The organism is Bacillus sp. FSL R5-0709 (assembly GCF_038004785.1).
Taxonomy (GTDB): Bacteria; Bacillota; Bacilli; order Bacillales; family Bacillaceae_G; genus Bacillus_A; species Bacillus_A mycoides.
The window spans coordinates 1,521,276-1,982,648 of sequence record NZ_JBBORT010000001.1 but is presented as its reverse complement, the minus strand read 5'-3'; the positions used below and the strand labels follow the sequence as shown (position 1 = coordinate 1,982,648).

The window sequence follows — 461,373 nt, the reverse complement described above, 5'->3', positions numbered from 1 at the left end:
CCCATCGCAATTCCTAGTCCTACATACTGTAACATCTCAACATCATTTCCACCGTCACCAAAAGCAATTGCTTCTGATTTACAAATTTTCAGATGTTCCAATACCTTTTGAATTGCAGTTAGCTTCGATACTTTACTATCTTCCAACACATTCATAACGTAACCATGAAAACGTTCAAACGTAAGTGCTGGATATCTTTCAAAGAATTTTTGAGCTTCTGTTTCATCAGCATACAGACATACACAATAAATCTCTTCTGATAAGTTTCTAACTTTGTCAGGATACCGCTCTAAATTTAACGTTTCATTTAATGCTCGTATTACACGTTCGTCTTTTGAGGCAATACCATTCATTACAAATTCCTCTGTAAAATAAGAAACACTGTGACCATGTAATTCAGCGAAATTTGAAATATCATGAACAATTCCACTTGAAAGTACCGATTTATGTATAACTTCATCAGCACATTTTATATGTGCACCATTTGCAGAAATAAACGTATTTATGCCCAGCTCTTTAAATTGTGAGCATAAACTATATGGTCTCCCTGTTGTAACAACTACGTGAATTTCTTTATCTATTAACCTTTGTATCGCTTCTTTTGTGCTTTCATGCATACTTCTATCAATCTCACTTAAAAGAGTACCATCCACATCAAAAAATACAACTTTGTACATATCCTCTTACATTCCCTCTAAATGATTTGTATCATTTATAAAATGAATAGTTTTCTGTTTATCTGTAAGTTCAATCAAACTAATTCCCGTATCTCCCATTTTAAAATAATAGTCCATGCTAATTGGCATTTGGAAAAACGCTCGTAAAATACTATTTATTACACCACCGTGTGCAACAATTGCAATTCGGTCATATGTATTCTCTGTCACGATTTTAGAAAAAATCCCTTCTATTCTCATTCTAAATTCAATAAATGATTCCCCGTTTTCAAACCGGTCATGAAGAAACTTTGGCTCGGGATATTTTTTCGCTTCTTCAAATGATAACCCTGCTTGTACCCCATTATTAAACTCCATTAATTCTTCTTCTAGTTGAATTGGGCACCCAATTCCTTCTGCTAATGTTTCACCAGTTTCGCGAGCACGTTTTAATGTGCTTGCCCAAATGAAATCTGGCGGGAAATCTGCTTTCACTTTCTGTACAAGTCTTTGTACTTGCTGTCTTCCCTTTTCTGTTAATTCAAAGTCAGCTCGACCTTCATGTACATTTAAAATATCTGCTTCTGATTCACCGTGGCGTATTAGTAGTATTTGCATGTTTCTTCCGCTCCCTTGTTTAATATTCACAAAATTCCATTATATCATATTCTTAACTTTATATAACAAAAAAAGGAACGGTTTCCCGCCCCTCATCCATTCACTTTCTCTGCATCATTCCAATAATACTTACTAAACGCTTCCGTCAACACATCAATTGTGTTATATAATTCATCTAATGTATTATCAACACCACCAACTTCAATTAACATCGCATTTTTAGATAAATCTTGATTATAAACGCCATTTCCATCTTTTTTATACTTTGGAAAGATTCCTCTGCTTAATCCGTAATAGTTTTCATCTAAATAACTATTGATTGCTCTTGCAATTTTTTCATTTTCAGCACGCCCTTCATTTTCCATCCCAATTATAAAATATAATCTTGCATACGATTTCCCGTTAATTACTTTTGTTGTTACCTTCTTCCGCTGATCATCACGGTGTATATCAATCGGAAACGCAATTTTATTATTTTGTGCTAATGTTTCTTTTACATATTCATGAGACGCTTTATATGATTGCGGCCATTTCCATTTTTTACTCGCTAATAAATCCCCCATATTCGTTTTATCATGAACTACCGGAATTCCTTGTCCTTCAAGTTGTTCTTTCATACGTTTCCCTAGTAAGGACACATTTACATCTGGACTTGATGGATCGGTAGCCCCTGGTAATAACGGAAAGAAAGATTCCCAGCTATGTGTATGATAAATATATACTGCACTTTCACCTTTTTTCGCTCCGTTCTTTTTCTGAACCGGATTATTCTTTTCAGCTTCTGTAACTTTATCTTTTGCTACTTCTCGCTCTTTCGTTACTTCTTCAATCGGTACACTAGATTCATTTGGGATATTCGTAAAGTTTGTCCCTTCCCCAGCTACGATAATGTTAGAGTAATACTTTGACATACCAGGCACTTCTTTACCGACAAACGTTCTTAAATCTTTAATTTTCAAATCCGTCGCAATCGAGAACATTAAATTTCCAAATGACTCCCTTTTATTCTGCTTAAAATAATCAAATCCGTAATAGCGATTCTCACTTTCTAGCATTTGAACAAAACCTTGCATCGATACTTTTCCAAACCATTGATTCGCGTAATTCGATTTCATTGTATGTAAAAGCGACGTCAAAATCGACGCAATAATAATTATGACTAGTGCATATAGAAAGAGTAACGAGATTAGTTTCTTCCCATGTATACGGGTTGCATACTTCTTCACTGTATCACCTTCTTTATACATGGATATGTACAAGCCTTTCGTAATATACGCAAAAAAAAGAGAAATGGCATCCCATTTCTCTTCCTCACTCTTATTGTTCTTTTTCTGTATCTGACGAAGGTAATTTCTTCGTTTGTTTCTCTTTAAAGATTTCCCCAATTGCCCCAAGAGTACCAAGTGTTTCAATTGCATTAGACGGAATAAAGACTTTATTCGCTGGTCCTTTTGCAACCTCAATCAATGATTCAAATGATTTATAAGCAAGTACGCGCTCATCTAAATCTGCTGCACGAAGTAACTCAATTCGATTTTGTTCTGCTTTTGCAATTTCCTCAATCGCTCTTGCTTCCCCTTGCGCTTCTAATTCTTTCGCTTCTCGTATACCTTCCGCTTCACGAATACGTGCTTCTTTATCCCCTTCAGCCATTAAAATTTTACTTTGTTTTTCCCCTTCAGCACGAAGGACTTTATCTTGTTTCGCTGCTTCAGCTTCTAAAATGATCGCACGTTTATTACGTTCTGCTTTCATTTGTTTTTCCATTGATACTTGCACATCTTTTGGTGGATTAATATCGACTATTTCGACACGCTCAATACGAACGCCCCATTTTTCTGTCGCTTCATCAAGTGCTAAACGAATTTCTGTTGAAATTTTTTCACGACCTGATAATGTTTCATCAAGCTCCATTTTACCAATAATTTGACGCATTGTTGCAGATGTAATATTACGAACACCATATTCATAGTTTGAAATACCATATGTCGCAAGCTCTGGTTCAACAATTTGATAGAAAATAATTGTATCAATTTCTACTTGTACATTATCTTTCGTTATTACCTTTTGTGGTGGTACATTCGTTTGTTGAATACGTAAATCGTGATATACACGAACGCGGTCTACAATTGGGATTAGAATATTTAATCCTGGGTGCATAATCCGTTGAAATTTACCAAACCTTTCAACGACCCCAACTTTTTGCTGAGAAATAATTTTAATTGTCAATGCAATAAATACAACGACAATCAATGCGAAAATAATCGTTAACGTTAATGCTACTGCCATATTTATTCACTCTCCTTTTTCACTTGTAAAATAGTACTATGCCTCTGTATAACAACGACTTTTTCTCCAGCATCAATAGGAGTATCCGAAATAGCTGTCCAAGTATCTCCATCCACTTTCACAATACCGTTCACTTCGCTTGTAATCGTTTGCATAACAATTCCCTTTTTACCAACAAGTTTATCTACTGTATCAGTAAAACCTTTTGCTTCTCGAAAGTTTTTAGAAATTCTTTTCGTAAAGAAAGTCAATGTTAAACTTACAATCGCCCCAACAACAACTTGTAAAAATAGTGCATCAGGAGCAAACAAAGCAATAAGACCTCCGACAACAGCTCCAATTCCAAGCCAAAGCATGTAAAACGTAATCGACAACATTTCTGCAATAAATAAAACACCCGCTATTATAAACCAAATCACCCATCCAGCCATATGCAACCCTCACTTTCTTTCTCATTTTCTATATGTATATGAAGAAAAGAATGGTTTATCCGCCCTTTCTCATAGAGGGGGCGTTTGCTACAAGCTATTATATGTATTCGCTGTTACAACAAGCATTAATAAAATGCTATATTAATATATTCTTCATTATACACGGAAATCCCTTTCAAAAAATGACAAAAAATTTAATTCTTTCAAAAATATAACTTACAGATTATAATAATTAAAATTAAAAGCAGTATTGATTTGAAAGGTGGTATTCTTATTGCCTAAACGTTCACTAACTTACTATTTGGGCTCCAAAATATGCATTACTCTAGCTGACATTGTATACATAATGATTATTACAACTCACATCTATATCACAACTAGATCAGCTACAATTACTGCTCTTTTTCCATTATTACAGGTTATCACAAATCTTATCGCGAACACCTCTGCACCACTTATAATGAATCGGTTTCCATCTTATTCATTGCTATATACTCTACAATGGATTAAAACAGCTCTTTTAATATTGTTAATGATATTATTTCCTATACTATCAACAAACATTTCTGCTCTTTTAACTTTTGTTATTTTCATTTCATTATGTAGTGGCTGGAGCGCTCCTCTACTATACGCCGTTATCCCGCGCTTAACACCACAAGAAAAATTAGTAAAAGTAAATAGTGTCTTTTCCTTTTCAACACAAATTATACAAGCCGCTGCATACTCATTTACAAGCATAATTGTTCTTCTCATTGGCGTTACTTCGACACTCATGATTAATAACATATTGATGATTTTCGGATGTATTACATTACACCTTTCATTACAATCTATACAAGCTGAACGAGTAGCAGAACCCACTTCTTCGAAAACTACTGCATTATTAGAAGGATGGAAACTGTTATTTCAACACCCGTCTCTGCGCATCGTTACAATTATGGACTTAATTGAAACTTTCGCAGGGACCATATGGATCGGTGCTATTACGATGGCATATGTAACGACTGTTCTTCATAAAGGCGAAGATTGGTGGGGATATATTAACACAAGTTATTACGTCGGCACATTAATTGGTGGGATATTAGCGTGGAAAATGAGTACATATATTCAAAAAAATTTAATACGCTCCATGGCGATAGGCTCTCTTATGTTTAGTATTCTTACATTTTTATATGGTATGACAAGTAGCGGATTTATTGCTCTATTTCTTTGTGTTCTAATGGGTCCATGTTATCAAATTAGAGATATTTCTCAAACGACGGTTTTACAATCAAGCGTCACTCCTTCTTTATTATCGAAGATGTATACAGCTCATGGTGCACTTCTCTCGACAGCTTCTGGTCTTTCTATGCTTAGCGTTGGAATTATTACTGATATGTTCGGCGTTCGTACTATTTATATTATCGCCGCTTTTCTTATTTTATGTTCTGCTTGTTTATCCTTTAACTTATTAAAATATCAGAAGACGGAGCAGAAAGATATTTCACTTTAATCATTAAAACAAAAAGGACAGGAATTCCTGTCCTCTTTGTTTATTCTATTCATGACAAGTTGGGAATCTTCCTATGTTTTGTCGCTTGTTCAAAAGCATATGCTAGTTTAATTAATGCCCCTTCACTAAAAGCAGCACTTGCAAGAGTAATTCCAAAAGGCCTCCCATTATCCATATATCCCGCAGGCATTGCTATAGACGGATAACCTGCTTTCGCACATATAGTAGATCCTATATAAGAAGGGAACAGTATCGCATCCAGGTTATATTTTTCCAACGCAAAATCAATACCTTGTTTTTGCGAAAAATATATATCTTCTAATCTTGCGTTTAAATATTCTGGATTTCTTAACGTATTAGGAAAATCTTTTCTTCTTTCTAACTTAGTTTGTCCATATTTCAAAGCTCTTTCTGCTATGTTTTTATTAAACTCCATTAACTCCGAAATAGAATGTACTGGAATAGTAGAAGGTAATTTAGAAAGATAGTTATCTAAGCTGTGCTTCAGCTCATAAAGTGGAACTCCCCAACTCCATTCCCTATGAAAAGACGGAATATCAATATCTTCTACTACTGTCGCTCCCTCACTACGTAATACTTGGATCGTTTCCTCAAACAATTTTTCATCGTACTCACCATTTTCGTAATAGTCTTTTGGAGCATTGTTAAATACGCCAATCTTTGCTCCCTTTAATCCATTTACATCGAGATAAGGTGTATAATCTTGATATGCCATTCCTTCACTTTTATGAGTGGCTACATCCATCTCATCCACTCCCGTTAAGTTCCCTAATAGAATTGCAGCATCCGTTACCGTTCTAGCAAATGGCCCAGCTGTATCTTGTGAATAAGTGAAAGGAATCATTCCACTACGACTTATTAACCCAACAGTCGGCTTAATACCTACAACCGAGTTTTGAACAGCTGGACTTAAAATAGAAGCATCTGTCTCTGTTCCAACGGATAATACAGTAAAGTTAGCAGCAACTGCAACGGCAGATCCTGTACTCGATCCACCAACAAACATATCATCCTTTCCTGTACCGTAAGGGTTTATTGTTTGCCCACCTCTTGCACTATATCCAGCCCACATTTCAAATGACATTGCATTTGCTAATTCTGTCATATTGGTCTTTCCTATTATTACTGCTCCTGCTTCTCTCAGTTTCGTAACGAGAAATGCATCTTCACTACTTATATTTTGTTCCAGGGCAATCGTACCAGCACTTGTATGCATCGAGTCATTCGTTTCAATATTATCCTTAAGTAAAACAGGTATACCATGTAATGGACCTCTTACACCTTTTGTCTTTCTTTCATAATCTAACGCTTCTGCAATAAAGATAGCATCTGGATTGATTTCTAAAATAGAATTGATTTTCGGTCCATCTTGGTCATACTTTGCGATTCTATGAAGATAATACATGACTAGTTCTTTTGAAGTTAACTTCCCAGCTTCCATTTCCTTTTGAATATCATGAATTGTTAATTCTTTTTGCAATAGTGTATTGAACTGAATTTCCATCGTCATTCTCCTTCTATAAAGTCTTTTATTGCTAACATGTATCTATTACTTTTTCATTTTCTCCGCTCCTCGCATAAACAGCTACAATCCCTTTAAAGAAATTCAACTCACCAGTTTAAAAACCTTTAATTTCCAGAGAAATAAAAAGAGTCTGAAACGAATACAATATCGCCTCAGACTCTTTTTATTATTTTACATATACCTCTTCTAACAAATGTAAAAACTCGCCTTGTTTACCTGCTAATTCAGGGCATTTGTTAATATCAACCCATTCATAACAAAATACTAAACCTTTGTCTTCCTCACCAGCACTTACTATATGTTCCCACGTATCTTTCACATCTGTTAATAATGAAATGTGGAAAAAATGACGTTTTTGATATTCCTTTTTTTCTTTCATATAAATAATGTAATCAGAAAGGAAGCGCTCGATACAAAAATGGCGTAGTCCTGACTCTTCTTGTACTTCACGTAAAATTGCTGCCTCTAACGTTTCGCCTTCATCTACCGTCCCGCCTGGCACTTGGATACCAGCCTCTCGTATATCACGATGTTTAAAAACGAGTAGTTGCATAACCCCTTCTTTTTCTCTCGTAATATATGCATGTACCTTTTTCTTATATAACATCGTCATCTTAGCCCTCTCCCCTCAATTCATTACTGCGTTACTTCTTCAATCGTTAGTTGGTTTTCATATAAATATGTAGCTTGCGGATTCCCAACATAACGTACATGCCACGGTTCATAACGATAACCGGTAATCCCTTCTTTCTCTTTCGTATATCGAATAACAAAACCAAACTTATGGGCATTTTCAGAAAGCCACTTTCCTTCTTTCGTCTCCCCAAAAACAGTTTCTAGCTGAAATTTAGCAGATTGAGATGTAATATCCATAGCTAGTCCTGTTTGATGTTCACTCGTACCAGGGACTGCACTAGACATTGCTGTCTTTGCTTCTCCATCTTGTCTTTTATACATTGTATTTAATGCTTTTTGTCGATCAAAAGATCTAAATCCAGAGACTGCAAAAAGGAAAATCCGCTCATTATTGGCTTGCTGAAACATTTCCTCAAGTGCCACCGCTGCCTCTTTCCTCATCTTTTTCTTCTCTTGATCACCTTCACTAGAGTAACGTACTTTCGGAACAACTAAATCTGGCGGTCTATACCCATCTGGTAAACGCCTATTTTTATTCACAAGTACAAGCATCGAACTTGGATTACTAATGACTGCGATATCCCCATCCATATTAGCAATCGTTTCTTTAGCTTTCGGAAATATATTGTTTACATTTACTTCCTTCGCCTCTTGCTCCTTGTACATCTTATAATTTATTCCTGCTACTCCAATGATCAGTATCATTGCTACGATACCAAGTAGTGCCCATCTTTTTTTCATATAACGACCTCTTATTTTAATAATTTGGCCATTTCATACTCATCGATACCTTTTCCATCGATGATAAGAGCAGATTTTTTGACACCTTCTTGTTCAAATCCAATTTTGCTATATAGTGCCTGAGCTCTTGTATTGTGGGCCATTACCGTTAATTCTAAACGCCATACATCATGTAATCTTGCCCACTTCTCTACTTCTTTAAACAAACTCGTTCCAATACCTCGGCCACTATACTCTTGCAAAATGCCAATTACAATGCCTGCCACATGTCTCTTTCTTTGAATATTATTTCCATCAACTAAAATAAACCCTACTATTCTCTCTTCTTCAACTGCTACAAATATTGTCGCATATTCATTTTCTATAAAACGGTGGACCATCTTTTCTTGTTGCTCTACTGTAGTTTTTCGTTCTCCTGGTTCGTATAACATAAATTTCGTTTCTTCATCTAATTGCTTGCTTAATTGTAAAAATGATGCTGCATCTTCTACTCTAATCTCACGTATCACCTTAATCCCCTACCCATTCTGTTAGTTAAAATTTTTCCTTGTGAAAAGATTTTCTATATTTTTGCGAAAATCCCTTTCTAATTCTCCTATTATAAATAGACAAATTTCGATATTACTATAGCAATTACAAATTATGTCTATAATGTGACATCTTTTCATCCTCATTTCATGACAGACAAAAAACGTAAGCTGTACACTTACGTTTTCCCCCAATTGATGTAGGCTGATAACCATCGGCAATGCCTACCACTAATTCAAATTTCACTTTATCCATTCACTTTTTCTGCTTGCCAAAAATATTCACCAAATGCCTTAGCAAGTGCATCAATTGATCGATTTAATTCTTCCTCTGTATTATCTACCCCGCCAACTTCAATTAATATCGCTTGTCCTGATAGGTCTTGATTGTAGACTCCATTTCCTGTTTGGAATCCTTTTTGAATTACACCACGGCTCATTCCCGGATATTTCTTACTAATCGTCTCATGTAACGCAGTTGCTAATTGTAAGTTTTTTTCATAGTTTTTGTTACCTTTCCCAATTACAAAAGCAAGCTTTGCATATGATTTATCTCCAATTGTTTTTGTCGTGACATTTTTCCGTGCACTATCACGGTGCAAATCGAAAAAATATTGGAGTTCTTTATTACCAGCCATCGCTTCTTGTACAATTTCTCGTGACAGTTTATAAGAACTATTACTATTTAATCCTTTACTTATTAATTTTTGACCAACATCAGTTTTATCGTTAGTAGCACCGATCCCTTCACTTTCTAACTGTTCTCGCAATCGATCGCCAACTATTGAAATATTCGTTAGAGAACTCGTTGCTTTATTTGGATTTGGATCATTCGTTAAGTTAAGTAACGGCAAATAAGATTCCCAGCTATGTGAATGATAAATCAATGCAACTTGTCTTTTTCCAGTCGTTTGAGCTGGTTGTTTCTTCTCTTTATTCGGATCAGGCTTAGGAACTTGTCCAGCTTCTCCAGTCCGTTCCTTCACTACTTCTTCAAGAGGAACACTCGATTCTATCGGTAAGTTGGAATAATTTGTTCCTTCACCTGCTATAACGATTTCTGTATCATATTTCCCAAATCCCGGAAGTTCTTTCCCGACAAAACTACGTACATCATCAAAACGAATATTCGTAGCCATCGAAAAGAGGAATGAAGAAATAGAAAAGTCTTGATTCAAATTCCGGTACTCCTGTGTAAAATAATGATTCTCTTTCCCAATAACGTACATGTAACCATTCATTGATAACTCATTTAACCAATTATATAAATACGTTGACTTTGTCTCTTTCATGGAAGTTACCATTACACTAATAAGAAAGAAAGTCGCTAATACCGTAGTAATAATAAATATAATTAACTTGCGTACACTTGTTAATTTCACGTAAAAAAAGCCTCGATTCATACTATCACCCTCTCTATTTCAAGTTATGTACAAGCTCTAGAGAATAGACCGCTTAAATTCCGGCTATATTGTTAATGAGGTGAAATGAATTGAAGCTACTAATAGGAACATTACCAATCGTCTTATCATTTATTTTTTATTTGTTTGCTTTACATCCTAAAATTCGTATTGTGCTACATATTTCCGCATACTTAACACTGTATGTACTCGGGACAATTATTTCTATTAATATATATGATGTTTTAATACAAAATTTAGTTTTCATGACAAGCATTCATGGAATTTTACTAAATCCACTTTTTCTACTTGCAGGAGCGTATATAGGGATATACACTTTGTACTTAATTTTGTCTCAAATTATTACGAAACTAATGAATTCCAAAAATGGAGTGTAACGAAATGCAGCCACCATTCATCTGTCATAAATGTAAAAAAAGAATAACGAGAAGGAAAGATCTTATTACCTCTACATGGCATTTCCGCTTTTATTTGTTTCATAACACTTGTTTCAAAAATCAGCAATTATTTGTCTCACGTTTTATTCCTATAAATACACTCTTTGGTTTCTTTCTTATTACATATGGGCTTATTGCTGGCAGCATTCTAATGTTCACGGAGCCCTCTATCAATTGGCTTATTTTTTTGCTTCCTATTTTATATCGGTTTCTTTCATATTATTACGTTGAACGTTTTTTCTGTAAATAACTAGTAGATTGACCTCTGGGAATGCTTAAACACTCCCATTCATTTTCTTTTAACATTTTACCAATGTAAATGATTTGTCCAATATGTAAAGCATAATGAGAAATTTGCCTTTCGATCGCTTGCATGACAGTGTGTTCTTCTCCACGAATGTATACTTTCTGCAAAATCTGCTCTGCTGTTAAAGTATCCATCGTTTTAAAAACATACTCCCACCCTTCTTGCCACGCAGCAAGCGCTTCTTGTTTTGAATTGTAGCCACCTTCAAATTCACCATCTCGGTTACGATCTATTTTTTCGCCATCAGACGTTAAAAATTCCGTCCATCTTGAACGCATATTACCATGCAAATGTTTCATTATAATCGCTATGCTATTTGTTTCTTCATGAGAAGACCATTGTATTTGTTCGTATGATAATTGAGAAAGTACCCGTTCTCCTTGTTGCTTTGTTGTTTTGAAATTAGAAATGGCACATTGTAAATATTCTCGTCCGATATCCATATTAGCCCCTACCTTCACACTAACTAATTTTTGTTCCATTTGGCAGTTCCATATTAGGCTGAAGCAACACAACATCACCAGCTTCAGGAACTCCACCTAATACAAGCACTTCCGATTTAAATCCAGCTACACGCTTTGGCGGAAAATTTACAACAGCAACAATTTGCTGACCGATTAAGTCTTCTGGATTATATCTCTTCGTAATTTGAGCACTTGACTGCTTGACCCCAAGCTCCCCAAAATCAATTTCTAGTTTAATCGCTGGCACTCTCGCTTCTTTAAATTCCTCTGCCTGTGTTACTGTTCCAATTCTTACATCAAAAGTTAAAAAATCTTCAAAATTAGCCATTTTATCATTCCTCCCAATTATTACTTAGACAAAATACAAAAATCCCCTTTAAAAAAAGAAAGGTGCCTAAGCACCTTTCTTTTGTAATTCACTTAATTCATTTGATTTATAGAAGAAGAAACCGAGAATCCCGCCAATACATGATGGGATTAGCCATCCTATTCCTTCTTTATATAATGGTAACATTTGTAGCACATTAGAAATCGCATCAATTTTAATGTTCGCACTTTCTAAACCGTTAAAGAAACTAATTAACAACGCACCTAAAATAGCTCCGATATATATTGTATTACGCTTCCCTATCCATTTATGGAAATATGAAAGAACGATTAATACAATTGCAACTGGATAAATGATCATTAACACTGGTAATGTTACTGTGATTAATTGTGTTAACCCTAGGTTAGATACAATTAAACTAAATACACATACCATAGTTACAATCGTTTTATGCGAAAGTTTTGGGAATAAGTTTGTAAAGAAGCCAGCACACGCAGATGTTAATCCAACAGAAGTTGTTAAACAAGCGAGTATAATTACAAGTCCTAATAAAATTTTACCACTTGTTCCATATAACTCATTTACAACATTCGTTAAAATAAGACCACCGTTCTCCGACACACCAAGTGATGTACTTGTAGATCCGAGATATGCAAGTGATAAATATATTAACGTTAAGCCTAATACAGCAATAATCCCTGATACAACTGTTATTTTTGCGATTTGTCCGCTCTCTTTTATCCCTTTTGAGCGAATAACTTGTACAACAACAATCCCAAACACAAGTGCACTAATCGCATCCATCGTTAAATATCCTTGAATAAATCCACCAAAGAAAGCATTCTCTTTATAAGCAGCTAAAGGTGCAGCCGGTTCTCCAATTGGATCAATAATTGCTTTTCCGACAATAACAGCAACAATCAATACTAACAATGGTGTAAGAAATTTCCCGAACCAATCCACTAATTTAGATGGATTTAATGATAAATACCACGTTATTCCGAAGAAAACTATAGTGAAAAGAAATAGCATGTACCACTCAGAAACCATTGTCTCTGATAGAAATGGCTTCATACCCATTTCAAATGAAACAGCTCCAGTACGCGGAATCGCGAAAAATGGTCCAATCGCTAAATAACTAATCAATGGGAAAATAAACGCAAATATAGGGTGAACTCTAGAAGATAGCGCTTTCAAGTCCCCCTCTACAAACGCGACAGCTGTTACAGCTAATAGGGGTAATCCGACTCCCGTTACAAGGAATCCAATTGTAGCAATCCAAACATTTTCTCCTGCTTGTTGACCTAAAACTGGCGGGAAAATTAAATTTCCTGCCCCTAAAAATAGTGCAAATAACATTAAACCAATCGCTACCGTATCACCTGGCCTTAAACGTCCCTTCATGCTTTTCATTTGCATAGCACTTTTTCATTGTTTATATCTCTTTTCACAATATGCTATGCATCCTCCTCTCTGCTCAAGATGATAAAATATGCCCCTTACAAAGCAATGTCTTTCTCCATAATTTCTCCATTCCCCTTATTCTTACTCTAATTATTGATTTTTGATTTTTTTGAATATTCAAGTCATTAGAGTGTTATAACGTGGAGTTTAGTTGTCAGACCTCTTTGTTTTTATCACACATATAGTAACATATTTGGCTGAAAAATAAAAACATATTTTTAAATAGAATTTTTTGAAAATCAAAATTATCCACACATACCTCCTTTATTTATTCTATTACACAAATTTTTTTAGAAATTTACGATTTTTACATTTTATTATATTTGAATATTTTTATACAAAAGAAAGTAAAAGCCATCAAAAAATAAGATGGCTTTTACTTGTTAGTCTATCGTTTCAACTTCACGTGGATTATTCATCTCTTCAACATACACAACTCTAAATCCATGATCTTCTAAATCCTTTAGCAATGTTTCTAATTCACTATCTTCAAACTCTTCTCCCAATGTAAACATTATTCTACGTACTAATAAAGCATCATTATCAAAAGTCATTAAGCTTTGAATACCAGTGTATTTCTTTAGCACTGTCGATAATTTTTGAATGGCCCCATTATAATCTTGTGTTCCAATCATGACAGAATATTTACTAGAATGGACTCCCCATGCATCTTCTAATAGTTCAAAAACTTTTTTATGAGTTAAAATACCAAGGAAGACCCCTTTTTCATCAACTACTGATAAATACGGTAGTTTTTTAATTGTAAAAAATACTTTAAAGAAGGAAGAGTCTTCTCTCACGTACCCATTTTTATCGTTCAATAATTGTAATACATTATCTTCAAGTGAACCTTTATATTCTAAAATATCTACTTTGTATACATTCCCTAAAAACTTCTCTTTTTTTTCATCTAAAACTGGTACACAACGATACCCCGTTTTATTTAAATGTTCCAGCGTTTCCCCTATCTTAATTGAACTTGAGCAAAACAAAACTTCCCTTTTTGGCACATAATTCCCTTTAATCCTCATAAAAAAGCCTCCTTATGCTAAAATACTTTCTGTGCCATAACTATATTATATTTTCAGAAAAAAATAAATATATTATTTTATTTTTCTGAAAATTATTCATTTTTCCGTCATAATTTATTCATTAATCATACACTTATTTAAATTGAAACTTTAATAAGTGGGGATTTCCCCCCACTTATTATTAGCCTTCACCAATCGGGCTTTTACTGGCAGTCGATATACCCACCTAACTTCTACGCATTCGCCGCATTTTGAGGTAGAGTCTTACTGCCCGTTAAAGCGGGATAATCTCTCTAACTTACTTCGAGAAAAATATGTTGTAACTTTATCCGAAAAAAGCTAAAATAAGAATAAGAATTTTCTGAATATTCAAAGAGTAGGTGATTGTATGTCCTTATTGCGCTCACATATATGTAAATTTATAGCCGGTGTTTTGATTATTTTTGTCATAAGTCCCCTTCCAGCATTATTCATTACACATAATTACTCCTACTTAACTGGATTTATAAGCATTTTTCATAATTTAGCACAGCCTTCTTCCATTTCAATTCCAACAATTGATTGGATGCATGAGCCTATCCTTTTCTCAGCAAATCAGCTTGTACATACCTCTAACCATTCGTCACCACTGTTCCCCTACATATGGGAAATATATTTTTTATCAATCGTTCGTTTCACATTCACTCTTGTAATCGGTTTCTTTATAAGTCTAGGAATTGGCCATCTATTTTTAAAAGCACCAAACTCATTAAAAAAGTGTAGTTCTTTATTTCGCTGGATACCGTATTCTTTTGGCACTGTGATATTACAATGTTCAGTCCTATTATCACTTCTCTACATATCTAAATTCATAAAGTTTCCTTTCTTCTCTTCTTTTATCATCATATGTAGCACTTCTATGATAATCGTTCTGCAAGCAATAAAAAAATGGCTTCCTTTCTTAAATAATACAAATGAATACGAAATAAAAAATTCAGCCTTCCTTGTTGATACGTTATTTATGGCGCTTACTTCCAATCATAAATCTATTCTAAGTTCCATTATTCTTTCATTTGTTTTTATGGAATGTGTTTTTCACGTAAACGGACTCTTACAATTTATCGTTCAATTTGGTGGAAATGCACCTATAGTTGTCGTAATTGGTTTATTACTTCTTTACATCCCATACAGCGTATTATCTTTTCTCCAAACACTATGGACAACAAACTACAATAAACAGCAAACATACACTTTAACAAGAAGTATTTCAAAACCATAACGTAGAATAACCGTCTACTTTAAATTAAAAGTAGACGGTTATTCCTATTATATAGAGGACAAAATAACAGCAAATTAAAAAACTACTATAGAAACCTACCATTATTTACCCATTTTCTTTGACTAATCTTTTCATTTGGATTTATTATAAAAGTATAACATAATTACAGGAGGTGACATCTTTATTCCAAATTAGGAATAAAGAACACACTTGGACATATTAAATATTTTTCTCATCTTTATACTTATCCTTATTTCTGGTTTTTTCGTTGCTTCAGAATTCGCTGTCGTAAAAGTACGAAAAAGTCGAATTGACCAGCTTGCTAATGAAGGTAATAAACAAGCATTAGCTGCAAGAAGCGTTTTATCTAACTTAGACGTTTATTTATCCGCTTGTCAGCTTGGCATTACTATCACCTCTTTAGGACTTGGTTGGCTTGGTGAACCAACTGTGGAACATTTACTGCGACCACTATTTGAAAAAATCAATATTACTGGAACAATGGCTAACACGTTATCCTTTATTATTGCTTTTAGTGTGATTACTTTTTTCCATGTTGTATTAGGCGAGTTAGTTCCTAAGTCTTTCGCAATCCAAAAAGCTGAAGCAATCACATTAAAATTTGCAAAACCGCTTATTTTATTTGATAAAATTATGTATCCGTTCATTTGGCTTCTCAATAGTGCAGCTATATTTTTCACAAAATTACTCGGTTTAGAGCCTGCGAAAGAAAATGAACTTGCCCATTCCGAAGAAGAACTACGACTCATTTTAGGTGAAAGCTATAAAAGCGGCGAAATTAATCAAACCGAATATAAATATGTAAATAATATTTTTGAATTTGATGATCGTGTTGCTAAAGAAATTATGGTACCTAGAACTGAAATGGTTTGTTTATCTACTGAAAATACGTTAGAAGAAAATATGAAAATCGTTGCAACTGAAAAGTATACACGTTATCCTATTATTGAAAAGGATAAAGATGATATTATTGGAATGATAAATACGAAAGAGATTTTTCATAATCAAACAAAAGGCATTTACAAACCACTTGATGCCTACATACATCCTGTTTTAACTGTATTTGAAACAGTTCCCATTCGTAAAACGTTAATACACCTCCAAAAGAACCGCGTACAAATGGCGATTGTTATGGATGAATACGGCGGAACTGCTGGCCTTTTAACGATGGAGGATATTCTTGAAGAAATTATCGGAGAAATTCAAGATGAATTTGACGCAGACGAATCACCAATGATTGAAAAGCGTACTCCTAGGCTTACTGTTTTAGATGGGAAAGTACTCATTTCTGAAGTAAATGATATGTTTGGCCTACATATCGATGAAAGTGATTTAGATACAATTGGTGGTTGGCTTCTCTCTCAATCAATTGATTTAAATATTGAGGCTGGCTATTCAGTTGAATATGATGGTTTTCAATTTAAAGCATTAGAACTTGATGGGCATCAAATTAAAAAGATTGCTGTACATAAATTAGATACTACAAAGGAGTTATAAAGTGACTGTTTTACTAACAATTTGTATCATTGCTTGTTTCATTGTTTCATTTCTTGCCTTTATATACCCCATTATCCCTGGCATCCTTGCCGTATGGGCTGGCTATTTCATTTATCATTTTGGAATAAACGGCGGAGAGTTAACGACATCTTTTTGGATTATTCAAGTCATTTTTACACTCTTCATTTTCGTTGCTGACTTTATTGCAAATGGATACTTCCTAAAAAAATACGGAAGTACAAAATCGGGCGAACGTGTTGGTATGGTTTCTATCATTGTCGGATCGTTCTTCTTCCCACCATTCGGGCTTATTATCATACCGTTCTTATCTGTATTTATTACGGAACTAATGCATAAAAAGGCGCCAAAAGACGCCCTTTTAGTCGGAATTGCAACTGTTGTCGGTTTTTTAAGTAGTACAGTAGCGAAAGCAATTCTCCAAATCATTATGATTATCATCTTTGTATGCTATATCATTTTTTAGCCATCCCTATTTTGGGATGGTTTTTAATATGAAATACCTACTCGGCTTTTCTCGTATAAGCTTTTATTACGTAAACTCCATGTAAACTGAGCTGTATCACCAACTGTGATTTTCGATCCATCTGTTGGCAACATATCTTGTTCAGTTCGATATACACCGGTTACATCACCATCTATTAAATGCGTCGGACAAACAACAGTCCAACATAGTTTACTATTATTCAGCGCTTCATAAGCAGCTAAATGATCTTCCGCAGCTGTTGTCATTTTTCTTTTCGATTCTTTTGATTGGAAACGATATATACTTGGGTTTGTTCGTGCTTGTAAAATACCAGCAGTTCCTATTGTAACAATTTTCTTTATGCCCTCTTCTTCCATTTGCTTTATAATAATCGGTAAACTCTTCTCTAACGTCCCATTCCGATCAGTTCCAAGAGCACTAATTACAATATCACATCCTTTAATCGCTTCCTTTATATCATTTCCGTTTAACACATTTCCCTCTATAATATGTAACCTTTCATGCTCTGTTTCCACTCTACTCAAATCACGAACTAATACCGTCACTTCATATGAATCATGTAATGCCAATTTCATAATGTGTGATCCTACTCTACCTGTCGCTCCTAATATACATACTTTCATATATTATCCCCTCTTCCATTCTTTCTCTCTATTTTTCCGCAAAACTTACAAATACGCAACAAAAAAGCTCCCTCATATATGTGAGGAAGCTCTATTATCCATTTATCCCGCAGTAACGGGCAGTAAATTCGGCGAATGCGAGGAAATTAGGCGGGAGATAACTGCTCGTTAATGCCCGATTGGTGTGGGCTAATAATCAGTGGGGATGGACAAAATCCCCACTGATTAAAGTTTCACTTTATTTCTTTTCTTTCGAATCAGAAGATTTTTCTGTTCCACTTGTTTCTTTATCTTTCTTTTCATCTTGCTGCGAAGTTGTGTCATCCTCTTTCTTTTTATCCCCATCTTTACTACAACCTACCATTAATAAAGAACTTGCAAGTGCCATAGCAGTTAATGACTTAACCCATTTGTTCATTTGCGTTTCCTCCCTTTGATAGAATATGTACAATCCCATATTACTCTTTTTTTTTAAAGGGAAGATTTAAAAATAGTAAAGATACAGTAAACTTTTGTAAATTTTCGGATAACATAACCAATCTTTAATCCTCCCATTCTAATTAGACATAAAAAAACTAAGGCGCCTTTCATTCCACCTTAGCTTTTCACGCGAATTTTTCACTTTCATATACATGTTTAATTTTATATTCCTTCTTCACAACATATTGCCAAACACTATAAGCATAACGATTCATTTTCACAAAACAATTTTCCAAGAAAGAACGAAACTCTGGGTTCGCAACTTCCACTGCAACTTGAGCAAACTTTAATGCTAATCGCTTCAAATGTGAAATATAACAAATAGCAATCCCAATATCCCCTGTATACTCATTATCTGTTTCCCTATCCATTTCAGTAAATTCCGGCCACATTTGTTTACAAGTTATATGTTGTATATTTTCTCCTTCTTGAAAATTCACTTGTTCATTATATGCTTGTAACATATACGGTAAATGATGCTGCAAAATATCTTTTAATTCTTCATCTCGAACCTTGCTCGTGTATTCTCCAACTTTATATATAAGTGTGTAACTATATGTCATCAATTCTTTCATACAATCCATTAAAGCGCCTCCCTTCCTATTTCATCTCTATACTATAAATATGATGCGATAACATTTGATATTCTTGCTAGAAACCAATCCCATCTACTAATTTTCTCAAAATCTTCTTCAGAAAATCGTTTTGATTTATGAAAGTCTTCTTTTAATCGACTCCATACGTCAGCAACGACTGTCTTATCATATATGAAACAGTTAGATTCGTTATTTAAGTAAAAACTTCTATTATCAAAATTTGCTGTACCAATATCAACCATTTCCTTATCGATGATTGTTACTTTCCCATGAAAAAATCCATTTCGATATTGATAAATCTCCGCTCCAGCATCTAACATGTCTTTCAAATAAGGATAGGCAGCCTGTTTTAGCAATACTGCATCACTTTTAAATGGGACGAGGATTTTTACATGGACACCACGATTTAATGCATCTTTCAGCCCCTTCACCATTTCTTTACTCGGTACAAAATATGGTGTAGCGATAATTAAAGAATGTTTTGCCTTCTTTAAAAACGCTCCATACTCCTTCCATAAACCTTTTCCATTCGAAAATACGTATTGATATTTTACATTTCCTTGTACAGGTAACTCTTGGTGTATAGGAAACTTTTCTCCCGTATCTTCTTGCCAATCTTCCGCAAACTTCCGTTCCATATCAGTAGCTCCATTCCCTTCGATGCGTACATGATAATCACGCCACGGACCAAATTTAGGATCCTGTCCAAGATATTCCTTTCCGATATTGAAGCCACCAATGTACGAAACTTTCCCATCTATAGTAACAATGCGTCTATGATTACGTTGATGCAAAGAATAAAATAAGTTTTTTAATTTAGGTTTTTTACTAAATGTAAACTTCACGCCTTTTTCTTTTAATTGATTAATTATCTTTTTCTTAAGCTTATATCCGCCAATGCGGTCTACTGACAATTTCACATCTACTCCGCTAGATGCTTTTTTCTCTAATAACTGTAAGAACTTTTGGCTTATTTCATCTTTTCCTACAATATAAAAATGAATATACACATTCTTTTCTGCACGATTTATATCCTCAAATAAACTTTTATATAACTCATCACCGTTCGTATATACTTGAAAATCCCCTGATCGGATTTTTTCTAATTCATATCCACTAGCCATTTTCTTCCCCATTTCCACATCAACGTTCATCCATATGAATACACCTATAAAACAAATTATTACAATTAAAAAGCGCTTCATGGATACGTTCCTTTCTCTAACTACTGTTATTCCTATATCTTTCCTTTTTTAAAACATTATCATACAAAAAATATGTCATTGCATGATATACGTCCATATCAAACAGGAGCTCATCTGCATATTGTATGTTGTATCTTAAAATAAAAGGAGGAAATAACAATGGGCTTCGCACATGGTAATGGATTTGCGCTACTAGTCGTATTATTTATCCTCTTAATTATCGTCGGTGCTGCTTGCTTCTGCTAAGCAGTTATTGTAGTACGATATGGGGATGAAAAAAATATAAAAGCGGACACCTATTTTTAGGTGTCCGCTTTTCATTTCAAAAATCTCCTAACCTATTACAAAATAGTACCACTAGGAAAGTATTTTATATCAAAAAGTTAGCAGTGTAGCTACCTTCTTACTCTCTGCCTTACGAATATGGCGCTGTTCTGCACGTAACACAGCAATTCGATGCAATTCTTTCTCCTCTTCTGTCTCAGGGATAACACGCGGTACAGGAACTGGATTATTCTCCTTACTAAGCGCAACAAAAGTAACGAATGAAGTTGCTGCTACACGTTTTTTACCTGAAATTAAATCTTCTGCTACTACCTTCACAAATATCTCCATAGAAGTTCTTCCCGTCCAAATTACGAAAGATTCATAACTAACACAATCTGAAGAACGTACTGGATGTAAGAAATCTACCCAATCCATAGAAGCTGTGACACATTCCATTCTCGAGTGTCTCGTTGCTGAAATTGAAGCAACCATATCCATCTCCGCCAATATCTTTCCACCAAATAGCGTGTTATGATCATTTAAATCCGTTGGAAATACTCGACTCGTTTTAAACACCCTTGATTCATTAGCTGTTTTACCCTTTACTTCAGTCATTGTTATCACCCCTTTAATTATTTATCCCTAATATCCCAATATACACTACACCTCATGAACTACACGTTTAATATTAACAATTTTCAGAACTTTTAGTCCACAAAAAAGAACCGATTTTATCAATCGGCTCCTCTAAACACATATTGTTCTTTCGGCTGTTCAACTTTATTCCATTTCGTTACCTCTAACACTGGAATATTCGCATGAAACGGCTGATAAAATTCAGTTGAAATTTCTCCCTCTATCTGAATCCAATCATCATTTTTCCACTCTACCCCTTCTGGTTTTTTAACTAACATACCATATACACCCGAATCCGCAACACAATGTATAATGCCGAAACGGAATAAGAAATATTGTTCCTTTTTAGAAGAATCATCTCGGAAAACAAATCCTTTATAAGACAGGGTTTTACCAGTAAATTCACCAGGATAATTATAAATTGTCTCCATACCCTTTAAGAAATCTTCATCTTTTAAAGTGATATTATCTTTCGTAACAAACTCTTTCTTCCCTTTTTCCATTACACCACGATATCCTTCTTTCCCGTAATAAATACTCGTGTCAGGTCTTAGAAATTGTCTTGTCATAAATGGATCTTTACTTTCTGCTTGCGCTACTGGAAAATGGAATCCCTTCGCCTTAACAATATCGGAATCTAATGTTGCAATTGGGAAAAACAATCCTGTAATGATTGGAAAACAGAATAACGTGTAAGAAAACACTTTTTTCCACCATGTATTCTCATCTTTCGAATGATCATGCCCACAATGACTATGATCACAACTACAATCATGTTTCTCTTTTTCCTTTTGGTGCTCTTTTTGGAAAACGATAATAATTTGTACAATCGTTAAGAAACCTAAAATAATAGCAGCAGTTTTTGATAAATAGGCGTACTTCATATTTATATACTTCGTAATGTTACCGGAAATATGAAGCTGTCCAATTAAAATTGTAAAGCCTAATAATATATATGCTCGAAACATAACCTACCACCCCATCGCATAAATGAGTAGTGAGCTTGCATAAACAACAAGGGTAACTGTAACCGTCACAACAATTACAAATTTTGTTTTAAATGTCGCAAGCATCATAAACATATTTTTAATATCCACCATCGGTCCATATACGAGAAACGCGACAAGTGACGCTGTTGAAAATGTACTTTGGAACGAAGAAGCAATAAATGCATCCGCCTCTGAACAAAGTGATAAAATGAAAGCAAGTCCCATCATTACAGCTGATGAAGAAAACGGACCTTGTCCAATAGCAAGCAATGTTGAAGTTTGTACAAACGTTTGAACTGCAGCAGCAATTAACGCTCCTAACACTAAATATTTCCCCATTGAGAAAAATTCCTCAACAGCATGTGTACATACATCCCACATTTTTGTACGTAACGGACGCTTATGGTTCACTTCTGGGAAGTGATCATCTCTTAATTGATGTTCTTTAAACATAAATGATAATATAATTCCAACGATAATTGCTACGATAATCGCTACAATAGAACGATACCATACCATGTGCATACTACTTCCAAAAGCAACATATGTTGCAAATAATACAACTGGATTAATAATCGGTCCAGTTAACATAAATGCAATTCCTGCATAGGGTGGAACCCCTTTTCCGATTAATCGTCTTACAATCGGAACAATTCCACATTCACATCCAGGAAACATCATACCTAAAAAAGTAGCTAATAAAACAGACAGAAATCGGTTTTTAGGCATCCATTTTGCCACCATATCTTCTGTCACAAACATTTGAATGAATCCTGAAATAAATACACCAATTAGCACAAAAGGAAGTGCTTCGATTAATATTGAGATAAAGATTGTATTCATTTGCAGGAATGCTTTCGGTAATTGAAACAATTCCATGATGTATTTCCTCCAACTTTTCATTAACAATATGTAATTTTAACCCCATTTCATTATTTGAACAAGAGTTATATGGAATTCATAACCTTCATACACATTACATTTCACAAGTTATATTCTGTTCCAAAATTGAGATTTCCTAGCAAAAAAAGCTGCGCTAGCACAGTTTTATAACTATGCTAGCGCAGCTTTCCTATCATTAAAAGTAACGTTTCTTCCAAAAAACAAATGCTAAAGTGAAAGATAATGTTACACATATTATAAGTACAATTACAAAACCATGTGCTTCCCCTTCAAACGGAACCTTTACATTCATTCCAAAGAAACTAGAAACCATCGTTGGTAATGATAAAATGATTGTAATAGAAGTCAACAGTTTCATAACACTATTTAAATTGTTAGAAATAACCGAACTAAATGTATTCATCATTCCACTTAAAATGTGACTATATATTTCCGCCATTTCAATAGCCTGCTTATTTTCAATTAATACATCTTCTAGTAAATCTTGATCATCTTCATACATTTTCAAAAATGTACTGTTTCGCATTAATTTTTGAATTACAATTTTATTTGCCTTTAATGATGTTGTAAAATAAACTAAACTTTTTTCAAGGCCGAGCAATGTGAAAATTTCTTTATTTTTCATCGACTTATTTAATTGGTGCTCTAAATCGATTGTTTTTCGATTAATTTGCTTTAAGTATCTTAAATAATAAGTAGAAATTGTATATAAGAGCTGAAGTGCGAAGCGCGTCTTTTTAAACGTATAAAATTCTTTAATACGTTGATTAATAAAGCGTTCAAAAATTGGATTTTCTTCTAAGCAAATAGTAACAAAACAATCTGGCATTACAATCATACCTATTGGAATCGTGTCATAAATTGAATTTCCTTCTTCATCATGTCTGACTGTCGGAATATCCACGATAATTAAAGTATTATTGTCTTCCTTTTCAATACGAGAGCGTTCTTCATCATCCAAAGGGTCTTTAATGAAATCTAAGTCTACATTTAAAGTTTGTACTAGATACTGAATTTCTTCTTCTGTTGGATGAAGTACATTAATCCAGCAGCCCTTTTGCATTTCCTCAATCTCTTGTAGTTTTCCGTTTCGGTCTGTTAAATAAATATTTAACATACTATCACCCCGATTCTTTTTACATGTGGGAATCTACCTCACTTAAACAACAGTTTTTGAACCGCTATTTTCAGCATATGAAACAAACGATTAAATTTCAATAGAAAAATTATTTTGAAAACGTTTTTTTAAGAAAAATCTTGTAAACATAGAAAAAGACAGAGTGTTCTCTGCCTTTAAAAAAGCTTATGTTGCCTTTATAACATATTTAGAAAGCATCCACAAGTTAAAGCCGACTGAAATCGTATAGCCAGCGTATGTTGAAATGATAAAACTTACATAATCAAAATACGGTAGCAATACAATATTTAAAACGATCTTCACAGTTATTCCGATTACTAATCCTAGCACTGTTTTCTGTTGTTGATTAATTCCTTGTAACATGGCAGCGGTTACTGTAAATAGTGAGAATAGTATACAAGCAGGAGCATAGTACTGCAAAATAATACTGCCCATCTCCGGATCATTTCCAGCACCAAATAAAAGAGTATACACTGGTTTTGCTAAGATCATCATTCCAATCGCCGCCGGTACGGTAATTCCTACCACTAATAAATTTGTCCTTGTAAAGTGTTTATACAGTAGCTTCTCATTTCCCGCTGTATAAGCTTTCGTCATCTCAGGTACAAGGGACATACTAAAAGCTGTTGCAACAGAAACCGGGATAAGTACAACCATCTGAACAAGGCCAATAATCGCATTAATCTTTTCTGCTTCTCCTTGCATATATCCTACTTGTATAAGTAGCTTATTAATTGTAAATGTATCAATCGTCTGATATAACGGAATCGCTAATCCTACTACAACGAAAGGAATAGAATATGTAAACAGTTCTCTATACAACGAAAAAAAAGTTTTCGTCGTTTGTGGTATACTGGCAATCTCTTTTTTCTTTAAATGTTTTCTCCTTCTTATATAATACGCACTTAAAACACTTAATCCACCTAGTGCTCCCATAAATGCTCCAAACGTTGAAATACCAACTGCCAACGAAACAGAAGCTTTTATAACATATAAAACGACAAAGCTTCCTATCAAAATAGTTAAGACCCGAAAAAATTGCTCTACAACTACACTGAGTGCAGAAGGTCCCATAGATTGAAAACCTTGAAAGAAACCACGTAACAAGCTCATTACAGGAACGAGTATTAACGCAAAACTTACAATTTGAATATTGTGTGTGACAGCTACCACACTATTACCCGACTGATCATTTCCATCAATCACAAGTTTAGCTAAATGTGGTGCTAACATATATAATGCTAAACAAGAAATAACGCCCATAATGACCATAAAAACGATACCACTCTTTAGCACTCTCTTAACAGTGTGATAATCATTGAGTTGATCATATTTTGAAACCATTTTTGAAACGGCAAGTGGCAATCCCATCGTTGCAATACTAAGCATAATTGTATAAGGACGGTATGCATACGTATATAATACGTACCCACTCGTACCCACCATTGCTGTAAATGGTATAACATATATAAACCCTAACATTTTAGATATCATCGTTGCCATCGTTAAAAATATCGTTCCACGTAAAAACGGTGATCCTTTCATCACATTCCCCCGCTACGCTTTATTATTACACATTATGGACAACTCCTTTTTTTTAGAACTGAAACAATAAAAAAAGCCAATGAAAAATCATTGACTTTAACGCGCTGCTTTTTTCTTTTTTAAATACTTTAAACCGAAGTATAGAGCAACAAAGAGAACAGCCCCTATAATTATGTAATGTGTGTAATCAGATGCATACTCTTTAATATGTCGCCAATTTCCACCAAGCTTTTCACCTAAGTATATAAATAGTATTGACCATGGAATAATCGCTACAACTGTATACAGTGTGAAAAGTTTTAATGGCATCTTAGCTAGTCCTGCCGGAATAGAGATTGCATGACGTACAATTGGGATAAAACGTGCCGAAAATATTACTCCAGCTCCGTAACGCTTAAACCAATTTTCTGCTATGTCTAAATGGTGTTTATTAATAAGTAGATATTTTCCATATTTCTCTACAACTGGACGTCCTCCATAGTATCCAAGCCAATATAAAAAGATTTGCGCTAAAGTACCACCGATTGTTCCAGCAATAACTGCACCGACAAAGCTAATTTTACCATCTGCGACTAAAAAGCCAGCATACGAAAGTACAATTTCACTCGGGATAATTTCAATCATTAAAGCTAGTGCTACTCCAAAGTAACCTAGACTTGCAAAGAATTGCAATAACTGATCTATTATGTTTGCTAACATTTTCTTTTCTATCTCCTTTTTTCTTCACATACCATCCCATTATTACATAAAGGTTGCATTCTGCCAATATCTTCATTTCAACAATATCATCGGCATAAGCATTATTAATCTATTAATATTTCTTTTTGAGGTTCTTTCATGTAGGCAAACATTTCTTTAATTTGCTCTTCTGTATTTCTAGCAATCGATAAATTAGGCAATTCATTCTCATCAAAAAACTCCACATCTTCTGTTTCAATACTAGTTTTCTTTTCGCCACCAATAATCTTACAGCCAATAAAAATTTTATATACATGTGTTGCTGAAGGCGATGGTTGATGTTTTTCTTTATCAAATATAGCGAGTAGCTTAAAATCATCTACTTCATAGCCCGTCTCCTCTAAAACTTCTTTTGCTGCTACTTCTGTTGGCGTATAACCAACATCAGCCCATCCACCTGGCAATGCCCATTTCCTATCACTTTTTTCTTTCACAAATAATAGTTTTTCATTTTGAAAAATAACTGCCCGTATATCAACTTTAGGTGTTTGATAGCCTGTCTCACTTGCAAATAAATTCTCTACTACTTCCCAATCTGTCTTTGTATAATGTGACATCATTGAAACTGAAATGTCCCGTAATTGTTGGAAACGCTCTATATCATATACATCCTTAGAATACGTTAAACCCGCTTGAGCTATAGATTGTATTTGTTTTACCCAATCAATCCACTTGACCGTCATGTTTCCACATCTCCATTCTTTATTAAGTAAATATTACGTCAATTCAATCGATACATCTTTATTATACAAAAAAAGAGATTGATAATGTTCCAATCTCTTTCAAAATTAATCCAATTCATGTAAGTGGTCTTGTATATACTTCCTTCTTTTATTTATATATTCATCAATCATATCAGCTTCTTGATCAAATGTTTCTAATTTTCCTTTCATATATGGATCTTGTAGTAAATATGGACGAATCGATTCACACAAACCTTCTACTTTCGGCATCATAAACGAAACGGTAAATTGTTCTTCTAATATTTCTTCCAAAATACTTCGATATTGTTTTCTAAAAACAGGTATATCTAACAATCTTGCACTTAACGTATTATACCCTTGAATCCGAATGTACTCATGATTAAGCGGTCTCCCTTGTACATCCCGCCCCCAAGTCGCATCGTAATCCCACGGTATCACTTCAAATAAATTTGTTTCATCATTATGATACAGTGCATAGTTATGAACAAAACCATCAAAGTTTTGAGTCAAAATAACTCCCGCTAACCAACGTAAATATTTATCAACATTAAGGTATTTTCCGATCCCTTTTTCATACTCATCCCTCGATAGTGTATTTGCTTGAAAAACGAATTCACTAAGTTGCTCTTCACTATTTTCATTCGAACATTTAAATTCATACCCTGCAAAAAGCTCAGTTTTAACATCTTTATCTCTCTCGCTCATTAGAGAAAAATTTGCGTCATCATCTATCGCATAATAAATAGAACCACTCGGCAACCCTCTACTTTTTAAAAAGTTTTCATCAACCGATTCTAACTGTAAATATACACCTTGGGTTTGACCATTTATTTTTATAAACACATGCTGTGACTTCGGTGAAAGTACCCCAATATCATTAAAAAAGTCTAATGAAAATTTGTTACGAATAAGGGATGGATCCATAAATTCAGAGTTTAAATGAAATTCCTTCACACCTAGAAATTTTTTCGGTTTATAAAACTGAACATGATATGACTTTTTCTCAAACTCACGAATATGAGCACCCCGATAAACGATATCAATATCATACTTCTTTTTTCCATATGTTAACTTTGCTGGCACTGGACTATCTGACCAAATGTCTTTTTTCATTTCCACTAAGTACATTGGATGAATAAAAAATTCATATGAAGGTAGCATATATTCTCATCCCTTCTCTATTCTCTTCATTCAATGTATGCGCCTTGTCTTGTCCATACATCCGCTATCATCTATTTATATAAAATTACACTCTTGTCTTGTTCAGAAAGAAACCTAATCTCATATCATGTTAAGGAAAAAGAATACTTGTTCAATTTAATACACGATAAGGAGGATTTCTATGAAACGTGACATTAGAAAAGCTGTTGAAGAAATCAAAAGTGCTGGGATGGAGGATTTCTTACACCAAGATCCAAGTACTTTTGATTGCGATGATGATCATCATAAATGTACAACAGGGTGTAAATGTACAACAGGGCGTAAATGTACAACAGGGCGTAAATGTACAACAGGGCGTAAATGTACAACAGGGCGTAAATGTCCAAGAACAAGATGTACTCGCGTGAAACATTGTACTTTCGTTACAAAATGTACTCATGTAAAAAAATGGACTTTTGTTACAAAATGTACTCGTGTACGCGTTCAAAAATGGACTTTCGTTACAAAGGTTACTCGCAGAAAAGAATGCGTTATAGTTACAAAACGTACTCGCGTGAAAAAATGTACTTTCGTTACAAAATGCGTTCGCTTTGAAAAGAAATGTTTCTGGACAAAACGATGTTTCTGTAAAAAATGTGTATTTTTCCCTCATAGCCATCATGGTTCTTGTGATGATTCGTGGGATCATGGTAAGGACTGTCATGATGATGGGCACAAATGGGACGATTGCAAAGATAGCAGACACAAGTCTTCTTCTTGCAAGAATAAGAAATTCGATCACTTCTGGTATAAAAAACGTAATTGCTAGTTTTTTATGTCCACCAAAAAAGGCCGCATTGCGGCCTTTTTTACGTTTACTGAAAATGACTTATATCTGCAAATTGTTTTACTTTACCACGGTTTTCATCAAATTCAATCACACTAAGACTCGCGCTATGCATAAATGGCTCTTCCCATACATGTTCAATTTCAAAACCTGCAAAATGCCCTACGAGTAATTTCGCTGCTGCAGCATGAGTAACTATTAAAATATTTTCTCCTTTATGCTTTTCTAAAAGAAAGTGTATCCCTTCAATTACTCTTTTATGAACGGCCGCAAAGTTTTCCCCTGATGTTGACTGAAAAAGATGTGGTTCATTCCAAAATAAATGTACTTCTTCTGGATATTGCATTTCCAAGTCAGCAATTGTTTGCCCTTCCCATATCCCCATGTTTATTTCATAGAAACGTTCATCTTCTATAATTGGAAGATCGCGTTCCCCTTTAATCAATTCAGCAGTATGAAGCGTTCTTTCGCTTGGACTACTATATATGGCATGGAGTGGTAAATCCTTCATACGCTCCCCTAATTGTTTCGCTTGTATCATACCATTCTCTGTTAATGCTGAATTTTTCCGTCCTTGCATCCGCCCTGCTACATTCCATTCTGTTTCACCGTGCCTTGTTACATATACCGTTGTCTTCATTTCACATGCCCCCTTAGATTCCCACGGCTCTACTCTCCCTACAATCCATTCTGTGCATTTACTTTCAATTCCTTTTATAACTCCGTCAGCAATCTCTTCATGAGTAAGCCATCTTGCATATGTATCTTCTAAAATAAACCCTAATATAATTCTATAATAACTACATAATGTCCCACCTATTTTTTGTGACTTCGTACGCGATGCACTACTACCTAATATATGAAATAAACTATACTTTTCCGATGACAATTCAACTTCATTACAAATGAGTCGTAATGCATGCTTAGCACTCGAATGTACCCATGCAACTACTAATGTAATTGGACCATTCTGTTCAATTGTATTTGTAATAGATCGCTTTAGACCATCGTCATTTTGATAATCTAAAGGAAGACATGTAATATTTTCTGGTGCCGAACTAGCTTGCTTAACATTTTCTAATTTCACTTCATCTCGTCCAATAACAGACACACGAAATCCTTGATCACAAAGCCACATAGAAACTTTCTTTAACATTCCTGTTCCACCAATTACAAGCGCATGCAACTTCTTCCCCCCTTAGTAAAATGTCATATGAGGTTTCTCATCTCTATAATAATTTAGACGGTCTTGTAACGTCCCTGAATGAAACTCAAATTTATGACCATCAGGATCAACAAAATATATAGACTCACAATCTCTCACATCCCGCTCTCTTCCTTGTAAAATATGAACTTTATTTTCTTCTAATCGCTGCAGTAAGCGTTCAAAGTCTTCTTGTTCAACAGAAAATGCGAGGTGCGTATAAGATTGATGAATCTCCTTTCTTGGAATATGTGCCTCTTCGTTCAGTGCTATCCATACTCCACATATATTGAAATATGCAAGTTTTCTCCCTTTAACTAATAGTTCTCCTTCTAGCACTCTTTCATAAAACATAATAGCGTTTTCTAAATTTGATACTGAAAAACAAAGATGATTGATTCCTTTCAACACTCCACGTTCCTCCCTAAACAAATAAAAGATGAGCGAAAATTCACTCATCTTTTATTATACTATTTCTTTGTAATATATGCCCATTTATAACTAAAGTCGCCACCGAACGTATGGTTAGCAATACCATTTACATACGTCTTCTCTAAGTAAGCTGTACTTTGTTGGTACGTAGGAGAGATTGCAGCATCTTGACCAATTAAGATTTTTTCAGCTTCTGCAAGTGCTTTCCAGCGTGCTGCGTCATCTTTTAGTAGTTCTCCTTTTGATTTTGCTACTAAATCATCGTACTTCGGATTTGAATAATCCATTTCATTAAATGAGCTTCCAGTAACGAACATATCAATATATGTCATTGGGTCTGGATAATCTGGACTCCATGCAGATAATGAGAATTCATATTCAAATTTCTTTTCTAAATCTAACTTCTGCTTATATGGTTGTTGCTTCAAATTCACTTTAATACCAGGTAAGTTTTTCTCTAATTCTTCTTTAATAAAGTCGCCCACTTTTTTACGACTACCGTTATCATCATTTAGTAATTCTACTGTAATTGTATCTTGACCAAGTTCTTTCTTCGCTTCTTCCCACAGTTTTTTTGCTTTCGCAGCATTATCTTTACTGTCACGGAAATTTTTATTTACAGTACGGAAGTCTTTTCCATCTGGTCCTGTCGTAAACTTTTCAGGTACTAAGAAATACGCTGGCAATGATCCATCATTCAAAATTACATCCGCAATTCCTTTTTTATCGTACGCTAAATCAATCGCCTCACGAACCTTTTGATTTTTAAACGTTGCATTTTTTTGATTAAAACGTAGGAAATACATACGTGGGTCTAGCTTCGTTTTAAATTCATCTGGTTTATTCTTTTTATATTTGTCTACAAACTCAGAACTTAAAATGACACGGTCTGCTTGATCACTATCATATAAATTTACCCCAGTACTTGTCTCTTTTACTATACCCACATTAATTTCTTGTAATTTTACAGCATCTTTATCCCAATAATTTGGGTTTTTCTTTAACTGGTAACTTTGTTCATGTTTCCATTCACTCATTGTAAATGGTCCATTGTACAATAATTTATCTGCTTCTAATCCGTATTTATCCCCTTGTCCTTTTACATACTTTTCATTTAATGGGAAGAATGTAGGGAACGAAGTAAGCTCAAGGAAATAAGGTGCTGGTTGCTCTAATTCTACTACCAACGTTTTATCATCCTTCGCTTTAACACCTAATTGATCCGACGGTACTTCTCCTTTATTTACTTTCTGTGCATTTTTCACATCAAATAAAATAAATGCATATTCTGCTGCTATTGCTTTATCTAATGTACGTTGCCATGCATATACAAAATCTTGTGCTCGAACTGGATCACCATTTGACCATTTTGCATCACGTAATTCAAATGTATATGTCTTTTTATCTTCACTAATCTTCACGTCTTTGGCCATACCTGGAGTTGGTTTATTATCTTTATCTAGACGATATAATCCTTCCATTGCATTTACAAATACACGGAAAGATACAGAATCTGTTGATTTAGATGTATCCATTGAAGGAATTTCAGCTGTTTCTAGCAAATTTAAAACTTGTTTATCTGCCATTCCCTTACTTGATTCTTTCTTCGTTGTCGAAGCCTTCTCCCCATTCCCACATCCCGCAACCAGTACACTAGCCGATAATGCAACTGCAGCAATCGTTGTTACCTTTCTCTTCATTCTTCCTTCCCCCAATCTATATGTATAAGTTAAAACTTGTATAATATATTTTATTATACAAAAAATTCTGATTATTTTAAATATTTATTTTCATAAAAAGAAAAAAAGCGGTCAGAAATTGCTTTCCCTCCGCTTTGTTGAATAGCATTTACTTGTAAGCCATCCTCTATATCAAATGGATTTTGAACTTTAAATATTTCCTCCATTATCTTCAAAAACTCTTCTTCATTTTTAGATTCACCGTTAATCGTAAGTGAATATGGTTCCACTTCTCCCAATTTATAATCAACAATAAATTGAATTGTCACCTTTTTCCTTGGCATCTCAGGACTCTCCCCCTGAAATTCTACTAATTCTAATCCTTCCGTTCCCCGATAGTATATCCATCCTGAATTTTGAAAATAATTTTCGAACGATTCACCAATTGAAAAGACTGGATATTCATAAAGCGAGCTTGTACGAACTTTTTGAATAATATCCCGATCAGTTGGGAAAAAGAAATGACTAAACAAAATACTAGCAACTGCTAAAATAGTAACGATTGTTGCTCCCATTTTACTCGTTCCACCACTATCACGGATGAGATAATTTTCAACCGATTCATCTTTAATTCCCCGTGCTTTTATTCGATATATACGCCTTTCTGCAAATTGATAAAATAATCCATTTGCAAAAATCCCCATCCCAAATAGAATGAAAACGAGTAATAAAAACGTGAGAGGCACCATATTAATGATTGGCAATGCTACGTTGAACCCCATATAATAAGAAAATGCATCACATGCTACTAATAACAGTATAAATAAAGCAGCAGGTAAATAATACTTACGATATCCAAGCCAACCTACATTGAAAATAGCAGCCAAACCATTCCAGCTCCACCTAGCAATTCGCTTATTCTCAAGCTCCCATTTTCTTTTGTAATATGGATATTGTCTCCCTACATATACTTCTAATTCTTTGTCTATTAGCGAGCTTTCTTCACCTTGTTTATTATGCAAGTTCCGTTGACAATTTGCACAATTCAACTGATCATTAATACAAGGTCGCCCACAATTTATACATTTCAAAACAATCCCTCTTTCCATCCATACTTCATTGTGAACTACCCACCACTTAGTATCTCTTACGAGCTTACCCCGAAGTGGGGGCTTCTCGGTTCATCGTTACTTTTGATAGCTAACGCATTTGTCTTAGGAAATCCGAGCTAACTCCCTCGTTCCAAAGGTTGTTTCTTACGATTTATTTAAAATACCTTCATGTTTCAATAACCACTCTTTCCTCCATAAACCACCTGCATACCCAACAAGTTTTCCACTCTTTCCTATTACACGATGACATGGAACGATAATTGAAATTGGATTCCGGCTATTTGCCCCTCCTATCGCTCGTACAGCTTTCGTATTCCCAACCTTATCTGCAATATCTAAATATGAAGCACTTACGCCATATGGTACGGTGTAAAGTGCTTCCCATACATTCTTTTGGAATGGTGTTCCTTCAGCAGACAATGGAACTGTAAACTCTTTTCTTTTTCCTTCAAAGTATTCATCTAATTCATTTATACATTGTTCAACAAGTTCATTTTTATGTTCTTCTTTTCTTTCTTCAACAAATATAACAGACGTAATCCCTTTCGTATTCGCTGTAATTTCCAGCAAACCTAATTCACTTTCATAATAAGCCTGATACATATGTCATCCTCCAATTCAATTCATATTAGCCATTGTAACACGAATAGACGAAATTTTTCGTATAAGCGTTTTATTAGGGAAACAAAAAAGAGGATGATACAATGTAAGAAAATTCAATCAAGGGGGATATTTGATGGAGCTTCAACTTTTTTCACCTTATACAATTAAGAACGTTACGCTAAAAAACCGTATCGTTATGTCGCCTATGTGTATGTATTCATCAGAGAATGAGGATGGCCGAGTAACCAATTTTCATCTCATTCATTATGGAACCAGGGCTGCTGGCCAAGTAGGCTTAGTTATGATTGAAGCAACAGCTGTGTTACCTGAAGGACGTATTTCTAACAAAGACTTAGGCATTTGGGATGATAATCTAATTGAAGGCTTACATAAGACGACAGCATTTATACATGATAACGGCGCAAAAGCTGCCATTCAACTCGCTCATGCCGGAAGAAAGGCTGAATTAGAAACGGACGCTTTAGCTCCTTCAGCAATTCCGTTTAACGATGGAATGAAAATACCCGTGGAAATGAGTAAGCAACAAATTAAAGACACCGTATTAGCTTTTCAAAAAGCTGCGTTACGTTCAAAACAAGCGGGATTTGACGTTATTGAATTACATGGTGCTCACGGTTATCTTATTAATGAATTTCTTTCTCCGCTTGCAAATAAGCGGACTGATGAATACGGAGGTTCACCTGAAAATCGCTATCGTTTCTTACGCGAAATCATTGACTCTGTAAATGAAGTTTGGAACGGACCGTTATTTGTTCGTATTTCAGCAAATGATTATCATCCTGACGGGTTAACAGTTCAAGATTATGTGCAGTATACAGGATGGATGAAAGAACAAGGAGTAGATTTAATCGATTGTAGCTCTGGTGCAGTTGTCCCAGCTCATATTGATGTATATCCAGGTTATCAAGTGCAATATGCCAAACACATTAAAGAGAATGCTAACATTGCAACAGGTGCAGTTGGATTAATTACGACTGGATTACAAGCGGAGCAAATTTTAAATAATAACGAAGCAGATTTAATTTTGATCGGACGCGAGTTACTTCGTAATCCTTACTTCCCAAGAATAGCTGCCAATGAACTTGGCTTTGAATTAAAAGAACCATATCAATACGGGCGAGCACCCGGGAAAATTAAAACTAATAAATAAAACCGAGAAGAATATGTAATACTGAATCTAAAATAATTAAAGATATATAAGATATATAAGATATATAAGATATATAAGATATATAAGATATATAAGATATACTACACGACAACACATGTTGTTTAACAATGTAGTTTTAAGGTGTATCAACACTTTGCTTGATACACCTATTTTTTATGTTTTTTATCACTCATTTATCACTACATTCATTAAGTCAACAAATATGTTATATCCTTTCTTTTAAAACTGCCCTCTTTACTTTAAGTACAATACTTCACAATTTTTTTCACCTAAATAAATTCAATCTCTTAAAAGTGTTATCCATGTAAAAAGATGCCACCTTATTAAAGAAAAGCGCTTTATAGTGGAATAATAAAATAGAGAAATAGAAACAACTTAGGTTATTTCCCTTCAAGTAACGCAACCGTTGTAGCTTAAAAATAAAGTTTGATTAAATTAGACCTTAAAAAATTGAAATTAATACATAATAAAACAACACTTGAAATTATTCATACTTGCTTTAATTGCAATATACATTTGGACACAATTTAGACACAAAATATCCAATTCCTTGTACGCTAAGGGATCGGATATTTATTTTACTGTTTTATATAGTGTACAATTTCTCGCTTACGAGGTCTGTGTAGCAACCGAACCAAATCTTACGTTAAGTATTAGTGGACATCAAAAATAGTAATGACTAATCCAGATTAACATCCATCCGATTCACAATTAAATATACCAATATGTTAAATGGCTAAATAATACAAACGGTATGAAGAGAATTTCTACTCTTTTCATACCGTTTTAAATTTATTTATAAGTTTCATACTAAATTCGTGGAAAGATGGCAGCATCTCTTTTATAAACAAGGCTCAAAAGTTACCATACCTGACAACGGAAATATTAATGTAACTCTAGTTCCTTTATTCACTTCAGATTCAATGCCAATTTTCATTCCTAATTTTGAGCACAGTTTTTCGCATAGGTACAAACCCATTCCTGTACTTTTGCTAAATCTCCTTCCATTCTCTCCAGTAAATCCTTTTTCAAAAACTCTATTTATATCTTTAGTTATTATCCCTACTCCATTATCCTCTATAGTTAGTATTACTGAGTTAGCTTTCTTAATTGAGTATATACGTATCATTTGTTCCTTGTTATTTGAGTACTTTATGGAATTTCCTAATATTTGATGAACAATAAATTCAACCCATTTTTTATCACTATATACGATTTCATTAATATTTTTCATATCTAATTTTATTCTCTTATGAATAAAATCTCTATAATTTCTTTTAATTACAGTTCTTACTACATCATCAAGGTTGATTGGTTTTATAATATAGTCCTTACCGACATTATTGCTTCGAGAATAATACAGCACCTGTTCTACAAACCCTTCGATTCGATCCAATTGTGAGTCTATTTTATTAGTTACTTCATTTTGATTATTTTCAATTATTAGCTTTGTAGAAGCTATCGGCGTCTTAATTTCATGTACCCATGTTTCTATATATTCCCTATAATCCGATTGCATATCGCTATAATATTTTACATTTTCATGCATATCTCTACTTACTTCTTTCAGTATAGCGTTAAGCTTTTCCCCATGTATAAAGTTTGATTCCTTTACTACCTCTGGAAGTAGGTATTTTTTCTCCAAGTTTTCTAATATGCCATTAATCTCATTATAATAATTTTTACATTTTATAAATTCTATAGCCATATATATAATCAATGGAAAAAACCAAATACAAAAGACAAAGAATATTATAATGAACTGAACATTCACAGTCAGCAATATACCTGCTAGTATAATAAATACCAGTACATTAGATAGTATTACTACCATTTTATCTTTAATAAATTCACCTATATTCATGGCATTATATACCCTAAGCTTCTTCTTGTTGCAATTGGATTTTCTATACCTATCTCTTCAAGCTTTTTTCTTAATCTATTTATATTAACAGTTAAGGTGCTATCATCCACAAAATAATCAGATTTCCATAAGGTTTCTATGAGTGAATCTCTTTTTACAATATATCCGCGATTATTTATTAAGCATGAGAGTATTTTAACTTCATTTTTAGTTAACTCTACAGACTTGTCTTGATAAGTAACTGTTGCATTTGAGAGATTTAAATTAAAATCTCTATAAATTAAGATATGATTCGTCTTTAAATCTCCAGATGTCCTTCTTAAAATGTTTGTTACTCTTGCTAATAGTATTTCTGTATTATAAGGCTTTGTTATAAAATCATCTGCTCCTAAATTCATACTTATTAGTTCATCTACATCACTATCTCTGCTTGTAACCATGATGATTGGAACATCTGAAGTTTTACGTATTTCTCTGCATATATAATAGCCATCGAACACAGGAAGGTTTATGTCTAGTAATATAAGGTCTACATTCTCACTTTCTATATGTTTGATAATATGATTAAAATCTGTGGGAGCCTTTACTTCATATCCATACTTTATAAAAAAATGTTGTAATTCTTCTCTGATGATTTCATCATCTTCAATCAGAATGATTTTTTTCATGACTTTTCCCTCCCTATACAGAATATAAGGCTATTACATCTTGAGAAACAAAGTGTAATAGCCCTAATAAGCATTATAAAATCAAGTATTACTTTTTACAATATTTTTATAACCGACATATGTCGTGTAGAAATATACTACATAAACTACAAGAAATACTAAGCCCGTCATCAATGCTGGTAAAATAATGTCTGTTTGTTGAAATCTGTTAATATAATAATTGACTACATAAATTCCAACTATAGAATGAATTATGGCAAGAAAAACTGGAAGACTAAAGTATACGAAAGTTTGAATGAAAATCGTTTTGTCGATCATTGTTCCGTTTGAACCAATTCTCTTCAAAGATTTATATCGATCTATGCTATCACTGGCTTCTGATAATTGTTGAAGAGCTAATACAGCCATACTCGTTATTAAAAATACAATACCTATATATATCCCAATAAACAGTACGATAGTTTTCAATCCCTTACTTCCTGCACAAACTTCATCCTTTGATTTGCCTGCTATACGATTAATATTTAATTTCGGGCCATTTTCGTCATAAAAGCCCCGTGCAACGTTATCATATTTTTTATTATATTCTTCTCTATTTCCATCTAAATAATTTACATTAAGTACGGATTCAGTAATTTTGTAGCCTGATAAAAACTCATCATTTATAACGATTGTGAAGTAATTAGTTCGCACATCATAAGTGTAAAGATTCTCTTGTATAACTTTAGCGTTTTTTACCAAATATTCTTTTTCTTTAATATTCACCTTATTGCTATTTTTTAATCTTTCATTTGTCGAATTAGCCAACCGGCTTTCATTTGATAAAAGTAAAATTTCATTGTTATTTAAAGTGATTTCCTTTTCACCTTTAAGATTTAAAATTTTATTATAATCAGATACTTTAATGAAATCTATATCGTTATTATAATCTTTACCTTCTGGTACAAAGTCCACCACTTCCATCCCTGTTCGATATACATTATAAGATACATATTTTTCGTTATTACTTATTTTAAAATTAGCTTTATTTAATACTTCTTCTATAGTGTAACTTTCATCCTTATTCTCCAACGTAATACTGGCATCAAATGGTGTTATTTCTTTCGTTGTGGCGTCCATCATTCTGTTAAAGCTGATTCCTGTAGATAAAGCCACCATTGTAAGGAATAACATTAAACAGATTACAGACATGGATATAAAATTTGTATTAACCTTACTATTTATTTGTTTGATGATAAATATATTTAAACCTTTAAAATAGACTTTTTTATTCTTCTTTACAACATATAATATAAATCCAGATAAACTAAAGAAAAACAGCAATGTACCTAATATGCCAAGAATGATTGATACCACGAGCATAGGATTAGTAAAATTCAATCCGATTTTTAGTACAGTCACATATGCATATCCAAGTGATGCTACACACATAATAAATGTGATTACATAGATAAGAGGATTTCTAAATTTTACATCTTCGCTTTTTCTACCTGCTGTTAACAAATCAATTATTTTGTATTTAGAAACAACATATACATTAAATAACATAACAAGTAAAAACATGATTCCAAAGTATAATACGCTTTTACCTATAGCACCTGTTGAAATTGCAAATTTATATTTATTGATGGGCAAGTCAAATAGCTTTAATGCAAATGTAGATAACCCCTGCGATACTCCAATACCTATTATAAGTCCACTCACTAAAGATATAACGCCAACTAGAAATGTCTCTGTTACTAATATTCTGGATATGTTTCTTCTTCCCATACCTAAAGTCATGTATATTCCTAATTCTTTTTTACGTTTTTTAATTAAGAAATTATTTGCATACAATATTAAACCACCTAATATTACGGATACAAATACTGACACATTTGAGATAGCGTTCATTACTGTAGGCACATACTTTCTATCTGAAGCGTTAATTTCCATAAGTGCCTTTTGTGATTCTATTGAGTTAAAGCTATAAAATATACAAACAGCCAGTGTTAGTGTTAAGAAATATATTGCATAATCTTTAAAACTTTTCTTTACATTCCCAATAGCAATCTTAGAGTACATTATTATCGTCACCTCCAAGAAGGGTTATAACTTCGATAATTTTAGTAAAGAATTCTTTTCTGGAATCATTCCCTCTTACCAACTCGATAAATATTTTTCCATCTTTAATAAAAAGAATTCTACGAGCATAGCTTGCTGTAAATGCATCATGAGTAACCATAAGTATTGTAGCTTTTAAATCCTTATTTAGACTTTCAAATCTTTCGAGTAATAATCTAGCTGATTTAGAATCTAACGATCCTGTTGGTTCATCTGCAAGTACTAAAGATGGATCTGTTACGATAGCTCTTGCCGAACCAACCCTTTGTTTTTGTCCGCCTGACATTTGATAAGGGTATTTGCTTAATACTTGTTCAATGTCTAAATATTTTGCAACTGCTTGTATTTTCCCATCAATTTTTGAACTTTTCTCACCTTTTATTGTTAACGCTAGGGCAATATTTTCATAAGCAGTAAGGGTATCTAATAAATTAAAGTCCTGAAATATAAACCCTAATTCATTTTTTCTAAACTTATCTAGTGACTTTGATTTTAACCGAGTAATGTCACTATTATTTATCATTATTTTTCCCGTAGTAACATTATCAATAGTTGATATACAGTTAAGTAATGTAGTTTTACCACTTCCTGAAGGCCCCATTATCCCAACAAATTCTCCCTCATCTACCTTAAAACTAATATTATCTATAGCCTTTGTTACATTATCTTTATTACCATAATATTTTTCAATTTTTTCTACATTTAATATATTTCGCATTAATACTTCTCCTTTTTCATTATAAAAATTCTTTAACTCTCATTCATTTATGTAATTCATTTTATATAATTTCATTTATAGTATCGATGGAATTACATTTCATTAACATTACATTTTTGTTATATTGAGTAATACCTCTACATGTAAGTTATCAGAAATCGCGATGGTATAAGTAAGGATTATTCGATGCCTTACCAAAGAGGCAGATAAATGTAGGGGTATCGGTTCTGGTGCAAAAACGATAAGACTTATCTAATTATAGGTAATAAAAAACTCTAAATTTTCTATGTTACATAGAAAATCTAGAGTTTTCATTCCAAATATTGATTAAACATACTTTATCTACGTTTTACAACCATATTAGAGAAAGAACTTTACTAATAATAAAATATCATTAATTTTCTCCCAAAAAAACATTTTAGATCAAAGGACCAATTATCCATTTCTAATCTAACCTAATCTTAAAGTTCAAATTTTATTTAGAAACCCCCATCTTTTTTTGCTTTTTAAGCATAATCCCAATCCTAAACCAATTACCGCAACCACAATTGATTATAAGAAAGTGTCATTGTTCCCAGCAATAAAGGCATCTATTGAAATTGTTTTTTTCAGCTTTTGAATCGCATCAGCTGACATTCCGATCATCTCAGATTTATGTTCTTTTAACATTTCTGTACCATGAAACTGTGTACGATTCGATATCAACGTGACAATAAGACTTGAAGTTATTGCTCCAACTGTTTGCCCTAACGTACTGTTCATCGCAGTACCATATGATACTTCTTCTTGCTTTAATGCATTGAGTGCATTTGTTTGAAGAGACATTTGAACCATCCCCACGCCAATTAAACGAATAGCATACGTTAAACAAATAACCCACGAAGCGGTTTCTAGTCATAGATTCCCTAAAATTACAGATGCCACAATCATTAAAGGAAAACCGATTAGGATAAGTGGACGAATTCCAAAACAATCAAATAACTTACCGTTAATTGGTGCTAATAATCCCATAATCATCGCACCTGGAAGCATAATTAATCCTGATTTTAATGCTGTCATGCCTTGAATGTTCTGCAAAAATAACGGTACAGAAATCATCACCGAATACATTGCAAAGATAGTTGTAATTAGCACGAAAATAGATAATGTATATTTAGGGTTTAGGAAGATCTTAAAGTTTAAAATTGGTTTTTCTAAGAAGTTTTGACGAATGACAAAAGCTGCAATTCCTAAAACCCCTGCAATTAAACTAACAATAACTACTGTGGAATCCAAGCCTTCTTTACCCGTAGCACTAAAATACCCGAACCAGAACAAAAGCATGAATTACTAAACTATCTAGAATGGGCAGAAAAAACGAAGGGATTTTACGGGGAAAAAGGTTTTAATTTGGAAGTAATGAAAATAAAAAAAACCATAAAAATGGTTTAGAGTGTGATTACGAAAAACGAAGGATTACCTCCTTCGAACTAGGTAAAAAAGCAATAGACGCCCTTCTTGCGGAGGGCAAAGAAGTTACCTTGCACAATGTATCTAAAAAGACAAAAGAACTCGATGAACAAGGCCAAGGGATTCATTTTAATACTATAAGAAATCATGAAAAAATCTATGCGTATTATAAAGAAAAGAGTAAGAGTTATAAGAAAAAACAAAAAGAGATCGAAAAGCACCTTCCCTATCGACAAAATGAAAAACATGCTTTTCACGAGTTTGAACAATTAAAGTCTGACAGGAATTTAAAGAATGTTTACAGACAGTATATGCGTCTAACGAAGTCCGAATTAGCAACGCGTTTAATAGAAACTGAGCAGTATATCACGAAAGGAAATCAGGCGTATTTGAAAAGGTTATTTGAGACGTATGAGGGATAAAAGTGGAATAAAATTGTCGTGATAAAAGGAGTGGATTCCCCACTCCTCTTTCATTTTAGTATAAGTGTTAAACAACGTGTATTTACTGTTAATCCAAGCCTAAAACTCTATTTCCTTTGTCTTTCAGTAAAAGTCATTCTTCTCGGTTTTATTTATTCTATCGTTGTAATTTCATTTGAATTATAAATATGAATACCAGATTCTTCACGTAGCGCTGTTATATACATTCCTTTCGCCACATCTTTAGCTGAAATTGGTTTATACTTTTTAAAAGCCCCTTTAAATATAAACGGAAGAATACGAGATAATTTCTCAGCCATTCTTTCCCCAAAACGATATTCTTGTCGATTTCCAACTAATAATGACGGCCTGAAAATATGTATGCCACCAATAACTAGCTTTTTCAGCTCCTCTTCCATTTTCCCCTTCACTTGCGAGTAAAAGAAAAATGATTTAGGTTTTGCTCCCATTGATGAAATAACAAGAAAATTTTGCACGCCTTGTTTTTCAGCTAAGCAGGCAGCTCGTAATGTATATTCATAATCTACTTTTTTAAAATTCGACTTCGACTTCGCTTTTTTTATCGTTGTTCCTAAGCAACTAAAAACATCATCTACTGCAAAAAATTCTTTGTATTCCTCTAATACTGAAAAATCCACCTGTTTCTGTTGCAATTTCTCATGCTGTAATTGTAATGGTTCCCTTACAAAAATAGTAACCGAATCGTAGTAATCTGAGTCAAGTAATAGTCGCGTTATTTCTTGTCCAACTAACCCACTTGCGCCAAGTACTAACGCTGTTCGCTTATTCATATATGTGTATACCTCTTTATTTACTATTCTCTCCTATAGCTAATCGTCGCTAACAGGAGTTTCCGTTCTCCCATTTTACCATAAGTAAAGCACTATGCGTATGCATAGTGCTTTACTTACTCTTTTTTCTCTTCTTTTTCTTCTGCTGGCAATTTTGTAATTGTTGTAGCATCCCCTAAATTACTTATTAGTCTTCTTAAAAAAATTAAAACAAAAGATAATGGCAAAACAACCGCAAGTATTAATAAGATAGCTTCCATGAAGTAACCCAAGCGCTCATCCCCTTTTTTCTGCTCCCTCCCAATATATGAAAGTAACATTGTCACATATGCACCAATCATAAAAATTAATACCTTTCTTTTTGACAGATTTATTACAAAATCAAATCGTAATGATTATTATTTATTGCAACTTTCATAAAGATGTATTATACTAGGTTCGCAAACTAAAACGTAATTATTCCGTTTTGTATTAAAACGATATTTTCTTCTTATATTTGGAGAAAATATAATTGTAAAAAAGAAAAGAGGAGAATTATATGCCTAAAAAATTAGCTCTATTTTCATTTATACTTATTTTCACACTCATCTTTGCTGGATGTTCTAACAACAAAGAAGGTGCAGCGAAAAAAGATGGGAAACTTTCTGTTTATACAACCATTTTCCCACTCGCTGACTTTGCAAAAAAAATCGGTGGTGATTATGTAAATGTAGAAACAATTTACCCACCTGGTGCGGATTCTCATACATTTGAACCAAGTCAAAAGCAGACTGTACAAGTGGCGAAAGCCGATTTATTTGTTTATAACGGCGCAGAATTAGAACCATTTGCCGAAAAAATGGAAAAATCATTAAAAAAAGAAAACGTAAAAATTGTAAATGCATCTAAAGATATCGAACTTCGTGCTTCATCTGAAGAAGAGCAGCACGATCATGGAGACGGTCATAAAGAAGATGAACATCATCACGATAAAGACCCACACGTTTGGATAGATCCTACTCTTGCGATGAAACAAGCAGAAAAAATTAAAAATGCACTTGTAGAATTACAGCCTGAACATAAAAAAGAGTTCGAAAAAAACTTTGCAGCACTACAAACAAAATTCACTGATTTAGATGATCAATTTAAAGCAGTTGTTGCAAATGCAAAAACGAAAGAAATATTAGTTTCACACGCAGCTTACGGCTACTGGGAACAACGATACGGTTTGAAACAAATTCCAATCGCTGGAATTTCAGCATCTGATGAACCATCTCAAAAACAGCTTGCTGACATTACAAAAACAGTAAAAGAGCACGGTCTACAATATATTTTATTTGAAACATTCTCTACTCCAAAAGTAGCATCAGTTATTCAAAAAGAAACAGGTACAAAAATTTTACGCTTAAATCACCTTGCTACTATTTCTGAGGATGATGCAAAGAACAATAAAGATTACTTCACATTAATGGAAGAAAACGTAAATACTTTAAAAGAAGCAACAAACTAATCAACTATATTTTCTAGGCAGCTGAATATGTCATTCAGCTGCCTTTTTATGTATTTATCCTTGACTTGACCAAAATAACAAGTAAAATTATCCATATTAGCTTTTAAGCTATATTAATCTAGAAGGTGAGTTGGAATTATGACTCTTCACATTAGTGAAGTAACAGCAAAAAATTGGCGTTCAGTTGCTGCTTTAAACGTCGCAAAAGACCAGCAGCAGTTTATTGAAAGCAATGCGTTTTCTTTAGCGGAATCATTATATGAAGAAAACGGAACGTCAGTAGGCTTATATGACAAAGAAACACTCGTTGGATACGCAATGTACGGTTGGTATTCCCAAAAACATGAAAGTGTATGGTTAGATCGTTTTATGATTGACCAACAATTTCAAGGAAAAGGATACGCAAAACGTTTCCTTCGCTTACTAATTCAATTCTTGCAACAAAAATTCGAATGTAAAATAATTTATTTAAGTTTACATCCTGACAACAAACACGCAATGGGACTATATGAGTCATTTGGCTTCCGTTTAAATGGGGATATTGATGACGAAGGTCCAGTTGTAGGTGTTGTAATGGAATTACTTATAGATGAAAATACAAGTCTGTGAAAACAGGCTTTTTATTATGCATTTATCAATGTTATGTTTTCTATTTTTAGTTTCGTTCCCTTATTACTTCATTTTTGTAATCTAGTATTATCTCATTAAAATGCTCATAAAAAATAAGCCTGCGATTTACGCAGACTTATTTCACACATTCTTCAAAATGTTCTTGGAACCATTCTTTATTAATATCTCTTCCGATGAAAACTACTTCACTTACTCGCTCTTCGCCCTCTTGCCACTCTCTATCATACGAAGCAGCAAATAACGTATGCACACCTTGGAAAACAATACGTTTATCTACCCCATCAATAGATAAAATTCCTTTGTAGCGATATAAATGCTCCCCTAGTTCCTGAACGACAGCTGACATCCATTCATTCAATTTTTGTAAATCTAACGGACGTTCTTCACGTAGTACAAACGATTTTACACCTTCTAGATGGTTATGTTCTGTATGAGGGTAAATTTGCAGCGTATCTTTCGTTTTAAACGTTTGAATTTGTAATAACGATGGAATATCTACCTCACAGTTAGTCGTCTCGATTAATTTTGCAGTTGGATTAATTCCTTGCAGTTCATGTACGAGACTTTCTTTCTCATTTTCTTCAATTAAATCTAATTTATTTACTAACACAACATCAGCAAAGGCAATTTGTTCTTTTGCTTCTAGTCCCTTTTCAAAATGTTTATGTATATGATAGCTATCTACAACTGTTACAACACCGTTAATTTGGTATGCAGATTGAATAACTGGATCTAAAAAGAAAGTTTGAATAATCGGACCTGGATTTGCAAGACCTGTTGTTTCAATTACTAATCCATCAAAGTCCATTTTCCCTTCTGCTTTCACATCCAGTAATTGTTTTAAAGCAACAAGTAAATCTTCACGCACAGTACAGCATAAACAACCGTTTGTCATTTCCATAATTTCTTCTTCAACGTTCATAATTAATTGATTATCGATACCAATTTGCCCTATTTCATTTACAATCACTGCTAATTTCTTGCCGTGATCCTCTGATAAAATTCGATTTAATAATGTCGTTTTCCCTGATCCAAGAAAACCAGTTAGTATTGTTACTGGAATCATTCCTTACATCTCCTTATAGCTATATGTTTCTACATTATAGCATATAGAGAAAAACGTTTTTGTAGCAAAACATATTTATTGTATGTACAACCGGGTAACTATATAATAATATGTAGCAAGAAAGCCTTTTCAAAAATATTATCATTCATCAAGGGGGGTACTTATAATGGAACGAGTTCAAATGGCCGAAACACTAGAATTTTCTCGTATTATTCAAGGGTTCTGGCGTTTAGCAGAATGGAATATGACAAAGCAAGAGTTACTTTCTTTTATTGAAGACTGTATGGATTTGGGGATTACTACTTTCGATCACGCTGATATTTATGGCGGATATACATGTGAAGGATTGTTTGGAGAAGCGTTACAACTCAAGCCTTCCTTACGCGAAAATATGCAAATCATCACTAAATGTGGAATCGCTCCCCCATCCCCTAAATTTCCAGAGCGATATGTTGCTCACTACAATACGAGTGCTGAACATATAATAAAAAGCGCGGAGGATTCATTACAAAACTTACATACAGATTATATTGATGTATTGCTCATTCATCGTCCTGATCCATTCACGGACCCAAATGAAGTGGCAGAAGCGTTCTCACGCTTAAAGCAAGAAGGAAAGGTTCGTCACTTCGGTGTATCTAACTTTTTACCTTCACAATTTAATATGTTAAGTTCGTATTTAGATTTCCCGCTCATTACAAATCAAATTGAAGTATCTGCGATGCAGCTTGAGCATTTTGAAAAAGGTACGATTGATTTATGCCAAGAAAAACGAATCAATCCAATGATTTGGTCACCTCTTGCTGGTGGTGAAATCTTTACTGGTCAATCAGAACGTGCCATACGTGTACGTGAAACTTTACAAAAAGTTGCTACTGAACTAGGTGTTACTAGCATCGATACTGTTATGTATGCATGGTTACTCGCTCATCCAGCTAACATGATGCCAATCGTTGGATCTGGTAAATTAGATCGTGTGAAAACAGCCGCTCTTGCTACAAAAGTTAACTTAGACCGCCAACAATGGTTTACAATTTTCGAAAGCTCTAATGGACATCCTGTACCATAATAAACAAAAAGAAGAGCTGTTTCTTTACAGCTCTTCTTTTTCATATGTATTTCTCGTCATTGCAAATACACACATATCCCTTAATCCATTTCCATCCACCGCAACACTCGCGCTTTCTAAAGTACCCTCTAATTTAAAGCCTAATTTCTCTGGTATCGCTCTACTCTTCTTATTTAGAGAATCACAACGAATTTCTACGCGGTTTGCTTTCAATTCAGTGAAAGCATAATCTGTTATACCCTTTGCAGCCTCTACCATATAGCCCTTTCCACTAAACCTTGAATCAATCCAATACCCGATTTCAAATTGAGGTATATCCCAATTAATACGATGTAATCCGGCAGATGCAATAAATTCACCTGTTTCGTTCGAAAAAACTAGTAATCTCAAATCCTCACGCTGCAAAAATTGAATATGCGATTTTCTAATACTCTCTTCTATTTCTTCCTCTGTTTGCTCTTTTTGTGCAAAGACCATCCAAGGTTTTAATTCTTGTATTGAAGCTTGAATTGCGTCATATACAACTTTACCATCACCTGGTTTTGGCATTCGAATAAAAAGCCTGTCAGTATAAAATTCAGAAGGAAAATCGAATAATAACGGATTCACTGTAAACACTCCCTATAATTCTTTTATATATAATAATATCCATCTCAAGTTATACAGTAAAGAAATTTCTGAATTTTAAACTTTTTAATCATTCACTTCCATTGCTACACGAACTCCAGATTCAATCGCACCTTGAATCCATCCGTGATACAGCGTTGTATGATCTCCGGCAAAGTATATTCTCCCCTCAGGTTTTACAATGACTGGCTGTAATTCTGATTCTTGGCCAGCTTGAAATAGCGCAAACCCTCCAAGCGCATATGGATCTAATGTCCAACTCTTTGATATTCCAGACATGAACTCATCATATACTTGACCACCTAATATTGTTGCTAAATTTTGTAGTGTATAATAGATACGATCCCCCTTTGATAACCCATCCCATAACAACGCATCATAAGACCATGTATAGCTTCCTAACATCATAGCAGGCCCTTTCTCTCCGATTCCATGGCTTGGATAATACGCATAACGTATAGGAAGATCTGTTATAATTCTCCCACCTAATTGCCCTTGTTCCTCCCAAAAACGACTTTTAAATTGAATTCCTATTTTTGTAGCTGGCATATAATGCAATTCGCGAATTGTTTTCCACTTCGCATGAGATATCGAATCAAATGGATCTACTTCTACAAATCGCATTGTTGAAAAAGGAATTGTAACAATAACTAAATCCCCTGTAATACTACTATATTCAAAAGTTTCCTCGTTCCGGTAATAGGCTGTTACACTATTGGCTTGTTGATGAAGCTTCATTAATTTTTGATTATATATAATATTTCCTTCTAATTGTGGTAAAAAAGACTTTGGTAATCTATCATTCCCACCTATTATTTCGCAAAATCCGCTCTCCTCTTGCATAATATATAAAAAACGTAACGTCTCAACGAATGACCTTTCTAAAAAACCTTCTAAATCTAATAGAACACCTATCATCTCAATCGTTACTGGCGAAAAATACGTATTATATTGATAAGGATGATATTTTAAAAATTGACCTGTAGAATATTTCCCAAAATCCTTTACTACAATATCCCAATTTTTCTCTGGGTTCTTTTTTATAAAATTTATAATGGGCTGTACCGCTAACATTAATAGTTCCTCAGACGTTTTCCCAACTTCATTCATTTCCACAGGATATCTTAAAATACTTGGATCTTTTTCGTATTGTTTTAATGTCGTTTTCCGACCATTTACGTATATAATATCTGTCTCATTCCTATTAATAAAAGGGCTCACCTGTAGCCCAAACTTTCTTATATATGCCATCGTTAATGTATGCGAATACGGAATTCTCATCGCTCCAACATCTAAATATAATCCGGTATCTTCCATCCTAACTGTCTCTATGCGGCCACCTACACGGTTGTTCGCTTCAAAAACCTTCACTTCATGCCCTGCTGCTTTTAATAAAGATGCCGAAACTAATCCAGCCATACCAGCCCCTACTACAATGATTTGTTTCGGACGTGTCGTCTTCTTCAATCCCTTATTTATAACTTTTAACGTTTCATCCATCTCATTGTTAAACATTATATCTTTCTGCACAATCCCACCCCTTACTTCATGAAATACAAATTAGTGGTTTAGTGCATTTTATTCATAAATTCACTTAAACATAACACCACCACAATTTGAAAATTCACTAAAAATACATAAGGTGCAGCTCTCCCCTTCCACATGCTTCATATGATAAACATACAGATAGTAACTGTATGGAAAGGGTGGATACACATGAAACGTACTTACGATTATCAGGCTACAAAAAAACATTTAGAATTAAAGAAACAACAGTTATGTAAAAAACTCACTAGCGTTAAACTAACTGAAGAAGAACGCAAGCAAATACATTTAGAAATTGATAACTACGAATATATATTAAACTTAGTCGAAATGAATCATTATGAACGAGGGTTTTCTCATTAAAAGCGGATAAAAAATTATTCACTTTTCCTTTTGAGCATTTCATTACGCATTTTTCGTAAGTAAATATATAATAGGATGTACATTAAGATTGAGAGGTATATTCTATGATCAAATTAAGTGTATTAGACCAATCACCTATTTCAGATGGTAGCACAGCAGCCCAAGCTATTTCGCATACAGTTACGCTTGCACAAGAAGTTGAGAAACTCGGATTCACACGTTTTTGGGTATCCGAGCACCATAATTCAGTTAGCTTAGCTGGTTCAAGTCCAGAAATACTCATTTCACATATTGCCGCGAAAACTGACCGTATTAGAGTTGGTTCTGGTGGTGTTATGCTGCCACATTATAGTCCATATAAAGTTGCCGAGAATTTCCGCGTTTTAGAAGCACTTTATAAGGGCCGCATCGACCTTGGTGTCGGGAGAGCGCCTGGTGGTATGCCGATAGCAACTCGCGCACTTCAAGAAGGTAAAATGGTCTCACTTGATCAATATCCAGAACAAATTGCAGATGTTGCTATGTACTTACATGATCAAGTACCAGAAAACCATCATTATGCAAACTTAAAGGCTACTCCAGTTATCCCAACATCTCCTGAAATGTGGATGCTCGGTTCTAGCGGAGAAAGTGCAATGATTGCCGCAAAGCAAGGCGCTTCTTTTGCATTTGCACAGTTCATTAACGGATACGGTGGCCCTGAAGTAATGAAGGCTTACCAAGAACAATTCCAACCTTCCTATTTAGGTGATAAACCAAAATCAATCGTATCTATTTTTGTTATTTGCGGAGAAACAAATGAAGAAGCGGAGAAGATTGCATCAAGCCTTGATTTATCGATTTTACTATTAGAACAAGGAAAACGGACTACTGGTACTCCTTCTATTGAAACTGCTCAAAATTATTCGTATAGTGCTTATGATCTATTCCGCATAAAAGAAAATCGTCAACGTATGATTGTCGGTGATCCGTCTTCTGTGAAAGAAAAAATATTAAACTTAAGCAAAGCGTATAATACTGACGAATTTATGATTGTCACGATTACTCATCAATTTGAACATAAATTAAACTCTTATCGCCTATTGGCAGATGCTTTTAATTTATAATAACGAAAAGGAGATGCATCACATATGATGCATCTCCTTTTCTTACTACCAATCAATTGTTTTTGCTTCCTATATATTCAATAGCTTCTTTTAATAACTCATCAAAATTATGAGGATAATCATGATTTAAGTTAGGCACAACTTTATACTTATGTTCTATATTTTTATCCTTTAATAACGTTACAAATTGCTGTGTACCTTCAAAACAATCTTCATCTTGATCCCCACATATTATATATCCTTTTATGCTTTTATCATGCAATATTCCAATCATCTCTTCCCATTCTTCCATTTCCGGAAGCCACGGTGCCACAAAAATAAAACCGTTCACTTCTATTTCACCTTGTAACATGGAATGTAACGCTACTCTTGCCCCAGCAGAAAAGCCACCAATAATAATATTCCCAAATGTTTTATTCACTTTAATCTTATTGTAATGTCCTTTTAACTCATCTCTTCCTCTTTCGATATTATCCCACACATATCCATCTGAAAATTGAATTTGGGAAGATTGAGGCAATGCTAGCATAAAACCTTGTTCCATTACAGAGTTCCAATATGGTTCTATTATTTGTATATTTTCTTGATCCCCATGCAGTGTTATTAGTAGATTTTCAGTTTGTTTGCTGTATTTATATTTCACGTCTGCTTGTTCCGATTTCTTTGCTAATTCTTCTCTTTCTTTACATAATTGAACCATTCTATGAAACTCTTCAAATTTATGTAGTGGTTTTAAATCATCATCGGAAATTAAATACTCACTTCCGTACCAAAATCCATTTTCTATAATTGCTTTCTTCATTAAATGCAACGCTTCTTCTTCAAGTCCTGCTGCACTTGCTAATGCATATTTAAAATTATATATTTGTGCTTCATTACCCATTACATCTTTAGCATTATTCATTATATAAGAATACGCTTCAAAACTTCCTTTATTTGCATAACAATGTAACGTTTCATTTAATAACTTAATATAAGTCATATTATTTTCCATATAGGAATTCCCCCGTAACCTTTTATAATAATTGCTTCTCCAATCTTCCTATCATTCTAGGGTCACGGTATAAGTAGTTAAATTCTACAATTCAACTTAATAATACCTGATTCTCAGAATAATATTTAATAGTTAATGTATGTATACGCATAATACACCACTCCTTCCTATCCACTAGTTGTAGTATAAAGTTAAATAAACTGAAAAATCAATATTTTAATTAAAAAAAGACAACAATAATATTATTGTTGTTCTCATAACATCTGCCCACTATTCTTTTTTTTCTTATCTGGTTTACTTGAAACTAAATAATGCTTTTCTGAAATATATAAGTTTCTTTTTAATATACGATTTAAATATGGTCCTAGCTTCACTCTGCATATGAGGCGATCTTCGCTATCTTCAACAATTGGGAACATTTCTTTTTCTGTTACATATTGATCTACGGCCTTTTGTACGATATCAATTTCTTTAACTAGGTTTAAATTTTCTTCTGTATGTTCAAATACTTCAAGCGTTTCCTTCGTTATCAGAAAAAAATTTGTTGGAAATGCAGGTAAATAGGGCTTTAACAAATCATAATTTACTGTGTAATCATCATTTACTAAAACTGTATAAACGATATTAGCATTCGTTTCTAGAAACTTCGCCATCGCTTGTTCTAATTCATCTTTCGTAATTTCCCTATCTTCTTTTCCAGTTCTGAAAAAGCGAAACATTGTATCGCCTCCTTTTTACTATATTATAGCATAAAAGAAAACTGAAAAATTATAAAAAACTCTATTGAAAGAATTTTTCAACAGAGTTTTTCTTTAATCCATTTATGTTTATTTTAAGAATGCACTTAACATCCATACGTGTTGTTCTAATGTCGTATGAATTGCTAATAGCATATCAGCCGATGTTTCATCATCAGCTTCATCAGCTACTTCCATACCTTCTTTTAATTCTTGAATAAGTGCAGAAAAATCGTTTACTAAAATTTGCACCATTTCTTCTGCAGACTCTTTGCTTGTCCCTTCGATTACAGTTGAAGTTGCTAAATACTCTTTCATTGTCGCTAACGGTTTTCCTTCTAACGCTAAAATACGCTCTGCTAACTCATCAATGTATGTTCCTGCTTCATTATAAAACTCTTCAAATTTCTCATGTAATGTAAAGAAGTGCGGTCCTGTCACATACCAATGATAATTATGCAGTTTGACATATAATACATTCCAGTTTGCTACCTGCTTGTTTAATACTTCAACAACATTCGTTTTCGTACTCATACAATCCACTCCTCTTATCATGTTACTATCTTTTAATGACCTAACTTCATTTTACCATACATTCCCTATTCTTTTGAATGAACAGCTTATATGTAACAAAGTTTTAACAACCTTAATATTTCCCTAATATCATATAATTCATGTACCCTTTCAACTACTTCATATGTCTAATTGTCCAAGCTCACACATATGCATAATAGTAAGTCAAGCTCATCATAGAAGAAAGAGGGATAACATGGACAATCAACAATGGCAAGTAGCAAAGAAAGTCGCTGCTACTTATATCGGAACGGTCGTTGGAGCTGGATTTGCTACTGGGCGAGAAATTGTCGAATTTTTTACAGTTAACGGATTGTACGGAACCATTGGCATATGTATAAGTGGATTTTTTTTTATTTGGCTCGGTACAAAAATGATGTTACTTTCATCACAAATCGGGGCATTTTCAGCGCAAGAATTTAATAAATATTTATTTGGGGATGTATTTGGAAATGTCGTAAATACTTTATTATTACTCGTATTATTTGGCGTAACTAGCGTTATGTTATCAGGAGCCGGGGCAGTATTTGAAGAACAACTTCGTCTCCCGAGACAACTTGGTATTTTCATCACAGTCATCGCCTGCCTCATTATTGGGAGCCGGGGATTACAAGGTGTTTTTGAAGTAAATACGCTTGTCGTACCTATTATGATGATCTTTATTATCGGACTCGCTATTACAACCTTTTTCCATAGTACAACACCTATTAGTAATACTATTCCTGCAGAGAGCTGGAATATGAAGTGGATTACTAGCCCTATTACATATGTCGCTTTAAATCTTTCGCTCGCCCAAAGCGTTCTCGTCCCGTTAGCCAGTGAAGTAAAAGATCGAAAAGCCATTTTGTGGGGTGGAATTTTAGGTGGTGCAGGACTTTCTTTAATTTTATTATGCAGCCATTTAGCTATCTTATCAGTCGACCAATTTTATCAATACAATATCCCAATGGCTGAAGTCATAAGAAGATTTAATGCAACTTTTCACTTTTTCTTTGTTCTTATTATTTTCGGTGAAGTGTTCACAACTTTAGTTGGTAATGTGTTCGGGATGACAAAACAAATGCAATCCATTACCGGATGGAAAAGTAATAACATTATTTACTTCATATTACTAATTAGTTATTGCTTTAGTTTCATTGGATATAGTGAATTACTTCATATTCTATACCCTATTATCGGTTGGGTGAGCATCATTTTACTACCGATTATTGCCTTTAAACAACTTCAAAAAACATAAAAAAACATCCGTGTATACGGATGTTTTTCATCTTCATTCACAGTCTTCACATACTTCCCAGTACGGCCCCATTTCTACTGCAAGATATGGCTTTAATTGCAAACGAATCATTCGACTTGGCATGCGTTCCAATACGAATTGAATGCCGTCTTCCTCTTCATCCAACTCAACTTTTGAAATAGCAATTCTTTGCATAGTAGTAATAGGGCTTCCATCTTTATATAAAGTGATTTTCACCTCATCATACTCATTAAAATACAATTCAACATTCATTTGCTTTTTTAACATTTCATCAACAATTTCATAATTATCATTTTGTTCCTGGATTATATATTTCCAGCCGCCTCTATCTAATTTTATCGGAGCAGCTTGGAATAATGTCATCAAATCCTCGTATAGCATAAGATAACCCCTCTCTTACTAAAAAACGATGAGTATTTTATATACCCTTTATCTCTATCACTATCCATGTTTATTGTACCATATATCACGAATCTTACTGCATTCATTTGCTTTATAAACACATACAAAACATATAGTATTTTCAGTTCACTCTCTATTCACTAATACGTCCTCTTACTGATAACTTATCACTTTCCTTATTTCCTACACACTACTTATAACTCTTAAAAAACCACAAAAAAGAAGAGTAATTTATATCACTCTCCTCATAAGACTTTTCCTGTAGCTGCTAATGCTAACAATATAATTAAACTTGCAAATAATAGTGATACAATTAAACTAAAAATCGGTAATATTTTCTTTTCATTCTTCTTAAATAATAACCTTAAACTAAGAATGATATTTAATGGAACAAATATAAAATAAAAGTATTTAACGATTTGTAATGAGCTATTTGAAAGTGTTTTAAATACAAACACTTCAATTAAAAAAGCAACAAAGAATAAAATGCTTAACCAAAACGAGACATAGCTAAGCCAAGAATGTCTTTTCGTTCCCCAATACACTCCCATACTGATCTCCTTTAAACGTAGTCTATATTATATTAATTATACACCCGCTTAACAAATTCCTCTATTTTTCGACAAACATTAAATACATTGAACCTCTAATCCGTGTATCAGCTAAAAGACTGTCTCTAATAGCACTAATGCTATTTTGAGACAGCCTCCCCTTTTTATACTTTAAATCTTTCAATTAATACTTGTAACTCTTCAGCCATTTGAGATAGTGTACCAGCCGCAGAACCAATTTCTTCCATAGAAGCTAACTGCTCCTCAGCTGACGCTGCAACACTTTGTGTACTCGTCGCATTATTTTGTGCCGTCATAGCAATTTGACCAACCGAAATAGATACTTCATTTGCACCTTTTGACATCCCATTAGCTGTTTCAACCATCGTTTTAATTTGGTCAGCAATTTCATTTGTAGATTGTAAAATTTCAGTGAAATTTTGTTTTGTTTCATTTGCGATAACAAGTCCAGATTGCACTTCTTCATTTACATTATTCATAGATTTTACTGTCTTACTCATATCATCTTGTATTTCACAAATTAATTTACTAATTTCACTTGATGATACACTAGATTGTTCTGCTAATTTTCGTACTTCATCAGCAACAATTGCAAAGCCTCTTCCATGCTCACCAGCTCTTGCAGCCTCAATTGCTGCATTTAAAGCTAGAAGATTTGTCTGATCTGCAATATTTTGAATAACTTCTAAAATATCACCAATTTGCTTTGATTTGTTATTCAACAACTGAATAACAGCATCTGACTGTGAAACAGATTCCGCAATAGATTGCATTTGATTTACTGTTTTTCCAACTAGCTTTCCACCATCTTCTGCTTTTTCGCGAGTGTGAGCAGAAGCAGTATTAATAGATGATGAGCTATTTGCTACATGCTGAATCCCTTCTGTTACATCAAACAGTAACATAGCACCATTTTCTACGCTTGCTGTTTGCGTCGTTGCACCACTTGATATTTCATCCATTGCTGATGTAATTTGTTCAGTCGCTTCACTCGCTTGTCTCACACTTGCTGTTAACTCTTCAGATGCAGCTGCAACATGCCCTGCTGAAGTATTAATTCTTCCAATTAACGTTCTTAGTGAATCTGTCATTTCATTAAAACCTTTTGCAAGTTGACCGATTTCATCGTTTGAATGAATTTCAATTGTTTGCGTTAAATCTCCTTCACTTATTTCTTTAGAAGTGGCAACTAATCTCTTTAAAGGTTTTGTAATAGAAAGAGTTACGAAATAAATAAGTGCCCCTCCTACAACTAATGAAATAAGCATAACAATTAACATATTATAAAATACAGGCTGAGCAGCTTCAATTACTTCATTTGAGTACATCGTTCCACCGATTTTCCAACCTGTTTTTAAGTTTGTAGCAAATACCATTTTCTTTTCACTACCATCATACGTGTATGAAAAAGTGCCTTGATTATCTTCGTAAATTCTCTTTGCCCAAGAATCAGCTGCTTTATCTCCTGGTTTTTCTTGAGGATGCGCAATTATTTTTTGTTTTCCATCTAAAATGAAAGTATATCCTTTTTTACCAATATTGATTAACTTTGTTGTTTTCAATAAATTCTCTAAACTTAAATCTACCGCAACAACACCATTTTTATCTTCTGTTTGTTTCGCAATCGTTACGACAATATGTCCATTTCCTTTCGCCTTATACGGTTCAGTGACCACGATTCCACCTTGTTTACTCACTGCATCTTTATACCAAGAACGAGTTGTTGGATCATAATCTGCTGCCATTTGTATATTTGGTTCTTGCACAAACTTCTTATCATTGCCGGCAACATATACTTGTTCAATATCTTTATTTAAATTAATATATTGAGATAATACCTTTCTTAATTCATCTTGATTATCTCCTTGATACATATCACTATGAATCACTCGTGCAAAGTTATTTACTTCGTTAAATTTCGCCTCAATCATTTGATTGATTAGATTATCTAATATTTTTATATTATCGTGAGCACTACTCGTAATTTGTGATTCAAAATTCTTTTTAGCCGTTTGATAAGACATTCCTCCAATAATAGAGACAGCCGCAATTAAAATTATCAAAAATGAAATTAATAGCTTTTTTGCTACTTTTATATCTCGAAACCACCTTAACAGTTTACTCATTATAAACCTCCTACATTTAAATATTAAGTTTTAAAGATAAATAACCAATTATGAATATATCCCATTCCCTATCCTCTATTTTTACAATTCGTTTTTGATAAACACCTTGTAAAGTTTAAACAAATATTCTCCCTTTGTCTATATATATGAATAATATTATTATAAAATTTACAAAGACAAAAAACCAAAGGAACCAGCCCATTGGTTTTTTACATTTTTTTATGTTGTTTAGAAATCTTTTTCCATCTATCTCGTTCCGCCCTTGCCAGAGTAATGTTTTGTTTTCTCATAACATATGCCAATTCTCTTTGCAGCTTTTTATAGCTTAGTAAGCGCTCTACGGGTATAGTTCCGTTATCTATAGCATTTCGCACTGCACATCCTGGTTCACCTTCATGTTTACAATCTCGAAAGCGGCAAGTATTTGCAAGATCTTCAATATCGGAAAATGTAGTTTGAATTGCCGTGCTTCCTTCCCAAAGCTGAAGTTCCCTCATACCAGGCGTATCAATTACTAAACCGCCACTCGGTAATTGGAACAATTCACGGTGAGTTGTCGTATGCCTTCCTTTACTATCTTCTTCACGTATATCTCCGGTTTTTGCTACATCTGTTCCTATTAATGCATTTAATAAAGTAGATTTCCCTGCACCTGAAGATCCAACTAAAGCAATTGTTTTTCCTGGTGAAACAAATTGTTGCAATAATTCTATTCCGACGTACACTAAGCTATCAACAACAAATATAGGAACACCGATTGCTACCGCTTCAGTTTCTGCAATTTTCTGTTCCACATCTTCACATAAACTACTCTTCGTTAAAACAATAACAGGCATTGCACCGCTCTCATAAGCCACCAGCAAATAACGTTCCATCCTTCTTACGTTGAAATCATGGTTAAGTGCATTCACTAAAAATAGATAATCTACATTTGTTGCGATAATTTGTTCTTCAGTTCTGTTACCAGCTTCTTGTCTTGAAAAAGAACTTCTTCTCGGAAAAATACGGTGAATAATTGCCTTTTTCTCATTTTCTATTTTCTTTATATATACCCAATCCCCAACTGCCGGATAATCTCCCTTCGTTAACGCTTCATGACGAAACTTCCCAGACAGTTCCGCTACATATTCACCATCATTACAAATAATCCGATATATATGCTTATGCTCAAGTAAAATACGCCCTACTTCATAGTTCTCTACAGCTTGTTCTTCAAAAAAAGAATCCCATCCGAAAGATTCTAAAATATTTTGATCCAAATTGATATCCTCCCTAGTTTGAACTTAGTGGAAGGATTGTGCGCTCACTTATAGAGTATCGCCCTTTCCGTCCACCTTTGTATTTGGTTTATTATTCATATAAGTTAATTTCGCCATAATACATCACCCCGTTCTAATTTTAATTACTCTCATTATATGGAATATCCCATTAAAAAGCTACCTTATTTAACGTAATTTTCAAATAACTTATTTTTTAGCATTTTAATTTGTCCGCGATGACTAATTTCATCTTCTAGCACATGAAACCAAAGGTAGTGCTGATTATACGCTACGCCATTAGGCCACTTTCTTTCTGACATTAGCCATTCGTCATCTTGTTCACTCAAACACTTTAGTGTTTCTTCTCTCACTTTTTGCAAAAGTTGTACATAATACGGTATGTCATAGCCACGAATAGATTTCCCTGCTTCCCCTAAATACAGTGCATCTTCCCATATTTCTAATTCTTCTTTTGTAAAGTCACGCTTTTGAAATGAAATAAGCTGATGTGCTTTTTCAATAGCTGCTATATGCTTTAGTAACGCTCCGATGGAATTCCCTCCACTCGGCATAATTAAATCTAATTGCTCAACTGATAGCTCGTTTATTTCCTGTAATGTTACAGCCCTCGTATGTTCCAGCATGCTTACTAATTCCCCTATATTTTTTGTATAACCATCTACACTTCTTATTCGATAATCTATATTCATATCACGCACCCCTTTCTACATTCATATTAAGGAATAACCGCTTCATATAATAGACTGAAATATATCAGATTTTTCTGTTATATTTAAATTGAATACGAAATAAACCTAAACAAACTTTCTCAATATGCTTATATGAAATATTAAAAGGAATCAATATAAAATTATCGAATCTTATTCACTAAAAGGAGTGGATTCGATGGAAATGTATCAATGGCTAACCGCAGTTCTCGTTGGTGGCATTACTGGCTTCGTTTCCCATCTAATCAATAACCAAGGCAAGTTATTGCTTCCACGCCGTTTAAAAACTTTTTTTCATTTTGGATTTTTAACTGATATTTTTACAGGTAGCCTCGCCGCACTTCTTGGACTCGTTTTATTCGATGTCACCTTAATAAAAGAAATTATAAAAGTCTCCATTGTGACCGCTATTTCCGGTCAAACGTTTTTACTTCACCAAGCTCTTGGTGGTGAACAGGCTAAAAATACGCAAATTGGGAAAGCTGATGAGAAAATCCAAGAAATTGACAAACTATTACGACGTTAGTCTATACTTTCTCTAAAAATTATTGTTATAATAAAAAATAAATATTTTCTATTGCGTCGTTTGTCAGAAGAAAGGGTGTTTCGTATGACAAAAAAGAAAATAGAAGATTTCTTAACAAACACCGAAAAAGAGGAACTGCTAGAAAACTATAAATGTTTACGAGAAGCCCGCACAAAAAGCGAAGCTAACTATTTTGGTGAGGCAGTAGACCATCTATTAAATAAAGTAAAAAAACGAATTATTGAAGAAGCAGGAATACATGATGAAAATGCGGCAACAGTTCAATCTAAACGAAAAGCACTGTTTTAGCTAAAACAGTGCTTTTTATTACGGCATTTTTCACATTACTTTCACATCTATTTCACAAATATAAGTAGTCCTATATGTTAAACTAAGTATATCCTTTTCCAAGGAACTATATGCCGATATATAAATCCCTATCTCTTTAGGGATTTTTATTTTTGGATTCCCCATAATTTTATTACAATACATTTCTATTATTTGTCTACTTTTTTTACCCCCTGCACTCAAAAGCTCCTTCATGTATTTCTTCTCTTTTTAACTAATCTTCTAAAATAGATTCAATCTCTTTCATAACTTTTTCATTCAATGAAACATCCACTGCTCTTACACTTTCTCTTATTTGCTCCGCTCGTTTCCCACCAGGAATAACAGTATCAATTCCTTTTTTATTTAATAGCCACGCTAACGCTAAATGTGATACTTCAAGATTCATTTCTTTAGCTAAAGCTTTTAACATCTCAACTTTTTTAAAGTTATTTTTATATGTATTTTCTTCAAATAGATTTACACTTTGACGCCAATCGCCTTCGTTTAATTTGAAATCTTCTGTATATTTCCCGCCTAGTATCCCAAAAGCAAGAGGTCCGTACGGTATAAATGAAATACCTGATTCTATACAATATGGCAAAAGTTTTTCCCCAGCAGCACGATCCAACATATTATACGGTGATTGTACAACATCTATATGTCCGTGCTGATTCGCTTCTTTTAATTGCTCTACATTTACGTTAGATATTCCAATTGAACGAATTTTCCCCTCTTCTTTTAGGCGAGTAAGTTCTCCAATTGAATCTATGTAACTTGTTTCAGGATTTGTAAAATGTAAATAATATAAATCAATATAATCAGTTTGTAATCTTCTTAAGCTATTTTCCACAGCATTTCTTAAATAGCTTGGTTCATTATTAATATGAACCTCTCCATTTAATAACGGTTGAATTCCACCTTTTGTAGCAAGTACAAACTCGTGGCGTTTTCCTTTTAATACTTCTCCTACCAATTCCTCGGATCTACCGAAACCGTATGAATCTGCTGTATCAAAAAATGTAATCCCTTGCTGAATTGCTTCTTCTATTAATCTTTTTCCTTCTTCCTCATTCACATCAGCATATAAATTATGTCCCCCAACAGCGTTTGTTCCTAACCCCAACTTCGAAATATTTAGTCCTGCCTTTTGCAATTTTGTATACTTCATTTTTTACCCCCCTATATTTCTATTGTTCGATTATATTCGAACAATAGAAATATACCACTTTATATGTTATAGTGCAAATATATTAACTTATACAAGCAGGTGAAAAAATGCGTACTCTCTATCATCCAAATCGAGAAGAAATTCAATTCTCTTCTGTCTTATATGCACTTAGCGATCAAATTCGTTTACAAATTGTAACTATGCTACTAGAGAAAAATGAACAATCTTGTGGTGCGTTAAACATTCCAATTGCGAAATCAACTTTATCTCATCATTTCAAAGTGTTACGTGAATCTGGTGTTATGTTTACACGACTTGAGGGAACGCAACGTTTCATTTCAATTCGTGAAGAAGATTTAAATACTAGATTCCCTGGTTTATTAGATGTTGTAGTACATGCAACAGAACCGTACTAAAAAACATCTCATATGAATATGAGATGTTTTTTAGTTTTTGCTATTCTTTTAATAAAATGCAACTCTAATCAGTCGGAAATTTGTTCATCACACACTAGGAATATATGCGTTTCATTCTTTTTACTTTATTTTTGTACTGGATCCTTTGGACACTTTAATTATTTGATTACATTTTATACACATCATTAATATAGGGCCACCTATCTGTTTCAATTCCTGTAGTTGCTTATGCTCACACTCCTCCATATTATTACCTCCCTTATCATATAATTAGGTCATTTGTAATCACCATAACTACCAGATCCATTCCTAATTTAAGTTCTGAATAAAACGTTTAAAAGCCGATATCCCTTCTTCGTCTCGTTTAAAAACACCAGCATCTTCAAGCGCCTGTATAAATTTCCGTCCCACTTCTTCTTTTATAATTTCCTGTACATTTTGTTCATTTATCCGATTGTCATATTTGTTTTTTAGTTGTTCTGCCCATCGTATATGAGGCGATGGAATATCACTTGGAATGTTAAGTAAGAATTTTTCCACTTCCTGAAGTTCTGTTTTTAAACGAGCAGGAAGTACAGCTAACCCCATTACTTCAATCAGACCGATATTTTCCTTTTTAATATGTTGTATTTCCGCATGAGGGTGGAAAATACCTAGCGGATGTTCTTCACTGGTACAATTGTTTCGCAAAACTAGATCCAATTCGTACATACCATTCCGGTAGCGGGCAATCGGCGTAATCGTATTATGTGGAACATCATTCGTAAATGCAAATGTATTAACAGAAGGGTCACTATATCCCTTCCACCTCTCTAATATGTACTCCCCTGCATTTACTACTTGTTCTATATCGTTACTTCTTAAACGAATAACTGACATGGGCCATTTAACAATAGAACATTGGATTGCTGGAAAGTTGGTTAGTTCAAAGACCAGGTCGTTCGATGCATTTGCCATAGCAAATTCATAGTTTCCGCCTTGATAGTGGTCATGTGTTAGAATAGATCCTCCTACAATTGGCAAATCTGCATTAGAACCAAGGAAATAATGCGGGAATTCTTCTACAAATTTTAACAAGCGTAAAAATGTTTGACGGTCAATTTTCATATCGCGGTGTTCTGAGGACAATACAATACAGTGTTCATTGAAATATATATACGGAGAATACTGTAGAAACCAGCTTTCATCTGTAAGATTCATACGAAGCATACGATGATTCGAGCGTGCAGGATGTCCAATTCTGCCCATATATCCTTCATTCTCAATACAGAGTAAACATTTTGGATAACCCGTACTTTCCAATACTTTTTCTCTTGCAATTTGTTTTGGGTCTTTTTCCGGCTTTGATAAGTTAATCGTTATATCAATGGTACCGTATTCCGTATTTACTTTATAATTTATATTTTTGGCAATTTGCTTCATTTGGATATAGTTGCTGTTTTTACTTAATTCATAGAAGTAATCTGTCGCAGCCTTCGGATTTTGTTCGTATTTTTCATAAAATAGAGCATTGATAACGGACGGTTTGGACATAAAAACATCCATAATTGCACTTGCTAAAATCTCCTTCTCATCCAGTACTTCCTCAATGACTTTATGCATACAAGCATATTCAATTAACTCTTCCAATAACTCCGAAATTGCTTTCTTTGCGGATGCGGGCGCTGACGCTTCCACTACAAAGTCATCTAAACGAAGTAAGGAAAGGATTTTATTCCTTGTATATATTGCATCTTCTTGTTCAATCAATTGAATTTCAATAGCACGATCAATTAACTGCTGGATAACTTGATATATCATCAGCATTTACCTCCTCTAGCCTTATATCGGTTTATGTTGTTGCGATACGAGTTCCATGTACCTTTTATAATTTTATGAACAGACGTACGGGATAACCACCAGCCTAATATACATTTCGCTTTCTCCGAAGAAGCTATTAGCATACTTGAATCGCACGTTTAGCAAGCTATTTTGTTACATTATACGTACGTAAAAACACTTCTACAATCAACATCTTGTCGTATTTTTTAGACATCTTGCTTTTCATTTTTAACATCTCACTAAAAACATAAAAAGTAACATTTCTGGTAGAACTATTTCCGACGATTCAATGAACACAATGTGGTCTATCTCCACCGAGATAGACCTTTTAATCACAACATTACACTAGCTATAAAACTACCTTTATACCTCTGTGTCTCTCCCCCTAAAGCCACCCCTTTAATAATAAACGTATCTGCTCCGGTATCGCCGCCGTTTAATTTTTAATGAGCTTCTCAAATAAAATAAGACGGATCTCCTAGCTTTATAAGCCAGGATTATTTTTTATTTATCTTATTTTCAACATTACAAAAAACAATATTTCTAAAAAACAGAGCAATATCTCTCTTGTGTAAGCGTTTCACAAAAAGTAATCTATGGGTACAGATAGATATTGGAAACTACTTCTGGTTTTAATAGATTCTCAACTACTATACAGGCTTCACATTCTATCAAAATATTAAGTTTAATAGACCATAAAGTAATCTATACCTGTGAAGAACCATAAATATCAAAAGTGCCAAAATGGAAACGAGGGGGTACATATGAAAAAATCAAAAAAGAAGTTCAGGAGGACAATTGCAACACTTGTAACGGGTTGTGTCGTAGGTTCTACTTGTTTTACAAATGGTTCCCTAATCCACGCTGAGGGAACAACGGATACTAAACAAGCTGCAAGTCAAATCATTCCACAAAGTCCACATACGGTTATTTCATCTAATCAAATGAACGTTCTTGTTGATGTGAATTTTCCAAGAGTCATTCAATACGATTTAAAATCTGGAAATGGAGCAGGAAAGACTTTTTACGGACAGACTGAAGCATTAGATACAATCCTTATTAATGACGTAGCAGTAAAACCAAAAGTAAAAGCAAAAGTTTCATCAGATAAAGTTGTATATGAGATGACGTTAATAGATACTAATAACAATATCTCTGCGGTTATTACTGCTGAGATGGTTGTTAAAGAGAATATATTAGAATTTAATATTACAAAGATCGTCGACAACAATATCGTAAAAACTATTGAAATTCCAAATCATAATTTAATTTCTGTAAATAACAGTCAAAAAGATGCAGTGCTAGATGGCGTACAGATGTCAACAAATACACATATCAATGGTGACAGACAGGTAAAGGTTGATGAAAATTTAATTACGAAAGATGAAGAGCAAAAAGGATATATGTATGCTTTTCTTTCTACTGATGAATTAAGTGCAAGTATATGGTCTAATACGGAGAATAGTTTAGTAAAAAAATTGGCTCCAGATTCCTATGCTGCAAAGACTGATGCACAAAGAATTACGGCTAATGCTACGACTAATAGTGCAGGAAAAAAAACAATTGGTCTAAGTAGTACATTCTGGACGTATCAAAAGTCAGAAGAACATCGTAAAGAAGATGGCACTCTAGAGCTAAAGGATGGGACAGTTAATAAGGTAGATGAAATGCCGTCTGTGAAGGTTATCATTACTGCTGACGCTAATGATGATAAAAAGATAAACTGGCAAGACGGAGCAATTGCTTATAGGAAAATTATGAACGAACCTCTAGGGGCAGAAAAGGTTCCAGACTTAGTTGGTTACCGTGTTAACATGAACTTTGGCAGTCAAGCCCAAAATCCTTTCTTAATGGCTTTAGACGGAGTGAAAAAGTTTCATTTAAATACTGATGGACTAGGACAATCTATTCTACTGAAAGGTTATGGTAGTGAAGGGCATGATTCTGGTCATTTAAATTATGCTGACATTGGAACCCGAATTGGCGGTGCAAAGGACATGAAAACATTGCTAACAAAGGGTAAAGAATATGGGGCAACTTTTGGTGTTCATGTGAATGCAAGTGAAACATATCCAGAGTCAAAATATTTCCAAGAAGATCGTTTATTAAAAAATCCAGATGGAACTTATAAGTATGGTTGGAACTGGATTGATCAAGGAATAAACATTAATGCTGATTATGATTTAAGAAATGGCAGAGCGCAACGATTCAAAGATTTATATGATACTCTTGGTGGCAAGAAGAATGATTTAGATTTTATTTATGTAGACGTTTGGGGTAATGGACAGTCAGGTGATAATAGTACATGGCCGAGTCGTCAATTAAGTAAAGAAATAAACAGTTTAGGTTGGCGCTTAGGCAGTGAGTGGGGATATGCGAACGAGTATGATTCCACATTCCAACACTGGGCAGCCGATTTAACTTATGGTGGCTATACCCTAAAAGGTATTAATAGTACCATCACTCGTTTCATTAAAAACCATCAAAAAGATGCATGGATTGGTAACTATCCTAAGTATGGAGGCGACGCGGATGCTCCATTATTAGGCGGCTACAGTATGAAAGACTTTGAAGGATGGCAAGGTAGAAGTGACTACAAAGCGTATATTGATAACTTATTTGCGGTGAATATTCCAACCAAATTCATTCAACATTATAAAGTAACACAGTGGGAAGATGGAAAAGCAGTTGAAATGATAGATGATAAACAACAAACTTACAACTGGGTACCAGGTATGAAGACGGTATTAAAGGACGAATTAAGTGAAAATACACTTTCAATTGAAAGAAAATCGAATGATTTTGCAAATGATAAAGATGGTTATCGAACAAGAACTATGACATTAAATGGTAAGCAAATATTTGAAGGTAGACCTGGTGACGAAAAGTATTTATTTCCATGGTCTTGGGATCAAAATGGCCAAAAATTATCAACAGAGAATGAAAAATTATATCACTGGAACACAAACGGTGGAAAAACAACATGGACTGTTCCAACTGGTTGGCAAGGTTCAGTTAAAGTGTATGAGTTAACAGAATTAGGTAAAGAGAATATGAAAAATGTTAAAATTGAAAATGGAAAAATCACATTAGATGCAAAAAAATCTACTGCATATGTAATTTATAAAGGGCCAAAATCCAACAAAGATGTTAAATGGAGTGAAGGAATGCATCTTATAGATACTGGATTTAACAGCAATTCCCTAAAAGATTGGAAAATCAAAGGAGACTCAAAAGCAGTTAAGATTACGAAGAGTGAAGGTAATAATAATATGCTAACAATCTCCAATAATAAAAAGAAAGTAAATGTTACCCAAAAATTAACAGGACTAAAACCAAATACAAAATATGCTGCATATGTTGGTATAGACAACCGAAGTGAAGCGCAAGCAAGCATAACGATTACTTCTAACGACAAAAAGTATACAAATAGTACTGGCAAATCTATCGCTAAAAACTATGTAAGAGCATACGCACATAATACACTAGGCTCTGAGCAAGCAAAAGCTGATGGTCAAATGACTTCAACTGTGGATGGAACAAGTTACTTCCAAAACATGTATGTGTTTTTTGAAACTGGTAAAAAAACATCAGATGTAACCATTGAGTTATCTAGAGATGTTGGAAATGGTGCAAGTTACTTTGATGATATTCGCATCGTGGAAAGTAGTGCTGAAAACCAAGTAAGCAGTAATAAATTTGTACAAGACTTTGAAAATGTTGTACAAGGCATCTATCCGTTTGTAATTGGTAATATTGAAGGCGTAGAAGATAATAGAACACACCTGTCTGAATTAAATGCACCATATACGCAAAGAGGTTGGAACCAAAAAATAGTAAATGATGTTATCGCAGGTAAATGGTCACTTAAAACGAATGGACTAACGGAAGGTGATTCTCTTGTGTACCAAACTATCCCTCAAAATTTCACATTTAAACCAGGGGTAACGTATAAAATTACTTTTGATTATGAAGCAGGTAGTGATGGAACGTATGCAGTAGTGTCAGGTAATGCTCCATTTGAAGAAAAAGGAGTATTAACTAAGGAGGAATTAAAATCAACCGCAAGCAGTGATAAGAATGCAAAAGCTGGCACATATTCCTTTACTTTAACAGGAGATAAATCGGGACAAAGCTGGTTTGGCATTTATTCCACTAATAAAGCAGCTACTACTAACGGTGTGAAAGGCTCGCAAGCTAACTTTAATGGTTACAAAGATATTATGCTTGATAATCTAGTTATTGAAGTAGTGTCAAATAAATAGAATCAGTTGTTATAAATAGAAAGAGGTTGTCTCAAAAGGTCATTACAAATGATCTTTTGGAGACACCTTATTTTTTTATACTCTATAAACATAAGAGAATCGTTCCTTTCTTTTCGTAATTTGGTTGTGGTGACATACTTATATCAAAAAGAGGTTAACCCATATAGCTACTCAGCTACTTTTGGGTCAACCTCCTTTCATTCACGATATTACACTAACTATAAAACTACCTTTAACTTAAATCTAGACCTTTACCTCTGTGTCTCTCCCCCTGCAGCTAGCCTTTCAATACGTAAATTATCTAAAATAAACGTACCTGCTCCGGTATCCCCGTCTAAATTCGTTCCATCACTGAAAATTCCGACATAAGTTTGACCGTTCTCAGAACCTGTCACAGTAAACTCTGCTGTTTTTGTATCAGTAGATGCAGTAAGAGTGTTATTCACACTCAATCCCTTTGCACTCGCAATGTCTCGAACATCAATTTCTTGATCCCCTGAAATAAAGCGGAATGCATTTGCTGTTGTTTGATAGTCAAATGATACTTTATAAGTTACGCCATGTTCGAAACGATAATTTTGAGGGATAGTACGGTACAGCAACCCTTTATTTCCAGTGTTCACTTTAACAGACCAATTCCCACCTAATACATCGTCGACTAATTTTTTACCTGCCCAGCCTTTTTGCGTATATGGAGCATGCAATTCCGACAAATGAATTCTGTTGTCTTCTATACCTTCTGTGTTACCAATAACTAATGGGTAAATTCCTTGTACCACCGTTTCAAAATCTTGTTTAAATTCCGTCGGTGAGACATGATTCTTTAAGGACTTTTGAACTATCCGAATATCATCAAATTTTGTGTTTCCTTTTCCAGAATCACGGCTGAGAGTTAATGTAGCTTTATTAGATGCAGCTGTAAAGCTCACTTGCATGATTTGCATTTTGCTATTGTATCCATCATTTGAAGCATGTGAATCAGCCTTAACATAGTTCTTTTGCAGGCTGCGAAGTGTGTAATTGCTAACGTCTTCTTTCCCACCTGTTACCATAATTCCAGCCTTTACATCACTATTGTTTTCAACATATACCTCTGCTACATAATCTTTACCTGGTTCCAAACCAGTAAGAACACGGGAAACAGTTGTATCTTTTGACGGACTATCAATATTCAAGTAGTAATCTCCACTACTTAAATTACGGTTGCTTCCAGTTTGATTCGTTCTAACGACGCTTACAGCTTTGTTATCACCTTGAATAGTTGTATATGCACTTACTTTTCCTGTATTGAATCCCGCGTCATATATATGAGCACCCTTGCTCCAATCATAGTCAAGGATTTCCAAACCTTTATCTCTTTTTGGTACAACAACATAAGGAGTTGCCGCACTAGCTGTCAAAGTTACCTTATTATTTACTACCTTGACTTCTTTCATATCTGCTCTACCGCGATCCGTCAGTTTGTATACATAAACACTAGATACACCCTTATATTCATCTGGAAGTGTCCAAGTAGTTGTACCACCTTCCAAATTCCAGTGATACAGTTTTTCAGAATTAGAAGTTGGATTTTTAAAGTCTTGTTTCACCCAAGGAATTAAATAAGCTTGACCATCAAGTATAACATTTCCATTCAGTTTAATAACACGTTCCCTAGAATTGTCTTTTCTAGTTACATCGACAACATCCCCATTACTTGGGTCTTTCAATTTTATTTCTTTTTCTAAGTTTGTCTTGCTTCTATCACCTTCTACATCTGTCCAATTCGTTACATAATATTTTTGTAAGAATTTAGTAGGTAGATTAGTATCAAATGTCATGCGAATAAAACTTTCAAAATTCTTATCAGATTGCCACCCTTCGAAGCCAGCTAATTCAAATCCACCAAGCAATGGATGATCAGCAGTTCCACCTACTTCAGGCCAATTTAACACCCAAGAATCTCTTTGGTGATTGCTAATAAAGCGCAGTACTTCTGAGTTGATACCTTTGCTTTCCGGTCCACCGTAGTTTTTATCGGTAGCCCAGTGTTGCCACGTTGAATAATTGGCCATAGAACCACCAAATTCCGTTGTTAGTCTCCAGCCCCTATCTTTAAATTGATCTGCTATTCTATTTGATTCCCATTGATTTTGATACCATACATCTAAATAAATAAAGTCAAGATCTGAAACAGCAGCTTTCAATTCATCTAGTCTTTTCGCACGCGCTCCAGAATACAAATCTTTTAATTTATTAATTGTATAAGATTGATCTAACCATCCCCATCCTAAAGAATTTGGACGATCAATAAAATCATTGTTAAAAGCTTTCGCTTCAGGATAAACTTCTTGCGCATTTATATGGACACCAAATTGGGTATTATACTTACGCCCCTCTTTAATAAGCGTATCCAAATCTTTAACACCGCCCATACGCTCACCCACATTGCCATAATCCGGATGACCACTGTCATGTCCTTCGTTTGCATATCCTTTTAATAAAACAGCTTGCCCCAATTCATCTGTAGCAAGAGCAACCTTTTTAACATTATCTGCTGTTTTTAAGAATGGTTGTTGTACTTGTGATCCGAAATTCATGGCAATACGCATTCCAACATTATTGTTTACATCTTGATATCCTTTAATGTCTTGCATAATATCACGGTATGCAATCGCCGCATCCTGCCAATCTGTCTTATTATCAGTATTCAAATCTTTAGCGATAGCTATTTTAATAGTTGGCTTATTTTTTTGTGGTTCTGGCATAAAATCTCTTTGGTAATAGAGTGCACTAGAACCTATCCCCATTGCTTTCGCACCATTTTTATTTACATATCGATTTGCAACTAAGTTTTTATAGCCATCCACTTCTGAACTAGACCATACACCTGCACTCAATTCGTCAGTTGACAAAAATGCAGTATAATTTTTAGTAGATGTACCTATTTCCTCCATAGAAGAATCTACGCTCACATCCACATCACCTGATTTCCTAACATCAGTACTAATATTCGTTAATTTAGCTTTTGCACCTTTTTGCTCCGAATTTACTGAGATAACGTTCATATCAGCAAACTCAACTGTTTCAATTTTTGCACTACCATTATTTTTAATTTCATCGAAACTATAAATAACTTTATTATCATTTACTTTCAAAGATACTTTAAATACAGCATCAAGATTTTTAATTTCATCCACAACTTTTAATGTATATAGCACTTCACTATCGCTTAACTTTTCAAAGCTTACTTTAGGATAGTATAGTGCACCATTTACTTTCAATCCGTAAACAGGTGATTCTTGCCCATTCATTACTTTATCGCCAACTTTGTATTTCACAACTCGCGGGAATACTTGGTCAATAGTGACATCCATATACTTTGACTTTAATGTATCTTCTACTGGTGGAGTATCTGGAGGTTTTGGCGCACTATATTCCTTGATTTTAATATTAGAAATCATAATATCGGCAGCTCCTCGGCTTTTTTCAAACCCAAGTCCCCCCGCTTGATCTACACCACCTGTTAAAGTCCAAGAATCTACCTTTTTACCATCAATGTATAACGTTGCAACATCGTCCATGAATACTAAACGTAAATGGTATGTTTGTTTTGCTTTTAAGGGCACGTTTGAAGTCATCGACGTCCAATTGTTTATAGGTCCAAATGTTTCACCAAAATACTGATCGTTCGTATCCCCTGTTCCTACATATGTGTATGAAGATGCATTTTGAACACGATAGATTAATCCAAAGCGATTCATCTTATCAGTATTAGTAGTAACATCCGCTTCAAAAACACCATTTTTAATCGCTTTCATTTGGTTGTATACAATTCGATTCTTTTGGGTAGATGTAACACCGAAAGTTGCTGAACCATCTTCATTATAAGTAACTTTTCCGTCTCCTGAGATAATTTTAAAGTCGCCTTCTTCTAATTTATTATCCGTAATGTCGACAAGTTTTTCATCTCCTGGATCCGTGCCTCCATCCCCAGGTGCATTTCCTAATTCAATGAGTACTTGACTTTTTTTATCTCCAAAAGCACCGAGTTTAACCGCTTCCTTACCTGTAAGGAGGTTATTTACATCATTAGGTAACGTAACTGATCCAAATAAATCTTTTCCATCTAATGTAATATTCATAGTGGTTCCGTTATAATCAATTTTTATGGAATGTGAGGTCCCAGCCTCTGGAAGTGGAACATTCGGTCTCGTTTTTAACCAATCACCTTTTCCTTGATATTTGTATTCATAGAACCATCCAACTGAGTCGTAGCCTACAAAAACGAAGTTATTATTGTCAATATAATGAGGATAGAAACCAAATCTAGTATCTTCTCCCTTGGTTTCTGGAGTAAAGGTATACGCCATCGTTCCCGATTCTTTAGCGACTTTATTTTGTTCTTGAAAAATTGCAGCTTTAGCCCCATTATCATTTCCGGCACCTGCTCCAAGCCTAGCATAGGACTTCCCATTTTGTTCTATTATTGCATTGATTTCGTTTCCTCCAGATGAAATTGTGACCCATGGATTAGACATATTTGCTCCTACATGTAATGGCACAATCATGCTCACTAAAAATGTTGGTACAATTAGCACAAGTGCAAGAAGGGTATTAAAAGCTCTCTTGAAATGCTTATTCTCCAATTCCTCTCCTCCTTTGAATTTTAAATTTTAGTTAAAGACAATACCTGCACATTAATTTTTAAAATATACCAAAACCTAAAAGGTACCGCTTTCACTTATGTTTAGAATAGTTTTTTTCAATCGCCTACACAATAAAGATATTGTTTCTTTTTTTAGGTATATTGTCTTTCAGTAAAGCGCTTACACATTCTGGGTATTATCACCTTTTTTCAGCTATAGTTACTACTACTTTTACTGTTCTGGGCTTCCCCCCTAGGGTTTTCACACATGCTGGCCTTACTAAAAAATGAGCAGATAAATGTCTGCTCATTTTTCTTCATTCCGTTTAAAAATTGATTCTGATGCAAATATTTCTTAAAAATAAATGAATTGAAGGATATATGGAAGAAAAGATATTGTACTAACTTTGAAGCTCAGCTGTTACTTTCACTTTAGCAAACCATGAGTTAGCTGTCTCTTTCAACACGAAATTCAGTTCTTCAGTATTCCTTTTACCAATATCTTTTAACCAATCACGACCTGCTTGTTCACCGCCTAAAGCAAACGGTATCACACCGTCTCTCCAAGTTGCCCGACCACATAACACTCCGTTAAAGATAGAACCAGAGTCTTTAGCAAATTTTAATGTTTCTTGAAATAATTTTGCGCTTACTCCTGCACTCAGGAAAATAAACGGCAGCTCGGTTACTTCACTTTGTTCTTTGAAATAAGAAGCTGCTTTTTCTTTACTGTAAACAAATTCACCTGCTGTATATCCTTCCACAAAGTTCATATCTACTGGAACTTCTACTTTTAATACATCTACTTTGTATTGTGGTTTCGAGAACTCCTTCATAGCCTCAATCACTTTATACGGTTTTATTTTTGCGTATGCTTTACTTTTCACATCATCACTTTCAGCATCATAAGTAACAATCTCTAAGAAAAATGGTATGTCTTCAGCTGCACACTCGGATCCGATACGTTCCATATAGACATGTTTATAGTTATTAATTTTTTCATCTTCATTGACATCATAGTAGAGTAAGAATTTAATAGCATCGGCACCTGCTTCCTTTAATCGCTTCACTGACCATTCCGGTAATAAATCCGGCAACCGGCCTACTTCTGACGCATCGTATCCAGTTTTTTCATACGCTACGATTAAGCCCGATTCTTTATCGCGGACCTTAGCCGCTGGCAGACCGTATTCCGGGTCCAAAAGAATCGCTGTTGCAAATGGTGTTAATTCCTCAGAAACTAACTCTTTGAAACGGATAATGCCCTCATCCCCAACATGACTTGCACCACCAGACGCAATCATTTTTTTCAATGAACCGCGTTGATCAATAGCCAATGCCCCAATTATGCCATTTTCAGCAGATAGCCGTTTTAGAGCTTCCAATTTATTTTTGGTTAATTCTAACATCAACATTCTCCTCTATCAATCTATTTTTACAACTTTAACGAGATCAAAGTATTGTTTAAACTTATTCACATTAATATAACCAGTTCCAGCTTCCATGGTATTTAACATTCCTGTAGTCATCGCCGTTTTAAGAACAGTCTCGACGGTTTGATTTTGATATAGTGCCACAGCTAACCCTGCAACTGTCGCATCACCAGACCCTACAGGATTGACCACTTTTATTTTTGGAATCGTAACTCTGTAATAGTCCTCGCCGTGCCTAACAAATGCACCTTCACTACCCATTGAAACGATAATCCACTCAATACCAGTAAATAGTTCATGGTTTAATGCTTGCTTTAGACCTATGATTCCCGCTTCCATGTTACTGCCCAGCAGCTGAGATAATTCCGCTGTATTTGGTTTGATGGCAAATGGTTTTTCTTTATGCATCATGGCTTGTTTCAAAGATTCTCCTGACGAATCCATAATTACTGGAATTTCATTTTTATGACAGATTTCTAACATTTGATAATAAAAGTTAGTCGGTAACCCTTTCGGCAAACTGCCCGAAATTGTCACAAGTGAAGCTGTTGTAAGCAGACATTCAAATTTCCCTAAAAAAATTGTCCCTTCTTCTTTGGATAATGTCGGCCCAGATTCTAAAATCTCTGTTTGCATCCCTTCATGAAGAATAGCAATACAATTTCTTGATTCTTTTTTAATTTTCAAAAAGTCATTTGGAATATTGCTTTTATTTAATTCTTGAATAATATATTCACCAATCGTACCACCAAGCACACCTGTCGCTAGGACAACTTCTTCCATTTGAGCGATCACTCGCGCAACATTCAAGCCTTTTCCACCAGCAGTTTTATGAACCGTTTCCACACGGTTAACAACATCTAACTTTAATTCATGAATCGGATAGGAAATATCGACCGATGGATTCATGGTGACAGATAAAATCATTGGTAATCCCTCTTTCAGAAAATTGTTTAAGCTTGAAAACGGCATACACCATCAAGGTAGGTAGCAGTTATATCCATCGATGGCGTCATCACAATAAAGTCAGCAGCATATTCCTCGGCAATCTTCCCACATTCGCCATCGAGCTGAATACTTTTAGCTGGTGCTGTACTCGCCATGTAAATCGCTTCCTCAGGTGTGGCAATTCCCCACTCAACGACATTTTTGACAGCATCTTTTAATTGCAAAATGCTACCTGCTAAACTTCCGCTTTCCAAACGAGCTATCCCATCTTTTACTTTCACAGGAAATTCTCCTAGTTGATAAGTTCCTTCAGGCATACCTCCAGCCATCATACAATCGGACACCATAACAACCTTTTCTCTGCCGCGGACATTCATTAAAATATTTGAGACAACAGGATGAACATGATGTCCATCACATATGATTTCGGCAAAAACATCTTTTAGATTCATGGCCGCACCGACCATCCCCGGCTCACGATGGTGTAGTGAACTCATTCCATTGAAAGTATGAATAAAAATGGAAGCTCCTTTTTCAACCGCTTGCTTTGCTTCTTCATAAGTTGCGTCACTGTGAGCCAACGCCACTGCAATCCCTTCTCCTACAGCGTATTCAATAAATTCCGCTGCCCCTTTCCTTTCAGGTGCAATCGCAATTTTTTTAATAGAATCATTTGATAATTTCTGCCAAGCTTTCAACATATCAACCGATGGGTCACAAAAATATTTCGTATTTTGTGCCCCTTTATGTTTTTCAGTAAAAAACGGCCCTTCTAAAAAGATCCCTTTAATTTTTGAGCCTTGCACTTTCGTGTAATTGGCACCAATCATTTCAACGACGTTATTCAACGATTCTGTTGAGGAAGTTAAGGTCGTCGGTAAAAAGGATGTAACTCCGCAAGAAAGGAGTCCTACCGAAATTTGATTCAGTCCTTCAAAATCATTGTCCATAATGTCGTGATTTCTAAATCCATGAATATGTGTGTCTACTAGACCAGGAGCAATCCAATGCCCTGCATACTCAATGACTTCTGCCGCTTCCTCTGGCCTGTCTTCTGTGAATCCACCGAATTTTCCATCTTTTATTCCCAAAAATCCAGGCCCTGCAACCTTCCCCTCAAGAAAGAACTTATCTGCAAAGATAAAAATAGACATGCATTTTTCCCCTACCCTAGTTATTAATATTCGTAGATGGTAACACCTTTGACGACACGGTTCACCGTTCCTGTCGGTGAAGGTGTATCAGGTGTATTACCTACTTTCACGGAAGCTAACAGTGAGACTATTTGCCCAATCATGACAAAAGGTAATGCTAAGTAAGCATCTGGTACAGACTGAGCCTCGCTGCCGAATACAAATCTGTTCCCAGTATAATTAGTTTCTCCATCAACCTCGATGGCACAAATATAACTGGCAATGTCGTCCTGCTGCATTTCTTTTAACATATCTAAATCATATTGACGTGTATAAGGATGGTTAGAAACAAACACGAAAACTAATGATTTTTCGTTTACAAATGATTTTGGACCGTGTCGAAATCCGAGTGGTGAATCAAATGCGGTAACAATTTTTCCAGCTGTCAGTTCTAATATTTTTAATTGTGATTCTTTCGCTAAGCCTTCTAAACTACCAGAACCTAAGTAAATAATTCGGTCAAAATCAAAATCTACTATCTCTTTGATGACGTCTTCTCTTTGAATGACACTTTCACCCATTTGACGAATTTTTTTCACTATCTTTGATTTTTCTTCAGTCGATATAGAATCAAAAACAAGTAATGCCGTTAACGCCATGCAAGTATAACTTCCTGTCATAGCAAATCCTTGGTCATTTGATTTTTCAGGCATCAATAGCAATAAATTTTTTTCATTCCCTACTGCCCGTTTGGCTAATTTACCGTCTTTCGCACAAGTAATCGTTATCTGATACAAATCCGTTACTATTTGCTCAGCTAATTGTACGGCAGCAACACTTTCCGGGCTATTCCCGCTTCTAGCAAATGAAACGAGTAAGGTTGGAAAATCCTTTTTAAAGAATTGGTAAGGATTTGAAACCAACGTAGTTGTCGGAATGCTTAGCATTTCCCATTGTTGTTCATCAACCTTTTCTTTTAGATAAGGGGTAACTGTATCCCCGACATAGGCAGACGTTCCAGCGCCTGTAAAAACAACTCGAACCCGGCTGTGTTTCGTTAATATTTTTTGTAAAAACTCTTCAATCCCTCTGATTTTCTCCGCATATAAAGCAAAGGTTTCAGCCCATAAATCAGGCTGCTGTTTTACTTCCGCCGTTGTTATTGATGCACCTAACGAAACTAAGTTTTCTTGACTTAATGTAAACATATTCGTCCACTCCTCTACCTATTTGCCATCATTCTCTTCATAAAAGAAGATCGGCGCCGCCTCATTACATACCTTCAAACACTCGTAATCCTGCACCAGTAACTCCATTATTTTGTGCCAATGTACTAATACTCATCTGTTCCAAAAGATGTTGTTGTTCAGGAAGCTGATAAATTTTCAGTTTCGCTTTAATTAACTCTAGTAGAAAAGGATTTTTCACAATGACACTGCCACCAAAAACCATTTTGTGTGGATCCAATAAGCAGGAAATCGTATAAAGTCCTTGAGTTAAGTAGTCGGTTACTTCGTTGATGATGAACTGATATTCCGGTACCTCGTTTATATAACCAGCAAAAACATCCTTTGTTGAAATAGTATCTACCTGTAAGTCCCTTTCGGCTATTCTTTGGATCCCTGGCCCAGCAGCGATTTTTTCTAATCGTTCATTGATCCCCTTCGAGAGGACAGGGATCAAGCCTAGTTCTCCAGCAAATCCTGCTCCCCTAAAAAATGAGCCGTTATGAATGATAGAACAAGATATTCCCGTACTTATAGTCACGTAGACAAAGGTTTCATTCCTTTTTACATGCGCTGCTTTCCATTCGGCATAAGCCGCCATATAGACATCATTGTCAATCGTGATTCGCTGGATACCAAATTGTTCCTGCAAACGGACTGAAATAGGAAACTGTCTCCAAGGTAAATTATTTTGAAAAACGGCAATTCCCTTCTCATAATCCACTTTTCCCGGTACCCCAACGCCAATACCCTCGATATCAGCGATAGAAATCGATGATTTTCTGAGAACTTGTTCCACAGCTTCTACAACTCTACCAAACATTTTTTCCCGGTCTGAAGGATCACTTTTTATTTCCGAACGTTCAAGCAGTTCGCCTGTATCCGAAATGACTCCCGCTGCAATCTTCGTTCCCCCAATATCAATGCCGACTGCCTTTTTCATTTGTCCGCACCCCTAGGTTTGTATTTGAAGTATTGAGTAATGTTTTATAATTGTTATCGTTAAACATATATATGCGATTCCTTGATCAATCCACTTGCCCTGGTTGATTTATACGTATTTCCGATTGTAGTCATAAAGTAGCCCTAAGAGACCAGCTAATCCAATCAACATCATACCTAGTTCGAATTTACCAGCTGTCTTTTGGTAGATGATAATCAAAGACAGACATACGATAAACACAACAATTTTAATAATGAATAAAGCGCTAGCCTTCATTTGAAACATCCTCCCACCTGATCTCACTAGGTGCCAACGTCACTTCTTTTCTGTTTCCTTGTCCGTCATATACAACTGTCTTTTGTTCGATCATCGAGTTGTTAACAATTGCCATTTTTTGAATAGATGGATATGCATGAACTTCACAATAAATGTTGCTCGCATGATACTTGTGAAATTCTGCTTCTTTATGGGCAGCATAGTATAGTGCACGCATCAGCAGACGTGTATTTTCTTCGCTGTATGGCAGCCCTGCTATATAGACGGATCTCCCTTCTCCAAACTGATGACTAGAAAGATGAACTTCTCCATTTGAATATTCGATTATTTCGGTTTCCTCTGATAACGCATAAATGTTTTTCATTCCCTCACCAAAATCAAATTGGGTGCTGTCAGCAGAAATAAAATGATTTTCAACAGGATTAATAAAATATTTATCTGTTGATAAGCTGAATCCTAGTTCTTTGTCAACACCTAAGACGTTTGCCAATTGAAAATAATGTCCTTCATGCTGATAAGCTGTAGGTTCGCCAATGCCTATGAAACCTCCGCCATTATACATCCAGGCCCTAATTGTTGTGACTAACTTTTCATTAATCCAATTAGCCCCGCCTGAAAAAGCTGTGCCCACATCGCCGGCATTAATAATGACGTCAATATCCTCAGGTATCCCATCGTTAATAACATCATCAAAACTAATGAACGAAACTTCCACGGCAGCCCCGCTCAAGGATTCCAAAACACCTAAATAAGAATAAATTTGTTTATACCATAGAGCATGAGCAACCATATGTGTTTGCCAAGTTCTCAACTTGCCCCAAGAGTTCAAAATTGCAACTTTAAGACCGCTATATGGTTGAACGCCTTTGATCGTGTCATGAATTTCACGAAATTCCTCAGTAACTTTTTCAATATAGGAGATAAATTCTGGGAATTGATAAGCCAGACTTAAATAACCGCCATAACCGATACGATCAACAGGGTTCCGCAGTAAAGCTCTTCGAGCCGTTAACCAGTTTTCATTCGCTTCAATCGTTGGGTTGTTCCCTTCGTAAAAAGTATCTGGGAAGAAATAAGGTAGGAACCGCCCTTCTGTGTAACGAACATGTGGTATATCTGCAATCATACGTAGTGTGGCTCCACCGCCCACACTGCCTACAACTGCGTCCAATCCGATATTTTCAAAGTATTTCCCATATGGTTCTGTACCTATCCAGTTATCACCAAGGAACATCATTGCTTCTTTTCCACTTTCATGGACAATATCCACAAGTTTCTTTGCTTCTTCAGCAACGAACTTATGAACAAAATCTATATAATCTAAAAAAGCAGGAGTTGGAATTCGAAATGCAGTATTATAATAGCCTTGATCAACAATGTCCTCTGGCCTTAAGCGATAGCCCTTTTCTTTTTGAAAAGTATCCAAAGCAGCAACTGAAACACTAGCACCATAACCGAACCAATCGACAAATTTCTCTTTGCCAAGATTATTAAACACAAGGGTAAAATGATAGAAAAACGTTGTAAACCTAACCACATCTGTATCTGGATTTTCTGTCAGCCATTGTTTTAAATAGGTTTTCATAAATTCATTGGAATGTGGTTGCCTCACATCAAAAGGAATATCATGCGGCTTATCTCCCCAATTATTAGTAATATGATTGTACATTTGGGTTGGATCCCAAATCGCATAGACTAGGAATGAAACCGTATATTCATGCCAAGGAATCGCCTTCGTAATCAAAACACGATTTTGCTCTTCATTTACTTCCCAATCATTAACGTCAACAACTTCTCCGGTTGTCCGGTCAATAACCTCCCAGTATTTTTTAGGATTGTGAACGTAATCCGGCTTTAATTGTTCCTCAAAGTAGCCTTTCATAAAATCAATTTCAAGGGTGTCAGTAAGCGAAGTATTGAATAAGCTCATTAAATAAAGTTGCTGGCATTCATCCATGTGCTTCTCTGCGAACTCATTGTGAGCTCGAGCAACAAAATAAGTCGTATAAATTTTTGCATCCAATTGTTTAATATCATCATCTAGTTTCGTTCCATCACTATCGCGAATCGCATCCGCACCCCATCGTTCCATCAATTCTTTTGTTTCCTTAAGAAAATTTTCTTCACTCGGTAAAGTAACACGGCCTTTTTTCTTTTTCATGTAAATCCTCCTTTAATCCTTTAAACCACCAAGGGACATTCCTTGTGTTAATTTTTTTTGAACAATAATGTATAAAATCAAAGTTGGCAGCATGACCAGAACCATTCCTGCATACATTTGACCATAGTTCGCAGCAGATTTTTGAGCTGCCATCAAGTTCATTAACCCAACAGGTAACGTTTTATTCGATCCTGGGATTAACGTTAAGGCAATAATGTATTCGTTCCAAAAGGCAAGAAAATTAAACAAAATGACGGCAATAATGCTTGGACGAGCTATCGGAATCATGACTGAAATCATTGTTTTGAAATATCCGGCACCATCGACCAACGCCGCTTCCTCATACGTAGATGGAAGTGATTGAAAAAAACTAGACAGCAAGTAAATGGTAAATGGTAACGCCGTCGCCGCATATACCACAGCTAAAATAAATAAATTGTCTAGTAGAAATCCATCACCCAGTTGGCCTCGTAAAAAGGTATCTCCGTCCAATAACATCAAGAAAATTGGAACAACAATGTAGTTCACATTGATGAATAATCCAGCTTTAAAAAAAGTATTTATTAATTTACTTCCTCTAAAGGTATATCTTGCCAACACATAGGCTGCTGGTAAGGCAACAATCAATAAAATAAGCAGAGCCAACGCAGTTACCATGACTGAATTCAACATGTAGGTACCCATGTTTGCTTTTTGGAAAGCATCGATAAAGTTTTGAAAATAGAAACTTTTCGGCATGGCCCAAGGACTTCCGTAAAATTCTGAATTTTGCTTCACTGAGGCTAAGAAAACCCATGCAACAGGAATAATAATAGAAATTGCTAACGTAATCAGTGCAACATATATAAAACAGCGATATATTGCTTCTGTAGTCATTCCTTTTTTGGTCTTCACTGTTTTTGGGGCTTGATAAGCTGTTTCTACAATCATTTCTTTTTGGGTTTCCACCGTTTTGGGATCTTGATAAGCTGTTTCTGTATTCATTCTTTTTTGTGTTTCCATCGTTTTTGGACCTCCTTAATACTCCAACACTTCCCTTTTAGTGACACCGCTGATAATTGCAGATAATGCGAATGAGAATAGGAAAATGACCACCCCAATAGCCATACCGTAACCGTAAGAAGAATTGGTATAAGCCTGCTTATACATGTAGCTTAAAAACACTTCCGTCGATCCGTCAGGTCCGCCGCCAGTCATCGCTTGAACGAGTAGAAAACTTAAATTAATCGTACTAATAACGAAGAAAGTTAACGTCGTCCGCATGTTATTCCAAATTAACGGTAAAGTAATACTGAAAAATTGTCTGACCCGTCCAGCACCTTCCAAAGCAGATGCTTCATAAAAACTTTCGGGAATGCTTGCCATTGCCGCCATATACATGACCATATAGTAACCAATTGCTTGCCAAATGAGTGCCCCGCCAATGCTGTAGATAGCAATTTTTTGATTGCCGAGCCACATCTTTTGAAGGTTTTCAAGGTTAAATAAAGCAAGTAAATTATTTAACAACCCTGTAGTTGGGTCATAAACTGCAGAAAATATTCCCGCGATAACTACAACGGATAAGATATTAGGGATATAAAAAATAATTCGAAAGAAGCCTTTACCTTTTATTTTTTCTCTTGTTAACAAAGAGGCAAACAAGATCGCCAGCACCATAGTAATAACTGTAACGATAACAATCAATACGATACTGTTTTGAAGAGATCGAAAGAAGTTCATATCATTCCATAAAATCTTGAAGTTATCGAGCCCAACAAATACCTTATTATTAGAAAATCCTCCCCACTTATATAAGGACATCCTGAATACCTCAATCGTAGGAACAATCATAAAAATGGCTAACAGGATTAGTGCGGGTGCAGTACAAACAAAAATAAAAATTCTTTTTTCTGTTGTCTTATTCATGCCATCACCTCAGTTAATAAGTACAATGGTGAGACTATCAACTCACCATTGTACGTAGTGAAAACTAATTTATTTTAATGCAGACCGTAATTGGTCACTCACTTTTTCAACAGAGCTTTGCCAATCTTTCACCTTTTTATCACCAGAAATAACACTGTCAATCGTTCTAAATAATGTATCTGGCATACTTACACCTTCAACAGCTTGCGTTGCAGCAAATCCACCTATCCCCACTTTCACTCCATTATCATAGATACTATAGAATGATTTATTTTCACCTGTCAGTTTATTAGAAAGGCCTTTGATAGGCTGAATCGCACTCGATTCAGCAAAAATTTCAGCTGCCTTATCCGAATAAACAAACGTCATGAAATCTTTAGCAAGTTGTTTATTTTTAGCTGCCGAAGGAATCCACATTTGTTCAAAGAAAGTAAATGCATAACGGTCGCTATTAGCATCAATTGTTGGTAAAGCCATCATGCCCCATTCAAACCCTTTAGATCGAGGAGCTTCTTTCATTTCACCAACTACCCATGTACCGTTTGGCATAAACAATGCTTTGTTATCAAGAATCAATTGTTGATTTTTCTTATAGTCTTTATCATTTGCATTCGCAACTGTAGTTGGCTCTGTATATTTTCCTAATTTTCCGACAATTTCAAAAGATTTTGTTGCTTCAGAAGTTTCCCAAACACCATCCCCATACTTCATAGCTTTATTAAATAACTCCGGTCCACCCACCCCTAATAGTAAAGAGTAGAAGAATGTATCAAAGTAGCCTGTGGTAGGATAAGTAAATAAAGAAATTCCTTCTGCTTTCGCTTTATCTCCCAAAGCCCACATCTCATCCCAAGTCTTCGGTACTTCCCAACCTTTTTCCTTGAATAAGCTAGCATTATAGAATAATCCAGTTGGACTATAGAACATCGGTGCCATATAAATTTTACCGTCATTATAAGGATTAGTCGCAGGTGTACCAGTAAGCCCTGGTACTAACTTATCTTTGACTTTAACATCTTCACCATAAACATTCTTATCAAAAACATCGGTAATGTCTTCTAAAGCTTTATCTTTAATCAATGTTTCTGTTAGTGCCTGTTTTCTCCCGGTTGCCAACAACACAACATCCGGATACTTTCCTGCTTTCATATTTGAACCTATGACATCCTCAAGATTTTTGTCCACTGTCAATTTAACATCAACTTTTGGATTAGCAGCTTCATATGCGTCAATCACTTTGCTCCACATCTCTTTACCATAAGCCGATTCAAGTGTTGCCACATGAAGGGTTTGTTTTTCACTGGAGCCTTTACCATCCTTAGAGTTATCAACTTTTGTAGTATTACCTTGGCAAGCTATTAAACTAAAAGATAACAAAGCTGTCATTCCAGACAACAATAACTTTTTTTTCATCTTTATTTACCCCCATCTCCTAATCTTCCTTTCATAATTAAAGAATACAAAATAGACAACGCTTTCACAATAAACATCTTGTTCATTTTTTTAGGTATCTTGCTTTTTACTGAATATCCCACTAAAATCTTTATAATATAGATAAAAAGTCTACGAAGGAGAGATTCATTTGTCCAATGAAGTGTATGAGATTCCACAATTTCAACGAAACCATCTTTCAGTAAAACTTCTTTATATAACAAAATCAAAATACGATAAAGATTGGCATAGCACCATTCATGCGCATCACTTTACAGAGCTATTGTATATTACCAAGGGCAAAGGAACTTTTATCTTTTACAAAGAAGAAATCCCCGTCCAAGAGCACAATTTGATTATCATCAATCCAAATGTCGAGCACACGGAAAAGTCTGATACCAATCATCCACTTGAATACATCGCACTTGGTATTCAAGGTCTTTCCTTTTCATCTACAGAAAATCCTGGTCAAGTCACTATTCACAATTATAAACAGGATCAAAAGAACTGCCTCTTCTACCTTCAGCAATTAGTTGAGGAAGTGGAAAACCATCAGGAAGATTACGATTCAATTATACAGAATATTCTAGAAATTTTGTTACTTAAGATGATGAGAAAAAAAGCTTTCAATGTGGAGAAAACATCTACTCAAAAAATCAATAAAGATATTGAATTGATTAAAAACTATATTAAGCAGCATTTTCAAGAAAATATCAGCCTGGATACCTTAGCAAGAATCAGTCATATTAATAAATATTATCTATCCCATTCCTTCAGGAAATTTGTCGGTGTTTCGCCTATTGAATACTTAATTCAAACTCGTATTAGAGAAAGTAAAATATTATTGGAAACTACCAACTATTCGATTTCCAACATTTCAACCATTACCGGTTTTTCTTCCCAATCATTCTTTGCACAATCATTTAAACGAGAAACGAATCTATCTCCTTCACAATACAGAAACGCTATAAACTCTAGCAAAAACAAACCAGATTCTGGTGCAAAAACTTAAGGATAATTGCAATGAATCTATAATTCTTAGATATATTTTTACTATTATTTTAGAAAGAGGAGTGTTCCTATGATTCAACAATTAAAAACATATTATGGGAAAGATATAAAAATTAATGAAGCCGTGTTGTCTGAGGATTATAGCTGGTTTTTAGTTGAAGGCAACAAAGTCGGAATTCGAAAAATTCGATTACATCAAAGGGAACATCTATTGCTTTCATCCATCTTAACGCCCATTCATACTGATACATTTTATGAAACAGAAAAAGAAAAATTGTGGCATGAAGCATTATACAAAAATAATAACCTTCCTATAATGTCGGTTCGTTTTTTACACTTCTTCACAACACAACCTATAGTAGAGAGAGAAGAATTTCAAGACGCTTTACAATCTATGTTTTCTTTTGCCACTACAGTAATTTGGGAAACTTCGCAAGCAGGTGTCCTCATCTTAGAAGAAAATATACCGGAATCTGTATTGCAAACCGCCTTGGATACACTAGAAACAGATTTTTTTATATCTCTATCCTTCTTTATTGGAAGACACTATACGCAAACAACTGAAATTGCTCGTCTGTATCAATGGGAGCGAAAATTATTCTCTGTTCTTTCTCCCTATTTATCTCAAAAGATTACACACATTGAACAACTGCTCCCTTATCAATTAATGATCTCATTACCAAAAGAAGAAAGAAAAAAGTACACGAATCAATTATTGGAACACATTTCAAATGACAAAGAACTAATAGACAGTGTTAAAGCATTCTTCCAATGCAACTTAAATGTATCTCTTGCAGCTAAACAATTATATTTACATCGTAATACTCTGCAGTATCGAATTGATAAATTCATTGAAAAAACGGGAATTAATATAAAAACTTTTGAAGGTGCAGTAGCAGTTTATATGGCCTTTCTTTCTCTAGATATCTCTTGACACCCCCATGAAAGGCCATATAGGTTCATAAGCTACGATACTATTACCTTATAGATTGTTGGATTTTCATTATGTTTTAGGTTCTTGTACTTGACGATATATATTGTTTTACGCACGAAATGAAATTGATCCATGCAACCTCATACAACATTCATTTTTCTGAGAACATCATTATTTTAGCGTCTTTTGCATGACTTTGAAGCCCTTTTAACATATTTTTCTACGCAAAAGTGATATTTTCATTCCGTACCTAAAGGTGGACTTAAGTCCTACAGATGCTTTCTCGTATCGTAAATTTGTAAACTTGCATAAAAACCTATCATTCTTTTGTGCACTCTGCCAATTTACCTACGCCTGAAATAAACTTATAATTCAATCAATTAACGAAAAGGAGTGAGTAATCATGACAGAACTTGTATTAGATCATATTTTTAAAGTTTATGATAATAAAACGACTGCTGTTTCTGATTTTAATTTACATATTGAAGATAAAGAGTTTATCGTATTTGTCGGTCCTTCTGGATGTGGAAAATCAACAACTCTACGTATGATTGCGGGTCTAGAAGACATTTCAAATGGTTCATTTTATATTGATGGAGAGCGTATGAATGATGTCGCTCCAAAAGATCGCAACATTGCGATGGTATTTCAAAATTACGCACTATACCCACATATGTCTGTTTATGATAATATCGCGTTTGGCTTGAAACTACGCAAACTTCCAAAAGATGAAATTAATCGCCGAGTAACAGAGGCGGCGAAAACCTTAGGGCTTGAAGATTACTTAGAACGAAAACCAAAGGCATTATCAGGTGGACAACGCCAACGGGTTGCACTAGGAAGAGCTATCGTCCGTGACGCAAAAGTATTTTTAATGGACGAGCCCCTATCCAATTTAGACGCAAAATTACGTGTAAGTATGCGTTCAGAAATCTCTAAACTTCATCGTCGTTTAAATACGACCACTATATATGTGACACACGATCAAACAGAAGCAATGACAATGGCATCACGCCTTGTTGTTATGAAGGATGGGCTCATACAGCAAGTGGGTACTCCAAAAGAAGTATATGATACTCCTGAAAATATTTTTGTTGGCGGATTCATTGGTTCTCCAGCAATGAATTTCTTTACCGGGACATTACAAGATAGCTATTTTCATATAGAAAATATTCGATTCAAAGTACCAGATGGTCAACTAAAAACATTAAAGAATAAAGGGTATAATGGACAAAAAATCATACTCGGCATTCGTCCCGAAGACATTCATGATGAACCAATCGTCCTTCAATCTTCTCCTGAATCAACCGTCGAAATTACAGTAGAAGTTGCTGAATTATTAGGTGCTGAAACTATGATTCATGGAAAACTTTCGAGTCAAAACTTTGTTGCGCGAATCAACGCTCGTTCCGAAATTAAAGCTACCGATAAACTTCCATTAGCTTTTAGTTTAACTAAAGCGCACTTTTTTGATATCGCTACTGAACAACGTATACGTAATAATTGATGGATGAATTCTTTCTAATTTGGGACAGACTAGTCCGGTAAATCAATCTCTTCTTTTTTAATCCTATGCATAGCTTCTACTTCAGAAAGAATAGAAGTATCTGTGTCAAAACATTTCGTGAAGAAGACCCTTGGATTATTAAATGTCGTATTAAACGCGACAGAACCATACTAAAAAACATCTCATATAAATATGAGATGTTTTTTAGTAATTACTATTCTTTTAATAAATCTATTAATCCATTCCCTTCAGATGTACGTTCATACCCTAAAGGTACAGTCCTTTTTATAAGTTGCGCATATATTTCCGGCTCTGATAATTTTCTACCATACTCTCTCTCACACTGCTTTATGAGAAGTGCTAGCGCCCCAGCGACATGCGGCGTCGCCATTGAAGTGCCACTTAATACCGCATATTTCCCCTCTGGATACGTAGACAGTATTTCATCACCCGGCGCTACTAAATCAATTTCTTGATTTGAATTACTAAAGCATGAAATTTTCCGCTCTAAATTAACAGCACCTACTTCAATTACTTCAGAATAAGCACCTGGAAAATCTAATTCTTCAGTATCATCGTTACAATCTCCATCATTTCCTGCAGCGCACACGACAAGTACGTCTTGTTTTACCGCATTTTGAATAGCTTCATGTAACTCTGGTACATCTTGCGGACCACCAAGTGACATTGAAATAATTCTCACTTTCTCTTTATTCGGTCCTCTCCAATTTACAGCATAATGAATGGCCTCAATAATTTGCTCATAACTTCCAGAACCATCTCCAGCTAATACTTTTAAAACTAACATTTTAGAAAGTGGTGCGACTCCTAGTACACCCACTCCATTTTCAGTCGCTGCAATTGTCCCCGCTACATGAGTACCATGCCCATTATTATCAAGATAAATATTGGGATTTCCTTCATAATCTTTTGTGAAATTTCTCCCACCAATAATACGATCTTTTAAATCAACATGATTTACATCACAACCTGTATCTAAAACAGCAACGACAATGTCTTTTCCTTTCGCGCTCTTTTCCCATACTTGCGGAGCATGAATCAATTGTACACCTGGTGGAATTTCATTTACTTGTTCAACCACTTTATTTACAGTAAACGGAATTAATTTAATGCCTTTTTGTTTATTCGCTGTACTACTATTCATCGTAATCCCTCCTGAAAATATATTATTTTCATTTCAGACCACTATTGAATGCGTTTAGATTTAACATTCGTTTTATTCGTTCCATTTCCCTTCCTCTCAAATGTTTCTCAATAAACAAAAGAAAAGGACCATTAATGGTCCTTTTCTTTTTCAGTTTTTCAATAGAATAATATAAAGTGAAACTATAATCAGTGGGTGGTGTTCATCCCCCACTGATTATTAGCCCTCACCAATCGGGCGTTTACGGGCAATTGATCTCCCACCTAACTTCTTTGCTTCAGCCGAGTTTTGAGGTGGGAGTTTTACTGCCCACAAATAGCGGGATAAATTAAGACTAAATCTTACTCTTGTTCAAAAACTGCTCAATTTCTTTTATTACATGTTTTGCGCCTTCTATACTAACAGTAATGTTTCCATTTGCTAATGAAATATTTTGATCTGAAACATCACCTGTTATTTGACAAGCATTGTATGGTTGATATTTTTGTAAAATGACTTTGTCTTCTTCTACAAAAATTTCAAGTGGTGATTTGATTTGTATTCCTAATACATCCCGTAATTCTTTAGGAATAACTATACGTCCCAATTCATCTACTTTTCGAATAATTCCTGTTGCTTTCATGTTACTCCCCCCTTACTCTCTATTATTTTTTTCACCTCGCTATTTTCATTTTATCACTATATATTTGGTAATGCCTTACTCTTTTTAGAAAATATAGTACAAAAGTTAAAAAAACACATTTAACGAATATTCAATCTTTCTTTCAATTGTTTTAAATAACGCGATCGTATAATTAAGAAGTATACAACTTGAATACCTACGAAAATACTTAATACAATTGTATTTTCTTTAAACAGTGAGTACTCAAACATTTGTCCTAACGCAGTTAATGCTACTGCCCCGTGTAATGTTGCAACTCCAACTGGAACGAAGAATAAAAGCGCTAAGCGGATTGTGACTACTTTCGATAATTCCCCTCTCGTCAATCCAACTTTTCGAATCATTTCAAATAAACGAGTATCGTCCTCCAAATCTGAAAATAAACGGAAGTAAAGGAAGCTTCCTGCACAAACGAAAAATACAATACCAATAAAGAAACCTACAAATAAAATGGGTCCTGCGATTTGTAGACTTTGATTTTGATCGTACTCTTCTGCACTAAACGTTGAATGTTCTTGATAAGGCTTAATCTGATTCGTAAGCTCTTTACCAACCTCAATTTCATCTTTAGCGGATTGTGTTTTATACATATAATCTTTTTCTTCTTTAAATCCATCTTGTAATGAATCATATTGATTTTTAGAGATTACATACACATTACCTCTTAGTATTTTACTTAATGAAGAAGTATTAACTTTTTTCACATTTAAAGGTTCATTCATATTTGGTAAAGTAATTTCTTTTCTTTCTTTCATCGGTGGTCCGGGTATTTCGACTGACAAAAATAAAGCCTCTTTATTTGATACAGTATTAAATGGTTCTCCTGTTAACTTTGCATATTCTTTATAATCTGATTCTTTTATAAAAATGGCGCTTCTTAACGACTGCTCCTCCGTTTTCTTCGATGAAATATTTATTTTTGAAGCTGCTATATTATGTTTCTTTAATCCTTCGTCAATGATTTTCAGATGCTGTGGCTCATTGCTATTACCTTGCTTAGACTGATAGTGAAACGCAATTGGTCTGTCCATAATTTCTTTCGTCATCGAAGCAAACCCAACCAATGTACCTATTGCTGAAAATGCTACTGTTGAAATAATCGTTACAATAAAGAACATTCTTGCGTTATCTCTCATACGGTATGCTAAATCTGACAAAGTAATAATATTTGTCTGTGTCCAATAGAAACGTTTACTTTTTTTACATAGTCTAATAATAAAGACGCTCAACTGCTTGTACAGCAAATACGTACCAATAATGACTACCGTTGTAACAGGAATCATCATTATAAATACCATTGCACCATGTGACATAAGAGCTCCTGCATAACCAGCACTAAGCAATACTACTGCTAATATAGAAGAAATTATAGATGCCTTCGGTTCTGGCTTCGCCTCTGCTGATCCTCTAAACAATTTCATAATTTTATTTTTACGAACCATTCCTGCACTAAACAATGAAATGATCATAAATAATACGAAAAACATAATACTCGTTACAACAATCGCTTTCATCGGTATGTAATAGGATAAAGAGATATCTAGTTTTAATATCATCGGAGCTACAAATATTAATATTCCTGAAAACAACATACCTGAAAGAATCCCAAAAATTATTGCCCCTATTCCAATCATTATATTTTCAAAGAAGATAAGACGCTTTAATTGATATTTCGTCATACCTAACATCATTAAAATTCCTAGTTCACGCTTTCTCGTTTTTAAAAACATTCCCATTGAATATAAAATAAAGAAGAATGTAAATAAGTAAATAATAGACTGCGCAAAAGACATACTTACGAATACGTACTGTCCTAATTCTCCAGCACTTAATGCCGGATGAAACGCAAAAAATGAATACACAAAAAAGGCCATAATTGCAAATGCACTACTCAAAAAATAAGCTGAGTATGTTCGTCTATTTCGCGTTACATTTCGAAATGCGAGTTCTCTAATGTTCATACTACTTCTCCGCCCTTCTACTAACTATACTTTTATATTAGTAAAGTTCGGAAATACCTTCCATCGATTCAAATGACAAAAACCTTACATTATTGAAAGGTTTTAAACAATTGCTTATATAAAACAGTTTCATTATAATGACTACATTCATATTCATACACGCATCCTATTGTATATTCGTTAGTTTTGCGAAATAATAAAGGATAGAAGTATGTACCAATATACATATAAACTTATTTACCGCTTTAATATGAATAGGAGGAAAACATAATGACATTACAAGAACAAATTATGAAAGCATTACATGTTCAGCCTGTAATTGATCCGAAAGTAGAAATTCGTAAACGAATTGATTTCTTAAAAGCTTATTTAAAAACTACAGGTGCAAAAGGATTTGTACTTGGAATTAGCGGCGGACAAGACTCTACACTGGCAGGACGTTTAGCACAGCTTGCAGTCGAAGAAGTTCGTAATGAAGGTGGTAACGCAACGTTTATCTCCGTACGTCTTCCATACAAAGTACAAAAAGATGAAGATGATGCACAATTAGCATTACAATTTATTCAAGCTGATCAGTCTGTTGCTTTTGATATCGCTTCAACTGTTGATTCCTTCTCAAATCAATACGAAAACTTATTAGGTGAATCATTAACAGATTTCAATAAAGGAAACGTAAAAGCACGCATTCGCATGGTTACACAATACGCAATCGGCGGACAACAAGGGCTACTCGTTATCGGAACTGATCATGCTGCTGAAGCTGTAACAGGTTTCTTCACAAAATTCGGAGATGGCGGTGCAGATTTATTACCATTAACGGGATTAACGAAACGCCAAGGACGTGATTTATTACAAGAATTAGGTGCAGACGAGCGACTTTACTTAAAAATGCCAACAGCTGATTTATTAGATGAAAAACCAGGTCAAGCTGATGAAACAGAGCTAGGTATTACTTACGATCAATTAGATGACTATTTAGAAGGTAAATCCGTTCCAGCTGACGTTGCTGAAAAGATCGAGAAGCGTTACAAAGTGAGTGAACATAAAAGACAAGTACCAGCGTCAATGTTTGATGATTGGTGGAAATAGAACATAAAAAAGAAGCTAATCTCATTTAGCTTCTTTTTTATACGTTAACGATATACCCCTACTCTTTTCTCTAATAAATCCTGCAAGCAATCTTCATGTTGTTTATTAAACAATGGCGGCATTTTGTCTAAAGGGAAAAACTGCAAATCTAACGTTTCATCACCGTCTATTTTTGTATTCCCTCCAACGATTGAAAACTTAAAGAATATTACAATTGCCTGTGCCTGATCTCCATTCGGATATGCTTGAAAATATTTCGTATACACACCAATGAGCTCATCAATTTCCACATCATATCCTGTTTCTTCTTTTATTTCTCGAATCGCAGTTTCTGCCGCAGATTCCCCGATCTCCATTGCACCGCCTGGAAATCCCCAAGCATTAAAGTCTCCTCTTTTTTGCAGAAGCACTTCACCAAATTCATTAAATACACAACCTCCTGCAAAATTCAAAATAACATAATCATGCCCTATTTTTTCACGTAATTCCTTTATATAATTCGCCATCTGCTTCTCCTTTTTATCCATCTTCCATTATTCTTTTTTATCTTTTTCAAGCAATTCAATAATCCGATCTAACTTCTGATTCATATTAATCACATGTTGTTTTTTTGCAATAATCTTTTAATGAACAGAGTAAATGATACAAAAAACAAAACGATAAGCCCGATTACTAGACAAAAATATATCAATGCAAATATATTATTTTCGAACAAATTCATTCAGCTATCACATCCTCTATTTCCAATTATTTTATCACGCAATTCTAAATAGTCAACGATATTATAAATCAAACACAAAAAGAGCACCTTTTAAAGATGCTCTTTTTCATTAATACGTAAATGTAATTGTCGCTAATGAATAACCTGCCATTGCACTATATGGCGCAACTTGATAAGATACACGCTTTGCACCTTTTGGCCAAGCTATTTCATCTAGTACTTTCTTTATATCTTGCATCGTTCCATCCATTGACTGCTTATATCGTACTTCTACTTTTTCTGGCTTGGAAGCAAATTGTTGCTGTAATTTTTTCTTAAACTCATTGTAATTTTCCGCTCCGTATTGTGCAGATAAATACTTTAAATTTGTTTCTTTTAACATTTGTTCATATACAGCAGTTTTTGAACTACCGGCTTTTATTTTGCTTGTTAATTCGTTGAAGTAGCTTGTAGTTGCCGCTGGATATTCACTACGATCCCATTGATGGTCTTTGCTTAATTGTTCATCAGACATATTAAAATATGAATATGTTACGCGCCCAGCTTTATCAGGAACTGGATCATCGAATGTAGTATCAAGGTGGTACCACTTGTTATCAATGTTCACTAAATTCCATGCGTGAGCTTGTCCATTCCCTGTACCTGTTACAATATGATTTTGAATACCTGCTTCTTTTAGTAATTGATATGTTAACAATGTATATCCTTGGCAAACGGCAGAACGATTCGCTAACGCTTCATACGCTGTATATGCTTGATAAGAAGTATCATATGATACTTCTTTCACAACATAATCATGAATAGCTTTCACTTTTTCATGTTCATCCATGCCTTGTTTAATGATAGAATTTACAATTGCTTTCGCCTGAGACTTTACATACTGTGTTTGCTCTTTTGATTCACGATACTCCACTTGTAATGTAAACGTATAATTCCCTGGCATACCTTTTATAGAATACCTAGTAGATGCTACATTATATTTTACATACTCATCAGCATCTACGATTTTATTAAACTCGCCGTACAATTGGTCCATAATCTTTCTAGCATCTCTATCTTTTGTTTTATATGCGATTGTAATATTTTCTTCACGATTATCAATCTGTTTTTTTAATTCTTTTCTGAAATCATTTAACAACTTTGCATCTGATTGTGTTGTCACTGTAGTCGGATTCGTAGCCGCATAAGATACAGATGACGCTTGTAAGCCTCCCATTACTATAGTTGAACAAAGTGCGGCAGCTGTCACATACTTACTTGTCTTTCCCATCTTGTCACTCCTTACATTCTATAACTATACAAAAAAGTATCGTATAGTTTCAGAGTATACAATACTTTTCAAAATAGGTCATATGAGATTATGCATATTTAACATTGTAAAAAGGTTGTTCTTTTTACAAGAACAACCTTCTTCATTAACAAGTTTGTAACACACAACATGTATTTTCAAAACGTCGATTTTTCAAATCTTCATTACTAATACAGAAATATAGCATTCCTAATTCTCCCCAAACCATATTACAATTTTTATGATCTGAATCAATTTGGAATAAAAGCGTCATTTGCTGTGGCTCTATCCCCATATATTCTCCTGTCTCATATAATACTTCCTCTTGTACAGAGAATGGTTCTCCAAACATTTGATGATTATCATAGTTGTCTGGGATTAGCTCTTCAAGTAATTGCAAGAAACGATCTGAATCCGCCTCATCTTCAATGAAAAGCTCCGGTAATTTATACGTCAGTTCAAAAGTAATTGCACACTGGTTATATTTCGCTTGTATTTCATCTGCTCTACGTAATTGCTCTACAGGGATATCATAATAAAGTACACGTCCAGCTTCGTTTGGATTTACATCTTCTTCAAAGTAATTTTCAATACTAAAGAAATATAACATCCCTGTCTTAGGAAGATTGTGATCCATACCAACGTTTTGTAAATCACTTAAATTAAATTGTGCGATAAAACATAACGGATTCTCTTTGTATGTTGGATATTCAAATGTATTTGGCAAATCAGGAACTCCGCCCATTTTCGAACTGCCTATCGCAATTATTTCCTGTTGTTTTGGCACAACTTTTACACAAGGAAATACAGTATTAATAAGTTCCTGTTTCAAATGTGTTAGTTCATATTTATCAATTAATATTTCAATTTTCTGTTCCATAAATTCTCCTTACATTTACATACTTATTTGTATCATAGCACAAAGATTATACTTCATTCATTGTAAATTCAACAAGCCCTCCAAAAAACGGGCTTATCCCTCGTACGCGAACAAGTTTAAAAAAGCATAGTATACATTGTTCCTACAAACACGATAGTTCTTTATTTCTTCCAGTATATTTTCCCCTCGTTCATTTTTATTTTTAATTTAAGGAGGAATTCCACATGGGTTACGGATATAGTTGCGGCGGTTACGGCGGCGGTTACGGCGGTGGTTACGGTTACGGCGGTAGTTGTGGTGGCGGTTGTGGTTATGGAGGTTTCGCTTTATTAATCGTTTTATTTATCCTTCTAATCATCATCGGAGCTAGCTGTTGGGGCGGCTTTGTAGGCTGCTAGTAAACTTAAAAACTATTGTAAAAAAGCACGTACAATACGTGCTTTTTTCCATTTTCATTTTTTAGAAAGGAAGTATGTTCAATGAAAATTGATGGTGTTTTTGAAGGAGGCGGTGTACGCGGAATTGCGCATGTGGGGGCAATTTGCGCGTTAGCCGAAAAAGGATATGAATGGGAGCGCGTAGCTGGAACATCAGCTGGTTCAATTATCGCAGCGCTTTTAGCAGCTGGATATTCTTGTTCCGAATTAAAAACAATAATAACCGACATTGATTATAATAAATTTATGAAGAAAACTTTTCTTGATAGAATCCCGTTTATCGGTAAAGGAATAAGTGCATGGTCTACTCTAGGTATTTATTCCAATGTATTTATAGAAGAATGGCTTGAAGAATTACTGCGAAAAAAGGGCGTTCACTTATTTACAGATCTACCTGATTTAAACAAACTCAAAATTATAGCTTCTGATATAAGCAACGGTAAAATGGTTGTCTTCCCCGATGATTTACCGAACTATGGATTTTTAAATTATCGCTTCTCTATTGCTAAAGCTGTAAGAATGAGTAGTACAATCCCCTTCTTCTTTGAGCCAGTAAAATGGAGAACACCAAAATGGAAGCAGCCTTGTTATATGGTTGATGGCGGGATTTTAAGTAATTACCCAATTTGGATTTTTGATTCACCGACTTCTCCTCGCTGGCCTACCTTTGGATTTCATTTTATAAAAGATGAGATTCAAGCTGATCCCGCCCACTATGACGAACCTATTTCCATGTTCAAAGGACTATTTAAAACGATGATGCAAGCTCATGATTTACGTCATTTAGATAAAGAATCAAAGGCTAGAACTATTACAATTCCAACAGGGACGATTACAAGTACAAATTTTGAGTTAACGAAAGAAGAAAAAGAATGGCTGTACAATTCTGGTTATAACTCCGCAAATAAATTTTTACAATCTTGGAACTTCAGACAATATGTTGATGAATATAGAAATGGAAATCAAGATCGCAAAACCAATCGATTTTTCCGTCAACTTGACTCATAATACTTTTATTTTCATACGAGAAGACTTGACGCTTTAATAGTAAATAAGCCTAGTAATTTCATATATTACTAGGCTTATTTATCTCCTACGTACCACACACATTACTTAAGGATAAGTTAACCCTTCAGCTTCTTCCGCGGTAATTACTATGTAACGGTTTCCGGTTCTTAATCCTAACAGTTCTGCTTTTTCAATTGCATCCTGTTTTGTTTCCGCATAAGCAGCTAAATACTTATCTCCATCAATCATTTGGCAAATCACATATTGTTTCATGTTTTTCTCCTTTTACCCTTTAATTAATTGCGCGATCTTTTTTATTCCAACTTCAATTTCTTCTACAGTTGCATAGGAATAAGAAAGACGTAAAAATTGGTTAGCACTTCTATCATACAAAGTGCCTGGGTTTAATAAAATCTTTTCTTGTAAAGCTTTGTCAAATAAACTACGATTCGAGATTGGTAGATTTATATGTAGCCAAATGTAAAAGCTTCCTACTGGCTCATGCCAAGTTGCAATGCCACTACAATACTTTTCTAACATACTTATCATAAAATCTCTACGTTTTTTCAATTCACTTCTTACAAACTGTAAATGTTCATCATACAATCCATTTTCGAACCACTCCGCTGCAATCTGCTGGGATATAGAACTTGAACCATAATCAGTTTGCATTTTTATATCTGCTAATCTTTGAATAACGGATTCTGATCCAACAACCCACCCAATTCTTAAACCAGGACTAATGACTTTGGACATACTTCCAATATGTAGCACGATCCCATTTTTATCATATGCCTTTAAAGGTTTTGAAACTGGTGCATCGAACCATAAATCTTGATATACCGCGTCCTCAATAATAGGTAATCCAATTTCATTACATATCTCCATCACTTCTTCCCTCTTCTTAGCGTTCATACTAAAATTGGTCGGATTATGAAAAGATGGGATTGTATATAAAATAGATGCGTTAAATTGTTTCTTATATCTTGTAATGTATGAAGTATTTATACCATTCTCATTCATTGGTATTCCAATCAAGCGCATTCCTGCTGATTGAAATACATTAAGCGAATATAAATATGATGGTTTTTCTAATAAAATTGACGCTCCTTTCGGAAGAAGCCCCATAGAAATAAGCTGCAATGCTTGGATTGCCCCTGAAACAATTAAAATAGAGTCAGGAGATACATATACCCCATGCCCTTTTAAATATTCCGCAATTTTTTCTCTTAAATGGAGATTCCCTTTCGGTTCCTCATACCCAAGTGGAACATTTGATTGTAAAATTTTATTAATAATACCCTTCATCTTTTTCTCAGGCAAGAGACTCGGTGAAAGTTCACCTGTTCCTAATCGAATTACATTGGGAGTAAATTCAGCTTGATTAATCTCTTGTACAGCAGGAAGATTCGGATAATGAAGTCCTGTTTCTACGTAAGACTGCCAGTTTGGAGGCGGGGCATATGTTGAAGTATTCTCACTATTTTTTATAACAATTGTTCCCTTCCGTCCATTCCCCTCAATATACCCTTTTGCTATTAACTCATCGAAAGCCATTACAATTGTACTTCGGTTCACTTCAAACGCATGCGCCAAAGCTCTTTGTGAAGGTAATTTAGTTCCAATTGTCCATTCCCCATTAACAATTCTCTCTTTTATATAAGATTCTATTTGTTTATACAAAGGAATAGATGAAGACATATTAGGTTTCCAAACGAGCCTTTCCATTATATCACCTCACATATTTTATGGTTGGTAACCTATCCAACCATATGGATGGATACAAATTTTCATTTCTTCTATACAATATAGACTATCATAATTAATCAAATTAAGTAGGAGGTAATCTGATGAGTGAAGCAATTATTCACGGTATCATCCTTGCATTTGGTCTTATCATTCCATTAGGTGTCCAAAATGTTTTCGTCTTTAACCAAGGCGCTAGTCAACCAAATATTTGGCGAGCTGCTCCTGTAGTCTTGACTGCATCTATATGTGATACATTATTAATATTAATTGCTGTACAAGGTGTCTCCCTTGTCCTCTTAACTTTCTCTTGGTTAACAACCACCTTGTATATGATTGGATTTTTCTTTCTTATGTATATGGGCTGGGTTATTTGGAGAAGCGATTCTTCAAATGATGTAAAACAAGAAAAAAGCATGCCTTTAAAAAATCAAATTATTTTCGCCGCATCAGTTTCATTACTAAATCCACACGCAATTTTAGACACAATTGGTGTAATCGGAACAAACTCTATACAGTACATAGGAAGTGAGAAATGGGCTTTCACTTTTGCAACAATTATAGTTTCTTGGATCTGGTTTATTAGTTTAGCTTTTGCTGGAAAATTTCTAAAAGGATTTGACTCAACAGGAAAAACGATTATAGTATTAAATAAAATTTCAGGGCTACTCATATGGGGAGTCGCACTTTATATGTTAAAACAAGTTGTTTTTCCTAACTAATTAAAGAGAATTGCATGTTATGTAATTGGCATGCAATTCTCTTTCGCATTATGAAGTTGGTTCCGGTTTCTGTTTTAACATCATTTCATCTTTTGCTGGTTTAATCCAAATAATTGCTATGACAGCACCAATAGCAGCGAAGATGCTTGTTAAATAAAACACTTCATGGTCTGCCCCTTTCATAAAAAAAGAATACAGGGGTGGTCCAGCTGCTACACCGATAAATCGCATTGAACTATAAAATGACGTAACTGTCCCCCTCTGCTCTTTTTCAATCCCTTGTGTAATAAGAGCATCTAGACATGGTAACGCCATACCAATTCCTCCCCCCATAATAACGAGACAAAGAAGTAGCAAATAGATTCCTTTTAGAAATAAAGGTAAGAAGACAGATGCAGCAGCCAGTAAAAATCCAATATAGATACACTTTTTCATAATATCTTGTTTATCTCCAATTTTTTTACCAGCCATATATGAGCTAAGTGATAGTACAAGTAAAGGAATAGCGAGTACACACCCTTTCCATATACCATGAATATCGTACTTCGACTCCAGTATAGTTGACAGATAAAAAAGTATTCCGAATAAAATAAGCATAATAATTGCACCTAGTATAAAAATGGCAATTAACCATCTTCCCTTTTCTCGAAACGTAGAGATAATAGATTGAATAAATTCTTTAAGTGGTGGGACTTCTTCTTCTTGTTTCTTCGCCTTTACTAGTACCAGTAGTAAAACAATCGATATTACACATAAAACTGGAATCGCCCAAAATGGTAAGAACCATACAATAGCTGCAAGAGCTGATCCTAATATGGGACTCAATACTTTTCCAAATGTATTTGACGTCTCAATGATTCCTAAACCTGCACTAACCTGTTTTTCATCTTTGTATAAATCACCGACACATGGTATGACAACTGGCATAGCACCAGCAGCACCTATCCCTTGAATTGCTCTTCCGATAAGAATCCAAACATAAGGGTTATCAACTTTCCATGATACCCATCCCGTTATCGCTCCTCCAATAGCTGCAATTAATAAACTTGGAACCATTACCATCTTTCGTCCCCATCTATCTGATAAATAACCAGCAATCGGTATAAGTATAATTGCAATGATAGAATAAATTGTAATTATCATGGATACTTGGAAAGATGAAATATGTAATTTCTTTTCAATGGTTGGCAGGATTGGAATAAGCATTGAATTACCTAGCGTCATAACAAGTGGAACTGATGCAAGTGCAATTAAACAACAGTTTTCTTTTTTTAACATGTTGATTTCGGAACCTTTCATCATATATTTCTTACCATATAATAGCCCTGCTGGAAATTATGTTTACATTCCACCAGGGCTATTTCATCTTTACTACTTTCCATTTACAACAAAAGAAATTGGATAAAATATAGCATTACTCCTATTCTTTGAATCCTGTTCACAATATATCCATACCAATTAATTGAAAATAAAAAAGAAAGGAAGAATCCTTCCTTTCTCCTATAACCTTCTACATTTAGCGAGTATATCCGCCACCAAGCTGTTGTTCTGCCATTGCTACAAGGCGTTTTGTAATTTCACCGCCTACAGAACCGTTTGCACGTGAAGAAGTATCAGCTCCAAGCTGTACACCAAACTCTTGTGCAATTTCATATTTCATTTGATCTAGAGCTGCTTGTGCTCCATGTGATGCTAATTGATTAGCGTTACGATTTCTAGCCATTACCGATCACCTCCTTATATATATTAAACTGTATCAAATCCGAAATTAAATACATGGTAATTTTTGGTTATTGATAAAATAAAAAAAGAGTCTCCTAAACGAGACTCTTTCATCATTTCACCTTATGAACTTACTACTTCTAATTTTCTATTCGTTAATGCTTTCATTTCTTCTTTCAATATATCTTTCGCATTATGCCCAAACCATTCAAGCGAAGCAAAATGATCAGTATCTCTCACTTCCCGGATGATTTCATCATAGTTTACAATACCTTCAAATAATGGAACCATTCCTATACGACTTCCAGCAGCGGCATATACATTATTTGGTTCAAACACGTGTAAATACTCCGCTGATGATATATTCTTAAAATGGTAATGTTGTATCCACGGCTTTAATCGATGAAAACTATCTACAGGGTCTGCACCAGACTCCCATATATGAAGAAAATCAAGGTTTATTTTTAAATATGGATGATTTACTTCTTCTAACAATTTCAAAGTAGACGGCAAAGTATCCGTTAACGTATTTGGATGTGTTTCTAATAGTATATACATATTATGCGGAGCAAATAGATCACAAATCATGCGAATTCGCTCCACATACTCTTTTCTCTCTTGTTCCGAGAAATCCTCACTACCTTTTTGCCCGGCAAACGTACGAATTTTATTTGTATTAAACCAATTAGCTAGTGTTACCAGCTGTTCACATTTTTCCATCGTTTTTTGAAAATCCGCTAATAATGATATGTCCAAGTAATCACTTATCATCGTAACTTCTAAATTTTTATCCTTTAAATAATCTATTTCTCGTTCTGTCGTTTCACGCTCTTGCATATATAAATTTTGTGCATGGGTCCCCCACAACTCAATTCCTTCAAAACCGTTTTCGTATGCAAATTGAACAATATCAGTAAATGAAATTAGTTGATGGCGAAATGAAATTGTACATAGCGAATATTTCATTGGTTTGAACTCCCTTATCTTAAATTCAATGAACTTGTATTAGTTAAGAAAGACTGATTTGTTATCATTTCTTTCCATAACAGAAACTGTTTCTCTAGTTCATCCTTAATTTGCAGTTCAATTGTATTCATTTCATCAAGTTTCTCAACAATTGGTAATAACATATCTTTATTATTTGTCATTGCCATTTTAATAGCACGGTACTGTACATTTGTAAATCCTTGTACAATGTCTTCCACTCGATCACACCAATAATCAAATTCTTGCTCCGAATATTGTAAAGTTTCACGGAAGTATGCAAAGGCATGTTCATAGCTATATTTACGTATTGCCAATACGGGTATTTGCTTTACTGCCGTTACGAGCCCGGAAAGTGAATACCCATCCTCTTCATTTACCATTTTTATTATTAATTTTTTTAATTCCATTGTTAGTTCATTATCATCTTTTTTGAATGTTTCCATGAAATAACTTTCTACCATCTCTTGTGTTGGCTCCTGAATTCCTTCTATATCAATGAAATAGCCTCCACCAAATGGGTTGTCTTTAACAGAATGGAGCACTTTTTCTCTTTCCATATTCCCTTCCCAGCGAAAATCAGGATCAAGCATGAACCATTCATCTTCTTTCTCTGTCTTCGATATCATTAAGTAATGCGGAAACGGTTTTTGATGAAACTTATTTTCTCTCTCAGGCAATAAAGACATATCAACCATTACAATTACGTAACGATTTTCTGGCTTATTTTCTACTAATTCTAAAAATGTTTCTACATTGCTACTTTTATCTTTTGAATGATCGTACCATTCGTTCACTTTAATGCCATACAATTTTTCATACCAAAGTAAGTAGTTATCATGATTAATGTTTTCGGAATGATAAGAAATAATCCCGCCTTCTGTTATATCAAAATCTCCATCCCATAATCCGAAATAAAATGGACGGAAATCTATATCGCTACGCCTTTTTATAATTTCACAAAAACAACTCACTAAACAGTGAACTTTAATTGAAGTCATACTCTCATCCACTTTCCTAAAAGGTTAGTTATTCACATTTATTTCGTGTAACGGCTGTAACTCTTCCATAAAGTCAAGCAAAGATCCTACAGTAAGAAACGCCTTTGGGTCTATCTCATCCTCTGGAACGCATAGCTTTAAATCCATTTCTATGTATACTATAAGCTGTAACATCATTACCGAATCTATATATAAATCTTGATTTAAACGCATCGTTTCTTCTAAATGCGTTACATTTTTCAGTTCCATTTTTTCTCTCATAATACTTAAAACTGCTTCTTTTAACATTTCACGACTCATGTTGTTATCTCTCCCATCTCTAATAACTTCCGACTTACTTTCCCTGTTTTATTTTTCGGAATCTCTGCTACATTTTCAATTTCATGTGGCACTTTATAAGACGGTAAATGCTGTATGCACCATTCTCGTATTTGTACTGGTTCAATACGAGAGACTACTTTCGCTTTTACTATTTCTCCCATCACAGGATGCTTGCCCCGGTATACAATCGCCTCCTGAATACCTTCTAATCGAAGCATCGTTTCTTCCACTTCTATAGGAAATACCTTTAGACCGGACACATTAATAACATCATCTATTCGCCCCATGAAATGAATGCCTTGCTCAGATCTATAACCTAAATCTTTTGTATAAATCTCCTTTTCAGCAATTTTCACTACGATTTCTTCAGGTTCATCTTCATTTGAACCTATGTTAATACTTACATGAGGAAGTGGTTTTCCTAAATCCAAATGTGTTTCCATAGCATGACATATACTAATGCAACCAGCTTCAGAACAGCCGTACTGCTGCATCATGTATTTCGTCATGCCCTTTAACTTATAAAATAGCGTTTCTGGCAAAGGTGATCCTGATGTCATAATTTTATGAAACTGAAAAGTCCCTTGTGGAAAACTCCCCATAATATGTAACATAAGTGGTACTGCGTATATGATATGTTTTTCGGTATTACGAACTATATTTAACGCGAATTTAGGGTTTTTATTTGTAATGATTATAGGCTTACTACCTCTCGTAATTGCTGATAACGTGCCACAAATTAATCCGTATGAATGTGAAACTGGAGCCATTACAATTGGCACTTCGTCTTCTTCACATTTTAAAGCTTCATTGTAAGCAGCAATTTCTGTTTCAATTTCCGTCCATGCTCTACGAATCAGTTTTGGCTCTCCTGTTGTACCTGAACTATACTGCAATAAAGACGATTCTTCTTGTAATAGATTTGGAACTTCTAATTTTGTAAAGTCGTTACTTTCTCCGTATAAAAGTGCAGTACACTTTGCGCGCTTTGCCATTTCAATAGCTGTATCCTTTGGCGTATCTTCATGAATAAGTAGTACAGATGCTCTTTTTTCTTTTAGGAAAAACACAAGCGTAATAATATCGAATGGATCTTTCAGACAAAGTGCAAATCTATTTCCTTCTGCTTCTTGAAATTGTTCCACTCTCTCGTAACCTTGTAATCTCAATTCAAAATCATATTTGCTAAATTCTTGTTTATTAACGATTAGCATGATTTCCCCCTGTAACAACTGATTTTTGTATTGTAAGTTGCTTTGCTCTATACAATGGATTTGGAACTTCATGAACAAGCGATTCCACATCCATATATAAACGACGCTTCGTTAATTGCTCTGCATGAAATGTAGGTGCATATAATTGTAATGCTTCAAAACGTTCTTTCAAATGCGAAAATCTTTCAAAATGATCTTCTATTTCTTCAACAAGAATGATCCAAAATTGTTCCTCTTTCAACTGATACTCATCTGCCAGCACGAAAGCTAGTTCACCTAGATTGAATAGGAAAAGCGCATCTAAAACCATTTCTTGTAAACATTCAATACGGTCCATTTCAAAGAAATCATTCATTTGACCATTCGCATATGTTTTATGCATTTTAGTAAAGTCAGGACATTTTTCGAGTTCTTTCAAAAATGGACGATAAAACTCCAGTCCTTCATGAAAATCTTTTAGTGCAATACGGACTGGTATTCCCTCTTCATGAACTAAAATCATGTTTTGCCCATGTGATTCTAATGCGACTCCATGCTCTACAACGAGGTGTACAACTGGGATAATTGCTTTTTGAATAAGCAATTGTAACCAGCTTTCTACTCCATATCTCTTTAACCACAAATCAATAGTTGGTGTCCCATTTTTTCCCTTGGCATATAAACCGTTAAATGGGATTGCCTCTTCTTTCTTATCTAAATATTTGTGAACGCTTTCGCGCCAAATACATCCTAATGAGCCATACGTAGCTTTTTTATTCGCATCGTACGTAACACTCGAAAATTCATTTAACAAAATTAAACGCGATTCATCCCTTAAATAAGGGTCATGATTTACTATATCTTTTAACCAATTCGATATAGCAGGTGCACTCACAACCGAATGTGGTTTTAATGTACGGATAGTTGAAGTATTGAGTAAATTCATTGATAACTTTACATATGGTTTCTCTCGATTCGTAACATTTCTTAATGTCCGCATCGACTGCTGCGCGCAATAATCATCTTCTGATTTCCCTAAATAAATAATATATTTATCCTGTATATGGTCAGTATAATTCGGAATAATAAAGTTCTCCCACTGCCAAGGATGAACAGGTATAAACATGTACTTCTTCGAATCACAGTCCATTGTTCGAATACGATCCATATACTCTTCGATTTTCTTTTCACCAATTTCTTCTTTAAAGGTACAGTTATAACTCTCTTCACTTTCATATCCTACAGTCGTATATTTCTCATGAACTGCAATCCATATAATTTTCATTGATTGCATAAATTCAAATCCATATTGAAAATTATCACGATATTGAAACCCGATGCGTGCTTTATAACTAGGATGATACGGGTGTCCATCTATTAAATGACTTTCAAGCTCATCATAAGATTTCGCAAGATAGTCTTCTTCACAACTTCTCTCATATTGTGCAATCGTATCTTTGAAGATTGTTTGTTCTAATTCTTGAATAAAAGAATCCAATTTCGTTCGATCCACTTGAACAATCCGAAAAATCTCCTGTAAAAATTGTGAAACTGATTGTATTTCTTCTTCCTCATCTTGAACTCTCATTATTAATGAGTCATGTAAACAAATACGCCCAAATGTCATACGTTCTTGCCCATAGCATTGGTACATTACATTTTGATCCTTTTCATCAAGACCTTGTATAATAAAAAGTATTTGCTCTCCCTTTTGTATACGAATCGGCGTAATGATTTCTTCATAAATTAACGATTCTACTAATTGCCGGAATACTCTTCTTCTTACTGAAATGTACTCTTTTGATTGGAGTGCCTTCAATATTTTCATGTGATAAACTTCTTCTTTCATAAATCCCTCCGCTATAATACGGAATATCAAATTCCATTATTTGTATTACGTGAAATTTTAGCACTACTTATGAACGAACAGCCACTTCTCTAACGAGTGGATTATCTACTTGTACATAAATTGCTTGCTCTAAAGGATTTGTCAGTTCATCAACATCGAAAAATCTCGTTAGCAAATTTGCTTTACATGCCAATTTATTTTCTTCCAACAATTCACTTAAAAATGTAGAAGGTTCGCGGTTATATGGAAGGAACGCTTCAAGTACAGACCTTAATTCCGAAAGAAGAATTTCCTCCTTTATTAATCCTGCTGTACCAAAACCGTTAATTAGTCCAAACATATGATTAAAAATTAAATAGTAACGAAATCTTTCATCTACAATGTAATCGTCATATAAATTCCCAGTACGTTCGCCAATACCCGCTAGTTCATTATCTAGCACTGACTTCATTGAATTGCAGAAATAAAAACCTTGATTATCACGGAAGTAAAACTTAACTGGATAACCATCTTTCAATTGAACAACACTATTTTGTTGATGCGCTTCTAATGCAACGCCATAACGTAAATACATCCATACCATCGGCTTTAAAGAGATATTCATATATCGTCTAAACCACTCTAAACTTACTTCTTCACAGCTTCTACCTTCTAAATCCGCTAAGCGATGGATAATATTTGCTAAACGAGTTCTTTCACCCGGAATTGCATCTTGTACTAATCCAGCGATAAGCGTTGCATCATTTTCATTTTCACTATAAAATGTGTTTTCTCGAATAATCACTTCAAATCCAGACTCTTGTGCCCCGTATTTTAAAGTAATAAAGGCCGGATCACATATAAAATCAAATCCTGGAAACTTTTCTAGCACCTCTCCAATTTTAGTATTCAATATTTCCTTACCTTCAAGTCCACTCTCAAGTTCCTTCAATTTATTAATACGCATTGAATTCGTGACCTTTACAGGGAATGAAAACTTGAACATATACTTCGAATGAGGATGATATAGCGTTCTAAGTGATGATGTCGCCATATAACACTTACCTACTGGACCGATATATTCAAGTACACCTTGATTCATCCAATTTTGCACATAAGATTGATGTAATAGCCATTCTGCTTGTAGCGGATGGATTGGAATTAATGAATATTCATCTTCTTGACAGTACTCTTCAATAAATTCTTGACCTACCTTTTCATCGTTCTTTAATTCCTTTTTTATCATCGCCGTTGTAGAATCTTGTAACAATGACTTTTCACTTACTATACTTTTATGTGCCCTAAAATAGTGAAGTTGGCACTCCCCTTTTAATTCAGGAGAATACATTGAACTTTTCCAATCCAATATACCTTGTCTACTCTTTGGTGTAGGATGAGTTAAATGTCCAAATAATAAAGATTGCTCCGCCTCTATAAAAGTCGTATGGAAACCATATAATTCAGCTGTATCCTGCTCCCTTCCTTGTATAAACTTCTCAATATTTTGACAACTACAGATAACTCGAAGCATAAGTTCATCAGGATTCGTACCTTCTCCATAGTTAATAGACATTTCCTTTATTAAAAACATAATAACCGTAATATAATCTGCTTTAATAACATTTTTATTTTCGCCAATTTGGTAATAAAATTGTTCTCCAAATAGATGACGGTCCGTTGACGATTTATATATAACTTCCCCATACAAAGTAACGTTTTGTGCCGATAACCGACAGCATAAATAAGTGGGGATAGCGTCTCTTTGAAATGAATGGCAGAAAATATTTTCTATCCTTTTATCCTCCGTAATCCATTCTCCACTTCCTGTTTCTCTTAAATAACAATTTAAAAAGCTTTGTATTGTTGCATGTTCCGCGATTTGTTTCGCATGCTGCATACTGCTCCTCCTCTTTTAGACGAACACTATCATTTTTTCGTGAAACTTCTGACAGTTGAATTTTATTATCAACTATGATTTTAATTGATAATGATAATCATTTCAAGATATATTTCAGAATTTTTTTATCTAACTAAACTTTTTACCTTTTCAAAACATTTAATCCGTCAACAAAAAAATACACCAATATAATTATTGATGTATTTTTTCATTCTTGTAGATTAAGTTTACATAATAATATTATCGCATTCTAAATTAATAGTGATTTGTATAAACAATCCATATCTCGCCAAGCATATGCTATTTCTTCTACATTTAGTCTTTCTAAAAGTTTTGTGTCAATTTTTTCCGGATTATATTTTTCATAAAACTTTTTAGAAGGATTATTAGAAACTACCCAAACTAAAAGAGATTCCATATTATCTTTTTTACAATCAAATAGTAAAGCTTGAAATAATCTTTGTCCTATCTTCATTCCTTGATACTCTTGTAAAATGTATATTGCATATAATTCCCCATCACAATTATATGTACCTGTTCTTTCAACTCCCCCATCGATAAATCCAATTATTTTACCATTTAACGTTTCTGCTACAAACCTAAATTGATGCCCGTCTTCATTTTGAAATATACTTTCCCATAGCTTTTCTCGTTGGTCATACGTTATATTGTCTAAAATTTCATTAGAGAATATCCCCTTATACGTTGTTTTCCAACTATCCACATGCACTTTTGCAATTGCCGAAATATCATCTTTTATTGCCCTTCTAATATGTATCTCCACCATACTTATCCCCCTTAGAAAATAATTATAGCAAAATGTTTTGTATGCATTAAAAAAAGAGTGAATTTTCATCACTCTTTTTATCTACTTTCAACTTCTACTGAAACAACATGATCGATTTCTTTTAAAGAACTATATAATTCAGTTGTATATAAATCTTCTGGAGCTAAAATGACCATTTCCAATTGCTGAGATGCCCCATTATCAATATCTTTAATTTTCACTCGTTTTACTTGCATATTTAAATTTTTAATTTGCTTAAAAATCCCGTCTAACTCTCGATGTTTGTTTACGGTAATTTTTATGGATAAGTCCTTTTGTCTTAATGAATAAGGGCCTGCAATTTTCACAATTTGCGGAAGTACGTTAATCGCTAATATAATTAAAATCATAGCAACCGTCGCTTGTATATAAAACCCTGCACCAATCGCAATACCTAGTGCTGAAGCGGCCCATACCATAGAAGCTGTCGTTAATCCTGAAATAACGTCATTATTTCTTCGTAAAATTACCCCTGCTCCAAGAAAACCAATCCCACTAACAATTTGAGCGGCGAGACGCATTGGATCCATGTTTGTATGACCCGGTACAGAATAAACATTCACTGATTCAATTGAAACCATTGTAATTAAACAACTCGCTACGGAAATAACCATACTTGTTTTCACACCAAGCGGTTTATTCTTTAGCTGCCTATCTATTCCGATGAATAATCCTAAAAAGAGTGCTAAACCTAATTTGAATAAAAATTCATATGACATAATTCCTTCTGCTACTAAGAATATAGACAAATGTACATTCTTAGAGTATTCCTGCTTCTGCGTGTCCTGTCTCGCCACTAACTCGCTACTACAGTTTGCTGTAACACTCCACAGGCATAAATTCCGATGTAGCCCACCGTACATATATACAATCTATTTACGTTAGTATTGTATATTTTTTTGCTTGTAAAAGGTTGATTGACGCGTTCAAATCTCTACCTATTACATTTCCACAGTCACATTCATATACTCGTTCGGATAGTTTTAAGTCTACTTTCTTTTGACCACAACATGAGCATAACTTCGACGAGGGATAGAGCCTGTCTACTTGACGTAGTTCAATTACATATTCCTCACATTTCGCCAATAACCATGTTTGAAATGTATAAAAGCATTGCTTCGCAACTGCTTTAGATAGATGTTTGTTCTTCATCATACCTTTCACATTCAAATCTTCTACTGTAATAAATGTTGGCTTGGTTTTCACCACATCATTTACAATAGACTTTACATACGCTAATCGAATATTTGTTAACCTGGCATGTAGTTTTTGCACTCTAAGAATATTTTTATCTATATTCGCTCTTTTGTTAGTAACAGATTTTTCACCTCTCTTTTTTATATTTTCAAATTTACGCGATAAAAAACGTTGCTCACGTCTTAACCGTTTTTCTATCTTTTTTACTCTTATTGTTTTGTTGATGTTTTCATGAACGATACCGTCGCTACGTATAGCGAAATCCTTCACCCCTAAATCAATACCTAAACCTGTTTGGTTGAAAGTTGGCTTCGTTTCTGTTTCTTCCAATTCGCAAAGCACGGATACAAAATATCTTCCTGCTCTTTTACCTATCGTTCCACTTTTTACAATCGCATTTTTGGGAATATACCCATATTCTTTTAACCTTACCCAACCAATTGTGGGGATTTTTACTCTATGCCTTTCTACTGTCCAATCTGTTTTGTTGTTTTTAGGAAAATAGCACTTCACATCTTGCTTCTTCTTTTTCTTATATCGTGGAAATTTAGATAAACCCTTAAAAAATCGCTTAAAAGCTTTATCCCCGTTCATAATCGCTTGTTTTACAGCTTTACTTGATACTTCTTTTATCCACTGGTCACATTCTTTTGTATAGACATTGTTCAACCATTTTGAAAAGTCATACCCACTTAAAAACTTTCCTTCGGCTTCATACAACTCTTTATTTTTAGAGATATACAGGTTGTAAACATATCTGCACACACCAATAGTCTGATTTATTCGAGGTATTTGTTCTTTTGTCGGATGGATTTCTATTAGATATGCTCTTTTCATAAATCTTTATCCTCCGGTATTTTCTTCTTGAATCCCCATATAGTCTTTATACTGTTTATCTGTATAAAATCTTCTTCCTTTAGGGTTTCGGTAAGCAGTCAATACACCCTCGTTATCCTTCTCTGTAAAGTTCTTACAGACACATTGATTATTTCAGCGAATTCTTTTGATTTATATTGTTTCATAGGTAGAATGTAACATATTTATCTGCATTTGCGTATGTTTTATACAACTGTATTGATCTCCTTACTTCCTAATGTTTCCCTTAGAATATTTCACTATAACTCTTTTATGATATCAATTCCAGTCTTTTCTATTCATTTAAAGTAAAAAACCGAAAAAACATTTTTGACAATGTTTCCCCGGCTTTTTATTATAATTAAGATCTTTCTTTATTTTTGTTCTTTAATTTTAATTTGTGCATCTTTATAAAATGCTAACTTATTATCATTATACTCTTTTGTATGTTTATTAAATTGTTCTTTCGCCTTTTGCGCTTCCACATTTAACTCATTAACAGTTTTAACTTTTTCACCAATTTCTTTTAACTTCGTTTCTTTTACTTTTAATTTTTCATACAGTTCTTTTTCAGTCGCTAACGCCTTCGTGTAATTCTCATTCATCTTTTGGAAGGCATCATAACGATTTTTATACGATTCTTCTACTGTTTTTGCTTGTTTTTGTAATTTCTTATCTTCGAGTTTTTCAATATTATTTTGAACGGATGTCGTTTCTTTCTGCGCTTTTTCTAACTGTTCCTTCTCGTTTTTCAATACTTTTTCACGCTCGTCTACATTTGCAGTAGCTTGCTCTATTTTCTTTGAAACTGCTTCATTATGCTCTTTACCTTCTTGTAAAATTTGAGAATAAAGTTCTTGTCCTTGCTTTTCTAACTTCTCTAATTTTTTTGTGTCATCTGCTAAAGATTTTTCCTGTGTAGATGCTGCTTCAAAAGCCGTAAATAAATTTTCTTCTGGCTTTTCACCGAAACAACCTGATAATAATCCTACTGATAATGCTCCAACTACTGCTACTTTTCCATATTTCAACTTCAATTCCTCCATTACATACGGTTATCATGCCAGAGGTTCACGGGGAAGTGATTCTCTTCATGATATGCTTCAAGCTCATAACCCTTTTCTTTTAGACCCTTTAATATTGCTGGCACAGCTGCGACTGATTGCGGATGAATATCATGCATTAAAATGACTTCTTGAGGATTTGTTGCACCAGCTAATACATTTTGAGCGATTTGTGCTGCCGCTGCATCGACTGGTACTTTATTGTATTTCCAGTCTAAAGAATCAATTGTCCAGTCCCATACTTTAAGACCACCCTCTACTACTTTGTTTCGAAGGCCTTCATTTAAACCAGGCTTCGACCCGTATGGTGGACGTGTTAATTGAGGTGATTTTCCAATAATATTTGCGATTAAGCTTTGATCTTCTTTCATTTCATTAACATATTCGCCATTTTTATATAACTTCGCAAAATTGTGTGTCATACTATGCATTCCAACATAATGACCCTCTGCATTTTGACGTTTTACTAAATCAGGAAACGCTTTTACATTCGCTCCGATTAAAAAGAATGTCGCCTTCGCATCATGCTGTTTTAACATATTTAATAATTCAGCCGTATATTTTCCTGGCCCATCATCAAATGTAAGATAAGCAACTTTTCTTTCCATTCCGTTAAAACGACTTGGCGCCGTTTTATTCATTTCAACTTTCGATTGTTCACTTGCAAGCTGCACTATATTTTCTTGCTTAGCAACAGCTTTTGCTGGTGAAGTAATAGATTGAAACATGAAATACCCAATAGCTACTATTGCAATCGCTACTGAAACAACTGCAACTCGTTTAATTTTAAAAGCCTTTTCCATTCTATCGAATTCCTCTCCCTATTAATCTTATATATCAATCACCCAATATAATTATACATCTATTTATTTTATTACACTATATAAACAATCTAAAATATGAATTATAATGGGAGTTTTATCAAAATTGTTGTTCCTGCCTCAACAAACTCTTTATTCTTTTCATACCAATTCTTGATTGCACTATGTACAACTTTCAAGAAGATTTGTTTTAACCTGTTTGATCTTCATCTTCTATCAATTCAATTCGCTTTCAACTTGCAATGAGATGAATTTATTTTCTCTATTTTAGGAGTTAATTACCAAATTCTTTCCTCTAGTATATCGTACAATTGCACCTTTTGTTTATATAAATTAAAATGATTTGACTGTAAACGTGAAAAAACTAGTAGCCCTTCTACTAAAAATAAATGAAGCAATCCATTTCCATAAAAAAAGATTGGCTGAGGCCAACCTTTTTTTATACTTATTCATTTCGAGTTGGTTTTGGTGTAACACCTAAATGCTCATTTAACTTAGTCGAAATATCTTTCACATTTTTTTCGTTTGGAATGTAATAATAAATACCACCAATACGCTTATCCGTTCCTTCTATTTGCATCTTTTCCATTTGCAAATCTGATCCTGCCATATTTTTCGTAATAGCAAGCATATCATCAAACGTTAAGTTTGTTTTCATATTTTTATCAACTGCATCAAGTAAAGAGCCCATTTTACTAATTGATTGAACAGACATTGCTTTTTTCGCAATTGCTTCAATTACAAGCTGTTGCCTTTGACCACGCATTGCGTCACTGTCAATTTTACGCGTTCTAGCAAGTGCAAGGGCTTGTTCACCATTTAAATGTTGGTAACCTTTTTCTAAATGGATCATACCTGCTTGGTCTTTACTATCTTGTTCTGTGAAAGTAACAGGTACATCAATATCAATACCACCAATTGAATCTACAATTTGTACAAATGACTCAAAGTTAAACTTCACATAATAATCAACTGGTACATTTAAAAATCTTTCCACTGTATCTCTTGTACTTTCAACACCACCAAATACGTGTGCGTGTGTAATTTTATCTAATTTCTTTCTAGATGGAATATAAACACGTGAATCACGAGGAATGCTTACTAATTTAACGGATTTATCATCTTTATTAATTGTCGCTAATAAAAGTGCATCTGTTCGAACCGCTTCACCATATTGGCTTTTTCTCATTTCGCTTCCATCGACACCCATGATTAAAATCGAAATATTATCCTTTAAAGGTTCCACTTCTTTGTCCCTTTTTGATGACTTATCAATTTGTGCATATGCATCACTTACAACAGCTTTTGCTTTGTTATATATAAACGATCCATATCCTACTCCTCCAAAAACAAGTAGGAAAAATGGAATTAAAATGAACCATTTTATTGATTTTCTTTTAGAACGTTTTTTACTGCTTCTCGTATCTTGTTCTAATTCAGAGCTCATGTTCATTCTCCTCTCTTTCTCTTTTCCTAGTATAATGTATGTCTAGTAATCTTCATATTGAATTTCCTTTCAATCACCTTACATTTTTGTAAGGTTACATCATGAATCCAATATGTATTCCATTTCACATTATACTCTCGTGCTTATTTTTGGCAAGTCACTATTTATCAACTTCAAAAATTTAACACTTCAAAACGTTCAAATTTACAGATTTATCATTCTGTTATTTGCAGGTAGTAAGACTTTCACCTCATAATTTATCAGGAATAAAAGAGTCAAGTTTGGGCCGTGAAATTTTGATTGGTGATGACTAATAATCAGTGAGGGATAAATCCCCCACTGATTAAAATTTCACTTTATTATTTCTCATTTGGTGTGTATATCATTTGCTTCCCATTATTATAAATTAAAGCTGATTTTGCTTTTATTTTCGTTTTTTCTATTTCCACATCATCATTAGAGAAATTCACAATAATTTTAATATCTTTTCCATATGAAGCAGATTGGACTAATTTATCTTCTGACAAATATGCAAAGTTCGTCATTTCTTCTTTTACTGCCTTTTCATGAACTTCATTCCAAACTTTCAGATGCTGCGTAATTTCTTGTTTATGCTTATTCCACTCTACTTCATCTAAATGGTACAACGGAGGCACATTATACAATAACTCATATAACATTCGGTTTCCTACCTCATCTTTTACTTTCAAACTTCCCCATTCCCAGTGGTGCGTTGTAATTACAGAATCATTGTATACTAATTTATATAACGGTACCGAATATACTGGATTTAAATATACTTGTTTATATTCTTCTTTTAACGGTACTTGTTTTGCATATTTTTCTGGAACATTTTGATTCGGTGACCAATATCCGCCCACATAATACGGACTTGTTTTATTTTTCCTCATATCTTCATCGTCCCATTTAATAACAGGCGTTTCAATGCCGTGAGCAAATGCAATCGTGCTACTTGCAAAGTCATTTCCGCCTTCTGAGCCAACTACCATACCCTTTTCTTGCGCAATATAATCCATTCGTTGCAACCTTGCTTGTAAATCTTGTTCTTGTGTCGTTAAATGTTTTGTTGAATAATCATCATAAATTTCGCCCGTCGCGTCACAATCAATAAACCATGAATTATATTTAGGGCCATTTTGTAATATATCGTTCATTCGTTCTTTTACACTAGGAAGTGATAATGTCGGATTTAATTTTCGGCCTCTCCCTAAAAACCCTTGCACTTTCTCACCATTTTTCTTCGTTACAGTGGCTTCTTCATATAACGATGGGTCATTAAAGGAAGCTGTGTTCCAATTTTTATCACCTTTTTCGTGAATAGAATGGTAAGAATCATACGGACCAACTAAATATCCCATTTCCTTAGCTTCTGTAACGAAATTAGGCTGCATAAATCCTTGTTCCCAGTTCGGTAGACCAATCCACGCTTTGTCTATCCCTACTTTTTTCATTTCCTTTATTATATCCGTTCCATCTGCCTTACCCCATTTACTTACTTCTTCAACTGCATCACCGAGTACTGACTTTAATAAATGTTTATTTAAGCTATACAGCTCTGTCTTCGATAAGTGATCTACACCTTTCTTTAATAACACACTAGCTTCCTGATTAACTTTCGGGAAAATATCCTCTTTATACAATTCCTTCATAGATAATACTTCGTTTGTATAGCGTAAAATAACATTTTTTTGGTACTTATCAATGAAATCTTGTTTACTTACTTGCTCAAACACACTCAGTTCTCCAGGCTCCGAACTATTCTTTTGAATAAGCCCTTTTATATGACTAAACACCGGGCTATTTATTTGCTCTCTTAGCTTCGGCCAATTCACGTTACTTTCTGATAAACCATTTTGATTCCAAAAGTAAAAATGAGCTGCCCCGTAAAGTTTTTCGATTTCTTTATTTTTTCTTGCCTTTTCTTGTAATGTTTTAAATTCACCTTTTCGAGCAATATTATCCTTATACAGTTTAGCGATACTTACTGCATCATTATTTGTCACATATAATTGAAATCCATATGTTTTATTTTTATTTATACTCGGGAATTCATGTGTAAAATCAAACCCTATTTTCGGATCTGAATGAAATTTCAATTCATTATTAAACATATTGTTCGCAATATATACGATCGAATATTTAGAACCATTTAATGCAAAAAACTTCATAGAAAATGATTCAGCAAATGAATATGCATCATCCTTTAAAAACTTCTTCCAATTCTCATCATTACTCGGAATTTGCTTACCTTCCCATAACGGAAGTGTATAATTTTCAGCTTGCACTTTTGGCCATGTAAAACTTTCTGCACCAGTCGATTCCACTTCAATATTTAAGTGGTCTTTTTTCTTTTCTAAATTTACTTTTACTTTTTGATCCGGATATTCCCATGATGTATGATCCTTGTTTTTTTTCAAATTCGATACCTTCATTTTTGGTAACGGTTGTGATGCCTGTTCTTTTACACCATCATGTTCTACAGTTAACGTAAAAGTCTCAGGATTTACATCGTAAGTAAAATCTTTATACGTCGCTTTCTTTATTTTAGACTCTTGTAAAGCATCATTACCTTTTACATCACACCCGACTAAAGTCGAAAGTGACAATGTTGTAAGAAGACATATCGCTATCATTTTTTTCATCTTCTGCACCTCCACCAATGAATATACAGGAGGTTTGTTACAGGAATATGGCAAAAAAATAATAGAGCTAGCATTATGCTAGCTCTATTATGAGCAAAAAAAATTTACGTATTACTATAATCTGTTTAAAGAAAATATGTAATACAGTGGAACTTTAATCCTTGTTTTTTTATTCTCACTAATAATTAGATCAAGCAAATCTAAATTCCATCAAGCTTTCCTTAACTGAAAAAGTAACTATATATAATATATCCTAAAACTAGCACTAAAATTAATATCCCTGTACCTTTCCAATTCATACCACCTGTCATATCAACAGGGCTACCTGATTCCACCCTGTTGAGTCCATCATTCAAAGAACCGGTAGGATTATTTTTCAATTCACTTTGTCTCATGCGTTCTCTTTTTTCTTCTGGTGACTCTTTTGAACTCATATAATCACCTCTAAATTTAATGTTCATTCCGAAAAATCCCCTTTAAAATAGATTCTCCATAACGTAAAGAAAGCTAGCTATGCTAGCTTTCTTTATAATCCAATATGTTCTTCCTTATTTACAGTAATCCCTTTATGATCAATTTCAAGCTCACATACTTTCATAGCTGCAAATACTCTCGCTAATTGGTCAGCTATTTCTTTACGCTTCTCGTACGGAGTTAAAATAAAAATGGATGGTCCCGCACCACTAAGCGCTGTGCCATATGCTCCGAATTCTTTTGCACATTTACGAATTGATGGTAATAACGGTACAAGTTCTAAACGATATGGCTCGTGGAAATGATCTCGTTCCATCATTTCACCTACAACTTCCCACTTCTTTTGACATAATGCAGCTACTAATACGTTACTTATCGCACTAGCCTTAACCGCTTCATGAAACGGAAACATCTCTGGTAATACAGATCGACTTTCCTCCGTATTTAGCTCTTCATTTGGAATAAGAGAAATTACGCCTAATTCCTTACTTTCAATCCTTACAACCGAAACATTCTTTCCATCCAGCGCTCCGATTACAGTTCCACCTAAAATAGAAGCAGCAACATTATCTGGATGTCCTTCAAAATTTGTAGCAATTTGAACTTTCTGATCAATTGTTAAGTTCAAGTTTCCAAGCTGATTCGCAAGCTCTATTCCTGCTACAATTGCTGATGCACTACTTCCTAGACCTCTTGTCAGCGGAATATTACTAGTAACTTCTATTATATAGGGTGATAAAGAAGGAAACACTTTACATGCCGTGCTAACAATTAAATTTTTATCGTCTGTTGGAATTGAATCTTCAAAGGAATGGATTACTTGCCATTTATCTGCTTCCGCCTTTACCACCACATCTAAATATAATGACAATGCTATTCCTACTGAATCAAATCCAGGTCCGACATTCGCTGTACTAGCAGGGACACGTACTCTCAATGGTATCACGACATAATCACCCCTTTAATATGATCTTTAATTTGATCTATATCATTTGACACACTTGCAATATCAAATTTATTAGAAGAAATTGCGATATCAGGATCTTTCAAACCGTTTCCAGTTAAAACTGCAACAACCGTTTCTCCCTTTTTGATTTTTCCAGATTGCACATGTTTAATGACGCCCGCTAATGAAGCATTTGATCCTGGCTCTGCAAAAACTCCTTCAGTTTTTGCTAACAATCTATACGCATGTAATATTTCTTCATCTGACACCATATCTATTTCACCATGAGACTGCTCGGCAGCCTCTACTGCATACGACCAACTCGCTGGGTTACCAATACGAATCGCTGTTGCAATCGTTTCAGGTTCTTCAATTACATGCCCTTTTACAATTGCAGCTGCTCCTTCGGCTTCAAAGCCGTGAATTCTTGGTTTTTTATAACCCTTTTCTTTTTCATATTCACAGAATCCTTTCCAGTATGCTGTTATGTTCCCTGCGTTCCCAACCGGAATAGCTAGAACATCTGGTGCATTTTCCAACTGGTCGCAAATTTCAAATGCTGCTGTTTTTTGTCCTTCAATTCGGTAAGGATTTACTGAGTTTACTAATGTAATCGGCTCTTCTGCAGCAATATTTCTTACAGCCTTAAGTGCATCATCGAAATTCCCTTCTATTGAAATGATCTCCGCTCCATAAGCAACTGCTTGCGCTAATTTCCCATGCGCAATCTTTCCTTCTGGTATTACGATAATACATTTCATTCCGAGGCGTGCCGCGTATGCGGCAGCTGATGCTGATGTATTACCTGTAGATGCACAAATGATAGCCTCTGAACCTTCTTCTTTCGCCTTTGCAACTGCCATTACCATACCACGGTCTTTAAAAGAACCCGTTGGATTCGCTCCTTCATATTTTCCGTATAACTGAATCCCTAATTGTTTTGATATATTTAATAATGGAATCAGGGGTGTATTCCCTTCCATTAAGCTGACATCAGGTGTGTTTTCATTCACCGGTAAATAAGAAGCGTACTGTTTTAATAGTCCTTTATACATATTGTTTTTCCTCCTCAATAATGTAGTAACTGTTTATTTCACTTGCGACATCTTCTATCGCTCCTAAAACTTGCTCGAATTGATATTTTGAAGTTTGATGCGTCACAACAACGACTTCTGCAAGCTCACGATTCAAAGGTAATTGAATTACCTCTTTTAAACTCACAGAATAATCGACGAAACATTCTGTTATTTTTTTAAACATTCCAGGCTCATCTCGTAATGAAATGCGCAAAAAGTATTTTGAAACTACTTCTTCATCTCCTTGTAATTCATACGGCTCCGGTTCTTTTAATACACTTTTATTTTTCGGAACTTGATTCATATTTTTAACGATTGAAATAATGTCACTTACTACAGCAGAACCAGTTGGTAACTTCCCAGCTCCAGGTCCGTAAAACATCACTTCTCCTACTGCTTGACCGTGAACATACACCGCATTAAATTCATTATTCACATTCGATAGCGGATGATGACGTGGTAATAAAGTCGGTTCTACACTTAAGTGAATGGATGATCCTTGTTTTTCAGCTTTACCAATTAATTTCATTGTAAATCCTAATTTTTCGGCCATCTCTAAATCTTCTTTTTCAACCTTTCGAATACCTCTAACTTGAACATCATCTAAAGAAACATTCATCGAAAAACCTAAGTTTGCAAGAATTGCTACCTTTCTCGCAGCGTCTAGTCCATCTACATCCGCTGTCGGATCTGATTCTGCAAACCCTAATTTTTGCGCTTCTTGTAAAGCCTCTTCATACGACCATCCATTTTGACTCATCTTTGTTAACATATAATTTGTTGTTCCATTTACGATTCCCATTATTTTTTCAATTTGATCTGAAGCTAGCCCGTCTGATAATCCTCTTAATATTGGAATCCCACCGGCTACACTCGCTTCGTAACATAGGTCACATTCATTTTTATTTGCCAGTTGCAGAAGCTCCTCACCATATACAGCCATTAAATCTTTATTTGCTGTTACGACATGTTTCTTACTTTGCAAAGCCTTCACAATATGCTCTTTCGCTTCTTCAATTCCGCCCATTACCTCTACTACAATATCAATATTTGAATCATTTAGAACTTCATCGACATTACTTGTTACTACGATTCCATCAATGCAAACATCACGTTCCTTTTCCAAATCACGTACAACGACTGTCTTTACCTTTACTTCATATCCTGTATCAAGAGTGATTTTTTTATAATGTTCTTTCAAAATATGGACAACACCACTTCCGACAGTACCTAATCCTAATACCCCAACATTAATAACGTTATTCATCTTCTAATCTCCTCCTAAATAGTTTAATTGTTACACCTGTGAATCACCTTACTCTGCTTTTTAATCATGCAGGTGGTGGTTATTTCCGTACGTACTAATCGTTTCATGTTACCGCACCTCCTTTCAAAGTAATAAAAAAACACACTCATCCCTAGGAAAGGGACGAATGTGTTTTCGTGGTTCCACCCTTGTTCCAACCTAGACTTACTTTCTTCTGGATTGCTCAAGTTCAGATAACGGCTGATACCGTCAATAATTACTAGATTGCTCGTTCACTATTGAAGTTCAAAGGTGGTAAGATCATTTCTCGTGTTAGGAAGCTCACAGCCTTGGCCTCCCTCTCTGTAAACCGTAAAAATGTTCTCATGTCCTTATCGTTACTTTTTCGCTCATGTTTATTTGTTAACTCATTATACTCGCATAAAAAACAAAATCAATACTATTTTTTAATTATTTTAAATTTTCAATCTTAAAAACTATAAAAAAAACACACTCATCCCTAGGAAAGGGACGAATGTGTTTTCGTGGTTCCACCCTTGTTCCAACCTAGACTTACTTTCTTCTAGATTGCTCAAGTTCAGATAACGGCTGATACCGTCAATAATTACTAGATTACTCGTTCACTATTGAAGTTCAAAGGTGGTAAGATCATTTTTCGTGTTAGGAAGCTCACAGCCTTGTCTTCCCTCTCTGTAAACCGTAAAAATCATCTCATGTCCTTATCGTTACTTTTTCGTTCATGTCTATTTGTTAACTTATTATAGTTATCAACTTTTCAAAAAGCAAGCCTATTTTTCTTCACAATTTTTAAGAATATGAATAATTATATTTTAAAATAACAAATCATCTAATACAGATTTATTCTCTTGCACATATATTCATCACATACAAATTAGCAATATTCATAGTTAAAGTCTCACTCTAAAACGTTTAGAGTTTCATACTTCAACACTATATTTAAAAAATAATTTTTAATACAATCTTTCCCTATAACTTTCTTCTAAAGAACGTGCAACTTCCTCTTCTGAAGCATTCACTTTCGCATGCTCCATTAACATTTTCGGTGCTGAAGGTAGCTCTGTTTTATTTAACCATGACTCTGGATCCCACATTTTTGAACGAATAAAAGCTTTTGCACAATGAATATAGCATTCTTCTATTTCAACAACAATTCCAAGTAACGGATTGCGTCCATTCGCCTGCATTTCTTTCAAAATTTCTTCATCGTTCGTAATATATGCTTTACCGTTTATTCGGAGTGTTTCCCCAAGACCCGGAATAAAAAAGATTAACCCTACGTGCGAATTTGAAATTATATTTAAAATAGAGTCTATACGACGATTACCCGGTCTTTCTGGGATGATAATTTTATTTTCATTTAATACATATACAAATCCAGGTGCGTCTCCCCTCGGCGAAGCATCACACTCTCCGAATTTATTTGCAGTAGATAATACTAGAAAAGGCGATTTAGACAGGAAATCTACACAATGGTGATCAAGTGATGAAATAACTTTTTTCAAAGCCCGTTCACTTGGTTGCCCCAATATTTGTCGTAATTCTTCCTCAGTTGAAATTATTGATTTTATTTCCTTATTCTCTATCTTCACTAATAATCACTCCTTTTTCTTTATTTTCCCAAAATTCAATACAAATATTGTATAATAAAATTTGCAGAAAGGGGAATCAAAATGACAGAGTGGTTAACAATATTTGATCCTGAAAGAAATACACTTGGAAAGAAATTACGTGATGACGTGCATCGTGACGGTGATTGGCACGAAACATTTCATTGCTGGTTTGTAGAAAAAGATGCTGAGGATATGTTCTTATATTTCCAATTACGCTCTAAAAATAAAAAAGAAGCTCCGAATATATGGGATATTACATCAGCTGGACACATTATGCATGATGAAGATGTACAAATTGGCGGTCTTCGTGAAATTGAAGAAGAATTAGGACTTTTCTTTCAAACTACTGATCTAACATACAAAGGAATCTATAAAATAGATTATGAAATTTCAAATCTTACTGATCGTGAATTTTGTCATATGTATTTTCACAATGTAATAAAGCCACTTCCATTTGCACCAGGTGAAGAAGTAGACGATGTGATGAAAGTACATGCAACTTCTTTTCTACAACTATTAAGAAGAGAGATTTCATCTTTAACGACTAATTCTGTTTTAAACAGTAATCCGATAACGATAACATTTGAAGATATTTATCCTTATGCTCTTGAATACTATGAATTTGTTATAGTGCAAGGACAAGAATTGCTAAACAAAAATAGTTTATAAAAAAAATAGGACTCCCAGCTTACTTTATTCGGGAGTCTTATTTTTTTATTGCTCAAGTATCTTTAATTTTTTCTCTACTCGTATAAATAATCGTATAATTAACAACAGCATAACAATCATAATCGCTATCATTGTATGTGGATATCTAAACAGTATACTAATAACACTTCCAATTAACATCATAATGAATCCATTTTGTTTCATCACTTCTGCACTATACTTGTTACCTGCATCCCATAATTCCTTATTTTTCATAGACCGTTTCGTACGGTAACCATATGCTGCGTTAATATCCGTCGGTGGATTTTTTTGAAGAATAAGTGCCGCAAGTATAAATATAATACCAATCAATATGCTCATTCCTATGTTTACTAGTGCATCCATCAATTATATCCCCCCTAACTTACACCTTCATTATACTATACAACTCTCAAAATCCCAATTATTAACATTTTTATTTTCTCTCTTTAGATGTCTGGAACATACTTGGAAGTGTTACAAAACGTGCCCCTTTCGTTTTTAACTGCGGAATGATTTTGTCTAGTGCATCGACAGATCCTTGCAAATGTCCACCTGGAGTCGAATGTTGAAGTATGACACTTCCTGGAAATGAATTCCCTAGCACATTATTTGTAATCGTATCAGCACTTACCCCTTTCCAATCAACTGTATCAACACTCCACTGTACAATCATAAAATTTTGCTCTGTCGCCCACTTCAATTGATTTTCAAGTATTTCACCGTATGGTGGACGTATAAACTTCGGTGCATAACCAGCTAAATGATTTAATATTTCTTCCGTTTTTATAATTTGATTACGGTATTCAGCCTCATTTACTTTCGCTAAATTCGGATGATTATACGTATGGTTACCAATTACATGCCCTTCATTCGCGATACGCTTTACTACATTCGGAAACTTTTCTGCATTTTCACCAAGTAAGAAAAAAGTAGCTTTTACATTATATTGTTTTAACTTATCTAAAATTTTTGGCGTAAATACTAAATCTGGTCCATCATCAAATGTAAGAGCTACTTCCGCTTTATTGTATGGTCCTGAAAATGCATACGCATATTTTTCAACCCATGAAAAAGGTGTCCATGACCCCCGATTCTCTTCCTTCACTTTGACTTGATCATTTTGCGGAACATTTAATACATACGGCACTGCGTCTATATAGTTTCCATAATAAAATGAATGATATGGCATATAAGCATACGAAACATTTCGTTCTAGTCCCCAATGAAATGGAACGAACATTTCTGGTGCGTAAAAATAATACATGATAAAAACCTCCCTAAAATTTCATATGTGATTCATCTGTACTTTGTTAGAGAAATTCTTATTCATGAACAAAAATAAGACTGTCCGTAATTAGGACAGTCTTACTGCTTTATACAATTAATAAAGTGAAACTTTAATCAGTGGGGGTTTTACTGCCCGTTTATGCGGGATAAATCGATGTACTATCTTTCGGCAAAACTTTCACATGTTTTAAATAGCTTGTCACTTTGTCATCATCATCTTGCGGGTATTGATATCCATATGTGTTAGCAATTTCGTTCGCAACTTCCCTAAATAAATCACCCATTACAAAGAATGACTCCCATATATTTTCATATTCTGCATTTGAAAATGTCTTTCTAAATTGCTCCCACGTATCTTTTTCAACATATTGCTCGAAATGCTTACCAAACTTTCCGGTATTCACTGTAAAATTTGTTTTCATACCAATATGCCATTCTAGCATTACGATTAACATATCACGCATTGGGCCTTCAAGCATTCCTTTCGCATAAGAAAGTTCCTCGCGCCACAATCCTTTTCCTACATTTGTACTGCACCACCAAAATTCATTACAGCAATCCAAAAACTCTTTTTCTGTAGGATTTTTTATAACGTAATCTTTATCACTTGCTGGCGGAAATTCTCCAATACATTTGTCTTTATCCAGTAGTGATTTACTTAAACTATCCTGTCCAATAAATTTATTTATTAAATCAACTGGAACTAGCATTAAATCAATTCGATTCCCATCCATGAACTGCATTAAATACGGAAATTTCCCGTCTTTATCAGCTGGAAGTAACGACATTTCTTCCGGCATTTGCACAATCATTATTTCTCCAAATCTATTAATCCAACTATGATTACACGTAAAAGATTGTATATCTTTTACAACATAAATAATATCATAGTCTTGAAAACAATCTTTTTTCACATTTGGATTCACACGTGACCCATTCATGATGACAGCTCGAATTCTTTCATCCTCTTTTGCTGTATTTATAATTAAGTCTAACATTTCTTTTTCAGTTCTCATCTTCTTATAGCCTCCAAGTTTTTAATATATAATATAAAGCTATGTAAATTGGAGGTCCACGAGCTAAATTCGTTGTACAAGATACACGTTATAATTTTTGAAACTTCTTTTTCATCCCTTTTTCCTCCTTAGATTACTCTGTTACGACTGCCATTACAAACCCATCGTACCCTTTACTTCCTACAGTTTGAAGCGCAGTAGCACTTACACGCGGCTCAGCAGCTATTAGCTCATAGAAATGGCGTATCCCTTGTACACGAGGATCGCTACTAGTATTATCAATAACTTCACCTTCACGTACTACGTTATCCCCAATAATTACAGTACCAGGGCGTGATAGTTTCAGTGCCCATTCAAAATAAGCAGGGTTATTTTGTTTATCCGCATCTATGAAAATAAAATCAAATGGTTCATACTTCTCATTTTCTATTTGTTTTAAAGAATCTAACGCTAATCCTAATCGTATTTCAATTTTATCATTCAAATTGGCACGCTCAATATTGCTCCGTGCAATTTCAGCATGCTTTTCACTTGCTTCTAATGTAACAATTCGCCCTCCAGATGGCAATGCTCTTGCAAGCCATATTGTACTATATCCGCCTAGAGTGCCAATCTCTAAAATGTTACGCGCTCCTTGAATTTGTACTAATAGTTGTAAAAACTTCCCTTGAGTTGGCGATACATCATGTGCCGGTAAATTAGCTGCAGCGTTTGCTTGAAGAACTTCTTCTAATGTAGAGTCTTTCGGTATTAATACATCACTCATATATTGATCAACAGCCGTCCATTTCTCAATCGTACTCATGGAAATACCATCCCCTTCAAGTTTTTAATACTTATCTACCATTCAAATTTAATTATACCGAAAATTCCGTTTCATACACAAAAAATAAAGAAGGGACACCCACTCCATTACAGAATAGATGTCCCTTCTTTGTATTTTATATTTATCCCTTACGGATTAGTAGACCAAAGTCCTGCTGATTTAATAAATGTACGTTTATTTAATTTCAGCTGCGCTACGATAAACTCTGCAATATCTTCCGCTTGCATTACTTTATCAGGATTTCCATCAGTTAATCCTAAGTCTACAGCCATGTCAGTTGCTACTGTACTTGGTGTTAAAGCTGTTACACGGATATTATGTTTACGAACTTCCATCGCTAACGATTCTGTTAAACCAAGAACACCAAATTTAGAAGCACTATATGCACTTGTTACAGGTGCACCTTTTTGTCCTGCTGTAGATGAAATATTAATAATATCACCAGATTGTTGTTCAATCATACTTGGTAAAGCTGCACGAGTTGCATAGTATACACCCATTAAGTTTACTTGAATGATTTTTTCCCAATCAGCAACGTCTAATTCTAAAAACTTACCGAATTTAGAAATACCAGCGTTATTAATTAAAATATCGATAGATCCTAAACCATTTTTTAATGTTTCAATTGCAGTCGTTACTTCTTCATATGAAGATACGTCAGCAGTCGCAATAACAGCTTTTACACCTTCTGCTTCCACTTCTTTCGCTACAGCTTTTAAGTTTTCTTCTGAACGAGCTAAAAGACCTACATTTACGCCTTCTTTCGCTAACGCAATCGCTACAGCACGACCAATCCCTCTACCTGCTCCTGTAATTAAAGCATTTTTTCCTTGTAATAATTCTGCCAAGTATAACACTCCTTAATCATCTCAGTTGTTTATTATATTAAAAGTGTATCTATGTTTATGCAAAAAGGCAATGATGCACTTTTATGTGCGTAGGTTACTTATAGGTAACTATAGTAATGGTAAATGCATTTTTAAAGAAAAATAGTGTTAGAAGGCCTCCTTCTAACACTATTTTTCTTCATGATTTGGAATACGCACAATAAATTCTGTACCATTTCCTTCTACACTCTCAACTTTTATTTTTCCTTGATGAAGGTCGAGTACTTTTTTTACAATTGCTAGACCTAATCCACTTCCTCCATAAGCACGGTTTCGTGAAGAATCCGCTTTATAAAAACGTTCAAAAATATGTTGTTTCTGTTCTTCGGATATACCAATTCCCGTATCATGAATACTTACTTCCAGGAATTCCTTATGTTCTTTTAAATGAATTGTAATCGTGCCACCATTTGGTGTGAATTTAATACTGTTATGAATTAAATTAATCCATACTTGGCTCATACTTTCTTTGTCTGCAGTAACACACACTTTATCCATATCAAGATCTAGCTCAAGTCCTTTTTCATCCCAAAGAGGCTCACTATTTAACACAATTTGTTTCAACTGTTGATCTAATCGATAAGTAGCTCTTTCTGGTGAATACTCCTCTGACTCTAAAAGTGTTAGCTTCAATAAATTTTGACTCAATTTAGATAATCGCGTTGTTTCAGTTTCAATAATAGTAAGATAATGTTTTCTTTTTTCAACTGGTAGATTATCATCTTGTAGCGCTCGAGCAAATCCCTTAATAGATGTTAATGGCGACTGTATTTCATGAGAAACATTCGATACAAATTCTTGTCTCATTTTCTCCATTGCATTAAGTTCATCCGTCATATCGTTAATACTTTTTACAAGCACACCAATTTCGCCATCATACTTTTCTTCATTCCGTATTTTTACAGAGAAGTCCCCTTTTGCAATTTTTTGTATCGGTTCAATGATCGTCCAAATCATCGCCTCTCGCTTCGGTCTCATTAAAATTCCGATTAATGTCCAAATAAGAACGATAAAAACAAAGCCGACCATATCACTAATTAGAAAAGTAATAAAAGGCGATACGTTTATTTCAAAAGCTTTCATTACACTAGACGATACAAAAAAGGCTATTGACCAAATTATAGTAAGAAAAGTAAAGAGCGCTACTATCGCCCCCATTACTTTTAACATCTTCATCTTACTCATTCTTTCTCTTTTTCTCATTTACTTACCTCTAAACGATACCCTAAGCCCCTTATCGTCCTTATACTAAACTTCGATAACTCTTCTTGAAACTTTTCACGCAACCGATTAATATGAACGTCTAGCGTGCGTTCATTCCCTTCAAAATCATATCCCCATACGTCTTCTATTAATTGCTCTCTTGAACAAGTTCTCCCCGCTTTAGATCCTAATGTAAAGAGCAACTCAAATTCTTTTAGCGGCAGCGTCACCGTTTGTTCGCCAACGTTAACTTCAAATGTTTTACGATTTAACAGTACATTCCCAACTTGAATAGATTGCGATACTGTAATTTGGTAACGTTTCAATAATGCCTTCACTCTCACAACTAATTCTAAAGGATCAAATGGTTTTACAAGATAATCATCTGTTCCGAGGTGAAATCCTTTTACTTTTTGAGATGTTTCACCTTTAGCAGTCAGCATAAGAATTGGGATATCATAGTATTTTCTTAATTCATAACATAAATCAAACCCATCCATATTTGGCATCATAATATCAATAATCGCCATTTCGACTCTCACTTCTTCTATTTTTCGAAGAGCATCTAATCCATCAACGGCCTCATATGTTTGAAAACCTTCTCGTTCCAAAAATACAGAAACAAGTTCTCTAATGTGCGGATCATCATCTACAATTAAAATTTTGGGTATCAAGGAATCATATCCTTTCTGCTTAACATACTTTTTAGCACTCTAAAATCAACAATCAGTGAAGTGCCCCTTCACTGATTGTTTTCATTCTATAATGCTCCTTCTTTAATTTTCAATTGTTGCATTGCAAATTCACGGTACATGTCATGTGTCCGTAATAACTCATCATGTGAGCCACTTCCTGTAAGATTCCCTTTTTCAATAAAGATAATTTTATCTGCATCTACAACAGTAGAAAGTCTATGCGCAATAACTAAAGTTGTTCTACCTTTCATTAAGTTATTTAACGCCTTCTGAACAACCGATTCCGATTTACTATCAAGACTTGACGTCGCTTCATCTAACATAAGGATTTGCGGGTTTCGTAGTAACGCTCGAGCAATCGCAATTCGTTGTCTTTGCCCTCCAGAAAGCTTCACACCACGCTCTCCAACTTCTGTTGCGTATCCACTTGGTAAATCATGAATAAACGCATCAACATACGCCATCGCTGCTACTTTTTCAATTTCTTCATCCGTCACTTCACCCTCAACACCGTAGCAAATATTATCGCGAATCGTTCCATCAATTAACGGACTATCTTGTGAAACGTAACCAATTTGACGTCGCCATGATTGTAATGAATATGCTGTAATTGGTTCTTTCCCTAATTTTATGAAACCACTAGTTGGCTCATAAAAACGTTCTAACAGCGAGAATAAAGTTGTTTTTCCGCTACCACTTGGTCCTACAATCGCCGTTACTTTTCCAGATTCAATCGTGAAGTCGATATTTTTCAAGATTTTCTCTTCTTCGTTATACTCAAAATGTACATTTTCAATAACGATCGGCTGCTTCGCATTTGTAACATTCATACCTGTTTCATGATCTTCTACTTCATATTCTAAAATCGTATTAATTCTTTCGGTTGCACCAATTGCTTTTTGGAACTGAGTAAAGAACATTGATAACTGACTCATTGGCATAATAATTTGAACCAAATACAAAATAAATGCTACAAGTTCACCTGTTGTTAATGCACCACTAGAAACTCGCATTCCACCATACCCTACGATAATAACAAGCAATGCCATTAAAACAAACGACATAACAGGTGAAATTAATGCTTGCACTTTTCCTTCTTTCAAACCAAATTGCAATAATTTTTGGATACCTGTATTACCTGTTTCATATTCTTTTTTTTCCGTATTTGAAGATTTTACTAAACGAATTTCTGATAGTACTTGTGTTAATACACTAGTAAAAGAAGCCGTTTCATCTTGAAGTGCTTTTGAAATCTTATACATTTTCCGTCCAAGTGGAACTAAAATTAGTACCGATAATGGAATAACCGTTAAAAGTAAAATTGTCATTTTCCAGTCTAAAACAAATAATACAATTAATGACCCAATAATTGAGATACCGCCTGTTAATAAGTTTGACAAATGCTCAGAAATTAATGTTTTAACAACACCTGTATCATTTGTCATACGACTAATTGTATCTCCCGTTCTGTTTTGATCATAATAAGACACTGGTAAAATAAGTACCTTTTTCCACAATCGTTCTCTAAGTCCAGCTACAATTTTTTGTCCAATATAATTCAGTAAATAAATTGACAATCCTGCAGCAATTGTTTGAATAATAAAGAATGCAATTAATCCAACAATTTGTCCCGTACTAATTGAAGAAAGTGAAAAATTATCAACTAAACCTTTTGTCAGCATTGGAATAAACAAACTCGCTCCAGTAGAAAGTAAGCTCATTATTAATGCAAAAATAAGAATGCCTTTCGGTGGATTTGTATCTTGAATGAGACGTAAAAACTGCCTCCAATTCCCTTTTTTCTTTTCTGTATTCCTAACTTCCATTGTCGTTCATCTCCTCGTTATAAACAAAACTATTCTTTCTAAAACTAGAATACGCTATAAATGTAAACTGAATGTAAACACACTTTTTTCTAATTTTACAAAATATACATATAAACTCATCTTTACAACAAGTATAAATATCTGATATTATTACCTGGTACTTATTATTATTCTATGTAAATTATAGACTACGCATAGAAAATATATAACTAATTTTATCAATTAGCTAATTTAAAACACTATATAAATCTCCAGCATTGAAAGGAGTATCCTTTTTGCAAACAAATAAACATTCCGAAAAGGAAACAATCATTTTTATTCATGGATTAGTTGGAAATCGCCGCGCCTTCAAAAAAGAGCATAAACGATTTTCTGCCTCCTACAACATTATAACTTATGATTTATTAGGTCACGGCGACGATAAAGGAGAAGCTATCGACTTTTCAATACAGCGCCTCGTAGATCAATTATTGAACTTGTATGAAAAAGAGGGAATTAAAAAGGCTCATATTTGTGCTCTAAGCTATGGCTGTTATATCTCTACGACATTTGCACAAATGCATCCAGAAAAAGTATTGAGTATTTGTCATATTGGTGGACATTATAATAACCCTTCCCGTTTATATAATGTTTTTCAGAAATTTTGGGAAAAACGTGGTGATGAATATTCATCTTGGCTTTCTCAGTATGCTAGTACTATTTTTCCAAGTGGAATACTAAGGGCAAATCCGTTCGCTGTTATTTCACGAAATATTTATTACCGTTTCGGATTACAATTACACTCGTCCATTATTGCTGAGTCATTACGACACCGCTTAGAATTCGACTTAAAATCTAAATTAAAAGCACTTCCCCATCCTATATTATGGGTGATGGGAGAACATGATCATCTCTATAAATCTTGTCTCTTTGATTTGAAGTCCATTCTTCCGAACGTTTTATATAAAGAAATTCCATTAGCAGGTCATGCAGCAAACTTATTCCGTCCAAACTATTTTCATGATTTATATGCTAAGTTTTTGCATGGAAAATTGACATAAAGTGAAACTTTAATCAGCGGGGATTTGTCCATCCCCCGCTGATTATTATCCCGCAAATAGCAGGATAAATACTACTATACTGTTAGTTTATCCAACTATGAAAAAGGCTTCCCAAGTTTCCCTGGAAAGCCTTTTCTCTATACGAAAAGTATATAAAATACTTTTTCTTAGTATGCTTTTGTGTAACCTAATAGGTGCTTACTCCAGTAAGAGTTGCTTACAGAGCTAATGCGTACACCAGTTGCGTCAGTTTCTGCACTGATGAACTGTCCATTACCTAAGTAAACGCCCATGTGAGAAGGACCTGATTTATAAGTATTTTGGAAGTATACTAAATCACCTGGTTGTGGATTGCTAGTTTTTGTTTTAGAGCTCCAGTATCCAGCAACTGTTTGACGAGCGCCTTTATGACCAGTTTGATTTAATACGTAGTGAATGAATCCACTGCAGTCAAAACCAGCAGGTGTTGTACCAGCAGTTCTGTATGGTGAACCATTTAAAGATCTAGCGAATCCAGCGATTGAAGATGTATCTCCACCTGTTGGTGCTGTTGGTTTTTGTACTTGGTTCGTACCTTGGTTCGTACCTTGGTTCGTACCTTGGTTACCACCAGTAACTACATTGTTCACTCCGCCTTTTACAAACTTAACAAAGTCTGCACTTACGTAACCAGTGCGGCCATTATGGTTAATTTTATACCAACCATTTTCAGCGCCAGTAACGTTTAATACTGTACCGTTTGTTACCCCACCAATTACAGGGTTATATGTAGCTGGACCTGTACGTACTTTTAAAGCACCTGTGTTAACAACATATGATCCACCAGTTTGAACTGTAGTAGTATTGTTGTTGTTGTTTGTAGTTGGTTGCTGAGTTTCGTTAGATACAGCTGAACCACCTTTTGTTACGTAGTCTTTGCTTACGTATCCAGTTCCACCATTGAAGTTAATTTTAAACCAATCTTGAACTTCACCTACAACTTGAACTGTTTTTCCTTTATTTACAGAACCTAAAACAGTATGAGATGCACTTGGGCCTGTACGTACGTTTAATGAAGAAACGTTTACTGTGTAAGTACCTGTTCCTTGCTGAACAGTAGTAGTAGTTCCTTTATTGCCGCCAGTTGTTACGAAGTCCCCACTTACATAACCTGTTTGACCATTTACACTAACTTTGAACCAACCGTTTTCTTGTCCAATTACTTGAAGTACTTGACCTGATTTCACTTTAGAAATAACGTTATGTCCTGTACCAGCACCTGAACGTACATTTAATACATCAGCTGTTACTGTGTATTTTAATTCAGAAGTTGTTTCTACCGTTTTTGTTTCAGTTACAGTCGTTTGAGTTTGAGTTTGAGTTTGTCCATTAATTTCTTTTAGCGCATCATTTGAAACTTGTGCATGAGCAGAATCCATTCCAGGAACTGCTACACCTACTACAGATGCTGCTGCTAAACCTGCGATTACTTTTTTCATAAGTTGTCTTTACTTCCTTTCCCTACTATCCTCTTGAGAAAACTATAAACTTAGTACTTTACAATATTATCAAAGTAAAATATTCATCCAGTTCCATTTTTTAGCAAGAGTTTTATTTTTCACACATCGTTTATTTTAAACGATTGAAGTGAATTTAGTGTGAACTTCATGTGAACTTTATCATTAAACAGTGTGTTTTTGCAATGCTTTTTTCAAATTTCTTATGTATTTCATTGAAAATTCGACATTCCATTCATTATCTTAATATATATTTTTCTTTTGCTATCCACTTTAAAAAACTCTATTAATCTAATACAATGCAAAGAATGTATTTTCTAGTAAAGTCCCTTCCATGAAGCATACTCTTATCATGACAAAAAATGCTTTTTTTATCAATAGTATAATATTTTTAGAAAACTATTTTTGATATTATCCATCGTTTTTAAAAGGTTTGACGATTTGTAAGATTTAACTCCAAAAATTCTGTTCTAATTTGACGAAAATGCACATTCCACTATCTATTTTTCACTATCCATGGAATTTTCAGGATATTTATATTATCATATATAAAGTAGGATTTTAATCCATACAAATTTTATTCACCCCACACTGAAACCAATCGAACTTTTACAGGTCGGTATTCTATACGTATCATTGAATTTTGATATGGAAGCCTTACTGCCCGCAAATAGTGAGATAAAAAAAGGAGATATATTTATGAAAAACATAATAGATGATCCTATAAATAAAAATATAGAACTGTACTATGCTTTTTTTCAATTCGTTTCAATTATAACATTACAAAAAGTATCAACTATTGAAACACGTAAAAACAAATTAAAAAATCAGATGAAAAATCCCTACAAAAAAAATCCTTACTACTTATAAAAGGTGAACAGATTATATCTCTGTTCACCTTTTATTTTTTATTTTATTTGTAAATTTTCACACGAGTTTCTAATGGCTGATATTCTTTATCTCCTGCCGAAACTACCGGTTTACCAAATGGCATTTGCGCAGTTAACTTCCAGTTTTCAGGTACATCCCATTCTTTCCTTACTTCTTCATCAATCAACGGATTATAATGCTGCAATGTAGCACCAAAACCTTCAATCTCTAATGCTGTCCAAATCGAAAATTGCAACATTCCAGAAGATTGCTGAGACCATGTAGGAAAATTATCTTTGTATAGTGCAAAGTTCTCTTGCAAACTTTCTACTACTTTACTATCTTCAAAATACAAAACTGTCCCATAGCCACTTTTAAATGCATTCATTTTCTCTTCCGTAGGTGCAAAATTATTTTCAGGTACAATTTTTCGTAACGTTTCTTTCGTAACATTCCATAATTTGTCGTGTTGTTCACCTAGTAATACAACAACTCTTGCACTTTGAGAATTAAAAGCCGAAGGTGTATGTTTCACAGCATGATAAATCACTTCTTGAATTCTTTCATCAGAAACTACTTGCTCTTTACTAATCGCGTAAATAGATCTTCTGTCTTCAATTGCTGAGTAAAAATCTTTTGCCATTACAATTCCCTCCAATTTTCATTTGAGGCAGTATCATATGTACGAAGCATATAATGCCTCTCGAACTTATTATTAATAAGTTCTTAACTTAATAATATCAACAAACAAAAACAAACTCAAATGATATCACTTGAGTTTTCACTTCCTATACGTCAAAAAATAAAAAAACAGTTTATTGTCACCAAAATCAAGGTTCAATAAACTGTCTGTCTTATTTTTATAACAATCTAAATTACTTCTTTCTTCACCTAATTAAGCAATTGAAATGCATAGGACATTAATTTATTTGTTTCTGTAAAACGTTTTGTTTTACTTTTTGTCCCCATAACAACTGTAATAATGCGATTATCACCTTGTTTTGCAGTACCTGTAAAACAATACCCTGCGCTATCTGTAAATCCTGTTTTTAATCCGTCTATTCCTTCTATATATAAAGCTTTATTATTTTTGTTTAACATCTCATTTGTGCTTGTAACATTAACATTATTAAATGCTAACTGACTTTGACGTAAGTGAGTCACTTCTAATATCTCTGGATAGTCTTTTATAAGATGATACGCTAATTTTGCTACGTCAGCTGCTGTCATTTTCGTTTCACTTCCGTCGGGCTCCTGTAATCCGGAAGCATTCGCGAATTTAGCTTTATCTGACATTTCTAACTGCTTTGCTTTTTCATTCATAAGTTGAACAAAGTTTTTTTCTGTCTTAGCTACATGTTCCGCTAAAGCGACAGCCGAATTATTAGCCGATTCAATCATTAACGCATGATATAAGTCCTTAACAGTTAATGTATCATTTGCTTGCATCGGGATTTTTGCACCCTCTGTTTGTGCCGACTTTGCACTTATTTTCACTGGATCTTCCCAGTGGACTTTCCCATTATGTATACTCTCTAAAACGAGATATGCTGTCATCATTTTTGACATACTAGCAGGGGCAACAGCTTCATTTTCATTATTTTGATAAATAACTTCTCCATTACTCGCATCGATAATAATAGCTGCTTTTGCATCAATTTCTGGTGGTATATATTTTGGTGGAACTACTTTTTCAGATAGCCCTGTTTTAGGTAGCTCTGCCACTTGTAAAGGCTGAGTATCTACATTGGTTTCACTCTTTTGAACTCCTTGGAAAAAGAACCAACATATACCCAGAATTACTACTAATAGGATTGTTAATCTTCCCCATTTTAACCGCTTCATTCTAAAACTCCTTTAACAAACCTTTTATACACTCATGTTTAACCATAACAACAATTACTTTATATCGTCAAGGTAAAAAGCATATTTATTCATCTATAACAATTATAATTTCAACCTCGTTCTCTTTTTCATATGTGTTACACTAAAAACAACGAAATATAAGAATATTCAATTACATTTAAACACAAAAACACTATATAATAGAAAGGATTTATACAAATGATACTTCCAAAAGCATTAAAATATGGCGATACCATTGGCATCTACTCTCCCTCTTCACCAGTAACCTATACTTCTTCAAAGAGATTTGAGCGCGCAAAATTATACTTAGAACAGAAAGGATTTCATATATTAGAAGGTTCACTAACAGGTCAATATGATTATTATCGTTCCGGGAGCATTAAAGAGCGTGCTGAGGAATTAAATGACTTGATTAGAAACCCTAACGTCTCTTGTATCATGTCGACAATTGGGGGACTGAATTCAAATTCATTATTACCTTATATTGATTATGAGACTTTTCAAAAGAATCCTAAAATAATGATTGGCTATTCAGACACAACAGCATTATTACTAGGAATTTATGCAAAAACAGGAATTCCTACATTTTATGGTCCAGCACTTGTTCCTTCTTTTGGTGAATTTGAGCCTTTCGTAGATTGCACGTACAAATATTTTGCGGATACTTTATTAACTGATCAACACCTTCCTTACAACATAAACCAGCCGTTATTTTGGTCAGATGAATTTATTAATTGGGAAGAAAAAACGAAAGAAAAAGATCTTCGACCGAACAATTGGATTTCAGTAATTGGTGGGAAAGCTACTGGACGTATTATTGGTGGGAATTTAAATACTATACAAGGTATTTGGGGTAGCCCCTATATGCCACTTATTCAAGATGGTGACATTCTCTTTATTGAAGATAGCTCAAAAGATGCAGCTACTATCGAAAGAAGTTTTTCATTACTTAAAATTAACGGCGTTTTTGATAAAGTTTCAGGTATCATCCTTGGAAAACATGAGCAATTTGATGATTGTGGTACAAATAGAAAACCTTACGAAATATTATTAGAAGTATTACAAAATCAAAAACTTCCTTTTCTAGCCGATTTTGATTGTTGTCATACTCATCCAATGATTACTTTGCCAATAGGTATTCAAGTAGAGATGGATGCAACCAATAAAACGATACAAATTATAGAACAGTGGAAAATCTAACTCTACTAGCTCTATTATTTTCAGCTCTAAAGCTACGCATTGCCTTCTATTGTTTTACATTAGAAGACATGATACTATATATTTTGGAATGTGAAGAAATAAACAAAAATCATTTCAATATGCCTTTTATATATAATAAGAAGCTATTGATTATATACATCGAGTTTACATACGTGTATATAAAGTAAAAGAGAGTGAATATATGAAACCAACTATTAAAAACTATGTATTTTTACATGTAGCCTTCTTGATATATTCTATCATTATGGTTTACATGAAATGGGCATCTCAATTCCCTATTGCATCAATTTCATTTTTTATTGCTTACTTCGGACTTGTTGTACTTTTATTCGGATATGCAATTCTATGGCAACAAGTCATTAAGAACTTTGAAATTTCTAGAGCATATTCACACCGTGGGATTATCATACTATGGTCAATGCTTTGGTCAGTATTCCTGTTTGGAGATACGATACAGTGGAATCACATACTTGGCGCAGCTATTATTATCGTCGGAATTGTGGTGGTGACAAAAGATGAATAGTTATATGTTATTATTGATATTTGGGATAATTTTAGCCAATTACTCACAAATATTATTAAAAAAGGCTACTTTACAACAATACGATTCTAGAATAAAAGAATATGTGAATCCTTATGTTATCATCGGCTACTTTTTATTTGTAATTAATGCCGGATTAAATGTGATCGCCTTAAAGGGCATGGCATTAAAGCAAGCATCTGCATTAGAATCATTAAGTTATATCATCATTTTAATTTTCAGTTGGTACTTCCTAGGGGAGAAAATCACGAAACGAAAAATCATTGGCAACATTATTATTGTCATTGGTGTAATCATCTATTGTATTCAATAACAAAAAGATCCGTTTATGATAAACGGATCTTTTTGTTATTGCCCTAAATTTTGAACCTTATCTTTCAAATCACGAACTTGTTCTATCGTCTGCATAAGCTCAGAGTTTTTAAACTGCTCTACATTCATTTTCCCTTCCTCTATCTTTGTCATAGATGTATCAATTAATGTATTTAACTTTTCATTATACCCGACGATTTGCTGGTGAAGATCCTTCGCTACATCTGGTGGTGTTAATTCATTAAAAGCTGGTATATCTTGTTTAATTTCAGTAAGTTTCGTTTCTAGTTCTTTCCGGGCTTCCCCATCATTAACGGCCTTTTCTGCTAATGCTGGCGCTTCATTTGCAAATGCACTTATTTCATTTACATAGTCTGTCGCTTTTTGAGCGTAATCTATGGAGTTCTTCCCTTCCTCTACTAGCGAACATCCCATCAAACCAATTGAAACTACAATTGAAAGTAACATTGTTTTTGTAAACTTCATTTTTACCTCCTAAATAATTGCCATACTTTTATTCATTTTTAAACACTTTATTTTCTTCTTATACACTTTATCACATCATATCTTATTTTTTTAATCTTCCTCTTATAAATTCTAGAAAAATCATTATTATCCTGTTCAACATGTACCTTGAAACTATCTTCATTTAAATATAAAAACAGACATACTTATTTTAAGTACGTCTGTTTTCCAGATACTTATAACTCTCACTAATTAAAGTTTCTCTTTATCCTCTCACATGCCCTATTACTGTTATAATATCTATGTCTATATGTACACTAATAATATCTTCTATAATGTCCGTATATCCTTGACCTAAAGGTGTTCCGTAATGTAATAAAATTTCTTTTTTTTCATAAACTGACTTCGGTACTGTAAAAATAAATTTCCTCATATTCCGCTCATCAGCAGGCTCCAGTATTAAAACAATGCCATCCTCTTCAAACATATAATCACGCCTTCCAACAATCCTTTCACTATGGCTCAAGTATTGCCTTGAAAGGATAGGTTTTAAACACCCTTTCTAACAATATATAACCATTTCATGATCAAATAGCTTATACGGCTTATATGATTTCACCACAAATACAAAAAAACTCAAACCTTGAACTACCAAGAATTTGTGTTTTTTTGCATCTCATTCTTATATACCTTTATCAAGCTCATATAACCTACGATATTTCTCATTTTCTTTCAGTAGCTGTTCGTGACTACCTTGCATAGCGATTTGGCCACTATCAAGGAAAATAATTTCATCTACATGTTCAATTCCTACAAGATGATGTGTAATCCAAATAACAGTCTTTTCTTCTGTTGCAGAAAACATTGTTTCTATTAAGGCTAATTCCGTTTTAGGGTCTAAACCGATAGTTGGTTCATCAAGCACAATAATCGATGCTTCTTGCATAAGAGTTCTTGCAAATGCTACCCTTTGCCTTTCTCCGCCAGAAAACCTCTTTCCCATTTCATGCATTTTTGTTTGTAATCCATCAGGAAGAGAAGCAATGTGCGGTGCTAGCTGTGCTTTCTCTAAAGCTCTCCATATCTCTTCATCATTACCCTCTGGTTTACCGATCCGCACATTATTTCCAATTGTCGTATCGAATAAATGTGGTTTTTGGTTTAATACAGAAATATATTTTGACAAAAAACCCGTACGAGCTTGTTCACCATTCAATATAACTTGCCCACTCACCGGACGTAGCGCCCCAGTTAACAGTTTTAGTAAAGTAGATTTTCCTGTTCCACTTCTACCTAAAATAGCAATTTTCTTTCCTGCCTTTATTTGCAATGATACATCTTTTAATACAGGTTCATTACTATCCGGATAATTATACGACACATTACTCAGTTCAATATCTATATGTTTTTGTGCAACGTAATCTTTATCTCCAGGTAACTCATTTCCATCTTGCAAAATGCTATCACTTTCTACGCTTTTAAGCCTATGAGCAGATTCTACATAAGATGGAATTCGATCAATAGCATCTGATATAGGGATAAGCGCATTTGTCACAGATAATGTCATTAATACGAACGCTGCAATAACTGTAGGTGCAATCTGTTCACTTGCTGCTTGATTTCCAGTCCACATAATCATTGAAATAACTACAATGCCGACTATTAAATGAATGATACTGTCTCGAATATGGTACCAGCGTTTCACTCTCTTTTCTGTCTTTAACAGCTGGACATTTTGCTCTACATATGCATTAATAAATTCATCTTTTCTACCACTCGCCTGCCAATCAGATAACCCAAATACAGCATCTGTCAATTGTTGATACAAACGATTTCTTCCTCGCTTCAAAGCAACATGATGTCGTTTCATCAAAAGTAGTGATACGAATGGAAGAAGAAAAACAATAACAGCTAACATACAAGCTGCGATAAGTGCAAATACTAAGTCAAATGCACCGATAACAAGTACGAAAATGCTATATACAACTAACGCTAATATACTAGGGAATATTGTACGTAAATATAGATTCTGTAAATGTTCTATATCATCAGACAATACACCTAGTACATCACCAGTTTGAAATCTTGAGCGCAAAAATAACGCCTGTGGTTCTACAATTCTATATAGTTTTGTCCTCATTTTTTCTAAAATTCGTAGAACGACGTCATGCCCTACTAAACGCTCTAAATAATGAAAAACAGCTTGCCCTATACTAAACGCACGCGTTGCAACTATAGGAACATATACAACCATTACATTTTCTGGTCTGAGAGCAGATTTAGAAATTAAATAACCTGAAATGAAAAGTAACATCGCACCTGAACTAACTCCAAGAAGCCCGAGGAAAATAGTCAACGTCATTCTACCTTTATTTTGCTGTATATGAGGTTTAATCCAGTTACTCATCGCTCTCCCCTCTCTTCCCTATGAAAATGTAATGTCTCATTCTTTAAAAGCTCTTCATATGTTCCACTTTCTTTAATTTCCCCTTTATTTAAAATAAGAATATGATCCATTTGCTTCATCCAATGGAGACGATGCGTTGCAAGAAATACTAGCTTACCTTCAAACAGACGTAACATCGATTGCTTTATTTCAAATTCAGTTTCAATATCAAGATGTGCTGTAGGTTCATCTAATAAAATGATTGGCTTTTTACTTAAAAGTGCACGTGCCATAGCGACACGTTGTTCTTGTCCGCCACTAAGCATACGTCCACCTTCTCCAATTCTTTCGTACATCCCATGTGGTAATAATGCAACGAGCGAACGAAGACCAACTTCATTAATAACTCTCTCAACTTCTTCATCAGTTGTATTCGTTTCATAGAAACAAATATTATCTTTTAACGAAAGTGGAAAAATATAAGGCTGCTGCGGAATATAAGCAATATTTTTTTGCCAATCTTCTCGAGTAGATTCACCAATTTCCACACCATTTACTAACATTTTCCCACCCGAAGGAGGTAGAAATCCTGCTAACACATCGATTAACGTTGATTTCCCTGCCCCACTTTCACCAATAATGCCTATAGCACCGTTACCTTGCCAAGTAAAATCAATTCCCTCTAATATAGCCTTTTCAGATTCATCATTATTTACTTTTACATCTTGTAATTTCAAACTACTAGAAGAATTCCATACTATATCTACATTCGAATCTTTCTTTTCTATTTCTTTTTGTTTCTGTAAAATTTCTTCTATTTGCTCCATTGCAAGTTGTCCATCTAATGTAGCATGATAATTCGCTCCAACTTGCTTAATCGGCAGAAAATATTCCGGCGCTAAAATTAAAATCGTAAGAGCTGGTAACAGTATAATTGTCCCATCTATTAACCGTATCCCTAATCCAACTGCTACAAATGCAATTGATAAACTCGTAAAGAAATCTAATGCAAAAGAAGAAAGAAAAGCAACTCGCAAAGTACGCATCGTTGCTTTTCTATATCGTTTACTTACTTTTTCAATCTTTCCTTCGTGCTGTTTACTTCTCCCTAAATACTTTAATGTTTCTAACCCTTTTAACGTATCTACGAAATGATTAGAAAGTACACGATATGTTTCATATTGGCTATCCGCCATTTTCTGCGCTGCTAATCCTAGAAGGATCATAAATATAATCACAATTGGAATCGTTACAACTAAAATGATTCCAGACTTAATGTCCAGTGTAAAAACATATAGAACAATTAGTCCTGGTACGATAGTACTTCTAATCATTTTAGGAATTGTTAATTCAATATAAGTTTTAAATTTTTCAATACCTTCTATCGATAAAGTAACCAGATGGCCAGTCCCATTCGTTTGGACAAATCTCGGCCCTAATGTAAAATATGCTTCTATTAACTGTTTACGTAATGCCAATCCTGTTTTTTCAGCGAAACGCTCAACCAATATTTGCGATGCTCGCACCAACATTTGGCGTGCTGCAAACATGATTCCAAAATAAACAGTTTCATTTAGCACAGCTTGCACTGTTTCTCCTTGAAATAAAAATGTGATTGCTCGTGCTAAAAACACTGTCTGCGCAATGATACTACACGCCTCTAAAATGCTAATAAGACTTAAAGTTACATATAAAACTCGGCTACCAGGATACGACGGAAGTCCTCTTTTTCTTTTCATTAGTACTCCAAATCTTTGTCTGACTTAACAGGTTGTCTAAATACATAGAAACTCCATATTTGACTACCGATAACAAACGGTAAAATAGCAAGAGAGAAATAGCTCATCAGTTTTAATGCATAAGGTCCTGATGCTGCATTATAAATTGTCAAATCATTTACCGCTCCTAATGAGCTAATCATGACACGCGGGAACATACCGATGAACACACTTGCACTTAGCAAAATGATTGTTAAACTTGTCATAAAGAAGGCCCAACCATCTCTTCTTCTTTTATTTAATAAAGTAGAAACAAATAGTGCTACAAAAGCTCCAATCGGAACCATTAGCCACTCTGAACCATGTGCAGTGAAAATATCTGTTTTCCATAACCCTACAGCTGCAAAAACAAGAAGTGTTATTAATGCAAAAGGTGCAATCTTTGTTGCGGCAATACGTGCGCGTTCTCGTAATTTTCCTGTTGTACGTATAGTAAGAAATTGCAAACCATGAACAATACATAGAAGAAGAAACATAACTCCTCCAAGTAATGCAAATGGGTGAAGTAATTTCATAAATCCGCCTACCATATTTTTACTTTCATCAATTGGTACACCTGTCATAAAGTTTGCAATTGCAACTCCCCAAAGTATAGGAGGTAGCATGCTTCCAATAAACATGCCCCAATCCCAGAAACTTTTCCACTTATGGTTTTCTATTTTCGCACGGAATTTAAAGGAAACACCTCTTATAATTAATGCAAGAAGCATAAACACAAACGGAATATAGAACCCACTAAATAAAGTTGCATACCAATGCGGAAATGCCGCAAACATAGCGCCACCAGCACAAACAAGCCATACTTCATTAGCGTGCCAAAACGGTCCAATTGTATTTAAATATATACGCTTTTCCAAATCATTCTTTCCTAAAAACCTTGAAACGATTCCTACACCAAAATCGAAACCTTCAAGTACAAAGAAGCCAACGAATAAGGTTGAGATAATTAGAAACCACAACTCATTAAGAGATAACATACTCTTCCTCCTTATCAAATGGATCATGGCTTTGATAATCCTTTTTCGTTTTCTTATTCGCATGTCCTTTAATGATACGAACGAATAAGTAAACAGTAATGCCTCCAATAATTACATATAGTGATGTGAATGAAACAAGAGAGAATAATACTTCTCCAAATGAAACATTTGGAGATACTGCATCTTCTGTTTTCATAACACCGAAGACAACCCAAGGCTGACGTCCCATTTCAGTCATAATCCAACCTACTGTATTTCCGATAAACGGTAGTGCAATTGCATATACCATTAATTTTAAATACCAAGTTTTTTCAGCTAAACGATCTTTTCTTGATAAGAACCAGCCGTACACTCCTAGAAGAAGCATGAATGTTCCACTCATTACCATCGCTCTAAAACTCCAGAACATAGTATGTACTGGCGGAATATAATCTCCAGGTCCATATTTTTCTTCATATTGTTTTTGAATTTGATTCATTCCTTCTACTTGACCGCTAAATTTATCGTATGACAATAGACTTAGCATATAAGGGATTTGAATTTCAAACGAATTTTCTTTCTTCTCTGTATCAATTTTTGCAAATACTGTAAATGGCGCTGGATCCTCACTCGTATTCCATAATGCTTCAGCTGCTGCCATTTTCATCGGATGTGTCTTAATTAAATTTTGCGCTTGTGCATGACCGAAAAATAATACCAATGCTGTTGAAATTGTTCCAACAACGATAGAAACTCGGAAAGACTTCTTAAACACCTCAGTCTCTTGTTGTTTTGCGATTTTCCATGCACTAACACCAGCAATAAAGAATGCGCCTGTTGCAAGTGCCGCTGTAATTGTATGCGGGAATTGCACCCATAGTTGTGGATTTTGAATAATCGCCAAGAAATCATTCATCTGCGCACGTCCATCTGCAGCCATTTCATATCCTACCGGGGACTGCATAAATGCACTTGCAGTTAAAATCCAAAATGCTGATAACATTGTTCCTATTGAGAGGAGCCAAATACATAAAAGGTGAACTCGCTTCGGAAGTTTATCCTCACCGAATACCCATAAACCTAGGAATGTAGACTCAATGAAAAATGCTAATAAACCTTCAATTGCAAGTGATGGTCCGAAAACATCACCAACAAAACGTGAATACGTTGACCAGTTCATACCAAACTGAAATTCTTGTAAAATACCTGTTACTACACCTACTGCGAAGTTAACAAGGAATATTTGTGTCCAAAACTTTGTCATCTTCTTATAAATTTCTTGTCCCTTTACCACATACAACGTTTGCATTAACGCAATGATAAAAGCTAAACCTATAGACAGCGGAACGAAAAAGTAATGAAAAATCGTTGTTGATGCAAATTGTATTCGTGCCAATTCGAGCGTTTCCATGCTAAAGTCACTTCCTTCATATTTTTTTATATCGTAATATCGATTGAATTGTATGAATTCACTTCATAACGAACAATTCAATCATGTGGAAATACAAAAAGATAAATTCGTTTATGTACTTTCTGAAAATATAGATTGTCAGTTTTTTAGATAATTACAAAAGAACTTTCTTCATACGATTTACCTTTTCACTATTTCAGTAGTGTTTTATTCGTTAATCGAATTGTATAATATACTTACATAATAAATTCAGGTGATTTTTGACGTATTATTGACAGGATTTTGTCTGAAATATGTCTTTTGTAATTTTTTTGAATTTGATTTCTCACATTTTAAAAACGTACTTTTCAAACATACAACACACTCTTATATCAATTGTTATTATGTTTTTCTCTTCATACGCTTGACTTTACCCTTGAAAAATGTCCTCGAATCAAACCTAGAAATATGCTAGTTTTTTGTCAAGAGAAAAATGTATTTCCAAAATTCAAATCAACAATATTGTTATTCACAAATAGAAAAAAACTCCCCTTTCTCTAGACATAAAATTCGTTTTTTTGTCATTTTTCAAACAGACTAAATAAAAAAGTACCGAGAATAAATTATATTCCCGGTACTTTAATCATTATTTCGTTGTATATTTTCTAACAGCCGGCATAATTTCGGTAGCAATTAATTCAATGTTTTTCTCAATCTTATCAAATGGTACACCGCCAAAATCAATCTGTGCCATAAAACGTTGCTGTCCAAATAATTCATATTGATAAAGCATTTTTTCAATAATTTGTTGCGGGCTACCAATCATTAACGCATCACGGTGATCTACTGCGTTAGTAAATTGTTGTTTTGGATACCCACCACCGCGTAGCGCAAGCATACCAGCATTAATATGAGGATAATATTCACTAAGTGCATCTTGTGAATTTTCTGCTGTATAAAATAAACTTGTTGTCGCAATTGGTAATGTTGCTGGATCAAAACCACTTTGCTCAGCTGCTTCACGATATGCATCAACCGAAACTTTAAAATTAACAGCTGGGCCACCAAGTGTCGTAAGCATCATTGGTACACCTGCGCGTCCTGCCTTAATTGCACTAGCAGGTGGCCCTCCAACAGCACGCCAAATTGGCATATTGTTATTTTTAGCTCTCGGTATAATTGCCGCATGTTCAAGTGGCGTTCTAAACTGCCCTTTCCATGTTACACTTTCTTCTTTATTTATTTTTAATAAAAGTTCCATCTTCTCTTCAAATAGTTCTTCATAATAATTTACATCGTAACCAAGTAAACTATATCCCCCAATACGAGAGCCGCGACCAGCAACGATTTCAGCACGACCATTAGAAATTAAATCAATTGTGGCAAAATCCTCATATACACGAACCGGATCTGACGTACTTAATACTGTTGCAGAACTAGCGATTTTAATGTTTTTCGTAGCTTGTGCAATAGCTCCTAAAATAACTGTATGAGCTTGCGTTGTAAAATGCGCTTGATGACTTTCACCGACAGCAAACACATCAATTCCAGTTTCATCTGCTAACTTGGCTGTTCCAATTAGTTCATGAATTCTTTTTTCTGCACTTATTTTCGAACCATTATGCGGATTTAAAATATGATCTCCAATTGAATATAATCCAAATTCAATTCCCTTACTTGTATCAATACGGTATTTTTCCATAGTTACTCTCTCCCTTTTAATTAAGTGGTATTAATTTCTCTTCTATCTCTTTTCTTCTCTCTTCTAAAAATGGTGGTAAATCCAGCTCTTTTCCTAATTCTTCAACTGTTGAATCTACTGTAAATCCTGGTCCATCCGTCGCAATCTCAAATAAAATGCCATTTGACTCACGGAAATATAAACTTTTAAAATAAAAGCGATCGATAATCCCTGTTGATTGGAACCCTTTATCTTTCACCGCTTCATTCCAATAACTCAGTTCTTCATCATTTTTCACACGAATAGCTAAATGATGAATACTTCCTTTTCCGGGTCTTTCACTCTCTCCATCTTGCTGTTTCACCAAAATTTCTCCAAAAGATTGACCATCAATAGATTGATAAATCCCCTCATCGTCTGAACGAGATACTTCTTTATAACTAAACAAACCTGTTAATGTTTTTGATAATTTATTTAAACTGCGCACTGTCATTTCAACTGTTCCCATGCCTAAAATACGATGATTCTGCTCTACAGAAGATTCATCCCATGCAGTCCAATATTCAGGCACCTCTTCATCTTTATTATTTAACAGCACTAACCGTAGACCATCTGGATCTTCAAAGTGCAGTGCGTCTCTTCCGGCGTAAGTTGTAATTTCCCCATGCGCCACCTGGAGTGACTCAAAACGTCTCTTCCAAAATGTAAGACTTTCTATTGAAGGTACGAGCAAGCCTATTTGTGTTATTGCATTTGTACCACGGATTGTTCTACCTACATTCGGCATTTCAAAAAATGATAATTCAGTTCCGGCACTCCCTGTTAAATCACCATAAAACAAATGATACATAAATGGATTATCTTGATTGACTGTCTTTTTCACCCGGCGTAACCCTAGAACATCTCGATAAAAATTATTATTCGTTTTCGCATTTTTAGTCACCATAGAAATGTGGTGATGCCCTGGAATTGTATACATAAAACTTCCTCCTCTTTATCACTTGATTAGTCAATTGATTAAGTAAAAAAAATTACTCATTCGGTAATTCTTTTTTTTCACTATGCTTATGAACTTTTGACATCAACTCGTATAGTATTTTCTGCTCTTCTTCATTTAATACATCATCAAAAAATGATGATTGAAATGCAAGTTGCTCTGGCAATGCTCTTTCTAAAGCCGCTTCCCCTTGCTCTGTAAGACTAATTGTTTTCGTTTTCCAATCTTGTTTTCGTATAATATATCCTTCTTTTTCAAGACGTGTTAACATTCGAGAAATACCGCCTTGTGTAACGGTAACCTTTTCTGCTAACTCCATTTGTGTTAATGGCTGATAAGTCCGTATTTGCAAAAGCACATCAAATTGGGCTGTTGTTAAATCAAAACGTTTTAAAAACTCATTTGACATTTGATTACTTTGGTTCGTAAATCGTATTAAACGTAGCCATATTAACGATCCTATCGTATTTTCACGCATGTTTCATCACTTCCTAGCGTTGATCTTACTATCACTTTACCACTCAAGTGATAGTAATGCAAGTAGAAATATGTTAAAAATACCTCCCAAAATCATTATTCTTAACTTTCCATTTCATTCATTGCTATATTTAAAGCTGCCACAGCTTTTGGCCAACCAACGTAAAAAGCCATATGTGTTATTAATGCAATTAATTCATTCTCCATTATCCCATTTTGTTTAGCTAGCTTCAGATGAAATGATAATTGTTCTGTATTACCAAGACTGATTAGTGCCGACAATGTACATAAGCTTCTTTCTCTTAATGTTAAAGTGGCATCCCGCCACACTTCCTCAAATAATATCTCTTCACTATAATGAGAAAATACAGGTGCTATTTCTCTCATTTTCTTTGGAATATAAAATTCAATTGGTTCATTCATCATTTTGCTCCCTTCATTTTTACCAATTGTGCCATCCCTTGACCAAATGACCAGTTTTCAGCAGCTGTCTCATGTAATGTAATAAAAATGTCAGTAACTTTCACATTAGAACATGCTGAAATTTCAAAGGATATAGATTGATACAAACCTTTTTTCTGTTGCACTGTTCTTCCAGGTCCACATGTAATAGAAACATGAATCATATTCTCAGTTCTCATTTCTCCTCTTTCCAACAAATAATATGGATTATACAAAAATTGATTTTGTTGATAAGGTAAAAATATTTGAAAATAATCATTTTCAGGGATGTTAAAATGTTCAATTAATGCAAGATGGATACATTCACCTATCTTTTTCAACTCTTCTTTATTTAATATATCTTCATGATAATAAACGTTCACAAAAGGCATAGATTTTCATTCCTTTTTCTTAATTTAGCATTCAACAACATATCCTCGTGAAATATGTAAAATCTCATAAATAGTAACATCGCCCATTACATCTATTTCAGGCTTTTCCTTATAAAAACTGAATTGACTATATCCCCACTTATCCGGATTATAAACTATTACATTTCCTAAACATTTTTCTATGTTTTGCACATTTTCATTTACTTTATTTAATTGCGTCCCAATCAGCGATTTAATTTGAGAAATACTCCCTGCATATTCAACAGCATATCTACTTTTTCTAAAATCATTACTTAAATTAACAACTAATGGAACACCTATATTTATTTGTTGCCACCCAAACGATTGCAAAATATTATCGTAATACCCTTCGAATATAAATTTGTTCATCCCTTCATGACCATTCCACATATATAAAGGTGCATAACAGTTATAGAAATTCCCACCCTTACCTGTCTCAGTAATTAAATAAGCCTTAAAATTTAGTTCTTGAAAACCATCAGTTTTAAACCCATTATCCTTTACCCTTTTTTTAATAATCTCCATGTCATAATCCTTTGGTAAAATGACCTTATATTGCATACCAATCATGTTTATCACTCACTTTCGATCTTATATACATAATGATAAACCGATGATCGGCTGACGTAAAATAGGTATAAATTATGTTTGATATCATTTATAATGATACCGTATAAGGGGCTGAAATGAATGGAAATAAATGATCTTATCATATTTAAAACTGTAGCTAACGAAGGATCTATTAGTAAAGCCGCTAAAGAACTAGGCTATGTACAACCAAATGTAACTGAGCGAATCAAAAAATTAGAACAAGAATTAGAAACACCTTTACTACATAGAGATAACAAAGGTGTCTCCCTGTTACCTTCTGGTGACATTTTATTAGACTACACGAATAAAATATTAGCTCTTTTAGAAGAAGCCAAAGATGAAATTAAAACAAGTGCTTCTTCTTATGTAATAGCGACGTCACAATCTATTTTGACTAATTATTTAAGTATGCGTATTAAAGAAAATTTCAGGAATTATCAAATATATATAGAAAGTAGTAGCCATTTACAAAAACTACTACAGCAACAAAAAGTTGATATGGTCATAACTTATGAGGATTATCCCGACGCAGCGTTTAAAAAAGTATTCACCACTTCAATTTCTGTAGGCTTATTAAAAGCGAAAGAACAGTGTAACATTGACTTTTCAAAAGAACTTTTCTTTGTTAGTAACAATAAAAAGTGCCCTTTTAGAAATATGACAATACAATTTCTAAAAGAAAACAATCTATCTCAGCATCAACTTCAACAGTTAGATTCTTATTCGCTTATTGAAGAGTTTATTGTTGAGGGAAATGGGATAGCTTTTTTACCGATTAGAAATGATAAATTAGTTCCAGTTGAAAATGTCGCGGTTGAAAAACTACCTATTAACTTCTTTACAACTCGAGACTTAGATAAAGTGATTCCAGGTGAACTATTTAATTAATAAAAAGGCTACACTTGTCGTATTTTACGGATAAATAAATATCCCTTTTCGAATCGCTAATATAACTTCATATACTATCGTACGGCTTAATAAAATAAAAAGGGATGTTACCTAGTTAATATGTTTAACTACTAGGACATCCCTTTTCATCTTGAAGACTTATTTTACACGTTCTGTTCCACCCCTGTACTCTTCTCCTTCTTACTTCTTTTAAAATTCTTCAACTTCTTAACCGTTCCAACTAATCCTTTTGGAAAAACTAATAACACGATAATGTATAATAAACCTAGAATAATCGTCCACCTTTCAAAAATCGGATACTCTGTAGCTAGTTCTGATAAATAATATTTCAGTGATTCAATAATCCCCGCTCCAGCAATAGCTCCGATTAACGTTCCAACTCCCCCAATCATTGTCATCAATAATGCATTTAACGTCATTTCAATTGAAAATACAGTTGTATTAACAAAGCGTAATGTGATGACAAATAAACCACCGCTAATCGCTGCAACTACTCCTGCAACAACACTAGCAATAATTTTATAATGAAGAACTTTATAGCCAAGTGCTTCAACTCGTTGTTCATTTTGTGAAATCGCCTTTAACACTTTCCCAATTGAAGATTTTGTGAAAAGACGTAACAAAATGAAAATACTGATTAGACATATAAATGTTATATAATAAAATGTAAAACGATCACGGAATATATCTGGTACACGAAATGTAAATCCATCTCCTCCATGAGTCAGTGAACGCCATTTTTCAGCAAGTACAAAAAACAGCTGGGAAATAGCGAGCGTTAACATTGCATAAAAATGACTTTTCAGCCGTAAAGAAAGCAAACCGATTATATAACTAACGATGGCTGATACAATAATTGCGGCTGCTATTCCTATAAAAAAGTTTGTGATAGACACCCCTTGTCGATCAAATAAAAGTGCTACCCCATACGCCCCTATACCAAAGAACATACAATGACCGAATGAAACAATACCTGTATATCCAAGGAGAACATCAAAACTCATAGCGAAAATAGCAAAGATGAAGATTTGAGTGAACAAAATTAACAAGCTCCGTGAATCATTTACGAATGGAAATACACTTAAACAAATGAGCATAAATACTCCGAAGTATACTTTAATTCGATTCGATGTGCTGTTCACCATTTCACCCCTTTTCACCAACAAGTCCCGTTGGCTTCACTATTAAGAAAAATAGTAACATTAACATATTAATTGCAAGTGATAAATCCGGTATAAAATATGCTGTAAAAGCACCAGCTAATCCAACAATTAAAGAAGCGATTGCTGAACCTTGTACGCTTCCTAATCCTCCAATTATCACTACTATAAAAGCTAAAATCGCATACTGCATACCCATCTCGGCGAAAATAACACCTGAATACGGTGCTAATAAGAAGCCTCCCAAAGCCGCCATCCCTGCTCCTAATAAAAAGACGAAAGAAAATATCGCTTTTACATTAATACCGAGCGCTTGAACCATCTCTTTATCCATTACACCTGCGCGAATCATAAGACCTATCTTTGTTTTTTTGAGCAATAATAGTAAGGCAATGTAAATGATGATCCCAATTAAAATAACGAATAGACGATATTTAATTAATATAACGCCTTCAAATGTATAACTACCTTGTAACCATAACGGTAATTTAGCACCAATTGGATTTGGCCCCCAAAATACTTTAATACATTCACTAAGTACAAGCATTCCTCCAAGCGTCACAAGAAGCTGGCGAACATGATTTCCATATACCGGTCTAATAAGGAATCTTTCTAAAATGAATCCAAGAAACATCCCCATAGCAATTGCTCCAATTAAAGCGAGTAAATAGCTTCCAGTTGTATTAAATATCCATACACCTGTAAAAGCTCCCCATGCAAATAACCCACCATGTGCGAAGTTTAGAACGCTCATTAAACCGAAAATAAGTGAAAGACCTGACGCTAATAAAAAAATGAGCATCCCTGTTGAAATCCCATTTACAAATAAATTGATTAACACATCCATCCTTCTCACCCCGGATTCATGTTAAGAGATTCCTAAATATTTGTGACACATTTCCTTATCCTCTTTTAATTCATGCATAAAACCGTTATGAACAATTCTTCCGTTATCCATAATATAAAAGTAATCACCAATTTGACTAGCCATCATAAAGTTTTGTTCAACGAGTAAAACTGTTGTTTTCTCTTTCATTTTCAAAATGGCTATCATTAATTTTTCTATCATAATGGGCGACAAGCCTTTACTCGGCTCATCAATAAGTAATAAACCATCACTATTAATAAATGCTCTTGAAATTGCTAGCATTTGCTTTTGCCCTCCGCTTAAGAGTCCGCTTTTTTTGTGCCAAAATTGCTTTAAATCTGGAAATAATTCAAGCATCCAGTCTATTTTTTCTTCCGCTTCTTCTCCCTTCCCTCTAGCAAGAGCGAATGTTTCTTCTACTGTCAGGTCGTGAAAAATACCTTGATTTTCTGGTACATACCCTATTCCTTTCCTTGAAATTAAATGTGTAGATAATCCATTTACTTGTGTACTATCATAATAAATTTCACCATGTGCGATATGGTGAAATCCCATAACCGAACGTAATGTCGTAGTCTTCCCTGCCCCATTTCTTCCAAACAGTACAGTAATCGTTCCTTTCTCAACAGTAAGAGATACCCCTTGTAAAATATGAAACTGATCTAAATACGTCTCTATATTATTCACTTGTAATAGTGCCACTATATAATCCCCCTAAATAAGCACTTTGTACACGCTCATCTTTCATCATTTCTTCGGGCAAACCTTCAGCCAATAACTCTCCATGGAATAAAACGATAAGATGGTCTGACAAACCTAGTACCATATCCATTTTGTGTTCAATAAGTACAATTGTACTCTCTGGATGTTTCTTAATATTTTCAATCACTTGTAAAATAGCCGGTACCTCCTCAACTGATATACCTGCCGTCGGCTCATCAAGTAGTAACACATCCGTTTTTAAAGCTAATAACATCGCAAGCTCTAACTTTCGTTTTTCCCCATGCGCTAGATCTTTCGCTAATACATGTTCTTTCTCGTGAAGTAATACTGTTTTTAAGAAACGTCTCGCCTCTCCAACTTGTTGCTTAAATTTTGCCGAACTCGGAAAAAAACTATAGTAATCTTGCACAAATGATTGAACACTTAAACGAACATTTTCAAGTACCGTTAACTCTGGGAATATATTTGTAAGTTGAAAAGAACGACCAATTCCTAATCGAGTACGATCCGAAATTGATAAATTTGTAATCTCTTGTCCTTTAAAATATACTTCACCCTTTGTTGGAGAAATTTGTCCACTTAGTAAATTGAATAGCGTTGTCTTTCCTGCACCATTTGGTCCAATAATTGAAATGAGCTTTCCTTTTTGTACTGTTAAATTCACATCCTTAATAACATGATGCTCGCCAAAAGATACGCAAAGATTTTTCGTTTCTAGCAAATGTGTCACGAAATCCCTCCCTTTAAAGCTTTAAGTATGAAAGAAATACGTATAAAGAGGGTGTACTCCCTCTTTATACGAAAACAACAGAAAATTCAGTCTATTTATTTTGAACTTGGGGTTCTGTCTCTTTCATCGTTAATTCTCGCTCTAATACTGGCACCGGATAATCAACACCATCTTGCTTTTTCAATGTGATAGAATAAAGTGTCTGCATCGCTTGATGATCCTTCTCTCTAAATTTCATCTTTCCTTTCGGTGTATCAAATTCCATTCCTTCCATTTTCTTAATCAATGTATCTACATCTGTATCACCTTTTGTTTTCTTTAAAGCTTCTACAATTGAAATTGCCGCTGACATTCCTCCTGCTGTAAATAAATCTGGCACCGCACCATTAAATCGTTTTTTATGTTCTTCAACTAACCAATCATTCACCTTATTTTTCGGAAGTGTGTGATAATAAACAGAAAAACCTTGCATTCCTACTAACGCATCCATCGTTTTTAATGCCGGTATATCTGGTGCACCGGTAGAAATTTTAATACCCTGCGCTTCCACATTCATATCTTTTAACTGTTTCCAAGGTGAATTCGCACCTGCCCAAACGATAAATAAATAATCTGGTTTTGAGCTAATAATATTTTGAATATTTGCAGTGAAGTCAGTCGAATTTGTATCAGCATATTGCTCGTTTACAATATTCGCACCTAATTTCTTCGCTCCAGCTTTAAATGCCGCAATTCCCTCACGGCCGTAAGCATTATCTTGTGCTAACGTTGCTATTTTCACATCTTTTTTAGCAATTGCCGCAGCACCAGCGACTGCATCTTGAGATGAATTTCTACCTGTTCTAAAAATATATTTATTCCAGTTCTTCCCGGTAATACTATCAGCTACTGCTGGTTCTACAACCATTATTTTTTCATATTCCTCTGCAAGTGGTAAAACCGCTAATGTATCACTTGAACTAGACGATCCGACTAAAAAATCGACTTTCTCTTCTTCTAATAACTTCGTAGCTTTTTTAACCGCTACATCAGCTTTCGTTTCCGTATCTTCTACAACAAACTTAATCTTCTTCCCTTCCACTTTCCCAGTTCCACCAGTTGCATAGTCTAACCCTAATTCAAATCCGTTCACTGTTTGTTTTCCATATGATTCTAATGGACCTGTTAATGAAGCAAGAACCCCTACCTTAATCGTCTTTTCATCCTCTGTACTTGTTTTCTTTCCTGAACAAGCTGCCGTTATTAATAACGAACCTAAAACACAACCAGCAGCCACCATTTTTAGCCATTTACGTTTTTTCATCGACATTGTGATCCTCCCCATACTTTACTTTCTGATAGAGTCAAACACGCCAAAGTTACCCATCCGTAATTATGACTTTTCCTTTGAATAATATAAACGAGATTGTTAGTATACATGTATCTTCTCCGATTTCCATTAAACACCTTTACAATTTCATATAAATATTTTATTCCTACCTATACCGCATTCCCAAACTATTAAACTTCTATCCTTTCTAACAAGCATTTTGAGTCTCCAATATTAATTAGCTTTCTTAAAAAATTGAATTCTTTGGAGTAAACCATCTGTAATAATGATATTCCCTTGACTATCCACATCTATTCCTTGTGGTGAGAAAAACTGCCCTGACATACCATTAAAACTTCCAAAAGACTCTAAAAAATTCCCATTTTCATTGTAAATATTCACACGATTATTAGAAGTATCTGTGACATATACCGTATTATTTATATCGATTTCAATTCCTATTGGCAAAAAAAGATCTCCTGAACCCTCTCTCCAATTTTCTAGTGGATCTAAGTTTCCAGCTCCATGATTTGTACCCCATTTTGTAAGAAAATTACCCTCATTATCAAATTTTTGAACCCTATTATTAATCCGATCCACAACATAAACATTATCTTTTGAATCAATTGCTAATTGCATAGGTTGAAAAAACTCTCCCTCTCCACTTCCTTTTCTCCCCCATTCTTTCATATATACAAAGAATGGATTAAATTTTTGAATACGATGATTGTATTCATCCGTAATATAGTAATTGTTATCGCTATCTACTGCAATTTCCCTAGGAAACGAGAACTGCTCACTTCCTTTACCTTTTGTGCCCCAACTTTTAATAAATTGAAACTCCTCATTAAATTTTTGAATACGATAATTCGCTGTATCCGCAACTAAAATATTACCTTCTTTATCAACAGCAATACCAAATGGCATATTAAACTGTCCCGGACCTTCATCTAAAGTTCCTATAGCATCAACAACTTCTCCATTCTTATCTATTTTCAAAATCCTATTATTCCCCATATCAACAACATACAAAAATCCTTTTGCATCCCTTGCCATCGCCACTGGTGTCCTTAATAACTTAGAAGTATCTAGCTCACTCCCCCATGATTTCACATATTTTACAGCAGAGGCACTTCCTACAGAAGCAAACATCCCTAGACTCACAATAACAATGAAAAAACAACATATAATTTTTTTGATAAAATCCATGCTTACTACCATCTAATCACAGTAGCTGCCCAAGTATACCCAGTACCTGCACTAACCACTACTGCAATATCTCCAGGCTGTAATTTCCCTTGCTCATTTGCAAAATGAAGACCTATACATGGGTCAAGTGCTGACATATGCCCATAATGATCTAAATATACAACTTGCTCTTCTACTAAGCCCAGCCCCTGTAACAATTCTATTAGCATAGAGCGTTTTGTATGCAGTGGTAACAATACTTTAATATCTTTAGGAGTAAATCCACTTTTTCTTAACGCCTCCCGAATAACCTTATCAAAATTAGGGGTTGAAATTGGATCTAAACGTTCTTTCATACTAATAGGATCTATTACATCAATATAATGTTGTCGATTCTCAACTGTATCATAGCTCGCAACCTGCTTCGATCCACCAGCTGGAATACGAACATCGTCATGAAATGAACCATCCGTTATAATCGCACTGCCTAATATTTCACCGTTGCTAGCTCCCTTTTTTACTAAAGCTGCACTTCCGCCATCAGCAAAATTAAACATAAAACGTGAGCGTGGATTATCATAATCTACAATTTGAGATTCTTTACATCCACCTACTAATAATATATTTTCAATTGATTTATCAGAGTAGAGCATATCCTTTGCGACTTTGAGAGCGATTGGAAAGCAAGAACTAACATTCATAATTTCAAAAGCATAAGCATTTTTCAATCCAAGTTCATGCTGAATTTTTGGGGCACTAGACCATACGTGGTAATCTTTATGTGGACTGCCAAAATAAATGACTACATCAATAGATTGAGGATCTACTTGTAATAATATTGGCTTTGCAGCAGCAATAGCTAAATCTGATACATGCATCGTTTCGTCTGCGACATGTTTTTCATATAACCCAAACTTTTCTATAATAATATTCTCAGGAATACCTGTTTTTTTAGATAAATCTGCGGCCGTCTCTACGTCTTTTGGGAAGAAAACACCAGTTGCTTCAATCCCAATTCTCATTAGACAATTCCTCCTTCTTTTGGCACCATCATAGTCGCTACACCTGTTAACACTAAATCTCCTTTTTGGTTATGACACTCAGTTAACAATTTCAAAACTCTCTTTTCTATCATAAATTCTTGTACTGTTGCCGTAGCTGTAATCGTATCTCCTATAAAAACTGGCGCTGTAAATTTAATAGTTTGTTCCATATAAACGGAACCCTTTCCTGGTAAATGAACGCCTAACAATTGTGATAATAAACTAGAAGTTAATAAACCATGTGCGATTCTTTGATTAAATCTAGTTTGTTTTGCATACTCATGATCAATATGAATTGGATTAAAATCCCCGCTCAAACCCGCAAATAATACAAAATCCGTTTCTGTTATTGTTTTACTACATGATGCCTGTTGACCGGAACTATACATAATCATCCCTTCACCTACTTTTCAGTTGATTTGCTAACTGTGCTTTTTGAATTTTACCAGTTGCATTTTTAGGCAATTCCTCTAGAAACACAATTTCTTTTGGAACTTTATATTTGGCTAGAAATAAACGACAATGATCAATGACTTCCTTTTCAGTTAATACACTGCAACTCTTTTTCACAATAAAGGCGATTGGAATCTCTCCCCACTTTACATGTTGTGTACCAATTACTGCTACCTCACATACTTCTGATAGTTTATTAATAACTTGCTCTACTTCAAGGGGATAAATATTTTCACCACCGGAAATTATCATTTCTTTTTTTCTACCGACAATGTATACAAAACCATCTTCATCAACTTTAGCTAAATCTCCCGTATATAACCAACCATCTTGAATCGTTTCTTCTGTTGCATCTGGCCGATTCCAATACCCTTTCATTACATTTGGCCCTCTTATTAGTAACTCTCCAACTTCACCAATCTCAACTTTATTTTTGTTTTCATCAATAAGTACATAATCACAAAACAGAACAGGTTTTCCAATTGAGCCTACTTTACGTCTTGCATCTTCTTCTGAAAGCATAAATACGGTTGGTGATGTTTCAGTCATACCAAAGCCTTGACCAAATAAAAATCCTCTATCTATAAATTCTCTCATCAACTCTTCTGGACATGGTGCACCACCGTTATAAAACCAGCGAACTGATTGTAAATTTGTAGTTTCAAACTTTGCGCAATTAATTAATGCTTGGTGAATTGTAGGTACTCCCATTACAACAGTCACTTTATATTTTTCTATCATAGAAAGAGCTATGGTTGGCTCAAATTTTCTCGGAACAATGATTATTCCACCTGCAAATAAAGTTGGAAATGCGAATAAACCAATCCCACCAATATGAAATAAAGGCAATAACACAATGGAGCGGTCATGAACAGTTAGGTCAATCGCAAATGTATTATTAAGCGCATTCCAAAACATATTCTCTTGTGTAAGTACAGCTCCTTTCGGTTGTCCTGTTGTCCCCGAGGTATAACATATAATAAAGGATGCGCTTTCATTTATCTCTTCAAAGTTGTCAATTTTTCTATCTTCTATTTCTTTTAAACTTTTAATCGAAATAACTCTTTGTACATATGTTACATTCTGCATTGACAGTGCCATATTTTGAAATGTTTCCTCTACAAATAAAACTGTAGCTCCACTATCTTTTAACTGAAATATAAGTTCATTTTCTGTTAACCGTATATTCAGTGGAACAGCAATACATTCTACCTTTGCTATAGCAAATAAAAGTACAATATATTCCAAGCTATTTTGTGATAAAATAGCTATCCTCTCTCCTTTTTGCACATTTAAGTCGTAAATTAAATATGCTGCTACTTTACTTACATACTCATGTAACTGTTTATATGTCATTTCCTCCTCTTCTGTAATAATGGCAATGCGATCTGGATGTAAATAGGCCCGTTTTTCAATCCAATAAGCAATGCCTTGCATATTTTCCCCACTCCCTTATCTCTTTCTCAATCCTTCAAATATTAATGACATCGCTGCTTCAAATACATCTTCCGGAACATCTTTCTCTTCCCAATAGCCCCATCGCATTCCTAAAAATTGACCAATTGACATAAGACAATACGCAATTGTTTCTTTATCAAGTTGTTTAAATTCTCCCGCTTCCATGCCAGCCGATAAACTTTTTAAAAATCCATTTGCGAGCTTTGCATAATACCATCTATATAAATTATCATCAACAACTACCGCCTGTTGTACAATGTTATATAGATTAGGACGATCTTTCACCCATCGAAAAAAGGCCTGAAAACCTCTTCTTTGTGCCTCTTCATAACTTGATATCCCCTTCATTTCTTCTTTAATAATTAAGCGTAACTCACGGTTCAATCTGCGAATCAATTCATCAAATATATCTTTTTTAGATGGAAAGTAATTATAGAAAGTTCCGTGCGCTACCGTTGCTTCTTGTGTAATATTCACGATAGAAGCTTCGTAATATCCTTTATTACCAAATACCTCTTCTGCAGCACACAATAATTTCTCTCTCGTTTCTAACCCTTTTGTTGTTAGGTTTTTTACATTCATTATTATTTTTTCTGACACCTGAATCACCTCTTAGATTTGATTATAAATATATTTCTGAATTTTTCAATTATTTTCATTAGACAAAATCCGCAAGCGTTTTTCTACATACAAAAAAGGACTAACTTATTTTGAAGTTAGTCCTTTAATCTTAATTAGAATTAAGTTCTACTTTCTCTAACCCCTCAACCAATTGCTTCTTATCTAATCCTTCCCCTATTACTACCAAATTTGTCGGGAAACCGAAGTCTTGTTCCAGTAAGGTTGGTACGCCAAATGAATATTGGAATAAGTGAGGGTATTTATCTCCATGGAATTTCACAAATCCTTTTACGCGATAAATACTATCTGGTAAATTCGAAAGCCATTCATATAATTTATCTTGATCAATCGATTTCGTAAATTGATACGTCATCGTTTGTATATGTAAATGCTGTTTGACATGTAGTGTCTCATGTTCTCCATCTCTCACAAATTCAGCTTCTTCTATATCTTTTAAAGATATATTACAATACTTTGTTTCAAACAATTTCGCATGATTATTTATTGCCTTTACGTCTTCAAGTACTTTGTTCTTATCCGAATCTGTTAATAAATCTGATTTATTAATAAGAATATGACTTCCATATTTCATTTGCTCATGTAATAGCTGTTGTACATTTGCACTTAATATACTTCGGTTTAACCATCTTACTGCATCTAATACGACTACTATAGATTTCACTTCAAGGAAAGGAGCTAAAATTGGTGATACACATGCATCTAACACTTCAATTGGATGTGCGACACCTGTTGTTTCTATATAAATTACATCTGGTCTTTCTTGTTGATATAAAGAATGTAATTGAATTTCAAGCTCTTCTTTTAACGTACAACAAATACATCCTTTCAGCAGTTCCCTTAACACATTCTCTTTTCCAATAATATCTGTATCTACCGAGTATTCACCGATTTCATTCATCAAAACTGCAACTTTTCGATTTTTCTTCTTTTCTGCTAATAATAAATTTTGCAGCAATGTTGATTTTCCGCTACCTAAAAAACCACCTAATATATGAATTTCTACTTTACTCATTCGACCGACCATCCATTTCTCTACTTCAAATTCCTTCAAAGCGTAATTATTACGATTTATATTTATCATTTTATTAAAAGAATACCTATTTGTAAACAAAACTGCTAGATTATCGTTTCATTTTCCATTCACTTCATGAGCAACTCTAATTCCAGACTCGATTGCTCCTTGCATCCATCCATGTGTTAATGTCGTATGTTCTCCTGCAAAGTGCACTCTACCCGCTGGCGGCGTAATATATGGAAACAATTCAAGCTCTTGCCCTGGTTCAAAAGCTGTAAATGCTCCGCAAGAATACGGATTTTGACTCCAGCTAAAAGATTCTCCCGCAACATATTCACTATAAACCACATTTCCATATATTTGCGCTAAATTTTTCAACGCATAACGAATACGTTCTCTATTCGAGAGACTATCCCACGTTAACGCCTCATCTGCCCACGTATAACTCACTAAAACGATAGCCGCCCCTGGTGTATGAATGCCGTAGCTCGGATAATATGTAAAGCGGATAGGTAAATCTGTAATTGACTTACCACCATATTGTCCTGCTCTTTCCCAAAATCTACTTTTAAACTCTATCGCAATTTTAGTTGAAGCAATATAATTTAATTCACGAATTGCCCGCCTTTTATAATAAGAGAATAAATGATATGGCTGAACTTCTACAAATCGCAAAGCTGAAAATGGAATTGTGACAATAGCGATGTCACCAGTTACTATAAATGAATTTAACGTTTGTTCATGTGTTACTTGCATCATTACTTTATTATCTTCCTGTATAATTTTTTCTACTTTATACGGCATAAAAATATTATCCTTTAGCTCTGGTAAAAATGAATTTGGTAATGCATCCATCCCGCCCGTTATCTCATAATATTTCGTCGTTGAAGTGAAAAAGATCATTTCGCGTAATACTTCAATTAAGGACATTCCCATGTATGCTTCCATATCAAGAAGTACTCCGATCATATCTATTGCCCCATCTGAATAATACTCGGTTAAAAATGAACCGAGCGAATATGTTTTATACTTTTTTTCAACAATAATCCAGTTTTTATCCGGATCTTTCTTAATATAATTAAGTATCGATTCCAATACCCCTAACATTAACCCTTCTGCTGTTTTCCCTCTTTCTTTATCTAAAACTGGATATCCAAGTACACTTGGATCCTTTTCAAACACATCCAATCTCGTTCTTTTGTTATTCGTATAAATTATATCTGAAGAAGTTTTATTAATAAAAAGGTTTAACGGTAGTTTAAATTTACGAATGTAGGCTAAAGTTAAATCATGAGTATCCGGAATACGCATAGGGCCTGCGTTAAAATATAACCCTGCGCTAAATGGTTCACGAATCGTATACACCCTGCCACCTATTCTGTTATTCGCTTCTATAATCGTTACCTCGTGTCCAGCCTCTTTTAATAAAGATGCTGCAACTAATCCAGATATCCCTGCACCGGCAACTGTAATCCGTTTGGGGTTATTCGTTTTGGCAAGCCCTTCATGAACAATTTGAAGCATTTGTTCCATCGATAATGGATTCCCCATGCCAATTCCCCTTTTACGAAGGATTTTACTGAATTATATTCGTTTAACAGGATTCCTATGTTTCATTCAAGTAATTGAGTGGATACATTTTCAATCACTTGAATATCTTTTATAAAATGTAATAAAATAGATATGAAACTATAGAAGTAAGACGTATTATCTTACATAATAAAATTTATGAAATAGCGAGGAATTTTGAAATGAAAAAAGGTATTAACCGTGTTGTATTAGTAGGAACAGGAGCAGTTGGATGTAGTTATGCTTACTGTATGATTAACCAAGCTGTAGCTGAAGAATTTGTTTTAGTTGATGTAAATGAAGCAAAAGCTGAAGGAGAAGCAATGGACTTAAGCCATGCCGTTCCTTTCGCACCAGCTCCAACAAAGGTTTGGAAAGGTAGTTATGAAGATTGTAAAGACGCAGATCTTGTTGTAATTACAGCTGGATTACCACAAAAGCCAGGTGAAACACGTTTAGATTTAGTTGAGAAAAATGCTAAAATTTTCAAGCAAATTGTTCGTAGCATTATGGATAGCGGCTTTGACGGTATCTTCTTAATCGCAACAAACCCTGTAGATATTTTAACTTACGTAACTTGGAAAGAATCTGGATTACCGAAAGAACGCGTAATCGGTTCTGGTACAACTCTTGATTCTGCTCGTTTCCGCTATATGTTAGGTGAGTACTTCGATATTGGACCTCATAACATTCACGCTTATATTATCGGAGAGCACGGTGATACAGAACTTCCTGTTTGGAGTCACGTATCAATTGGTATTCAAAAACTACAAACGCTTCTTGAAAAAGACAACACATATAACCAAAAAGATTTAGATGATATTTTCATAAACGTGCGTGATGCAGCTTACCATATTATTGAACGAAAAGGTGCTACATACTACGGTATCGGCATGTCACTTTTACGTGTCACGAAAGCAATCTTAAACAACGAAAACAGCGTATTAACTGTATCAGCATACCTTGAAGGTCAATACGGCCAACAAGATGTTTATATTGGCGTACCTGCTGTTTTAAACCGCGGCGGTGTTCGTGAAATTTTAGAAGTTGAACTAAGTGAAGAGGAAGAATTAAAATTCGATCACTCTGTTCAAGTATTGAAAGAAACAATGGCTCCTGTTCTTTAATCATATTTTCAATCAAAAAAGCAATCCGATTTATATTGGATTGCTTTTTTATATTTTTATAGTTCCCCCTCAATTTAAACTGTAATATTATCTATAAAAAGGAGTGATTTCATGAATGATTCTTGGACGATTGTAATCCTCTTGCTAGCTGTAGCATCCTTAATACTTTTCCTCTTCTTAATCATCAGAACGCTATTCCCAACTACAAAATATGATAAGAATCTCGGATTGATTCTAATTATTTTAAGCTTGTTAGCAATACCGATAAGTATCTTCCTTATAGGAGGATGGGCAGGTATGGGAGTTGGTGTAATCGCAGTCTTTATTTTTGCTGCTGTTATTATAGCTTTAATTGCAAATAGATTCATTAAACTACCTCCTCCAAAGAAAAAATAATAAATGACCGATGTTTTCATCAAGAGAAAACATCGGTCATTTTCTATCATTTATTATCTTTAATCGGTTCATCGTTATTTACGTCAAGTACATCTAATAAAAAGATAAAGATTGGTATTCCGATAATAAGCCCCCATATTCCGAGGAAATGCTCTGAAAAGATAAGAATCATAAATGTATAAAATACTGGTAAATTCGTTTTTGCAGACATAAATTTTGGATTTAAAAAATAACTTTCAAGAGCGTGGATTACTGTAATGAACACTAGTATGTATACAACATACATAACCCCGCCGACGTTATAGGCAATGATACAAAGTGGAAACAAGGAAATAATAACACCAGCAACTGGAATCAAGCCGAGTAGAAAGACCATGACAGCCAATACAAGAAGCTGTGGAAATCCTAAAATGACAAGTGCAATTACAGTGAGCACACAATTTACAACTGCAATTAAAAACTGTGCTTCAATCACTTTTCCGAACGATCTTGCAAATCTTTCACCGAAATATGCAATCTCCTCATAAAAAATCTTTAATTTACTATCTTTAAATTTAGACGTGAATGAAATAATTCGCTCTTTTTCCAATAAGAAAAATAAGCTTAGAATAAGAGACAATAGTATTTGCAAACTTACCTTTCCTATGTTTGCTATTGATTGATAAATGACATCCACACCTTGTTCAATATATTTTGATACTTCCATTTCATTAATTGCTGAAAGTACGTATCTAATCATCTCATTATCAGGTGGATGTTGAAAAAACAATTTAAATTGATAAATTAATTGTGAAATTTGTATCGTTAGCACAGGTAAATATTTATATAATGTAGTTACAATAAACGTCACTAATACAATATATAAACAAGCAATAACCACTTTCCTATTTACTTTCAATTTTTTTGAAATAAACTTTTGAAATCGATCCATCAAAAACGTGAGAATAAACGTAATTAATATTAAATTAATCATACTTTTTAATCCATACAATACAAGCGCTAATATTATTAAAACGAGAAACCGTTGAAACCCTCTGCTTCGAAAGAAATTTTTCACTTCATTCATTAAGAATTAACCTCTCCCTTCAATGGATGGAAATCGGATATATTACATTTTATGAACTTCTATAGACAATCTTTCTTACTAATTGGAAAGAATCCTTTTTTTCTTTTTTATTGTCGGATTTTTTTATCTAATACTTTTCTAAAAACTACTTTATCAACTCTATATTTTATGAGAACGTCTATTTTTAGACTGTTGCTCCTTAGTAGATTTTTCATATTGAAAAAAGAGAGTTATCTATCACTTAACTCTCTAGAAAAATGCTAAATGAAAAGCTTAATTATTTCTTTTTTGCATTTGCTTCGCTAACAATTCCTTCACTTGGTTATACGTTAACCCTGAATTTTTGTTTAAACGCTTTACTTCCTCGACATCAGTACCTACCACTGTATATTTTTTCTCATCACTCATATTTCCACTTCCTTTTTCACCAGATCATTTCTTATATTTCTTCCCTAAACTCTTGTCAACTACCCCCACTGAGATGAAGCGTTTCAGTGGGGGCTTGAGTTAGAACGCTAGGTCTTTTCGTCTATCGCTAGACAGTTTGACGCTCTAGAATTCATGCCACCTTACAGTAACACCCCAAGTAAGTTTTTGGTTGGTACTAGAAACGAACAATCGTTTCCCCACTTGCACCACCCTTTCGAAAAAGAGCAGTTCTTCCTTATAGAAGAAGCCACCACTCAGATGAATCCGGCGTGTGCTACAAGCCCCGACAAGTCGAGTACACATGGATGGTTGACGCACCCACTAAGCTATGCACAAAGCAACAGCCTTACGTTTTTGCACTTTTAATAGAATCGGCGTTTTTACTTTGAGATTGTCATCCAATTCTACAACTTTTGATTTTTGCAATGTATTCAACGCACCATTAATATCAGCGTGAATACATTTTCCTGATTTACTTTGATACATTCCACGAGTGATTCGTTTGCCACTAAAGCGATAATGCATCCTGTCTTCCTTAGACCAAACTGGAACCCTATCTTTGTCAAGAAAACTAGCTTTTGAAGTATAGCTTTCTTCTTGTTTCAAAAATCGGATGCCTTCTTTTACACATTTATTCTCAATTGCTGCAATCAGTTTATGAAATGGGATTTGAACAAATTTTTGGTTATTCTTTTTTCCCATATCAGATTTTTGTTTCCAACCAGTGTTATACCCTACGACAACCGTATCTATACTGAATGCTTTCACTTTTTTGAACAACAAACCTACAGTTTGTGAAATGTAACCATTTATTTGTCTTTCTCGTTTATGCCAAAGTGCAGCCATTTTGTTCGTTACAACTCGTTTTGAAAGTCCATTTTCCACATTTTTCAGTTGCAGATTACGTATCATTTTGTTGAAGTACTGGTTAATGGATTTAAGTTTTTTTCCATCAATTAAAAATGTGTCACCTGTATTTGTTGCGCAACTTACTAATCTGTCTACACCTAAATCGCAACTCAAAGCGTTACTAGTAGTCGTGGATTGCTTCTTCATTTGAGAAACGTGCATCTCATATGTATAATGCACCTCAAAGAACCGACCTTTTTGCTTGGGTACAATCTCAATGTAGAAAATTTTTTTATTTCTTAAATTTTTAGGCATACGTATTTTAATGGAACCGAATTTTTTTCTGAATGCCACATTCATCGGAATCATCCAATACCCGTTATCATCCACTTTTGGAACTTGATAGATTTCAATGATTCGTTTGTCCGTTGAACCAGAATAATTCGGAAACCTAGGACGGCCTGTGAATGTTTCCGGTTTTTTCTTCCACTGTTCCCATGCTTTAAAAAAGCTTTTTACTTCTGTAAATAAGGCTCTACGAATCGCTTGAACAGAGTTTGATTGGACGCCCGAGTAGTTCATATCGGCTTGCATGGCAGTGTCCACTTCTTTTACAGTAGTCATCTTGTTATTATTCAAGTAACTTTGTTTAATTGTGTATAATCCAACATTTCGCAACGCTTTTGAACTATGTGACATGCGTTGCAGTAAACGAAATTCTTTCGCAGTAAGGCAAGCTCGTCCGATATTCTGTTTCTGAGTGAAGCGTTGCATGTTTTCTCTTTTCTTTTGTTTACGTAATACTTTCACTGCTTTCTTTCTACCCATTGTTTTCACCACCTTTCTCAGGGGGTTCATTAAAATCATTTCTTTCCTTGTGATTCAATGTACTTACGGATAGAACCTATAGGTGCACCGCCCGTTGTTAAAAGACAATAACTTCGAGACCAAAACATTTCTTTCCATAGATCATGTTTTATCTTAGGAAAATCTCGTTTCACGAAACGAGAACTAACACTTTTGTAACTGTTAATCGCTTTTGACAAATCAATGTTTGGAACTGAACGGAACAAAACGTGAACATGGTCTTCATCGTGATTCCATTCTTCTACAGTAATTCCTTTTGGCTCAAGCAACCGAATGAAGTGCTCTTTCAGATAATCTGAAATTTCATCGTTCATCACTTTTTTACGGTATTTAATAACCAAAACTAAATGATAGTAGAGTAAGAACACTGAATGATTATTATTATCTAATTTCGTTGTCATATATATTGTCTCCTTATCTACGACTAATTATATCGCAAGACGCAAAAGAAACAAATATTCGCTCTTTAAAAAATTGTTATGAACGAAACAAAAGAGTTCAGCCTACCTTCTGACGGCAATTCATCTCCACCTGAATTGTTGGGTTTCACCACCCGTAACACAAATCAGATGGAGTCTTCTTGCCGAAAAGGATAAATTAACACACATAAGTTGTACTAAATTAAATAGACTATGTTCAATAGCTAACGGAAGTTTAGTTGCGTAAGAGGAATAGATAGAAAAATGTCGAATTTATTATACTTGTTGAATTTGAGGACTTGGAGGATACATTTTGAAAAAATATGAGTTTAAAAATAACATTCCAACATTGGAAGAGTACAAATATTTGTGCGAGTCTGTGGGATGGACTAATTATATGAATTTTGAAGTGGTGGAAACATCACTGAAGAATTCTGTTCACTGCATCACAGTCAAGGATAATGAGCAAATTGTGGGTATGGGGAGAATTGTTGGTGATGGGGCTATCTATTTCTATATTCAAGATATAGTAGTCCATCCAGATTATCAGAAAAATGGAATCGGGAAAGAAATCATGCATATTTTGGTTGAATACTTAAATCAGAATGCCCCTGATAAGGCATTTGTCGGTTTGTTTGCATCACAAGGTAAAGAATCTTTCTATGAAAAATATGATTTTAAAGATTACTCACCAAACATGACGGGGATGTTTACTGTCATTTCAAAAAAATAAACATAATAGATTTTTAATTATACGTCATCAATATTGAAGAAATTGTTCTCACAGTAATGCTTATCTTAAATAAGATCTTCCACGATTGGGTGTGAATATTAAATAAGAAAGGACAGTAGATAGTATATATACTATCTACTGTCCTTTCATTTATCTAACTTTTTTTAATTTTGATTTTGAATTGTATTTTTTAATAAAATTTCACTACATCTTCAGTAGGTAAGAATGTTCTTTCCCCTGGTTGTTCATTTGGCTCACCAAATGGCATTTGTCCTACTAAGCTCCACTCTGCTGGAATGTTCCAAGTTGCTTTCACTTCAGCATCTACGATTGGATTGTAATGTTGTAATGACGCTCCAATTCCTTCAGCCGATAATAGCATCCATACAGTATGTTGTAGCATTGCATTTCCTTGATGAGACCAGAATGGGAACTGATCTTTATACAATGGTGCATTTTCTTGCATTTTTTCTACTGTTGCTTGATCTTCAAAGAATAGAACTGTTCCTACACCTGCATGGAAGCCTTTTAGTCTTTCTACTGTTGCTTCAAAATTTTCTGCTGGCACGCGTGATCTAAGCGTTTCTTTTACGATATCCCAAAACTTTTCATGCTCTCCATCCATTAATACAACCATACGGCCACTTTGCATATTGAAAGAAGTTGGTGCGTGTAAAGCTGTTTTTAAAACTTCTTCAATTCTTTCTTTTGTAATTGTAGCGTTTTTTGTTACTTTACGAATTGAACGACGGTTCACGATTGCTTCTTTTAAATTTGTTGTAGTTGCTGACATTTTAATTCCTCCAAATATATGTTTTATTATTTTTATTTAAACAAATCAACTTGAGTCTTTCATGCAAGACGAATTAGCAATATCCATCCGTCTTACATTGCATACCTTCAAATGAATTTGTTTTATCCTTTTCGATTTCTTTATCAATTACTCTTTCTAGCGTTTCTTTACTAGCAAGTCCTTGAATGACTTCATCTCCAATCATGACAGTTGGAACAGCCATAATATTTGCTTCATCATATGCATGCTGAATTGCTTCTTGATGTTTTTCTTTATATTTACGATTTACTAAAGCATCTTTAAATTCAGCTTCAGGAAGCCCTACTTCTACCGCTAATTTCGTTAATACATCAATATCTTCAATGTTTTGCTCTTCTTGGAAAAACGCAGTAAATACTCGGTGATGATACTCATTTCCAAGTCCACGCTCTTTCGCGAATTGGCACCCTTCAAAAGCTAAATGTGTATATGGATGCGGAGAAACGCGTGGCAGACGCATTTCAACCCCTAATTTTTTTGCAGTAGGAAGAATGAAAGAATCCCATGAACCTAACTTATCTGGCTCGTTCCAAGGATCTATTTTAGAATATGGACTTGGACGCAATTCAAATGGCATCCATTCGATTTCTACATCTTTCTCTTTCGCTACTTCATCTAATGGGCCTTTTGCTAAAAAGCAAAACGGGCATATAAAATCTGAGTATACTTTCATTTTTACAGTCATATCTTTTACACCTTACCTTCTTTTTATTTTTAGATGTAACCAAAACAGTTACAATTTTAAGAAAAAAATATGCATTCTCTTTTAGAGACTTGCAATTATCATATTATGCTTTCATTTTTTGTTGTAAAGATTCAAATAACTGCCCCATCGTAATATTTCTCAACACTTCTTCCATCGCAGATTGCGCCTGAACTAAAATAACCTCTAAAACAGCTTGAATATTCGCCCCAATTGGACAGTCTGGATTCGGTTTTTCATGAATGTGAAATAGTTTGTCTTCTTCCACTACATTCACTGCATGATACACATCTAATAATGTGATTTCATGTAAATCCTTTAATAATCCCGCGCCACCTGGTCCGCGATTTACGTAAACAAATCCAGATTGTTTCAAGTAAGACATTATTTTACGAATGACTACCGGATTTGTATTTACACTCTCGGCCATATAGTCTGAAGTGCAAACTGAAGATGGATTGTTTTTCAAAATAGATAAAATATGAACAGCTATAGAAAAGCGGCTACTAATTTTCATCGTGATCACCACCTCGATGTAATCATTATAGTTACAACAGAAAAATAAGTCAATCCTTTTTACAAATTTTTTAAAGCAAATAAAAAAGTGCCCCATTACAATATATGAGACACCTCTTCTTATTCTGCAAACAAGTCTTGGAATTCTTCAATAAATAGCTGTACAGCGAGTGAAGAATCCTTTAATGAAGGAACAGCTAAAGCGATTTCTCTCCATACTTGTGGTTCCAATTCTCTCGTTTGTATATTCTTTGGTAAACTCGTTAAAGATAACTCAGCCAAAATTGCGATTCCTAATCCTTCTTGAATCATATTTAAAGCTGTTGTAACTGTGGAAATTATATATTCAGCCCGAAGTGGTACGTTCGCTTGTTTAAACATATCGATAATGGGTGGTTCGTACCCACCCTTACATAATATGATTGGTTCATTCTCTAAATCACCTATTGTAATAGAATCGTTCTTACAAAGAGGATGATCCTCCCTTAAGACAACAACCATTTTCCCCTTCGTTAAGGGCACGATCTCCATATCTTTATTAGGCAAAATAACAATTCCTATATCAACAACCCTCGATACTAACCAATCTTCAACTTCTTTAATCGTGCCTTCACAAAGAACGACTTCTAAGTTCGGATACTTCTCCTTAAAAAGATTTATCATTTTGGGTAAGAAATGTGCAGAAGCACTCGGAAAACTCCCAATTCGAATCGTCCCAACTTCGTGCCCTTTCTCCATCGCTACTTCTTGTTCAATCTTCTCAACGCCGTTTAAGATTTCTCTAATATGTACAAGAATTCTATTTCCAACATCCGTAACGATTAGCCCTTTTCGTTTATCGCGTATAAGAATGGTAACTCCTAACTCTGACTCAATGCTTGAAATCGCATGACTTACAGCTGGCTGTGTCATATTTAACATCCCGGCAGCCTTCGTAAAACTCCCTAATTCAACCGTTTTAATTAAAACTTGAAGTTGTGTAATGGTCATAACTAATCACTTATACTCCTTATAAAAAAGATTCATTTTATTTATCATAGTCGATATCATATCATAGTGAAATGGAATACAACAAGGAGGGATTACAGTGACACAGCTTTCTCGAACTAAGACTGCCATAATCCTTACATTTCTCGTTATTATGTGGGGAATTAATTGGCCGTTATCAAAATTCGCTCTGCATTACACACCACCCGTACTCTTTGCAGGGATTAGAACATTAATAGGAGGATTTATCTTACTTACTTTCGCATTACCGAAATACAAACAATTAAATTTAAAGGAAACTTGGCATTTATACTTTATTTCATCTTTACTCAATATTATTTTGTTTTACGGACTACAAACTGTCGGACTTCAGTATATGCCCGCCGGACTCTTCTCCGCAATCGTATTTCTCCAACCTGTCTTACTCGGCATTTTCTCATGGATTTGGCTTGAAGAATCTATGTACGGCTTGAAAATTTTCGGACTTATTCTTGGATTTATTGGTGTTGGGGTTATTAGCTCTAGTAGTTTAACTGGACATATTTCTATTATCGGTGTACTACTTGCTTTAGGGTGCGCTATCGGCTGGGCACTCGGCACAGTATTTATTAAGAAAACTGGACACCGCGTTAATGCCATTTGGATGGTAACACTTCAGCTTATTATTGGCGGACTTTGCTTAATCGGATTTGGTTCAGAATTTGAGAGCTGGTCTAACATCGCTTGGAGTATACCATTTGTAAGTGTACTACTATTCATCTCGTTCTTTGTTATTGCAATGGGATGGCTCGCTTACTTTACACTTGTAGGAGCTGGTGAGGCAAGTAAAGTTGGGGCTTATACGTTCCTTATCCCACTGATCGCTATTATTGTAAGTTCAATTTTCTTACATGAGGCCATTACAATTAGCTTATTTATCGGACTTTTATTTATTATCGTAAGCATTTGTTTTGTAAATATAAAGCCGAAAGCACTTGCTGTAAGGCAGCAAGTTGAAGTGAAATAAATAGATATGAGAAAGAGTCTACCACTTGTAGGCTCTTTCTTTTTTACCATTTTATGAGTACAGTCACTTAACATCTTAGCAAAAGGAAAATTTTCCTTTTTTATTGTATGATGATAATTAAGTAGAAAATATTATCTCTAATACATATGTATGGACTAACAATTCTAATCATAAGGGGGAATTATATGGTTTTACAGTATAAAGAATTTGGAGATTCAAGCTCTCCACTTATGGTTTTTATTCATGGGGGCGGAGTCAGTGGATGGATGTGGGACAAACAAATTAAACATTTTACTAACTTTCACTGCCTTGTTCCTGATTTACCCGAGCAAGGGGAAAATAGTAGTAAGGATCATTTTTCAATACACTTTAGTGCTGAAAAAATCATTGAATTAGTTGAAGAAAAAGGACAAGGTAAAACTGTTATAGTAATCGGTTTTTCGTTAGGTGCTCAAGTATTAATTGCAATGCTCAGCATGAAACCAAACTTAATTCAATACGCTATGATAAATAGCGCATTAGTTAAACTAATTCCTTTCGCTAAAACATTAATAAGATCCCTTGGCTTAACCTATCCACTTATAAAGAGTAAGACGTTTTCCAAAATACAAGCAAAATCAATGTACATAGATGAAACACAATTTGATAACTATTATCATGAAAGTTGTCAAATAAGTAAAAATACATTTGTGAGGATATTAGAAGAAAATGTGTCGTTTACAATACTAAAAGGTTTCGAGAATGCTAGTAGCAATATATTAGTGACTGTTGGAGAAAACGAAAAAAGAATCATGAAAGACTCGATGGCTGAAATCCTTGAAAGCAATCCTAATTGCACAGGTATTATCATTCCTAAAATCGGTCATGGAATCCCTTTAGCAAATCCCAAACTATTTAATACTTTAATTGAAAACTGGCTTAAGCATGATAACCTACCAGAAGAAGTAATGACAGTCAATTGAGTTCCTTATCTTAATAAACCATGTTGTATTTGTAGCTCTAATCCCCCTCGAAGCTGCTTAATCTCAAAATTTTATTAACAAAGGTCTCATTACTTTCAATGAGACCTTTCAATGTTCCCTACTTTTTACGACGTACTACAAAAACACACGTACCTACGGAAGATACAATCGCTAAAACTGATAAGACAATTGCTATTGTTTGCATATTACTTGTACCTTCATTTTTTTCCACACTAGATACTTCACCATGTTCTCCTGTTAATGATGTACCTTTTGCAATCGTAGTAAGTGAGTGGGGCTTTTCAGCTTTCTCATCGCCTGTCCATTCAACAATTTCTCCATCTTTATATTGTTGATATGCATTCCAAGCTATTTGTTGCTCTTTATCTGGATTTTTAGCAACGAAAGTAAATCGTTGGAACTGACCAGGTAAAATCCCTTCTCCTGTTGCTTCCCATATTACAGTTTTAACTTTTCCAGCTGCATCTTTTTGTTCTTCCACTTTCCACCCTGGCACTGGCTCGTACTGTTGAAACTCGACTCCAGACGGTATTTTCAGTGTGACTTTTGTTGTTGCCATATTCTTTTCAACAGGTACCTTTATTGTATAAGTCTCCCAAGAGCTAACGTCAGAAGTTGCTGGTTTCACAGTTACGTGAGCACTAACAGGTAACGAAAAAATCCCCATTGCAATTATTGTTGCGATCATTGTTGTTCCTAATTTTTTTATACGTTTCATTTTCTATAAACTCCTTTTCATTTATAACGTCTTTTTTATCTGCCACCTACAATAAATTTATAATCCGTATCGAAACTATCAAGAGATTTTGTTAATCCGTGAACTTGTATATTCCAGTTTCCTGTCATGTTAATATACATACCTTCCGCTTCATATTCTCCCGGTGACACTGCCGAAACTTTAAATGAACCTTTGCCCATATTCATATCTAAAGATTGAGTCGTCAATACAATTTGTTCCATATCAGTAACAGGCTGTCCATTCTCATCCTTCAAAGTAATATGAAATGTATTCTGTCCTACCTTATTAGGACTTACATGTAAAGTAAGTTCATATCCATTATCTAATTGTTTACTCTCTGTAAAAGGTCCCGTAGGAGGCATCGGCGGCGTTTGTACATTTGTCATAAACGCTACGATTACAAAAACGATAATTCCAATGATAAACTCTACTTTCACCGTAGCTCCTAACCTTTGCTGCGCTCGCATTCTCCCTTTCACATAATGAATAATTCCCAATATCCCCATACACACGAATAAAAGTATCTTTGCTAATAAGGCCAATCCATACTTCGTATCAAATAGGGAATGGATCGTGGGAATAAAAAATGTACTGTTAAAAAGACCCGTTAATAAAATCACTATGACAGTACCTGTTGCCCATGGTGAAAAACGCTTAATCGCATCCCAATACATAGTCCACTTGTCATCCTCTTTACGTAAAAGAAGAACAATCGATGATAGCCCCCCAATCCATAACGAAGCTGCGAATAAATGCAGAAAGTCCATAACGACAGCAATTTCTTTAAACTTTAATCCATATGCATGACTATTGAAGGCTTTCATAACAAGTAACCCAATAAATAATACAATTGGAATGCTCCATACTTTAAACGACGAAAGCCTCTCACTCTTCACTGCAAAATATGTAACAATCATAAGCGTACTAATAAGAGCCATTTGAGTGATCCATACATAACCAAAAACAGATAGCTGTAATGTTTCTTTTAATAATAAAGGATCGAATGCTTCTAGCCATGAAACATCAGCATTTATTTTCGCTTGCAACGGTAAATTGAAAAGTAAACTAATGAATATCCCAAATAATGATATCCATATTATTTTCTTACTCCTCGACTGAACTTGACTTGCACTTCCTTTATAAAGGATAAGATTAAATAATAGAACACCGATAAATAGAGAAAAACTTGTATATAAAATTCCGCGTTCCATAATCATATCGATTTGGGGAACATAGCCCATCTCTTCTACTTTTATATCATCTGTTCCCGCTTCTGCTAATCCAATACGGAATGGAATAACTCCTTGAATCGGATGTCCATCAGCTGAAATAGCTTTCCACTGAATAGAGTAGAGACCATTTTTGAGATTCTCTTTTAACCCAGCCTCTAATATTTTTTTGTTTTTCTTATCAATATGTGCATCTTTTAAATCTACTCTTTTACCTGAGGTGTCTCTTACGAACAATGTATTAAAACTTGAAACTTGTATGTCCTCATCGAATTCAATTTTCACAACAGATGGTGCTTTCTTTAACGTTTCATTTTCAGCAGGATTTGATTTCACAACATACGCATGAGCAGATGCGCTTTTTGGTATCAATATGATAAACACGCACGCTATTAATAGCCATGCCCCTAACCTTCGTATTACTTTCACAATCATTTCACTTCTTTCTTTTTCGTCACTACACTTTCATTACTTTTTACTTCCCAAGTTTTATTTCTTGATAAAATATTAACCTGATTAAGTATAAGGATTTATTTAGTATCACTCTCTATTTATTCCTCACCTCTACACTTCTAACAAAATAGTAGCTACTTATATATATATTACTTATATTTTTAAAGTAGATTATCATTATAGCATAAAATATATTTATGTAAGTTTCTAAAGAAGAAAAGTTATCGTGAATCATTTGTGAAAAAAGTGTGAAATAACCTCCCATATAAAGAGAAATACATAAATTAAAAAGGCGTTACGTTATTACGTAACACCTTTTCTCAAGGATAAACTTCCTTTATTTCGCTTCCGGATAATCACAATACTCAATGATTGTTCCCTCTGTATCCGCTGGGTTAAGATATATTAATCTTCTACCGTGTTTATTAATTCGAAGCGTATGTTCTAACGTTCGAATCCCTTGTTCCTTTAATTCTTCTAAAGCTACATCTAAATCGTCTACACGATACGCAACATGATGGACACCTTTCCCTTTTTGCTTTATAAATCGTGCTATTGGAGAAGTTGTATTATTCGTTGGCGCAAGTAATTCGATTCTATCACCATCAACTTCAAGAATAGCTACTTCGCTTTCAACACCAGGTGCTTCACTTACGTATCGATCTATTAAAGTTCCTGATAAAACCTTTTCATAAAACTGTATCGTACTATCTATATCACGAACTGCGATCCCGATATGGTCAATTGTTTTTTTCATTTTATTTCCCCTATTACTTTATTTTTTCTATTCTTATCAATAGTAACAAAAAAAGTTATAGAATCAAATTCTATAACTTTTTTCATTTAACTTATTTTCTTATTCGCACTAGCTGCTGGGCGAACTTGATTTTTCGCTTTTAAAATGCTAATGCCATATCCGATAAATCCACCGATAATCGCTGGGAAGATCCAGCCTAATCCTACTTCCTGCATCGGAAGGAATTTAGTGAACACACGGCTTACTACTTCAATGTTAACTCCAGCTGCACTTAATCCATCAAATAAGCTGATGATAAACGTTACGATTAAACTCACTTGATAAACTTCAGCTCTTCCTTTGAATAATGAATGGAAGAATGTTAAGAAAATCAACACGATTGCTAGTGGATAAATCGCTGTTAATACTGGAACAGAAACTGCGATTAGTTGTGTTAATCCAACATTTGCAACAATAGCACTAAACACACATAACGTAATTGCAATTGCTTTGTAAGGAACATTTGGGAATAACTTATGGAAGAATGAAGAACATGCTGATACAAGTCCCACACTAGTTGTTAAACAAGCAACTGTTATCATTAATCCTAATAATACCCCGCCATATGATCCGAAATAGTAGTTAGAAACTTTCGCTAATACTTCTCCGCCGTTTTCTAAATGTCCAAGCTTCGCAACGCTTGAAGCTCCCATATAAGAAAGAGCTGTATAAATAATTGCTAAAATAGATGCAGCGATCAGTGTTGCTTTTGCACAAACAACCATAATTTGTGTTTTCGTTTTCGCACCTTTTTCTTTAATTGCATTAATGATGATGATTCCGAATACGAATGATGCAAGCGTGTCCATCGTTAAGTATCCTTCTTGGAATCCTTTAAAGAATGCATGTGATGTATAAGCTTCCACTGGTGCTTGCATATCTCCAATCGGATGAATAAAAGCAACGATTACTAAAATACCGATGAATGTCAATTTAATTGGTGTTAATATTTTTCCAACAATATCGACAATTTTCGCAGGATTTAGCGAAAAAAAACAAGTGATGCTAAAGAATATAATTGTGAAAAGAATTAAAGGTGTAGAACCTAATCCCTCTGGCATAAAAGGCTTAAGACCAATTTCATAAGAAACATTTCCTGTTCTTGGTATTGCAAATAACGGACCGATTGCTAAGTATAAAACTGTTGTAAACACAATCCCAAACACTGGGTGAGCACGACTTGCTAATGACTGTAAATCATCTTTACCTGAAAAACCAAATGCTAATACACCTAGTAATGGTAAACCTACTCCTGTTACTAAAAATCCAGCGTTAGCAATCCATACATTCTCTCCTGCCGATTGACCTAGCATAGCTGGGAAAATTAAATTTCCTGCTCCAAAAAATAGTGCAAATAACATTAATCCAATAACTACTATGAACGAAAACGGTACTTTACTCGCCATAATATAACCCCCCATTCAAATTTCCTTATCTCATTTTCCAATTTTAACTAATTGAATTTTCTGAATATTTAATTTAAGTATCAACTATTCTTGAACTCATTATAGTTTGATATATAATATTTTGCAATACTATTTTCAAACTTTTCTTTTATTTTATAAATATACATTTTTTAACATAGGGAATAGACTAAAAAACCAACATGGTCATCCATGTTGGTTTTTACATTTACTATCATTATTTAAAATTTCGCCGCTACTTTCTTAACGTTCTCTAAACCTTCTTCAACAATTTGCTGTGAGCGATCTGGATATTGATTGTGTCCTTCAATTACAACTGTCTCTGGATTGGTAATTCCCCAGAACCCAAGTACGTTTGTAACGTAATTAACAGCCATTTCCATAGGAGCCATTTGTTCAGAAGAGTAATCTGAACCACGAGCGCCTAAAACAACTACTTTCTTATCACCAGCTAAACCTTCTGGACCGTTCGCTGTATATTTAAACGTTTTTCCAGCTTGAGAAAGATATGAAATATACGTAATTAATGGTGCTGGTACTGTAAAGTTCCATAATGGGAACGCAAATACAACCTTTTCAGCCTCTAAAAATTGATTTAAATATTTATCTACTGTAGCAACTGCCTTCTCTTCTTCAGCTGTTATCTCCATTCCTTGACTACGTTTATATCCACCTGAAATAGCGATATTTCCGTAATACGGAAGATCTAATGCAAATAAATCTAACTCCGTAATTTCTGTATTCGGATTTGCTTCCTTATAAGCACTTACAAATGTTTCATACATTTTTGAACTAATTGCTTGCTCCGCTGGACGATCGTTTGCTTTTACAAATAATACTTTTGACATTGTTTTATTCCCCTCTACTTTTGTATTTTCTTCTTTTTTACCAAACAATGAGCTAAATAATCCCATTTTCTTCACCTAAACTTTCTTATCATATTCATTATTCATCATCATAAAAATTCTTATTCTAATAAAAAGTTCCAATTGATACCTTAACCTAAGTAAATTAAAACTTTTTGTTATTTAATTACCTTATGTAAGTGATTGTAATACATCCACTTACTTTAGTCAAGTAACTTCTCAAAAAGAAAAATATCTCGAATTAAAAATAACAAAGAAATATATTTCCTCATTCGAAATGATAAATTCGAAAACACATAAGTGAAATCCCTTGTATAATACAACTAGAGAGAGAAATTCATCTATAGAGAGGATTTATTAATGAGTACTTTAGAAAAGATTCAAACCTTTATCATTCTTGCAGCTGTTATATTCGGGGTTATATTAGGACAATTTAATATGATACATATGCATTCAGAAAAATTTATTGTCCCCTTCTTATTTTTAATGCTTTACGGATTATTCCTCAGCATCCCATTAGATGATATAAAAAATGGCTTCCGTAACTTAAAATTCGCTGGAACAAGCCTAGGTATTAACTTTATATGGACACCTTTTCTTGCTTGGGGATTAGGCGCGTTATTTCTTTCAGATCACCCAGCACTTTGGGTCGGCTTTATTATGTTAATGGTTACTCCGTGTACAGATTGGTACTTAATCTTTACTGAAATAGCGAAAGGAAATGTAGCACTTTCTACTGCAATTTTGCCTGTAAATTTAATTTTGCAAGTACTACTTCTTCCAATTTATTTATTTTTATTTGCTGGTGTCATGAAAACTGTAGCGGTTTCTGTTTTAGTAGAAAGTATTGTTATCGTAATCGTCTTACCATTTTTACTTGCGCACGCTACAAAATTCATTATGCATAAAATGAAAAAAGTTGAAACACTTGAGAATAAACTCATTCCGTTTTTCAGCTCTGCTCAAATTGTATTTTTAAGTTTAGCAATAGTAGCGATGTTTGCCTCACAAGGTAAGTACTTATTACAAAATATGAATGTTGTTTTATTGTTACTTATACCAGTATTACTGTTCTTCATAATTAACTTTATACTAGGACAGTTTGTAGGACGTATGATGCATTTATCCTATGAAGACACTGTAAGCCTAAGCTTAACAACATTAGCGAGAAACTCGCCTGTTGCACTCGCAATTGCTGTGACTGCTTTTCCAGACGAGCCTCTTATCGCGCTTGCATTAGTGATTGGACCGTTAATAGAACTACCAGTACTAGCGTGTGTGTCACAAGTGTTATTACTTATTAAGAAAAAACAGCAATACACATAAAAAAACGTCCTACTTTGGGACGTTTTTTTATTGTCGAGAAAGTATAGAAGTAACGATACTTATCGGCTCTAAGGATTTTATACGTTATAGAAAATTAGCTTGTCGTTACGTTAACAAAGTCTTTCTAATTAAAAATTATAGGGAAAGTAAATATAACGAAAGCTGCCCAAAGTCCGTAAATTGGCAAATACTTCGTAACGGCATCTTGGATAGCTGTCGGTCCTGATTTGTTTTGTAGAAAACGCATATAGGAAAACATAATCCAAATTAGATTTGCCCAGATCAGTATGTTTACTCCTAAGACAGCAAGTCTATTAGGTGTAATCCCGTAAGAAGAAAGTCTGAATACGATGGCTGACAAAGCTACAGTGTCAATAATAAGCGCAAGAACAATTAAGGCAAAATTGATATAATCTGAAATGTTCTTTTTCTCGTCTGATTCACTCTCAACAATGGAAAATATGGTAACAGCCAATACACCAAGGAGTATTCCGTTGAATGCCATTAGGAAATTGCGGTCCAAGAACGGATTTTTCCCGACCCATATAACCGTTATAAGATAAATCAACAATGTGATCAAGACGAGAGGACTAAAAATTTTAGATATGTATGGTGTAATATTCTTAGCAAGTTTAAGATTCATTGATGCCAAGTATGCAGCCACAATAGCGAGAGCGGCAGCACCAAATAAAATAACATTACTAAAATAGAAGTCTTCTATATTCAAGTCAACAAACCTAAATAACTGCATGGTTAATGCTGCTAGTACCATTCCGCTCACTGCCATGCTGGCGTAGAGAATACAATATTCCAAATTAAATTTAATATAAGCTAATCTCGTACTTCCTTTTGAATATTCATTTCCTGTAAACGCAAGCCCTACTAAGACCCATAAGAATATAGGAAGATGTAAATACGCAAGGATACTGCTGTCTTTATAATTTAATGGCAACATATTAAGATATACCCCGGCAATTAGGAACAATGCTGCAAGGAAATAAATAATACTTTTTTTCGGAGTATTATTGTAAATAAAATAAGCAGCAATAAAGGGAATTACACCAAAAGCCAAGTTAATTGGAGCAATTGCTTCCTGCTCGACAAAATGGAAGATTACCCTGGTGCTTAGCCCTGCCAGAATAGCTAAAATGCCCATGAATAAGAAACCTTTTTGAAACAATGAAGGTTTTTCTGTATTTGCCGTCTCCTTGAAATGCAATCTTTCATACCAAGCACCAAGAACCTGAGAATCAGGGTTTTCATCCCATGCTTGTGAGAATGACTTTTTAAAAGCTTTCGGGTCTTTTCTATACATTCTCTCCAACTCATGAGGGTTATCCATATTTTCAATTATCACATTGTTAACCTCCATATTTATACCTCCTCTAATTTTAAAAATAACGTTGTTACCTTTTCCATAAAAAGCACCACACTTATTTATTCTGATTTTGATTTTAATATAAATTTTATCGTTTTGCAATAAATTTTTATTATTTTAGATAGTATTTTTGTTGTATATTTTTATTCCAAGCAAAAACAAAAAGCATTCCTCATTCAAAGAAATGCTCTATAACTTTTTATAAACATCGGTGTAAGCTACTTTCAGCTGTTCTCTTCATTGCTTGTTTTTATTTTCTAATTCCTTATTTCCCCTTTATATAAAAGAAATGCTCAAAATGATATAAACGTCCAATTTAATAACACCTTTTCAAACAATTATTTCAAATAAATTTTAGTGCTAGTATACAAAACTCTGTAATTATAAAATAAAAAAGCATGACATAAAATTGTCATGCTTTTTCTTTTCTATCTATATTTTCAAACCTAATACAGCACATTTTACTCGGGAAAGGGCTTTTTCATTTGTTAAAACCACTTAATTCTCAAACACAAAATTAATCTTATTATCTTTCCACTCTAACTTCGCATCAAACGTTTTCTCGCCTTTTTTAAAGCCTTTAATTAAATCGGTCTTCTCACCTTTTAATAGTTTCGTCATGTTTTTTTGCGAAATAGCTTTGCTTAAAATCTTCTTCGAGATGGTAAAGTCACATTGTGTTGTATTGTAGTTAGAACAACCGTAAAACGTCGACTTATCAATAACATCGCCATCGCATTTTTTACAGTTCCCGACCTTTTTACCTGTTGTAAATTTCGATCCTTTTCGTTCAATCGATTCAACATGTAATCCGGTGAAATCCCATTTCTCCGACATTTCTACCGCATCTTCAATAATTTTAGCTGATAGCTTTTTCGTTTGCTCCATAAATGTCGCTGGTGAAGCTGTACCTTCTCCAATTTCCGCAAGGCGTTGCTCCCATTTTGCTGTCATTTCTGGTGAAGCTAGTATTTTATCACCGATTGCTGTAATTAATACTTTCCCTTTATCGGTTGCGTACACTTGGTTTTTCTGTACATCTATATATTTACGGTCTTTCAGCATCGTAATGATACCGGCGCGAGTCGCTTCCGTACCTAAACCTTCTGTTTTCTTCAATACTTTCTCAAGCTCTTCATTCTCTAAATACTTACCGGCCGTTTTCATTAACGTAATAAGTTGTCCTTCTGTATAACGTTTCGGTGGCTGTGTTTTCCCCTCTTTCACTTTCACCTTTACAACTTTCCCTTGTTCACCTTCAGCTACAATTGGAAGAATCGTTTCGTCATCTTTATCGTCTTGGAAAATGACTTTACGCCATCCTTCTTGAATTTGTTGTTTTCCTTTCGAAATGAACGCAGCACGTTCGTCTACAAGAGTTGTAATCGTTGTGTAGTCAAAGATTGCTACTTCATAATGCGCCGCAATCAGCCTTCTTACGATCATATCGTAAATTTTCTTTTCATCACCTGATAGTTTGCTTGGATTTGTAACTTGCTCTGTCGGTATAATTGCGTAGTGATCTGTAACTTTCTTTTCATTCACATAACGCTTATTATTCATAATCGATTCAATTGGTGCTGGCAATAAACCTTTATATTCATCAAACTGACTTAACTTCTGTAAAATATCAGGGAACGTCGCTGCCTCTCCTTGTGTAACATAGTTAGAATCCGAACGAGGGTAAGAGACAATCCCTTTTTGATATAGTGCTTGCGTTATATCAAGTGTCTTTTTTGGTGAAAATTTAAAGGCTTTATTCGCTGTCGCTTGCAGTGCTGATAAATTAAATAAAAACGGCGGCTGAAACTCTTTACGCTCCGTTTTCATTTCTTTTACTACAGCCGGTTTGTTTTGACAAAACGCTGCAATTTTATTTGCCAAATCAGGGTCATTTAAGCGGGACTCATTATCTTTCTCCCATTTCCCCTCATATTTCTTTCCTTCTATATTAAAGGTTGCGAACACTTCCCAAAACGGCTCTGACTTAAAGTTCTCTATTTCTTTTTCACGCTTTACAATGAGTGCTAATGTTGGTGTTTGTACACGACCAGCGGAAAACACATCATTCATTCCTTTTTTCTTTAGCAAAATACTAAAGACACGCGATGCATTCATACCAACGACCCAGTCAGCGCAAGATCTTGTATATGCTTCGTAATACGTATTAATCGTATCTGCTTCATCTAGTAAGTTTTTAAATCCTTGATAAATAGCTTGCTTCGTTAAAGATGAAATCCAAAGACGCTTCATTGGCTTTTGCACGTTGCAAAGATTAATAATATTTCTTACAATCAGTTCCCCTTCACGCCCAGCATCGCCCGCGTGAATAATTTCTGTTACCTGTGGATTATGTAACAGCTGTTTCACAACGTTAAATTGCTTATACTTTGACTTTGTTACCTCAAATTGAAAACGCTCTGGAATCATCGGCAATGTATTAAGTGACCATTTTTTCCACTCAGCGTGATAATGTTCTGGATTACATAACTGCGTCAAATGACCAATTGCCCATGTACAGTACGCTCCATTTGGAAATAACTCATTTGCTTCTACTTCTAAATACCCATCTTTCCGGCGATATTTAAACTGTGAAACAAGAGCCAAACCTTGATCTGGTTTCTCGGCAATAATTAATTTCATCTTCTAACTCCCTATCTGTATTCCAGTGTTACTTTCATTGTCTATCTGTTTAGAAGCGATGATAAAACAACCATCTTATTTATCATTCGCGGTTTGCCTCACAAATGGGAGACCTATAATATTATACGCTTATTCTTTATGGCTTCACAATAGAAACTCATTATATAACACTTTCTTTCTCATGCTTATAGACAAAAAAGACGCTCAAAAATCGAACATCTTTTCCATTCACTACTACTTGCTTACATATATTCTCTCAAAATAAAAATACAACAATTCTTTATGAAGCATCGTCCACTAAGATAACCATCATTATTTGAAAATTATATTGAACTTACCTTTTTTAAATTGTGCAGATAATTTGCAGATATATATTAGCATAAGTACTCTCCATTTGAACATATGATGAAGTGAATGATAGGACAGGGAGGTATCATGATGTTCGCTTATACGTTAACTGCCTTAACACTTTGTTGTATCTCGATTCTTATTACATCATATATATCTAAACGTAAGGGTACCCTAATGGAGTATATGGTATTTATTATGTCTTTTAGTATGTGTATCGGTTTAAGTATCGGTTTTTATTTAGGTATTCTTTTTAAAGGTGAATTACTATATTCTATTTTGCTTGCGATTTTGATTAGTAGTTGTATCGGTTTTTTAGTCGGTCTACGGTTTCACCTATTTACCGCTTTAGAAGGAATGTTTTCTGGATTAATGGCAAGTATGATGGGAGCAATGATTACAGAAATGTTAAACGCTCAACAAGCTCACAGTATACTGTTCATTAGTCTTTTACTTACTATAACAATAACTATGTCATGTATAATTCAACTTTTATCAGAAACCTTTTCTACTTTTATCCAACGGCGTTTTTTATTATTACTTTCAATTAGTGTGGTAATTATCGTTGCCGTGTTCGTGACATTCCCCGATCATACTCCCCCATCTTCATCCGGGCACGATCAACATATGCATTAACACTTGCAACGAAAATGAATAAGCAGCTATCCATAGGATAACTGCTTCATATTATTCTGGCTTATTAGGAATGTTAGGGTTTGGAACATAATCAGATTTATAATCTGTATATTTCACTTCTGTTACCATCCCCGCTGAAGCATGGTGTAAATCATGACAGTGGAACATCCATTCACCCGGATTGTCTGCTACAAAGGCTACTTCATATTCTTCTCCTGGTTTTAAGTTCAAAGTGTCTTTCACAATTGGAGAACCTTCTACCGGTTTTCCATCTTTACTTAACACCTGGAAGAAATGACCGTGTAAATGCATCGGATGATCGTCCGCTTTAGAGCGATTTACTAATTTTACTTTTACTAAGTCACCCTTTCCCACTGAAATTGGGTCAATATCTGGGAATACCTTTCCGTTAATTGTATATACCATTTCATTTCCATTCATTTGCGTATTCAAGTCCATATTATATGTGGCAATATACTGTTGATTTAACGTGAAACTACCTAATTTTTTAGCACCATATTTCGTCATATCTAATTTCGGTAATTTTTCTTTTTCATCTGCTTTGTCTTTCATCTCTTTGCTGCCATCATATTCAATAATAGCTTTCATTCCTTTTGCACCTTTACTTTCTGAATGGTCTTCAACGTACCATTTCCCAGGATTGTTAGCTGTAAATTCAATATCATAACGTTCACCCGGTGCGATTGAAATTACTTTGTCTTTTATAACTTTTGGATCGTTAATTGGTTGACCATCTGTCGCAATTACTTTTATATCATGACCGTGAACATGTATATCATGTGATAGATAACCAGCATTAACGAGTCGAAGACGAACTTTATCCCCTTCATTCACTTTTAACAGCTCTACTAAATCTCCGCTTTTACCATTGATTGTGAATAAGTCATACATACTCATATCATGACCTTCCATCTTCATATTTCCATGGTCCATTCCTGCCATATTACTAGAGTCTTTTTTATCACTGTCCATACCGGAATGATCCATGCCTTTCATATCATCATTCTTTTTCGTATTTTCATTACCCTTAGATTTATTACCTGTTGGCCCTTTTGTCATTTCTTTTAACTGCTTATTAATTTCTTCTTTATCTGTAACCCATTCATCCAACATTAATGTGTAATCTTTATCATATTTTTCATTAGTATCTTCTACAATGAGAGCACCATATAAACCTCTATCTAGTTGATTCACAGAATCTTGATGCGAATGATACCAATATGTTCCTGGTACGTTCGCTTCAAATTCATAGGTGAAACTCTTTCCAGGTTCAACCGCATCTTGCGTCACACCTGGAATTCCATCCATGTTATTTGGGACAGGATACCCATGCCAATGAATAGATACTGGTGCAGATAATTCATTTTTTAATGTCACTTTAACCTTTTCACCTTTTTTCACTCTGATTTCTGGACCTGGGGATGAGCCATTAAATGTCCAGACTGGAACAATAACACCGTTACTTAGCTTTTGCTTTTCTTCTTTCGCTACTAAAGTAACTTCTGGCCCTTTTACAACTTTCAATGGTTTTGTAGCCGTTTCAGTCTGTGTTGTTTTTTTATCGTCCATATTTTTATGATCATTTGTTGTATTTGTGGTCGCAGAACATGCAGCAATTAAAGATATTACGGAGACTGTAACTGCTGTTAATACAAATCTCTTCATTGAAAATCCCTCCTTTTTCTTTTTCAAGATTATTATAGAAGACAATTTTCAAGAAAATATGGAGGTTTAAAATGGTCCAAATAAAAAGACGCCCAAAATTGAGCGCCTCTTCTAATTATTATTTCGTAACAACTTCATCTTCTTTTACATTTACATTATTTTCTCTCATAAACTCTTCAATCTCTTCAACTGTTCTAATGATATCTTTTGACAAGTTTTCATACCCGTCTTTTGTGATAAGAATATCATCTTCAATACGAATCCCAATTGATTCTTCTTCAATATATAGACCTGGTTCAATCGTAATGACCATACCTTCTTCTAATACTCTATCTTTGTATGTTCCTACATCATGAGTATCTAAACCTAGGAAATGACTCACGCCGTGATAATAATATTTAGATAGTTCCTCATCTTCTTGAATTAAACCAATAGCTTTACACTCTTCTGCCAGTATCTTTTTTGTGTGCTCATTTAATGCAGTAAACTTTAATCCTGGCTTAATAAGCTCAGTTGTTTCTTTCAATGCTTTTAACACTATATTATATATTTGTTTTTGGCGACTAGAGAATGTTCCACTAGCTGGGAATGTGTAACTAATATCAGCGTTGTAGTAATCTTTTTGAGCACCTAAATCGAGCAGCACTAAATCACCATTTTGAATTTGTGCATCATTATCTTCATAATGAAGGACTGTAGCATTTTTACCACTCGCCAAAATTGTATTGAATGCATGATGTTTAATTCCAGATGATTTAAGCGTAAAATCAAAATGAGCTTCTAATTCATATTCCATCACATCTGCTTTTGCATGCTTCAGCACGTTATAAATACCCTCTTTAGTTACAGCAATCGCTTCTTTAATGATTTCAATTTCTTCTTCCGTTTTAAACACTCGTAATTCACAAATATGCGGATATACATTACCAATTAAAACGTGTGGATACTGTTCTCTTACATATTTAGCAAACGCTAACGTTTTCGTCTCAGTACCCTTCCACTCACGACGCTCTAAATCTAAATACAGATGCTTCACATTTTCTGTGAAAAGTGTATTTGCCATTGTCTTCTCAAAGCTTTCTATATATACAACTTTTTTTATGCCTGAAATTTGTTCTGCATCTTCTTTAGAAACTGTTTTACCGTCCCATTTTTCCATTACTGGATCTGATTTTTCAATGAAAAGAGTTTCTTCCACACTATTTCCAAACTTTTTCAACATGAAAATAACATTTGGCTCATCGATTCCCGTTAAATAGTAAAAATTTCGATTCGGCACAAATTTATAATGTGCATCGGCTGACATATGAGGTGCTTGCCCAGCAAATAAAATAGTAATAGATTCATCCGGTAATGTGTTTACTAATCGTTCTCTATTTTGAGCAAAAAATGTTGATTTCATAATAATCCCCCTAGCGTTCTATGTATAATTTTGAAACTAATTATCCAATATAATTCATTCTATTATTGTTATAATTTTTCGTCAATTAATAGTGCTCATAGAGAAAAGAAAATCTTCATTACTAGGGCCCCTTCCACTCTAAATTCTGCATACCACTCCACAATTTCTTGACATTTATTCCATATACTTAAAATCTCATATATATGGAAAGGAGTCTACAAAAGTGAAACATTATGTAGCAACAGGGTTAGCAATTACTTCTTTATTAATAATTACAGGATGTTCTAGCAATGCTGAAACAGCACCAGCTAAAAAAGAAACGGTGCAATCTCAGCCAAAAAATAAAGAAACAGCAACTACGATTCCGCAAAACTTCTATAAAGAAATTACATCTGGAAAAATCGAGCACATTCATGGAATTGGCTACGCGGGAAATATGCCTGGGGTTTCTATCGCAACTCACAGTGGTATAAAAGTTTATCAAAATGGTAAATGGTTTGAAACTACGACTGAGCTACATGATTACATGGGATTTCAGGCAACAAAGAATGGATTCGTTGCCAGCGGTCATCCTGAACCAGGTGCAAATTTAAAAAATCCTTTAGGGTTAATGAAAAGTTCTGATGGCGGTAATACCCTCGAAAAGCTAGCGTTTTATGGAGAATCTGATTTTCATAACCTTGCTGTCGGATATAATACGGAAGCAATTTATTTATACAATGAGCGTCCAAATTCTAAATTACAACAAGGTTTTTATTTCAGTACGAACAACGGACAAGATTGGAAAAATAGTAAATTAAACGGTCTTTCAAGTACAATCCATTCCTTTTCAGCACATCCAGATCAATCTAGTGTAGTCGCGGTAAGTGCTAAAGACGGTGTATATTTGTCTACAGATTATGGAAATACATTTGAACTATTTTCTAAACCAGTTGAATCGACCGCAGTTACATTAAGTAATGAAGACATTATCTATGCCTCTATTAATAAGCAAACTGAGCAACTAATTACGAAGAAATCAATTGCTACAAATGAAGAAACAAACTTACAGATTCCATCTTTAGATTCTAAAGATACAATTATGTACATATCACAAAATCCTCAAAATTCAGCTGAAATAGTTTTTGCTACAATGAAAGCAAATGTCTTTCTTTCTATGGATGACGGTAAAACGTGGAAGCAGATTACTAAAAATGGAACATTACAATATAACTAGTTAGAAAGGTGAATATAACGTGTTTTCAACAGTTAGCGAGTGGAGTTATCAACTCATGTCTCCTTTAATGGATATCGCGAATGCTACGAAATCAATTCCTCTTTTATTTGCGTTTTTATTAGGCATTGTAGGTACCCTTTCTCCTTGCCAATTAACAGGAAACATTAGCGCTATTACACTTTATCCCGCATTAACGGGCAGTAAAACTCCCACCTCAAAATTCGGATAGTACAAAGAAGTTAGGTGGGATATCAACTGCCCGTTAATGCGGGATTGGTTCAACTAATAATCAGTGGGGGATGAACAACCCCCCCACTGATTAAAGTTTCACTTTATGGCAATCAATCTTTACAAAAGGGACATGTATGGAAACATATATTGTTATTTATTTTAGGAAAAATAATAGCTTTTACGACACTTGGACTATTAGTATGGTTCTTAGGAAAAGAGATTCAGCAAATATTAACTTTGTATTTCCCATGGTTACGAAAAATAATTGGACCTTTATTAATTTTAATGGGGCTAATGTTGGCAGGTATTATAAAAGGAAGAAGTTTCTTCTCGATCAAATTTATACGAAAACAAAATGAGGTTGGCTCATTTTTACTTGGATTCTCTTTTCCTTAGCCTTCTGTCCGACTATGTTCGTTCTATTTTTCGGAACGTTAATCCCTTTATCTTTCTCATCTAATTATGGATACTTGTTTCCGACATTCTTTTCGATAGGAACTGCTCTACCTATCGTTGTACTTATGTTCATCATCTCCTACCTTGGATTAAATGGGACTTTACTGAAAAAGAGCCGAAAAATAGGAAAAAACATTCAGCGTATAGCCGGTGTTCTCCTTATATTAATCGGGCTTTATGATACTGTCCTATATTGGTAATACACACAAAAGGTAAGCTTCAGTGAAATGAGCTTACCTTTTGTATCATTTTATTCATTTTTTCTTTTGTTGTAGTTGGCTTAGTAAATTCGTAACAAACGCCAGAAACAGTGCGTCATTTTCTTTTTTAGGTGACCATTGCATAATAAGTTGTCGTGGAATTTTAATTTCTATCGGTTGCACGATGAAGTCATGAATAATTTGTTTATGAAGTCCTGATAATGGAACGATTGTTATTCCTTTAACTTGTAAAGCCAGTGCTAACGCCGAACTAATTGTCTCTGATTCCATCACTTTATTAACTACTATTTCATTTTTCATCAAATATGGTTCAAGTACTTCTTTACAACCAGAGAGCGGCATTATAAAAGGATAATTTTTCAACTCTTTCATTGTAAGACCTGATGGAACTGACTTAGAAGAAACCATAACATACGGATCTTCACCAATTACATCATAATGAAATCCTGGTATTAAATTTTCTTTTATAGAAATAGAAAAATCTGCACTTCCAGAAGACAGCCAATCTAACACTTCTTGATAGCTTCCTTCTCGAACTGCAAGCACATACTGACTTTGATCAAAATTACCTAGTTCGATACACTCCGCCAAACAATATACAGTAACTGAAGGATATGTAGCTAATACAATCTTATACAAGTTATTATTTTTTAATTGTAAAGCTGTTTCTTCAAGGTTTTCATACTCCATTAGAAGTCGATCTACACAAACTAAAAATTTTTTTCCATTTTCAGTTAAAACAGTTCCTTGTCTAGAGCGATCAAATAATGTTATAGCATATCGTTTCTCTAATTTGTTTACGATATGAGTTATAGCCGGCTGTGTCATATGTAACTCCTTAGCTGCTAAACTAATGCTGTTCAAACGAGCCACGTATTTAAAAACTTTAAAATCAAAAACGTTCATTCTGTTCTCCTTATATAAAAGTTATTTATATCATCTATAAATAAGCTTCATTATATTTATCAATCCACTTCATATACACTAATTATACATCATCAATATTACGAAAAAATAAACATATAAACATTAGAGGAGTGTTGATTAAATGAGTACTTACGTTTTAGTACATGGAGCATGGCAAGGTGAATGGGCATGGGATTTAGTAAAACCTCAACTAGAGGCTTTCGGACATACAGTTATTACACTAGACTTACCTGGAAGTGGGAAAGATACAACTCCATCACAAAATATAACATTAGATTCCTATGTTAATGCAGTAACAACTATTATAAATCAACAAAATGAAAAAGTTATTCTTGTTGGACATAGTATGGGTGGAATTGTGATCACTCAAACCGCTGAGCTTATACCAAATAAAATCGATAAATTAGTATATCTTTGTGCATTCTTGCCACAAAATGGAGAAAGTCTTGGTAGTAAGTTAGACGGAGAAGCTGGCCCACAATTCTCTATAAATGAGAATGACATAACCGCAGAACTTATACCAGAGTTGATTGAACAAACATTTTTAAATGCTACAGAAGACGGTTCTATTAAAGGAGCATCTTTTAATCAAATGCGTCCTCAACCACTAGGACCGTTCCAAAAAGAGCTGAAAATATCAGAAGAGAACTTTGGAACTGTAAATCGTATTTATATCGAAACAACTCTAGATAGAGCAATTCCGATTGATTTTCAGCGCCGAATGAATACAGAAACTCCTTGTGTGAAAATCATTACTTTGGAAGCTGATCATTCTCCATTCTTTTCTAAAACAGCAGAACTTGTTAGTCACTTACATGAATTAAGCTAAACTTTATATTTTCCTTGTAGACACCCACTTACTGTAATACGGGTGTCTACTTTTCTTTTACCCTTCTTGACATATTCATATGAAAAAGTTAAGATAACTATAAATTAGTAAGTAACTAATTTAATTTAGAATAAGAGGTGAACAAAATGCAAAACATTTTATTCCGTATTAACGAATTATCAAAAAAAGAAAGAACATCTGGATTAACAGTTGATGAAAAACAAGAACAACAAATGTTGCGTCAAAACTATACAAAAACATTTCGCGGGAGCTTAGATTCCATTTTATTAAACACAAAAATCGTTGATCAAAATGGTCTTAACGTTACACCAGTTGCATTACAAGATGCTCAAATACGTTTAAAATTAAGCAAATGAAATCAAAGCTAAAAAAACAATCTTATAAAACATAAAAAGAGCTGAAATTCCTATATAGAAATTCCAGCTCTTTTTATTGTCTTTTCTAATTTAGTAAACGAGCGATACATCGCAATTCTCCACGATACAATCATCGCAAAAGCGAGTAAGAAAAACATTCCACTTAATTGGGTTAAATCAATCGACTGACTTAAATATGATTTTAATGCTACCCGGACAGCTAATAAACCAACTAAAATAAATATGAACGCTTTTGATGGTTTCATATATATGTCTTCGCCTCTTATTTCGAACTTAGATGTTTTAATAAGAAATATAGAGAAAATAAGTCCTACGCTAATTGCCTCTACTATTTCTAAAGACGTTAATCGAAACTCTGGTAAGAAGTACATCATTGCACCAGTGCTCATAAAAATTGGCGGTAATATAATTTTCTTTTTCGTTACCGGTTTTTTCGCTGACTTAAAGCGAAGAAACATAACTCCAACGGCCATACAAACCGCTACTATACTTGATAAAAGTGCTAAACTCATACTCTCCACTCCTATCTATTTAAAAGATTTTTTGAGCAAAATCATAAACCAAACGAGCCCAACACTTATAATGACATGACCTAATCCAGCCATATGGCTTAAACCATTAAAGTCAGTTCCATTTACTTGTAGAATACCTCTAAATACCATTGTAGCAATAGTAAAAATTAATCCTACATTATAAACAACAAACCACGCACGAAAACTTTTTGTTTCACGGACATTAAATACTTTAAATAGAGCTAAAGCGACCAAAAAGAATACAAAGCCGAGCACTAATACGTGTGTATGCACTAATTGCAACATAGTGGATCCTTTAATGCCTTGCGCTTTCGTATACTCTCTTGCAAATACACCTGATAATAAACCAATAATTAAGTAAATGAATGCTGCATTATATAATTTCTTCATCATATTCCTCCTGCTGTAGAACGACAATTTATATCGTCACTTTCCATATTCACTGCAATCATTTTACGCAAAGTTTATGAACGGAATATGAACAGATTATTACATTCTATTATTGAAAATAAAAAAGGCCATTCCACAACTATTAATTGTGGAATGGCCTTTTAACTTATTTTAAATCTTCAATTGAAAAGGCACCAGGCAGTAACTGCTCTACAGTCACTTCTTTTTCATCGCCTTTTACATTTGTTAGTAAAACTGGCATTTTCGGATCACAAAATTCAGCAATAACTTGTCTACAAGCACCACATGGTGAAATAGGTCCGTCAGTTTCTCCTGTAATGACTAAGTAACTAAAGTCGCGCTCACCTTCTGATACTGCTTTAAATATTGCTGTTCTTTCTGCACAGTTACATAAACCGTAAGAAGCGTTTTCTATATTACAACCAGTATAGATTTTACCTTCTTTTGTAACTAGCGCTGCACCAACAGGAAATTTAGAATACGGAATATACGCTTTCGATAACATCTTATTTGCTTCTTCGATATATTTTTTCTTATCCATATTATTTCCTCCTCAAAGTAAATGTAATTATGATTAGTCAGTAATAACTGTATGAACTAATTTAGGAGCCACTGCTGTTTCAGCGATAGAAATGTTCTCATAGATTTTTGCTTTTACATCTTCTACATTTTCGCGATTTGCATAAATCGTTACGAACGGCTCGCCTTCTTTTACTGCATCGCCAACTTTTTTACGTAACATTAATCCTACCGCTAAATCGATTTCATCTTCTTTTGTCGCACGACCTGCACCTAATAACATAGCTGCGATACCGATTTCATCTGCAACAATGTTTGAAATCACACCTGAAGTTTTTGCAGGTACATCAATTACATACTTCGCCTGTGGCATTTTTTCTGGATTATCTACAATTGAGCTGTCTCCGCCTTGGTTGCTTAAGAACTCTTTAAACTTCTCAGTTGCTTTTCCATTTTTCATCACTTCAATTAGCATTTCACGAGCTTCTTCTAATGTATTTGCTTTTTTCGCAAGTACGACCATTTGGCTTCCTAATACAAGTACTAATTCTGTTAAATCTTCTGGACCTTCGCCTTTTAAAGTATCAATTGCTTCCTTCACTTCTAGAGCGTTACCAATAGCAAAACCAAGAGGTTGTGACATATCTGAAATTACTGCCATCGTTTGACGTCCAACATTATTTCCGATACGTACCATTGCATGAGCTAATTCTTTTGCATCTTCTTCGGTTTTCATAAATGCACCCGCACCTGTTTTTACATCAAGTACGATTGCATCAGCACCAGCTGCAATTTTTTTACTCATAATTGAACTTGCAATTAGAGGAATTGAATTTACTGTTCCTGTTACATCACGTAATGCATAAATCTTTTTATCAGCAGGTGTTAAGTTTCCTGTTTGTCCGATAACAGCCACTTTGTCACGGTTTACAATATCAATGAACTGTTCTTTCGTAATTTCAACGTGGAATCCTTCTACCGCTTCTAATTTATCAATTGTCCCGCCCGTATGTCCTAAACCACGACCAGACATTTTTGCTACTGGTACATCTAAAGCAGCAACTAATGGTCCTAATACTAATGTTGTTGTATCACCAACACCGCCAGTTGAATGCTTATCTACTTTAATGCCTTCAATTGCTGATAAGTCGATTGTTTCTCCAGACTCAACCATTGCCATCGTTAAATCTGCACGTTCACGATCCGTCATATCTTTAAAGAAAATTGCCATTGCAAGTGCACTCGCTTGATAATCAGGAATACTTCCATCTGTATATCCATTAATAAAGAATTTGATTTCTTCAGTCATTAATTCTTTTCCATCACGTTTTTTCGCAATAATATCTACCATTCTCATTGTAATCACCATTCCTTTTTATATTATATGAATCTGTTAAAATAATAAGCCAACGATTGTTGCTGATAAGAAACTTACTAACGTTGCACCGAAAAGTAATTTCAAACCAAATCTTGCGACTACATTCCCTTGTTTTTCATTTAAGCTCTTAACTGCCCCAGCAATAATTCCAATTGAAGAGAAGTTTGCAAATGAAACTAAGAATACAGATATAATCGCTGTCGTTCTATCTGAGAAATTAAAGTTTCCTTGTGCTAAATCTGTCATCGCAACAAATTCATTTGATACAAGTTTTGTCGCCATAATATTCCCTGCGTTAACTGCTTCATGCCATGGAACACCCATAATAAATGCAAATGGTGCAAATACATAACCAAGAATTTCTTGGAATGAGATACCGATTACACCTTTAAATACTGCATTAATGAATGCGATAAGGGCAACGAAACCAATTAACATAGCTGCTACTGTAATCGCAACTTTAAATCCATCTATAATGTATTCCCCTAATACTTCAAAGAATGTCTTTTTCTCTTCTTCTTGTACTTCTAACATATCTTCTTCTTCAGTAACTTCATACGGGTTAATGATAGAAGCAATAATGAAGCCACCGAATAAGTTAAGCACTAAAGCGGTTACAACATATTGCGGTTTTAATAACACCATATATGATCCAACGATAGACATAGATACTGTAGACATTGCAGATGCACATAATGTATACATTCTTTTCTCTGGCAATAATCCTAGTTGTTTCTTAACTGAAATAAACACTTCAGATTGTCCTAAAATCGCAGAAGCTACCGCGTTATATGATTCGAGTTTCCCCATCCCATTTACTTTACTTAATACTAGACCGATAGATTTCACAATAATAGGTAATACTTTAATGTGTTGCAAAATACCTATTAAAGCTGATATAAATACGATTGGCATTAATACACTTAAAAAGAATGAAAACTCTTTTTGATTTACTAATCCACCAAATACGAAATTCACACCATCAGCGGCATATTTTAATAATTCTCCAAAACCATCTGCTATTCCGCTAATTAATATATTCCCTACGCTTGTATTTAATAATAAAAACCCCAAAATGAATTGTAATATAACCATCGTTATGATTGGGCGATATTTGACTTTCTTTCTATCATTACTAGCAAGCCAAGCGATACCTAAAATCAATACGAGGCCTAAAACACCGATTAAGTATTTCATAAGCCGTCTCCTCCCATTCGTATCCGCTTACATTCTTTTCAATTGTTAAAGCAATAGATACACTTTACTTTAAACGTGTATCTATTGCTTTTCACACTTTATTAATTAGTAATTATCTGTAGCACCTTTTGCATCATTTAATACGATTGCAACACTAGCACTTGCTCCAACGCGAGAAGCTCCAGCCTCTACCATTTTGTCTGCATCTTCACGTGTACGAACGCCGCCAGATGCTTTCACGCCAACGTTTGGTCCAACTGTTTTACGCATTAATGCGATATCTTCTGCAGTTGCTCCGCCAGTTGAGAATCCAGTTGAAGTTTTTACGAAATCAGCGCCAGCTTTTACTGATAATTCACAAGCACGAACTTTTTCTTCATCTGTTAGAAGGCAAGTTTCAATGATTACTTTTACAAGAGCTTTTCCTTTTGCTGCTTGTACTACTTCATAAATGTCTTTTTCAACGAACTCATTGTCGCCATCTTTTAAAGCACCTACGTTGATTACCATATCAACTTCAGTTGCACCTTTTGCGATAGCATCTTTTGTTTCGAATGCTTTTGTTTCAGTAGTGCTTGCTCCTAATGGGAAACCGATTACAGTACAAACGTCTACATCATGTCCAGCTAATTCTTCAGCAGCTAGCTTTACCCATGTAGGATTAATACAAACTGAAGCAAATTTGTATTGCTTTGCCTCTTCGATTACTTTCATAACATCTTCTTTTGTAGAATTTGGTTTTAAAATTGTATGGTCAATTAACTTTGCAATGTTCATTATCTTCACTCCTCATATCTTTTAACAACTTCATTCTAACTCTTAGTTGAACAAATGTAAATACACTTTTGAACTTTTGTTCATTCTTTTTCAGAAGGGAATTTCTAGTAATACATTGAAAGTAGTATAAGCTTGTAAATAAAGGATGTGCACCACTTGTTTAAGTCAAAATTCTTTATATTCACATTGCTAGTATGCACCTCACTATCCATATTTATTTTTTATAAAAGGGATGTTATTTTCCAAGAAGGAAACCCAGTTCCATTTGCTTTAGCTATGTCTAAGATGGTTATTCAAGATAAAGAAATGGTGGAAGTAGAACCGATAGATAATCAATACCCCTACTTAGTAAAGCGCGGAAAAATGGAACCTTTTATCGATATGATGGAGCAAGATGGCTGGAGTTTTGTAGATAGAGATATTATGGCTAACTCACTAATTTTTGAAAAAGGAGATCAATCAAAGAGCGTTCCTTACAAATACTTTACAAGGTACTACACATTGATTTATTCATACTAAAAATAAAAGGCTTTCTCAAAATTAATATTTTGAGAAAGCCTTTTATTTCTAACCTTTTTGATAATGTAACAATTCTTTCGCTGTATGCTGATCTATAATTAGTACATTTGCATACCCGCCACGTAACGCACCGTCAATTGCTTTTATTTTTCTATTACCACCTGCAACTAAAATAGAACGTTTCTTTAATTTAAGTTCCTCTAGCTCAATTCCAATTGTACGCTTATTAATTTCTTCGCTACTAATATTTCCGTCTCCATCAAAGAAACGTGAACAAATGTCACCGACAGCTTGTTCTTTCAAAATGTTCGTTTCATCCTTATCTAAATACCCTAATCGGAATAATAACGCTTCATCACGCACTGTTCCAACAGTGAAAATTGCAATATTTGCTTGTTTCCCCATTTCAATAATGTGATGAATATGTCTATCTTGCTCCACTAATTCTTTTGTCACCGCATTATCAAATATAACTGGAAGAGGTAGATTTCTTGGCGTCGTTTGAAAAGCATCTGCAAATAACGCGATCGTTTCATTCGCATATGTATTTACACTTGAGTGACTAATGCCACCTTTTAACTGGACAACCTCTACACCTTTCACATGTTGCGGTACGATTTTTCTAGCGATTTCATACATCGTCATCCCCCAGCTTACACCAACGATATCACCAGTTTTCACTGTCTTTTCCATATACTCAGCTGCATATTTACTAATATACTCCGTAATCGTTGCATATTCTGGTACTGGAGAAAATACGACATGCGCTTCTAACAGGTTATACTTTTCTTTAAGTAAATTCCCAACGTTATCTAAGTCAGCAAATGGATCAGCTATACTAATTTGAACAAATCCTTTTTCTTTCGCATACTTCAATAATCTAGAAATCGTCGGTCTTGAAATATTTAATTTATTAGCAATTTCTTGCTGACTATAATCTGATTGATAATATAATCTTGCAACTTCAACGCTTAATTGTTGTTTATCCTTATCCATAGTAAATCATTACATATCCTTTCCTGTATTTCCTTTTCGTTACAAGCATTATACAGCTTTATGCAAAAAAATTCGACTCCCTTATTTATCAACCTAAACTTCTACTCCACTTAGGATTTACAATGAAACTTTTATTTTTTAGCTTCATACACTCGATACAAATGATCTTGAATCAGATAAAGTGAAACTTTAATCAGTGGGGGTTTTGTTCATCCCCCACTGATTATTAGCCCTCACCAATCGGGCTTTTACGGGCAGTCTGACTCCCACCTAACTCCCTCGTATTCGCCGAATTTTGAGGTGGGAGTCTTACTGCCCGCAAATAGCGGGATAAATCGATTCATATTTAATTCATTCTTTTTGTTCTTTCTGTAGTAACAATAACAAACATTAAATATCGTTTATGGAACTTCCTTAACGTACGGTAAAGCCAAGTTTTTTAATATAGAAATTCCTTAGCGTGCGAAATTCACGTTTTGATGGCGAGACCCCATCGCCATCAAGCTAAAATTTTATAGTACCCCCAGAACGAAATTTTGTGCTACTTGTAACAAAAAAGCACATTTTTTCGTTTTGGGGAGCAACCAAATTCTTAACTTGATGGTGATGGGATATTTACTTTTCTGAGCTTGATAGCGATGGACGATATCCCTATTACGTAATGATTGTTAGACGTCCAATTTGATTACACTCTTCAGCGAACCAAAGATCGCCATCCGGACAAAACGTGATACCATGTGGCTCTGCATTATTTGTAGGTATCGTATATTCCGTAATAACTCCTTCAACTGTAATACGGCTGATTTGATTACCTCCCCATTCTGTGAACCAAAGATCTCTGTTCTTCCCAGGTATTATGGCATGAGGACGAGCGTTCGGCGTCGGTATAACAAATTCTTTGATCTCACCTTCGAACGTAATTCTACCAATTTTATTGCCTATGATTTGCACAAACCATATTGCTCCATCTGGGCCGCTCGCAATTCCAACTGGCCCGGAGTTGGGTGTTGGGATTGGATATTCTTTGACCTCACCTTTAGTGGTTATTCTCCCAATCCTATTGTTCTGATTCTGTGTAAACCATAATGCACCGTCTGATCCCAGAGTAATAAAAGAGGGAAATGATTTGGAGTTAGGCAATTCAAACTCGGTGATTTCCCCTGACTTTGTTATTCTTCCGATCCTACCATTATTCATTTCTGTAAACCATATTGCTCCATCTGGTCCTTCCGTTATACCAAAAGGTGCAGCGTTCGTTGTAGGGAGTACATATTCTTCAAAAAGACCGTTCATCGACATTTTACCGATCTTGCTTGAGTTATATTCCGTAAACCATAAGTCACCGGTCTGGTCCGAGATAATTGACATAGCTCCTGCATTTGCTGTCGGAATGGGAAAAGAATTTATTTCACCAGTAGCATTTATTCTACCAATTCGATTCCCTTTCTGTTCCGTAAACCACAATGCTCCGTCTTTTCCTACGGTTATTCCATATGGTCCTGAATCTATTTCATTGACCACATATTCTTGTATCGTGATCCTCATATCATTTCCTCCCATTGAAAATTTTGAGTCTTGTTTTTCGGTATAATTTAGTTTAAAAAAGGACATTCCTGGTATTACAGTGGATGCCCTTTTTGCTAAAGTATAAGATATTTTGTTAGAATTCAAAGTCTAGAATCATTTTACTGGTTTGACCTGTAAACTTATAATTATAGGACCCTTTCAGGCTTTCTAATTCACCAGTAGCTTTGATGATTGTTGCAGGGGAATCTAGATTTCCTTTATCAAATATCCCTTGCTCTATAGCTATAAATGTCCCTCGTTTTCCCTTATAAATTCCTTCGAAATGTAAAAATCCAGAAATTTTAGCAGTAGCCAAGTGACCATCATCTATAGTTGATTCTAAATAATATAATAAATATTCAACAAAAGCTTTTCCTTTTAATTCACCGTCAATATCATATTCGACATGGGCAATATTAATAGGGAAATCTTTTCTAGTGTCATTGACTGGCTTTTCATCCCATTTACTTACTGTAAATGTTACTTCCATACGCGTAAACCTCCCTTCATCATTAGATGAGTAATCTACCTCCAGTATATCACCTAAAAAGTACCATCAATAATTATATCTCATAGGAGTGTTTCTAAAGTAACGGATGCTGCTGGTAAGACCCTGTTAAGAGCAAAAGACGACTTATTTTTTGTTCTTCTTATATGACATTGAAAGTAAATTTTTATTTAACAGTTTACTTTCATTTTTATTAAAAAAGAACACGTAGAAATTACTACATGTTCTTTATGAGACGGTTCATTTTTAAATATTACGTATCTTCTAGATTTTTCTTATTATATAGTTGTGTCCTTCTATTTCTTTTCCCTCATTTCAACAGCAAAGTTCATGATCTCTTCCTCTGTTAATTTTTCTTCAGTGGTTAAGATCGGACGGATTACTCTATACGTTTCTTAATTATTTCAATTGTACTAGAAATTGTGAATTAAAAAAGAGAGCCGTAGCCCTCACTTTCAATTAATAGCAATTAAGGATGCTTCGAGGGTATTTAATAGTCTACATTTTAAGGAATGTAGGCTAAGTAATATAAGTTAATCTGTTATTAATTTTGAATAAATACTTAGATCAATAAACTTTTCATTAGATTTTTCACACTTTCTCATTGTCCCTTCGAATGTAAAGTTTAACTTTTGTAAGACTTTTATTGAATTGATGTTTTCAGATTCAACTTTTGCTTCTATTCTATTGAATTCTAAAGTACTAAACGCATAATCCATTAAAGAGAGAATGGCTTCTGGCGCATACCCCTTACCCCAAAAAGCTTTACTAATATCGTAACCAATTTCTGCTTTGGCGTTTTTGAAATCAAATGAATTATAACCACAAGAACCGATAATTTCATTTGATTCTAATTCAATTATTGAATAACGAATAGCTCTGTTTTCCCGAGATAACTTATCAAGCATTTCAATCATATCTACCGCTTGGCTTTCATCAGTAAAACTATTGATATTCATAAATTTTGTAACTTCTGGATCCGCCCAAATTGTAAACATGCTAGCTGAGTCTGATACTTTCATTTTTCTTAAAACTAATCTTTCGGTTTGTAGTTCTGTAATCAATATTTTTACCTCCATTATGTTTTTATTTTGGGGTCAAGATATTGATATCTGCGCATAGTTCAGTCCCTTCGTGTTTCAAGATAATATTATTATAAAAGCTATAAAGGATGAACCAATAAATTTCAAAAATTTGGTTATGTTACAGTTTATGATAACTGCGTAATAAAGAAAAATGAAACAATTGTATTGTGATTTTTAAACATCTTTAATTTTATTCTTATTTACCGTTCGTTGAGAGCAATTATTTTTTAGTTGCTGTATTTCCCATTGCAATAGAAATTCTATTCCAACTGTTGATTTGATTAATTACCAGAACAAGGTCAACATATTGTTTCTCGTCATAGTGTTCACGTACTCGCTTATATAGGTCTTCAGGAACTCTTTTAGTGGGAATTAGAGTAATATGCTCAGATAGTTCAAGAGCAACTTTCTCTTCAGGTGTATAAAAATCACATTCATTCCAAGCATTCAAGCAATAAATTCGTTGTTCGGTTTCACCTATCTTACGGGCATCTGATGTATGCATATCCATGCAGAAAGCACAACCGTTAATTTGAGAGACTCTAATCTTTATAAGTTCTCTAGTAATTCGATTAATTGTAGATTTCTTAGTGTACTTCTCCATATCCATCATAATTTTCATGCCATCAGGTGCAACATCATAGTAGGAAATTCTTTGACTCATAAGGCAAGACCTCCTTTGATTTTAAGATACTTATAATTATACATTCATACGAACATTCGTGCTATTTTTTTGTTTGTAAAGCATTCGAAATCAAAGAGAATTTCAGTTATAGACAGTGTAATTAGTTGTTTCATGGTACGTAAATATCGCAAATGAGTAACCGTATTTTCCAAACAAATATTTTCACTTTTTAATTACTTTATTATTACCGTCAGAATAAATTGAATAACTCTATTAATTTTTAAATGATTTTATTATAAATGAAACAATTTTATTATCACCAAACAACTACATAATTTTGATCAAACTTTATTCGAAAGCTACAGTGTTTTTATCTTCCTATAGTTATTTATGGGGATTTAGTTAATTTTTTCGTTTTGGAGAACAACTAATTTCTTAGCTTGATAAGCATGTGACGAGACCCCCTGCCCGTCAAGCTAAAGTTTTAATGTACCCCCAAAATAAAAATTTTCTTTCACTACAGTTAATTACTTTGAGAAGTCAGCGGATTTTTTCATTTTAGGGGGATTTTGTTTTGTTAGCTTGATAGTGATGGGATACAGCCAACATTTTGGAAGTTTTATATGCTAAGCGAATTTTAACCTAAAAAAGTCGAATTCCTGTACGTTAAGTGAAGTGGCATTTCATTCACATAATCCCTATTATCTGAAGTTAATAAAGTCTGTTACACTCTCTTCTTTAAAAACGTTTCCATAATATCCTTCTTGAATCTTTTATAATCAAGCTGAAAAGCTACATTATGCGTTTTATAGCCTGGATTAGTAGCAAAACGAAAGTCTGCAATACTTTGACCAAATCCTTCTCCTTGATCAGGAATTACTTTAATGGGTACTCTTGAAAGGCCAACAGCCTCTTGATTCAGCAAATACCACACTGTTACAAAATCATGCATAGGGCTTCCACTTATACCAGGATTAGACTTAGAGTAGAATTTATAATAATAGTCTAACATAGGTTTGATGATGAGTCCTGCAAGATCCTGTGTATTCCGATGAAATGCATCGATTTGCTGGACCATTTCGGGTGTAACAATCGCATGTTGAGTCACATTTAAAGGAATAATTGTCAAGTTCTTTGCATGCTGCAGAATTAAGTTTGCTGCATAAGGGTCTGAGTAAAAGTTAGCTTCAGCCACAGCAGTTACGTTACCTGGATAGAAAAAAGCTCCCCCCATGCAAATACATTCTCTTACGTTTCGCATTGTTTCTAAATTCAACACAAAAGTCGTAGCTAGCGAAGAAAGTCTTCCTAAATTGATAATTGTAAGATCTTCTAAATTTGATTCTATAATTTGATAAATATCATTTAAAGGATAAACTGGATATGAAATTTCAGGGGGAATGATAGGTCCTAATCCGACTTTTCCATGTACCTCAGGGAAATACTGAATCAATATACCTGTCAACGGTACAGAAGCACCAAGGAATACGGGTATCTCTTCTCTTCCCGCAATGTACTTCAAATAGTTAATATTTCTTATTGCATTTTCTCTGGATACATTTCCATAATCGGCTACAATTCCTACAAGTTGAATGTCTTTACGAAAAAAAGTGTACAGTATAGCAAACGCATCATCAATCCCCAAATCTGTAAACAGGAGAACCTTTTTTTTCATATCTCTTCCTCCAAAATCTATAGAATCCTACTTTCACTAATGATGTAGTGATCAGACTAAGCTTGTATGTATATATTTTATGTATTCTTAAAGAGGGGATTCTATTCACTTGAAATAGCTTTGCTCATCTAAATTTGATATTATGTTCAAGCGTAAGTTTCTGTTCTTAAGTTCATAGGCATGGTGTGCTATCCCATGCCCATCAACTTAAGAATTTTTTAACACCCCAAAACGAAAAAACAAGTTAAATTCTCATAGATAACTATCTTATAATTAATTATATATTTTTTTTGCAATATAATAATATAAAGATATTACACTTAAAAGAGGGGATTCAAATTGGTTAAAAACTTACCTTTACTAATAGTTATTTTAATACTAGATGTAAGTTCTTCTACATTAAGTACGAACGGATACTTTTCTCCAGTTATAGAATGGTCTTTAATGATTATAAGTATTATTTTAAACATTACTGCAGTTATAGGCTTATCACTACACGTCTTTGTATATCAACCTATGAAAAGATTTGAAAAAATTAAAATGAAATCTTCAAATAAAATAATTATATTTGAGGTAACACCACCTCGCCATCGAGTGTTGATTTAGAAAAAAGTTTAATTATAAATATTTTATGATATTCAATAAATTTAACTTATAAAAATATTTTTATTCTTATTCAACTATCCTGCCCCGTTAGTTTAAGTACATTTCTTCACAATTTTTACAGTGATAGTAACATAAATACCCAACAAAAAATCATCTCACCTCTAGAAATCTATAATGGTAGTTTTAGAATAAGTGAATAAGAGAAATAACCACCATTGATTATTTCTCTTTTCATATACATATTTATTTTTGGAAAAATAACCTAACTCCAAATACTAATAATACTGTGCCAGTAATACCCTCTATTGTACGGTTCACTTTTTCTTTTCTTAAAAAAGTTCTTAATTGACGTATTAGTGAGATATAAAGTAAATACCATATTGCTGTCAAAGTCGTAAATGTGAGTCCTAACAAAAGAAATTGGAAGAGATGACTTTGATTGCTCACAATAAATTGGGGTAGAAAACTTAGGAAAAACACAGCAGTTTTTGGGTTTAAGATTGCCGTGGTAAATCCTTGTCTAAAACTTTTAATCGTTCCAATATCCTTAGAGTTCATTTCCACTGAACCTGACATATCTTCTTTTTTAGACAAGGCACTTTTAATTGACTTTACAGCTAAGTAAATTAAGTAAAAAGCCCCAGCATATTTTATAAATGTAAATAACATAGAGAATTTCATTAGGATGGCAGAAAGTCCTAGTGTAGCCATTATTGTATGAATCATCATTCCAGATACCGTTCCTAAGACGGTCTTTATCCCACCATTTTTACCATGCGAGATAGTGTTTTTTGTAACTAAGGCAAAACCGGGACCAGGCATTATTATGATTAGGATTGCTGTGAGGATAAATAACAAATAATTTTCCATGTTCTAGTATTTCCTTTCCAATTTTTAGTTTTGCCTATAGTATAGCTTTTTTACTTAAAATATTAAATATAAAAAGCGTGATCAGGAGTTTATCGAGGTTATTAGTATCAATTTGACCAAACATTACCCTAAAGTTACATTGATAAAACACACGGCAAACTTATGGGTAAAATTACAAGCTCGGCTCTCACAAAAAACGGGATAAAAAAATAAACAGCGGAACTAGTCCACTGTTTATTTCGTCACACCCTCATGTAATTTTTCTGTATAATCTTTTACATCCTTCCAGCTATCTTTCGCTGTATTTAAATCTTCTTTTATAAAGGTAAATTCTTCAGGGCTGATTCCTTTTACGTTTTGTAGTAAATTATTATATTTCGCACCTACCGTATACCACTGATTTGATATGTTTTGCAGTGCTGTAATTGCTGCATCAATTGTTTCTGTCATATTAGTTGTTTTATTTTTTGCATCTGTCAAAATTGCCACTTCTGCTTGCGATCCAGAAATTCTATTCTTTAAACTGGCTATTTCTCGTTCTGCATTTGCAATATCTTTTTTCGCAATCGCAATCATCGGTCCCCCCGCAAGACAAGTTATTAACGCTACGCAAAGTACACCACCAGCAATCACCATATCGTTACTCTTTTTGATCGAATCGTTATATGTATTTATTTGTTGCTCTAGAGCTGGAATACCAGCATTCGTACTCGCCAAAATCGAGGTTAATTGATTCGTATCCTCTTTAAAACTATTTGTGTCTTTCGCCATTCTATCGCGAAAAGCTTTCAAATTCCCTAATAGTACATCTACCTCATTTTGATTCTTTAAAATATCCGCATACAACTTTTCTAAATCCGCTTTTAATTTACCGCTATCCTTTTGATCAATCGCTGCTAACATGTCATTATAATACGCTTGAAAAGTATTATTGTAATTAATAATATTTTGATCCGTTTTCATAATTTGAGGCTTCATATTATTTAACCAATACGCCGCATTAATTTTTGCATCTCTTTGATGCTGAATCATATTTCCTTTAAACTCACTATTAATTGAACTTATTTTACTCAAATCAGTCTCTTGCTGATTTTGAATTAATTTTGCATATGAATCCATTGCGAATATGCTCGATGTCGTTTGCGCCATTACATCTTGGAATCCTGCTGGACCGAGAGAATAATTTTTTGCATTTTCTTGTAATGTTTTTACGTTTTGTTCCGCTGCAAAAGGATGTAAAGGAAGTGCATTACTCGTTGCCACCCCAGCAATCATGATCGTTAAAAGACATTTTTTATAAAATCTTTTCTGCATACTTTTCACCCATTCTCTTTATAAGGATATAAAAAAGCTCCTGCTCACAACTGAACAGGAGCTTCAACTCATTCATCAATACTTAACGCTCTAACGATTCGTATTCGATTATGCTTTTTTCGTATCTACTACTTTAATATCTTCAGCATAGATTTTTTCTGCATAGTCTTTAATGTTCTTCCAGCTATCTTTCGCAATGTTTAAATCTTCTTTAATGAAAACAAGGTCATTTGGACTAATTGAATCTACATTTTGAAGTAAAGAATTGTATTTTGATCCCATTGTGTACCATTGATTTGAAATGTTTTGCAACGCTGTAATTGCTGTATCAATTGTGTTTGTTAAATATTCAGTTTGTGTTTTAATGTTCGTTAGTCCTGCCACTTCTAATTGCGCAGTTGTAACTTGTCCTGTTATCTTTTGAATTTCTGCCTGTGCATTATCAAGCTCTTTCTTCGCTAAGACGATTCCTGCAGTACCACCACCCACTGCTGCTGTTCCACCTGCAATTAATGCGATTCCTAGCGGAGTTCCTGCTCCCGTAGCAATTACAACCGCACCACCGATAATTGCAATTGGGCCTAAAGCTGTCGCAACAGATGAACCGATAATAATTGCATTATATTTACTAATTGCTTCATTATACGTTGTAATTTGATTTTGCAGAAGCGGAATTCCAGCATCTTGACTAGCCAAGATAGATGTAATTTGATTTGCATCTCCCTTGAAATTTTGAGTATCCGACGTCATTTTATTTCGGAATTTCTTTAAGTCTTCTACTAACTTATCTACTTGCGCTTTATTTTCAGTAATACTACTTGATAATCTAGTTAGACCTTTCGTAAGAGTTGCTTTATCCTTTGCATCAACCGCAGCAACTAAAGTATCATAATAGTTTTGGAATTTCGTATTGTAATTAATGATATTTTGATTTGTTGAAATAAGCTGTGGCTTCAATACATCTAGCCATTGTTGTGCATTCCCTCTAGCTGTATCTTGATGCTGAATCACTTTACCTTTTAAAGATGTATCAACTGACGTTACGTTCCCAAAGTTAACATTACCTTGTTTAATAATTGTTAAAGCGTACAGATCCATTACTAAAGCGTTAGAACCTGTTCTTTCCATCGCATCTTTAAGGCCTTCTGGTCCTAATGAATATTCGTCATAATCATTATATGCTTTTGCTACAGCATGAACTGGAGCTTGTTTCACTGTACTTTCAGCAGCATACGTATGGGCTGGCATAATATTCCCTGCTGCAAATACTGCCATAAGTGCTGATAGAGCCATTACTTTATATGGTTTTTTTGTCATTTTTCTTCTCTCCCTATATCGCTAATTATTTTTCTGTTTAATGTACTTCAACGTTTGTAACGTAATCTTCAAATTGATTTGTTTGCTTATTCATTTCATCACTTACTTTTTTAAGTTGATTGAAATGTTTTTGAAGTAAACTACTGTCTGTATACGTGCCTTCTTCAATATTTGCTTGAATTTGGATCATATTATTGTTTAAAACTTTCCAATCCGTTAATAACGTTTCTAAAGTTGCGATTTGGCGATCAATCAGTTCCGTAAAGCTACTTACTTGATCTTCAACGAATGTGATTTGAGTCGCCTCTGATTCAGTTTGTGATAACTTTTGAATAAGTGGTAGTAGCTCTTTTTGTTTTTGCTGAATACGAAGAGCTGCTTCCCTCGTTTGACTATCTGCTGCATTTACAATTTCATTACTTAACGTACCGATAGAAACAAAATCGATTGTTTTCGTTTGTGCAGTTTGATTTGTGATTGTAAATACTTGTTTACCGATATTAATAGAACCTTTAATAATTTCTTGTGGTCTATTCAAAATAGTAGTTAGTTCAGCTTGAATTTCCCCTTGAATTCTTTTTATGTCTTCTCTTAATTTCACAATATCTCCACTTGATCCTTGCAGTGTTTTTATTGCTTCATCAGCTTTAATTGATAAGTTATTACTATCTTTGTCTAATACCGTTTTAAATCGATTTAACTCTAATAAATCTTGCTCCATACTCTCTTGAATGCTTTGGACCTGCAATTGTAATTTTCCATATGCGTTTGTAAAATCTGCTTTTGCCTGTTCATCTTCATTTACTTTTCCTGCTAGTTCATAGAGCTTACTATAATAGCTATTAAATCTAGTGCTGTATCTCATCATCTCTTGATTTAAGTCGATTAGCTTCGGATTATATTCATCAATCCACTCTCGTACATTCGCCTTTGCAAATTTTTGATGATTCGTCAAACTACTCATCGCATTTACCTTAATGTCTGGCTGTTGCAAAATAACTAATCCGTATGCTTGGATAAGTGGTGACTGTGACCCTAACATTCTAATTGAATTTGATAATGTATTTGGAGCAATTACATTTTGCACGTTTAATACTTTCACCTTTGGTTGCCCCTCTTCAGCGTAAGCGCTTACAGGAATGAAGCAACTCGTAGATACTGCTGTAACCAATAACCCTGTAATTAAAGTTTTTTTCACTTTAACCCCTCCTATGTATTAGCAACTATTACTATCGCATTTTATTATTCTATTTTCTTGCACATTATTTGAGATGGTTAAAAATAGAGAACGTTCTCACCGTGAGTCATGTACGAAACACCTCTCTCAAACTTTATTTCTACAGTACTTACTTATTGTTATAAAACATTTCATAACTTTTCACATGTGCTTAGTATGAATAACATTGTATAAAATTTCTGTTTCATCGCAATTTCCATATTCACACAGTGAATATATTACATGAAAATATTATTCATTTTAAGATAAATAACGCACGTGAATATGAAATTAAGTTTTGTTTTTATTAAAGTTTTGTACTGTAAGGTCATTTAAACACAGCTATTCATCTATCGTAAAGAAGTATTTTAATTCCCTTTATTTTCAAGACCTCATGTCCTTATTCCAAAATAAAATCCACTTAACTTCCTCCATTAAAATATCCATATATCACAACAAAAAACACTGTTTACTCATAAGAGATTATATTATAGTAATATAATTTTAAGACCTATATGCAATTATGCATAGCATATACACAAAAAGGATAGCTTCACTTTCGTGAAGCTATCCTTAAAAAATCTTATTACTTTTTCAAATGATATGGAACTGTCGTAATAACAACATTTCTTTTATAGAGTAAATACGCACGAATGAGTAAACTAGACTGATTATGAAGAATGTTATGCCAACCTTTTTTCGGAATAAACTGTGGTATAACGACCGTAACTCGGTAATTTGATTCACTCGCTTTATATTGCACTGTGTCAATAAATTTTGTAAGCGGCTGAATAATGCTTCTATAATGAGAATGTAATGTAACAAGCCTTACTTCAGGTTGCCACTTCTCCCATTTCTCTTCAAATTTCTTTTCCTCTTCTCTGTCAAAAGCAACATATACAGCGATAACTTGATCTGCAGAAAGAGCCTTAGCATAGTTCAATGAATTTTCTACTACATGAGTCATACCAGCTACAGGAACGACAATTACATTCCCTTCAATCGGAACAAGTGGTTCACAAGTTTTTAAACTTAATTGATCGCCCACTGCATCATAATGCTTCTTAATTCGATGGAACAAGAAGATAATAAAAGGTAAGAAAATAAGGATTGACCAAACTTGTGCGAACTTAGTTAAAAAGAACATGCTCATAACGATAAAACTAATGACTGCACCAATTAAATTAACCGTTAATCTTAAAGCCCATCCTTCAGGCTTTTCACGAAGCCATTTTAGTACCATTCCAGTTTGAGAAAGTGTAAACGGAATAAATACCCCTACTGCATATAGCGGAATCAAGTGTTCTGTTTTCCCCTGAAAAGCTACAATTAAAATAATCGAAGAAATCCCAAGTATAATAATACCGTTTGAATAACCTAGGCGGTCTCCTCTAATCGTAAACATTCTCGGTATGAACTTATCTTTTGCAAGATTAACCGCTAATAGTGGAAATGCAGAATAACCTGTGTTAGCCGCAAGAATTAATATTAAAGCTGTTGTACCTTGTATGAAATAGTACATGAAATTACGTCCAAAAGTTTGTTCAGCAATTTGTGAAACGACTGTTACTTCCTTACTTGGATTAATTCCGTAATAATAAGCTAAAAAGACAATTCCAGAAAATAAAACTGCAAGTAATGCACCCATTGCAAGCAATGTTTTCGCTGCATTGTTAGGTGCAGGATCTTTAAAGTTTGGAATTGCGTTAGATATCGCCTCAACACCCGTTAAAGCAGAGCTTCCTGAAGCAAATGCTCGTAACAGTAAGAACAAACTAATTCCCGCAACTGGTGTTCCAATTGGCGAATGCAGCGTGGGTGAAACGTGACCAGTCAAAATATTATATATTCCTACACCAATTAATATAAATAATGCTACAACGAATAAATAAACCGGATATGCTAAAACGGAAGCTGATTCCGTTACGCCTCTTAAATTTAAGATGGTAATCAATATGACAAATATAATCGCAATGATTACATTATGTGCATGTAAACTAGGAAAAGCTGATGTGAGCGCATCTGTACCTGCGGACACACTTACTGCAACAGTTAAAATGTAATCGACTAATAAAGATCCTCCAGCTATTAATCCCGGATTCATCCCTAAATTTTCTTTTGATACAACATATGCTCCGCCGCCATGAGGGTAAGCAAAAATAATTTGTCGATAAGATAAAATAAGAGCTGTCAATAATACTAATACCCCAACAGCTATCGGAATGGAATACCAATAAGCTATTGCTCCAAGACCTGCTAGTGCAATTAATATTTGCTCTGGTCCGTATGCGACCGATGACAATGCGTCAGAAGATAAAATGGCTAGCGCCTTCGTTTTATTAAGTTTTTGCTCTCCTAACTCAGTTGATTTTAACGGTCTTCCAATTAAAAATCTTTTAATAGATGAAACCAATGCTGTCCACTCTCCAATAATTTTGTACGAACGATACTGCTAGTTACAGCGATAAACTATTTCTTCAGAAAACAAAAATGTCTACAAGCCATAACGAAATAGACTTGTAGACATTATTTTTTTTGTCGCACAAGCTCCACCTTCCTTCTCAATATAACGCTTACGAGGTTAGCTGTCGGATTCGGGCCTATGAGTAGCCCTACCTTTTTCAAGGATTCACCCCATTGGATTATGTACTAATCCATAAGAACGGGTCCCCCGCACCATGCGGCTTCAGCGATTTAGAAAATTGAAACTGTGGATTATAATACTCCTTTATTTTCAAAAAGTAAACAAAAATTTTAAAAAAGAAAAAAATTAAAACGATTGCGCATAATCCACCGAAAAATATACATAATGAATACTAAAAATCCACAAAGGAGACCCGTATGTCTAAAGAAAAGAAGCCACTTTTTTCCGATTCCTATTTAGATGCAGTAGCAAATGAAATTAATCAGCTATATGGTAAACGTGAAAGAGAACGAAATACGACAGATAAACCGAAAAGAAACGAATAAATTGTCAAAAAGAAACAAAAAAAGGATAGCAACATTTATATTTTGCTATCCTTTACTCTTTTTCATACCATTTCTTTAGTAAAAATCATTTTTTCATATACCTTTAAATTTTGATACACAACACTTAATAAAGGCACATCTATAGACATTTCCTCTGCTAATTTCAATAAGTATCCTTGTAAATGCTTCCCTTCAATGAGCGAACCTTTTTCCATATCCCGTTGCATCGATGACTTCATATCATACGAAATTTTATCAATCGTTTTCATATGTTCCTGGGCGATATTCTCCTTAACTGGAGCCCCCATAGATTTCATGATTTGCACTGATTCTTCAAATAAGTTCCTAATAAATTCTCGGCCTCCATCACTCTCACGAATCGGTCCTATCGGCGCACGCATTAATGTTGTCACACCTGACATTACGGTGATAAATAAATATTTATGCCACATATCTTGCACAATATTTTCACTTAAAACAAAACTAGCTTTTGTATCTGCAAATGTTTTAGAAATAAGCTTTATTCTCTCTGAATCTTGAGGCTTAATTTCCCCAAATACAAGTCTGTTGGCAGCACTCGTTTGTACAATTTCTCCCTGATCGTTTAATGTCGTCTCGATAAAGCATAGACCGCCAATTACTTTCTCTTCACCGAATTCCTTTTGTAATAGTGATAAATGAGCGATACCATTTAACAATGGGATTATTACAGTATTTTTACCCACAAACGGCTTTAAATCTATGGTCGCCTCGTGTAAATGATACGCTTTTGTTGAAAATAAAATCACATCAAATGGAGTCGTTCTATCTTCTTTCGTTACCAATTTCGGTTGAAATGAAAAATCTCCATTAACACTACGAATAACAAGGCCTTTTTCTTCTAATTGCTGTTTTCTTTTGCTGCGAACGAGAAATGTAACATCTTCTCCCTTTTCTACTAATCGGCCACCGAAAAATCCGCCAACGCCCCCAGCTCCTAATACTAAAATACGCATACAACATCCCCCTTTTTCTAACACAATTATACTAATTTTAGTATACATAACATTATACATGTCCCTTGTTAAATAAGCTGAATTTTCATTCTTAATCTAATGAACAAGAGAGGTTATTTTCAAGAAAAATTGGGCATGTTGTTTCTATAGCTTATACGGAAAGGAAACAATGTAAATGGAGGCAATACAAACAATCGAGGAAAAAGATGTAACAACAGCTATATTTCAATTTATATTCCCGTTTTCGTTTAAAACTGGATATGAACAAAATATGTTCCCTTTCTTACAAAAAAATGATTTTCGACCTTTTCGACTCGATCATCTTGAAGATGAAAATACATATTACGGGAAATTTCAAGTTTCACATCAAAATATGGAAGCATACTATCTTTCCTTTACAAATAAAATTCTCTTTCCTCATTCAGAACATCAAAAAGGATTACAGCGCTATTCTAAAGACCTTAATTTAAATGGACATTTAACAACTAACCTTATTTCCGTTCCATTCAAGATACATTCTATTGATGTAACACTTTGTCCTTATGAGCTTGGGTTCTTAACAATTCGGACAGAAATAAAAACCGCTCCTAACATGACATTATCAGAAGCGATTGAATTCGCGGTTCGCTTCCGTGTACTTGAAACTAATAGTGATACGACTGAGACTATTTGTATTGAATGTGATGGAAAAAAATATTCACAAGTAGAAAAACTTATATTCGGTGATTTATTTCATGGTTTAACAGACTTCTTTGAGAACAAGAGATTGCGGAGTTCTTACTTTCAAACATTCCCTTTCTTTGAAGACCAGCGAATGTATGTACAAACTCTATTATCCATAAACAAAGAGTCAGACCTTCATATAATCGATATATATCGATCTTCCAGTCTTTCCGGATTATCAGATGATGGTAAGCCATATATTAGTGCAAATAATGTTCCTTATATTCACGATTATTTAACAAAACATTCTTATCAAAGATGGGCTCCTAACCGTTACTTTATTATGGAAGAACATATTTTCACATGTATTACAAATGAAGGTGAACAAGCAGTCACTAAACTTGCTAGTCAAATGTACGGGGAGTTTTATTACGCTTTATTATTAAATTTATTTCATAAAGTTGTTTTATTAAAGATGGCAAACGCTTATGCCGAGTTAAATATTGAACAAGATACAAATGAAATAGAGAAATTAATTTATTCAATAAATTCGTTTACAGCTAATTATTTTTCTTTAGAATTAGTATCCCAATCACAAAGTGAAGATATTTTCTTTCGTCTAAGAAAACTTTTTAACATTGAAGTACTGTACACGAACGCGAAACAAAATCTCGATAGTTTATTTAAATATCAAGAAAATGTTGCTTCAAAAAAAGATAGCCTCTTATTATTAATTTTAACGCTCTACTCTGTTGTAGGCCAAATGTTAGGGTTTACTATGATTGATCTTTTAAGAAACACCGATTCAAACAAAATATCATCGCCTTTTGAATTTTTTGCTCTATTAATAGCGATTAGTGGCATAGTCATTTCACTTATTTTAGGTATACAAAGTTTATACCAATGGAGTGTACAACATAAACGAAGAAAAGCATGGGTAAAACAAACTGTACTTTCTGCTGTGAAAGAGAAGGATAGTACAAAGTAACTAAAAAACAGATGGCAGCACGATGCTACCATCTGTTTTCTATTATGCTTACTTACCTGCTTCGATTTTTTCTAATGTAGCAGCTACTTGCTCTTCTGTTAATTCGTGTTGCACGATATAACGATTACGTGGGTGTACACGACATTCATGAGAACATGCACGTAAATGTTTTGCTTCACTTTCTTCAGAACATAAAATTTTCTTGTTACATTCAGGGTTTGCACAGTTTACATAGCGCTCACAAGGTTCACCTGTAAAGTGATCTTTACCAACGATAACATGTTCTTTTTGGTTTACTGGTACAGCGATACGCTCATCAAATACGTAACATTGACCATCCCAAAGTTCACCTTGTACTTCTGGATCTTTTCCGTACGTTACAATTCCGCCATGAAGCTGGCTTACATCTTCATAACCTTCACGAACTAACCAACCTGAGAATTTCTCACAACGAATTCCACCTGTACAGTACGTTAAAATCTTTTTACCCTCAAGTGTTTCTTTATTTTCTCTAATCCAATCTGGTAATTCACGGAATGATTCAATATCTGGTTTAATCGCACCTTTGAAGTGTCCTAAATCAAATTCATAATCATTTCGTGCATCAATGATAACTGTATCTTCTTGTTTCATTGCCTCATAAAAATCTTTTGGTTCTAAATACTTCCCAGTAATTTCTTTCGGGTTAATGTCGTCTTCTAGACGAAGTGTAACTAACTCTGAACGAGGACGTACGTGCATTTTCTTGAATGCATGTTCATCTGCCTCATCAATTTTAAATACGATTCCAGCAAAACGTGGATCATTATTCATCGCTTCCACGTATTTTTCTGTTTGCTCAACAGTTCCAGAACAAGTTCCGTTAATTCCTTCTGTCGCTACAAGAATTCTTCCTTTTAACTCAAGTGATTTACAAAATTCTAAATGCTGTTCAGCAAATTCTTCTGGGTTTTCAATTGTTGTGTACATGTAATACAGTAATACTCTATATGGTTTTGTAGTTGCCAATGTATTTCTACCACCTATCTAAATTTTAAAATCATGTATAAGTTAACGTTCATATCAAAACATATATAATAAGAAAATACATACTAAATTGTACTTAGCCTATTTTCTTCTATTTACAATTTTTTCTATAAGTTAACAAAAATAAAAACAAGATTACAGAACAAAACACTACGGTTAGGTTGTAATCCCAATATATTATATATCATACAATTTCATTTCCATCAATTAATATGCTGTAATATAGGCTGTATGTTCACATAAATTTCAAAAACAACCCTATAATTTATTATCTTCTCCCTTATTCAACAACCATAAACTCCCAAAATATTTTTGCATCGTCACACCATTCATTGCACACAGTCATATAATTTGCATTAAGGAAACTTTTATGTTCAAATGAAATTGCCACATCATATATCTAAATGTATTGAAATAATGAGTAAAAATAAAGTGAAACTTTAATCAAGTTAAGATTTCAAAGGGGAATACTACTATGAATAAAGATATAACAAAAGATGAACAAGTCCCTTCTCAAAGTACAACAGTTCAATCAGCCCATTTAGCGTTAAGTGGACAAACAAAAGGCTTTAAAAGACTGTTACCATTCTTAGGACCTGCTTTTATCGCATCAGTTGCTTATATTGATCCTGGGAACTTCGCTACAAATATCGCAGCTGGATCACAATATGGGTATTTATTGCTTTGGGTAATACTCGCTTCTAATTTAATGGCTGTATTAATTCAAACTTTATCAGCTAAATTAGGAATCGCTACTGGGAGAAATCTTCCTGAAGTAGCTCGCGAAAACTTCCCCAAACCAGTTTCCATCGGTTTATGGATACAAGGGGAACTCGTTATTATGGCTACAGATTTAGCTGAATTTATTGGGGCAGCACTTGGCTTATACTTACTATTTGGAATTCCGATGTTACCAGCTGCTTTAATTACAGCAGTTGGATCATTTATTATTCTTGAATTTCAACGCAGAGGCTTTCGTCCATTAGAAGCTATCATAACAGGTATGATTTTTATCGTTGTTATCGCTTTTGGTATCCAAGTCTTTTACGCAAAACCGGAATTAAGCCCTCTACTCTCAGGACTTTTCACTCCAAAATTCCAAGGTGTAGATAGCATCCTTTTAGCAGCTGGAATTTTAGGTGCGACAGTAATGCCGCACGCGATATATTTACATTCGGCCTTAACGCAGCGCCGTGTAGTCGGAACAAATGATGAACAAAAGAAAAAGATTTTCCGCTTCGAATTCATCGATATTATTATTGCAATGGTTATCGCTGGAGCAATTAATGCAAGTATGTTAATTGTAGCAGCTGCACTATTCTTTAAAAACGGCTTGCACGTTGAAGACCTTGATGTTGCTTTTAACCAGTTCAGTAATTTAGTCGGTCCTGTATCGGCTGCATTATTTGGGATTGGACTTTTATCAGCAGGTTTATCTAGTTCTTCTGTTGGTACGATGTCTGGTGATATTATTATGCAAGGATTCATTCGAATGCATATTCCGTTATACTTACGCCGATTTATAACAATGATTCCGCCTCTCGTTATTATCGCTTTAGGTGTAAATCCAACTTACGCTCTCGTTATGAGTCAAGTTGTCTTATCTTTCGGTATTGCCTTTGCATTAGTACCACTTATTATGTTTACAAGTAATAAGAAGATTATGGGTGCACTCGTCAACCATCGCATTACAACATTTATCGCGTGGTTAATCGCTGCACTTATTATCGTTTTAAATATTTTCTTACTGTATCAAACATTTGTAGGTTAATAAAAAAGGGTATTCCAAATTTGATTTGGAATACCCTTTTTGTATGAAATGATTTCCTTCTACTTACCACTTATGTATGTCCCTCTTTCCGGCATTATCGCACCTTTTTCAGTTCGAAAATAAAGTGGTAAGCCTTCAGTGAAAAACATACTCACCTTGGATGGATCCTGCCTTTGATGATGGATATGTAAATGTGGTTCACTTGAACTTCCTGAGTTACCGACTTGGGCAAGAACCTCCCCTTCATTTACACGTTCGCCTTCCCTCACTTTAATTGATCCTTTCTTTAAATGGGCAAGAAACAAAAATGTACCTGTTTCATCCAGTCGTAAATAAATATGATTTCCCGCCATCGATTGAAAATCATCCGATCCCGGAACTAAATCTATTTCATCATTTTTAATTGATACAACTGTCCCAGAAGCGGGTGCCATTACTTTCGCTCCATATATTCCATAATCCTCTAACTTACTACTTTTCACTTCAGCTGGTGGAATGAGAATATCGTATGCCCATCGTTCATTTGGTTTTATAACGTGATAGTTCGTTTCTAATTTATCGCCGCCCCAACCTATCAATGCTCGTTCATTCAAAGGAAAACGAACGACTACTTTAGGACTCATAGACTGTACATCTACTGGGTATGCAATTCTCCCAATGTTAGCGAACCATCCCACGGGCCAAGCTCCAATGGTAGAAAACAGAACTATTAATAGTAGCGTTCCATCTATCCGCTTTCTAAAAATGCCTTTCCAAACAAACATTACTGCTGAGCCTATTAAGAGAAAAACTGAAATCACACTAAAAGCCTGTATAATCCACCAAACAAAGACTGATGTAACGCCATTACCTAAATAAACTAAACTCCAACTTATAATTAAAAAAGCAACTATACTCGCTAATAAAAATCTCTTCCACATGCTGTATCCCTACTCTCCTATCTTTGTTCCCCATGATACGAAGTAAAAATTACGACATATGAAAGAAATACTTACGACTTTCTTACATTTCTTTATACTGCGGTAAAACGATAGTGAAAACCGTTTCTTTATCGTTACTACGTACAGTGATATCTCCTTTATGAAGTTCCGCTATACTTCTCGCAATTGCAAGCCCCATTCCTTTTCCACCCGTATGAGAGCTACGTGATTTTTCACCACGATAAAACTTTTCAAAAACGTAAGGAAGGTTCTCATTCGGAATGCATTGTCCAAAATTTTTAATTTCTATTTCAACATTCATATCTCTTTTAGAAACTTGAATTAAAAGCTCCTTTCCGTCTTTCCCGTACATAATACTATTACTAATTACATTTTCGAATAGCCTCACCATAACCGCTACATCCATTTCCACATGTAACACCTTATCACCTTTAATACAAAAGCTCATATCAGCATCATCTAGTTGTGGTAAAAAATCAATCATGATTTGTTCAATGAACGCTTTCATATTTATTACACTTTTATGTAATTCGATCTCTCTATAATTTATTTGACAATATTCTAATAAACCATCTACTTGATTTTTTAATTCATAACTTTTTCGCTTTAATATACTTACATACTGTTCACATTCTTCTCTATTTGAATGAAGCTGATTTCCTAACAGGTCCGCGTAACCTATTAGGGATGTTACAGGTGTTCGTAAGTCATGAGAAATATTACTAATCATTTCATTTTTCATTTCTTGCGATTTTTTTTCATTCTCGATAGACTCTTTTAAACTTTTGGCCATTCTATTAACATTCGCTGCTAATTCACCAATCTCGTCATTTTTTGAAATAAGTATATGTATTTCAAAATTACCATTACTTATTTCCTTCAGACTCTTGTTAATTTCAGATAATCTTTTCATCATTGTTTTTGTCATGAATGCAAAGTATATTGTAGTAAAAATTAAAAAAACTATTAAATATAAAAATGAATATTTTTCCTCTAACGCAGTAACATGACTATATATATTTCCAATTACAATTTGAAACGCTATTATACTTACAGTTGCTAACAAAATGCTACATATGAATGCGATAAAAAACTTAGCTCTCATGCCTTGTAATGATTTAATCTTCAATTTTATATCCGACTCCCCAAACATTTTGAATAAACTTCGGCTCTTTTGGATTCTCTTCAATTTTATTTCTTAATCTTGCAATATGAACCATTACTGTATTATTACTTTCATAGGCCCTTTCTTTCCAAACGCTTTCATATATTTCTTCAATAGTAAACACACGATTCATTGCAGCGGCCATTAAGTACAAAATATCATATTCAGTTTTCGTAAGATTGATTGTTTCTCCATATAACATCACTGTTCTCGACACTTCATCTATTTCTAAACCTCTAATGTTTATTTTCTTTTCTATTACTTGAACAGCATTTTGATTGAAGTATGTATACCTTCTTAATTGAGCTTTCACTCTTGCTATAAATTCAATTGTACTGAACGGTTTCACAATATAATCATCTGCCCCAGTACTAAATCCAACGACTTTATCTACGTCCGATGATTTCGCGCTTAAAAACATAATTGGTAAACTATATTTCTCTCTTATCCTTCTACACAATTCAATCCCATCCATTTGAGGCATCATAACATCAAGGATAGCAAGTTGAACATCATTATTATTCAATACCTCTAACGCCTCTTCTCCGTTGTCAGCACTAAAAACACTAAAACCTTCTTGTTTTAAATTTTCATTAACGAATCGAATAATATCTCGATCATCATCTACAATTAAAATTGAGTTTTTCTCCATATACAAACCTCTTTTTGAAATATATTCCACAATCAATTTTATCACAAATCAAAACCATACTTCCCTCTTGAATAATCTTTATTTTCAGATTAAATTATATAATAACAAATACATTCTAGTTTCATAAGAAATGGAGTGAAAATATGTTTCCTATATTAAAAACCAACCGACTCATTTTACGAGAACTTACCGAAGAAGATGCACCGAGTATACTACAATGCTTTTCTAATACTGATGTCCTGCGCCATTATGGCCAAAAACCATTGCAAAATTTGGATCAAGTAAAACAAATCCTTACTAATTTTAAGTTGGGGTACAACGCAAGAAGCGGCATTAAATGGGGAATCGAATTAAAAGACAAGAAAGGGCTCATTGGAACAATTGGTTTTCATGATTGGTCTTCCGAACATAAACGAGCAAATATAAGTTATGCCTTTTTGCCTGAACACTGGGGAAATGGATATGCGACTGAAGCGGTTTCTGAAGTTATATCATACGGTTTCCACACACTTCATTTAAAACGGATCGGAGCAATTGTATTTCTTGAAAATGAAGCTTCCAATAAAGTGCTATTAAAATTAGGATTTGAAAAAGAAGGCGTTCTAAAAAATTATATGTATCAAGATGATATCCCATATGATACGAATTATTATTCTTTATTAAAATGAGTTTAATAGAAATTATACGTAAAAACTCGTTTCAGCATAATGAATCAAGATAGTGGATTTTTAACGAAAGATGGGAAACCGAGCGTTTTTCATTTCTTAGATCATCATACGACTGATGCGAAGTACAATAAATTATATAATCTAAACAAAGGGCATGAGCATATTCTTACTCATGTCCCTTTTTTACGTTCTTTTTCTGTTTTCGCAATGCTTTTGGAATGTATACACAGAAAGGTTCGCTTTCCATGTAATCTCCCGTCATTGCATATGCTTTAGAACGAGATCCTCCACAAACATATCGAAACCCACAAACTAAACTTTTTATAAGTTTTCAATATCATTACCTCTTTTCTAAAACCATAAAGAACGTACTATCCGGTAGCACAACCGCATTCCCAGACTCATCTTTAAAATCGATTTTCTCGCTAAGATGTTGTGTATATCCATCCTGTAAATAGTTCATAGCTTGAACGATGTTTACTTTATCTCCAAAGATACCCTTTACGAAATCCTTATAGTCGTTTGGCGTAAAGATTCCAAACTGCTCTTGCACCTCGTGAACGAAGGAATCCTCACCCCATGTATACGTATATAAGAACTCCATCGCATCGTTAACAGGCATTTTGACTGTATTGTCTGCAAGTACCTCATATTGGATTATACGCCCCTTAAATTCACGGACATACTGCTCTAAGAACTTCATTCCACCTGCATCTTTAAAATGAATCACACGCATTAACATTTTATCTTCAGTCATGATGCCATCACGAATGATAATACGACCTCCTGGCTTTATCACCTCGTAAGCACTCTGTAACCCCTTTTTAATTACTTCATGATTGAATTTCTTACCTTCATACTCAATATAAGAGAACAGCTCATGAAGGATAGAAGAATACACAATCGTATCAACCGATTCTTTATCAAACGAGCTACCTAAGTTGATAGCATCCCCTTTAATGACGTCCCAAGAACGACTTTCGTCCTGTTTCTTCTTTTTCAGCGTATCAATCACATTTTCGGAAATATCGATACCGTAGATTCGTTTATCCTCGGTCTCTTCTTCAATCATGTCTAGCATAACACCACCACCGGATCCGACATCTACAATCGTATCTCCCTTTATATAATCAAGAATAATTCGTTTATCATCAGCCGAACTATTCATATGCTCCAAATACACTTCTTCGTTATGGAATCTATCATATGCATCCTTTCGTAACCCGAAGAAATCAAAGAGCAGTACATTTGCCCGAGCATGCATCATATCTATCTTTTCTGCCTCTACACAGAAGATGATTAACGCTTCACCTACAGCAGAAAACTGAAACGACACATACGCAGTCTTCATATCTTCATCGACTTTAACCTCAAAAGAAACATGTGTTGTATTCGGCTTCTCGTTCTCACGGTACTCCCGTAGATACTTCTCAATAACCCGCTTACGATACACGTTGTCCTTCTTCTCGCCTTTGAAATCATAGTGCAACTGCTGCATCAATTTCTCGAAATGGATATGCTGAACCTTTCTAGTGCCTATCTCGTTCTTTAACATAACAAAAACTGTCCAAATATCCTCGAAGCTAAGGGCATGCATAGACGGTTCTACATACCACAAATCCTTATCAGATAAAAATGTTTGAACGTCTCTCTTCTCGCTCCCCATAATTATATCTTTTTCAAATACTGACTCCTTATGTTTTGGTGTGAGTCTATGTACACGAGAAGTAAATGGCTCCACATAACCATCAAATAGCCCATCAATTGTAATCTTCACATCGTTCTTTACTTCGCTCCACAAAGATTTTGATACACCTTCAATAATACATTGATTAAGATAGTATAGAATCTCCTTTAACCTAACGTCTCCGTATTCTTCTTTATATGTGTCAATTAAATCAATATGAGAGTTCAAACGAGCCTCTCCGCGGATATACTGCCCTATTAATCCATGTGTTCTAATTAAATCTCGAACAAACAAATACTCAGTAGAGTTTAAGTTTGTCTCTATATGTTCGATAAACTGAATATCACTAAAGATATCAGCAGAACCCTCGTTATGTACCAATAGATTGATTCCGTTCTTCTTCCATTTCTCTCGCTGTTTTAAAGAGCCTACCTTTGCAAGCTCACTATACGTTAGTACTTTTTCAATAATGCGATACGCTTCTTCATCTAAAGACAATCCATCTAACACTTGCAGCGTACGGTGTACATAGTACAACACCGCATCTGTTTTTAATTCACCAAGTACTTGTACATTCTCATAGTTTTGATGTATCTCCTCTGCCTCGATTAGATACTTTAACCACGTAGGGAGAGTATTAGAAAACCCTTCAATGTATTTATTTAGAACCTCAATATTTTTCAACTTATTTACCCCCATATATAATCAATATCAGTAGTATGGTCTGGGACATCTTCTCTAAAAAGATTATCACCTTATGCCCCCTTTACCATCTATATCTCTTTCAAATACAAATGCATCAAAACCAGTCTTTTTATCATGTAAAAGAGAGTTATCAATTTCGTTTCTAACATGCCAAGTTTGTAACACATTCTTTTGTTCATCTCTTATTTTAACTTCATCAGGAATTTCGGCGGAATAAACAGCAGGACTCAGCGAAGCATTTCTTAAATTGATAAACATATGTTGTGATAGAATCAACCGAAAATAGAAACGGCAAGCGGGTGCACTCCACTTGCCATTTTTTCATAGATTAGTATGTATTTGAATTTCTTTTGCTTTCTCTTTTTCACCCTTCACTCGTACAATTAAATCATATGATCCGGATTTTGGCGCTTCAAAAGAAAGCAGACCTTCTTGTTGAGAAGTGACTTCTTCTTCATAAATAACCTTATCACCTTTTGTAACTTGCAATAAAATCGTACCTTCTTCAACGGCTGCTTCATAAGGAATTTCCACATTTCCTTTTTCAGCTTTAATCGTTTGCACATCGTAATACCCTTGCAACGAACCAATTTTCAAAGTCGTTTCGCCATTTTTTTGAACCTTTGTGACTTGTGTTGCTGTATTGCATGCGCTTAACAATACAACAAGAGTGAAAATCATAAATAAACGTAGTAATTTCATAGAAATTCTCCTTTTTTATGTATATGAATTAAAATTCTAACTCTAAATTTTGTACCATCTTATTTCCCACCTCTTAAAATAGCTGTTTTTATAATAAAATAAGTAATAGAAAATAATAAACAAGTACCAACTATGCCAAAAACTGCAATTGAAATTTTACCTGCTAATGTTTCATTTGAATCTAATGCATTAGGTAAAATTGTACCAAAAATTGCAATACAGGCTAATACAACCATAAAATATTTAAATCTTTTTACTTTCTTATTCATACTAATTATCCCCTTTATTCCTTAACATTAACTTCTAAACCAAATCCCCATAAACCTACACCAGGACCTAATGGTACATGGAATTTGACTCTGCTTTTTCTAACTTCAAAGGATCCCCCGAGATTCCCAAATTAATATCCCCAAGTATTATACATACCAATTAATTCATATAGAAAAAGCCCCGTTCAAATCAAACACTTAAGCTCCCTTATTTTTATAATACTCAAATAATTCTACACAAACATCTCTATCGATTCATCTTAATACCTCAATTACCTTTTAAGTATATCAATGACAAAATATATAATCTAATATTTTTTATATAATTAAAAACAAACATAGTTACAACAAGAGATTGTTTGTATGCTGATTTGTACTGTATTCCCTTATTCCATGTACTCTTTAAAAAAACCTTACTTTTTAAAAAGTAAGGTTTTTTGTATTTATTCATTAGCGATATAAGCATTCTTATACGTATAAACACCACCAAATTGATGCTTCTCAATTCCTTTTACATAATCCTTTTGTACGTAAGCTGATCCCATTTGATAAAGCGGTGCAACTGCAGCATCCTCTAGCAGAATTCGCTCGGCCTCTTGTAATGCTTCCCATCTTTTATTCTGATCTAGTACTAGATCGCTTTTCGCTTTCTTTATTAATTCATCGTAGTGAAGGTTAGAATAATTCATTTTGTTATTCGGATTATCCGTCGTAAATAGTTCTAAATAACTAATTGGGTCTTTATAGTCAGGTCCCCAATTTGCCATAGATATATCGTAATCTCCTGTTTGTTCTAACTGTAATTTTTGCTTAAATGGTTGTTGTTTAATTTGTATCGTTAATCCTTGCAAATGCTTTTCTAAGTCACCTTTTATATATTCTGCCATACGTTTTGCATTATCTTGTTCATATGTTAAAAATTCGAGTTTTACTTCGTCTACTCCCAGTTCTTTCTTCGCTTCTTCCCAAATCTTTTTTGCATTTTGCAAATCATATGGAGAAAGATCTCCGTTTTCTTTTCTAAAATCTTGACCAGTCTCTTCGTTTACATGACCAACTGGTACAAGTCCACTTGCAGGTTTTGCCCCGTTATTAATAAAGTGAGTAACAAAATCCTTCTTATTTAACGCTAATGAAATAGATTGACGTACTTTCTTATTTGCTAACGCATTATTTTTTTCATTAAAACGGAGCATAGCAATCCCAGGATCGCTCGACATATGTAATTCTTTATTCCCTTTATACTTGTCTACAAATTGAGAATTAATAGGCACTCGATCCAAATCACCAGCTTGGTATAAGTTAACAACTGTCATTGTATCCTTTACAATTTGAAAGTTTATCTCGTCTAATTTCACTTTCTTTTGATCCCAATATGTAGCATTCTTCTTTAATTGAAACTCTTGTTCATGCTTCCACTTCTCTAATACAAATGGACCGTTATATATGAGATTACTAGGTTCCAATGCATAATTCTTTCCTTGTTCTTTTAAAAATGATTCGTGCTGTGGTAAGTATATAGGTAACGCTAACAACTGTAAAAAATACGGAATTGGCTGTTCTAGTTCCACTTCTAACTTATAATCATTTATAACTTTAACCCCAAGTTCATCAAGAGGCATTGTTCCCTTATTTATCTCTTTCGCATTTTTCACGTAAAAGAGCATATACGCATATTGAGACGCTGTTTCATGACTTACCGCCCGTCTCCACGCAAACATAAAATCATTGGCTGTTACACTGTCTCCATTTGACCATTTTGCATCTTTACGCAAATCAAATGTATATTTTTTACCATCTTCACTTCTTTCAAACGATTTTGCTACTGCTGGAATAGGCTGATCTTGATCATCTAATACATATAACCCTTCAAATATGTTTTGCATAACGTGCGCTGATGTACCATCCATCGTTTTTGTAGTATCAAGAGAAGGAATTTCTTCTGATACCGTTACATTTAATACTTGTTTTTTTGCCTCTGTGTCACTTTTATTCGCTTTATTATTACAAGCTGCTAATAATAAAGTTGTAACAAGTGCCATTACTATTAAATGGCTCTTTTTTCGCTTCATGAGTTGTTCTCCTTAAGTATAAAATATTATAAAGCGTTATATATTATAGCAGAAATACTAACAGAAAGATGCGACATTCTTTTGAATATTTATTCGTTCAAGAAAAAAGCTATCCTTTTAAAAAAGGATAGCTTTCTCAACTGATATATAATTACCTATCTTTGTAAACCTCGTTTATAACGACTTGCTTCAAATATAATACGCTCTTCATCTAATGTTTTACATTCACCATTCCAAACGACACGTTTACCATTAATAATTACATCGCTTATATCTTTTCCACTAGCTGCATACACAAGATGTGATAACACTTCATCTGCCGGTTGTAAATGCGGCTTATTAGATGGGTCAATCGTAATAAAATCAGCACACTTTCCAACCTCAAGTGAGCCCGTTTGTTTCATCCCGATTACTTCAGCAGCTCCTTTAGTCGCAAGTGTAAGAGCTGTTTCAACTGGTAACGCTGTTGCATCTTGATGAATACCTTTTTGTAATAATGTTGCAATGCGCATTTCTTCAAACATATCTAAATTGTTGTTAGACGCCACACTATCTGTTGCAATTCCTACTTTTATTCCTGCTTCTAGCATCGCTTTTACATTCGCTATACCAGAACCTAGTTTTAAATTACTATTTGGGTTATGAGCTACTCGAACATCATGTTCTGCTAAAAATGCACGCTCATTTTCATTTAATACTACACCGTGTGCAATAACTGTTGGGCGTTTAAACAATCCGCAACTTGCTGCATATTCTACTGGACGCTTCCCATACTGTGCTTCAATATCACGTACTTCACGCTCTGTTTCAGAAAGATGAATATGAACCATCGTTTGATTTTCTACTGCAATACGAGCACACTCTTCTAACAGTTCTGTGGAACATGTATATGGACTATGTGGTGCAACCATCGTAGTTAACATACCACTTTCGTTATAGTAACGCTTCACATATTTCTCAGCTTCTTCAATTGCTTTCTTTTCATCGTCTTTCGTTCCGAAGCTAAATAAAGTTCTTGAAACAGCAGCACGCATTCCACTCCTTGATACCGTTTCCATAATTGCATCTTGGTCTACTCCAATAGGATTAAACATATCAGAGAATGATGTTGTACCACTTTTCACCATTTCAAGTAATCCTAATTCCGTGCTAGCGACCGCAAGCTCTGGCGTAAACTGACTTTCAAGTGGCCAAATTCTCGTCTCAAGCCATGGCTGCAATAACATATCATCTCCGATACCTCTCAAAAGGCTCATAACAACATGTGTATGTGTATTGACAAGCCCTGGTAAAACCCACTTTCCTTTCATGTCAATTACTTCATCTACTTCAAAATCGTTAGCGAATTCTCCGCTATTTATATCTATAATTTGATCATTTTCTACAATGATATATCCATTTTCTATCACTTCATTTTGTTCATTCATCGTTGCAATTGTAGCGTTTACATAAGTTGTTTTCAAAAGTATTTCCCCTTTCAACTCTATGAAGTTCCCTTTAATTAGTTACCACCATTATAGTAACTTATTGAAGATTAAGAGTCAAAAGATAATTTTAATTCTTTCGTTGTCTTTTCCTTCAAAATGCTATATTGTTTTTCATTTATATCTGCAAATGCTTCTTCACGGCTCGACTTCATGTCCATATAGTTTAATGTTTCATGAAATTGGGTCCTAGTAAAATCATACCTTTTCCCATCTACTTTATTGTAGAAATGCCATACTTCACCTATCTTCGTCTTTATTATCTCTCCCCCGCACAATTCTTGGACAATAAGGGCCGTTACACCACATTGTCCCTTTGCTGGGCTTTCGCTCGTCCACTTAGAACTCGTTTCTATTGACCAAGATTTTCTTAATGCTTCATATAGTTGTTTAATCTTTATGCTATCCATATTCAGCATCTCCTGACATTAGCAATTTCACACATCATATTATAAAAGCGGTAAAAGGCAATTTTTAAAAATCATTACTATTTGTAACACCGTTCAATATATTGAACGGTGTTACAAATGATTTAATTCACCTTTGCTCCATAACATCTCGCAACTGCAACCGCCTGCGCTATATCTAATTTCACGTTTTTTAAATCAAAAGCTTTAAAATCAACTCTATCAACTACAGCTCCTCTTAAATCCGCCCCACTAAGTTTCACCTTACCTAATTGTGCGCCCGTTAAATCCGCTTCACGCAAATCTGCTTTTTCTAAATTACATTCATATAGGTCAGCTTCAATTAAACGAATACCCTTTAACATTTGTTTACTTAAGTTCGCAAACCTTAAATTCGTATATGACCAATCGCCTGATATAATTGTTATTCCGTCTAAATTCGCCTCTTCGAAATCCGAACCAGTCATTTTACATTCTTCAAACTTAGATACAAATAAATTCGCACCAAAAAACCTACAATTAGCAAACGTAGTTCCTTGATGGATAGAAGCATTAAAAAGAGTACCAGTAAAATCACATTCTATGAAATTACAATTTTTAGTAAAAACTTCTGATGCATCTATCCCTCTAAAACGGCATTTTATGAAGGTACAATTTTTCAATTCCTCGTCTTTTATCCAGATATCTTGAAAATCTATTTCTACATATTCTTTATTTACAAATTCACTCATAATCAATCCTCCAATTTTTCAAAAAACCTCACTTCAGCATGAAGTGAGGTTTCTTCTTATACAATATGCTCATCTAACCATGAAATCAAATCTTGAAATACATCTTCTCTATTCACTTCATGGAACATTTCATGTCTACCATTTTCATATAAACGAAGTGTTACATCTTTCACACCACATTTTTTATAGTTTTCGTATACTTCTTTTACACCTTTCCCCATATCCCCAACAGGATCACGATCACCAGAGAATATATGTATTGGAAGATTTTTTGGTGTCTTCTTGTATTCTTCTATTTTATTTACTTCTAGAACTCCATGAAACAATTCTCGGTAAAAACTAGTCGTGCAAATGAATCCACATAACGGATCCGCAATATACTTATCAACTTGATGAATATCTGAAGATAACCAATCAAATTTCGTACGATTTGGCTTAAAGTGTGAGTTGAAGTTTCCGAAAGATAAGAAGTTCAGCATCGGACTTTTCGTTTTCTTTCCGCGAAGTTTCATCTCAATTGTCGCTACTTTATGACCGATACTTCCTAAAAGCCCTGGATTTCCACCAGTTCCTGAAATAAGGAATCCATCATATAATTCACCTTTAAGTTGTACAGCACGTCTTGATAAAAAAGAACCCATACTATGTCCAAGTAAAAATAACGGGCATGTCTGCTCTTCTTTTATCATTTCCGAAACAAAGATAACATCAGACACAGCCTGATTCCAACCTACATTTGGTTCAAAATGACCATAGTCTTCTTCCCTTTTCACTGTTTTTCCATGCCCTTTATGATCATGAGCATAAACACCATATCCTGCTTCTAATAAAGTATCAATAAATTCTGTATAAACACCTGCATGTTCTGTCATACCATGTGCAATTTGAACAATTCCCCGCGGATTTCCTTCTGGTAACCATTTACGCAAGTAAATTTCCGATTTATCCAATGCCGTAACGAAATTTTCCTGTATGCTCATTCCGACAGCCTCCAAATCTATTATGTATATCTTTTTTTATAATGAATAAACATTCATTATTCTTATTATGTATTATATGCAATTGCTTTCATTATGACAAATGATCTATTTTTCCGATTACATATTAAACTATTATCTTGACGAATTTAAAATAAAATTATATAGTTACTTACATAAAGTAATTAATATATTTTTAGGAGGTTTTAATCATGATGCCCTCACTATTTTTAGCACATGGATCACCTATGCTTGCTATTCAAGATACAGACTATACACGCTTTTTAAAGACACTTGGAGAAACATATAAACCGAAAGCTATTGTTATTTTTACCGCTCACTGGGAAAGTGAAGTATTAACGATCTCCTCTTCAGATGAAGTATATGAAACAATTTATGACTTTGGCGGTTTTCCTCCTGAGTTATACGAAATCAAATATCATGCGAAAGGCTCTTCTAGCATTGCGTCTATGCTAGAAACAAAATTTAAAAACAAAGGCATTCCAGTCCATCATAATATGACGAGAGGTTTAGATCATGGCTCATGGACACTCCTGCATCGTATGTACCCAGAAGCCAATATTCCTGTCGTACAAATATCAGTAAATCCATTCCTTCCTGCAAAAGAACAATTTGAAATTGGAGAAGCACTAAAAGGACTTGGACAAGAAGATATTTTAGTAATCGGCAGCGGAGTTACTGTTCATAATTTACGAGCATTAAAATGGAATGAAACAACTCCGGAACAATGGGCGATTGAATTTGATGATTGGATTATAAATCATATGCATACTGGCGATAAAGATGCATTGTTTAACTGGGAAAGAAATGCTCCTCATGCACAATTAGCTGTACCAAGAGCGGAACATTTTGTTCCTCTATTTATCGCGATGGGTAGTGGTGAGAACGACGGTACGGTCATTCACCGTAGCTACGAGCTTGGTACATTAAGTTATCTTTGCCTTCAATTTTAATGAAAAAGGATGAAGCAATATTGCTTCATCCTTTTTCTGTTTTTCATTCACATAGTTAACTAACTTCCAAATGTCGTTTCTCTGATACCTCTTCGTTCTTACTATGAAAATAAACCCAAATGCACGCAATAAATAATAGTGATGATGTAGAGAAGAAAACATATTGGAAGCCTGCATGAGCTGCAATTTGTCCACCAAGTACTGGCCCAATCATATTTCCTAAAAACTGAAACGATTGATTATATCCAAATATTCGTCCCGTTACATGGGTTGGCGTATGTTGTTTTAGTAGAGTTTGTACGGAAGGTAATAGTCCTGCTTGTGCAATACCTAATAAAAAGCGAAGAATTAATAGTTGCCAAGCTGAGGTTACAAATGCTTGCGGAATAAAAATAATTCCTGCAGCAAACAACGCTACAACTAACGTTTTTTGAGGTCCAATATGATCTGATAATCTTCCTAGCTTAGGAGCTGCTAAAATAACTGCTAATCCTGTCGCAGACATGACTGCACCTGCAAGCATTTCAATATGATCTGTTCCTAGTCCTGCCAAATGCTTTACGTACAACGTAATAATAGGTTGAATCGACATATTTGCAAGCTGAATAATAAACGTTGCTACAAATAAACTTATTATTAAATGTTTTGCAGGGACCATCGTCCATACTTTTTTCGGCTGTGCCTTTTTTTCTTTAGCAGAATGTTTCTCCTCATGTAAGAAGAAAAAGACGATAAGAAAGGACAGGAATAAGAAAGCTCCTGTAACTAGAAAAACATGGCGCATTCCGATTAACTCTGACAAATAACCTCCGAGTATCGGCCCAAGTAATGAACCGCTCACGCCTCCAGTTGAGATTGTAGAAATTGCCCAACCTGAATGTTCTTGCGGAGTTTCTGCAGCAATAAGTGTCATCGCTGTAGAAAGGAAACCTGATACCGATCCCATTAAAAACCGAAGTGCGACTAATTGATACACATCTGTCACAAACCCCATAAGCGTCATAATTATCGCCATACCAAGGCTCGCACGTATAAGCATCAATTTCCGACCATGTATATCACCAAGCTTGCCCCATATTGGTGATACGATCGCACCCATTAAAAATGTCACACCAAATGCAAGTCCCGACCACTGTGCAATACTAGAAGTGCCGGTCACCCCTAATTCCTCAATATAAAAAGATAAAAAAGGAATTACTAAACTCATACCGGCTGCAGTGGTAAAACAACCTAGCCAACAAATCATTAAATTTCGTTTCCAGCTGGCCATTTTCACACCTTCTTTCATTCGATACCCATTCTACACCGTTTTCTAGAAAAAGTTTAGTAATTTGCTTTATACATAATAAAACTCTATCCCTTTGCATTCTTTGCAAAGGGATAGAGTTAATTATCTCCTATGGGTATTAAACGTGCATTACAGCATCGCTCGTAAAACTCAATCGGACCTGCTTGTCCTATAATTGCATACTCATATCCGCTTTTCTTCATGTTATATAAACAATGATTCAATAACGTCTTCCCAACACCGTTCACACGATTATGTTTCGCTGTACCCATCGGGCCAAACAACCCTTTCTTTCCTCTCACAACATCGTAACAAGCGAAACCAATGATTTCTCCTCCTTGTTCAGCAATAAAAATAGGTAACTCTTCTTTATATGTCCGAAATCCATAATCTAAAGATTTTAACCAACGCTCACCAAATTCATCCTTAACAAAACGTGCCAACTTTTCAAAATCAGAAGAGATCGCTTTTCTAATATTACAGCTTAAACTATTACAAATAGGATCAAATATTGTTAATGCAACCGTCAAATCTCTTGGTTCAGATGTAATTTGCAATAGATCTTTTTTCATCTTTTCACTTATAACCTTATCAATAACTGTATCCCCTTGAAAAATTGCATATAAAACATGCCCTTCATTTATTACTATTTGCTGAAAACGTTCCATCCGTTTCTTCGCTACTTTTAAAACTTCTATCGTCTTATTTGAAACTTTAAACTCCCCAACATTTATGTATTCTATTTCATTTGCATAATATTGTTGGAGTAACGATATCTTTGCTAAAAAATCCATACCCACCGTGTGAAATAAATACATATGTAACTCCGCGCAAACTCCAGTACCTTCCTTACAAGCTCCTATAAATAGATGAACTGGATGGATAATACCTTTACTACACTCAGCCTCTTCTGCTGCAATCTCCAATATTTTATATGCACGTTTTGTAAATTGGAATTCCATCATCTATATCCCTTCCCCTAATGACTTATTATCAAACCATAACCGTATATAATAGAAACAATTACTCCAACCATTAATATGCCTGGAAGTAAATTTGCCACTTTAATTTTAATAAATCCAAGTAAGTTTAATCCGATTGCGAATATCATAATACCGCCAGTAGCCGTCATTTCCACTATAAATTGATTCATTAATTCTTTTGGAACAAAACTATTAATTTGTGTTGCAAAAACTGCAATACCTCCCTCATATAAAATCACTGGAATCGCTGAAAATACTACGCCAATTCCTAGAGTTGTCGTTAATATAATAGAAATGAATCCATCGATAATCGCCTTTGTAAATAAAATATCATGATTTCCGCGAATCCCACTGTCCAATGCACCAAGTATCCCCATCGCTCCGATTGCAAAAATAAGCGTGGCTGTTACAAAGCCTTCTGATATGCTCCCTTTCCCTTTCGATCCAACTTTATTTTCTAGCCAATCCCCTAACAGTTTTAACCTTTCTTCTAATTGTAGCCATTCTCCGATTACCGTACCAATAACTAAACTTAGTATGACAACAAGAAAATTTTCACTTTTTAATGCCATTTGAAGTCCAAGTACAGTAACCGCTAAACCAATTGCATGCATAATTGTTCCCTTCATACTTTCTGGAATCGCACTAAATAATTTACCAAGTAAAGTACCAAATATAATACAAATCCCATTTACAACTGCTCCTAATATAACCATTTCTCATTCTTCACCCTTCGAATTCTTTATTTCTATATTTTGGTTTATACATTGATTTACAGGTTACCTATATGTTAACGTAATATTGTGAATATTAACAAACGTTTTTCACTACATAACCCGCTATTTTTTTGTAACTATACAAAGACCGATTGCCTTTAGTAGATTCATTGTTAATCTAATTGCGGGATAAACTCAAAAGGGAAGGTATTTATGAAAACTTTACTAAAACGATTTCTGTTAATAGCCTTTTTCATTACACCAATTGTTTTATTAATCAACTACTCTTTTATTTCAAAAGCGAAAGACAAACCTGATATGCAAAACAAATCTAGTAAAACAGCTTCAAAAAGCGAAAAGAAAACCGAAGACCCTGAAATCACACTCACCTTCTCTGGTGATACAATGTTCGATTGGCAATTACGTCCCGTAATCGAAAAAAATGGGGCTGATTATCCATTCCAACACGTAAAAGAAGAAATAACGAAAGCTGATATTTCTTTTGTTAATTTAGAGTCAGCATTTACAACGAGAGAAAAAAAAGTACCTGGGCAACAATTTTGGATTAAAAGTGATCCATCCACACTACAAGCCATTAAAAACACCGGATATGACATCGTGAACATTGGCAATAACCATACGCTTGATTATGGGCAAGATGGACTACTAGACACCATTTCTCACGTCGAAAAATTAAAACTACCTTACACTGGAGCCGGAAAAAATGCTGAAGATGCTTATACTGCTCGTGAACTAACTGTAAAAGGAAAAAAGTTTAAATTTCTTTCCTTTGTACGCTTTATGCCCAACTTTAATTGGGTAGCTGGTGACAATAAACCCGGCGTTGCAAACGGATATGACCTAGATCTTGTAACAAAAACGATTCAAGAGCAAAAGAAAGATGCTGATTATGTAATCGTCTATATGCATTGGGGCGTCGAAAAATCTAATCGCCCAATAGAATACCAGAAACAATATGTTCCGAAAATGGTAGAGGCGGGTGCTGATGCAATCGTTGGAAGTCACCCGCATTGGTTACAAGGATTTGAGTATTACAATAAAGTTCCTATCGCATACTCGTTAGGAAACTTTTTATTCCCGAATTATGTAAATGGAAAGAGTGCCGAAACAGGCGTATTAACTTTAACCTTTAAAGGTAAGGATATCCAAATGTCATTCAATCCTTACATCATTCGCAACAACCAAGTTTCTCCTGTAAATGAAGAAGAAAAGAAAAAAGCACTGCAATATTTACAAACGGTTTCAACTGATGTAGAAATTGATGACACTGGGAAAATAATAAACAAACGCAACTAAACAGCACGAGATTCATTTCTCTGTAACATACATTACGGGATAGGTGATGAATATGCTGAAAAACTTATTAGAAAATATAAGTCTGTTAGAAAACGTGTATAAAATATCTATAGCGATCCTGCTTTTATGTTCATTTTTTTCTGTTAGACTTCTAAGAAAAATAAAGCGAGAGAGAAAACTTACTCCCTTTGAATTTACAATGTATGTAATCATTCGTATTGCAATACTTTTTTGGTTAACTAGCTTTATCCTTCTTGAATATGGAGCGTATTTCGTTTAACTTTCAAAGAATAAAAAAGATAGAACAAGCAGGATTTCCCTCCGCTTGTATCTACCTTTTTTATTTCAAGTAGAATTGTATGTTAACTCTTTTCTTTTATTAAATAAGTAAATCAAACAGCACAGGATTTTTATTAAGCTCCACGAATTGAATGTTATTTTCTTGAAAACGAGTAATTAAAGCTTCATAGTCTTCCTTATGCTTTAATTCTACCCCCACTAAAGCTGGACCATTTTCTTTATTATGTTTCTTAATATACTCAAAGCGAGTAATATCATCTTCCGGTCCTAATCCTTTATCAAGAAACTCTCGTAGTGCTCCTGAACGTTGCGGAAATTCAATGATGAAATAGTGCTTTAATCCTTCATGAATAAGGGATCGTTCTTTCATTTCTTGCATTCTATCAATATCATTATTTCCACCACTTAACGTGCATACAACTGTTTTTCCCTTTATTTCATCTCTGTATAGATCAAGTGCCGCAATAGAAAGCGCACCAGCTGGCTCTGCTACAATCGCATTTTTCTTATACAGTTCTAAAATCGTTGTACAAACCTTTCCCTCCGGTACTAAAACAATATCATCAATTACATCTTTACATGTTTCAAAAGTTAACTTTCCTACCTTCTTAACAGCTGCTCCATCAACAAAACTATCAATCTTTTCTAATGCAACATTTTCATTTTGAAGAAAAGCTTCTTTCATAGATGCAGCTCCCATCGGTTCTACACCGATTACCTTTGTAGTAGGACTAACCCCCTTTACATATGTACCAATACCAGATGCTAATCCACCACCGCCAATTGCTGTAAATATATAATCAACTGGTTTCTCCATATCATGCATAATTTCAACAGCGACTGTTCCTTGACCAGCAACGACATACGGATCATCAAACGGATGTACAAATGTCATCCTATTTTCTACACAATAGCGCTGCGCCTCTTGGAAAGAACTATCAAATGTATCACCAACTAATACAATGTCTGCGAAATCACCACCGAAAAATTCAACTTGTGATACTTTTTGCTTAGGTGTCGTTGTCGGCATGAAAATTTTTGACGGAATCTTCAATAAATTACACGTATAAGCAACTCCTTGTGCATGATTACCAGCACTTGCACAAACAACACCATTTTGTAACTTTTCTTTCGGTAAACTTTGAATTAAATTATACGCACCACGAATTTTGAAAGAACGAATAACTTGTAAATCTTCTCGCTTAACATATACGTCACATTCATATTTCTCAGATAAAACTGAATCTCGTTGTAACGGTGTTTTAATAACGATATCTTTCATGCAATTATGAGCCATTAAGATATCTTCAATTTTCACTCTCTCCTTTACATTTTGCACCATTTTATATCATCCTTATCTCTTTTTATATTGGCTCAATCAAAATTCGGGATTTTCAGAACTGCACCTGTATTCGCCGATGTTACCATTTGTGCATAACGTCCAAGCCACCCAGTTTTCACTTTTGGTTCTGGTCGTTTCCACCCTTTTTTACGCTTCTCTAATTCCTCATCACTAACTCTCACTTCTAACAAGCGTTCCTCAACATCAATACATACAATATCTCCTTGTTCAAGAAGTGCAATCGTTCCGCCAGCTGCTGCTTCTGGTGAAATATGCCCTACCGAAATACCACGTGAAGCACCAGAGAAGCGACCATCAGTTAAAAGTGCAACATCTGCTCCTAATCCCATACCAGCAATTGCTGATGTTGGTGCTAACATTTCCGGCATACCAGGTCCGCCTCTTGGTCCTTCATAGCGAATAACAACTACATCTCCTTTCTTAACTTTCCCAAGCATAATGCCGGCAAGCGCCTCATCTTGTGAATTAAAAATAACGCAAGGTCCTTCAAATCGTTTTACTTCTGTTGCTCCGCTTTTAATAACCGCTCCGTCTTTCGCAAGGTTTCCTTTTAATATACGTAATCCTCCTTCTTCACTATGAGGATTTTCTAGAGAATGAATAACTTCCTTATCTTGAATCTCTGCATGAGCAATATTTTCTCTTAATGTTTGCCCAGTAGCAGTTATACGATCAAGGTGAAGTACCCCTTCTTTTCGGCTCATCTCTTTCAAAATTGCACTAATCCCGCCTGCGCGATCGATATCTTCCATATGCCAATTAGAAGCTGGACTTACTTTACATAAATGCGGTACACGTCTTGAAACTGCATCAATGCGGTTCATATCGTAATCTAACCCCGCCTCTTGTGCGAGTGCTAACGTGTGTAATACTGTATTCGTTGATCCACCCATCGCCATATCAAGTGCAAACGCATCATCAATTGCTTCTTCTGTTACAATGTCGCGTGGTTTAATATCTCTTTCAATTAAAATTTTTAATTTTTCTGCTGCTTGTTTAATTAACTCCTCACGTCTTGGATCAATCGCTAAAATACTCCCGTTACCAGGAAGAGCTAAACCTAACACTTCACATAAACAGTTCATAGAGTTCGCTGTAAACATACCGGAACAAGAACCACAAGATGGACAGCCATGATCTTCAATATCCTTTAATTCTTCTTCTGAAATTTTCCCAGATTGATAGGCTCCTACCCCTTCAAAAACAGAACTTAAATCGACAACTTCCCCTTTAGATGTTTTCCCCGCTGCCATCGGACCACCTGAAACGAAAACAGTTGGAATGTTTATTCGAAGTGCAGCCATCATCATACCTGGTGTAATTTTGTCACAGTTTGGAATACAAATCATTCCATCAAACCAGTGTGCATTTACAACCGTTTCTACTGAATCTGCAATGATTTCACGACTCGGAAGCGAATAACGCATACCGATATGCCCCATCGCAATACCGTCATCTACTCCAATTGTATTAAATTCAAATGGAACCATGCCTGCTGCACGTACTGCTTCTTTAACAAGTTTCCCAAACTCATTTAAGTGCTTATGACCTGGAATAATTTCAATAAAAGAATTACAAATTGCTATGAATGGTTTATCAAAATCTTCATCTTTTAAACCAGTTGCTTTTAATAAACTACGATGCGGAGCTTTATCAAAACCTTTTTTAATCATGTCACTTCTCATCTTGTCAAATCCCTTCTTACATATTTTTCACTTATACTCTATTAATCTATTTCTTTACTAATTCTTTCGGTGCATGAATCCAGCTCATCATTTCACGAAGCTCTGCTCCTACTTTTTCTAGCTGATGATTTTGTTCTGCTTTTTTCATCGCACTATACGTTGGACGCCCTGCTTGATTTTCTAAAATCCATTTCTTCGCAAATTCACCTTGCTGAATTTCTGTAAGAACACGTTTCATTTCCTTCTTCGTTTCATCTGTAACAATTCTCGATCCTGTTACATAATCTCCAAACTCTGCCGTATCTGAAATAGAATGACGCATACTCGTTAATCCGCCTTCGTACATTAAATCAACAATTAACTTTAATTCATGCAAACATTCAAAGTATGCAATTTCAGGACGATATCCACCTTCCGTTAACGTTTCAAAACCAGCTTTCACAAGTGCTGTTACTCCTCCGCAAAGTACTGCTTGCTCACCGAATAAGTCTGTCTCTGTTTCTTCTTGGAATGTCGTTTCAATTACACCTGCACGTGTACAACCTACACCTTTTGCATACGCTAGTGCTACACTTAATGCTGTTCCCGTTGCATCTTGATGCACTGCGACTAATGCTGGGACACCATTTCCTTCTTGGAATACACGGCGAACGAGATGACCTGGACTTTTCGGCGCGACCATCGCTACATCTACGTAACTTGGCGGATTAATTTGTCCGAAGTGAATATTAAAACCATGTGAGAAAAGTAACATTTGTCCTTCACGAAGATTCTCTTCTACTTCTGTTTTATATACATACGCTTGTTGTTCATCCGGCAATAACATTTGTACAACTTGTGCGGTTCGAACCGCTTCTGAAACAGACATTACTTCAAATCCATCAGCTTTTGCTACTTCATATGACTTACCAGGGCGAACACCAACTACAACTTCCACACCAGAATCTCGTAAATTTTGTGCTTGTGCATGACCTTGAGATCCATATCCGACTACCGCAACTGTTTTCCCTTTTAATAGCTCTAAATTTGCATCTTTCTCATAATAAGTTTTCATATTCCATACACTCCTTATAATTTATTTACTTGCAGTACATTGATTAATTTTTTCAACTGACTGACAAGTAACGTTGCTTCATTTTCAGTACAAACTGCTGTTAGTTTCACTTCAGAAACACCACTTGTATCTCTTTCGTTTAAGCTTAAAGAAGAAATATAATAACCACGCCGAGCAAAAATTCCGCTTATACGTAATAAGACGCTCGGATCGTTATGAATAACTAATGAAAAAGTATGACTCATTCTTCCCACCTCTTCATAATCATTTCGTTATTCCCTTTGTTTGGCGGAACCATCGGAAAAACGTTCTCACCTTCTTCTACACAAAAGTCAACTACGACAGGACCTTCATGAGAAAATGCTTCTAGCATTACCTTTTTCGCCTCAAACGAATTTGTTGCTCTTAGCCCTTTTACACCATAAGCTTCTGCTACTTTCACAAAATCTGGTGACCCAATTCTCGATTCCGACAAACGGTTTTCATAAAACATTTCTTGCCATTGCCTTACCATTCCTAAAAATTTGTTGTTTATGATGAATACTTTGACAGGAATATTATTTTCAGCAATTGTTTGCAGCTCTTGAATGTTCATTTGGAAAGAAGCATCACCAGCAATACAGATGACAAGTTCTTCTTCTTTTGCAAGCTGAGCACCAATTGCTGCTGGAAAACCAAATCCCATCGTCCCTAATCCCCCTGATGTTAGGAAAGTCCGTGGTTTTCTCGCTTTATAAAAGTGAGCAGCCCACATTTGATGCTGTCCTACCTCTGTCGTGACAATCGCTTCACCATTCGTTAATTCACTTACTAAGTTGATAACATGCTGTGGTTTTAACTCAAATTCTTTTTGCTTATATGAAAGTGGATATTCTTCTTGCCATTTCTTCACTTTCTGAAGCCATTCATCTGTTTGTGAATAAATAGACATATGTAATAGCATATGTAGCGCCTTTTTCACATCACCAACAATCGGATGCTCTACAGTTACATTTTTATGGAACTCAGAAGGATCAATATCAATATGTACTTTTTTCGAATGCGGAGAAAAAAGTTCTAATTTTCCTGTTACACGATCATCGAAACGAACACCTAACGCCAGTAATAAGTCACATTCTGTTACTGCCATATTTGCAGTGTACGTTCCATGCATACCGAGCATTCCTAAAAACAACGGATCTCCCGGCGGATATGCACCCAGTCCCATTAAAGTTGAAACGACTGGAATACGATTCTCCCTCGCAAACTTGATGAGTTCTTCAGATCCGCCTGAATGAATGACGCCTCCCCCGATATAAAGGAGTGGGCGTTTTGCTTTTGAAATTGATTTTGCTACCTCCCTCAGTTTCAAACTGTCTGACAAAGGTTCTGGTTTATATCCTGGAATCTCCACTTCTTCATTAAAGAAACATATTACATTTGCATTTTGAACATCTTTTGGAATATCGATTAATACCGGTCCCGGTCGCCCGCTTTCGGCGATGTAAAAAGCTTCTTGCACAGTTCGTGATAAATGATTTACATCACGAACTTGGTAATTATGCTTCGTAACAGGTACTGTAATTCCGACAACATCCGCTTCTTGAAATCCGTCTTTACCAATTAAAGGCGTTGCAACTTGCCCTGTAATGACAACTAAAGGAATCGAATCCATATAAGCATCTGCTAAACCCGTAACTAAATTCGTCGCCCCTGGGCCAGAGGTAGCAAAGACTACCCCAACCTTTCCAGAAGCTCTCGCATATCCTTCCGCTGCATGAATTGCAGCTTGTTCATGACGAGTTAACACGTGCTTTAAACCACTTTCGTATAACGCATCGTATATTGGTAAAATCGCTCCGCCTGGATAACCGAAAACGGTCGTTACACCTAATTTCTTCAAACATTGAATAACGTGTCCAGCACCTGTAGCTTCTTCACTCTGCAGTTCATCACATGCTGTATACTGTTCCTCCATTTTAATTAACTCCTCTCCCTATTTACGCTAAACTTGCCGCCAATCCTGGAACACGTACTCCTCTTTCTCTCGTTAATTTTTTAAATTCTTCGGTTAATCTTTTTGTTACATCTCCTGGTTTTCCATCTCCAATTTCTCTTGAATCTACTTTCACTACAGGAATTAGTTCCGCTGCAGTTCCTGTTAAAAACACTTCATCTGCTACATATACGTCATGGCGAGTAAATGGCCTTTCCTCACATGGAATACTTAGACGCTCACATAACTCAATCACACTATTTCTCGTAATACCTTCTAGCGCCCCTAAGTACGAAGGAGGTGTTAACACTTTTCCATCTTTCACAATGAAAACATTATCTCCAGACCCTTCACAAACATATCCTTGTTGATTTAACATAAGAGCCTCTAGCACTCCCGCTTGTGCCGCTTCAATTTTTACAAGCACATTATTTAAATAGTTCATTGACTTAATGCGTGGGTCTAATGCGTCTGGCGTATTACGTCTTGATGCAACAGACACAACGCTTAGTCCATTATCATAAAATTCCTGAGGGAATAACTTTAATTGTTCTGCAATGATAATTACGCTCGGTTTCACACAGCTTCTCGGATCGAGCCCTAAGTCACCTTTTCCTCTTGAAACAATTAATCGAATGTAGGCATCCGTGTATTCATTTTTTTGCAATGTTTGTACAACTGCTTCTTCCATTTCATCTACCATCATTGGAATTGTAAGTAAAATAGATTTCGCCGATTCATATAATCGTTTCACATGTTCTTTTAAACAAAATACATTTCCTCCGTAACTACGAATCCCTTCAAATACACCGTCTCCGTATAAAAAACCGTGATCATATACTGAAACAACTGCCTTTTCTTTCTCTACAAATTCCCCATTCATATAGATGGACTGGTTTCCCATCTCACATCGCTCCTCTGTTTTATCTCTGTTTTTGCAATCTATTTCTATATCGATTGCTGAGATGAGTATTTTTAACAGAATATTCAGTATACTAACCTTAAAAATATACTCGTCTCAACAATCGATTACTTACACACTTGTAGCAATCCATTGCTGAGACGAGAGACTCGTGGTACCACTCAGCTTCCTTACACTTCTCACGAAATATAAGCTCTGCAAGTCCAATTAGACTTTTGTTTTTCTATCGGAAACAACTCCGCTACTTTTTACTAACTTCAAAAGCAGTGCTCCGAGGTGATTTTCAATGATTCAATTGTTACCACCCTCACAGCCTTTGGGCGGCTCTCTGAAACAATCTTTATCATTTACTCTCCTCTTCCTCGCATTCTTTTATTCTATTTTTTAAAATAAAAACTCTCGCCTCAGCAATCAACTACTACAAATTAGTAGCTTTGATTGCTGAGGCGAGAGTTTCGCGTTACCACTCAGCTTCCTTATACTTCTCACGAAATATAAGCTTCATAGGTCCAATCAGACCTCCGTCCTTTTACCGGAGACGATGCCGCCGCCCTCTACTCAGTTTCCCTTTCGCAAGCGATGCTCCGAGGTGATCTTCAATGATTCGATTGCTACTACTCTCTCAGCCTAGGAGTAGCTCTCTGAAACGACCATAATCATCTACTTTCCTCTTCTTTGCATATACAACATATAAAGTTAGAAAATTCTTAATTCACTTTTATTTGTTACACGTATTATAGGACGCGGTTCTTTTCATTGTCAACATGTTTTTAGAAAAAAATTAAAATTCATTCTATTCACTAGAAATCTATTTATTTTTTCTCAAAACAAAATCGGAATGAACTTCTTACACATACTCATATATTACTTAAGTATGTTCGCATTACTACATAAAGAAAAACAACTTAAAAACATATAAAATTTATGAGGAGATGAGAAAACTATGTTAAAAGGAAAAATAGCATTAGTTACAGGAGCAAGCCGAGGAATTGGGCGTGCTATCGCAAAACGGTTAGCAAACGACGGTGCATTAGTTGCTGTTCATTATGGAAATCGAAAAGAAGATGCTGAAGAAACTGTTCATGAAATTCAATCAAATGGCGGATTAGCTTTTTCTATCGGTGCAAATCTTGAATCTTTACACGGTGTAGACAACCTGTATATTTCTTTAGATAACGAATTACAAAAAAGAACTGGTGGAACACAATTTGATATTTTAATAAACAACGCTGGAATCGGTCCTGGTGCTTTTATTGAAGAAACGACTGAACAATTTTTTGATAGAATGGTTTCAGTAAATGCAAAAGCACCATTCTTTATCATTCAACAAGCACTACCACGTTTACGTGATAATAGCCGAATTATTAATATTTCATCAGCTGCCACCCGCATTTCTTTGCCTGATTTCGTTGCATATAGTATGACGAAAGGTGCAATTAACACGATGACTTTCACGCTTGCAAAACAACTCGGAGCACGAGGAATAACAGTAAATGCAATACTTCCAGGCTTTATTAAAACAGATATGAACGCAGAACTATTGAGCGACCCAATGATGAAACAGTACGCTACTACTATTTCCGCCTTCAATCGCTTAGGTGAAGTAGAAGATATTGCCGATACTGCTGCTTTTCTTGCTTCTCCAGACAGCCGCTGGGTTACTGGACAATTAATTGATGTTAGCGGAGGATCTTGTTTATAAAAAACATATATTTTCAAATCTTTTTTATTGCGCAATAAAACAATTTATATAATACTATATAAAACATATACATTTAGGAGGATTACAGCAATGTCTGAAAAAACATACGAACTCGCAACCTTCGCAGGCGGTTGTTTTTGGTGCATGGTAAAACCATTTGATGAGCTTCCCGGTATTCAAAAAGTACTTTCCGGCTATGCAGGTGGTCATGTAGAAAACCCAACATACGAACAAGTAAAGACTGGAACATCTGGACATTTAGAAGTTGTACAAATTACATTCGATCCTTCTATTTTTCCTTATCAAAAATTACTAGATTTATATTGGCCGCAAATCGATCCAACTGATGATGGCGGACAATTCTTTGACCGTGGTCCCTCTTACCGCACAGCAATTTTTTATCATAATGAAACACAAAAAGAGCTTGCAGAAAAATCGAAGCAAACTCTAGCAGAAAGCGGTATGTTTAAAGATCCTATTGTGACTGAAATTCTTCCTGCTGCACCTTTTTATGAAGCAGAAGAGTACCACCAACATTTCTATAAAAAGAATCCAGAGAAATATGCTAACGAGCAAAAAGAATCTGGCCGTGAAGACTTTATAAAAGAAAATTGGCAAAAAAAATAATAAAAACGCATCGTGCTTTCTTTTTAAAGTGCGATGCGTTTTTATCTTTGAAAAAGGATTCTTATTCAGCAAATTCACGTTTGATCATTTCCTACATATCTTACGCCATAATTACTCCTAGAATAGAATAATAGTACTAACGATTTATTGAGATTTTAATATTTTTATTCCTCATCAACAAATATTAAAACTAATAAAATGGTTGAATCATCCAGTCGTTAAAACTAATTAACCGGCAGTCGAATACCGTTCCAGTTACCTACATCACATTGGCCAAATTCATTATTACCTACCGCGACCACCGTGCCGTCTGATTTAAGTCCGACCGTATGCGCACAACCAGCCGCTATCGCTACAATATCGCGCCAATCACTTACATTACATTGACCATACTCATTCCAGCCCACTGCCACCACGGTACCGTCTAATTTAAGTCCGATTGTATGATTACTCCCTGCCGCTATTGCCACAATATTGCGCCACTCTCTTACATCACATTGACCCTGTTTATTATTACCCACAGCCGTCACCATACCGTCAGATGTAATACCAACTGTATGAAGATATCCCGCCGCTATCGCCACAATATCATGCCAGCTACTTACATTGCATTGGTCATACCGATTATTACCCACAGTCGTCACCGTTCCGTCCAATTTAAGACCGACTGTATGCCAGTCACCCACCGCTATCGCCACAATATCACGCCAGCTACTTATATTGCATTCTCCTTCTTTATTTCGTCCCACCGCTATCACCGTGCCATCCGGTTTCAGGCCAAAGGTACGACGCCAGCCCGCCGCAACCGATACAATATTATGCCAGTCGTTTACATCACATTGATCATGCTTATTCCACCCCACTGCAACCGCAGTATTATCACATTTAAGAGCGATTGTATGAGCATTACCCGTGTTCGTCGCCATATGAACATTGCCCGCTGCGACTGCTTCAATATTACACCAGCCGCTTACATGGCATTCACCTTCTTTATTTCGTCCCATTGCTACCACCGTGCCATCTGATTTAAGAGCAACGGTATGACCACGACCCGCCGCTATCGTATCTTTAGGCCACCGTTTCACTTTTAACACCTCTTCTTTCGGTGAAATGTAATTCATGTTTTACCTCCTTGCATATAAGCAACTGTATCCAAATAGATATTTTCATCAAATTTCATTATAAATGAACTAACTTTTTTATAAATCTACATCTCCAAAGGAACCTATTACTTCTTCTTCAAAAATAAAAACCTCCAGTTTAAATACTAGAGGTCTTCTATTTTATTTCTTTAGTCTCTCAATAAAATCCTGTAACTTATCAAGCGATTTCATATTATGATTACAAGCTACACCATCTTTGCAAATATAGTTTCCCTTTCTAACGAAAGTTCCTGGTACATCACCTTTAATTTCAACTAAAAACATTCCTACTTCTTCATGCCCATGACATAATGAACAAATGCTTTTTTTATTTAAACTTTGAAATGTTCCTTGCAGACCAACAAACTTATTTTTATCATTTTTCGCTATAATAAATTTCCTGCTTGACCCTTTATCAATCCAGCTTAAATAAGATAATTCTTTCATGTCCAGTTCTTCCATATCAGGAAGTTTTAATTTTTTCGCTTTAGGAAATAATTTTTTTAATGTTTGTGCTGTAACTTCCTGAAACGGAATGACATACGGATTTATTTTCATTAAAAACGATTCTGCATCTTCTCTATTTTGAACTGTTAATACCGTATCAATTAACTCTTTCTGTTCATCCGTTAAATTCTCAAATACATGTATTATCTTTTCAATCGCAAGTGATTTTAACGCTTGAATTACACCCCTATCATTTGCCGTTGCATGCCCATTTGCTAAAATATAAGCTTGTGACTTTATAAAATTGTATTGATCACTTCTAATAAAAGCTTCCATCTTTATCACTCCATACAAATTGTTGATCTAGTCTTATTGTATACAATGATTCAGCTTTTTGATATGTAAAAGATAACTTAGAAATGAACATTACATACTCTGACTATGTTCTACCGAGGCATTTCCTGACAAAAGAAACCATCATCTGTTTTCCATTCTGCATATAATACATCTTCAAATTTAGTAATCCCTTTTTGCTTTATTTGTTTATAAAGCCATCCTTCATCAAAACCTGCTTCCCTCAAATTATCTTTCACTACTCTTCCATCACTAATTAATGAAATCGGTAAGTATACAGGTTTATGTTTTAAACTTAAATCATTTATAGTAGGAGATTCATATTTGCTTTTCTTCAGAACACTTATGTTTCCATTAGGTTCCAAAATCATATATTCAACTTCTCGGATTGAAAATATATCTTTTTGTTGTCTTAGCATTTGTTGTAGTTGATTAATGTCCAAATGATTTGAACTTAGTTGTTCCCGGTCAATATATCCATTACGGATAATGATTGACGGAGAGCCTTCAAAAAAACTTCTCGTCCCTCTAAATTTTTGCGTTATCACTTCTATTGTATAAATTAACACTACCCATACAAGTACTGCATATAAAATAGACCATACTTTTATTTCCGGATCATATATAGTATTTCCTACTAATTCTCCGAGAACTATGGCAGAAATAAAATCAAATGGCGTTAACTGAGATATTTGTGTCTTCCCTAATATTTTAGTAGCAATCAATAGCACAAAAAAACCAAAAAATAGTTCTATCGTTATTTGTCCTAGATGATTCATATATGCTCACCTTTCTGCTTTTCACTCAAATGCTCTATATTCTATTTAGTAAAAAGCCGGCACATTTTTTCTATTATCTTGCCCATTCATATCCAATAGATACAAAACAAAAAGAGTCTAGTTCAATTTAATAATTGAACTAGACTCTTTTATTTTCATTTAGAATACACAATCTTTTTAATCGTTTCTCCGGAAAGAAAATGCTCCTCCGCAAGTTGATGAATGGAAATTCCACTTTTAAACGCTTCTTTAATAGCTTTGTTTCTTTCATCTAGTTGTTTTCTTCCTCCAGATTGTGTACCCCATTTATAATGTTTTGTTTCTTGTTTTGGAATGTAAATTGTTTCACCTTGTATATACTTTTGAATTTCAGCAATTAAACTTTCTGGTAAAACCGTCGCAGCTTTAACATATTTCATTTCTGCTCGCCCCTTATTTTTTATGGTTCATTTCAATAAGGTGCAAAGCCAAATATAAAAAATGATACGAGCTCATTTAGGCGATTGTATATTACTTGTCTACCCCACGCAAAGTATCGCCATTTCCATACTTGGCTTTGCATGAGACGCTGCAGTGTCTGGCAATTGAATTGTAATCGCCATATCAATACCTCCTAATATACCTTTTGCATTTTATTATATGATAAATTTCTTCCCCTTGCATCCACATCCTTTTTAAAGCACGAAGTTACTTAGTTTGATATAATACTTTTTAGTCCAATCCAAAAGTATAGTGAGGTTGCGTTATGAAAAAGAATATAATCATTACAATCGTTACATTATTCATTATTACTGTAGCATTATTCGGAACATACAAATTGATGAACGCAAGAAGTTTTCAATTGTTTGGAGGTTTAACAAACCGAGTAGAAACAAATGAAAAAGTGATTGCTTTAACTTTTGATGATGGTCCTACTAACAATGTTAAACAAATATTACCGCTACTAGATCGATACAATGCAAAAGCTACTTTCTTTTTAATCGGAAATGAATTAGAGAAAAACCTATCGTTAGGAGAAGCTATCGTACACTCTGGACACCAACTTGGAAATCATACATATTCTCATAACAGAATGGTTTTTAAAACACCTTCTTTTATTAAAGAAGAAATAGAAAAAACGAATTCATTAATCCGCCAAACAGGATTTACAGGCGAAATTGATTTTAGACCACCTAACGGTAAAAAGCTAATTGGTCTGCCCTATTATTTAAATAAAAATAATATCGAAACAATCACATGGGACCTTGAACCTGATACTTTTTATACATCTACAGCTGATAAAATTGAATATGTTAGTAAAAATGTAAAACCAGGTTCTATCATTTTATTGCACCCTATGTACGATGAATCTAATGAAAATCTGCAAACTATTGAAGGTATTTTAGACTCTTTATCTAAAAAGGGCTATCAATTCGTGACAGTAAACGAATTGCAAAAAAAAGCAAAATAAAAAGGTAGCGTATCATATCTCGATACGCTACCTTTCTTTTATATAATTCCAAGCACATTTAGGAATACGATAATAATCGCAATTGGTGCAATATAGCGAAGTAAGAATAACCATAATACGAATAGCTTATAGCCTTTATTTTTACTTACACCAAGCTCTTTCATTAATACATCTTTCTTCATTTTTAAAGGGACAAAGATGGAAACTAATAAAACACCAAGTGGCATTAGTATGTTACTAACCGCATAGTCTGCTAAATCAAAAATTGTTTTCCCAAATGGTTTCACATCACTTAACAAACCAAACGATAAGGCTGATGGAACCCCTACAACAAAGATTAACAAGCCAACAATTAATGCCATTTTTTCACGTTTCCCTTTACTTTTACCTTTAGTTGTTAAAGACGCAACACTAATTTCTAACATCGAAATTGCTGATGTAATAGTAGCAAAGAAGAATAGTAATAAGAAAACAATGAAGAATAATTTTCCGAACGCCATTTTACTGAAAATAGCTGGTAATACGATAAATAATAGTCCCGGTCCTTGAGATGGTTCCATTCCAAATGCGAATACAACTGGGAAAATTGCTAGTCCTGCAAGTAATGTAATCACAAGCGTTAAAGCTACGATAGAAAATGCTGAACGCGGTAAACTTTCTTCTTTCGGTAAGTACGAGCTATACGTTACCATAACGGCTACACCAACAGATAGTGAGAAGAACGATTGCCCCATTGCATATAAAATGATTTCTGACGTTACGTTTGAGAAATCAGGTTGTAAGAAGAATCGAACTCCTTCTCCAGCACCGTCTAAAGTAAGTGCACGAACAATTAGTACAAAGAATAATACGAATAATGCTGGCATGAAATATTTATTTACTTTTTCAACACCATTTTGTACACCTTTACTTACGATAAAAATAGTAATAAGGATGAATAATAGCTGTGATCCAACTGCTAAATATGGATTGGAAATGATTTCACCAAACGTAGCTTCGTATGCCCCATTTCCTTCCCATAGTCTACCTGTAATTGCATTCCATAAATATAGTAAAATCCATCCCCCTACAACACTGTAGAAAGAAAGTAGTATGAAACAAGTTACAATCCCTAATTTACCTAACCAAGGCCATAGTGTTTTTGGTGCGATTTCGCTATACGCATCAACAGCCTCTTTTTGTGTACTTCTTCCGATAACGAATTCAGCTAATAATAGCGGTAAACCAATTAATAATGTGAAACCGATGAAAATAAGGAAGAACGCGCCGCCCCCTCCAATTCCGGCCATATACGGGAACTTCCAAATCGCCCCTAGACCAATTGCTGAACCTGCTGCAGCTAATACGAAACCTAATTTCGATGTCCATTGCTGTGAATTCATTTGTTAATCTCCTCTCTTTATCTTTTTCTGTTTTACAATCCGGTATTTATATTGTCCTATCCATACTCTTTTCTAATACGTTCACTTCCTCCCTAATAAAAAACGTCCCTACGTAAATACGTAGGGACGACAAAAATATCGCGGTACCACCCTAGTTGTGAAGATACACCAAAGTTAGGACCTAAATAAAAAACGTCCCTACGCAAATACGTAGGGACGATAAAATATCGCGGTACCACCCTAGTTATGAAGCCACACCAAAATTAGGACCTAAATAAAAAACGTCCCTACGTAAATACGTAGGGACGATAAATATCGCGGTACCACCCTAGTTGTGAAACAATCTTCACCACTTTATTTGATAACGGTATAAACTACCGTCTTTCATTTCCTCATAATGTGAGATTTATGAAAGATGCTCCAGGACGAACTTCATGAATAATCTATATACTGATTCACACCAACCATCAGCTCTCTGAAATAGGGAGATATTCACTACTATACCCTTTCATTGCCCAAATATTATTTTCCGAATTGATTACTATCATTTTTATCATATATTAAAAATAGTGTCAACTTATATTTTGAATTTTTATGCATTACATTCTATTTAAAGATTCAAAATATGACTTTTGTATGAATAGTATTAGAACATTTATGGTTTATACTGTATTAACTTCTCTAGCAGGTTTATAGTAGTATACGATAAATGCAAGACAGCACGAGTAGGAGGAAAGAATTTTGTCTACTTCAAAAGTTTTAAAAGGTACCGCTTTATTAAGTGGTGCAACAATGATTTCACGAATTTTAGGTTTTATATACTTTTTCCCCTTTCAATTATTAGTTGGAACGCAAGGGGTCGCTTTATATGGATACGCATACTCTTGGTACGGTATTTTATTAAGCTTTTCAACAGCTGGTATTCCTATTGCCGTCTCAAAATTTGTTGCAAAACATAATGCACTTGGTGATTATAGTACAAGTAAAAAATTGTATAACTCGAGCGTAAAATTAATGATGTTTATGGGCTTTTTAGGATTTTTAACTTTATTTATTGGAGCACCGTACATATCACAATTTATTATTCGCTCGAAAACACCAGATCCACAATTTATCGCAGACGTAACACTTACAATGCGAGCATTAAGCTTCGCGCTTATTATCGTACCAGCTATGAGTGTTACACGTGGTTATTTCCAAGGTTTTCAACATATGAAACCAAGTGCTGTTTCTCAAGTCGTAGAACAAATCGCACGTGTCGTTTTCATTTTAGTTGGTAGTTTTATCGTCTCAAAACTATTAGGAGGTTCAGTAGCTTCTTCTGTTGCAGTTGCTACATTTGGTGCTGTTATCGGGGCACTTGCAAGCGTCTCTATTTTAATGATGTACTGGAAAAAATATAATGGATTAAAACCTCCTGAAGGTGAGCTGAAAACGAGATCATCAAACATTCCGTTAAAAAGTATTTATATGGAATTACTACGTTATGCAATTCCAATTGTATTTGTAGGCATTGCAATCCCGCTCTATACGTTAGTAGATCAATATACCGTAGCTGATGTCCTTAGAGCAATGGGAGAACCTTTAGAAACCGCGAATGCAGTTTTCGCTTATATAACGAACTATGCCCAAAAGTTAATTATGATTCCGGCTTCACTTGCAACTGGATTCTCATTAACAATTATTCCGGCTATAACGAAATCATTTACAAGCGGGAAGCTAGATGAATTACAAGGACAAATTTCAAAGATATTTCAAGTATTATTATTCTTCACTATCCCAGCCGCATTCGGTCTTGCTAGTATCGCTTACGATGCATTCCGCATGGTTTATGTAAATCCTGAAATTGCACTTGGTGGATCACAATATTTAATTTCATTTGCACCTTCTGCTGTATTAAGTGCAATTTTCACAGTTTCAGCTGCTATATTACAAGGAATTGATTATCAAAGAAAAACAATGATTGCATTCTCAGCCGGTATTCTCGTTAAAATTGTGGTGAACACACCGCTCTTACATTTATTCGGTGGACATGGTGCTGTACTTGGAACAATTCTCGGATATCTCGTTTCAAATATTATTATGTTGTACTGCATCGTTAAGTTTGCGAAATTTAAAATTGGCGAAACAGCAAAAACAGTATTTCTTATTACGATTTACTCCGCAGCAATGTCTGCTGTTGTGATCGTATTAAGAGCATTTATAAGCTGGATTATTCCTGGCCAATCTTATGTAGAATCACTGATTATTGTATTTATATGCGCATCAGCAGGAGGACTTGTTTATCTTTTATTCGTATTAACGAGTGGACTTGCTTCGCATATTCTCGGTGATAGGATTCGACGATTACCTGTATTAGGAAAGTTAGTAAAATAAAAAAACAAGAGATGTAACGCGTTGTTACATCTCTTGTTTTTTTACTTCGCATATTGAATGCGCTTTTGTTGTTCAGCAATATTTAATTCTGGAGCATATTGTTCTACTAAATGTAATACCTCTTCGATCAACACTTCTAACTCCTGTACACTATACTCTGGTTCCCCTATCAGCGTATCCGCCATACGCTCATATAGATTTTCAGGTTTAATATTCATACGCTCTACATTATAAGCCATCCATTTAAATGCAGGATGGTGCACGTACATTCTATTCAAACCGAATAAAACACCGAATAAATCCCTTTGTACTTCACAAATAACATCATAAAGCATAAGCCAGTCTTTTCGTTTTAAAAGCGCCTCTCGATTATGCCAACGATTGCTTAACCAAAGGTTTTCTGAAATCATCCTTTTCGCCAGTTCTTCTGGAAATGCTTCAACTCTTTCTTTTAGAGCATGTACTTTTACTTCTCCATACAAACTCACACCATCATGAACCGATGATACAATACATTGTTTCTCATAATTTATATCATACTGCTCTATAACTTCTGAAATAATTTTTTCTACTGTCAATGTTAAAAAGTTACTAATCTCTAGTTTAATTCCTTCTTTCGTCAAATACGTTTCCGACCATTCTTCGTCCTCGTAAGGATGATATGACAAAATCGTTCCACCAATATTATTAATTGGACCTAGACGCTCTTCATCCTCTGGTGGTTCTGACCATAAAATATGTAATTCAATATCTGAATGTTCATCTTCTAACTTTCTCGCTACAGATCCTGCTAAAATAATAGCTTCGACTTTCTGGTTTTGCCTATAAATCTCCGACACCTCTATCGCTTTCTCTTTTAATCCCATTGCATTTCCCCCTAAAACTGCAGTACTCCCCTTACTTTTTATTTATCTATTTCGATATTAAACATTATATTACCTTTTCAAATTTCCACTAAATCATATTTCTACCCAATAACGCTGAACAATTTCGCCAGAATTAGAAGAAACTACTTCATTTTCTAGCACACCGCCAACCTTTTGAATCGTTTTAGCCGAACCAATATTAGCTTTATCACAAGTTATTAGCACTTTCTTCAACCCAAATTTTTGCGCCTCAGCCAATGAAAGTTGCAGTTGCTCAGTTGCGTAACCTTGGCGACGTTTATTCGGATGAACACTATAACCGATATGACCGCTTTCCCACAATAACTCTGGATTTAACCGGTGTCGAATATTCACAAAACCTATTATTTTTCCATTCTCAACACTAAAAAACTGACTAGATGGCACTCGATTAGATGGTAAATTCCCCCCTTCTTGTGTACTTACTTTTTCAAACCATTCACCAATAGAATCGAAATTTTGTAAAGAACAACTACCGTGCGGTTCTTCTCCTGAATGTAAAAACGCCTGCCTATACTCCATAATTTGTTCGCTATATTCGTATGTTGGTTTCAATAGCTTCATTGTCATTCTCCCCACTCACCCATTATCTATTTTTCTAAAAGAAACACCTTAATAGCGGATTTTCATCCTTACTATTAAGGTGCTTCTATCACTTTTATTCAAATAGCCCCATACTCAAATAACGCTCACCTGTATCAGGTGCAATACATAAAACTTTTTTACCAGCGCCTAAGCGTTTTGCAATCATAATTGCAGCGTACACAGAAGCTCCTGAAGATGGTCCTACTAATAAGCCTTCTTGTCTTGCTAAGTTTCTCATTGTAGTTAATGCTTCTTCATCCGCAATTTGAATAATTTCGTTATACACTTCTGTATTTAAGTTTTTTGGAATAAAACCAGGACTTGTTCCTACTAGTTTATGAGGGCCTGGAACACCACCAGATAAAACTGGTGATCCTTTCGGTTCTACTACTGCAATATATAAGTTTGGTAGTTTCTCTTTTAATGTTTCACCGGTCCCTGTAATTGTTCCACCCGTTCCCGCCGTTGCTACAAATGCATCAAGATCTCCATCCATTTGTTCATAAATTTCAAGTGCAGTCGTATAACGATGTATATTCGGATTTGCTGGGTTTTCAAATTGCTGCGGAATAAAACTATTTGGAATTTCTTTTTGTAACGCTACCGCCTTCGCAATTGCTCCTGGCATTCTTTGTTCTGCTGGTGTTAAAACTACTTCTGCGCCGTATGCTTTCAATAAATTAATACGCTCTTTGGACATATTATCTGGCATAATTAAAATCGCTTTATATCCTTTAGCAGCTGCATTCATCGCTAAGCCAATTCCTGTATTTCCACTTGTCGGTTCAATAATTGTATCACCTGGCTTAATGAGACCATGTTCCTCGGCAATATGAATTAAGTTATAGGCAGCGCGATCTTTCACACTGCGTGACGGATTAAACATTTCCAGTTTTACATACACATCCGCTGCGTCCTCTGGAATAAATTTAGATAATCGGACAACAGGTGTATCTCCTATTAATTCTGTAACGTTTTCACATAATTTCATAGCGCATCCCCTATTCTATCGTTTTCTTATCATTTGGCAGTAACAATGAAGTAAGTCCAATTAATGGTAAACCACTACATAATAGCATAATAAATTGAAGACTATACATATCAGCTAATTTCCCAAGGACTACAGCACCTAATGCTCCAAGACCAAACGCAAGACCGACAATTAATCCTGACACCATTCCAACTTTCCCTGGAACAAGCTCTTGTGCATATACAACAATTACACTAAAACTACTAGAACTAATAAATCCAATGCATAAAAATAACGGTACAACCCACATAAGAGAAACGTGAGGTAACAATAGTGCAAGCGGCGCTGAACCGAGCATCGAAAAAACAATTATCTTTTTCTTACCGAATTTATCTGCTAACGGACCACCAAAGAAAGTACCTAATACACCAGCAATCATAAAAGCGAAGACGAAATACTGTGCATTTTTTATAGATAAACCGTAATGCTCTATTAAATAAAATTGATAGAAATTCCCGATACCAGCACCGTACCAAGAACGTACAAATGTTAGAAAAACAAGAAGTATAATAACAAATTTAATGTGCGTACTTACAATCGCATTTTCCGCCTCAAGTGCAGCCCTCTTTTTCCTTCTTACAGCACCAGTGGCTAATTCATTTTTATACCAATTTGATACGAAAATTAGTAATACAATTCCTACTGCTGCAAAGGCTGTAAAGCCTAAAGAACCAATTTGACCGAGCGGAACGAAAATTAATGCTGTAAAAATAGGTGCTAGAGAATTCCCTGTATTTCCTCCAACTTGATAAATCGCTTGCGCTAAACCTCGTTTTGCACCGGCTGCCATATAAGCAACACGAGCGCCCTCTGGATGAAAGACCGCGGAACCTAATCCAATAAATAAAACAGAAATAATAACAACTATAAAGTTCGGTGCAAATGCGAGTCCAATCATCCCAAGCATACTCGAAAACATACCGAGCGGTAATAAAAATGGTGACGGCTTCTTATCTGAATACATCCCAAAAACCGGCTGCATAATCGATGACGTCATATTTAACGCAAACGCAATCCACCCTACTTGCATATAGGATAAATTCATCGTTTTTTCCAAAATAGGAAACAACGCGGGCACAACCGCTTGCATCGAATCATTCAAAAAATGTCCGAAACTAATCGCAAATAATATTCGATATATTGTCGGTGTTTCTACTGTATTTTTTTGTGAAACTGCCTGCATATGTGTATTTCTCCTTCCTGTACAAAATATATATTTATTACAGTTAGTGTAATAAATTTAGACTTTAATCAGAATAAATTCTGAGTTTTGAAACATTTCTATTCTATACTGGTTTCATTTCTTTTTCCAGAAATTCAACTTCTAAAAAAATATGTTTTTTCTATCTGCTTTGTCGGATTTATTTATATGAACTCTTTGTATTTTCTTTTATACTAAGGCAGGACGAAAGGAAGGCTTGCAACTATGAAGAAAAAGACGATCCTAAAACATATTAGGATCGCCTTTTTTTATTAAATAGAAAAACGCTTATATTTCTCATAATCACTCGTCTTACATTCTAGTGCCATTTTCGTACCTTCGTTTTCATAACTCGTAGATAAAACGTGTGCATGATTGTTGAAATACGAAACTACCTGCCCTTGATCATACGGAATTAACATTTCACACTTCGTATACTCTTTATAAATGTGTGAACGAACTACTTCTACAAGCTCTTTAATTCCAACATGTTTCTTCGCAGATAGATAAACGCGATCTTCTTGCACTTTCGGAATTTCAACATCTACCAAATCTGATTTGTTATATGCATATATCGTCGGGATATTTTCCACGCCAATTTTCTTTAACGTTTCATTTGTAATATCAATTAATTGCTCATAATTGGGATTTGAGTAATCTACAACGTGAATAAGTAAATCTGCTTCCGCCACTTCCTCTAGCGTTGAACGGAATGCTTTCACAAGATGATGCGGTAACTTACTTACAAATCCAACAGTATCCGTTAATAAAAATGATTTATTATCCGGCAAATCAATATTTCGTACAGATGTCTCTAACGTCGCAAATAACATATCTTTTTCAAATACTTGTTTCTCTACAGTACCATTAAAAATTTCAAGCATTGTATTCATTATCGTTGATTTACCTGCATTCGTATATCCTACTAACGACACAACTGGAATTTCATTTTTCTTACGTTGTTTACGCTGCGTTTGGCGCTGTGCAACAAGTGCTTCTAATTCTTTATTTAGAGCCGCAATTTGTTCTTCAATTTTACGACGATCTAATTCCAACTTCTTCTCACCGACACCTTTATTTTTCGTGCCAACTCCCCCGCTTTGTCTTCCTAAAGATTCACGAAGACCGATTAAACGAGGCATCATGTACTGAAGATGGGCCACTTCTACTTGCAACTGCGCTTCTTTCGTTTTCGCACGTTGCGCAAAGATATCTAAAATTAAAATGGTACGATCAATTACTTTACAATCTAAATCCTCTTCTAAATTTCGAATTTGTGAAGGAGATAATTCGTCATTAAAGATGACCATATTTGCATCTGCTTCTTTCACATACGCTGCTACTTCTTCAATCTTCCCTTTTCCAATATAATGCGACGGATTTACTCGTTGTAAATTTTGCGTCACTTGACCGATTACTTCCACATCACAAGCTTCCGTAAGATTTGCTAACTCTTCCATCGAATATGCAAAATCAGCTTCCTTACCTAAATTCACTCCAACTAATATTGCTCTTTGTAATAATTCTTCCATATATTTATTCCTCCATTTCGATTACGCAAAATAAAAAACACAGGTCACTGCCTGTGTTTTCGTAAACGGATAAGGGTTCACCAAAGAAATAGAAGAAAGCAGTGCTTTCGTCCTATACATGGTCAAAAAGTCCCAAGATAGTATACGTATCCAACAAGTGTTTACCTATACTATCCCATTCTATTTATAAAGGCAAAACAAAAAGAGGGCGTATTCGTCCCTCCCTCTTTTTCACATATAAGCTTAATAAAGGGTTCCTTTAAAATAGGCAGACCAATCCCGTTCACTCTGTACACAGACAGAGCCTTTGAGCGCTATTCAATTATTGGCACAAAGTATTGAGACGTAATCTGATTAAGATCAAAGGAAGCCCCTCCGTTCATTTTAAGTTACATAAAGTGTAGCATAAGTAATTCGCTTTCACAAGATTAAACCACCTATAGAAACAGAAAGAAAATCTTTATATTTTTACTTTAATCGTCATTTTTTGCGAGTTCTTCTCACAATAAAAATAACAACAGCAATTAACAATAACACACCTATAGAAATGATAGTTACTTGCCACCAACTTAAACCGCTTACCATTTCATCTTTTAAATCCACTTTCTTCGTCGGAACAGACTCTTTTGCAATATGACTTAAAGCATTTTTCTCAATCTCTGCCTCATCTAATCTCTTCGTTCCACTGCAGATAGATGTCTCTAACTTTTCCTCTCCTCTATAAGAAGAAAAGACTAAGTACTCTCCTCCCTCTGCAAAACGAAATGCACAGCTACTTACACTTGTATATATAATAATTCGCGAAGAACTTGTCCCTTTCCAAATTTTCTTCACTTCAAATAATGTTTTAATTCCGCCTTCACCTTTCTCTTGAACTTCTAACACCTTACCTTCAAACACCACATCATTTTTTTGAAATGCATCTTCTGGTGATACATTAATACAGTCACAAGCATAAGATTTCTCTGGCAAAATAAAAAAAGTAAAGCTACAAATTAAAACAAGAGACAACAAATAAATGATTCTTTTCAAGAATCTCAGACCCCTTCAAAGTATCAATTTTAGAAGCTTTCCGTATATTATTTGGACATCACTCCTCAAATCCCTTTCTATTTATTAAAATATATTAATTTTATTAAACAGAAAATCTTTATTGACATTTTTATAACCTGATATTAGTATCAGGTTATAAAAATATGTTAGGAGATGTTCCTATGAATTCTAAATCTCGTATTACCGCAATTGGTACTTATGTTCCAGATCAAGTATTGTCTAATAACGATTTAGAAAAGATGGTCCATACGAATGATGAATGGATTGTACAAAGAACAGGCATGAAAGAAAGAAGAATTGCTAACGAAGACGAATACTCCTCACACTTAGCCATTAAAGCAATCGAAAATTTGTGTACAACATATAAGAAAAACTTAGAGGATATTGACTGTATCATCGTCGCTACAACTACTGCTGACTATGTTTTCCCTAGTGTTGCTTGCCAAATACAACAATACTTCAACATACCTCATACACTAGCTTTTGATTTAAATGCGACTTGCGCTGGTTTCACATACGGACTGCATGTCGGTAATAGCTTAATCACTTCTGGATCACATCAAAAAGTACTCGTCATAGCGACAGAGACATTATCTAAAGTTACTGATTACACCGATAGAACGTCCTGTATTTTGTTCGGTGATGGCGCTGGAGCTATTTTATTAGAAAGAGATGAAAACAAACCAAGCTTTATCGCTGCTCACATGGGAACAAACGGTGACGGTGGCATTCATCTATACAGAACAAACTTATCTACTACTATGAATGGCACACCACTACAAACAAGTGAAAAAATTGTTCAAAATGGAAGAGAAGTATATAAATGGGCTGTACGAACAGTACCATACGGCATAAAAGAACTATTACATACTGCAAATTTGCAAATAGATGATATAGACTGGTTCATACCACATAGTGCTAACTTAAGAATGATTGAATCTATTTGCGAAAAATCAAAAATATCTATTCAAAAAACATTAACGAGTGTGGAAGATATGGGGAATACATCTTCCGTCTCTATTCCACTCGCTTTAGATTTAGCTAGAAAAATAGGAAGATTAAATAACGGAGACACACTTTTGCTATACGGATTTGGTGGTGGGCTTACGCATTTAGGGCTTATTGTGGCATGGGATTTAAGTTAAATACATTAAAAAGAAGTTCTAGGGAATAACTAGAACCTCTTTTTAATTTCATGAAATTTATTTACCTATCCGAGACCATATCACAACTGGAATAAGCAGTAGGGCTACAGCCCCTCCCGCTAATGATAATGCCGCATAACTGGAATTAGCTACTACCATTCCTGACATCGCTCCACCTGAAGCTCCGGCTAACGCAATAAAAACATCTATTTTCCCTTGTGTTTTAGCACGTGTAGAAGGAGTTGTGGAGTCAACGATTTGTGCTGTACCACAAATCAATCCGAGATTCCATCCTAATCCAAGTAAAGAAAGAGCAACAATTAATAATAATAAAGAATCACTCGGTGCTATCGCAGCTATGACACCCGCTGCAAGTAAAATCATCCCACCAGCTATACTCATCGTAGTACGGCCAATTTTATCAATTAACATTCCTGTAACAAGCGATGGAAGGTACATTGCACCTACATGAAAACCAATCACGAGACCTACCGCACTTAAACCATGACCGTGGTGTCCCATATGAACTGGCGTCATCGTCATAATCGCAACCATCACTATTTGAGTAAGTATCATAACGATTGCTCCAACGGTAACACCACGCTTATTCTCTATTATTTCTTCTGTTACTGGTTGCCCTTTATATGTATGTTCTTGTTTATATGTTTCTATTATGTTAGCAATAATTAATGGATCTGGACGAAGCATAACAAAAAGTACAAGACCCGCAAGTATAAATGCCGCTGCTGATAATATGAACGGACCAGCAAGGTTAGGAATTCCAATTGAATGGGCAAAATCCCCCATTACACCTACTAAATTCGGACCAGCCACCGCACCAAAAGTCGTCATAACCATCGTAATACTAATAGCAGTTGCTCGCTGCTTCTTATCTGCTAAATCGGTACCAGCATAACGAGCTTGTAGATTCGTCGCTGTACCTGCACCGTATATGAGTAAAGAAACTAGTAAAAGAATAATACTATTTGTTAACGCAGCCAATACAACTCCAATAGCCCCTAGTCCCCCTACTATAAACCCTGTTGCAAGTCCTATTCGGCGACCATATTTTTGCGATAACTTCCCAACAAAGAAAGCCGCTACCGCAGATCCCATTGTAAACATAGCAGCCGGTAATCCTGCATATGCATCTGTTCCAAGCATTTGCTGTGCAAGTAGTGCACCTACTGTAATTCCAGCGGCTAACCCTGCTCCGCCGAACATTTGTGAAATACTAACTATTATTAACGTTCGTTTATATAATTTTTGTTGTTCTTCTTCTGTATACACATGACCACTTATTGAATCATCCACCTTACCTAGCATTTCCTCACCTGCTTTATGAAATGAATCTCTCTTTTTAATATTTCATTCTTCCCTTTACTTCACAAAGATTTTCTAACCAGACTTTATCATTATTTTAGATAGAAATCTAGAACATTGCACCGGAATTGACTTTACTAATTTTAATAATAAAAGATATTATAGTCATAATTTAGAGGAATTGAATCTAGAATTCCATACTAACTTTGCTTTTTATAAATAAACACTAATATTTCTAGTAATAACTAACGATTAAACAATTGAGCTTTCACTCCATATTTACAATAAAAATAAACAAAAAACACAAATTTTCACTTGTGCTTTTTTGTTTATTTTTTATCAAAGGTTATCTTTAAGAAAATCCGTAATTTCTCGAATTGTAGCTTCGTTTCTCCGGTAGTATGTCCACTGACCGTGCCTTGTCGATTCTAATAACCCAGCTTTTTGCATCATAGAAAGATATTGTGAAATGGTTGATTGAGAAAGGTTAGCTTTTTCTTGAATATCCCCTACACACACACCGCCTTTTTCATTAATATTTTTTGATAAATGTGCTGATGGTTTATCAAAGTATTTCTCTGGTTCTTTCAACCATTCCAAAATATTTAAACGTGTATCATTTGAAAGAGCTTTAAAAATTTCGATTCTATTCATATCCCCATATTAATCGGCTATTTACGATATGTCAATTTGTCCAGTCATGTGTTTGACTTTTAATTTTGACATATCGGGAATTACCGATTAATATAGTTAACAGAAACATTAATCGGAATTTCTGGATATGCCGAATTATAAAACATGGAGGTAATAAAAATGAATGTAAAACGTAATCGAGCATTTGCCTTATTAACATTGGCTATTTCAGCATTTGCCATCGGTGTCACAGAATTTATAAGTGTTGGCCTACTCCCTTTAATTTCTAATGATTTAGCTGTTCCTGTTAGTATGGCGGGACTAACTGTCACTGTTTACGCGTTAGGTGTGACAATCGGTGCTCCCGTACTAACTTCTCTCACAGCGGGGATACCTAGAAAAAAATTGTTATTATTAGTCATGCTTGTCTTTATAATTGGAAATGGTATATCCGCTCTTGCTCCGAATCTCTTTGTATTATTAATAGGTAGAATTATAGCCTCTTTTTCGCATGGTGTTTTCATGTCCATTGGTTCATTAATGGCCGCTTCATTAGTTCCAGAAAATAAACGAGCACAAGCAATTTCCATTATGTTTTCTGGCCTTACTATTGCAACTGTTACCGGTGTTCCTATCGGTACATTCATCGGTATACAATTCGGCTGGAGAATGGCCTTCTTATTTATTACAATTATCGGCGCCATTGCATATATTTCAACACTTTTACTTGTACCCAAATCCGAAGAAAAAGGCACACCTTCAAAACTAAAAGATTTTAAAGAATTATTTACAAATACAAGATTATTATTAGTATTTATTATAACCGCTTTTATTTCGAGCGGAACATTCACAGTATTTACTTACCTTTCTCCACTGTTACAGGATGTCACAATGTATTCTTTAAATAGCGTAACAATTATTCTTTTCCTCTATGGGATTATGATTGCAATCGGAAATTTAATCGGTGGAAAGGTGACGAATACTTACCCCATCCACTCCTTATCCAACATCTTTATATTTCATACGGTTGTACTCTTATTGTTATACTTTGCAGCTCCATTCAAAATTCTTGGTTTAATAGCTGTAGCTTCAATGGGATTATTCGCCTTTATGAATGTTCCAGGACTTCAATTATATACTTTGATTTTAGCAGATCGTATTTCTCCTAAAACTACACATGTAGCTTCTGCTATAAATATTGCTTCTTTTAATATAGGAATTGCAACTGGTTCTTATATTGGTAGTATAATTATTGAACATAGCTCTATCATACACGTAACATGGATAGGAAGTTTACAAGTTTTCATCGGATTAATCCTCACCCAAATCAGTAAAAAGTTGGATCCGAAACTATTTTATAATATGAGTGATATTTATTACTACAACTCTTCCACTAGCTTCTTCTTTCTTCTACTAATTCGAAGTCTCCCTTCCCAAAATAACAAACTTACTAAAGCACAAATTAAAATAACTGGAACACTCGCTTTATATAAATCAGTAAAACTCATAGCCATCTTATTTTTGGCATACTGACTTACATCTTTTGAAAATACAAGTACTTCTTTCTTTATACTCTCCTCTTGTTTTTCAACTTCTTTTGTTACTCGATTCGTAACTTCTTCTCTTTTTATCTCTCGATATTCTACTGGAACTCCACTTAATACTTCATCCACTTTTTGGTGAATTAATTCGTCTTTTTTCTCTTTACTTAATCCCACCAATGTTTCATTTTGTTTCTTTTCTACATTTGTTTCTATACTTTGTTTCTCTATTTTTTCTTTTGTTACCTGTAATATCTCAGCTTGCTGAGCACTATCCACATGAATATTACGCACTTTTTCTGCTGCATAACGATATACATTCTCTTTATTTACAGATAAGTTGTGTGTTAAGTTAGATACAAATATCGCTACTGCTAATACAATACCTACTTGACGTAACATCGATACGACAGTTTGAGAAGCAGTTAATAATTCTCCTTCAAACGAAGATGCACTTAAAACTGTAATTGGCCCCACTACTAAACCATATCCAACACCTAATATCATACATGGGATAATAATTTCTATATTTGTTGAATTAACGTCAATCATTTGCAACCAATAGTAGGATAGGCCCATAACAAAAAACCCTGACAAAATAATAGTTACTTTTCCAAATTTTTTAATTAAAGTTGCTGCAACCGGTGAGACAAAAAATATCATCGCTGAAATAGGTGTCACTAAAAAAGCAGCTTCAATTTCCGTTCGGTATTGTATTTTTGTCAAGAATGTTGGAAGTAATACAGTTACTCCAATTAAAAATAAATTACTTAATATAACAACGATAGACGCCCCTACAAACATTCGATCTTTAAATAATTTTAAATTCACCATCGGATTATGAATCTTTCGTTCCACTAGAACAAATAGAATAAGAGAAATAGTGCTAATTGCATAACAAGACCAAGCGATATTACTTTGCCATCCCCACGTATTGCCTTTCACTAATACGAGAGTAAAAGAAAAAATCGCTAAACTACTTAATATGAGTCCAATCCAATCAATTTTTGAAATAATACGTTCTTCATTTTTTACTTGTAACATAATACAGCATAAAATGATTCCAAGAATACAAATCGGAACATTGACGAAGAATACCCATCTCCATCCTACATTTTGCGTAATAATTCCGCCTATTACCGGACCAAGTGCAGCTGACAATCCTTGCGTTACTCCTAAAATAGCAAGTGCAACATGCCTCTTTGCTAACGGCATAGCTGATACACCAATTACCATACTTGTCGGAAATAAAATTGCTGCTCCAACACTTTGTATAAAACGAGAAAAAATAAGGAAGTCACCTGTATTAGCAAAAGCACAAAGCACTGATCCACCACCAAAAATAATTAAACCGAGAATATACACCTTTGCTTTCCCAAAAATATCAGCTATCCGTCCTAGCGGGATTGCGAGTACTGCAATCGTCATTGTATAAACATTTAATACCCAAGACATCTTCTCTAATGAAGTATTTACACTCGATTGTATTGCTGGTAAAGCTATATTCATAATCGTTGTATCAATCATACAAAGAAAAATACCTAAGCACATTAAAAAGACAATCTTAATACCCTTTGACTGCTCCATGTTAATCTACCCCTTTATTCATTGTGAACGTGTTTTTCATTCTTCCGTTTTATTGTTTTCTTTTGCTTCTAATTGCTGTAACTTCCTCTTCAACATCTCTACTTGTGCACTATATGATGCAATACCTACATCGAGCGAAATTTCTTCAACGAAAGTAATACCTTCTCTCCATTTTTCATATTTCAAACGAAGATCCGCAATGTACGCTTCTTTCCTTTCAATTTCGTCTTCAATCCATTTTTTTATCGCCCTATCATCACTATAATTACCAAAATACATCCTCATTAAAAAATCTGAACGTAAAACGTCTTTCTCTACATCCGTTTGCATGTATTTATAAAACTCTTCACGCCCTTCATCTGTAATAAAGTACATTTTCTTATTCGGTTTCCCTTCTTGCATGACAATTTCTCTTTTAATTTTCCCCTCCTTTTCCAATTGTCGTAACGTTGGATAAATCATTCCAAAGCTTCCATCAAAAAAGTAAGTAAATACATCCTCAAACACAATTTTAATGTCATAACCAGACAATTCTTTTTCCATTAATAAACCTAAAACAACATCTCTTCCCTTCAAAATAAGACCCCCACGCAGTATATAATCAATAATCATATTAACATCGTTAATATGATTATTGATTATATACCTTATTCTATGAATTGTAAAATGTTTCTAACTAAAAAAGCTGTCTTGTAATTTGGGTTTACCAAATTACAAGACAGCTTCCCTTCATATTTCCTATACAAACCTTTTTACTATTTAACCCCTGCATCTTGCACAGATTCAATTTTCTTTTTCTTTCCTTCTTTTATTTCATTATAATAAGAAGGTAATTCTATATTATGCTCTAAGAAATAATCCTCAATTAATGAAATAATTACTTTCAATGTTTTCAAACGGGCGTATAATTTATCATTACTCGCGATAATATGCCATTTTGCATTCGGCTTATTTGTATTTTCAAACATGTCTTCTATTGCTTCGACATACTCATCCCATTTTTCACGATTTCGCCAGTCTTCATCTGTAATTTTCCACCTTTTAAGAGGGTTGTTCTCTCTTTCTGTAAATCTCTTTAACTGTTCTTCTTTACTAATATGATAGAAAAACTTTCCTATTATGTAATGATCATCTGTTAATAGTTTTTCGAAATCATTAATTTCATCATACGCTCTCGTCCACTCTTCGTTTGTAGCAAAGCCTTCAACACGTTCAACTAATACACGCCCATACCATGAACGGTCGAATATAGTAATTTGCCCGTACTGAGGCAGTTTCCGCCAAAAACGTTGCAAATAATGATACCGTTTTTCATGAGGAGCAGGCGCTCCAATTGGATTTACTTGGAATCCGCGTGGATCAAGATGTTCAGTCACTCGCTTAATTGCTCCGCCTTTACCTGCCGCATCCCAACCTTCCATAACCATCATAACGGCTATTTTCTCTTCTTTTAATATTTGTTGTAGTGCCAATAAACGCATTTGATATTTTTCAAGTTTCTTATTGTACTTAGATTTTGATTCAATTCTTTTCGTTACATCTACTTTAGCAAGATGCTCTTTTTCCATCAAACGAATCCCCCTTGTTATATGACAATGTTATTTTAACATATTTATTGGTAATTTTTTCATATTAATATCTCTTTTAACTAATACTCGTACCCCTCCACCTATATCTATCTTTTATAAGTTGGACGCTACTTTATATTAATAAATTAATCCCCCTGATATGCTTTTTCGTATCCTTTAGCAAGCATTTATTATTAATCAAAAAAACAAAATAAGGAAACTATGCCGAAAAATCTTTACACAGTTTCCTTGTTTTTTTAAATGTGCGTGTGACATACTTGGGAAGATTAATAACGAAAAGATAGGAGCTCTATCGATTCACTTATACTACAAACGAATTACAGGCGGAATATCTCCTTCTCGTAAAAAGTAAGCAAACACTGTAAATCCAATAATTAATATTGAAAATAATGTTATTATAATTCCACCTGGTAGTGTTAGAAAAATAGTATTCAAGCTACTCTTCATAGAGAAAGCAATCGAGTATATTCCTAGCAGAAGACTGATTATAGCAATAGCCACATAAACCACTACCGCATACCATGGATTGAGTTCCAATAAAACAACAGAAATAAATATATACAAAAATAACAGTTGTAGAAACATGCTGCTTCCCATACTTACTAATTCTTTCAATATACCCTCCCCTAAACTACATGGTATATTATCTTAAAAAGAGAAGATAATAACAAATAAATCCTTTAAAGAATGGGAGCTCTCTAAAGATGAAACGAAAAATATTTTCTCTCTTTGCACTAATCTGCTTAGCACTACCAATACAAGCTAGTGCATACACATTTCAATCACTACCAGTTGCGTCAAAGTCTAAACAGTGGTATATCGAAATTGACAAATCTCATAACTCAAACAAGCAAGCCGTGCAGCCAAAACAAGGTGTATATGATACGTATAGTTTACTCTTAAAAAATATTGGTAATGATGTTGCAAATGTATCGGTGGAAATACTTGATAACACACCTACATCTAAAGCTACCTTTAATCCTACTTCATCTAATAACAACGTTTCAAAAAGTCATACAAGCTTTGACTACATGGTATTCCCATTAGACTTTAATAGCCATAATTTTAAAGTTGTCATTACTTGGGAAGAAAAGAATTTCTCTTACAACGGTCATCCAGTACATGAGAGTAAAAAAATGAAGCAAACATTTGTGTTTAATGAAGAGTAAGTCCTAATTTGATTAGGGCTTACTCTTTATTTACAAAACCCGATTGAATTGCTTCTGTCACTTCTTTTGCAATATGTATTTTTGTAGCGTCTACACAGATTTTTTTGTCCCAAACATGTATGGAAGGCTCTTCATTAGACAAATGCTTAATTAAGATGAGTCGATTATATGTCATTTTATTTTCTATAGGAGTAGCAATATACACCGTGAAATTCCTTGCTTCAAATACCTTTTCTCCCAAAACGTATTTACATCCCAACTCATGTACTACTAAATGATGTAGGTTTTCTATAGTCATATACCATCCCCCCCTTTTAGCCTACATAATCAATCGAACCGCCGAATACTTGGTACAGACAATGCCATTCCAATTGTTATGAGTACTAAAATAGCTAGCATTATAATTGTTATCTTTCCACCTATTACAGTAGCTAACCAGCCTACCACCACATACCCTAATGGTAATAAAGCAAATGAGCCTAACATATCAAGACTTGCCACTCTTCCAAAAGCTTCTTCTGGTACAAGCTCTTGTAAACTTGTTTCCCAAATAAGCCCAAATATCATAATACCGAATCCTTCAATTGCCATTAATCCAATTAAGGCCGGTGCCCAAGAAACGAAAGGCATAATTAATAACGCCATTCCACTAATTAAAACACCACCATACGCAAGTAATCCTCTCTTATGCCACCGCTGCCTCCCACCAAAAATTAGTGCTGCAATTACAGCTCCAGCACCAGAAGCAGCCATACCTAAGCCATACACGTAAGCTTCAAAATGATGATGAACATTAAACAACCATGGAATTAATACAACGATTACGCCAGCATAACAAATATTAACGAAAGAAAAGACTAGAATGGTAATCCACAACCATGGATGACTCTTTAGAACAAGAATCCCTTCCATAAAATCTTTTTTGTAATTGATTTTATTTCTTTCAAATTTCTGTACTTTATTAAACTTTAGTTCTCTTAAAAATAATAAACATAAAAATGATAGCAAATATGTTACTGCATCCAAACCAAATCCTATTCCGGCGGATGCAACTGAAACGATCAATCCTCCAAGAGCCGGTCCAATTAGTCGTATTCCTTGATTACTCATTTGCGTTAATGCATTAGCTGCATTTCGAATTTCCGGTACAAATACTTTTGCTCTTACAGCTGAATATGCCGGCTGAAATATCCCTTCCATAAGTCCATATAATGCAACAAGTACATATAGAAGTGGAATTGTTAAAATGTCCATAAATATAAGTGTTGCAAATAAGAGCATTAATATACAGCGAATTATATCTGTAAATAACATCAATTTCACCCGGTCAATTCGATCCACGACTAATCCAGCAAACGGTAACGCAAGAATATTAGGAAGCATGTACATTGCCATAGTCATTCCCATTACAACTGTTGAACCAGTTAATGAATATACAACGACTGGCAGAATAACCATCGTTATCGAACTACCTAAAGTCGAAAGTAATTGTCCAATCCATAAAAACTTGAAGTGTGGTGACACTTTAACTGGCAATAATAATTTACCGACATAACCTAAATTTTTCTCTGTTGGTATTTCTCCTTGCATATCTCTCTCCTCTTTTCAAATTAAGTTAATACCTAAGATTAAACACAGAAAATTCAATCTTTATTACCTTTAATTATATATGAACTGTTAAATTATTGGTAAAAATATAAAAAAGAAAATCATAATGAATCTACAAATATTACGTGTTGAATATAAATAAAAAAGGTGTTTTCACATATGAAAACACCTTTCCACTTTATAATTTTAAGTTCTTCTTCAATGTCCAATATTTTTCTGGAGCATTTTCAAGTGAGAATTCTACCCAGCCATTTGGATCTTCACGATATACGTTTACTTTTGTACCATTTTCTAGTTTTCCAACTTCATTTTGTGTAACGTTTGGTACACTCTTAATTGGGTTGTTAAACGGGAATGGAACTTGATAGTAAGATCCTACCGACTGAACAGTAGTTTTTGCGTCTTTTGCATAATCTTTATATGGAATTGTTTCGCCTAATGCATCTACATTTAATGTATTAGGGTTTTTCGGTAATCGTTTTACATTTTGATAATCTTTGTTATTGAAAGGCTTAATACGCTCCATAATATTAGCAATTTTGCCAGCCCATTCTTTATCAGTTGAATACATTACATTCATCGCAGGTAATGTGTAACCTTTGAAATACTTAGCACCTTGTTCTAAGTAATTCTTTCTCACATAATCAGCATTGTATGAAATACTTAATCCATAAGATGGTAAATATTTTGCATGTGCGAATGGGTCCCAATCATACGCTCGTAGTCCAAATAAATTATGTTTGCGATATGCAATTTCTGATTTCCCGTATCCAGACTCTAAGATTGCATGTGCTGCTAAATATAAAGAGTTCACGCCATACTCGTTTTGCGCTTTAATAAAGTCTTGTCCAACTCCAACAAGCGGACTATCGGGATGATATCTTTTAATATAATTATCAATCTCTTGAGCTGTTACATTAGAAGGTAATGTTACATCTAAATCGATATATGATGCCATGGCATTAAATAAAAATTGTGCATATTCTTCACGTGTTAAAACACTAGTTGGATTAAATGCACCTGCTCCATTACCTGCAGCAACGCCGTTAGACTCTAATGCACTAATCGCATCATTTGCCCAATGATCTTTCGGAACATCATTAAATGTATGCTTAGCTTTTACTTTTAGTTTAAAGGCTTTCTGTAAAATTACAGCCATTTCAGCACGAGTTAAAGATTCTTTCGGTCTAAATGTTCCTTTACCATCACCTACGAAAATCCCCATATCTGTTAAAGCTAAAATTTCTTTTTGGAACATTGTCGTTCCTTCGCTAATATCAGAGTATGGATTTTTATATTCGCTTTTTGCTTCTAGTTTTAATGCACGATATATTAATGCGGCTACTTGCTCACGATTTACAACATCTCCGAATCCAAACTTACCATTATCATATCCTGCAATAATTTCTTTTGACGTTAAATTAGTAATTGCTTTATACGACCAATGATCTTTCGGAACGTCTGGAAATTCCTTTTCAGCTGCAAATGAAGTTGCCGGAGCCATCACTACTTGAAGTGCGACTGTCACTGCTAACACATTAGAAATAACTTTTTTCATATTTTTTTAACACGTTATGTATATGCTTGTCCCGTGTTAACTTGCCTCCCTTTTCAATAAAATTTTCCCTATTAAACTAACAAACTCTTAATTAGTCAACAGTAAAAGTATACGTGATACAAATAAACTAATCTACCATTATTTTATTTATAATCAGCATAATACGATATATCTTTTTATTTTGATACAAAATTATATAAACTCATATAAAAAGTCCATCATCTCTATATAGATGATGGACTTAACAATTAATATTTTTTATTTAGCTAAACGATATTTTGAAACATCGAAACCTTTCCACTCATAATAATCTAAAATCCCAGCATAAACTGCCTCTGCAGCAATTTGTCTTCCTGATTCAGTAGCTAATTTGCCATTATCTATATTATTATCAATAAAGGCAAGCTCTGTTAAAACTGCTGGTACTGTATTTTTATTTACTACATAAAACGAATGATCATCTTTTATATCTCTATCTCTTGTATGTAATGCCTCTACTACTCGCTTTTGAATTTTTTTCGCTAATACTTCGCTATCCTTTTCAATCTGTGTCTCTTCTCCACGCTTGGATTTTTTATAATAATATGTTTCCGTTCCATAACCATCATGATTTTGAGAAGAGTTTGCATGAATGCTTACAAATATATCTGCATTGTTCTCTTGACCAAATTTCACTCGATTCACAAGAGACTCATTCTTGTTACTTCCTGGATTTCCGTTCTCTTCACGTGTTAACAAAGCTTTTAAAGGTGTATTTTTTTCTAACAATTGCTGTAATCTTAAAGATATATCAAATACAATTTCACTTTCCTCTACACCTTGCCCTGGATTCCCTGGATCAAATCCTCCATGACCAGGATCAATAATAACTACCTTTTCTACTAAAGGGTTACCTATTTTAAGAGAATCTGCCTTTTTAATAAATTGAGCTGCCTCTGCTTTAGTTAGAATTTTTTCAGGCTCCCATTTATCACCAGTACCAACAGAAATCCCTAATTCAACTAGAATGTTAGCTTTTGCTTTCCCCCAGCTTTTTTCTAAATCACTGAATTTAGTTGCTGGAGTACCATTTACTTTAGAATCTAATTTGTAAGCTTCTACAATAAGAGAGGCCATTGAAACCCGGTCAATTTTCCCAGTTGGATCAAATACGCCTGGGCCTTTCCCTTTAACAACACCAGCTTTTTCTACAGCTGCGATGTATGGGGTATACCATCCGTTTTGAGAGTCACCGAAAGATGGTTTAGCATCTTTATCGAATGGTAAGTTTAAGATTTTAGCCATCATTGTAGCTGCTTCTGCACGAGTGATCTCTTTTCCAGGCTCGAACATTCCTTTCTCGTTACCTGTAACTGCGCCTTTTTCTGCTAAGTAGTTAATAGAATCTTCTGCCCAGTGCCCTGCTTGGACATCTGGAAACGTTTTTATTTGTGCGAAACTACTAGATGAATAAGATAATATACTAGCTGCGATTACTGCTGCTGCGATTATTCTATTTTTCATAGAATATATTCCCCTCTCAAGTACAATGTTTTTATATAACAGACTAATTATAGTTCTGAAAATTAGTAATAGTCAATTGCATTTTGTATAATTTTGTCTTATTATTGTATTTTTTGGAACAAATAACTATAGTTAAACTATAAGAGACTCATTTCATCCCGCATTAACGGGCAGTAAGACCCCCACCTCAAAATTCAGCGAAAGCAAAGAAGTTAGGTGGGTGATCAACTGCCCGTAAAAGCCCGATTGGTGAGGGCTAATAATCAGTGGGAGATGAAGAACCCCCCACTGATTAAAGTTTCACTTTATAAGAGGAGAGATTCGTATGAGCACGAATTGGAAAAGCGTCGAACACCGCATTTATACAATGTGTATGATTCAACATAATAACGAAGTATTACTAATACAACGGCCGGATCATCTAGGCTTCCCTGGTTACATCGCTCCTGGCGGTAAAGTAGATTTTCCAGAAAGTATCGTTCAAGCTGCTAAACGAGAAGTAAAAGAAGAAACTGGATTACTTGTTTTAAATTTAACTTTTAAGGGATTAGATGAATACGTAAATCCGAAAGAAAATGTTCGATATATGGTATTTAACTATTGGACAGATTCATTTGAAGGTGAACTCCTTTTGAATCCTCCTGAAGGCGAATTATTATGGGTGCCAATTGATACAGCACTCAATCTTCCTATGCAAGATTGGTTTAAAGAGAGATTCCCATTATTTTTTGAAAAAGGTACGTTTGAAATTCAGCGTGTTTGGGACCAAGACTTGGATAAACAAGTTGCTATGACAATTACCCATACGTAAAAAAGCTTGGAATCTCTCCAAGCCTTTCTTACTTTCCCTCTATTTTCTTAATCTCATAATCAATTTCTAAAAAATTAACTCCAAATATCCACATTCTATGATTAGCTTCTAATATTTGATCCTTTCTCTCTTTAATAATAAAAGTCTCTGCTAATGGTAAGCGTATTGTAAAGAAGCGGGTATGTAAGTATATCCCTTCATCTCCCTTACGACGCTCTCTTAGCTTACTTGTAATCATTAACTGGTTCGTATCATTGTACAACTTCAAAATACCAGTCATATTCGAATATGGTAAAGGCAATGCGATATTCATATATGTCTCGTTCTTGTATGCATGCTTTGAATAGAGGGCTACAAAAACAGACTCTCCTGCTTCATTTTTTCTTAGCCAAGCCCTTACATTCTCTCTTCCATCCTTCTCATCTATTATCCCAATGATAGAGCCATGCATCGTTTCCCACTTGCCGCCCATTCCTAAATGTATTTGTCCTACACGCTTACTCATTTTCTCATAACAAAATGCAACCGGGCGGAACCAACGAGTCCATTTAATATGCGATTGTAACTCATACTCTTTTGTATTTTCATAAAAACGAATAATACTTAAAGGAATCTTCGTCATGTCAAATGCCTCACTATGAAAATCATTCATTTTATCAACTAAACCTTTGTATTCCTTGCTATCTATTAAATTTCTGTTATGTAAAAATGCTTCACCAACTGTCGCATTTCCTCTTAACCTGCTCATTGTTTTCCCGTAATATTTATAATTCGGAGTACTCTTTTCAATCATCCAACCAAGAAAAGCTGGTAACGCTACTCCAATTCCATTTACAACACCGTGAATCCAGACCATTTGTGCAATTGTAATCGTCATTACTTGTTTGAAATTTCCGTATGAATATATGAGTGAAAACATTATTGTTACCATAAGTGTACTGGATGAAAGAGTAAGGAGAATCTTTGCACTTATAGCATTGAATTTCGTTCTCCATACGTAAATCCCATATCCATAAATGGCACATAAATATATGAACACTGCAAAAAATTCAAATACCCTCGAATACGTAATTCCTATTGCAACTGTCATTGGAGAAATGACGATGATAAACATAATAGAGTCATATAACTTACTTCCCCGTTCTCTTTTTCTTCCAAGTAAACCAGCTGATAACGGCAATAAAAATGCCGAATAATGAAAGTGTGCCGCTGTAAGTAAAACAATGTCAGAACTAAAGTGCATAATTGAAACCTTTGCTACTGAAGCAAAAAACCAAAAACCACCTAAAAACAAATAAATAAACGCACTATCGATAGCCGTCTCTTCTATCGGTTTCCATCCTCTTTCTAACAATCTACTTACACCAAATAACGCAACGATTCCTGTATATGCAAACCAAAGTAGCGCAAAGAAATAGTGATTTGTTACGAAAGCTAGCATTGCACTGATTGCTGCGATTGGATATAAAAACGATACAAATTTATAAAATAATACATACGATCCATTTCTTTTTTTCTTGTCAATAATACAAATAGACATCGGTATAAATAACAAAATAGATAATAAAATAATTGCTTCAACTGGGTTTACATTTGACCACTCATATATTAGAAAAATAATATAGCAAGCAAGCCCAAATAGTATATTTTTCATATCGTTTATTCCCTTTCCACAAATGTTCCCTTATATGAAAATAACGAACCAATTAACGGATTCCGTACTTGTACATGAATTCGAAAACATTGCAGTGCATCATCATAACTTTCAACAATTTTTGCCTCTCCGTATAAAAATCTAGGTAACGGTATTTTTCTTCCAAACATAAAAAACCATTGTTTCTTTGAAGAAATATGCATCCCGCCTTTTTCATCAATATAAAAATTCAATGTAGAAACGAGTAAATGTGGCTCACCAAAATAATCTACAATTTCATTATTCTCTTCATCCAACTGCATAACAGCGTTAAAATATCTTTTCTTATTATGAAAATAAAAAGTACGATTCCACCGTACAAACTCATTTCCATGTTCATCTCGCTCAGCGGTATTATGTATCACAAATGGAACTTTTTGCCCTCGCTCAGAGAAAAACATTCGAAACTTCGATGTAATTTTTAATATTAATTTAACGAAAAAAGATCCTCCATAAATTTCATCCATTTCCCCTTCCCCAATAAAGCTATTTTCCTTTGTTATCGCATATCGTTCCTGCAATTTTGGATGAAGCCTTTTATAAGAATCCCCTAATAATCTTTCATAAATATTAACCATATACTTATCCCTTTCTCGTCCTCTTGCAATTTTTTGCGCTTGGCAAATTAGTGCTATTTATATAACCGACAATCGATAACCCTATTAGAAGAAAATTTAATGTAATCGGATTAAACGGTTGCGTAAAACTAGCGATATTCGTCGATCCTGCCGCTAATGTTAAAACTATCAACAATATAATATGCAATATAAATAGTTTTCGCTTTTGAAGTGGCAATAGCCACATAACACCCCATATTATTTCTAAAAATCCAACTATTTTAAGTATAAAAATACTACTTTCATTCGATCCGATTAGTGCAGAAAGCATCTTTACTTCTTCTGAATGAGTAAACATCAATTTCGGTACAATCCCTTGATATAACCATACGAAAGCAAATAAAAAGCAAACTAGCCAATACGTCATCGTTCTTCTAATTAGCAACTTAGGATGAAGTCCCTTTTCTAACCATAATTTTAAAGCATCAAAACTCCATGCTGTCGCCCAACCTAATAGTGGACGAAAAACATATAAATCTATCACATTTCCTATACGACCAAATCTCGTATCATAATCATATTGCGTTTCAAAATGAATATGTTCTTCATTCGGTGTATACTTCCAATAACCACGCCCTATTTGTATAAGTGATAATTGATTGTCTGTCCAAAATTTTAAAGAGGAAATGCGTTCTCCAGTTTCTTTTCTTATTTCACCTATCGATTCCCCTTCTCCGGCTATTTCAAGTCCAAATCCGATCTTTGTTTTATATAAAAACTTCTGTGGTTCTCCCTCTTTTTTTTCTAAATACGAAATCTCAGTAAAACGAGCATCCCACTCTGTATGTATATCAGGCTCTTGTGTATATGCCCATAGTTTCTCCATTGTTGTGTTCATTTCTGTGGCTACATAAATAGGCTTTTTCTTCCCCATCCTTCCACCTCCCATGCGCTATATTTTCACTGTACATGCAATGAATCGATTTTGCTACATTTTTCACAAACTAATTTAATAAAAAGATAGAATTTCAAAAAAATACAAAAAACACTTGATTCCCTGAAAAATTTAAATTATTATAAAACAAATGTTACCAACAACTTCATAAATCATACACTCTCGCCTAAAACGTGAGATAGAGGTTGCAACGCTTATAAGTATTCTAAAGGAGACACAGAGATGTCTATGATTTTAGAGGAAAGGAAGTGTTGCCGAAATTGATAAATTTCTCTGCATTTATCAATTGGGGCTGTTTTCGAATAGAAACAGAACTGTCATATGTACAGACGTGTACGTATGAAGAGCTATCTACAAAAAAGAGATATCATTTTTATGATATTCCTTTTTTGGCGGTTTTTTTATTAGCTCCGTTTTCTGTTTCCCTTTTCCTGTAACAGCACCATCCTCACTTATTTGAGATGGTGTTTTTTGTTTTTCTCTCTGGTAACTACAGGAATATTGGGATTTGTATATGTCCTAACCTATTCTTAAAAATGGACGAAAGAAGGAATTCGTAATGGAAACGATTGTACAAAAATTTGGCGGTACTTCTGTCGGAAGCGTCGAACGCATTCAACATGTAGCAAATTTAATTATTGAAGAATATGAACGAGGACATAGTATTGTCTCTGTCGTTTCAGCAATGGGAAAAAGTACGGATAAACTTGTAGCACTTGCTAACGCTATTACTGAAAATCCAAGTAAACGTGAAATGGATATGCTCCTATCTACAGGAGAACAAGTAACCATTTCATTATTAACAATGGCACTACAAACAAAAGGTTATAACGCAATTTCATTAACAGGATGGCAAGCTGGTATTACGACAGAATCTGTACATAGTAGTGCACGGATTACTGACATTAACACTACTCGTATTCAGTCTCACCTTACTGAAGGCACGATTGTTATAGTAGCTGGTTTCCAAGGAATAAGTGAAGAAAATGAAATTACCACACTTGGTCGCGGTGGCTCCGATACGACTGCTGTCGCATTAGCTGCTGCACTAAAAGCAAAAAAATGTGATATTTATACGGATGTGACCGGCGTATATACGACTGATCCACGAGTTGTACAAGATGCTTATAAATTAGATGAAATTTCTTATGACGAAATGTTAGAGCTTGCCAACCTCGGTGCTGGCGTATTACACCCACGCGCTGTTGAGTTTGCTAAAAATCATAATGTAATTTTAGAAGTTCGCTCAAGTATGGAACAAGAAAACGGAACAATTGTAAGGGGAGAATGTAACATGGAACAACAATCAATCGTTAAAGGTATTGCATTTGAGGATAATATTACACGTGTCACAATTAAAGGATTAGAACAAGGTGCACTTTCAACAGTTTTCTCTACATTAGCAGCAGCACATATTAATGTAGATATTATTATTCAAAGTATTACAAATGAAGGAACTGTTCACCTCTCCTTCTCGATCCATTCTAATGATTTAAGAGAAACATTAGAAGTATTGGAACAAAATCAAGAAGCACTTCACTATGAATCTGTAGAACATGAAAATCATTTAGCAAAAGTATCAATTGTAGGATCTGGTATGGTATCTAACCCAGGAGTTGCTGCGAATATGTTCACTACTTTAAAAGAAGAAGATATTCATATTAAAATGGTAAGTACATCAGAAATTAAAGTATCTGTCGTTATTGACCGTCTTCATTTAGTAACGGGTGTTGAAGCACTTCATCAATCATTTATGGCGAAAATTGAGCCTTTAGTGCAAATGAGCTAATTTCCGCCGGTAAAACTTACAATAAATTATATTAATCTATTTCCTTCCTATATAAATAGAAATAGGGTGGGAATATTTTGCGGGGAAGTCGAAGTTCTTTTATCAAATAGCAACTACAGTATCAAATTCTTGAAACTACTTGAAATGATAGTATTCACGAAATAAAGTTCGCGTATATTTCAATAGTAGAAAGTTTACGAAGTGTTTTTTGTTAATAAGTTGTTATATGACATACCCGAAAACACCTTGTCACATTTTCCTACACTGTGACAAGGTGTTTTTTGTTTAGAAGAGATTCTAGTATAATTATGAGGATAATTAGATAATAAATTTATACATATAAGGAGATAAAGACAATGACAAAAAACAAATTACTAAGAATGGACAATATCAGCATCGTTGTAGAATCTCTTGATAACGCAATCTCTTTCTTCGAGGAGATTGGCTTGAATCTCGAAGGGCGAGCTACTGTTGAAGGTGAATGGGCTGGTCGCGTAACTGGACTCGGTTCTCAGTGCGTAGAGATTGCTATGATGGTTACGCCAGATGGTCACAGCCGAATTGAACTTTCGCGATTTCTCACCCCACCTACTATAGCAGATCACCGGACAGCTCCTGTAAACGCCCTCGGTTATCTGCGCGTCATGTTCACCGTCGAGGACATTGACGAAATGGTATCCAGACTTACTAAGCATGGTGCTCAGCTCGTTGGAGAAGTAGTTCAGTATGAGAACTCGTATCGACTCTGCTACATTCGTGGAACCGAAGGAATTCTAATCGGTTTGGCGGAAGAAATCGGTAACAAATAATTAAGTAATTTTTTATAAAAAGTTATTGGCTTTGCCAAACAGAATTTCATTATCAATTAAACCATATTTTTAACCACGTCCTAACTTTAGAACGTGGTTATGCTTGTTTGAGCTTTTAAAAATGTATTTTCATTTTACACATAGATTTCAAGACTCTATCCAAATCGTTCTTTAACATATTATCAACATCCCAAAATCATTATAAAATAATTTAATTATTCATTTTATCCTTTCCTAGGAAATATAACTGACTCTTCTCATTTTATATCTTATCGCTCTTTCCCATGAAAAAACGCTCTATATTCATTCAAAATAACTTTCTTCACATCCGAGTAAAATACCATCATGAATAGTGCAACTCCTAATACAACCACCTGTATTTTTTCGTAATCAATGAATGCAATTATAATTAGCAAACCAAATCCAATGTCAACTACCCCCACTGAGTTGAAACGTTTCAGTGGGGGCTTGAGTTAGAACTCTAGGTCTTTTCGTCTATCGCTAGATAGTTTGACGCTCTAGAATTCATGCCACCTTACAGTAACACCCCAAGTATCTTTTTGGTTGGTACTAGAAACGAACAATCGTTTCCCCACTTGCACCACCCTTTCGAAAAAGAGCAATTCTTCCTTGTGGAAGAAGCCACCACTCAGATGACTCCGGCGTGTGCTACAAGCCCCGACAAGTCGAGTACACATGGATGGTTGACGCACCCACTAAGCTATGCACGAAGCAACAGCCTTACGTTTTTGCACTTCTAATAGAATCGGCGTTTTCACTTTGAGATTGTCATCCAATTCTACAACTCTCGATTTTTCCAATGTATTCAATGCACCATTAATATCAGCATGAATACATTTCCCTGCTTTACTTTGGTACAGACCACGAGTGATCCGTTTGCCACTAAAGCGATAATGCGTCCTATCATCCTTATCCCAAACTGGAACCCTATCTTTATCAAGAAAACTAGCTTTTGAAGTATAGCTTTCTTCTTGTTTTAAAAATCGGATGCCTTCTTTTATACATTTATTCTCAATTGCTGCAATCAGTTTATGAAATGGGATTTGAACAAATTTTTGATTATTCTTTTTTCCCATATCAGATTTTTGTTTCCAACCAGCGTTATACCCTACGACAACAGTATCTATGTTGAATGCTTTCACTTTTTCGAACAACAAGCCTACAGTTTGTGAAATGTAACCATTTATTTGTCTTTCCCGTTTATGCCAAAGTGCAGCCATTTTGTTCGTTACAACTCGTTTAGAAAGTCCATTTCCCATGTTTTTCAGTTGTAGATTACGTATCATTTTATTGAAGTACTGGTTAATGGATTTTAATTTTTTTCCATCAATTAAAAATGCATCACCTGTATTTGTTACGCAACTTAATAATCTGTCTACACCTAAATCGCAACTCAAAGCTTTACTAATAGTCGTGGGTTGTTTCTTCATTTGAGAAACGTGCATTTCATATGTGTAATGCACCTCAAAGAACCGACCTTTTTGCTTCGGTACAATCTCAATGTAGGAGATTTTTTTATTTCTTAAGTTCTTTGGCATACGTATTTTAATGGAACCGAATTTTTTCCTGAATGCAACATTCATCGGGATCATCCAATACCCGTTATCATCCACTTTTGGAACTTGATAGATTTCAATAATTCGTTTGTCCGTTGAACGAGAATAATTTGGAAACTTAGGACGACCTGTGAAGGTTTCAGGATTTTTCTTCCACTGTTCCCATGCTTTAAAAAAGCTCTTCACTTCTGTAAATAAGGCTCTACGAATCGCTTGAACAGAGTTTGATTGAATGCCCCAGTAGTTCATATCAGCCTGCATGGCATTGTCCACTTCTTTTACAGTAGCCATTTTATTATAGTTCAAATAACTTTGTTTAATCGTGTACAATCCAACATTTCGCAATGCTTTTGAACTATGTGACATGCGTTGCAGTAAGCGAAATTCTTTAGCTGTGAGACAAGCTCGTCCGATATTCTGTTTCTGCGTGAATCGTTGCATGTTTTCTCTTTTTTTTTGTTTACGTAATACTTTCACTGCTCTCTTTTTAGTCATTGTTTTCACCACCTTTCTCAGAGAGTTCATTAAAATTATTTCTTTCCTAAGATAATGTTTTATCTTAGGAAATCTCGTTTCACGAAACGAGAACTAACACTTTTGTAACTGTTAATTACTTTTGACAAATCAATATTTGGAACTAAACGGAACTAAATGTGAACATGGTCTTCATCTTAATTCCTTTTTGCTCAAGTAACCGAATGATTATTATCCAATTTCGTTGTCTTACGATATATTCCCTCCTTATCTACTACAGATTATATCGTAAGACAAAAAGAAACGAATGTTCCCCATCAAAAAATTGTTATGAACGAAACAAAAGAGTTCAGCCTATTGACTGACGGCAATTCATCTCCACCTGAATTGTTGGGTTTCACCCGTAACACAAATCAGATGGAGTCTTCTTGCCGAAAAGGATAAAAGGAGACGAAAAAGAAACCATTAGTAAAACTCACTGTAAACTATTCGTTTACAAAATAAAAAAGAAAGAATAGCTCTATGTTTGAGCTATTCTCTCTCACTTCTATTAAAACAAATGAATGTTTTCTTTCTTGCAAGCTTCACGTAAATCATCAGGCCATACAGAAGATTGAACTTCACCGATATGTGCTTTACGTAAGAAGTACATACACATTCTTGATTGGCCGATACCACCACCAATTGTTAATGGTAGTACGTCTTCTAAAATACCTTTATGGAAATCATACTCACGTTTGAAGTCTTCACCAGTTTTCGTTAATTGCTCATCAAGTGCTTTACTATCAACACGAATTCCCATTGATGATAATTCGAACGAAGCTTGTAGTACTGGGTGCCAGAATAAAATGTCACCGTTTAATTTCCAATCATCATAATCGGACGCGCGTCCATCGTGCTTTTCACCTGAACGGAGTGCATCACCAATTCCAATAATAAAGACTGCACCGTGTTCTTTCGCAATTGCATGTTCACGATCTTTCGGTGTTAATTCTGGATATTTATCTTCCAGTTCTTGAGAAGTAATGAAAACAATTTCTTCTGGTAAATACTTTCCAAGGAACGGATACTTTTCAAATAAGTGATCTTCCAATTCTTTGAATATTCCATAAATTGTTTGTACTGTTTTTTGTAAGTAATCGATAGTACGCCATTCTTTTTGAACGATTTTTTCCCAATCCCATTGGTCAACATAAATGGAATGCGTTGCATCAAGTTCTTCATCACGACGAATCGCGTTCATGTTTGTATATAAACCTTCACCAGCTTCATATCCGTATTCATGTAATGCGAATCTTTTCCACTTCGCTAGTGAATGTACAATTTCTAATTCTTCTCCTGAATGTAACATATCAAATTCAATTGGACGTTCTACACCGTTTAAGTGATCGTTTAATCCTGATTTCTTCGTTACGAATAATGGTGCAGATACGCGGAATAGTTCAAGGCGCTTTGCTAATTGATCCTCGAAAAATGTTTTAACTTCCTTAATTGCGATTTGAGTCTCTCTTACTGTCATTAATGATTGATACATGGTGGTTTCCTCCTAAAATGTTTGGATGTTGTGAAAAGAAGCCAACAAAAAAAGCCCTTCTTTCCCAAAAAAACTGGGACGAAAGACTTTGGTTCCGCGGTACCACCCAAATTAGCAACAGAGGTTGCTCACTTATACAGTACGGAGATTAAAAAATCTCGATACTGTTCTTCTTGTAACGGCGAAGTTCCCGGCTAAGTCTACTTTCCTATAAAGGATTTCGGTTAGCGACTCCAGGAGGTTCTTCATAATAGGCTTCGTATCAGGCTCACACCGCCCCTGACTCGCTTAAACTACATCCTACTACTACTCGTCCTTTCATAGTCGTTTTATTGTCACATCTCTGAAACATTTTATTAATGATTATTCTATACAAAAAATCGATAAAGTCAACAAAAAGTTTCAAAAAAATTTTCAATTCTTTATTTTATGCCTTTACCGATTGTTCTTAATATAACATTTTTATTTCCTTTGTCTCTTCAATCCAAAAAACATTTCACTAATTGAAACTAACATATATACAACAACTAGTGTGATTGTTCGAAATATAGAATCCGCAGTATTTCTTATTATTTTCATTTTCTTTATAATTCCTTTCAGTTTACTCGCAATTTCATGATATACTATAGCATTCAAGCAGTTTGTTTTTATTTAAAGCAAGCATAGTCATTTATCGATAGTATTTTTCTAAAACATTGGCTATTATCAAATCAGATTTTTTATATAACGGAGTGATCATATGAGTAAAACGAAAGCAAAACCGAAAAAAGGTGTAGGACAAGGTACAGGAAGTAAAGGATGGAACCGTTGGCAATCAAGTGCGAAAAAGAAAGCTGCAAAACCATACAAAAGTAAAGGTACAAAGAAATAAAATAAATAGTGGGAGACGAACAACTCCCACTATTTAAAGTTTCACTTTATCTCTTTACTTTGTACAAAACAAAATATAATTATTACAACAAAAAAGCTATGCTTTCATCTCTATGAAAGCATAGCTTTTTCCATATTAAATCATAAGAATATCGCGGATTTCTTCCTCCGTAATAGAAGATAACTTCTCTTCTCCCGGCTCGATAATTTCAGCGATTAAATTTTTCTTACTCTCTTGTAACTCGTGCATTTTTTCTTCAATTGTTCCATGTGCTACTAACTTAATCACTTGCACTGTATTTTTTTGTCCCATTCGATACGCTCTATCCGCAGCTTGTTGTTCAACAGCTGGATTCCACCACAAGTCGTACAATATAACTGTATCTGCACCTGTTAAATTTAGTCCTGTGCCACCAGCTTTTAACGAAATAAGAAATAGATCCCCTTCTCCTTCGTTAAACCGATTGCATAGCTCTACACGTTCTTGCGCTGGTGTACTCCCGTCTAAATAAAAGTATGGAACTGCTTGACGATTTAATTCACGTCCGATTATCGAAAGCATCTTCGTAAATTGGGAAAAGATAAGAATTCTCTTCCCTGTACTTCTGCATTCCTCCAAAATTTCTAGCAGCTGATCAAATTTAGCTGAACTACCTTTATAGTCATCAACAAACAAAGCAGGATGACAACAAATTTGCCGTAGTCTCGTTAAACCAGCTAAAACCCGAATTTTATTTTTACGTAACGTATCTTTATCCAAATGTTTTAACGTTTCTTCTCTTAACTTTGCTAAATAAGCTGCGTAAAGCCTCTTTTGATCTGGTAAAAGTTCTGATGATTGTAAGTGCTCAATTTTTTCTGGGAGTTCGTGTAATACATCACCCTTTAACCTTCTTAACACGAATGGTTTTACCCGCTTCGCAATATCTTCTCGTCTTAAATCACCGAACTCTTTTCTTCCCGGTAATAATTCTGGGAAGACAACGTGGAAGATAGACCATAGCTCTTCTAATGAATTTTCTACAGGTGTTCCTGTTAATCCAAAACGGTACTCCGCCTGCACTGTTTTTACCGCTCTTGCAGTTTGCGTCGTATGATTTTTAAATGCTTGTGCTTCATCAAGAAATAGCGTATGAAATGGCTGCGCATATAACCTTATATCTCTTCTCAGTAAAGGATATGACGTAATTACTACATCAAATTTCGTTATATCTTTTAAAATTTTTCGGCGCTCTGCTTGATTTCCATCGGCAATAACTGCTCTAATATGTGGAGCGAATTTTTTTAACTCGCTAAGCCAGTTGTAAACGAGGGACGACGGAGAAACAACTAATATAGGCAGTTTCTTCTCTCGAATTTCCGGCAAAACAGAGTCTATAAAAGCAATACTTTGCAACGTTTTCCCCAGTCCCATATCATCAGCTAAAATGCCGCCAAAATGATAATAGGCAAGTGTTTTCATCCACTGGAATCCGTATGTTTGATACTCTCTCATTATCGCATCTAAGCCACTTGGCACCGCAAACTTCAGCTTTTTAGGATTTTGAATGTTCTCTACCAATTCTTGAACAGACTCATCTAAACTTAATACGTTTCCTTCTTGCAGTGAATTCATCCATTTCACACTACGAATAAGAGGGACATCTATTTCTTCGCCCTTTAAAAATTCTTTTCGAATACTAGATTCTTTTATAAACTGATTAATATCATTAAACTCTTTACTCTCAAGTGATAGTAGAGCACCACTTGCTAAACGATAATATTTTCGTTTCTCCTCAAGAGCGACTAATACCCCTTTAATTTCTGCCTCTGGAATACCTTTTATATCAAAGCGGAATGATAACCAATCAATTCTCTCTTTCCTTCTAACTCTTATAAGAGGAGCTGTGTCTCCCTTATGAATTCGTAATTTGATGGCTGACGTCGCATAAATATCAACTAAACCTTTTAACGTTGGAACAGCATGATATAAAAAGTTATACTCAGCTTCTTCATTATGCATAAAATAACCGCCTTCCGTTTTCGCAAAGGCACTTTCACTCATAATGTCTAAAATCTCTTTTTCCTTTTTCTCATCACGATTAAAAACAGATGGCTGCCCATCCTCTTCTAACGGATTAATCACGACGTTTCCATAATGAAATTCGAGACCTGCTAACAAACGATTTTTCACTCGATCTAAATACAATTTTGCTTTTAGCGAAGGCGTTTCCACACAATCTGATACTACCTCATCTATTCGCACAGTTCCTAGCTTCATTAACCCTGGTACAACTTTTGCTACAAAGTGCTCCATCTTATCTGCTGGAATATACAATTGGTTACTACTAGAACGATTCATCATTTTTTGTAATTCGATAAGCCGCTTACAATCCTCAGCGTTCAACTGATACAGTTTCCCTCCAAATAGAGCATAACTATACGTATCCATTACTTCTACTTGTTGTAAGCCGTCAATATAAAGTGTAAACCCACCGTTACTCCCTTTATTAAACTCAAAATGTAAAGGAAGTAGCCCTTTTGAAATTTGTAAACCGTGAAAAGATTTTCCATCTTGATTAAGTCCCACAAACTCAACTTTAGAAAGTAAAGAAAGCATATCCTTCCATGAAGCTGGCGGTATTAAAATCATACTATCATCTTGTTTTGCATGTACTTCCAGTGTATCCTCATACATTTTTTCATTATGATAAATTTTAATGAGCTGCTGAATAATCGCATCCGTTTCTTGCCTGAAGCTATGTACATCTGGTGTGTATGTAAATTCATTGGAACAATGAAAACTCTCTCTTTTCTCCACGTTAGAAAGAAATTCTCTAATATGATTTATAAAGTATGTTTTCGCAAGTTTTAACTGAATTCCAAGAAGGGCCCCACCGCTTTTCGTCGCTACTGGTGAACATATAAACGCAACATCTAATATTTCACGTGTATCAAAACGGTGTTGTTTACTTTTTGGCCGCAGTGGTTTGTCTGCAAACAACTGAAACATCCCGCTCGTTAATTGATCATTTCCGCTCATATTTTCGGACATGCCGCCCGTTTGCTGGTTATAATTTATTTGTATTAGTACGGCTGCAACATGTTGACAGTACGTTTGAAAAGACGCTAATGAAGGACAACTACATTTCGCAACAACATCACCTTTTTTAGCTTTTTCTACTGTAACATGAAAATCTTCATTCCCTTTTACCGTTGCCTCGCAAATTTCTTTATTTTCATCATAATGATTTATTATTACTTTATTTGATTTATAATAAGCTTCACCTCTTTTATATGAGGTCTCTCCGCATACTTCTTTAATAATCGATTTATTTAATGTAAAACTCATTTTTTGACACTTCCTTAATTTAAAACCAGTTTCTCTTACTTAACATTTTACATGCTTCACGAGAAAATATAAAATGTTGGTTTAACAAAAAAGATACTTATTTATAAACACCTCAGACTGTAAGCAAATAGAGTTTCAGTACTTGTTAAAATTGCCTATTATGCAGGCGATTCTGAAAGCTTCCAGCGTAGTATTTAAATATCTTCTACATTATTCATGTAAAAGTTTTACCGACTATCGCATCAATAATTTAAAAGATATGATTTTATGAAGAAGAGTAATAAAAGTTTTTCACACACACCATTGAGATGGATGTGCAAATTTTGATACAAGGGGCTTACTGTCTATAAAAGGAGGATAAAGTACGTAATTTACATATTTTCATGCGTGCCCTTATATAAGACTGTTATTGCGGCTACTATAAGGATGATCCCCATACAAGCAGGTGCGGCATGCCCAAGTGAAACATAAATTTGCCCTCCAATGATCGGCCCAATCATTCTTGCTAAAGCTTGAACAGATTGACTACCTCCTTGAATCCTTCCTTGTTCACTAGAATCGACAGACTTCGAGAGCATCCCATTGAATGAAGGTCCAAAGATGGAATCACCAAAACCAAATATAAACATTCCAGCGATAAGAAACGGATAAAATGAGAACAAAGCTGATGCTGCAATAAGACTATAACCTATAATCTCCGAAACCATTCCGAGAATTGCTATCTGTTTATCAGTAAGTTTTGTCAAAAGTTTTGGCATTATGAAACTTTGTGAAATGATATCTTGGAATCCCATAATTGAAAACATAAGTCCGATTAACGCAGGCTTCCAACTAAAAGTATCCATTGTAAATTGTGAAAAAATTGCCTGTAAAGATCCATTTGGTATCCAAAGTAAGAATGCTGAGACAAGTAGCCATTTTAAATTTTTCATGGAAAGTATATTTGCAAGCTGTGTAAATGGATTCAATCTTACAAAGGTAATCTCTTTCAATCTATTATTTTTGTCAAGGCTCTCAGGCATATATAAGATTCCATAAACAACATTTAATAAAGTTATTATTGCTCCAAAATACATAGGTACAGAATAACCAAACTTGGCAAGATATCCACCTATAGTTGGTCCAATTACAGTGCCTACTCCTACAACCGCACTTACCCATCCGAAGTATTTCGTTCTTTGTTCTGGAGGAATAATATCTGCAAAATATGCGAAGATAGTGCTGATGCTCCCTCCTGTTATACCTTCTATTATGCGCCCAGCAAATAGTATCCATAGAGCTCCTCCTATGCCAAAAACTAAGTACCCGATTGCGGAACCGAAAAGGCATACTAAAAGTAATGGACGACGACCATATTTATCACTCAAAGCTCCAAGTGCGGGAGCCGCAAAAAATACGCAGACTGCATAAACAGAAGTTAATAGCGTAACGACGACCGCTTGTTCTGCCGAATTACTTGTATATGGCTGCACTAAAAATGGAACGACAGGTATTATAATGCTGAATCCTATTCCGCAAAGAAACACAGAGATGAGACCGAATAGTAAGGCGTGTTTATCTATGACTCGTTCCGTATTATGTTCATTATGTGATCTGAATTTGGACATTTTCATTCTCTCCCCAACAGTTATTTTTGTTTCCTTATCAACAAAACAATAACTCCATTTTGTTTCCCTGTCAACAAAATTATAACAATAAAAAAGGCGGTCCATCCTTGGACTGCCTGCCGTTTCATTTTTATTTTTTGAATAGATTACGACTTAATATGTACACCTTGTTTCTTTATTTCTGTATCCAAATGTCTACTATACTTTTCCACGAAGCTAAGTATACTATCAAATTCTTCCTCGGTTACTTGATCAAACACAACTTTATCCCGTTCTTCAAACTCTTTGTGCAGATCCTCATGTATTTTATAAATTACTTTCCCTTGTTCAGTAAGCCTAAAATAGATTTCTTTCTTATTATCCGACTTCTGATAACTTTCGATAAGGCCTTTTTTTATAAGTTTTTTAGTTATTCTACTTATGGCACCGCGAGTCATATAAAAGGACTCCGCAAGTTTTGTCACGTTAGAATCTACATTTTTTTCAATGTATTCGATACAATGTACTTCAGAAGAATTATAACCCTTAAGACTGTCTTCCATCTTATCCTTATTAAGCCAAACAATCTTATTATATAAGTCCCTGAAACCCACTATGACCTTTTCTTCTTTATTCATGTCCTGTCCTCCTCCCCGTTGGTGCATTAACAATATTATATTTATTTTTTGTTTCTATTCCAACTCTAATTAAAAAAGAGAGTCAAAAGCATGTTAAGCACCAAGAAACTCAATGTCACTTGAACAAGACTTTGTCTACAATCTGAAACACTTATCTCTTTTCATTCTATCTCCATCAACCGTTTTGCCTCAAAATACAACACTTGAATAAACTTCTTCGTATTAATACGTATATGACCAGAAGCCGCTACTTCATCTTTTGTCATTTCTGTCATCCGTTTTCTAACTATAGTAAAATCAAAAAATTTCGGAGCATAGCTTTCAAATTTCGGATTCGAAAAGTCTGTTAACCCAAGGGAAGCTAAGTGATTTAACGATTGATAAATCGCCCTTCTTACCCTTTGCTCAGATGCTTTTTTCTCTTTATCAATATCCGTATCTAAAGCTACATCTCCTAATTTCCTTATTGTAATATGATGGAAAATATCTTTTAACGCAGGAAATCCAAATTCAAATGTTTGTGCTTTTTCTTGTCCATATAAATATTCCAACATACTAAGCAAATCTTTACTTCCATTCTCTCCTGCAATACCGAGTTCTGATAATAAATAGCGCCCTGAATCTGCTATTCTTTTTCCTTCTTGCATTGGCTCATTTCGAACTTGCGGCTGTTCCCACTTAAAAACGTTATTCAATGATTTTTGAATATCATGTATAGAGCGCTCTAAACGAATACGTTCCATTACTTTACGTACAACAGACATAACCTCAATTTTATTCAATGGTTTTGTAATATAATATTCAACACCAAGTGTATACGCCTCACCAATAAGCTGTTTCGATTCAACTTGAGAAATCATAATGATTTTCCCTGTAAAAGAGGATGCAATATGGCGAACTGTTTCAATCCCATCTCGCATTGGCATTAATAAATCAATAAATAAAATATCTACTTTTTTAAAATTTAGTTGATCCGCTTCAATAAAAGCTCCATCTTCCGACTCTCCAATTACTTCCCCAAGATCGCCATCTTCAATAATTTGTGAAAGCATGGAGCGGAAAACTTCATCATCATCTACGATATAATAAAACAACTTTATTCTCCTTCCCGCTTTAAACTGCACTCTGGTAAACAAACGATAAACTTACACCCTCCGCCAGTTTCTCGGTCTTCTAATCTCACTTCTCCACCTAGCTCTGTTACCATTTCGTTTATGTAAGAAAGTCCAATACCTGTTGAAGGTGTTCCCGTTTGATCATACTTTGAAGTAAATCCTGGCTTAAATACTAATTTCTTATACTTCTGTGCAATACCAGGACCATCGTCAATTACTTCAAAGAATATATGTTTATCTCGTTTATATAGCTTAATAATAATGAGACCTCTACCCTCAATTGCTTCAACTGCATTTGCAACTAAGTTATTAAAAATGGATAAGACCGTATACACATGATATTCTGCATGCTCACCTTCTATATGTTCCGAAAAACGTATATCTTTTTCTAACATTTCAGCATACTTCGCATTAATTCTTACAATCATTTCCGCTAATTCATGTCCTTCTACATACTCAGCCACATTTTTATCTAATAACAGTTTAGATAGTCCTGCAAAAATTCTTTGATTATCCTTTTTGATTTCGTGCACTTCTCCTGCTATTTTTAATGCTGTTTTGCTATTTAAATCATCGTTCGCTTGTAAGTTTCGATATAGTTGATATGCTTCTTGTGTAATTAACTCAGCATTTTGTAACGTTTTTTTCAAATGGACAGATTCCACATATAAATTAGAGAGGTACATTAACATATTTTCATTTTCTTTTCGAACTTGTGATTCTTTTAACTTCGTTTCATATAAGTTCATCATATTTAAAAAACCAAGTGCAAAGAAACTACGGAAAATAGCAATAATAATTAGTTTATTCACTTCAGAAACTGTTATCGTTGTCCCCAGCACTAACATATGATAAAACGCAAGTTCAGACATACTTGCGATAATTTCAATTGTAATTCCAAGACATCCTATCACAATTGGCTTCTGATGAAACTTATTCACCCTACAAAGCGAAAAAAGACTTCCATAAATAAAATAATAAAAGAACACAGGATAACGCAAATAAAATGATTCTGTCATATGGAATGAACCTTGCAATACCCAGTCAAGACATACACGAAATAAGACTACAGATATACCTACAAGAATACCTGCAGCTGCTGCTGGCACTCTTCTTAAAAATAGTAATAAAAAGAAGAAAAGCGGTGTCCCGAAACTAACACGAAACATATCATTAAAAGGATGAAAATTCAGCTCTCCAGCAATCGGAACAACAACCATTAATATAATTAAAAGATACATATCTTTCTTCCATAATTGATTCCAATTCAAAGGTGCCACTTCCTATGCTTTTTTCAATTGTAAAAGTGAAAGCCCGCTTATAATTATAAACGGGCTTTATTTCTATATTCTAACCTTTTCTACCGCTTTTATTTGGCGATACTCCGGTTCCCATATTGCTTCTTTTACTGCAATCTTAATATCGTCATCACTTAAGTTCTCTCTAGCAACACCTTCTGCAACTGCAACTTTCGCTACTTCAATCGCAACCAGTTCAGAGATATTACGTAACTCTTCAACTTCTGGCAAAATAGGCGCTCCTGGCTGACTTGTATCTACCATACTTGCAACTGCTTCTGCTGCTGCTGCGAACATTCCATCCGTCATGACGCTTGCACGAACAACAATTGTACCAAGACCTAGTCCTGGGAAAATAAGTGCGTTATTTGACTGTCCAATCACATACGTTACACCGTTATATGTAACCGGTTCAAACGGACTTCCTGTTGCAACTAATGCTTTTCCTTCTGTCCACTCGATTAAATCTGCTGGTTTCGCTTCAGCAAGTGGCGTTGGATTCGACATTGGTAAAATGATTGGTCTTTCTACGTGAGAAGCCATTTCTTTAATAATTTCCTCTTTAAATGCGCCTGCAACAGTAGATGTACCAATTAAAATTGTCGGTTTTACATGTTTCACAACTTCAGCAAGTCCGATAGCATCATTTTGTTTCCAATCACTTACTTCAGCTTCTTTTCTTGCATATGGAATTTGGAAATCAAGAAGATCTTCCATATTATCTGTAACCAACCCATTACGGTCAATACACCAGAAACGATTATGTGATTCTTCGTCTGATAAGCCGACACGAACCATTGCATCTCTTACTTGATCTGCGATACCGATTCCAGCCGTACCAGCACCAAACACAACTACACGGTGTTCACTTAACGGTACACCAGAAGCTTTTACTGCCGATAATACAGCAGCAAGTGAAACTGCCCCTGTACCTTGAATATCATCATTAAATGTACAAACGTCATGACGATATTTATCTAAAATTTTTCGTGCATTTCGAGAACTGAAGTCTTCCCAATGTAGAAGTGCTTTCGGGAATTGTTTATTTACCGCTTGAACAAACGTATCAATAAATTCATCGTAAGCTTCACCTGTTATACGAGGGTGACGATTTCCAATATAAAATGGATTGTTTAATAATTCCTCACGATTTGTACCTACATCTAAAATTACCGGTAATACACGGCTAGGATCGATTCCAACTGCGGCCGTATATACAGCCAATTTCCCGATTGCGATGTTAATTCCACCAACACCCCAATCACCAATTCCTAATATACCTTCTCCATCCGTTACAACGACTAAATCAATGTTTTCAGCTGTTGCACCGATATTTGCAAATGCATCTTCAATACCTGATGGATCGTTAATTGATAAATAAATGCCACGTGGTTTACGGTATTCATGACTATATCTTTGAATTGCTACACCTACAGTTGGTGTATATACAATCGGTAACATTTCACGTAAATGCTCTGTTAAAATACGATAAAATAACACTTCATTTCGATCATGTAACGCTGTTAAGTATACATTCTTTAATAAATCATCCGGCTGAGAACTAAATTGTTCATACGCTCGGCGTGCTTGTTCTTCTAACGTTAAAACCGCTGGCGGTAATAACCCTTTTAAACCTAACTCTTCTCTTTCCTCTTGTGTGAAAGCTACCCCTTTATTTAAAAGTGGTGTTGATAATACTTCTGCTCCTCTTAATGTTGTTTCTAATGCACCATTAGAAGCCACTGTAAACTTACTCATAACATCCCTACCTCTATTCATATATAGCATTTCTATATTGTAAACAAAAAAGAGGGGATTGTCCCCCTCTTCTTTTAATTTTTCTTTAAAAGAGTTGCTCCTGCAATCCCTGGGTGTGTCATTTCGAATGGATCTAGAATTAACTCTAATTCTTCTTGTGACAATACACCATTTTTCACACATAGTTCTCGAACGGATTGCCCTGTCGCAATTGCTTCTTTCGCAACGCGAGCTGCTGCTTCATAGCCGATATGAGGGTTCACGGCTGTAATAATTCCTACACTCTTCTCAACGTACTCTTTTAAGCGATCTTCATTCGCTTCAATTCCTTTTAAGCAATTATCTGTAAAGGCACGGAAACCGTTATTCATAATGCTAATAGATTGAAGTAAGTTGAAAACAAGTACTGGTTCCATAACATTTAATTCTAATTGTCCTGCTTCTGAAGCAAGGCAAATTGTATGGTCGTTACCAATTACTTGGAACGCAATTTGATTAATTACTTCTGGCATAACAGGGTTTACTTTCCCTGGCATAATAGATGAACCTGGTTGACGAGCTGGTAGCATAATTTCCGCTAATCCAACGCGTGGACCTGATGCCATTAGACGAAGGTCGTTCGCAATTTTAGACATGTTCATCATACATACTTTAAGTGCTGCAGATACTTCAGTGTACGCATCCGTATTTTGAGTTGCATCTACTAAATCTTCTGCACCAACAAGTGGTAGTTCACTAATTGTAGCTAAATGTTTTACAACTGCTTCAATATATTCTGGATCTGCATTTAAGCCTGTACCAACTGCAGTTGCTCCCATATTTACTTCATATAAATGTTGACGTGATTGCTTGATACGTTTCATGTCACGTTCAAGTACGCGGGAGTATGCTTTAAATTCTTGTCCAAGACGAATTGGCACAGCATCTTGTAAATGTGTACGACCCATTTTAATAACATGATCGAACTGTTCTGCTTTTAATTCAAATACATCATGCATATAACCCATTGTTTGTAATAAGCCTTCTAATGCATTTAATGTTGCAATATGAATCGCTGTTGGGAATGCATCGTTTGTTGATTGTGCCATATTTACATGACTGTTTGGACTAATATAATCATAGTCTCCCTTTTCCATTCCTAATAATTCAAGGGCACGATTGGCAATGACTTCATTTGCGTTCATATTCATTGAAGTTCCTGCACCACCTTGAATTGGATCAACGATGAAATGATCATGCCATTTCCCCTCAAGGATTTCTTGTGATGCTTCTGCGATAGCACCACCCTTTTTCAATTCCAATCTTCCTACATCTGCATTAGCAAGTGCTGCCGCTTTTTTTACAATTGCTAACGCTTTAATTAAACCTTCATGGACTTTGTATCCTGTAATCGGGAAATTCTCCACTGCACGCATTGTTTGTACACCGTAGTACGCGTAATTTGGTACTTCTTTTTCACCTAAAAAATCTTTTTCAATTCGTACTCCATTTTTAACTTCAGTTAATGTTGCCATGATTACTCACTCCTTAACAATCTCTTACGCTGCTTTTGTTTGTTTGACCGTTTCTACATATTGTTTTGCTTTCTCATCATCGAATTCGCCTTCCCACTTCGACATAACAATGGCAGCTAATGCATTTCCTAATACATTGACAGCTGAGCGAATCATATCTAAAATGCGGTCAATTCCCGCAATTAATGCGATGCCTTCTAGCGGTAAGCCCATTGATCCTAACGTCGCTAATACAACAACGAATGATGCACCCGGAACTCCCGCCATACCTTTGGATGTTAACATGAGAACGAATAATAGCGTTATTTGCTCCGTCAGTGACATGTGTACACCGTACATTTGTGCAACAAACAATGCCGCTAACGCTTGATAAATAGCCGATCCAGTCAAGTTAAATGTATAACCTGTCGGAATTACGAAAGAGGCAACTGCCTTTGGACAACCGAACTCTTCCATTTTTCTCATTATATTAGGTAAAACAGCTTCTGAACTTGCTGTCGTAAATGAAAGAATAAGTTCTTCTTTTAAAATTTTCATTAATGTAAAAATATTTACTCCAACCATTCGCGCATTAATACCTAATACAATCACAACGAATAGTATAACAGTTACGTATACAGCTAGCACTAGTTTTCCTAAAGGAAGTAGTGTTGCTACACCAAATTTTGCAACCGTAACAGCAATTAATGCGAATACACCAAATGGTGCGAATTTCATCACTTGATTTGTAACCCAGAACATCGCTTCGAGCACACCTTCAAAAAAGTTAAAAACAGGCTTTCCTTTTTCTCCGATTGCTGCAACTCCTAAACCGAATAGTACTGAGAAGAATATAATCGGTAATAAGTCACCTTGTGTAATAGACTCAAATATATTTTTCGGTACAATATGAACAATCGTTTCTGCAAAGCCTTTCTTCTCTGTTGCATCTGCTGTTTGTTTATAAGAAGAAATATCACTTTGCTGTAAATTACTCATATCAACGCCAGTACCTGGTTGGAATATATTTGCTGCAAGTAATCCCATTAAAATAGCAATCGTCGTAATAATTTCGAAATAAAGAATTGTCTTACCACCCAGTTTCCCAAGCTTTTTCATATCTCCTACACCAGCTACCGCAACAATTAATGCTGAAATAACAATCGGTACTACAATCATCTTAATTAAGTGAATAAATATATCCCCAATTGGTGTGATATAAGAAATCGCCGTTTTATTGCCATAAAAGACTGCCCCTACTACAATCCCTAAAACAAGCGCGACAAAAATTTGTGTTGCCAATCCGAATTTTTTCATTTATGTTCATCCCCTTCATGCGAACGCTTTCAATTTGAATTTATAAAAGCTACTCACACATCATATAAGCCAACCTACAAAATCATACAAAAACCTACAAGTTTGTCACAAAAAATTCAAATTTATTTCTTATAATATTCATTGACACTTTTTTATAAAAAAGAAATAAAATAACCTTGATAAAACATCAGATTATTTCGTATAATCTAAAAGATATACGTATTCTAAATAAATGGGGATGAAAAGGAGTGGATGTTATGAAAAATCACGTGAAGAAGTTCATCATATCTATTTCTTTTCTATTTCATTTTCTTACGAAGGAACAAAGGCATTCGCCTTTGTTCCTTTTTTATTGCAATCTATATAGGGGGAATTGTTATGAAACCATATAAACGCGTCTTAATTAAACTAAGTGGCGGCGCACTTGCTGATCAATCTGGAAATAGCTTTAACTCCAAACGATTAGAACATATCGCAAACGAAATAATATCCATTATTGACCTAGATATCGAAGTATCCATTGTCATCGGCGGCGGTAACATTTTCAGAGGTCATCTAGCTGAAGAATGGGGAATTGATCGTGTAGAAGCTGATAATATCGGTACGCTAGGTACGATTATTAACAGCTTAATGCTTCGCGGCGTTTTAACAAGTAAAACAGATAGAGAAGTACGCGTTATGACTTCCATCCCTTTTAATGCAGTAGCTGAGCCATATATTCGCCTACGTGCAGTACATCATTTAGATAACGGTTATGTTGTCATATTCGGTGGTGGTAACGGGCAACCATTCGTTACAACAGATTACCCAAGTGTACAAAGAGCCATTGAAATGAATAGCGACGCCATTTTAGTCGCAAAACAAGGGGTAGACGGTGTCTTTACAAGTGATCCAAAACATAATAAATCAGCGAAAATGTACAGTAAACTGAACTATAACGATATTGTTAGGCAAAACATACAAGTAATGGATCAAGCAGCTTTATTGCTTGCTCGAGATTATAATTTACCGGCACACGTCTTTAACTTTGATGAGCCTGGCGTTATGAAAAGAATTTGTTTAGGTGAACATGTTGGGACGTTGATTAATGATGATGTTTCGATGCTTGTGCATGAATAATAGTTATTCCCATCAAAAAAGGGTGTCCTTTATAGACACCCTTTCTTCCTTAATCATCATAAATAAAAATCAACCAATCCCGCAAATTTCTCCTTACAACGCTCCCAAAAAGATAACTTCTCAAAAAACTCTTTCGTCATTTCTTTCGAGTCATGAAAATCTTGTGTTAACGCCTCATTCACTTCTGATACGATAGATCCACCATGAATATACAAATTCATCTCATCATTTATATAGAAACTTCGTGCAGTTATGTTCGTTGTACCGATAACAGTTAGTTCATTGTCAATCAGCATTAACTTTCCATGAAACATACCTTTTTTATAACCATATACCGTAATCCCGTTATTAACAGCTTGACGAATATAAGGATACGCCGCCTCTTTAATGAGAGGAATATCTGGTTTATATGACCATAGTATTTTCACTGTAACACCACGCTTTTGCGCCCCAATTAAAGCATTCATTAATTCTTTATTTTTCGCTATAAAATAAGGCGTTGTAATTACAATCGAATGCTTCGCTTGTTTTATTAACTTTATATATTTTTCAGCGACGTGATGTCCATTGTAGCTAACCATCGTATGTAATGTATTCCCTTTACTCGCTTTATTCGTACTTCTTTTTATATGTTCTTTCGTATCTCGTTTCCAATCTAAAGCGAATTGCTCTTCTAAATCTTTTGCTCCTTCTCCTCTAAGCCGCACATGATAGTCACGCCAATATCCAAATCGCTTATCTTTCCCTAAGTACTCATCCCCCATATTAAAGCCACCCGTATAGCCAATCTCCCCATCAATTGTCGTAATACGACGATGATTACGATGGTGAAGTGAATAAAATCCGAATGGCAATTCAGGTTTTCTACTATATGTAAAATGTACACCACTTTCCCGCAATTCATTTTTCATCTTTCTTTCAAATGATAAATCATTAATGCGATCAACCGATAAATATACGTTTACTCCTTCTTTCGCCTTCTCCTTTAATAAGTTTAAAAAAGTATGGCTACTTTTATCATCCGATAAAATATAAAAATAAGTGTAAATAGATCGCTTCGCTTCACTTATATCAGTAAATAACTGTTTATAAAACGACTTCCCTTCCACATATAATTGAAAGTCACTATAATGAGGTGCATACTCTGTCGGCATGTTTTTCCCGGCTTCCATTTTCCTTCCGAGCGTAACGTCAATATGCATCCAAATTAAAATAACAACGAAAATAGCAATAATAATAGAAGTAACTCGCAATATCTTTTTAATCATTTGGATTTCCTTCCGATCATATTACTTACTATTTCGTAGTGTTTCATTAAATTACTTTTTCATACGAAATGTCTTTCTTACTTTTATTTGCGAATACAAAAAGGTGTGGCATTGCGCCACACCTTTTCATTAAATGAAGTTCCTCGCATCATTATTTCTTCCAAACTTATAAATAGCAATTAAGAAGAATGCTATCGCGAAAGCGAATAAAATTAAAATATTTAAATACAACTCAGAAAATGGAATGCCTTGCTGTAGTTTTGAAATCGTATCTAGTAACCAACGCTGCGGAAGGAAATCAGCTACTTTTTGTACTGCTTTCGGCATAATGTCGTACGGGAAATAACATCCAGCAAGTAAACATGTTGGTACTATTACTATATTTTGCATTGCATTTGAAGCAGTTGAACTTTTTGAAAAAGACACAATGACTAACGATAAACCAATTGCAATTAAAGCGAATATCATAAGCACACCAATCATAACTATGAAAGGCATATTTATAGTTGTGTGAAAAACATTCGTCATAAAGAATACTGCAATTACAATTTGTACTGTTAATATCATCATATTTACTGCGACATTAGATAATATAAATTTCTTTCCGTCAATCGGCGTTGATAATAATCTAAAATACGTTCTGTTCTCTTTTTCTTTTAAAATAAATCCTGATAAGTTCACTGCTGAAAATAACATAAACATAATAAGATAACCCATCGTTTGATTTGTCATATCTTTATTTTTTGAAGTATCTTCAAGTGTCTCAGACTTTACTTTAAATGAACTTTTTTGATAACCCGCGTACATACTATTAAACGTACTTTGATCGGCCCCTGCCACTTTACTAATCGCAGCGATGTTATCAACATAGTTATATAAATACGATTTTATAAATCCTGTTACTTGATCGCCTTTAATCGATGAAATCTCAATATGACTCGGTTTCCCTTCTCGAACACTTTCAGAAAAGCCAGACTGTAATGTAATAACACCATCAAGTTTTTTTGAAGTGAGTTTATCTTCCACTTCAGATTCCTTAATTTTACTAACATTTACATGATTGAGTCCTTCTAAAAATTTCACTGTATCATTTGCGATAGGTTGATTTTCTTTATTTATAACCCCAATATTTAACGTTCCTTGCCCTACATTCCCATATATCGAAAAGGAAATGAGCGTTCCTATTATCGGCAAGCTAATAATAATGAGTAACCCCTTTTTATTTTTCAGAAGCACAGATAACGTTTTTTGTATGAGCCATAAAATATCTTTCATACTATAGCCCCTCCCGTCTACGTAATGCAATAATCGCAATTAATAAGAAGATTGCTGAAATCCCAAGATTTAAAGATATTACCGGCAGTGCCGCTCCTACATCATTTGCATAAATAATTTTCATAATAGCTGTGTTTGCCCACGTTAATGGTGATAAATTCGTAACGGAATTTTCTTCCACTACGAAATACGCACCACCAAAAATAGACGCTAATTGCACAACAACCATAATAATCGCTCTAGATGCCTCACCTGTTTTTGTAATATATCCGATTCCTAAACCGAAGCTAATTGCTAAAAAGACTTCTGTTAGTAAAATAATAAATATGATTCCAATATGGTCGCCCCAATTCGCTTGAAAAACAAATTTACTAAATAAAACGACAAGTAATAGACAAAGTGCATTCGCTACAAGACTACCGAGCACTTTCCCAATGAAAATTTCAGCCTTACTTATAGGTGCTGCAATTAAACGATCTCCTGTTTTACGTATTCGTTCTCCTCGAATTAAAAAACTCGCCCCCATTGCAGCGTACAGTGCAATCATCGTCGTCATTACAACCGCATAGTAATCCATAGAACCTGGTTTTTTAGCAGCTTGTAAAGATGTTTCTTTAATATAATCATTATGATTTCCGTTTGAAATAACTGCGCTAACCTTACTCGGATCTACTTTTGCAACTTCGGCCACTACGTTGTACTTATCAACAAATGTTGTAAGCATGCCTTCCACAATACTTCCCTCAATACTACTTTTGTCACTTCCATAAAATTTTGCACCATCTTTATTTAACTCTACATAAGCAGCATATTTATTTTGCTTCACTTCTTCTTTCCCATCTATACCTTCGGAAGCTTTTTTAAAATGAATACCTGATTTATCGACTTCTTTCATAAATGCTTCAAATGATTGAGAAAACGTGCTACTTGCTTCATCTTTATATAGCACTTGTATATCCTTAAACGATTGACTATCGCTATTAAATGCATTCGTTAACGCTGTTCCTAACACAAGCATAAGTACAATTGGAAATGCTAACATAAAAACTAAAGTTCTTACGTCCCTGAAATCTCTTTTAATGTGCATCACTGCAATGTTAAAGATGTTCAATTGATGAACCTCCCTTTACCTTTTCTTCATTTACCGTTATTTATCTCGTAAGTTTCTTCCAGTTAACGTAAGAAATACTGTTTCTAAGTTTGGAGCCTGCTCCTCTAACGAACGAATTTCAATGTCATGATTAATGAAATGCTGAATAATTTTATTTAAATTATTTAATCCTGCATCCGAGTTTACCTTGATTACGTTCTCTTCAATTTGAACAGCTTTCACACCATTTATCTCTTTTAAATTTTCTACATCTAAATTTTCTACTGACTTTACTTCAATCCAAATATCTTTCGTATCTGTAATAATCGCTTTTAACTGTTCTTTCGTTCCTTCTGCAATTACTTTACCGTGATCGACAATTGCTATTTTCGTACAAATCTCTTCTACTTCTTCCATGTAGTGACTCGTATAAATAATCGTACTTCCCATTTCATTTAATTTTCGGACAGACTGAAGAATGTAGTTCCTTGACTGCGGATCAATTCCAACTGTCGGTTCATCCATAATAATTAACTTCGGTCTATGTGCGATTGCACAAGCGATATTCAGTCTTCGTTTCATCCCGCCAGAAAAGTTTTTTGGGTAACTTTTATGTTTATCACTAAGGCCTACAAATTGAAGTGCTTCCTCTACTCTCGCTTTTAGCTCGGCTCCTCGTAATCCATACAATCCAGCAAAGAATTTCACATTTTCATAGGCAGTTAACTCTTCATAAATCGCAATATCTTGCGGAACGATACCAATATTCATTTTCGCAAATCGATTATGTTTCTTTATATTTTTTCCTAATATGCTAATTTCACCTTCATTACTTCTTAACAAACCAGCAATCATATTAATCGTTGTACTCTTACCAGCACCATTCGAACCTAAAAAGCCAAATATTTCTCCTTCTTTAATAGATAAAGACATATTATCTACCGCGATGAAATCACCAAATTTTTTCGTTAAATTTTTAATTTCCAATGTGTTCATCATTTCACCCCTATTTCGGTTTCTCTGCTTTTATTATAAACAAAAAGAATGAACCTGCTCAGTGCAGAAGTTCACCCTTTTCACATGAGATTATTCACTTTTTTCATATGAGATGATTCATCCCTCATATCGGCAACAACATCGTTACTGAAAAACCACTTGTTCCATCTACAATAATTTTTCCGTTTACAGACGCTGTTCGCTCCTCCATCCCCATAATACCGAGGCCTTTCTTAACAAGAGCTGCACCTTTACCATTATCCTTCACTTGTACTTTCACCATCTTGTTCAGTACATGAATATCTATTGAAATGACTGTCGCATCAGCATATTTCATCGCGTTTGTTAGTGCCTCCATAACATTTTCACCAATAATCTTCCACTGAATTGGTGAAATCATATCTAAGTTCCCTTTATATACGAATGGAATATTTATATCATGCTTACCAGCAAATTCCTCTATGAATAATTTCATACGATGAATACCAATTTGCTCAGTTGGTGGCTTCATATTTTTTAATGTAATCCGAATGCTTTCAATTCCATCTTTTGAAATATGAATGGCATTTTGTAATAACTCCGCAGATTTTTCTTTATCTATTTCCATTAATCTCTTTGCTGCTTCCATTTGAATTAGTGCACCTGTCATTGAGTGACCGATTTTATCATGAATTTCTTGAGATAGTCGATTTCTTTCCTCTAATTTAAATGTGTATTCAGATTGCCTTATGTAATCTTTATTTTCATTTAAGCTTTTCGTAAGTCTTTGTATGTCTTTTCTCATTTTATCATTTTGCATTTCTAGTTTTAATAATCGTGCTATATAGCGATGAGCTATCGTTAAGGAAAAAAAACAAAATGCACTAATCAGTCCATACGTCATTTGAATACCTTCACCTATAAAAATAATAGGAAGAATCATAATGAAAAAGATTAACCATTTCTTTTTTATGTAATAATTTGCAATTTCATATAAGTTCAAAGGTAAAAACAAAATAAAAAACGGATGAACCTTCCATGTAAATAACATAACTACGCCAATTGACACACAAGTTAATATGTTTTTGTACGTATCTTTTTTAAATATAGAGATCAACACATTGACAGAAAGATATAAAAGCAAAGTAAGTATAATCCACGGTAAGTTCGTAACATTTAAATGAATGTAGCTAAACACTATATATAAAAAGACAATAAGTTTACTTACAGTTAACCAAAATTCCATAACATTAATCTACTTTCCCTGTTAAGTAATAAATCGCAATTTGTGTGCGATGTTCTAGTCCAGTTTTCCCTAAAACTGATGTAATATAATTTGCAATCGTTCCTTCAGATATGAAAAGTTGCTTCGAAATTTCTTTATTTGAGAAACCTTTCGCAATTAATGCGATAATACTAAGCTCTCTTTCTGTGAAAAGGCTCTTATCAATTTTAGATTCTTCCTCTTTACTTTCCATTAAATTAGACTTAATTTTATCAAGCACTACATCTTGCATAACAGTTTGACCGTTATAAACTCCTTTTATCGCATCACGAATACGCTCCGGATCATTATTTTTTAATAAATAACCTTTCGCTCCGTTTTTTACTGCGTCCAAAATATATTCATCATCATCAAATGTCGTTAAAATGAGAGGCTTCGTTTTTGTCTCTTCACAAATTAACTTCGTCGCCTCTACCCCGTTCATGTTTGGCATACGAACATCTAAAAGCGCGATATCAACTTCATACTTTTTACAATACGCTACAGCTTCTTTTCCATCATTTACGGTATCTAATACTTCAAACTCTTCATATGTATTTAAAATAATTTTCATACCTTCTCTAATAAAAGAATTATCATCGGCTATTAATATTTTAATTTTCATGTTTGTTAGTATGGACCTTATCCTACTAACATTCACATCCTTTCTCCATGTAGCATTTCCTCTTTGCTCATTATATACTTCTCTTTACCATTTTTTCACACCTTTTTCATATAGCCCTCCTGCTAAAAATATATTATTCTTTTTTTATAACATGTGTAGGGTGACTTATCATTTCTTACGTCTATATAATAGAATGCGTCAAAAAGGAGGGAGAGACCGATTGAGGAAAAACAATTAGTTGCAAAAGCACAGCAAGGAAGCGAACATGCTTTTCGTATCCTTGTACAAACATATCGTCATTATATTTTTCAAGTTATCTTTTCCATTTTAAGACATGAAGAAGATGCTAAAGATGTTACACAAGAAGTATTCGTAAAAATTCACGCCTCTCTCCAAAATTATCAATTTCGCGGATTAAAAACGTGGATGGCACGTATTGCCACCAATCACGCTATTGATTATAAGAGAAAAAAAGCTAGAGAAAACGAAGAACTCTCCTTATGTAAAGAAACTGCGGAAAATATAAAAGCCTCTCATAATATCGAGGCTTTATTATTGACGAAAGAGCAAAAATTACTCATTGCTCAAAAACTGCGAGAACTTCCCGACAATTACCGTGACGTCGTTCTCGCACATTACTTAGAAGAAAAAAGTTATCAAGAAATTGCTTTGCAAGAAAATATTGAAGTGAAAACAGTCGAAATGAAACTGTATCGGGCAAGAAAATGGATTAAAAAACATTGGAAGGAGGAAGAGTTTCTATGATGCATTATTCAAAAGAAGATTGGCGCAATTATACATTAGATGTTATATCAAACAATGAACGTGAATCTATGGAAGAACATCTTTATGAATGTGATCATTGTTTAGCACTTTATATGGAAAGTATTGATGAACAACACGAAAACCTTCCAATGATAAATGATGATTCATTTACGAACGAAGTTATGACGCAAATTAATTTTGAAACGTTACAGCCTAATGAAAATATAAAAACAAACTCACTAAAGCGCACAATTATTCACTACATAATTGCGACTGCGGCTACAATTATTTTTATGGTAAGTGGTTTATTCCAGTATATTTTCACAGCGACATCAAATTTCGAGAAATCTTCAAAACATAACGAGTCTTCTATCTCACAACAAATTGTAAACAAATCGGTAGACACATCAAAAAAGGACGGAGGTTCAAAGCATGAATAAAAATCCCTTTTTAGCACTTGTATTAGGGCTAATTCCTGGGCTTGGACATTTATATTTAAAGAAATTCGGACGATTTATTTTATATAGCGGAGGGGCTTTATTTCTATTTATCTTTGCAGCATTTTGTACAATAGCATTAGGAGCGCGTGATATTGCTTTTCTTTCTCTATTTTTACTAGTCGTGTTATGGGCGATCAATTTATTAGATTTAGTTATCACTATTATTAATCAATCGAAAAAACAAGCAGCCGGAGAATTTACAGAGTCCTCTAAAGAAAGTGAACGATTTTATATCATTCTTCTATCAATCATTCCTGGGCTTGGTCATTTTCAATTAGGACTTATGCAACGCGGACTTACATTTTTAGTCGCTTGCACAGGAATCGGAAGTATGATTATATTCGTTGCACTCTTAACATCTCAAGGAAGTTTCCTTATCTTCCTTATTACGTTACCTGTTTTATGGATTTATAATTTCTTCGATGTTGTTCAGCAACTACAGAAAAAAGAACGTGGCGAGCAATTAGTTGATCGTACTATTTTTGAAGACTTTGAAGAGCACCGAGAACAAGGAAAGAAAAGTAAAACATTTGCTTCTATTTTAGCGATGTTCCCTGGAGCAGGACATATGTATTTAGGCTTACAACGCCGTGGTCTTCAGCTTATGGCAGCCTTTTTACTATCCATTTATTTACTCGATTTATTAAGACTCTCTGCGTTTTTATTTTTAGTACCAATCATTTGGTTTTATAGCTTTTTTGACACATTACAGCAAACAGCCAAATACGGAAAAGAACGCGTACATGACGAACCTATCATCGACTATTTTATAAATCATCAAAGATGGATCGGTATCGGTTTAATTACACTCGGTGGTTATTATTTATTAGATCAAACAGTCCTTCCTATTTTGAATGATTATTTTGTAACTATATTTAATATTCATCTTAGCGAACTATATTATCGCTATTTCCAAACATCTATCGTTGCTCTCCTTTTAATTGGTGGCGGCTTTAAACTGTTACTTGGAAATAAAGAAAACAAAGGTGGTACAAACGAATGAGAACATGGCGCGTTGGAACATTCTCAATGGGGCTTTCCATTATTACATTAGGTTGTTTCTTACTATTTTCAGTTATGAAAGGCACTCAAGTATTGGATACATTAACAGCATGGTGGCCTGTTTTACTTATTATACTTGGCGCTGAAATTTTACTATACCTTCTATTTTCTAAGAAGGAACAATCATTTATTAAATATGATATTTTTAGTATTTTCTTTATTGGAGTTTTAGGAAGCGTTGGAATTGCTTTTTACTGTTTATTATCAACTGGATTACTAGAAGAAGTTCGTCATTCTATTAACACAACTAGGCAAACGAGTAATATTCCAGACGGACAACTTGATATACCTGAATCTATCAAAAAAATCGTAGTGGATGCGGGGCATCACCCTCTAACGATAGAGGGAAATAATACAAATCAAATTCATCTTTTTGGAACATATGAAATGACGACAAAGGCAAATGAAAAACCTAATTTAAAACAAGAGGATTTCCTTTCAGTTCAAACGGCTGGAGAAACGATGTATATAACGTTAAAACCATTACCGGTTCAGCATACGTTTTTTAACTTCGCACCACAGGTGAAACAAACACTCGTTCTTCCGCAAAATAAAAATGTAGAGATCCGCGCTTCGAATAACGAACTATCTCTTTATCCAGGTCAATTACAAAATAATTGGTTTGTACAAAACAGTTCAAACGTATCTGTTCATTTAACTAAAGAAAGTGATGTTTCTTTAACAGCCGTAACAAATCAAAAAGAAACTCACGGAAACACACCTTGGGAACAAGTAGAAGATTTAGCGAAAAAAGAAAATAATTCTTCAGAAGAAAATCCAGAATTAAATGGGCAAGAACATTGGTATAAAAACTCGATAAAAACAGGAAATGGAACGTACAAATTAAATATTGAGAAAGCTTATAATTTAAATATGAGCGTTATCGAAAAATAAGAAACCTTCCACAATTGTGGAAGGTTTTTCTCATATAATCGCTTTTATTCCTTCTAAAATTAATCCAATCATAAAACCACAAACAGCCCCGTTCACACGAATCCACTGCAAATCTTTACCGACATTATTTTCAATCATTTCGATTAATGTTTTATCATCTAACTTATCAAGGTTTTCTTGCACAAGCTTTCCAATTTTCGAATGATTCTTTTCAACAATAGTAACAACTTGTTTTTGTAACCAATCTTCTATTTTTTGAACAGTCAGTTCGTCTTCTTTTATTTTATTCATTTGTGTTTGTAAGAATGGAACAACATATTTATCAGCAAATTCTTCATTCTTCACAAAGGTAACTGCCCTACTCTGTACTTGCTCTAGCATTTCTTTTATTTTGTCTGTAGCATCCCAATTTGCAATCCATTTTTCTTTCCACTTCTCTAATTCCTGTAATAAAGATTCATTTTCTTTTACATTTATAATCTCTTGACGAATTTTCGCTAATATAAGTTGTCTTGTGCTATTATCTGCATCTTGTAAGCTGTTAATATTACTAATGATAAACTTCTGCAAAATGCCGCCGATTTTATCTTCATCTACAATATTCATAAATGATTTCAAAGTAAACTGCAGGAATCCATCTACTTTTATGTTTTCCATCGCCTTCATACCTAAGCTTCCGAGCTGATAACGTGCTTCATCTTGAGCCGTCCAATCTTTCACTTTTACTAATATGTAATCAAGTGTTTTTTCATCATATTCTTGCACTACTAATTGATCCACGAGAACTTGTAATATGTTACTTGTGTTAATTGTATGCAAATACGTTTTTAATTCTTTTTCAATAATAACTGCTAATTTTTCTGTATCTATTTGAAGAATCGCTTTCTCAGCAATTGTTACAATTCCTTTTTTCACAGCGTCAGACTGTAACTCTTTCTCAGCAATTTGCAGTACCATTTGTGCTAGCTGCATTTCTTTTACTTTACTTGTAATACTTTCTTTCGTCAGCCATTCATTTTCTAACGTAGAAACGAGACCCTTTGTTACCCGTTTCCGATTTTTAGGTAATAATGCTGTATGTGGAATTGGAATTCCCAACGGATGACGGAATAAAGCTGTAACCGCAAACCAATCTGCAAGTCCACCAACTAACCCAGCTTCAAATCCCCCTTGAATAATCTCCCCAGCTACCGTTCCTTGAAAAGGGATGGAAGCCGCAAAACCTACGCCCATAACCCCAAGCGAAATACCCGCTATATATTTAGTCTGTAATGACATCGTATACACATCCTCTTATTATGTAAAATAAAGCTTTTTGTTATTTTTATTCGATATTAGCAATCCTTTATATCTATACTATAAAGAACTAGTGCGAAAATAACAAAGAATTTTATGTACATGAAAAAAATGAGGCTGTAAATAGCCTCATTTTTATTTACACGTTAATTCCAAACCTTTCTTATAATACCCATTCATCACGTCTTCCGGAACCATACTCCCACCAGTTCCCCACACAATATGAGTACCTTTCTTCACCTTCTCTGTTAACTGTTGTTTTTGTAAATACTCATTTTCAGCTTTACATACATTCAACGGCCCTATCATACCCGCTAATGCAGAAGGCTCTAAATAAATATTTTCAGTATCAGCCAGTTCTTTTAATAATCTATATAACTCTTCATCACTTACTGTATAATTTCCACTCAAAAATGGTTCCATCGTTTTACCGACAAATCCAGATGGTCTTCCTACTGCAAGCCCATCCGCATCAGTTACATTGTCAATCCCGATATCTTGAACGGCAATTTTATCGTGAAGCCCTGTCATTAAACCGAGTAACATACACGGAGAGTGCGTAGGCTCCGCAAAGAAACAGTGCACATTGTCTTTGTACAATAACTTTAAACCAAATGCTACTCCGCCAGGCCCGCCACCTACCCCGCACGGAAGATAAACGAATAAAGGGTGCTCTTCATCTACTACAATTTCTAACTCTTCTAATTGTTTTTGTAAACGTGATGCTGCTACTGCGTATCCTAAAAATAAATCATGTGAGTTTTCATCATCAACAAAATAACAGCTAGGATCTGCATCTGCTTGCAGTCTTCCTTCTTCTACTGCTTTACTATAATCAGCTTCATATTCAATAACGTTTACACCTTTACTTCTTAATAAATCTTTTTTCCATTCTTTTGCGTCTGCCGACATATGAACAGTCACATTAAAACCTAATTTCGCACTCATAATACCGATGCTAAGCCCTAAATTGCCAGTAGAACCTACTGCAATTGAATACTTCGCAAAAAAACCTCTAAATCTATCACTATCTAAAATTGAATAATCATCTTTCCCTGTTAACATTCCATACTGAAGTGCCAGTTGCTCTGCATGTTTCAGCACTTCGTATATTCCGCCTCTAGCTTTTATTGATCCTGATATCGGAAGCCCGCTATCACATTTTAATAGTAATCCCCCTAAAATAGGTTGCCCATAACTTTTCTCTAAAGATTGTTTCATAGAAGGTATTTTCACTAAAGGTGATTCTATAATACCGCCTGTTTCCTTCGTTTCAGGAAATACTTTCGCAATATATGGTGCAAAACGCTTTAATCTCTCTTCCGCGTCTTTTACATGTTCTTCATTAAGTGGCGAATTTTTTATTGCTGTTTCATACTTTTCCATATTCGGGTTTATCCAAAATACTTCTTCTGTTGCGATTAAGTTATTTACTAGTGGATATTGCTCTTTTAATGCCTCTATCTCCTTCATTCCTCTTCCTCCTCATATCCTTGTAGATAGCCATATAATAAATTATAATTAAATTAATTTTAATATAGTTTAACATAAATAATTCATTTTAGTTAATTTAAATTTAATTTATTTAAATATAATTTAATAATTATTAAGGAGCATTTATTATGGAAAATATAGATATTGGTAAAAAGATTGAAAAACAAAGAAAAGAAAAAGGATTAACTAGTAAAGAATTAGCAAAGATGGCCGAAATCACACCATCAATGCTTAGTCAAATTGAACGTGGTTCTGCTAACCCTTCTATTCAAACATTAAAGGTACTTGCAAAAGCTCTTGATGTTCCAACATTTAGTTTTTTACTTGAAGAAAATAATACAGACGATTTAATTGTACGTTCTCATAAAAGAAAAAAAATGATTATCGATAATTTATCATATGAATTGTTATCACCTGATTTCACAGGAAATTTAGCAACAGCAATTATGACTATCCCACCGAATACTGCTTCATCAGAAAATGTTCTAGAACATAAAGGTGAAGAATTAGCATTTGTATTAGACGGAAAAATCACATTGCACTTAAATGAAGAAGAATACACATTAGAAACTGGTGATAGCGTAAAAATACCAGCTTATTTAAAACATAAATGGGTAAATCAATTCGAGAAAAATGCGATTGTTTTATTTTCTGTTACTCCGCCGATTTTTTAATTCATATGATGATACAAAAATAGCCATGCATAGATGCTCTCCGTGCATGGCTACTTTTATTTTTTTGGTACGAACAAAATCCCTAGACTAATAACACAAAAACTGAGTATTTGCTGTATTGAAAGACCAACTAAAACCGAATTTTGTTCACTAATAAGTGAAATAATGATATGAGCAATTCCCTCGCAAATTAGAAAAAAGCTTATATTCTTTCCATTTCCTAATCTTTCATTTTTAATCCATAACGAGCCAATTATACCGAGTGCGAGTATAATCTCATACATGAAAATAGGATGATACAAAAATTTTGATTCATATATTTTCATCCCCCACGGCAGTGTCGTTTGTGCACCTACTTCTTGATGGAATATAAAATAAAAGATTATACTCACGCAAAATCCAAAAGGTAATGTATCAAGTAAAATCCGAAGAGAAAATTGCTCTTTTTTACTTTTCCAAACAATATATATACTCGCAATTACGCACCCTACTATAATATGCTGAATACTTCCTACAGCTAATAATGCTGGCATTGGCGCCCCAATGGCCCATACCGGATTTAAAATTGCCGGTGCGAATTTCCATACTAATACAATGATAAGAAAGCCATTCGTTACTGCATCCATCATTTTTTCATATTGAATATTTTGCTTTTTCATCCTTAGTTTCATTAGAGTAAATCCAAATAAACTTCCTATTATAAGAGAAACGGGTTGTAACCTCACCATCCACTCCATCACTATGAAATCCCCTCTTAATTCTCAATTATTTTCTTAAACTTCTCTTCTAATTGATCTGGAGGTAATACACCTCGTGCATGATCTACAATAATTCCATCTTTATTAACAAAAAATGTCGTTGGTAAAGAAAATACTTTATAATCTATTCCAGCTACTCCGTCCATATCTAATAGAACAGGAAATTTAAATCCGTGACGATCTGCAAATGCGCTCGCTTCTTGTACTGGATCCCCGATTGTTGCATTTACCGCAAAGATTTCAACATCCTCCTTATATTTATCATACAAACGAACTAGATCAGGAGCCTCCATTTCACATGGACCACACCATGATGCCCAAAAATTAATAACATATGGTTTTCCCTTTGCATCATTTAACGAATAAAGCTTCCCATCTAATCCTTTTAATGTTATGTTCGGCGCTTTAAATCCCACTTGTGGTAATACTTCCTTCTCTTGTAACTCCGCTTGTTTCGCTTTTCTTTCTTTTTCTTCTTTCTTAGTATTATAAAAGTTAACTCCGGCCCAAATTAGTGCCCCAGCTAGTATAATAGCAATTAGTTTCTTCACTTTTCTTCCTCCTCATTTCTAAAATCCCGTAAATCCGCCGAATAGACGAATAAAGAACGCTGTAATTTTCGTCATTTGATTTGTGTATAATAAAACCCCTGTTAAAATCATCATTCCACCGCCGATTTTCATCATGACATTGGCATAAGTAACAATCCATTTTACCTTTCCAATAAAAAATGCCATCACGAAAAACGGAACTGCAAAGCCAAGAGTATATGCCGTAATATAAAGAAGCGCACTTTCCGGATTGGTCGCCCCGAGCATAAGCACTGCAGAAAATATCGGACCAACACACGGTGTCCATCCTGCTGCATATGTCATGCCGACCAAAACTGAGCGAATATATCCTGTCGATTTACTTCTATACTGCACTTTTTTCTCTGCCATAAGCCACTTAGGCTGAAACAATCCAGTCATAAATAACCCCATCAAAACAATAAAAACCCCACCAATTTGTTGAATCAATCTTTGATTAGATGAAAAAGTAATCCCAATCCAACTCACCGATAAACCTAACGCATAAAATATAACCGAGAAACCGATCATAAAAAATACTGTATGTATAATCGCTGACTTTTGCATAATCCCACGATTTTCTTTTAAATCTTGAATAGACACACCTGTAATATATGATAAATAAGATGGATATAGCGGTAAAGAACATGGTGATATAAATGAAAGTATCCCAGCCCCTACTACTAGCCAAATTGTTAAATCCGCCGCATTCATTTTATTCCCCCTAAATACACTACAATGCGTAGTGTTAATTATTAAAAAAAGAGGCTATATGCACTCTCCGACAATAAGTACAATCGACATACAAAATAGCCCTAACGTTACATATACTGAATTTGTATGTAATGGTATATTCAGCTTAACAACTTTCTCATTCAACACTTGCTCAATTCGTAAATTAATTGCGGTTTTCGCAAACGACGCTGTAATACATTGATTTTCCATCGTCTTTATTTTAATTAACTTTAATAATGCACTACCTAGCTCAAATGAAGATTTCATTTTTTGCATCGCATATTTATCTGCTGATAGCTCTTGATATACATGATAACGCTGCAACATCCCTTTTAATATAGGAATATACATCATTCCCTCAGCTAACAATGTAAAGAAAAATAACTTTAATGGATCTCGATTTTTTTGATGATATTCCTCATGTAATACAATCGCATCAATTTCTTCCTCAGAAAATGCCTGAAACATTCCTTCTGAAATGACAATTTTCGGTCGAAATAATCCAATTGTAAATGCCGTAATCTGTAACGTTGATAATACGTACACTTGCTTTCCTTTTCTAGTAATAGACACGAGATTTCTTTTCAATCTTTTACTATAAAAAAATTGCTTCCAAATTCTTTTACTCATAATGATTACAGTAAATAACAGTAATCCGGCTATCATTATACGAAGTATTGATAGTTCCCTCATATGTTTTTGTAATTCAAATAAACAAAATTGAGAAAGGAAAAATGCTTTATTTTGAAAAAGAAATGGGTATGTAACGTAGTATACTAACATGCTTAAAAAAAGCACACTAATAGTCACTGCTAACAAAACGATTTTACGCATTTGCCACTTCATTTTATCGGTCCTCTTTTTTTAGCCGACTTAATTTCTCTTCTAATTTTTTTATTAAAGATGGATCAGCTTGTTCTAACTCATCTATCATATGGTTCACAACAAGATCTCCAAATTCACCCATTAATTCCTGTGTCATTTTCTTCGTTTGATTAGATAAAAATTCTTCCTTCGTTTGTGTAGTACGATACATACCACTTCTTTTCACAATATGCTTTTCTAAATGTGCTTTCTCTACTAATCTGTTCATAACTGTCATTACAGTATTAAAATTCACCGGGGATTCTTCACTTAATCTCTGTTGCACATCTTTAATGGTAATACCCTCAGTAGCCCAAACAATTTCCATTATTTTCGCTTCAAGCGGTCCGAAAAAGTGATTTAACCCTTGCTCATTTAACTTGTAGTTTTGAGTAAACATCGTATGGCCCCTTTCACACTACAGATTGTAGTATAAAATATATAGAAGGTCAAACATAAATGATATTAACTGATACTTAAATGAATCCTAATCTCCACTAATTAGTTATCTGTACCACGTTCGATTCATTGTAAACCTAACTTCTCTCCAAATGTATCATAGAGATAATATTCTAATATTTGCACACTAAATTTCTCATTACGCCCAAGTGCAAATAATTCCCGATCTTTAGCTACGATAGTATCTAATGGAATCACCACATTATCCACTATTTTTGTAATTTCAATTATATTACTTTCTACGTTTACTGCTGTTTTAAATTCAATATTTTCTAATACTATATGTGAACGTCTTCCTGATGCAAAAAAAGTAAAGTTAGGGTTTTTAAAAATCCCAATTTCACTCTCTAACGGATATAAATATTTATAAATTATATCTCTGTGTCCATCTTTTATTATTTTTTCATCTTTTTCATCATCTAAATATTCTTTCACCTTCGCTGCGAACTCAAATCGAAAATCCACTCTTTCACGCTCCCTCTTTTTAGTCTACGCTAATAAATATATTAATATAATTTAACTATATTATAAAATAAGTTCCTATAAAAAGTAAAAAACACTTTTGTAAAACTTTTGGTATTCCCTGTACTTTTTAAATATAAATACTCTTTCAACATTCATTAGTACGTCGTTATATTCATTTAAACATATTGTTCCCATATTTTGAAACAATATTTTCCAGTATTATATATCAATAAAGTGAAACTTTAATCAATGGGGGGTGTTCATCCCCCATTGATTATTAGCCCACACCAATCGGGCGTTTACGGGCAGCAGGGCTCCCGCCTAACTGCTTTGCTCCAATCGAATTTTGAGACGGGAGTTTACTGCCCGCAAATAGCGGGCTAAACTGCTTCTAATTCCTTTCTATCCACAGCTATCGACTCCTTATGCTATTTCAATATATTGTTCACTTTATTTCCCCTTATTCATTAAATCACAGAAGGAATGTAACTCCCCACTATCGAATTTTTACATAACAAATATTATTAGGTGGTGCTTTACTATGAAATTAGCAGTCATTGGTGGCGGTGATTTACAAGATCCAAATCACTTGCATATTAATGAACGACTTATAGAATTAACGAATAAACAATACCCAAAAGTATTATTCATTCCTACAGCTAGTCGTGATGATGAAGGATATATAAAGTTATTTTTAGCAACATTTGAAAAGCAATTACATTGTGAGGTTCAAATTTTACGCATTTCAACCGAAACACCTACTAAATATGAAATAGATGAGATGATTCATTCTGCCGATTTAATTTACCTTGGCGGTGGAAATTACGTTCACATGCTTGAACAATGGAAAGAACATAAACTAGATGAAAAGTTACTATTTGCTTTAAAACGTGGAACACTTATTGCAGGATATAGTGCCGGTGCTATGTGCTGGTTCACATCTAGCATTCGTTCAGATTATGAAGGTTCCGGTTATATAGAAAGTAGTGGCTGGGGTATTGTTAACAAAAGATTTTGTCCCCATTACAATCAATTAAATAGAATGAATGCCTTCCATACGTTTTTACAAACTCACCAAGGTAATATAGAAGGTATTGCATTAGAAGATAATTGCGCTTTATATATTACAGAAGGTTCATTTGAAATTATCGGTGAGCCAGATACAGCTTGGGAGTTTTATATGAATAATGGAGAACTCATTAGACAACATTTTGACATAACTTTAAAAAGTTATTTATAAGCATTCATAAAAAAATGTCCCTAAGTATAATGACTTAGGGACATTTTCATCTTTTAACTCACTAATCGTGTAATTCGTTTCTTCTGCCATGAAAGCTTATAATATGCATACTGTAATATTAAGCTGACAATGAATGCAGCTGGATACCCAATCCATATCCCTTCTATTCCAAGGCTCGTATGGTAAGAAAGATAATACGCCACAGGTACTTCAACAAGCCAAATTGATACAACACTGATTACAGTTGGCCATAGTACAGTACCACTTGCTCGCATTGTCGCACTAATAATTTGTGCATGACCGAAAATTAAGTAGCTCCATAATGTAATCATGATTAGACTATGAGCAATGTCAATTGTATTTTGACTTGTTAAAAATAGTGCTAAAATATCTCTTGAGAACAAGTAAATAAGAGATATTAATACACCACCAATGATATAATTCATAATAATTCCGGCCTTAACAACTTTCTGTAATCGATCAAATTGGTTCGCACCAATTGATTGCGCTGCAAAAATTGATACGGTAATGCCGAGGCTAACCGCTGGCATTTGTACATAACTTGCAACTTGGTTCACAACACCATACGCCGCTGTTGCATCTGAACCGTACCGATTTACAAATGCGATTACCGCGATCTCTGATAATGAAACTAATATCATATTAATACTCGCTGGAATACCGAGGCGTAACAATAATTTTAATAACTCCCAGTCCATACGAAGATATTTTCTTACTGTCCCGTCTAATTGTAGTGGATGATTTTTCTTCTTTAAATACACTAGCATGACAATAAACGTAATAACTGTAGATATAACTGAAGCATAGGCTGCTCCGTAAACATCTAATTTCGGAGCTCCTAACCAGCCAAAAATAAGAATTGGTAATAAAATCATATTTAGCGCTGTACTTACGATTAAAAAGTAAAATGGCGTTTTTGAATCTCCTGTACCTCTCATAAATGTTGTATATGCAAAATATAAGAATAACACTGGCATAGATATAAATAAAATTCTTGCGTAATGCACACTTATTTCAATAATATTTTCTGGCGTTCCCATAAGACGCATAATATCCATCGCAAAAATACTACCTATTATCGCCAACACGACTCCGATAATAAAAGTAAACGTAAGCGTCGTACCAACGATAGCTTTTAAGCGCTCCTCATTTTTAGCACCAAATGCCTGACCAATTAAAATTGAACTACCGGAACCAATTCCAATTACAAATGAAACGAGTAGGAAAAATAACGGGAAAAATGCCGATATAGCTGCTAGATCATTTACGCCTAGCCATCTTCCTACTACTACCATTCCAAATAACTGTCCAACTGATTGTAATACATTACTTAAAAGTAACGGCACTAAAAACATGGACATCGATTTCCATATCGGCTTATGTTCTGTTTCTGACTTCTGTGACTCTACACCTTCTTTATTGTTATCTGTAGGTGGTTTCAAATTTCATTTCTCCTTTTATTTAAAATCTGCACAGTTAAATCCGTGCTCAAATAGTTGTAATTACTCCAACCATTTCTATACTGTTTGCTCGTCAAAGTAATTGCCTCTTCCACTCACTATTTTCAAATTCATCATAGAACTTTAACATATTTTTCATATCTGTAATCCTCTATCTCTTTGTATAGTTGTTTTTATTATGTGCATCTATTCATTTTCTTCTCTTCATTCTTATAACTTCACCCAATATTGGCTTCCATCAGCTGTTCTATCTAAAAAACCATATTCGATTAAATATCTTCTCAAAGTTACAAAATCCGGATATATATTTTCTAAAATTGTATTCACTTCTTTTTCAGTATACTTTTTATTACTATCGAATTTCTTCACTAAATGACGTAATATAATCAATTTACGCTTTTGCTTTTTTGGAAATTTAGAAAGCGGTCCATCCAAACCTTCTGTAAAATGCACTGTTAAAACTTCAGCATTTTCTTCCTCTGTAATATTGTATCTATCATCCACCATCGTAGCTGTTCTATGAATCGGTACAAATTTAGTTTGAACTTTTGATTTTTCTTCTGACAATTCCATTAACGCTAAAAATACTTTCGCTTGCTTCATTTTCTCGCGCAATGTAAATCGATGATTGCGAATCGTCGATGTGCTCCCGCCATCCATTTCTTTTACAATCTCTTTATCGTTAAGTCCCATATGGAAAAACTGAACCATTTTCTTTTGCAAATCAGTTAAGCCTGTAAACTTTTTATCAAGATTTAATAAATATTCAAACATAGATGTATGCTCATTTTGAATATGCAACTGTACAAACTTCTCTGCTTCATACAAAACTTGATTTTCTTGATAAATAACCCCTTTAATAAACGTTTCTCCACAAGCTAAACAAACATACTCCTCTGCTTCCTCGTCAAATACATACCCTTTCTTCAATTCCTCTATCGACGCATCCCAAAACTTCTCTGAAATATCACTCATACTAAACATTCCTCCAAAGGGTTTATTAAAACCATAAACAAATTACGATACCGTTTATTACCACTCCATCATCTTACCATACCAAAAGCAAACAATTCAATATTTCGTTTACCTATTTTACAAACTTTTATAAAAATATCTATTTATACATTATAAAAAGGACTTATCCCAACAAACAGCGAATGTGTTTTTAGAAACCACTTATTATTAAGATGTGAAATATGCTGTTCAATATTTAAGTGCTACAAACCTAATTCAACATGGAACCGGCATTCACACATTCCAAAACTTCAGCATTCAATTTTAACTACAAAAAAGGTGTTTCCATATACGAAAACACCTTTTACCTTTTATATATTTTATAAACAACCTCTACTAAAACTTTACTTGCTTTTACAAATACATGTTTTCGATTTCCATCCTCAACGAATCTATTTGAACAACCACTAATCATCATACAACTAATTATGACTATTACTTTAATACTTTTTCTGCAAATCATTTTATGCAACTCCACTTTTGAAAACTCCATTCAAATTTACCCCATCAAAAAAAGTTTACACGAATAATGAAACGTAAGAATATGTAATGTTGCATATTTTTACGTTTCATTACAATATTGTGATTTAATTATTTTAATGACTGGTATACCGAGGTGATTTACTTGAAATTTAAAGCGAAAAAAAATCCATTTCATATCATTTTAATCTCATTGTTTTTAGTCGTTTTTTTTATTTCTCTATTCTTTCAAAATGAGAATTCTATTTTTTTCACTCTCATGATGCTCTTAAATATCGTGAATCTCTCTTCTTTCTATTTTTCTCATTACAAAATAACGGAATCTGCCCTTATTGTTAAACATGGTTTCATACTCCGTACTGAAATTCCATTTGAAAATATACGCCACATTAAATACTCTGGTAAAAAGCTTCGTTCAGAAAATTGGACAAGACAACAAATAGAAGTTCATTATAATTTATTCGACTCAGTAACATCTTTCGTACCACAAGAAGAGGAGAAATTCATTTCACTCTTAAAAGAAAACTGGCCAAATGTGAAAATAATCAATAGCACCTCAAATGAATAATTTTGTTTGAGACAGTTCAATGCTATTAGGATAACTATATAAGAATTGAATATCCTCCCCAAGTAAAACCGCCGTTTACATATTTATTCTCCCCTCAGGCTAACTCCCCAATAGTTAGTCTATTTTTTATTACATAAAGATACTACGCCTTCATCACAAACAAACGATACGAACATACACTATTTCTAGAAAAACAAACTACTACACAAAATGAATGAAAGGTGCTTATTATGTATGAGTTAAGTTATGAAGGATTAACAGGTGAAATTATTACAAGATATGATTGTGAGTACGAAGAAGCTAGACAAGAATGGAATCGGGCTATTCAAAAGTTTCCTTTAGCTATCATTTATTGTTTTACGAAATGGGATGTTAGTAATGCGATTATTTGGGCGAGAAAAAATGAAATTGCTATTCGCATTCGTTCTGGTGGACACCATTACGAAGGATATTCTGTCGGAAACAATGTCCTCGTAATTGATATAAGTAAAATGAACTGTATGCAGCTTAATGAACATAAAAATACATTAGTCATTCAAGGTGGTGCTCAAAATAAACAAATCTATGACTTTATCTCTTCAAAAGGTTATCCATTTCCAGGAGGAACTTGTCCAACTGTTGGAGTAAGTGGATACACTTTAGGTGGCGGTTGGGGCTATTCTAGTAGGTATTTCGGCCTTGGTTGTGACAATTTAATAGAGTTAGAATTAATTGACTATAAAGGTAAAGTAATTACAGCTAATGAAACTTGCCATAAAGACTTATTTTGGGCTTGTCGCGGGGCAGGTGGCGGAAATTTTGGCATCGTTGTTTCGCTAACTTTTAAGCTCCCTCCAATAGTTGATAAAGTTACTTTCGTTGAACTATATTGGCCTAACGCTTCAGTAGACATCCAAAAGGAATTTCTTCACACATGGCAAAGCTGGCTAGTAAATTTAAATAGTAAGATGACAATCGGTGCGAGCATATACAACTCTGCTGTGGAAGGACTTGCAATATATGGACGAGGTTTATATTACGGTACCCCAGAAGATGCAGCGTTCATTCTACAAGATTTACTCAATATAAACGGGGTGAAGATGAATTTACAATATATCAGTTTTCTTGAAGCAATGGCCATTGTAGAATCTTCATATCCCTCGTCTGAACAATTTAAATCTATAGGCCGGTTCGTTCATAAACAATATAACGAGGAAGAAATCGAAAAAATTATTAGTCTTATTGAAGATAGAGCTTCCGGTAGTATTTTTGCAGCTATAAGTCTCTACCCCCTTGGAGGAAAAATTCAAGATGTAGGTAAAGATGCGAGCGCTTTTTATTACCGCGATGCACATTATATTCTAGGAATCCAAACTATATGGGAAGATCCGATTGTTAAAAAGGATAATTCCCAATGGTTAGAAAGCCGATTTGACTATATAGAATCTATAACAGAAGGCTCATTCATCAATTTCCCATACAGCGATTTGAAAGATTATATGAACGCTTATTACGGGACACATGCCAACAAATTAAGAAAAATCAGTAAAAAATATGACCCTTTATGTGTATTTACTTTTCCGCAAGGAATTAAAAATTAATATGCGATAAAGTGAAACTTTAATCAGTGGAGGTTTTGTTCATCCCCCACTGATTATTAGCCTTCACCAATCGGGCGTTTATGGGCAGCAGGGCTCCCACCTAACTTCTTTGCTTCAGCCGAATTTTGAGGTAGGAGTTTTACTGCCCGGCAAATAGCGGGATAAAAAAGCCAAGATTCTAAACTAAGAACCTTGGCTTTTTCTATTACTCTTTCGGAGCAATCATTTTTTTCGGATCTACAATCTCATCAAATTGCTCTTCTGTTAGTAGTCCAGATTGCAATGCTGCTTCTTTTAAAGTTAACCCTTCTTTATGGGCATGCTTTGCAATTTTCGCGGCATTTTCATACCCGATATGTGGGTTTAGCGCTGTTACAAGCATTAATGAACGATTTACATTTTCATTAATTACTTCTTCATCTGCTTCAATACCAACTGCACATTTATCATTAAACGAAACGGTTGCATCAGCTAATAAGTGAGCAGATTGCAGGAAGTTGTAAGCAATAACTGGTTTGAATACGTTTAGCTCAAAATTACCTTGGCTCGCAGCAAATCCGATTGTTGTGTCATTCCCCATAACTTGTGCTACAACCATTGTTAATGCTTCACTTTGCGTTGGATTTACTTTACCTGGCATAATAGAGCTTCCTGGTTCATTTGCAGGGATAATAATTTCCCCAAGACCACTTCGTGGACCACTTGCAAGCCAGCGCACATCGTTAGCTATCTTCATTAAATCAGCAGCTAATGCTTTTAATGCTCCATGTGCAAATACAACTTCATCATGGCTCGTTAACGCATGGAATTTATTTGGTGCAGAAACAAATTGTTTACCTGTAAACAGACTAATTTCTTCTGCTACCATCTCACCAAATTTAGGGTGCGCATTAATTCCAGTTCCAACCGCAGTACCACCAATTGCTAATTCTTTCATATATGTATTGCTATCTGCAATCATACGCTCTGTTTTTTCAAGCATACGGTGCCATCCGCTAATTTCTTGTCCTAACGTTAAAGGTGTTGCATCTTGTAAATGCGTACGACCGATTTTAATAATATGTTCAAATGCAGTTACTTTTTCTGCTAATGTTTCTTTTAATTTCGTAATAGCTGGCAATACATGGTTTTCTACCGCAATTACACACGCTACATGAAGTGCTGTTGGGAACGTATCATTTGAACTTTGAGACATGTTCACGTCATCATTCGGATGAATATGTACGTCAGATCCCTTTTCTTTCAAAATTTGATTACCGCGGTTTGCAATTACTTCATTTACATTCATATTCGATTGTGTACCACTACCCGTTTGCCATACGACAAGTGGAAAATGTTCATTCCATTTTTCTGCGATAACTTCATCAGCAGCTTCCACAATTGCTTGCGTCTTCTCTTCTGATAGCTTTCCTAATTTTTGATTACTAAGCGCTGCACTCTTCTTTAAAATCGCAAATGCTTTTACAATTTCAAGCGGCATATGCTCTGTTCCAATCGGAAAATTTTCCTTACTACGCTGCGTTTGTGCTGCCCATAATTTATCAGCTGGAACTTTCATTTCTCCTAATGTATCTCTTTCAATTCTGTACTCCATTTTTTCATCCCCTTGAAAATAAAATACCTACATCTTTTATTTTAACAGACTTTCTATCAAATGATAAGAATTCTCATTAATACATATAAAAAAAATTACCTTCCGCCACCGCAGAAGGTAATTTTTTTATGATGCTTGCTTTCCTTTATCCGCATCATCTACATACCAAATGAACTTGCCTGTATATCCATAAATAACTGCTAAAATGAGTGATACGAAGCTTAGCCACATAAATGGAACGTATGATAATGTTGATACACCTAAAATACCAGCCATAAAAATACCATTATCAGACCATGGAACCATACCAGAAGTCAAAGTTCCACCTACTTCTGAGTTACGTGCTAATACGCGGCGATCTATTTTTAATTTATCATAGCTATCTTCCATAATTTTTGGTGTTAAAATAAGTGATACGTACATCGCACAACCAAATATGTTAGCTAAAAATGCAACGATTAATGTAGACAATGTTACATTACCTGCAGAATTTAATTTCTTCTCAAATTTCGATACGATTACCTTTAGAACACCTAACTTTTCAAGTAATCCACCAAAACCTAATCCGAAAATAATAACAGCTACTGAACCAAGCATACCATTAATTCCACCACGGTTTAATAACTTATCGACAAACTCGACACCAGATTGAATTGAGAATCCGTTATATGCTGTTCCAATTGCCTCTCCAAAGTTCATTCCTTGGAAAAGTGTTGCCCAAATTGCACCAATTAAAGCTCCCATAGCAATTGTTGGCATAGATGGTTTCTTCATCGCCAATAGCACAATAACAATTACCGCTGGAACAAGCATCCATATTTTAATATCAAAGTGCTTTAATAAAGATTCTTTTAAAAACTCAACTCTATTTAAATCTACATTATCCCCGCCATACATCCATCCAGCAACAGTAAACATAATGCTGGTAATAATATAAGCTGGAACGTCTAATACGAGCATAGCTCGAACGTGAGCGATAACATCTACTTTCGCCATAGAAGCTGCAAGAACTGTGCTATCAGAAAGTGGTGATAATTTGTCTCCGAAATAAGCTCCTGAAAGGACTGCACCCGCAACAAGCGGAAGTGGTAATCCAAGCCCTTCACCTATCGCCATCATAGCAATACCTGCAGTTCCAACTGTTCCCCATGATGTTCCTGTCGCGATAGAAGTGATTGAACAAATAATTAAAGTTGCCAATAAGAATATGCTAGGGTGAATGAATTCTAATCCATAATAAATTAATGTAGGTACAACCCCACCAGCAATCCACGTTCCAATTAAAGCCCCAACTGCAACTAAAATAAGAATTGCTTCTAATCCATTAGAAATCCCTTTCGTAATTGCATCTTGCAATTCTTGATAACGAAATCCTAATCTTAATCCAAGCGCAATAACTAAAAACCATGAAATAAATAGCGCTAATTGAATTGGGAGATCAAAAATCGTTTGGAAGGAAAAGACGACAGCAAGAAATAGGCATAAAAGAATAATAATTTCTAGCATCGATGGTAATCTTACACTTTTCATTTTTTTCTCTCCTTACAAGTCGATAACATGATGTATGTAGTCTTACGTGTATGTAGTATACAATTAGCGAAGACAAAACAAAATTTTCATATTATTTCGATTTATTTTTTCAGTATAATATATTCACAACCCTTTCTATTGTAAAAGTAGATTGCGCTTTTCGCAATGAAAAATATAAAAAATGTTGTATTTTTATTTATTTAGATAAAAACACCTAATGAAATAAAACTTTAATCAATGAGGGTTTTATCCATCCCCACTAATTATTAACCCATAATAACCTTTTTAATATTTGCCTCAACAAAACTTTTTACTACCGCTTTCACCTCATATGTAATAATATATTTCCACATAAAAAAAGAGCACACATCATTTAATCGATGCATGCGCCTCTTTTATTTATACATATTTTGTATCTCTTCTTTATTTTTAAGTATTTCCGAAAACTTATCGCTACAACCTTTCGGAAATAAAACTCCGAGTCCATATGAATGCCCAAACTGAAAATGAGGGTATTTCACCTTGACCTCATCCCAAAACTTATACACACCGAAATCACCGTTTTTAACTTCAATATCATGAAATAATACAATACCGTTTTTCGCAACTTTAGGTAACCATGTTTTATAATCATGAGAAACAGCTTCATACGTATGATAGCCATCAATATGCAAAAGATTTATCGTTTCATCTTGAAACTCATCCAGAGCATCATCAAAAGTAGACCGAATTAAATTCCCTATATTCAGGTAGTTATCCCTCACCACTTTTTCTACTATTTGAAAAACCCCTTCTCCATATGGACCTGTATGCCCATCTCCAGCCCAAGTATCTACAGCAAAACATTTTGTGGCTAACCCACCATCTTTTACCCCCTGGCAAAAACTAAAAAAGGAAGCACCTAAATGCGTACCTAACTCAACTAAAGTTGCTGGTTCTTCAAATCTTACTAAATCATATGCGAAATCTAAATGCCCACTCCACGCAGATTGTGACCGAATAATAGGACTAAAATTTTCAAATTCAAACGATGGTTTATGAGTAACCCAGTTCATCACGTATCTCCTTATACACATATTTTTAACAAACCAAATTACTCTTATCTTTATTTTTTTGGCGCCGCGATTATGATTATATTTCATAAAAAGATGAAGAATTACCCCATTCTTATTGGGGTAATTCTTCATATACATATGGATTTGCTGGCTTCTTAATCTTCTCTACTTTACTTATTTTCACAAGTGGAAATAGCATTCCTTAGAACCAGAAGCATTGAAAAACTTGGATGAACGATATGGAGATCAAATAACTGAACTTGTATTTATCGGCATCGATATGAATCGTTCTATTAACAGAAAAAGAAATGAAACAAGATTGAAATACATTTGTTGATCCTATTCCCGCTTTTACTTTCACTTCATAATAAAAAGGCTTCCGTAGCATGGAGCCTTTTTCACTTTGTAGTACTCTTATTTAACATATTTGCTTTAATAAGAAACACAATTGTACCTAAAACAATTAAGATAGCATATACGATACCAACTACATCACCTATTTTTTCTAAGCCAAACGGTAATAGTATAGTAGCAACTCCGACTATATAGGAAAACACACCTGAAAGCTTCGCTAATTTATTTTTATCTCCAACAAACGTTTCTTCCTGATAGCCTGCCAACAAAAACAATCTCTTTTTCACATGTATTTGATAGCCTAAAAAAATGATAAGTAATCCAACAAATAAACAAACCAAAAATCCTGCTAGCATATAACTCTCCCCTACGATATTTTACTATACACAAAAAAGATGATCGTTCTTACTAAACAATTTTATTTTTAATTAGAAATTTCAGTTTATTAATACTCCATTTCGTGATATATTGCATATTGTATCTAATATATATTTTTTTGAAAGGAGGACTATATATTTTATGGATCCAAATCGATTAAAAGGAATTATAATGGTCATAATCGGTGCTTGTTTATGGGGCTTATCCGGAACAGCTGCGCAACAACTTTTTCAATTCGAAAACGTTTCTACTGAATGGTTAGTTACAATCCGTTTGCTTATATCCGGTGCTATTTTGCTCATTATGTCATCATTCGGAGCGAACAAAAAAGAAATATTTGGAATTTGGAAACGAAAGTCTGATGCAAATAAGATAATTTTGTTCGGTCTTTTAGGCATGCTTGCTGTACAGTACACGTACTTCGCTTCTATTAAAGAAGGAAACGCTGCTGTTGCAACTTTGTTACAATATTTAGCCCCTATATTTATCACTGTATACTTACTTTTCAAATGGAGCGTTCGTCCATCAAAAATTGATTATATTTCAATTACCCTCTCATTAGTAGGGACTTTTCTCCTATTAACAAACGGTTCTGTTCATAACTTAGCTGTATCTACACCTGCTATCATTTGGGGCATTTTATCTGGACTATCTCTTGCATTTTATAGTTTGTATTCAAAAGAATTGTTAGAAAAGTGGTCTTCATCCGTTATCGTTGGATGGGGGATGATCATTGGGGGGATTGGCGTAACGATTTTACACTTTATTTCCACAAACGAATTCATTTTATTATCAACTATGAAATATGTAAAACTAAGTACCCTCCCGCTCATTACATTTGTCGTCATTTTCGGGACACTCATCGCATTTTATTTATACTTAGATAGCATAAGATACCTTACGCCTAAAGAAACAACATTATTTGGCTGTACAGAACCACTCGCAGCTATTATTTCTTCTGTGCTTATTTTGCACGTACCGTTTCAATCTTTTCAGTTATTAGGTGCTTTTTGTGTAATTGTAATGGTGCTCATATTAAGCCAAAAACCGGATAAAGGAAAACCAAAATTAAAGCTTGTTAATACGAAAAAGAAACATATACAATGAAAGGATTGAATTCACTATGCCTGTCCCTCAAAATTATAAAAAACCAGGAAGAGTTTCAGCAAAGTCACTCGTTTTAAATCAACTGCAAGATTGGATTATAGAAGGTGTTTTACGACCTGATGAGAAAATAAATGATGGGGAATTGGCAGAAGCACTAGGAGTAAGCAGAACACCTGTTAGAGAAGCTTTACAAATTTTAGAGCTTTCTGGATTAGTTGAAATGGTACCTGGGCAAAAAACGAAAATCGCGCCTATTAAGTTAGACGACGTATCTATCATTTATGAGACGATAGCTGGTCTTCACTCAATTATAGGAAAGCAAGCACTTCAAAAAGTTACAGACGCTGATATTAAACTACTTTCCGAGATAAATGATGCTTTTCAACAATCTATACATGAAAAAGATTCAAAAAAAGCTTTAGAACTAGATATACGATTTCACAATACAATTACTTCTATTGCTAAAAACCGATATATTGAACCTTTTCTAGAAAATATGCAACTTCACATTTTACGCCTTGAATATTTATTTTTCCAAAACTTCGTGCCTGCAAGTCAATCTATTAAAGAACATCACTCTATAATTCAAGCACTACAAAAACAGGATGAAAAACGAATGGAACAAATGATGTCTCAAAACTGGCTCCGTCCAATGAAAGAAATACAAAAAATAATTTCTATGAAATAATAAAGCTGGTTACACAAAAGTGTAACCAGCTCCTTCTTTAATAATCTATGTGCTATGCCTGAATATTTGCGTAATCTTCAATATGCTCGTACTCTTTTTCCAATTCCTCTAAAGACAGCTCGTATAATTGTCGGTCGCGAATCTTAAACACCCCTGCTCCAATTAACTCATCAATTAAATGTCTCTTACGATTTTCAACAGCAAAACGGAGTTGACTACTCATCTTTTAAAAAACTCCTTTCTACGATCATTGAAAATGATAATCTTTATCAATTACCACTTTTGATTATAAAAGATGATTCTTAATAAGTAAAGTAATCTTATGAAATATTTACCTTACAAAGTATTTGTGGCCACATTATATATATGTATGCCACGCGAAAAATGTTATGACATTTTTTCATACCCTTTTTCTTTCATACTTTGCAAGTTGTCTCATTATGGTTAAATTCACCTTCTATTTCAACTTGAATGGTGACATGTTCTACATGAAATTTCCCCTTTAATACATCCGTTGCTTCTTTCAATACGCTTTGCGTTTCATTACCTTCGATAATAAGATGGCAAGTTAATACTTGAAAATCTGATGTTACAGACCATATATGTAAATCATGAACTTCTTTTACAATAGTAATATTTAATAATGTATTTTTCACCTCTTCAGCATCTATGTGCTGCGGTGCACCTTCCATTAATATATGAACTGTATCACGTGTTACACGCCATCCACTTATAATGACTAAAATAGACACAAGAATACTAGCAACCGCATCTGCAGCAGCCCATCCAAAAAATTTAATAAGTAACGCAGCAATAATCGCTCCAACTGAACCTAATAAATCGCCTAGTACATGTAAGAACGCACTTCTTAAATTTAAATTACCTTTCACATCTCCGCCTCTCATTAATATCCAAGCTGATACAATATTAATAAGCAGACCAAGCACAGCAATAATGAGCATTCCATTACTAGCGATTTCAACTGGTTCCTTAAAACGACGAATTGCTTCAATAAAAATATATACTGAAATGACAATAAGAACGACACCATTACATAATGCCACTAACATTTCGACTCGCTTATACCCATATGTTTTCGCGGCCGTTGCCGTTTTTTCCCCAAGCTTGAACGCAAGTAAACTTAAAGCTAAGGATACTGCATCACTTAACATATGCCCTGCGTCAGACAATAGTGCTAAGCTATTTGTTACAAATCCGCCAATAACTTCAGCAATCATAAAACTTGTTGTTAATAAGAAGGCAATTAATAACGCTTTTTTATTTTTTGAATGACCGTGATCATGTGAGTGTCCCATACAAATACTCCTTTAAGTGCAATATCTGCATGTTAGTATGAAACACATTCCCTATCTTTATCCCCCATTAACGCCCGATAGTGAATGCTACTAATCCGTAGAAGATGAACAATACCCCACTGATTAAAGTTTCACTTTATCCCGCTTCCTCTGTATACAAACTTCGCTACTTTTCAAACAAGTCCTTTTTCTCAACTAAAAACAAGACTACTTCTTTTTTATTTTCATATTGTTTACTAATGAAAGAATTTTTAAGGGGGCTACAAAATTGAAACGACTATTTCTCTGCATGGAGCGTGAACTTGTTGTAGTAAAAGAACAATATGGTAACTATGAAACCACATATCATTTACAAAATATGCAACCTACCTGTATTGTGGTTGATCCATTCCAAACAAATCGTGTTTATTGCGGCACATTTGGACGAGGTTTATGGCTAAGTGACGATGGCGGGGATTCGTGGAGACCAATTGGAGATTCATATCGTTACTTTGATTTCCCTAAAGAGGATGGTATTTTACATTCTTCGATTACTTCCATTACGATAAGCCCTAATGAACAAGTTAACGGATATGGTGTCGTTTATGTCGGTACAGAACCTAGTGCTTTATTCCGTTCAGAAAATGGTGGTGAAACGTGGACTGAACTTAAAAATATGAAATCATTATTATCTTCCTATACGTGGGCTTTTCCGCCTAGACCTTTTACCCATCACGTACGCTGGATTACAGTTGATCCAAACAATCCAAATACACTCCATGTTTCAATCGAAGCTGGTGCTGTTATTCAAAGTAATGATAGAGGGCATACATGGATTGATAAAAAGTTCGGTGCTCCTATTGATGCTCATCAACTGCTTATGCACCCTGAAGCTCCAAATCGCCTTTATGCATCATGTGGTGACGGATTTATGGGCGGACCTGATCGTGCATATCTTGAAAGTTATAACAGTGGAAACAGCTGGATCTCATGTAGTGACGGACTTGAGCATCATTATTTATACAGCATGGCTATCGATCCGGCTGATTGCGATACAATTCTCGTTTCTGCCGCACCAAGTGCCGACCTTGCTCATCACCGTATTCCTTATGAATCTTATATTTATCGGAAAACGAAAGATACTCCGTTCGAGCAAGTGCAGCAAGGACTACCATCTGCAATTGGTACAGTCATTTCGATGTTTGCTACAAATCCAGCCGAACCACATACGTTTTACACTTTAAATAATAATGGCGTCTTTCAATCCAATGATAGCGGCGAATCGTGGGAACAACTAAATATTCCGTGGAAAGATGAGTATAAAACGCAGCATCCGCATGCGTTACTCGTAACTAGTTTTTAACGAAAAAGAGACTGCCTAATGTTTTTAGGCAGTCTCTTTATTTATTTCTTTAAATCAATGACAATATCATCTAACACAATACCCTTATTGCCACCCAGTTTTCGAGACACGAAACTCTCCTTTACTTGTCCTCCAACTATTGTTACCGAACCATAATTTTCAGGAGTGTGAATTCTTAAATTAACGTGAGGCGTTATTATTAGCTTGGTTGCATTCTCATTGAGTTGTTGGAATGTTTTACTCCAATTAAAATTATAAGAATCCTCACCTGAGCCTCCATTTCCTTCCCCAGAATACTGATTACCTAAATCATCCCTCACTTCTAAATCGATATCCACTCCATCCCATACACCCCTTATTTCTTGAGATACTTCTTGGTTGTAGTATAAAATAAACGACATTGGTGTTATTTCCATTCTCTCCATATTTACTTTTACACCATCTTTTTCTGTACTACCTCTAATCAATTGCTCTTTATTTTCTATTCCTCTTAGATTAATCTTAAAATTCCAATCCCCCTTTATCGTTTCTTCTGTTTCTAAAATATCTATACTTTTTATACTCCATTCAATGTTCACTGTAGTTTCTTTACTACTAACTAGATCGCTACTTGTTTTTATTACACCTGTATATTTTCTATCAGCGACTTTAGTAATTTTATTGCTTCCTGATTGGGCACCTGCTCCTTTAATAGTTAAAAAATCTAATGTACTTGGATTTTTGCCTAAATCTCTGTTACTTTCTATAGAATAGTTTATCGATACTGTCTTCCCATCGAAAGTCGCATCATTTATCGTTATCTTAATTCCATTGCTTTCTTTTATCATATTTAGTACTATTGCGTATTGTTTATAATTATAATGAAGCTCCGTTGTCTTCTCTACATCAGCTTTATAATTTTCATATAGCCCTGTTCTACCATTATCTAAAAATCGGAATATATCACCTACAATTGGCAATCCTCCAGCATATGTAGGAAACCCAATACCAAGCGTTGCAACTGATAACCCTACTAAAATAGATGCTGCAGCAACACCCTTTTTCCAACTTTTCATCTTTTTCTTCATACGTATCGATTGTTTTACATTACGTTTTACTTTTTCTTTTTCAATTTCAGAAGCCTCAATTTCCTCAAGTTCTTTTTCATCTATATCAATGTCATTTAATAGTTCATAAATGTCTTTCATATTGCACTACCTCCAAAACTAATATTCGTAGCATTTTGTTGTAGTTTCTTTTTTCCCCGGTACACACGATTATCTATCGCTGCCCTGGTTAATCCTAATTTGTCACCTATTTCCTCTGTCTTCATACCGAGAAGATATTTCATAATGAACACTTTTTGATCTAGCGGTTCTAATTGATTAATAAGCTTCAATAATTCTTCCCTATCTTCCATAACGATTAATTCGTCTTCCGCTGACTTTTCTGTACTAATATGAAACTCATCTGAAATAATTTCTACTTTCCTAGTCGCTTTCCGGTAATAATCAATCGCTTTAAACTTCGCAATTGCCGCAATCCATTTTTTAAAATCATTTGGCTCTCCATGAAATTTATTTGCGTTATTCCAAATGGAAAGAAATATATCGTTTACACATTCCTCTATGAGTCCATCATTTTGAACTGGAAGAAGAACTTTGTGCGTGATTCCTTTTATGAGTGGTAAGTATGTATCGACAACGAATTCTAGCGCATCTTCTTTTTGCCGTTGTAATCTTTTTATAAAATTTTTCTCATTTGATTTCATGTAGCGATTCCCCTTATTTTTTTATAAACGCTTTTACACCCTATATAACGTTTTGGAAATTTTTTTCTCTCATCTTTTTTTATTTTTTGTATATAATGGAATACTTTTCCTTAGCCATTGTCTCATATAAATATAAGCTTGAAGAAAATTTTCTCAAGTCTGTAATTCAATTAGTGTAGTACACTATTTATGCAGACACTCTTTAACCTAGTGTACATTTCATTTAATTAATCTACTTTTATAATTTTAAATTAGGAGATGAAATTTGTATGTGTGGAATTACAGGTTGGGTAGATTGGAAGAAAGATCTTTCAAATGAACATGTTATTTTAGAAAAGATGGCGAATAGTATTCAGCATCGCGGTCCTGATGCTGAAGGATTTTGGTTTTCACCTCATGCGGCTTTTGCACACCGACGTTTAATTGTTATTGACCCAGAAGGCGGGACGCAGCCGAAGACATTTCGTGCTGGTGATTATACGTATGCTCTTACTTATAATGGAGAAATTTATAATTTTCGTGAACTGAGAGAGCAACTACGAAAATGTGGTCATGCATTTGAAACGCATTCAGATACAGAAGTATTACTACATGCTTATTTAGAATGGAAAGAAGACTGCGTACAACATTTAAACGGAATTTTCGCTTTCGCCTTATGGGATGATCAGAAGCAACAACTGTTTTTAGCACGTGATCATTTAGGCGTAAAGCCACTCTTTTATACAGAAAGAAATGACAGTATTATTTTCGGATCTGAAATAAAAGCATTATTAGCTCATCCATCTGTTCCTGCTGAAATTGATGCGGATGGAATAAATGAAATATTTGGATTAGGCTTATTTCGAACTCCAGGATGTGGCGTCTTTAAACATATTCAAGAAGTTCGTGCTGGACATTCTATAACATTCACACGTGATAAAAAAGTGGTTAAGAAGTATTGGAATTTAGAAAGTAAGATCCATACAGACTCTACCCAAGACACATCTTCTCATATTTTATCTATTTTACAAGATACAGTAAAAAGACAATTAATTGCCGATGTTCCTCTCGTCTGTATGTTATCAGGCGGATTAGACTCTAGCGGTATTACTGCACTTGCGGGTAAAGAATTTGCAGAGGAAAACAAAACACTTCACACGTATTCAATTGATTTTGTAAACAGCGCAAAAGATTTCGAGCTGACATTTGCTCGAACTGGTCTAGATGCTCCTTGGGTAAAACGTGTTTCTGAACATGTAGGGACATCGCATCATGACATTATTGTGAATGCTGAAGAGTTAGCAAATCACTTATTCGTTCCCCTTCACGCGAAAGATTTACCCAGTGCTGGTGAAATGGAAACTTCACTTTATTTACTATTTTGCGAAATGAAAAAAGATGCAACCGTAGCTTTATCTGGAGAATCTGCTGATGAAGTATTCGGGGGATATCCTTGGTTTCATCAAGAAGAACTATTATATGTAGATAAGTTTCCGTGGTTAACAAACTGGAAAAACACATCTTCTCTATTATTAAGCGAAGTAACAAATCAATGTAATCCTGAGCATTATATTAATAAACGATTCCATGAGGCTGCTCTTGAAGTACCTACTCTTGAAGGCGAAAACAAAAAAGAAGCGAAACAGCGTCAAATGTTTTATTTATTTTTAACACGATTCCTTCCGTTCTTACTCGACCGTAAAGACCGTATGAGTATGGCTGTCGGATTTGAAGTTCGTGTACCGTTTTGTGATTATAGATTAGTTGAATATTTATGGAACGTACCTTTTAACGTCAAAAGTATTGATAATATTGAAAAAGGTATTTTACGTAGAGCACTGAAACCGGCTTTACCTGATGATGTGCGAAATAGAAGAAAAAGCGCTTATCCTACTTCACAGGATCCACACTATTTACAAACAATCCGCAATTTAACGCTTGATATGTGCAGCAATAAAAATAATCCTGTTTTCTCACTCATTAACCATTCCATATTACTTGCAATTGCTGATCAAAGTAACAAAGAGATTACCAATTTTGAAGCAAGAAGTGCTATGGAGTATATGCTACAAGTAAATGAATGGTTAAAAACGTATCATATTCATATTGCTTAACAAAAAAGAGTTCAAGGACAAAAACCCTTGAACTCTCTTTCATTTATTAATTGGCACATTGTCTATTTTCAGTATCGATGGACCATCCAATAATAGTGGCACAATCTCTACCTTTCCACTGAAGTACATTTGTTAATACAGGCTCAATCTGTAAACAAGATCCGTCGTGTAATATTTCTACTAAAGATTGATCATCATCAAACTTTAGTTTATCACACTCTAAAATACCATCCGTTGCCATTACAATGTGATTCTGACCTTTTTCTAATCCCCTTACCCCTGATGTAAAACAAGGTGTATTCGCTGCAAAAACATTTTTTCTTCCTATATACTCATAGTTCTTACGCTTATTTAGCCTACCTTTTCCATTTTTCGTTTGCTCTGAATGGAATAAATACGCAAAGCAATCACCAACTGATAGCCAATATAAGAACTCGCCTTTTCGTAAACAAATTAAACATGCAAGTTCCTCATCATCTTGGTCACATTTCTCGATAAATAGCTCATCTGTAAATAACGCTAATAAATACATATGTGTATGATGAAAAGCTAAATGGATTGGGTATGAAAATAACTCTTTTAGTTTTTCTTCTCTTTCTGAAATCGCTTCTATTATATAATGTATATTTTTCGTTTTATGATGTGTATCAAAAATCATAACAAATTCAAATTCTAATTTCGGATCCCACCAAGCTAGCACTGCATCTCCTCTTTCATATGCATCACTCTCTTGATTTCCTCCATATACGCCGACTGAAAGAGGACCACATTTTTCAACATGTATTTGATCTACATACATCTTTTCATGACTAATCCATTTAAATGTATTCACAGCTATCATCCTCTCTCTTGCTAAATGTATACCTTTACACATAGATTACCTTATATTTCAATAAAAATAAACTTTTTCAACATTTTTAATGAAAATAAAAGGATTTTACTTCTTAATCAACGAATATATCTTACTATACGATATAAAAATAGGAGGATTTATCATTATGAAAGACATTAATCAACATTGGGAAAGGATTTATTATCACTTACGATATGAATATGAAGACAACCTTTCTCACCAAGCTATTCGTATTTTACAAATCGTTTCTCGTGAGAAAGATATAACAATTGGAAAAGTTGCTACTGAGCTTAGTCTCTCTCATAACACAGCATCTGAACACGTAAAGCGCCTTATTCAAAAAGGATTTATTATAAAAGAAAGAAACAAACACGATGAAAGGGTTGTAAACCTTACTTTAACGAAAGAAGGCATTGAAGTATTAGAAAAACATACTTTACTAGATAAAGAAAAGATAAAAATATTAGAATCACAGTTATCAAAAGAAGAACAACAATTAATTGAAAAAGCCTTTTCGTTATTAGCGAAGGAGGCAAAATATGCATTTCCTCGTTAAAGTAATCGTTTCGGCACTTATTATCGGCGTTATTACTGAAGTCGCTAAACATTATAGTACGATAGGCGGCTTTATTGCTGCCCTTCCACTCGTTAGTTTACTAAGCCTATTTTGGATTTCTTTCGAAGGTGGGAGTAAACAAGAATTAAGTCAATTCGCTTTAGGTGTATTATATGGATTTCCTGCATCCGCACTACTATTATTTATTGTTTATATCGGTTTAAAAAACTCCTTTTCACTTAGTACATCTATACTCTTCGGCATATGCGCCTGGTGTATCGTCTTTACTTGCCAAAAAGTATTTCAAGCTTAGGGGGAATTACTATTAATAGATCAGTAGAGATATTTGGACAAACTGTAGAAGTATACATGAGCGGTAGCAGTAAACAAACTGTAGTCATTCAAACAGGAATGGGCTGCTCATTTTACGATTGGCTTCCTATTATAGAAAAGCTTTCACAAAAATTCACAGTCATTTCATATCATCGCCCAGGTTACGGAAAAAGTGAGCTAGGAACTAATCGACGTACAACAATGCAAGTTATAAAAGAACTACATATGTTACTACATGAACTAGATATTTATGAGCCAATCATTTTAATCGGTCATTCCTATGGAGGTTTATGCGCACAACATTTTGCAATGTTACATGAAGATAGGCTGCAAGCACTTCTTTTAGTTGATTCTACTTCCATGAACTTACACCGATTAGATGAACTGCATTTACCGGTTTCTGATCAAACTGATTCTGATGATATGTGGCTACAAAAATATCATACCTACTCCAACATGGATGCAGACGCGCTTTATACTGAACTAAAACCTATGCTCGTCAATACAACAAAACAGCATATCAAATTTTCTACATCTCCTTCCTTATATAAAGCGACAGCTTCTGAACTGTCCGAGTGGAAAAATTGTGCTCGCTCAATAAAAAAACAACATAAAACATTAGAAATACCATTAATCGTTATCGGTAGAGATCCTCAATATTCTATTGCTCAATTGATTGAGGGCGGTATGCCAAAAGAAGAAGCTACACAACTTGAAGATATGTGGCAAGAACTTATTCGTGAACAATTAAATCTCTCAATAAACAGCCAATACATTTTGGCTGAACATGCTAGTCACGGGATAGAAAACGATCGTCCAGATGCTATCATTGAAGCCATTCACTTATTGTAAATAAAAAAAGGAAGCAACTAAAGCTGCTTCCTTACTTATCTATTCATAGTCTTCTTCATCATCGACTTCTTCATAATACGAACTCCCATTGCTTACATATATAGGACCGTTCGCAACATCAATACGTAGTACCCATGCCCACGGCACAGCTAAACGTTTATGTATTGCTCTCCAAAAGTTCATTGATTTTCTTTCGTACTCCTGGAACTCCTGAAGTAACTCTTTATAGGAGGAACCGTCTAACTGAATATTTGCTTCTAATAAACGAGAATGGGCATAGTACTGTAACTCTAGTTCAGCAGCAATCTCCATTTCTTCTTCCGTTGCCATACCTATAATTGCTCCATCTGCTGGTGCGATTTCATATACGTTGTGAACTTCAATAAGCCCTTCTTTCTCTTTTTCAAACATGTAAACAGCCTCCTTTAACCAATATTTTTTATGTTACAAAGTCATACTTCTACAATACCTTCTCCCTTTCCTCTTTTTTTGATAAACTTTTACAAATTATTTATCTGATAATCTGTAGACTGTATTCTTTCAGCAGAACTGAAACAATTATTATCAAAAGTTAATTTATACACATCTGGCATATGAAGGGTTTTCCAAAACTGAAAACCATATTTCGAATCAAAATAATTCATTAGTAATACCATAATATTCCCATGAGTACCTATTACAATATTCTTACCTTTATATTTTTTTAATATATTTTGCATACATATTACAGCGCGTCTTTGCGCTACATCATTTGATTCTCCGCATTCGTATGCAAAAGTCCAGTCTTCCCATACCTTCTGAATAGCATCGTTAAAATCTGTTACTGGCTCTTTACTTAACAACCTTTCCCGTAAATCTTCTTCCAGTTGTATTGATAAATTATATGTATTCGCAATTCCTTGCACGGTTTGAATCGCCCTTTTATACGGGCTAGAAATAACAACATCAATGTTTTTATCCTTTAACAAACTTGTTACATTACCTGCATCAATCTCTCCTTCTTCAGATAAGGGACGTTCCCTTTCTTCCTTTGTATATGTAGAGTGAGCGTGGCGAACGAAATATACTGTAGTCATTATTCAACTTCCTTTCTTAGTTTCAATCTATATTCCATGCAGTAAATAGGAAATCCTGTATCATGAATAGAAAAGAGCGCCTTTTAAAAAGCGCTCTTTTGTTTACATAATAAAATTATTCCATTATAACTTTCTTCTGAATTCTTCATCTGTTATAGCATCTTGAATAAAATAATCTATATTATTTCTCAGCTTTTGGTATGCAACTTGATCTTCTATATCGTTAAACATAATTACAACTTCTACCTTATTCCCTTTCTTATCTGTAGTATACAAACTTTTTGTCAATACGAATGCGGTAGAACCACCTTTTTGACCAGCATATTCCAACTTACTATTTTCAACTGTTCCTTTAAAAACATTATCAATTTCATCTTGCATTGATTTTGGAAAATAATTTCTACTATTTATCTTTTCCATTAAACTCAAATAATCTTTAGCATTTGCACTCACTAATCGATCTGACCAAATACGCTGGAATTCCATATCTATTTTTAATGGTATATCACGTTTCTTCCATTCACTTTCATCTTTCATCCATTCATGTATTTGTAACACGTGTTTATTATATTCATCATTAGACATGTTACGTATCATTTCTAACGATTGATTTTCTGGCTCATTAAGCTCTTTTTCTACATACCCTCTCATATATAGTGAAGCAGTATACGAAGAGAACTTGTCATGACTAGTAAGTTCTAACTCTTTTAAACTATCATTTACTCTTTCTATTCCAAGCTTATCTAACAAATATGTTGTATTCGCATTAGAACTATAATGAATCATCCCTTTAGCCACTTCTTCTAAAGCAATCTGTCCATTTTGCACTAACTCTCTCACTTTTGAATCTTCTAACCAGTCAGGATGCGCTCCACCATCAGTGTTTTTAACATAATATTTTTCTAAATCCTGCAATGAAATTTGTTCATCTCGACTTATTTTTCCTTCTGACACTTGCTTAGCAAATTCAACTGCTATTACGATTTTTGCCGTACTTGCTAATGGTAATTTTTTATTTTCATTTACAGATGTTACTACTTCACCGTTTTTTCTAATAAGTAATGAACATGTTTCATCACCTTTATGTTCTTTTATGTAGTTTAATACGTAATCAGGATCTTCTTTTGACAAATAGTACTTCATAATAACAAAGAAAGCTATAACAGCTACTACAATGACTCCTGCAACAATTCCTATAATCTTTAATATGTTCACAATATGCCCCCTCTATAAATTCCCTTCTATATAATAATTATAACGAATAAAAATACAAAATTATACAAAACAGAGTAACTCTTCCTAAAAAAAGAAAGAGTTACTCTATTTCACATGATGTTATTTGTCCATTTAACGTAACAACTATATTTGAGTCGTCACTTTCTTTAACTCTATTTAGTCGATTTGAGTTAGGAGGACCAATTACAACTGACTCCTTAATTGGCGAAAGGTCCTTTCCTAATTTTTCTGCACTTACACCGTATGCAGCTTGAAATACTTCTGGCGGTGTTAATCTAAGTATGTCTGATCCCTCCGCTGTTTCAAACTGATCGTTATTAAAGAACAAATGTAATTGTACTTCCTCTGTTACCGCTGTAATCCAATGCCACCATCCCATTGGAATAAAGACAGTTTGCCCCGCTTTCACATGATAATTTTGCAATTGATTCGTTTCGGGATTTAAAATGGATGTAACTGCTTCTCCTGATACAACAACATCTAATTCCCACGCATTCGGATGCCAATGTGGTTCCCGCATATGCCCTTTTGTCATAAACAAATCAACAAACGCCCCTCCTATCATCGCAGGTAACTGCGTTGAGGTAACTTCATATGCAACGTTTTTCTCATCTCTTTTAAAAAAGACATTTTTTCTCGAATCAAAGAAAAGATTTGGCGTTCCTGAGCTTTTCTTTAAATTTTTATTATCTGTAACATAACCTGAATTACTCATTCAATCCCTCTTTCCCGCTCCGAACATTTCTTATTTTACACTGTATCGTATGGGGAAATTTTATAAATGTGCCTATTAACAACATAACAAAAAAACATGCCTTCATGATGAGAGCATGTTTTGTGATTTTTTTCACATTATTTAGTTAAAAAATAAACTTTTTACTTACCATGATGTAACATTAAATCACTAAGTTCTTCTTCAATGTGATTTAATTTCGCAACTCCTTCTTTCCACTTATGAATATAACGCGATACCCCGACAATAAATAAAACAATAATTGTAGAAAGAATAATACCATATACGATTGTTACAGTACTCATAGTTACACTTCCTTATAATTAGTAATGTTGTTATTAGTTATATTTTTATTATAAACCTTTTTCTTTTAAAATACTTCGATTTCAACTTTTTGTAACAAAATTGATTTTTCTAATATTTCGTTCATAAAAATGGAATATTTTTCACAAATTATACAAAACTTCACCATATGTACTATTGCCACATGAGTTATATTGTTAAATAGGATAAAGTGAAATTTTAGTCAGTACGGGGTATCTATCCCACACTGATTATTAGCCCGCACCAACCAGGATTTTACGGACCGTTACTGTGGGATAAAGGGGATGAAATACTATGACGACTTGGTTTATTGTAATGTTAGTTGTATTTGGAGCATTTAAAATTATTGTTTCTAGCCTTCCTAACTCTGCTATTGAATCCATTATTAGCAAGTACGAAACACATCCACAACTTGAAGAAGAGAATGTGACTGTTACAATCAATGGAAATAACTTAGAAGGCGAAAAGAAATCCAAAATTATTCATGATTTTAACGAAGGATTATTTTTAGATCGCTATTATGCACCACCACACAATGAAGGCACTCCTTTAATTATCAATGCAAAACGTGGCAAAAAAGATTTTACATTTTATATTTATAGTCATGAAGAGCATGTTGATGTAGTAAAACAACATAAAAAGAAGGTAGTTGCTTATAGTTTACGCTCTAAAAACCTTCAAAATAATGATATGTTCGTGTCAGCTGATTTAGCTTAATGCTCATATATTAGAAGAAGGAATCCATGGCACATAGATTCCTTCTTTCCTATTTACTGAAAAATAAGCTCTGTCTTCAAACTATCTTTCGGTAACAACCATCCTTTTTTCTCTATACTCGCCATTAATAATTCTCTTTGTTTTGTCGCGATACTTTCCTCATTTGTTTTAAACGACACTTCTATTACGAAGTCATCTTCTATCTTCCCGGTATTACTTAATGGCCAAATTTCAATATTCGTTTTTATATTTTCAAATTCACCTGTATACCGTTTCATTAATACAGGACCATAAATACGAGAATTCTTGAGCATTTCTTCTCCCCAATTCGTATACAACCATTTGTTCATTTTCCCTGGCAACTTTTCTATTAACATGTTTTGAGCAACTCGTTCGTTTGGTAAATCAAGTACTCCATATCCTTTAGCACTGTAACTTTTCTTATTTGAAATACTTAACGTTTTCTTCTCAAATCCCCAATCTATTTCCGCCTCATAATTATCAGTTTTACTATCAAATCCATCCTTTTTAGCCACTTCTAGTGCTTCTTGAATTACACCATTTTGAGTAGGATATCTTTTTTTATATGTTAGCTCAAAATCTTTACTAAATTCTTTCTTTCGAATTCTCGCAAACCAACCTTCACTACTTAAATTTTTATTTGCCGTATCTAAAAATTGCACCTGTATTCTTTCATAATTTGTACCAGCCTGAAAATATTCTAGTACCTCTTGCTTCATCTCTTTGTTATAACCTAATACTTGTTCTGGCTTTAATAATAACTTCACTTCAAAGCTAGGTTTCATTGAACTAGCAGCAAAACCTTCCTTAACGTTATAAAGGAAACAACAAAAGAAAATACTTACGAATACAAATACTTTTTTCATATACCAATCTCCTTTACATTTTATATGACTTCTACACATTCCATTGCAAGTGAATACACATTTTCATATCCTGCTGTGCTTAGCTTTTGTTGTAATCGATCCGTATCCTCTTTCAAAGCATGTACTAACACCGTATGTTCTGGTAATAGTGTATTTAACATTTCCTTAACGTCACTTATACTTTGATGAACTTTATATGGAACTCGCTTCACCCTACATTCTTTACCTACACGTTCCTTCAAAACTTTTTCTGCAAAACTTCCTTTAGCAATATGTCCAGTAAAGATAATCGAATTTCGTTCTTCATGCCGAAGTTGTTCATAATACAACTGTGCTCGTTTCGTTTGCATATTCGCATCACTCATTACAACTATTCCGTAACTATTTTGCATACAAATGTCATTATCCATAACTATTATGTTTCTTTTTAAAACCTCCACAACCCGTTCAAGTTTTTCTTTATTTTTTAACCAATCTTTATATATGAACATCTCTTCAAATCCAGCCAAAATTTCTTTATCTACTATAATTGGAAGTTCTTTATATCGTTCATATAAATAAAATACTATATCTTGCGCCCTACCAAGTGAGGGCAGTGGTAGTAATACTGTTCCTTTATTTTGAGCAACTCGTTCAATTTCTGCACATAATTCGTCTACTCGTTCCTTTTGTGAAACATCATCAGTGTGATAAGCGGCATCTACAATTGCAATTTTTATATCGCTTCGCAAATTTTCAGGTAAATTAGCTCGTAGTATATTAGATTCTGCTGAATAATCACCAGAATAAAATACGTATGTATTACACATATCCACTAAAAACCAAACAGCTCCTAATACATGCCCACTATACCCCCATTGAAACCTCAACGTCGGTGTAATCTGTATCCATTCATTTGGATTACTAATCTCATCAATACATACATAATTTAAATCTTTAATATTTTGATCGTTATAAGGTAAATTCCACCCTTTTGAAAGATTGTAGTTTCCCCATTTTTCAAAATAAGCTGGAAGTTGCTCCTTCGTATAACGAGTCGTCCAAATTTTTTTCTTATATCCATACTTCGTCAATAAAGGTAAACCCATCGTATGGTCTTCATGAATATGTGATAAAAATACTGCATCCAAAAACGGAACAACTTCTCTTTCTATTTTGGGATAACTATCCTCATATGATCGATTAATACCACAATCAAATACTATTTTTGTCTCTTTATTTTTTACAAAATAGCAGGAACGACCGTATTCTCCCGCTCCTCCCCATACTTCCATCCTCATCATGCTACCCCTTTTCGTTTTTGCTCCATATGTTGCAGAAGTAATAAGCACATTGTTGTAAGCCCAACAGAAACAACAGCCATTGCCATTCCTATAGATACTTCTCCTTGTTCAAATTGAGCAAAAATAAACGTTGCTGACGTTTCTACTGATGGAGGTAGTACGAGAAGCGATGCTACTAACTCTCTTATCGAAATCGTAAATGTCATCGCCCATCCAGCAAGAATTCCTGGAATAATAAGCGGCAATATTATTTTTCTAAAAATATAAATATAATTCCCGGAAAAAATACTTCCTGCCTGTACAAGAGAATCATCAATTTGTCCGAGCGATGCTTTTACATACTGCACCGTATAAGGTAAAAAGAGAACAACATACGTTACGATAACCATGACTGGTGTATTGTAAATTGACATAGGCATATAGGGTGAATTCCAAAATAAAATAAGCCCTACAACCATCACTATTCCTGGTACCATATTCGGTAACATGCCGCACATATCAAGCCATTTTTCAGAGGACTTTTTCCCCTTTCGAATCATAAGCGCCAAAAATACGCCAATAATTACAGCAACAATCGCCGTTACGAGTGAAAAAAGAAAACTGTTCCATAAAGCTTCTAATCCCGGAGAACCAATTGTAAATAATGCTTCATAATGGCTTGTTGTAAAGTTATTAAAATGTAAGCCACCGCCTCTTAACTTCGACAAAGAAGCAATAAGTATAGAAAAGTATGGGATTCCAATTGCTACTATTAGTAAGCCAATTACATAAACCCATGCTATAACGCGCGCAAATATAGACAAAGTATACCTTTTAGATTTCACACCTTTTCCACTAACCATTGCATATGTATACTTTCGATTCAATACATTTTGCATATACCAAATGAGCATACACGCACTAAGTAATAAAGAAGATAATGCTGTGGCACTGCCAAAATCAATCGGCCAACTAGAGATAAATTTATGAATCTCAGATGTTAACACATGGAATCCTATTCTACGTCCGAATGTAGCTGGTGTTCCAAATTCAGCAATCGTCTTTACGAAAATGAGTAAAGCGCCCATTACATAACTTGATAACAATAACGGTAGTATTATTTTTCTTAAACGATAGAAAAAACTTCCACCATGAACTGCTGCAGCTTCTTCTTTACTACTCCCAATCTGAAGTAACGTGTTTTTCAACATGAAGTAAAGGAATGGGAATAAATGCAGACTCATAATTAAAACCATACCGCCTAAACTAAAAAACGATGATGAAATCGGCTTTAAAGCCGGAAAAAATTGTTCAAAATAACCGTTAGGTTGCATGAACAAAATCCAGCCCATCGATCCGATATAGGGCGGGGTCATAAATGGGATCATAAAAACAATATCTAACTTACTATACTTTCCTACATCTGTTTTGCTCATAATGAACGCCAATGGAAACGCCAATATTGTAGCTCCTATTACAACGAGTACACCTAGAAGCATCGAATTTAGAAAAATTCCAGCTAATCCACCACTCTGCATGACTTCAAAAGGCTTTAAAAAATTCCAACTGCTATTTTCATATACACTAGAAAATAAAATGAGAAAAATCGGAATGACGATTAACATCGCCACAAGTAACAACGCTACTGTCATTCCAACTTGTCTTACTGTTACGAATCGATTTACCATGTAATCACCATCTTATTGAAATACTTTCTTAAATTGTTTTGCTATTTCATCTTGTTCTTTCTCAACTGTTTTCCAATCAATATTTAATACTGGAATCTCTTCTACATTCGGTCTATTTTCAGCTTTTATATCTTTTCTACCGGGCAACAAATACGCTTTAGAAACTTGTTTTTGCACATCATCTGATAATAAATAATCAATAAACTCTTTTGCACCTTCTACATTTTTACTATCCTTCATAATGCCTGCTGCACGTGGACTAATGACTGTTCCGCTTTTTGGATATACGATATCAACCGGTTCACCCTTTGCTTTTGCACTGTACGTCATATAGTCAACACCCGCAATTACCATATCTTTCGCACCTGTTACAACTGGGTCTAACGCTTCTTGGTTTGCCCCAGCTACTGTAACTTCATTTTTCTTAAGCTGTTCAAATAAATTCCATCCATCTTGTCCATTCTTTTTCACATATCCTGTTACAAAGTCTAAAGCTGAACCTGAAAGTGCTGGATCTGGAAGATTCACTTTCCCTTTCCATTCTCCTTTCGTTATATCGCTCCAATCTTCAGGTGCTGTCTTCACATTTTTTGTGTTATACACAATTCCTAATGCTGAAGCACTATATCCAAAATAATGTCCTTTATCATCCGACCATTCAGAACGAAGCTTATCAGCTTGTTTTACTCCTTTATAAGCTAACGTTTGCCCATCTTTTTTTAATCCTTCCATCGCTGGTAAAGAAGCAAGTACGACAACGTCAACGACTGGATTTTTCTTTTCAGCCTCCATTCTTGCTAAAATCTTACCTGTTGTTCCTTGAAACATTTCTACTTTTATCCCTGTTTTCTTTTCAAAGTCCTTTTGAATTTTTTCTGCTAATCCTTTTGGTCCTGCACTATATACAACAATTTTCTTTTCATTAGCGTTTTTATTTTTTGCATCTACACTGCCTGTCTTTGAGCTACAACCTGTTACTACAGCAGAAAATAGTAAAGTACATACAAATAAAGACTTAAGCGAACTGAATTTCTTCATACGATTCTCCCCCTATATGATGAATACATTTTTTTGGTACATATAACGATACCGGTTTACCAACGCTTAGCTTACTATTGTGATAAGCTGTCCATACACCGAGTGTCCCCATGTTTACTTTCACTTCATAACGTTCTCCTACATATGTAACGTGCTGAACTTCACCTGTATACATTTCGCACAAGTCATTTTTTGTCCAGCTCACATGCTCTGGACGAATCATTTTTTTCCCCTCTACAAGCCAATTTGCCTTACCAATAAATTTTGCAACAAATTCATGAGACGGTTTCACATAAATGTCTTCTGGTGTTCCTTTTTGTAATACTTCACCCTGCTTCATGACAATAATTTGGTCTGACATTGACATAGCTTCTGTTTGATCATGTGTTACATACAATGCCGTTAAACCAATTGAATGAACGATGTCCATAAGTTCTAATCGCATTTCTTCTCGCAAAATTGCATCGAGTGCACTTAACGGTTCATCGAACAAAATAAAATGAGGTTTCGTTACAATTGCTCTAGCAAATGCGACACGTTGCTGCTGTCCACCTGAGAGTTCATGCGGATATCTTTTCTCCATACCTTGCAAACGAACTCGCTTTATCGCATCTTCTACCTTTTCTCTTAAGTGATTCGTTTGCTTTGTAGCCCTTAAACCAAATGCAACATTTTCAAATACAGTCATGTGCGGCCATAAAGCAAAATCTTGAAATACCATGCCGATATTCCGCTCATGAGGAGATGTTTTTATCTTTTTAGCAGAAGAATACATGCACTTATCTCCAAAATATATTTCACCTTTATCCGGTTCCTCAAGCCCTGCAATCATTCTAAGTAAAGTCGTTTTCCCGCATCCTGAAGGTCCTAAAAGTGTGGTGAATTCCCCTTTTTTCATTACAATCTGTAACGGCTTTAACGCCTGTGTTTTCCCAAATGCCTTTTCTAATCCATGAATTTTAATATCCATCGTTTCACCTCTCTCCCCTCATTCTTAACCTGCTTTCATTCTATCTGGAAGTTTTATACTGAATGTTAATGTACTGTAAAGATTAAATTAAAAAATCTCTAATAAACTATTTATTTCTATAGATTTTTTCTATAGTTAGAAGAAAAAGGGGCCAACTTATCATGAATCTCTTAAAATTAGAAATTGTAGTGCTTATTAAGAAATACAAAAAGCTTACTATTGTTGCAGAAAAACTTGGCGTTAAACAACCTACTATTACGTTTCACATAAAAAGCTTAGAAGAGGAACTTGGTGTGCCTTTATTTGAATTACGTTCCGGAAGGTATTTCTTAACAGAAGCTGGCGAGGCATTGCATCATTATGCTTGTAAAATAGATGCACTTATGAAAGAAGCTAGGCGGGTCACACAAGAGTTTAAAGATTTTAATAAAGGCGCTATAACAATTGGTGCTAGTTATGTACCCGCGACTTATCTTTTACCAGAAGTTGTTCACCAATTTCAATGCGAATTTCCAAATATAAAAATAACACTCATAGTAAAAACAGCTCCTGAAATTCGAACGATGCTACAAAATCATGAAATTGATCTCGGGGTAATTTCTGCGGCACCATTTGACGAACCACTTCTAAAACAAATGAATGTAATGCCTGATACACTTGTTCTTGCCTTTTCCAAAGAACATCATCTTTCTAAAAGAACAAATGTATCATTACAAGATATCGAAAAAGAACGTATATTATTGCATCGTAACCCATCTACAACGAGAGATTTACTTACACAATGGACGTTAGCACATAACATTACATTCCAATCAGAAATTGAACTAGATTCATTAGAAACGATGAAACAAATTTTAAAATATGGTAATGGGGTTGCCTTTATTTCAAAACTTGCTATTGAGCAAGAAGTACAACGAAATGAGCTATGCTATATACCGATCCCTGATTTTGAATTTCAGCGTAATATTTATACCATTCATCATGAGGACAGATGGAATTCTAAAATAATTTCTTTTTTACTACATAGTATTACTTCTTTTGCAGAAAAAAATTAAAAGGCTGTCGTTATACACGACAGCCTTTTAAACTATAACTCTATTTGTTTTTCTTATCCTCAATTTTTGCTTGTGCCTCTTCAGCCTTATCTAATGCTTCTGAAACTTTTTTCTCTTTTTCTTTTACATCATCTATACTATCAACAGCTTTAATTAATTTATCGATTCCTTCTTCATTTACCTTTTTTCGTTTCGCTACTCTTTCATTTACTTTCTCTTCCACATCTTTTGCTTTTTGAAGCATATTCTCTGTATTTGATGTCACAGCTTTTTCAAGTGCATCATCTTTTTTCTTTTGTAACACTTCATTTGCAATATCTTTCGTTTCTAAATACTTACCGTCTTTTAATGCTGTCGCACCGCGATCTAGTAACTGAGCGACTTCTTTATATGCCTTCGCTTCATTTCCTGATTTCTCTTTTTCCGCTTTTTCAAACCACATAATCGCATCACTATATTTTTCATTTTTCAATGATTGCATACCTGTTTCAATATACGTGTCATAATTACTACATCCAGTCATTACGACTAACAGAAAAAGCATTACAAAACTTAATTTTCTCATGATGTTTTCTCCTTTTCTTTGCCTGCTCACTTTACTGTAACATACATGAAAAGGAGTTTCAAAAACTAAAATACTAATATGGTCATTTTTATATTGTTAAAATTTTCTTTTAAACCGATACATCCACTTGTTTTTTCGCCATATGCTGCTTTACTCCAACTAATACAACTAACAATAATCCTCCACCTAATGTCATCATAACAATGCTAGTCGGTAACATATCTAATAATAATCCATATACAATCATTCCAAGCGGTGCGATTGCAGTAGAAATTGTTTCAAGTAGACCGAATACACGTCCTAAATAGTTTGGATCTGTCGTCTTTTGCATATGTACTTGCATCGGGATATTTACAACCATCATTGATATACCGGTTAAAATCATAAAAGTGATATAGTAAATAAAACTTGCTACTTTCGGAATGATAACTAACAACGGAAAGACTGTGCATAAACTCAAGCCCGCAAATAAAAACAGTCCAATATAAACAGAGCGAAACGGATTATTCACTTCTTTACGTACTGATAAAACAATTGCACCAATTAGCATCCCGACTGCTAACATTCCCTCTACAACACCGAGTTGCTTCGAGGATAAATGCAAATTTTTAATAATAATATATGGAAGCGAAACGAAAAGTGCACTCGCAAAAAAGTTTACCCCTACTGCAATTTTCATTAAACCATATATTTCATGCTGTCGTTTCACATATGAAAAACCTTCTTTTATACTCGTCAAGAAATGCTCTTTACTTTCGGCCAATTCTTTTTTATATAAATCAAATACGATGAATAATTGTACAATAACTGCTAAAAAGAATGTAATACTATTTAACAGGAAAAATGTTTTGATTGAAAAGAAACCAAATACAACTCCTCCAATAATCGGCGCTAAAATATTCGATAAAGATGATGCCGTCTGATTTAAAGCACTCGCTTTTTGAATACGCTCCTCATCTACTAAATTAGGAATAGACGAAGTTAATGAAACAGAATAAAAACTTGCACAAATTGATAATAATGCCGCTGATACATAAATAAACAGAAGTGATGGTCCAAATATAGTAGCAAGAATAAACATGATAAGCATTGTTAAGCTACTTAATAAATCAGTGCCAATTACAAGCCATCTTCGGTTCACACGGTCAGCTACAGCACCTGCAATTGGGCCACAGATCATTCTTGGTATTGACCCGCAAATAAGAGTAGTTGCAAACCCCATTCCTGAACCAGTTGTCTTTAATACGTATAATCCCATTGCAAACGTATAAATACCCGCCCCTAACAAGGACGTCATTTTTCCAATCATCATTAAAATAATATTTCTCGTTGCAATCTTCATTTTCCAATCATTTTGACCTATACTTACATCCCCCATTATGACACTCTCCCTTTAAAAGTTAAATTGTGTTAAACTTATTATATATAAAACTTTCCAATTTTTACAACGAAAAGTTTAATTATATTTAACTTTTTGATTATAAAGGAGCATATGATGGCTACTCTCGGCGAGAAAATTAAAACGTTACGAAAAGAAAAAAAGCTTACTCAAACTGAATTAGCAGGTTCAGAACTGACAAAAAGTATGTTAAGTCAAATTGAAAATGGAAAAGCTACACCTTCCATGAAAACATTACAATACATCGCTGAAAAACTTGGATGCGAAACGAGTTTTTTACTAGAAGAAGATGATGTAGAAATTGTAGAAATCATTCAACAAATGGAACAACTAATAAAGGCAAATAAATGTGATGAAGTATATGAGACTTTACTACCTATCGTTCAAAAAGAGCTACCTTCTACTTTAAATACCGCTCGTTTATATAAACAATTTGTAACAGCTGCGGCGATTATGAAAGATTACAACATTGAATATTACGTTGAAAAGGCTACTTCTATTTTTGAAAAATATACGTTATACCGGGACAGTACGGAAACAAAATTAAAATTATCCTTTACGATATTCACACGTAAAAAGTATGGTGAATGTTTACAACTTATAGCTAGTATTAGAAATGATTATGAGGAGAAACATTTAGAAATGGATCTCATTATACATATCGAGTTATGTTTATATGAAGCCATCATTTTACTAGCATGCGGCGATTATGAAACATGTGAAAAAACAATATTAGAGGCACTCGAGTTTTCAAAAAAGCATCAAGTATATTTTAAAACAGACGAATTTTATCGGATTTTATCTTACCAAAAAGTCATTACAGCTGATAAAGAACAATATTTATATTACATAAAAAAATCTGAGCAATTTGCCATTTTTACAGAAGATACTCTATCCATTGCGATTATTGATATTTTAAAAGCTTACTACTACAACACGATTACTAATGAATATACAATCGCATTAAAACATCTAGAACAATTTCGAGAGAAACTAAAAGATGAGCCACTTTTTCAAGACGACGGATTGTATTATCTTGAAAAAGGAAAAGCTTTATACGGATTGAAACGTTACGAGGAAGCTTTACAAGCATTGCAACGTGATATCATGCCGGATTATATGAACCATCCACTTGATCAAGCGTGGCTTACAACAGCAGGTGCATATCGTGCCCTTTGTTATGTAAAACTTAACGATAAAAAAAGGGCTCTGAAGGAAGCTACAGAAGCCGCTCAAAAGATACAATCCTACCCGGATTCCATCTTTTCTTCTTTTATTAAAGAAACATTACAAATAATACAAAAACTTTAAAAATGTCTCGAAATGGTATATTATTCCTCCTTTTTTGCAAAGATAATAATGATGGGAGGAATATAAATGAATATACAACGCGCAAAAGAGCTTTCCGAGTCATCTGAAGAAGCCAATGTCAGTTTTCAAGGCATGCCTGTTATGATTCAACACGTCGATGAAAGCAACGAAACCGCCCGCATATATGAAGTAACAAATCCAAAACGCGAATTAACGGTTCCAGTTAATAGCTTAGAGGAAATATAAAAAATGCCACTTCTTTTTTTTGAAGTGGCATTTTTCTTACTTTGTATCACTTAATTTGTATATTCCTTCTCACCCCTGTTTTTCAGCACCTGAACAAGAACAGAAGCTTCCTGCTTCTGTTCTTGTTATTACGTGCTACAATACAAACTATGAACTGAACATTCGTACCATATATGTTAAGGAGGAAAGATAATGGGAACTAATCCACAAAAAACTAGCCCTTATTACGCGGTTATATTCACTTCTAATCTATCGAATGATACAACAGACTATAGTACCGTTGCCGAAAAAATGGAGGAACTTGCGAAACAGCAACCTGGATTTTTAGGTGTCGAAAGTGCACGTGATAATTCGGGACTCGGAATTACAATTTCTTATTGGGAGTCACTTGAAGCAATTGAAAATTGGAAAAGGAACGCCTTACATAAAGAAGCGAAAAAAAGAGGCCGTGAGCAATGGTATGAAAATTTCCACCTGCGCATCTGCCTTGTTGAGAAAGAATATAAGTTTCAGAGAGGTACATTGTAACTATGAAGAAAAAACTAGCTCTCGTTGTTGTTCATGAAATATACGGTGTGAATGATCATATGCATCATGTTATAGACCACTTCACTACATCTCATATAGATGTATTTTGTCCTAACCTTCTACAATTACAAAATGTATTTCATTATAGTGATGAGGAAAAAGCATATCAACATTTTATGAACCACATTGGATTTGATAATGGAAAAGAGCAAATTGAAGAATTCATTACTTGCCTTTCCAATAGTTACACGCATATAGGACTTATCGGCTTTAGTGTTGGGGCTACCATCGCTTGGCTCTGTAGTAACAATCCAAAAATAGATTTTATCATTGGATGTTACGGTTCCCGTATACGTGACTATGTTCACATTAAACCTACATGTGCTACATTACTTATTTTCCCTAAACAAGAAGCTAGTTTTTCAGTATCCTCTTTAATCCAAACATTGCAGCAACAAAATAATCCTTTATTAGAAATAAATCAACTACACGGTGAACATGGATTTTTAAATCCGTACACTGAAAAATATAACGAGCACTCTACAAAGCAAGCATACAACCTAATAGATTCGTTTCTTACGCAAACAATATGATAAAGGAGTTTTATATGTCACTTACATTACTTTTACTCATATTCCTAATAATTCCCTTCATTTCAGCATTAGCTCTCATTTTTATGACGGTTAAAAAAGGAAATTTTCTAAACCGACCATACTTACAATCATTCATCGTATGTGCTCTATTTTTTACGAATTGGATATTATATTTAACAAATTTTTATTCATTACTACCTGAGAAAGTTAGTCGATTTATATTTCTACCTATTTGGTTTTTCCTTTGCGTTTTAGGATTTATCGTTTTCGCACGCGAATGGAAGAACAATCGTATTTTTTCCATATCTATCGGTTTCCTTTCTTCTATTAGTTTTCTATTTGGATTATTGTTGTTAGTTCTTTCAGGAATGTAAAAATAAAAGGAAGAAAAGCCCAACATCAACTTTTCTTCCTTCTATTTTTACCTTTAGATTTTATTGTCATAGTTTCACAAGGTGTGTAATAAATTTGAGGTGTCGCCTTATCAACAAACATCATAAACGTAATAAAGCCGATAATAAAAAAAATAAACAACGTTAACAATATTGCTCCTATCGTTAAAAGTATCATAACACCACCCCTATATATTTCATGTTATTACACCTTTCGCTATTATATGAGCTGAATCCTTTTTAGAAAAATAAACGTAACAAAATAATTACAATGACTCCTGTTAATACTGTTCCTAATAAACTACGAGTATATATCGCTACGAAAAATGTAGGAATTGCCGCAATGATATAATCCCACTGCACTGTCTCATGCATAAATAATACTTGTGCTAAAAGTGCTGCTAATATCGCAATTGGTATGTAATTTAACCATTTTAAACCCCAGTCTGGAATTTGTAGTTTACTAAATACGAGAAGAGGTAAAATACGTGGTACGAGTGTGACAGCTCCGGCTGCTAGTAAAAGGAATAATACGTCCAATCTTACTTCCATTTTTCAATCACCACCCCGATTGTCGCAGCTAAAAGTGTTGCGATAATAACTGCTATACTATCTGGCATAAATAAGTGTGAAACGTATGCGATAATAATCGCTACAATTGCAACACTTAGATGAATGGCTAGTTTCGGTTTACTACTTATTAGCTGAAGTACAAATAATCCGATAAACATCGCTGGTAACGCATAATCCATTCCGTACGTATGAGGATCTGGTATCCACTCTCCAAAAAGCCCTCCGAGAACTGTAGCTAAAATCCAATTTAAATATGCTGTTACATTAAGTCCCATCATCCATTTCTCGCCTAAATGGCCTTTTTGTGCTGCTTGTTGCACTGCAACGCCGAAAGTTTCATCTGTAATTTGCGAACCAATTATTAAATTTTTAAAAAGAGGTATCTTGGTGAAGTAAGGTGCGAGTGCAGCACTCATTAATAAGTGACGTAAATTAACAAAGAACACAGTAAAAATAATTGCCGAGGCTGGGGCACCCGCTGCATACATACCCGCTAATATAAACTGAGCAGAACCTGCGTAAATTAATGTGGACATAAAAGCAATTTCTATGATCGAGAAACCTGCTGTTTTCGCAATAACACCAGCCGCTATACCGATGCTCAAATATCCAAATACAGTTGGTAAACAATCCTTTACACCTTGCTGAAATGAATCATCGCTCTGCAGTGTCATATGTGCTTGAGCTTTATTCACCATTATCTCCCTCCATTTCTTCTATAGTACGTTTTCCTGTTACGACATGAACTAAATCTATGTTTTCACGCCATAATGTATCTAATTTATCAGCTCCAAACTCCTTCGTAATCTCTTCCACCATAATGTCGTGCCGAACATATTCTGTAGCGACGAGAACTAAAGCTGGATCATACGTTGTAACGGCCCATGAAGTGCTATCATTTGAAAAGTTAGCAATTAATACTTCTTCCCCATCACGCGCGATAACAGTTAAATGACCACCCATTCTCTTTTCAACGACGTGAGGTGTCATATAATTATGGTGAAATGTCGCTCCTATTTTTGTTTCTGGAGCACCAAATAAAATTGAAAAAATATGTACGCCTTCCGCTTCCTTTTGATGAATGAATGGCTCAATCTCTTGCACTTGATCTTCCCATACAGAAATCCATAACTCTTCTTTTGCTCTATTAATTATATTGCATATTTCTTTCAAAACACGATCATTTGAGCGAATATGCGAAATTACATCAATTTGTCGCTCTTGTTCTAAACAATTTAATTTTCGGTCTAAAAATTCAAAGGACTTTTCAAAATCTTTTCGCATTCGATCCATTAATTCCGTAGCTGGCACTGGTACATATTTCACTGGTTCAGAAGGAACGATATGCACCGCTCCTTTATCCATCAACTTGCCAAGTACTTCATAAATCATTGAACGGGGTACGCCTGTTTGTTTACTCACTTCATAACCTGTTACTGGATAATGTTTTAATAGTCCAATATACGCTTTACATTCGTACTGGGAAAAACCTAACTTTTGTAACTCCTTTATTATTTCATCCATCGGTAACCCCTCACAATTTATATAGCTCTAATTTCAAAACTACGATTTCACTTTCCATTAGTAGTTATTGCTATACCTACTAATATAAAAAAGAAGCCTCTACAAGTCAACTGATAATTCCGAATTTTTATTCGAAATAAAAAGCCTTCTTTTGAAAGGCTTTTTGTGCATAAGGAATTATTTCAACTGTAGAGCATTTGATATATTACCCTCCAAATGCTCACGTAAGGTTGAACCTGTATACTCTTCTCTAAATACACCTGCTCTCACGAATAAAGGAATGACTTCACTAAAGAATAAATCCAATGATTTTGGAGGACCGCCTGGAATTGCAATAAATCCATCTAGTGCCCCTGCTTCAAATCTTTCCATAATTTGCTTACAAATATCTTGTGGTGTGCCAATAGCGACCCAATGAGCAGAACCAACAACTTCTGGTCGTTCTAGTATTTGCTCAACAGTTGGTTCATTTTTTATGATGAAATTCCGTAATAATTCGGCATGCGTTTTACTACGTACAGCTTGATTTCTACTTGGTAGCATATGTTCAGTAACCTTACTTTCTAATGGAAGCCCTCTAACGTCTAATCCAAGAACCATTTCGAGTAAAGCGTACCTCTTCTCTTTTGTAAGGTGTTGATGAGCTTGCCTGTGCATTTCTAGTGCTTCTTCATATGAATCACCAATAAAGAAATATAAACCTGGCAATACACGTATATCATCTTGCTTTCGGCCATGCTTTTCTGCTCTTCTTCTTAAATCTTGACGAAGTTCGATTCCTGATTCTACATCTGGCATTGCGGCAAAAATCGCATCCGCAACAGAAGCAGCGAAATTCCGGCCAGACTCTGAAGCACCCGCTTGAAATAAAGGCATTTCCCCAGAAATATGTTGCGGGATATTAAGTGGACCTTTCACCTCAAAATGCTCACCACGATGCTCAATTGGCTGTACCATCTCTCTAATTACATCTGCGTTGTCTTCTTTCAAAACTTCATAAGGATGACTCCTCCAAAGTTTTCTTACTAACTCTGTACATTCTGCCGCTTTCGCGTATCGTTCCTCAGATGGTGGCATCCCTGCCTCACCAAAGTTTTCAGCACCATCAATTGATGTGACAATGTTCCATCCTACTCGGCCGTTACTAATCCAATTTAAAGATTGTAGTTGCCTCGCTAGTATATATGGTGGATAAAATGATGTTGAAGCGGTCGTAACGACTCCAATCTTTTCTGTTGCATAAGCGATAGCAGTAAACAATAGTGTCGGATCTAAAATTACATTCCCCTTATTACGAGCAATTAAATCGGGATGCGCTACTAAATAGTCAGCTTTAAAAACAAAATCTAACTTCGATTTTTCTGCTTGTTTTGCTAACTCTACTTGTTCATCTATCCCTGAATTAAACATACTCTCTTGTTCTTTCTTTCTAGAAATCAAACATAGTCCAATGCAAAGCTGTTTTTTTGTAGACATATGTACACACCTTCCCCTTATTTTTAATTTACCTAGTTAAACAAATGATACGACCCTCACAGCTTCTATTCTTATTAAAGATAAAATGATATTGATAATCATTATCATTTTATGATGTAACTATAATAAAAGCAACAATAAAGTGAAACTTTAATCAGAGGAGGAGCTCCCATCCTCTGATTATTAGCCTTCATCAATCGAGCTTTTGCGGGATAAAAAAAAGACCACCACTAATTGGAAGTCCTTTATCTCAATATTTCATTCGCTTCTTTTTCATAAATTTTATCAAACGAAGTCATGATGCGCTGCGATGCTTGAATCATTTTTTGATTCGTCATAAGGTCAGCCATTTCTTTCGTCATATCCACATTTGAATTTTCTAGCATATGATTACGTACTGCCCCTGTTCCATTCGGTAAATCAGCAACGTTTCCTTCTGCTAGTGTAAAACTTTTATTTTCACGTTGTACGAGGCGAGCGTTCGTTTCTACGTCTACTGTTTTCGTTTGCAGACGGGCAATATTATTTTGTGTTACTTCATCGTATAATGTACCGTCTGCTTGTACAGCTACCTTTGCTCCTTCTGGAATACGAATACGTTCATTATTCTCACCCATTACGAAAGCACCAGATGCTGTTTGTAAATAACGATCACTATTTAATGTAAAGCTACCGTCTCTCGTTAAAAATGTTTCATCATTTTTAGATGTAACGAAAAATGATGATGTGCCAGCCGCACCGTCGTCTAAAAAGAAATCTGTAGCACTATTTGTCATTTGTACATTTCCTTGTACTAAGTTCACATGCGTCGCAGCTGGTACGACAGCGTAATCGACCGAGCCGATATTTGTCGCCGATCCGTCTCCGCGGCGATATGTGTCTTGCACATCAAATACTTTAGACGTCATGTTTTCTGCTTTAAATCCTGTCGTTTGGGCATTTGCGACGTTATTCGAATGAACATTAATATGCTGCATGTAATTCATCATACCCATAGAACCTATATAAAGACCGTTCATACTCGTTTGAATAAGGCAAGTGCCTTATTCTTCACCTCTTTTCTTACGATGTTTGTAACATTTGTTTTGCTAAATGTTCAGCTGTAGCGATATGTATATGTTGCTTCACGTCTTGTCCGTCTGTCATTAATACAATTGGAGCTGATGATACAGCTGGAATTTTCAACAATTCACCGCTGCTCGCTGTTTCATCAAATTTCGTAAACACGATACCATCAATATGAATATCTTTAAAGTTCGTAATGATTTCAATCATGTCTTTACTTTTCATAGAAGCTGATAACGTTAAACAAATATAATCTGGCTCTACTTGTCCCATCGTTTCAATCATTTCTTCAACCGTTTCTGACGTACGATAATTCTTCCCTGCTGTATCTATTAATATATAATCGACGCGTGCTTCTTCTTTAAAATAAGTGAGCGCCCTTGTCATAGCTGCTTCATCTCGCACAGCTATTACTTCTGACCCAATTGTTTTTACGTAATCTTGTAATTGCTGCACTGTTCCAATGCGAGAGTGGTCCGTCGTAATAAAACCAACTGTTTTTCTCTTAGCATGAAACTGCCATGCCATTTTCGCAAGTGTCGTCGTTTTTCCAACACCAGTTGGACCTATTAATGCAATCGTTTGTACTTCTTTTTCAAATACGTTTTCAGTATTGAAATGAGATCTCATATCTTCCAATATGTATCCGATGACTTCCTCTTCTGTAATCATCGTTGCATTCTCAAACTTCACTTTTAATTTTTCAGCATATGCATGAATGAAATATTGTTCCACATCGTTTTGTTCTAACATCCGAATTACTTTTTGAATAATAAATGGCACAGATTCCTGTTTTTCTTTTTTTATAACTACTTCTTCTTTCTTTACAGAAATAGCTTGTTTCACAACAGGCTGTTTTTTAGCTACTTTCGTCTCCTCCGTACGTTTCACAACGACAATACCTTTTTCAAACAGTTGTAATAGCTTCTCTTTTTTTCTTGCCCATTCTTCACTATTCCCTGTTTGCATCGCTGCGTATGACATAGAAGTCGTTACGTTTTCTAAATTGTGCAAGACCGATTGAATTCCATTCACCTTCACAATTTCTTCTGAAGGTTCACCTACAACATCCATTAATTGTTCATGAAATTGAGTTGTTCCTTCGCTATTTTCAGCCTGTTTATCTTCAGGAAAAGCGACTAACATTTCATAATTCTTTTTCCAAAAAAACGGGATATTTCGTTTTACACTTTCATCGACAACGTAGTAATAATCTGTACCATATTGGTCAAATAATTTTCGATACAATTCATTTTTCGAAGCTGCTTTTATTCGCATTAATGCTTCTTTTTTTTCTGTACTTTCCATTACTTCACCCCCTACTATTCAATATAAGCAATTTGATCTACAACAATTTCTGGTGCCAATTCACTAATACATAATACTTTAGCTTCTATTTGATAACGTTCAAGAAGTCTCACAATCGCAAATCTGAAATCTTTTCTGCGTGTTAATAATACTGGCTCTCTTCCCATTAAACGCGCTTGTTTGAAAACGCGCTGTACTTGCTCTACTACACGCGTTTCTAAATCTAAATCCCAGTTTAATAAATAACCTTGGTATGAATTATTAACAACATCTGCATCTAACTCAAGCGAATCAGCGAAGAGTGCTGCATAAATTTTCCCATCAGGATTTTTCGCACTCTCACAAATAACTTTTGAAATACATTCACGAACAAACGCCGTTACACCATCAACATGGTTTTGATAAATTTCTTTCCCGTCAATAATACCTTCAATAATTGTTGGTAAATCACGGATTGAAATTCCTTCTTTTAGCAATTGTTTAATAACATTTTGAACGAGTGATAAATCGATTTCTTTCTTTTTAATTTCTTCTAATAAAACGCCATTATCTGTTTCAAGCGAGTGAATCAAGTCTTTTACATGTTGACGCTGAATTAACTCATGAAGGTTACGTCTAACGACAACATCTAAATGCGTAATTAATATGCTGAGCGGCTCTAACACTTGATAGCCTTTCATTTGTGCATCTTGTACCATATGCTCCAAAATCCAATATCCATCTTCACCAAAAATTGGATCTTTCGCCGGCTCTGCATCTAAATCAGCCATTACATTCGGTGTTTTCAGTGCTAATAAATAACCTGATTTTAAAACACCTTCAGCCGCCTTCGCACCTTTAATACGAATAATGTAACGTCCGCGCGGTCTAAAGCTCGTATTATCTTTAAAGTTAATTCCAGGAACGTTAATACCAAGGTCAGTAATAATCGACTTCCTCATAAGAACAACTTTATCACGAGCTGTTTCCCCGTTAATCTTCTGCTTTACAAGTGCCGCTAAATCTAAACCGAGCTCTACGATAATTGGATATTTATCTGTAAAGACGCCGAATGAATCTTCCACTTGTTGCAGTTGCTCTTCATCGCCTTGAATCATTTCTAATTCTTTTTGAAGCTCGTCTTCTTTTTCTTTCTTTATTCGCTTTTTATTACGAACTCCTAAGAAAATAATCGTGCCTCCAACGAGAGCAAATGGTAAAAATGGTAGCGGTGTAAAAACACCCATTGCGATAAATAAACCACCGAGTGCATATACAACAACTTCATGCGCTAATAACTCTTTAAAGATTCCTTCAGTTACTGTATCTGCTGAACCGTCAAATACACGCGTTACGATAATACCTGTTGAAATCGCAAGCATTAACGAACCGATTTGGTTTACAATTCCGTCACCGACAGTTAACTGTGTATAGTGAATAGCCGCATCTGCAAAGCTCATTCCTTGCTGCATCATACCAACAATTAAGCCGAAAATAATGTTTACGAATAAAATGACAATCCCGAAAATAACGTCCCCTTTAATGAACTTTCCGGCACCATCCATCGCTCCGTAAAACTCTGTTTCCATATTTAATTTTTTTCGTTTTGCCTGTGCATCTTTTTCTGTAATAAGACGCTGATTCAAGTCAGCATCGATAGACATTTGTTTCCCTGGTAAAGAATCAAGTGTAAAACGAGCTGCTACTTCAGCTGTACGAGACGCACCGTTTGCAACGATAAACTGGAATATGATTAATACTATAAAAATAACGATACCAATTAATAAGTTTCCGCCAATTACGAACTGGCCGAACTCTTCAATAACATGACCCGCATTTCCGTCTGTTAAAATCGCTCGCGTCGTCGAAACGTTAATCGATACGCGGAAAATCCCGATTAATAACAACATCGTCGGAAATGACTTTAATTCATCCCACTCGTTAATACTTGTAGCTCGCATATAAATAAGCACTGACATACTTAGTAGAAAAACGATAACGATATCAAGTATAAATGGTGGAAGTGGAATTAAGAGCGCCACAACGAATGACGCTGCTAAAAAGATAGAAAAATAGGTTCTTGCAGAATCCATCTTAAACAAAGAGATCCCCTCCAAACGCGCTATTATACTTCAAGTTCTTTCGTTTGAATTAAATAGCGCATAACTTCAATTACAGCTACGTATAAATCTTCTGGAATCGTCTCGTCTTCCTCAACTTGATAATATAAAGAACGAGCAAGCGGACGGTTTTCCACCATTGGTATTTCTTGTTCACGGGCAAGCGTTCGTATATATAATGCGAGCTCATCTTCCCCTTTTGCAACGACAATAGGCGCTGCATCAACTTGTTTATTGTAACGAAGTACAACCGAAATATGCGTTGGGTTATTCACAATAAACGTTGCACCATCCATCTTCTTCGCAATTGTCCCTTGCAAGATGGCATGCATAAAGTTTTTTCGTTTCCCCTTTACTTGCGGGTCCCCTTCATTATCTTTATGCTCTTGTTTCACTTCTTCTTTTTTCATCTTAATATCTTGTTCGTACTCCCATTTTTGATAAATGAAATCAATAATAGAAAGAATGATTAAAATAATTAAAATGGCTAGAAAGATAAATTTAATTTGGCTAATAATTTCAGTAAGTGACGCTGTCCAGTTAAATCCAATCATACTAACAATCTTCTCTAAATTCTTTTTAAAGAGAACGTACGAAACGTAACCGATTAATCCCATATAAAACAGTGATTTCAAAATATCTACTAAACTTTTACGACTAAACAATCTCGTAAAATAGTTTTTCGGATTAATACGTGATGCTTTCGGCTTAAGTACTTTAGAAGAAAATAAGAAACCAACTTGAATCATATAATTGAACAAATGAAAAGCATATACAAGTATTAATATAGGAGCCGATACTTTCAGAAGTAATATACCCATTAAATAAAAATACTCGGTCGAATCTGTATTTTTTCCAATTTGATCAAACAGTACCGCTACGGAATGTGCAATCTCATAGCCGAGCCAATCTCCGAAAAAGTAAACGACAACTGCTAATACAAGAATGGAAAATAAATTATTTAAATCTTTACTCCGGGCGATATTCCCTTCTTCACGCGATTTTTTACGCTTCTGCGGGGTGGCCTTTTCTGTTTTATTATCCTTTGCCATGCGCGTCCCCCTACTTCGTTAAGAAAAAGTTAAATAGTTTCGTATACTCTTCTAGTAATACGTCTGTCATATTTTTAAACACATAACCGAGCATCGGTACACTCATCGCAATAAACAAAATACCACACGTTATTTTAATTACGTACGCATTCATAAAAACGTTTAATTGCGGTGCATTTTTTGCAATTAAAATAAGGACGAAATTAATAATGAATAGACTGCCCATAAGTGGCAAAGCAATTTCAACCGCTGATGTAATTGCAAATAATAACGTTGCGAGTAGACTATCTAAAAAACTAGTCGTCAACAATTTTGAAATCGCCTCTGTATATTGAAACGACTTTAAAATCGTGGCAACGAAATAGTTAATGCCGCCAAGTGAAATAAAAATAATAAGAAAAAATATATCAAAAATTGTTGATAGCAAAGTGGACTGTGACCCTGCATTTACATCAAATAAACTCGCCTGTGATAAACCGATATCAAAGTCTAAAATATGCCCTGCCATTTTCGGAATGTTCCACAGCATCTCTACAATTTTTGAAAGTGATAACCCAATTACAATTTGCGTTCCTGCATAAGCTGCTACATCCCAAACTGTCTTTATATGAGAGACATCCACTTGATCTGCCACTGTAATCGAAAGAGCGAGTCCAAATGTAACCTTTGCCATCGCCGGAATTGATCGACCTGAGAAAAACGGTAGAAAATATAAAAATGAAGTAATGCGACAAAACGCAAAAAACGTCGCCGCCCATAATTCCATATTCATTTCAGTTCACCTATCTTAGTACGAACGCAATAGCGATGGGATTTTATCAAATAAATCTAAAATAAGCATCGTTAACTCTTGAAACATCCACGGACCTAAAATGATAATAACGAGCACAATACTCGCCATTTTCGGTAAAAACGTCAGCGTTTGCTCTTGAATTTGCATCATCGCCATAATAACCGCGATAATAATAACGACAATCATACTTACAACGGCAATCGGCATTAAAATCATAACCCCTTTATAAAAAAAGGTTTGGAAAATATCTATAATTGGTGACGTATTCATTTATATGACTCCTATCACATAGCATCAAACGCTTCAGGCGACCGTCTTAAACATAATATCGACGATTTTTGTATATCCACCTAAATATACGAAAACGAGTATTTTAAATGGTAAACTTAAAATCATCGGCGGTACCATCATCATCCCAAGGTACATTAAAAGTGTACTAATAATTAAATCAATAAAGACAAACGCTAAATAAATGAACATCCCTGTAAGTAACCCTTTTTGAATTTGCGTTAACGTAAAGGATGGCACAAGCGTAAACAATGAAAGATCCTTTAAATCTTTCGGCAACTCTTCTCCACGCACTTTAAGCATCATTTTCAAATCATGCTTATACGTATGCTTCGACATATAATCTTTCATAATCGGAGCTGTCGTCTCCGCAGCTTGACTTACTGTTATTTTTTCTTTCGTCATCGGGTCCCACACATCACTCTTTAATTGACCAAGTACTGGCTGCATTGTAAACAGCGATAAAAATAATGCGAGTCCAACAAGCACTTGGTTCGGTGGTAAATTCATAACCCCAAGCCCTTGACGAGTAATCCCAAGAACAATCATAAAATAAGTAAAATGCGTAAATAAAAGAACGATAGAAGAAGATAATGATAGAAGGGTAACGAGCGCGAATAGTTGTACACTTGAATTACTCGTAAACTCTTTTCCATTTTCGAAATTAATAAAGCCGTTCGGGGCTGCATACGCTGGATTTACAAAAACAAATGAAAAAATAATAGAAAATGCGAAAATAACGGCAAATAACGATAACTGTTTCTTTATTCTCATGATGGATCCTCTACTTTTTTCGTTTCACTCTTCACCGCGTCTTCTAACGCTTGTTGAAACTGATTTCCTGTTCCTGTTAACTGCACAGATTGTACACAGTTATTACTAATAACAGTGAACACTTGCTTTCCGTCCACTTCAAATAAAAAGGCGCTCGTTTGATGATTTAAATAAACACCGTCTTTCACTTGAATGTGTCCATTTTCACCTTGCTTAAAAAACTGCTGTTTGCGCGTCTTTTTCGTCATATAATATGCACCATAGCCTAGCGCACCAAACAGTAAAACGACTTGAAATAAGGTCGTCATATACGACATATGACTCCTCCTCTACTCTTTATCCTGCATTTGATTTTGTGCCTTCATAAGCGCTGCATGTTTCTTATCAGCTTCAATTTCAGAAATAATAATGCCAAACTTCTCGTCCATTACGATTGCCTCACCAATACCGACTTTCATATCACTTAAATATACATCTACTTTATGTCCTAAATTTTTCTCTACTTCAAGAACATCGCCAACTTTTAACTGCTTCACATCACCAAGCGTAATAGATGACTTCCCAAGCTTTACTCCAAGTTCAATCGAAATGTCTGAAACGGTATCAATATGTGCCTTCCCAGCTTCATTTCGCTTCCCTGCAAATTCTTCTAATCCCATTAATGACACAGGAGATACTTCATGCTTCATATGGATCCTCCTACTCTATAAAACTTTTAAATAGAAGCGCCTTACGCGTTCCATCTTTCCCGATAAAACAATTAAATTTATGCTTTCCATCTACATAACCACGTAGTTGGTCTGTTACTTTCGTATGAAGCGGAATAATATCGCCTTCTTCAATTTGCTCAATCTCGCCCATTGTCATCTTCTGCTCACCAACCGCAACGTGAACAGGCTTGTACACTTGATTTACTTTCACTTCTACTTCAGACGTATACTTTTTACGCTTATCCGAAGAATGTTCGACAATATTTTCAGACGTTAACTTATCCATAATTTCTTCAACAGATAAGAACGGAATACCAATACGAACTGTCGTATTCCAAAACTCTGTTTTCATATTTACGTTCAATAATGAAATAATATCGCTCGCCGTCGTAATCTTCAGCGCATTCGGATCTGTCTCCGTCGTTACAAACTTCGGTTCAATCGCAACAACGCTTTCAAATGATTGCTCTAAATTTTTACAAAGAAGCAAGAATATATTATCAAGCGTTAAAAATTCAAACGCCGTTAACGGTCTACGCATCGTAAAGTTACGCTTACTATCTCCGCCAAGCCAACATTCATGAATATATATAACGAACGCTAAATCAATCTCAATAACAATTTCTCCAAGCTCTGGTAAACCTAGATCTATCACGCAATATAAATAATAATCTTTCGGCATTTTCTCTACATACTCACTCGTAAATGGAACTTGCTCAACCGTTGAAGGCTCTAGTTCAATTGGAATACGCATACGAGCTGACAACGTCTGTGACGTCTGCTTTCCAAATGTAGACGCAATCGCCTGCAAACTACGTAAATGTTCAACACCAAACTTCTCTGGTCTATTAAAATCATACTCTTGAAATTTATCTTGCTTCCCTGCTTCTTGTGCGAAAGCTGGCATTTCCTCGCCTTCATTTACCGCCTTCAGCAGGGCATCAATTTGCTCTTGGCTTAATTTTTCGCCACTCATGACAATCCCCTTCCCTACCTTTTCAATTCAACGATTTCAACGTACATTTTCCCATTCTTCGTCAAAATCTTTCCGGTTCCAATCTCTTCATTCTCAAGCATAAGACGCACCGTATTTTTCGCTGAATTTTCAAGACGATACAAAGTACCTTTCGTAATATGAAGCAGATCTTCAATTTTCTTTTTCGTATTTCCGATTTCAAAATAAATTGTTAACGGAATATCATCTTGTAATTTCAAATCTAGCCAACTCCCATATCATGTTCACGAAAATTTCATGTTCTCTCTATATATGAAATTTCTTATTTTGAAACGTCGATATTTAATATTTTTTTAATATATCCTTGCGTTTCTTTAAATGGTGGTACGCCTCCGTACTTTCTCACATTACCAGGACCAGCATTATAAGAAGCAAGTGCCAATACGAGATCACCGTTATTTTTTTTTAAATAACCGCTTAACTCTTTCACACCGCCCTCAATACTTTCAGCTGGTGAAAATGGATTTTTTACACCCATCTCTTTCACATTCGCTGGCATAAGCTGCATCAGCCCCATCGCCCCTGCATGTGACACCGTTTTCGGATTAAAATTAGACTCTACTTCAATCATTTTTTGAATTAACGTTTTCGGAATTCCATATGTATTACTTACGCGATCAATAATATCCTCATACTTACCTTCATTTGAAGAACGTATTTTCTGAATATTATATTTATTCGTTAATCCCCACGTATCAGCAGCCTCATTTTTCGTTTCTGAGAAACGTCGCTCAAACTCTTTTTGTGCAACTTGCACTTCATCTACTTGCTTCGTTTCAGCTTTCTCCTCAGGCTTACTCGCTTCCTCTACTTTATTAATAGATTCTTCTGGTTTATTAACAACCGTTTCTATTTTCGTAGATTGTACCGGCTGACTCATATCTTCTACTTTTGCCGTTTGCGGAGTAACCTTCGTCTCCTTCGCAGGTTCACTCTGCAATTGATCTTGAAAACGGCTACTAACGAACGCCTGCGGACTACTTAACTTTTGTTGCAATTGTCCTTTTTTATATGCAAGAACTTCTTTTACTATATTTCCAACTACCATAATATCACCTTTTCGGTAAACAAAGATAATCTAATATTAGAGTTTTTTTAAAAAGTTTGCAATAATCCTTTTAATATTATTTTAATAAAAAAATGAATATATTGTTAAACTGTTATTTTTTTATATTTATTAATTCGAATTTTTAGTTGACACCCGTTATAGCAAGGCTTACAATAAATCTCGAAATCGATTTTTTCGCATATTACCGTTTTTCGATTTGCAGAAAAGTCAATATAAAAAAATGGGGGTTCTTAACATGAGAATTAATACAAACATTAATAGCATGCGTACGCAAGAGTACATGCGCCAAAACCAAGCAAAAATGAGCAACGCTATGGACCGTTTATCAAGCGGTAAACGTATCAACAACGCTTCTGACGATGCAGCAGGTCTTGCAATCGCAACTCGTATGCGTGCACGTGAAAATGGTTTAGGTGTTGCAGCTAACAACACACAAGACGGTATGTCATTAATCCGTACAGCTGACTCAGCTTTAAACTCTGTATCTAACATCTTACTTCGTATGCGTGACATCGCTAACCAATCTGCGAACGGTACGAACACTGGTGACAACCAAAAAGCATTAGATAAAGAATTTTCTGCATTAAAAGAACAAATCGATTACATTTCTAAAAACACAGAGTTTAACGATAAGAAATTATTAAATGGCGATAACAAATCTATTGCTATTCAAACTCTAGATAACGCTGATACAAGCAAACAAATTAATATTGATTTAGCCAATACTTCTACAAGTTCATTAAAAATTGATAAATTATCAATTGAAGGTAAGGGCAATCAAACAATCGCAATTACAGCAGCAGACATTGCGAAAGATACAAACATTGCTGCTTTAACTAGTGCTCAAGGTAAATTAGCTGCGTTAACTGGTACACCAGCTCCAGCGGCCCTTACAACAGCAGTTGACGAGTTTAAAGCAGCATTCGAAAAGGTTGATAAAAACTTAATGAGTGACACTCAAATTACAGGTATTGAAAATGCAATAAAAGCGTACGATGGCGCTACTACTAAAACCCTGGCACTTGCTCAAGCAGTCGGAACTGCTTATACTGCACCTACACCAGGTGATATTACAAAAGAGTTGCCAAATGCTTCTAGTTCAATCAAATCTATCGATGCTGCACTAGAAACAATCGCATCTAACCGCGCAACTCTAGGTGCTACATTAAACCGACTTGACTTTAATGTAAACAACCTGAAAAGCCAAGCATCTAGCATGGCTTCAGCTGCTTCTCAAATCGAAGACGCTGACATGGCGAAAGAAATGTCTGAAATGACTAAGTTCAAAATCTTGAACGAAGCTGGTATCAGCATGCTTTCTCAAGCAAACCAAACTCCACAAATGGTTTCTAAATTATTACAATAAGCCATTTGAGTTAGTTTCATGAATGAACCACTCTGCTTGCGGAGTGGTTCATTTTTTCTATATAAATGAATTATTTGTAAAACCTTTCTTTTTTTAGGTGGAAGAGAGCATCCGCTATACATAGAGACGGTCGGTGCCTATCTCGATCCCCTTCCATGTTAAAACACAAATAGGAAATGAGCATAAAATCTCTTTTTCTTTTCATAGCCGTTTATTGGCTTTAAGACCCTATATGAATCTATAAGGAGTGTCTATTATGCGTATTGGTACAAATGTTTTAAGTATGAATGCTAGGCAGTCGTTGTATGAGAATGAGAAACGTATGAATGTTGCGATGGGGCATTTGGCGACTGGTAAGAAGTTAAATGACGCTTCTGATAATCCGGCGAATATTGCGATTGTGACTCGTATGCATGCGAGAGCGAGCGGTATGCGTGTTGCGATTCGTAATAATGAGGATGCGATATCGATGCTTCGTACAGCGGAAGCTGCCCTTCAAACTGTTACGACTATTTTGCAGCGTATGCGTGATTTAGCTGTCCAATCTGCGAACGGTACAAATTCAAATAAAAACCGTGATGTACTGAATAAAGAGTTTCAATCCTTAACAGAACAAATTGGTTATATTGGTGAGACAACTGAGTTTAACGATTTATCTGTATTTGACGGTCAAAGCCTTCCTGTTACGTTAGATGATATCGGTCATACAGTACATATGACGAAACATATTCCCCCTTCCCCTACACAACATGACATCAAGATTTCAACAGAACAAGAAGCAAGAGCGGCGATTCGTAAAATTGAAGAGGCTTTACAAAATGTATCACTTCATCGTGCTGATCTTGGCACGATGATGAATCGTTTGCAGTTTAATATCGAAAATTTAAATAGCCAAAGTATGGCTTTAACAGATGCTGCTTCTCGAATTGAAGATGCGGATATGGCGCAAGAAATGAGTGATTTTTTAAAGTTTAAATTGTTAACTGAAGTTGCACTTACTATGGTTTCACAAGCAAATCAAATTCCGCAAATGGTTTCGAAGTTACTACAATCTTAAATATATAACCTTTAAAACTATTAAAATAACTCCATAAAAAATAAAAAGTGGGATACATACATGCTATGTATCCCACTTTTATATCAATCTATCCGTTATAAATTAGATCCTCCGCTAAAGAAGTAAACATCTCCCCAACAAGTGAATCTTCATCATATACACATGATCCATTATTCTCTTCACGCTTCGCAAACGGTATTTGGGCGATTACTTCTGTTTGCAGTTGTTCTGCTAACATTTCGCCGCCACCTTTTCCGAAGAGGTAGTTTCTTGACCCATCTTTTTCTTCGTAATATGCCATGTTTTCAACGATACCTAAAATATCGTGTTTCGTATTTTTTGCCATCACTCCTACTCTAGATGCGACAAATGATGCTACGTTATGAGGCGTTGTAACGATAATTTCCTTCGCTTGTGGAATCATGGCAGCGACATCTATCGCAACGTCTCCTGTTCCTGGTGGTAAATCTAGAAGAAGATAGTCTAGTTTTCCCCAGTGTGTGTTCGCAAGGAAGTTTTGAATCCATTTGTTTAACATTGGTCCTCGCCACATTACTGGGTTATTCCCTTCTGTGAAGAATCCCATCGACATAATTTTAACACCGTGACTAACGACTGGAAGTGCGGTTTGATCGATCATCGTTGGCTTTTCATTCGTTTCCATCATTGCCGGGATACTGAACCCGTATATATCTGCATCTAAAATCCCAACCTTTTTACCCATACGCGCTAAAGCAGTAGCAAGGTTAATCGTCACAGTTGATTTACCAACTCCTCCTTTTCCGCTCGTTACAGTAATAAAACGTACTCCTGAATCAGGTCGAAGCATACTAGGCATTCCAGTTTCTGTTCTAGCTTCTTTCTTTAAAGACGCTGTTAATGCCGCTCGTTCTTCCGGTGTCATTGAACCAAATGTTAAAGACACTTTCGATGCACCAATATTTCGAAGAGAGTCTTCAATATCTTGTTGAATTTTCGCCTTTAGCGGACAACCTTGTATCGTTAAAACTACTTCTAGCCCAACCTCTGTACCATCTATCTTTATATTTCTGACCATATTTAATTCCACAATACTCTTGTGCAACTCCGGATCTTCTACATGGCTTAAAGCATTCATAATTTGTTCGTGAGTAATCATCATACACATTCCTTCCATTATAGTCATTTCACCTGATGGACAAAGTCTCCGCTTTTCCCACCCGTTTTTTGCACTAAATACGTTTCTTTCATAACCATCGTTTTATCAACAGCTTTACACATATCGTAAAAAGTAAGAGCGGCGATTGATACGGCAGTTAATGCTTCCATTTCTACCCCTGTTTTACCACTGCATGTTACTGTCGCTCGTATGGTCAACTCATAGCCATCGGTTTTCTTTTCATAATGAAACGTAAAATCAGTTCCTTGGATTAATATCGGGTGACACATAGGGATTATATCCGCTGTTTTTTTAGCACCGATTATGCCAGCCACTTGTGCGACTTGAAGCGGGTCACCTTTTTTCAATCCCCCACTTTGGATTGCTTCAAATAGTTCATTTGATAAAGAAATTGTACTTTGTGCAATAGCTGTGCGTGTTGAAATATCTTTTTGAGAAATATCAACCATTTCAGCTCTTCCCTCTTCGTTCCAATGCGAAAACTCACTCATAATGATCCTCCTTAACATATGAAAAAATTAATATTCTAATAGAAAGAATTAACCTCCACTTACAGGTGGGATAAACGCGACAGTATCTCCAGCTCTTACAATATCTTCTTCCGTTACAAATTCTTCATTAATTGCTGCCATAACTTTATCTAGCGTCTGTAATTGATAGTTATCTTTCAGCCATTTTTTCAATTGATGAACAGTCATCTCTCGTTTTTCTATTATTGCTAATCTCTCTGAGCCGACTTCTTCTCGTAAATTTGCGAACAATAAAATTGTAATCATTCTCTCATTCTTCTTTCTTTGGTTTTCCTTCTGGATAGGGAGTATTTTCAAGTTGATCACCAATCCACTCCGTTCCATCTTCCCAAAATTCTTTTTTCCAAATTGGGACGATTCTCTTTATACGTTCAATTGCGTATTCATTCGCTTCGTACGCTACTTTACGATGCGGTGACGATACTGCAATGACAACTGCGATATCCATTATTTCTAATCGTCCTACTCGGTGCGTAATTGCTATTTTTGCATCCGGCCACTTTCTCTTAATTTCTTCTCCAATTTCAGTAAGCTTTTTTACTGCCATCGGTTTATATGCTTCATACTCAAGATGTAGCGTTCGTTTTCCTTTCGTTAATTCTCTAACTGTTCCTATAAAAGTTGTAATTGCTCCCGCTTCGCGTCTTGCTACTTTATTCGTTACTTCTTCAACTACAATCGGAATATCTACAATTTCAAATCGTGCTTGACCCATCAAAACCTCTCCCCACTTTACGAAATGTCCAAGGCCATTCACTACCTTCGTTATCTTCTAATAAAAGAACGTCTACAAACATCCCTTTCTCATATCCTCTCGTTCCACCTAGTAATACGATAAAAATGTTTGATTCTGCTAATGAAGAAACGGAACTAGATTTATCAAATCCTGATGGATAAGCGATTAGTTGTCCTTCGTTATACTTCAACTTCGCTCGTACAAATCTTGTAAATGGATTCGGTTTTAGAAAATCTTCTCCGAGCATTGCTTTTTCTCGTTTCACATGTGGTTTTTCGCTAAACATATACGTACGAATGCTAGGTTTTACGAATAATTCAAAGCCTACGTAACAAGCAGATGGATTACCTGATAATCCAAATAATAATTTTCCGTTTAATTGCGCTACAGTCGTGACGCTACCCGGCCGCATGGCTACTTTATTAAAAAGAACTGATGCGCCTAATTTTTCGTATATAGCTGGCAAATAGTCATAGTCGCCTACCGAAACACCACCAGTTGTAATTAACATATCCACTTCGCTTAACGCTTTTTTCACTGCCTCGTAGCACGTATTCAAATCGTCGCTAAACTTCCCGAAGTATTTTACTCTTCCACCTGCTCTTCGAATTTGAGACGATATCATATACGTATTACTATTTCGGATTTTCCCAGGTTGTAGTTCTTCATTTACATCGAGAAGTTCACTCCCAGTCGCTAATAGTCCAATTATGGGCTTTTTCGCTACTGGCACTTCGCTATAACCGAATGTAGCAAGAAGAGCAGAAATACCTGGATTAATGTAACAACCTCTTTTTGCGAGAACGGTTCCTTTACGTGCATCTTCACCTTGAAAGGATATATTGTCCCCTTCTTTAAATGAGCGCCTCACTTCCATATAGCTTTTTCCGATATTTTCATATTGACGATGACGAGTGAGTTCTAGCATGACGACCGCGTTACATCCTTTCGGAATTTGTGCGCCTGTCATAATTCGAACTGCTTGAAACGCTTCTACTTCTTTATGGAATACAGAACCTGCTCCAATTTCACCGATGACTTCAAATACAATTGGATTCTCACGACTTGCCCGCGACGTATCTTCTGCCCTAATAGCAAATCCATCATATGGCGAGCGATCGAAGGAAGGAACATCGTGATCAGCTACTAAATCGTCTGCTAACGTCCGTCCGTATGCTAATTCCAGTGGTACTAGTTCTTTTACACCATAATTAGCAAATTCCATCACTTTACGAACAGCCTCTTCAACTGTAATTGGCACTCTTCTTTCCATCATTACCAATCCCTTTCTATTACCCTAATAACCGATAGTAAAGTTGTTTTGCTTTTTGAATTTCATTCGTTCCGTGAATAAATACACGCCCATCTTGAAAAATGACGATGCGATACTCTTCTAATTGGCAAGAGAGCAAATATGGATTCCGATCAACTTTCCCGTGGTTTTTCAATACTTTTTCTAACTCGTCAAAGTCGTAATGACTATTATGCACCGGTCTAATTTGAACTGTATTTCTTCCGCATAACACAGCTGTCTTCGTTTGATTTTCGTATGATAAATAAGGATAAGTTCTATTTGTTCCGCACGAAGGACAGTCTTCTGTTTTGATTTTTCCTAGTTTGAGAGAATGATGTTGATTACTCCATATATCAAACATTAAAAAAGTTTTCCGAACTGCTTCATAGTCTTCTACTAAAATTTTGAATGCTTCTGCCACTTGGTACGCTGCGACGATTTGAACAGCTGGACTAATAATTCCAACTGTGTCACATGTCGCCCCTGTAACAGGAACACTTTTCAACACGCAATGTAAGCACGGTGTTTTCTTCGGAATAATTGTATAGCTCATGCCATAACTTCCGACACAAGAACCGTAAATCCAAGGGATATTGTATTTTTGTGATGTATCATTAATCACGAACCGAATATCGAAATTATCTGTTGCATCAATAATGACATCGACACCACCTAGTAAAGCTTCCATATTATCTACTCTTGCATCCATTACAAGAGCTTGAATTTGCACGTCTGAATTAATTTGTTTGAGACGATTCTGCGCTGCAATTGCTTTTGGCAATTTTTCTATCGCATCTTGTTCAGCGTAAAGTTGTTGCCGCTGTAAATTGCTCCATTCTACGTAATCGCGATCAATAATCGTTAATTTCCCGATACCTGCACGTACAAACGCCTCTGCACTTGCACTTCCTAACGCACCTGCCCCTATTATTAATACATGCTTATTTCTAATCTTCTCTTGCCCTTCTTTTCCAATAGGAGTGAACAACTGTTGTCGTGAATACCGCTCTATCATGAGGTAACCTTCCTTTCATGTAAAAATCAGCTTCATATACTGTTATTTTTTCAATACATCTTCTTCGATAGCACTTTGTTTCTGATAACAAGAAAAATAAGCGAATCCAACAAATCCCGCTCCGCCAATTACATTTCCGATAAAGACAGGCACAAAGTTTTTCGCAAGATCCATCCACGTAAGGTGACCCGCAAAAATCACGGCTGAAATGACAAACATATTTGCTACTACTTGTTGAAATCCAATTACGACAAATGCCATAATCGGAATCCAAATTCCAACAATCTTCCCAATTAAATCGTTCGTTCCGTATGCTAACCAAATCGCAAGGCAAACGAGCCAGTTACAGCCAATTGCTAAAATTAACGTTCTCCCAAAAGATTCATGTAACTTATCTTGAGCTATCGCTATCGTTTTATTTAAATACGCTCCCTCAGTTAACCCGCCAAGATGACCGAAACAATACGCTACGAAAAGTGCACCTACAAAGTTAGTTAAAGTAATCCAGGCCCAATTGTGTAACACATGTTTCAATGAAATTTTCCGTGCATAAAGTGCCATAGACATTGACATCATATTTCCCGTAATTAATTCTCCTCCTGTTAACACAACTAGCATCAGTCCGATAGGAAAAACCGCTCCTCCTATAAAATTGACTAAACTTCCCCATTGCTCCGGTACATTACCGAGAACACGAATATTAAGTAAAAATCCTATCGAAATGAATGCTCCTCCTAAAAAACCAAGGATAAGCATAGCTGATAGCGGTTGCCTTACCTTTTGAACACCGGATTCAATCACAAGCGCAGCAATTTGTTCCGGTTTATGAAATGCCATAACCAATTCCTCCATTTTTCTCATCTAAAAAAAGCAGCACCAAAAACCCTTACCATCGTAAGGATTTTTGAATGCTGCTTAATCTCTCTGCATATCTCTTACAGAAATATCAATCATCATTTTTACTATACTCATAGAAAGTGTACAAAACTTGCACATTTCCCACTATTTACGTTAACAAAGAGAATCCATATTCATAGTAGTTTCTCAGCCACCGATATGAGACATTTCAATTTTCGGCATTATTTTTTTATTCGTATCGCTTAACCGTTCATCTGAATAACGGTCTGAACGATTATTCCAAATGTCACGAATAACATTAGTAATCTCCTCATCCGTATATCCAGTACGAAGTAATTCTTTAAGATCGTTTCCTTTAGAAGCAAACAAACAAGTATACAATTTCCCTTCTGCGGAAATACGTGCTCTTGTACATGATGAACAGAACGAATCTGTTACAGATGAAATAATTCCTATTTCTTCATCACTACCGATATAGCGATAACGTGTCGCAACTTCACCAAGATAGTTCGCTTCAATACGTTCAAGCGGCATAACTTTATGAATCATCTCTACTATTTCTTGCTTAGAAACTACTTCGCCTAATTCCCAGCCGTTAAAATTTCCGACATCCATATATTCAATGAACCGAAGGATATGCTTATTCTCTTTAAAGTACTCTGCCATCTGAACGATGTCTTGTTCATTTTTCCCTTTTTGAACAACCATGTTCATTTTAATTTTCATTCCGGCTTCCGCCGCAGCCTGTATTCCTGCAAGAACCGTTTTTACTTTACTTCTATTCCCATTTAAATAAGAAAATCTCTCTTCATTTAACGAGTCTAAACTAACTGTCACACGAGATAAACCCGCCTTATATAAATCTGGAGCAAACTTTTTAAGTAATGATCCATTTGTCGTTAAACCAATATCCTCTACTCCATCAATTTCGTTTAACCGCTGTATGAGTTCAGGTAAGTCTTTTCGAAGTAAAGGCTCTCCTCCGGTAATACGTAACTTTCTTACACCTAAAGAAACGAAAATACGTGTAATCCTTTCAATTTCATCAAAAGATAAAATTTTATCATTAGACAAAAAAGAATAATCACGACCAAATATTTCTTCTGGCATACAATATCGACAGCGAAAATTACAGCGATCAGTAACAGAAATACGTAAATCCTTTAAAGGACGATCTAATTTGTCTAATGTAACAGATTTCATGATTATTGCCTCGTTTCTACTTATTTTATATTTATAATCCGCTCTGGATGCGTATATACATTTAAAGATTTATTACGAATGAAGCCTATTGTAGTAATCCCTAACTGCTCCGCTAGTTCTAATGCTAACTCAGTTGGAGCTGATTTTGACAATATTACTTCACAGCCAATTTTCGCAACTTTTAATAGAATTTCAGAAGAGATACGTCCACTAAAAACAATAATTTTATCACCAATCGAAATGTTATTTTTTAAACAATAGCCGTAAATTTTGTCTAAAGCGTTATGTCTTCCTATATCCATGCGGCTTAAAACAATTCCACTCACATTACATAAAGCTGCATTATGAACGCCGCCTGTATGTTGAAACGTAGACGCAGATTGCTGCATATCATTCATTAACCGAAAACAATCCTCGGCAGAGATCTTTACGCGAATATCATTCATTTCTTTCGCAGTCAGCGCATCGTTCGCAAAAACAAACCCTTGCCTACTCATTCCACAGCACGAAGTAATATAACGTTTGTTTTGTATGTCACGATAATAAGGATTGATTTTCGTCGTTTTTACATGTACATAGCCTTCTTTTTCTTGCATCCATATTTCATCAATATCTTCATACTTTCGGATAATGCCTTCAGAGGCTAAAAAGCCAATTACCATATCTTCAATATACTCTGGAGTACTAACCATTGTAACAAATTCCTGGCCGTTAATTTTAACCGTAACAGGAAACTCTGTTACAATGCTGTCCTCTATATGTTTAAATTCCCCTTTCTCATATTTAAAAATTTTCCGTTCCACCTGAATCGATTTCACGATGAGCATCCTTCTCTCACGTTATATTTTTATCAAAAACAAACACGGAAACTGCAATATCCTCATCTACTTTCATATCAGAAAACAGATGAACTAACTTCGCACCAACAAGTTCTTCTAAATGTTCATGAGGATTAGCCACATACACTTCTTGAATCATTTTCGTTCGAGCCATATGAACCATTTCCGCCCCATCCGTAGTTCCCGAAATAAATTTCTCAGTAGGTGTTAAATTCCCATAAAGTGTTGCAATCGCCATGTTCTCGGTAAATACAGTATGAATTCTTTCCGGCCCTTTCCCGAACAACTCTTTTCGAAGCTTTCGGATCATATCATTAAATTCATGTACCATTTTTGACATACTCTCATTCCTTCCTAGTTATTCCATCACAACTATTTTAACAAAATGATCATTTCGTCTAAACTATTTAATAATGAGACGAAATGGATCATCTTTTACAATTATCTCAAGTAAACAAATCACATATGAAATACTATTATTGTTGCTTATCTATTCTTCTTTTAACCCTTTACCCATGCCTTTTAAGAAATGAAGACCAAATCCGATAGCACGATTAATATCTGGATCCTTCAGTACTTTCATAAGGTCAAATATTCCTACTTTCTTATTACTTTGCAGATGCTGGTTTCCTTCATCCATACCTGTCAATACGCTACCTATAAGCTTTTTCGTAAGTTCCGGATCAAGTTCTGTTAAAGCTCCTGCAGCGCCCATCATATTATTAATTAAATTTGTAACTGGTTCACGGGTGACTTGACCTAGAACAATTTTTGCGATTGGTTCTTTCGCTTTCAGCATAGAATTTGCAGATTCTAGCATCCCAATGTCATTTAGTTCACCTACTATATTAAACATTTGATTTAAAGATTCTTCATTATTAGCTAGAAGTTCTTTTAAATCTTCGAGTTTTTGTTGTTTTCGTTCTTCCTCAGTTAGCTCCTGCTTTTGGATTGCTTGAATAGGTGCCGCCATATCCTTTTCTCCTCCCTATTTATCCCGCTATTTGCGGGCAGTAAGACCCCTACCTCAAAATTCAATGAAAGCCAAGAAGTTAGGTGGGGGTTGGGCTGCCCATAAAAGCCCGATTGGTGAAGGCTAATAATCAGTAGGGGATAAAGAACCCCCACCTGATTAAAGTTTCACTTTATCCGTTAAGTGTACGTATCCTGGACGAGCCCACTTGCGATTTACCTCAATGCCGTTTTGAGGATGACGCTTTTTATTACGCGGGTTCGTTTTTGGCATCGGATTTTCACCTTCTACTTGTAACACTTCCATACGCACTTTCGTTTGTTTATATGCAGGCGTATTCGTACGTTGATCGACCGCAGGACCTGTTAAGAAATTAATCGCCGTTTCATTGTCTGTCGAGTTCATCGGTAAATACAGCTCATTCGCTTTTACACGATCCGTTACGAGTGCACGTAATTTAAGTGCTCCGAATGGAGAAACAAGACGTACTAACGAACCAGTTTTCACTCCACGTTCCCTTGCTAACTCTGGAGAAACTTCAACGAAAACACCTGGTACTTTCGATTGAATACCAGTTGATTTATTTGTCATGTTCCCTTCATGGAAATGTTCAAGCATACGACCGTTATTAATGTGAAGATCGTATTCTGCTGGGAATGCAGCAGGACGTACCCAATCAGCTATCGCAAAACGAGCTTTTTTGTCCGGGAAGTTAAATCCATCTTTAAATAGCAGCGGCGTATTCGTTCCATCAAAACTTCCCCAGTGGAAACTGTTCCACCCTTCAAGCACTTCATAGTTTGCGTGTGCGAATAGTGGTGATAAGCTTGCCATTTCAGCAAAGATTTCACTTGGATGATTATAATTCCAGTTTGCGCCTAACTTATTAGCAATTGCCTGCACGATCCACCAGTCTGGTTTCGCATCTCCTAGCGTTGGAAGCACTTGATATAATCTTTGTACACGACGCTCAGTATTTGTAAAAGTACCTTCTTTCTCAAGAGATGGCGCTGCTGGTAATACTACATCAGCGTATTGAGCTGTTTTAGAAAGGAACACATCTTGAACGACAAAGAATTCAAGGCTTGATAACACTTCATGTACGTGATTTGCGTTAGAGTCTACAAGAGCCATATCTTCTCCAACAAGATACATAGCTTTCATTTTCCCTTCATCAATTGCGTGAAGCATTTCAATGTTATTAAGACCTGGTTTGTTATCAATTTTTACTCCGTAAGCTATTTCAAATTTCGCACGTTCTACATCGTCAGTAACGTGCTGATATCCTGGAAGCCAGCCTGGAAGTGTCCCCATATCACAAGCACCTTGTACGTTATTATGACCTCGAAGCGGGTATGCTCCAGCACCTGGACGACGATAGTTTCCTGTTGCAAGAAGTAAGTTTGAAATTGCAGCGGAAGTATCTGAACCACCAGTATTTTGCGTTACCCCCATTCCCCAAAGAATACACGTACCATCTGCATCACGAATCATTTCTGCCATTTTAACGAGCGTTTCTTTTGAAATACCTGCAATCTCTTCTGCATATTCAAGCGTATATTCCGCGAGACTATCTTTGAAATCATCAAAGAAGTTTACATTCTCATCGATGAACTGCTGATCGTGCCAACCTTGATCAATCATATATTTCGTAACAGCCATTAACCATACTTGGTCCGTTCCTTGCTTTGGACTAATAAAGATATCCGAACGCTCTGCCATTTCAGTTTTACGAAGATCTGCAACAATTAGTTTTTGACCGTGAAGTTTATGCGCACGTTTCACACGAGTTGCTAATACTGGGTGACCTTCTGTTGGATTACAACCGACGATAATAACAAGACCCGATTGTGCGATATCTTTAATCGTCCCTGCATCTCCGCCCATACCAATTGTACGGAACAATCCATCTGTCGCTGGTGATTGACAATAACGTGAGCAGTTATCAACGTTATTCGTTTCGAACACTTGACGCGCTAATTTTTGAATAACATAATTATCTTCATTCGTAATTTTAGAAGAAGAAATAAAGCCGATAGAGCCTTTACCGTACTCTTCTTTAATAGAGCCCAATTTATTCGCCACTACATGAAGCGCTTCTTCCCAAGTCGATTCAACGAACACTCCATTTTTACGAATTAAAGGTTTCGTAAGTCGTTTTTCAGAATTAACGAAATCCCAACCGAATTTTCCTTTTACACAAGTAGAAATTGCATTAACTGGTGCCTCAGAAGTTGGTTGCACCTTTAAAATTTTGCGCCCTTTCGTCCATACTTCAAATGAACAACCTACACCACAAAACGTACATACTGTTTTCGTCTTCTTCGTACGAGTGTCGCGCATCGCAGCTTCTACTTCTGACACAGCGAAAATACCGCTATATCCAGGTTCAACCTCTTTAATAAGATCGACCATAGGTTCAAGAATATCCGGCTTCAGCCCAGTCATAAATCCAGCTTCACCGAGCATCGATTTCTCCATTAATGCATTACAAGGACAAATCGTTACACATTGACCGCAGCTTACACATGAAGAATCGTTAATATCTACTCCTTCATCCCAAATAACACGTGGGCGCTCTGCCTCCCAATCAATAGATAACGTTTCATTAACTTGTAAGTTTTGACACACCTCTACACATTGACCGCACGCGATACATTGATTCGGATCATAGCGATAAAATGGATGAGACATATCAACTTCGCTTGCATCAACTTTTGGCTCATAAGGATATTTTTGATGCTCAATTTCCATTAGTTCTGCCGTATTATGCAGTTTACAATTCCCGTTATTGTTGTCACAAACCGTACAGTAAAGTAAATGATTTTCTAGTAAACGGTCCATCGCCTCATGTTGTGCTGCCTTTGCACTAGTAGAGGACAGCTCAATATTCATACCGCTCGTCACTACAGTAGAACAGGATCGCACAAGCTTTCCGTTAACTTCTACAATACAAGTATCACACGTTTGAATAGGATCCACTTCCGGCACATAACAAATTTGTGGATGTTCAATTCCGTTCTCATTAATAATGCCCAGTATAGTTGAACCAGGCTCAGCATTATACTCTTTGCCGTTAATTGTAATATGAACCATGCTGTCGTTCATGGTTACTCCCCCTTTTTGAGAATAAAAAAAACTCCACCACGAAAATATACGCACCACATTTTTGGCACGTTATCATCATGGTGGAGTAGTTTATTAGCACATCTTGCTAAAATACCAATCCATTTATTCATAAATAAAATGATAGATTCATAACAGGTCATATCACGATTCCATCTTTAACACTGTAATTATAGCGTTAAATCGAAAAATACACAATATAATTATCATTACAAAGGACAAAGCACATAATGCTCTGACCTTTGTATTACATTTTAGGATTATTCTGAGATGACTTACTTCCCGGTGCAAACCAACCAATTAGTGCGATGGCAACTAATACTCCGTAGAAGATTAAAGTCCAAGTTGTACTGTGTGGAAAATCATGATCTAAAATACCTATATCCTCATGGGCAAGTGTAATTACAGCAAGTTTGACGCCGACCCAGGCAACAATTGCATATGCTGTTGTTTCTAGTGCTGGACGTTTCTCCAGTAATTGTACAAACCAAGTTGCCGCAAATTTAATTAAAATAAGTCCAGCTATCCCTCCAAGAAGTACAACAATGAACTGTCCTCCATCCATACCTCCGAAATCGTCAAGCGGAGAATCTGGAAGCCCCAGAGCAAGAGCAACTGCGGCTAATATTGAATCAATCGCAAAGGCAAGGTCAGCTAATGCAATCTTTCCTACTGTGAACCAGTAGCTTTTTCCTGCTGCTTCCTTTTCATCTTCCTTGTGAATATTTTGATTATTTTTTCCGAATTGCGCCTGAATGACATGCTTTAATCCTAAGTAAAGAAGATAAGCTGCTCCTATCGCCTGTATTTGCCAAACATTTGCAATAAATGATATAGCAAAAAGGGCTGCGAATCGAAAAACAAAGGCCATAATAATTCCGTAATTTATAGCTCTTTTTTTCTCTTCTTCGGGTAAATGCTTGGCTATAACTGCTAGTACAAGGGCATTGTCAGCCGATAACAATCCTTCTAATCCGATTAAAATTAACAATGCCCAAGCATACTCTAGCCATATTGAATCCATCCGCTTCTCTCCTTTCTAAAACTAAAATCAGATAAGGTCTTTGCTCATTAGAATTTCCTATTAAGCCAAATTAAATGCTAAAACATTTTGACAGTTACTTTGCTGTCCTCTATTTGTTATAATTTCAACAAAAAACAAATCTAGATTGTGGTTTTCTTAGAAAAGGTGACGCGACATTGTGCTTAAAAACTTGATGAATTCATCTTCACTTACAGGTTTACTGTAGTAATAGCCCTGAATTAGATAACATGCATTACGTTGTAACACTGTTAATTGTTCCTTCGTTTCTACCCCTTCTGCGATCACTTTCATGTTTAAAGTATGCGCTAGTGAAATAATGGTATGAATAATTTCATTTCCATCAGTAGAATTTCCGATCCTATTAACAAATTCTCTTGGAATTTTCAAGGTATCAATTGGATACAAAGGGAGATATGCTAATGAAGAATACCCTGTACCAAAATCGTCAATTGATAAATGTACACCATATGATTTTAATGCTTTTAACCTCGATAAGGTTTCTTTTTCATCTACCATTGCTATTCTCTCTGTTAATTCTAAATCAATCGAACTAGCAGGTACCCCTACTTCTTCTATGGTAGATATGATTGCTTGAACAAAATCTTTCTGTTCAAACTCTATAGCAGATAAATTTATCCCCATTTTTAGATTTACATAGCCTGCAGAATGCCACTTTTTCAGTTGTCGACACGCTTCCTGTAACGTCCATTTCCCAATTGGAATAATTTGCGACGTTTCTTCCGCGATAGGTATAAATTCAAAAGGAGCAATAAGTCCCAGTTCTGGATGTTGCCAACGAATTAAAGCCTCTGCACCAATAACCATACCAGTCTTACTGTCAACTTGTGGTTGATATAATAAAAACAACTCATTATTTTCTAATGCCTTCGGTAAATCCTGTTCTAATCGTAATCGTCTTGTTATTTTTTTTGATAATGTCTCGTCATACATGCAAACAGCATTATTACCTTTTTCCTTTGCACTATACATAGCAATATCAGCATGTTGTAAAAGTGTAGTAGTATTTATTCCTCCAAACGGATACACTGCTATTCCTATACTAAGAGATAAGTAAAAGCTATGCTGATTTACTACAAATGCTTCTTCAGTTATACGAAATAGAGTTTCACACAAATCCAATAGCTGTTGCTCTGTATGGTTATGGACTATGATTGCAAACTCATCTCCCCCTATTCTCGCTAGAGGAATAGCCGGTGACAGACATGTCCTAAAACGTTTAGCAACTTCTTTTAAAACACTGTCACCAATTGAATGTCCCAGTGTATCGTTAATGGTCTTAAAACGATTTAAATCTATATACAAGAGTCCAAATTCACCCTGCGTTTTTCGTGCACGCTCAATGGATTTTTCTAATTCTTTTTGGAAGAATATTCGATTTCCAATCTCCGTCACTGTATCATGGAATGCTAGATAGTTTATCTCATCTTGTTGTTTCTTCATTCTCGTAATGTCTTTTACCATTACATAACTCCCAAAAGTTTGTCCTTCTATCATAATAGGAACAATGGTGACGTACCAAAAATGAATGTCCTTCTCATTATTATTTTTCACACGTAATTGTAACGAAGCCGAACTGCATCGTTTCCCTTCCTGTAGAGCTGCTTCCAATTCAGATCTATCTTCGTCTAAAAAAATCGAGAAGCACTCTTTACCTATTAATTCATCACTGTTTTTTCCTAATAACATACTTCCAGCCTGGTTTATATTTAACACAGTACCATTTGAATTAATCGTTAAAATAGGATCTGGGTGATACTCATATAATGACTTAAATCTCTCTTGATTTTTGACCAAGTCATTGGATTTGTTTATTAAATCTTCTGTTCTTTGAGATACTTTTTGTTCTAATTGATTATTAAACACTTTTAACATTTCGGTTAAATCTCTGTTTTGCATTCGTACGATAGTATGACGAATCAGCACAAATACAAATGCAATACAATTCCCAGTAATAAGTGTAGCCGAGGCAGTTTGCTCTTTTAAAGTAAAGCCAATTAATACCGCAACTGCAAGATAAGGAAATATAACAAGAAGTTTCTTCCCAAATGTGGGATCGATAATGAAATAATTCCTTCTAGAAGATGCATTCTTTGAGATCGAAGCAGCAATAGCGATAAATAATAGGAAAACTCTATACAAACACCTTAATAATATAAGTGAACGATCTGACAAATCATCTTGTAAGTAAAAATACAAGTAGTCCGTAATAGCCAATCCAGTTAATACGAGGATAAAAATAAATAATTTACTTTTCGCATTAAAAATAGCTGGTCGAAAGATTAGACTAACTCCTAATAAAAGAAGTAATAAATCTATAATCGGAAAAATAAATGAGAGAAAAACATCTCCAATTGATAAGAATAAGATATTTGCAGAAGGTTTATTAAACAGGTACCACTCTAATGTAAAAATAGCAGTAACAACAATACATAAATCACAAATTAAATACGCTTTTTCCCACTTGTTACATTCCATAATGATTTTATAAAAGAATGCAAAGAGAAAGAAGAATAAGAAAAACAACAAAAACACATCAGAGATATTAAAATTTTGTATTGGTAATTCTACATTAAGTACTTGAAAAGCGGATATAAAATTCCCGATCAAGAAACACCCTATTGCAATAGTAATGCAAACCCAGAATACTCCTAACTTAATTTTTCCGGATAATATAGAATAAAGTAATGAGATAAATACAGTAGTTTCAACAACTAAGGATGATAGTCGGATATTAAAATCTGATACAAAATAATGATTCGGAAAAACAAATAAAAATATAAAACAAAAGCTTATATAGAATATTAGAGCTATTGTTAATAAGATAAATTGCAAATGTGAATGTTTAAGCAATATATTCACCTTCTTAAGTCTTTCATCATTTTTAAAAAATTTGTTTCTAATTATTATTCATATTATGACCATTTCAAAAGATTTCTTTCAAAATAAAGCAGCCTTACATTACACCTGCAAATATTTAACAATTCCATAACAGGAATTACAAAAAAATATGAACAGCTATGTCCTTAACACTATCAATTATTGTTATACGAACTATTTATGTAACAAGTTTATTTAATAGCTAATTAGTTCAAAGAATGTTTTCTTTGAACTAATTGTATACTGCCCATCTGAATCATATAACTTAACTATTTTTAAATTAAAATTTCACGTAAAAATAATGAATGTAGGTGTATGCCCCTATCTATTTATCTTTTTTTCTTCATAACTTCTATAGTATTCATTAAGTACGCTAACTTAAACACCGACTTATTTATAATCCTTAATAAGTCGGTGCTAGTATACACTATAAAACTAAAACACATTTCAAATAACAAAACTATACTTTAGCAATTTATAAATTTCATATTCCTAGAATTACTAAACTTTCTTTTACCTATTACAATCTATATTCAGATACATTATTTCCTTTCCATTCATAATAATCTAAAACCCCTTCATAAATGGCTTCTGCTGCAATCTGTCTGCCGTTTGCCGTAGATAGTTTACTGTAATCGATACCATTATCTATAAAAGCCAGTTCCGTTAACACAGCTGGCATGTCGTTTTCTCTTATAACATGAAGATCTCCGTGTTTAACGCCTCTATCACGTGTTTGAAGAGCCTCTACTAAACGTGTTTGAATTTTTTCCGCTAACACACGACTTTCTTCCACATGAGGATTTGTTTTTTCGGATTCAGAAGATTTATAGTAGTATGTTTCTGTCCCTTTTGCATTACCATTAAAAGCATTTGCATGAATGCTTATAAAGATATCCCCCTCATTTTGCTTAGCAAATTTAACACGTTCCTGTAAAGAGCTTTTTTGGTCATGTCCAGGTCTAGTATCAGATTCACGAGTTAGTAAAACTGTAAATGGTGTATGTTTTTCGAGCAATTGTTGTAGGCGTAAGGAAGTGTCTAATACGATTTTACTTTCAGGCAATCCTTTTGTGGACTTTCCGGGATCTGCACCACCATGTCCAGGATCAATAATGATTGTTTTACTTTCTAAAGGGTTTTTCGGACTGTATTGAAGGGTATCTGTTTTGGCAGTAAGTTGTGCGGCTTCTGCACGTGTTATGAATTTATTTGGTTGCCAACCATTATCAGTACCAACAGAAATCTTTAAATCAATTAAAATATTGGCAAATTTTTCACCCCAATGTCCTTTTAAATCATCAAATTTACTTTGCCCATTACTATTTGTTCTATCTTGTAGCTTATATGCATTTACTAACATTGTTGCCATTGCAGCACGAGTAACTTTTCCAGAAGGATTAAATATTCCATTTCCTTCACCTTTAATTATTCCTGCTTTTTCAGCAGCAGCAATATACGGCGTTCCCCAGTGGTTTTGTGAATCTGTAAAAGATGGTTTTGCATTTAAGTCAATATGTATACCAAGGGCCTTTGTCATAATTGTTGCCGCAGAAGCCCTATCTAATGTATCACTTGAACCAAAAGTTCCATCTGGATAACCACTCAATACTTTTTTATCAACTAAATAATTAACGGATTTGTCAGCCCATGCAGGAACATCTGAGAATTTATGAGTATTTGCAAATGCACTAGATGAGTAGGATAGTAGACTTCCAGCAAGAATTCCTGTAGCAATTAATTTTTTCTTCAAAATTTAGCACCTCTAAAAAATTATTACAAGTTGGTAAATATATCATTTATAGTTAATCTTTAAATAATACGACCTAGAATAAAGAATAGATTAAATCCGTATTATCCCTATATTAAAGATATCAAATACAAATCGAACTATTATTCCGAAAAGAATCCTGAGACATACACTTATAGATAGAAACTATTAAATATATTCACCAACGTCGTGTAACCAGTATAGTTACTCATATGTACGAGTGTCAATTAAAAAACCTTACATTTTTGTAAGATAACCATGTTAATTATGTAGTAAGTAATTATTATATAATGTGAATAATTACTCGGTATAATAAAATAGTAATCTTATATTTTAAACAAATATTAATTATCTTGGTAGGCAAATAACTTATAACAGCCACCTTTTTGGCTATGTTTTGGAATCCTACTTTACTCTTCAATTCTCCGTATTAAAAGTTTGTTGATGAAATGTAATAACAACTGTACGATTATACAACCTATTCACCTCAATTAAATCAGTTAAATATTGAGGAAGAGTCGGTTTATCTTTAAAATCATTATGTATTAGGTCCTTTCACAGTGACAATACTACAAAGTAAGACCTAGCTCCTTCCTTTTGTACAAATTTTTGATTTACTAAAATTAATTGTAACTTTTCCTCTGTCCGAAACGATTCCATACAAAACAAAAGGGAAATACATATACACTATGTATCTCCCTTTTATTTTGTACCCAATTTTTTTATTGTGTTACGGTCATAACTTGTCCACTACGGTCAACCATAATTTTCATTTTTCCGTCTTGAGCGTTATATAACCCTAGCTTATGTAGATCTTGTTTGCATTCTTTTACGAAGTAAGGCAATGTACGAATTTGATCGATATCAGAGCTCGTAATAAAATGAATTAAATGATGCGTCATCTCTTTAATATCATGAACTAGTTCTTCCTTCTCTCGTTTTAATCTTTCATTTTCAGCTCGTAATGAATGTAATTCACCTTCAAGACCACGTGCATTCTTTTCATCTTTTGAACGCTCTGCTGCCATACTGGAAAGCTTATAGATTCCCTCCATGAACTGATGCAATTCGTGTTCTTTCTTGTCACTACATTGACTAATTGTTTCAAAGTTATCCACGATGCCAGATATAACTGTTACGAGGCTTTTTTCATCATCTTCATTTCGAACGTCTTCAATTACTTCCTGCTTACTTTCTTGTTTTTTCTCAGCAATTGTCTCTTTTACAGGTGCATATTTACGTTTTCGCCCCGGCTTTTGTTTTTCAATATTTTCAAACGGGATTTCTTGTTTTTTTAATTTATAATACGTATTTTGTAATTGACTTTCCGTTTTTCGAAAAAGATTCAATTCATTTTTACTAACATATTTTGAAATATTTGCGATGTTTAAGCCATGACGTTGACAAAATTGATACACTTCATACAATAATTCTAGTTCAGACTTCAACCAAGTAATCGCTGATTTTTCATATTCTCGCATACCGCCATTTTTTTCTATATCTATTTGAAATAATACCATTCTATTATATAAATCGATTAGCTCTTCATACCCGATTTGGAATTGTTTCTCTATTTTTTTAAATTCCGCCTCTAATTTCATATCGTTCGTTTTATTATTTGACATGTTTTGTAAAAGACTTAATACATTGATTGCTGTGTGGTGATACATAATATGTGTCACTCCCCCTCATCCTTTCACAATTCTCATCTGACTCCCATGTCTTTTAAGAAAATAGAAATTTCCACATATCCATATTATAACATTTCGAAATTATCTGTCAAATAATTAACATACAAAAAGGTATAAAAAGTATCGAAATAAAAAATGATTTTTAACAAATATTAAAAAATAAAAAATAGCTAAGCAAAATATTATATCAAAAAAATTCCACTTAATTATATTATATGGTATTTCTAATATATTTTCACCGAAAAAGCTTGCGTCACCACGAAATCTTATAGATGAAATAATTGAACATCATGTAAGAAAACCCTCACCTTTATAGTAAAGGTGAGGGTTTTACACAACGCTAACTAATTAACCGAAAGAATGACCATTATTACCACGGTGGCTACAGAAAAACAAAAATATCTCAGAAACACTCAACCTTTCTGTCTTTATACACATGGCTGGCTCCTCTCTTCCAACTAAAAGAAGCTTTATAGTACTAACTTATCAACTAGCCCGATTAACTCTTGAATATCAGGCTTACTCACTTGAGCATTCGCTCCAACTGCCTCACCTTTATGGAACAACTCATTTGTAATTAATGAAGAGAAAATAATGACTGGTAATTGATTCATTACTTCACTATCTTTAATTACTTTCGTTAAATGGTGTCCATCCATTTTCGGCATTTCAATATCTGTAATAAGCAGGTGAATATGTTCATACATTTTTTCACCTTGCTCTTTTGCTAATTTTTCAATTTGAGCTAATGCTTCTGCACCATTACTGAAGAAGTTCATTTTCGTATATCCAGCTGATGATAATGTTTCTTCTAGTATTTGACGAAGCATCGCTGAATCTTCTGCAATATAAATAACTTTTTCAGCTCGATCTGTTTTTTGCTCTAATCCTGCAAGTGATTTATTGTCATAACCAGTACCGCTAATTTCACATACAATTTTTTCATAATCTAATAGTAAAATGATTTTCCCATCTAGTTTTACAATACCAGATGTCGTTTCTTCTAGTCCCATAGATAATGAAGCTGGTTCATCAATTTGTTCCCATGAAATACGTTGAATACGATGCACTTCATCAACACGGAAAATAACTTTCATTTGGTTTAATTCTGAAATGATAAATTTCGTTTGATCAAGTGGTTTTATAGATTTTAAATTAAGAGCCGTTGCTAAGTTAATAACAGGTAAAATTTCACCACGTACTTGAACAACACCTTCAACTGCATGATGAGCTTCTGGCACAGTTGTAACAGGGAATGGATTAATAATTTCACGCACTTTCATTACATTAATACTAAATAAATTTTCACCAACAGTGTACGTTACGATTTCTAATTCGTTTGTTCCGCTTTCTAATAAAATACTTTGTGCTTGTGACATAAAGGTGTCGCTCCCCTTCCATTAATTCCGTATATTTAATTATTAAGCTTTATTAAAACCAAAAAGTCAACTACCTATATGAAAAATATAGATAGTTGAGTGATCCTCACAGTTTTAAAGTAGAAATACTACCGGTAAAACTTAATCTTGTATAAACGAAGCAAGTGCCTCTAGTAACACTTCTTGTGCTCCTACAATTTCTGTCGGCATCGCTTCCCATTTTTTCGAAAGTTCCGTTTCCACTCTTATTCTTAGCTCCGGATTCATTTCTTCTAGCACGTATTCTTTCGTTGCTATATCAACATCAAGTAGCGCAAGTGCATATAACTCCGGATCGTTTATTTTTTTAAATACTTGTTTCAATACCGCCGGTGCTATATGTTTTAACTTTTCAATGTGAATTTCCTTATCAGAAAATAGTAACTCATATTGAATATACGTAACATTTTCTTTAATAACTTTAAAATAGCAATTATTTTTTTTATCATTTACAAAATAACCGTTCGGATCTGCAATAATACTCTCTACTTGACGTATTAAATTAGGTAAACTACTCGCCGCCATTACAGTACGTTGCTCAATCTCACTTGGCGAAATGAATGTAACGCGATACTTATTCTGCGCCATCCTCCTCACCTCTCCTTTTATATAAACTTAGTCTAATTGTACAATATAGCACAACTATCTTAAATTAATCTAACTCTATTTCAAATCATTGCTCCTAGAATCAGAGAAATCCTCTCTCCAAAAAGTGAAGAGGCACCACCTAAACACTTGGATTACAGCCTCTCCAACTACCTTAGAACTACTCCATATCTCTACAACATGCGAGCCACTCATAAGCACTGTCGCTACTACAATCCGGTGAGCCTACCAATCTCATTCATGGCTCCCAGCCTCTTCAACTAACCTAGAACCACTCTATATCTCTGGTATTACAACATGCGAGACACTCCATATGCACTGACCGCTACTAAACATCGCTGGGCCCTCTCTCAAAACCTAAAAGAAAGCTTTTAAACCCCTTTCAACAACTCAATGTTATTGAACCAAAAAGCAAGCTGCTGATCCGTAATATCCGGCAACGTAACGAAAAACTCACGGCACTTCATCTCATCTTTAAACAGTTGATACTTCCAAACACCACTACTACCAATACTTACGAAGTAAAACTCGTGTATACGGCCAATGATTGCTTGTTTTTCACCAAACGAATATGGAGGCACTTGTTTGATTTCAAATTGATCTGGTAAATATACATGCTCTTCTCGTTCTATTTTTAACATTTGCTCAGCAAGCTCACGTTTATTTTCGAAAAAAGGCAATTGTAAAATTCGCTCTTGTCTTGTCATACGAATAAAAAACCCTTCCTACTACGTTACAATTTTTCTTTACGATTTATTATCGAATTAAGTTCACAACTTCATTTAATACTTCATCTGAAATTTTGATTACTTTCGCATTTCCTTGGAATCCGCGTTGGTATAACATTAAATCAACGAATTCTACAGATAAATCTACGTTTGCACCTTCTTGTGCACTACCGCGTACTTTCCCTGCACCATTTTGGCCAGATACGCCCATTGCTAAAATACCAGTTGTATTTGTCGCTGTGTAGTTACCATTACCATTTTTCATTAAGCCGCCTTCGTTCGGGAACATCGCAACAGCTAATTGACCCGCAGCTTTCATACTTCCATCAGAATATTTTACCATCACATATCCACCGTCAGCAATAAAGCAATCTTTAACAGTCGCTGCTGCTCTACCATCTACGTCTGTTACTGCTAATGTTTTCTCTGTCGGATGGTTTGTTAATTTACTAAAATCTAAATTTACTGTTCCGCCATTAAATGGAATAGACGCTCCAGGGTTTTGCTGATTTGGCTTTCCTACCGCATCGAATGTTACATCACCGCCTGCGCCTTGAACCTCTTTAAACTCTGTTTCTTTTTTCGAGTCGTTACGCATATGTACTGTATATTTATAATTATGTTCACTAGTTTGTGTAAATTCTACACGCATTGTCCATGTATTACCGGCATCATCGTATGCAGGCAATTCTTGCGTAATCTGTTTTGCATCGGCTGGAATATTCCCTCCAACGACTCCTTTTGACGTTCGAATACCACCGATTGCTGATCCCATTGGAATTTGCAACGGTCCTGGAATACCAGATAAATCAACTTCACCAGTTGCTGCATTTGCAGGATATGCAAATACATATTGCCCTTCTGTATTCGTAATATAGTAATCTGAAGATATTCCAAATGTACCTTTACGCGTAAATTCCGTGTTGCCGCCTTTTGAATCGCCAACCACGAAGAAACCATTACCTTCCATTGCTGCTTGTGTTTTACCACCAGTTAGCGTAATTGTACCATCGCTATAATCCGTAACTGTTCCGCTCATTTTCACACCGTTACCGATACTTTTCGGGTTCGTCCCTGCGTATTTATCGTCGCCTTTTGAACCAATTGAATTGTTATACAGTAAATCATCAAACATTGCTTTTTGTTTTTTATAACCAACTGTTTGTGCATTGGCAATATTATTTGAAGTTACACTTAATGCATTTTGTGTTGCATTCATCCCTGTAATACTTGTATATAACGCTTTAATCATAACGTATGTACACTCCTTATGAATTTGTAGTTTTTACTTCTTCAGTTACTTTTTGATCGTCTTTCTTTGCATCTTCTGGATTCGTTTCTCCAATCGGTTTATCAGACACCCTCTCAACAAAGCGAAGAGATACAATCTTATTATCAATAACGAGCTGTACATCATTATTTTCCGCAAGGCGAACTGTCTCTACTTGACCAGTTACTTTTTTACCGTCACCGTCGATCCCTCTTACGTATTTCCCTAAAAACTTCATTCCGCCATCAAGCGCTGTCGAATACATCGTCGTTCTTAAAGAATCAACTGCTTTTGTCATATTTTGCACTTGTTCCATAAGAGATAACTGCGCTGTCTGATTCATCATTTGATTCATATCCATCGCATTGAATGGATCTTGGTGCTGGAAACTTGATAAAAATAATTTTAGAAAATCATCTTTCCCCATTACACCAGGAGTCTTTTGCTCTCCTGCTGAAACTCCATTTGTTTGTTGAACTGGCGATTGTACACCGTTAACAGGTACATTACTTTTTTGTGCTCCTGCTTGTAACGGAATATGATTTGTACTCGTTGTATTTAATCCAACTGTTGGCACGCTTTATTCCTCCAATAATCCCGCAAATTCTTTTGACTGTTGTTTCTCATGTTTCGTATTTGCTAATTTTTGTTTTTGCCTTTGCTCTTGTTCTCGCTGTTCTTTACGTTGTTCATCTTTTTCTGAATAACTTATTTGAATATTAATTTCTTTTTCTTTTAATTTCAGCTTCAATTCGTCAAAAATTATTTCAACACGCTTTTTCGCATCGTGTTTTTCCATTTCTACATGGACTTCAATTTGATCTCCATGCTTTTTCATAAATACAGTTAATGAACCAAGTTTCTCTGGATTTAGCTGGAATAAAACACGTTCTTGTTTCACTACAAACTTTTGCAGAGCCTCTACTTGTGCTTCCATTTTCTTGCCTAAGTCAGGTAATGTAACCTTCTCAGCTCCACTATTTTGTTTTCCTATTTGGTCAGTACCCGTTGCTTTATTTAATAACTCAGCTCCGGCCGAACTTGAGTCATTTAACTGATCGACTTTTGGTAACTCTACCTTCACATCATCGCTCTCTGCTTTCGGGAGTTCTACTTCCTTAGACTCCTCTTGTTTCTTTGCAATATTACAAGTTTCTGATTCTACGACTTTTAATACTTGCAACGTCTGCTCTGGCATCGTCACCTTGTCTAGCGCCATTTGCATTGTATCTTCTAAACATATGGCATTTTTAATATTCATGTTAGAAAAAAGCTCTTGTAATTGCTGTAATTCAGCTGCGGGCAATTCGTTCAGTTTAATATTTCCGTATTCTTTATATAACGCCTGTATTTTTTGTATGTATTGATATAACAATTCTGGCTGCACACGCAATTGCTCAATTGCAACCATCTGCTCAGATACAGCTAACAATAACTGTTCTGTCTCTTTCTTTTCTTCTTTCTTTACAATCGGCTCTTCTTTCGTTACCGTTTTTTTTGCGAGAATATATTCTTTCTTCTCTTCTTCTGGTGCTTCTTCTCGTTTCGTTTTCTCCGTTTTCGGCTGTTTTTTATTTTCAATTCTCATTGTATTATCGAATGAAGAATTTTCATTTTTCGATTGTACTTCTAGCCCTTTTTCTTTTTGCGGAGGTAAACTTTGCTGCACCGGTAATACAAACTGTATCACTACATCCACCTCATCCGTTCATACACATTTTTAAATCAAGAAGCATTTTTTCTTCCAGCTTTTCTTTTACTTTCGCAAGCTTCTTACAATCTTCTTCATACATTTCATCAATGACACGTTCTTTTTCTTTTATTTGCTCTAAAAAGCTTTCATTTTTTTGAATAAAACCTTCTGTTTTTTTAATTTTTCGATTCCATTCTTCTATTCTTTCAGGTGAAAATGTATGTGATGAAAGCATACCAGCCATAATACGTTGTCCCGTTTGTACAACCTTATTGCGTGATTTCACAACATATAGATCATATTCTTTTTTTTGTTCTATTTTTCTTTTTTCAGCTGTTAGTTCGTACACTTCTTTCAAGATATGTTCTTTCTCTTGATTAATCTGCAATTTAATCGTGTCGTACTGCTGCTTATCCACCCGTTTTCATAGCCCCTTCCTATTATAACGTTACCTTTTTCTATTATATAGTTTTTTTACAAAAAAATCTGTGAAATATTAAAATCAAAAAAATAAGACCTCAAAGGGCGAGATCTTATACAATATGGTGCATCGCTTGGACAACATCTTCAAACTGAAAACTATCCGTTCGACCTTGTTTTAAAAACGTATTTATAGCTTCTACTTTATTTTTACATTCAAAAATATAAGCATTTTCTTCATTCTCTTGAATTGTTCCAAGTTTAAAATACAATTCATTCTCTTTATAAATAGATAGAATTTTTCTCATTTCATTTGCAAGTTGCCAATGATTCGGCGATACGATTTCTTCCATAATCCTACTTACCGAATCTAATACCGAAATGGCAGGGTAATGACTAAGAGTTGCGAGCTCACGTTTTAATACAATATGTCCATCTAAAATACCACGAGCTAAATCTGGTACAGGACCATTTAAATCATCACCATCAACTAACACTGTATAAATACCTGTTATTGACCCTTTTTGCGTTTTTCCTGATCGTTCTAATAACTTTTTCATATAACTTTCCATTAACAGTGTTTTACCACCGATCGGTAATTCCTTTACCGCAATATCAACACTTCGGCGTGCATCAGCAAAACGAGTAACAGAATCCATCATAAGTAATACGTTATTACCTTGGTCACGGAAATATTCAGCAATAGATGTTGCAAGCTTAGCCGCACGAAGTTGCATAAGGTGACTTTCATCTGACGTTGCTACAACAACGACACTTTTTTTCATACCTTCTTCGCCTAATTCTTTTCGAATAAAGTCTTTTACTTCTCGGCCACGTTCTCCTACTAAACTAATAACGTTAATATCAGCTTTTGCGTTTTTCGCAATCATTCCAAGCAAGGTAGATTTACCAACACCCGATCCTGCGAAAATACCAATCTTTTGACCAATCCCAATCGTTAACATGGAATCAATCGATTTAATTCCCGTTTCAAATACATCTGTAATTTCTTCACGCTCAAATGCATGAATCGGCGGTGCATCTAATTTTATTTTTTGTAGTGGAATGTTTTCAGTGTTCTCATTTAACACTTCACCATTCGCACTTAACACTTTCCCAAGTAAATGATTACCACGAGGTACAACAACATCTTCTTCAATTAATGCAACTGCATCTCCGTAACATACTTTTTCTGTCTGTCCAAATGGAAGTAGCATATTATTTTCTTTTTCAATCGCAATTACTTCACATAAGACACTATGTTCTCCAACGAGACAAACATCTCCAATCTTTGCTTTCGGACCTTTCGCTACAAAAAACTGCTCTTGTACACTATGAACTTTGCCAACTTTCGTATAAAACGGTGTTTCAATAAATGTATTCCATTTATTATGTTCATTCATTAGCTCGTTGTTCATACATTTTGCTCCTCAAACAACTTCTCTTCTTCCCACTTATGACGAAGCTTCGCAAATATAGGCGCAAATTTAAACTCAAAAAACTCTTTCTCTTCTTCCAGAACAAATTCGCCAAACTGTAAAGAAAAATCATACTTCCATTCTACTAATTGTAGTAGCCAATACTCTTTCGTATTTTCTTTCTCTTCTTGTATACGTTCAAATGTTTCTGGATGAACCGTTATAATTAATTTTTCAAATGAAGTAGGCAATGTTTGCACGATGCCTGTTAAAATCGGCAAAACGTCTAATAAGCGCGAATCTACCGCTTGATTCACTACTTTTTCTGCTAACTGAAAAGATTGATTCCATAATAACTCTGTCCATTCGTATGCTGTTTCTTGTTGTTCTTTTTGAAACTGTATACGCGCTGCTTCCATCTGTTCCATTTGTTCATGAATATGCATTTGAAACTGTTCTTTATCTTGCAACAACTGCTGACGCTCTCGTTCTAGCATTTGCTGCTGCTGCCTTAGCTGATTCATTTCAATATGTAATGCATCTTGCTGTGCAAGAAGTTCTGCATGATCCACTTGTATCTCTTCTTCAATGTGAACTGATACTGGTTTCGGAAATTGTAATTCATACGTTTCTTCAGAAAAAGAAACAGAATTCTTCGGAATTCTGTTTTTAAATAAGGACATCATCTTCACCTCTTTGAACGATAATTCTTCCTTCTTTTTCTAACTTTTTCACCGTACCTGTAATCGTTTGTTGTGCTTTTTCAGCATCCGTCATCTTAAGCGGTCCTAAGCCATCTAACTCTTCAAGAATCATCTCTCTACGGTTTGAAGACATACATGTAAATAGTTTCTCTTTAATTTCTTCTTTTGCAATTTTAAGTGCTTTCGCGATAACACCGTTATCTGTAATTTCCTCTAATACACGGCGAAGCGCAAGATCCTCAAGACCAAGTAAGTCTTCAAAGACAAACATATTTTCTTTAATTTTCTCAGATAACGCATAATCGACTTCATCCAGCTTTTGAAAGACTGTTTTTTCAACACCTCGTGAAACATTATTTAAAATGTTCACTATTGTTTTCAATCCATCTGTTTTATTAATAGCACTAAATGCCATATTATTTAATTTTGCTTTTAATAACTCACCAATTTGATTAATTAATTCACCATCTACTTGTTCAAGCTTTGCAATACCCATTACCGTCTCTACACGTTTATGATCTGGTAATCTCTCAATTAATTGAGAAGCAAGTTGCGGCTTAATATAAGAAGCAATAATCGCTATCGTTTGTGGCGATTCATCATTAAGCACTGTAAGAAGTGGCTCTAAATCTGTAAGTGAATTTAAGAATTCAAATGGATTATCTTTGTTATACCAAAGGTCTTCCAATAATTTTTCCAACTCGTCTTCTGGCATATTTTTAAATATACGACGAATGTATTCTTTATCTGGAGTTACTAAATTCAACTCTTTTACATTTAGTTCGTACAAAAACTCCCCTAGTACATTTTCTAACGTTTCTGGTTTATATACACGAAACTTCGCGATTTCGCGAAGTAACACTTCTTTTTCCTCAGCCGTCATATATTCAATGACTTTTGCTGCCACCTCTTCGTTTAATGTACGAATGAGGATGGCAGCTTTCTCTTTGGAGGAGATTTCATCTAACATTGTTTTTCCTCCCTTACTGTCCGTTTAACCATTTTTTAATTACTTTTGCAGTACCTTCTACATGCTCTTTCGTAGCTTCCTGCACTTGATCATCTAATGTAGGTTCTGATGGTTCTACCGGTTCTGGCTTTGGCTCTGGTACTATTTTTTCTTCAGGAATTTCCAGGATACTTTCACTACTAGCAGCAATTTCTTCTTCTGCTAAGTATTCTTCATATTCCTCTTCTTCTCTCTTTTTCTTACGTCTTGCTAAGAAGAACCATACTAGGCCAATTATTGCTAGCAAGCCAGCTGTAATTCCACCGAATAACCACCAGTTCATACCACTTTTTTCTGGCTCTTTCTCTTTTTCAACTTTCGGCTGGTCGAACTGAACAGTTACAACGTTAACTTGACCGTTTGTAAAGTTTCCATTCGGATCAGCTTGAAGTCCAGCTGCTGTGCCAATCGCTTCTTTAAATGTTGTCATATCAATTTTTCGTTTTACTAACGTATCGTTATCTACCCATACAACAACATTTGTTTTTGTTAATTCCGGATGTTTCTTAATTGTTTCAACTGTTTTATCTATTTCATAGTTTTCAATTTTGTTACCATTTTTATTATCGTAGACAACTTTACCGTTTTGATTATTGTTCGTACCGTAGTTCGGCACTTCACCGTTCGCTGTAATACCCGCACCTTGCTTCGTATCTGCTCCTTCTTGCGCAGTAGAACTTTCCTCTTGCTCTTGTTTACTGCGAAGTACACCTTTATCGCCATATTTTTCTGACTGACGTGTAACTTCATCGTAGTTTACAGACACTTTCGTATTCACTTTATATTCATTTGATTTAAACATCGTCATTAACGTTGCGTCAATATCTTGCTTTAATTTACCTTCAATTTGATGCTGCATCTCTACTTCTTTTTCATAAGAAGAGGAACTGTTAGAATGCGCTTCATCTGTTCCTTTTGAGATGATACCTTTTTTACTATCAATAACACTTACTTCTTCTGCTTTCACGCCAGGAACTGCCGCACTAATCATTTGCTGTATACCAGCAACTTGATCAGCTGTTAATAATTGTCCACGTTTCACACCAACAGTAATTGCCGCTGTCCCTTTCGCTTTTTCCTCATCAAAAATTGTTTCTTTTTCAGGTAATGTAATTTGCACATTTGCCGTTTCAACTGTCGCGAAGTTTCGTACAATATCTTGCTCCAATTGCTTTTTCGTGCCGACAATCTGCTTCATTTTCTTATCTTGTTCACTTGAACCGAGTGAGCTTTCTAATAAAATTTCCTCACCGCTTTTTGAATTAAACGGCAAGCCCATTCCATTCATTTCTTTTCGAACCCATGGAGCATCGTTCTTTTGCACTCGAATCGAACCATCGGCTGCTAATTGGTAATCAACACCTAGCTTCGATAATTCTGCTGTAATCTCTTGCTTATCTGTATCATTTAAATTTTGATATACAACAACATATTTATCTGGCAAGGTGAAGTATAAAAGTGCTCCTGTTGCAATCGCTAAAAGCGCAGCACCAATCACTAACTTATGCCACGTTTTCAGCGATTGGAAAACATTTTTTATCTTTTCCATTTAAATACACCCGTCCATTTTCCTAAATTTGCATATTAATTAGTGACTTATAATTTTCAATAAGATTATCGCGTACGAGAGCAGCTGTTTTCATTTGTGATTCAGCTTTCTTCTGCTGAATTAAAACGTCATGCGTTTCTCCTACCCCTTTTGTCAGTAAATCATATACTGCTGTTTGGGCATTATTTTGCGTTTGATTCATATCTTCCAATAAATCAATAAACTTTTTGCCTTCAACTACAGATGTTTCTGAAGTTTTCTGTGTGCCAATCGGCTGAATCGCTCCAAATGGCTGTGTATTTAACATTGGTTGAATTTTCATATTGCCCCTCTTCCCTCTTATCCTCGGCCGATTTCTAAATCTTTATCGAGCATTTTTTTGTTCGCATTTAATACACTTGTATTTGCTTCATACATTTTTTGAGCAACCATTACATTCGTCATCTCAGCTGTCACATCAACGTTCGGATAACGTACATATCCTTCTTCATTTGCATGCGGATGCGTCGGATCATACACAAGATTTTCATTTCGATCCGCTTCAATACTTTTTATTTTCACTCCGTTAGTAGGAGCTCCATCTAGCATACTTGCAAAACTATTATTTGATTCTAATACTACACTTCGACGGTGATACGGCTCTGCACCCGGTGCTCCCGTCGTATTTGCATTTACGATATTGTTAGAAGTAACTTCCATCCATTTTCTCGCTGTAGTTAGCCCTGAACCACTTGCATTAATTGCCTGAAACATCTTTGTCTCTCCTTTTACTATTAACGTCCACGTGCTGCTTGGTTAATAGCGTATTGCGTATTAATTGCATTAATTGAAACACCGTATAATTGGTTTGTTTTCATTAAATCTAGCATTTCTGTCGTTACATCAACACTGTTTCCATCTTTATTCGTTTGCATTGATTTCGTTTGAATCTTTGCGTATGTATTTTTCGTATTTGCTGTCGGTAAGTGCATTACATTCGTTTGATATAAATCTGGATTACTCTTTAAATCCGCAGCATTTTTTTTGTATAATGCACTGCTCATATTCATTTTCTCAGCAAATGTTACATCTTGTGCTTTATAGCCAGGTGTATTCGCATTTGCAATATTACTAGAAACGGTATTTCGCTTCGTTACTAAATAGTTCATATAATGACTTACATCACTAACTAAATCTGGCATATTCCACACCCTTCCTTTTCCATCATGCTCGTTTAGCGCATGATCATCCACTGATGGAAGTTTCACTTTATTATTCATTTTCCTATATGTATTTATTTATTAAAATATTATCTATTTTGTACCCTTACATATTTTATTCCATTTTTCCATTGTTGTCTTTAGAAAAATACAAAAATATAAAAAAGAATATAAAAAACTGTATACGCGTAGTAATCCATGTAACATTTTGATATATAAACAATAAAAAAAGAGCCTCCATACACTTCTCTCCATAAAATAAAGACATCTTATTTTTCATTGTTTGGATTATTACCATTCTTTTTATTACAGTCATAAAGTGAAACCTCAATCAGCGGAACGCCTTATTCAAACAATGGAATGGATCCCCTTTTAAAAGGGGTATCCATTTCCATACTTTCCTATTAAAATTTACCGTAAAACGAATTCGCTTTCATTCGTCCATCATTTGTCATAATCATTTCTTCCAAAATCTTTTGCTTATCTCGAATATGCTGTGCTGCCTTAATTATTAATGGACTCACTTCCGCTGCAACATCTGCACGCGTCTCTTCATCCAATGTCATCATCCAGCGATTTAACATTGCACTCTTCTCAGCAAATTCCCCATCTGATACTTGCAATTCTCCGATTTCATTAAAACAGCCGACAAACGCTCGATAAATATCATTGTTCATTTTCAAGTGCTCCGCGGTAACCGTCTATTAAATCTTGTAACACTTTCACAATTGCATCGATGTCTTTTGCTTCACGCGTTACTTTCATCGTTTGAATTTGAATGCTAATCCAATCATATAAACCAAATAGACTATCATATAAATCTTTCGTAATCTCAGGATTTAATTGAAGCTTTAATTCTTCAAAAATACGTTCTAGCTTTTCAAGAAGCACATCTCCTTCTTGGAGTTTAAAAGTATTTAAAAGTTCTTCTAAATTACGAAACTCTACAATACATCTTTCATAAATAAAAATTGTATTTTTAATCGGATTACTCGTCATAATATCATTTTGCATATAACGTTGCCATGCTTGCATACAATCACTTCCTTAACTTTCATTAATCATCACTTTTTTGTTTTGTCATTGCTTTAATAGTTTTCAATTGGCTATCAAGCTCCGCTAGTGTACTTTCTAGTTTTTGATACTTCTTCACGATTTCATCTTGTTTTTGCAGATTTTGTGTTTCAATATCTTTAATCTTTTTATCTAAATCACTTACACGAGAATCGATGTTTTTTACTCGCTCTCCAACTACACCTTTATCACCAAATAGTTTATCAAGTGGCTCTTCCATCATCTTCCCTAAACCGTTAGAACCAAAGAAAAATTGCTTCGCTGCATCCGGCTTGTCTTTTAACGCTTTTGTTAATTGTTCATCATTAACTTCCATCGTCCCGTCTTGCTTTAATTGAATTCCAAATGAAAACAAATAATTACCGTCTTGAGAAAATGTTACGACATTATTCATCGCTTGACGTACACTTTGCATAATAGCTTGACCTTGGAAAGCTCCACCTTTTCCAGCAAAAATATCTATTGTAGAAACAGCTTTATTATAATCAGCCACCATCTTTTTAATAATATTTGATGCGTCTGTTACATTTGAATCACTTACTGTAAACTTCAGATCTATACCTTTTGCTTTTGGATCTGTTGTTGTACCTGCATCTGGTGTTCCTTCTGCTTTTGACTCCGTCACTTTTAGTAATTCAATTTTCACACCAGGAAGAGCTTCAATTGTATTGGTAGAACTTTTACCTGGGATACCGTTTATACTATATATGGCATTTTGCGCTTCATTAATTGTATTGACTGCTGTGCCATCCGCCTTAGCTAAACCAATATCTTGAAACAGTGTAGATGTGTTCTCCTTAAAATTAATTTCTCCATCTGTTCCTTCTTTTTTCGAGGACATAAAAATTTTATCTCCAAGTGTATAAGCCGATACGCCATAATCTCCATCATTAATTTTATTTATTAAATCTTTATATGTCATATCAGTTGTTACTTTTAGATCTTTACCGCCTAGTTTTAATGTTTCATCTTTAGGAAGTTTTGCATTTATATCAGTAATAGGATTAGAAGCTATTTGATGACGCTGTGCAAGCTGTGTAATCGTCATATTAAAAGTTCCTGCAATCGCGCCACCATCAGCTTTTACATTAATATAACCGTCTTGTGTTGTTGTAACTTTTTTCTCATTCCCTTTAAAAGCCGCTAAGTTTTTAAAAGTTTGTGTGAAAGAACTAAATTCTGATTTTAAGCTTGTATATAATAGTTTATCTTGTGAAAGTTGGTTCTTTTCATTAGTATATGGTGTTTTTCTCATATCTAACGCTTGCATTTCTAATTCTACAAAGTTAGAAGTATCGATCATATTATTTCCGAGGTTCCAAATCTGTTGTCTACCACCAATACCTGTTAACGTCCCTGCCATATTTCTCACTCCTTATTGTTTACATATAATCTAAAATACTCGTTTTACTCATCGTGCTAACTGCTTTAAGCGTTGCTTCATAAGTTGCATTAATATACGCTAGGTCTGAAATTGCTACCGCTAAATCAACATCTTCAATTTCTTTACGATTTTCTTGAAGCGCTAAATTTTGCTCGCTTAAAATTGTTTTAAACGTCTCCATCGTGTTCATAGTTGAACCCACTTCAGTTGTACGGTTAATGACGCTATCTAAGTTTTTCTTATTTTCTCCTAATAACGGTTGCAAAGCTTTTTGATCACCGTTATTCAGTGCTTCACTCATCTGTTTTAACGTTTTTATAACTGGGGATAATAATTCTTCTCCGTTACGAAATGCTTTTAATTGATAACCGTCATTTAGTTGCCAGTTCACATCATTTTTTCCACCTTGATACGTACCATCTTCTGTAAATGGAGCTTGTTCAGCACTATCCCCACCGAAAATATAACGGCCTTGCTCTTTCGTATTCGCTAAATATACAACTTGTTTTAAAATTTGATCAATCTCTGCACCGATTGCCTTCAATTCTTTTTCACTATTCGTCCCATTTAGCGCTTGTACTGTTAATTGATCCGCTCTTGTTAAAGATTTAAAAACACCTTGTAATGTATTTTCAGTTTGTGTTAATACATTTTTCGAATCCGCTAAATCTTTTTGCATTTGTTCAATATTTGCTAACGAATGCTGAATCGCAAATGATTTACTTGCCGCAAGTGGGTCTTCGCTCATAAAAAGATTTTTCTTACCTGAAGTTACTTGATTTCGATGATATTGCTGTTGCACATTCAAATCCATCATCTGATTCTTTGCCCAGTTTGCATTTTGAAATGTAGATACTCTCATCTTTACCTTCTCCTTTATCTATATTTGAATTAGTGCGGGGAAGCAACCACAACTATATACGGCTCTCTGCTTCTACACTACGACGGATACTCTCTTTCCTCATAAAAGAGAGCTTTGTCATTTTTATTTAACAAGAGGGCGATGCATTCACTAAACATGGCTTTCCTCTTAGCTAACTTACCCTTCAACCATCTCATATCTCTGGTCTCACATCGATTGGGCCACTAATAGGCACTGACCGTCTCTACCCTTCGCGGGTCCTCTCTCCAACCATAAAAGAAAGATGGGTTCGCTTTTATTACTCATTATCTAATAATCGAAAACAAACTATCAAACACTTCATTCATCGTCGTAATAGCTTTAGAGTTTGCGACAAAATATTTTTGGAAAGCCATTAAATTAACCATTTCTTCTTCCATATTTACGCCTTCAATACTCATTTTTTCTTGTTGAATACCTTCTAATAAATCTTTATGAATATTTTGATAAGCATTCACTGCACTTTTATCAGAAGCTACACCAACTATAAATTGGTCTAATGCTTGTTTATAAGAAAGACCTTCTTTATAATCTCCCTCTGTAATTCCTGCTAGTTTATTTGCTGTTTCAGCAGAGATTTTCATTTTCGAAACATCTTTTGCGAATTCAGGGTTTAACTGAATATCTTTCGCATGATCTCCAACGAAGAAATCTTTTCCCATCACTGTATTCACTTGACCTTTTACAGAACTCATTAATTCTTCAAGGTTTTTCTTATAACTAACAATCTTCCCTTTCGTATCTATTGCTGATTGAATGGCTCCACCTGTTAAAGGAATATCCGATCCATAAATCGCAACAGACATTGGTTCTTTTTCTTTATTTAATTGAAGTGGATATGTATCTTGTCCATTTACTGTTAAAACACCATTCATTCTAACACTCGCGATATTAGGATTCATAGATTCATAAGATACTTCAATATTGGCATACTTAGACATCTCTGTAACGATGCGATCACGTTCGTCTAATAGTTGATTAGGTACTTGTGTCCCTGCTTGTCCAATTTTTTTATTCGCCTCTGCTAAACTAGCACCAAGACGATTAAATTCATTCACATGTGCTTCAATATCTTCTGTCGTCTGTGCTTCTGCTGTATCTAAGTTTTTCGCAAGACGATTTATCTGACTTGTGAACTTCCCAGTTTCAGAAACTAATGTATCGTAGTAGTTTGGTTGTTCTGGATTTTTTGCAACTTCACGAAAAGCATTGAAGAATCCATCCATTAAACTAGATAATGAATTTTTCCCTGTCGTTCCTACCATAGACTCTACTCGTGATAAAGTAGAATTCATATATGCGTAGTAAGAGAACTGTGACAACTGATCATTAAATTGCTTCGTTTTCACTTCATCTGTAATACGGTCAACTCCTAATGTTTGTACACCATAACCGATTCTCTGTTCAGGCGTATGACCGTTACTTGCTCCAACAGATCCGTAATTTACCATTTGACGAACATAACCCGGCGTATGAATGTTAGATAAGTTTTGTTTTGTCGTTTGTAATCCCATTTGGGCCGCTAGCATACCAGATAACGGCGTATTATAATCAGATAATCTCATAATGCTTCACTTCTCCTTTACAATAGTTCATTCATAAAGATTTGCGAATTATTGTTTTTCTCCAAATTGTATTCAGAAACGGAATCCACAATACTTTCTGTAGTTTTTAATAGTACGTTTAAGTAATATTGATTTTTCAAAAGAATCATTTTTACATTTTCTTCTAATTCATTTACACTTTTTTGTAATTCTTCCATTTTTTCATTTTCTTCCTGTGAAAAATACGAAAATAGCGAACGCATACGCAGCGGTTCAACTTGTTTTTCTTTACAAAGCTGAACAACCATTTCCTCAAAAGATCGCGATAATCCTTTAACACCTTCTATGTACTGCAATTGCTCTACTTGCAACTTTTGAACTGCATTTACATTTTTATTTTTTAAATTCTCATATATTTGTTCCCCAAGCGTTTGAATATTTTCATATGCCTTTTGAATAATAACGAGCTTTTCATATAATTGTATGTACATATAGCTTCCTTTCCTTTACAAGACTAAATTTACAATCAAACCATGAATTTCTCCAATTTGATTTAACATTTCTAAATGCCCTGTTTTCGTATTAATTAAATTCATAACATCTTCTAACTCAGTTAATCCCATTTCAGCTTGTTTTACGATCGTCATTTTCTGCGAATATCCGTAACGCGGATGACGAGACATAACATCTTTATACTGCAATACGTTATCAACGTAAAAATTCAAAAATGATTTTACAGTATTTTTGTATTCCATTACATTATCGAGCGTTAACTCTAATTCGATTTTCTCTTTAATTTCTCCAATGTTATCAACAAGTGCTTCCATTTGTTCTAACAATTTATCTTTTTTCGGATCTGCATGCAAATTATCCGAAAAAGCAAGTCCTGTCCTGACATTTGCTTCTTTCGGCATTTGAGTAGCAGGCGGTATATGCGATAAAATTGGATTATGCGAGATAGAACGCAGCATATATATCACCTATTTATTTTTTTATTTCCTTCCAAACTTAATCGTAAAATCCAGTTATTTATAATTATACTCTGTACAATGATATTTTGCAGTTATTTTTTATAGAAGATATGTTACAATTTAGCATGAGGTGGCACAAATCTATGAATATTTTTCTTTGTGGTTCAAATCAATTAACAGCATTAGATCAGGAAGAAATAAAAAAATTTTTAATTGACTATGCTCACAAACATAAAATTTACATATTATGTTATAAATCTATTGAAAATGAAGTTCTTCGTTTTTTCATTGAAAATGAAAGGCTCGCTCAAAATTTATGCCTTTACACACTGCAACCGTTACATGTATTAACAGACGAATTTCAAGAAGTCGTTGATTATTTAAAAAAACACGGAGCAGAGTATATTGCTTTTGATCATCCTTCCGACTCCATTTATCGATCAGATTATATGTTTTTTGTAAAGCAAATTATCGAAGATACCGATTTAGTTCTCTGTTTTTATAACGGAGATAAACATACGTCTGTCATTCCCGTTGACGTTGCAAAAGAAGCAGGAATTGATGCTGTTATTTATGATTTACCAGGCTTACATGAAAAGCAGCTGAAAAAAAGCTTTGAACAAAAAATTCGTATGATGTAAAGGGGGAGGCACAATATCGTTATTGTGCCTATTGTAAATATGATAACTGAACAAGATTATAATCAATTTGTCGTAAGTTTTAAACAGCACTTTAATATGGATATCGCTTCCTATAAGCAAGATAGAATGCGCCGAAGAATCGACGCTTTCATTTCGAGAAAAGGTTTTGAAAATTACACAAATTTTTTAAATAATTTACGCACCGATCAAACGTTATTTTTAAGTTTTATTGACTATATTACAATTAACGTATCAGAGTTTTTCAGAAATAAAGAGCGCTGGCAAACGTTAGAGACGAAAGCTCTACCAAAGCTACTTGAACAAAATAACGGTAAATTAAAAATTTGGAGTGCTGCTTGCGCTGCCGGTGAAGAACCATATACACTTTCTTTAATATTATCGAAGCATCTAGCTCCGTTTCGTTATGACATTCAAGCAACGGATCTTGATTTTCATGTTTTAGCAACTGCAAAACGTGGTCAATATACAGAACGCTCTTTGAAAGAATTACCTAATGATTTAAAACAACGTCATTTCACAAAAGAAGATGATACATATATATTGCATCAAAATATTAAACAGCAAGTTACATTTAAACAACATGATTTATTAATGCAGACATTTGATACGAACTACGATTTAATCATTTGTCGAAATGTAATGATTTACTTTACAGAAGAAGCAAGAATAAAGCTTTATGAAAAGTTTAGTCGTTCTTTACGAAAAGGCGGCGTACTATTCGTTGGTAGCACAGAACAAATTTTAACACCCGAACGCTACAATCTTCAGCGCTTTGATACATTCTTTTACGAAAAAGTATAAAAGAAGGTCGTCATAATTAAAATGACGACCTTTTTTTATTATATAATACGAATCAATATGATACCTATAACCCACATGAAGAGAAATAGAGCCGTAACAGACCATTTATGCTCTTGAATCGTATGTTTCAACGCATGAGATAATTGCGTCATATTCATTTCTGCAAGTGCTCTCCACACGCTCACATCACGTTCTTTAGAAATACGATCCGTACCGCTAATTAAAATTGTTTCGTTAGACAATTTTGTCATGTAAGCTGTAATAACTGTTATCATTAAATTCGTATTTCCTTCTGATGTATCTTGTTCCACTCTAGAAATGAGCGCACTTACATCAAGTAACGGAATATGCACTTTTCTTCCAAACGAAAGCTGCACTTCAGCGAAATCATACGTTCCGTCTAATAACGGAACTCCCTTTATATGAGCTTGTTTAATAAGCCCCTGCAAACTTTTAACAATTTGTTCATATATTTTTTCCGATTGCTTTCCTTCCTCAGACAACATATGTAGCTTTGAAAACAACTGCAACACCGTATCCATTTCCTTAGAAAGCATTTCTTTTACAATCTTTCCATCACCTAAACTTGCAAGCAAAATCCCTATTTCATTGTTTTTCGAAATGATTTTGGGCTGCCCAGTAAACACAAGGTTACTCCGCTTTCGTTCTTTCTGAATTTCATGTTCTGAAATAGCTGCAGGCTGTTTTAATGGTTGTAGCGTCTTATTTTGAATTGTCGTACGTTTAATTTCCATTTAAGCGCCTCCACTACTATCAAATTATTAGCCCCATTCTTTATTACTCTTTAAAACTAAAAACAGTACAAATAATCCTGACATAACAGCAAACACATTAGAAGCCTGTACTCCCTGCTCACTTTTTTCCTCTTTCTTTTCTTGTTGTTCTTCTATTTTCTCTTTCTTTTTAGAAACGACTTGATTGTCATTTCCGCTTTTTTTCTCTTTATGAACCTTCACATTATTTACTTCCTTGTTGTCTGTTAACGACTCTTTTATAACGTAGTTGATTTCCTCTTTTTCTTTCAACGGCTCTTTTATATAAGAGTTCACTTTCTCTTCTTGCTTTCGAATTTGAACAACTGGAAGTTTTTCTTCTGGAAGCGGCATCTCTATTTTCGGATCTTCCTTCTTCTCAATTTCTTTCTTATCCTCTACTTCATTTTGATTCTCTTGCTCTTCTATCTTTTCATCATCTTTCACTTTTTGTTCGATGATAGAAACGATATATTCACTCTCTGTCACAAGTTTGTTACCTGCCCCATCTGTTACTTCCACAATAAGTTGATGCGGCCCAACAGGTAAAGCTTCTGTTATTTCAAATATTTTCTGCCAATCCATGTCGCGTTTATTATAGTCTAATAAAAAAGTAATATCGTTACCGTCTTCTTTTCCTTTTAATATAACGCGCACTTCTTTAACAACCGATTCTATATCTACCGTTTGTACTCGTATATGAACGGATTCTCCCTTTTTCCGTTCAATTAAGTTCCCTTTTGCCTCATCAATACTAACTTTCTCTAACTTTGGCAATTCTTTATCTATAGTTGGTGCTTCATTGTTTATACGAATGAGCGGGACATTTAATTCGTTCTCTATTACTTCTTCCTTCTCATCTTCTTCATAGCTTTCAACGAGCCTAAGGTTCCAATCACCTTGTAAATCATATATTCCGGCCTTATAATTAGCGATCCATCGCTTCGTTTCTTCTTCATACTCAAAAGATATTATTCTCTCTTGTCTGTACTGCTCACCATTTTTTTGTAATTGTAATATGCCTTTTACACTTTGAATGTTTTTTTCATTTGATTCTACAGCAATCCGCACTTCTTCGCCAACCTTTAGCTCCTGCTTATTAACTGTAATAACCCCTCGGTCTGTTTCTATCGTTCTTTCTTCTTTTTTTTCTTTCCCTTGCTCATTTTCTACTGCTTTTTTTTCATCTTCAACCGAGGGCATTTCCACTTGTTCCGGCTGTTCCTGAACTTCTTTATTTTTTCCCTCTTGGTCATTCATTTCGCTTATATTTTGATCTTGTACACTTTTTTCTTCTGCCTGTCCTTGCGTTGGTAAAAATATACATATATGTAAAAATAGCCAACTAACTAGAAAAAACTTTACGTTTTTCATCTATTTGTTCAAACTCCTATTTTGACGCCTTATAGCGATTTCGTCACTTTTATTCCGAAAAACCCATCTACATTTACAAGTTCTCCATACGCCACTAATACATCGTTCACATAAATTTGAATCGGTTCATCAATATCTTCATCAAGTACGACCGCTTCATTTTCTTGTAGACTTAAAATATCTTGAATTGTTCTCACTGTACTTCCAAATACAAATTTAACATTCATTTCTACATTTTGTAGAATAGATGTATCCATATATACTGGCTCAACTTGCTTGACTTCTTTATATTCAATTGGCTGTACGACTGGTGCAGGAATTTCTTCCTCTTCAACAACTTCCTCAACTATTTCTTCTTGCTCTTCCACCATCGGATATAGAAGTCTTCTAACCATTTCTTTCGCTTCTGATATCGGTAGTATTTGATACATCTTTGATTGAAGGAGATCACCAATTTCAAGATTAAAAGTAATTTGAACGAGTTCGTCAACTGCCATCGACTCTCCCAAATATTCCATTTCTTCTTTTAAAGAAACAAATTTAACGTCTGGTGGTGTCATATCCATTTTTTCTTTAAACATTTCTGACATCGCTGTTGCAGCATGCCCCATCATTTGGTTCATAATTTCTTTAATGCCACTTAACTCTAATTCACTTAGTTCTTTCTCCGGATCAATTTCACCCGTTCCCATCATCATTAAATCTACCATTGTTAAAGCAACATCTTTCGTAAATACGAATACATTCTCATTTTTTAGTCCTTCAACAAAATCGACATTTAAAATAACAAACGGAACCGGTACTCCTTCATAATGACGAACATTAATCGCCTCTACATTTGGTGTACTAATAGTGACAGGCTGATTTAAAAGCGTCGATAGTACTGTTGAAGCCGAACCGATTGAAATATTCGCAATTTCACCAAGCACATCTTTCTCTTCTTGTGTTAATTGCTCTTTTTCTACATGCTCTTCTAAAATCTCAGTTTCCTGCACTTCCGCCGGCTCATCTATCTCTTCTTCCACACCACCAGATAATTGTAACAATTTATTTATCATTCGCTTCGCATGTTCAACTGAAACAACCTGTACAAGCTGAGAATTCACAAGATTATCTATTTTTAATTCAAACGATACTTTAACAACCATATTATTCCCATTAATACCAGAAATCTTCTCCATCTCTTCTGTAAGTTGCACAACTTTAATTGTTGGCGGAGACATGTCTACCGTATCTTGGAAGAATTCTGACATAGATGTTGCTGCGAATCCCATCATTTGATTCATAGCTTCTTGTACTGCACTTAGCTCTAATTCACCAAGCTCTTTTCCCTCTTCAACTTCACCTGTTCCCATCATCATTAAATCAGCAATAGATAAAGCAACATCTTGTTGAAGAACAAGAAGATTTTCCATATCTAATCCTTTTGTGAAATGGATATTTAATACAACATGTGGAATTTCAACATCACTTGTATCATATAAATCTACCAATTCTACTTGAGGAGCAGTAATACTTACTTGCCTATTTAAAATTGTTGATAATACAGTCGAAGCTGAACCAAATGATATATTAGCGATTTCACCAAGAATATCGCATTCTTGAGGCGTTAAATGTTCATTTTCTTTTTCTAGCACAATTGTGCCAGTATCCCCTTTTGTGTGTTGCTCAGGCATTTTTCCTGCCTCCTCATTTTTGTTTTTCTATCAAATGATTTAAACTCTCTATTACACTCGTTATATTTTACCAAACTTATCATCCGAATTGTGAACATGTATTTATTTCCACAATATGTGTAAACGACGGTTTTCATATACTTATATTATTAGTTCTACCCAAAAAGCTCCCCAATTGTATACAAGTGGGGAGCTTCCTTCATTCCTATTATAAACCTTCTGGGTTTAAAATGAGGACCACTCGTCCATCACCGAGAATTGTCGCACCAGAGAAATAGTTAGAGCTCTCTGCAAAGAAATCACCTAATGACTTTAAAACTATTTCTCTTTGACCGATAATTGTGTTTACGATAAGTCCATAGCTACGATGTGTATTACGAACAATTAACACAGGAACCATTTGACTATCATATGATGCGAACGCCTCATCTACTGTTTTTTCACCAAATACAGTACTTAAATGTTTCACTTCAATAATTTGATTGCGATAGTTTAAAACGTCTTTCCCTTGTAACGATTGTATGTCTTCTTTCTTAATTCGAATGGCTTCAGCAATATTGCCAAGAGGCAAGGCATAACGCTTATCATTTGTTTGAACAAGCATTGATTGAATAATAGACAATGTTAAAGGAAGTTCAATTCTGAATGTACTTCCTTTTCCTTCTTCAGAATCAATAATTAAATGCCCACCTAAACTATGAATCGTATGTTTAACAACATCTAATCCAACCCCACGTCCAGAAAGGTCAGATACAACTTCCGCTGTACTAAATCCCGGTTGGAAGATAAGATCAAAAACTTCACGATCCGTTAATTTATTTGCCTCTGATTCCGTTACAACACCATTTTTTATCGCTTTTTCTAATACTTTTCCTTTATGAATACCATTTCCATCATCAGTAATTTGAATTACGACATGATTTCCACTATGAAACGCCTCTAATTTAATAGTACCTGTCTCATTTTTCCCGGCATCACGTCGGTTTTCGACAGTTTCAATACCATGATCAATTGCATTACGAATTAAATGAACGAGTGGATCACCAATTTCGTCAATAACAATTTTATCAACTTCAGTATCTTCACCTTTAATTTGTAAATCGATTTTTTTACCTAAATCTTTCGCTAACATACGTACCATACGCGGAAAACGATTGAAGACCGTTTCAATCGGTACCATACGCATATTTAATAATACATTTTGGATATCTTTTGAAATATCCCCTAATCGATTTAAATGCTCGATTAACTCTTTATTTTGAATCGTTTCTGCTAATTCATCAATTCGTCCACGCTCAATTACACTTTCTTCAAACATATTCATTAATCTTTCGATTTTTTCTAACTGAACACGAATAGAACGATTCTCTACTTTAGCATTTTTCGTTTTTGTAGTACTTTTAGCCGGTGTAGTACTAGCTGTTGGAGTTCGTGCCTCTAGAGATGGATCCAGCTGCGTTGCTGCAATAGATTGTACGATTCCTTCTTCAGCTATATTTCCTTGCTTCACTTCTACTTTCTCAATTTCAGAAACGTGAAGCACCACCTGTTTCAATTCTTCAACACTACGATCAGTATCCATATATACTGTAAACTCAAATCCAAAAGCATCCGCTTCGATTTCTTCAATGCTTGGAACCGTTTTTTGTATATCCCCTACATTTTGTAATGCTTCAATACACATAATGGCACGTACTGCTTTTAAAATGGCTTGTTGTTCGACGGTTATATATACTTCATGTGAAACTGTATCATCATTGTTTATACTACTTTGCTCTACTTGTTCCATAGAAACTTCTACATTCCCATTTAATAATGCTTCTAATTTATGCTTTGTAGATACAACATCAATATTACCCATTCCGCCCTGCTGCACATCTGTAACCATCTTTTCTAAATTATCAATGCACTCAAAAATAACATCAATAATATTAGCATTCACCATCATGTTTCCATGACGGATTTCGTCTAAAACATTTTCCATCTTATGAGTTAAATCTGCCATTTCCGCAAATTCCATACTCGCAGACATACCTTTAAATGTATGAGCTGAGCGGAATATTTCCCCTACAACACCCATATCGGCAGGATTCTGTTCTAAATTTAGCACATTTTCATTTAGCGACTGTAAATGTTCTTCTGCTTCTTCAAAAAATATATTTAATAGATCTGTTTGCATTTTAATCCCCTACCTGTCCAACAAACATTTCATTTATGTATAACAATTTAGTGTTTTATAACGAGAAAAAAAGGGGCCACACGTCTATCCGCTATCATTGATTTGATTCTTTGTGGCACCCCTTCTATATTAGCTATTTGCTACTTTTGTTAAAGCTTCGATAACACGATCGGCTTGGAATGGCTTTACAATAAAGTCTTTTGCCCCGCCTTTAATTGCATCTAATACCATACCTTGTTGTCCCATTGCAGAACAAATAACAACCTTTGCACTCGAATCAATTTTCATAATTTCTTTTAATGCTTCAAGTCCGTCCATTTCTGGCATAGTAATATCTAGTGTTACAATATCAGGTTGAAGTTCTTTATACTTTTGAATCGCTTCTACCCCATTCTCTGCTTCACCGATAACTTCAAATTCTGAATTACTTTTTAATAAGTTTTTAATCATTGTTCGCATAAACATCGCATCGTCTACAACTAAAATTTTATGTGCCATTCTTTTTGGTTCTCTCCCTCTATGTATAAATATATCTTAATATTTTACCTTATCATTCTCACTCATTATACAAAATAAAACGAGAAAATTTAATATTTTTTTAAAAGAATTTCTGTATTTTTATTATTTTATTAATAAAATGGAAATATATTATTCTTTAATATATATTACAACGCGCCGGTTTTTCTCCCAATTTTGCGGTGAATCATTTGATGCTACTGGTTTTGTGTCCGCATATCCTACCGCTGCTAATCGTTTATCATCTACATTATACACTTCAATTAAGTGGTGAATCATATTAGCTGCTCGTGCTGAAGATAATTCCCAGTTGGAAGGAAATTTTTCATTATGAATCGGTCTACTATCTGTATGTCCTTCTACAACAATTGGGTTTGGTACCGATTGAAAGAACCCTACTAATTGACTAATTACTTCTTTTGCTTCCGGCTTAACATTCGCATCACCTGTATCGAATATTAAGTTATCTACTATAACGACGCTAACACCTGTATCTTCTCGATATACATTCACTTGACTAACACCATTATTATCTACATATGCTTTTAACTTTTTATACAATTCATCCATTCGTTTTTTTGAAACTGCTTTTTCATCATTTTTTTCATGTGAAATATCTGGTATTGTACCTTCCATTACTTTCGCATCCACTTGTTCTGCATCACTAAACTTTTCAAGCATCTTCGATAATTTTACTGTATCTTGTTTTGATGTAGCAACTAATAGTACAAAAAAAGTCAATAACAACATCGTTAAATCAGTAAAAGTCGTCATCCAACGAGGCGATCCTTTTTGCGGTCGTTTTATCATCACCATACCACTCCTTGAAATATTAGGCTGCTCGTTTTTCTTTTTTTATCTTCGTTTCATATACGTATGTATCAAGTTTTAACTTTAACTTAGAAGGAATTTGTCCTCGGTAAAGCTCTGTGATTGCTTCTATTACAAACTTCTTCTCTGTATACAAATCTTCAATGCCACGATACACTTTTTCAGATAACGGTATTGCAATCATGTTTGCAATAACAGATCCATACAATGTCGTCAACATAGCAACTGCCATTCCTGTACCAATTTGCGATGTATCTTGCAAGTTTTGAAGCATAATAATAAGACCAATTAAAGTTCCTATCATACCCCACGCTGGAGCGAAATCACCAATCTTATCTAATAATGTTGCTCCTTTTCTTAACTCATATACTTCTGTTTCAACATCTCTCATTAATACTTCTTTTAATTCTGCTTCATCATATCCACTTAACATTAAACGAATCCCCTTTTGAATAAAAGGATTGTCTACTTGCTCTCCATCAACTTCTAACGAGAGTAAACCATGTTTTTTAGACTTCTTTGAAAAATCAACGAACAAATCCGTTAACTGTTCTAGATTTTCCTCTCTTCTATGTAAAACAGTAAAAATACTTTTCGTATATTTTTTTATTTCTCCAAATCTATATGCCACAATAATTGTCGCTGTTGTTCCCCCTATAACGATCAAAATAGATGAAACATCTAAGAAATTTTTAAAAGCTTTTATTCCACCACCGCCAAGCATGATCGCTGCAATTAAAATAACGAAACCTACTACAATGCCAAAGGGGCTAGAAATATCAAACTTCCTTTTTTTCCTTTGTGGTCTAGCTAATCCTTGATTTTCGTCTCCCATGTTCCTGCCCTTCCTTTTTCGTTTTCGTAAAACATTTTTTTATTTTAATAATGCGTTTTCACATATAACAATCATTATACGCGTATCATCTATTTATCGCAATATACTCATTAAATTGACACATTTCATTTCTATATTAGAATTATAGTATGGAAATATGAGGAGGATCACGATGGAACATAACATTTTACAAGTCATTGCATTAGCAGAAAAACTAAAATATGAAATGCGACATAGTTGGCTTTCTAACGGACGTCAAGAAAGTGTTGCTGAACATACGTGGCGTATGTCCCTAATGGCTATCTTAGTTGAGCCTTATTTGGATCAAAAAGTAAATTTAGAAAAATTACTTAAAATGGTTATTATTCATGACCTTGTCGAAGCAGAAGCTGGTGATATTCCTGCCTTTGATACGATGAATAGCCGTGAATTACAATTACAAAAACAGAAAAATGAGCTAGAGGCCATTTTAAATATTAAACGTACACTAGAAGGTCCTCTCGGCGTGGAATTATACGATTTATGGATGGAGTTCGAAGCGAAAGAAACGTATGAAGCAAAAGTTGCTAATGCACTTGATAAACTTGAAGTAAAAATTCAGCATAACGAAGCTGATATTGATACTTGGCTACCAATTGAGCATAAAATGACTTTCCAAGTTGGTAAACATACAGATTTTGACTCTTTCTTATCTAGATTACAAAAAATCATTGAACAAGACGGAGAAAAAAAATTACTAGCTGCTGGCATTGACGTTGAAGCATGTAAACAATAACCATTTAATTATGAAATAAGACACTCAAAATGAGTGTCTTATTTCATAATTGTTGATATTGCCTGCTTATAAATAAGTTGTTGCTTTCCATCTACTAATATTAATACTGTAAATCTATCTACTCCAACTACTTCCCCTACTATTCTTACTCCGCTCTTTAAAAATATAGTAACTGCACCTTTTTCTTCTTTTATTTGTTTATACAACTCTTCTTGTAAATGTTCCAATAACTGTTCTCTCCTTTATCAGTAAATAATCCTAATATAAAAAATTAAAGATTAATCACTTACATACTTTGCCTTTTATATTCATAAACTTATTAATTAGTATATCTAAATCTCGACTAAATAACAAAACTTTATCATGATCTAATCCATGCCTAGCAACAAGTTGAATTAACTCTTTCTTTTTGTGTTCTATTTTATTGTGTAATTGTCCCATCTCCATCTCTATACTAAAACTCCCTTTTCCCATAATATTACTTGTAAAATTATAGTACATTTCCACTCATAAAAAAATAAAAAAATGGCTTTTTTTACAAATTTTATATTTATGAAAAGAAATTTTAATGTAATTGTAAGTTACATACCCCTTTCATTTGCAATACATTCACCTAGTATACACTTCCATATTGTTTTACCATTTTAAAAAAAGCGCTATGAAACAAAGTAAATATCACATTTAAATCCGATCACAGGCTCTTGTCTAATTAGAAGTAAGACTTGCTCCTTTTCTAAATAAAAACATATCTTATAAAGTAATCCATTAGTTATATAGATTAATTTCCTAAAAAGGAGGAAAAAACATGAGCTTTGGTGGTAGTTGCGCTGGTTTCGGCGGTGGATTTGCTTTACTCATCGTGCTATTCATCCTTCTAATCATTATCGGATGTAGCTGTTGGGGTGGCGGCGGAGGGTTTTAAATATAATACGTATCCTTTTCGCTAAACTCTAAATGAATGAAATAGGTTAACTAAAAACTATACGAAAACAGCTCATATTTGAGCTGTTTTTTCATACTTTCGTATGAATTTATGTCCATCTTTTTTGTGATTTCAACTAACAAGAAATCGTTTACTATGGAATAAGAAACATTTTTACTAAGGAGGATTACAATGATTAAGGGTCTTTATGAAGCACATTTACCTGTCTGTAATTTAGAAAATTCGATACCTTTTTATGAATCACTGGGGTTAAAATTATATAAAAGAGACAACGATATCGCCTTCTTTTGGATTGTAGAAAATGAAAGTTGGATTGGTCTTTGGGAAGGAAAAGAATACAAAGTCAATTATCATCCATCCTTACGACATATCGCTTTCCAAGTAAGCTTACACGATTTAGAAAACGCAATACACTGGCTCAAACAGAAAGGAATTCCAGCGCGAAAAGACTTTGGAATGGAGCCAATTGAGCCAATCGTTTTTCCAGAATTAGCACACGCCTCCGTATATTTTAACGATCATGATGGAAATAGTTTAGAATTCATTGCACAATTACCTGTTGGACTACCTAAAGCAGAGAAAATGTATTTAAGTGAATGGAAAAAGCATGTACAAACATCGCCAATAGATAGGGATTAATTTTTATGTCAGTGCAATCAGTTTCTTATTCCACACTTCTTAGAACAAATAAAAACTTTAAAAAACTATTTTATGGTCAAACATTAAGTGTACTTGGGGATTGGTTTCATACTGTCGCTTTATTAACACTCGTCTATAGCATAACAGAATCTTCATTTATGTTAGCACTCACCTTTATGAGCAAAGGGTTACCTCAACTTCTTCTGAGCCCATTCATAGGCGGAATTGTAGACCGTTTTTCAAAAAAGAAAATTATGATTTTTACCGATAGTTTACGAGGAATTATCGTCCTCACTTATTTATTAGCATTCTACAAAATTGAAATTATTTTCGTTTCTAACATATGCTTATCAGTACTCTCTTGCTTATTCGAGCCTGCTAAGCAATCAACTCTAAAAAATATCGTACATCAAAAGCATTTCGTAACCGCTAACTCTCTTTCTAGTACAATCAATGGTTTTATGTCTATTATGGGAGCTTCTTTAGGTGGGCTCATTGCACAATCTTTAAGTATCGAGATTGCCTTTTTTATTAATAGCCTATCATACTTTATTTCAGCCTATATTATTTATAAAATAAAGATCCCTTCTCGTGATACTTTTAGCAAGAAAAAAGCGTTTTTCACTGATATAAAAGATGGTTATACATACATATTACAAAGCAAAATTATTTTAACATTAATTCTTGTCGGCATTTCATGGGGCATTATTGGAGGTGCCTATCAGTTACTTCTAACAATCTATGCCGAAAGAATCTTCCACACTAACATTGGTATTTTATATGCGGTTCAAGGGGCTGGACTTATGATTGGCAGTCTCCTCGTTAATCTTTATATGTCTAAAAATGAAGACAAAATGAAAAGAGCATTTGGTTGGGCCTATTTACTACAAGGAATTTTCTTTCTCGGATTTATTCTATCCGATCAACTTATTATCGGTATCATTACATTACTCTGTATGCGTATAGCAGGAGGTATCATCGTTCCACTTGATACGACATTACTACAAACGTATACGCAAGAAAACATGATTGGTAAAGTTTTTTCATTTCATTATTCCATCTACGGATCGCTTATTCAGTTATCTATGTTTATTACAGGATGGTTTTTAGAAATCCTTTCTCCTCAAGTGATTGGTAGCTTGTTAGCTATATGCTGTATTTTTGTTAGTTTTATATGGCTTTTCTTGTTTTATCGCGGTGAGCTTGGTGAAGAATCTATTGATAATCAATAGATTCTTCACCAAATTTTATTTGATCTCATTTATTAGCGCTGCGTAACAATACAATTATTTGAAAATGTCAACTATATTCGTTAATGGGCCCTATACGTGAATGCTATTTGAGAAGAAACTAAGTATTTATGTTAAAATAAAAGTAAACTTGTGAAACATTGCACTTATGCTATAGGCTCAAAATAGCTAAATTCGATTTTCATGGTATTAAAATATTTATTGTATTTGATTAAATAGGAGGGCTATTTTGGAGATTATATTAAGTTTCATATGTATTATATTGGTGGCTTCTGTTTTGCAAACAAGTACAGGTTTTGGCTTTTCCATAATGGCAACACCTTTTTTACTAATGTTATTCTTACCACAAGAAGCTATACAAATTAATATTATTTTATCATTAGTTATTTCAATATCACTCATTTGGAAAATAAGAATGGACATTGACTTTATTCTACTGAAAAGGTTAACTATTGGAAGTATAGTTGGTGTACCTTTTGGTATTTTACTCTTCATTTCCATTAATATAAACGCTTTTAAATTAGCAATTAGCATCCTGCTCTTACTATTAACATTGATGCTAATATGCAACTTTAAGGTTAAACCAACACCATTTAGAGATTTTATAGTTGGTGGATTATCAGGGCTTTTAACGACCAGTATCGGTATGCCAGGACCACCCCTGTTACTTTACTTTACAGGAACTGATACGAAAAAAGAGAAGTTGAGAGCAACTACTTTAGCTTTTTATCTATTTATATATTTCATTAGTCTACTAACTCAAATACTCTTTACTGGCACAAACAAAACAATTTGGGAATCAAGTTTTTATGCTATTCCAATCGTATTTCTAGGTTTGTATATAGGTCAAATTATTTTCAAATGGCTTAATCAACGGATTTTCAAAATATTTACGTATATCCTTTTAAGTTGCACGGGGGGGGGGTATCTTCTTATTGAAAGTTTGAACTTGTTATAGAGGGTGCTTTAGATAGTGCACAATAATAGATAGGTTCAAACGAAATTATTGTTGTATTTTTAAGTACGGTGCAGTATTTCACTCCAAAAATAAAATAACTTTATTTTCAGTTTACAAGTACTAATCCACTAGTAATTCTTTCATAAGTACATCATTTGAAAACTACAAGATCCTTTTAATACTAATTAAACGATAAAAAGCGGCTATTATGCCGCTTTTTATTTTTATATTAAATATGGTAAAGCTAGAAGGCTACCCATTGCTATTACAAATACACTAAAGAAAATCATCCAACCTTTTTCTAAATCTGTATACTTTCCTACTTTTACTCCGCGTTTTTTTAACTCCATAATAATCATTGCAATTTCATGTGCATACGCAACACTTCCAAATTGTATATAATTGTTATTATATTTAATCTCAAAGACATTTTTCATTTTTTTATGTTGCGAAATGGATTGTATATCCTCTATTGGCATACTATGTTCATTTGTCTTTTTAAAATAGCAATCTAACCCTTTCATTATCACTCTTTTATTCGTTAAAACGATATAATAATAAAAGGTAGCTCCTGCGTATAATATATTCGGTATGACTTTACTATTTACCATACATCCTTCGTCTACTAACAGTTCCTTCTCGATTTCTTCATCAGCTTGTAATTCGTTGCGAATTGATTCTTCTAACATTTGTACAGTTAATTTTTTTAATAGTTCTCCATTTCTTACATAATACTTATCTATATTTATAGAATCATTCGCTTCTTTCTCTAAACGTATAATTTCTTCTTCTGAATATTGGAGCTCATTTAACATCGATAATAATCTTTTATCCATATTACACACTCCCTTTCCATAGTTTTTGAAGTTTTTTCTTTCCACGAGAAATTCGATTGTATATATAGTCAGCCGTTACTTTTAATTCTTTCGCAATATCGTCAATGGAATACCCATCAATATACCTCTTTAAAAAGATATACCGATCCTTTGTATTTAAATCTTGTACGAGTTCCATAATCTCTTCTTCTTGTTCTATTTCATACCTATCATGGATACTTGTATCTATTTCTACGTCTTTATCGATTTTATTCTCTTTATATACTTTCTTTTTATATTCCAATGCCTTTAATTTAGTAATACCAATCATCCAAGATTTTAAGTTTCCCTTTTCTATATCAAATTGTTCGATATTAAACCAAATGATAGTAAATACATCATTATAACAATCATCCACATATTGTTTTTCAATAGGGGTACTTAATGATTTATGAATAATGTACAAAATTAATTTTCCATATTGATCAATTACTTCTTTCAAAGCATCTTAATCGCGTTTTTTCATAGCTATAATTAAATCCTCTTCAGAATCGAAAATCATAAACATCTTCCTTCCTCAGTTCCCCTTTAGCAGCTGCTTTTACTTACTATTGGCATTTCATTCTCATTTTCTATCACTTCTGTAAAAATTTATTAATTTTTATTTTCATTTTATATAATAACAAATAAAAACCGAAGTTGAGAAAGCGAGTCTCGCTTTCTTAGCTTCGGTTTTGCATGTGATGTTATAACTTAAGCTAACATCTCAGGTTTGCCTTTTTACTTATTTCTTATTTAATCCTTTTTCATTTAAAAACTCTTTCATATGCATTCTTTTCTCTTTGGACATAAATGAGCTCATTGATTCCGTCCATGTTACGTTTTTTTGATTTGACGATCTTTCTTTGTAATACCCACTCATCGTTTCATCATATTCGTTTAATAATTCATCATATTTCTTTTCATCGTATCCATTTTCATGAAGAATGGCCGCTACCGGTAAACGCGGCTTAACTCCATGCTCTTCATTTGGTACGCCCACTGTCATTCCGAATACCGGATATACTTTATCCGGTAAATAAAGCAATTCACTCACTTCTTTCGGGTTATTACGAATTCCGCCAATATAACAAATGCCGTATCCTAATGATTCAGCTGCAAGTGCTAAGTTTTGTGCAAATAATGAGGCATCTACTGTTGCTACAATAAAGTCCTCTACTCCCTCATGTTTAATTTCTGTTCCATGTTTCTCACATGCAGTTTCTAGACGTTTTAAATCCGCACAGCATACAAAGAATGCTGCGCAGTCTTTCACATGACGATTCCCGGATAATTCAGCTAGTTTAACCTTTAGTTCCTGATCTGTTACATATATAAGAGAATACGCCTGTACAAAATGTGAGGAAGCTGCATGCTGCGCAGCTTGCACCATTCTTTCTACTATCTCTTTTGAAATTGGTTCTTCTTTATATTTACGAACTGAAACGTGTTGCTCCATTTTATGTATCATCTCATTCATAAAAACCACTCCTTTTTTCTCTTCATAATAAAAAATTAACATATCTTTTTCATTATTCACAACTTATAAGCAAAAAAAGAGCACTCCTTTGTGAGTTGCTCTTTTTTAAATACATATTAATATGGTAAATGAAATTATATCGACTTTACACACATAACGACAATGTTAAGCTGCTTTCAATACTTTAATACCTTTAACAATATTCCAAATGAAGTAGTAAATTCCTACAAGAATAAACACTGCATACGTTATAACCATCCCAATTCCAACGCTCTCAGACTGATTGAAACTTAAACCGTATACTCCTGATAAAGCTAACCCTCCAAATAAAATTGCATATGGGAAAACATGTGACCAAAATGCTTTTTTCGCATGATATTTCACTTCATCTTCCGCAACGAAGTAAACAATAATTGGTAGTAAAAATGGTGCAAAAAAGATACTAAAATAACATAGCGAGGATAAAATATTATTTCCTTTCATACGATTCACCTCTAAAGTTTTTTGTTACCTTCATTATGTCAGGAAACCTTTCCAGAAACTATCGCTTTACCTTTCATGAACATGACATTTTTGTAAGATTTCCCTCGAAATAAATCCCGCCTCAAATTTTGGGCGGGATTACTTTAACTATATTCGATTCATAAACCAATATTGCGTAATCGCTAAATATTCTCGTACATTCGATGGAATGATAATTGGCTTCGGTGTTTTGGCCGGAAGCCCTTCTAATTGCAAACCTTGTTTTGCAGCTATTTTTTTCGCTCTAAACATATGGAAATCGTTTGTTACGATCATACCTTTTTTCATATTGGCTGGAATTAACGGTTTTGAGAATTTAATATTTTCATCTGTGCTCGTCGACTTATCTTCCATTATAATGCGGTCTTCTGCAATATTTTGTTTCATTAATCCTTGTTTCATCGCTAATGCTTCTGTAATATCTTCACCTTTTCCTTGGCCTCCAGATACAATAGCAATTGTTTTATCATGTAATTTTAAATACTCAGCTGCTTTATCAATACGATATTGCAATGAATACGAAGGTTTTGTTCCATTTACTTTCGATCCTAGTACAATTATATAATCCGCATCATCAATTGCATTCATATGCCCATGCTTATAAATGTTATATTGTAAAAACCCCGCATATACGGCGCAAATCATTATAACAACTAAAATATACTTGATTATTTTCTTCTTTCTCATATCCATATACCCCTATTCCCTTTACTTCCTTCATCATAATATCCGTTTATTCGTTTGTATACAGACAAATTCCAATTAAGCCTAATTTATCCTCCAAAAGGTAATATTTCTATTAATTTCGGGAATAGTAAGTACAACTTCGCACGAAGGAGTGTCCCTATTGCTTCTCTTTTTATGTAACGTATCATTCTTTTTCATCTTATTTTTACTATCACTTAAGCTACTTGGTAAATCTGCATTAGCACAACTAACTCCTCATGATTTTGGGGCTATTATCTTTTTATCTTATTTAGCTTTTCAAGCCATACCAGTCGCTGGTGCTTTACAAGCATTTCTCGGTATGGTCGTTATTACATGTTTGCATTTGCTTCTTACAAAATTAAGCCTACTCAACAAACTAAATCGTTTTATTCTCGGACACCCCATTATTTTAATTAAACATGGTGATATTATTTTTGAGAACTTACAAAAAAGTAGATATCCGATCCCTGAATTGCTTTCTAACCTTCGCGTCGCAGGATATCCAAGTGTTCATGAAATTGAGTATGCGATATTAGAAGCGAATGGAGCTATTAGTATTTTACCAAAAAGAGAACTTGTGCCTCTGACTCCAAAAGATTTGAATATAAATGTTAAGTATGCAGGCTTACCAATTGCTCTTATCGTTGATTCACAAATTCAATACGATAACTTAAAATTAATCCATAAAAATGAAAAGTGGTTACATGCAGAGTTAATGGAGAAAGGCGTTACAAATATTAAAAATGTGGCTTTCGCTTCTGTGCAGGAGACAGATGGATCTTTTGCAATTAGTTTAAAAGAATGAAAAAAATCCCCTTACTTGTTCAAGGGGATTTTCTTCACTATATTGCTTTTTTCTCTCTCGCCATGTTTAACGGAACAGGATGTTTCATACGATTCATCGTAAATATGATAATTGCTGTCAATACTTCCGCTACTGGCATAACGAGCCAAATTCCGTTTATACCAAATACTTTTGGCATAATCCATAACAATGGGATAACAAATAGTAAACCTCGGCTCATTATTATAAGTACTGATTTTTTCGTTTGTCGCACTGATTGGAAATACTCTCCATACACAATGTTATAGCCTAAAAATACATATTGAATAAAGAATAAACTAATACCTGTTAACGTTAACTCCAATAGTTCTGGCGATTGAACATTAAATAAACCTATAATATATTTCCCAAAGAATAAACCGACAACAATCGCAATGCCTCCGAGTACAAGCGCAATTTTCACAGCAAACTGTAATCCTTCACGCAATCTTTCTGATAAGTTTGCACCGTAATGGAAACTAGCGATTGGTTGTAATGCTGCACCAACACCGAAGAATAATAATAATGTCATTGCATGAATACTATTCACCATCGCATAGGAAGCGACTCCTATTTCTCCTGCATATTGAACGAATGCAATGTTAAAACCGATTGTTACGATTGCAACTGTACTTTCTGCTGTAAAACTTGGGAAACCGATCACCATAATTTGTTTAACCGTATCCCATTCAAAATGGAATTTCGTCCATTTTAAAATACTACTTTTTCTAAAGAAGTGAGTTAATAATACAAGGAAACCAATTGCCGCCGAAAGAATAGTAGCTGAAGCAGCACCAGTTACACCCCATCCAAAGATGAAAATAAAAATATAGTCGAACACTATATTTAATACAGCCGTTACAACAAGACCTGCCATTGCTAAATTAGGATTTCCGTCATTTCGTATAAATGTACTTAAAATATTTTCTAAAACGTATATCATTCCAAATGTTAATAACACCTGTAAATAGTCTAATGCGTATGGTAAAATCACTTCATTCGCACCAAATAAATATGCTAAATCTTCTATTCTCCATAAGCAAATAGCCGCTAAAACGCCAACGATAACAACTGCTACTGTCATAGATTGAGTAAAGATAGACCTTGCTCTTTCCAGTTTATTTTCACCTAGTGCAATGGAATATAGCGTTGCTCCGCCCATTCCAATCCATAATGAAATAGAGAAGAAAATTGAAAATGCTGGAATAGCTACGTTTACTCCGGCTAAACCGTTCGCTCCAACTCCTCTACTAATCATGACTGCATCAATCACAATATTAACCGACATTAATACCATCCCAAGAACAGCTGGTATTAAATACGTAATAAATAAACTTTTAATTGGTTTTTCTCTTAATTTTTCTGTTGTTTCCATCATATAAATGCTCCTTTTTCAATGCTCTGTTCACAGTTTAAACCTTCAAGTTACTTGAAGGTCAATAGAGAATCGAAAAATATATAAGCCTATTTTTTAACAACAGGTATTTGAATTTCCGTTACTTGCTCCTTCGGATTTTCTGTTACGGACCAATCAATTAATGCAAGTTCCAGTGCATCTCCGCACACTTCATATCCTTCGTTATCAATGTGCTTTAATAATTCAGTATACGTTGCGTCTGTTTCTTCATATGGTCCATGGTGATAAGAACAGGCAAATATCCCTTCTTTTATTTCATCTGAAGTATGCGCTTCAAAAGGCATGTAATCCAATAAAATAAACACACTGTTATATGCTTGAAACTCATTTTGCATTAATGCTTTTTTTGAAACTGTTACACCGATATCACCTGAAAATAAACTATTATCAATTTGCTTCATATTTTTTTGCAACGAATGGATATAATATTCAAACATATCATCCGTTGTATTTGGTGCAACTGCAATTGCTGTAATTTTTCGTTTCGGTATCTTTTTATAAATAATTTGATTTGCTTCAGATTTCGTCGCTTTCTTCATTAAATGGATTTTATGTTCCATTTTTGCCAAAGCATACTCGATTTCTCTTTGTTTTTTCAGCATCATTTCTTGTTGTTTTTCAAGTAAATTCAGTGCATAAGATGGATTTCGTTCATCAATATATTTCTTTATTTCCTTTAACGGGATGTTCAATTGGCGTAAAAATTTAATCGTATCTAATAGTGAAAACTGATCAATTGTGTAATAACGATAATTGGTTTGAGGGTCAACAATTGACGGATGAAAAATCCCTTTTTCATCATAATAACGTAATGTAGATTCCGCTATATTATGCATTTTCGCCATTTCCCCAATTGTAAAACGTTGATTTAATAACATTTTTCTTTCTCCATTCATTATATGTAAACTTTATTACTTCCTATTATATATCTATATCCCTCGTTTCTAAAACGAATCCTCTCAAGAAAATCTGCTATTTTTTCATTGATTTTTAATAAATTTTATTATATATTAATTACAGGTTCAAATTACAAGTTCAAAAGAACTCGTAATCAGACCCTTTGTTTAATGGATCTTTACATATTATCATTAGGCAAATTCCGAGAAATCGTATGATAAAAATAAAAAATGATGAGGAGAGGATCCAATGGAATTCGAATTTTTCTTTCAGATTGCACTTATTTTATTAAGTACAAAGCTCGCTGGTGACCTTAGTGTTAGATTAGGTCAACCTTCTGTACTCGGTAAATTAATTGTTGGTATCGTTATCGGTCCAGCTATATTCGGATGGATTGAAAATTCAGAGCTTCTAACACAATTAAGTAATGTCGGAGTTATTCTTTTAATGTTTATGGCAGGACTTGAAACAGACTTAGAAGAATTAAACGCAAATCGTAATTCTTCTTTAGCTGTTGCACTTGGAGGTATCGTTCTTCCATTCGTAGGTGGTTACGTTGCCGGTCTTGTTGTCGGTATGGAACAAGGGAATGCTGTCTTTTTAGGATTACTTCTATGTGCAACAAGTGTTAGTATTTCCGTTCAAACACTTCGTGATTTAGGTAAAATGAAAACACGTGAAAGTACGACGATGCTTGGAGCCGCTGTATTTGATGACATTCTTGTTGTTATTTTATTAGCATTTGCAATGAGCTTCTTAGGCACAGATGACGTTAACTTAACAATGATTATCTTGAAGAAAGTAGTATTCTTTGCTTCTATCATTTTAATTGGTTGGAAAGGTGTTCCAGCAATCATGCGTTGGTTATCACCGCTTCGCGTATCTGAGTCTATCGTTAGTGCTGCGCTTATCATCTGTTTCTCATTCGCATACTTCGGCGAACTATTAGGAATTGCTGGTATTATCGGTGCTTTCGCAGCTGGTATCGCTATTTCTCAAACGAACTACAAACATGAAGTAGAAAAGAAAGTAGAACCAATTGCTTACGCTATGTTCGTTCCAGTATTCTTTGTTAGTATCGGTATGAATATTACATTTGACGGTATTGGCGATCAAATTTGGTTCATCTTAGCATTAACAGTTATCGCTGTATTCACAAAACTAATCGGTTGTGGATTCGGTGCACGAATCACTGGATTTGATGCAAAGTCTTCTGCAATTATCGGTGCTGGTATGGTTTCTCGTGGTGAAGTTGCACTTATCATCGCAGGAACAGGACTTTCTTCTGGCCTATTAGCACAAGATTACTTTACAGCTATCGTTATTGTCGTTATTTTAACTACAATGATTACACCACCAATGTTAAAATACACTTTTGGTGCAAAAGATAAAGCAATGAAAGCAAGTAAATAAGTTTCATATAATAAAAGGAGATTGCTATCTTATAAGATAGCAATCTCCTTTTTCATTTTATCTTTAAACAATTCCATTCATTTTTAACCAGTTTTCAAACATAGTTCGCGCTTCTTCATCATCGATATCATTACTAAATGAATACACCTTAATGCCATAATCATCTATATATTCACCTAGCTTCATTTCCTCCACTTTTTTGTAAAAATCATCTACCTCATAGTGTGGAATATAGGCATCCCAAATTGGTTCATTTATTCTTTTGTACGCTGTCACTTCTAAATCATATCCATCTTCATAATATCCGATGTGATAATGTTTGTTAGGATCATATTTCTCCATTAATATCCCTTCCTTTAAAAAGCTATCCTATTTCACGTAATAAACAAAAGCGAGCTGTATATTACAGCTCGCTCAATTAATTAAATACGCTCCATCGCCGTCTTCAACGTACCAACAACGAAAGCAATTTCTTCACTTGATATAACGAGCGGCGGTGCCAATGTTAAGACATTATTATATCCTGCTGTTGTCATACCGTTACGCCCAATAATGAGCCCTTTTTCTTTACAAGCATTTACAACACTTGCAATTTTGTCATTATCAATTGGTTCTTTCGTCGCTTTATCATTTACTAGTTCGATTCCAACTAATAACCCTTTCCCTCTAATATTTCCAACAAGCGGATGTGCCCCAATTTCTTCTTTTAATTGATTTAATAAAAGTGAACCCATTTGTGCAGAGCGCTCAATTAAATTTTCATTTTCCATAATCTCTAAGTTTTTAAGCGCTAATGCACAAGCCGCTGGATTTCCACCAAATGTATTAATATGGCGGAAGAATTCATATTCTCCTGTTCCTTTAAATGCCTCATAAATTTCTTTTTTTACAGCTGTTGCTGATAATGGTAAATATGCGCTCGTAATACCTTTTGCCATCGTAACGATATCAGGCTTAACGTCATAGTTCATAAACCCAAATGCTTTTCCTGTACGCCCGAAACCACAAATAACTTCATCACTTATAAGTAGTGCTCCGTGTTTTTGACATGTTTCGTGAATTGCTTTCATATAGTCTTGTGGTGGCATTAAAATACCTCCGCCTGTAATAATTGGCTCCATAATAAATGCTGCTATCGTTTCACTTAATTCCCATGTCATAACACGATCTACTTCTTTTACGCATTCTACATCATAAATATTTTGTGATTCCATTTCTGGCATGCGGTAACAATCTGGAGGCGTTACATGTAAAAAACCTGAAGCGAATGGCTCATATTGGTATCTACGCTGTGCTTGTCCAGTCGCTGCCATCGTCGCCATTGTGTTTCCGTGATAACCACGATAACGTGACATAAATTTGTAACGATGCGGTTCACCTTTTTGAGCATAATATTGTCTTGCTATTTTAAAAGCGGTTTCATTCGCTTCTGATCCACTATTAGAGAAGAAAATAACATACTCTCCACCAAGCCACTCGTTTAACTTTTCAGCGAGCTTAATTGCTGGTTCATGTGATTGTGACATCGGAAAATATGATAATGTTTGCAATTGCTTATAAGCTGCCTCTGCAAGCTCTTTTCTTCCATATCCGCTATTTACACACCAAAGACCACTCATACCATCTAAGTATCTTTTTCCTTGTATATCTTCAACCCAGCACCCTTCTGCTTTTGCCCCTACCATTGTACTACTTGGACTAAAGGGACGCATTCCGTGCCACACATATTGCTCATCTTTTGCTAATAATTCATCGGTTTGTTTTGTCTTCATCATTTCTTCCACCTTCCATAACAACTTATTTTTCACAAAGCTGCGCTGGTGCCATGATGAGTTAAATTTCTCCCTGCCTATTTTCATTCCACAAACACAAGACAAATCCTACCAAAATTAAAGTAATATTTATCCCACTATTTGTGGGCAGTAAAACTCCCACCCCAAAATTCAGCTGGAGCAAAGAAGTTAGGTGGGAGATTAACTGCCCATAAACGCCCGATTGGTGAGAGCTAATAATCAGTGTGGGGGGATGAACAATCCTCCACACTGATTAAAGTTTCACGTTATAAGAAAATGTCAAAAGAAAGAGGAGCTTTTCTTATATTTCGAAAAGCTCCTCTTTTTTTAATGCGAAGATGCATCACTAATACCATGACCAGTATTAGATTTCACAAGAATTTCATCAAATTTCGCTGCATCTTCTTTCTTACTAGAGAAAACAGTTCCTAAATATGCTGCAAGAAACCCGAGCGGGATCGAAATAATTCCAGGTGTCGTATATGGAAATATCGCTTCTCCAACAAAAATAGCTTTTCCAGCTACTGGGTTCCAAACATTTGGACTTAACGCTACAAGAACAATCGCTGATACAAGACCAACAATCATACCAGAAATTGCTCCTGTTGTATTAAAACGCTTCCAATAGATTGTAAATAATATAACCGGTAAATTTGCACTCGCTGCAACCGCAAATGCTAGTGATACTAAAAATGCTACGTTTAATGTTTGAGCAAATAAAGCAAGTATAATAGATACTATCGCTACTCCAATAGACGCATAACGAGCCATTGACACTTGCTCTTTTTCCGTTGATTTTCCTTTACGGATAATCTCATTATAAAAATCATGCGCGAATGCTGATGCTGCTGTTAACACAAGTCCTGCTACTACAGCTAAAATAGTTGCAAAAGCAATTGCTGATACGAAAGCAAATAAGAAATCTCCGCCTAATGCTTTTGCTAATAAAGGTGCTGCCATATTACCAGCAGGGTTTGCTTTAATAATCGCCTCATTTCCTACAAACGCTGCTGCTCCAAACCCTAAGAAAATTGTCATAATATAAAACGCGCCAATTAACCACGTCGCATATACAACAGATTGACGTGCAGTTTTTGCATCACGTACTGTAAAAAAGCGGACAAGAATATGTGGTAATCCCGCTGTACCAAGGACTAGTCCTAAATTTAAAGAAAGTGTATCAAGACCATCCTTATACTTTACTCCTGGATTTAAAAACGAATCTTTTAATGGAGTAGCTGTTTTCATGTGAGCGAACATTTCAGTCACACTGAAATTAAATTTGGAGAAAACGATAACAGAAATAATAAATGTCCCTGCCATAAGTAGTACAGCCTTTACAATTTGAACCCAGCTCGTAGCTGTCATTCCTCCAAAAATAACATACACAGTCATAAGTGTACCTACGATTAATACAGATGTTGTATATTCAATACCTAATAATAGTTTAATAAGTGCACCCGCACCAACTAATTGTGCAATCATATAAAAAATTGAAATCGTCATCGTATTAAGCGCTGCTATACCACGAACTTTTTTCGCATCAAAACGTGCCGCAATCATATCCGCTAACGTGTACTTCCCTAAATTTCTAAGCGGTTCTGCGACAAGATATAGAACAACTAAATAAGCAACTAAAAAGCCGATACTATAAAAGAACCCATCAAACCCAGTTAACGCTATCGCTCCGGCTATACCAAGAAATGACGCAGCAGACATGTAATCCCCAGCAATAGCCAGACCATTTTGCCAGCCAGTTAATCCCCCTCCAGCCGTATAAAATTCACTCGCATTTTTCGTTTTTTTTGATGCAAAATAGGTTATGACGAGCGTACCAAGAACAATAATTAAAAATAGTGCAAACGCAGTAGTATTCAAATTCAGCCCCTCCCTTTTTGCATATCTTGCAGAATTTTTTGCGAAATTTCATCAAAGGATTCGGCTTTCTTGCTGTAAATCATACATAATGACCATGTCATAATAAATTGCGCAAAAGCAAATACCCATGCCCATGTCACATCACCAAATGCCGGTGTATTAAGCACCTTTGAATACGATGTTAAAATAGGTAGTGCTATAAAAAAACTTAAAAAGAAAATACTCATCGGAATGATAAACTTCTTTTTCGTATTTAATAACAATTGAAACTCTTCAGACTGAACAACTTCTGTATAATTCACCTCATTTTTTAACTTACGTGCTGACGTATCATCTCGTTTCATTCTCTGGTCCCCTCTCTTAACTTAAAATACAATTCACCTTGCATACATAAATACTAAATTTTATAAATATTCAGAAACTTATTTTCATTTTAGACAATCCGTACATTCCTGCAAAGATTTTTCGATAGACATTTTTCGTCATTTTCTCCTAAATTTTCAATATACTTTTTTAACATAAAATTTGATTGATTCGATTAAACTTTTATTCCCATTAAAATAGAAGAAAGAAGTAGTGCTTATCGCACTACTTCTTTCTTTGTCTCCTTTTCTAAATTACGAGCTGTTTCACTTAATTCAACGTCTTTTCCATCTTTAAGTGTTCTAAATATAAAATCGAATACTGGATTTGAAACTCCGAACCAAAACTTTTCATTTTTATAATGGTGTAATATGTGCTGTTTTTTTAGCCATCTTCCAAACTTAGTGAAGGGACGAATCGGTTTATGTGCAATATAATGTTTCCATTCATAAACGAGGAGCATGATAATCATTCCGATTCCGAATGAAAGTGTAACAGTAACACTTTTTGTAATACCATACGTTATAAGTAAATATATAGTAAAGCTAGGTATACTAAACCATACAGGCAAAAATAAAAGTTTTAAATCATCTGGATATACGTGATGATCATAATGTAATCTTCTTAACATTTTTAATAAAAATGCGTTTTTAGGCGGCTTTAAATGGAATAAAAAACGGTGTGTCATATATTCGTTAAACGTATAAAAAACAATCCCAAACATACACGCTAACATACCAATCCATGTAAAAAATTGCATTTTTAAAATAATAATAAAAATTAATAGAACACTATACATAATAACAATATCATGTTGTAAAAAAAACTCTTTCACCACTCTCTTCATCTTACTTCCCCCTTTTCCACCAAAACAGCCGCAACATATCGTTACGACCATTTTTTTCTATTTCATTCTTATTCTATTCACTTTACAAATTTGCCTGCTGTTCTATTGTCGAGAAAAAAGTGTTCGGACCAAATATATTTTGCTTCGGAATAATGTGTTCTACTGCAAACACTGTTACTTCTCCTCTTTGTACTTCTCCAATAATGAGACCAAATACTTCATGATTTACCGCAAACGTTGGTTGTTTCGTTTGCAGTAACCTTGCTGCATTTTTAAATACCGCTTCATATAGTGGATTCCTATCAGTAATTTCTTTTCGGATTTTTGGTGCTAAAGTGATGATAATTTCTTTTCCGTCAATAGTGGTTCGATACATAAAAATCTCCCCTTCAATCTTATATGAATAACTGTAAAGCTTTGTATGCAAAATGGATAGAATATCCTACTAAAATAATACCTGCTCCGGCTGTAATATAGCCAAGTGCTTTTTTCTTTAATAAAGTTCTTCCAAAATGTACAGAAAAAGCAATATTTAAATTCCACAAAATAATACCAACAATAATACAAAGACTGTACAAAAAAGCTTCTTGTTTCGTTACCTTTGTAAGCAACGAGCTAAGTGTACTTCCATATATACCAAACCAAAAAACGAGATTTAATGGATTGGATATCGCAATTAGAAATCCTGCCATAAAAGATTGTTTAAGTCCACCTATCTCTTCTTGTTTATATTCCATATTAGAGTGAGAAATTCCTTGTTTTACACTTTGAAACCCTAAATAAAACAACAAGAAAAAACCAGCGCAATACATAAAAGCTTGTACATATGTATACATAAACACAGAAGATAAACCAAAATAAATAAGCAGCATAAACAAAATATCAGCAGTCATTCCTCCGATTCCAACAATCCACGCATGCCAAAATCCACGTTCAATTCCTCGTTTTAACATTTCAATATTAATCGGACCTACAGGTGCAGCTAATGAAATACCTAATACTATTTGTTGTATAATTGCTCCAAACATCACTCTATCCTTTCTACTTCTTTTACTATTAAGTAATGATGCAAATAAAGAAAATAGACTAGCTTTCATAAAAATTATTCAATAATACAATACCCTTTTTTATCCAAAATATGCAAAAGAGCCATCCAGTTGATGGCTCTTATTTCTCTACCCTATGATGAAAAGGACATTTACCTTTAATCGGCTCAATATCATCCCCTATGAAATATTGTTTCCATTCACGATGATTAGGATCGCCGTAGTGACTAATGTTAGGGTGCTTCGGCAACTGATCCCACTTTTCAACTCGTTCACGGACCATTTGTCTTGAATACGACCCTTTAGGACGATCTCCTTCTAATCCATCGAAAATAGTTCGTGGCTGGAATCCAATAACGAGAGAATTTCCTAAATGCCTAGTCTTTCGCTGTTTATAAGCTGGCGCATTCCCAAATGCAAATATTGGTTCACCACCAAATGAAAATTCCCATAAATGATGGTCTGGATTTTTCGGGATTTGCTTTGGCCATAATTGATTATCTTGTTCATGCAAATATTGTAGTACTTTCCAAAAATAATCTCGATAATATTCGATTGATTTTTCTTCACATTCCGGTTCCACAAAAAGAAAAAATCCTCTTCTTACAATCGGCCGCTCTTTCATTAGCTCCAAAAAAGTTAACATTGTATTGGGCAAATGACTCCAATCATTATGAGAGAGAAATGAATAACGAAGTTCATTCTTCTTCAAAGCTGTTAAACCGAAATAACACGGGAAGGTTGGTTCTAACACGACACTCGAAAAATCATGAAATTCTTTTGCAACCCAATTCGGTATGTCGACTCTATTTTTCATCCCTTCATTATCTAATAAATAAGACTCATCCATTCTTTCACCTCATTATGTACAGCATTCACTTAAGAATATTACATACTCGGCTTGTCCTATACCTTTTTAAAAATTCAAGAAAAAATTAATTCAAAATACAAAATTTTTAAAACGCTTACTTGACTAAATTCTACCAATTCATGTATATTTAAATTAATCATTTAGCAGAATATTCGAGAATATAGCATTTTTTATTTTTATTATTTTTTTAATGAATTTCACTAAATGAAAAAAGGAATCGTTTTTAGGAGGAATTGTGACATGCAAGGAAAAGTAAAATGGTTTAACAATGAAAAAGGTTTTGGATTTATCGAAATGGAAGGATCTGAAGATGTATTCGTACATTTCTCTGCTATTCAAAGCGACGGCTACAAAGCTTTAGAGGAAGGTCAAGAAGTATCTTTCGACATTACTGAAGGAAACCGTGGACCTCAAGCTGCTAACGTAGCAAAACTTTAATCCCACATATGACAGGAGGTTACCTTACTTGGTAACCTCCTTTGTTATTCCTTTGTATATTTCCGTTTTCCAGAGCAAAAACTATGTGAAATGCGCAAAATACAAAGGAGGCAATAACAATGGGGTCACATGTAAATGATTTTGAAGAAGTAAAATTCCGTGTAGAAACTGCACAAAAAATGGTAGGTTCTGCAACAATTTCAATGGATCCAGACACATTAGAGCATGCCACTACTGCAGTAGAATCGGCTCGTTCTCAGCTTGAAATCATGAAATCCGTTGCAACGGATTTAGATGAGCCATTTCTAATGAATGAAGAAAAAAAATTAAGTAAATGCGAGCATCAATTACATGAAGCGAAGCACTAAAAAACATCCAGAGAAAATTCTCTGGATGTTTTTTTATGACAATTGCTCCCCATACTTTTTCAACTTCTCTCCAACCGTACATTGCCGTATACAAAAAGAATGGGCATAGTATTTACTATGATTTTTCCGATTATGTTCCTGCAGGAAACACCCTCCGCAATACGTTTCTAATAAGTCATTTACCTCTGTAATGAGTTGCTTCTTCTTCACGTGTGCACCTCTCTATTCGGTTATTTCTTTATGACTATCAATTGTCGTCCCTTCTAATGCTTGCGCTGCTAATTGATGTGCCTCTTTATTTTGTTTTCTAGATATCGGTTCACAAATAAGTTTTAATTTCATTTGCTTCGCTTTTTGTTCAATTTGATCTAAGTAATGATTTAAATGTTCATCATAGCAAGGCCATTCACCAGCTAATTGCTGCAGTACAACTTGAGAATCTCCACGAAGTGTAACTGCTTCATATTTAATTCCTAATTCCTCGAGTGTATTCATCCCGTATAATAATGCTGCATACTCCGCTTCGTTATTATCATATATGCCTTCTATGTATGCATTGCGACGAATTCGGTAATTTGTATTTCCTTTTTTATAGTATACACATATACCAACCCCAGCTTCTTTCGTCTGTACATCATAACCACCATCAAAATAAACTTGAATTTCTTGCGGATCTTCCTCCACTTGCTTACTCAGTTTTTTCATTTCTTTTAATGACCATTCCGCGTCCATTTCATCGAAAAATAAAAGTTCTTTCACCCTACCTGTTTTCTCAAAATCCTCCGCAAATTGAAGCACTTCTTCTATGTTCATATAATCTGTTGTTAATTCAGTTTGTAAACCACGCTTCGTTTTATACAACCAATGTATTTTATATTTCATACTAGATTCCCCTTTTATAAGACTTCTTATATTTATTTTATTATATTTTATCAAGAGTCACAGTATTATATACAATTTAATCACATACAAAAAGAGCCATCCTAAGTAAGGACAGCTCTTTCATCTATTGCATAAATCTTTCAAATTGCACTCGCTTATTAATCCAGTACATTACAGGCATACCAATTGCCATTACAACAAATTCACCAACTGCACAAGTTAGCCATGTCAATAAAAATGGCAGATCAAACGCAAGATGAAGTTCAATTGCAATCATAAACATTGTGACTGTAAAAATAACTGTATTAAAAATCATACGAGCCCAAACACCTTTAATGAAGCGCATAGAAATAATAGTTGCAAGTAATGCAAGAATGGATTGCCCTACTCCAAATACTAAATCATAAGCGATCATAGGTGAGAAAAAGAGATTCGTTAAAAATACCCCTAATACAATCCCGTAAATTGCTTTCTTATTGAATACAACGAGATGATTAAACATCTCTGAAATACGAAACTGTACACTGGTAAAGCCAAATGGCTGAATAAGCATAGAAACAGCAATATATAATGCCGCTAAAATACCATTACCGACTAATGTCCTTATATTCATGACAAAATCTCCTTAGTTTTTTTACGTGGGATGGTTTCGAACCACGTTATTCGTTTTTAAGCAACAAGATTATATTTTACGCAATAGGCACTCTTTCGTCAATAGATTCCTATCATTTACTACCTTTTTTCTTTTGGACAACGTATAATAAAACATATGAAAGATTTAGGAGGTTTCACTTCATGACAGCAACAATTCAAAATGAAAAAGTGATCGTTTCCATTTCTGACAAAGGTGCAGAATTACAAAGCGTTCGCTTAAAAGAAGATAACACTGAATACTTATGGCAAGGCGATTCTACTTATTGGGGGCGCCGCGCACCAATTTTATTCCCAATTGTCGGCCGATTAGTAGATAATACATACTACGTAGATGGTAAACCATATTCTTTAACACAACACGGCTTTGCTCGTGATCTTACATTCTCTGTAAAAGAACAAAGTGAAACGAATATTACTTATATTGTTACTAGTAATGAAGAAACATTAAAAAAATACCCATACGAATTCGAATTACTCGTTTCTTATGAGCTAGATGGACAAATCGTTCATGTAACATATGAAGTAAATAACCCTACTTCAAAAGAGATGTTCTTCTCAATCGGAGCACATCCTGGTTTCAACTTCCCCTTATTAGAGGGCGAATCATTTACAGATTATCATTTATCATTTAATGGTTCTGAACGCTTAGAAACAAGCGTATTAGAAGGACCTTATCTTTCAAGTAAAAAGCAATTAATCGCTGAAAATACGAATGAATTACCACTTACATACGATTTATTCAAAAATGATGCACTTATTTTTGAAAATATGAATACGGATGAAATCTCTATTCGTTCTCATAAACATAATAAATTTGTAAAAGTAGAATTTGACGGATTCCCATTTGTGGGTGTATGGACACCAGGCGAGAACGCACCTTTCTTATGTATTGAACCTTGGTACGGGATTGCTGATGAAGTAAATCCGGCAAAAGATTTCAAGGAAAAAAAAGGAATTCAATCTTTACAAACGAATGAAACATTTACATGTCGTTATAGTATTACAATCGGCTAAGTCACTCTATCCCCTACTTCAAAGAAACATATAAGTAGGGGATCATCTTATAATTTGGAGGTTTCTCATTTTGATTGAAGTATATATTGATGGTGCATCAAAAGGAAATCCTGGTCCTTCTGGTGCAGGAGTGTTTATTAAAGGGGTGCAACCAGCTGTACAGTTATCATTGCCCCTTGGGACAATGTCCAATCATGAAGCAGAATACCACGCCTTACTTGCGGCATTAAAATATTGCACGGAGCATAATTATAACATTGTCTCTTTTCGTACCGATTCGCAGCTTGTCGAGCGAGCTGTCGAAAAAGAATACGCAAAAAATAAAATATTTGCACCACTATTAGAGGAAGCACTGCAGTACATAAAAAGTTTCGATCTCTTTTTTATTAAGTGGATTCCAAGTAGTCAAAATAAAGTTGCTGATGAATTAGCTAGAAAAGCTATCTTACAAAATTAACGGGGGTATGAGTGTGAAAAAAGATTGGGTTGCTCCTCTTGCTTTATTATTTGTCTCTTTTATTTGGGGAGCTACGTTTGTTGTCGTTCAAAATGCTATGTCTTTCGTTGGTCCATTTACTTTTAATGGTATTCGCTTTTTATTCGCTGGAATTATTTTATTATTCGTTCAAATGATTTTCTCAAAAAGAGCTTCAAAACAAGATATAAAACAGAGTAGCTTCGCTGGATTAATTGTTGGATTCTTTTTATGTATTGGCTATGTATTACAAACATTCGGCTTACTTTATACAACTTCTTCAAAAGCTGGTTTCTTAACAGGGCTTAGTATCGTTATGGTACCAATTTTGTCTTTTATCTTTTTAAAACAAAAAGCTACCATTTTTATCGTAATGGGCATTGCTGTAGCAACAGCAGGTTTATACTTATTAACGGCTGGTGATTCTTTTCAATTAAACATTGGAGATATACTCGTTCTCGGTTGTGCAGTTGCTTTTGCTGCCCATATTCTTGTTAACGGTTTCTTTTCTAAGAAAATATCACCTTTATTACTAAGCACCTCTCAAGTATTAGCTGTCGGTATATTTTCTTCTATTTGCGCTTTTTTGTTTGAAGATTGGGAAAAATTATTTTCAGTTTCACTATGGACGAATCAATCCTTTTTATTCGCTCTATTTCTAACTTCCCTATTTGCGACATCCATTGCTTTTTTCATTCAAACATCGGCACAAAAACATACTTCTCCAACAAGAGTAGCAATTATTTTTGCAATGGAGCCCGTTTTTGCTGCATTAACAGGCGTTCTAGTTGCAAACGAACAACTTTCTATTTCTGCCATTATCGGTTGTTTATGTATTTTCCTAGGCATGGTTTTTGTTGAACTACCTTCTAAAACGAAAAAAGAAGCGCGGGCTGCGTGAAGTTATGCTTGTAACTTCCGCATAAAAGCCTTAGCGCTTTTTTTATCTGTAATTTCTTCTTCTTTCAAGCGTTCTAATAACGCAACAAAATAACTGCCATCAAACTGTAATTGATGTTTAATCGTCGCTTCTATTGCTACGTTCACAATCCCATCAGATGCACCAGTATATCCTTGTCCGAACATAATAAATCCTTGTGCTTCCTCTGATAATTTAAATCCTTTCGTATGTAAGAATGAAAGATAATCTTCTACTGTTTGCATGATATTCCCACCTACTCAAAAATTCTCCACTTCCTATCATACATGTTTTTATACTCTATGAGAATGAAATTTATTTGACAACTTTGTAAATCTATCGTCTACTTCTTAGAAAAAAGAGGAGTTCCTTACAATATAAAAGAATATGTAAAGTGGAATTTATTTTATATTAAAGGGGATATCGAATGAAACAAGCACTATTAATTATCGATGCTCAGCAAGAATTAATGGATGGAAATGAACAAGAAAATGAAGTTTTTCGTAAAACCGAGCTATTATCTACACTAAATACAGCCGTACAGAAAGCAATAGATTCAAATGCCCTTATTGTTTTCGTAAGAGATATCGATGTTGCTTCTGGTAGCGGAGAAGGATTTGAAGTACATAATCAAATTAAAGTACCTCAGTCTGCAATCCTTATTAATAAAGCAGCAACAAACGCATTCTATGGCACTTCTTTACTTGAACTTTTAAAAGAAGAGAAGATTAGCCATATCGTTATCGGTGGATGTAAAACAGAACATTGCATCGATACCGCCGTTAGAACAGCAACTGTACAAGGATTTGACGTTACATTAATTAAAAATGGTCATTCCACAACTGATTCTAACGTGTTATCTGCAGAGCAAATTATTGGTCATCATAATAAAACTCTACATGGACATTATAACGTTGATCATTTTTCAATGGTTAGAGATGTCGAGGAAGACCTTTTTCAACCTATTCATGATCAATATCGCGATTAATTTGGCTATAAAAAAGAATCCTTTTCACAAAAGGATTCTTTTTTATCCAAAAATTTGCGCTGCAATACTGTATAGTTCTCCATTTCTTTTCAAAAATTGATCACTATTTTTTATCATAATTGGTGGGGTATTAACCTTTTGAAAACCAGTAATCTCTAATTCTTTCATGAAACCTTTCTTTCCTTCTGGTACATCAATTCTTAATTTACCATGATGCTCTCTTGCTAAATAATGTACCATTCTCATTGCCATCGCATCATTTTTAGCAACGACCGGCCCTATTATTTTATTTTCTGGCGTTTGTATACTTAAACCGTAACCTAATACATTTTGTTGTGCATCCTTTGTAACAATACATTGTTCACTTTGAATAATTCGATACTTTAAAAACTCTTCTCTATTTGTTCCAAATGCATCTTTATCTATTTGTATTATTTCTTCTAAATCACGTTCTTCATAATTCACAATATACTCTTCATTTCCTACACAATGGTAATTCGCATTGTACGAGTTACATATGTATTTAGAAACATAACTAACAGCCCTGAATCCTAGTTTTTCATATGAAATTTTCCCCTCATCCGTGGCAATAAGCATAATGGGGGTTTGAGTTAATAGGCTTTTAACACATAAATCCGTTATTATCTTTCCAATCCCTCTTCCTTTATAATCTGGATGTACAATTACCATTCCAATTGAGGCTAATGTCTCCCCGTATAGTATAATTGCTGCGCTAGCAATAAGCTCTTCTCTCTCATTTACTACACCATATACTATACCCGTATTCAAAATCATCTCAATTTCCTCTCTGTTGTAATCCCAGCCAATATGAGAAGATAATGCTACAATATCCTCTATTTTCCCTTTCCTAAGACGCTCCACCCTAATCTCCACTTCAATCATTCCCCATCTCCTTCTTTAGACGTTTGAACCATTCTGCATGAATCAACTTGTACATGTTTCCCTTTATCACTCACACACATATCCTATTTTGACCAAGACCATATTGTAAATGAGGTGACAACATGCCCATTACGACTCGATTTTCTACCACCACTAACGGCGCACTCGCTATTACAGGAAACACACTAGGTTTAAGTAAAATTAGCAATCTAAACCGTGCTGGTACAATCGGTGCAATTGGTGCATTCGTAACTACGAATACCGCTTTACAAGTAACTACTTTTCCTGCAGGTACAACGTTAAACTATACACAAAATAGTTCTACCGCTATTTTGAATATCCCTGCTGGTAGTACTATTCTTTACGCAGAACTCGTTTGGGGTGGAAACTATTTATCTCGGGATCAAAACATTACGAGTGTATTAGGAAACCCCGTTTCTTTTACAACACCTGTGTCAACATACTCAATTACCCCTTCGGCTGTTACAGCTTCAAATCAAACATTCGTTTCTGGATCTGTCACATTTGGATTTTACACACGATCAGCGGATGTAACGTCACTCGTTCAAGCTGCTGGATCTGGATCTTATACAACAGGTTCTGTTCCTGGACTTGTAGATCCTTTAGACGCTTCTAATGGAGCCATTAATTCTGCAGGATGGACGCTTATTGTCGCTTATCAAAACGGTTCCTTACCCGCAAGAAATTTAACAATTTACGTAGCTGGTAACCGCGTTTCTGTAGAAACCGGTAGTGCAGATGTATCTGTCTCAGGGTTTTTAACACCTGCCGGGGGACCTGTAAGCGGGAGATTATTTTTAAGTTCTACTGAAGGGGATGCTGATTTAACTGGGGATCAAGCTTTATTTGGACCAAATTTCAGTTCATTAAATGCATTATCTGGGCCAAATAATGCTGTTAATAATTTCTTCGGTTCTCAAATTAATAATGCTGCAGGGAACTTAGATACAACTGGTACATTTGGAACGCGAAACCAGAGTGCCTCTACAAGTACAAATATCTCCGCTGGAAGACAAGGATGGGACATTACTTCCATTGATATTTCTCCTTATTTAACAAATTCCCAAGTATCTGCCTCAATTCGTTTAACTACTAACGGGGATGCATATATGTTAAATACAGTCGGTTTACAAATCAATATAAACTCACCTAATATACAAGCAACTAAAAGCGTGAATAAAAGTGTTGCTACAATTGGAGATATTCTAACCTATACAGTTACTGTTCCTAACACCGGGCTTCTTCCTGCAAATAACGTTACTTTTACAGATGTTCTCCCTAACGGTACTTCCTTTATACCTGGAAGCGTAACGATAGATAACGTACCACAAACAAACGCAAATCCGGTCGCCGGTATATCTCTGGGGACAATTAATAATGGCTCTTCTCGTACAGTAGCTTTCCAAGCGACTGTCGTTTCTCTTCCAAGTCAAAATCCTATCTCTAACACTGCGAATATTACATTTCAATATACACCGATTGCCGGAGGAACGACTTTTAACGGTCTTGCAACAAGTAACTCTGCAGGAACACAAATTAACCTCGCAGATATTAATGGCACAAAATCAGTTAACAAACTTTTTACCGATATTGGTGAAACATTAACTTACAGTATTGCCTTAGCTAATATAGGAAATATCGCTGCAACTAATGTTATATATACAGATCCGATTCCTAGCGGGACTACTTTCATTCCAGGGAGTGTAACTGTTAACGGAGTTACTCAAGCTGGAGCAAATCCCGCTAATGGTATATCAATTGGATCTATTGCTGCAAATTCTACTACTACTATTTCCTTTCAAGTATTCGTTCCTTCTATCCCCCAAACAAATCCAATATTAAATAGTGGTACAACAACATATCAATACATTCCTGTACCAAATCAGCCGGCAGTAAGTGGAACTGATACGACAAATATTGTCTCCACTCAAGTGAATAATGCTACTGTAACAATGACGAAAGCAGTAGATAAAAACTATGCAGATATTGGCGATACCCTGACTTACACTGTTGCCTTTACAGGTACAGGTAATACGAATGCGAACAATGTTATTTTTACAGATGTCATTCCTACAGGAACAACTTTTGTCCTAAACAGTTTAACAATAGATGGCTCGACACAAGTTGGCGCTAATCCCGCTAATGGTGTGAACATAGGATCCATCCCAACTGGCACAACCAAAAGTGTTTCATTTCAAGTAGTAGTAAACACAATACCCGCGTCAAATGCCATATCTAACGGATCAAGCGCTTCTTATCAGTACACCGTTAACCCTAGCCAATCACCCATTATGAAAAACATTTCTTCTAACGTCGTTACTACTCAAATTAACAATGCGAATTTAACATTAACAAAGTCTACAAATAAACAATTTGCCACAATTGGCGAAACGATAAGTTATACAATCCTTATTACAAACAGTGGAAATACGGCCGCCAATAACGTTCAACTAACAGATCCACTTCCAAATGGAACGATATTAACATTAGGTTCTGTAACGCTCAACGGAGTTTTGCAAAATGTAGATTCTCTCGTTGCTTTACCTATCGGCACAATTCCTGGTGGAGCTACTTTCATCTTATCCTTCCAAGTAACAGTCATTAACATTACTGCACAAAATCCTATCATTAATAACGCTTTCTCCTCTTATATTTACACTGTAAATCCAAGCCTGCCACCAACTTCAAAAACAGCAAATTCTAATTCTGTTACATCAACAATTAGACTAGCAAATCTTCATGCTAATAAATCTGTAAGTCAAACGTTTGCGGAAATTGGAGATGTATTAACTTACACCTTTGCTCTTACAAACGATGGAAATGTTACAGCGAACAATGTATTACTATCCGATTCCATTGCGAATGGCACTTCCTTTGTACCGAACAGTGTTATAGTTAACGGTGTTACTCAGCCGGGCGCAACACCAGCTAGCATCAATATTGGTAGCATCAATGCTAATACTACAATTACAGCTTCATTCCAAATATTAATAACTAGTATTCCAAATCCTAATCCTATTTTGAATAGCGCTTCCATCTCCTATAACTTTATCGTTGATCCAAACGCTTCTCCTGTAAGTACAAACACAACTACAAACACTACATTTATCCAAGTTAATGATGCAAATGTAATTTCGGCAAAATCAGTGGATCGAGAGTTCGCTACTGTTGGAGATATATTAACTTATACCGTTATTTTAACGAATGCAGGAAGCGTTTCTGCTGATAATCCTACTTTCATAGATATAAATCCAGATGGTACTACCTTTATTCCAAATACTTTTCTTATTAATGGCGTTTTGCAAAACAATGCAGATCCAAATATCGGTGTCCTGTTACCTTCTATTCCTGCTAGCGGATTAATTACCGTTTCTTATCAAGTAACTGTCACTGCTTTACCAGCCCAAAATCCAACAACTAATTCATCGAGTACACAGTATAGTTTCGTTCTAAATCCAGGTGATCCACCAATTATAGAAACATCTTTAAGTAATACTGTAAGTACACAAATTAATTTAGCAAATGTAGTTATTGTCAAAGAGGTAGATTTAACTATTGCCGATGTCGGGCAACCAATCACATATACAATTTCCTTAGCTAACCTTGGCAATACTACAGCAAACAATGTTGTTGTTACCGATATAATCCCTCCCGGCACCACTATCGTACCAAATAGTATTTTTATAGGTGGCGCTTTACAGCTAGGTGCAGACCCAAGTACCGGCCTTCAAGTCGGCTCCATTCCTGCAGGTGGTTTTACAACGATTGTTTTTCAAATAAGTGCAAATGGGCTACCTTCACCAAATCCAATTCAAAATAGCGCTTCACTTCAATATAACTTTATCGCTGATCCAAATTTACCTGTTGTTGTGAAAAACGCTACTAGTAATATAGTAACTACACAAATTAATACTGCTAATATTGTTGCTACAAAACTAACGAGTACAAATTTCGCTGATGTTGGTGATGTCATATTATATGCGACTATTTTAACAAATAACGGGAATATCCCTGCTTCTAATGTATCGTTTACAGATATCATTCCAGCGGGTACCCTGTTCATTCCTAATACTGTAACGATTAACAATGTCCCTATAGCAAATGCAAATCCTGCTAATGGTATTTTTATCGGTACGATAGGAGCGAATTCATCACGAACCGTTGCATTCCAGGTTCTTGTACCAACTATCCCTGCTGTAAATCCGATTACGAATCAATCAGGCACAACATTCCAATATACGTACGATCCATCCAAGCCAGCTGTAATGCAGATGGTGGCTTCTAACACGGTACAGACAACTATTAATAACGCCTCAATTGCCGCTACAAAATCTGCAGATAAACAGTTTGCTAACGTAAATGATATTATTACGTACACGACTACTTTAACAAATAACGGGAATACACTTGCATCAAATATAGTATTTACAGATGCCATTCCAAGTGGGACTTCATTTATTCCAAATAGTGTAACAGTAAATGGTACTACACTCCCTAATATAAATCCAGCAAATGGCGTAGCAATTGATCCAATAAACCCCAATACAAATACAACAATCTCATTTCAAGTAATAGTAAATTCCATCCCTAGTACAAATCCAATCCCGAACCAAAGTAATACAACGTACCAATATGTCGTAAATCCTAACTTACCTCCTGCATCTGCCAATGCGTTAAGTAACGTAATAACAACTCAAATTAATAACGCTACGATCGTCGCTACTAAATCAGTGAATACACCGACAGCTGCAATTGGAGATATCGTTACCTATACGATTGCAGTTACAAACACAGGTAATATCCCTGCTAGTGCAAATGTTTTAACGGATGGGCTTGGCGCAGGAGCTTCATTTATCCAAAACTCCGTAACTATCAATAATGTTCCACAACCAGGATTAGATCCATCACTTGGTATTCACTTAGCAGATATTCCACCAGGTAATACTGTATTTATTGCTTTTCAAGCACAAATTTTAGCGATACCGCCTAGTGGCACATTAACAAATAATGCCCTTGTAAATTATGAATATACAGTGAACCCAAACCAATCACCTGCTGTTAGTAGTACAATTACAAACACAACGGTTACTCCAATTATTGATGCTACTCTATCTATAAATAAAACTGTCAATTCAACATTCGCTACTATTGGAGATACACTTACTTTCACTTCCACCATTACTAATTCCGGTAACACTACCGCAAACAATGTTATTTTTACAGATTTAATTCCAGATGGTACAACGTTTATTCCAAATAGTTTTACAGTAAATGGAACAACCATTCCTAATGCAAATCCACAAAATGGTATCAATATCGGTAACATAAATTCAAATGCATCAGTTATACTCAGCTTTCAAGTAAACATTGCAACGATTCCAAATCCTAATCCAATCCCTAATAAATCATCGGTTCAATATAGTTTTATTGTAGATATTAATGAACCACCTGTTTCACGAACAGTTAAATCCAATAAAACTTTTACACAAGTAAATACTGCTTCCGTTATCGCAACAAAAACTGCGAGTAGTGCATTTGCTGCTGTTGGAGATACAATTACGTATACAACAACCCTTACCAATAGTGGAAATACAATTGCAAATACACCTGTTTTTATAGATATATTACCACCTGAACTTTCATTCGTGCCTGATAGCGTACAAATTAATACCATCCCACAACTTGGATTTAGGCCAGATAGCGGGATTCCTTTAGACCCAATTCCAGTTGGAGGAACGACAACCATTAGTTTCCAAGCCATTGTCGGTTCAATACCAGCTTCAAACCCTACGATGAACCAATCTAGTACAACATACTCTATCATTGTTGACCCTACCGAGCCGCCTGTTACAGAAACGGCTACTAGTAATCCGGTCTTAGTTCAAATAAATGAAGCAATCATTCAAGCAACGAAAAGTGTGGATCGTATCTTTTCTGACGTAGCACCTGGAAATTCATTTTTAACGTATACTGTTTTATTAGACAATATAGGGAACACGACTGCTACTAATATCATTTTTACAGATCCGATTCCAAATAATACAGTATTTATAGAAGATAGCGTTCGAGTAGGTGGGGTTTTATTACCTGGAGTAAATCCAGCGAATGGGATACCAATTGGAGATATTATTGCAGGAGATTTTATAAACGTCACCTTCCGCGTGCAAGTAGTTAGTATTCCAAATCCAATTTTCACAATTGGGCCTGGGGGACCAAACTCACCGGTTGTAAACGGTGCTTCTATTAATTATCAATTTATGACAGGACCTAATTTACCACTCGTTTCACGAAGTACAACATCCAATTCTGTTTCGACACAAATAAATTCCGGGGAAATTGTAGCGGTTAAATCCGCGGATAAAAATTTCGCAACGATCGGCGATACAATTTTTTATACAATTACATTAAATAACCCTGGAAATGTCACTTCACAAAATATAATTTTCACGGATATTTTGCCTGATGGAACGACATTTATTTCCGGGACTCTTACAAGCGATTCTGGTACACAGCAAATTGGAAATCCAGCGAGTGGAATTCAGATTGGAAATATAAATCCCGGTAGCACGGCTACTATTACGATAAACGTACTTGTAACAAACATTCCAAGTATAAATCCAATCTCTAATTCTAGTTCTATACAATTTCAGCATATTGTTGATCCAAGTCAACCCGCTATAACACAAACCGTTTCATCTAATACCGTTACTACGACAATAAATAGTGCAATATTAACTACAACAAAAAGTGCTGATAAATCTATAGTGTCTGTTGGAGATACGATTACGTATACCACTACTATTACAAATACAGGGAATACAGCAGCAACGAATATAACATTCACAAGCGCTATTCCAGCTAGCACTACATTCATACCAAATTCAGTTACAGTAAATGGAGTTCAGCAACCTGGTGCGCAACCAGCACTTGGAGTAAATTTACCAAATATCGCACCCGGTGAAACAGTAACCGTTACTTTCCAAGTAAATGTTATTTCTGTTCCCCCTTCAAGCTCGATTATGGGTAACGATACAATTTTATATTCTTATACTGTTGATCCAAACGGAGCTCCTGCTACTACTTCTACTTCTACTTCAACGAATATTGTTACAAACCCTGTATTAGATGCTATGATTACGATAATTAAATCAGTCGATCAAACACTTGTAACGCTAGGTGATACCATTACCTATACGACAATTTTAACGAATAGTGGTAATACAAACGCAACTAATATTACTTTCACTGACCTTATACCAGATGGTACAACGTTTATTACTGATAGCGTTACAATAGATGGCATCACGCAAATTGGTCTTAATCCTAATACAGGTATAACGATTGGAGCAATCGCTCCTAACAACTCAATATCAATAGCATTTCAAGTTACCGCTACTTCTACTCCTGTTCAAAATCCTATTGCCAATTCGGCTAGTGCTTCTTACACATTTATCGCTGACCCTAATGCCCCTATTGTTTCAAGGAATGTTACTTCAAACACAGTGTTCACTACAATTAACACAGCTACCATTCTTTCATTAAAACAAGTCGATAAATCCTTTAGTCGTATTGGAGACACACTCACCTATACTGTTACTTTAACAAACAATGGAAACTCATCCGCACAAAATGTTATTTTCTCAGATACAATGCCGAGCGGAACTACATTTATTGCAAACTCATTTTCTATTAACGGGGTTTCTCAAAGTGGTGCGGACCCATCGAACGGTGTAAATATTGGGCCTATAACAGCTGGGTCTACAGTAACTGTTTCATTCCAAGTAAACGTGGCGTCATTACCAACCGAAAACCCAATTGTAAATTTCTCATCAACATCGTATCAATTAGTCTCACCGCCTGATGCAGAAACTTCAATTAGTAATCCTGTTTCAACACAAATTAGAGAAGCTATATTATCTATGACGAAAAATGAAAGTCTATCCTTTGCAGATGTCGGGCAAACTGCTTTTTACACTACTTCTATTGCCAATGTAGGCAATACGGATGCAACTAATATTGTATTCACAGATGTATTACCAAGTGGACTCACATTTGTTCCTAACACATTAACTGTCGATGGCATTTTACAACCTAATGCGGATCCAAATACAGGTGTATTACTTGCAGCACTTCCACCAAATGAAATATATAGTATCGTCTTTCAAGTTACAGTGAACAGCATTCCACCTATTAATCCAGCACCGAATACAGCATCAACGACATATGAGTTTACTGTTGATCCAGGTAATCCGCCGGTATCGAATACAGCTAGCTCCAACACTACACTTCTTCAAATAAACAACGCAAATATTATTAGCACAAAAACAGCAAATCTTACTTTTGCGGATGTTGGTAATACAATAACATTTACACTTAACCTTCCTAATACCGGGAATGTGGCTGCAACTGATGTAACTATTATCGATATTCTTGATAGCAATTTAAGTTTCATTCCAAACAGTTTCACAGTTAATGGGCAAACCATTCCAAACGCTGATTTGTCTACTGGTGTAAACATAGGTTCAATTAATGGGGGTAATACGGCAATCGTTACATTCCAAGCAACTGTTACTACACTTCCAACACTTAATCCAATTTCTAATTTTGCTTCTACCACATATCATTATGTCGTTGATCCTAGCCAGTCACCTATTACAACTTCCAATCAATCGAATACAACGACAACCCAAATTAATAGCGCTATCCTTACTGCACAAAAAAATTCAAATGCGGAAACGGTAGATATCGGGCAGGATATCGTCTACTCCGTTACAATTACAAATAGCGGAAATGTTAGTGCAACGAGTGTTATTTTTACCGACCTAATTCCAGACGGAACTTCCTTTGAACCGAATAGTTTTACACTTAACGGAATTAGCATCCCAAATGCAAATATAATTACAGGTGTTCCAATTGGTGATATCGCGCCAAACCAATCTGTCATCGTAGCATTTCATATTAATGCCAATGAAATTCCGCCTATAAATCCAATTTCCAACCAAGCTAGCGTTAGCTTCCACCATATCGTTAATCCAGCAAATCCTCCAGTTTCAAAAAATATTACTTCTAACAGCGTTACAACAAAAATTGAAAGTGCTATTTTAAACACTATTAAAATAGGAGATAAAGCTTTTGCAACTATCGGTGATACGATTACGTATACAACTACTATTACGAACACAGGAAATATCTCTGCTAACAACGTTGTTTTCTCAGACCCTATACCGACATGGACACAATTTGTTGCAGGATCAGTCATTGTTGATGGCACTTCATTACCATCCGCTTCTATCATTGACGGTGTTGGCATAAATACAATAACTCCAAATCAAATCGTAACAATTATGTTCCAAGTGCAAATCGTAAGCAATCCAACAACCTTCACACCTGAACTCCAAAACTTAGGATTTGTTAACTTCCAATATAACGTAGGCAATTCATTACAAGCTCAGCCTGGCAATGTGGAGACGAACGTCTTCGTTACTTCTATTAATTCAGCAATACTTTCAGCTGTAAAAACTGCTAATACAGCCTTTGCGAATATCGGAGACACAATCACTTATACAGTTTTGATTCAAAACAGCGGCAATACAAACGCTACGAATGTAAATTTCTCAGATCTTATTCCAGCTGGAACGACCTTTGTTGAAAATAGCTTTTCTGTAAATGGAAGTATCATTCCAGGGGCAAATCCAAATAACGGAGTTAATATCGGAACCGTTAGTACGAACAGTTCCTTAACTGTTACTTTCCAAGTCATAGTCACATCTACTCCACCCTCAAACCCAATTACAAACGTTGCATCTATTCAATACGCATTCATTGTTGATCCGGCAGCTCCTCCTGTTACAGGCACGATAAATTCTAATAGCGCTTCAACACAAATTAATAACGCGACTGTTACAACTGTTTTAGAAGCAAATCGAGCAATCGTATCTATCGGAGATATAATTACGTATACAGCAACATTAACGAATACTGGAAACTTCCCTGCAAATTCTGTATTACTCATTAACTGTGTTCCTGAAGGAGCATTATTCGTTCCAAATAGTGTCACGCTTAACGGGATTTCACTTCCAGGTGCAAGTCCAACTCTCGGTATTCCAGTTGGTATTATCGCACCAGGTGATTCTGCTACTATTACGTTCCAATTTCTTGCAAGTTCTATTCCACCGCAAGGAGCGATTATAAATCAAGCAATTACAAGTTACACGCATATTGTCGATCCAAGTCAACCTCCAGTTACAGCAACATCCTCATCTAATACGGTTAATACAGCTGTCGTTGATGCATCGTTATCCGCAATTAAAAATACAGATTCTCTCGTACAAACTACTGACGGTACAATCACTTATACAGTAGTCGTTCAAAATAACGGCAATACAACTGCAAATACAGTTACTTTAACAGATTTGGTCCCAGAAGGAACTGCATTTATTCCGAATAGCGTGACCATTAATGGCGTTTCAGTTCCAGGTGCCGATCCAAACGTAGGAATACCATTAAACTCCGTTGCGCCGTCAGAAATTGTCACCGTCACATTCCAAGTTATCGTTCAATCTATTCCAAGCGTGAATCCAATTTCTAATATAGCACGTATTGACTATACTTTTATCGCCGATCCAACCTCTCCTATCATCTCTCGAACAATTACGTCTAATCCAGCTTTCACACAAATTTCGGATGCGAATGTTCTTTCTTTAAAAGCAGTTAATGCACAACAAGCAACAACAGGTGATATTTTGACTTATACGATAACGCTAGAAAATACCGGAAATATTCCAGCTACTAATCTCATATTTTCAGATACTATTCCAGAAGGGACTACATTCGTAGAAAATAGTTTTACACTTAATGGAACAGCTATACTTGGTGCAAATCCAAATGTAGGGGTTGCTTTGCCTAACCTAGTAGCAAACGCTACTCACCTTATTTCGTTCCAAATTCTTATTAACGATTCATTCTCGCAAGAATCGATTACAAATCAATCCAATACAACATATTCAATTCAACCAGATCCAAGCCAGCCGCCTATTACTGAAACATCTACAAGTAATATCGTCATTACAAATTTCGTGCAAGCACAATTGACAATTACAAAAACGTCCAATCCAATAACTGTAGGTATTGGCGGAACTATACTTTATATTTCTGAAGTGAAAAATATCGGCAATGTTGACGCGATAAATATTATTTTTACAGATTCTATTCCAGCTGGGACTACATTCGTTTCCGATAGTGTCACAATTAACGGTGTCCTGCAGCCAGGTGTAAATCCAGAAAACGGAATACCACTTGGAACAATTCCAGCAAACAGTTCCAAAACGATACTATTTCAAGTGCAAACAAACAATCCACCTACTGAAACCGAAATTGTAAATCAATCTTCTGCAAATTACCAATATGTAAGTATTCCTACAGCTCCACCGGTGAATCGCTCTGCAAATTCTAACATTGTTACAACATCACTTCAAAATGCAAATATTATTTCTGTTAAAAGCGCGGATGTAACTTTCGTATCAATTGGGCAAATTATTACCTACACAAATACACTACAAAATATAGGAACCATTCCAGCTAACAATACCGTGTTTATTGATAACATTCCAGAAGGTACTATATTCATTGAAGATAGCTTATCAATAAATAATGTGATTCAGCCTGGCGCGAATCCTGAAAACGGAGTAACTCTCAGCACGATACAACCAAATGAAACAGTCACTATTTCATTCCAAGTACAACTTACAAATATACCGTCCGGCAATACAGTCATTAATATTTCAGACACTTCGTACGAATACCAAATTGACCCTAGCTCTCCGATTATTCAGCGTAGATCGTTATCAAATGCAGTAAACACGGAAGTGCGGACGGCAAATGTTAGTGCAATTAAATCCGCCAATAGATCCATTACACGCATCGGTCAAATCATCACATATACAGTCGCCGTTACAAACGCTGGTACAGTACCTATTACAAATACTCTCCTAATTGACGCAATTGCTGCTGGCACCACATTCGTTCCAAATAGCATCCTTGTAGATGGCATACCAAGACCTAACGAAAATCCAATTACCGGTATCAATCTTGGTATTATCCTTCCAAATAATACGATTATTGTTACGTTCCAAGTAAATGTAGTCTCTATACCTTCTCAAAATAACATTAATAATATCGCCGTCATTCACTATGAGTATCAACCAGACCCAAGCTTACCACCAATTTCAGAAACGACCTCTTCCAATACTACAAATATACAATTTATTGATGCTATTCTTATCGCTACAAAATCCTCTAATAAAGTATTAGCTAACATTGATGAAACCATTGAATATACAGTATTCATTCAAAATAATGGATCGACTACAACTAACTCCATCTTTTTTACAGATACTATCGAGGATGGAACTGTATTTATTCCTGGAAGTGTAATAGTTAACAATACTATAATTCCTGCAGCAGATCCGAATATCGGCTTTTCCATTCCTAATATCGCGTCAGGTCAATCGACAACAATAACATTCCAAGTTTCCGTTACGAATTTACCTGCTGTAAATCCAACACCTAATACTGCAAATATCGTCTACGATTTTATTTTCAATCCTGACTTTGCACCAATTCAAAAATCTACTACTTCCAATACTACTTTCGTTCAAATTAATGACGCTGATATCGTTTCACTGAAAACTGTTGATTTGACTTCTGTAACGATTGGTGACATTTTAACTTATACAACAACTTTAACGAATACAGGGAATACGGATGCTACTGCGGTTGTATTTACAGACAATATTCCTGATGGAACAACCTTTATAAACGGTAGCGTTTTAGTAAATAATATTCCTCAGCTTAACGCCAATCCAAGTGCCGGTATACTTGTAGGAACGATTGCTCCTAACATTTCTATCCCAGTCACGTTTTCCGTTACTGTGTTATCTCTTCCAGCTAGCGGTCGTATTCAAAATCAATCCACTTCTCGTTATACAATTAATGGTGAAGAACAAATATCGACTAGTAATATTACCTTCACTGAAGTTATTTCTGCTAATGTAATTGCAACAAAAACAACGCCTATCCAATACGCTGACCTACAAACTATCATCCCTTACACAATTTCCATCACAAACAATGGGAATATACAAGTAGAAAACATTATCGTTACTGATATCATTCCAGCAAATACGAGCTTTATAGAGAATAGTGTTATTGTGAATGGCAACGCTCGGCCAAATGACAATCCACTTAGCGGTATACCAATTGATAACATTCCGCCTAATACGACAGCAACTATTCTATTCCAAGTCCGGGTTACTTCCATTCCGCAAACAAATCCAATCTCTAACACGAGTACAATTGAATATGAATACACGGTACCAGATAGGCCACCTATTACCGAAACTATTATTTCATCAGCTGCCGTAACAGAAATTCATCACGCGAATTTAAATAGCAATAAAACTGTTGACCTTGCATTTGCAACGGTCGGTGATACGTTAACGTATACGATTACACTAAATCAAACTGGTAATGTTTCAGCAGATGATGTAGTCATTCAAGATATTATTCCTCAAGGTACTACGTTTATAGAAAATAGTGTCATTGTAAACGGAGAAACTGTTCCGGGAGTTAATCCAGTAAGCGGCATACCAATTGGTACTATAATTGTAGGTGGAGATGCCATCGCTTCATTCCAAGTAACTGTAACTTCTATTCCAACACCAAATGAACTCAACAACAAAGCAATTACTACTTTTAACTATATAGTCAATCCAAATAACTTACCTGTTACAAATACGACTACAACAAATACTGTCACAACAACTGTCCAAAATGATAATGTCGTTGCCATAAAATCTGTTAATGCCACGAATGCATTACCTAGTCAAACTTTAACGTATACAATTACAATTACTAATAGCGGTAATGTAACGATTGAAGACCTTCTTGCCATAGACACCGTACCAGTAGATACAATTTTCATTACTGGCAGTGTTACGATTAACGGGATCAATCAGCTTAATGCGAATCCTGAAAATGGTATTCCATTAGGAAACCTTGCTCCTAATGAATCTGTTGTCATTACGTTCCAAGTAACAATATCTTCTTCGACTATTCAAACTGCTATCAATAACGACGCTTCTGTTTCCTATACTGTTACCATTGATCCGAATGAACCACCTATTACAATTACAAAGCAAACAAATACCGTTACAACAACGATCGTTGATCCAATGGTGCGCATTGAGAAAAATGCTGACAAATCTTCTGTCGTTATAGGGGATATTATTACATTCACACTAGACGTATTTAATCATTCCCCAATTCCTACAGTAAGTACTTCCGTTTTAGATATGATTCCAGCTGGTACAACATTTATAGAAAACAGTGTAACAATTAACGGTACTCCGGTTCCAAATATTCGACCAGACACTGGTATTAACATTGGTTCCTTATCGGCAGATGGAGTAGCAACTATAACATTTAAAGTTCTCGTAACTTCTATCCCTTCAAACAGTACAATTATCAATTCCGCAACAGTTACAGCTGCTTTCCAATTGACACCACAGGATCCAATTATTATTTTCATTGTCAATTCGAATATTGTTCGTATACCAGTTCAATTTATAACGGCAGCAGTGATAAAAAATGCTTCCGTCAGCTCTGCTTATTTAAACCAATATTTTGATTATACAGTGCGTATTACGAATACTTCCGAGATTTCACTTTCAAATATTTCATTACAAGACACCATTCCAGCAGGTTTACAATTTATGAACGGTACGGTCTTCATTAATGGGGAACGCTCTCCACTAGCGAATCCGAATATCGGTTTCCTAGTCGCTACTAATTTGGAACCGAACGAAACAATTATCGTGTTATTCACAGTACAAGTGATAAGTCCACCTATTAATAATGAATTTAAAAACACGGCAAACGTTTCTTTACAACTTCAAGTCTCTCCTACCGATCCACCAATCACAGTAACCATTACAAGTAACGAAAACATCGTCACCTTCATTCCAAAAAATCCAGATGAAACACTTCCAAATTTAAATTGTTTCTTTGACGGTGAACGTTTCATACGCATTACTCCTCGAAATATACGAAATTACTTTTGGACTTGGATTTGGTGGCGTTAATCAAAAAAGAAAAAGCTTGTAGTTCGGATAATATCCAAATTACAAGCTTTTTTCATAAACAAAATTATCAATTACTAGCAGCACTATATGCTACATGTCGTTTCTCAATCCGTTCTTCAATTTCTTTCATATTCTCTTTATTAGTTAGTAGGGATTGTTTATTTTCTATTAATAATTGTTTAAAGGATTTTCTCACTTTTTTTCGCATGTTTATTTTCCTCCTTGGGGGATGGTTTATATAAAAGATAACTTGAAACTTTAATCAATGAGAGGATTTACCCTCACTAATTATTAGCCTACATCAATCGGGCTTTTACAGGGAGTTACTCTTCCATCATCACTCTTTATTCAGCTATAATACTGAGATAGAAGTCCTATCTCCCGTTAATGCGGGATAAGGATTTATCTGTGTGTCCTTATAATAATTGATTGTTGTGAATTCCATTTGAACTTCATATGAAAATTCCGTTTATTTTCTGACAACTTTGTGAACAAAAAAAAGAAAGGTTAATCAAAAATATATTTGATCAACCTTTCCATACTCTTTAAAGCATATTAATTAATATTTCAGGTCTTCCCCAATTCATTTCGTTACAAACAAAGCGTAGTTTTTCTTCGTCCATTGTGTGTAACCCTTCTTCTAATAAGCATGAAATTGGAACTTCACAATGAATTTGCGCTAATTGTAAAGAGATATTTAAATTCTCTAAATCACTTTCAATTTTTGTGCGCTGCGCTTTCGTTAATGATGCTATATTTTCTAGCACTGCCGATACTGTCCCGTATTCTTGAATCAGCTTATACGCTGTTTTTTCACCAATACCTTTTACACCCGGATAATTATCACTTGTATCTCCCATGAAAGCTTTCGCATGAACAATTTGCCAAGGTTCTACACCTTTCTCTTCCATGATTTTTTCCGGTGTGTAATACTCGTAATTTCCAATTCCTTTACGAAGAAGCATAACTGTAACATTCGTATCAACAAGTTGAAGTAAATCTGTATCACCTGTCAAAATATAAACTTCCGCTTCATTGCAATATTGTTTTGCAAGCGTACCGATACAATCATCCGCTTCATAACCTTTCATACCGATTACAGGCATAGATAATTTCGCAGTCATTTCTTGCACTAAATCAAATTGCGGAATTAATTCTTCCGGCGGTGCTGCACGATTTGCTTTATAATTCGAGAAAGATTCCGTTCTAAATGTCGTACTTCCCATATCCCAGCACGTTACAATGTGCGTTGGTTCGATTGCTTGTATTGCTGTTAATAAATGCTTCATATAACCATGAATCCCATTCGTCGGGGTACCATCTTGTCGTTTCATAAATTGTCCATATACACTTGTTGCGTAAAAAGCACGAAATAATAGTGCCATACCATCAACTAATAATACTTTTTTCATAATTCCTCTCCTACTAACAAAAAATAATAACCTCACGTTATCACGTAAGGTTATATATAGATTACCATTCTACGTTTTTGTTCAACTTTGTCTATTATACATTGTTTTTGTATATTTAGCATCATTAACACATTAAGACATTCTACCGCAGCAAGTATGAAGTATTCCTGAATACGTATTTTTACCTGTCGAAACAACTACAGCCTTTGCATTTCCGTCAACAATATACGTACCTTTGAAACATACATTTTCAAGTTCAAGTGGATTATAGTCTTTCATCCGTTTTAATGGAATAAATCGTTTACGTTCAAGATGATAGCAACTTTCAAATTTCTCAATACTAGCATTATTTCCTGTCAGCATAGATTCATTTACTAATAAATCATTTGCATAAATAATACGTACATCTGCCGGCACTGTATCGCCCTCTGAAAGAAAAATCATATCTCCAGGTACAAGCTCTTGTACTGGTAATTTCATCATTTTTAGTTCACTGTTTAGCCCTGTTACGCTACAGCCAGCTACTCTAGAAACAGTAACTGTTTCACATTGTAATTCATCACCCATATGTTGTTTTGAAAGACCTGGGATCATTCCACTTAGCTTCATCATTACTTCCGCAATACGCGCTCTTTTTGAAGTTAATTCATTTCGGCCGTATACTTGAATACGCTTTTGTGCCTCTTTCATAGATAGTCCGTCTCTTGTTGTTTTAAAATACGCAAATACAGATTTTACATCTCTTGTTGCGATTTCAATTAATAAATCTTTATTTTTTTGAAGCATTGTTTGTTCTTTCATTGCTTTTTTACTTAATTTATACGAAGTGTTACCCACACTTTTATTTACATATAACATATTATCGTCTCCTCCTTTACAACATAGGAAGAAACGCTTTGTTTCTCAATTTATCCACTTTACTGTGAAAGTGTCTAGCGCTTAAATACTCGAATAAACGCTACATTATGATAAATATAGAGGGAGGAACAAGTCGTTTCCTGCCTACATCATATATTTTTGATTTGAAGTATATGGGTAACGGAACCGAGTCAGAATTTGACATGCTCCTCACCTCCTCTTTAATTTTTTAGTTATAATCTATACTATGAAATTACTCATAGCTTGCTAACAAAAAAGACCCTTACTCATAAGAGAGCAAAGGTCATTGCATACACAAATAAGCGATTCCTAATATAATACAATTAGAAATCTATGGACCTCTCCCTCGCCGAGTTTTAGCACTGTATAGCATAGGTTCATTACCAGCTACGTTAAGAAAAACCTTAATTCGATCATTCCTGTTGACCCATTGGCGTCTCTCGACATTTTTGGGCAGTAGCATTTC

General features: G+C 34.7%; 450 protein-coding genes, 11 pseudogenes, 4 riboswitches and 6 other annotated features (2 of these 471 running past the window's edge). Of the genes and pseudogenes, 109 read left to right on the top strand and 352 right to left on the bottom strand.

Features of this window, described 5'->3' with window-relative positions; genetic code table 11:
* The 5 genes from MKX37_RS10185 to MKX37_RS10165 all read right to left on the bottom strand — a co-directional run.
* Positions 1–677: the 5' portion of a Cof-type HAD-IIB family hydrolase gene (locus MKX37_RS10185; protein WP_002086022.1), read on the bottom strand. The gene continues 100 nt to the left of window position 1, outside the view; 677 of the gene's 777 nt are visible here — the first part of the coding sequence; its start codon is at positions 675–677; the stop codon falls past the left edge of the window.
* Between the two features lie 6 nt (positions 678–683).
* Complete coding sequence (locus tag MKX37_RS10180) at positions 684–1,274, bottom strand: histidine phosphatase family protein (protein ID WP_002141416.1); 591 nt, start codon at positions 1,272–1,274, stop codon at positions 684–686.
* Positions 1,275–1,366: 92 nt separating this feature from the next.
* Positions 1,367–2,500 carry a stage II sporulation protein P gene (gene spoIIP / locus MKX37_RS10175; RefSeq protein WP_341088942.1) on the bottom strand — a complete coding sequence of 378 codons (1,134 nt, stop codon included), beginning with the start codon at positions 2,498–2,500 and terminating at the stop codon, positions 1,367–1,369.
* 91 nt (positions 2,501–2,591) lie between these two features.
* Positions 2,592–3,563 carry an SPFH domain-containing protein gene (locus tag MKX37_RS10170; protein ID WP_002012471.1) on the bottom strand — a complete coding sequence of 324 codons (972 nt, stop codon included), beginning with the start codon at positions 3,561–3,563 and terminating at the stop codon, positions 2,592–2,594.
* 2 nt (positions 3,564–3,565) lie between these two features.
* Entirely contained in the window at positions 3,566–3,994 is a 429-nt protein-coding gene (locus MKX37_RS10165; RefSeq protein WP_002186055.1) for an NfeD family protein, read from the bottom strand.
* Positions 3,995–4,268: 274 nt separating this feature from the next.
* On the opposite strand from MKX37_RS10165, the gene MKX37_RS10160 reads away from it, so the two are divergent.
* The gene (locus tag MKX37_RS10160; RefSeq protein ID WP_002168568.1) at positions 4,269–5,486 is read left to right on the top strand and encodes an MFS transporter; all 1,218 of its coding nucleotides are present in this window, start codon (positions 4,269–4,271) and stop codon (positions 5,484–5,486) included.
* A 49-nt stretch (positions 5,487–5,535) separates the two neighbouring features.
* Here MKX37_RS10160 and MKX37_RS10155 read toward each other — a convergent pair whose 3' ends face one another.
* The 5 genes from MKX37_RS10155 to spoIIP (MKX37_RS10135) form a co-directional block, all read right to left on the bottom strand.
* A complete protein-coding gene (locus MKX37_RS10155) occupies positions 5,536–7,011 on the bottom strand; it encodes an amidase family protein (RefSeq protein WP_078422351.1) in 1,476 nt (491 codons plus the stop codon).
* Positions 7,012–7,198: 187 nt separating this feature from the next.
* Positions 7,199–7,645 carry an NUDIX hydrolase gene (locus tag MKX37_RS10150; RefSeq protein ID WP_002127013.1) on the bottom strand — a complete coding sequence of 149 codons (447 nt, stop codon included), beginning with the start codon at positions 7,643–7,645 and terminating at the stop codon, positions 7,199–7,201.
* A 23-nt stretch (positions 7,646–7,668) separates the two neighbouring features.
* A complete protein-coding gene (locus MKX37_RS10145) occupies positions 7,669–8,409 on the bottom strand; it encodes a M15 family metallopeptidase (RefSeq protein ID WP_002031537.1) in 741 nt (246 codons plus the stop codon).
* A gap of 11 nt (positions 8,410–8,420) precedes the next feature.
* Complete coding sequence (locus MKX37_RS10140; protein ID WP_002127012.1) at positions 8,421–8,918, bottom strand: GNAT family N-acetyltransferase; 498 nt, start codon at positions 8,916–8,918, stop codon at positions 8,421–8,423.
* 266 nt (positions 8,919–9,184) lie between these two features.
* The gene (gene spoIIP, locus MKX37_RS10135) at positions 9,185–10,339 is read right to left on the bottom strand and encodes a stage II sporulation protein SpoIIP (protein WP_078422353.1); all 1,155 of its coding nucleotides are present in this window, start codon (positions 10,337–10,339) and stop codon (positions 9,185–9,187) included.
* An 89-nt stretch (positions 10,340–10,428) separates the two neighbouring features.
* On the opposite strand from spoIIP (MKX37_RS10135), the gene MKX37_RS10130 reads away from it, so the two are divergent.
* The gene (locus MKX37_RS10130) at positions 10,429–10,734 is read left to right on the top strand and encodes a hypothetical protein (protein WP_078422354.1); all 306 of its coding nucleotides are present in this window, start codon (positions 10,429–10,431) and stop codon (positions 10,732–10,734) included.
* Between the two features lie 4 nt (positions 10,735–10,738).
* Positions 10,739–11,044 (top strand): permease, encoded by a 306-nt coding sequence (locus tag MKX37_RS10125; protein WP_078178819.1) that lies wholly within the window; start codon positions 10,739–10,741, stop codon positions 11,042–11,044.
* On the opposite strand, the gene MKX37_RS10120 is transcribed toward MKX37_RS10125, so the two are convergent.
* From MKX37_RS10120 to cbpA, 4 genes are all read right to left on the bottom strand, one after another.
* A complete protein-coding gene (locus MKX37_RS10120) occupies positions 11,017–11,583 on the bottom strand; it encodes a DUF1572 domain-containing protein (RefSeq protein WP_002168571.1) in 567 nt (188 codons plus the stop codon). The genes MKX37_RS10125 and MKX37_RS10120 overlap by 28 nt on opposite strands.
* The gene (gene csaA / locus MKX37_RS10115; protein WP_001263027.1) at positions 11,564–11,893 is read right to left on the bottom strand and encodes a chaperone CsaA; all 330 of its coding nucleotides are present in this window, start codon (positions 11,891–11,893) and stop codon (positions 11,564–11,566) included. Before csaA ends, MKX37_RS10120 begins: the two co-directional genes overlap by 20 nt.
* Positions 11,894–11,959: 66 nt before the next feature.
* Positions 11,960–13,297: a branched-chain amino acid transport system II carrier protein BrnQ4 gene (brnQ4, locus tag MKX37_RS10110; protein ID WP_396022273.1), complete on the bottom strand. Its 1,338-nt coding sequence runs from the start codon at positions 13,295–13,297 to the stop codon at positions 11,960–11,962.
* Positions 13,298–13,740: 443 nt separating this feature from the next.
* Positions 13,741–14,388 carry a cyclic di-AMP binding protein CbpA gene (cbpA, locus tag MKX37_RS10105; protein WP_002127007.1) on the bottom strand — a complete coding sequence of 216 codons (648 nt, stop codon included), beginning with the start codon at positions 14,386–14,388 and terminating at the stop codon, positions 13,741–13,743.
* Between the two features lie 388 nt (positions 14,389–14,776).
* Here cbpA and MKX37_RS10100 point away from each other — a divergent pair, with 388 nt between their 5' ends.
* The 3 genes from MKX37_RS10100 to MKX37_RS10090 all read left to right on the top strand — a co-directional run bounded on the left by MKX37_RS10100 (position 14,777) and on the right by MKX37_RS10090 (position 17,648).
* Positions 14,777–15,646 (top strand): hypothetical protein, encoded by an 870-nt coding sequence (locus MKX37_RS10100; RefSeq protein ID WP_033730250.1) that lies wholly within the window; start codon positions 14,777–14,779, stop codon positions 15,644–15,646.
* Positions 15,647–15,856: 210 nt separating this feature from the next.
* Complete coding sequence (locus MKX37_RS10095; RefSeq protein ID WP_002086044.1) at positions 15,857–17,164, top strand: hemolysin family protein; 1,308 nt, start codon at positions 15,857–15,859, stop codon at positions 17,162–17,164.
* A gap of 1 nt (position 17,165) precedes the next feature.
* A complete protein-coding gene (locus MKX37_RS10090) occupies positions 17,166–17,648 on the top strand; it encodes a DUF456 domain-containing protein (RefSeq protein WP_000217328.1) in 483 nt (160 codons plus the stop codon).
* 23 nt (positions 17,649–17,671) lie between these two features.
* On the opposite strand, the gene MKX37_RS10085 is transcribed toward MKX37_RS10090, so the two are convergent.
* The 4 genes from MKX37_RS10085 to cls (MKX37_RS10070) form a co-directional block, all read right to left on the bottom strand.
* Positions 17,672–18,292, bottom strand: a complete 621-nt coding sequence (locus MKX37_RS10085) for an NAD(P)-dependent oxidoreductase (RefSeq protein ID WP_002168577.1) — start codon at positions 18,290–18,292, stop codon at positions 17,672–17,674.
* A gap of 238 nt (positions 18,293–18,530) precedes the next feature.
* Positions 18,531–18,710, bottom strand: coding sequence for a hypothetical protein (locus MKX37_RS10080; RefSeq protein WP_016120072.1), 180 nt, complete (start codon positions 18,708–18,710; stop codon positions 18,531–18,533).
* A 187-nt stretch (positions 18,711–18,897) separates the two neighbouring features.
* Positions 18,898–19,356 (bottom strand): spore coat protein, encoded by a 459-nt coding sequence (locus tag MKX37_RS10075; protein ID WP_002135854.1) that lies wholly within the window; start codon positions 19,354–19,356, stop codon positions 18,898–18,900.
* Positions 19,357–19,388: 32 nt separating this feature from the next.
* A complete protein-coding gene (gene cls / locus MKX37_RS10070) occupies positions 19,389–20,573 on the bottom strand; it encodes a cardiolipin synthase (RefSeq protein ID WP_078422356.1) in 1,185 nt (394 codons plus the stop codon).
* A 159-nt stretch (positions 20,574–20,732) separates the two neighbouring features.
* On the opposite strand from cls (MKX37_RS10070), the gene MKX37_RS10065 reads away from it, so the two are divergent.
* The gene (locus tag MKX37_RS10065; protein ID WP_000505094.1) at positions 20,733–20,819 is read left to right on the top strand and encodes a YjcZ family sporulation protein; all 87 of its coding nucleotides are present in this window, start codon (positions 20,733–20,735) and stop codon (positions 20,817–20,819) included.
* A 129-nt stretch (positions 20,820–20,948) separates the two neighbouring features.
* Here MKX37_RS10065 and MKX37_RS10060 read toward each other — a convergent pair whose 3' ends face one another.
* From MKX37_RS10060 to cotH, 8 genes are all read right to left on the bottom strand, one after another.
* Complete coding sequence (locus MKX37_RS10060; RefSeq protein WP_002012448.1) at positions 20,949–21,455, bottom strand: acyl-CoA thioesterase; 507 nt, start codon at positions 21,453–21,455, stop codon at positions 20,949–20,951.
* Positions 21,456–21,574: 119 nt separating this feature from the next.
* A complete protein-coding gene (locus tag MKX37_RS10055; protein WP_002012447.1) occupies positions 21,575–22,444 on the bottom strand; it encodes a TIGR03943 family putative permease subunit in 870 nt (289 codons plus the stop codon).
* Positions 22,445–22,447: 3 nt separating this feature from the next.
* Positions 22,448–23,344 (bottom strand): permease, encoded by an 897-nt coding sequence (locus MKX37_RS10050; protein WP_000418719.1) that lies wholly within the window; start codon positions 23,342–23,344, stop codon positions 22,448–22,450.
* A gap of 199 nt (positions 23,345–23,543) precedes the next feature.
* Positions 23,544–24,485, bottom strand: a complete 942-nt coding sequence (locus MKX37_RS10045) for a magnesium transporter CorA family protein (protein WP_000932386.1) — start codon at positions 24,483–24,485, stop codon at positions 23,544–23,546.
* Positions 24,486–24,671: 186 nt separating this feature from the next.
* On the bottom strand, positions 24,672–26,051 hold the full coding sequence (locus MKX37_RS10040; RefSeq protein WP_002031482.1) for a putative polysaccharide biosynthesis protein: 1,380 nt from the start codon (positions 26,049–26,051) through the stop codon (positions 24,672–24,674).
* Between the two features lie 96 nt (positions 26,052–26,147).
* Positions 26,148–26,750, bottom strand: coding sequence for a DedA family protein (locus tag MKX37_RS10035; RefSeq protein WP_002031481.1), 603 nt, complete (start codon positions 26,748–26,750; stop codon positions 26,148–26,150).
* Positions 26,751–26,854: 104 nt separating this feature from the next.
* Complete coding sequence (locus MKX37_RS10030; RefSeq protein WP_002031477.1) at positions 26,855–27,472, bottom strand: NUDIX hydrolase N-terminal domain-containing protein; 618 nt, start codon at positions 27,470–27,472, stop codon at positions 26,855–26,857.
* 105 nt (positions 27,473–27,577) lie between these two features.
* Complete coding sequence (cotH, locus tag MKX37_RS10025; RefSeq protein WP_078422357.1) at positions 27,578–28,654, bottom strand: spore coat protein CotH; 1,077 nt, start codon at positions 28,652–28,654, stop codon at positions 27,578–27,580.
* Between the two features lie 181 nt (positions 28,655–28,835).
* Here cotH and exsB point away from each other — a divergent pair, with 181 nt between their 5' ends.
* Positions 28,836–29,462, top strand: coding sequence for an exosporium protein ExsB (gene exsB / locus MKX37_RS10020; protein ID WP_050000245.1), 627 nt, complete (start codon positions 28,836–28,838; stop codon positions 29,460–29,462).
* 46 nt (positions 29,463–29,508) lie between these two features.
* On the opposite strand, the gene MKX37_RS10015 is transcribed toward exsB, so the two are convergent.
* The 6 genes and pseudogenes from MKX37_RS10015 to MKX37_RS09990 all read right to left on the bottom strand — a co-directional run bounded on the left by MKX37_RS10015 (position 29,509) and on the right by MKX37_RS09990 (position 34,510).
* Complete coding sequence (locus MKX37_RS10015) at positions 29,509–30,120, bottom strand: phosphoserine phosphatase 1 (RefSeq protein WP_002012438.1); 612 nt, start codon at positions 30,118–30,120, stop codon at positions 29,509–29,511.
* Between the two features lie 18 nt (positions 30,121–30,138).
* Positions 30,139–30,666: pseudogene (locus MKX37_RS10010) on the bottom strand (short-chain dehydrogenase); the annotation flags it as partial.
* A 12-nt stretch (positions 30,667–30,678) separates the two neighbouring features.
* The gene (gene fosB / locus MKX37_RS10005) at positions 30,679–31,095 is read right to left on the bottom strand and encodes a FosBx1 family fosfomycin resistance bacillithiol transferase (RefSeq protein ID WP_002126995.1); all 417 of its coding nucleotides are present in this window, start codon (positions 31,093–31,095) and stop codon (positions 30,679–30,681) included.
* Positions 31,096–31,154: 59 nt separating this feature from the next.
* Positions 31,155–32,816: a peptide ABC transporter substrate-binding protein gene (locus MKX37_RS10000; protein WP_002126994.1), complete on the bottom strand. Its 1,662-nt coding sequence runs from the start codon at positions 32,814–32,816 to the stop codon at positions 31,155–31,157.
* Between the two features lie 71 nt (positions 32,817–32,887).
* A complete protein-coding gene (locus MKX37_RS09995; protein ID WP_078422358.1) occupies positions 32,888–33,886 on the bottom strand; it encodes a DUF2628 domain-containing protein in 999 nt (332 codons plus the stop codon).
* Between the two features lie 165 nt (positions 33,887–34,051).
* The gene (locus MKX37_RS09990) at positions 34,052–34,510 is read right to left on the bottom strand and encodes a methylated-DNA--[protein]-cysteine S-methyltransferase (RefSeq protein ID WP_078422359.1); all 459 of its coding nucleotides are present in this window, start codon (positions 34,508–34,510) and stop codon (positions 34,052–34,054) included.
* A gap of 133 nt (positions 34,511–34,643) precedes the next feature.
* Here MKX37_RS09990 and namA point away from each other — a divergent pair, with 133 nt between their 5' ends.
* Positions 34,644–35,681, top strand: coding sequence for an NADPH dehydrogenase NamA (gene namA / locus MKX37_RS09985; RefSeq protein WP_003188791.1), 1,038 nt, complete (start codon positions 34,644–34,646; stop codon positions 35,679–35,681).
* Positions 35,682–36,543: 862 nt separating this feature from the next.
* Here namA and MKX37_RS09980 read toward each other — a convergent pair.
* From MKX37_RS09980 to MKX37_RS09955, 6 genes are all read right to left on the bottom strand, one after another.
* On the bottom strand, positions 36,544–37,566 hold the full coding sequence (locus tag MKX37_RS09980) for a sensor histidine kinase (RefSeq protein WP_078422360.1): 1,023 nt from the start codon (positions 37,564–37,566) through the stop codon (positions 36,544–36,546).
* Positions 37,563–38,234, bottom strand: a complete 672-nt coding sequence (locus MKX37_RS09975) for a response regulator transcription factor (protein WP_000720526.1) — start codon at positions 38,232–38,234, stop codon at positions 37,563–37,565. The genes MKX37_RS09980 and MKX37_RS09975 overlap by 4 nt, the downstream gene beginning before the upstream one ends.
* Positions 38,235–38,315: 81 nt before the next feature.
* Positions 38,316–40,298: an FtsX-like permease family protein gene (locus MKX37_RS09970; RefSeq protein ID WP_033730279.1), complete on the bottom strand. Its 1,983-nt coding sequence runs from the start codon at positions 40,296–40,298 to the stop codon at positions 38,316–38,318.
* Positions 40,288–41,055, bottom strand: a complete 768-nt coding sequence (locus tag MKX37_RS09965) for an ABC transporter ATP-binding protein (protein WP_001244390.1) — start codon at positions 41,053–41,055, stop codon at positions 40,288–40,290. The genes MKX37_RS09970 and MKX37_RS09965 overlap by 11 nt, the downstream gene beginning before the upstream one ends.
* A 552-nt stretch (positions 41,056–41,607) precedes the next feature.
* Positions 41,608–41,880: a hypothetical protein gene (locus MKX37_RS09960; protein ID WP_016126793.1), complete on the bottom strand. Its 273-nt coding sequence runs from the start codon at positions 41,878–41,880 to the stop codon at positions 41,608–41,610.
* 69 nt (positions 41,881–41,949) lie between these two features.
* Positions 41,950–42,330: an MFS transporter gene (locus MKX37_RS09955; RefSeq protein WP_003188781.1), complete on the bottom strand. Its 381-nt coding sequence runs from the start codon at positions 42,328–42,330 to the stop codon at positions 41,950–41,952.
* A 245-nt stretch (positions 42,331–42,575) separates the two neighbouring features.
* Here MKX37_RS09955 and MKX37_RS09950 point away from each other — a divergent pair, with 245 nt between their 5' ends.
* Positions 42,576–42,926, top strand: a complete 351-nt coding sequence (locus MKX37_RS09950; protein ID WP_003188779.1) for a hypothetical protein — start codon at positions 42,576–42,578, stop codon at positions 42,924–42,926.
* Positions 42,927–43,078: 152 nt separating this feature from the next.
* Here the strand turns inward: MKX37_RS09950 and MKX37_RS09945 are convergent, their stop codons facing one another.
* Entirely contained in the window at positions 43,079–43,738 is a 660-nt protein-coding gene (locus MKX37_RS09945; protein ID WP_003188777.1) for an oxidoreductase, read from the bottom strand.
* A gap of 116 nt (positions 43,739–43,854) precedes the next feature.
* Complete coding sequence (locus MKX37_RS09940; protein WP_002012427.1) at positions 43,855–44,079, bottom strand: hypothetical protein; 225 nt, start codon at positions 44,077–44,079, stop codon at positions 43,855–43,857.
* Positions 44,080–44,276: 197 nt separating this feature from the next.
* Between MKX37_RS09940 and MKX37_RS09935 the strand changes: the two genes are divergently transcribed.
* Both MKX37_RS09935 and MKX37_RS09930 read left to right on the top strand, forming a co-directional pair.
* Positions 44,277–45,227, top strand: coding sequence for a metal ABC transporter substrate-binding protein (locus MKX37_RS09935; protein WP_002126988.1), 951 nt, complete (start codon positions 44,277–44,279; stop codon positions 45,225–45,227).
* Between the two features lie 138 nt (positions 45,228–45,365).
* On the top strand, positions 45,366–45,836 hold the full coding sequence (locus MKX37_RS09930) for a GNAT family N-acetyltransferase (protein ID WP_078422278.1): 471 nt from the start codon (positions 45,366–45,368) through the stop codon (positions 45,834–45,836).
* A gap of 136 nt (positions 45,837–45,972) precedes the next feature.
* Here the strand turns inward: MKX37_RS09930 and MKX37_RS09925 are convergent, their stop codons facing one another.
* Positions 45,973–46,923, bottom strand: a complete 951-nt coding sequence (locus tag MKX37_RS09925; protein ID WP_033730282.1) for a CobW family GTP-binding protein — start codon at positions 46,921–46,923, stop codon at positions 45,973–45,975.
* A gap of 166 nt (positions 46,924–47,089) precedes the next feature.
* On the opposite strand from MKX37_RS09925, the gene MKX37_RS09920 reads away from it, so the two are divergent.
* Entirely contained in the window at positions 47,090–47,992 is a 903-nt protein-coding gene (locus tag MKX37_RS09920; RefSeq protein ID WP_002064972.1) for an aldo/keto reductase, read from the top strand.
* A 24-nt stretch (positions 47,993–48,016) separates the two neighbouring features.
* Here MKX37_RS09920 and MKX37_RS09915 read toward each other — a convergent pair whose 3' ends face one another.
* Both MKX37_RS09915 and MKX37_RS09910 read right to left on the bottom strand, forming a co-directional pair.
* Positions 48,017–48,601 (bottom strand): GNAT family N-acetyltransferase, encoded by a 585-nt coding sequence (locus MKX37_RS09915; RefSeq protein WP_002126982.1) that lies wholly within the window; start codon positions 48,599–48,601, stop codon positions 48,017–48,019.
* Positions 48,602–48,685: 84 nt separating this feature from the next.
* Positions 48,686–50,149, bottom strand: a complete 1,464-nt coding sequence (locus MKX37_RS09910; protein ID WP_002126981.1) for a flavin monoamine oxidase family protein — start codon at positions 50,147–50,149, stop codon at positions 48,686–48,688.
* 186 nt (positions 50,150–50,335) lie between these two features.
* Between MKX37_RS09910 and MKX37_RS09905 the strand changes: the two genes are divergently transcribed.
* Together MKX37_RS09905 and MKX37_RS09900 are read left to right on the top strand one after the other, a co-directional pair.
* Entirely contained in the window at positions 50,336–50,527 is a 192-nt protein-coding gene (locus MKX37_RS09905) for a DUF3896 family protein (protein ID WP_002012420.1), read from the top strand.
* A gap of 104 nt (positions 50,528–50,631) precedes the next feature.
* Entirely contained in the window at positions 50,632–51,633 is a 1,002-nt protein-coding gene (locus MKX37_RS09900) for an LLM class flavin-dependent oxidoreductase (protein ID WP_002012419.1), read from the top strand.
* Between the two features lie 52 nt (positions 51,634–51,685).
* Here the strand turns inward: MKX37_RS09900 and MKX37_RS09895 are convergent, their stop codons facing one another.
* The 3 genes from MKX37_RS09895 to MKX37_RS09885 form a co-directional block, all read right to left on the bottom strand.
* Positions 51,686–52,627 carry an alpha/beta hydrolase gene (locus tag MKX37_RS09895; protein WP_002031449.1) on the bottom strand — a complete coding sequence of 314 codons (942 nt, stop codon included), beginning with the start codon at positions 52,625–52,627 and terminating at the stop codon, positions 51,686–51,688.
* A 254-nt stretch (positions 52,628–52,881) separates the two neighbouring features.
* Positions 52,882–53,346, bottom strand: a complete 465-nt coding sequence (locus tag MKX37_RS09890) for a DUF3939 domain-containing protein (RefSeq protein ID WP_002012417.1) — start codon at positions 53,344–53,346, stop codon at positions 52,882–52,884.
* A gap of 108 nt (positions 53,347–53,454) precedes the next feature.
* Positions 53,455–53,898, bottom strand: a complete 444-nt coding sequence (locus MKX37_RS09885; RefSeq protein WP_002012416.1) for a Dps family protein — start codon at positions 53,896–53,898, stop codon at positions 53,455–53,457.
* Positions 53,899–54,133: 235 nt separating this feature from the next.
* Between MKX37_RS09885 and MKX37_RS09880 the strand changes: the two genes are divergently transcribed.
* The gene (locus tag MKX37_RS09880; protein WP_063226475.1) at positions 54,134–55,174 is read left to right on the top strand and encodes a YkvI family membrane protein; all 1,041 of its coding nucleotides are present in this window, start codon (positions 54,134–54,136) and stop codon (positions 55,172–55,174) included.
* A 33-nt stretch (positions 55,175–55,207) separates the two neighbouring features.
* Here MKX37_RS09880 and MKX37_RS09875 read toward each other — a convergent pair whose 3' ends face one another.
* The 5 genes from MKX37_RS09875 to MKX37_RS09855 form a co-directional block, all read right to left on the bottom strand.
* Complete coding sequence (locus MKX37_RS09875; protein WP_002126974.1) at positions 55,208–55,576, bottom strand: DUF3979 family protein; 369 nt, start codon at positions 55,574–55,576, stop codon at positions 55,208–55,210.
* 266 nt (positions 55,577–55,842) lie between these two features.
* The gene (locus MKX37_RS09870; RefSeq protein WP_063226474.1) at positions 55,843–56,148 is read right to left on the bottom strand and encodes a hypothetical protein; all 306 of its coding nucleotides are present in this window, start codon (positions 56,146–56,148) and stop codon (positions 55,843–55,845) included.
* Between the two features lie 164 nt (positions 56,149–56,312).
* Positions 56,313–58,295 carry a methyl-accepting chemotaxis protein gene (locus tag MKX37_RS09865; protein WP_002012412.1) on the bottom strand — a complete coding sequence of 661 codons (1,983 nt, stop codon included), beginning with the start codon at positions 58,293–58,295 and terminating at the stop codon, positions 56,313–56,315.
* 209 nt (positions 58,296–58,504) lie between these two features.
* Complete coding sequence (rsgA, locus tag MKX37_RS09860) at positions 58,505–59,554, bottom strand: ribosome small subunit-dependent GTPase A (protein ID WP_002086103.1); 1,050 nt, start codon at positions 59,552–59,554, stop codon at positions 58,505–58,507.
* Positions 59,555–59,736: 182 nt separating this feature from the next.
* Positions 59,737–60,264, bottom strand: coding sequence for a DinB family protein (locus MKX37_RS09855; RefSeq protein WP_002168592.1), 528 nt, complete (start codon positions 60,262–60,264; stop codon positions 59,737–59,739).
* 196 nt (positions 60,265–60,460) lie between these two features.
* Here MKX37_RS09855 and MKX37_RS09850 point away from each other — a divergent pair, with 196 nt between their 5' ends.
* Positions 60,461–60,808 (top strand): DUF4257 domain-containing protein, encoded by a 348-nt coding sequence (locus tag MKX37_RS09850; RefSeq protein WP_000426320.1) that lies wholly within the window; start codon positions 60,461–60,463, stop codon positions 60,806–60,808.
* 84 nt (positions 60,809–60,892) lie between these two features.
* A complete protein-coding gene (locus MKX37_RS09845; protein WP_002012407.1) occupies positions 60,893–61,117 on the top strand; it encodes a hypothetical protein in 225 nt (74 codons plus the stop codon).
* A gap of 30 nt (positions 61,118–61,147) precedes the next feature.
* Here the strand turns inward: MKX37_RS09845 and MKX37_RS09840 are convergent, their stop codons facing one another.
* Together MKX37_RS09840 and MKX37_RS09835 are read right to left on the bottom strand one after the other, a co-directional pair.
* Positions 61,148–61,351, bottom strand: coding sequence for a hypothetical protein (locus MKX37_RS09840; RefSeq protein ID WP_002126967.1), 204 nt, complete (start codon positions 61,349–61,351; stop codon positions 61,148–61,150).
* A gap of 19 nt (positions 61,352–61,370) precedes the next feature.
* Positions 61,371–62,306, bottom strand: a complete 936-nt coding sequence (locus MKX37_RS09835) for an aldo/keto reductase (RefSeq protein ID WP_078422279.1) — start codon at positions 62,304–62,306, stop codon at positions 61,371–61,373.
* Positions 62,307–62,413: 107 nt separating this feature from the next.
* On the opposite strand from MKX37_RS09835, the gene MKX37_RS09830 reads away from it, so the two are divergent.
* A complete protein-coding gene (locus tag MKX37_RS09830) occupies positions 62,414–62,722 on the top strand; it encodes an ArsR/SmtB family transcription factor (protein WP_002012403.1) in 309 nt (102 codons plus the stop codon).
* Between the two features lie 309 nt (positions 62,723–63,031).
* Here the strand turns inward: MKX37_RS09830 and galT are convergent, their stop codons facing one another.
* A complete protein-coding gene (galT, locus tag MKX37_RS09825) occupies positions 63,032–64,522 on the bottom strand; it encodes a UDP-glucose--hexose-1-phosphate uridylyltransferase (RefSeq protein ID WP_078422280.1) in 1,491 nt (496 codons plus the stop codon).
* Positions 64,523–65,307: 785 nt separating this feature from the next.
* On the opposite strand from galT, the gene MKX37_RS09820 reads away from it, so the two are divergent.
* Positions 65,308–68,808 carry an endo-alpha-N-acetylgalactosaminidase family protein gene (locus MKX37_RS09820; protein WP_078422281.1) on the top strand — a complete coding sequence of 1,167 codons (3,501 nt, stop codon included), beginning with the start codon at positions 65,308–65,310 and terminating at the stop codon, positions 68,806–68,808.
* A 251-nt stretch (positions 68,809–69,059) separates the two neighbouring features.
* Here the strand turns inward: MKX37_RS09820 and MKX37_RS09815 are convergent, their stop codons facing one another.
* The 11 genes from MKX37_RS09815 to MKX37_RS09765 all read right to left on the bottom strand — a co-directional run bounded on the left by MKX37_RS09815 (position 69,060) and on the right by MKX37_RS09765 (position 84,876).
* Positions 69,060–73,436 (bottom strand): endo-alpha-N-acetylgalactosaminidase family protein, encoded by a 4,377-nt coding sequence (locus tag MKX37_RS09815; RefSeq protein WP_078422282.1) that lies wholly within the window; start codon positions 73,434–73,436, stop codon positions 69,060–69,062.
* A gap of 400 nt (positions 73,437–73,836) precedes the next feature.
* Positions 73,837–74,844, bottom strand: a complete 1,008-nt coding sequence (lacD, locus tag MKX37_RS09810) for a tagatose-bisphosphate aldolase (protein ID WP_078422283.1) — start codon at positions 74,842–74,844, stop codon at positions 73,837–73,839.
* Between the two features lie 15 nt (positions 74,845–74,859).
* Positions 74,860–75,795, bottom strand: a complete 936-nt coding sequence (lacC, locus tag MKX37_RS09805; RefSeq protein ID WP_078422284.1) for a tagatose-6-phosphate kinase — start codon at positions 75,793–75,795, stop codon at positions 74,860–74,862.
* Positions 75,796–75,821: 26 nt separating this feature from the next.
* Positions 75,822–76,970: an N-acetylglucosamine-6-phosphate deacetylase gene (nagA, locus tag MKX37_RS09800; protein WP_078422285.1), complete on the bottom strand. Its 1,149-nt coding sequence runs from the start codon at positions 76,968–76,970 to the stop codon at positions 75,822–75,824.
* A 23-nt stretch (positions 76,971–76,993) separates the two neighbouring features.
* Complete coding sequence (locus MKX37_RS09795; RefSeq protein ID WP_078422286.1) at positions 76,994–78,157, bottom strand: SIS domain-containing protein; 1,164 nt, start codon at positions 78,155–78,157, stop codon at positions 76,994–76,996.
* Between the two features lie 64 nt (positions 78,158–78,221).
* Positions 78,222–79,118: an ROK family protein gene (locus MKX37_RS09790; protein ID WP_078422287.1), complete on the bottom strand. Its 897-nt coding sequence runs from the start codon at positions 79,116–79,118 to the stop codon at positions 78,222–78,224.
* A gap of 108 nt (positions 79,119–79,226) precedes the next feature.
* Positions 79,227–79,394, bottom strand: coding sequence for a DUF6903 family protein (locus MKX37_RS09785; protein WP_016129204.1), 168 nt, complete (start codon positions 79,392–79,394; stop codon positions 79,227–79,229).
* Positions 79,384–81,555 (bottom strand): 1,3-beta-galactosyl-N-acetylhexosamine phosphorylase, encoded by a 2,172-nt coding sequence (gene gnpA, locus MKX37_RS09780; protein WP_078422288.1) that lies wholly within the window; start codon positions 81,553–81,555, stop codon positions 79,384–79,386. The genes MKX37_RS09785 and gnpA overlap by 11 nt, the downstream gene beginning before the upstream one ends.
* A 12-nt stretch (positions 81,556–81,567) precedes the next feature.
* Complete coding sequence (locus MKX37_RS09775) at positions 81,568–82,557, bottom strand: carbohydrate ABC transporter permease (RefSeq protein WP_078422289.1); 990 nt, start codon at positions 82,555–82,557, stop codon at positions 81,568–81,570.
* A 15-nt stretch (positions 82,558–82,572) separates the two neighbouring features.
* The gene (locus tag MKX37_RS09770) at positions 82,573–83,463 is read right to left on the bottom strand and encodes a carbohydrate ABC transporter permease (protein ID WP_061675429.1); all 891 of its coding nucleotides are present in this window, start codon (positions 83,461–83,463) and stop codon (positions 82,573–82,575) included.
* A 69-nt stretch (positions 83,464–83,532) separates the two neighbouring features.
* Complete coding sequence (locus tag MKX37_RS09765; protein ID WP_078422290.1) at positions 83,533–84,876, bottom strand: carbohydrate ABC transporter substrate-binding protein; 1,344 nt, start codon at positions 84,874–84,876, stop codon at positions 83,533–83,535.
* 169 nt (positions 84,877–85,045) lie between these two features.
* On the opposite strand from MKX37_RS09765, the gene MKX37_RS09760 reads away from it, so the two are divergent.
* The 3 genes from MKX37_RS09760 (at position 85,046) to MKX37_RS09750 (ending at position 88,346) form a co-directional block, all read left to right on the top strand.
* Entirely contained in the window at positions 85,046–85,906 is an 861-nt protein-coding gene (locus tag MKX37_RS09760) for an AraC family transcriptional regulator (protein WP_078422291.1), read from the top strand.
* A 69-nt stretch (positions 85,907–85,975) separates the two neighbouring features.
* Entirely contained in the window at positions 85,976–86,839 is an 864-nt protein-coding gene (locus tag MKX37_RS09755; RefSeq protein WP_078422292.1) for a PucR family transcriptional regulator, read from the top strand.
* A 403-nt stretch (positions 86,840–87,242) separates the two neighbouring features.
* On the top strand, positions 87,243–88,346 hold the full coding sequence (locus MKX37_RS09750) for an ABC transporter ATP-binding protein (protein ID WP_078422293.1): 1,104 nt from the start codon (positions 87,243–87,245) through the stop codon (positions 88,344–88,346).
* A gap of 29 nt (positions 88,347–88,375) precedes the next feature.
* Here MKX37_RS09750 and MKX37_RS09745 read toward each other — a convergent pair.
* The 4 genes and pseudogenes from MKX37_RS09745 to MKX37_RS09730 form a co-directional block, all read right to left on the bottom strand.
* A pseudogene (locus tag MKX37_RS09745) lies at positions 88,376–88,462 on the bottom strand (IS6 family transposase); the annotation flags it as partial.
* A gap of 98 nt (positions 88,463–88,560) precedes the next feature.
* Positions 88,561–89,511: a serine protease gene (locus tag MKX37_RS09740; RefSeq protein WP_002012402.1), complete on the bottom strand. Its 951-nt coding sequence runs from the start codon at positions 89,509–89,511 to the stop codon at positions 88,561–88,563.
* Positions 89,512–89,845: 334 nt separating this feature from the next.
* Complete coding sequence (locus tag MKX37_RS09735; RefSeq protein ID WP_002012401.1) at positions 89,846–90,133, bottom strand: AbrB/MazE/SpoVT family DNA-binding domain-containing protein; 288 nt, start codon at positions 90,131–90,133, stop codon at positions 89,846–89,848.
* Between the two features lie 119 nt (positions 90,134–90,252).
* Complete coding sequence (locus MKX37_RS09730) at positions 90,253–92,133, bottom strand: FtsX-like permease family protein (RefSeq protein WP_002012400.1); 1,881 nt, start codon at positions 92,131–92,133, stop codon at positions 90,253–90,255.
* Positions 92,134–92,403: 270 nt separating this feature from the next.
* On the opposite strand from MKX37_RS09730, the gene nadE reads away from it, so the two are divergent.
* Positions 92,404–93,222 (top strand): ammonia-dependent NAD(+) synthetase, encoded by an 819-nt coding sequence (nadE, locus tag MKX37_RS09725; protein ID WP_002012398.1) that lies wholly within the window; start codon positions 92,404–92,406, stop codon positions 93,220–93,222.
* 44 nt (positions 93,223–93,266) lie between these two features.
* On the opposite strand, the gene MKX37_RS09720 is transcribed toward nadE, so the two are convergent.
* From MKX37_RS09720 to MKX37_RS09705, 4 genes and pseudogenes are all read right to left on the bottom strand, one after another.
* Positions 93,267–93,728, bottom strand: coding sequence for an NUDIX hydrolase (locus MKX37_RS09720; protein ID WP_002130989.1), 462 nt, complete (start codon positions 93,726–93,728; stop codon positions 93,267–93,269).
* A 27-nt stretch (positions 93,729–93,755) separates the two neighbouring features.
* A pseudogene (locus tag MKX37_RS09715) lies at positions 93,756–93,943 on the bottom strand (DUF4083 domain-containing protein).
* A gap of 109 nt (positions 93,944–94,052) precedes the next feature.
* On the bottom strand, positions 94,053–95,213 hold the full coding sequence (locus tag MKX37_RS09710; protein WP_002165942.1) for a transglutaminase domain-containing protein: 1,161 nt from the start codon (positions 95,211–95,213) through the stop codon (positions 94,053–94,055).
* 145 nt (positions 95,214–95,358) lie between these two features.
* Positions 95,359–96,111 (bottom strand): YwqG family protein, encoded by a 753-nt coding sequence (locus tag MKX37_RS09705; RefSeq protein WP_002012394.1) that lies wholly within the window; start codon positions 96,109–96,111, stop codon positions 95,359–95,361.
* Positions 96,112–96,335: 224 nt separating this feature from the next.
* Between MKX37_RS09705 and MKX37_RS09700 the strand changes: the two genes are divergently transcribed.
* A complete protein-coding gene (locus MKX37_RS09700; protein WP_078206766.1) occupies positions 96,336–96,509 on the top strand; it encodes a YjcZ family sporulation protein in 174 nt (57 codons plus the stop codon).
* Positions 96,510–96,590: 81 nt separating this feature from the next.
* The gene (locus MKX37_RS09695; RefSeq protein ID WP_078422294.1) at positions 96,591–97,556 is read left to right on the top strand and encodes a patatin-like phospholipase family protein; all 966 of its coding nucleotides are present in this window, start codon (positions 96,591–96,593) and stop codon (positions 97,554–97,556) included.
* A gap of 105 nt (positions 97,557–97,661) precedes the next feature.
* Here MKX37_RS09695 and MKX37_RS09690 read toward each other — a convergent pair whose 3' ends face one another.
* Positions 97,662–97,829: a DUF3933 family protein gene (locus MKX37_RS09690; RefSeq protein WP_000816387.1), complete on the bottom strand. Its 168-nt coding sequence runs from the start codon at positions 97,827–97,829 to the stop codon at positions 97,662–97,664.
* A 12-nt stretch (positions 97,830–97,841) separates the two neighbouring features.
* On the bottom strand, positions 97,842–99,284 hold the full coding sequence (locus tag MKX37_RS09685; protein ID WP_002126954.1) for an aminotransferase-like domain-containing protein: 1,443 nt from the start codon (positions 99,282–99,284) through the stop codon (positions 97,842–97,844).
* A 122-nt stretch (positions 99,285–99,406) separates the two neighbouring features.
* Between MKX37_RS09685 and MKX37_RS09680 the strand changes: the two genes are divergently transcribed.
* Positions 99,407–100,024, top strand: coding sequence for a LysE/ArgO family amino acid transporter (locus MKX37_RS09680; RefSeq protein ID WP_002126952.1), 618 nt, complete (start codon positions 99,407–99,409; stop codon positions 100,022–100,024).
* A 48-nt stretch (positions 100,025–100,072) separates the two neighbouring features.
* Here MKX37_RS09680 and MKX37_RS09675 read toward each other — a convergent pair whose 3' ends face one another.
* From MKX37_RS09675 to MKX37_RS09575, 22 genes and pseudogenes are all read right to left on the bottom strand, one after another.
* Positions 100,073–101,323 carry an MFS transporter gene (locus MKX37_RS09675; RefSeq protein ID WP_078422299.1) on the bottom strand — a complete coding sequence of 417 codons (1,251 nt, stop codon included), beginning with the start codon at positions 101,321–101,323 and terminating at the stop codon, positions 100,073–100,075.
* Positions 101,324–101,540: 217 nt separating this feature from the next.
* On the bottom strand, positions 101,541–101,747 hold the full coding sequence (locus MKX37_RS09670) for an alpha/beta-type small acid-soluble spore protein (protein ID WP_000113539.1): 207 nt from the start codon (positions 101,745–101,747) through the stop codon (positions 101,541–101,543).
* Positions 101,748–101,869: 122 nt separating this feature from the next.
* Entirely contained in the window at positions 101,870–102,712 is an 843-nt protein-coding gene (locus MKX37_RS09665; protein WP_002126948.1) for a sugar phosphate isomerase/epimerase family protein, read from the bottom strand.
* 14 nt (positions 102,713–102,726) lie between these two features.
* The gene (locus MKX37_RS09660; RefSeq protein ID WP_002126945.1) at positions 102,727–103,731 is read right to left on the bottom strand and encodes a DUF6005 family protein; all 1,005 of its coding nucleotides are present in this window, start codon (positions 103,729–103,731) and stop codon (positions 102,727–102,729) included.
* A gap of 24 nt (positions 103,732–103,755) precedes the next feature.
* Entirely contained in the window at positions 103,756–104,031 is a 276-nt protein-coding gene (gene asbD / locus MKX37_RS09655) for a petrobactin biosynthesis protein AsbD (protein ID WP_002064932.1), read from the bottom strand.
* Positions 104,028–105,266, bottom strand: coding sequence for an AMP-binding protein (locus tag MKX37_RS09650; protein WP_002126944.1), 1,239 nt, complete (start codon positions 105,264–105,266; stop codon positions 104,028–104,030). The genes asbD and MKX37_RS09650 overlap by 4 nt, the downstream gene beginning before the upstream one ends.
* Entirely contained in the window at positions 105,253–107,094 is a 1,842-nt protein-coding gene (locus MKX37_RS09645; RefSeq protein ID WP_002012378.1) for an IucA/IucC family protein, read from the bottom strand. The genes MKX37_RS09650 and MKX37_RS09645 overlap by 14 nt, the downstream gene beginning before the upstream one ends.
* A 67-nt stretch (positions 107,095–107,161) precedes the next feature.
* On the bottom strand, positions 107,162–108,970 hold the full coding sequence (locus tag MKX37_RS09640) for an IucA/IucC family protein (protein ID WP_002012377.1): 1,809 nt from the start codon (positions 108,968–108,970) through the stop codon (positions 107,162–107,164).
* 250 nt (positions 108,971–109,220) lie between these two features.
* Positions 109,221–109,757, bottom strand: coding sequence for a GNAT family N-acetyltransferase (locus MKX37_RS09635; RefSeq protein ID WP_078422295.1), 537 nt, complete (start codon positions 109,755–109,757; stop codon positions 109,221–109,223).
* 77 nt (positions 109,758–109,834) lie between these two features.
* Positions 109,835–110,515, bottom strand: a complete 681-nt coding sequence (locus tag MKX37_RS09630; protein ID WP_002012374.1) for an MgtC/SapB family protein — start codon at positions 110,513–110,515, stop codon at positions 109,835–109,837.
* 157 nt (positions 110,516–110,672) lie between these two features.
* On the bottom strand, positions 110,673–111,830 hold the full coding sequence (locus tag MKX37_RS09625; RefSeq protein WP_078422296.1) for an RNA-guided endonuclease InsQ/TnpB family protein: 1,158 nt from the start codon (positions 111,828–111,830) through the stop codon (positions 110,673–110,675).
* 32 nt (positions 111,831–111,862) lie between these two features.
* A pseudogene (locus MKX37_RS09620) lies at positions 111,863–112,015 on the bottom strand (MerR family transcriptional regulator); the annotation flags it as partial.
* 207 nt (positions 112,016–112,222) lie between these two features.
* The gene (locus tag MKX37_RS09615) at positions 112,223–112,879 is read right to left on the bottom strand and encodes a YkyA family protein (protein WP_002086134.1); all 657 of its coding nucleotides are present in this window, start codon (positions 112,877–112,879) and stop codon (positions 112,223–112,225) included.
* A 14-nt stretch (positions 112,880–112,893) separates the two neighbouring features.
* The gene (locus MKX37_RS09610; protein WP_078422297.1) at positions 112,894–113,715 is read right to left on the bottom strand and encodes a peptidoglycan-N-acetylglucosamine deacetylase; all 822 of its coding nucleotides are present in this window, start codon (positions 113,713–113,715) and stop codon (positions 112,894–112,896) included.
* A gap of 134 nt (positions 113,716–113,849) precedes the next feature.
* Positions 113,850–114,116: pseudogene (locus tag MKX37_RS27425) on the bottom strand (sensor histidine kinase); the annotation flags it as partial.
* A gap of 62 nt (positions 114,117–114,178) precedes the next feature.
* Positions 114,179–115,180 (bottom strand): LCP family protein, encoded by a 1,002-nt coding sequence (locus MKX37_RS09605; RefSeq protein ID WP_002126935.1) that lies wholly within the window; start codon positions 115,178–115,180, stop codon positions 114,179–114,181.
* A 359-nt stretch (positions 115,181–115,539) separates the two neighbouring features.
* On the bottom strand, positions 115,540–117,843 hold the full coding sequence (locus MKX37_RS09600; RefSeq protein ID WP_016126787.1) for a glycoside hydrolase: 2,304 nt from the start codon (positions 117,841–117,843) through the stop codon (positions 115,540–115,542).
* Positions 117,844–118,064: 221 nt separating this feature from the next.
* Entirely contained in the window at positions 118,065–118,277 is a 213-nt protein-coding gene (locus tag MKX37_RS09595; RefSeq protein ID WP_003188727.1) for a DUF6366 family protein, read from the bottom strand.
* Between the two features lie 92 nt (positions 118,278–118,369).
* Entirely contained in the window at positions 118,370–119,263 is an 894-nt protein-coding gene (gene thrB, locus MKX37_RS09590) for a homoserine kinase (protein WP_002126931.1), read from the bottom strand.
* A complete protein-coding gene (thrC, locus tag MKX37_RS09585; RefSeq protein ID WP_002126930.1) occupies positions 119,260–120,318 on the bottom strand; it encodes a threonine synthase in 1,059 nt (352 codons plus the stop codon). Before thrC ends, thrB begins: the two co-directional genes overlap by 4 nt.
* Positions 120,311–121,606 (bottom strand): homoserine dehydrogenase, encoded by a 1,296-nt coding sequence (locus tag MKX37_RS09580; protein WP_078422298.1) that lies wholly within the window; start codon positions 121,604–121,606, stop codon positions 120,311–120,313. The genes thrC and MKX37_RS09580 overlap by 8 nt, the downstream gene beginning before the upstream one ends.
* Before the next feature lie 155 nt (positions 121,607–121,761).
* Positions 121,762–121,993 (bottom strand) — a binding site (T-box leader).
* A gap of 116 nt (positions 121,994–122,109) precedes the next feature.
* Positions 122,110–122,341, bottom strand: a binding site (T-box leader).
* A gap of 236 nt (positions 122,342–122,577) precedes the next feature.
* Complete coding sequence (locus MKX37_RS09575; RefSeq protein WP_002012360.1) at positions 122,578–123,216, bottom strand: pyridoxamine 5'-phosphate oxidase family protein; 639 nt, start codon at positions 123,214–123,216, stop codon at positions 122,578–122,580.
* 81 nt (positions 123,217–123,297) lie between these two features.
* Between MKX37_RS09575 and MKX37_RS09570 the strand changes: the two genes are divergently transcribed.
* On the top strand, positions 123,298–123,906 hold the full coding sequence (locus MKX37_RS09570) for an NUDIX hydrolase (RefSeq protein WP_002126927.1): 609 nt from the start codon (positions 123,298–123,300) through the stop codon (positions 123,904–123,906).
* A gap of 45 nt (positions 123,907–123,951) precedes the next feature.
* Here MKX37_RS09570 and MKX37_RS09565 read toward each other — a convergent pair whose 3' ends face one another.
* From MKX37_RS09565 to MKX37_RS09530, 8 genes are all read right to left on the bottom strand, one after another.
* Positions 123,952–124,290: an SdpI family protein gene (locus tag MKX37_RS09565; protein ID WP_002012358.1), complete on the bottom strand. Its 339-nt coding sequence runs from the start codon at positions 124,288–124,290 to the stop codon at positions 123,952–123,954.
* 70 nt (positions 124,291–124,360) lie between these two features.
* Positions 124,361–125,191 carry a peptidoglycan-N-acetylglucosamine deacetylase gene (locus tag MKX37_RS09560; protein ID WP_002031366.1) on the bottom strand — a complete coding sequence of 277 codons (831 nt, stop codon included), beginning with the start codon at positions 125,189–125,191 and terminating at the stop codon, positions 124,361–124,363.
* Positions 125,192–125,351: 160 nt separating this feature from the next.
* Positions 125,352–126,230, bottom strand: coding sequence for an aminoglycoside 6-adenylyltransferase (locus MKX37_RS09555; protein WP_033730314.1), 879 nt, complete (start codon positions 126,228–126,230; stop codon positions 125,352–125,354).
* Between the two features lie 133 nt (positions 126,231–126,363).
* Positions 126,364–127,035, bottom strand: coding sequence for an O-methyltransferase (locus tag MKX37_RS09550; protein ID WP_002126922.1), 672 nt, complete (start codon positions 127,033–127,035; stop codon positions 126,364–126,366).
* Positions 127,036–127,184: 149 nt separating this feature from the next.
* Entirely contained in the window at positions 127,185–127,904 is a 720-nt protein-coding gene (locus tag MKX37_RS09545) for a 3-ketoacyl-ACP reductase (RefSeq protein ID WP_000818985.1), read from the bottom strand.
* A gap of 168 nt (positions 127,905–128,072) precedes the next feature.
* Entirely contained in the window at positions 128,073–129,146 is a 1,074-nt protein-coding gene (gene hitS, locus MKX37_RS09540) for an envelope stress sensor histidine kinase HitS (protein ID WP_002086159.1), read from the bottom strand.
* Positions 129,143–129,820 (bottom strand): envelope stress response regulator transcription factor HitR, encoded by a 678-nt coding sequence (gene hitR / locus MKX37_RS09535; protein WP_002126920.1) that lies wholly within the window; start codon positions 129,818–129,820, stop codon positions 129,143–129,145. Before hitR ends, hitS begins: the two co-directional genes overlap by 4 nt.
* Positions 129,821–129,906: 86 nt before the next feature.
* Entirely contained in the window at positions 129,907–131,667 is a 1,761-nt protein-coding gene (locus tag MKX37_RS09530; protein ID WP_002031356.1) for an ABC transporter ATP-binding protein, read from the bottom strand.
* 275 nt (positions 131,668–131,942) lie between these two features.
* Here MKX37_RS09530 and MKX37_RS09525 point away from each other — a divergent pair, with 275 nt between their 5' ends.
* Positions 131,943–132,707 (top strand): alpha/beta fold hydrolase, encoded by a 765-nt coding sequence (locus tag MKX37_RS09525; protein ID WP_002086164.1) that lies wholly within the window; start codon positions 131,943–131,945, stop codon positions 132,705–132,707.
* Between the two features lie 167 nt (positions 132,708–132,874).
* Here MKX37_RS09525 and entFM read toward each other — a convergent pair whose 3' ends face one another.
* Positions 132,875–134,185, bottom strand: a complete 1,311-nt coding sequence (gene entFM, locus MKX37_RS09520; RefSeq protein WP_003188709.1) for an enterotoxin EntFM — start codon at positions 134,183–134,185, stop codon at positions 132,875–132,877.
* Positions 134,186–134,902: 717 nt separating this feature from the next.
* On the opposite strand from entFM, the gene MKX37_RS09515 reads away from it, so the two are divergent.
* Positions 134,903–135,073 (top strand): hypothetical protein, encoded by a 171-nt coding sequence (locus tag MKX37_RS09515; RefSeq protein ID WP_016126784.1) that lies wholly within the window; start codon positions 134,903–134,905, stop codon positions 135,071–135,073.
* Between the two features lie 43 nt (positions 135,074–135,116).
* Here MKX37_RS09515 and MKX37_RS09510 read toward each other — a convergent pair whose 3' ends face one another.
* Entirely contained in the window at positions 135,117–135,716 is a 600-nt protein-coding gene (locus tag MKX37_RS09510) for a nitroreductase family protein (protein WP_002086169.1), read from the bottom strand.
* A 248-nt stretch (positions 135,717–135,964) separates the two neighbouring features.
* A complete protein-coding gene (locus MKX37_RS09505; RefSeq protein ID WP_002086170.1) occupies positions 135,965–136,918 on the bottom strand; it encodes a D-alanyl-D-alanine carboxypeptidase family protein in 954 nt (317 codons plus the stop codon).
* Positions 136,919–137,137: 219 nt separating this feature from the next.
* On the opposite strand from MKX37_RS09505, the gene MKX37_RS09500 reads away from it, so the two are divergent.
* From MKX37_RS09500 to MKX37_RS09490, 3 genes are all read left to right on the top strand, one after another.
* Positions 137,138–138,139, top strand: coding sequence for a S66 family peptidase (locus MKX37_RS09500; RefSeq protein ID WP_078206892.1), 1,002 nt, complete (start codon positions 137,138–137,140; stop codon positions 138,137–138,139).
* A gap of 202 nt (positions 138,140–138,341) precedes the next feature.
* On the top strand, positions 138,342–138,683 hold the full coding sequence (locus MKX37_RS09495) for an EamA family transporter (RefSeq protein ID WP_002086172.1): 342 nt from the start codon (positions 138,342–138,344) through the stop codon (positions 138,681–138,683).
* Positions 138,676–139,014: an EamA family transporter gene (locus MKX37_RS09490; RefSeq protein WP_002135751.1), complete on the top strand. Its 339-nt coding sequence runs from the start codon at positions 138,676–138,678 to the stop codon at positions 139,012–139,014. The genes MKX37_RS09495 and MKX37_RS09490 overlap by 8 nt, the downstream gene beginning before the upstream one ends.
* 35 nt (positions 139,015–139,049) lie before the next feature.
* Here MKX37_RS09490 and MKX37_RS09485 read toward each other — a convergent pair whose 3' ends face one another.
* From MKX37_RS09485 to MKX37_RS09430, 12 genes are all read right to left on the bottom strand, one after another.
* Complete coding sequence (locus tag MKX37_RS09485; protein ID WP_002012340.1) at positions 139,050–139,499, bottom strand: DUF6376 family protein; 450 nt, start codon at positions 139,497–139,499, stop codon at positions 139,050–139,052.
* Between the two features lie 244 nt (positions 139,500–139,743).
* The gene (locus MKX37_RS09480) at positions 139,744–139,965 is read right to left on the bottom strand and encodes a hypothetical protein (RefSeq protein ID WP_002031341.1); all 222 of its coding nucleotides are present in this window, start codon (positions 139,963–139,965) and stop codon (positions 139,744–139,746) included.
* Between the two features lie 195 nt (positions 139,966–140,160).
* A complete protein-coding gene (gene cydC, locus MKX37_RS09475; RefSeq protein ID WP_002126913.1) occupies positions 140,161–141,885 on the bottom strand; it encodes a thiol reductant ABC exporter subunit CydC in 1,725 nt (574 codons plus the stop codon).
* Entirely contained in the window at positions 141,882–143,603 is a 1,722-nt protein-coding gene (cydD, locus tag MKX37_RS09470) for a thiol reductant ABC exporter subunit CydD (RefSeq protein ID WP_078421888.1), read from the bottom strand. Before cydD ends, cydC begins: the two co-directional genes overlap by 4 nt.
* Positions 143,603–144,619: a cytochrome d ubiquinol oxidase subunit II gene (gene cydB, locus MKX37_RS09465; protein ID WP_002126907.1), complete on the bottom strand. Its 1,017-nt coding sequence runs from the start codon at positions 144,617–144,619 to the stop codon at positions 143,603–143,605. Before cydB ends, cydD begins: the two co-directional genes overlap by 1 nt.
* On the bottom strand, positions 144,606–146,009 hold the full coding sequence (gene cydA, locus MKX37_RS09460; RefSeq protein WP_002126904.1) for a cytochrome ubiquinol oxidase subunit I: 1,404 nt from the start codon (positions 146,007–146,009) through the stop codon (positions 144,606–144,608). Before cydA ends, cydB begins: the two co-directional genes overlap by 14 nt.
* A gap of 625 nt (positions 146,010–146,634) precedes the next feature.
* Entirely contained in the window at positions 146,635–147,690 is a 1,056-nt protein-coding gene (locus tag MKX37_RS09455) for an LLM class flavin-dependent oxidoreductase (RefSeq protein ID WP_078421889.1), read from the bottom strand.
* A gap of 16 nt (positions 147,691–147,706) precedes the next feature.
* Positions 147,707–148,648 (bottom strand): ring-cleaving dioxygenase, encoded by a 942-nt coding sequence (locus tag MKX37_RS09450; protein WP_078179199.1) that lies wholly within the window; start codon positions 148,646–148,648, stop codon positions 147,707–147,709.
* Positions 148,649–148,700: 52 nt separating this feature from the next.
* A complete protein-coding gene (locus MKX37_RS09445) occupies positions 148,701–149,144 on the bottom strand; it encodes a MarR family winged helix-turn-helix transcriptional regulator (protein WP_002012331.1) in 444 nt (147 codons plus the stop codon).
* Between the two features lie 101 nt (positions 149,145–149,245).
* Entirely contained in the window at positions 149,246–149,569 is a 324-nt protein-coding gene (locus MKX37_RS09440; protein ID WP_033708126.1) for a carboxymuconolactone decarboxylase family protein, read from the bottom strand.
* Positions 149,566–149,976 (bottom strand): tautomerase family protein, encoded by a 411-nt coding sequence (locus MKX37_RS09435; protein WP_002126897.1) that lies wholly within the window; start codon positions 149,974–149,976, stop codon positions 149,566–149,568. Before MKX37_RS09435 ends, MKX37_RS09440 begins: the two co-directional genes overlap by 4 nt.
* Before the next feature lie 24 nt (positions 149,977–150,000).
* Positions 150,001–150,567: a DUF4865 family protein gene (locus MKX37_RS09430; protein WP_078421890.1), complete on the bottom strand. Its 567-nt coding sequence runs from the start codon at positions 150,565–150,567 to the stop codon at positions 150,001–150,003.
* A 120-nt stretch (positions 150,568–150,687) separates the two neighbouring features.
* Between MKX37_RS09430 and MKX37_RS09425 the strand changes: the two genes are divergently transcribed.
* Positions 150,688–151,476, top strand: coding sequence for a LysR family transcriptional regulator (locus MKX37_RS09425; protein WP_078421891.1), 789 nt, complete (start codon positions 150,688–150,690; stop codon positions 151,474–151,476).
* 164 nt (positions 151,477–151,640) lie between these two features.
* Here MKX37_RS09425 and MKX37_RS09420 read toward each other — a convergent pair whose 3' ends face one another.
* The 12 genes from MKX37_RS09420 to MKX37_RS09365 form a co-directional block, all read right to left on the bottom strand.
* The gene (locus MKX37_RS09420; RefSeq protein ID WP_002126891.1) at positions 151,641–152,594 is read right to left on the bottom strand and encodes a branched-chain amino acid ABC transporter permease; all 954 of its coding nucleotides are present in this window, start codon (positions 152,592–152,594) and stop codon (positions 151,641–151,643) included.
* 49 nt (positions 152,595–152,643) lie between these two features.
* Positions 152,644–153,504, bottom strand: a complete 861-nt coding sequence (locus MKX37_RS09415) for a branched-chain amino acid ABC transporter permease (RefSeq protein ID WP_000382784.1) — start codon at positions 153,502–153,504, stop codon at positions 152,644–152,646.
* Between the two features lie 21 nt (positions 153,505–153,525).
* Entirely contained in the window at positions 153,526–154,227 is a 702-nt protein-coding gene (locus tag MKX37_RS09410) for a branched-chain amino acid ABC transporter ATP-binding protein (protein ID WP_001196706.1), read from the bottom strand.
* A complete protein-coding gene (locus MKX37_RS09405; protein WP_000149306.1) occupies positions 154,205–154,978 on the bottom strand; it encodes an ABC transporter ATP-binding protein in 774 nt (257 codons plus the stop codon). The genes MKX37_RS09410 and MKX37_RS09405 overlap by 23 nt, the downstream gene beginning before the upstream one ends.
* A 91-nt stretch (positions 154,979–155,069) precedes the next feature.
* Complete coding sequence (locus MKX37_RS09400) at positions 155,070–156,287, bottom strand: substrate-binding domain-containing protein (protein ID WP_000061988.1); 1,218 nt, start codon at positions 156,285–156,287, stop codon at positions 155,070–155,072.
* A gap of 234 nt (positions 156,288–156,521) precedes the next feature.
* A complete protein-coding gene (locus tag MKX37_RS09395; protein ID WP_078421959.1) occupies positions 156,522–157,439 on the bottom strand; it encodes a 6-bladed beta-propeller in 918 nt (305 codons plus the stop codon).
* A 62-nt stretch (positions 157,440–157,501) separates the two neighbouring features.
* Positions 157,502–158,497 (bottom strand): 3-oxoacyl-ACP synthase, encoded by a 996-nt coding sequence (locus tag MKX37_RS09390; RefSeq protein WP_078421892.1) that lies wholly within the window; start codon positions 158,495–158,497, stop codon positions 157,502–157,504.
* On the bottom strand, positions 158,497–158,913 hold the full coding sequence (locus tag MKX37_RS09385) for a MaoC family dehydratase (protein ID WP_002012316.1): 417 nt from the start codon (positions 158,911–158,913) through the stop codon (positions 158,497–158,499). The genes MKX37_RS09390 and MKX37_RS09385 overlap by 1 nt, the downstream gene beginning before the upstream one ends.
* A gap of 4 nt (positions 158,914–158,917) precedes the next feature.
* A complete protein-coding gene (locus tag MKX37_RS09380) occupies positions 158,918–160,408 on the bottom strand; it encodes an o-succinylbenzoate--CoA ligase (RefSeq protein WP_001161506.1) in 1,491 nt (496 codons plus the stop codon).
* Positions 160,409–160,423: 15 nt separating this feature from the next.
* On the bottom strand, positions 160,424–161,029 hold the full coding sequence (locus MKX37_RS09375) for a TetR/AcrR family transcriptional regulator (protein WP_078421893.1): 606 nt from the start codon (positions 161,027–161,029) through the stop codon (positions 160,424–160,426).
* Positions 161,030–161,159: 130 nt separating this feature from the next.
* Complete coding sequence (locus tag MKX37_RS09370) at positions 161,160–162,083, bottom strand: CobW family GTP-binding protein (RefSeq protein WP_041868035.1); 924 nt, start codon at positions 162,081–162,083, stop codon at positions 161,160–161,162.
* Between the two features lie 117 nt (positions 162,084–162,200).
* Positions 162,201–163,637 (bottom strand): flavin monoamine oxidase family protein, encoded by a 1,437-nt coding sequence (locus MKX37_RS09365; protein WP_078421894.1) that lies wholly within the window; start codon positions 163,635–163,637, stop codon positions 162,201–162,203.
* Positions 163,638–163,837: 200 nt separating this feature from the next.
* Here MKX37_RS09365 and MKX37_RS09360 point away from each other — a divergent pair, with 200 nt between their 5' ends.
* Both MKX37_RS09360 and MKX37_RS09355 read left to right on the top strand, forming a co-directional pair.
* Positions 163,838–164,782, top strand: coding sequence for an L-lactate dehydrogenase (locus tag MKX37_RS09360; protein WP_002064875.1), 945 nt, complete (start codon positions 163,838–163,840; stop codon positions 164,780–164,782).
* Between the two features lie 111 nt (positions 164,783–164,893).
* Positions 164,894–165,178 carry a YesK family protein gene (locus tag MKX37_RS09355; protein ID WP_016126778.1) on the top strand — a complete coding sequence of 95 codons (285 nt, stop codon included), beginning with the start codon at positions 164,894–164,896 and terminating at the stop codon, positions 165,176–165,178.
* Positions 165,179–165,224: 46 nt separating this feature from the next.
* On the opposite strand, the gene MKX37_RS09350 is transcribed toward MKX37_RS09355, so the two are convergent.
* The 4 genes from MKX37_RS09350 to tnpA form a co-directional block, all read right to left on the bottom strand.
* Entirely contained in the window at positions 165,225–166,244 is a 1,020-nt protein-coding gene (locus tag MKX37_RS09350) for an AI-2E family transporter (protein ID WP_003188519.1), read from the bottom strand.
* A 273-nt stretch (positions 166,245–166,517) separates the two neighbouring features.
* A complete protein-coding gene (locus MKX37_RS09345; RefSeq protein ID WP_002086208.1) occupies positions 166,518–166,652 on the bottom strand; it encodes a hypothetical protein in 135 nt (44 codons plus the stop codon).
* Between the two features lie 342 nt (positions 166,653–166,994).
* Positions 166,995–168,350: an RNA-guided endonuclease TnpB family protein gene (locus MKX37_RS09340; protein ID WP_078421895.1), complete on the bottom strand. Its 1,356-nt coding sequence runs from the start codon at positions 168,348–168,350 to the stop codon at positions 166,995–166,997.
* 35 nt (positions 168,351–168,385) lie between these two features.
* Positions 168,386–168,790, bottom strand: coding sequence for an IS200/IS605 family transposase (gene tnpA, locus MKX37_RS09335; RefSeq protein WP_033730337.1), 405 nt, complete (start codon positions 168,788–168,790; stop codon positions 168,386–168,388).
* Positions 168,791–169,121: 331 nt separating this feature from the next.
* Here tnpA and MKX37_RS09330 point away from each other — a divergent pair, with 331 nt between their 5' ends.
* Positions 169,122–169,541 carry a GNAT family N-acetyltransferase gene (locus MKX37_RS09330; RefSeq protein ID WP_002126872.1) on the top strand — a complete coding sequence of 140 codons (420 nt, stop codon included), beginning with the start codon at positions 169,122–169,124 and terminating at the stop codon, positions 169,539–169,541.
* Between the two features lie 190 nt (positions 169,542–169,731).
* Here the strand turns inward: MKX37_RS09330 and MKX37_RS09325 are convergent, their stop codons facing one another.
* From MKX37_RS09325 to MKX37_RS09310, 4 genes are all read right to left on the bottom strand, one after another.
* A complete protein-coding gene (locus MKX37_RS09325) occupies positions 169,732–170,334 on the bottom strand; it encodes a nitroreductase family protein (RefSeq protein WP_002135720.1) in 603 nt (200 codons plus the stop codon).
* A 73-nt stretch (positions 170,335–170,407) separates the two neighbouring features.
* Positions 170,408–171,058, bottom strand: a complete 651-nt coding sequence (locus MKX37_RS09320; protein WP_002064866.1) for a DsbA family oxidoreductase — start codon at positions 171,056–171,058, stop codon at positions 170,408–170,410.
* A 103-nt stretch (positions 171,059–171,161) separates the two neighbouring features.
* Entirely contained in the window at positions 171,162–171,593 is a 432-nt protein-coding gene (locus MKX37_RS09315; RefSeq protein ID WP_002186124.1) for an Rrf2 family transcriptional regulator, read from the bottom strand.
* A gap of 119 nt (positions 171,594–171,712) precedes the next feature.
* Complete coding sequence (locus tag MKX37_RS09310; RefSeq protein WP_002168625.1) at positions 171,713–172,582, bottom strand: LysR family transcriptional regulator; 870 nt, start codon at positions 172,580–172,582, stop codon at positions 171,713–171,715.
* 97 nt (positions 172,583–172,679) lie between these two features.
* On the opposite strand from MKX37_RS09310, the gene MKX37_RS09305 reads away from it, so the two are divergent.
* The gene (locus MKX37_RS09305; RefSeq protein ID WP_002086216.1) at positions 172,680–173,585 is read left to right on the top strand and encodes a DMT family transporter; all 906 of its coding nucleotides are present in this window, start codon (positions 172,680–172,682) and stop codon (positions 173,583–173,585) included.
* A 185-nt stretch (positions 173,586–173,770) separates the two neighbouring features.
* Positions 173,771–174,547 (top strand): alpha/beta fold hydrolase, encoded by a 777-nt coding sequence (locus tag MKX37_RS09300; RefSeq protein WP_078178887.1) that lies wholly within the window; start codon positions 173,771–173,773, stop codon positions 174,545–174,547.
* A gap of 118 nt (positions 174,548–174,665) precedes the next feature.
* Here the strand turns inward: MKX37_RS09300 and MKX37_RS09295 are convergent, their stop codons facing one another.
* The 5 genes from MKX37_RS09295 to MKX37_RS09275 form a co-directional block, all read right to left on the bottom strand.
* A complete protein-coding gene (locus MKX37_RS09295; RefSeq protein ID WP_002126863.1) occupies positions 174,666–175,286 on the bottom strand; it encodes a YcnI family copper-binding membrane protein in 621 nt (206 codons plus the stop codon).
* A gap of 35 nt (positions 175,287–175,321) precedes the next feature.
* Entirely contained in the window at positions 175,322–176,971 is a 1,650-nt protein-coding gene (locus MKX37_RS09290) for a copper resistance CopC/CopD family protein (protein WP_078421896.1), read from the bottom strand.
* Positions 176,972–177,326: 355 nt separating this feature from the next.
* Positions 177,327–177,746 carry a VOC family protein gene (locus MKX37_RS09285; protein ID WP_050000219.1) on the bottom strand — a complete coding sequence of 140 codons (420 nt, stop codon included), beginning with the start codon at positions 177,744–177,746 and terminating at the stop codon, positions 177,327–177,329.
* 86 nt (positions 177,747–177,832) lie between these two features.
* Complete coding sequence (gene brnQ, locus MKX37_RS09280) at positions 177,833–179,191, bottom strand: branched-chain amino acid transport system II carrier protein (protein ID WP_078421897.1); 1,359 nt, start codon at positions 179,189–179,191, stop codon at positions 177,833–177,835.
* A 239-nt stretch (positions 179,192–179,430) separates the two neighbouring features.
* Entirely contained in the window at positions 179,431–180,123 is a 693-nt protein-coding gene (locus MKX37_RS09275; RefSeq protein WP_016126776.1) for an FMN-dependent NADH-azoreductase, read from the bottom strand.
* A 312-nt stretch (positions 180,124–180,435) separates the two neighbouring features.
* Here MKX37_RS09275 and MKX37_RS09270 point away from each other — a divergent pair, with 312 nt between their 5' ends.
* Entirely contained in the window at positions 180,436–181,401 is a 966-nt protein-coding gene (locus MKX37_RS09270; RefSeq protein ID WP_078421898.1) for an arsenic resistance protein, read from the top strand.
* Between the two features lie 124 nt (positions 181,402–181,525).
* Here MKX37_RS09270 and MKX37_RS09265 read toward each other — a convergent pair whose 3' ends face one another.
* Together MKX37_RS09265 and topB are read right to left on the bottom strand one after the other, a co-directional pair.
* A complete protein-coding gene (locus tag MKX37_RS09265) occupies positions 181,526–182,773 on the bottom strand; it encodes a DUF4153 domain-containing protein (RefSeq protein WP_002126853.1) in 1,248 nt (415 codons plus the stop codon).
* 504 nt (positions 182,774–183,277) lie between these two features.
* A complete protein-coding gene (topB, locus tag MKX37_RS09260) occupies positions 183,278–185,422 on the bottom strand; it encodes a DNA topoisomerase III (protein ID WP_002012275.1) in 2,145 nt (714 codons plus the stop codon).
* A gap of 438 nt (positions 185,423–185,860) precedes the next feature.
* On the opposite strand from topB, the gene MKX37_RS09255 reads away from it, so the two are divergent.
* The gene (locus MKX37_RS09255; RefSeq protein ID WP_078421899.1) at positions 185,861–186,406 is read left to right on the top strand and encodes a hypothetical protein; all 546 of its coding nucleotides are present in this window, start codon (positions 185,861–185,863) and stop codon (positions 186,404–186,406) included.
* A 51-nt stretch (positions 186,407–186,457) separates the two neighbouring features.
* Here the strand turns inward: MKX37_RS09255 and MKX37_RS09250 are convergent, their stop codons facing one another.
* Together MKX37_RS09250 and MKX37_RS09245 are read right to left on the bottom strand one after the other, a co-directional pair.
* Positions 186,458–188,092 carry a multicopper oxidase family protein gene (locus tag MKX37_RS09250; RefSeq protein WP_063225830.1) on the bottom strand — a complete coding sequence of 545 codons (1,635 nt, stop codon included), beginning with the start codon at positions 188,090–188,092 and terminating at the stop codon, positions 186,458–186,460.
* Between the two features lie 118 nt (positions 188,093–188,210).
* Positions 188,211–189,494, bottom strand: coding sequence for an aminopeptidase P family protein (locus MKX37_RS09245; RefSeq protein ID WP_063225831.1), 1,284 nt, complete (start codon positions 189,492–189,494; stop codon positions 188,211–188,213).
* Between the two features lie 223 nt (positions 189,495–189,717).
* On the opposite strand from MKX37_RS09245, the gene MKX37_RS09240 reads away from it, so the two are divergent.
* The 4 genes from MKX37_RS09240 (at position 189,718) to MKX37_RS09225 (ending at position 191,597) form a co-directional block, all read left to right on the top strand.
* Complete coding sequence (locus MKX37_RS09240; RefSeq protein ID WP_002126844.1) at positions 189,718–190,710, top strand: F510_1955 family glycosylhydrolase; 993 nt, start codon at positions 189,718–189,720, stop codon at positions 190,708–190,710.
* Between the two features lie 19 nt (positions 190,711–190,729).
* Complete coding sequence (locus MKX37_RS09235) at positions 190,730–190,939, top strand: hypothetical protein (protein ID WP_063225832.1); 210 nt, start codon at positions 190,730–190,732, stop codon at positions 190,937–190,939.
* A gap of 149 nt (positions 190,940–191,088) precedes the next feature.
* Complete coding sequence (locus MKX37_RS09230; RefSeq protein ID WP_002126842.1) at positions 191,089–191,337, top strand: urease accessory protein UreH domain-containing protein; 249 nt, start codon at positions 191,089–191,091, stop codon at positions 191,335–191,337.
* A gap of 14 nt (positions 191,338–191,351) precedes the next feature.
* The gene (locus MKX37_RS09225; RefSeq protein ID WP_003188550.1) at positions 191,352–191,597 is read left to right on the top strand and encodes an urease accessory protein UreH domain-containing protein; all 246 of its coding nucleotides are present in this window, start codon (positions 191,352–191,354) and stop codon (positions 191,595–191,597) included.
* Between the two features lie 54 nt (positions 191,598–191,651).
* Here the strand turns inward: MKX37_RS09225 and MKX37_RS09220 are convergent, their stop codons facing one another.
* Positions 191,652–192,524 (bottom strand): LysR family transcriptional regulator, encoded by an 873-nt coding sequence (locus MKX37_RS09220; protein WP_078204144.1) that lies wholly within the window; start codon positions 192,522–192,524, stop codon positions 191,652–191,654.
* A 142-nt stretch (positions 192,525–192,666) separates the two neighbouring features.
* Between MKX37_RS09220 and MKX37_RS09215 the strand changes: the two genes are divergently transcribed.
* Both MKX37_RS09215 and MKX37_RS09210 read left to right on the top strand, forming a co-directional pair.
* Positions 192,667–193,374 carry an alpha/beta fold hydrolase gene (locus MKX37_RS09215; protein WP_002126841.1) on the top strand — a complete coding sequence of 236 codons (708 nt, stop codon included), beginning with the start codon at positions 192,667–192,669 and terminating at the stop codon, positions 193,372–193,374.
* Between the two features lie 146 nt (positions 193,375–193,520).
* Positions 193,521–193,751 carry a DUF896 domain-containing protein gene (locus MKX37_RS09210; RefSeq protein ID WP_002168639.1) on the top strand — a complete coding sequence of 77 codons (231 nt, stop codon included), beginning with the start codon at positions 193,521–193,523 and terminating at the stop codon, positions 193,749–193,751.
* A gap of 50 nt (positions 193,752–193,801) precedes the next feature.
* On the opposite strand, the gene MKX37_RS09205 is transcribed toward MKX37_RS09210, so the two are convergent.
* From MKX37_RS09205 to deoC, 6 genes are all read right to left on the bottom strand, one after another.
* Positions 193,802–194,284: a CcdC family protein gene (locus MKX37_RS09205; RefSeq protein WP_002012104.1), complete on the bottom strand. Its 483-nt coding sequence runs from the start codon at positions 194,282–194,284 to the stop codon at positions 193,802–193,804.
* A gap of 15 nt (positions 194,285–194,299) precedes the next feature.
* Positions 194,300–194,695, bottom strand: coding sequence for a DUF2871 domain-containing protein (locus MKX37_RS09200; protein WP_000737878.1), 396 nt, complete (start codon positions 194,693–194,695; stop codon positions 194,300–194,302).
* Between the two features lie 166 nt (positions 194,696–194,861).
* Positions 194,862–195,257, bottom strand: coding sequence for a cytidine deaminase (locus tag MKX37_RS09195; protein WP_000358532.1), 396 nt, complete (start codon positions 195,255–195,257; stop codon positions 194,862–194,864).
* A gap of 33 nt (positions 195,258–195,290) precedes the next feature.
* Positions 195,291–196,592, bottom strand: coding sequence for a pyrimidine-nucleoside phosphorylase (locus MKX37_RS09190; protein WP_002126836.1), 1,302 nt, complete (start codon positions 196,590–196,592; stop codon positions 195,291–195,293).
* A 36-nt stretch (positions 196,593–196,628) separates the two neighbouring features.
* Positions 196,629–197,810: a NupC/NupG family nucleoside CNT transporter gene (locus MKX37_RS09185; protein ID WP_002035026.1), complete on the bottom strand. Its 1,182-nt coding sequence runs from the start codon at positions 197,808–197,810 to the stop codon at positions 196,629–196,631.
* Between the two features lie 105 nt (positions 197,811–197,915).
* A complete protein-coding gene (gene deoC, locus MKX37_RS09180) occupies positions 197,916–198,587 on the bottom strand; it encodes a deoxyribose-phosphate aldolase (protein ID WP_002012110.1) in 672 nt (223 codons plus the stop codon).
* A 156-nt stretch (positions 198,588–198,743) separates the two neighbouring features.
* Between deoC and MKX37_RS09175 the strand changes: the two genes are divergently transcribed.
* A complete protein-coding gene (locus MKX37_RS09175; RefSeq protein WP_002086260.1) occupies positions 198,744–199,106 on the top strand; it encodes a hypothetical protein in 363 nt (120 codons plus the stop codon).
* A 48-nt stretch (positions 199,107–199,154) separates the two neighbouring features.
* Here MKX37_RS09175 and MKX37_RS09170 read toward each other — a convergent pair whose 3' ends face one another.
* The 6 genes from MKX37_RS09170 to MKX37_RS09145 form a co-directional block, all read right to left on the bottom strand.
* Positions 199,155–200,102 carry a sugar-binding transcriptional regulator gene (locus MKX37_RS09170; protein ID WP_000356572.1) on the bottom strand — a complete coding sequence of 316 codons (948 nt, stop codon included), beginning with the start codon at positions 200,100–200,102 and terminating at the stop codon, positions 199,155–199,157.
* Positions 200,103–200,756: 654 nt separating this feature from the next.
* The gene (locus MKX37_RS09165; protein WP_001223216.1) at positions 200,757–201,647 is read right to left on the bottom strand and encodes a Vgb family protein; all 891 of its coding nucleotides are present in this window, start codon (positions 201,645–201,647) and stop codon (positions 200,757–200,759) included.
* A gap of 115 nt (positions 201,648–201,762) precedes the next feature.
* Complete coding sequence (locus tag MKX37_RS09160) at positions 201,763–202,158, bottom strand: DUF3224 domain-containing protein (RefSeq protein ID WP_002141295.1); 396 nt, start codon at positions 202,156–202,158, stop codon at positions 201,763–201,765.
* 551 nt (positions 202,159–202,709) lie between these two features.
* The gene (locus MKX37_RS09155; RefSeq protein WP_002126830.1) at positions 202,710–203,240 is read right to left on the bottom strand and encodes a GNAT family N-acetyltransferase; all 531 of its coding nucleotides are present in this window, start codon (positions 203,238–203,240) and stop codon (positions 202,710–202,712) included.
* Between the two features lie 241 nt (positions 203,241–203,481).
* Positions 203,482–203,925: a carboxymuconolactone decarboxylase family protein gene (locus MKX37_RS09150; RefSeq protein ID WP_000083030.1), complete on the bottom strand. Its 444-nt coding sequence runs from the start codon at positions 203,923–203,925 to the stop codon at positions 203,482–203,484.
* A gap of 685 nt (positions 203,926–204,610) precedes the next feature.
* On the bottom strand, positions 204,611–205,561 hold the full coding sequence (locus MKX37_RS09145; RefSeq protein WP_002126827.1) for a nucleoside hydrolase: 951 nt from the start codon (positions 205,559–205,561) through the stop codon (positions 204,611–204,613).
* A 339-nt stretch (positions 205,562–205,900) separates the two neighbouring features.
* Between MKX37_RS09145 and MKX37_RS09140 the strand changes: the two genes are divergently transcribed.
* Complete coding sequence (locus MKX37_RS09140; protein WP_002126826.1) at positions 205,901–206,167, top strand: hypothetical protein; 267 nt, start codon at positions 205,901–205,903, stop codon at positions 206,165–206,167.
* A gap of 243 nt (positions 206,168–206,410) precedes the next feature.
* Here MKX37_RS09140 and MKX37_RS09135 read toward each other — a convergent pair whose 3' ends face one another.
* The 5 genes from MKX37_RS09135 to MKX37_RS09115 form a co-directional block, all read right to left on the bottom strand.
* The gene (locus tag MKX37_RS09135) at positions 206,411–207,037 is read right to left on the bottom strand and encodes a LysE family translocator (protein WP_000432973.1); all 627 of its coding nucleotides are present in this window, start codon (positions 207,035–207,037) and stop codon (positions 206,411–206,413) included.
* A 234-nt stretch (positions 207,038–207,271) separates the two neighbouring features.
* Positions 207,272–208,351, bottom strand: coding sequence for a non-hemolytic enterotoxin subunit C (gene nheC / locus MKX37_RS09130; RefSeq protein WP_033708128.1), 1,080 nt, complete (start codon positions 208,349–208,351; stop codon positions 207,272–207,274).
* Positions 208,352–208,459: 108 nt separating this feature from the next.
* Entirely contained in the window at positions 208,460–209,668 is a 1,209-nt protein-coding gene (gene nheB, locus MKX37_RS09125) for a non-hemolytic enterotoxin NHE subunit B (protein WP_002126822.1), read from the bottom strand.
* A 37-nt stretch (positions 209,669–209,705) separates the two neighbouring features.
* Positions 209,706–210,866, bottom strand: a complete 1,161-nt coding sequence (nheA, locus tag MKX37_RS09120; RefSeq protein WP_002126819.1) for a non-hemolytic enterotoxin NHE subunit A — start codon at positions 210,864–210,866, stop codon at positions 209,706–209,708.
* A gap of 604 nt (positions 210,867–211,470) precedes the next feature.
* Positions 211,471–213,297 (bottom strand): APC family permease, encoded by a 1,827-nt coding sequence (locus MKX37_RS09115; RefSeq protein WP_002126816.1) that lies wholly within the window; start codon positions 213,295–213,297, stop codon positions 211,471–211,473.
* A gap of 142 nt (positions 213,298–213,439) precedes the next feature.
* Positions 213,440–213,586: riboswitch (cyclic di-AMP (ydaO/yuaA leader) on the bottom strand.
* Positions 213,587–213,725: 139 nt separating this feature from the next.
* Between MKX37_RS09115 and MKX37_RS09110 the strand changes: the two genes are divergently transcribed.
* Complete coding sequence (locus tag MKX37_RS09110) at positions 213,726–213,854, top strand: hypothetical protein (RefSeq protein WP_002086273.1); 129 nt, start codon at positions 213,726–213,728, stop codon at positions 213,852–213,854.
* Between the two features lie 62 nt (positions 213,855–213,916).
* On the opposite strand, the gene panE is transcribed toward MKX37_RS09110, so the two are convergent.
* The gene (gene panE / locus MKX37_RS09105; RefSeq protein ID WP_002168643.1) at positions 213,917–214,849 is read right to left on the bottom strand and encodes a 2-dehydropantoate 2-reductase; all 933 of its coding nucleotides are present in this window, start codon (positions 214,847–214,849) and stop codon (positions 213,917–213,919) included.
* A gap of 175 nt (positions 214,850–215,024) precedes the next feature.
* Here panE and MKX37_RS09100 point away from each other — a divergent pair, with 175 nt between their 5' ends.
* Positions 215,025–216,500, top strand: a complete 1,476-nt coding sequence (locus MKX37_RS09100; RefSeq protein ID WP_050000216.1) for a hypothetical protein — start codon at positions 215,025–215,027, stop codon at positions 216,498–216,500.
* Between the two features lie 48 nt (positions 216,501–216,548).
* On the opposite strand, the gene trhO is transcribed toward MKX37_RS09100, so the two are convergent.
* Positions 216,549–217,508 carry an oxygen-dependent tRNA uridine(34) hydroxylase TrhO gene (trhO, locus tag MKX37_RS09095; protein WP_002086277.1) on the bottom strand — a complete coding sequence of 320 codons (960 nt, stop codon included), beginning with the start codon at positions 217,506–217,508 and terminating at the stop codon, positions 216,549–216,551.
* Between the two features lie 493 nt (positions 217,509–218,001).
* On the opposite strand from trhO, the gene MKX37_RS09090 reads away from it, so the two are divergent.
* Positions 218,002–219,297: an Nramp family divalent metal transporter gene (locus tag MKX37_RS09090; RefSeq protein WP_001030684.1), complete on the top strand. Its 1,296-nt coding sequence runs from the start codon at positions 218,002–218,004 to the stop codon at positions 219,295–219,297.
* Positions 219,298–219,356: 59 nt separating this feature from the next.
* On the opposite strand, the gene MKX37_RS09085 is transcribed toward MKX37_RS09090, so the two are convergent.
* The 3 genes from MKX37_RS09085 to MKX37_RS09075 form a co-directional block, all read right to left on the bottom strand.
* The gene (locus tag MKX37_RS09085) at positions 219,357–220,217 is read right to left on the bottom strand and encodes a M23 family metallopeptidase (RefSeq protein ID WP_078421900.1); all 861 of its coding nucleotides are present in this window, start codon (positions 220,215–220,217) and stop codon (positions 219,357–219,359) included.
* Between the two features lie 82 nt (positions 220,218–220,299).
* Positions 220,300–221,367, bottom strand: coding sequence for a sensor histidine kinase (locus MKX37_RS09080; RefSeq protein ID WP_002165972.1), 1,068 nt, complete (start codon positions 221,365–221,367; stop codon positions 220,300–220,302).
* Positions 221,357–222,055, bottom strand: coding sequence for a response regulator transcription factor (locus tag MKX37_RS09075; RefSeq protein ID WP_002141282.1), 699 nt, complete (start codon positions 222,053–222,055; stop codon positions 221,357–221,359). Before MKX37_RS09075 ends, MKX37_RS09080 begins: the two co-directional genes overlap by 11 nt.
* 143 nt (positions 222,056–222,198) lie before the next feature.
* Between MKX37_RS09075 and MKX37_RS09070 the strand changes: the two genes are divergently transcribed.
* Entirely contained in the window at positions 222,199–222,723 is a 525-nt protein-coding gene (locus MKX37_RS09070) for a GNAT family N-acetyltransferase (protein ID WP_002031168.1), read from the top strand.
* A gap of 166 nt (positions 222,724–222,889) precedes the next feature.
* Here the strand turns inward: MKX37_RS09070 and MKX37_RS09065 are convergent.
* From MKX37_RS09065 to MKX37_RS09025, 9 genes and pseudogenes are all read right to left on the bottom strand, one after another.
* A pseudogene (locus MKX37_RS09065) lies at positions 222,890–223,036 on the bottom strand (radical SAM/SPASM domain-containing protein); the annotation flags it as partial.
* 27 nt (positions 223,037–223,063) lie between these two features.
* The gene (locus MKX37_RS09060; RefSeq protein ID WP_078176846.1) at positions 223,064–225,109 is read right to left on the bottom strand and encodes a class I SAM-dependent methyltransferase; all 2,046 of its coding nucleotides are present in this window, start codon (positions 225,107–225,109) and stop codon (positions 223,064–223,066) included.
* 327 nt (positions 225,110–225,436) lie between these two features.
* Complete coding sequence (locus MKX37_RS09055; protein ID WP_002189199.1) at positions 225,437–225,817, bottom strand: BA_1872 family lipoprotein; 381 nt, start codon at positions 225,815–225,817, stop codon at positions 225,437–225,439.
* 59 nt (positions 225,818–225,876) lie between these two features.
* Positions 225,877–226,086 carry a hypothetical protein gene (locus tag MKX37_RS09050; RefSeq protein WP_033730373.1) on the bottom strand — a complete coding sequence of 70 codons (210 nt, stop codon included), beginning with the start codon at positions 226,084–226,086 and terminating at the stop codon, positions 225,877–225,879.
* 443 nt (positions 226,087–226,529) lie between these two features.
* Entirely contained in the window at positions 226,530–228,158 is a 1,629-nt protein-coding gene (locus MKX37_RS09045; protein WP_078203080.1) for a peptide ABC transporter substrate-binding protein, read from the bottom strand.
* A 155-nt stretch (positions 228,159–228,313) separates the two neighbouring features.
* Positions 228,314–229,639, bottom strand: a complete 1,326-nt coding sequence (locus MKX37_RS09040) for a bifunctional S-methyl-5'-thioadenosine deaminase/S-adenosylhomocysteine deaminase (RefSeq protein ID WP_002086280.1) — start codon at positions 229,637–229,639, stop codon at positions 228,314–228,316.
* Between the two features lie 53 nt (positions 229,640–229,692).
* A complete protein-coding gene (locus MKX37_RS09035; RefSeq protein WP_078421901.1) occupies positions 229,693–230,052 on the bottom strand; it encodes a YunG family protein in 360 nt (119 codons plus the stop codon).
* A 122-nt stretch (positions 230,053–230,174) separates the two neighbouring features.
* Positions 230,175–230,780 (bottom strand): pentapeptide repeat-containing protein, encoded by a 606-nt coding sequence (locus tag MKX37_RS09030; RefSeq protein WP_002126800.1) that lies wholly within the window; start codon positions 230,778–230,780, stop codon positions 230,175–230,177.
* 56 nt (positions 230,781–230,836) lie between these two features.
* The gene (locus MKX37_RS09025; RefSeq protein ID WP_016120006.1) at positions 230,837–231,760 is read right to left on the bottom strand and encodes an alpha/beta fold hydrolase; all 924 of its coding nucleotides are present in this window, start codon (positions 231,758–231,760) and stop codon (positions 230,837–230,839) included.
* A 209-nt stretch (positions 231,761–231,969) separates the two neighbouring features.
* Between MKX37_RS09025 and MKX37_RS09020 the strand changes: the two genes are divergently transcribed.
* Positions 231,970–232,731 (top strand): DODA-type extradiol aromatic ring-opening family dioxygenase, encoded by a 762-nt coding sequence (locus MKX37_RS09020; RefSeq protein WP_002168652.1) that lies wholly within the window; start codon positions 231,970–231,972, stop codon positions 232,729–232,731.
* 55 nt (positions 232,732–232,786) lie between these two features.
* Here the strand turns inward: MKX37_RS09020 and MKX37_RS09015 are convergent, their stop codons facing one another.
* From MKX37_RS09015 to MKX37_RS09005, 3 genes are all read right to left on the bottom strand, one after another.
* A complete protein-coding gene (locus MKX37_RS09015) occupies positions 232,787–234,001 on the bottom strand; it encodes a multidrug efflux MFS transporter (protein WP_078421960.1) in 1,215 nt (404 codons plus the stop codon).
* Positions 234,002–234,117: 116 nt separating this feature from the next.
* On the bottom strand, positions 234,118–234,984 hold the full coding sequence (locus tag MKX37_RS09010) for a GNAT family N-acetyltransferase (protein WP_002126793.1): 867 nt from the start codon (positions 234,982–234,984) through the stop codon (positions 234,118–234,120).
* Between the two features lie 14 nt (positions 234,985–234,998).
* Complete coding sequence (locus tag MKX37_RS09005) at positions 234,999–235,718, bottom strand: DUF554 domain-containing protein (protein WP_000236011.1); 720 nt, start codon at positions 235,716–235,718, stop codon at positions 234,999–235,001.
* 213 nt (positions 235,719–235,931) lie between these two features.
* On the opposite strand from MKX37_RS09005, the gene MKX37_RS09000 reads away from it, so the two are divergent.
* On the top strand, positions 235,932–237,035 hold the full coding sequence (locus MKX37_RS09000) for a CapA family protein (protein WP_078421902.1): 1,104 nt from the start codon (positions 235,932–235,934) through the stop codon (positions 237,033–237,035).
* Positions 237,036–237,087: 52 nt separating this feature from the next.
* Positions 237,088–237,315 (top strand): hypothetical protein, encoded by a 228-nt coding sequence (locus tag MKX37_RS08995; protein WP_012260734.1) that lies wholly within the window; start codon positions 237,088–237,090, stop codon positions 237,313–237,315.
* A 99-nt stretch (positions 237,316–237,414) separates the two neighbouring features.
* Here MKX37_RS08995 and ilvA read toward each other — a convergent pair whose 3' ends face one another.
* The 6 genes from ilvA to ilvE are packed head-to-tail and all read right to left on the bottom strand — an operon-like array spanning position 237,415 to position 244,316.
* Positions 237,415–238,677, bottom strand: a complete 1,263-nt coding sequence (ilvA, locus tag MKX37_RS08990) for a threonine ammonia-lyase IlvA (RefSeq protein WP_002012149.1) — start codon at positions 238,675–238,677, stop codon at positions 237,415–237,417.
* A gap of 32 nt (positions 238,678–238,709) precedes the next feature.
* Positions 238,710–240,383 carry a dihydroxy-acid dehydratase gene (gene ilvD, locus MKX37_RS08985; RefSeq protein ID WP_002012150.1) on the bottom strand — a complete coding sequence of 558 codons (1,674 nt, stop codon included), beginning with the start codon at positions 240,381–240,383 and terminating at the stop codon, positions 238,710–238,712.
* A gap of 46 nt (positions 240,384–240,429) precedes the next feature.
* Complete coding sequence (ilvC, locus tag MKX37_RS08980) at positions 240,430–241,437, bottom strand: ketol-acid reductoisomerase (RefSeq protein WP_002126790.1); 1,008 nt, start codon at positions 241,435–241,437, stop codon at positions 240,430–240,432.
* A gap of 14 nt (positions 241,438–241,451) precedes the next feature.
* Positions 241,452–241,682, bottom strand: coding sequence for an ACT domain-containing protein (locus MKX37_RS08975; protein WP_002126787.1), 231 nt, complete (start codon positions 241,680–241,682; stop codon positions 241,452–241,454).
* Positions 241,679–243,394 carry an acetolactate synthase large subunit gene (ilvB, locus tag MKX37_RS08970; protein WP_002126786.1) on the bottom strand — a complete coding sequence of 572 codons (1,716 nt, stop codon included), beginning with the start codon at positions 243,392–243,394 and terminating at the stop codon, positions 241,679–241,681. The genes MKX37_RS08975 and ilvB overlap by 4 nt, the downstream gene beginning before the upstream one ends.
* A 22-nt stretch (positions 243,395–243,416) precedes the next feature.
* Entirely contained in the window at positions 243,417–244,316 is a 900-nt protein-coding gene (ilvE, locus tag MKX37_RS08965) for a branched-chain-amino-acid transaminase (protein WP_078421903.1), read from the bottom strand.
* A 151-nt stretch (positions 244,317–244,467) separates the two neighbouring features.
* Positions 244,468–244,706: a binding site (T-box leader), on the bottom strand.
* A gap of 67 nt (positions 244,707–244,773) precedes the next feature.
* Positions 244,774–245,019: a binding site (T-box leader), on the bottom strand.
* 258 nt (positions 245,020–245,277) lie between these two features.
* On the opposite strand from ilvE, the gene MKX37_RS08960 reads away from it, so the two are divergent.
* Together MKX37_RS08960 and msrA are read left to right on the top strand one after the other, a co-directional pair.
* Positions 245,278–246,036: an SDR family oxidoreductase gene (locus MKX37_RS08960; protein WP_002126779.1), complete on the top strand. Its 759-nt coding sequence runs from the start codon at positions 245,278–245,280 to the stop codon at positions 246,034–246,036.
* 90 nt (positions 246,037–246,126) lie between these two features.
* Positions 246,127–246,663 (top strand): peptide-methionine (S)-S-oxide reductase MsrA, encoded by a 537-nt coding sequence (msrA, locus tag MKX37_RS08955; RefSeq protein WP_002126778.1) that lies wholly within the window; start codon positions 246,127–246,129, stop codon positions 246,661–246,663.
* 224 nt (positions 246,664–246,887) lie between these two features.
* Here the strand turns inward: msrA and MKX37_RS08950 are convergent, their stop codons facing one another.
* The 4 genes from MKX37_RS08950 to MKX37_RS08935 form a co-directional block, all read right to left on the bottom strand.
* Complete coding sequence (locus MKX37_RS08950) at positions 246,888–247,784, bottom strand: RCC1 domain-containing protein (protein ID WP_002126777.1); 897 nt, start codon at positions 247,782–247,784, stop codon at positions 246,888–246,890.
* Between the two features lie 162 nt (positions 247,785–247,946).
* A complete protein-coding gene (locus MKX37_RS08945; RefSeq protein ID WP_002126776.1) occupies positions 247,947–248,588 on the bottom strand; it encodes a FusB/FusC family EF-G-binding protein in 642 nt (213 codons plus the stop codon).
* Positions 248,589–248,698: 110 nt separating this feature from the next.
* Entirely contained in the window at positions 248,699–249,385 is a 687-nt protein-coding gene (locus tag MKX37_RS08940; protein WP_078421904.1) for a DUF421 domain-containing protein, read from the bottom strand.
* A 155-nt stretch (positions 249,386–249,540) separates the two neighbouring features.
* The gene (locus MKX37_RS08935; RefSeq protein WP_002012161.1) at positions 249,541–249,804 is read right to left on the bottom strand and encodes a CD3324 family protein; all 264 of its coding nucleotides are present in this window, start codon (positions 249,802–249,804) and stop codon (positions 249,541–249,543) included.
* 326 nt (positions 249,805–250,130) lie between these two features.
* Here MKX37_RS08935 and MKX37_RS08930 point away from each other — a divergent pair, with 326 nt between their 5' ends.
* Complete coding sequence (locus MKX37_RS08930; protein WP_002126769.1) at positions 250,131–250,835, top strand: polysaccharide deacetylase family protein; 705 nt, start codon at positions 250,131–250,133, stop codon at positions 250,833–250,835.
* Between the two features lie 38 nt (positions 250,836–250,873).
* Here the strand turns inward: MKX37_RS08930 and MKX37_RS08925 are convergent, their stop codons facing one another.
* Positions 250,874–252,217 (bottom strand): sodium-dependent transporter, encoded by a 1,344-nt coding sequence (locus tag MKX37_RS08925; RefSeq protein WP_002126767.1) that lies wholly within the window; start codon positions 252,215–252,217, stop codon positions 250,874–250,876.
* A 298-nt stretch (positions 252,218–252,515) separates the two neighbouring features.
* Positions 252,516–252,738, bottom strand: a binding site (T-box leader).
* A 220-nt stretch (positions 252,739–252,958) separates the two neighbouring features.
* On the opposite strand from MKX37_RS08925, the gene MKX37_RS08920 reads away from it, so the two are divergent.
* Positions 252,959–254,593 carry a putative polysaccharide biosynthesis protein gene (locus tag MKX37_RS08920; RefSeq protein ID WP_003188602.1) on the top strand — a complete coding sequence of 545 codons (1,635 nt, stop codon included), beginning with the start codon at positions 252,959–252,961 and terminating at the stop codon, positions 254,591–254,593.
* Positions 254,594–254,634: 41 nt separating this feature from the next.
* Here the strand turns inward: MKX37_RS08920 and MKX37_RS08915 are convergent, their stop codons facing one another.
* From MKX37_RS08915 to MKX37_RS08890, 6 genes are all read right to left on the bottom strand, one after another.
* Positions 254,635–255,459, bottom strand: coding sequence for a DUF4037 domain-containing protein (locus MKX37_RS08915; protein ID WP_003188604.1), 825 nt, complete (start codon positions 255,457–255,459; stop codon positions 254,635–254,637).
* 93 nt (positions 255,460–255,552) lie between these two features.
* Positions 255,553–256,062 carry a GNAT family N-acetyltransferase gene (locus tag MKX37_RS08910; RefSeq protein ID WP_016126768.1) on the bottom strand — a complete coding sequence of 170 codons (510 nt, stop codon included), beginning with the start codon at positions 256,060–256,062 and terminating at the stop codon, positions 255,553–255,555.
* Between the two features lie 94 nt (positions 256,063–256,156).
* Positions 256,157–257,074 carry a cysteine synthase A gene (gene cysK, locus MKX37_RS08905; RefSeq protein WP_078421905.1) on the bottom strand — a complete coding sequence of 306 codons (918 nt, stop codon included), beginning with the start codon at positions 257,072–257,074 and terminating at the stop codon, positions 256,157–256,159.
* Between the two features lie 10 nt (positions 257,075–257,084).
* A complete protein-coding gene (locus MKX37_RS08900) occupies positions 257,085–258,296 on the bottom strand; it encodes an MFS transporter (RefSeq protein WP_078421906.1) in 1,212 nt (403 codons plus the stop codon).
* 290 nt (positions 258,297–258,586) lie between these two features.
* Positions 258,587–259,846, bottom strand: coding sequence for a GTPase HflX (gene hflX / locus MKX37_RS08895; protein WP_002126761.1), 1,260 nt, complete (start codon positions 259,844–259,846; stop codon positions 258,587–258,589).
* Positions 259,847–260,326: 480 nt separating this feature from the next.
* The gene (locus MKX37_RS08890) at positions 260,327–260,878 is read right to left on the bottom strand and encodes a hypothetical protein (protein WP_016126767.1); all 552 of its coding nucleotides are present in this window, start codon (positions 260,876–260,878) and stop codon (positions 260,327–260,329) included.
* A 182-nt stretch (positions 260,879–261,060) separates the two neighbouring features.
* Between MKX37_RS08890 and MKX37_RS08885 the strand changes: the two genes are divergently transcribed.
* Positions 261,061–262,044, top strand: a complete 984-nt coding sequence (locus MKX37_RS08885; RefSeq protein WP_078421907.1) for a ketoacyl-ACP synthase III — start codon at positions 261,061–261,063, stop codon at positions 262,042–262,044.
* Positions 262,045–262,101: 57 nt separating this feature from the next.
* Here the strand turns inward: MKX37_RS08885 and MKX37_RS08880 are convergent, their stop codons facing one another.
* Both MKX37_RS08880 and MKX37_RS08875 read right to left on the bottom strand, forming a co-directional pair.
* Positions 262,102–263,370 (bottom strand): MFS transporter, encoded by a 1,269-nt coding sequence (locus tag MKX37_RS08880; RefSeq protein ID WP_050000207.1) that lies wholly within the window; start codon positions 263,368–263,370, stop codon positions 262,102–262,104.
* Between the two features lie 336 nt (positions 263,371–263,706).
* Positions 263,707–264,021 carry an ArsR/SmtB family transcription factor gene (locus MKX37_RS08875; RefSeq protein ID WP_050000206.1) on the bottom strand — a complete coding sequence of 105 codons (315 nt, stop codon included), beginning with the start codon at positions 264,019–264,021 and terminating at the stop codon, positions 263,707–263,709.
* A 159-nt stretch (positions 264,022–264,180) separates the two neighbouring features.
* Between MKX37_RS08875 and MKX37_RS08870 the strand changes: the two are divergent.
* Positions 264,181–265,350: pseudogene (locus MKX37_RS08870) on the top strand (MFS transporter); the annotation flags it as partial.
* A 29-nt stretch (positions 265,351–265,379) separates the two neighbouring features.
* Here MKX37_RS08870 and MKX37_RS08865 read toward each other — a convergent pair.
* The 4 genes from MKX37_RS08865 to MKX37_RS08850 all read right to left on the bottom strand — a co-directional run bounded on the left by MKX37_RS08865 (position 265,380) and on the right by MKX37_RS08850 (position 269,332).
* Entirely contained in the window at positions 265,380–267,128 is a 1,749-nt protein-coding gene (locus MKX37_RS08865) for an MFS transporter (protein WP_078421908.1), read from the bottom strand.
* A 36-nt stretch (positions 267,129–267,164) separates the two neighbouring features.
* Positions 267,165–267,704 (bottom strand): PadR family transcriptional regulator, encoded by a 540-nt coding sequence (locus MKX37_RS08860; RefSeq protein ID WP_050000203.1) that lies wholly within the window; start codon positions 267,702–267,704, stop codon positions 267,165–267,167.
* A gap of 179 nt (positions 267,705–267,883) precedes the next feature.
* Positions 267,884–268,696, bottom strand: coding sequence for a polyphosphate kinase 2 family protein (locus MKX37_RS08855; protein WP_078421909.1), 813 nt, complete (start codon positions 268,694–268,696; stop codon positions 267,884–267,886).
* 327 nt (positions 268,697–269,023) lie between these two features.
* Positions 269,024–269,332 (bottom strand): hypothetical protein, encoded by a 309-nt coding sequence (locus MKX37_RS08850; RefSeq protein WP_016126765.1) that lies wholly within the window; start codon positions 269,330–269,332, stop codon positions 269,024–269,026.
* An 89-nt stretch (positions 269,333–269,421) separates the two neighbouring features.
* Between MKX37_RS08850 and MKX37_RS08845 the strand changes: the two genes are divergently transcribed.
* Entirely contained in the window at positions 269,422–269,886 is a 465-nt protein-coding gene (locus tag MKX37_RS08845; protein WP_016126764.1) for a hypothetical protein, read from the top strand.
* A gap of 19 nt (positions 269,887–269,905) precedes the next feature.
* Here MKX37_RS08845 and MKX37_RS08840 read toward each other — a convergent pair whose 3' ends face one another.
* The 4 genes from MKX37_RS08840 to MKX37_RS08825 form a co-directional block, all read right to left on the bottom strand.
* Positions 269,906–270,184: a hypothetical protein gene (locus tag MKX37_RS08840; RefSeq protein WP_078421910.1), complete on the bottom strand. Its 279-nt coding sequence runs from the start codon at positions 270,182–270,184 to the stop codon at positions 269,906–269,908.
* A gap of 29 nt (positions 270,185–270,213) precedes the next feature.
* Complete coding sequence (locus tag MKX37_RS08835; protein ID WP_078421911.1) at positions 270,214–271,476, bottom strand: MFS transporter; 1,263 nt, start codon at positions 271,474–271,476, stop codon at positions 270,214–270,216.
* Between the two features lie 196 nt (positions 271,477–271,672).
* Positions 271,673–273,052, bottom strand: a complete 1,380-nt coding sequence (locus MKX37_RS08830; RefSeq protein ID WP_002012210.1) for an S-layer homology domain-containing protein — start codon at positions 273,050–273,052, stop codon at positions 271,673–271,675.
* Between the two features lie 258 nt (positions 273,053–273,310).
* Entirely contained in the window at positions 273,311–274,555 is a 1,245-nt protein-coding gene (locus MKX37_RS08825; RefSeq protein WP_002012211.1) for an N-acetylmuramoyl-L-alanine amidase, read from the bottom strand.
* 325 nt (positions 274,556–274,880) lie between these two features.
* Here MKX37_RS08825 and MKX37_RS08820 point away from each other — a divergent pair, with 325 nt between their 5' ends.
* The gene (locus tag MKX37_RS08820; RefSeq protein ID WP_078421913.1) at positions 274,881–275,366 is read left to right on the top strand and encodes an 8-oxo-dGTP diphosphatase; all 486 of its coding nucleotides are present in this window, start codon (positions 274,881–274,883) and stop codon (positions 275,364–275,366) included.
* A gap of 28 nt (positions 275,367–275,394) precedes the next feature.
* Here MKX37_RS08820 and MKX37_RS08815 read toward each other — a convergent pair whose 3' ends face one another.
* Genes MKX37_RS08815 through MKX37_RS08805 form a run of 3 tightly spaced genes read right to left on the bottom strand, consistent with a single transcriptional unit; the run spans position 275,395 to position 278,550 of the window.
* Complete coding sequence (locus MKX37_RS08815; protein ID WP_002126741.1) at positions 275,395–277,020, bottom strand: YndJ family protein; 1,626 nt, start codon at positions 277,018–277,020, stop codon at positions 275,395–275,397.
* Between the two features lie 5 nt (positions 277,021–277,025).
* Positions 277,026–277,637, bottom strand: coding sequence for a DUF4166 domain-containing protein (locus MKX37_RS08810; RefSeq protein ID WP_002126740.1), 612 nt, complete (start codon positions 277,635–277,637; stop codon positions 277,026–277,028).
* 4 nt (positions 277,638–277,641) lie between these two features.
* Entirely contained in the window at positions 277,642–278,550 is a 909-nt protein-coding gene (locus MKX37_RS08805; protein ID WP_002126739.1) for a DoxX-like family protein, read from the bottom strand.
* A 192-nt stretch (positions 278,551–278,742) separates the two neighbouring features.
* Positions 278,743–278,929: riboswitch (Lysine riboswitch) on the top strand.
* Positions 278,930–279,130: 201 nt separating this feature from the next.
* Between MKX37_RS08805 and MKX37_RS08800 the strand changes: the two genes are divergently transcribed.
* Both MKX37_RS08800 and MKX37_RS08795 read left to right on the top strand, forming a co-directional pair.
* Positions 279,131–280,360, top strand: coding sequence for an aspartate kinase (locus MKX37_RS08800; RefSeq protein WP_002064751.1), 1,230 nt, complete (start codon positions 279,131–279,133; stop codon positions 280,358–280,360).
* 356 nt (positions 280,361–280,716) lie between these two features.
* Complete coding sequence (locus MKX37_RS08795; RefSeq protein ID WP_002126736.1) at positions 280,717–281,169, top strand: VOC family protein; 453 nt, start codon at positions 280,717–280,719, stop codon at positions 281,167–281,169.
* 716 nt (positions 281,170–281,885) lie between these two features.
* On the opposite strand, the gene MKX37_RS08790 is transcribed toward MKX37_RS08795, so the two are convergent.
* The 3 genes and pseudogenes from MKX37_RS08790 to asnA form a co-directional block, all read right to left on the bottom strand.
* Positions 281,886–283,241 (bottom strand): RNA-guided endonuclease TnpB family protein, encoded by a 1,356-nt coding sequence (locus tag MKX37_RS08790; RefSeq protein WP_078421961.1) that lies wholly within the window; start codon positions 283,239–283,241, stop codon positions 281,886–281,888.
* 21 nt (positions 283,242–283,262) lie between these two features.
* Positions 283,263–283,417, bottom strand: a pseudogene (locus MKX37_RS27420) (transposase); the annotation flags it as partial.
* A gap of 353 nt (positions 283,418–283,770) precedes the next feature.
* Entirely contained in the window at positions 283,771–284,754 is a 984-nt protein-coding gene (gene asnA / locus MKX37_RS08785) for an aspartate--ammonia ligase (RefSeq protein ID WP_002126735.1), read from the bottom strand.
* A 71-nt stretch (positions 284,755–284,825) separates the two neighbouring features.
* Positions 284,826–285,085, bottom strand: a binding site (T-box leader).
* Between the two features lie 408 nt (positions 285,086–285,493).
* On the opposite strand from asnA, the gene MKX37_RS08780 reads away from it, so the two are divergent.
* A complete protein-coding gene (locus MKX37_RS08780; RefSeq protein ID WP_000047589.1) occupies positions 285,494–285,625 on the top strand; it encodes a DUF3934 family protein in 132 nt (43 codons plus the stop codon).
* A gap of 135 nt (positions 285,626–285,760) precedes the next feature.
* On the opposite strand, the gene MKX37_RS08775 is transcribed toward MKX37_RS08780, so the two are convergent.
* The 8 genes from MKX37_RS08775 to MKX37_RS08740 all read right to left on the bottom strand — a co-directional run bounded on the left by MKX37_RS08775 (position 285,761) and on the right by MKX37_RS08740 (position 298,160).
* Positions 285,761–288,955: a DEAD/DEAH box helicase gene (locus tag MKX37_RS08775; RefSeq protein ID WP_078421914.1), complete on the bottom strand. Its 3,195-nt coding sequence runs from the start codon at positions 288,953–288,955 to the stop codon at positions 285,761–285,763.
* 371 nt (positions 288,956–289,326) lie between these two features.
* Positions 289,327–290,562 carry an MFS transporter gene (locus tag MKX37_RS08770; protein ID WP_033730545.1) on the bottom strand — a complete coding sequence of 412 codons (1,236 nt, stop codon included), beginning with the start codon at positions 290,560–290,562 and terminating at the stop codon, positions 289,327–289,329.
* Positions 290,563–290,708: 146 nt separating this feature from the next.
* The gene (locus MKX37_RS08765; RefSeq protein ID WP_001030885.1) at positions 290,709–291,179 is read right to left on the bottom strand and encodes a MarR family transcriptional regulator; all 471 of its coding nucleotides are present in this window, start codon (positions 291,177–291,179) and stop codon (positions 290,709–290,711) included.
* Between the two features lie 161 nt (positions 291,180–291,340).
* Positions 291,341–292,273: a response regulator gene (locus MKX37_RS08760; protein ID WP_078421915.1), complete on the bottom strand. Its 933-nt coding sequence runs from the start codon at positions 292,271–292,273 to the stop codon at positions 291,341–291,343.
* Between the two features lie 2 nt (positions 292,274–292,275).
* A complete protein-coding gene (locus MKX37_RS08755; protein ID WP_098632145.1) occupies positions 292,276–293,574 on the bottom strand; it encodes a sensor histidine kinase in 1,299 nt (432 codons plus the stop codon).
* Between the two features lie 63 nt (positions 293,575–293,637).
* Positions 293,638–295,350, bottom strand: coding sequence for an oxaloacetate-decarboxylating malate dehydrogenase (gene malS / locus MKX37_RS08750; RefSeq protein ID WP_002012227.1), 1,713 nt, complete (start codon positions 295,348–295,350; stop codon positions 293,638–293,640).
* 74 nt (positions 295,351–295,424) lie between these two features.
* Positions 295,425–296,864 carry an aspartate ammonia-lyase gene (gene aspA / locus MKX37_RS08745; RefSeq protein ID WP_002012229.1) on the bottom strand — a complete coding sequence of 480 codons (1,440 nt, stop codon included), beginning with the start codon at positions 296,862–296,864 and terminating at the stop codon, positions 295,425–295,427.
* A gap of 24 nt (positions 296,865–296,888) precedes the next feature.
* Positions 296,889–298,160 (bottom strand): cation:dicarboxylate symporter family transporter, encoded by a 1,272-nt coding sequence (locus MKX37_RS08740; RefSeq protein ID WP_002086365.1) that lies wholly within the window; start codon positions 298,158–298,160, stop codon positions 296,889–296,891.
* Between the two features lie 378 nt (positions 298,161–298,538).
* Between MKX37_RS08740 and pyrH the strand changes: the two genes are divergently transcribed.
* Positions 298,539–299,279: a UMP kinase gene (gene pyrH, locus MKX37_RS08735; protein ID WP_002168682.1), complete on the top strand. Its 741-nt coding sequence runs from the start codon at positions 298,539–298,541 to the stop codon at positions 299,277–299,279.
* A gap of 56 nt (positions 299,280–299,335) precedes the next feature.
* Here pyrH and cls (MKX37_RS08730) read toward each other — a convergent pair whose 3' ends face one another.
* The 6 genes from cls (MKX37_RS08730) to MKX37_RS08705 all read right to left on the bottom strand — a co-directional run bounded on the left by cls (MKX37_RS08730) (position 299,336) and on the right by MKX37_RS08705 (position 305,776).
* On the bottom strand, positions 299,336–300,547 hold the full coding sequence (cls, locus tag MKX37_RS08730) for a cardiolipin synthase (protein WP_078421917.1): 1,212 nt from the start codon (positions 300,545–300,547) through the stop codon (positions 299,336–299,338).
* Positions 300,548–300,676: 129 nt separating this feature from the next.
* Positions 300,677–301,822, bottom strand: coding sequence for an ABC transporter permease (locus MKX37_RS08725; protein ID WP_002086373.1), 1,146 nt, complete (start codon positions 301,820–301,822; stop codon positions 300,677–300,679).
* Position 301,823: 1 nt separating this feature from the next.
* Positions 301,824–302,933: an ABC transporter permease gene (locus MKX37_RS08720; RefSeq protein WP_078421918.1), complete on the bottom strand. Its 1,110-nt coding sequence runs from the start codon at positions 302,931–302,933 to the stop codon at positions 301,824–301,826.
* Between the two features lie 36 nt (positions 302,934–302,969).
* A complete protein-coding gene (locus MKX37_RS08715; RefSeq protein ID WP_002086377.1) occupies positions 302,970–303,908 on the bottom strand; it encodes an ABC transporter ATP-binding protein in 939 nt (312 codons plus the stop codon).
* Positions 303,909–304,032: 124 nt separating this feature from the next.
* Complete coding sequence (locus MKX37_RS08710; RefSeq protein WP_078203058.1) at positions 304,033–305,133, bottom strand: sensor histidine kinase; 1,101 nt, start codon at positions 305,131–305,133, stop codon at positions 304,033–304,035.
* 4 nt (positions 305,134–305,137) lie between these two features.
* Complete coding sequence (locus tag MKX37_RS08705) at positions 305,138–305,776, bottom strand: response regulator transcription factor (protein ID WP_002012250.1); 639 nt, start codon at positions 305,774–305,776, stop codon at positions 305,138–305,140.
* Between the two features lie 219 nt (positions 305,777–305,995).
* On the opposite strand from MKX37_RS08705, the gene MKX37_RS08700 reads away from it, so the two are divergent.
* Genes MKX37_RS08700 through exsE form a run of 4 tightly spaced genes read left to right on the top strand, consistent with a single transcriptional unit; the run spans position 305,996 to position 308,997 of the window.
* Complete coding sequence (locus tag MKX37_RS08700; protein ID WP_309439211.1) at positions 305,996–306,541, top strand: RNA polymerase sigma factor; 546 nt, start codon at positions 305,996–305,998, stop codon at positions 306,539–306,541.
* The gene (locus MKX37_RS08695; protein WP_002126705.1) at positions 306,538–306,981 is read left to right on the top strand and encodes a hypothetical protein; all 444 of its coding nucleotides are present in this window, start codon (positions 306,538–306,540) and stop codon (positions 306,979–306,981) included. Before MKX37_RS08700 ends, MKX37_RS08695 begins: the two co-directional genes overlap by 4 nt.
* Positions 306,974–308,044, top strand: a complete 1,071-nt coding sequence (locus MKX37_RS08690; RefSeq protein ID WP_002126704.1) for a hypothetical protein — start codon at positions 306,974–306,976, stop codon at positions 308,042–308,044. The genes MKX37_RS08695 and MKX37_RS08690 overlap by 8 nt, the downstream gene beginning before the upstream one ends.
* Entirely contained in the window at positions 308,041–308,997 is a 957-nt protein-coding gene (gene exsE / locus MKX37_RS08685; protein WP_002126702.1) for an exosporium protein ExsE, read from the top strand. Before MKX37_RS08690 ends, exsE begins: the two co-directional genes overlap by 4 nt.
* A 30-nt stretch (positions 308,998–309,027) precedes the next feature.
* Here the strand turns inward: exsE and MKX37_RS08680 are convergent, their stop codons facing one another.
* The gene (locus tag MKX37_RS08680; protein ID WP_002086386.1) at positions 309,028–310,275 is read right to left on the bottom strand and encodes a DUF445 domain-containing protein; all 1,248 of its coding nucleotides are present in this window, start codon (positions 310,273–310,275) and stop codon (positions 309,028–309,030) included.
* Between the two features lie 153 nt (positions 310,276–310,428).
* Positions 310,429–311,766 (bottom strand): D-serine ammonia-lyase, encoded by a 1,338-nt coding sequence (locus MKX37_RS08675; protein ID WP_050000190.1) that lies wholly within the window; start codon positions 311,764–311,766, stop codon positions 310,429–310,431.
* A 149-nt stretch (positions 311,767–311,915) separates the two neighbouring features.
* Here MKX37_RS08675 and MKX37_RS08670 point away from each other — a divergent pair, with 149 nt between their 5' ends.
* Complete coding sequence (locus MKX37_RS08670; RefSeq protein WP_002012259.1) at positions 311,916–312,461, top strand: helix-turn-helix domain-containing protein; 546 nt, start codon at positions 311,916–311,918, stop codon at positions 312,459–312,461.
* A gap of 56 nt (positions 312,462–312,517) precedes the next feature.
* Here the strand turns inward: MKX37_RS08670 and MKX37_RS08665 are convergent, their stop codons facing one another.
* The 6 genes from MKX37_RS08665 to MKX37_RS08640 form a co-directional block, all read right to left on the bottom strand.
* Positions 312,518–313,198 (bottom strand): prolipoprotein diacylglyceryl transferase family protein, encoded by a 681-nt coding sequence (locus MKX37_RS08665; protein WP_003188684.1) that lies wholly within the window; start codon positions 313,196–313,198, stop codon positions 312,518–312,520.
* A 17-nt stretch (positions 313,199–313,215) separates the two neighbouring features.
* Positions 313,216–313,770, bottom strand: a complete 555-nt coding sequence (locus MKX37_RS08660; RefSeq protein ID WP_002031090.1) for a TlpA family protein disulfide reductase — start codon at positions 313,768–313,770, stop codon at positions 313,216–313,218.
* Positions 313,771–313,788: 18 nt separating this feature from the next.
* Complete coding sequence (gene ccdA / locus MKX37_RS08655; protein WP_002031088.1) at positions 313,789–314,502, bottom strand: cytochrome c-type biogenesis protein CcdA; 714 nt, start codon at positions 314,500–314,502, stop codon at positions 313,789–313,791.
* Positions 314,503–314,556: 54 nt separating this feature from the next.
* The gene (locus MKX37_RS08650; RefSeq protein WP_002126694.1) at positions 314,557–315,369 is read right to left on the bottom strand and encodes a M56 family metallopeptidase; all 813 of its coding nucleotides are present in this window, start codon (positions 315,367–315,369) and stop codon (positions 314,557–314,559) included.
* A gap of 1 nt (position 315,370) precedes the next feature.
* A complete protein-coding gene (locus MKX37_RS08645) occupies positions 315,371–315,787 on the bottom strand; it encodes a BlaI/MecI/CopY family transcriptional regulator (RefSeq protein ID WP_002031086.1) in 417 nt (138 codons plus the stop codon).
* 125 nt (positions 315,788–315,912) lie between these two features.
* Positions 315,913–316,311: a DUF3942 family protein gene (locus MKX37_RS08640; protein ID WP_078178294.1), complete on the bottom strand. Its 399-nt coding sequence runs from the start codon at positions 316,309–316,311 to the stop codon at positions 315,913–315,915.
* Positions 316,312–316,852: 541 nt separating this feature from the next.
* Between MKX37_RS08640 and MKX37_RS08635 the strand changes: the two genes are divergently transcribed.
* Complete coding sequence (locus tag MKX37_RS08635) at positions 316,853–317,551, top strand: peptidase E (protein WP_002031081.1); 699 nt, start codon at positions 316,853–316,855, stop codon at positions 317,549–317,551.
* Between the two features lie 53 nt (positions 317,552–317,604).
* Here the strand turns inward: MKX37_RS08635 and MKX37_RS08630 are convergent, their stop codons facing one another.
* The 3 genes from MKX37_RS08630 to MKX37_RS08620 form a co-directional block, all read right to left on the bottom strand.
* Positions 317,605–319,014 carry an MATE family efflux transporter gene (locus tag MKX37_RS08630; protein WP_002086395.1) on the bottom strand — a complete coding sequence of 470 codons (1,410 nt, stop codon included), beginning with the start codon at positions 319,012–319,014 and terminating at the stop codon, positions 317,605–317,607.
* A gap of 228 nt (positions 319,015–319,242) precedes the next feature.
* Positions 319,243–320,007 (bottom strand): DUF2087 domain-containing protein, encoded by a 765-nt coding sequence (locus MKX37_RS08625; RefSeq protein ID WP_078421919.1) that lies wholly within the window; start codon positions 320,005–320,007, stop codon positions 319,243–319,245.
* A 343-nt stretch (positions 320,008–320,350) separates the two neighbouring features.
* Positions 320,351–320,539, bottom strand: coding sequence for a hypothetical protein (locus tag MKX37_RS08620; protein ID WP_012260704.1), 189 nt, complete (start codon positions 320,537–320,539; stop codon positions 320,351–320,353).
* 132 nt (positions 320,540–320,671) lie between these two features.
* On the opposite strand from MKX37_RS08620, the gene MKX37_RS08615 reads away from it, so the two are divergent.
* Both MKX37_RS08615 and MKX37_RS08610 read left to right on the top strand, forming a co-directional pair.
* On the top strand, positions 320,672–321,094 hold the full coding sequence (locus tag MKX37_RS08615) for a PH domain-containing protein (RefSeq protein WP_002126689.1): 423 nt from the start codon (positions 320,672–320,674) through the stop codon (positions 321,092–321,094).
* 230 nt (positions 321,095–321,324) lie between these two features.
* A complete protein-coding gene (locus MKX37_RS08610; RefSeq protein WP_033733870.1) occupies positions 321,325–322,674 on the top strand; it encodes an FAD-dependent oxidoreductase in 1,350 nt (449 codons plus the stop codon).
* A 205-nt stretch (positions 322,675–322,879) separates the two neighbouring features.
* Here the strand turns inward: MKX37_RS08610 and fumC are convergent, their stop codons facing one another.
* The 3 genes from fumC to MKX37_RS08595 all read right to left on the bottom strand — a co-directional run bounded on the left by fumC (position 322,880) and on the right by MKX37_RS08595 (position 326,853).
* Positions 322,880–324,268, bottom strand: coding sequence for a class II fumarate hydratase (gene fumC, locus MKX37_RS08605; RefSeq protein WP_002035171.1), 1,389 nt, complete (start codon positions 324,266–324,268; stop codon positions 322,880–322,882).
* A gap of 126 nt (positions 324,269–324,394) precedes the next feature.
* Positions 324,395–325,798, bottom strand: coding sequence for a Na+/H+ antiporter NhaC (nhaC, locus tag MKX37_RS08600; protein ID WP_002126686.1), 1,404 nt, complete (start codon positions 325,796–325,798; stop codon positions 324,395–324,397).
* Positions 325,799–326,193: 395 nt separating this feature from the next.
* Positions 326,194–326,853 carry a class I SAM-dependent methyltransferase gene (locus MKX37_RS08595; protein ID WP_002030981.1) on the bottom strand — a complete coding sequence of 220 codons (660 nt, stop codon included), beginning with the start codon at positions 326,851–326,853 and terminating at the stop codon, positions 326,194–326,196.
* Positions 326,854–327,058: 205 nt separating this feature from the next.
* Here MKX37_RS08595 and MKX37_RS08585 point away from each other — a divergent pair.
* Positions 327,059–327,176, top strand: a pseudogene (locus MKX37_RS08585) (GTP-binding protein); the annotation flags it as partial.
* 75 nt (positions 327,177–327,251) lie between these two features.
* Here the strand turns inward: MKX37_RS08585 and MKX37_RS08580 are convergent.
* Positions 327,252–327,563 (bottom strand): DUF3784 domain-containing protein, encoded by a 312-nt coding sequence (locus MKX37_RS08580; RefSeq protein WP_002064702.1) that lies wholly within the window; start codon positions 327,561–327,563, stop codon positions 327,252–327,254.
* Positions 327,564–327,726: 163 nt separating this feature from the next.
* Between MKX37_RS08580 and MKX37_RS08575 the strand changes: the two genes are divergently transcribed.
* Positions 327,727–328,692 (top strand): DMT family transporter, encoded by a 966-nt coding sequence (locus tag MKX37_RS08575; protein WP_078421920.1) that lies wholly within the window; start codon positions 327,727–327,729, stop codon positions 328,690–328,692.
* Between the two features lie 16 nt (positions 328,693–328,708).
* Positions 328,709–329,380, top strand: coding sequence for a GntR family transcriptional regulator (locus tag MKX37_RS08570; protein ID WP_002030983.1), 672 nt, complete (start codon positions 328,709–328,711; stop codon positions 329,378–329,380).
* Positions 329,381–329,432: 52 nt separating this feature from the next.
* Here MKX37_RS08570 and fbpA read toward each other — a convergent pair whose 3' ends face one another.
* Both fbpA and MKX37_RS08560 read right to left on the bottom strand, forming a co-directional pair.
* The gene (gene fbpA, locus MKX37_RS08565) at positions 329,433–329,603 is read right to left on the bottom strand and encodes a Fur-regulated basic protein FbpA (protein ID WP_002012091.1); all 171 of its coding nucleotides are present in this window, start codon (positions 329,601–329,603) and stop codon (positions 329,433–329,435) included.
* A 193-nt stretch (positions 329,604–329,796) separates the two neighbouring features.
* A complete protein-coding gene (locus tag MKX37_RS08560; protein ID WP_078421921.1) occupies positions 329,797–330,696 on the bottom strand; it encodes a cation diffusion facilitator family transporter in 900 nt (299 codons plus the stop codon).
* A gap of 268 nt (positions 330,697–330,964) precedes the next feature.
* Here MKX37_RS08560 and MKX37_RS08555 point away from each other — a divergent pair, with 268 nt between their 5' ends.
* On the top strand, positions 330,965–332,038 hold the full coding sequence (locus tag MKX37_RS08555) for a WD40/YVTN/BNR-like repeat-containing protein (protein ID WP_078178296.1): 1,074 nt from the start codon (positions 330,965–330,967) through the stop codon (positions 332,036–332,038).
* A gap of 41 nt (positions 332,039–332,079) precedes the next feature.
* Here MKX37_RS08555 and MKX37_RS08550 read toward each other — a convergent pair whose 3' ends face one another.
* Positions 332,080–333,225 carry a DUF4179 domain-containing protein gene (locus MKX37_RS08550; RefSeq protein ID WP_002126679.1) on the bottom strand — a complete coding sequence of 382 codons (1,146 nt, stop codon included), beginning with the start codon at positions 333,223–333,225 and terminating at the stop codon, positions 332,080–332,082.
* A complete protein-coding gene (locus tag MKX37_RS08545) occupies positions 333,222–333,788 on the bottom strand; it encodes a sigma-70 family RNA polymerase sigma factor (RefSeq protein WP_002189106.1) in 567 nt (188 codons plus the stop codon). Before MKX37_RS08545 ends, MKX37_RS08550 begins: the two co-directional genes overlap by 4 nt.
* 269 nt (positions 333,789–334,057) lie before the next feature.
* Here MKX37_RS08545 and asnB point away from each other — a divergent pair, with 269 nt between their 5' ends.
* Positions 334,058–335,881, top strand: coding sequence for an asparagine synthase (glutamine-hydrolyzing) (asnB, locus tag MKX37_RS08540; protein WP_078421922.1), 1,824 nt, complete (start codon positions 334,058–334,060; stop codon positions 335,879–335,881).
* Between the two features lie 46 nt (positions 335,882–335,927).
* Here asnB and MKX37_RS08535 read toward each other — a convergent pair whose 3' ends face one another.
* Complete coding sequence (locus tag MKX37_RS08535; protein ID WP_002012083.1) at positions 335,928–336,755, bottom strand: protein phosphatase 2C domain-containing protein; 828 nt, start codon at positions 336,753–336,755, stop codon at positions 335,928–335,930.
* Between the two features lie 124 nt (positions 336,756–336,879).
* Here MKX37_RS08535 and MKX37_RS08530 point away from each other — a divergent pair, with 124 nt between their 5' ends.
* From MKX37_RS08530 to MKX37_RS08520, 3 genes are read left to right on the top strand one after another with little or no spacing between them, the layout of a single operon-like run.
* On the top strand, positions 336,880–337,290 hold the full coding sequence (locus tag MKX37_RS08530; protein ID WP_078206721.1) for a MarR family winged helix-turn-helix transcriptional regulator: 411 nt from the start codon (positions 336,880–336,882) through the stop codon (positions 337,288–337,290).
* On the top strand, positions 337,274–337,603 hold the full coding sequence (locus MKX37_RS08525) for a DUF3147 family protein (RefSeq protein WP_002086410.1): 330 nt from the start codon (positions 337,274–337,276) through the stop codon (positions 337,601–337,603). Before MKX37_RS08530 ends, MKX37_RS08525 begins: the two co-directional genes overlap by 17 nt.
* A complete protein-coding gene (locus MKX37_RS08520) occupies positions 337,555–338,475 on the top strand; it encodes an alpha/beta fold hydrolase (protein WP_078421923.1) in 921 nt (306 codons plus the stop codon). Before MKX37_RS08525 ends, MKX37_RS08520 begins: the two co-directional genes overlap by 49 nt.
* Before the next feature lie 39 nt (positions 338,476–338,514).
* Here the strand turns inward: MKX37_RS08520 and MKX37_RS08515 are convergent, their stop codons facing one another.
* The 6 genes from MKX37_RS08515 to MKX37_RS08490 form a co-directional block, all read right to left on the bottom strand.
* A complete protein-coding gene (locus MKX37_RS08515) occupies positions 338,515–338,886 on the bottom strand; it encodes a hypothetical protein (RefSeq protein WP_000461762.1) in 372 nt (123 codons plus the stop codon).
* A gap of 89 nt (positions 338,887–338,975) precedes the next feature.
* On the bottom strand, positions 338,976–339,551 hold the full coding sequence (locus MKX37_RS08510) for a histidine phosphatase family protein (RefSeq protein ID WP_078178300.1): 576 nt from the start codon (positions 339,549–339,551) through the stop codon (positions 338,976–338,978).
* A 123-nt stretch (positions 339,552–339,674) separates the two neighbouring features.
* Positions 339,675–340,766: a serine hydrolase gene (locus tag MKX37_RS08505; RefSeq protein WP_002086414.1), complete on the bottom strand. Its 1,092-nt coding sequence runs from the start codon at positions 340,764–340,766 to the stop codon at positions 339,675–339,677.
* A 100-nt stretch (positions 340,767–340,866) separates the two neighbouring features.
* A complete protein-coding gene (locus tag MKX37_RS08500) occupies positions 340,867–341,502 on the bottom strand; it encodes a cupin domain-containing protein (protein WP_002086416.1) in 636 nt (211 codons plus the stop codon).
* 161 nt (positions 341,503–341,663) lie between these two features.
* Positions 341,664–341,825 (bottom strand): hypothetical protein, encoded by a 162-nt coding sequence (locus MKX37_RS08495; RefSeq protein ID WP_000109008.1) that lies wholly within the window; start codon positions 341,823–341,825, stop codon positions 341,664–341,666.
* A 65-nt stretch (positions 341,826–341,890) separates the two neighbouring features.
* The gene (locus MKX37_RS08490; RefSeq protein WP_002031004.1) at positions 341,891–342,007 is read right to left on the bottom strand and encodes a hypothetical protein; all 117 of its coding nucleotides are present in this window, start codon (positions 342,005–342,007) and stop codon (positions 341,891–341,893) included.
* 131 nt (positions 342,008–342,138) lie between these two features.
* Here MKX37_RS08490 and MKX37_RS08485 point away from each other — a divergent pair, with 131 nt between their 5' ends.
* Positions 342,139–342,561 carry a YfmQ family protein gene (locus tag MKX37_RS08485; protein ID WP_002011948.1) on the top strand — a complete coding sequence of 141 codons (423 nt, stop codon included), beginning with the start codon at positions 342,139–342,141 and terminating at the stop codon, positions 342,559–342,561.
* Between the two features lie 53 nt (positions 342,562–342,614).
* On the opposite strand, the gene MKX37_RS08480 is transcribed toward MKX37_RS08485, so the two are convergent.
* The 5 genes from MKX37_RS08480 to MKX37_RS08460 are packed head-to-tail and all read right to left on the bottom strand — an operon-like array spanning position 342,615 to position 348,406.
* Positions 342,615–343,448: a hypothetical protein gene (locus MKX37_RS08480; RefSeq protein ID WP_078421924.1), complete on the bottom strand. Its 834-nt coding sequence runs from the start codon at positions 343,446–343,448 to the stop codon at positions 342,615–342,617.
* 20 nt (positions 343,449–343,468) lie between these two features.
* The gene (locus MKX37_RS08475; RefSeq protein WP_016126747.1) at positions 343,469–344,731 is read right to left on the bottom strand and encodes an MBL fold metallo-hydrolase; all 1,263 of its coding nucleotides are present in this window, start codon (positions 344,729–344,731) and stop codon (positions 343,469–343,471) included.
* Entirely contained in the window at positions 344,728–346,398 is a 1,671-nt protein-coding gene (locus MKX37_RS08470; RefSeq protein WP_078421925.1) for an ABC transporter permease, read from the bottom strand. Before MKX37_RS08470 ends, MKX37_RS08475 begins: the two co-directional genes overlap by 4 nt.
* A gap of 12 nt (positions 346,399–346,410) precedes the next feature.
* Complete coding sequence (locus MKX37_RS08465; protein ID WP_078421927.1) at positions 346,411–347,436, bottom strand: ABC transporter substrate-binding protein; 1,026 nt, start codon at positions 347,434–347,436, stop codon at positions 346,411–346,413.
* On the bottom strand, positions 347,414–348,406 hold the full coding sequence (locus tag MKX37_RS08460) for an ABC transporter ATP-binding protein (RefSeq protein WP_002126662.1): 993 nt from the start codon (positions 348,404–348,406) through the stop codon (positions 347,414–347,416). Before MKX37_RS08460 ends, MKX37_RS08465 begins: the two co-directional genes overlap by 23 nt.
* A 161-nt stretch (positions 348,407–348,567) precedes the next feature.
* Between MKX37_RS08460 and MKX37_RS08455 the strand changes: the two genes are divergently transcribed.
* Positions 348,568–349,461 (top strand): LysR family transcriptional regulator, encoded by an 894-nt coding sequence (locus tag MKX37_RS08455; protein ID WP_002126660.1) that lies wholly within the window; start codon positions 348,568–348,570, stop codon positions 349,459–349,461.
* A 40-nt stretch (positions 349,462–349,501) separates the two neighbouring features.
* On the opposite strand, the gene MKX37_RS08450 is transcribed toward MKX37_RS08455, so the two are convergent.
* A complete protein-coding gene (locus MKX37_RS08450; protein WP_002126658.1) occupies positions 349,502–350,026 on the bottom strand; it encodes a DUF4398 domain-containing protein in 525 nt (174 codons plus the stop codon).
* A 109-nt stretch (positions 350,027–350,135) separates the two neighbouring features.
* Positions 350,136–351,404 carry an MFS transporter gene (locus MKX37_RS08445; RefSeq protein WP_002031019.1) on the bottom strand — a complete coding sequence of 423 codons (1,269 nt, stop codon included), beginning with the start codon at positions 351,402–351,404 and terminating at the stop codon, positions 350,136–350,138.
* A 117-nt stretch (positions 351,405–351,521) separates the two neighbouring features.
* Here MKX37_RS08445 and MKX37_RS08440 point away from each other — a divergent pair, with 117 nt between their 5' ends.
* The 5 genes from MKX37_RS08440 to MKX37_RS08420 all read left to right on the top strand — a co-directional run bounded on the left by MKX37_RS08440 (position 351,522) and on the right by MKX37_RS08420 (position 354,477).
* A complete protein-coding gene (locus MKX37_RS08440; RefSeq protein ID WP_002126655.1) occupies positions 351,522–352,736 on the top strand; it encodes a helix-turn-helix domain-containing protein in 1,215 nt (404 codons plus the stop codon).
* Positions 352,737–352,802: 66 nt separating this feature from the next.
* Complete coding sequence (locus tag MKX37_RS08435) at positions 352,803–352,982, top strand: H-type small acid-soluble spore protein (protein ID WP_001025736.1); 180 nt, start codon at positions 352,803–352,805, stop codon at positions 352,980–352,982.
* A 192-nt stretch (positions 352,983–353,174) separates the two neighbouring features.
* A complete protein-coding gene (locus tag MKX37_RS08430; RefSeq protein WP_002126653.1) occupies positions 353,175–353,510 on the top strand; it encodes an antibiotic biosynthesis monooxygenase family protein in 336 nt (111 codons plus the stop codon).
* A 2-nt stretch (positions 353,511–353,512) separates the two neighbouring features.
* Positions 353,513–354,103, top strand: a complete 591-nt coding sequence (locus tag MKX37_RS08425) for a dienelactone hydrolase family protein (RefSeq protein WP_002126652.1) — start codon at positions 353,513–353,515, stop codon at positions 354,101–354,103.
* A gap of 14 nt (positions 354,104–354,117) precedes the next feature.
* Positions 354,118–354,477 carry a hypothetical protein gene (locus tag MKX37_RS08420; protein ID WP_002126648.1) on the top strand — a complete coding sequence of 120 codons (360 nt, stop codon included), beginning with the start codon at positions 354,118–354,120 and terminating at the stop codon, positions 354,475–354,477.
* Positions 354,478–354,502: 25 nt separating this feature from the next.
* On the opposite strand, the gene MKX37_RS08415 is transcribed toward MKX37_RS08420, so the two are convergent.
* The 17 genes from MKX37_RS08415 to MKX37_RS08335 form a co-directional block, all read right to left on the bottom strand.
* Complete coding sequence (locus MKX37_RS08415) at positions 354,503–354,673, bottom strand: DUF3951 domain-containing protein (RefSeq protein WP_002011981.1); 171 nt, start codon at positions 354,671–354,673, stop codon at positions 354,503–354,505.
* 62 nt (positions 354,674–354,735) lie between these two features.
* Positions 354,736–355,047 (bottom strand): AzlD domain-containing protein, encoded by a 312-nt coding sequence (locus tag MKX37_RS08410; protein ID WP_002086437.1) that lies wholly within the window; start codon positions 355,045–355,047, stop codon positions 354,736–354,738.
* Positions 355,038–355,766, bottom strand: a complete 729-nt coding sequence (locus tag MKX37_RS08405) for an AzlC family ABC transporter permease (RefSeq protein WP_002126646.1) — start codon at positions 355,764–355,766, stop codon at positions 355,038–355,040. The genes MKX37_RS08410 and MKX37_RS08405 overlap by 10 nt, the downstream gene beginning before the upstream one ends.
* Positions 355,756–356,592 (bottom strand): TrmB family transcriptional regulator, encoded by an 837-nt coding sequence (locus MKX37_RS08400; RefSeq protein ID WP_016119964.1) that lies wholly within the window; start codon positions 356,590–356,592, stop codon positions 355,756–355,758. Before MKX37_RS08400 ends, MKX37_RS08405 begins: the two co-directional genes overlap by 11 nt.
* Before the next feature lie 177 nt (positions 356,593–356,769).
* On the bottom strand, positions 356,770–358,068 hold the full coding sequence (locus MKX37_RS08395) for an NtaA/DmoA family FMN-dependent monooxygenase (protein WP_078421928.1): 1,299 nt from the start codon (positions 358,066–358,068) through the stop codon (positions 356,770–356,772).
* A gap of 245 nt (positions 358,069–358,313) precedes the next feature.
* Complete coding sequence (locus MKX37_RS08390) at positions 358,314–359,087, bottom strand: flagellar basal-body rod protein FlgG (protein ID WP_012260686.1); 774 nt, start codon at positions 359,085–359,087, stop codon at positions 358,314–358,316.
* Positions 359,088–359,130: 43 nt separating this feature from the next.
* Positions 359,131–360,441, bottom strand: coding sequence for a flagellar biosynthesis protein FlhF (gene flhF, locus MKX37_RS08385; RefSeq protein ID WP_078421930.1), 1,311 nt, complete (start codon positions 360,439–360,441; stop codon positions 359,131–359,133).
* Positions 360,442–360,455: 14 nt separating this feature from the next.
* Positions 360,456–362,522 carry a flagellar biosynthesis protein FlhA gene (flhA, locus tag MKX37_RS08380; protein ID WP_002086444.1) on the bottom strand — a complete coding sequence of 689 codons (2,067 nt, stop codon included), beginning with the start codon at positions 362,520–362,522 and terminating at the stop codon, positions 360,456–360,458.
* Between the two features lie 23 nt (positions 362,523–362,545).
* Positions 362,546–363,592, bottom strand: coding sequence for a flagellar type III secretion system protein FlhB (gene flhB, locus MKX37_RS08375; RefSeq protein WP_002011992.1), 1,047 nt, complete (start codon positions 363,590–363,592; stop codon positions 362,546–362,548).
* Positions 363,593–363,602: 10 nt separating this feature from the next.
* Complete coding sequence (locus MKX37_RS08370; protein ID WP_001055697.1) at positions 363,603–364,364, bottom strand: flagellar biosynthetic protein FliR; 762 nt, start codon at positions 364,362–364,364, stop codon at positions 363,603–363,605.
* Between the two features lie 15 nt (positions 364,365–364,379).
* Positions 364,380–364,655 carry a flagellar biosynthetic protein FliQ gene (locus MKX37_RS08365; RefSeq protein WP_002011993.1) on the bottom strand — a complete coding sequence of 92 codons (276 nt, stop codon included), beginning with the start codon at positions 364,653–364,655 and terminating at the stop codon, positions 364,380–364,382.
* Between the two features lie 33 nt (positions 364,656–364,688).
* Entirely contained in the window at positions 364,689–365,447 is a 759-nt protein-coding gene (locus tag MKX37_RS08360; protein WP_002126633.1) for a flagellar type III secretion system pore protein FliP, read from the bottom strand.
* On the bottom strand, positions 365,444–365,764 hold the full coding sequence (locus MKX37_RS08355; protein ID WP_078421931.1) for a flagellar motor switch protein FliN: 321 nt from the start codon (positions 365,762–365,764) through the stop codon (positions 365,444–365,446). Before MKX37_RS08355 ends, MKX37_RS08360 begins: the two co-directional genes overlap by 4 nt.
* Positions 365,765–365,776: 12 nt before the next feature.
* On the bottom strand, positions 365,777–366,136 hold the full coding sequence (gene fliN, locus MKX37_RS08350; RefSeq protein ID WP_002011996.1) for a flagellar motor switch protein FliN: 360 nt from the start codon (positions 366,134–366,136) through the stop codon (positions 365,777–365,779).
* A gap of 10 nt (positions 366,137–366,146) precedes the next feature.
* Positions 366,147–367,133: a flagellar motor switch protein FliM gene (fliM, locus tag MKX37_RS08345; protein WP_063217893.1), complete on the bottom strand. Its 987-nt coding sequence runs from the start codon at positions 367,131–367,133 to the stop codon at positions 366,147–366,149.
* A gap of 14 nt (positions 367,134–367,147) precedes the next feature.
* Positions 367,148–367,372, bottom strand: coding sequence for a flagellar motor switch protein FliN (locus MKX37_RS08340; protein WP_002011999.1), 225 nt, complete (start codon positions 367,370–367,372; stop codon positions 367,148–367,150).
* Between the two features lie 62 nt (positions 367,373–367,434).
* On the bottom strand, positions 367,435–368,220 hold the full coding sequence (locus MKX37_RS08335) for a lytic transglycosylase domain-containing protein (protein ID WP_078421933.1): 786 nt from the start codon (positions 368,218–368,220) through the stop codon (positions 367,435–367,437).
* 256 nt (positions 368,221–368,476) lie between these two features.
* Here MKX37_RS08335 and MKX37_RS08330 point away from each other — a divergent pair, with 256 nt between their 5' ends.
* On the top strand, positions 368,477–369,607 hold the full coding sequence (locus MKX37_RS08330; protein ID WP_078421934.1) for a flagellin N-terminal helical domain-containing protein: 1,131 nt from the start codon (positions 368,477–368,479) through the stop codon (positions 369,605–369,607).
* A 256-nt stretch (positions 369,608–369,863) separates the two neighbouring features.
* Entirely contained in the window at positions 369,864–370,664 is an 801-nt protein-coding gene (locus MKX37_RS08325) for a flagellin N-terminal helical domain-containing protein (RefSeq protein ID WP_078421935.1), read from the top strand.
* An 88-nt stretch (positions 370,665–370,752) separates the two neighbouring features.
* Here MKX37_RS08325 and MKX37_RS08320 read toward each other — a convergent pair whose 3' ends face one another.
* The 39 genes and pseudogenes from MKX37_RS08320 to MKX37_RS08135 form a co-directional block, all read right to left on the bottom strand.
* Positions 370,753–371,805, bottom strand: a complete 1,053-nt coding sequence (locus tag MKX37_RS08320) for a P-loop NTPase (protein ID WP_078421962.1) — start codon at positions 371,803–371,805, stop codon at positions 370,753–370,755.
* Positions 371,806–371,825: 20 nt separating this feature from the next.
* Positions 371,826–372,314: a cyclic pyranopterin monophosphate synthase MoaC gene (moaC, locus tag MKX37_RS08315; RefSeq protein ID WP_078421936.1), complete on the bottom strand. Its 489-nt coding sequence runs from the start codon at positions 372,312–372,314 to the stop codon at positions 371,826–371,828.
* A gap of 48 nt (positions 372,315–372,362) precedes the next feature.
* On the bottom strand, positions 372,363–372,599 hold the full coding sequence (moaD, locus tag MKX37_RS08310; RefSeq protein ID WP_078421937.1) for a molybdopterin converting factor subunit 1: 237 nt from the start codon (positions 372,597–372,599) through the stop codon (positions 372,363–372,365).
* Between the two features lie 4 nt (positions 372,600–372,603).
* A complete protein-coding gene (gene moaE, locus MKX37_RS08305; protein ID WP_002168724.1) occupies positions 372,604–373,068 on the bottom strand; it encodes a molybdopterin synthase catalytic subunit MoaE in 465 nt (154 codons plus the stop codon).
* Complete coding sequence (locus MKX37_RS08300) at positions 373,049–374,362, bottom strand: molybdopterin molybdotransferase MoeA (protein WP_139367915.1); 1,314 nt, start codon at positions 374,360–374,362, stop codon at positions 373,049–373,051. Before MKX37_RS08300 ends, moaE begins: the two co-directional genes overlap by 20 nt.
* 19 nt (positions 374,363–374,381) lie before the next feature.
* Positions 374,382–375,398: a molybdopterin-synthase adenylyltransferase MoeB gene (locus MKX37_RS08295; protein WP_078421939.1), complete on the bottom strand. Its 1,017-nt coding sequence runs from the start codon at positions 375,396–375,398 to the stop codon at positions 374,382–374,384.
* Positions 375,399–375,440: 42 nt separating this feature from the next.
* On the bottom strand, positions 375,441–376,235 hold the full coding sequence (locus tag MKX37_RS08290) for a formate/nitrite transporter family protein (protein ID WP_002126614.1): 795 nt from the start codon (positions 376,233–376,235) through the stop codon (positions 375,441–375,443).
* 207 nt (positions 376,236–376,442) lie between these two features.
* On the bottom strand, positions 376,443–377,459 hold the full coding sequence (gene moaA / locus MKX37_RS08285; protein WP_078421942.1) for a GTP 3',8-cyclase MoaA: 1,017 nt from the start codon (positions 377,457–377,459) through the stop codon (positions 376,443–376,445).
* Positions 377,460–377,479: 20 nt separating this feature from the next.
* On the bottom strand, positions 377,480–378,277 hold the full coding sequence (fdhD, locus tag MKX37_RS08280; RefSeq protein WP_078421943.1) for a formate dehydrogenase accessory sulfurtransferase FdhD: 798 nt from the start codon (positions 378,275–378,277) through the stop codon (positions 377,480–377,482).
* Between the two features lie 16 nt (positions 378,278–378,293).
* Positions 378,294–378,638, bottom strand: a complete 345-nt coding sequence (locus tag MKX37_RS08275) for a DUF2294 domain-containing protein (RefSeq protein WP_002012015.1) — start codon at positions 378,636–378,638, stop codon at positions 378,294–378,296.
* A 150-nt stretch (positions 378,639–378,788) separates the two neighbouring features.
* A complete protein-coding gene (locus MKX37_RS08270) occupies positions 378,789–379,271 on the bottom strand; it encodes a DUF1641 domain-containing protein (protein WP_078421944.1) in 483 nt (160 codons plus the stop codon).
* A gap of 159 nt (positions 379,272–379,430) precedes the next feature.
* Complete coding sequence (gene fdhF, locus MKX37_RS08265) at positions 379,431–382,379, bottom strand: formate dehydrogenase subunit alpha (protein WP_078421946.1); 2,949 nt, start codon at positions 382,377–382,379, stop codon at positions 379,431–379,433.
* A pseudogene (locus MKX37_RS08260) lies at positions 382,348–382,540 on the bottom strand (hypothetical protein). The gene fdhF and the pseudogene MKX37_RS08260 overlap by 32 nt, the downstream one beginning before the upstream one ends.
* A 104-nt stretch (positions 382,541–382,644) precedes the next feature.
* Positions 382,645–383,421, bottom strand: a complete 777-nt coding sequence (locus MKX37_RS08255; protein WP_002086470.1) for a TerC family protein — start codon at positions 383,419–383,421, stop codon at positions 382,645–382,647.
* A gap of 156 nt (positions 383,422–383,577) precedes the next feature.
* Positions 383,578–386,313 carry a sensor domain-containing protein gene (locus MKX37_RS08250; RefSeq protein ID WP_078421947.1) on the bottom strand — a complete coding sequence of 912 codons (2,736 nt, stop codon included), beginning with the start codon at positions 386,311–386,313 and terminating at the stop codon, positions 383,578–383,580.
* Between the two features lie 547 nt (positions 386,314–386,860).
* A complete protein-coding gene (locus MKX37_RS08245) occupies positions 386,861–388,093 on the bottom strand; it encodes an N-acetylmuramoyl-L-alanine amidase (protein WP_002168735.1) in 1,233 nt (410 codons plus the stop codon).
* Positions 388,094–388,540: 447 nt separating this feature from the next.
* A pseudogene (locus MKX37_RS27415) lies at positions 388,541–388,657 on the bottom strand (Ger(x)C family spore germination protein); the annotation flags it as partial.
* A 176-nt stretch (positions 388,658–388,833) separates the two neighbouring features.
* Positions 388,834–389,781 carry a DNA-binding domain-containing protein gene (locus MKX37_RS08240; protein WP_050000162.1) on the bottom strand — a complete coding sequence of 316 codons (948 nt, stop codon included), beginning with the start codon at positions 389,779–389,781 and terminating at the stop codon, positions 388,834–388,836.
* A gap of 491 nt (positions 389,782–390,272) precedes the next feature.
* Positions 390,273–391,181, bottom strand: a complete 909-nt coding sequence (locus MKX37_RS08235; protein ID WP_002126599.1) for a chemotaxis protein — start codon at positions 391,179–391,181, stop codon at positions 390,273–390,275.
* A gap of 141 nt (positions 391,182–391,322) precedes the next feature.
* Positions 391,323–391,808 carry a hypothetical protein gene (locus MKX37_RS08230; protein WP_002012030.1) on the bottom strand — a complete coding sequence of 162 codons (486 nt, stop codon included), beginning with the start codon at positions 391,806–391,808 and terminating at the stop codon, positions 391,323–391,325.
* A 389-nt stretch (positions 391,809–392,197) separates the two neighbouring features.
* Positions 392,198–392,533, bottom strand: a complete 336-nt coding sequence (locus MKX37_RS08225) for a DUF3964 family protein (protein WP_078421948.1) — start codon at positions 392,531–392,533, stop codon at positions 392,198–392,200.
* 49 nt (positions 392,534–392,582) lie between these two features.
* Positions 392,583–393,806 carry a flagellar hook protein FlgE gene (locus tag MKX37_RS08220; protein WP_002126594.1) on the bottom strand — a complete coding sequence of 408 codons (1,224 nt, stop codon included), beginning with the start codon at positions 393,804–393,806 and terminating at the stop codon, positions 392,583–392,585.
* 16 nt (positions 393,807–393,822) lie between these two features.
* Positions 393,823–394,401: a flagellar hook assembly protein FlgD gene (locus MKX37_RS08215; protein WP_002012033.1), complete on the bottom strand. Its 579-nt coding sequence runs from the start codon at positions 394,399–394,401 to the stop codon at positions 393,823–393,825.
* 3 nt (positions 394,402–394,404) lie between these two features.
* Positions 394,405–395,514 carry a flagellar hook-length control protein FliK gene (locus MKX37_RS08210; RefSeq protein WP_002126592.1) on the bottom strand — a complete coding sequence of 370 codons (1,110 nt, stop codon included), beginning with the start codon at positions 395,512–395,514 and terminating at the stop codon, positions 394,405–394,407.
* A gap of 10 nt (positions 395,515–395,524) precedes the next feature.
* On the bottom strand, positions 395,525–395,935 hold the full coding sequence (locus tag MKX37_RS08205; RefSeq protein WP_002012036.1) for a hypothetical protein: 411 nt from the start codon (positions 395,933–395,935) through the stop codon (positions 395,525–395,527).
* A gap of 115 nt (positions 395,936–396,050) precedes the next feature.
* Positions 396,051–397,355 carry a flagellar protein export ATPase FliI gene (fliI, locus tag MKX37_RS08200; RefSeq protein WP_078421949.1) on the bottom strand — a complete coding sequence of 435 codons (1,305 nt, stop codon included), beginning with the start codon at positions 397,353–397,355 and terminating at the stop codon, positions 396,051–396,053.
* On the bottom strand, positions 397,352–398,038 hold the full coding sequence (locus tag MKX37_RS08195) for a FliH/SctL family protein (protein ID WP_033706611.1): 687 nt from the start codon (positions 398,036–398,038) through the stop codon (positions 397,352–397,354). Before MKX37_RS08195 ends, fliI begins: the two co-directional genes overlap by 4 nt.
* Positions 398,025–399,029 (bottom strand): flagellar motor switch protein FliG, encoded by a 1,005-nt coding sequence (gene fliG / locus MKX37_RS08190; RefSeq protein ID WP_002030936.1) that lies wholly within the window; start codon positions 399,027–399,029, stop codon positions 398,025–398,027. The genes MKX37_RS08195 and fliG overlap by 14 nt, the downstream gene beginning before the upstream one ends.
* A 13-nt stretch (positions 399,030–399,042) precedes the next feature.
* The gene (gene fliF / locus MKX37_RS08185; protein ID WP_002086489.1) at positions 399,043–400,617 is read right to left on the bottom strand and encodes a flagellar basal-body MS-ring/collar protein FliF; all 1,575 of its coding nucleotides are present in this window, start codon (positions 400,615–400,617) and stop codon (positions 399,043–399,045) included.
* Positions 400,618–400,639: 22 nt separating this feature from the next.
* The gene (fliE, locus tag MKX37_RS08180; RefSeq protein WP_002064631.1) at positions 400,640–400,939 is read right to left on the bottom strand and encodes a flagellar hook-basal body complex protein FliE; all 300 of its coding nucleotides are present in this window, start codon (positions 400,937–400,939) and stop codon (positions 400,640–400,642) included.
* A 17-nt stretch (positions 400,940–400,956) separates the two neighbouring features.
* Positions 400,957–401,370, bottom strand: a complete 414-nt coding sequence (gene flgC, locus MKX37_RS08175; protein WP_063226105.1) for a flagellar basal body rod protein FlgC — start codon at positions 401,368–401,370, stop codon at positions 400,957–400,959.
* 20 nt (positions 401,371–401,390) lie between these two features.
* Positions 401,391–401,876, bottom strand: coding sequence for a flagellar basal body rod protein FlgB (gene flgB, locus MKX37_RS08170; protein WP_002064629.1), 486 nt, complete (start codon positions 401,874–401,876; stop codon positions 401,391–401,393).
* Between the two features lie 344 nt (positions 401,877–402,220).
* The gene (locus tag MKX37_RS08165; protein ID WP_002086494.1) at positions 402,221–402,493 is read right to left on the bottom strand and encodes a hypothetical protein; all 273 of its coding nucleotides are present in this window, start codon (positions 402,491–402,493) and stop codon (positions 402,221–402,223) included.
* Positions 402,483–402,851: a flagellar export chaperone FliS gene (locus MKX37_RS08160; RefSeq protein WP_002168741.1), complete on the bottom strand. Its 369-nt coding sequence runs from the start codon at positions 402,849–402,851 to the stop codon at positions 402,483–402,485. The genes MKX37_RS08165 and MKX37_RS08160 overlap by 11 nt, the downstream gene beginning before the upstream one ends.
* Before the next feature lie 22 nt (positions 402,852–402,873).
* A complete protein-coding gene (locus MKX37_RS08155) occupies positions 402,874–404,253 on the bottom strand; it encodes a flagellar hook-associated protein 2 (protein WP_063226106.1) in 1,380 nt (459 codons plus the stop codon).
* 19 nt (positions 404,254–404,272) lie between these two features.
* Positions 404,273–405,136: a flagellar hook-associated protein 3 gene (locus tag MKX37_RS08150; protein ID WP_002030927.1), complete on the bottom strand. Its 864-nt coding sequence runs from the start codon at positions 405,134–405,136 to the stop codon at positions 404,273–404,275.
* A 305-nt stretch (positions 405,137–405,441) separates the two neighbouring features.
* Positions 405,442–406,740, bottom strand: a complete 1,299-nt coding sequence (gene flgK / locus MKX37_RS08145) for a flagellar hook-associated protein FlgK (RefSeq protein WP_078421950.1) — start codon at positions 406,738–406,740, stop codon at positions 405,442–405,444.
* Positions 406,741–406,757: 17 nt separating this feature from the next.
* Positions 406,758–407,210, bottom strand: a complete 453-nt coding sequence (locus MKX37_RS08140; protein WP_078421951.1) for a hypothetical protein — start codon at positions 407,208–407,210, stop codon at positions 406,758–406,760.
* Between the two features lie 15 nt (positions 407,211–407,225).
* On the bottom strand, positions 407,226–407,690 hold the full coding sequence (locus MKX37_RS08135) for a YaaR family protein (protein WP_002086502.1): 465 nt from the start codon (positions 407,688–407,690) through the stop codon (positions 407,226–407,228).
* A gap of 143 nt (positions 407,691–407,833) precedes the next feature.
* On the opposite strand from MKX37_RS08135, the gene MKX37_RS08130 reads away from it, so the two are divergent.
* Both MKX37_RS08130 and MKX37_RS08125 read left to right on the top strand, forming a co-directional pair.
* Positions 407,834–408,331 (top strand): flagellar motor switch protein FliG, encoded by a 498-nt coding sequence (locus MKX37_RS08130; protein ID WP_002086503.1) that lies wholly within the window; start codon positions 407,834–407,836, stop codon positions 408,329–408,331.
* Between the two features lie 39 nt (positions 408,332–408,370).
* On the top strand, positions 408,371–409,153 hold the full coding sequence (locus MKX37_RS08125; RefSeq protein WP_002086504.1) for a CheR family methyltransferase: 783 nt from the start codon (positions 408,371–408,373) through the stop codon (positions 409,151–409,153).
* A 38-nt stretch (positions 409,154–409,191) separates the two neighbouring features.
* Here MKX37_RS08125 and MKX37_RS08120 read toward each other — a convergent pair whose 3' ends face one another.
* From MKX37_RS08120 to MKX37_RS08090, 7 genes are all read right to left on the bottom strand, one after another.
* Complete coding sequence (locus MKX37_RS08120) at positions 409,192–409,908, bottom strand: hypothetical protein (RefSeq protein ID WP_078421952.1); 717 nt, start codon at positions 409,906–409,908, stop codon at positions 409,192–409,194.
* Between the two features lie 27 nt (positions 409,909–409,935).
* A complete protein-coding gene (locus MKX37_RS08115) occupies positions 409,936–411,300 on the bottom strand; it encodes a transglycosylase (RefSeq protein WP_078421953.1) in 1,365 nt (454 codons plus the stop codon).
* A 29-nt stretch (positions 411,301–411,329) separates the two neighbouring features.
* Entirely contained in the window at positions 411,330–412,976 is a 1,647-nt protein-coding gene (locus tag MKX37_RS08110; protein WP_078421954.1) for a flagellar motor switch protein, read from the bottom strand.
* 208 nt (positions 412,977–413,184) lie between these two features.
* Positions 413,185–415,155 carry a chemotaxis protein CheA gene (locus MKX37_RS08105; RefSeq protein ID WP_078421955.1) on the bottom strand — a complete coding sequence of 657 codons (1,971 nt, stop codon included), beginning with the start codon at positions 415,153–415,155 and terminating at the stop codon, positions 413,185–413,187.
* 129 nt (positions 415,156–415,284) lie between these two features.
* Positions 415,285–415,653: a response regulator gene (locus MKX37_RS08100; protein WP_000940577.1), complete on the bottom strand. Its 369-nt coding sequence runs from the start codon at positions 415,651–415,653 to the stop codon at positions 415,285–415,287.
* A 150-nt stretch (positions 415,654–415,803) separates the two neighbouring features.
* Positions 415,804–416,481 carry an OmpA family protein gene (locus MKX37_RS08095; RefSeq protein WP_002126559.1) on the bottom strand — a complete coding sequence of 226 codons (678 nt, stop codon included), beginning with the start codon at positions 416,479–416,481 and terminating at the stop codon, positions 415,804–415,806.
* Between the two features lie 22 nt (positions 416,482–416,503).
* Positions 416,504–417,337 (bottom strand): flagellar motor protein MotP, encoded by an 834-nt coding sequence (locus MKX37_RS08090; RefSeq protein WP_002012069.1) that lies wholly within the window; start codon positions 417,335–417,337, stop codon positions 416,504–416,506.
* A 172-nt stretch (positions 417,338–417,509) separates the two neighbouring features.
* Between MKX37_RS08090 and MKX37_RS08085 the strand changes: the two genes are divergently transcribed.
* A complete protein-coding gene (locus MKX37_RS08085) occupies positions 417,510–418,112 on the top strand; it encodes an HD domain-containing protein (RefSeq protein ID WP_078421956.1) in 603 nt (200 codons plus the stop codon).
* Between the two features lie 38 nt (positions 418,113–418,150).
* On the opposite strand, the gene hfq is transcribed toward MKX37_RS08085, so the two are convergent.
* Positions 418,151–418,339 carry an RNA chaperone Hfq gene (hfq, locus tag MKX37_RS08080; RefSeq protein ID WP_002012071.1) on the bottom strand — a complete coding sequence of 63 codons (189 nt, stop codon included), beginning with the start codon at positions 418,337–418,339 and terminating at the stop codon, positions 418,151–418,153.
* Positions 418,340–418,394: 55 nt separating this feature from the next.
* Positions 418,395–418,613 carry an aspartyl-phosphate phosphatase Spo0E family protein gene (locus tag MKX37_RS08075; protein WP_002141097.1) on the bottom strand — a complete coding sequence of 73 codons (219 nt, stop codon included), beginning with the start codon at positions 418,611–418,613 and terminating at the stop codon, positions 418,395–418,397.
* Between the two features lie 304 nt (positions 418,614–418,917).
* On the opposite strand from MKX37_RS08075, the gene MKX37_RS08070 reads away from it, so the two are divergent.
* From MKX37_RS08070 to MKX37_RS08055, 4 genes are all read left to right on the top strand, one after another.
* Complete coding sequence (locus tag MKX37_RS08070) at positions 418,918–419,034, top strand: YjcZ family sporulation protein (protein ID WP_000007805.1); 117 nt, start codon at positions 418,918–418,920, stop codon at positions 419,032–419,034.
* A 192-nt stretch (positions 419,035–419,226) separates the two neighbouring features.
* Positions 419,227–419,694: a VOC family protein gene (locus MKX37_RS08065; RefSeq protein WP_078421957.1), complete on the top strand. Its 468-nt coding sequence runs from the start codon at positions 419,227–419,229 to the stop codon at positions 419,692–419,694.
* Positions 419,695–419,699: 5 nt separating this feature from the next.
* Entirely contained in the window at positions 419,700–420,926 is a 1,227-nt protein-coding gene (locus MKX37_RS08060) for an MFS transporter (protein ID WP_002126548.1), read from the top strand.
* 247 nt (positions 420,927–421,173) lie between these two features.
* Complete coding sequence (locus MKX37_RS08055) at positions 421,174–421,902, top strand: sulfite exporter TauE/SafE family protein (protein WP_078421958.1); 729 nt, start codon at positions 421,174–421,176, stop codon at positions 421,900–421,902.
* 224 nt (positions 421,903–422,126) lie between these two features.
* On the opposite strand, the gene MKX37_RS08050 is transcribed toward MKX37_RS08055, so the two are convergent.
* From MKX37_RS08050 to MKX37_RS08030, 5 genes are all read right to left on the bottom strand, one after another.
* On the bottom strand, positions 422,127–422,738 hold the full coding sequence (locus MKX37_RS08050) for a PH domain-containing protein (protein WP_078178010.1): 612 nt from the start codon (positions 422,736–422,738) through the stop codon (positions 422,127–422,129).
* A 1-nt stretch (position 422,739) separates the two neighbouring features.
* Entirely contained in the window at positions 422,740–423,219 is a 480-nt protein-coding gene (locus MKX37_RS08045; RefSeq protein ID WP_078178009.1) for a sigma-70 family RNA polymerase sigma factor, read from the bottom strand.
* A 282-nt stretch (positions 423,220–423,501) separates the two neighbouring features.
* Positions 423,502–424,236: an oxygen-insensitive NADPH nitroreductase gene (nfsA, locus tag MKX37_RS08040; RefSeq protein WP_050000286.1), complete on the bottom strand. Its 735-nt coding sequence runs from the start codon at positions 424,234–424,236 to the stop codon at positions 423,502–423,504.
* A 165-nt stretch (positions 424,237–424,401) separates the two neighbouring features.
* Positions 424,402–424,719 carry a DUF4870 domain-containing protein gene (locus MKX37_RS08035; RefSeq protein ID WP_002011879.1) on the bottom strand — a complete coding sequence of 106 codons (318 nt, stop codon included), beginning with the start codon at positions 424,717–424,719 and terminating at the stop codon, positions 424,402–424,404.
* Positions 424,720–424,866: 147 nt separating this feature from the next.
* Positions 424,867–425,403 carry a YdcF family protein gene (locus MKX37_RS08030; RefSeq protein WP_306475273.1) on the bottom strand — a complete coding sequence of 179 codons (537 nt, stop codon included), beginning with the start codon at positions 425,401–425,403 and terminating at the stop codon, positions 424,867–424,869.
* Between the two features lie 202 nt (positions 425,404–425,605).
* Between MKX37_RS08030 and MKX37_RS08025 the strand changes: the two genes are divergently transcribed.
* Positions 425,606–426,271: a DUF421 domain-containing protein gene (locus MKX37_RS08025; RefSeq protein WP_002126540.1), complete on the top strand. Its 666-nt coding sequence runs from the start codon at positions 425,606–425,608 to the stop codon at positions 426,269–426,271.
* 37 nt (positions 426,272–426,308) lie between these two features.
* On the opposite strand, the gene MKX37_RS08020 is transcribed toward MKX37_RS08025, so the two are convergent.
* Both MKX37_RS08020 and MKX37_RS08015 read right to left on the bottom strand, forming a co-directional pair.
* Positions 426,309–427,664 carry an MATE family efflux transporter gene (locus MKX37_RS08020; RefSeq protein ID WP_033708219.1) on the bottom strand — a complete coding sequence of 452 codons (1,356 nt, stop codon included), beginning with the start codon at positions 427,662–427,664 and terminating at the stop codon, positions 426,309–426,311.
* Between the two features lie 89 nt (positions 427,665–427,753).
* Positions 427,754–428,584, bottom strand: a complete 831-nt coding sequence (locus MKX37_RS08015; RefSeq protein WP_002086530.1) for a MerR family transcriptional regulator — start codon at positions 428,582–428,584, stop codon at positions 427,754–427,756.
* A gap of 268 nt (positions 428,585–428,852) precedes the next feature.
* On the opposite strand from MKX37_RS08015, the gene MKX37_RS08010 reads away from it, so the two are divergent.
* The gene (locus tag MKX37_RS08010) at positions 428,853–430,016 is read left to right on the top strand and encodes a cation:proton antiporter (protein ID WP_002011888.1); all 1,164 of its coding nucleotides are present in this window, start codon (positions 428,853–428,855) and stop codon (positions 430,014–430,016) included.
* 63 nt (positions 430,017–430,079) lie between these two features.
* Here MKX37_RS08010 and MKX37_RS08005 read toward each other — a convergent pair whose 3' ends face one another.
* The 8 genes from MKX37_RS08005 to MKX37_RS07970 form a co-directional block, all read right to left on the bottom strand.
* The gene (locus MKX37_RS08005) at positions 430,080–430,358 is read right to left on the bottom strand and encodes a DUF3986 family protein (RefSeq protein WP_002186254.1); all 279 of its coding nucleotides are present in this window, start codon (positions 430,356–430,358) and stop codon (positions 430,080–430,082) included.
* An 80-nt stretch (positions 430,359–430,438) separates the two neighbouring features.
* The gene (locus MKX37_RS08000) at positions 430,439–431,788 is read right to left on the bottom strand and encodes an aspartate aminotransferase family protein (protein WP_002126530.1); all 1,350 of its coding nucleotides are present in this window, start codon (positions 431,786–431,788) and stop codon (positions 430,439–430,441) included.
* A gap of 348 nt (positions 431,789–432,136) precedes the next feature.
* Positions 432,137–433,687 carry a solute symporter family protein gene (locus tag MKX37_RS07995; RefSeq protein WP_002011892.1) on the bottom strand — a complete coding sequence of 517 codons (1,551 nt, stop codon included), beginning with the start codon at positions 433,685–433,687 and terminating at the stop codon, positions 432,137–432,139.
* 2 nt (positions 433,688–433,689) lie between these two features.
* Positions 433,690–434,031, bottom strand: a complete 342-nt coding sequence (locus tag MKX37_RS07990; RefSeq protein WP_002011894.1) for a DUF485 domain-containing protein — start codon at positions 434,029–434,031, stop codon at positions 433,690–433,692.
* 236 nt (positions 434,032–434,267) lie between these two features.
* The gene (locus MKX37_RS07985; RefSeq protein ID WP_002126527.1) at positions 434,268–434,897 is read right to left on the bottom strand and encodes a sterol desaturase family protein; all 630 of its coding nucleotides are present in this window, start codon (positions 434,895–434,897) and stop codon (positions 434,268–434,270) included.
* Between the two features lie 82 nt (positions 434,898–434,979).
* Complete coding sequence (locus MKX37_RS07980; RefSeq protein WP_002011898.1) at positions 434,980–435,273, bottom strand: hypothetical protein; 294 nt, start codon at positions 435,271–435,273, stop codon at positions 434,980–434,982.
* A gap of 19 nt (positions 435,274–435,292) precedes the next feature.
* The gene (locus MKX37_RS07975) at positions 435,293–435,925 is read right to left on the bottom strand and encodes a LysE family transporter (RefSeq protein ID WP_002030886.1); all 633 of its coding nucleotides are present in this window, start codon (positions 435,923–435,925) and stop codon (positions 435,293–435,295) included.
* Positions 435,926–436,064: 139 nt separating this feature from the next.
* A complete protein-coding gene (locus MKX37_RS07970; protein WP_002030884.1) occupies positions 436,065–436,793 on the bottom strand; it encodes a YqcI/YcgG family protein in 729 nt (242 codons plus the stop codon).
* 261 nt (positions 436,794–437,054) lie between these two features.
* Between MKX37_RS07970 and cspB the strand changes: the two genes are divergently transcribed.
* Positions 437,055–437,252, top strand: a complete 198-nt coding sequence (gene cspB / locus MKX37_RS07965; RefSeq protein ID WP_002011904.1) for a cold shock-like protein CspB — start codon at positions 437,055–437,057, stop codon at positions 437,250–437,252.
* A 119-nt stretch (positions 437,253–437,371) separates the two neighbouring features.
* Positions 437,372–437,620: a DUF2564 family protein gene (locus MKX37_RS07960; protein ID WP_002011905.1), complete on the top strand. Its 249-nt coding sequence runs from the start codon at positions 437,372–437,374 to the stop codon at positions 437,618–437,620.
* Between the two features lie 33 nt (positions 437,621–437,653).
* Here MKX37_RS07960 and MKX37_RS07955 read toward each other — a convergent pair whose 3' ends face one another.
* The 3 genes from MKX37_RS07955 to MKX37_RS07945 form a co-directional block, all read right to left on the bottom strand.
* On the bottom strand, positions 437,654–437,830 hold the full coding sequence (locus MKX37_RS07955; RefSeq protein ID WP_002011906.1) for a zinc-finger domain-containing protein: 177 nt from the start codon (positions 437,828–437,830) through the stop codon (positions 437,654–437,656).
* 12 nt (positions 437,831–437,842) lie between these two features.
* Positions 437,843–438,502, bottom strand: coding sequence for a ribonuclease H family protein (locus MKX37_RS07950; RefSeq protein ID WP_002126525.1), 660 nt, complete (start codon positions 438,500–438,502; stop codon positions 437,843–437,845).
* Between the two features lie 124 nt (positions 438,503–438,626).
* Positions 438,627–439,115 (bottom strand): QueT transporter family protein, encoded by a 489-nt coding sequence (locus tag MKX37_RS07945; RefSeq protein ID WP_002011909.1) that lies wholly within the window; start codon positions 439,113–439,115, stop codon positions 438,627–438,629.
* 6 nt (positions 439,116–439,121) lie between these two features.
* A riboswitch (PreQ1 riboswitch) is annotated at positions 439,122–439,166 on the bottom strand.
* 131 nt (positions 439,167–439,297) lie between these two features.
* Between MKX37_RS07945 and MKX37_RS07940 the strand changes: the two genes are divergently transcribed.
* The 3 genes from MKX37_RS07940 to MKX37_RS07930 all read left to right on the top strand — a co-directional run bounded on the left by MKX37_RS07940 (position 439,298) and on the right by MKX37_RS07930 (position 441,546).
* On the top strand, positions 439,298–440,170 hold the full coding sequence (locus MKX37_RS07940; protein ID WP_002086548.1) for an aldose 1-epimerase family protein: 873 nt from the start codon (positions 439,298–439,300) through the stop codon (positions 440,168–440,170).
* Between the two features lie 70 nt (positions 440,171–440,240).
* A complete protein-coding gene (locus MKX37_RS07935; RefSeq protein ID WP_002011911.1) occupies positions 440,241–440,627 on the top strand; it encodes a reverse transcriptase-like protein in 387 nt (128 codons plus the stop codon).
* A gap of 13 nt (positions 440,628–440,640) precedes the next feature.
* Positions 440,641–441,546: a DMT family transporter gene (locus MKX37_RS07930; protein ID WP_002126516.1), complete on the top strand. Its 906-nt coding sequence runs from the start codon at positions 440,641–440,643 to the stop codon at positions 441,544–441,546.
* A 2-nt stretch (positions 441,547–441,548) separates the two neighbouring features.
* Here MKX37_RS07930 and MKX37_RS07925 read toward each other — a convergent pair whose 3' ends face one another.
* Entirely contained in the window at positions 441,549–441,809 is a 261-nt protein-coding gene (locus tag MKX37_RS07925) for a DUF6123 family protein (protein WP_001195213.1), read from the bottom strand.
* Positions 441,810–441,991: 182 nt separating this feature from the next.
* Between MKX37_RS07925 and MKX37_RS07920 the strand changes: the two genes are divergently transcribed.
* On the top strand, positions 441,992–442,552 hold the full coding sequence (locus MKX37_RS07920; RefSeq protein ID WP_002186259.1) for a cysteine hydrolase family protein: 561 nt from the start codon (positions 441,992–441,994) through the stop codon (positions 442,550–442,552).
* Between the two features lie 42 nt (positions 442,553–442,594).
* On the opposite strand, the gene MKX37_RS07915 is transcribed toward MKX37_RS07920, so the two are convergent.
* The gene (locus tag MKX37_RS07915; RefSeq protein ID WP_078422000.1) at positions 442,595–443,455 is read right to left on the bottom strand and encodes a GNAT family N-acetyltransferase; all 861 of its coding nucleotides are present in this window, start codon (positions 443,453–443,455) and stop codon (positions 442,595–442,597) included.
* A 122-nt stretch (positions 443,456–443,577) separates the two neighbouring features.
* Between MKX37_RS07915 and MKX37_RS07910 the strand changes: the two genes are divergently transcribed.
* The gene (locus tag MKX37_RS07910; RefSeq protein ID WP_078421999.1) at positions 443,578–458,616 is read left to right on the top strand and encodes a DUF7507 domain-containing protein; all 15,039 of its coding nucleotides are present in this window, start codon (positions 443,578–443,580) and stop codon (positions 458,614–458,616) included.
* A gap of 67 nt (positions 458,617–458,683) precedes the next feature.
* On the opposite strand, the gene MKX37_RS07905 is transcribed toward MKX37_RS07910, so the two are convergent.
* From MKX37_RS07905 to MKX37_RS07895, 3 genes are all read right to left on the bottom strand, one after another.
* Positions 458,684–458,824, bottom strand: coding sequence for an FbpB family small basic protein (locus tag MKX37_RS07905; RefSeq protein WP_001228051.1), 141 nt, complete (start codon positions 458,822–458,824; stop codon positions 458,684–458,686).
* Between the two features lie 337 nt (positions 458,825–459,161).
* A complete protein-coding gene (locus MKX37_RS07900) occupies positions 459,162–460,028 on the bottom strand; it encodes a 5'-3' exonuclease (protein WP_002126510.1) in 867 nt (288 codons plus the stop codon).
* Positions 460,029–460,160: 132 nt separating this feature from the next.
* Positions 460,161–460,886: a P-type ATPase gene (locus MKX37_RS07895; RefSeq protein ID WP_002126507.1), complete on the bottom strand. Its 726-nt coding sequence runs from the start codon at positions 460,884–460,886 to the stop codon at positions 460,161–460,163.
* 354 nt (positions 460,887–461,240) lie between these two features.
* Positions 461,241–461,373, bottom strand: a riboswitch (M-box (ykoK) riboswitch) (it continues 33 nt past the right edge of the window).

Excerpts from the sequence above, each read along its gene's own strand:
- MKX37_RS10180 (WP_002141416.1), bottom strand. The coding sequence starts at position 1,274 with ATGCAAATACTACTAATACGCCACGGTGAATCAGAAGCAGATATTTTA.
- MKX37_RS10170 (WP_002012471.1), bottom strand. The coding sequence starts at position 3,563 with ATGGCAGTAGCATTAACGTTAACGATTATTTTCGCATTGATTGTCGTT.
- MKX37_RS10165 (WP_002186055.1), bottom strand. The coding sequence starts at position 3,994 with ATGGCTGGATGGGTGATTTGGTTTATAATAGCGGGTGTTTTATTTATT.
- MKX37_RS10155 (WP_078422351.1), bottom strand. The coding sequence starts at position 7,011 with ATGGAAATTCAGTTCAATACACTATTGCAAAAAGAATTAACAATTCAT.
- MKX37_RS10150 (WP_002127013.1), bottom strand. The coding sequence starts at position 7,645 with ATGACGATGTTATATAAGAAAAAGGTACATGCATATATTACGAGAGAA.
- MKX37_RS10145 (WP_002031537.1), bottom strand. The coding sequence starts at position 8,409 with ATGAAAAAAAGATGGGCACTACTTGGTATCGTAGCAATGATACTGATC.
- spoIIP (WP_078422353.1), bottom strand. The coding sequence starts at position 10,339 with ATGAATCGAGGCTTTTTTTACGTGAAATTAACAAGTGTACGCAAGTTA.
- MKX37_RS10125 (WP_078178819.1), top strand. The coding sequence starts at position 10,739 with ATGCAGCCACCATTCATCTGTCATAAATGTAAAAAAAGAATAACGAGA.
- MKX37_RS10120 (WP_002168571.1), bottom strand. The coding sequence starts at position 11,583 with ATGGAACAAAAATTAGTTAGTGTGAAGGTAGGGGCTAATATGGATATC.
- csaA (WP_001263027.1), bottom strand. The coding sequence starts at position 11,893 with ATGGCTAATTTTGAAGATTTTTTAACTTTTGATGTAAGAATTGGAACA.
- brnQ4 (WP_396022273.1), bottom strand. The coding sequence starts at position 13,297 with ATGAAGGGACGTTTAAGGCCAGGTGATACGGTAGCGATTGGTTTAATG.
- cbpA (WP_002127007.1), bottom strand. The coding sequence starts at position 14,388 with ATGAGGATTAAAGGGAATTATGTGCCAAAAAGGGAAGTTTTGTTTTGC.
- MKX37_RS10100 (WP_033730250.1), top strand. The coding sequence starts at position 14,777 with ATGTCCTTATTGCGCTCACATATATGTAAATTTATAGCCGGTGTTTTG.
- MKX37_RS10085 (WP_002168577.1), bottom strand. The coding sequence starts at position 18,292 with ATGAAAGTATGTATATTAGGAGCGACAGGTAGAGTAGGATCACACATT.
- MKX37_RS10080 (WP_016120072.1), bottom strand. The coding sequence starts at position 18,710 with ATGAACAAATGGGTTAAGTCATTAACTGCTATGGCACTTGCAAGTTCT.
- MKX37_RS10075 (WP_002135854.1), bottom strand. The coding sequence starts at position 19,356 with ATGGATTGTATGAAAGAATTGATGACATATAGTTACACACTTATATAT.
- cls (WP_078422356.1), bottom strand. The coding sequence starts at position 20,573 with ATGAAGCGCTTTTTAATTGTAATAATTTGTTTTATAGGTGTATTCATA.
- MKX37_RS10065 (WP_000505094.1), top strand. The coding sequence starts at position 20,733 with ATGGGCTTCGCACATGGTAATGGATTTGCGCTACTAGTCGTATTATTT.
- MKX37_RS10060 (WP_002012448.1), bottom strand. The coding sequence starts at position 21,455 with ATGACTGAAGTAAAGGGTAAAACAGCTAATGAATCAAGGGTGTTTAAA.
- MKX37_RS10055 (WP_002012447.1), bottom strand. The coding sequence starts at position 22,444 with ATGTTTCGAGCATATATATTATTAGGCTTTACAATTTTAATTGGACAG.
- MKX37_RS10050 (WP_000418719.1), bottom strand. The coding sequence starts at position 23,344 with ATGGAATTGTTTCAATTACCGAAAGCATTCCTGCAAATGAATACAATC.
- MKX37_RS10045 (WP_000932386.1), bottom strand. The coding sequence starts at position 24,485 with ATGTTAAATATTTATTTAACAGACCGAAACGGAAAACTACAAGAGATT.
- MKX37_RS10040 (WP_002031482.1), bottom strand. The coding sequence starts at position 26,051 with ATGAAAGGATCACCGTTTTTACGTGGAACGATATTTTTAACGATGGCA.
- MKX37_RS10035 (WP_002031481.1), bottom strand. The coding sequence starts at position 26,750 with ATGTTAGCAAACATAATAGATCAGTTATTGCAATTCTTTGCAAGTCTA.
- MKX37_RS10030 (WP_002031477.1), bottom strand. The coding sequence starts at position 27,472 with ATGACGGTCAAGTGGATTGATTGGGTAAAACAAATACAATCTATAGCT.
- cotH (WP_078422357.1), bottom strand. The coding sequence starts at position 28,654 with ATGCTACCTTCATATGAATTTTTTATTCATCCAATGTACTTAGTGGAA.
- exsB (WP_050000245.1), top strand. The coding sequence starts at position 28,836 with ATGAAACGTGACATTAGAAAAGCTGTTGAAGAAATCAAAAGTGCTGGG.
- MKX37_RS10015 (WP_002012438.1), bottom strand. The coding sequence starts at position 30,120 with ATGAAGACAACGGTATATGTAACAAGGCACGGTGAAACAGAATGGAAT.
- MKX37_RS10000 (WP_002126994.1), bottom strand. The coding sequence starts at position 32,816 with ATGAAGAGAAAGGTAACAACGATTGCTGCAGTTGCATTATCGGCTAGT.
- MKX37_RS09990 (WP_078422359.1), bottom strand. The coding sequence starts at position 34,510 with ATGTATCAGGCTTATTATGAAAGTGAATTAGGTTTGCTGGAAATTACA.
- namA (WP_003188791.1), top strand. The coding sequence starts at position 34,644 with ATGGAGCTTCAACTTTTTTCACCTTATACAATTAAGAACGTTACGCTA.
- MKX37_RS09980 (WP_078422360.1), bottom strand. The coding sequence starts at position 37,566 with ATGAATATAGGTGAATTTATTAAAGATAAAATGGTAGTAATACTATCT.
- MKX37_RS09975 (WP_000720526.1), bottom strand. The coding sequence starts at position 38,234 with ATGAAAAAAATCATTCTGATTGAAGATGATGAAATCATCAGAGAAGAA.
- MKX37_RS09970 (WP_033730279.1), bottom strand. The coding sequence starts at position 40,298 with ATGTACTCTAAGATTGCTATTGGGAATGTAAAGAAAAGTTTTAAAGAT.
- MKX37_RS09965 (WP_001244390.1), bottom strand. The coding sequence starts at position 41,055 with ATGCGAAATATATTAAATGTAGAAAAAATTGAAAAATATTATGGTAAT.
- MKX37_RS09960 (WP_016126793.1), bottom strand. The coding sequence starts at position 41,880 with ATGTCTCTTCAAACAAATGCACTCAATGCATTAAAGCAAGAAGAAGTA.
- MKX37_RS09945 (WP_003188777.1), bottom strand. The coding sequence starts at position 43,738 with ATGAATAAGCGAACAGCGTTAGTACTTGGCGCAAGTGGGTTAGTTGGA.
- MKX37_RS09940 (WP_002012427.1), bottom strand. The coding sequence starts at position 44,079 with ATGATTGGTGCATATGTGACAATGTTACTTTCATATATTGGGAGGGAG.
- MKX37_RS09935 (WP_002126988.1), top strand. The coding sequence starts at position 44,277 with ATGCCTAAAAAATTAGCTCTATTTTCATTTATACTTATTTTCACACTC.
- MKX37_RS09930 (WP_078422278.1), top strand. The coding sequence starts at position 45,366 with ATGACTCTTCACATTAGTGAAGTAACAGCAAAAAATTGGCGTTCAGTT.
- MKX37_RS09925 (WP_033730282.1), bottom strand. The coding sequence starts at position 46,923 with ATGATTCCAGTAACAATACTAACTGGTTTTCTTGGATCAGGGAAAACG.
- MKX37_RS09920 (WP_002064972.1), top strand. The coding sequence starts at position 47,090 with ATGGAACGAGTTCAAATGGCCGAAACACTAGAATTTTCTCGTATTATT.
- MKX37_RS09905 (WP_002012420.1), top strand. The coding sequence starts at position 50,336 with ATGAAACGTACTTACGATTATCAGGCTACAAAAAAACATTTAGAATTA.
- MKX37_RS09900 (WP_002012419.1), top strand. The coding sequence starts at position 50,632 with ATGATCAAATTAAGTGTATTAGACCAATCACCTATTTCAGATGGTAGC.
- MKX37_RS09895 (WP_002031449.1), bottom strand. The coding sequence starts at position 52,627 with ATGGAAAATAATATGACTTATATTAAGTTATTAAATGAAACGTTACAT.
- MKX37_RS09890 (WP_002012417.1), bottom strand. The coding sequence starts at position 53,346 with ATGTTTCGCTTTTTCAGAACTGGAAAAGAAGATAGGGAAATTACGAAA.
- MKX37_RS09885 (WP_002012416.1), bottom strand. The coding sequence starts at position 53,898 with ATGAGTACGAAAACGAATGTTGTTGAAGTATTAAACAAGCAGGTAGCA.
- MKX37_RS09880 (WP_063226475.1), top strand. The coding sequence starts at position 54,134 with ATGGACAATCAACAATGGCAAGTAGCAAAGAAAGTCGCTGCTACTTAT.
- MKX37_RS09875 (WP_002126974.1), bottom strand. The coding sequence starts at position 55,576 with ATGCTATACGAGGATTTGATGACATTATTCCAAGCTGCTCCGATAAAA.
- MKX37_RS09870 (WP_063226474.1), bottom strand. The coding sequence starts at position 56,148 with ATGGGAGTGTATTGGGGAACGAAAAGACATTCTTGGCTTAGCTATGTC.
- MKX37_RS09865 (WP_002012412.1), bottom strand. The coding sequence starts at position 58,295 with ATGAGTAAACTGTTAAGGTGGTTTCGAGATATAAAAGTAGCAAAAAAG.
- MKX37_RS09855 (WP_002168592.1), bottom strand. The coding sequence starts at position 60,264 with ATGAATATAGATTATCGAATAAGAAGTGTAGATGGTTATACAAAAAAT.
- MKX37_RS09850 (WP_000426320.1), top strand. The coding sequence starts at position 60,461 with ATGGAAATGTATCAATGGCTAACCGCAGTTCTCGTTGGTGGCATTACT.
- MKX37_RS09845 (WP_002012407.1), top strand. The coding sequence starts at position 60,893 with ATGACAAAAAAGAAAATAGAAGATTTCTTAACAAACACCGAAAAAGAG.
- MKX37_RS09840 (WP_002126967.1), bottom strand. The coding sequence starts at position 61,351 with ATGAAGGAGCTTTTGAGTGCAGGGGGTAAAAAAAGTAGACAAATAATA.
- MKX37_RS09835 (WP_078422279.1), bottom strand. The coding sequence starts at position 62,306 with ATGAAGTATACAAAATTGCAAAAGGCAGGACTAAATATTTCGAAGTTG.
- MKX37_RS09830 (WP_002012403.1), top strand. The coding sequence starts at position 62,414 with ATGCGTACTCTCTATCATCCAAATCGAGAAGAAATTCAATTCTCTTCT.
- galT (WP_078422280.1), bottom strand. The coding sequence starts at position 64,522 with ATGATATATCAAGTTATCCAGCAGTTAATTGATCGTGCTATTGAAATT.
- MKX37_RS09820 (WP_078422281.1), top strand. The coding sequence starts at position 65,308 with ATGAAAAAATCAAAAAAGAAGTTCAGGAGGACAATTGCAACACTTGTA.
- lacD (WP_078422283.1), bottom strand. The coding sequence starts at position 74,844 with ATGTTAGAATTAACCAAAAATAAATTGGAAGCTCTAAAACGGCTATCT.
- lacC (WP_078422284.1), bottom strand. The coding sequence starts at position 75,795 with ATGATTTTATCTGTCACCATGAATCCATCGGTCGATATTTCCTATCCG.
- nagA (WP_078422285.1), bottom strand. The coding sequence starts at position 76,970 with ATGTCTATTTTTATCTTTGCAGATAAGTTCTTTCTTGAGGGGAAGGTT.
- MKX37_RS09795 (WP_078422286.1), bottom strand. The coding sequence starts at position 78,157 with ATGTTTACATTAAGTCAAGAAAACTTAGTTTCGTTAGGTGCATCAATA.
- MKX37_RS09790 (WP_078422287.1), bottom strand. The coding sequence starts at position 79,118 with ATGAAAAAGGCAGTCGGCATTGATATTGGGGGAACGAAGATTGCAGCG.
- MKX37_RS09785 (WP_016129204.1), bottom strand. The coding sequence starts at position 79,394 with ATGAAGGCTAGCGCTTTATTCATTATTAAAATTGTTGTGTTTATCGTA.
- gnpA (WP_078422288.1), bottom strand. The coding sequence starts at position 81,555 with ATGAAAAAGAAAAAAGGCCGTGTTACTTTACCGAGTGAAGAAAATTTT.
- MKX37_RS09775 (WP_078422289.1), bottom strand. The coding sequence starts at position 82,557 with ATGGAAACACAAAAAAGAATGAATACAGAAACAGCTTATCAAGATCCC.
- MKX37_RS09770 (WP_061675429.1), bottom strand. The coding sequence starts at position 83,463 with ATGAATAAGACAACAGAAAAAAGAATTTTTATTTTTGTTTGTACTGCA.
- MKX37_RS09765 (WP_078422290.1), bottom strand. The coding sequence starts at position 84,876 with ATGAAAAAAAAGTTATTGTTGTCTGGAATGACAGCTTTGTTATCTTTT.
- MKX37_RS09755 (WP_078422292.1), top strand. The coding sequence starts at position 85,976 with ATGATTCAACAATTAAAAACATATTATGGGAAAGATATAAAAATTAAT.
- MKX37_RS09750 (WP_078422293.1), top strand. The coding sequence starts at position 87,243 with ATGACAGAACTTGTATTAGATCATATTTTTAAAGTTTATGATAATAAA.
- MKX37_RS09740 (WP_002012402.1), bottom strand. The coding sequence starts at position 89,511 with ATGAATAGTAGTACAGCGAATAAACAAAAAGGCATTAAATTAATTCCG.
- MKX37_RS09735 (WP_002012401.1), bottom strand. The coding sequence starts at position 90,133 with ATGAAAGCAACAGGAATTATTCGAAAAGTAGATGAATTGGGACGTATA.
- MKX37_RS09730 (WP_002012400.1), bottom strand. The coding sequence starts at position 92,133 with ATGAACATTAGAGAACTCGCATTTCGAAATGTAACGCGAAATAGACGA.
- nadE (WP_002012398.1), top strand. The coding sequence starts at position 92,404 with ATGACATTACAAGAACAAATTATGAAAGCATTACATGTTCAGCCTGTA.
- MKX37_RS09720 (WP_002130989.1), bottom strand. The coding sequence starts at position 93,728 with ATGGCGAATTATATAAAGGAATTACGTGAAAAAATAGGGCATGATTAT.
- MKX37_RS09710 (WP_002165942.1), bottom strand. The coding sequence starts at position 95,213 with ATGGGAAAGACAAGTAAGTATGTGACAGCTGCCGCACTTTGTTCAACT.
- MKX37_RS09705 (WP_002012394.1), bottom strand. The coding sequence starts at position 96,111 with ATGGAACAGAAAATTGAAATATTAATTGATAAATATGAACTAACACAT.
- MKX37_RS09700 (WP_078206766.1), top strand. The coding sequence starts at position 96,336 with ATGGGTTACGGATATAGTTGCGGCGGTTACGGCGGCGGTTACGGCGGT.
- MKX37_RS09695 (WP_078422294.1), top strand. The coding sequence starts at position 96,591 with ATGAAAATTGATGGTGTTTTTGAAGGAGGCGGTGTACGCGGAATTGCG.
- MKX37_RS09690 (WP_000816387.1), bottom strand. The coding sequence starts at position 97,829 with ATGAAACAATATGTGATTTGCCAAATGATTGATGGAGATAAGTATTTA.
- MKX37_RS09685 (WP_002126954.1), bottom strand. The coding sequence starts at position 99,284 with ATGGAAAGGCTCGTTTGGAAACCTAATATGTCTTCATCTATTCCTTTG.
- MKX37_RS09680 (WP_002126952.1), top strand. The coding sequence starts at position 99,407 with ATGAGTGAAGCAATTATTCACGGTATCATCCTTGCATTTGGTCTTATC.
- MKX37_RS09675 (WP_078422299.1), bottom strand. The coding sequence starts at position 101,323 with ATGAAAGGTTCCGAAATCAACATGTTAAAAAAAGAAAACTGTTGTTTA.
- MKX37_RS09670 (WP_000113539.1), bottom strand. The coding sequence starts at position 101,747 with ATGGCTAGAAATCGTAACGCTAATCAATTAGCATCACATGGAGCACAA.
- MKX37_RS09665 (WP_002126948.1), bottom strand. The coding sequence starts at position 102,712 with ATGAAATATTCGCTATGTACAATTTCATTTCGCCATCAACTAATTTCA.
- MKX37_RS09660 (WP_002126945.1), bottom strand. The coding sequence starts at position 103,731 with ATGACTTCAATTAAAGTTCACTGTTTAGTGAGTTGTTTTTGTGAAATT.
- asbD (WP_002064932.1), bottom strand. The coding sequence starts at position 104,031 with ATGAGTCGTGAAATGTTAAAAGAAGCAGTTTTAAGTATTATGAGAGAA.
- MKX37_RS09650 (WP_002126944.1), bottom strand. The coding sequence starts at position 105,266 with ATGCTAATCGTTAATAAACAAGAATTTAGCAAATATGATTTTGAATTG.
- MKX37_RS09645 (WP_002012378.1), bottom strand. The coding sequence starts at position 107,094 with ATGAAAGAAGAAGTTTATCACATGAAAATATTGAAGGCACTCCAATCA.
- MKX37_RS09640 (WP_002012377.1), bottom strand. The coding sequence starts at position 108,970 with ATGCAGCATGCGAAACAAATCGCGGAACATGCAACAATACAAAGCTTT.
- MKX37_RS09635 (WP_078422295.1), bottom strand. The coding sequence starts at position 109,757 with ATGGTGGAGATACATATTAGAAGGGCAATAAAAGATGATATTTCGGCA.
- MKX37_RS09630 (WP_002012374.1), bottom strand. The coding sequence starts at position 110,515 with ATGTCATATGAATTTTTATTCAAATTAGGTTTAGCACTCTTTTTAGGA.
- MKX37_RS09625 (WP_078422296.1), bottom strand. The coding sequence starts at position 111,830 with ATGAAAAGAGCATATCTAATAGAAATCCATCCGACAAAAGAACAAATA.
- MKX37_RS09610 (WP_078422297.1), bottom strand. The coding sequence starts at position 113,715 with ATGGAAAAGGCTTTTAAAATTAAACGAGTTGCAGTTGTTTCAGTAGCG.
- MKX37_RS09605 (WP_002126935.1), bottom strand. The coding sequence starts at position 115,180 with ATGAGCTCTGAATTAGAACAAGATACGAGAAGCAGTAAAAAACGTTCT.
- MKX37_RS09600 (WP_016126787.1), bottom strand. The coding sequence starts at position 117,843 with ATGAAAAAAATGATAGCGATATGTCTTCTTACAACATTGTCACTTTCG.
- MKX37_RS09595 (WP_003188727.1), bottom strand. The coding sequence starts at position 118,277 with ATGAGTTCAAAAGAGTCACCAGAAGAAAAAAGAGAACGCATGAGACAA.
- thrC (WP_002126930.1), bottom strand. The coding sequence starts at position 120,318 with ATGTATAAAGGACTATTAAAACAGTACGCTTCTTATTTACCGGTGAAT.
- MKX37_RS09580 (WP_078422298.1), bottom strand. The coding sequence starts at position 121,606 with ATGAATAACGTTATTAATGTTGGGGTATTAGGATTAGGTACTGTCGGA.
- MKX37_RS09570 (WP_002126927.1), top strand. The coding sequence starts at position 123,298 with ATGACAGAGTGGTTAACAATATTTGATCCTGAAAGAAATACACTTGGA.
- MKX37_RS09565 (WP_002012358.1), bottom strand. The coding sequence starts at position 124,290 with ATGGATGCACTAGTAAACATAGGAATGAGCATATTGATTGGTATTATA.
- MKX37_RS09560 (WP_002031366.1), bottom strand. The coding sequence starts at position 125,191 with ATGTATTATTTTTACGCACCAGAAATGTTCGTTCCATTTCATTGGGGA.
- MKX37_RS09555 (WP_033730314.1), bottom strand. The coding sequence starts at position 126,230 with ATGAGAACTGAAAAAGAAATGTTAGACTTAATTATAAATACAGCAAAA.
- MKX37_RS09550 (WP_002126922.1), bottom strand. The coding sequence starts at position 127,035 with ATGAGTACGATTGAGAAATGGACGGCTGTTGATCAATATATGAGTGAT.
- hitS (WP_002086159.1), bottom strand. The coding sequence starts at position 129,146 with ATGAGAAAAAGAGAAAGAATGAGTAAGATGAAGATGTTAAAAGTAATG.
- MKX37_RS09530 (WP_002031356.1), bottom strand. The coding sequence starts at position 131,667 with ATGGAAGTTAGGAATACAGAAAAGAAAAAAGGGAATTGGAGGCAGTTT.
- entFM (WP_003188709.1), bottom strand. The coding sequence starts at position 134,185 with ATGAAAAAAGTAATCGCAGGTTTAGCAGCAGCATCTGTAGTAGGTGTA.
- MKX37_RS09515 (WP_016126784.1), top strand. The coding sequence starts at position 134,903 with ATGAAAAACATAATAGATGATCCTATAAATAAAAATATAGAACTGTAC.
- MKX37_RS09510 (WP_002086169.1), bottom strand. The coding sequence starts at position 135,716 with ATGGCAAAAGATTTTTACTCAGCAATTGAAGACAGAAGATCTATTTAC.
- MKX37_RS09505 (WP_002086170.1), bottom strand. The coding sequence starts at position 136,918 with ATGAAGCGGTTAAAATGGGGAAGATTAACAATCCTATTAGTAGTAATT.
- MKX37_RS09500 (WP_078206892.1), top strand. The coding sequence starts at position 137,138 with ATGATACTTCCAAAAGCATTAAAATATGGCGATACCATTGGCATCTAC.
- MKX37_RS09495 (WP_002086172.1), top strand. The coding sequence starts at position 138,342 with ATGAAACCAACTATTAAAAACTATGTATTTTTACATGTAGCCTTCTTG.
- MKX37_RS09490 (WP_002135751.1), top strand. The coding sequence starts at position 138,676 with ATGAATAGTTATATGTTATTATTGATATTTGGGATAATTTTAGCCAAT.
- MKX37_RS09485 (WP_002012340.1), bottom strand. The coding sequence starts at position 139,499 with ATGAAGTTTACAAAAACAATGTTACTTTCAATTGTAGTTTCAATTGGT.
- MKX37_RS09480 (WP_002031341.1), bottom strand. The coding sequence starts at position 139,965 with ATGTTTGAAGAGGATGGCATTGTTTTAATACTGGAGCCTGCTGATGAG.
- cydC (WP_002126913.1), bottom strand. The coding sequence starts at position 141,885 with ATGAGTAACTGGATTAAACCTCATATACAGCAAAATAAAGGTAGAATG.
- cydD (WP_078421888.1), bottom strand. The coding sequence starts at position 143,603 with ATGAAAAGAAAAAGAGGACTTCCGTCGTATCCTGGTAGCCGAGTTTTA.
- cydB (WP_002126907.1), bottom strand. The coding sequence starts at position 144,619 with ATGTTATCTCTTAATGAGTTGTGGTTTCTAATTATCTCAACCTTATTC.
- cydA (WP_002126904.1), bottom strand. The coding sequence starts at position 146,009 with ATGGAAACGCTCGAATTGGCACGAATACAATTTGCATCAACAACGATT.
- MKX37_RS09455 (WP_078421889.1), bottom strand. The coding sequence starts at position 147,690 with ATGGAAAAATACCGTATTGATACAAGTAAGGGAATTGAATTTGGATTA.
- MKX37_RS09450 (WP_078179199.1), bottom strand. The coding sequence starts at position 148,648 with ATGTATACAATTCCAGGGCATCACCACATTTCTATGGTGACTAAAAAT.
- MKX37_RS09445 (WP_002012331.1), bottom strand. The coding sequence starts at position 149,144 with ATGCGTGAAAATACGATAGGATCGTTAATATGGCTACGTTTAATACGA.
- MKX37_RS09440 (WP_033708126.1), bottom strand. The coding sequence starts at position 149,569 with ATGATGAATGAACCAATTGAATTTTATATTCCAAAGAAAATGAGAGAA.
- MKX37_RS09435 (WP_002126897.1), bottom strand. The coding sequence starts at position 149,976 with ATGCCTTTTGTGAACGTTTATTATCATGAAGATATATTAAATAAAGAA.
- MKX37_RS09430 (WP_078421890.1), bottom strand. The coding sequence starts at position 150,567 with ATGATTGGTATGCAATATAAGGTCATTTTACCAAAGGATTATGACATG.
- MKX37_RS09425 (WP_078421891.1), top strand. The coding sequence starts at position 150,688 with ATGGAAATAAATGATCTTATCATATTTAAAACTGTAGCTAACGAAGGA.
- MKX37_RS09420 (WP_002126891.1), bottom strand. The coding sequence starts at position 152,594 with ATGCTCATTTGTTTAAGTGTATTTCCATTCGTAAATGATTCACGGAGC.
- MKX37_RS09415 (WP_000382784.1), bottom strand. The coding sequence starts at position 153,504 with ATGGATGTGTTAATCAATTTATTTGTAAATGGGATTTCAACAGGGATG.
- MKX37_RS09400 (WP_000061988.1), bottom strand. The coding sequence starts at position 156,287 with ATGTCGATGAAAAAACGTAAATGGCTAAAAATGGTGGCTGCTGGTTGT.
- MKX37_RS09395 (WP_078421959.1), bottom strand. The coding sequence starts at position 157,439 with ATGTTTGCTTCTGTAGGAAGTGCCTCTGCTGTAAAATATGTGAAATCA.
- MKX37_RS09390 (WP_078421892.1), bottom strand. The coding sequence starts at position 158,497 with ATGAGAATTGGGATTGAAGCAACTGGTGTTTTCTTCCCAAAAGACGTA.
- MKX37_RS09385 (WP_002012316.1), bottom strand. The coding sequence starts at position 158,913 with ATGATTATGTATAGTTCCGGTCAACAGGCATCATGTAGTAAAACAATA.
- MKX37_RS09380 (WP_001161506.1), bottom strand. The coding sequence starts at position 160,408 with ATGCAAGGCATTGCTTATTGGATTGAAAAACGGGCCTATTTACATCCA.
- MKX37_RS09370 (WP_041868035.1), bottom strand. The coding sequence starts at position 162,083 with ATGAGTAAAGTAGAAATTCATATATTAGGTGGTTTTTTAGGTAGCGGA.
- MKX37_RS09365 (WP_078421894.1), bottom strand. The coding sequence starts at position 163,637 with ATGGGGAATCCATTATCGATGGAACAAATGCTTCAAATTGTTCATGAA.
- MKX37_RS09360 (WP_002064875.1), top strand. The coding sequence starts at position 163,838 with ATGAAAAAAGGTATTAACCGTGTTGTATTAGTAGGAACAGGAGCAGTT.
- MKX37_RS09355 (WP_016126778.1), top strand. The coding sequence starts at position 164,894 with ATGAATGATTCTTGGACGATTGTAATCCTCTTGCTAGCTGTAGCATCC.
- MKX37_RS09350 (WP_003188519.1), bottom strand. The coding sequence starts at position 166,244 with ATGAATGAAGTGAAAAATTTCTTTCGAAGCAGAGGGTTTCAACGGTTT.
- MKX37_RS09345 (WP_002086208.1), bottom strand. The coding sequence starts at position 166,652 with ATGAGTGATGAGAAAAAATATACAGTGGTAGGTACTGATGTCGAGGAA.
- MKX37_RS09340 (WP_078421895.1), bottom strand. The coding sequence starts at position 168,350 with ATGGGTAGAAAGAAAGCAGTGAAAGTATTACGTAAACAAAAGAAAAGA.
- tnpA (WP_033730337.1), bottom strand. The coding sequence starts at position 168,790 with ATGACAACGAAATTAGATAATAATAATCATTCAGTGTTCTTACTCTAC.
- MKX37_RS09325 (WP_002135720.1), bottom strand. The coding sequence starts at position 170,334 with ATGTCAGCAACTACAACAAATTTAAAAGAAGCAATCGTGAACCGTCGT.
- MKX37_RS09320 (WP_002064866.1), bottom strand. The coding sequence starts at position 171,058 with ATGACTGTAAAAATGAAAGTATACTCAGATTTTATATGCCCGTTTTGC.
- MKX37_RS09315 (WP_002186124.1), bottom strand. The coding sequence starts at position 171,593 with ATGAAAATTAGTAGCCGCTTTTCTATAGCTGTTCATATTTTATCTATT.
- MKX37_RS09310 (WP_002168625.1), bottom strand. The coding sequence starts at position 172,582 with ATGACCATTACACAACTTCAAGTTTTAATTAAAACGGTTGAATTAGGG.
- MKX37_RS09300 (WP_078178887.1), top strand. The coding sequence starts at position 173,771 with ATGGTTTTACAGTATAAAGAATTTGGAGATTCAAGCTCTCCACTTATG.
- MKX37_RS09295 (WP_002126863.1), bottom strand. The coding sequence starts at position 175,286 with ATGAAACGTATAAAAAAATTAGGAACAACAATGATCGCAACAATAATT.
- MKX37_RS09290 (WP_078421896.1), bottom strand. The coding sequence starts at position 176,971 with ATGATTGTGAAAGTAATACGAAGGTTAGGGGCATGGCTATTAATAGCG.
- MKX37_RS09285 (WP_050000219.1), bottom strand. The coding sequence starts at position 177,746 with ATGAAAAAAACAATTGACCATATCGGGATCGCAGTTCGTGATATAGAT.
- brnQ (WP_078421897.1), bottom strand. The coding sequence starts at position 179,191 with ATGGCGAGTAAAGTACCGTTTTCGTTCATAGTAGTTATTGGATTAATG.
- MKX37_RS09275 (WP_016126776.1), bottom strand. The coding sequence starts at position 180,123 with ATGGGATTATTTAGCTCATTGTTTGGTAAAAAAGAAGAAAATACAAAA.
- MKX37_RS09270 (WP_078421898.1), top strand. The coding sequence starts at position 180,436 with ATGAGTACTTTAGAAAAGATTCAAACCTTTATCATTCTTGCAGCTGTT.
- MKX37_RS09265 (WP_002126853.1), bottom strand. The coding sequence starts at position 182,773 with ATGGAGGTTAACAATGTGATAATTGAAAATATGGATAACCCTCATGAG.
- topB (WP_002012275.1), bottom strand. The coding sequence starts at position 185,422 with ATGAAATTAATTATTGCCGAGAAACCAGATCAAGGTTTGGCTCTTGTT.
- MKX37_RS09255 (WP_078421899.1), top strand. The coding sequence starts at position 185,861 with ATGTTCGCTTATACGTTAACTGCCTTAACACTTTGTTGTATCTCGATT.
- MKX37_RS09250 (WP_063225830.1), bottom strand. The coding sequence starts at position 188,092 with ATGAAGAGATTTGTATTAACAGCAGTTACAGTCTCCGTAATATCTTTA.
- MKX37_RS09245 (WP_063225831.1), bottom strand. The coding sequence starts at position 189,494 with ATGAAATCAACATTTTTTGCTCAAAATAGAGAACGATTAGTAAACACA.
- MKX37_RS09225 (WP_003188550.1), top strand. The coding sequence starts at position 191,352 with ATGTTCGTTCTATTTTTCGGAACGTTAATCCCTTTATCTTTCTCATCT.
- MKX37_RS09220 (WP_078204144.1), bottom strand. The coding sequence starts at position 192,524 with ATGAACGTTTTTGATTTTAAAGTTTTTAAATACGTGGCTCGTTTGAAC.
- MKX37_RS09215 (WP_002126841.1), top strand. The coding sequence starts at position 192,667 with ATGAGTACTTACGTTTTAGTACATGGAGCATGGCAAGGTGAATGGGCA.
- MKX37_RS09210 (WP_002168639.1), top strand. The coding sequence starts at position 193,521 with ATGCAAAACATTTTATTCCGTATTAACGAATTATCAAAAAAAGAAAGA.
- MKX37_RS09205 (WP_002012104.1), bottom strand. The coding sequence starts at position 194,284 with ATGAGTTTAGCACTTTTATCAAGTATAGTAGCGGTTTGTATGGCCGTT.
- MKX37_RS09200 (WP_000737878.1), bottom strand. The coding sequence starts at position 194,695 with ATGAAGAAATTATATAATGCAGCATTCATTTACTTAATTATTGGTTTA.
- MKX37_RS09195 (WP_000358532.1), bottom strand. The coding sequence starts at position 195,257 with ATGGATAAGAAAAAATATATCGAAGAAGCAAATAAGATGTTATCGAAA.
- MKX37_RS09190 (WP_002126836.1), bottom strand. The coding sequence starts at position 196,592 with ATGAGAATGGTAGATATTATTGCGAAAAAACGTGATGGAAAAGAATTA.
- MKX37_RS09185 (WP_002035026.1), bottom strand. The coding sequence starts at position 197,810 with ATGAAATACTTAATCGGTGTTTTAGGCCTCGTATTGATTTTAGGTATC.
- deoC (WP_002012110.1), bottom strand. The coding sequence starts at position 198,587 with ATGAACATTGCAAAGTTAATTGACCATACAATTTTAAAACCAAATTCT.
- MKX37_RS09170 (WP_000356572.1), bottom strand. The coding sequence starts at position 200,102 with ATGGATAAGGATAAACAACAATTAAGCGTTGAAGTTGCAAGATTATAT.
- MKX37_RS09165 (WP_001223216.1), bottom strand. The coding sequence starts at position 201,647 with ATGAGGATCACGATACAAGAATATGTGGTCAATGAAATAGATTCAGGA.
- MKX37_RS09160 (WP_002141295.1), bottom strand. The coding sequence starts at position 202,158 with ATGGAAGTAACATTTACAGTAAGTAAATGGGATGAAAAGCCAGTCAAT.
- MKX37_RS09150 (WP_000083030.1), bottom strand. The coding sequence starts at position 203,925 with ATGAGTCAAAGAATTTCCTACTATGATGTTGCACCTGATGGCATGAAA.
- MKX37_RS09145 (WP_002126827.1), bottom strand. The coding sequence starts at position 205,561 with ATGAAAAAAAAGGTTCTCCTGTTTACAGATTTGGGGATTGATGATGCG.
- MKX37_RS09135 (WP_000432973.1), bottom strand. The coding sequence starts at position 207,037 with ATGGAAAATTATTTGTTATTTATCCTCACAGCAATCCTAATCATAATA.
- nheC (WP_033708128.1), bottom strand. The coding sequence starts at position 208,351 with ATGCAGAAAAGATTTTATAAAAAATGTCTTTTAACGATCATGATTGCT.
- nheB (WP_002126822.1), bottom strand. The coding sequence starts at position 209,668 with ATGACAAAAAAACCATATAAAGTAATGGCTCTATCAGCACTTATGGCA.
- MKX37_RS09110 (WP_002086273.1), top strand. The coding sequence starts at position 213,726 with ATGTCTAAAGAAAAGAAGCCACTTTTTTCCGATTCCTATTTAGATGCA.
- panE (WP_002168643.1), bottom strand. The coding sequence starts at position 214,849 with ATGCGTATTTTAGTATTAGGAGCTGGGGGCGTTGGCGGATTTTTCGGT.
- MKX37_RS09100 (WP_050000216.1), top strand. The coding sequence starts at position 215,025 with ATGGAGGCAATACAAACAATCGAGGAAAAAGATGTAACAACAGCTATA.
- MKX37_RS09090 (WP_001030684.1), top strand. The coding sequence starts at position 218,002 with ATGAATAAAGATATAACAAAAGATGAACAAGTCCCTTCTCAAAGTACA.
- MKX37_RS09085 (WP_078421900.1), bottom strand. The coding sequence starts at position 220,217 with ATGTGGAAGAGATTTTTATTAGCGAGTATAGTTGCTTTTTTAATTATA.
- MKX37_RS09075 (WP_002141282.1), bottom strand. The coding sequence starts at position 222,055 with ATGGAGAAAAACTCAATTTTAATTGTAGATGATGATCGAGATATTATT.
- MKX37_RS09070 (WP_002031168.1), top strand. The coding sequence starts at position 222,199 with ATGTTTCCTATATTAAAAACCAACCGACTCATTTTACGAGAACTTACC.
- MKX37_RS09060 (WP_078176846.1), bottom strand. The coding sequence starts at position 225,109 with ATGGGGGTAAATAAGTTGAAAAATATTGAGGTTCTAAATAAATACATT.
- MKX37_RS09055 (WP_002189199.1), bottom strand. The coding sequence starts at position 225,817 with ATGAAATTACTACGTTTATTTATGATTTTCACTCTTGTTGTATTGTTA.
- MKX37_RS09050 (WP_033730373.1), bottom strand. The coding sequence starts at position 226,086 with ATGAATAAGAAAGTAAAAAGATTTAAATATTTTATGGTTGTATTAGCC.
- MKX37_RS09045 (WP_078203080.1), bottom strand. The coding sequence starts at position 228,158 with ATGAAGCGAAAAAAGAGCCATTTAATAGTAATGGCACTTGTTACAACT.
- MKX37_RS09035 (WP_078421901.1), bottom strand. The coding sequence starts at position 230,052 with ATGGATAGCATAAAGATTAAACAACTATATGAAGCATTAAGAAAATCT.
- MKX37_RS09030 (WP_002126800.1), bottom strand. The coding sequence starts at position 230,780 with ATGAGTGAATTTGTAAATAAAGAATATGTAGAAATAGATTTTCAAGAT.
- MKX37_RS09025 (WP_016120006.1), bottom strand. The coding sequence starts at position 231,760 with ATGAGCATACAGGAAAATTTCGTTACGGCATTGGATAAATCGGAAATT.
- MKX37_RS09020 (WP_002168652.1), top strand. The coding sequence starts at position 231,970 with ATGATGCCCTCACTATTTTTAGCACATGGATCACCTATGCTTGCTATT.
- MKX37_RS09015 (WP_078421960.1), bottom strand. The coding sequence starts at position 234,001 with ATGGCCAGCTGGAAACGAAATTTAATGATTTGTTGGCTAGGTTGTTTT.
- MKX37_RS09010 (WP_002126793.1), bottom strand. The coding sequence starts at position 234,984 with ATGATGGAATTCCAATTTACAAAACGTGCATATAAAATATTGGAGATT.
- MKX37_RS09005 (WP_000236011.1), bottom strand. The coding sequence starts at position 235,718 with ATGGTTATATTAGGAGCAGTTGTAAATGGGATTTGTATTATATTTGGT.
- MKX37_RS09000 (WP_078421902.1), top strand. The coding sequence starts at position 235,932 with ATGAAAACTTTACTAAAACGATTTCTGTTAATAGCCTTTTTCATTACA.
- MKX37_RS08995 (WP_012260734.1), top strand. The coding sequence starts at position 237,088 with ATGCTGAAAAACTTATTAGAAAATATAAGTCTGTTAGAAAACGTGTAT.
- ilvA (WP_002012149.1), bottom strand. The coding sequence starts at position 238,677 with ATGGTGCAAAATGTAAAGGAGAGAGTGAAAATTGAAGATATCTTAATG.
- ilvD (WP_002012150.1), bottom strand. The coding sequence starts at position 240,383 with ATGAGAAGTGACATGATTAAAAAAGGTTTTGATAAAGCTCCGCATCGT.
- ilvC (WP_002126790.1), bottom strand. The coding sequence starts at position 241,437 with ATGAAAACTTATTATGAGAAAGATGCAAATTTAGAGCTATTAAAAGGG.
- MKX37_RS08975 (WP_002126787.1), bottom strand. The coding sequence starts at position 241,682 with ATGAGTCATACTTTTTCATTAGTTATTCATAACGATCCGAGCGTCTTA.
- ilvB (WP_002126786.1), bottom strand. The coding sequence starts at position 243,394 with ATGGAGGAACAGTATACAGCATGTGATGAACTGCAGAGTGAAGAAGCT.
- ilvE (WP_078421903.1), bottom strand. The coding sequence starts at position 244,316 with ATGGGAAACCAGTCCATCTATATGAATGGGGAATTTGTAGAGAAAGAA.
- MKX37_RS08960 (WP_002126779.1), top strand. The coding sequence starts at position 245,278 with ATGTTAAAAGGAAAAATAGCATTAGTTACAGGAGCAAGCCGAGGAATT.
- msrA (WP_002126778.1), top strand. The coding sequence starts at position 246,127 with ATGTCTGAAAAAACATACGAACTCGCAACCTTCGCAGGCGGTTGTTTT.
- MKX37_RS08950 (WP_002126777.1), bottom strand. The coding sequence starts at position 247,784 with ATGAATTACATTTCACCGAAAGAAGAGGTGTTAAAAGTGAAACGGTGG.
- MKX37_RS08945 (WP_002126776.1), bottom strand. The coding sequence starts at position 248,588 with ATGGAAGCTTTTATTAGAAGTGATCAATACAATTTTATAAAGTCACAA.
- MKX37_RS08940 (WP_078421904.1), bottom strand. The coding sequence starts at position 249,385 with ATGAATCATCTAGGACAAATAACGATAGAACTATTTTTTGGTTTTTTT.
- MKX37_RS08935 (WP_002012161.1), bottom strand. The coding sequence starts at position 249,804 with ATGAAATATGTTAAAGCTGCGACGGTTTTACCAGAAAGTTTAATTGCT.
- MKX37_RS08930 (WP_002126769.1), top strand. The coding sequence starts at position 250,131 with ATGAAAAAGAATATAATCATTACAATCGTTACATTATTCATTATTACT.
- MKX37_RS08925 (WP_002126767.1), bottom strand. The coding sequence starts at position 252,217 with ATGAATTCACAGCAATGGACATCGAAATTAGGTTTCGTATTAGCTGCA.
- MKX37_RS08915 (WP_003188604.1), bottom strand. The coding sequence starts at position 255,459 with ATGGGATTAAAAGAGAAAGCGATAGAGGTGTCGGAGATTTATAGGCAA.
- MKX37_RS08910 (WP_016126768.1), bottom strand. The coding sequence starts at position 256,062 with ATGAAGCTATTGAAACCAACATACGAATATAGCGAACAAATTATGGAG.
- cysK (WP_078421905.1), bottom strand. The coding sequence starts at position 257,074 with ATGAAATTATGTGAAAACGTTACAGAATTAATAGGAGATACACCTGTT.
- MKX37_RS08900 (WP_078421906.1), bottom strand. The coding sequence starts at position 258,296 with ATGCAGGCAGTTTCACAAAAAAATACAGTAGAAACACCGACAATATAT.
- hflX (WP_002126761.1), bottom strand. The coding sequence starts at position 259,846 with ATGGAAGAATTATTACAAAGAGCAATATTAGTTGGAGTGAATTTAGGT.
- MKX37_RS08885 (WP_078421907.1), top strand. The coding sequence starts at position 261,061 with ATGAATTCTAAATCTCGTATTACCGCAATTGGTACTTATGTTCCAGAT.
- MKX37_RS08880 (WP_050000207.1), bottom strand. The coding sequence starts at position 263,370 with ATGCTAGGTAAGGTGGATGATTCAATAAGTGGTCATGTGTATACAGAA.
- MKX37_RS08875 (WP_050000206.1), bottom strand. The coding sequence starts at position 264,021 with ATGAATAGAATCGAAATTTTTAAAGCTCTTTCAAATGATACACGTTTA.
- MKX37_RS08865 (WP_078421908.1), bottom strand. The coding sequence starts at position 267,128 with ATGGAGCAGTCAAAGGGTATTAAGATTGTCTTTTTAATGTGCTTAGGT.
- MKX37_RS08855 (WP_078421909.1), bottom strand. The coding sequence starts at position 268,696 with ATGGAAAAAGAGCATCTTGCTAAAGTAGATGTAACGAAAAGAATTGAA.
- MKX37_RS08845 (WP_016126764.1), top strand. The coding sequence starts at position 269,422 with ATGAAACGAAAAATATTTTCTCTCTTTGCACTAATCTGCTTAGCACTA.
- MKX37_RS08840 (WP_078421910.1), bottom strand. The coding sequence starts at position 270,184 with ATGACTATAGAAAACCTACATCATTTAGTAGTACATGAGTTGGGATGT.
- MKX37_RS08835 (WP_078421911.1), bottom strand. The coding sequence starts at position 271,476 with ATGCAAGGAGAAATACCAACAGAGAAAAATTTAGGTTATGTCGGTAAA.
- MKX37_RS08830 (WP_002012210.1), bottom strand. The coding sequence starts at position 273,052 with ATGAAAAAAGTTATTTCTAATGTGTTAGCAGTGACAGTCGCACTTCAA.
- MKX37_RS08825 (WP_002012211.1), bottom strand. The coding sequence starts at position 274,555 with ATGAAAAATAGAATAATCGCAGCAGCAGTAATCGCAGCTAGTATATTA.
- MKX37_RS08820 (WP_078421913.1), top strand. The coding sequence starts at position 274,881 with ATGAGCACGAATTGGAAAAGCGTCGAACACCGCATTTATACAATGTGT.
- MKX37_RS08815 (WP_002126741.1), bottom strand. The coding sequence starts at position 277,020 with ATGAAAAATATACTATTTGGGCTTGCTTGCTATATTATTTTTCTAATA.
- MKX37_RS08810 (WP_002126740.1), bottom strand. The coding sequence starts at position 277,637 with ATGGTTAATATTTATGAAAGATTATTAGGGGATTCTTATAAAAGGCTT.
- MKX37_RS08805 (WP_002126739.1), bottom strand. The coding sequence starts at position 278,550 with ATGGGGAAGAAAAAGCCTATTTATGTAGCCACAGAAATGAACACAACA.
- MKX37_RS08800 (WP_002064751.1), top strand. The coding sequence starts at position 279,131 with ATGGAAACGATTGTACAAAAATTTGGCGGTACTTCTGTCGGAAGCGTC.
- MKX37_RS08795 (WP_002126736.1), top strand. The coding sequence starts at position 280,717 with ATGACAAAAAACAAATTACTAAGAATGGACAATATCAGCATCGTTGTA.
- MKX37_RS08790 (WP_078421961.1), bottom strand. The coding sequence starts at position 283,241 with ATGACTAAAAAGAGAGCAGTGAAAGTATTACGTAAACAAAAAAAAAGA.
- asnA (WP_002126735.1), bottom strand. The coding sequence starts at position 284,754 with ATGTATCAATCATTAATGACAGTAAGAGAGACTCAAATCGCAATTAAG.
- MKX37_RS08780 (WP_000047589.1), top strand. The coding sequence starts at position 285,494 with ATGAGTAAAACGAAAGCAAAACCGAAAAAAGGTGTAGGACAAGGTACA.
- MKX37_RS08775 (WP_078421914.1), bottom strand. The coding sequence starts at position 288,955 with ATGAGTTTTACATTAAATAAATCGATTATTAAAGAAGTATGCGGAGAG.
- MKX37_RS08770 (WP_033730545.1), bottom strand. The coding sequence starts at position 290,562 with ATGTCCAAATTCAGATCACATAATGAACATAATACGGAACGAGTCATA.
- MKX37_RS08765 (WP_001030885.1), bottom strand. The coding sequence starts at position 291,179 with ATGAATAAAGAAGAAAAGGTCATAGTGGGTTTCAGGGACTTATATAAT.
- malS (WP_002012227.1), bottom strand. The coding sequence starts at position 295,350 with ATGAGTAAGTTTACAGTGGCTTCTAATGGTGCATTAGAAACAACATTA.
- aspA (WP_002012229.1), bottom strand. The coding sequence starts at position 296,864 with ATGGCAACATTAACTGAAGTTAAAAATGGAGTACGAATTGAAAAAGAT.
- MKX37_RS08740 (WP_002086365.1), bottom strand. The coding sequence starts at position 298,160 with ATGAAAAAATTCGGATTGGCAACACAAATTTTTGTCGCGCTTGTTTTA.
- pyrH (WP_002168682.1), top strand. The coding sequence starts at position 298,539 with ATGAAACCATATAAACGCGTCTTAATTAAACTAAGTGGCGGCGCACTT.
- cls (WP_078421917.1), bottom strand. The coding sequence starts at position 300,547 with ATGATTAAAAAGATATTGCGAGTTACTTCTATTATTATTGCTATTTTC.
- MKX37_RS08725 (WP_002086373.1), bottom strand. The coding sequence starts at position 301,822 with ATGAAAGATATTTTATGGCTCATACAAAAAACGTTATCTGTGCTTCTG.
- MKX37_RS08715 (WP_002086377.1), bottom strand. The coding sequence starts at position 303,908 with ATGAACACATTGGAAATTAAAAATTTAACGAAAAAATTTGGTGATTTC.
- MKX37_RS08710 (WP_078203058.1), bottom strand. The coding sequence starts at position 305,133 with ATGGAATTTTGGTTAACTGTAAGTAAACTTATTGTCTTTTTATATATA.
- MKX37_RS08705 (WP_002012250.1), bottom strand. The coding sequence starts at position 305,776 with ATGAAAATTAAAATATTAATAGCCGATGATAATTCTTTTATTAGAGAA.
- MKX37_RS08695 (WP_002126705.1), top strand. The coding sequence starts at position 306,538 with ATGATGCATTATTCAAAAGAAGATTGGCGCAATTATACATTAGATGTT.
- MKX37_RS08690 (WP_002126704.1), top strand. The coding sequence starts at position 306,974 with ATGAATAAAAATCCCTTTTTAGCACTTGTATTAGGGCTAATTCCTGGG.
- exsE (WP_002126702.1), top strand. The coding sequence starts at position 308,041 with ATGAGAACATGGCGCGTTGGAACATTCTCAATGGGGCTTTCCATTATT.
- MKX37_RS08680 (WP_002086386.1), bottom strand. The coding sequence starts at position 310,275 with ATGTCATTACAGACTAAATATATAGCGGGTATTTCGCTTGGGGTTATG.
- MKX37_RS08675 (WP_050000190.1), bottom strand. The coding sequence starts at position 311,766 with ATGAAGGAGATAGAGGCATTAAAAGAGCAATATCCACTAGTAAATAAC.
- MKX37_RS08670 (WP_002012259.1), top strand. The coding sequence starts at position 311,916 with ATGGAAAATATAGATATTGGTAAAAAGATTGAAAAACAAAGAAAAGAA.
- MKX37_RS08665 (WP_003188684.1), bottom strand. The coding sequence starts at position 313,198 with ATGGAGTGGATGGTGAGGTTACAACCCGTTTCTCTTATAATAGGAAGT.
- ccdA (WP_002031088.1), bottom strand. The coding sequence starts at position 314,502 with ATGAATGCGGCGGATTTAACAATTTGGCTAGTAGTAGGGGCTGGGATA.
- MKX37_RS08650 (WP_002126694.1), bottom strand. The coding sequence starts at position 315,369 with ATGAAGTGGCAAATGCGTAAAATCGTTTTGTTAGCAGTGACTATTAGT.
- MKX37_RS08645 (WP_002031086.1), bottom strand. The coding sequence starts at position 315,787 with ATGTTTACTCAAAACTACAAGTTAAATGAGCAAGGGTTAAATCACTTT.
- MKX37_RS08635 (WP_002031081.1), top strand. The coding sequence starts at position 316,853 with ATGAAATTAGCAGTCATTGGTGGCGGTGATTTACAAGATCCAAATCAC.
- MKX37_RS08625 (WP_078421919.1), bottom strand. The coding sequence starts at position 320,007 with ATGAGTGATATTTCAGAGAAGTTTTGGGATGCGTCGATAGAGGAATTG.
- MKX37_RS08620 (WP_012260704.1), bottom strand. The coding sequence starts at position 320,539 with ATGGAGTTTTCAAAAGTGGAGTTGCATAAAATGATTTGCAGAAAAAGT.
- MKX37_RS08610 (WP_033733870.1), top strand. The coding sequence starts at position 321,325 with ATGTATGAGTTAAGTTATGAAGGATTAACAGGTGAAATTATTACAAGA.
- fumC (WP_002035171.1), bottom strand. The coding sequence starts at position 324,268 with ATGGAGTACAGAATTGAAAGAGATACATTAGGAGAAATGAAAGTTCCA.
- nhaC (WP_002126686.1), bottom strand. The coding sequence starts at position 325,798 with ATGAAAAGTGTAAGATTACCATCGATGCTAGAAATTATTATTCTTTTA.
- MKX37_RS08595 (WP_002030981.1), bottom strand. The coding sequence starts at position 326,853 with ATGAACTGGGTTACTCATAAACCATCGTTTGAATTTGAAAATTTTAGT.
- MKX37_RS08580 (WP_002064702.1), bottom strand. The coding sequence starts at position 327,563 with ATGCTAGCAGGATTTTTGGTTTGTTTATTTGTTGGATTACTTATCATT.
- MKX37_RS08575 (WP_078421920.1), top strand. The coding sequence starts at position 327,727 with ATGGATCCAAATCGATTAAAAGGAATTATAATGGTCATAATCGGTGCT.
- MKX37_RS08570 (WP_002030983.1), top strand. The coding sequence starts at position 328,709 with ATGCCTGTCCCTCAAAATTATAAAAAACCAGGAAGAGTTTCAGCAAAG.
- fbpA (WP_002012091.1), bottom strand. The coding sequence starts at position 329,603 with ATGAGTAGTCAACTCCGTTTTGCTGTTGAAAATCGTAAGAGACATTTA.
- MKX37_RS08560 (WP_078421921.1), bottom strand. The coding sequence starts at position 330,696 with ATGGGACACTCACATGATCACGGTCATTCAAAAAATAAAAAAGCGTTA.
- MKX37_RS08550 (WP_002126679.1), bottom strand. The coding sequence starts at position 333,225 with ATGAAAGACATTTATGAACTATTAAATGACATTGATATAGATGAAAAA.
- MKX37_RS08545 (WP_002189106.1), bottom strand. The coding sequence starts at position 333,788 with ATGAAATCAAATGAGAAAAATTTTATAAAAAGATTACAACGGCAAAAA.
- asnB (WP_078421922.1), top strand. The coding sequence starts at position 334,058 with ATGTGTGGAATTACAGGTTGGGTAGATTGGAAGAAAGATCTTTCAAAT.
- MKX37_RS08535 (WP_002012083.1), bottom strand. The coding sequence starts at position 336,755 with ATGTGTAAAGGTATACATTTAGCAAGAGAGAGGATGATAGCTGTGAAT.
- MKX37_RS08530 (WP_078206721.1), top strand. The coding sequence starts at position 336,880 with ATGAAAGACATTAATCAACATTGGGAAAGGATTTATTATCACTTACGA.
- MKX37_RS08525 (WP_002086410.1), top strand. The coding sequence starts at position 337,274 with ATGCATTTCCTCGTTAAAGTAATCGTTTCGGCACTTATTATCGGCGTT.
- MKX37_RS08520 (WP_078421923.1), top strand. The coding sequence starts at position 337,555 with ATGCGCCTGGTGTATCGTCTTTACTTGCCAAAAAGTATTTCAAGCTTA.
- MKX37_RS08515 (WP_000461762.1), bottom strand. The coding sequence starts at position 338,886 with ATGTTTGAAAAAGAGAAAGAAGGGCTTATTGAAGTTCACAACGTATAT.
- MKX37_RS08510 (WP_078178300.1), bottom strand. The coding sequence starts at position 339,551 with ATGACTACAGTATATTTCGTTCGCCACGCTCACTCTACATATACAAAG.
- MKX37_RS08500 (WP_002086416.1), bottom strand. The coding sequence starts at position 341,502 with ATGAGTAATTCAGGTTATGTTACAGATAATAAAAATTTAAAGAAAAGC.
- MKX37_RS08495 (WP_000109008.1), bottom strand. The coding sequence starts at position 341,825 with ATGAGTACTGTAACAATCGTATATGGTATTATTCTTTCTACAATTATT.
- MKX37_RS08485 (WP_002011948.1), top strand. The coding sequence starts at position 342,139 with ATGACGACTTGGTTTATTGTAATGTTAGTTGTATTTGGAGCATTTAAA.
- MKX37_RS08480 (WP_078421924.1), bottom strand. The coding sequence starts at position 343,448 with ATGAAAAAAGTATTTGTATTCGTAAGTATTTTCTTTTGTTGTTTCCTT.
- MKX37_RS08475 (WP_016126747.1), bottom strand. The coding sequence starts at position 344,731 with ATGATGAGGATGGAAGTATGGGGAGGAGCGGGAGAATACGGTCGTTCC.
- MKX37_RS08470 (WP_078421925.1), bottom strand. The coding sequence starts at position 346,398 with ATGGTAAATCGATTCGTAACAGTAAGACAAGTTGGAATGACAGTAGCG.
- MKX37_RS08465 (WP_078421927.1), bottom strand. The coding sequence starts at position 347,436 with ATGAAGAAATTCAGTTCGCTTAAGTCTTTATTTGTATGTACTTTACTA.
- MKX37_RS08460 (WP_002126662.1), bottom strand. The coding sequence starts at position 348,406 with ATGGATATTAAAATTCATGGATTAGAAAAGGCATTTGGGAAAACACAG.
- MKX37_RS08455 (WP_002126660.1), top strand. The coding sequence starts at position 348,568 with ATGAATCTCTTAAAATTAGAAATTGTAGTGCTTATTAAGAAATACAAA.
- MKX37_RS08450 (WP_002126658.1), bottom strand. The coding sequence starts at position 350,026 with ATGAGAAAATTAAGTTTTGTAATGCTTTTTCTGTTAGTCGTAATGACT.
- MKX37_RS08445 (WP_002031019.1), bottom strand. The coding sequence starts at position 351,404 with ATGGGGGATGTAAGTATAGGTCAAAATGATTGGAAAATGAAGATTGCA.
- MKX37_RS08440 (WP_002126655.1), top strand. The coding sequence starts at position 351,522 with ATGGCTACTCTCGGCGAGAAAATTAAAACGTTACGAAAAGAAAAAAAG.
- MKX37_RS08435 (WP_001025736.1), top strand. The coding sequence starts at position 352,803 with ATGAATATACAACGCGCAAAAGAGCTTTCCGAGTCATCTGAAGAAGCC.
- MKX37_RS08430 (WP_002126653.1), top strand. The coding sequence starts at position 353,175 with ATGGGAACTAATCCACAAAAAACTAGCCCTTATTACGCGGTTATATTC.
- MKX37_RS08425 (WP_002126652.1), top strand. The coding sequence starts at position 353,513 with ATGAAGAAAAAACTAGCTCTCGTTGTTGTTCATGAAATATACGGTGTG.
- MKX37_RS08420 (WP_002126648.1), top strand. The coding sequence starts at position 354,118 with ATGTCACTTACATTACTTTTACTCATATTCCTAATAATTCCCTTCATT.
- MKX37_RS08415 (WP_002011981.1), bottom strand. The coding sequence starts at position 354,673 with ATGATACTTTTAACGATAGGAGCAATATTGTTAACGTTGTTTATTTTT.
- MKX37_RS08410 (WP_002086437.1), bottom strand. The coding sequence starts at position 355,047 with ATGGAAGTAAGATTGGACGTATTATTCCTTTTACTAGCAGCCGGAGCT.
- MKX37_RS08405 (WP_002126646.1), bottom strand. The coding sequence starts at position 355,766 with ATGGTGAATAAAGCTCAAGCACATATGACACTGCAGAGCGATGATTCA.
- MKX37_RS08400 (WP_016119964.1), bottom strand. The coding sequence starts at position 356,592 with ATGGATGAAATAATAAAGGAGTTACAAAAGTTAGGTTTTTCCCAGTAC.
- MKX37_RS08395 (WP_078421928.1), bottom strand. The coding sequence starts at position 358,068 with ATGTCTACAAAAAAACAGCTTTGCATTGGACTATGTTTGATTTCTAGA.
- MKX37_RS08390 (WP_012260686.1), bottom strand. The coding sequence starts at position 359,087 with ATGAACGGTCTTTATATAGGTTCTATGGGTATGATGAATTACATGCAG.
- flhF (WP_078421930.1), bottom strand. The coding sequence starts at position 360,441 with ATGGAAAGTACAGAAAAAAAAGAAGCATTAATGCGAATAAAAGCAGCT.
- flhB (WP_002011992.1), bottom strand. The coding sequence starts at position 363,592 with ATGGCAAAGGATAATAAAACAGAAAAGGCCACCCCGCAGAAGCGTAAA.
- MKX37_RS08370 (WP_001055697.1), bottom strand. The coding sequence starts at position 364,364 with ATGAATATGGAATTATGGGCGGCGACGTTTTTTGCGTTTTGTCGCATT.
- MKX37_RS08365 (WP_002011993.1), bottom strand. The coding sequence starts at position 364,655 with ATGAATACGTCACCAATTATAGATATTTTCCAAACCTTTTTTTATAAA.
- MKX37_RS08360 (WP_002126633.1), bottom strand. The coding sequence starts at position 365,447 with ATGAGAATAAAGAAACAGTTATCGTTATTTGCCGTTATTTTCGCATTT.
- MKX37_RS08355 (WP_078421931.1), bottom strand. The coding sequence starts at position 365,764 with ATGTCGTATATGACGACCTTATTTCAAGTCGTTTTACTGTTTGGTGCG.
- fliN (WP_002011996.1), bottom strand. The coding sequence starts at position 366,136 with ATGAAGCATGAAGTATCTCCTGTGTCATTAATGGGATTAGAAGAATTT.
- fliM (WP_063217893.1), bottom strand. The coding sequence starts at position 367,133 with ATGAGTGGCGAAAAATTAAGCCAAGAGCAAATTGATGCCCTGCTGAAG.
- MKX37_RS08335 (WP_078421933.1), bottom strand. The coding sequence starts at position 368,220 with ATGGTAGTTGGAAATATAGTAAAAGAAGTTCTTGCATATAAAAAAGGA.
- MKX37_RS08330 (WP_078421934.1), top strand. The coding sequence starts at position 368,477 with ATGAGAATTAATACAAACATTAATAGCATGCGTACGCAAGAGTACATG.
- MKX37_RS08325 (WP_078421935.1), top strand. The coding sequence starts at position 369,864 with ATGCGTATTGGTACAAATGTTTTAAGTATGAATGCTAGGCAGTCGTTG.
- MKX37_RS08320 (WP_078421962.1), bottom strand. The coding sequence starts at position 371,805 with ATGATGATTACTCACGAACAAATTATGAATGCTTTAAGCCATGTAGAA.
- moaC (WP_078421936.1), bottom strand. The coding sequence starts at position 372,314 with ATGAGTGAGTTTTCGCATTGGAACGAAGAGGGAAGAGCTGAAATGGTT.
- moaD (WP_078421937.1), bottom strand. The coding sequence starts at position 372,599 with ATGATTACAATTTTATTGTTCGCAAATTTACGAGAAGAAGTCGGCTCA.
- moaE (WP_002168724.1), bottom strand. The coding sequence starts at position 373,068 with ATGGGTCAAGCACGATTTGAAATTGTAGATATTCCGATTGTAGTTGAA.
- MKX37_RS08300 (WP_139367915.1), bottom strand. The coding sequence starts at position 374,362 with ATGGAAAGAAGAGTGCCAATTACAGTTGAAGAGGCTGTTCGTAAAGTG.
- MKX37_RS08295 (WP_078421939.1), bottom strand. The coding sequence starts at position 375,398 with ATGATAGAGCGGTATTCACGACAACAGTTGTTCACTCCTATTGGAAAA.
- MKX37_RS08290 (WP_002126614.1), bottom strand. The coding sequence starts at position 376,235 with ATGGCATTTCATAAACCGGAACAAATTGCTGCGCTTGTGATTGAATCC.
- moaA (WP_078421942.1), bottom strand. The coding sequence starts at position 377,459 with ATGAAATCTGTTACATTAGACAAATTAGATCGTCCTTTAAAGGATTTA.
- MKX37_RS08275 (WP_002012015.1), bottom strand. The coding sequence starts at position 378,638 with ATGTCAAAAATGGTACATGAATTTAATGATATGATCCGAAAGCTTCGA.
- MKX37_RS08270 (WP_078421944.1), bottom strand. The coding sequence starts at position 379,271 with ATGGCGGCACCTATTCAAGCAATCCAAAAGCAGGAGCTAACTGAGGAA.
- fdhF (WP_078421946.1), bottom strand. The coding sequence starts at position 382,379 with ATGAACGACAGCATGGTTCATATTACAATTAACGGCAAAGAGTATAAT.
- MKX37_RS08255 (WP_002086470.1), bottom strand. The coding sequence starts at position 383,421 with ATGGATTCAATATGGCTAGAGTATGCTTGGGCATTGTTAATTTTAATC.
- MKX37_RS08240 (WP_050000162.1), bottom strand. The coding sequence starts at position 389,781 with ATGTATCACCACACAGCAATCAATGTATTAAGTCTTTTACAAAACATG.
- MKX37_RS08235 (WP_002126599.1), bottom strand. The coding sequence starts at position 391,181 with ATGTCACAAGCACAAAGTATTTTATTAGAAAGCGGAACAAACGAATTA.
- MKX37_RS08230 (WP_002012030.1), bottom strand. The coding sequence starts at position 391,808 with ATGGCGCAGAATAAGTATCGCGTTACATTCATTTCGCCAAGTGAGATT.
- MKX37_RS08225 (WP_078421948.1), bottom strand. The coding sequence starts at position 392,533 with ATGACAAGACAAGAGCGAATTTTACAATTGCCTTTTTTCGAAAATAAA.
- MKX37_RS08220 (WP_002126594.1), bottom strand. The coding sequence starts at position 393,806 with ATGATTAAAGCGTTATATACAAGTATTACAGGGATGAATGCAACACAA.
- fliI (WP_078421949.1), bottom strand. The coding sequence starts at position 397,355 with ATGAACAACGAGCTAATGAATGAACATAATAAATGGAATACATTTATT.
- MKX37_RS08195 (WP_033706611.1), bottom strand. The coding sequence starts at position 398,038 with ATGTCCTTATTTAAAAACAGAATTCCGAAGAATTCTGTTTCTTTTTCT.
- fliG (WP_002030936.1), bottom strand. The coding sequence starts at position 399,029 with ATGTTAGATGAAATCTCCTCCAAAGAGAAAGCTGCCATCCTCATTCGT.
- fliF (WP_002086489.1), bottom strand. The coding sequence starts at position 400,617 with ATGGAAAAGATAAAAAATGTTTTCCAATCGCTGAAAACGTGGCATAAG.
- fliE (WP_002064631.1), bottom strand. The coding sequence starts at position 400,939 with ATGAAAATTCAACCAATGTTAAATACACAGCCATTTGGAGCGATTCAG.
- flgC (WP_063226105.1), bottom strand. The coding sequence starts at position 401,370 with ATGTTTCAGGCAATTAATGCAAGTGGTTCAGGGCTAACTACAGCGAGA.
- flgB (WP_002064629.1), bottom strand. The coding sequence starts at position 401,876 with ATGAATAATAAAGTGAAACTTCCATCAGTGGATGATCATGCGCTAAAC.
- MKX37_RS08165 (WP_002086494.1), bottom strand. The coding sequence starts at position 402,493 with ATGAACAATGATATTTATCGAGCGTTTGTCGGCTGTTTTAATGAAATC.
- MKX37_RS08160 (WP_002168741.1), bottom strand. The coding sequence starts at position 402,851 with ATGCAAGCATGGCAACGTTATATGCAAAATGATATTATGACGAGTAAT.
- MKX37_RS08155 (WP_063226106.1), bottom strand. The coding sequence starts at position 404,253 with ATGGCAGGGACGTTAACAGGTATTGGTGGTAGACAACAGATTTGGAAC.
- MKX37_RS08150 (WP_002030927.1), bottom strand. The coding sequence starts at position 405,136 with ATGAGAGTATCTACATTTCAAAATGCAAACTGGGCAAAGAATCAGATG.
- flgK (WP_078421950.1), bottom strand. The coding sequence starts at position 406,740 with ATGAGATTATCTGATTATAATACGCCGTTATCTGGTATGCTAGCGGCC.
- MKX37_RS08140 (WP_078421951.1), bottom strand. The coding sequence starts at position 407,210 with ATGTACATACAATTATATGAAAAGCTCGTTATTATTCAAAAGGCATAT.
- MKX37_RS08135 (WP_002086502.1), bottom strand. The coding sequence starts at position 407,690 with ATGCTGCGTTCTATCTCGCATAATCCAATTTTATCGCATATACCGCCT.
- MKX37_RS08130 (WP_002086503.1), top strand. The coding sequence starts at position 407,834 with ATGAATATTTTTCTTTGTGGTTCAAATCAATTAACAGCATTAGATCAG.
- MKX37_RS08125 (WP_002086504.1), top strand. The coding sequence starts at position 408,371 with ATGATAACTGAACAAGATTATAATCAATTTGTCGTAAGTTTTAAACAG.
- MKX37_RS08120 (WP_078421952.1), bottom strand. The coding sequence starts at position 409,908 with ATGGAAATTAAACGTACGACAATTCAAAATAAGACGCTACAACCATTA.
- MKX37_RS08115 (WP_078421953.1), bottom strand. The coding sequence starts at position 411,300 with ATGAAAAACGTAAAGTTTTTTCTAGTTAGTTGGCTATTTTTACATATA.
- MKX37_RS08110 (WP_078421954.1), bottom strand. The coding sequence starts at position 412,976 with ATGCCTGAGCAACACACAAAAGGGGATACTGGCACAATTGTGCTAGAA.
- MKX37_RS08105 (WP_078421955.1), bottom strand. The coding sequence starts at position 415,155 with ATGCAAACAGATCTATTAAATATATTTTTTGAAGAAGCAGAAGAACAT.
- MKX37_RS08100 (WP_000940577.1), bottom strand. The coding sequence starts at position 415,653 with ATGGCACATAAAATTTTAGTTGTAGACGATGCGATGTTTATGCGAACA.
- MKX37_RS08095 (WP_002126559.1), bottom strand. The coding sequence starts at position 416,481 with ATGATAAAACGACCGCAAAAAGGATCGCCTCGTTGGATGACGACTTTT.
- MKX37_RS08090 (WP_002012069.1), bottom strand. The coding sequence starts at position 417,337 with ATGGGAGACGAAAATCAAGGATTAGCTAGACCACAAAGGAAAAAAAGG.
- MKX37_RS08085 (WP_078421956.1), top strand. The coding sequence starts at position 417,510 with ATGGAACATAACATTTTACAAGTCATTGCATTAGCAGAAAAACTAAAA.
- MKX37_RS08075 (WP_002141097.1), bottom strand. The coding sequence starts at position 418,613 with ATGTACTATAATTTTACAAGTAATATTATGGGAAAAGGGAGTTTTAGT.
- MKX37_RS08070 (WP_000007805.1), top strand. The coding sequence starts at position 418,918 with ATGAGCTTTGGTGGTAGTTGCGCTGGTTTCGGCGGTGGATTTGCTTTA.
- MKX37_RS08065 (WP_078421957.1), top strand. The coding sequence starts at position 419,227 with ATGATTAAGGGTCTTTATGAAGCACATTTACCTGTCTGTAATTTAGAA.
- MKX37_RS08060 (WP_002126548.1), top strand. The coding sequence starts at position 419,700 with ATGTCAGTGCAATCAGTTTCTTATTCCACACTTCTTAGAACAAATAAA.
- MKX37_RS08050 (WP_078178010.1), bottom strand. The coding sequence starts at position 422,738 with ATGGATAAAAGATTATTATCGATGTTAAATGAGCTCCAATATTCAGAA.
- nfsA (WP_050000286.1), bottom strand. The coding sequence starts at position 424,236 with ATGAATGAGATGATACATAAAATGGAGCAACACGTTTCAGTTCGTAAA.
- MKX37_RS08035 (WP_002011879.1), bottom strand. The coding sequence starts at position 424,719 with ATGAAAGGAAATAATATTTTATCCTCGCTATGTTATTTTAGTATCTTT.
- MKX37_RS08030 (WP_306475273.1), bottom strand. The coding sequence starts at position 425,403 with ATGATTTGCGCCGTATATGCGGGGTTTTTACAATATAACATTTATAAG.
- MKX37_RS08020 (WP_033708219.1), bottom strand. The coding sequence starts at position 427,664 with ATGGAAACAACAGAAAAATTAAGAGAAAAACCAATTAAAAGTTTATTT.
- MKX37_RS08015 (WP_002086530.1), bottom strand. The coding sequence starts at position 428,584 with ATGTTATTAAATCAACGTTTTACAATTGGGGAAATGGCGAAAATGCAT.
- MKX37_RS08010 (WP_002011888.1), top strand. The coding sequence starts at position 428,853 with ATGGAATTCGAATTTTTCTTTCAGATTGCACTTATTTTATTAAGTACA.
- MKX37_RS08005 (WP_002186254.1), bottom strand. The coding sequence starts at position 430,358 with ATGGAGAAATATGATCCTAACAAACATTATCACATCGGATATTATGAA.
- MKX37_RS08000 (WP_002126530.1), bottom strand. The coding sequence starts at position 431,788 with ATGAAGACAAAACAAACCGATGAATTATTAGCAAAAGATGAGCAATAT.
- MKX37_RS07990 (WP_002011894.1), bottom strand. The coding sequence starts at position 434,031 with ATGAAACGAGATGATACGTCAGCACGTAAGTTAAAAAATGAGGTGAAT.
- MKX37_RS07985 (WP_002126527.1), bottom strand. The coding sequence starts at position 434,897 with ATGAAGAGAGTGGTGAAAGAGTTTTTTTTACAACATGATATTGTTATT.
- MKX37_RS07980 (WP_002011898.1), bottom strand. The coding sequence starts at position 435,273 with ATGTATCGAACCACTATTGACGGAAAAGAAATTATCATCACTTTAGCA.
- MKX37_RS07975 (WP_002030886.1), bottom strand. The coding sequence starts at position 435,925 with ATGTTTGGAGCAATTATACAACAAATAGTATTAGGTATTTCATTAGCT.
- MKX37_RS07970 (WP_002030884.1), bottom strand. The coding sequence starts at position 436,793 with ATGGATGAGTCTTATTTATTAGATAATGAAGGGATGAAAAATAGAGTC.
- cspB (WP_002011904.1), top strand. The coding sequence starts at position 437,055 with ATGCAAGGAAAAGTAAAATGGTTTAACAATGAAAAAGGTTTTGGATTT.
- MKX37_RS07960 (WP_002011905.1), top strand. The coding sequence starts at position 437,372 with ATGGGGTCACATGTAAATGATTTTGAAGAAGTAAAATTCCGTGTAGAA.
- MKX37_RS07950 (WP_002126525.1), bottom strand. The coding sequence starts at position 438,502 with ATGAAATATAAAATACATTGGTTGTATAAAACGAAGCGTGGTTTACAA.
- MKX37_RS07945 (WP_002011909.1), bottom strand. The coding sequence starts at position 439,115 with ATGAATATAAGGACATTAGTCGGTAATGGTATTTTAGCGGCATTATAT.
- MKX37_RS07940 (WP_002086548.1), top strand. The coding sequence starts at position 439,298 with ATGACAGCAACAATTCAAAATGAAAAAGTGATCGTTTCCATTTCTGAC.
- MKX37_RS07925 (WP_001195213.1), bottom strand. The coding sequence starts at position 441,809 with ATGCAAACAGTAGAAGATTATCTTTCATTCTTACATACGAAAGGATTT.
- MKX37_RS07920 (WP_002186259.1), top strand. The coding sequence starts at position 441,992 with ATGAAACAAGCACTATTAATTATCGATGCTCAGCAAGAATTAATGGAT.
- MKX37_RS07915 (WP_078422000.1), bottom strand. The coding sequence starts at position 443,455 with ATGATTGAAGTGGAGATTAGGGTGGAGCGTCTTAGGAAAGGGAAAATA.
- MKX37_RS07910 (WP_078421999.1), top strand. The coding sequence starts at position 443,578 with ATGCCCATTACGACTCGATTTTCTACCACCACTAACGGCGCACTCGCT.
- MKX37_RS07905 (WP_001228051.1), bottom strand. The coding sequence starts at position 458,824 with ATGCGAAAAAAAGTGAGAAAATCCTTTAAACAATTATTAATAGAAAAT.
- MKX37_RS07900 (WP_002126510.1), bottom strand. The coding sequence starts at position 460,028 with ATGAAAAAAGTATTATTAGTTGATGGTATGGCACTATTATTTCGTGCT.
- MKX37_RS07895 (WP_002126507.1), bottom strand. The coding sequence starts at position 460,886 with ATGTTATATGTAAATAAAAGTGTGGGTAACACTTCGTATAAATTAAGT.